A 339,538-nucleotide genomic window follows, 5' to 3' on the forward strand; every position below is an offset into this window, starting at 1 on the left:
CGTGACTGTGCCCAGCAGTTCCGCCGGCAAAGCGGCGGCAACGGCAACCTGAGCCCGGAAACCGCGCGTAACGTGACCTTCGGCTTCGTCTATCAACCCATCGAGCGCCTGACCGCTGGGCTGGACTTCTGGTGGATCACCATCGCCAACCAGATCGCCGAGTTCCCCGAGTCATCGGTGTTCGAGGACCCGGACCAGTACTCCGCACGCCTGATTCGCAAGGCCGATGGCACTATCGACCACATCGTCACCGGCCTTGCCAACCTGGGTAAAACCAAGACCAACGGCGTCGACGTCAATTTCGACTACCGCTTCCCGAGTACCGCCGTCGGTGATTTCGGGCTCGGCCTGCAAGGCACCTACGTCAACCAATACAAATATCAGCAGGAGCTCAAGGGCGAATACATCGACAAGCTCGGTGATTTTCGTGGCGGTGAGTTCTCCACGGCGGGCGCCGTGGCGCGCTGGCGGCATAGCCTGACCGGTACCTGGAACTATGGACCGTTGGGCGCGAGCCTGACCAACCGCTACACCAGCGGTTACCACGACTCTGACCGTGACACCCACGACTCCGTCGGTTCCTACAACGTCTGGGACCTGGCCGGCACCTACACCTGGCGCAAGACCCTGGCCGTCACCCTCGGCGTGAAGAACCTGTTTGACCGCGAGCCGCCGTTCAGCAACCAGACCTACACCTTCCAGAGCGGCTATGACCCGAAATACGCCGATCCGTTTGGACGGATTCTCTATACCCGGCTCAGCTACAACTTGTGATTTTAAGAAGCAATGGATCTAAGACCTGCCCTATAAAAAACGCCGGCCCGCTGCACATATTCAATAAGTGCAGCGGATCGGCGCCTTGCATGAGGATCAACCCGATGCTCCGCCGATTGACCACCCTGGCGCTGTGTTTCTGGTTAAGCCCGGCCGTCTACGCCACGCCGCAACCGGCGCTGACGGTGTACGGCGATGCGCCCAAGTACGGGCCCGGCTTTACCCACCTGGACTACGCCAACCCGAATGCCCCCAAGGGCGGCAGCCTGAGCCGCTCCTCCCTGGAAAGTGGCCAGTACGACCACATGCTCCCGTATATCGACAAGGGCACCGGCGTGGCCGAGATTGAGGGCTGGTTGTACTCGCCACTGGCCTACCGCTCGTTTGACGAGCCATACAGCGTCTACGGCCTGGTCGCCCAACAGATGGAACTGGCACCGGATCGTAGCTGGTTACGCTTTTACCTCAACCCCGCGGCACGTTTTGACGATGGCAGCCCGATCACCGCTGAAGACGTGCGCTACACCTTCGAACTGTTGACGACCCAAGGCAGTCTGCAATACCGCTTGCAGTTCGCGGACGTGGCCGAGGTGGTGGTGGAGTCTCCAACGCAAGTGCGCTTCGTGTTCAAGAACAACGAGAGCCGAACCCTGCCGCTGGACCTGGCGACTTTGCCGGTGCTGCCGGAACACTGGTGGCGCACCCGCAACTTCGCCGACGGTGGCGGTTTTGAAGCGCCGCTGGGCAGCGGGCCGTATCGGATCAGCCAGGTGGATGCCGGGCGCAGCGTGCATTTCGAACGCGTCAAGGACTGGTGGGCCAAGGACTTGCCGGTCACGCGCGGCCTCTACAACTTTGATCGCCTGAGCGTCGAGTTTTTCGCCGACACCAGCGTCTCCCAGCAAGTGCTCAAGGCCGGTGCCTACGATTACAACCGCGAGTTCTCCGCCACGGCCTACACCATCGGTTATGACGGGCCCGCATTAAACGATGGGCGCCTGGTACGAGAACACTTGGCCCCCGGCGCGGCACGTGGATCTCAAGGCTTCGTGTTCAACCTGAAAAAACCGCTGTTCCAGGACCGTCGGGTACGCCAGGCGATTGCCTTGCTGTGGGATTTTGAATGGAGCAACCGGCAGATGATGCGCAGCATGTACCTGCGCCAACGCAGCTATTTCTCCCACAGTGAACTCTCGGCCACCCAATTGCCGGACGCCGAAGAGCTGAAAATCCTCGAACCCTGGCGCGGTAAAATCCCCGACGAAGTCTTCACCCAGGTGTTCCAGCCGCCCCATACCGATGGCAGCGGCAATATTCGCAGCCTGCAGTTGCAAGCGTTGAAGTTGTTGGAAGAGGCAGGTTGGAAACCCCGGGGCGATCAGTTGGTCAACGCCGAGGGTGAAGCGCTGCACTTCACCTTTCTCAATGGCCAGAAAGGTTTCGAGCGCTTGCTGCTGCCGTTCAAACGTAACCTGGCGCAGATCGGCATCGGCTTTGATATTCGTCAGGTGGACACCGCGCAATACGCCAACCGGGTCCGCAGCCGCGACTACGACATGATCGTCAACGCCTACCCGGTGTCCCAGGCACCGGGGCGCGAAATGTTCAACTATTTTGCCAGTGAAAGTGCCGATGACCCGGGCTCCAACAACTACATGACCTTGCGCGACCCCGCCGTGGATGCCTTACTCACCGGGCTGATCCAGGCTGACAGTCGCACGACGATGTTGCATTACGCCCATGCGCTGGATCGGGTGCTGCAGTGGAGTTATTACTGGATTCCCAACTACTACCCGCCGGGCATTTCCACGGTCTGGTGGAACCGTTTCGGCCGACCGAAGGTGGCGCCGCTGTACGACGCAGGCCTGGAAACCTGGTGGGAGATCAGCCCAACAGCCTTGACCCAGTCTCAACAGCAAACACGCACCGGAGACTATTCCCATGTGGGGTTATAGCCTGCGGCGTTTGCTGCTGATTGTGCCGACCTTGTTGTGCATCCTGCTGGTCAACTTCGTGATTGTGCAGGCCGCACCGGGTGGCCCGGTGGAGCAGGCCATCGCGCGCTTGCAGGGGATTGGTGTGAGCGGTGCGGTGGGTGGTGGGCATGTCGAGACCGTGGGCGGCGAATCCCGTGTCACGCGCGGCCTGGACCCGAAACTGCTGGCCGATATCGAGCGCCAGTACGGCTTCGATAAACCTGCGGGGGAGCGTCTGTGGCTGATGCTCAAACAGTATGCACGGCTGGATTTTGGCTCGAGTTTCTTTCGCGGTGCCAAGGTCACTGACTTGATTCTGCAAAAGCTGCCGGTGACGTTATCACTGGGCTTATGGGCCACGCTGATCACCTACCTGGTGTCGATTCCCCTGGGGATTCGCAAGGCCGTGCATAACGGCACGGCCTTCGATGTGTGGAGCAGTGCGGCGATCATCATTGGCTATGCACTGCCGGGTTTTCTGTTTGCGCTGTTGCTGATCATCACCTTTGGCGGCGGTTCGGCCCTGGACTGGTTCCCCGTGCGTGGCCTGGTCTCGGAAAACTTCGCCCAGCTGTCGCCATGGGGCAAGGTGGCGGACTACTTCTGGCACCTGGTGTTGCCGGTCAGCGCGCTGGTGATCGGCGGGTTTGCAACCCTGACCCTGCTGACCAAAAACAGCTTCCTTGGCGAAATCTCCCGACAATACGTGGTGACCGCGCGCGCCAAGGGGCTGAGCGAACAGCAGGTGTTGTACGGCCATGTGTTTCGCAACGCGATGCTGCTGGTGGTGGCTGGATTGCCCCAGGCACTGGTGACGGTATTTTTCGGCGGCTCGTTGTTGATCGAGGTGATTTTCTCCCTCGACGGCCTTGGGCGCATGAGCTACGAAGCGGCCGTTGCCCGGGACTATCCGGTGGTGTTCGGCTCGCTGTTCATCTTCACCCTGTTTGGCTTGCTGATAAAACTGCTGGGGGACCTGTGTTACACCCTGGTGGACCCGCGTATCGATTTTTCCCAGAGGGCTGTCTGATGTTGACCTTGTCTCCCTTGGGCCGTCGCCGCTGGGCGCGTTTCAAGACCCATCGCCGTGGCTGGTGGTCGTTGTGGCTATTTCTCGGCGTATTTACCCTGAGCCTCGGCGGTGAGCTGGTGGCCAATGACAAACCGTTGCTGGTGTCGTATCAAGGCCAATGGTTCTTTCCCGCCTTCAAGCGCTACGTCGAGCAGGACTTTGGCGGCGAGTTGCCGTTTCAACCGGATTACCGCAGTGCTCAGGTCAAGCAAGTGATCGAGGGGCAGGGCGGCTGGATGCTGTTCCCGCCGATTGCCTTCGGCTTCGACACCGCCAACTTTGACCTGACGCAACCGGCGCCCAGCCCGCCAAGCGGTGAGAACTGGCTGGGTACCGACGACCAGGCTCGGGACGTGCTGGCGCGGGTGATTTTCGGCACGCGTATTTCGTTGCTGTTCGCCCTCGCGTTGACGGCGCTCAGTGCCGTGATGGGTATCGCTGCGGGGGCGCTGCAAGGCTATTACGGCGGTTGGATTGACTTGCTGGGGCAGCGTTTGCTGGAGGTCTGGTCGGGGCTGCCGGTGCTGTACCTGCTGATCATCCTGTCGGGCTTCGTCGAGCCGAATTTCTGGTGGTTGCTGGGAATCATGGCGCTGTTTTCCTGGCTCAGCCTGGTGGACGTGGTGCGCGCCGAGTTCCTGCGCAGCCGTGGCCTGGAATACGTCAAGGCGGCGCGGGCGCTGGGAGTGGGCGATGCCCAGGTGATGTGGCGGCATATTCTGCCCAACGCCATGAGCGCGACCTTGACCTACCTGCCGTTCATTCTCACCGGGGCGATTGCCACCTTGTCAGCCCTGGATTTCCTGGGTTTTGGCATGCCCGCCGGCAGTGCGTCGCTGGGAGAGTTGATCAGTCAGGGAAAAAACAACCTGCAAGCGCCCTGGCTTGGGCTAACGGCGTTTTGTGTGCTGGCGCTGATTCTGTCGCTGCTGGTGTTTATCGGTGAGGCCTGCCGTGATGCTTTCGATCCGAGAACCTGAGATGACCGAGAACCTGATGGAATTGCGCAACCTGCGGGTGGCGTTCAATGGCAGTGAAGTGGTGCATGGCATCGACCTGGATATTCGCCCCGGCGAGTGCCTGGCGTTGGTGGGGGAATCCGGCTCCGGTAAGTCGGTGACGGCCCATAGCATTCTGCAGTTGCTTGAACCGTCCACCAGCCGTATCCGGGGCAGTATTCGCTATGTCGGCGAGGAACTGTTGGGAGCATCGCCCCAGCGTCTGCGGCAACTGCGGGGCAACCGCATTGCGATGATCTTCCAGGAACCGATGAACTCCCTCAACCCGCTGCACACGGTCGAGCGTCAACTGGGTGAGACCCTGGCCGTACACAAGGGACTGGCGGGCGAAGCGGCGCGGCGGCGGATCATCGAGCTGCTGGATCTGGTGGGAATTGCTCAAGGTAAAAACCGCTTGAAGGCTTACCCACACCAACTGTCCGGCGGGCAACGCCAGCGGGTGATGATCGCCATGGCGCTGGCCTGCGAGCCGCAGCTGCTGATCGCCGACGAACCCACCACCGCGCTGGATGTAACAGTGCAGCGCAAGATCCTGATGCTGCTCAAACACCTGCAACTGCGCTTGGGCATGGCGTTGCTGATCATCAGCCATGACCTGAACCTGGTTCGCAGCATCGCCCAACGGGTGGCAGTGATGCGCGGCGGGGTGATCGTTGAACAGGCGTCTTGCGAGCAATTGTTCACTGCACCGCAACATCCTTACAGCATCGAGTTGCTCAACGCCGAGCCGGGAGGCTGTGCGGTACCCGAGGGCGAGGGCGAAACGTTGCTGACGGTCAGGGACTTGAGCGTACGGTTTGCCCTCAAGGCCAATTGGTTGCGCACGTCGTATCTGCAGGCGGTAAACCGTGTCGACTTCAGTCTGCAGCGAGGCAAGACCCTGGGCATTGTCGGCGAGTCGGGCTCCGGCAAGTCCACCCTTGGCCAGGCGATCCTGCGGCTAGTGGATGCCCGGGGCAGCATCGAGTTTCAGGGGCAGGCGCTGGAACGACTGAATGGCAAGGCGTTGCGACCGCTGCGCAAGCGCATGCAGGTGGTGTTCCAGGACCCGTTCGGCAGCCTCAGCCCACGTTTGAGTGTGGAACAGATCATCGCCGAAGGCTTGCAGGTGCACAGCGATTTGAATGCGCAACAGCGTGAGCACGCGGTGATCGAGGTGCTGGGAGAGGTGGGCCTGGATCCGGCGACCCGACATCGCTACCCCCACGAGTTTTCCGGTGGGCAGCGCCAACGTATTGCCATCGCCAGGGCGCTGGTGCTCAAACCGGAACTGATCCTGCTGGATGAGCCTACCTCGGCCCTGGACCGCACCGTGCAGCGGCAGATTGTCGACTTGCTGCGCCATCTGCAGGCGCAGTACGGCCTGACGTATCTGTTTATCAGCCACGACCTGGCGGTAGTCCGGGCGCTGGCCCATGACCTGATTGTGCTCAAGGATGGCCAGGTGGTGGAGCAGGGGACTGCGAACACGGTGTTTGAGTCGCCCCAGCACCCGTATACCCAAGAGTTGCTGGCGGCTTCCTTCTAGACATCCCACCCAAACCTGTAGCCGCTGCCGAGGCACGAGGCTGCGACGGGCTTGGTGCGGCATCCCGACGCAGCGGCCCCAGAGGGCGGTCCTGCGAACCGCATCGCAGCCTCGTGCCTCGGCAGCGGCTACAGCCTTTGATCAGTGCTAGTCAAAAATAGATTGAATAATCACACCTAATGTTATTTAAATAACAAAACAACAGCGTCACGACCTGCCTGGTCGTGCTCGCAACAAGGTGGGATAGCAATGAGCAAGATCGCAGTCATCGGCAGCAATATGGTGGATCTGATCACCTACATCGACCGCATGCCCGCCCAGGGTGAAACCCTGGAAGCGCCGGGTTTTGCCCTCGGTTGTGGCGGCAAAGGCGCCAACCAGGCGGTGGCTGCGGCCAAGCTGGGGGCCGATGTGCTGATGCTAAGTAAAGTCGGCGATGACATGTTTGCCGATAACACCCTGGACAACTTCCAGCGGTTTGGCATCGATACCCGTTATGTGCAGCGGGTGCCGGGTGTCTCCAGCGGCGTGGCGCCGATCTTCGTCCAGGCCGACTCCCACAACAGCATTCTTATCGTCAAAGGCGCCAACGCCCATTTGTTGCCGGCGGATATCGACGCGGCGGCCGCGGACTTGCGCGATTGCTCGCTGATTGTGCTGCAGTTGGAAATCAACCTGGCCACGGTCTACTACGCCATCGAGTTTGGCCGACAGCACGGCATTCCCGTGTTGCTCAACCCGGCCCCCGCGTTGGCAGGCTTGAGTGCCGAACACTTGGCACAGTTGGATTTCCTGGTACCCAACGAGTCGGAACTGGCGCTGATTACCGGGCAGAACGTCGACTCGCCAGACTCGGCCCGCGCGGCGGCCCGAACCTTGGTAGCCAGCGGTATTCGCCACGTCATCGTCACCCTCGGCCAGGAAGGTGCGCTGTACGTAGGGAAGGAGGGTGAGTTCCAGGTCAATGGCCTGCGGGTTGCGGCCCGAGACACCACCGGCGCCGGGGATGCGTTCATCGGTTGCTTCATCCAGCACTGGAACCATGACGGCGATATTCGCCGGGCAATGGAACAGGCCGTGGCCTATTCCGCCTGCTCGGTCACGGCCCTCGGCACCCAGACGTCCTATCCCGATCGCGAGGCCTTTGTGCGCTTCCAGCAACAGCGGTAATACCTTCAACTCGGCCCGGAGAACAATAATGAACAAACCTGCGCTGCAACAGACACCCGATGGTTTCTACCTGAACCGCACGCCCTGGTTCGCCTTTATCCTGCTGTGCAGCATCTTTGCATTGTGGGCGGCGGCGAGCATGAACGACGTGCTGATCGCTCACTTCAAGAAGGCCTTCCTGCTCAGCGATTTCCAGACGGCCTTCGTGCAGTCGGCGTTCTACCTGGGCTACTTTTTTGTAGCTATTCCGGCGGCCATGGTGGTGCGGCGGTTCAGCTATAAAAGCACCATCCTGATCGGCTTGTTGTTGTACATGCTGGGTTGCCTGTTGTTCTTCCCGGCGGCGTCCACGGCCAAGTACAGCATGTTCCTGCTGGCACTGTTTGTGATTGCCGCCGGCCTGTCGTTCCTGGAAACCGCCTGCAATACCTATTCGACCTTGATGGGCCCACGGGAAACCGGGACCCGGCGCTTGAACATCTCCCAGACCTTTCACCCGTTTGGCGCCATGGCCGGGGTGTACGTCGGCAGCTTCGTGATGTTCAAGGACACCGACGCCACCACGGATCAGCTCAAGCAGATGAGCGTTTCGGACGCGGCGATCCAGCAACTGCAAATGATCCAGTCCACGCTGTTGCCCTACAAATGGATGATCGCGGTGCTGGTGCTGATGTTCATCCTGATTGCCTTCACCCGTTTCCCGGCCTGTAAAGGTAACCAGAAAGCCGACGGCCAGCGCAGCAGCGTGCGCCAGAGCCTGGGGCGCTTGTGGCGTAACCCGCGTTTCACCTTTGGCGTGTTGGCGCAGTTTCTCTACGTCGGCGCCCAAGTGGGCGTGTGGAGTTTTACTATTCGCCTGGCGATGCAAATGGGCGGCATGAATGAGCGCAGTGCCTCGTGGTTCCTGCTGACCACGTTCGCGGCGTACTTCGTCGGCAAAATGATTGCCAACCTGCTGATGCGCAGGCTGCACCCGGCCAAGGTCCTGGCGATTTACGGGGTGCTGTGCATCGTGTTGCTGGCCTACACCATCCTGGTGCCGAATATCTCGGCGGTGTATGCGGCGGTGGGCGTGAGTATTTTCCTCGGCCCATGCTGGCCGACCATCTATGGCCTGACCATCGACGGTTTGGGTGAAGACACCGGTGTCGGCGGTTCGCTGCTGGTGATGAGCATTGTCGGCGGCGGGGTGATTCCGATCTTCCAGGGCCTGCTGTCGGACGCCAGCGGCGGCAATATGCAACTGGCCTACAGCGTGCCGTTGCTGTGCTTTATCGTGATTGTGATGTATGCCCTCAAGTGCCTGCGCCAGTCGGACAAACTGCCGGCAGGCGCCGCGGCGGTGACCTCATGAGTACGCGCATCCCGCTGTATCAGGCGCTGTTTGGCGAGCAGGAAAAGACCTTGCTGCAATCGGCGGATTTCAAGGTCAGCGCCTGGGCTTACCCTTCCGGCGTCCTGGCCCTGAGCCTGGAAAACAGCCGGGGACGGCTGGTGGTGTTGCCGTATCAGGGGCAGATGATCTGGTCGGCCGTGTTCGATGGCTGTGATCTGACCATGACCAACCTGTTCGACCAGCCTCGGCCGAGCCCCACGGTGATCGGCACGTATGGCTGCTTCATGTTCCACAGTGGCTTGCTGCGCAACGGCTGTCCGGCGCCGACGGATGATCACGCCTTGCATGGAGAGATGCCGTGCGCCCCGATGGACACGGCCTGGCTGGAAATCGACGACGGCTGGCTGCGCCTGGGTGGCGAGTATGAATACGCCCAAGGCTTCGGTGATCGCTACCGGGCTCGCCCCAGCGTCACCTTGCGGGCCGGCTCGGCGCTGTTCGATATCGCCATGGACGTGACCAATCTGGCCGGCAAACCCATGGAGCTGATGTACATGGCCCATATGAACTACGCCTACGTCGACGGCGGGCGGTTCGTCGAACCACTAGGCATGGAGCGCCTGCGTTTGCGCAGCAGCGTGCCGGATCACGTCAAGCCGACGCCGGACTGGAGCGCCTATATGGCGCAATTGGCCGAGCATCCGCAGCAGTTGGCGCAACTGGATCAGCCCGGGCTGTATGACCCCGAGATTGTGTTTTTCTTCGACGGTGTGGGCACCGATGCCCTGGGACAGGCGCATTTTCTGCTGGATCATCCCGGCGGCGCCGCGTTCTACACGCGCTATCGACCCGAGCAGTTCGAACATGCGGCGCGCTGGGTGCTGCATAACCCGGATCAACAAGTGGCGGCGTTTGTCTTGCCGTCTACCTGTGAACCCGAGGGTTACAACGCCGAGAAGGCCAAGGGCAATGTGCGTTCCCTGGCGGCGGGGGCCAGCGCGGCATTCAGCGTGACCACCGGCTACCTGAGCGCCAAAGAGCGGCACGTACTGCTGGGTTAAACCAGTAACTGCGCGCCGCTGGTTTCGATGACGTCTTTGTAGGCTCGGGGGATTTTCTTGTCGCTGACCACGTACTGAAAGTCGCCCAGGGTGGCGAAATGGGCTGTGCGCACGGTATCGAACTTGCTGAAGTCGGCCAGCAGTACCCGTTGCTGGGCCTGACGCAGGACCTTTTGCTTGACCTGCACTTCGTTGAAGTTAAAACAGGTCACGCCGAACTCTTGGCTGACACCGGCGGCGGAAACAAAGGCCCAGGTCAGTCGCACATTGTCGAGGATGCTGCTTTCGGCAGTGCTTTCAAACACCTGGTTCTGGCGGTGAAAGGTGCCGCCACACATGACGATGTGGCAATTGGGTTTGTTGTACAGCTTGAGCAGCACGTTCAGCGAGCTGCACACCGCAGTGAACTCCAGCTCATCAGGCAGGAAGTCAATGATAAAGGGCGTGGTGGTGCCGCAGTCGAAAAACACCGTGTCACCGGGCTGGATCAGCCGGGCGGCCAGTTTGCCGATACGGCGTTTTTCCTCGACGTGACGGGTGTCCTGGTCGGCCACGCGATAATCACCGGCATCGCTGCCAACCCGAGTGATATAGCCGCCCAACAACCGCAGATGATCGCTGAAGTGGTTCAGGTCGCGGCGCAGGGTCATCTCGGAAACATCCAGCAGGGCTGCCATTTCCCGCAGGTGAATGGCGCTCTGGTCCTGCAAGGCTTGCTGGATAAGCTTGAGTCGCTCGGCTTTTTTACTGTCCACGGGCATTCCAGGGCTTGATTATTGGTGTTGTATAAGTAACATTATATGTGAATATTGTAACGTATTTGTGCGATCACCCGACACGGCGACGCATGACCATTGGCAACATACAGGCAAGGGCACGCTAAATGAAGAATCTTCAACCTGCAGCATTGGCCAGCTACATCGATCACACCTTGTTGGCGCCAGATGCCTCCCGGCAGCAGATTCGCACGTTATGTGAAGAGGCCCAGGAACATGGGTTTTATTCAGTGTGCCTGAACTCGGCGCAGGTGCCTTATGCCGCGTCTTGCCTCACCGGTGATGCGGTGGTGATTTGCGCGGTGGTCGGCTTTCCACTGGGTGCCGGCTTGAGCGATACCAAGGCCTTCGAAGCCCAACGCGCGATAGCCGCCGGGGCAGGGGAGATCGACATGGTGCTAAACATTGGCTGGCTGAAAGAGGGTTTGCTGGAGCTGGTGCGTGACGATATTGCCCAGGTGCATCAAGCGTGTGGCGTTGTGCCCTTGAAGGTCATTCTGGAAACCTGCCTGCTTACCGATGAACAGAAGATTCAGGCCTGTGACATCTGCCGGGACCTGGGGGTGGCGTTCGTCAAGACGTCTACCGGATTCAGCCGCAGCGGTGCGACGGTCGAGGATGTGGCATTGATGCGCAAAGTCGTGGGCGAGGGGGTAGGGGTCAAGGCATCGGGTGGGGTGCGGGATTATCCGACGGCGGTGGCAATGATCGAAGCCGGTGCTACACGGCTGGGTAGCAGTTCGGGGGTTGCGATTGTGGCGGGGAATGCTGCGGCGGGCAGCGGGTACTGAGGTCAGTTAAGAGCGAACACTGGCCCTGTGACGAGGGGGCTTGCCGGATCGCCGTATCGCCCCCTTGGGTGGCGAAGCCGCCCTAAAACCTGTTATCTCGGTCTATCTGAAAAACTCGGCGATCTTATTAGGGCCGCTGCGCAGCCCAACGGGGGCAAGCCCCCTCGCCACAGGGGCAGTGCGCGGCTCGTGTCGTTACCGTCATATCTGGTAGCATGCCTGCGACCTATCGCATGTTACTTGCTTACTTCGACACGATCCGCGCAAAGAACCTCATGAATAAATCCGACTGGATCATCTGCGAGCACTGCGATTCCGTTTACCAGCCCACACCGCTGGTGCGTGGGCAGAAGGCTTTTTGTCTGCGTTGTGGTGCTGTCCTCGATCGCGGCGGACACCTGAGCACCCAACAACTGCTGGCGCTTTCCATCTGTGCCGCGATTGTCTTTTGTTTTGCCAACGCGTTCCCGGTGATGTCCATCAGCCTGCAAGGCCTGGGCAACGAGGCCACGTTGTGGCAGTCGGTGGAGGCGCTTGCCCAGGGACGTATCAGTGTCATCGCGGCCGTAGCCGGCCTGACCATCATCCTGGCCCCGATGCTGCAAATCATCCTGTTGTGTTGGGTGCTGAGCTTTGCGGTGGCGGGCGTCGCCGCGCCCGGCTTCAAGGCCTGCATGCGGGCGCTGGAGCATCTGCGCCCCTGGAGCATGCTGGAGGTCTGCCTGCTGGGCATCCTGGTAGCGATCATCAAGCTTGGGGGGATGCTCGATGTGCATCCTGGTCTTGGCCTGTGGGCGCTGTCGATGCTGACGGTGCTGATCATCCTGATTTCCGGCAAGGGTATTCGCCGTCTCTGGCACGACCTTGAAGGGGTCATCCCATGAGCCTGCCGCCCTATGCCCGCGACCTCCAGCTGACGCTGTGCCATACCTGCGGCCAGGCCTGTGCCGAGGACGTCCACACCTGCCCACGCTGCAACTCAGCGGTGCACCGGCGCAAGCCGGAAAGCCTGGCGCGCACTTGGGCGTTGCTGCTGGCCAGCCTGATTTTCTATATCCCCGCTAACCTGCTACCTGTGATGTACACCGACATGTTCGGCAGTGGCAGTGAAAACACCATCATGAGTGGGGTGATCGAGTTTTGGGAAAGCGGTTCCTGGGACATCGCCCTGTTGATTTTTATCGCCAGCATTGCGGTGCCGTGCCTGAAGTTCCTGGTGCTGGGTACATTGCTGGTGACGTGCCAGATGCGCAGCCGGTGGGCCATGCGCGAGCGGTCCAGGCTATACCGCCTGATCGAGGTGATCGGCTACTGGTCGATGCTCGATGTACTGGTGGTTGCGCTGATCGCGGCCCTGGTGCAGTTCCGCTCGCTGAGCAGTATCGAGCCGCGCCTGGGTATCCTGTTTTTTGGTTTGGTTGTGGTACTGACGATGTTGGCTGCCATGAGTTTTGATCCCCGGCTTATCTGGGACGCAGAGGTTGAAGATGCCTGATCACCCACGCTCCACCCCCACGCCTTCGAGCCCTGAGGTCCGGAGCCGACGCTTCAACGTTTCACTGGTCTGGCTGGTGCCCATCGTGGCGGCCCTGATCGGCCTGTCGATGGTGGTTCATAAGGCGATGTCGGTGGGTCCGCAGATCGTCGTCACCTTTCTCACTGCCGAAGGGCTTGAGGCCAACAAGACTCAGGTCAAGTACAAGAACGTAGTGATCGGCAAGGTCACGGCGATCGCCTTGAGCGACGACCGTGCCCACATTGACGCAACCATCGAGCTGGACCAGTCCGCTGCGGCGTTCACCACACGCGACACGCGCTTCTGGGTGGTGCGCCCGCGTATCGGTGCCGGCGGAGTGTCGGGAGTCGATACGCTGTTGTCCGGTGCCTTCATCGGCGCCGACCCGGGCGAGGACAAGGAAACCGGAAAAAACTTCGTCGGCCTGGAAAACCCGCCGGCCATCACCTATGGACAAAAAGGCAAGCGCTTCACCCTGCACACTGCTGACCTGGGCTCACTGGACATCGGTTCCGCCGTCTACTACCGGCGCATTCAGGTCGGGCAGGTGGTGTCCTATCAGTTAGCCGGCGACGGCAAAGGCGTAGACATCGATATTTTCGTCAATGCCCCTAACGATCAGTATGTGCGCAAGGACAGTCGATTCTGGAACGCCAGCGGCGTGGATGTCAGCCTCGGTGCCAACGGCCTGAAGGTGAACACCCAGTCGGTGGCTTCGATCCTGGCCGGCGGCGTTGCCTTCATCGAACCCAACTACAGCGTCGACAAGTCCCTGGCCGATGAGCGCGCCGAGTTCACCCTGTTCGATGACCTGGAAACCGCACTGGCACGGCCGGACGGCGAAGGCCGTTATGTGCAGATGCGGTTCGACCAGTCCCTGCGTGGCCTGACGGTAAACGCCGCGGTGGAGTTTCTGGGGGTGAACGTGGGTCGTGTGGTCTCGGTGGACCTGGACTACGACGCCAAGGCTGAGACCTTTCCCACGGTAATCGGGGCGGTCATCTATCCCAACCGCCTGGGCAAGGCACACGACAAGTTGGCCCTGATGGGCGATGACGATGACGCCAAAGGCGCGCGACTGATGGAGCAGATGGTCAAGCACGGCCTGCGCGCCCAGGCCCGCAGCGCGAACCTGCTGACGGGGCAGTTGTACATTTCCATGAACTTTGTGCCCAACGCCAAGCCAGTCGCCTTCGACGCGACTGCACGGCCAATGCTCATTCCTACGGTACCCGGCAGCCTGGACAAGGCGCAGGAGCAGTTGCAGGCCTTCGTCGACAAGCTCAGCAAGATCCCGATCGACCAGATTGCCGACAACCTCAACGGCAGCCTCGGCCAGTTGAACAAGACCCTGGCGAACGTCAACGGTCAGGTACTGCCAGAGATGCGTGACACCCTGGTACAGACTCGCAAGACCCTGGCCACGGCCAACGACAGCTTTGCCGAAGATTCGCCACAGCGCCAGCAGTTGGGCCAGGCCATGGATGAAGTGCAGCGCACGGCGCGCTCGGTGCGTGTGCTCACTGACTTCCTCGGACGCCACCCGGAAGCCTTGATTCGTGGCCGTCTCAAGGACGGCAAGCCGGATGCCTACCCGCCGACGCCTTCAACCTCTCGTGAAATTGATCAGGAATGACCGCCATGACCCTTCGTTCCCTGGCCTTGCTGGCCACTCTGGGCCTGGCGGCCTGCAGCTCGGCGCCGACCCATTACTACACCTTGGTGCCCACCGCGCCTGAACAGCGACAAACCGTGGCGGCGCCGGCCTTTCAGTTCCAGATGCTGGGCGTGCGCATGCCGGTGCAGGTCGACCAGCCACAGATGGTGGTGCGCCAGAGCAGCGGTGGGCTGATGATCCTCGAGACCGAACGCTGGGGGGCGCCTCTCGCCGACGAGTTCCATGACGCCTTGGCCGGGCAGTTGGAGTTGAAGCTGGGCACCCGTAATCTGGCAGGGCTGCCCAAGTCCGCCGACAAGCCGGTAGTGTCGCTGCAAACCGATGTGCGCCGTTTTGACTCGTTGCCGGGGCAGTATGCCTTGATCGATGTGGTATGGAGTTTGAGCCAGCGCAGCGAGGGCCAGAAACGCCGTAACCTGACCTGCGCCAGCGTGATTCACGAGCCGGCCGGGGTGAGCATGGATGCCTTGGTGCTGGCGCATCAGAAAGCCATTGGCCAACTGGCCAGCCAGATCGCTCGGGCGGCCAACAGCTGGGCTTGCCCGAGCTAACGCTTTTTGGCGTTAGGTTGTCCTGTAGATACCGTCTTGCGCGTCACCACGCAAGAACCCTGTCAGGTCATACATTTGGCCCGTTGTAGCCGCTGCCGAGGCACGAGGCTGCGATAAGGGCCGAAGGACCTTCGGCAGTTTCAAGATCCTGGCGACTGCTGCGCAGCCGATCGCAGGCTGCGCCAGCGGCTACAGAAAACGTCGTTTTTCTTAAGGTTATCTTGCAGGCTGCTCGTCAAGCAGCGGCTGTTCTTGCTCCTGGTGGTGAGTCTCGCCAATAAACAGGTACATGGCCGGCACCATGAACAGCGTCAACAGGGTGCCGATCGACAACCCGGCGAAGATCACCAGGCCCATGTCATGACGCCCCGCAGCACCGGCACCACTAGCCCAAACCAGTGGCACCACGCCCAGAACCATGGCGGCGGTGGTCATCAGAATCGGGCGCAGACGCACCGCGGCGGCTTCTTCAATGGCCTCCCGCTTGCTGTGGCCGGCACGTTGCAGTTCGTTGGCGAACTGGACGATCAGAATCCCGTGTTTGGTGATCAGCCCAAGCAGCGTCACCAGGCCTACCTGCGTGTAGACGTTGATGGACGCGAACCCCATGGTGATGAAGGCCAGCGCGCCAAAGAGCGCCGGGGGCACTGAGAACAGGATCACCACCGGGTCTCGGAAACTCTCGAACTGGAAGGCCAGTGCCAGGTAGACGATAAGGATCGAGAACAGGAGCAGGCCGACGAACCCGCCCGATTCCTGCATGAACTGGCGGGACTCTCCCGAGAAATCAGAGGTGTACCCGGACGGGGCGATGTTAGTCAGAATCGTCTCCAGCTTCGCCAGGAGCTCGCCTTGGGCTACGCCGCTGACACCCGACAGGGTGGCCGAATTGAGTTGCTGGAAGTGGTTGATCGACTCCGGCTGGGTGGAGGTCTCGATATGCGCCACCGTGCGCGCGGGAATCATCCCGCCTGAGGGGGTGCGAATGTAGTAATCGAGTATTTGTTCAGGGTTGAGACGGTCAACCTGCAGCACCTGGGGAATCACTTTGTAGGAGCGCCCGGCCGTCGAGAAGTAGTTCACGTAGTTGCCGCCCAACGCCGCCGACAGCGCCGCGCCGACATCTGCCTGGGTCATGCCAAGCGCGGCGATGTTCTCCCGGTCGACCACCAACTTGGCTTGCGGTTTGTCGAGTTTCAAATCCATGTCGGAGAACCAGAACAGCTGTTGTTTTTGCGCCTCGGCCATCACGGCCTGGGCCACATCATTCAAGTTCTCGATGGACTCGGTGGTGGTAATCACAAACTGTACCGGCAAGCCCTGTGCACCCGGTAACGACGGCAGTGGAAAGGCCGCGATCGTCGCACCGGGCACCTGGTTCCATTGCTGCTGGAGCTGCTTGATCAGGTCGGCTTGCGATCGGCTCCGGTCCCCCCAGGACTTGAGCAACACGCCGCCCAGACCCTGGTTGAGCGCCGGCAGCCCCGTCAGTTGGAACATCTGTGCGTATTCGGGCTCTTGTTTGGCAATCTGGAAGGCCTGGTCGGCGATCCTTTCCATCTGCTGGGGCGAGGCCGTCGGTGGGCCTTTGATCTGCATGAACACCAACCCCTGGTCCTCGGTCGGCGACAGCTCGCTTTTGGCGGTCATGCCGCTGGCGGCCACCAGCAGGAACAGGATAAAGCCAAAGGTCACCAGCACCGGCCAGACGTTCAAACCGGCGGACAACACCCGATGGTAACGACCACGCAGCCAGTCGAAATACTGGTCGAGCCGGCGCGCGAAGCGGCCTTCTTCCTGACCTGACTTGAACAGCTTCGAGGTCATCATCGGCGAAAGGGTCAACGCCACGACGGCCGATACGGTCACCGCACCGGCCAACGAGAAACAGAATTCCTTGAACAGCGCACCCGTGAGACCGCTGCGCAGCCCGATGGGCACATACGCGGCGATCAACACCACCGTCATGGCGATGATCGGACCGCCCAGTTCCCGCGACGCGATCAGAGCAGCCTCCAGCACGCCTTTACCTTCTTCCTTGATATGCCGGTCGACGTTCTCGACCACAATAATCGCATCGTCGACCACCAGCCCAATCGCCAACACCAGTGCCAGCAAGGTCAGCAAATTGATGGAGTAGCCGAGCAAATACATGATGAAGAATGTCCCGACCAGCGACAGCGGGATCGCCACCAGGGGCACAATCACCGCGCGGAACGAGCCGAGGAACAGGTAGATGACCACCGAGACAATCACCATGGCCTCTAGAAGCGTCTTCACCACCTCGTAAATCGAGGTATTGATGAACTCAGTGGAGTCGTAGACGATCTCGCCGCGAACACCCGCCGGCAGTTGGGATTGCAGTTCGGGGAAGGCTTTGCGCACGTTATCGGCGACGGTCAGGATGTTGGCATTGGGCGCCGCCTTGATCCCGATGAACACCGAGCGCTTGCCGGAGAACGCCACGCTGCTGTCGTAGCTTTCCGCACCGAGGGTGACCATCGCCACGTCCTCCAGGTACACCAGCGCATCGCCTTTCTGCTTGATCACCAGCCGCTTGAATTCATCTACTGTGTGCAAGTCGGTGCCGGCAGTCAGATCCACCGTGACCGTTTGCCCTCGGGTCGAGCCGACGGCGGACAGGTAGTTGTTATTGGCCAACGCGGCGGAAACGTCCTGCGCGGTGACGTTATGTGCCGCCAGCTTGTCCGGGTCCATCCAGGCACGCAGCGCGAACTGGCGCCCGCCGAGAATCTCGGCGGTTTGCACGCCCTGGATCGAATCCAGTTTGGGTTTGACCACCCGCACCAGGTAGTCGGTGATGTTGTTGGTGGGCAGTGTGTCGCTATAGAAACCCAGGTACATGGCGTCCGTGGTCTGCCCGACCGCGATGGTCAAGACCGGCTCCTGGGTTTGTGCCGGCAACTGGTTCTTGACTGAGTTGACCTGGGTATTGATCTCGGTCAGCGCTTTGCTGGCATCGTAGTTGAGGCGCAACGTCGCGGTAATGGTCGACACGCTGGTAATGCTTGAGGACGACAGGTAGTCAATGCCTTGTGCCTGAGCGATAGCCGACTCCAGCGGCTGGGTGATAAAGCCGGCAACGGTGGACGCGTCTGCACCGTAGTAGGTGGTGGTGATGGTGACGACCGTGTTTTCAGTGCGCGGCCATTGGTTGACCGGCAATTCGAAGATCGAGCGCAGCCCCAGGATCAAGATGAACAGCGAGACGACGATGGCCCAGACCGGTCGCTGGATGAAGGTATCGGTAAGTTTCATGAGACACCTTAGTGTTCTTGGGGAGTCGGCGCGGCGTCGTTCAGGGGCGCGGCACGGTTATCAATCTGCACCGGCGAGCCGTTCTTGAGCTTCATCTGCCCACTGGTGATCACGTGGTCGCCTTCCTTCACGCCGGACAGGATCGCGACCTGGTCACCCCGGGTCGGCCCGGTCTTGATGAACGTTTGCGCCGCCGTCAGTACCTCTTCACCTTTGTCGTTCTTCGTCGTTGTTGCGATGAACACGGTGGTCCCGTACGGGTTGTAGGTGACCGATGTCTGTGGAACGGTGAGGTAGCGTTGCGTCGCGCCAGACTGCACCACGGCGCGGGCAAACATGCCCGGCACCAGGCTTTGCCTGGGGTTCTCGACGGTGGCTTCTACCGTGACGTTGCGTGTGGTCGAGTCGAATTGGGTGTCGACAGTGGTGATCTTGCCGGCAAAGGTCTGATTGGACAGGCCGTCCGCCGTCACTGCGACCGCCTGACCGATGCTGATCGCCTCCAGTTGGGTTTGCGGCACGGTGAAGTCGATATAGATCGGGTCGAAGGTTTGCAGCGTGGAGATTTTGTCACCGGGGTTGAGGTATTGGCCGGGGTTGACGCTGGTGATCCCGATACGTCCGGCAAACGGTGCACGAATGGTTTTTTTCTCCACCAGCGCCCGCTGTTGCTCTGCGGCCGCGAGTTTGGCTTTCAGGTCGGCGCTGTCGGTGTCCACTTGCGCTTGGGACACGGCGTTCACCGCCAGTTGGGCCTTGTCGCGCTTGAGCACGATCACCGCCAGATCAGCCGTGGCCTCAAGGGAATGCAGTTGGGCGATGTCCGAGTCGGCATTCAACTGAACGAGTAGTGCCTGGGCCGGGACTTGCTGCCCGGGCTTGAAGCCCAGGGTGCGGACGATACCGCCCACCTCCGTGGTGACGTCGACCCCGCGCACCGCTTTAATCGACCCCACGGCGGAGACACTCGGTTGCCAGTCGGCGAACTGCGCGGGCATGGCTGTGACCACCGCGGCGGGCAGGGCGATTTTGGATTGTGCTATCAACGCCGAGATCTGGGTGAACTTGACCCCGACGATAATCGCGACGATCACCAGCACCACCACGATCATCAGGATCATTGGCCGCCACAGGCGACGCTTGGGCGCAGCCGGTTGTGGGGGCAGGGGAGAGTCAGTGTTGACGTCAGCCATGGGTGTTCTCACTGTTGAAAGGGTTCAAGTCAGTTGAACTGCGGCGTATCGGCAGAGGCATCCTTTCTGTGGGCCGGCATGACCTCCTGCCAGGAGGGCAGGCCAAAACGGTCAGGCTTGCCCGCCGTGGCTGGATCTACATCGGTACGGTTCCACCAACCGCCGCCCAACGCCTGGAAGAGCGCAGCGGTATCGCTGTAGCGGGCAGCCTGTGCCTGGACGCGTGTGACCACGGTGTTCTGGTAGGTTTGTTGGGCCGTGAGCAGATTGATGTACGCCACCGCACCGAGACGGAACTGCGCCTGCACCAGGGCCAGACTCGCTTGAGCGGAGCGTTCGGCGGCCACCTGCTGATTGAGCGCATCGGCATCGGCTTCCAGCGCCCGCAGCGCGTTGGCCACGTCTTGGAAGGCGGCCACCACGGTGCTGCGATAACGGGCAGCCGACTCGTCATAAGCGGCCACGGCGGCGCGTTTGCGATGCTCAAGTGCCCCGGCGTCAAAGATGGGCTGGGTGATCGAGCCGGCTAGGCTCCAGACTCCGCTGCCGGATGAAAACAGTTTGGTCCCGCTCGCGACCGTGGAGCCCAGGGAGCCGGTGATGCTGAATTGCGGCAACTGATTGGCGATGGCCACCCCAATATTGGCGCTGGCCTGATGCAGCTGCGCTTGCGCGGAACGTACATCGGGGCGCTGACCTACGATTGCCGAGGGCAGGCTGACCGGCAGTTCTTCCGGCAAATGCAGGGAGGCCAGAACGAAGCGCTCACCCCGATCCTGATTGGGAAACCGACCGAGATAGGCCATCAACTGGTTACGGGTCTGCGCCAGCTGTTTCTGCAGGGGCGGCAAGGTCGCGCGGGTTTGTGCCAGTGCGGTTTCTTGGGTAAGCACATCGGTATCGGCAATCGCACCCAGCCGTCGCTGGGATTGCAGGACGTCGAGCTGATCGCTCTGGAGGCGAATGATTTCCTCGGTGGCCGCCACTTGATCACGCACCGACGCCAGGCTCACGGCGGTATTGACCACATTCGAGGTCAGCGTGAGGTAAGTGGCCTCCAGCTGGAAGCGCTCGTACTCGGCCTGTGCGGTGGATGACTCGATCTGGCGACGGGTTCCACCGAACACGTCCGGAGCGTAGGAAACGCTCAGCGACGCTGAGTTAACGGTCAGAATCGGTGACGACGGAGCGCCCGTAGTGATCCCCGATATCTTCTCCCGGGTTTTCGATGCCGAGCCGCTCACCGACGGAAACAGCGAGGCCTGGTCGGCATACACCAGCTCGTTGGCCTGGCGCAGCGCCGCTTGGGCCGCGCTTACATCCGGGTTGGCCCGCAGTGCCTCTTCGACCAATGCATTAAGTGCCGGTGAGCGGAACAGCGTCCACCATTGCCCGGGAATGTCCATGCCGGCGACCAGCTTCTGCGCTGCGCCGCCTGCGGCCACATCCGCCGAAGCCGTGGTGGGCAGTTTTTCCCGAGAGTAGTCGGCGCCGGCAGGAACATCGGGGCGGGTAAAGTTCGGCCCCACGGTACAACCCGCGAGTACAACAAGGCACAGTAGGCTGACCGGAACATGCTCTTTCATATTTACTCTGTTAATCAGTTAGTTAACTTCTTTGTTGAGTAGTGAAAGCAAGGGCATTGGCCGGTCCTCCATAAAGGGAAGAGATGGCAGCAGGGTTCAAGCCGGGTGGATGCGTGGGTTGAACGTTAATTCATGAGTTGGTTTATCGCCAATAGAGGAAATGTTGCCTGGCAGGTCTTTTGCCGGGCTTCGCACTATCCAGCACTCTGTAGCCTGCAACCTGACCCGCTACGGGCGAGGCCAGATCATCCTGCGTGATCCTGAAACGGGCGTGTTATGCGGCGGGACTGAACCCCGCACGGACTCGCATATTGAGGTGTGTTGAGGTCGCGTCTACGAGCCGGCAGTTTATCGCCCGAATTGCACAGCTTCCCCCAGCAACTTCTTTTGCCGCCTGACCGGTGCGCTGGTGGGGAAAAGCACTTCGGTCGGCCGAAAGCGGGCAATGCCGTAGGCGGCAGCAATACGCTGGCGTTGCTGGCCCAGGGTAAGTGCTTGCCTGAAACAGCTTTCGCTCTGCCGCAGCCCCAGCATATAGCCGACGCCCGCCTGGAAATCGCCTCCATGGGTCTGCCACCAGACCGCGATGGGCTGCGGGTCAGGCCAGGGCAGGTTCTCATCGGGGTCCATGACGACATTGGAGTCCTCGGCGTCGTCGTTCGGGCCCGCATCGAAATCCGGAAGGTGCTGCAATTCCAGATTAAGCTGCGCCAGGTCAACGCCGCAAATCAGGCTGAAGGCCTCGCCGGCGACGCGGGCATAAGGCAGGTCGCTCATCTGCTGGATCAGCCACGGCACGCCGACGGGATCGCCCAGCAGCCCAATGGCCTGGATGCCGAGGCGCCGCTGCTCAGGGTTCTGTATCAACAGGTGTATCCAGGCAATGCTGCGTTCGCGCTCTTGCCAGGCCAACAGGACACAGAGCGCACGGTACTGGAACTCGCCCGGTTGCTCGGCGAACTGTCGCAGTGGCTCCAGGGCATACTCATCGCCCATCTGCGCGGTGGCCCAATTGACCCAAAAGCGCGTGGCCGCATCTTGATGTATACGGTGGGCACGAAGGGTCGGCATCAGGTCATGCCGGCGCAGTTCGCCGGCCGTACGGGCGGCACGCGCCAGCACGTTGGGGTCGGCTTGCGACAGTTCGGTCAGCAGGGCAGGGCCCGGGTCGTGACGATGCATACCGCAGGCGGCAAGGCCAAGCCGGCGGAACAAGGGCTTGGGGGAGGCGAGCATGCGGTCGATCCAGGGCGATACCCACTCCCAGTCGAGCCACCCCAAGGCCATCAGATAACCGCGCTCCGTTTCCGCGGCGCTTCTCACGTGTTCGCTGAGTTGCGACAACACGTTCGTACTGTGTGCCTCGAAGGCCAGGACCACACTGGCGAACATCTCGCCAACCGTGTGTGGGCCGAGCTGGGCCAGCAGGGTCTCCAGGCCTGCGGGGCCGGCGATACGCAGGCCATCGAGATGAGCGTCGATACGGTCTTCCAGTTTGCCGAGTTCGTCCAGATCGTAATGCGGCGCGCGCAATGCGTAGTCGCGTAGCACGGTAAGAAAGCCGGCCTCTTCGGCATGCAGGTCAAGCACGATGGGGAGTGTGTTCATCAGACACCGATCCTGATGCATGAGTTAGTCAATTCGCAGGCACCGCGTCCAGGTCGAACCATCGAACTGCATGACATCCTTGGGCCCGATGGACCACATGATCCCGTCGGCCGTACTCAGGTGATAACAGGTCAGCGGAACGTCGTCGCCGAAATCGACGGGCTTGAGCTTGCCGTCCTCGAGCCGGTAGACGAAATGAGTGGAGGACACGTATAGCTGTCCATCGAACACCTCCATGCCCCAAAGGTCTTCTCGGGTGCTTTCATGCTCGATCATTTCCCATTGATCATGGCGTCCCCGAAGCAAGGTCCCGAGCTGGCCGCAAGCATAGGTAAAACCGTCCGGCGCACAGCGAACCTTGTAGAGCGCCAGGTTGGTGGGGCTGTTCTGCTGGGTGAAGCGGGCGCCGTCGTACTGCCAGATTTCGCCTTCCCAACCGACGGTGTAGATTTCCTGTTCGCTGAACCCGTCGATGGACTCAAAGCTGGTGTCGGTGATCGGGGTGTCACCGACCTGGGCGCTTTGGTCGATGCATCTCCATTGGTCTTCGTCTTCACGAAGATAGGCTTGTCGGCAGGTGCCTACGGCATAGGCTCGACCTTTGGCGATGCCACGGATTTCGCGCAGGGGGCCGCGTTTTTTTGGGTCTACGCCGCAGTTGGCGATGGATTCTTCCAGTACAGTGCCGCCACCACTGGCTTCTACCGATCCATCCGTGCCCAGCATCACATAACGTTCGACTGGCACATGGCAGACCGTTCCGGAACAGGCAAGCCAGGGCACTGTGTCGGCGTACCAGGTTCCCTCATCCAGAGTGAACAGTATCGAACCTGTATAACCTTCGCTGATAGAGATGTCGTTTGTGGTAATCAAGTAACTGAGATCTGAGTAGCGGATGATTCCAGTACCAATGCTGAGTCCACTGAATCGCGGGTCTTGAGAATCCATGTTGGTCTCCTGATGTGAGTTAATTAACGGCGACGGCTTTTAGGGTACATCTCGACCTTAGCCCTATCGCGCTCGTCTTGATTGCTGGTCATCGACGCGCAGGCATTGATCGGTTTTTCCTTGCCTGGATCCTTTACTTTGTCGTGATACTTGTTCAACTGAGCTTCCAGACACTCCTGACTGCAGTCGGAGTCCGGAAAGGTTTTCTTGGCCGCCAAGGCTCCAGTCTGCGTGGCCTTGGCCCTTGGCCACTCACCTTTTGCATCGGCTTCCTGCAAGGCCACCACCCCACGCCGCGTATGCATCTGGCCGTGGGTGGCGGTGGTTTGATTGGGCCCCTCTGCGCACATCACCGGGGCTTTGTTGGTCTGGTATTTGCTCCAGCCAGCTTTGGTCGGGTGCTTGCTTCTGGGTTGGCCGGGAAAGGCCGGCCCTTCGGTAAAGGACGCCGAGTCGATCAGGTGGTCACCGGTTTGTCCGGGGCAACATCTGTTGGGTTTGAACGGCGCGAGAAAACAGCGCATTGCCCTTTGGCAAGGGTCGTTGTTGATGGTCTCGGCCAGAGACGAATACTCACCCTGGACTTCGGCGTGTTTGCCCAGATAGGCCGGATGGTCTTTAAACCCGTTACCTGCCGCGTCTTTAGCCGCTTTGCGGGCTTTGCTCGCGGCCTGTAGCTTGCTGATATCCGGGCAGATCATTTTCTGCTTGGTGTCTCCGCAAGCGTCTTTCGCCCGGTCTCGTTCTCCCTCGCATTGGGCCAAATCCTTGGCGAGTGCCATTCGGTCCGTATAGGTCCAGGGCATGGTATTACCCGGTTGGGAGGCATGATTGTGGGTGGTCAGGTCCATGTGCCGGACGACGTTCTTGCCTTCGTATTTCACATCCATCGACCAGGAGGTGAAATACACCTTGCCCTTGATCTTGCTGGTGACAACCCCCTTTTTCGGCGCATTGCCAGCCTCATCCCCATAGCTCGTCTTGAAGTAGCTCTTATCCTTGAGCATGACTTCCTTGCCGCTGATCTTTACCGTCCGACTGCCCTTGGTCGTGTCCTTGGCCATCCCGGTGTTGGGGTAGGGGATGGGCACACCCAGCGGGGTGGGCGGGGCCACGGGCGGGGTGAAGCAGACATCCGGAAAGCAGGCGATCGACTTGCCGTCGGCCGATTTGCAGGACACTTCCATATTGTTGGCAAATACTTGGTTGGCCATCAGGCAGCCCTCACGGTCTGGTAACTGAGCAGTGCGACGGCGCGTTGGCCGGCGTCGTTGCCCAGGTGGCAAAAAATATTCGGTCCTTCGCCGTAGCCCTTACGGCTGGCCGCCAATGCCACAGCGAGCATCGCCGGGCCGATGGCGGCGCCGACTTCGCCGATGCAGTCGGCCGGATGCCAGAGATGGAAGAACTCTTTGCGTACCCGCAGGTTGCGGCTCAGGGCCAGGGAGGCTTCCTTGAAGTAATACTGTTCGCCGGAAATATCCGTCAGACGATAATCCATCTGCTCCAGCCCACAGCCGGCTTCGCTCAGGGCTGCGCGGACGGCCTGGGTCAGACCGTCCGCGCGTAGGGGGATATTCTCAGCCTCCACCGTGGCTTGTTCCAGGCCGAAACCCAGACCGATGCAGGCCAATTGCGGCTTTTCATTGGCAACGGGGGCGGCCAGCACCACGGCTGCAGCACCTTCACCGGGGATAAAACCGTTGGAGTTCTGACTGGTGAGCAGGCGTTCGCGTTGCTCGAACGCGGTCAGCGTCGGTCCGTTAAGGAAGGAATCGACGCCGGCAATCAGCACGTGGCGATGGCGTCCCTGGTAGATCAGTGCGCGCGCGTCATGCAGGGCCACGGCAGCGCTGACTCTGCCACGGGCGATGATATTAGAGGCGGGATGAAAGCGCAGGCCCAGTTCGTCTTCGATGGCGTGCAGCAGCCCTTTATCGAGACCTTCGAGGCGGCCGGGGCGCTCGGGCTCTGCCAGCCCCAGCAGCAGCGGAGTTTTTTCCGGATCGACGTTGGGGGTGCTTTGCAGGGCCTCGGCGATAGCCCGGGCGGCCATCTTGATCAACTTGGTGCGGCCGCGCCAGGGCTGTTCCAGCGGCACGCTGGCGGCAATCAGCCATTCGCCGCCGCGGTCGATAAAACGGGTTTCCTGGAAGTTGTCGATGGCGCAGCGGATCGCCGCGCAGCTCGCCGGTGCGCTGAGGCCGACAGCGCTGACCATGCCGGAGCCGATGATGCACAGAGCACTCATCAGTGCGTTTCCTCCGGGGCACGCTTGGCGTTTACCAGGGCGCGCAGCGACGGGTAGTAATCCTTGCCCAGTTCACGGGCGCGCCACCAACCCGTGGACATCGTGCCGACCAGCACCTGGGCAATCTCGAACATGTTGCGCCGTAGCGGACGGGAGATACGCCAAGTCAATTGCACCTGGCGAGCGTCTGTGTCGATCAGCAGGGTGTCGATCACCGCCGACACCGTCTCATGGCCGCCTTTTTTCAGGAAGAAGGTCACCGGCACCTCCATTTCAGGGATACGAAAGCCTGCTCGTTCCCGGGAGGTGAGGTTTAGCAGTAGCACTTCCTCGCCGCCGCGCAGGTAATCGACCTGCTGATCGTCAGGGGCTGCCTGATAGTAGCGGGTATCGAAATCCGCTGGCAGAAACGGAAAGCAATCGGCTTTCCAGGCTTCGTCGTAGGTACCGGCGAAGCGGGCGCGTTGCGGCCAGCTACGACCGATGGGGCCTAGGGCCATAGGGCGGAAGTCACCAGAGGGGTTGTCGATGGGTTTGCCCAACTCCTCGGTGTTCGGCATAGGCCTGCCGACGATGTACGCCTTATCAAGGCTGCGCGGATACCAGCCGCAACCGCTTGGGTTGTCCAGGTAACCGTCACGCATTTCGGGGGCGTTCACCATTGGATGGGACCCACCATAGGCCTGGGCATAGGTGATGTTCTGTTCGGTAAAAGGCTGCGGCACGCCGGGAGACACACCCAATAGTCCCAATTGCCACTGCCTCGGCCCCAGGACGGAAAAAGCCTTGCTCACCCGACCAACGCGAATACCCGCAGTCAACTGCGTCACGGGCCGCCCGCCGGGCGCATAGGCTTTGCCACACACCAACACATCGCAGAAGGGCTTGACCGGGGCGAAGTCCATTTCCTGCAAAGGGGCGCTGAGGCCCGGTTCGCCGAGAAAGGTGTCGGCCATCAGTAGCGGTTGCTGACTGTCAGCGAGGGTCAGGGCGCGGCCGTCCAGCGCTAGAGTGAACGTACCTTTGGCCACCACGACCAGGGATTCGCGGCCATCGCGATCCATGCCCAGGGTATAGGCCGCAACCAATTGGCTGGCGTTGAGCAGTTCCATAGGCCGAATACCTGTCTAGTTGATCTGCACCGAGCCGCCCTTGATGCGGTTGACCCCGCTGGAACGGCTGGACAAGTAGGCGCCCTGGATAATCACTTTGCCCGCGCGGGTCAGGGTGATGCTCGCTTTGCCGCAACGCAGCACGATCTCGCGTTCGGCGCTCAACTCCAGGCACTGCTCATCCAGCCGCACGCTCGCGACGGGAACAGGTGCAGCCTGTGCGCCAAGCAGAAGACCGATCACCAGTGGGCGGATCGGGTCGCCGTCTTCGAACATGAGCGCCACCGGGCTGCCGATATCCGTCGGGCTTAGCCGCGCGGTGCAACGAGCGACGATGCCGCTGCTGTTCGGGCAGCCTGGGTAGGTGACCGTGGGCGCGCCGGCATGCGGCAGGTCGAGCAGGGTGCCGATAACGACCCCGTCAATGCGGGCCTGAGTGGGTAGCGGGTACTGAACCGTCATATACATACCTCCATGTCCTAGTTCTGCAGGATCTTCTGCCCTTTGATCACCACGTTCTTGTTAGCCTTGATGTTAATGGCCCCGGAACCGTCGATGATGATGTTCTTGCCGCGAATCGTGATGGAGCCGTCCTTCTTCATGGTGATGCTGGACGCGCCCGTGGTCAGGGTAATGGAGTCGCCGGCGGTGAGGGCGAAGTGCTTGCCAACGTCCAGGCTGTCATTCTGCTTGATGCTTGTGGTTCGGTTCCGATCGACGTCACGGGATTCGTTCTGGCCAATCTGGGTACTCTGATTGCCGTTGATCTCGATCCCTTCGTTGCCTTTGACCGTTTCGTTCCGGTTGCCGGTGATGCCGATAGTCTCGTTGCCACCTACCTCTTCGGTGCGGTTACTGACGATGGTGATCTTTTCATTGGCGCCGACCTTTTCCGTGCGGTTCGCACCGATGGTGATGGTCTCGTTGCTGCCCACATCCTCAGTGCGATTGACACCGATGGTGATTTTCTCGTTATTGCCCACATCCTCGGTACGGTTCACGCCGATGGAGATGGTTTCGTTGTTGTCCACCGTTTCTGTGCGGTCGTGTTTGACGTGTACGGTTTCGTCGTTGTCGATGGTCTTGCTGCGGTCATGGCCGACCCAGTGGGTCTCGTCGTTCTCGACCTCAATGTCCTGGTTCTTCTCGGCGTGGATAAACAGTTGCTCCGCGCCTTTTTTGTCCTCCATGCGGATTTCATTGAAGTTGGCCGGTGAGCCGTCTTTGCTTGAGCGGCTTTTCACTCCGCTCTGGGTGGCATTGGCCGGCAGCTTGTAGGGCACGGTCTGTTCGGCGTTGTAGACACGGCCGGTGATGATCGGCCGATCCGGGTCGCCTTCGAGGAAACTGACGATCACTTCCTGACCGATCCGCGGGATCTGCATGGCCCCCCAGTTCTTGCCGGCCCAGGCCTGGGACACACGAATCCAGCAGGAGCTGTTTTCGTTGGATTGGTCATGGCGATCCCAGTGGAAATGCACTTTGACCCGGCCATACTGGTCGGTCCAGATCTCCTCGCCACCGGGGCCGACCACCACGGCTGTCTGCGGCCCGCGAACGATGGTCATGGGGGTCAGGGGGAGGGGACGGAAGGCCTGGCTGGCATCCATGCAGTCCAGCTCGCTGATGAACTGTTCGGCCAGTTCCAAGTGCCCGCTTTCATAGAGTTCCTGGCGGATCTGATAGCGTGCGACCACCACCAGGTATTCGCGGTTCTGGTCCTCACGGTCGTAGCCCGTCAGTCTGAACAAATGGCCGGAGCCCAGGCCACGGGCGCAGCCGCGCAACTGCACGCGCTCGAACTGGCTATGAATGGCTTCAATGCGGGTGCGCGCGTAGTGCTCGCCATCGTTGCTTTGTACGTATTCACCGGGATAGTCGTAGAGCGGGTAGTCGCCGTTGCTGTGGTTGCGCGGCACACTGGAGCGCACATCAAGGCTGGCGCGTGGGCGCTGGAAGTCATAGTCGTTCAGCGCCAGCGAACCGGATTGTACTTCCCGCGCCAGTTGCCAATCGTAGAAATGATCGCGTTCGCGCATTTGCCGATCAGGGGGAAAGAAGGGCACCGAGGCGTAGTCTGCCGCTGTTGAATGGGCGCCATAGGCGTCGGCCAACACCAGAACGTGACGTGCATTCTCATGGCGAAAGTAATAATAGATGCCTTCCTGCTCCATCAACCGGCTGACGAAGTCGAAGCTGGTTTCGCGGTACTGCACGCAATATTCCCACTCGCGGTAGCTACCGCTCAGGCTGTCTTCGAAGTCGGAGAAACCGAGGTCGCGAAATACCTGCTTGATGATGTCCGGCACCGTCTTGTTCTGGAAAATCCGGCAATCCGAGGTACGCGTGAGCAGCCAGAACCAGGGCCGCAGGCTGACCCGATAACCTGCGAACTGGCCATGGCCGGTCAGTTGTCGGCAACTGCCGACAATGCCGTGAAAGTAGCGTTGGCCGCCCTCGAAAAGTTCCAGGGTCAGGCCCATCGGCTTGCCCAGCAACTGGTCGAATTTGATCGCCTGGTCTTCGGAGGTGAGGTCCAACTCATAATGGAACAAGCGCCCCAGCTCTTCACTGCCAGCCATACTCTGCAGCAGCAGGACATCGCCGCCGAGTGGACTGTTGACCTGAACCCAACGATTGTTTTGCGTTATTGCCATATCAGCCTTCCAAGTTGGCGTAGCACCTAGAGGTTTTAGCGTATCTGGCCGCAGAATCAAATGCTCGGTAGTGATTCATGGGGGGATGGGCGGTTAGGTAAGCGTATTCAGGATCTAGCGTAATACATGATTTAACATAATATACATTATGCGTAGCATCATATTAAAGCGACAGGCCTACGTCAGGTAGACTTGCCCTGGTAGAAACCAGGAATGCAGAACCCAACCAAGGATTCATCATGGAAGCCAGAACCCTGTTCATCAAAGCCAGCCGTATCACTGAGTCGACGCTCGATCCCGTTCACATTGCCCGTAACAAATCGGCGAATGTCGAAACGACTATCTCGCTGGACACCAACATGCTCATCAGCATGGAAAAAGTCGTCAAGCATGGCAACAAATGGGCGTCTGTCAAAAAACAAGGCCTGCATAATCTAGTGAAGCTATTGCATCGTTGCCCGCCTCAAAGTGTTTGCTTGTCACCTGGATTGGCCCTTAGCGAAATGCCTCCAGAGCTGGCACGTCAAGCAAGTGACGCTTATGAGCTTTTCTGCGCCCAACATCTTCCCCAGTTCATCGATACGCCGAATGCAGTTCACACCGTGTTCCAAGGCAAAAAAGAAGATTACGGTTATGACGACTTGGCGTCAGACGCCAAGGTTACACTTGCGGTACCGTATGCCAGTCTGATTTATCTGAACGTTGCTGATCGAATGAAGTTGAAGCCCTTCGATAAGTTCAAATGGTTTATCGACAACCTTGAGGCGCATGTCGATATTCTGAGTGCCACTGAAATCGAAATCGCCAAATACTGCTTCGCAGAGCCCGACGCACATTCCCGGGAAACCATTGAGTTACGGCGCAAGGTCAGAAACAACTTCCTCAAGACGGGTGAAGAGAAACTGCCGACAACCGTGGCGGATGTAAAGGCGATTGCCTTCAACGGAGCCTCTGATATCCGCCTCCTGCATGCCGCTAATATAACGGATCAGAACGGACTCGACGGAGTTCCACAAGACTGCTGGATAGCCACCAAAGACAAAAAGCTGGTAGATTTCTGCAGTGTTTTCCACCATCTGAAAGCTGATGGTGAAGCCGGTAAATATGCCGCAAAGGTGGTACATGCCGAACATGTTGATGACCCTTACTGGTTGAACGTCGATCGCTATGCGATTGAACGCGTAATGCAACGCCGTCATCATCATGACAAACGCGAAATTGATCATCAGCAACTACTTAGTGCTGTCGATAGCGCGTTAAATGCTGCCACTTTGGCATTTGGTTAACACTGCCCTCCTACTCTGAATGCGGTTATGGATTAACTAAACTAAATGACTGTTTAGTTTAGTTATAAAAAACAACATAATGGCGTTGTTGGCAGCCATGCCATCGACGCTGACGCCGCGGCTATGTCGATCAGAACGACCGCAATTGAGTATGATCCTGCCTTTACCAAGCCCCCCGCTCCATCAACCAAGAGATTTTCCATGCCAAACCAAGACCTGGCCTTCACCCCCGACCTCGATCCGGACTCCATTTCCTCCGACGTCATCGGGTTCAACGGCATCCTAGTTTCCACCCAGATCCCTACCCGCGCCGACGGCAGTCTTGAGCTGGGCGACATCACTCTGCAAAGCGAATGCACCCTGCAAGCCCTCAAAGTGGCCCTGGAACGTGCCGGCAGTTCCATCGATCGGGTCATGCACCTGACCATCTACCTCACCGATATGGCCGACCGCGCCGCCTTCAACGAAGTCTACAAACGCTACTTCGCCAAGCCCTGGCCGGTACGCGCGGCGGTTGGCGTTGCGGCGCTGGCGGTGGAAGGCATGCGTGTGGAAGTCACCGCGATGGCGGCCAAAGGCTGAACAGGTGCCGGTCAGGCAATTCACGGCTACAATGCGCTCTTCCGTGACAAGCCTGACTAAAAAAACTATGTCTCTGCCCAAGCATCACCTGGAATTGCTCAGCCCCGCCCGTGACGTGGCCATTGCCCGCGAAGCCATCCTGCATGGCGCCGACGCCGTGTACATTGGTGGCCCGAGCTTCGGCGCCCGCCACAACGCCAGTAACGAGGTGAGTGATATCGCTCAATTGGTGGAGTTCGCCCGTCGCTATCACGCCCGAGTGTTCACCACCATCAACACGATCCTGCACGACAACGAGCTGGAGCCGGCCCGCAAGCTGATCCACCAGTTGTATGACGCTGGCGTCGATGCGCTGATCGTCCAGGACCTGGGGGTGATGGAGCTGGACATCCCGCCGATCGAGTTGCACGCCAGCACCCAGACCGACATCCGCACCCTGGGCCGGGCGAAGTTTCTCGATCAGGCGGGTTTCTCCCAACTGGTATTGGCCCGCGAGCTGAACCTGCAGGAAATCCGCGCGATTGCCGACGAGACCGATGCCGCCATCGAGTTCTTTATCCACGGTGCGCTGTGTGTAGCCTTCTCCGGCCAATGCAACATCTCCCACGCCCAGAACGGTCGCAGCGCCAACCGTGGCGACTGCTCCCAGGCCTGCCGCCTGCCCTACACCCTCAAGGATGACCAGGGCCGCGTTGTCGCCTTCGAAAAGCACTTGCTGTCGATGAAAGACAACAACCAGAGCGCCAACTTGCGTGCGCTGGTGGATGCAGGCGTGCGTTCGTTCAAGATCGAAGGCCGCTACAAGGACATGGGCTATGTGAAGAACATCACCGCCTATTATCGTCAGCGCCTGGACGAAATCCTTGAAGATCGCCCGGACTTGGCCCGTGCGTCCAGCGGCCGTACCGCACACTTCTTCCTGCCCGACCCGGAAAAAACCTTCCACCGGGGCAGCACCGACTACTTCGTCAGCGATCGCAAGATCGACATCGGCGCCTTCGACACCCCAACCTTCACCGGCCTGCCGGTGGGTGTGGTGGAGAAAGCCGGCAAGCGTGACCTGCTGGTGGTAACCCACGAACCGCTGTCCAATGGCGACGGCCTCAATGTGCTGGTCAAGCGTGAAGTCGTCGGGTTCCGTGCCAACATCGCCGAGCCTAAAGGCGAGTTCGAGGAGGACGGTGAGAAACGCTACCGTTACCGTGTCGAGCCCAACGAAATGCCGGCCGGGCTCCACAGCCTGCGACCGAATCACCCGTTGAACCGCAACCTGGATCACAACTGGCAACAGGCCTTGCTCAAGACCTCCGCCGAGCGTCGAATCGGCCTGTCATGGGTCGCCCGTCTGCGCGAAGAGCGTCTGGAACTGACCGCCACCAGCGAGGAAGGCGTCAGCGCCAGCGTCGCCCTGGACGGTCCGTTCGGCGTGGCCAACAAGCCGGAACAGGCCCTTGAGCAATTGCACGACCTGTTGGGGCAGTTGGGCACCACTCAATACCACGCCACGGCGATCGAGCTGGATGCACCGCAGGCCTTCTTCATTCCTAACTCACAACTCAAGGCCCTGCGCCGTGAAGTGATTGAGGCGCTGACGGTTGCCCGCATCCAGGCCCATCCACGGGGTGGCCGCAAAGCTGAAACCACGCCACCACCGGTGTACCCGGAAGCGCACCTGTCGTTCCTGGCCAACGTCTACAACCAGAAGGCCCGGGAGTTCTATCACCGTCACGGCGTCAAGCTGATTGATGCGGCCTTTGAGGCTCATGAAGAAACCGGCGAAGTGCCGGTGATGATCACCAAGCACTGCCTGCGTTTCTCCTTCAACCTGTGCCCCAAGCAGGCCAAGGGTGTCACTGGTGTACGCACCAAGGTCGCACCGATGCAGTTGATTCACGGCGATGAAGTGCTGACGCTGAAGTTCGACTGCAAGCCGTGCGAGATGCACGTGGTGGGCAAGATCAAGGGCCATATCCTTGGCCTTCCGCTGCCGGGTAGCGGCGTGCAGCAGGTGGTGGGCCACATCAGCCCGGCCGACCTGCTCAAGACCATTCCTCGCGGTACCCACTGAAAGACGGGCGCAGGCTGATCAGGCCTGCGCCCTCACCAACCCCTGCTCCTCCAGCAACCGCACCAGCATGTTCAAGCTCTGGGACACCGTGCCCCGGCGCCAGATCAGCCACGTCTGCAAAAAGCGCAAGTTGTCGCACAGCGGCCAGACACTCACCGCGGTAAACCCCGGCATGCTCTCCAGCATGCTACGAGGCATCAATGCCAACCCGGCGCCGGCGCTGACGCAGGCGAGCATGCCGTGGTACGACTCCATCTCAAAGATCTTGCCGGGCACCGCACCGTCCTGGGTGAACCAACTCTCGAAGTGGTGCCGATAGGAGCAGTTGGGTCGGAAGGTGTACAGGTTCTCGCCGCCGACGTCCTGCCCACGGGTGATTGGCGGGTGGTGCAGTGGCGCGATGATGACCATTTCTTCTTCAAACACCGGAACGCCTTCCAATGCTGGGTGCAACACCGGTCCGTCGACGAACGCGGCGGTCAGGTGCCCGGAGAGCACACCGTCGATCATGGTCCCGGACGGGCCTGTCGCCAGGCCCAGTTCGACCTTGGGGTGCTTCTGGTTGTAGGCCGCCAGCAACGCGGGAATCCGCACCGCAGCGGTGCTTTCCAGGGAGCCGAGGGAGAACGGCCCCTGAGGCTCATCGCCGGCGACGGTCATCCGCGCCTCCTGCACCAGCTCCAGGATGCGCCGGGCGTAGCCGAGAAAACTCCAGCCCGCCGGTGACAGACGCAAACGGCTCTTCTCGCGAATAAACAGGTCCACTCCCAGATCCTGTTCCAACTGCTTGATACGGGTGGTGAGGTTTGACGGTACCCGATGAATCAACTGGGCAGCGGCGCTGATGCTGCCCTGCTCCGCCACCGCCTTGAAAATTTCCAGCTGGACCAGATCCAAGTCATTCTCCAATCGTGAATGAAAGGCTTAGTATTATTCAGTTTCCGGAAAAGCAACAGCACCGTAACCTGAGCTTATTCTTCACTGAGCAGGACGGTGCTATGACTCCCCTTCCCTACGCTGTTTCCATCAACCCGGCCAACGGTGAGACGGTGGGCCAGTACCCTTTTGAAACCCAGGCCCAGCTGGATGCGGCGTTGACACGAGCCACCCAGGGCTTTGCCGCGTGGCGTCGGATCCCCGTCGAACAACGTGCGCAAAAACTGATCGACCTGGCCCGGGTGCTGCGCGACAGCATCACGCCCATGGCGCAGATGATCACCCGGGAAATGGGCAAACCCATCACCCAGGCCCGCGCCGAAATTGAAAAGTGTGCCCAGCTTTGCGAGTGGTACGCCGCAAACGGTCCGGCGATGCTGCAGGCAGAGCCTGTGCAGGTGGACAACGGCCACGCCCGCATCGAATACCGCCCGCTGGGACCGATCCTGGCCGTGATGCCGTGGAACTTCCCGATATGGCAAGTGTTGCGCGGTGCGGTGCCCACGCTGCTCGCGGGTAATACCTACGTGCTCAAGCACGCGCCAAACGTGATGGGCTGCGCCTATCTGCTGCGGGATGCATTCCAGCGTGCAGGGTTTGCCGAGGGCCTGTTCGAGGTAATCAACGTCGATCAGGACGGCGTATCCAAAGCCATCGCCGATCCGCGAATCGCTGCCGTGACCCTCACCGGCAGCGTGCGTGCCGGCATGGCGATTGGTGCCCAGGCCGGTGCAGCCTTGAAGAAGTGCGTGCTGGAACTGGGCGGCTCCGATCCGTTTATCGTGCTTAACGATGCCGACCTCGACATCGCTGTGCAGGCCGCCGTGATTGGCCGCTACCAGAACGCTGGCCAGGTATGTGCTGCGGCCAAGCGCCTGATCGTCGAGCAAGGGGTGGTGGAAGCCTTCACTGCTCGTTTTGTCGCGGCAACCCGCCAATTGGTTATCGGCAACCCGCAGTCTGCCGAAACCTACGTGGGCCCCATGGCGCGTTTTGACCTGCGCGATGAGCTGGATCAACAAGTCCAGGCCACCCTGGCCGAAGGTGCCACCCTGCTACTGGGCGGTAACAAAGTGGACGGTGCCGGGAATTACTATCAGCCGACCGTGTTGGCGGATGTCACTGATCAGATGACTTCATTCAAACAGGAATTGTTTGGCCCGGTGGCGTCGATCATCACCGCCCGCGACGCCGAGCACGCTCTGGCGCTTGCCAATGACAGCGAGTTTGGCCTGACGTCGACGATTTTCACGGCCGACCTGGAGCTGGCACAACACATCGCCGACCGGCTGGAAACCGGCGGAGTATTTATCAATGGTTACTGCGCCTCGGACCCACGGGTGGCCTTTGGTGGCGTGAAGAAAAGCGGGTTCGGCCGAGAGCTGTCGCACTTTGGCGTACGCGAGTTCTGCAATGCGCAGACGGTGTGGATTGATCGTCTGTAGCCTCTGCGACGCAGCGGTTACGGCTATTTCATTCGTGCAGCGCTTTCGCCGCTGCCAACAACCCTTGGAACTTGCGATACCGAGCCTGCAGCGAAAGCCGCAGGCTCGTATCCGGCAGATAACGCGCCTTGACTGGCATCCCCTCCCGCAACAATTCCTGCCCCTGCCTGTTCGCCATGAACCCCAGCTTCGCCGCACCGATGCACGCACTCAGTTCGCTGCCTTGCAAGGTATAAACCTCCCGCTCCAGGATATTGGCCAGCAGTTGCGCCCAATACTCACTGCGGGCACCACCACCCACCAGGGCACAGGCCTGTACTGTTGCGCCGGAGGACTGCACGGCCTGCAGCGCATCCAGCAACCCGAAACCGACCCCTTCCATCACCGCATAACCGAGCATTGCCGGGGTGCAGTCGTGACCCAGGCTCATGAAGCCACCGCGCAACAAGGGATCGTTGTGAGGTGTTCGTTCTCCGGCCAGGTAGGGCAGAAACAGCGGGTTGGACAGCGGTACCGGATGTCCGATCGGCAACATGGCCTGCACCTGATCCAGCAACGCCTGTTCCTCGGCGAACCCCGTCAACCGGGTTACCCAACGCAAGCAACTGGCGCCTGCCAACATGGCACCCATGGTGTACCAACGATTGGGCAACGCATGGCAAAAGCTGTGCACGGCACTGGCAGGATTGCCCGCTGCATGGTCGGTAATAGCGACGATGGCAGCGCTGGTGCCCAAGGTGATAAACCCGTCACCGGCGTTGATTGCGCCAATACCTACCGCTGCCACCGGGTTGTCCCCTCCTCCTCCGGCGATCACCAGACCTGTGGGCAAGCCCAGGCACGTTGCGGCTGTCTGACTCAAGCTGGCGCTGGCTGCGCCACCTTCCACCAATCTTGGCATCTGCAAGAGGCTTAACCCGGTGGCACGCACCATGGGCTCGAACCATTCACGGTTGGCCACGTCCAGCCACAAGGTGCCGGCCGCGTCGGAAACATCGCTGATGCGTTCGCCGCTCAAGCGCAGGCGCAGGTAATCCTTGGGTGACAGCACACAGTCGATGGCGTTGAACAACTGTGGCTCATGTTGCTGCATCCAAAGCAACTTGGGCGCTGTCAGCCCAGCCATTGGCAAACTGCCGGTGACCTCGGCAAAGTCTGGATAATCACGCCCCAAGGCTTCGGCCTGGGCCACCGCCCGGGAGTCGTCCCAGAGAATTGCCGGATACAACACGCGGTCGTCATCCCCCAGCAACACCGCGCCATGCATCTGCCCGGACAGGCCAATGCAGCACACACGGGAGAAAGCCTCGGGCCGCTCAAGGCGCAATTGATCCAACGCACTGAGGCAAGCCTGCCACCAGTCTTGCGGATCCTGTTCGGACCAGCCGCTGTGCCGCCGCGACACCGTCAACCGGGCACCGGCATGGGCCAGGACGACGCCGCACTCATCCAGCAAAATGGCCTTGAGTTCCGAAGTGCCGAGGTCGATTCCGAGGGAAACAGGACTGTTCATACCGATGGTTTTCCGATCAAGGACAGCCGCATGAGTGGCGAATCCGCAAAGTGGGTGCCAGGCGCACGCTGTGTTTTTTACGTTTGGGCGACACCATGCGTTCCAGCAGCAAACTGACCGCGCGCGCGCCCAATTCCTGGACGGGCTGGGCAATCAAGGTCAGGCGCGGCACAAAGAAGTCCGCCCAGTCAAAATCATCGAAGCCCACCAGCGCCATCTGCCCTGGCACCGTGATCCCCGCATCGCGCAATGCGTGCATCGCGCCAAGGGTCATCAGGTTGTTGCCGGTCATGATCGCTGTGGGTGGCGATGGCCGCGCCAGTAACTGCCGCGTGGCCTGCCGCGCCGGTTCACTGTTGGAACCGCCATTGACCAGCAGCGCCGGGTCCAGGGGCAAGCCCGCGGCCTGTAACGCGGCCTGATAACCCTGCACCCGCTCGTCAGTGGTGCCCAACCCGGTGCGCCCGGCGACGAAGCCGATACGCCGGTGCCCATGCTCGATCAGGTGCGTGATCAGGACCTGAGTGGACTGGGTATTCTCTACCCCGACCTGATCAAACCTCTCATCGACCATACGGTCCACCAGCACCGCCGTAATCGAGTTGGCTTGCAGGTACTCCAGGGCCAGCGACCCGTTGGACGGCGCCAGGATGATGCCGTCCACCCGACGATGATGCAGCGCCGTGATCACCCGCAGCTCGTGTTCGGGATCGTCATGGGTGTCGACAAACAGCATCATGAAGCCATGCTTGGCGCACTCGGTTTCAATCGCGTGCACGGTTTCGCTGAAGTAATGGTTGGAGAGCGCCGAGATTGCCACGCCAATGGTGTTGGTGGTCGACCGCGCCAGCGAGCGGGCCAGGGTATTGGGGATATAACCCAGTGCCTGGATCGCCCGTTGCACCGCCTGCACCGTCTCCGGGCTGACCTTGCGGGTACCGTTCAACACGTGGGACACCGTCGACGTCGACACACCGGCGATCCTCGCCACATCATCCATGGTTGCCACGTTGCTCTCCCCTACTGCATCAATGTTTGCTCGACCAGCCGCTGTAGGCACCCACGTTATCGCGGGTGATCAGCTTCGGCGTGAGCAGGATAACCGCTTCGTCCGGGGCCTTGTCGTTGAGCATGTCGTTGCCGACGTTCACTGCGGTCTGGGCCATGGCCCATGGGTCCTGGCTGGACGAAGCCTGGATCGATGATTCGGTCTTCAGGGCGTTCTCGATGTCCGGCGCACCGTCCACGGAAGTAATGATGATGCCGCTGCGTTTCAACTGACGGGCGGCCAGGTCACTGCCGATGGCTTGCGGGTCGTTGATGGCAAACAGTCCGTCGATTTTCGGGAAGCGCGTCAGGTAGCCCTGCATCACGTTCAGCCCGCCTTCACGGGAGCCCTTGCCGTCCTGGTCATCGGACAGCACCTTGATATCCGGCGCGCCGGCCAGGGCTGCTTTACAGCCTTTGACCCGGTCGGTCACCGCCGTCACTTGCGGACCGTTCTGGATGATCACATTGCCTTTGCCCGCCAGCTTGTCGACGATGAACTGGCAGGCCAGCTTGCCGGCCTCGACGTTATCAGTCTGCACCGTGGCGTTCACACCCTTGGCATCAACGTCCACCGCCACCACCACGATCCCTGCATTCCGGGCTTTCTTGATCGCAGAGGCCATCGCCGACGGGTCGACGGCATTCAGCAGGATCAGGTCAACCTTGGACGAAATGAAGTTATCGATCTGCGAGAACTGTTTGCTCAGGTCGTAATCGGCCGAGACCGAAGTGACTTTGACCGACGGGTTCAGCTCCTTGGCCCGCGCCGTGGCACCGTCGGCCAGGGTCACGAAATACGGGTTGCCCAACGACCCCATGCTGATGCCCATGGCTTTCAGTTCACGAGCCTGTACGGCTTGGGACATCAGCACAGCCAGGCTCAAGGTGGCGACAACAGGAAAGATACGTTTGAAGTTCATGATGGCTCTCTTGTGATTGTTGTTGAGAACAGCATTGAAAAATCAGGTCCGCGCACCGGACTGGCGATAGCGATCCAGCGCCACCGCGCCAATGATCACGATGCCCTTGATGATGTACTGCCAGATGTCCGAGACCCCCAGCAGCACCAGGCCGTTGGTCAGTACCGCAATGATCAGCGCACCAATCAGGGTGCCGCCGATGGTGCCGACGCCGCCGGTAAAGCTGGTGCCGCCGAGGATCACCGCCGCAATCGCATCCAGCTCATAGGATTGCCCCAGTTGCAGGCCGTTAGCGGCAAACAGTCGCGAGGCGCTCATCACTGCGCCCAAGCCGGCCAAGGCCCCGGACATGGCATAGACGAACAGCAGCACTTTCCACACCTTGATCCCGGACAGTCGCGCCGCTTCCGGGTTGCCACCCACGGAATAGATCTGCACCCCCATCACCGTCCGCCGCAGGATGAACCACGACAGGCCGATGACGGCCACGGCGATCACCACCAGCCACGGCACGCCGAGGATCGAATCATTGCCGATAAAGGCAAACGGCAGGTCCGGGTTGAATACGGTCTTGTCGTCTGCCAGCAACCGCGCCAGGCCACGCATGGCGGTGAGCGCACCGAGGGTGACGATAAACGGCGGCAAACGCATGAAGGCGATCAACCCACCGTTGACCAGGCCCAGCAACAGGCCGAAGCCGACACCGGCAAAAATTCCCAGCATGCCGTACTGCGGTGACATTGATGCTTGCAGCGCAACCACGGCAGACGCGGCGAGAATCGCCCCCACCGACAGGTCAATGCCGGCGGTGAGGATCACAAAGGTCATGCCCGCCGCCAGCACCACATTCACCGAGGCTTGCTGGGTGATGATCGACAGGTTTTGCACCGTCAGGAAGTTCTCGCTGGCCAGGGCAAAGCCCACCAGCAACAACAGCAATACCGGCAGCATGCCCACCGTGCGCATCAACTCTCGAATGCGCTCGCGCTTGCTGACCGTTGCAAGGGTGTCCAGGGTCATCGCATTGCTCTCCACCTTGTTGGGATCAGCCATGGGCGGCCACCTGCTCGCCACCGGTGGCGAGATCGATAATGCGTTCCTGCGAGATGTCGTGGCCGGACGCCCCGCCCACTTCTGCCACCAATTGACCTTCGCGCATGATCAGCACGCGGTCGCAGGTACCGATGATTTCCGGCAGCTCGCTGGAGATCACCACGATGCCGACGCCGGCTTTCGCCAGCTGATTGATGATTCGGTAGATCTCCGATTTGGAGCCGATGTCTACGCCCCGGGTAGGTTCGTCGAGGATCAGCACATGGGGCTTGACCTCCAGCAGTCGCGCCAGCAGCACCTTCTGCTGGTTACCACCGGATAGCGCACCGACGCTGACCTTGCCCGAGGCGACGCGAATCGACAGCGACTTGATGGCATCAGTGGCCCGCTGCGCGCCGTGACCTCGGTCCAGCACCCCGCCCGCATGGGCATCCGGCACACAGGCGCAGACGTTGATGTTGTCGGCCACACTCATGTCGAGGAACAGCCCCTGGGCCTTGCGATCTTCGGTGAGGTAGACGACGCCGGCACGGATCGCATCCGCCGGATTACGCAGTTGCGTCACGGTCTTGCCCACCACTTCCAGCGTGCCGGAGGTGCGCGGGTCGGCGGCAAAGATCAGGCGTGCCAATTCGGTACGTCCGGCACCCACCAGCCCAGCGATACCCAACACTTCGCCAGCGTGCAAGTCGAAGCTGCACTGGCGTACGCGTTTGCCGTCGGCCATGTCGCGCACCCGCATTACCACGGCGCCGGGGTCGTAGGCGGCATGTTCTTTCTTGTAGAACCCGGAGAGGTCGCGGCCCACCATCATCTTCACCAGCACCTCGGCAGACAGCACGTCCCGGGCCAGTTCGCCGACGTATTCGCCGTCGCGCAGGACGGACACGCGGTCTGACAGCTCGTAGATCTCGGCCATGCGATGGCTGATGTAGATGATTGCCAGGCCTTGGCTGCGCAGTTGCTTGATCAAGGCAAACAGCCGGTCCGTCTCGCGGGACGACAGCGGCGTGGTGGGCTCGTCCATGACCAGAATTTTGGCGTGGGCATGCAGGGCGCGGGCGATTTCCACCAGTTGACGCTCGGCAATCGACAGCATGCTGATCCGGGTTGACGGTGTGAACTCGGCCCCCAGCCGCGCCAGCACTTCAATACAGCCGGCCTCCATACCCTTACGGTCGATGGTCCAGCCACGGCGCAGTTCACGGCCCAGGTAGATGTTCTCGGCCACGCTCAGGTTCGGGCACAGGCTCAATTCCTGATAGATCACGGCGATGCCGAGGGCTTTGGCGGTGCCAGGGTTGTAACTGGCTACGGGCTGACCATCGATACGGATTTCGCCGCCATCATCGGCCTGGTAGGCACCGGAGAGGATTTTCATCAGGGTCGACTTGCCGGCGCCGTTCTCGCCCATCAAGGCATGGATTTCACCGGGAAAGACTTTCAGGCCGACGTTCTTGAGCACCCGCAGGCCGTTGAAGGTCTTGGAGATGCCGCGCATTTCAAGCAGGGGAATTGCAGTGGTTTCAAGGTGCATGGTGACCCCGATATTTTTATTGTTGTACCTGGGTCATCACCGATAACGCCGTATCGGGTGACCTGATTGGGGTCGACTCTAATCAGATAAAATTACTTACGCAAGCGCTTGCGTATGCCTTTTGTCGGCTGATGAAACGTTTCATCAAGCAAGTTTTAGCGCAATAACCGGCACTCGCACAAGGTCATTCAAGCCACCTCCCCAGTGACCTCAAACAACCCCACCAGCTTCTGCAGCTTGTTCGCGTTGACCCTCACCGTCTCCGCGCTGGTCTGCAACACCCCCACTGTCAGGCGCATTTGCTCGGAGGAATGGCTGACCTGTTTGATGGTCTTGCCGTAGTCGAGGCTACGGGCGTTGAGCTGTTGGATGATGCTGAACATGCTTTCCACTGCCTGATGCAAGTGGACGTTTTCCGAAGAGGCCTCCTCGGCCAGGCGCAGGCTGTTATCGACATTGGTCACGCCGTTCTCCATGAAGCTCACCGCCTGTTGGGTTTCCCCTTGCAGCCCTTCCACCATGTACCGAATATCCTCGGCGGCTTTCGAGGTCCTTGAGGCCAGGGTCCGCACTTCATCGGCCACCACAGCAAAGCCGCGCCCGTGCTCCCCGGCCCGGGCCGCTTCAATCGCAGCATTGAGGGCCAGCAGGTTGGTCTGGTTGGTGATATCGCTGATCAACCCGGTAATGTTGCTGATTTGCGCCATGCGGCTGTCCAGGCGTTGCACACTTTCCGAAGAACGTTGCACCACGTCGCGAATCGACTGGGTGCCCACCTGTACCGCCAGAAACTGCTCCCGGGCGCGGCAGACCACTTCGTCCATGGCTTGCTTCATCTGCTCCGCGCTGACCGAGGCTTGCTGGATTTCCCCCAGTTGCTCTTCGACGATGATCATCATGCGGTGGGTGGCATCGGCCACCTCATGGGACATCAGCCCGGCTTCCTGGCTGCGGCCCAGCATTGTCTGGTTGGTATGGCCTACGCTGTGACTGGCTTTGACCACTTGCCCTACTACCGAGTCCAGGCGGTCGATGAAGCTGTTGATCCAACGGCTCATGTCGCCGGTCTCGTCGTTGACCATACGCCCACTGTCCAGGCGCTGGCGCAGGTTGCCTTCGCCTTCGGCGATAGTACGGATCACGTCGGTCATTTCATTGAGCCGTGCGGCCAGTCGCTTGGGTCCCAAACGGCTGAACAATACGGCCGCCGTCAACATGCTCAAGACTTCGCAAGCATCTATCCACGGCTGAGGCAGGCCGCTGTAGTGCTGGACGAGGAAGTTGCAGGCAAACAGCCCGCTCATGGTCGCCAGGTACGGTTTCATCAGGCCATGGCTCAGGGAACGACGGCGATAAACCTCTTCCAAGTCGGCTTCACACATCATTCCCCAGCGGTCCGGCGAGCCGGGCAGTTCGAAGGTCACGCCCTTGCCCACCACCGGAATGTGGCGGTAGTCGGAATAGCCGGGATAGGTGACAAACAGGTTCGAACCCTTGCGGATGGTCTCCCGCACACCGGGGTGCAGTTGTTGGGTGGCGGGGTCGATAAAGCGCAGCTCCAGCTCGGTATGACGCTGGATCTGCACGGTTTTCCAGGGTGTGTGCACACCACTCCTGAGGTTCTCGCCATGGGTGAAGGTGCCGTCTTCGAAGCGTGAGCGAGACAGGGCGATGCCAGGCTGGATGGCCGGATCGAAGCGTGACTGCACCATGAACAGGTAGTTGTCGCCGGACTCGGGGAAGATATGCCCGGCTTCGCGCTGGATCAGATCACCCAGTATATCGTTGGGCACCCGCCCGCAAAGGCAGCCCAATACCCTGCCCTCGCTGATCAGCGGCTGGTAGAACATCAGCGTGACTTCGTCGTGAAAGCGCGAGGATGACGGGCCGATCTGCCAGGTCAGCGGATCGCTGTAGGGGCCGTGGAGAAATGGCGCTTTCAGGCCCGCGGCAAGGGCTTTGGGATGGAGCGCGTGGCGGCCGGGCTGGTTCCAGGTCGACGCCAGCACCTTGCCGGTGGAATCGGTGATAAACAGTTCGGAGAAGTCGCTGGCCTGGCGCAGCTTGTCCTGCAACAGGCTGTTGTCGTTCAGGCTGCTGTCACGGGTAATGGCCGTGGCCAGTTCGGCCAGGTGCTCCCATTGTTCGCGGGCCCAGGTTTGCAGGAGTTTGACCCGGGTGTCGGCGATGGCTTCGAAGGTCTGCTCCATGACTGGATAGATCGAGCGATTAACCCGGCAGGACCCGCCTAGGGCGAACTTGCCGGTCTTGCCCAGCCAAGGCAGCCAGGCTTTCTCGGCGGAGGATAACTGCATGGTGCTGCTTGACAGGTTCATGGCGCACTCCGGGAATGATGTCTAATTGCCATACTTCAAGGCAATTAGTGCGCCAGTCAGCCAGCTTGCCAGCGGTTGCTCCCCCCCTTCTTTTAGTGTGAGCTTGGAACGATATAAAACGGTGCGAAATCAAGAAGGTGCACCAAAATATGACGGTTAAATATCTTCGGGCAAAACGCGATCCCACCTCGGGTGCTTCATGACTCCTGCAAGACTGGGGACAGCCACTCTTCCAAGAAGCCGCCTGATATCAAGTAATCTCGTTTTTTTATCAGAACCTGTGGTCGTCGGCTTCCACGCTCTACCGTTAATACGCTGTTCCATGCGCTCGGTACGAGCCGGGCGAGGACTTCCTGCAGCGCACCATTGTCTTCAGGACCGGAGGTTTGTATCCATTGCCAGCGCAGCCTGTCTAGATAGCTGACGATGTTCGCGGCAAAAATCAACTGGTGGGAATGCTCCAGGCTGGAGATATCGAAAGCTTCACACAGCGCTTTCAGGCCTTCCTCTGCGTAAAGTGGCGAGCTCAGTTCTGTCAGCCTGAGCCGCCTCATCTGGTTTTTCTCACTGGTGTCGGTATAGGCCTTCTCTATCGCGCCCTGAAGACCGAAACACAACAAAATGTCTTGAACTGCACCAGCATCCATTGAGATGCAGATCACCTCAAACAACGCCAACGTTCGTGTCCTCACCGAACCTATATTTTTTTTCGACTCTTGACGAATAGCTTGACCGTAATCACACACTTGGACCGACGACTCACATTTTTTGGCAGCCTCTTGCACCAACTGATCAATACGACAAAGCAATGCCTCATTCTCCAGCTCTCCTTCACTCTCGTGAGCTTTCGTGGCAAAAAGGGCGACTTCGCGCCACAGGGAGAAGCGTTCGGAAACTATCTGAATAACAGGCACCGAACACCTGTGCCACAGGTACTCCAATAACTGCAAATGCTCCTGTGTTTGCTGGACCAATCGATTATGGATACTGCGGTCCCCTTCCCGCGCGGCGCTGGCGATGGCTTCGGAACAACACAGCATTGAAATAACAAACAGTCGTCTCGCCACATTATCGACAGCGTCATGGGATGCCTCGGTACCCAGCTTCAAGAGAGCGTTTACCAACCTGTCATCGGGAGTGCTCAGCCATTGCTCAAGAAAGGCTGTGTACTCACGTAACGTGATACTCGGCTCTTTGGTCAAAAGATCCGTTTCGTATTTGATTCGCTGCTTAAAATCATGCTGACGCAACATCTGTAGCGCCAGGACCTTGTTTTCCAATGACTGATAGCCTGGCGCTTTTTCGCCCAGTTCCTTATCAAAAGACAGCGTGACAGCGGCTTTAACAGCAGCAGCCCGTTGCTCGCGCGTTACGTTGTCAAACGTCATCTGAACCGCTATCTGCTCCCTGCCAAGCAACTGGCTGTTCACCACTTCAAAGGTCTTGGGTGCCTCATGCTTGAGGATCGTCTGCAGGACAATGGCCTTCCAGTTCAACTCCCCGGTGTCGTGACGTAGAGCGACAGTTTTCAACAGCGCCAGCTCGCGAACAATCACTTTGGCCAGCCTAGGGTTGCCAGGGAGCCAGCGGATGACATCCTCTATGGCTCCTTGTGGAATAAAATCGCAATGGATCTCAAAAAGGTTCCGTCCCATCGCCTCCTTCTCTCGCTCCGTCGGGTCGGGCAGGGTCAATTGCAAGTCAATGATCTTTTCCAGAAAACGCCGGGCGTCTTGTCCATAGATTCGCGAGTAGTCTCCAAGAGCCGCCGAGATGATGTCTAGATCAAAGGCCAGCACAAACGCAAATTTGGGCCAGTCGAGCAACTCTCGAAGCGCAAGCATGGTCTTGGGAATAATCGTCGGGTCAGCTCGATCCAGGTCATCGATGAATACCACTACCCGGTACCCATCAAGCTCATGTTGCAGACGGGCCAGATCCTTTTTATTGAAAGCGCTCCATGCCGTTACCTTGTCCAGGGTTTTGCGCATTGCTGCGATAGTGCCAACGGTTACCGGCTCCCCTGTTGAACCGAAGCAGGCGGCCACTGCCGCCCAGAGTGTCTTGATGACTCTCAGGACGCGCTGGAAGAGACGTTTGCCTAGACGAAAAAAAACCGGATAGGCTTTTTTCTGAGTGGGAAGTTGATCCAGCAAGGCGTTATAGAACTGGTTGATGACCCCGTCTTCACCCGCTGCGTTCCAGGCCGAAAAACGTACGATCACCACTTTCGTGCTGTCGAGTTCTGGCGAGATGTGCTGATTCTGCTCGTTGATTTGCGTCTCTATGAAATTGAGAACACTGGTTTTACCTGTCCCCCACTTTCCATAAAGGGCAATTCTGATTGACCAATCATCCGAGGTGTTTTCAATGGCTCTTAATACTGACTTTGAGAGGGACCAGCGGTTGAGCTCATCCTCTTCTCTACCTGACGCAGGCGCATCGAAGCCGCCAGTACTGGAGATGGGCGCGGTATATACATCATTGAGAACATCGAGATAGCCCAGAAACGGGTGGTGAAGGTAGCTGTAAATTTGACCCAGCATGAATGGCCCTTAGGCTTGCGTTGGTTCCCTTGGTAAGGGATGGCGATCGGCCACCCTACCCCGAGTGCAGTAACCAGGCAAGCCATCGTCAGCGTCAAGGATCCAATGTTCCACCACTCCAGTTCTCCGACAACCGACTGCCGGTAAACTTCGCCACCACCGAGCCCTGAGACACCAGGCGCTCCCGATGTCGGGTCACCAGGCGCCCGGTTTGTGCCGCATGCAGTACAACCTCAGAATCCGGGTCGCCGGGCCGCCGGATAATCCTGGCAAAACGCTCGCCCTCCTCGACCTCGTCACCCAAGGCTTTTTCAAACACCAACACACCCGCGCAAGGCGCCAGAATGGTCTCCATGCAGCCCATGTCCACAACCTGCCCGAGCCATTCTGAAATCACCGCAGGCTCGTCGATGACCCCGCTTACGCAGAGCCAGGCCCAGATACCGTCGGCGTCCTGTTGCGCCAACGGGTCGCTCACATCCGCCTGGCCGCGCAGTTCAATGGTTGCCGCCAATCTCGGGGCGGCATGGGCAATGATGGTTTCCTCAAAAGAACCATCGCCGCCCTTGTCCCAGACAATCACCAAGTCCACCTTCAAGGCTGCCGCCAATGCCAACCCGTCGGGCCAGAAGTTGTGGTGGATGTACAGGTACGGCAAGGCCTCGTCATCGGTGTGCAGGTCCAGCACCAGATCGGCATCGCCGGCCAGTTGCACTAGGCTCTTTTGCCAGTGTGCGAGGTTGCTGGCCGGTCGCTCCATCGCCAGGGAGTGATCGAAAGCGCGGTTGAAATTCTGCCCGGTAGCGTCGTGAAAACGCCCCAGCAATCGCCCCTGGCGAAACTGGCCGATGCCGAACGGGTTGGCCTGGGGCACGACCGTGATGCTGCCCTTGAGTCGCCCCTGCGCCTGACACGCCTGCAAGCGGGGCAGCAGTTGATGCAGCACCAGCATCCCGGCGATTTCGTCGGCGTGTACCCCGGCTTGCAGATGCACCTTCGGCCCACTGCCGTCGCCTTCAAAGCGCCAGGCGCCAATCTGCAACGTATTGCCCGAGTCGCCGGTCACTTGCCAGGAAATGTCTTTTGCCATGCCGCGCCCTCCTCTCATCGTTTACGGGTAGAGATTGAACACCCGTTCAACTAACCTGATTGTTCTGGTATTCCACCAAGGCCACCGCCGTGACTGTCGACCCTCCCAAACTGCGCCGTGCCGACCCCGACGAGCGCCGCGACCTGTTGATCGCTGCCACTCTCACCAGCCTGGCGCGGGATGGCCATGCCGGGATTTCCGTACGGCGCATCGCGGCGCAAGCCGGGGTTTCGGTCGGCTTGCTCAATCACCATTTCGGTAGCATCAATGCCTTGATCGCCGAGACCTATCACAAACTGGCCAGTGAGCTGACCGCCGCTTTGTGGCAGGAAGTCGAGCTGGCTCAAGGCCCTGCAGCACGGCTGGATGCGTTCTTGGTCGGTTCGTTTTCCTCACGGATCATGGACCCCAGGCTGCTCGGCGTGTGGGTGGTGTTCTGGAGCCTGATTCGCCACTCGCCTCAGGTGAATGAGTCTCATGAGAAAAGCTACCGTGCCTACCTCGAGCTGATCCGCCAACTGCTCGACGACCTGGCCGTCAGTGAAGGTCTGGTGATCCACGACACTCGCCTGGCGGCCATCGGCTTATCGGCGATGCTCGACGGACTCTGGCTCGAGGGGTGCCTCAACCCCGACACCTTCAGCCCCGCCAACGGGCTGCACATCTGTCGCTGCTGGGTACAGGGGTTGCGTCACGGAGCATTCGGCGCCGACCACGTCCTGTGACTCCGGATGCCGGGCGCTGAGCATGGCCAATGTGCCGCTGACGGCAATCAGCACGGCACCGATGATCAACGAGATGTCCATCGAGGTGCCCCAGATCAGGCTCGACAACAGGAACGCCCAAATCAACCCGGTGTATTCGAACGGCGCCAACAAGGTCGCGGTGGCACGGCGGAAGCTGGCGAACAGCAAGAACTGACCAATGCCGCCCACCAGCCCTGCCGCCAACATGCCCAACCAGGCTGGCGTGGGTGATGGCGTGTGGGTCCAGGGCAACGTCACCGCCATGCAGATCACAAACACCACATTGGTGATCAACATCTGCTCCAGCACCGAAGTGCCGGGATCGACCTGGCGCAGTTGGATATAGGTAAAAGCCCAGCACAAGGCCGCTGCCAATGTCAGCGCTATCGGGAGAGGATCGACCATGTTGCTGGGCCGGCAGGCAATCACCACCCCGACAAAGCCGATGACCAGAGAAATCCACTGCCCACGGCTGGCGCGCTCCTTGAGGATCAGCGCCGCCAACAGCGTGACCATGATCGGCGCGGAGAAATACAGGGTAGTCATCTCCGCCAGGGTCAGGTCCTTGGCGGCGGTGTAGTACAGCAGCCACGCCAGCAACGACAGCAGTCCACGCACGATCAGCAGTTGGCGGCTGCCGGATCGCCAGGCGCGGCGCAACAGGCCCAGACGCCCGGCGATCACGCAGGCGGCGACCACCACCAGGCTGCGCCAGAACAGAATGGTGAACACTGAATAGTCGGCCACCAGCCATTTGATCGCCGCGTCCTGCAATGCCAGGAAGGCATAGGCCAGGGAACACAGGGCAATCCCTTGCAGGGAGCGGTCGGTTTTGTTCATCCCACGGACCTGCGCAACGGCGTGCCCCGTCGTTCAGCAATGGCGTACACCGCCTCGATCAGGAAGGTCAGGCACAGGTAAACCCCAGCTACCAGCAACAGCGGCTGGTAGATCTGCAAGGTCTGTGCACGCACCACGTTGGCCGCGCCCAGCAGGTCGACCACCGCAATGGTCGATGCGAGGGCGGTGGATTTGAGCAGCATCACCGTCTCCCCCGCCAGGGTCGGCAACAACAGGCGCATGGCCCTTGGCAAACGCACCCGCAACAGCGCCTGGCGCGAGGTCATGCCGAAGGCCGAAGCGGCTTCCATTTCACCCTTGGGCACCGCCAGCAGGCCACCGCGAATCACTTCCCCCACATAAGCGCCTACCGACAACACCAGAGCAAAGACGATGTACCAATAACCGTCCCGCAGGAATGGCCAGAGGAAACTGCCGCGAATCAGCGGGAACTGGGCGAACAGACTTCCCAGGCCGTAGTAGAAAATGTAGATCTGGATCAGCAGCGGCGTACCCCGCAACGCGCTGGTGTAGACCATGGCGCAGCGGGCCAGCCATTTGCGCCGGGACAAACGGGCCAGCGCCACCAGCACCGCCAGGACAAAGCCCAGCACAGCGGACACCACCAGCAGCGACAAGGTGGTCTGCAAACCTTTGGCGATCAGCCCTGCGTAATACATTATCCAATCAGGCATGGGGTTCACTCGACTGCAGGCATCCAGCGGCGAATACGTCGCTCCAGGCGCCCGGACAGGTAGTTGGAGGCCAATGTCACCAGGTAATACAAGGCAGCGGCCGTGAGGTAGAACAGCAGGTAATGCCGGGTCGAACCTGCCGCCTGCTTGGCGGTGTACAACAGCTCATTGGTGCCGACCACGCTGATCAGCGCGCTGTCCTTGATCAGGTTGATCCACAGGTTGGACATGCCCGCCAAAGCGTAAGGCGCCATGATCGGCAATGTCACCCGCCGGAACAGGCCAAAACCGCTCAAGCCAAAGGCCCGTGCGGCTTCGATCTGGCCGTGTGGGATCGCCAGAATGGCTGCCCTGAAAATCTCCGAGGCGTACGCACCCTGCACCAGCCCCAGCACCAGAATCGCCACCAACGGCCCGCTGATATTGACCTGGGCAAAACCCAGCCACAGCATCAGCGCGTTCAGCCCCATGGAACCTGCGTAATACAGCAGCAGAATCAGCAGCAACTCGGGCACTGCCCGAAATACCGTGGTATAGCCGCGCATCACCCAGGCAACCGGGCGTGGCGCGCTGAGCTTGGCGCAGGCCACTACCAGGCCGATCAGCAGCCCGACCACAAAGGATCCGGCCGAGATCTGCAGGGTCATCCATAACCCTTTGAGCAGTGCGTTGCCCCATCCGTGTTCACTGAAGTTGAGTAGATCGAACATCGCCGGCATTTCAGGCTTCCTTACTGAGCGTAGGGGCTGTCGCAGACTTTGCTCACGTAGGGTGGTGTATCCGACCGTTTGCAGGGGCTGACGGACAGGCCGAAGTACTTCTCGGACAAGTCAGCGTAGTCCTTGCTCACCAGCAACTCGCCGATGGCCTTGTCCAGCCGGGCTTTAAGCTCGGTGTCTTCCTTACGCAGGCCGGCACCGACGCCGCGGCCGATAATCGGGTCGTACGGCACGCTGGCAATGTGGGCCAGGTCCTTGGCTTCCGGGGTTTTCACCATCATCGCGATCGCGGTGTCGTCAGCCATCATGTAGTCGATTCTCCCAGCGATCAGATCCGCGTTGGCCGATTCCTGGGTGTCGTAGTACTTGAGATCGGCGATGTTCTCGTAGTACTTCTTCAGGTAGTTGGCGCTGACGGTGGAGATCTGCACGCCGATCAACTTGCCCTTGAGGCCCGCCGGGGAGATTTCCACTTCGGAGCCCTTGGGCCCTGCCACACCCAGCAGCGAGTCGTAGTAGGCGCGGCTGAAGGCGATCTGCTTTTCACGCTCGTCGGTGACCGACATTGAGGAGAAAATCACGTCGATCTTCTTCGCCAGCAACGAAGGAATAATCCCGTCCCACGCCACTTCCTTGATCTGACAGTCGGCTTTCATGCCTTCACAGAGCTTGTGGATCAGGTCCACTTCAAAACCCGACCATTGCCCGTTGCCACCCTTCACGGTGAACGGAGGATAGGGTTCTGCCGCCACCGCAAACACGATGTGTTTCTCCGCTGCCAGCGCCGTACCTGCCGCCAGCATCAACACCGCACCGCTCAACCACTTTGCCAGTCGTTTGGAAGTCATGATCTTGCCCCGTCTTTTTATGGAGTTAGCGAGTTTGATGCGCGTTGACGAACTGTCGGCAACGCTCACTGCGTGGGTCAATAAACACCGAGTCCGGCGAGCCGGTTTCCTCGATCAAGCCTTGATGCAGAAAAGCGACTTTGCTGGAAACGTCCCGGGCGAACGCCATTTCATGGGTCACCAGGATCATGGTGCGACCCTCTTCGGCCAAGGAGCGAATCACCCGCAGCACTTCCCCTACCAGTTCCGGGTCGAGGGCCGAGGTGGGTTCGTCGAACAGCATGACTTTGGGGCGCATAGCCAAGGCGCGGGCGATGGCCACGCGCTGTTGCTGGCCGCCGGAGAGAAAGGCCGGGTATTCGTTACGCTTGGCCGCCAGGCCCACACGGTCGAGCAAAGCTTCGGCCCGCTCGATGGCCTCGGCGCGGCTTTCTCCCAGGACCTGGGTCGGTGCTTCGATCAGGTTTTCCAGCACGGTGCGATGGGGCCACAGGTTGAAGTTCTGGAACACCATGCCCAGGGTCGAGCGAATCCGCACCAGTTGCTTGGCGTCAGCCACCAGCGGTGCGCCGGGGCGGCCGTAGTTGAGTTTGATGCTTTCGCCGTCGACATGAATGCTGCCCTGGTCGGGGACTTCCAGCATATTGATACAACGCAGCAAGGTGCTTTTGCCCGAGCCACTGGCACCGATCAGCGAGATTACCTCGCCTTCGTGGGCCGTCAGGGAAATGCCCTTGAGCACTTCGATATTGCCAAAGCGTTTGTGCAGGTCGATGACTTCGATCATCTTGCGGGCTTCGACGGGTGGTGGCGTGATGATCTTGATAACCGGAGCTGCCCGTGGCTCCCCCGCCAGCTTGCCGACAAATTCGGTGATGCGCTGGCAAGCCTCGGCCAGACGGGCTTCACCCAAGGTGAATGACAGCCGCACAAAACCCTGGGCCGGCTCGCCGAATGCGGCCGCATCCAGCACCGACACGCCCGCTTCACGGAACAGCCGCCAGGCGAAGTCAAGGGAGCTGAGGCCGGTGTCGCGCACATCCACCAGCACGAACATCCCGGCTTGGGGAGCTTGCACACGGATGCCTGGGCAACCACTGAGCCCAGACACCACCAAATCACGGCGGCGTCGGTAAGTTTCACGCATGCCCTGGGTGACCTGCTCATGGGCCAGCACCGCAGCAAGAGCGGCTTCCATGATAAATCCCGGCAAACCATAGAGCATGCTCAGCACCAGAGTTTCGGCGTGAGCAACCATCGCCGGGGCAGCGATGATCCAGCCGATACGCCAGCCGGTCATGGCATGCGACTTGGACAGGCTGCCAATCACGATGCAACGCTCGGCCATGCCCGGCAACGCGGCCAGGCTGTGGTATTCGCCGTCGAATACCAGGCTTTCGTAGACCTCGTCTACCACCACCCACAGGTCATGGGCGATGGCCAGGTCGGCAATCGTCTGGAGCTCATCGCGGTTAAGGACTACGCCGGTGGGATTGTTCGGGTTGGAAAAGAAAATCGCCCGGGTACGCGGCGTAATCGCGGCGGCGAGCAACTGCGGGTCAAGGCGAAAGCCTGACTCTGCCGAGCACGGCACCCGCACCAACGTAGCGCCACTGGCCTTGAGCGTGGCTTCGTAGGTGACGTACATCGGGTCCAGGACCAGCACTTCATCACCCGCCTGCAGCAGGCACAGCGAGGTCACGAATAACGCGTTCTGCGCCCCGGCAACCGTGATGACGCTTTCAGCACTCAGCGTGCGTGCCAAGGAATGGCTGTAGCGCGCCGCGATGGCCTCGCGCAACGCCAGGCGGCCAGGGATTTCGGTGTAGTGGGTGTCGCCCTGGCGCAGGGCGTCGATGGCGGCATCGGTGATAAACGACGGGGTGGCGAAATCCGGATCACCGACACTGAGAATGATCACATCTTCGCCCTTGCTGCTGGCTTCGAACGCAGCGTGGTGAATGTCCCAGGCCGCAACGCCCTGTCCTGCAATTCGCTCAACGAAGGGTGAAAACCGCATGCCAGTGCCTCTCGTTCAATCAGAAAAAGCGCAAGCCCGACAGTCGCCAGTCGGGGGGTGCAGCCAACATAATTGAAACTGAACACTCGTTCAACGGTAAATTTCACTGGGTGTCGCTTACAGCTAAAACAGGTCGTTGTAGTGGGTCATGGCGTGCAAGCACCTCCTTTGAACTGGTGTAATCAGTTATTCCCCTCATCGTGCTCATCATCAGGATCGATTAATGGCACTTGCGCGTCGTCCATCAGCGAACCCGGGTCTTCGTTGCCTGGGTCGTTGATGTTCTCTTCCTCCTCACTCTCGGTTGTACTCATGGCTAGGCTCCTGGGTTGTCCACTTGAATATAGAAAGCATAGGCTTCCAACAGCATCCAGAACACCATGAACAACCACGGCGTGCGAACCGAAAACAACAGGGATTTACGGTAGCCCTTATGGGATGACTCCGTTTCGCAAAACAACGGCGACTCGTCATAGGCCAGGCCCATCAGCGGCTCACTGCGCAGCAACTCGCTTTGCTTGAAGTGCCAGTGATCGATGATGTCGTAAGCGGCTCGAATACCCGGCCATGCGTTGAGCGAGCTGAGTACCCCGAGCAACGCCAGGAATGCCGGCACTACCAGGGTGAACAACTTGCCCCACTCCGGGTTGAGATTACCCATGCAGGAAACAAAGGCGATGACCAGGAACGATTGCGCTGTCAGGTAGGCATCGGTGCGATTAGCCAGGATGGTGGTTTCGTACTGGATCTCCCTGCGGTAGAAGTCCAGGCGGTCCTTGGGTGAACCGAAAATCTTGGCGTTCTGCACGACAGGGTCGGTCAGGGCCGACTCCGGTGTTTGCGGAGAAATGATTCTGGGCACGGTCGGTGGTCCCTCCAGGTTCGAATGCCATTTAGAAGAATCCGTCTGACCCGAAGTTCAAATGCGTTGAACGCACCGAGTTGGCGCATCAGCAATGATTTTCACGCACCGACACTGGGCGCCTGTGGCCAAAAGCCCGCTGCCAGAGCGGTTTTAAGCGCCCAATAGGCGTTTAGGCACAGGCATTGCTTTACACCTTCAATACCCTGCTGCCACTCGCCACTTTAGGAGCAATCGTTACCCCTCGACCCAGAGCCGACCCCAAAAGAAAGTAAGGACCAGGCCCACTGGCACCATCAGCCACGGGGCTCATAAAAAAATGCGTTTTTTAAAGCGGCAGTGCCAACCCAGGAATCACCCCCGGCACTGACAAGGTACTGGAATGGCTCGATCTTTCTTTGATGAAATGCATGACGCACAAGGCGTTTGCCGTGCGCACTATCAAGAGTTCTCCCGCTGGCTGGCCAATACGCCGCCGGAACTGCTGGCCCAGCGCCGCCGTGAAGCCGATCTGCTGTTTCACCGCGCCGGGATCACCTTCACCCTGTACGGCGACGAGCAAGACACCGAGCGCCTGATCCCCTTCGACATCATTCCCCGCAGCATCCCCGCCAGTGAATGGAGCCTCATCGAACGTGGCTGCATCCAGCGGGTGAATGCGCTGAACATGTTCCTCGCCGACATCTACCACGACCAGCGCATCATCAAGGCCGGGATCATCCCCGCCGAACAAGTTCTGGCCAACGAGGGTTATCAGAAGGCGATGGTCGGCCTGGACCTGCACCGCGATATCTACTCGCACATCTCCGGCGTCGACCTGGTGCGCGACGGCGACGGCACCTACTACGTGCTCGAAGACAACCTGCGCACGCCCAGCGGTGTCAGCTACATGCTCGAAGACCGCAAAATGATGATGCGTCTGTTCCCGCAAGTGTTCGCCAAGCAGCGCATCGCACCGGTGGACCACTATCCCAATCTGCTGCTCAAGACCCTGAAAAGCTCCAGCCGCCTGGACAACCCCAACGTTGTGGTGCTGACGCCAGGACGGTTCAACAGCGCGTTCTTCGAACACGCGTTCCTGGCCCGGGAAATGGGCGTGGAACTGGTAGAAGGCGCCGACCTGTTCGTCCACGACCTCAAGGTGTTCATGCGGACCACCGACGGCCCGAAAGCCGTGGACGTGATTTACCGCCGCATCGACGACGCATTCCTCGACCCGCAGGCGTTCAATCCCGAGTCTATGCTCGGCGTGCCTGGCCTGGTAGCCGCCTACTGCGCCGGCAATGTGGTGCTGGCCAATGCCATCGGCACTGGCGTTGCGGACGACAAATCGATCTACCCCTATGTGCCGCAGATGATCCGTTTCTATCTGGATGAAGAGCCGATCCTGCAAAACGTGCCAACCTTCCAGTGCCGCAAGCCTGAAGAGTTGTCCCACGTCCTGGCCAACCTGCAGGACTTGGTGGTCAAGGAAACCCAGGGCTCCGGCGGCTACGGCATGCTGGTAGGCCCTGCCTCCACCGCCGCTGAAATCGAGGACTTCCGCCAGCGGATCAAGGCCCGTCCCCACGCCTACATCGCCCAACCGACCTTGAGCCTGTCCACCTGCCCGACCTTTGTCGAAAATGGCATCGCGCCCCGGCATATCGACCTGCGGCCCTTTGTGCTGTCAGGCAAGGAAACCCGCCTGGTGCCGGGTGGCTTGACCCGGGTCGCATTGCGCGAAGGTTCATTGATCGTCAACTCGTCGCAAGGCGGCGGAACCAAGGACACCTGGGTGGTGGAGGGCTGAACATGTTGAGTAGAACCGCCGCAGATCTGTATTGGATGTCCCGTTACCTGGAGCGTGCCGAGAACCTGGCGCGCATGCTGGAAGTCAGTTATTCGTTGTCGTTGATGCCCCAGGCCGGGCGCAGCGACGGGCTGGATGAACTGGCGATGTCGTTGCTCAGCAGCGGCACCCTGGAGAGTTACCTGGAGCGTCACCAGCAACTGGACGCCGAGCGCATGTTGCACTTCTTCGCCCTCGACGAAGAAAACCCGGCCAGTATCTACAACTGCCTGCGCGCTGCCCGCGGCAACGCCCACGCGGTGCGCGGGCGTATCACCGCTGATATGTGGGAAAACCTCAACGCCACCTGGCTGGAAATGCGCAGCATCGCCGCCGGCGGTTTGGCGCGCCATGGCATCAGCCACTTCTGTGAGTGGGTCAAGGAGCGCTCGCACCTGTTCCGAGGCGCAACGTCCGGGACCATCATGCGCAATGACGCTTATCGGTTCATTCGGCTGGGAACGTTTGTCGAGCGGGCCGACAACACCTTGCGCCTGCTGGATGCGCGGTATGAGATGTTTGGCGAGGAGTCTGAGGAAGTCAGCGATCTTTCCGCCCGAGGTTATTACCAGTGGAGCGCCCTGCTCCGTGCCTTGTCATCGTTCGAGGCCTATACCGAGCTGTACCCCAATGCGTTGAATGCGCGTTCGGTGTCGGAGTTGCTGTTGTTGCGCAGCGATGTGCCCCGTTCGTTGCATGCCTGCATCGAGGAGTTGAGTCATATTCTCGCGGATTTGCCGGGCAGTTATGGGCGAACGGCGCAACGCCTGGCGGCAGAGTTTGAGGCGCGGCTGCGGTATACGGGAATTGATGAGATTCTGGAGGATGGATTGCATAGCCGGCTGACGGAGTTTATCGACACCGTGCGGGAGTTGGCGCGGGCGATTCATAGTTCGTATCTGGAAGTCGTGTAGCCGCCAGCGTTGTAGCCGCTGCCGAGGCACGAGGCTGCGATGGGTTTGGTGCGGCATTCCGACGTAACGACCCCGAGGGCGGTCCTGCGGACACGCATCGCAGCCTCGTACCTCGTCAGCGGCTACAGCCTGGACTGTCTATTCAAGGCATATAACTGTCAATTCGGATCATTGATCCGGCTTGAGTGGTGCTCTTATCTTGGTCCGGTCATTAATAAGAACAGGAACAGACCATGTCCGACCTCAGCTTGAACCCCCGCGCCGCCCATACGCTGCAACGCTGGCATGCCATGCTGGCCGCCGCCGACCTCGGTGCCCTGCCCGAACTGCTGGCCCCCGACGCCGTGTTCCGCTCACACCCCCTACCCCGGCGCGCCGGTGGTGGCGATGATTCTCAACACCGTGTTCAAGGTCTTCGAAGACTTCAAATACCACCGCGAACTGGCCACCGGCGATGGCCTGAGCGTGGTGCTGGAGTTCAGCGCGCGGGTCGGCGACAAACAGCTCAAGGGCATTGACCTGATCCGCTTCAACGAACAAGGGCAGATCATCGAGTTTGAGGTGATGATCCGCCCCCTGAGCGGCTTGCAGGCGTTGGGCGAAGAAATGGGACGGCGCCTGGCGCCCTATCTGGCTAACGCCAGGGGATGAACCTTGCGGGCGCTCCTACTACTGGTTTTTTACCAGTACCGGCTCGGCTCGATAGTGTTCGGGGAACAGTTTTTTCAACTGAGCCACCTTGGGTAAGTCGTTGATTACGATGTACGGGTAGGAAGGGTTTTCCGTGAGGAAGTCCTGATGGTAGGACTCCGCCGGATAGAACGGTTTGTCCATCTCGATTCGGGTCACGATCGGTTTGCCAAACGCCTTGGTATCGTCCAGTTGGGCAATGTAAGCCTGGGCGACTTTCTGTTGTTCGGCATTCTGGGCAAAGATCGCAGAGCGATACTGGGTGCCGCTGTCCGGGCCCTGGCGATTGAGTTCAGTGGGGTTATGGGCCACCGAGAAGAAAATCTGCAACAACTTGCCGTAGCTGACGGTGGCCGGGTCGTAGGTCACTGAGACTGATTCTGCGTGCCCGGTGTTGCCCTCGCTGACGGTGTCGTATTGAGCGGTGGTGGCTGCGCCGCCGTCGTAGCCGGAGACGGCGTTTTTCACCCCTTGGACATGTTGAAACACCCCTTGTACGCCCCAGAAACAGCCGCCGGCGAACACAGCAGTTTGCAGACCGCTCAACGTTGCCGGGCTATCCAGGGCGGGTGGTGCGATGACGACCGCATCGTCGGCCGGGCCGAAGGAGAAAGCTGCACATTGGCCAACAAAGGCGGCGATGGCGAGCACCGGCAAGTAGTTGAAAATTTTCATGATATGTCCTCCCAATCAGCCGAAGGTGAAGGCATACGCCGACACCTGCGGGTCAAGAAATTCGATGGTGAACGTCCGGTCCTTGATCGCCCCCGTTTGGCGTACCAACTGGTACAGGCGCTGATCCGTCACCGTGCCGCTGCCATCGGGTGCCACATCCGTACCGTGAGCATCCCGCGGCGCTTGGCCGTCAACCGTGACCTTGAACCGTACGGGCTTACCATCCGCGCCCGGCCCCAGTACCAGGTGCAGGTCACGGGCATGAAAGCGATACACAATCCGTCCCTGGTCGGCGGCCAACGTGGCTTGCTGGCCACCGACGTTCCACTGGCCTTCCAGGGTCCAGTCATTGAGTGCCAGGTGGCCGGCCAACGGGTAATTCACCACCTTGTCAGTGGCCAACGTGCCGGTGGAAACAAAATGCTCGGCCCGCTGAAAGCCCAGGTAGGTTTCCGGCGACTGCACCTCGTTCATCTCCGCTGCCTGCTCGACACCCTTGGCATCGGCCTCGATCAAACCGCCGGCCACCTGGGTCGCACCGGCTTCACGCAGCAATTGCTGAATCACCCGCTCGGACTCGGCGTAATCACCCTCGCCAAAATGGTGATAGCGAATCTGGCCCTTAGCATCGGCAAAGTAGTGCGCCGGCCAGTACTGGTTGTTGAACGCGCGCCAGATCTTGTAGTTGTTATCGATCGCCACCGGGTAGGTGATGCCCAGGTCCTTCATGGCCTTGGTGACGTTGTTCACATCCCGCTCAAAGGCGAATTCCGGCGCGTGCACGCCAATCACCACCAACCCTTGATCATGGTACTTCTCGGCCCAGGCCTTCACGTAAGGCAAGGTGCGCAGGCAGTTGATGCAGGAGTAAGTCCAGAAATCCACCAGCACCACTTTGCCTTTCAACGCCTCAGCGGTCAGGGGTGGCGAGTTGAGCCACTGCACGGCACCGTCCAGAGGCGGCAGCGGGCCCTCCACCGGCAAGGTGTCGTTGTGGTGGGCGGCCATCATCATCGCCCCGCTCTTCTGCGCAGGCGGCGCGCTCAGTTGATTAACCAGGCTTTGCTCCAGGCCACCGGTGGAGGCGGTCGATAACCGCGCCAGGATCCCGGTGTCCAGGCCCAGGGCAATCGCCGCTACACCGGCCAGCATCAGCGCACCCAAGCCACGGCGTAGCCATTCCCCAGCGCCCAGCGAGCGCTTCATCAACCCGAAGACTTTACCGCCGACCAGCAGCGCCAGGGCCAGGGAGGTCGCGGCCCCGGCGGCGTAGGCCAGCAAGAGCAAGGTAGTGCCGATATTCGCGCCTTGCAGCGCGGCGCCCGTCAATACCAGACCCAGAATGGGCCCGGCGCACGGTGCCCACAGCAGCCCGGTGGCCACGCCGATCAGAAACGAAGCGCCGGGACGCGGCTTGGCGTCGGCCCCGGCGGCTTCCGACAGACGACTGCCGGCGGCCACCAGCGGCCGTGTCAGGCGTTCGGCAAGCCTTGGCAGCAGCAGCGTCAGCCCGAACAGTGCAACGAACAGCAACGCGAGCCAACGCCCGTACTGATTGACTTGCACCACCCAACCGCCGCCCACCGCCGCCAGCGAGGCGACCACGGCGAAGGTCAGGGCCATTCCCGCCAACAGCGGCAAGCCACTGCGCAAAAACGGCTGCCCGGTGCGAGCGAAGACAAAAGGCAGAACAGGCAGGATGCACGGGCTGACAATCGTCAGCACGCCGCCCAGGTAAGCGAGAACCAGAAGCCACATGGAATGGACCCTTATAGGAAAACATGGAGGCAGGCTGCGACCGGCAGTAACTGTTGAGGTGAATACATGAGCTTCTCCTACTTCTTGGTCGATGGATAACCTGTGGCGAGCGGGCAAGCCCGCTCGCCACACCATCAGTGATGGCTAATCCTAGGCGCTGGCGGGTCGCGGAATCCTCACGCAGAGTTAAACAATTCGTGATAACTACACGGTTGCAAAACCCGCACAATGCGCCGACTGCCAACTGAAAGGCTTCTTCAATGGACCAGCCCAAACGCGTTCTCGTGGTCGAGGACGACGCTCACATCGCCGACTTGATCTGCCTGCACCTACGGGACGAACAGTTCGAGGTCGTCCACAGCGCCGACGGCAACGAAGGCCTGCGCCTGCTGGAACAAGGCGGCTGGGACGCCCTGATCCTTGACCTGATGTTGCCCGGCGTTGACGGCCTGGAGATTTGCCGCCGCGCCCGGGCCATGACCCGCTACACACCGATCATCATCACCAGCGCCCGCTCCAGCGAACTGCATCGCATCCTCGGCCTGGAACTGGGAGCCGATGACTACCTGGCCAAACCGTTTTCCTTTCCCGAGCTGGTAGCGCGGGTCAAGGCCCTGCTGCGCCGTGTCGAAGCCATGGCCCGTAACCTGAAAATGGATGCCGGCAGCCTTGACCTCGGCCCGTTGTTTATCAACCCGCTGACCCGCGATGCCAGTCTTGACGGCCAGCACCTGGACCTCACGCCTCGGGAGTTTGACCTGCTGTATTTCTTCGCCCGCCAACCCGGCAAGGTGTTCTCACGCATGGACCTGCTCAATGCGGTGTGGGGCTACAGTCACGAGGGCTATGAACACACGGTCAATACCCACATCAACCGGCTGCGGGCCAAGGTCGAGACCGACCCGGCCAACCCGGCGCGAATTCTCACGGTGTGGGGACGCGGCTACAAATTTGCCGAGCAGCCGCCATGAGATTGACCCTCACCCAACGGCTATCCCTGGTGTTTGCCCTGTTGCTGCTGATCTGCAGCGGCACCTCGGCCTGGCTGCAAGTGCGCTCCAACCGCATGCATGAGCTTGAAGTGGTGCAAGGCCTGTCCCGCGACCTGGCCGCGCACATTGCCCGCGACACTCAACTGATGGACGCCGACGGCCTGAAACCGGACGCGGTACGCAACCTGTTCAGCCAACTGATGCTGGTCAATCCCAGTGTCGAGGTGTACCTGCTGGACATCGACGGAGGCATCGTCGGCAACGCCGCCCCCAACGGCCATCTGCGTCGACAACAGGTCAACCTGGAACCTATTCGGCGTTTCTTGAGCGGTGCCATGCTGCCGATCCAGGGCGATGATCCGCGTAGCGCCGATGGCCTCAAGGTCTTCAGCGCCGCACCGTTGCGCGCCGCCAACGGTCAGCAGACCGGTTTCCTGTATGTGGTACTGCTGGGCGAGGCCCACGACCTGTTCGATGCCCGAGACGCCACAAGCCTGGCGCTGAACATTGCCTTGTGGTCCATCACCCTGGTGGCGTTGTTGTGTTTGCTCGCCGGGTTGACCGCCTTTGCCTGGATCACCCGGCCGTTGCGCCAGTTGACCGAAAAAGTCGGTGAATTCGATATCAACGGCGTACCGAAAACCGCAACCGCCGTGATGCCCGCCGTGTCCAGCCAGGACGAAATCGCCGTGCTGGACCAGGCCTTCATCCAGATGGAAAACCGCCTGGGGGAACAATGGCGCGCCCTCACCCACCAGGACCAGGAACGCCGGGAAATGGTCGCCAATATCTCCCACGACCTGCGCACGCCGTTAGCGTCGTTGCATGGCTACCTGGAAACCCTATCCCTCAAGGATGCCAGCCTGAGTCCTGAGGAGCGTCGACGCTATTTGGGCATTGCGCTGGACCAGAGCCGCAAGGTCGGTGGCTTGGCCCAGTCACTGCTGGAACTGGTGCGGCTGGAACATGGTTTTGTGCAGCCGGTGATTGAGGGGTTTTCGCTGCCTGATCTGGTGCAGGACATTTTCCAGAAGTTCGAATTGACTGCCCAGGCACGCGGCATTTCCCTTGTCGCCAGCCTGCCTCCGGTGGTGCCTACCGTGTTTGCGGACTTGGGACTGATTGAGCGAGTACTGACCAATTTGCTGGATAACGCATTGCGGCATACGCCGGCCAATGGCGATATCGAGGTTATCCTGGCGCCCAAGGGGGAGCGGGTTGAAGTGACCGTCAGCGACAGCGGGCCGGGGATTGCGGCCGAGTTGCGTGAAGGTTTGTTCCTGCGGGCGTTCACCATTGGTGGCGCCCGGCGCGATGGTGGGCTGGGATTGCGCATTGTGCATCGCATTCTGCAATTGCACGGGCAGGCTATCAGCCTGGTCGACGTGCCAGGGCGCGGTGCAACGTTTACTTTTGGCCTGAGAACCAACCCTTTCAAGGCCGTTGAAAAATCAATCGCATCAGGCCAGGAATGAAGATCTAACGGGCTGTGGGAGCTATCGAGCTTTAGCGAGGCTGCGATAGCGGTGGGTCAGGCACCCTCAATGCTGGCTGTGCGGACGTCATCGCAGCCTCGCTAAAGCTCGACAACTCCTACATTGATGGCGTGCCAATCGCCCACCAACGTGGCAACAGTTGTTTGACCCGTGACTCGTCGAAGCGATCATCGATCAACATTACCACCCCTCGGTCCTGTTGGCTGCGGATCACCCTGCCCGCCGCTTGCACGACTTTCTGAATGCCGGGGTAGAGATAGGTGTAGTCATAACCGGCACCAAAAATGGCACCCATGCGCAGCTTCATCTGCTCGTTGACCGGGTTCAGTTGTGGCAAGCCCAAGGTGGCAATAAAGGCCCCGATCAAGCGCGTGCCTGGCAAGTCGATACCTTCGCCAAACGCCCCGCCCAACACGGCAAAACCGACGCCTTGGCTGTACTGGGTGAACTGATCGAGAAAGCCCTGGCGCTCGGATTCACTCATACCACGGGACTGTTGCCACAGCGGTATCTGCGGATACCGCTCGGCCAGTAATTGAGCCACCTGTTGCAGGTAATCGAAGCTACTGAAGAACGCCAGGTAATTGCCGGGCTGGCGCGCAAACTGTTCGGCGATCAGCTCGACGATCGGGGCCAGGGATGCCTGGCGATGCACAAACCGGGTGGAGACCTGGTGGATGACGCGCACCTGCAATTGTTCAGCCTTGAACGGCGACTCAACGTCGATCCAGGCGGTATCTGGTGGTAATCCAAGCAGGTCGGCGTAGTAGTGCCGCGGGCTCAAGGTCGCGGAAAACAGCACGCTGCTGCGGGCGGCAGTCAGTCGAGGGCGGATGAATTCGGCGGGTACCACGTTCCGCAAACACAACTGCGATGAACTGCGCTTGCCGCTGAACTCGCGTTTGCTGATATCGAAGATGAAGTGTTCGTTGAACAGCTCCGCTACTTTGGAGAATTGCAAAGCTTCGAAGTAGAAGGTTTGCAATTCACCACCGAGGCTTTCGGGATGCTCGTTGAAATAGTCGCCCATGGCGCTGGTACACAAGGCCAGGGCCTGCAATAACTTGTCCGGTTTGTCAGGGTAGGCCTGGTAAGGCGCAATCTGCTCCTTGTGCACGGCGTTCCATTCGCGGTTCAAACGTTGCAAGGGTTTCTTCAACGCCTCGGGGGCAATATCGCGCACGGTCTTGAGTGCGTACTGGTCGAGACCGGCGCTGTACATCGAGCGGCCACGTTCCACCAGGTTATGGGCTTCGTCCACCAACACCGCGACTCGCCATTGGTTTAGCTGCGCCAAACCGAACAGCATGGCGCCAAAATCGAAGTAGTAGTTGTAGTCGGCGACCACCATGTCGGCCCAGCGCGCCATTTCCTGGCTCAGGTAATAAGGACATACCTGATGCGCCAGGGCCACTTCCCGCAGGTTGCGTTGGTCGAGCAAGCGCACGTTGGCGGCGGCTTCACGGGCGGCGGGAAGGCGATCATAAAAGCCCTTGGCCAGCGGGCAGGAATCGCCGTGGCAGGCCTTGTCCAGGTGTTCGCAAGCCTTGTCCCTGGCCACCAGTTCAAGGACCCGCAGGGGAAGATCCGGGCAACTGTCATACAAGACCTTCGATGCATCCAGCGCCAGCTTGCGCCCCGGGGTTTTGGCGGTGAGGAAAAACACCTTGTCCAGTTGCTGGGGCGCCAGGGCCTTGAGCATCGGGAAGAGCGTGCCGACGGTCTTGCCGATGCCGGTGGGCGCCTGGGCCATCAGGCAACGCCCGGTACTGACCGCCTTGTATACCGATTCGGCAAGGGAACGTTGGCCGCAGCGAAATTCGGCGTGGGGGAAAGCCAGGGCTTGAGCCGCGGCATTGCGCGCTGCTCGTTGACGCATCTCCTGTTCGGCCCAGCCAAGAAACAGCGCACACTGTTGGTTGAAGAACTGCTCCAGTTCGCCGGCCTGAAAGCTGTGAGCCAACAAGGTTTCCTGTTCGCCGACGATATCGAAATACACCAACGCCAGGACAATCTCGCCAAGGCCCAGCTTCTGGCACATCAACCAGCCATAGACCTTGACCTGGGCCCAATGCAATTGCCGGTGATTGTCCGGCTGGGCGTCGAGGTCGCCACGGTAGGTCTTCACCTCTTCAAGTTGGTTACGGTCCGGGTCATAGCCGTCTGCCCTGCCCCTGACTTTCAGCTGCTGATATTCACCTTCCAGTGCTACTTCGTTCTGGTAATGCGCGTTGCGGCGCGAGGCCACGGTGCGGTGGCCGACGATACCTTCCTGGGCGCTGGGTGATGGGGTAAAACGCAGGTCAAGGTCGCCGACCTTGGCCGTGAATTCACACAGCGCCCGCACGGCCACGGTGTAGCTCAAGCTCCCTGCTCCGCCCAGCGCACGTAGCAGACCGTCACCGGCATCTGGTGCTCGCCGCAGAATTCCAGCCAGCGCAGTTGGTTGTCCTGCAAGCGATCACCCGGGCCTTTAACTTCGATCATGCGGTAGGTCTTTTGCTCGGGCCAGAACTGGATCAGGTCCGGCATGCCGGCGCGGTTGGCGCGAATGTCCAGCAGCAGGCGCTCGAACCAATGACGCAGATGCTCGGCGGGCAGGCAGTCGAGGGCCTGGTCGAGGAGTTCGTCGGTCAGCACGCTCCAGAACACAAACGGTGACTGGATCCCCCATTTCTCGGCATAACGCTGGCGGATGGTGGTTTTATAGCGCTCATCCCGCAGTTCACCCAGGCAGGCGCTGAACAGTTCGATGCGCCGCTGATGGAAATCCTCGCTGTGCAGATCCACCGGGCCGCGCTGGAACGGGTGGAAGAACGACCCCGGCAACGGCGCGAAAATCGCCGGCCAGCACAACAGACCAAACAGTGAATTGATCAGGCTGTTCTCGACGTAATGCACCGGCGCGTCGTGTTCACTCAAGTGCGCCTGGACACTGTATTCCACCGATATCAGGGGCTCCGGGAACGGCAGTTCAAGGTCCAGCCGCTGGATTTCCCTTGCCTTGGGTTTGGGCTGTGCCGGCTCACCCAGTTTGCGCCGCAGCCTTGGCAAGACCCGCAACAGGTGTTGCTGTTCAGCGGCGCTTTCCGGTGTCTGCTGAGCGGCACACGCCAGCGCCAGTGCCTGGGGAAAGTCTTCCTGACGCTCCAGCACCCGAATCAACCGCGCCCGTGCCCCGGGGTAGTCGCACCCTCGGTAAATCCCTTCGGCCAAGGTCAGTTCGGCCATGCGCTCGCAATGCTGACCTGCCTGGAACAGCAGCTTGCTTCGGCGCTTTTCCAGCCAGGGGTTATCGGTGTCCAGGGTCGCGATCTGTTCCAGCACGGTGCTCAGCGCCTCCCCTGCCTCAAAGGCCTGTTGGCATTGATGCAGGAACAGGACCCCTTGAATGTCGTCACGACTACGCAACCCACGGGATTCGGCGCAGAACTCGACTTTTTCGTAGGTGTAGATCCCCAGATCGGCCAATACAAACTCCGACCAGTCCTGGTACAGATTGCCGAAAAACATCAGCCGCAGGCGGTCGCACAGGTCCATGACCGCGAGGCTGTAGAGCGAGTCTTCAACCTCTGGACACCACTGCTGGAAGCTGCGGCTTTCAGCGAACTGCGCCGTCAACTCGGGCAACCAATCGGTCTTCTTGCCCTTGGGTTGATCGATCCAGGGTTTAAACGCCGTCAGGACTTCGCCCTTCTGCAACAGCGCGAACAGCTCTTCAAACGACAACAAACCGTGCTCATCCACCCAACCCAGTTCCAGCAACGGCACGACCGCGTCTTGCGTTGGACCGATCTCGTCATAATTGAGTTTGCTCAAGCGGAAATGTACCCCCTTGCGCATCACCATACGCACCAGCAGTGCCTGAGAGGCTTGCGGCAACCTGTCAAATTGCTGAATGAAATGCTTTTCATCAGGGCCCAGCAAATCGGCATAACGTTGCCCCAGCCAGTCGAGCACTTGCCGGAAGTTATGCAGGTAGTAGAAGGGGTTTTCCAGGAGATCGGGCATTAAGGACACTTGGGTAAATACTGGTTATGCATACAGATTGCCGCCTCCAGTCGGCTGTTGCAATCGGTAATAGATCAGTGGCGCACGCAACTTTTTGCATAAAAGTGATCAGATGGTGGGCGATGGCGTAATATTTGTAGCCCTAAGCCGCATCTGGCGTAGGATTTTTGAAGATTTAAGGTAAGGGTTATGAACATAAAGAGCTTGAGTCTGCCACTGGTTGTGCTCACTTTCCTGGTATTGGCCGGTTGCTCGACGCAGACTGTCGTGACCTTGCAGAACGGTACCCAGTACCTGACCAAAGACACACCGAACGCCAAGACCACCGATGGTTTCTACGAGTTCACCGACATCGCCGGCAAGCGTGTGCGGGTCAAGGCTGCGGATGTGGCGACGGTGATCAAGGAAAAGTGATCCACTGACAACACAGGCTAAGTGTGGGAGCGGGCTTGCTCGCGAAAGCGGTGGTTCAGTATCAGATGTGCTGCCTGTTACACCGCTTTCGCGAGCAAGCCCGCTCCCACATTGACCGCGTTTCAACCCCTGATTAGCTAATGGCAATCCCGTCCGCCGACAGGCTGTTAAGCCCTACCCCCACCAGCGTCACCGAATCTCCACCAAAGCTGAGCACCGTATCGGCCCCCACTGCCGTGGCATGGTCGCGCACGTCATAGTGCCCGCCCACGCCGTCCACCCCCATGAACACCAGTTTGTCCGTCGCCTGGTAACCGATGATCTTGTCCTGGCCAAACTGGCCAGTGAACAGGAAGGTATTCTTGCCGCCGCCGCCCTCCATCAGGTCATTGCCGGCTCCGCCCACGAACACATCGTTACCCTTGCCGCCGATCAGTTGATCATTGCCATCCTGGCCAAACAACCAGTCACCACCGGCATGGGCGTTGAGCACATTGTCGCCGGCATCGCCCTTGACCGATGAGGCATAGGCCTTGAGGTCCTTGCCTGCCAGCAGGCCTTGGTCGGTGACGCTATGGGTAACGTCCTTGTTGAAGAAAAACAGATAGCTTTCCTTGCTCACCAGCGCACCGATGTCCTGGGTCATGCTGATGCCGCCATGGCTGTCGCGCACGTACAGGGTCCCTGCCCCATCGTTGGCGACATCAACGTTTTTCAGCGACTGTTGCAAGTCCAGGGTGTTGTAGCCCGAGCCACCGAGGATGATGTTATAGCCGCCACTGTCACGGAAGGTGTCATTGCCGGTGCGCCCTTCCAGGTAGTCATTGCCACTGCCCCCTTGAATCAGGTCGGCGCCGTCGCTACCAATGATAAAGGTGCTGCCCGTGTGGGCTTCGGCATTGCGGTTGAGGTCCTGCACCCAGGTATTGGCCTTCGCCGGATCCGACAGGTTGGCGACAATAATCGTCGAGTCCCGGGTGGTCAGGTCGTAGAACTTGGACTCCAGGATACGCGTCATGCCGTCGCCATAACCCGTCGGCAGATGCGTCACCCAGGTCGGAAGGTTAAGGATGGAAAACGGCAGCACATTCCACAGCGCCGAGGCGTAGTAATCGTTGAAGCTGACGATATTATCGGCAGTCGACTCGTGAGGTGCGTCGTGCACCCCGAGGGACGACGGGTTGAACGAAGAGCCATCCAGGGCGCGGTATACCGGGTCCTGTTCATAGCCGATGTTCAATACCTTGTCGCTGGCGCTTTGAGTCGGTGAAGCGTAGGCCAGGTAGTTGGCGTCCTTGTAGAACCCCGACCATTTGTCGTTGCTCAAGTCGGCCATGCTGTTGACCGCAATGCCCCCAAGGCTGTGGCCGCTGACCAGCACGTCCTTGCCTGTCAGGCCTTGGCTACCGGCGTAGGCGGCGACGTCCTGGAGCAAGGTGCCGAAGGCTTCGCCCGAGTAGTTTTTCGCATAGTCCTTGGGCCCGAAGGCAGACAGCAGGTCGTTGACCAGATCACCGATGGAGTCAGTGATCAGTGTCTCCCGTGGCCCCGACGTGCCGCGAAAGGCAATGCCGATTTCCAGCAGCTTTCCGGCATCGTCGTATTTGCCCAGCACCTCCGCCTGCGCGGTGGTGTAGCCCGCTTTTTCACCAAAGAACGTCCCACGCGCATCGACCTTGCCGTCATAGCCCAGGGTACTGGCGCTGATGGGTGTCCAACCGGCCTTTTGTACGGCATCGAGGGCGGCTTTTTCCGAGTCGGGGTTCCACGGAACGCCCGGGATTATGCCCTGGGAATCGGTGCTGCCAAGCAACGCTTGTACCAGGGTGGCTGGCAATCCAAGGCCCAGCCCATTGTGTTGATATCCAACGGCGAAGCCGTTGTCCAGGTTGTGGTAGGAATACAACGTGATCGCCATGGCATCGGCGAACAGTGCTTTGGAGTCCTCGGTCCCGAGGTTTTTGTAGTCATAGACACCCATGGTATTGCCTCTCTTTTGTTGGAGTTTTCGAGAAAGCTAAAACTGCATAGATCTACTGTTGGAAATACTTGATGTGGGAGCGGCCCTGCTCGCGAATGCGGCTGTAGCCGCTGCCGAAGCATGAGGCTGCGATGGGCCGCGTAGCGGCCCCAAGGCGGCGGTCCTGTGGACACGCATCGCAGCCTCGTACCTCGGCAGCGGCTACAGCCGCATTCGCGAGCAAGTCGAATCGTCGCACCGCCGCTCCCACATTGGATCTCCTTTGTGTCAAAGGTCTGGGATCAGAACGCCCAATCCAGGCTCAACCCCACCCCGTGGATTTTCTCCCTGCTGGCCAGCAGACCGTTGTAATCAAAATTCACCCGTGCATCCTTGGTCAGCGCCAGGCTGACCCGAGCTCCTACCAATGCCGCATCACGCACCATCGACGAACTCTCGACCGAGAACGCCGTACTGTCTGATGCAAAAGCCAGGTGCCGCTCGGAGTCGGTGCTGCTCAGGTTGTGCTGCCAACCCAACGTGCCGGACACCTCCAGTTGCTGGTGATCGGTCACGTTGAAAGTTTTCAACGCGCGCAGACCCAGGGTGCTCAACACCACGTCACGGCTGTCATCGCCCCCCTTGAGCGCGGCTGCATCGCCCTTCTCGGTGAAACCATCCATGTCCAGGTGCACGTAAGCCAGGTTGGCGAACGGTTCCAGGGCCAGCGGTTGCAGGTTCAGGCGATAGGCCGCTTCGGTGAACACTTGAGTGGTGTGGGCATCGACCTTGGCTTTCTGCTTGCCGGACACTTCGCCGTATTGCAGTTCGCGCTTCACATCGGCGCGGTGCCAGCTGTACGTCGCACCACCGGTCAGGCGCAACGCGCCGATTTCATGCCCGGCATAAGCACCGAGGTGGTAGCTGTCCACTGACGCCCGGGAGTGAGTGCCGTCGCCCATGTTCAGCGATGTGTCGCTGTAACCCCCCACCAGACCGATTCGGGTGTCGTCATCCAACACGCCGTCCACACCCGCCAGCATGCCGCCGATGGACGTGGTGTAGCCCGCCGTGTCGCTGCCACTGTTGGTCTTGCCCCACGCCCCCAGGGCCTTGACCCAGACGTTGCCACGGGTATCGATGGTTTGGGTGGACGTGCCCATTTCGCCTTGCTGCAAGCGTTCACCCACGGCTTCGCGCAGGTAGCGGCTGTCATTGATCAGCGCGGTCTCCAGGGCTGGGTAGATCTCCCCGGTCAACTGCTGGAAGGCTCCTTGGGCCGACGCGGCGTTGGGCGCCAACAACAAGCTTTCATAGACGCCATTCCCGGCACCCAGTTGCTCGACGGCAGCCGCCACCGAGCGTTGGTTATCGGTGGCGGCGACGCTGGCGAAGCTGTTGCCATTGCGGCCCACATCCAACTGCACACCGTTGGCGGCGTAATTCAGCGTGCCACCCAGAAACAGGTAGTTGGGCAACACCGAACCGAAGCTGCCCGTAACGCCGCCAGCGGCCTGGAGAATGTTGTACTGGCGACCGATCAGGCTCTGGGCTTCAGTCTGGCTGAGCAGCGTCGGACTGTTTTCCAGGGCCAAAGTTACCGTGCCGCCGTTGAGGGTAGCCTTGCCGCCCGCGACGATGCGATCACTGCTGGTGGGTGACAGCTCCACGGCATAGGTTGAGCCTGCATCGAAGCTCACATCCCGGGCCACGTTCAAGGTGCCGATGGAGTTGCCCGGTGCCACGGTGCCGCCGCTTTTGGCCGCCAGAGAGCCGATACGTCCGGAGCCGCCGACGACACCGCTGTTGCTGACAGTAACGTCAGAGGTGAGCGAACCATTGATCGCCAGCAGGCCTTGCTTGACTAGGGTCGGACCGCTTTAGGTATTGGTGCCGGTCAGCACCAGGGCACCAATCCCTTGTTTGGTCAGCCCGCCGTGACCGGAGATATTGTTGCTCCATACGTCCAGTCCGCAATGCACGTCATTGCACACTCGCTGGGTCGGTTTACCGGCGTCCACCACGGCGCCAATCCCCGGCAGGTCCGCCACAAACTGACCGCTGCCATAGCCGCCGTCGATACGGAACTCCGCCGGAATATCCTCGGCGGTGATAAACATGCCTGGGCCGTTCACTGCCTTGCCCAGGTTGATCATGCCCCAGCCGTACAGCGAGTCGATGCCGGGGGCACCGAGGTCAGTAGCCGTGGTTTTCAGGATCGTGGAGATCTGGTCGCCGCTCATGTACGGGAACCGCTCCATCAACACCGCTGCGGCACCGGCCACATGAGGGGCCGCCATGGAGGTGCCATTCTTGTTTTCCCACTCCTGCTTCATGTTCTCCAGCGTCGTGCCGTTGAACACCGAGCTGTAGATTTTGGTACCGGGCGCCGAGACGCAAAAGCTGGCGGCATAACCGCAACGCGAGGAAAAGGTACTGATCACATAGGGGTCGCTGCTGGCGGTGTCGGGGTTCTGTTGCAAGGCCGCCACCGACAGCCAGTTGGGTGCGATGTCGGGCACAAAATACCCCAGCCCCGACATGGCATCCGGGTTGTTGCGGTTGTAGTCGTTGCCGGCGGCGAAGATGGTCAGCACACCACTGCGGGCCGTGTCGATAGCGCCTTGGTAGGCCCCGCCGGCAATGGTGCCAAGGATCGGCCGGATATTATTGAACTGCGCCTGGGCTTCATTGACCGTGAAGTTTGGGAAGGCCGGATCGCGACCGCCCTTGGCGTACTGATCACCGATACCGATGCCCCAACTGTTGTTGACGATCCGCGCACCGCTGGCCACCAGTGCGTCCCAGCCCGCTTTGTATACCGCACCGTCGTTGCCGAGGATGATCCCGTCTTCGGGGCCCGGGTCACCGTTTTCGGCGCTGATGATCTGCGCGTTGAACGCTACGCCATGCATCGAGCCACCGTCACGGTTACCCGCCGCGATACCGCCGACGTGAGTGCCATGGTTGCCCAGCTTGCCATTGGAACCCAGGGACGGCGTGCCGTCGTAGCGGAAGGCATCGCCGGCTTTCACCGGGATATAGGGGTCGGTGTATTGGCGGATGCCTTCGGTGACAATCGTCACCACCTTGTTGGGGCTGTTGAACTCCGGATGGGGGGCATACACCGGCTGGTCGAAGATCCCCAGCTTGACGCCCTTGCCGGTGTAGCCGGCGGCATAGGCCGTATCCGCATGCACCGCGCCCAGGCCCCAGTCGGCCTTGAATTCATTGCTGCGCCAACTGGCGGCATCGCCCAGTTTGCCGGTTTCAACGTAGGGTGCGGCCTGGGCGGTACCCAGGCTTGCCAGGCAACACAGCAGCGCGCCGTATGGCACGCAGCTCAAGGCCTTGAGCGGGTAGCCCGGGCCTGTTGACGGGGCGGTGTGTAACCCTCGGTTTTTTACGTTCACGGTGACCTTCCTTAGTTTTTTATTGCATTTGTGGTGAATCACTTCTCTTTCGAACACCGGCGGCTGAGTGTGGGAGCGGGCTTGCTCGCGAAGGAGGTGGTTCAGTACCAGATGTGCTACCTGTTACACCGCTTTCGCGAGCAAGCCCGCTCCCACACAAGCCCTCCCACATTTGATCCGTGGTTCAGGTTCAGAACTGCCAGTTCAGGCTCAAACCCACGCCCTGGTTCTTCTCCCGGCCACCCAACTGGCCGTTGTAATCCAGATTGACTCGCGTGGTTTTGCTCAACGCCAGGCTCGCCTGCACACCTACCAATGCGGCATCGCGCAGCAACGGCGAACTTTCAACCGCGAACGACGGACCACCGGCAACAAACGCCAGGTGCTCTTCGGACTCGACGGCGCTGAGGCTGTGCTGCCAGCCCAACGAACCGGATACGTCCAATTGTTGATGGTCATTGAGGTTGAAGGTTTTCAGGGCACGCAGGCCCAGGGTGCTCAGTACCGCGTCGCGGCGATCGCTGCCGCGCTCAAGGGCGGCGGCATCACCTTTTTCGTGGAAGCTGTCGCTGTCCAGGTGCACATACGCCAGGTTGGCGAAGGGTTCCAGGGCCAGCGCTTGCAGGTTCAAGCGGTAGGCGGCCTCGGTGAAGAGTTGGACGCTACGGGCATCCAGCTTGGCCTTCTGCTTGCCGCTGACTTCGCCGTACTGCAAGTCCCGTTTGACGTCGCCACGATGCCAGCTGTAGGCACCGCCGACGCTCAGGCGCCAGTTGCCCAACTCATGCCCGGCATAAGCGCCGAGGTGATAGCTGTCGATGGACGCCGACGAATGCGTGCCGCTGCCCATGCTCAGGGAACTGTCGCTATAGCCGGCCACCAGGCCGATGCGGGTCTGTTCGTCCAGCGCACCGTCGACACCCGCCAGCATGCCGCCGATGGAGCTGGTGTAGCCGGCGGTTTCGCTGCGGCTGTCGGTCTTGCCCCAGGCGCCCAGGGCCTTGACCCAGACGTTGCTCTCACCTGTTACCGGCGTATGGCGCAGGCGCTCGCCCACTGCATCCCGCAGGTGACGGCTGTCATTGATCAGCACCGCGCCAATCGCCGGGTAGATTTCCCCGGACAACTGCTGGAAGCCCTGCTGCGCCGACGCTACAGAATCCGAACGCAGCACGCTTTCATACACCGGGTTGCCCGCACCCAATTGTTCGGCAGCAGCAGCCACGTTGCGCTGATTGCGGGTCGCGCCCACGCTGGCGAAACTGGCGCCGTTGCGGCCGATGTCCAGTTGCACGGCGCTGGCGGCATAGTTGAGGGTGCCGCCGAGGAACAGGTAATTGGGCAGTACCGCACCAAACTGCCCTTGTATCCCACCTGCGGCCTGGAGGATGTTGTATTGCCGGCCAATCAGGCTTTGGGCTTCGGTCTGGCTGAGCAAGGTTGGGCTATTTTCCAATGCCAGGGTCACGGTGCCGCCGCCCAGTACGGCCTTGCCACCGGCAACAATGCGGTCGCTGCTGGTTGGTGTCAGTTCCACCGCATAGGTGGATCCCGCCGCGAGATTGACGTCACCGGCGACCTGCAAGGTGCCCACCGAGTTTCCCGGTGCCACGGTGCCGCCGCTGTTGGCGGTCAGCGAGGCGATACGGCCGGAGCCACCCAAAGTACCGCTGTCATTGACGGTGACCGCCGACGTCAGCGAGCCGTTTACCGCCAGCAATCCACCGTTGACTGTGGTGGCGCCGCGATAAGTGTTGTCGCCGGTCAGCACCAGCGTGCCGGCGCCCGACTTGATCAGGCTGCCCTGATAAATACGCTGCGCTGCAGCGGCATCCCGCGCACTGCCGACGGCGTAATCGGTCTTGTCCTGCTGACTGGCGTTGGCACCGACGCCATTTTCCCAGCCTTTGTCTTTCAAGGTTTGCTGCCAGGCCGTGTGTTCGGCGCTGTCTTCGGTTTGACGCTGAATCAGCGCCTTGTCGGAGATTGCGTTGCTCCACACATCGCCCTGCCCGGCCGCCAGGGTGTAATCCGTTGGCCCCAGCAGTTGACCAGGCCCGTGCATCGCCCGGCCCAAGTCCGGCACGCCCCAGCCGACCTTGGTGTTCGGCGCATCAGTGATTGATCCATCCAGCTGTGTGGCCGTAGTCAGCAGCACCTGCAACGCCTGCTCGTTGTTCATGTAAGGGTAGCGCTCCATCACCAGCGCCAAGGCGCCAGTGGCATGGGGCGCCGACATTGAGGTGCCGGATTTAACCCCATAACCGCCATCCGGAACGGTGCTGTTGATCAGCGCGCCCGGCGTGGAAATGCACCAATACTTGGCGATGCCGCACTGGTTGTATTTCTGGTTATTGGCCTTGTCCAGGCCCGACACCGCCAGCCAATGACCTTCCAGCTCCGGCTGGAAATACGGCAGTGCCGAGCGCACGCTGGCATTGGCATAACCGCTGTTGCCGGCGCTGAACACGTTGATCACACCGGCCTTGGCCACGTCGGCGGCAGAATCCAGCCAAGTGCCCTGGTTGTAGTGCTGGGCATAAGCGGCATGCAGGTCGCCCAATGTCTGGTAGCTGACGTCCTTGGGCTGGCTGCCCCAACTGTTGTTGATCGCCCGCACGCCCGAATCCACCAGGGCGCTGTACACCGCCTTGAAGTACTTGGGGTCCGGGGTCGGGCCAAACAGAAAGCTGTCGTTGGCGTTGGTATTACCGACGTAGATCTGTGCGTTGTACGCCACGCCGTGCATGCCGACGCCATCACGGGCCGCGCCCATGGTGCCGGTAACGTGGGTGCCGTGGGAGTCGTTGTTGGGGTTGAGTGCGCCGGTGGTGCTGAACGGACTGCCATTGACGTAAGTGCCCGTGGCGGTGACGGCGTGATAACGGTCCTTCGACGCTTCAGGATGGTTGGGGTCGAAGCCCGAGTCCAGGGCGCCGATCTTCACCCCGCTGCCGGTGATGCCGGCAGCGTAGGCTTCGTTAGCTTTCATGCGGTCCAGGCCCCAGTCACTCTGGTATTCAGGGGAGCGCCAACTGGTGGGGTTGCCCAACAGACCGGTCTCGGCGTACTGCGCGTTAGCCGCAACGGACAACAGCAGCAAGGAGCCGGCGGTCAAGGGTTTGAAGCGACGTGGTTGGATGATCATGAAAAGTCCTTGTTTTCTTATTGTTAAAACACGCTGTGGTGCTGAATTTGTTCTGTGGCGAGCGGGCGTTTGTGGCGAGCGGGCTTGCCCGCGTTGGGCTGCGCAGCCGCCCCAATAAACTCGCCTCCATATGTCAGACAAAGCGTGGTCTCAGGTTTCAGGGCCGCTGCGCGCCCCAACGCGGGCAAGCCCGCTCGCCACAAAAGCCTATTCAGTACAAAAAAACTCCACGATAGGCATTCCGTTACTTGCCTGCCATCGGTCCAAACGCCTCATCCACCTTGGCCAAGTCGGTATCGCGCAGGTTGCCGGCGTAGTAATGCAGTTTGGTCCAGGCCATCAAGTAGTCGTAACGGGCCTGGGCCAGGTCGCGACGGGTGCTGTACAGCTGCTGCTCGGCGTTGAGGGCGTCGAGGTTGACCCGCTCGCCACCGAGGATGCTTTGCTTGGTCGAGATCACCAGCGCCTCGGCCGAGACCAGGGCTTTTTGATAGGCCCGCAGCTTGCTCACCCCCGACAGGCAGGCGCTGAACTGGCGGCGCAGTTCGATCAGGGTTTCCCGCGTCTTGCCTTCCAGCTCGTACTCGGCTTGCTCCATGGCACGACTGGCCTGGCGGGTCGAGGCCGATACACCGCCACCGGCATAGATCGGCACACTGACTTCCACGCCGATGGTGTTGGTGTTGTAGCGCTGGTTGTAGGTGTTGCCGGTGTCCGACTCCTGCCGCCGGGAGGTGGCGTAGGCCGTCACCCGTGGCAAGTGCCCGGCGCGGTTGCGTTCCACTTCGTAGCGCGCCACTTCCAGGGACTGGCGCTGGGACGCCAGCGTCGGGTTGTTGGTGAGTGCCAGTTCATGCCAGGTGTCGTAGTTGGCCGGAGCCAGGGTGAAGGTGGCGAAACCTGCGTTGAGGGGCGCAAGGTCGGTGATATTGACGCTGGGCATGCCAATCAACGCGCCCAGCTCCCGCAGCGAGGCGTCCTGCTCATCCAGTGCCTGGATTTCCTCGGCGGTGGCCAACTCATAACGCGACTCGGCTTCGAGGATATCGGTGCGGGTCCCCTCGCCCTGCTTGAACAGGTGTTCGTTCTGTTGGAACTGCAGCTCGAAGGCCTTCTTCTTGGCCCGCGCAATATCGATCTGGTCCTGGGCAAACAACGCCTGTGTGTAATAGCTCAGTACCCGCACCAGCAGCGCCTGGCTCTTGTCGCGAAAACTTTCATCCGCGAACAGCGCCTGGGCCACGCCCTTGCGATAGTTGGCATAGGCTTCGTAGTCGAACAGCGGCTGTTGCAGACTGAAGGTGGAGCCGAAGCTTGTGTAGTTGCGATCGTCGCGATACGTCCCACCCGTACGGGAGTCCGGCAAGTGGGCCTCAGAGTCGTTGCGCCCCTTGTTGTAGTTGTAGGAGAGCCGTGGCAACAGCCCGGCGCGGCCAATGATGCGGTTCTCCAACCCCGCGTCGCGCTCCTTGATGGCGCCAAGAAAGACCGGATCGTTGCGCAAGGCCTGCTCATAGACATCAAACGGGCCCATGGCCGCCTGGGCAGTACCGCACACGAGGAACAGGGAAATGAACACTGACTTCATGCTCATTCCTCAGTCAACGCGGAGCCGGCGCGATCCAGCAGCGGCTTGAACAGGTAATTGAGCAGCGAGCGCTCACCGGTGCGCACAAACATCTCCGCCGGCATCCCTGGCTTGATTACCAGGCCGTGGAGTTTTTCCAAGGCACCGTCGCTGACGGTGGTGCGCAGCACGTAGTACGGCGCGCCGGTCTTCTCGTCGAGCATCTGGTCGGCGGAAATCAGGCTGACCTCCCCCGGTACCCGTGGCGTGCGGCTCTGGTTGAACGCGGTGAACAGGATGTCCACCGGCAAGTGAGTGCCGACCTTGTCCACCAGGTGCACCGGCAGATGGCCTTCCACTTCCAGGCGCGTGCCCTGGGGCACGATCTCCAGCAGGGTTTCACCGGCGCGCACCACGGCGCCTTCGGTGTGCACCCCAAGGTTGACCGCGATGCCGTCAGCCGGGGCGTTGATTTCACTGTGTTGCAAGTCAAACCCGGCGGACGTCAGTTGCTGCTCCAGGGTCAGGCTGCGCAGTTGTGCATCGGCCAGTTGGCTGCGCACCTCCTTTTGATACTCCTCGACGTGCTGTTGCTGCTTGAGTTTCGATTCGAGGATACCCTGCTCCACTCGCCCGCTTTCCCCGGTGTTCTGCGCCAGGTCCTGTTGCACCTGGGACAGTTGCCGCTGGTACTCCATCAAGCGGTTGCGCGGGATATAGCCGTTGTCGGCCAAGGGTTGCAGGTTGCTCAGTTGATCGCGCAGGGATTGCGCCTGGGCCGTAAGGTCGCTGCGGGCGCGGCGCATGCCGTTCAGTTGCGAGGTGGCACCTTCAATGCTGGCGCGGATCCCGGCTTGTTCCCGGGCAAAGGCTTCGCGACGACTGCTGAACAGTTGGCGTTGACCTTCCAGCACCAGGGCCAGGGCCGGGTCAGGATTGCCGCTCAGTTCGGCGGGAAAGGTGATGCTGGAGCGGTTGTCACGTTCACTCTGCCAACGGGCGACGCTGGCCCAGGCCATGCGGTACTGGGCCTGCAGCGATTGCACATCGGCCTGGCTTTGCGTCTGGTCGAGACGAAACAACGGCTGGCCCTGTTTCACCACCTCCCCTTCACGCACCAGGATCCGGCTGACTACGCCGGGGCTGAGGGTTTGCACAGCTTTGCGCTTTCCGGAAACCACCACCGTACCCTGCACCGGAATGCCTTGATCCAGCGGCGCCAGGCTGGCCCAGAGAAAGAAACCACCGGCGCCGACCACCGTCAGGATCCAGCCCATGCGGGCAAAGAACCGCGCGTCGCGCTCAGGGTGCGTCTGCTCATAGTCGCGGTTGATTTGAATGCTGTTGTCGATGCTCATGCGCCTGGATTCCTTCCGGCTTGATACTGACGGCTGAGGCTGCCCCCGGCCTTTTCACGCGGCGCTTCTTGTGGTTGACCGGACAATGCGCGCAACACCTCCTGGCTTGGACCGAACGCTTGCAGGCGCCCTTCGTTGAGTACCAGCAACTTGTCGGCCTGGGCCAGGGCCGAGGAACGGTGAGTGACCAGGATCACGCTGCTGCCCTGGGCCTTCATCTGCACGATGGCGCTGGCCAAGGCGGCTTCGCCGACGGTGTCGAGGTTGGAGTTGGGCTCATCGAGCACGATCAACCGAGGGTTGCCGTACAACGCCCGGGCCAGGGCCACCCGTTGCTTCTGGCCGCCGGACAGGCCGCTGCCGTCATCCCCCAGCACCGTGTCGTAGCCGTGGGGCAGGCGCAGGATCAATTCATGCACGCCGGCTTGCTGGGCGGCTTGTACCACAAGCTCCGGATCGGCTTCGCGAAAGCGCGCGATGTTATCGGCGATGCTGCCACTGAACAGTTCGATGTCTTGCGGCAAGTAGCCAATATGCGGGCCGAGGTCGTCGCGGTCCCAACGGTGGATGTCCGCACCGTCCAGGCGTACCGTCCCTCCCAAGGTTGGCCAGACACCCACCAATACTCGCGCCAACGTGGACTTGCCGGAGCCCGAAGCACCCAGTACGCCCAGCACTTCCCCCGCCGTCAGGCCAAAACTGACCTGATGCAAGGTCGCCATTCGGCGCCCAGGAGGCCCGGCAGTCACTTGCTCGAAACTCACCTGCCCCTTGGGCGCCGGCAAGGCCATCTGTTCACCTTCCGGTGGAAACTCCTGCAGCAGGCTATCCAGGCGTTGATAGGCCAACTTGGCCGAACTCCATTGCTTCCACACGGCAATCAATTGATCGATCGGGCTTAACACCCGGCCCATCAGAATAGAACCGGCGATCATCATCCCGGCGGTCATGTCGCCCTTGATCACCAGCAGCGCGCCTAACCCAAGTACCAGCGATTGCAGGCACAGCCGTAATGACTTGCTCAGGGAACTGATGATCGAACCGGTGTCGCTGGCCTTGTTCTGCAACCCCAGAAACCGCGAGTGCACCTGGAACCAGCGTTTGCGCAACGCACCGAGCATGCCCATGGCCTGGATGGTTTCAGCGTTGTGCAGATGGCTGGTCGCCAGTTGCGTTGACTGTTGGGAATAGCCGCTGGCTTGACCCAGCGGTTTTTTGGTCAGGTATTCGTTGAGACAGGCCAGGGCGATCAGCAGCACCGCGCCCGCAGTCGCCAACACCCCGAGCCAGACGTTGAACAGGAAGATCACAAACAAGTAGATCGGGAACCACGGCGCGTCAAAGAAGGCGAACAGCGCGGGCCCGGTGATGAATTGGCGAATGTGGGTCAAATCCCCCAGGGATTGCCCGGCGTGCCCCTCGCCCCGCTTCAGGTTGCGTTCGAACGCCGCCTTGTACACCTGCAGGTTGAAGCGACGCTCCAACTGGCTGCCGATACGGATCACGATAAAACTGCGGATCACTTCCAGCACACCGATAAACGCGAAGAAGCCCACCACCATCAGGGTCAGCATGACCAGGGTGGTTTCGTTCTGGGAAGAAAGGACGCGGTCATAAACTTGCAACATGTAAATCGAGGGCACCAGCATCAGCACGTTGATCAATGCGGTGAAGCAACCAATGCTGATCAGGATACTTTTGTAATCGCCGAGTGCTTTGAACAGCGGTGCAACGGGAGTGGTCTTCGCCATGTTGCTTAATTTCCCTGAGCTGAAATGCGCACAATAGTTTGCCGGGCGACCCGGTGAGGGGCGGGCAAATTATCAAAACCCTTGTGGGGCGTTAAAAGTGACAGATAAACCAATAGTCGGGTGCTCTACGCACTCTTTTTAATCCATCGAGACGACGGACATTGGTTATAAGGATATAACGTGAAATCCATGTAATTGCACGATTAAGGTGCACGCCTTAGTACAACTATGCTTCCGGACTTAGTCCGTCCTTCGTATTCGCCGTCTTTATTGCGGTTCAAGTGAGTAATGCCCGTACCTTCGGCATTCATCAGCCAGATTCCGTCGGGTGTAGGCGACCAACTTGCGGGGTTTTCTCCCAGCCAACGACTGGCGCATTCCACGTCACCGCCCAGGGCGCTGGCGTTTTCAATCAGGTCCAGCGGACAAACCTGGTCTTGCTGGTGCAACTCCCAGTGTCCCGCCAGCTGTGCGGGGCTGGGTAAAATCAAACTGCTTGCCATGGCTGTGGCTCCTGCCGACATAAGCAACCCCAGGAAAACCCGGCGGGCTGCGGTGCGATATCTGTTCATGGGCGCTTCCTTTCATGCTCCGGCACCTTCGCCCGTTTGCAGGGTGGATGCAAGGGCAGAGAGCGGTGCGCGCGCACCGCTCTCCTTTACGCCTGAATCAGGCCACGATGTCGCTGACTGCTGCCTGGCCTACGGTAGTGACGAGGAAATCCGCCACGCCATGCCCGGAGAAGTCCACTGCCAACGTGCCCAGGTTGGTACCTGAGGCATAGCTGAGCACTGCGTCGCCTGCGTGACCTGTGAACGCGTTCACGAAGCTCAGGCCGGAACCTTGGGTGATACCGGTCAGATCAATCTTGTCCGAACCCGAGGTGAAGTCCAGGATCTGATCCGCCGCACCTGGCTTGGAATCGGAGCTGGCGCCGAACACAAATGTGTCCGAACCCGTACCGCCCCACAGCTTGTCCGCACCGCCACCACCGAAGATGATGTCGTTACCGGCACCGCCTTTGAGGGTGTTGGCCGCAGCGTTACCGATCAGCAGATCGTTGCCGGAACCGCCGAAGGCGTTTTCCACGGTCACACCCTTGGCAATAGAAACGTTGCCAACCAGGCCGCCAACGTCAGAGAGCGAGGTCTCATTGAGGTTGATTTTCTGGTTTTGAGTGAAGCCGGAGAAGTCCAGAGTGTCGTTACCGCCACCGTCCCATACCGAGAACACCAGTTTGTCGGCGTTCGAGGTGGCGCTGAGGAAATCACGCCCGGTATTGGAGTTGAAGCCGTAGGTGGTGTCACCTGAACGGGTTGCGTAGTTGGCACCATAGAGCTTCTGGATCGCGGCGATGTCATCGATCAGCGGACCCGACGAGTAAGCTTCTACGCCGCCTTTGGTGAAGTTCTGGCTGGTGTTGCTCTCGCTCCAGTAACTCATGACGCTGTAGCCACGTGAGTCTTGTCCGTAGTCCGCATCGTTGTAGGATGGGTTGCCAGTCCCGGCGTTGTAGTCGCCAGGGTGGGACAGGCCGAGGGTATGGCCAATTTCGTGGGTGAGCGTCTGACGACCGTAGTTGTTCAAGCCTGGATTGACGTTGGCCGTGTAGCTGTTGTTGGTCAGGTACCAGGAGGTACCGTCCGTGCCCGTCACGTTGTACTTCTCGTTGGTACCCGGCAGGTAGGCAAATGCTGCGGCGCCATCCTGGCCCCCGCTGTAGTTGCCGAAGGTCATGTGGAAGTCGCCGCCCGAGGATTTCTCGGTAAAGGTGACATTAGCCACATCCGCCCAGGACTGCATGGCCAATGCGGCCTGTGCTTTCTGGGTGGTGTTGAACTGACTGAACCCGGTGATGCCATGTTTGTTCATGGTCGCCGAGGAAGCCGAGGTCAGGAAGGTGTAGGTAAGATCGATCTTGCCGTTGCCGTCAACGTCCCGGTACGCCGCGTTTTCGCGTAGTAAGTGGTCGGCTGCCTGGTCGACAGAGAACGAGGGTTTGCCATTGACCGTGAGGTTGCCGCCGCGGTCGTATTGATGGCTAAAGCTATCGATTTGCGTATAGGCGCTACTTGCTTGAGCCGCCGATACAATAGCTTTGTCTTTTACTTTTGACATAAACGTACTTCCTTGTTTGCAAGTGGAACAGTTTTTGTCCGATAGCGACCATCTCTGGCGAGATCGTCCTATCACTCGCCTCTTATGAAGGCGGTAGAAAAACTGACACAATTCGAAATCAGTCGTCCAGCACTTTTTTCACAACAAAAATGCGCTGGATCAACAACTCCCGCAAACACTGGCAAATGACTCTGAATATTCCTTTGTCTTGAGCCTCCATTGGGCTAAACAGGTGCAAACCTGTATTTAAATATTAAATACTACTAATGCCTTAAGTGTTAAGCCGCTCACATTCAGCGGCCAAATGGATCCAATATATTGTTTGGGTGCACTAAGAAAGTGCCACCGTGTCATTACCAATGATTAAACAGCCACTACTTTTAATAGTATTGACAGTGTGCCCCCTATTACGGGGACACACTTACACAGCGTGTAGCCGCTGCCGAGGTACGAGGCTGCGATGGGTGGCGAAGCGACCCCGAGGGCGCTCCTGCGGACCGCATCGCAGCCTCGTGCCTCGTCAGCGGCTACAGCAGACGCGTACGCCAACCTGTTGTGCGTAATGCCCCGAGCAGTGTCTGCCCATCGAGCCCTGGCACCAGAACCCCCTCGTCGGTCTCCATGTCTTCCCCGGCGAGGATCGCATTAATGATCGCTTCCTCTACCGCCTCGGCGGCGGCACTGAACAGCGGCGAAATATGATCGTTATTGACCATTGCCAACGGCGTGCTGAACGGCAAGCCCTTGCGCCCATAGTCCGCTGGCGGCAAATCCTGGTTGCCGGTGGCGAACGCGAGAAACAGGTCGCCACTGGAATCCTCGGTGCCGCCGCCCGTGCGAGCAATGCCGATAGACGCCCGTTGTGCCAACCGCTGGCACTGATGCGGCAGCAAGGGCGCGTCGGTGGCGAGAATCACCACGATCGAGCCCATGCCCGGCGTGCCGCGCTCGGCAAAGGGTGAAGGAATTTCCATCAAGTGACGCCCCACCGGGTAACCATCCACCCGTAACTCTTGACGTTTGCCATGATTGGCCTGAACCAGCACCCCCACGGTCCAACCGCCCTGCTCCGCCGATAACCGGCGCGACGCCGTGCCGATACCGCCCTTGAACTCATGGCAAATCATCCCGGTACCACCGCCGACTGCGCCCTCCTGTACCGGGCCTGCTACAGAACCGGCCAAGGCTTCGCGCACATGCTCCGGGCCAACATGCTGGCCCCAGATATCATTGAGCAAGCCGTCATAGGTTTCCATCACCACCGGCATGCACCAATACACCGCAGGGTCCGCCAGCTTTTCCCGCTCCAGGGCAATCAAGGTGTCGCGCACAATGCCGATGCTGTGGGTATTGGTGATCGCCAGCGGCGTGGTCAGCAAGCCCGACTCGCTGATCCACTCCAGACCGGTGGCGTCGCCGTTGCCATTGAGCACGTGGTAGCCGGCAAAGCACGGTTGTTGCCGGGCCTCACCCGCCCGAGGCTGGATCACCGTTACGCCGGTGCGGACCTGTTTGCCATCGATGCGGGTCTTGAGCGTACTGTGGCCAACCCGAACACCGGGAACGTCGGTAATGGCATTCAATTCACCGGGCGTGCCCAGACCCAACGTGATGCCCAATTGACGTGCGCGCATAACCACTCCTTACAGTTTCTGGAACGCCGGACTCAACCGGCCGCTGATGCAATACAAAATCACCGACAGCGCCAACAAGCCGATGATAATCATGATGTCCCGGGCCGAAGCCTCAAGGATCAGGGTAAACAATAGATAGCCGGCCCCCAGCACCGCCAGCAATGCCGGCAATGGCCACAGCGGCATGCGATAGGGATGTTCGCGATCGCGCAGCAGCGCCCGGCTCATCAGCGCACTCAGGGCCACCACCAGGTACACCAGCATGATCAGCAGCACGCTGAAGGACGTCAGATCCGCCAGGTTGGAGCTGAAACTGAGCAGCGCCGACGGAACCGCCAGGAACAACGTCGCCAGCCACGGTGAGTCCCAGCGCGGATGAATGCGGGTGAACAGTTTATTGATACTGGGCGTCCACAACGCATCGCGGCCGCTGCTGAATACCACCCGGCCGATCTGGATGACGATGGCGACGATGGCATTGAACACCGACAGGAAGATCCCGGCGCTCACCAGCCGTGACAAGGTCTCATTGCCGTGGCTGGTCAACAAGTAGCCGATAGGATCGGGGCTGCTGATCATGGCACTGAGGGACGGCGCGCCAATCAACAGCGCGGTGATCGGTACTAACTCGATCACCACCACCAAACCCAGGGACCACAAAACAGCTTTGTGTACACCCTTGCCGCCGCATTTCATGTCTTCGGCCAGCAGCACCGCCGGGCCGTAACCATTGAACGAGAACAGGCCGATGCCCACCGCGCCAATCACCAGGGCCCAGGGTGCCAGGTGCAACACACCGTTTTCGACAATTTGCGGTTGGAACAACACGCTGGCCGGCTGCACCGGATTGCCGAAGCCGATAAACACGATCACCAGCAACGCGGCCACTTCCAGCAGCAAGCAAGTGCCCGTGATCCAGGCATTGAGCTTGATATTGAGAATCCCCAGGGCGTAGCTGCAGACCACGATTACCAGGGCCACGGTTTGTGAGTCGAATTGGGTGCCCAGGGCATTGTTGAGGTACGTCGCGGCGCCGGTGGCCAGCACCGGCGGGATAAACAGCAGCATCACCAGCACCGTGAGGAAGGTCGCGTAGCCGGCCATGCCGCCGAACACGCGCTTGGCGTAAACGTATTCACCCCCGGCGCTGTTATGGGCACGGCCCAGTTCGGCGTAACAGAAGGCGAACATCAGCGCGAGCACCGCCGCCATCACGAACGCCAGGAACACCCCGCTGCCGGCCTGCTGGATGGCGAATGGCGCAATCACGAATACGGAACTGGCCGGGGTCACCGCCGAGACGGTAATCGCGACAACGTCGAACACGCTCAAGGTGGGTTTCAACACGCCGTCGGGCGCAGGGGAAGCACTCATATCGTTATCCTCGTGATTATTGTTGGTATGAGGCAGAAACGAAAAGGGATGGCTGCGCGAGATATGTTTCCCGCTGGCTGTCAGCGAATCTAGACCCTGTATTCCACGCGGCCAATTCCCCTATTGGAGTACTCCCCTTGACGGGAACCGGTAAAAGTCGAAACCTTGCGCGATCTTTTCGCCGTCGGAGCACCGTACATGAGCCTGTTCAGGGAAGTCGGCATGCACGCCGGACTGGGTCGAACCGTGTCGCAGATCGGTACCGAGCGCTTCTGGAAGCAGTTGATCCTGTTGTTGCACCAATGCCTGCCCTTCGACAATGCCCTGGCGATTTTCTACCCCCTTGAGGGCGCACCCGAGGCGCTGGAGGAATACGACGCCCAACCCAGCAACAAACCCACACCGATGCTGATTTACCTCAATGGTTTGTACTTGATCGATCCGTTTTTCCAGGCGTGTCGGGACGGCTACGCCAGCGGTGTGTACCACCTTGAAGAAGTGGCACCGGATCACTTTCGCCAAAGCGAATACTTCCTCAATTACTTCCACGACAACGTGTTGGAAGACGAGGCGCAGTTCATTCTGCAATTGCCGGGCAGCGGGACCTTGTCCCTGTCCCTGGGCATGCAAAGGATGTTTACCCCTGGTGAAACGGGACTGCTGACGACCCTCTGCGCCTGGGTGCTGCCGTTGATGCAACAGCATTGGCAACAAAGCACCCAGCGGGCGCCGGCGCCAGACGCCATGGCCAGCCAGATTCGTGATGCCTTGAGTCATTTTGGCAGTGGCGTGCTGTCAGAGCGCGAGCTGGAAATCGCTCGCCTGGTATTGCGCGGGTTTTCTTCCAAGGCCATGGCCGAACGCCTGAGCATCTCACCGGACACGGTCAAGGTTCATCGCCGGCATCTGTATGCCAAGTTGGATATCTCGTCACAACCGGAGTTGTTTTCGTTGTTTATCCAATCGTTGGGGCATGATCTGGAGAACCCTTAGCCTCGGCGTCGCATCCTACGCAGCCTCGCTGGCGCTCGACAGCTGCTACGGGGATCAGATGGAACTACCCCACGTTTGCCAGGTGAAGTTCAAGACGGTATCTACGCCACGCACCTCGTTCGTAGCAGTTGTCGAGCGCCAGCGAGGCTACGTAGGCCACACCACACACATAAAGCCGTCCCCCTCACCTCACAACCACCACACATCCCAAAGCGGATAATCATGAACCCGCCCTACCAACCCTGCTCGAACCGGATTGCAAACTACATAACGAGCAAAGTCCTTCAAGTCTTCTTCACGACGCATGCCACGGTCGTGGTAACCCTTCTGCCAAAGCGGCCCCTTGCGACCTAGAGCGCGATTGACCACCAGGCTGCTTCGCGATTTTATTCGGCACATCAATTCCGCCAGCGTCTTGCCCTGAAGCTGAACCAGCCAATGAACGTGATCCGGCATGACAACAAACGCCAGAGAGTTCCCCCATTGATCTTCATGTGCCTGACGCAGTTGCTTCACCAACAGCCGCCCCAACTGCCAATCCTCAAAAATCGGTTCTCTGTGGTAAGTCACAGCGGTCAACAGATACACGCCACCCACCTCTGACGCCCGCCCGATCCTTAATCGTCCAGGCTTGTTCAATACAGGCATTCCTTGCCTCCCGCTCAATATCAGGAGGAAAGGAAAGTACCTGCTTTGCCGCTTAGGCAGAGGTGCAGATGAACAACGAAATATTGCCGATCAGCGCCCCGTACGAATGGTGTTCCACACCCGCGTGCGGATCCGGTCGATATTCAGCGGCATCGCTTCCAGCGCAAACAACTTGCCCATCATTTCCGGACTCGGGTACACCTTGGTGTCGCTCTTGATCGCCGGGTCCACCAGGCTGTCGGCCGCTGCGTTACCGTTGGCGTAGTGCACATGGTTCGTGATGCTGGCCATCACGTCGGGGCGCAGCAGGTAGTTCATGAAGGCATAACCGGCCTGTTCATCCGGGGCATCCGCGGGCATGGCTACCATGTCGAACCAGATGGCAGCGCCTTCCCTGGGAATGTTGTAGCCGATCTTCACGCCGTTCTTGGCTTCGGTAGCGCGGCTTTCGGCTTGCAGGATGTCACCAGAGAAGCCGACCGCCACGCAGATATCGCCATTGGCCAGGTCGCTGGTGTATTTCGAGGAGTGGAAGTAACTGACGTAAGGCCGCACTTTCATCAGCAGCGCTTCAGCTTTCTTGTAGTCCTCGGGGTTCTTGCTGTGGTGTGGCAGGCCCAGGTAATTCAACGCGGCCGGCAGCAGTTCCGGACCGTTGTCGAGGATGGCAACCCCGCACTTTTGCAGCTTTTCCATGTATTCGGGCTTGAAGATCAGGTCCCAGGAGTCCACCGGGGCGTTGTCCCCGAGCACGGCCTTGACCTTGTCGATGTTGTAGCCGATGCCGGTGCTGCCCCACAGGTACGGGAAGCCGTGGGCATTGCCCGGGTCGTTGTTTTCCAGGGCCTTGAGCAGCACCGGGTTGAGGTTTTTCCAGTTGGGCAACTGGCTCTTGTCGAGTTTCTTCAGTGCCCCACCCTGGATCTGCCGGGCCATGAAGTGGTTGGACGGAAACACCACGTCATAGCCGGATTTGCCGGTCATCAACTTGCCGTCGAGGGTTTCGTTGCTGTCATAGACGTCGTAGGTGAAAGCAATGCCGGTTTCTTTCTGGAAGCTCTTCGTGGTATCCGGGGCGATGTAGTCCGACCAGTTGTAGATTTTTACCGTTTCAGCGGCCTGGCTGAGGGAGGCCACCAGCAACAGGGGCAACAGGACAATGGGTTTCATGAGTCGATTTCCTGGCGGTTATAGGGCTGTTTTTATGGCAGGCGATCAAGGATCAAAGGTTTACAGAATCAACACGTAGGTCTTGCGCACGGTTTCCTGGATGTCCCAGATACCGGTGCTGTTGGCGGGCAACATGAGTGCATCACCGGCTTCGATGTGCAGGGTTTCGCCGTTGTCCGGGGTAAAGGTGCAGCGGCCCTGGATGAAGTGACAGAACTCCTGGGCGACGATCTGGCGACGCCAGCGCCCGGGGGTGCACTCCCAGATGCCGGTTTCGACGCCATCGCTGCGCTCCACGCTCAAGGTCGAAGCCACGGCCACCGGAGTGCCCAGCGGTGCGGCAACGGGAGCGGAGTCCGGCAAGTGGGCACTGAGGGTGTCTTTGAATTGAGTGATGCTCATGGTCATACCTGCAGTAGTTGAAACGACTTAGTGCATGAAGCCTTCCATGAACCCCGCAACCCCGCTGGCTAACCGGCGGCGCCAAGGCGCGCTGTCGGGGTTGGCCAAGGTCTGATCTTCGTGGACAAAGCTGCGAATGATCGCGTTGTAGCCCAGCCAGCGGCAGGGTTCCGGTTCCCAGGCCTTGAGCGCGTCCAGGGAGCCTTGAGGAATAACCCATGGCTGGCTGACCAGCGGCGTGTCGAGGCCCAGGATCATGTCCGCCAGGGTCCGGCCACCGAGATTGCTGGCCCCTACTCCCTCACCGCCATAGCCGCCGGATAAAGCAATCCCTGCCTTATGATCACAGAGCATGTGCGGCCTGAAGCGCCGGGACATGCCCAGGTTGCCGCCCCAAGCATGCGTGATGCGTACGCCCTTGAGTTGGGGAAACAGCTCGCTGAACAGGTAGCGGCGCAGCTCCACTTCACTGTCTGTCAGATCGAAGCTGTGCCGCAGCTTGCCGGCAAACTGATAGCCGCCACGGGCACCGAACACGAGACGGTTGTCCGCCGTGCGCTGGCCATAGGTGACCTGGCGGCTGCTTTCGCCAAACGCCTGGCCTCGGCTCAGGCCGATTTCGTCCCAGGTGCTGGCGGACAGCGGCTCGGTGGCGACGATCAGGCTTTGTACCGGCAACTGATAGCGCCCCAACGGCGCCAAGGTCGTGGCATAGCCCTCGACTGCCGGCACCACCCAGGAAGCGCGGACCACGGCCTTGTTGGTGCGCAAGCTCCCGGACTGCCAGTGGGTCACCGGGCTGTTTTCGTAGATATTGACGCCCATTTGCTCGACTAGCCGCGCCAGAGCGCGCACCAGCTTGGCTGGGTGAATAGTCGCGACATGGGGGGCGTAAATGCCGCCGTAAGGCTTGGCGATGCGAATCTGCTCGGCCAACTGCTGCGGGCTCAACCAGCGGTAATCCTCTTCGGTGAGGCCCTGGGCATGGAGCTTTTTCAGGTATTGACGCAGGCTGGTTTCCTGCTCCGGATAGCGGGCAGCGCAGTACAGCACCCCGCCCTTGCGGTAATCGCAATCGATGCCTTCACGCTCGATCACCTGGGCCACTTCATCGGGGATGCCATGCAGCAAGTCGAACGACGCCCGGCGTTGCTCGGGGGACAAACCCGCCAGTAAGCGGTCTTCCCCCAACAGATTGCCCATCAACCAGCCACCGTTGCGGCCCGAAGCACCAAAGCCGGCGGTTTGCGCCTCGATGATGGCGATCTTCAGTTCAGGAGCCTGGCGCTTGAGGTAATAGGCGGTCCACAGCCCGGTATAACCAGCACCGATGATCGCCACATTGACGTCCAGGTCCTGCTCCAGAGGCGGACGCGCCACCAGCGGCTCGTCCAACTGGTCCATCCATAAACTGATAGTGCGCCACGCCGGCATACCCAACTCCACCACCTAAAATCGATGGTGTGATCCTAGTGCCTGACCTCAGGGAGCGTCTTGCGCGCGTGCACGCAGGGAAATTTGTTTGACGTAGGCCTTGGGCGACAGGCCGGTGTGCTGGCGGAAGCAGCTGTAGAAGGCCGACAGGGAATTGAAACCCGCGGCAAAGGCCAACTCATCGATGCGAATCGGCGGTACGGCCGTGTCCAGCGTCGCAAGCAAATGCTGCAAGCGTGCCTGGTTGACGTAGCGGTAAAAGCTCTGCCCCAGCACCTGGTTCAACAGGTAGGAAATCTGGTTGCGGCTGTAACCACACTCCTTGGCCACCTGTTGCAGGTCCAGCTCCGGGTCCAAATAGGGTTGCTGGCGCTGGAAGTACTGCTGCAAGTCGTTGGCCAGGTAACTCAACTGTTGGGGCGACAGGCCCAGGCGGCTGACGGTCGGGCGCTGCGCCTGGGAGCGCGTACGACTGGTGGGTTGCTCATGCACCAGTGATGCATATTCATTGACCCGCCAGATCAAACCATCGCGCACGGTGATTGCTTCACTGGTGCGAAACGACACCAGGCCCTGACTCCCCCGCAGGGTGATGCGGTATTGAATGAATGCCGTGTCGCCGTCGACGCGGATACGATCACTGTGCTCAATGGCTTCGTCAGGGCCGCGGGGCATGCTGGCGCGCAGGTAATCACGCAGCTCATCGAAGCCCACGACGCGGTTCTGGAAGAAGTCGTGATACTGGATAGCCGGGTGGTAGTACGCCATGACGCCTTCCAGGTCCCGGCGCTTCCAGCAAAGATGATGGCGCAGGACGATCTCGCCGGTGGCCTGGGCTTGGTGGGAATCATCGTCTGGGGCGATGTCGGGCATAAAACGCTCTGAGGCTGGCAAACGTACGAGCTTGCCGAACTTTTCCAGGGGCTTCAATGGCCAATTGACGGTTCTGACTAATGGCCTATCGCCCAAAGCTCTGTGGGATATGACGCACATCAAATGAATGGATGACAACCGCCGAACGGGGCCAAAAAACTGCCCTGGGTGTTGCGAACGAATGCTATTTTTAGCATTCGACAGCCAAGACCAGTGACGGTCATGGCGCCCCTGCCGCGAGCTAAAGGAAGCGCTCAATGAACAAGGTGGGCAACATGAATAAAGTGACATTCCCCAACGCCTGCCAGCTGATGCGCTGGCATTTTCACCCGATGGGCTTCGAGGCGAGCATGGACACTCCCGCCAGCATGATCGCTCGGCTGTTTGATCGAGCCTCCGGCGAAACCCTGATCGCCATTGCCGGCATTCCCTGCGCCACAGTGATGAATGCGGCGGATGTGGAGCGGATTATCGAGGCCGTCGAGGACGAGCTGGAGTCGTTTGTGCCGCCGCTGTCCCTGCGGGCTTGATTTCGGTAGGAGCGAGCGTGCTCGCTCCTACCGTTTTGATCCGCGCTGATCATCAAAAAACACCTTGCCCCCCGCAATACGATCCGACGCCTTCGGCACATTCACCCCTTGGGCGTCCTGCCCTTCGATATACCAATAGCAGTGGCTTACCGCCCGGGTAATACCCACATAGGCCAGGCGCAAGACTTCGTCCTTTTGCGCAGAGTCGTAAGCGTCGGCATCACCTTCCTTGCCCAGTCCCGCCATGCGGTACACCTGATTCTTGTAAGGCGAACTCGTCAGATGCTGGCAATCCCCGAGCAGGAACACGGCGTCCGCCTGCAGCCCTTTAGCACTGTGATAGGTCAATTGCTTGAGCCGACGTGCTGCAGGCGGCAAGCTCGAATCAAGATTAACAACGGATTGAATATGCTCTTGAATCAATAGCTTATCGCTACTTTTTCGATAGAGCATCAAGATTGAATCGCCCTGTTGGTAATGCACCAACAGCTCCCGGCCCAAGGCCGCATCGTCACGGTCGCGCACTACCACAGGCACCAAGGCCTTCGCCGCCCCACTCGCCTTGGCCTTCTTGCCACTGATGGCCGGTGCGGCCCGCACGATATGCTCAGCGGCATCAATCACATATTGATGGCTGCGGTAATTCTCCCCCAACATCACCCGGGTCGTAGCGGGTGACGCAAACTCCTTGTTGAACTCCATGAAGTATTTGGGTGAACTGCCGCGCCAGCCATAGATCGACTGCCAGTCGTCCCCCACGCACAACAGCGAAGAACGTTGCGCCCCACGGCCCACATGCATCGCCGGGCCACGGCTGCGAATCTCCCGCAGGCTGGCGCGCAGCCACGAGACGATCTGGGGTGACACATCCTGGAATTCATCGATCATCAGGTGCGACATCGGCCGCAATAGCCCGTCACTGAGCAACTTCAGGTTTTCCGGGGTATTTTCGCCAAACAGCGAGAACATCCGGTTGTAGGTCATGATCGGCGGCGATTGGTCCAGCAAGTGATCTTCCAGGGCCTTCCAGAAGATGCTCAAGGCTTCAAAGAAGAAACGGTCCGGGTCGTCCTTGGCAAAGCTCATTTGCCCCACGGCGGTGGGTACATCCAGGCCCAAGTTTTCGATAAAGCCGGCAGCCGTGACAAAGCTGTCCAGCAGTGGTGCCGACGCCAGCTCGCCCTTGACCTTGTAGTCGAAGCCCGGCCCAGCGGTTGCGTCCCCTGCCAGGCTGCTCAACAGACGCTTTGATGACTCATAACTTTCCAGCCATATCAAAGGCTTGCGACAGAAAGCTTGAAACAGTGTGCGCTTAACCGCCCACTCCGCACGCACCGACAGTTTGGAACCTGGGCGACTGATCTGGGCGTTCTCACGCGGGTCGAAGCCCAATACCACCCAGGCATCCAACTCAGCGATATAGCCGTGGCAATGGAACTGCGCCCCGTTGATCTCCAGCGTCTGCCGATTCTGCTCGATGCCCTTGATCGGCCAGGCGCCGGCACGAAACCACAGGTCTTCGATCACATCGCAGAGCTCTTCATCGCGCTTGGCGGCCAGCTCGGTCACCGCTACGCGCTTCTGCACGTCAGGGTGGTCGCGCTCCAGCTCCTTGAGTTGCAGGGCATGGCGTGCCAAGGGCGCTATCAGCTCACGGAACCGCTCATGACGAGTGTGGAGCCCGTGATAACAGGCGTTCAGTTGCTGGCGCTGGGTATCGTTGATGCGCAGTTCGAAGGGGTTGCTGTCCGCCTCATCAAAACCGGCTTCAGTGCGGGCGTTGAGGTTTTCAAACGCCTGCAGCCGCTCAAAGCCTGGCAGGCTGCGCACCATCGGCAAGATACGCGAATGGAAGGTGCGCACTACCGCCTGCGCTTCTTTCATGCCAAGGGGTTGGCCCCACAGATTGAGAATTTCCATGAGCTTGTTGATGAAGTCTTTGCGCGACTCCCGGGTGAACGTCACCACGGTCATCGAGCTCAGTTCAAAGCCCAGGTAATGGGTGAGCAACAAGATGCGCAGTACCAGGGAGGTAGACTTGCCCGCACCGGCGCCGGCAATCACCGAGGTGGACGGCGTATCGCTGAAAATCATCTTCCACTGGGCAACGCTCGGTTGCGCATGGGCAGGCAGCAGGCGCGCCACATCGGCCTTGATGCGTTTTTTCAACTCGGCGGTGAGCGGCAGGCGCCAATCATCGAACAGGTGGTCATCCACGCGCGGCGCACTGTGTTCATCGGGACGGAAGTCGCGAATCAGCAGGACTTGGCGGCCCTCCTCGATGCCGTCGAGCTTGCCTTCCTGATAGCCATACTCCACGCCTGCCGTGTGCCCGCTGCGAAAACCGTCGGCCTGGCCGTGCAGCCAGGAGAAACGATGCTGGGCGCGCAGGCGCGTCAGGCCGTGGCCGAATAATCGGGCGGCGAGCCGTTTCAACAGGGGCATTTCGGCCAGGGGCCGCAGTTCGGGCGGAAGATCGGGGGTGTGTTGCGGCACGCGGACTCCTGCGATAAGGCGGTAAAAGCAAAGGCCTATGGTCGCCGGAAACCTTCGCCAGTTCCAGCCAATTGCTTTGTGTTCATGCAGTTAGGCGATGAAGTGAAGATAGGGTCTAAGTAGTGGCATCTGGAAAACATCGAATTGACTGATGAAATTCAGGCAGTTTTTACGCTTTTTATCGATATTGGTCTATTGGATGATGAGACCATCAACAGGAGACGATCATGCTTGAACTTCGACCTTTCAACTCCCTGGGCGGCGCTCACCACGGCTGGCTGGATGCCCATCACCACTTTTCATTCTCCGAGTATCACGACCCCGAGCGCATGCACTGGGGCAACCTTCGGGTATGGAACGACGACATCATTGCTCCGGGCACCGGCTTTCCAAAACACCCGCACCGGGACATGGAAATCATCACCTATATCCGTGAAGGTGCCATTACCCACGAAGACAGCCTCGGCAACAAGGGCCGTACTGAAGCGGGTGACGTGCAAGTAATGAGCGCGGGGACCGGTATCGTTCACAGCGAATACAACCTTGAGGCCACGCCTACCAAGCTTTTTCAGATATGGATCATTCCCAATGAAGCCGGCTCCGCGCCGTCCTGGGGCGCCAAGCCGTTTCCAAAAGGCAATCGTGAGGGTTTTGTGACCTTGGCCAGTGGCAAGGCTGACGATAGCCAAAGCCTGCGGATTCGGGCGGATGCGCGGTTGGTCGCGGCCAACTTGAAAGCCGGGGAAAGCGCCGAGTATCGACTGGACAGCGGGCGCCGGGCGTATCTGGTGCCGGCTACGGGGGTCATTGAAGTCAATGGCTTGCGTGCGCAAGCTCGAGACGGTGTCGCCGTTGAGGATGAGCAGGTGTTGCGGGTGACGGCGATTGAGGACAGCGAGATTGTGTTGGTGGATCTGGCTTGAGCCAATGTGGGCTGGGTTCGGCTTGTCTGCGATGGCGGTGTGGCAGTTGCTGGATGGGGTGAGTGGATTCACTCGTTGCGGTGGGCGTTGGGGGGCATATCCGTTGCTGCGGTCATGGCGGCTATTGGTTTCGCCCTTACGGCGACTCACTTTGCAAAAGCGGCAAAGTAAGCAAAACGCTCTTGCCCCACCACTCGGCACCTCGCTAGTGCTCGGTGTGCCTTCTCTCCGGCATTACTCCGTGGGCCGCCGCAATGGGCCATCCCTGGCCCAGTGCGGCTAAACCGGCGTCCTGCCGGTTTACCCACGGACCAATGCCTACGTTCAGCCAGCGTGGTTTAACGGGGCGCCCAAGATCAAAAACAGAGCGAGGCGGCCTGGTAGCCGACCTATTCTTTGAAGCGTATGCGTTTCTTCCTCCCCACCCTCACGTAGCAGCTGTCGAGCGCCAGCGAGGCTGCGTGCTCTTGATCTGATTTTGATCTTGATCTTGATCTGAGGTGCCCCGTTAAACCACGCTGGCCGAACGCAGGTATTACGCAGTGGGTAAACCGGCAGGACGCCGGTTTAGCCGCGTTGGGCCATGGATGGCCCGTCGCGGCGGCCCACGGAGTAATGCCGGAGTGAGGGCACACCGAGCCTAGGCGAGGTGCCGAGTGGTGGGGCAAGAGCGCTTTGGTTACTTTCGACTGGGCCGGCATTCCGGCTTTTCGAAAGTGACCCGCCGTAAGGGCGGAACCATAAGCCGCCGTTACCGCAGCAACGGATACCCCCCTACCCAATCAGTTGGACGAAATAGCCCCATCCACCAACACCTGCGCCTCTTCCACCAACCGCTTAAGGTGATCCTCACTAACAAAGCTCTCGGCATAGATCTTGTAGATATCCTCAGTCCCCGATGGACGCGCAGCAAACCAGCCGTTTTCGGTCATGACCTTCAACCCGCCAATCGCCTGATCGTTGCCCGGCGCATGGCTGAGGATCTGCTGAATGCTCTCCCCGGCCAATTGCTTGGACGTCACCTGCTCCGGCGACAGCTTGCCCAGCAAGGCTTTCTGCGCCGGCGTAGCCTTGGCATCAACCCGGATGGCAAACGGCTCACCCAACTCGTCCGTCAGGCCTCGGTAGATCTGGCTCGGGTCCTGGCCTTTACGGGAAGTCATCTCAGCGGCCAGCAAAGCCGGAATCAAGCCGTCCTTGTCAGTACTCCAGACGCTGCCATCCTTACGCAGGAACGAGGCGCCCGCACTTTCTTCGCCACCAAAACCCAGGGAACCATCGAACAAGCCGTCGGCGAACCATTTGAAACCCACCGGCACCTCATACAGACGACGGCCCATACGTTTGGTAACCCGATCAATCAAGCCGCTGCTGACCACGGTCTTGCCCACGGCCGCATCGGCGCGCCAGTCGGGACGGTTCTGGAACAGGTAGTCGATGGATACTGCCAGGTAGTTGTTCGGAGCAAGCAAGCCACCAGACGGCGTGACGATGCCATGGCGGTCGTGGTCCGGATCGCAGGCGAACGCCACGTCGAAACGTTCCTTGAGGCCGATCAAGCCTTGCATGGCGTAGCTGGAGGACGGGTCCATGCGGATCTGACCGTCCCAATCCACGCTCATGAAGCGGAAAGTGGCGTCGACTTCGGTGTTCACCACGTCCAGGTCAAGACGGTAGTGCTCGGCAATCGCTGACCAGTAGCGCACGCCGGCGCCGCCCAGCGGATCGACGCCCAGGCGCAGGCCAGCGCTGCGGATCGCGTCCATGTCGATAACGTTGATCAGGTCCGCCACATAACTGTTGAGGTAATCGTGACGGTGAGTGGTGTCAGCCTTCAGTGCTTGCGCGTGGGTGATGCGCTTGACCCCGGCCAGCTTGTTGGCCAGTAACTCGTTGGCCTTGGCTTCGATCCACTTGGTGATGTGGGTATCGGCCGGGCCACCGTTGGGCGGATTGTACTTGTAGCCACCGCTTTGCGGCGGGTTGTGGGACGGCGTGATGACGATGCCGTCCGCCAGGCCGCTGGTACGACCACGGTTGTAGCAAATGATGGCATGGGAAATCGCAGGCGTCGGGGTGTATTCGTCACCTTCGGCGAGCATCACATGCACCCCATTGGCGGCCAATACTTCCAGGGCACTGGCGCCGGCCGGGGTCGACAAGGCGTGAGTGTCCAGGCCAACAAACAATGGGCCGTTGATGCCTTGGGCTTCGCGGTACAGGCAGATAGCCTGGCTGATGGCAAGCACATGCCATTCGTTGAAGCTCAGGTCGAAGGAACTGCCACGGTGCCCGGAGGTACCAAAGGCCACGCGTTGAGTGGAGATCGCTGCATCAGGCTGGCCGGTGTAATAGGCCGTTACCAGTCGCGGGATGTCCACCAGCAACTGAGCTGGTGCCGGTTTGCCCGCAAAAGGACTGAGAGTCATGCATAAACCTCTGATAGAGAAGAATTCGGGAAAAGTGCAGTTTACTGGGAGTTTGACTACTGCGCGACGATATCGATCCTACAACAACTGGTAACTTCTGACATTTCCTCACAGTCACCCAACTTGCGCCTGTTTTAACGCCTGAGCCAGCTCAATCAGGGCAAGGTCCAGACTGTGCTGCCCGTCAAAGCTGTGGCTCAACCGCAGGTGTTGTTGATGCAAGCCGTTGACGCTGAACAGTTCGCCCGGCGCAATCACTACCTGTCGGCCAAGCATGTGCTGGAACACTTGGCGCATGTCCACGGTTTGTCGCGAAGATAACCAGAAAGTCGCACCGGCCACCGGCATCCGGTAGCTGACCCAATCAGCCAGGTGCTCATCCAGGCGCTGGCTCATGAAGGTCGCCTGCTCTTTCAATAAGCGCCGCAGCGCCTGCAGGTGTTGGTCAATTCGCCCGGTTTGATAGAGCCGGGCAAGCGCCCGCTGGCGGATTGAAGAGAGGCGAAATGCCCGCAGCAGAAACTGGCGCTGCAACTCTGCACTCAAGTAGCGAGATAACAGATAGCCATAGGGCGCTTCCGGGCCGAGCACTTTCTCGAACGTGGAAAACACCATTAACCGTTCGGGGTTGACCAGATCCCGTAACGCCGTCACCGGTTGTTCAACGCCCAGATCACCCTCGATATCGTTTTCCAGCAGCCAGCAACCGTACTGATCCAGCAGGCGCACCACCTGCAAGCGTTCACCGTTGGACATGACCGAGCCGGCCGGCTGGCTGACTCTGGATGAGAGCAACGTCAGGTGCACCGACTCGTTGCGTAGCAGCTGTTCAAAGGCCGCCAGGTCCAGGCTGCCATGAAGGTAGGGCAACTCAATGATGCCCACGCCAGACTCTTGCAACAGCCGCAGGATCGACCAATCGCAGGGCGACTCCACCACAATGGTCGCGCCCTTGAGGCCCAGTACTTCAATCAGAATCTCCAGAACACCCCGCAGGTCGGCGCCAATATAGACGTCATCTGCCTGCCAGCAACGGGTCGGTGACGAGGTGTAGCGCGCCGCCAACGCTGCCCGCAGTTCCCAGACCCCGCATGGCTGTGACCAGGGCTGCAAATGGCGCGGGTACTGGCGCACCAGTTCACGCTCCAACAGCAGCAATGGACCGTCCAGGGACAACTGCAGTGCCGGCTCGTCTGCGCTCAGCACCAGCATGCCCGGACGACGGGTGCCGGCATACAGTCGCTCCAGCAGGTCACCCCCCGTACACCCGGCTGGCTGAGTGGGCACCGGCCAGGCGTAGTGGCCAGACTTGGTCACCGAGTAGATCCTGCCCTCCTTCTCCAACAAGGAATAGGCGTACTGCACCGTCGAGATCGAGACATTCAGGCGGCCCGACAATTGCCGCAAGGAAGGCAACTTGACCCGGGCGTCGGTGCCGACCTCGTTGATCAGGTTGATCAGATAGCGATAGACCGCCTGGTAGGCGAAGTCCGTTTGCCGATCGCCCTTGAGGATCATCTCCGCCCCCTTGCACAGACCTGCAATGCCAACCGCTTAACGCCCTGACAGCCGATGGTCCTGCGCCTTGCCACTCGCCGGGACAGGTGCTTCACGCCGTCCTTCGGCGACGGCGCCAGGTCGCTTGCGATACAGATGGAGCACCAACGGCATCGGCAAGCCGCTGATATGGGTGATCCAGTTTTGGAGCATATCGGCCACAGGCTTGCCCTGAAGCGCCTTGTGTAATTCAGGGAGCGCCACCAGCATGCCTGGGTGACATTGACGCAAAAAGCTTTCGAGCCGTTCGCCATGGTGGATAAAGGGCGAAAACAACAAACAAATCAGTTGGCTTTCGTCCAGGCCAAAGAATTCCTGCGCATAAGTTGCCGACAGGATGCGTCCGTCCTGGGTACCCGCCTGGGCGATCATGTTGCCGGGGATACTTTTATGCGATATGAACAGTCCCGCTTCCTGCACGAAACCATCGACGCCAGATGCGTAATCAAGCTCGCGCAAACACTGGGCCTGTAGACCGCGCATGTGCGCCATCAACAAGGGGTTCGCACAGGCCGGATTGCTGAAGTGAAAGCCAAACGTGTCCACCTGGTAACTCAGGAACTCGGCCAGCAAGGGGGTGAATTCTTTATTCAAATCGCTGATCAGGTCGGCGAGGCCAATGTAGGACAAATGGCGATGACTGTCCTTGCTCGGCGAGTCAGGCTTTACGTGATGCTCGCCATAAACGTCCTGGTAATAGCCAGTGCTCCATTCATCCATGCAGGCAAACAAGGTATTGAGCGCGACTGGCCAGCGCTCAGGCACGGACAATCCCGCGGCCTGTGCGGTTTTTTTCAGCCACGCCAGGTATTGCCGTTGCTTGCGTGATGAGTCACCGCTGACCAAGGCGTGCACGCCGCCGCCCCACGAGGTGACACGCTGATAGAAATCACCCAGGGCCAGGTAGCTGTCATTGCACAATGTCGCGCGAATATCCCCTGACGTCAGGTGGCCGATCATCAACATATTGCGCCGGCTAGCTTCCTGCCCCGCACTGGAAGCCGGGCGCAAGGGATTGAACGCCAACACTTCCTGGTTCTCCACCATCAGCAGCTCTACGCGCGGATCATCATGGAAAAACAGTGCGCTGTAGCCACGTTGAATGGTATCCAGCGCGGCCTGTGTCATGCCGGCGTGTCTCAGTGTCGCGACACGCAGTTGGAAGGTCCTGGGGGATCGCCCGGCGATGGTCAGTTGCGCAGCGCGCAAAAACGCCAAGCTATAGCTGCTGCTCTTGCCCGCGCCATGAGCCACGAGCACTTTATAGTCGCCAATCTGTTCAATCCCGCCGGCCGCCACGATTAATCGTTGAATCAGTAACTGAAGTGCCGTGCGTTCAGTTCGGGAGAAGTGCCCTAAGAGGCGCTGCAATACTTGTTGATAAACATAGTTCATGGCCTGCTCATGAATAGCGCTCATAGTTTACTACCTGAGTTTAAGTATCAGTTTCGAGCACCCGTTAACGGAGCTTCTCGACTGTTGTTTCCATAAGAATAACGTCCATTGCGAGACGTATTGGTTGCCAAAGATTAGCACCGCAGAACCGGACAAAAAGTGGAGGGTGCTGGGTGACAAGCCCTCTGGCGCACAAGAAAAGCGATAGACAAACGCAACAGCAGCGCTTCACTGGGAGCCCTAAGAATATTCCGACAGCCTCCTACTCTGGTTTAACTCACAAACTAAAGAAGTGTCTGACACATCTAGCCAAAACAAGTTAATTGATAGTTGTCGTTTCGATTTAAATACCCGTGACGCACATCCGCACCCTTGGCTCTGCGGATAATTAATTTTGACACGCCCAGGTTGCAACTTGAGACGGCGGTTCATTACTCAGTCCTTGAGATGAAAACAACTCGGCAATTATCAGCGCCTGAATAATGATTAACAGATACAGAATTGGCGTATAAACCAGTTCAGATGAAGGAAAGGAAAAACAGCAGATACCCACAAACAACGACGCCGCACTGGGATTCAGGGCGGCGTCAGGGTCGGGCATATCATTTACGGGGGGGACGCGCGGGGTCAGTTGCTCAGCACCCAGGCGGATTCAAGCCTTTCAAATGGCACATTTGCCCCATTCACAGCACTGGGGCAATAGCCGTTTACGAATTTTCCCACAGGTCAAACAGCTTCTACCTGCAATGCTACACGCTCACGGCACGGGCATTCGTCCATATATCGGTGAGCCTCGACGAACTGGCTGAACGGAAACACCGTCGTCTTCAATGGCACCAGCACCTTGTCAGCGGTCAGCTGATTGATGTCACGCAACGCTCGTTGCAGCGCCACCTGGTCCTGGATGATGCCCAGTTCCGGCTTGCCGGTGAAGTTACCGATGCAGTGCACAAAGAACTGAATGTTCTTCTGGAACGCGGCACAGGCCGGGAACGGCGTCTGGTTACCACCTTGCAGGCCATAGAGCACCAGGCTGCCACGGGGTGCCAGGACATCGCCCAACAGCGACATCTGCGGGCCACCCAGACCATCGAACACCACATCGACACCACGGTTGTCGGTGAACTTGTTGATCTGCATCAGCAAGTCCTGCTCTTCGGTGACAATCACCTTCTCTGCGCCCAGGGACAGCAGGTATTCACGTTCATCAGCCGTCTTGGTCGCGGCAATCACCCGCACACCCAGGGCTTTACCCAGTTGCACGAACGAAGGGCCGGCACAGTGACTGGCGTCCGTCACCAAGGCAAATTGCCCGGGTTTGACCCGCGCCAAATCGATATAGGCAAAGTAGGCAATCAACAGTGGCGTGTAGTGCACGCTGGCCTGCACCGGGCTCAAGACATCCGGGTAACGGGTCAGGGCCGAACGGGGCAGGACGATCTGTTCGCCATACACAGGGTAGTCATTGGGGCTTTCGGCCGGAAAGCTGGCGACCTTGTCACCCACCTTCAAGTCGTCGACGCCCTCGCCCACGGCAACCACCACACCGGCCATTTCATGGCCCAGGCCGGATGGCAGGCGTGCTTGGGACGACGCCAGGTTCTGGCGCCAGAGAATGTCGTACCAGCTGATGCCAATCGCTTCGACACGCACCTGCACTTCGCCCGGTGCGGGCTTTGCGGCTGCATGCTCTTCGCATTTGAGCACCTCGGCCGGACCAAACTTGTGAAAACGGATCGTGCGGGACATCGCAAACCTCGTCAAAGTAACCTCTAATGCCACGAACTTTATCTGGGCTTTGGGAGCAAGGCCATCGGTCGCCGTTAATAGTCGACATGCCTGTCATTGATTCCGCAGATGAGGAAAGCAGCTCTATCTACGTAGGAAATCTCAATTAGCCGGTGCAGAGTAGCAGCCTTTCCCCGTAAGATTCATGCCGGCCATTGTTCTCATGTGGCCGCTCTCGTCAAGTTTGCTGACTCTTCCAGGACACAAGATGAACCGCAACGACCTACGTCGTGTCGACCTTAACCTGTTGATCGTATTCGAAACCTTGATGCATGAGCGCAGTGTGACCCGCGCCGCCGAGAAACTGTTCCTCGGCCAGCCGGCCATCAGCGCCGCCTTGTCACGCCTGCGCGGGCTGTTCGATGACCCCCTGTTCGTGCGTACCGGCCGCAGCATGGAGCCTTCGGCCCGGGCCGTGGAAATCTTTGCCCTGCTCTCCCCGGCCCTGGATTCGATCTCCACGGCGGTCAGCCGTGCCTCCGAGTTCGACCCGGCCACCAGCACCGCGGTGTTTCGTATCGGCTTGTCTGACGATGTTGAATTCGCGTTGCTGCCCCAGTTGCTCAAGCGCCTGCGGGCCGAAGCCCCGGGAATCGTGCTGGTGATACGCCGCGTCAACTACATATTGATGCCAGGTTTGCTGGCCTCCGGAGAAATCTCCATCGGCGTCAGCTACACCACCGACCTGCCGGCCAACGCCAAGCGCAAGGTGCTGCGGCGCAGCAAACCCAAGTTGCTGCGGGCGGACAGCATGCCCGGTGCATTGAGCCTGGATGACTTCTGCGCCCGCCCCCATGCCCTGGTGTCCTTTGCCGGCGATCTGAGCGGATTTATTGATGAAGAACTGGAAAAGCTCGACCGCAAGCGCCACGTGGTGCTGGCCGTGCCTCAGTTCAATGGATTGGGCACACTGCTGGCGGGTACCGATATCCTGGCCACCGTGCCGGACTACACCGCAGAAGCGCTGACCGCTGCGGGAGGGTTACGGGCGGAAGATCCGCCGTTGCCGACGCGTACTTTCGAGTTGCATATGGCTTGGCGTGGTTCCCAGGACAACGATCCGGGGGAGCGCTGGTTAAGGTCGCGGATTCAGATGTTTTTTGGCGACCCGGATAGCCTGTAACACCGGCAGCTCCTCAATTTGGAGTGGCAACTACCCCGGCAATGTTCCTTGCGCCCTCTGCAACAGTCTTTTGTTATCAACCATATTGATAGCACCCTAACGAAAGCCCCATCCTAGAGGGCTCGATTCGCGCTTATATCATTCCGAATGATAGTTACCTTTGTTTCATTCGATTCGTGAGATAGCACCTCGCCGAGCATGATCCGCCCATCTCAAATACATTGGCGGATGCACCTCATGGAACAGTCACTCAAACATTTGCGCTATCCCCTGGCCATTTTGGCCGTGCTGGTGATGAGCGCATGCGGCAAGACCCCTGACCAAGCGGCCGCCATGCCACCGAGCAAAGTGAGTGTGGCAAAAGTCATTGAACAACCTGTCAACGAGTGGGACGAGTTCACCGGTCGTCTGGAAGCCCCGGAGACCGTGCAAATTCGTCCGCGCGTGTCCGGCCAGATCGACCAGGTCGCTTTCACCGAAGGCGCACTGGTCAAGAAAGGCGACTTGCTGTTCCAGATCGACCCGCGCCCGTTCCAGGCCGAAGTGCGCCGCCTCGAAGCCCAGTTAGCCCAAACCCGCGCCGCAGCGACCCGCAGCGATAACGAAGCCCAGCGCGGCGAACGCCTGCGCCAGAGCAACGCGATCTCCGCCGAACTCGCCGACTCGCGCACCACCGCCGCCCAGGAAGCCCGCGCCGCTGTTGCCGGGATCCAGGCGCAGTTGGACCTGGCGAAACTGAACCTGAGCTTCACCCGCGTCACCGCCCCTATCAGCGGTCGTGTCAGCCGTGCCGACATCACCGCCGGCAACCTGGTGACCGCCGACGTCACCGAGTTGACCAGTGTGGTTTCCACCGACAAGGTCTACGCCTACTTCGACGCCGATGAGCGCGTGTACCTCAAGTACACCGAACTGGCTCGCCAGGGTCGTCGTGGCACCACCACCCCGGTGTACCTGGGCCTGTCCAACGAAGACGGCAACCCGCACCTGGGTCAGATGAACTTCGTCGACAACCAGGTCAACCCGGCCACCGGCACCATTCGTGGTCGCGCCGTGTTCGACAACACTGACGGACGCTTCACCCCCGGCCTGTATGCACGCCTGAAACTGGTGGGCAGCGGCACCTACTCCGCCGTGTTGATCAACGACGAAGCGGTCGGTACCGACCTGGGCAAGAAGTTCGTGCTGGTGATGGATGGCGACAACAAATCGTCGTACCGCGCCGTGGAACTGGGGCCGAAGATCGAAGGTTTGCGCATCGTGCGCAGCGGCCTGAACAAGGACGACACCATTATCGTCAAGGGCCTGCAGCGGGTTCGCCCGGGATCGCCGGTAGCCCCGGAAACCATCCCGATGGCCAGCAAGGAAACCCTCGCCGCATTGGCACAACAACGACAAGCGCTTGAAGCCAGCAACCTGGAGCAAGTGGCGCCGGATAAAGCCGCGCCCAAGCTCGCAAGTAGCGCGACTCCACGCGGTTAAGGGACAACACTCAAGATGAATTTTTCCCAGTTCTTCATTTCGCGGCCGATCTTCGCAGCGGTGCTGTCGCTGTTGATCCTGATCGCCGGCGCCATTTCGCTGTTCCAGTTACCGATCAGCGAATACCCGGAAGTAGTGCCACCTACCGTGGTGGTACGCGCCAACTTCCCGGGCGCCAACCCGAAGGTCATCGGTGAAACCGTTGCCGCTCCCCTGGAGCAAGCCATTACCGGCGTCGAGAACATGCTGTACATGTCCTCGCAGTCGACGGCTGACGGCAAGATCACCCTGACCATCACCTTCGCCCTCGGCACCGACCTGGATAACGCCCAGGTGCAGGTACAGAACCGCGTCACCCGGACCCAGCCCAAGCTGCCGGAAGAAGTGACCCGGATCGGTATCACCGTGGACAAGGCGTCCCCCGACCTGACCATGGTTGTGCACTTGACCTCACCGGACAAGCGCTACGACATGCTCTACCTGTCCAACTACGCCATCCTCAATATCAAGGATGAGCTGGCGCGCCTGGGCGGCGTGGGTGACGTGCAATTGTTCGGCATGGGCGATTACTCCCTGCGGGTATGGCTGGACCCGAACAAGACCGCTTCACGCAACCTGACCGCCACCGACGTGGTGACCGCAATCCGTGAGCAGAACCGTCAAGTGGCCGCCGGTGCCCTGGGCGCTCCGCCTGCGCCGAATGCCACCAGCTTCCAATTGTCGGTCAACACACAGGGCCGTCTGGTCACCGAGGAAGAGTTCGAGAACATCATCATTCGTTCCGGCGATAACGGTGAGATCACCCGCCTGAAAGACATCGCACGGGTAGAACTGGGCTCCAGTCAGTACGCCTTGCGTTCGTTGCTCAATAACCAGCCGGCGGTGGCGATCCCAATCTTCCAGCGTCCGGGTTCCAACGCCATCGAGATCTCCAATGAAGTGCGCGCCAAGATGGCGGAGCTCAAGCAGAGCTTCCCTGAAGGCATGGATTTCAGCATCGTCTATGACCCGACCATCTTCGTACGTGGCTCCATCGAGGCGGTGGTTCACACCCTGTTCGAAGCACTGATCCTGGTGGTGCTGGTGGTGATCCTGTTCCTGCAAACCTGGCGCGCCTCGATCATTCCGTTGGTGGCGGTGCCGGTATCGTTGATCGGTACCTTTGCGGTCATGCACCTGTTTGGCTTCTCCCTCAACGCCCTGTCGCTGTTCGGGCTGGTATTGGCCATCGGTATCGTGGTGGACGACGCCATCGTGGTGGTGGAGAACGTCGAGCGAAACATCGAGTTGGGCCTGGAGCCGTTCGAGGCCACCAAAAAGGCCATGAGCGAAGTGACCGGCCCGATCATCGCCACGGCGCTGGTGCTGTGTGCGGTGTTTATTCCGGCCGCATTCATCAGCGGCTTGACTGGGCAGTTCTACAAACAGTTCGCCTTGACCATTGCGATTTCGACGGTGATCTCGGCCTTCAACTCGTTGACCTTGTCCCCTGCCCTGGCCGCCGTGTTGCTGCGCAGCCATGACGCGCCGAAGGATCGTTTCTCGAAAGTCCTCGACGGGATCTTCGGTGCCTGGTTGTTCCGCCCGTTCAACCGTTTCTTCGATAAAGCCAGTCATGGCTACGTCGGTACCGTACGCCGGGTGATTCGCGGCAGCGGCATCGCGCTGTTCCTGTACGCCGGTTTGATGGTGCTGACCTGGTTCGGTTTTGCTCACACCCCTACCGGTTTCGTACCCGCCCAGGACAAGCAATACCTGGTGGCCTTCGCTCAATTGCCGGACGCCGCGAGCCTGGACCGCACCGAAGACGTGATCAAACGCATGTCTGACATCGCCCTGAAGCAGCCGGGCGTGGAAAGCGCCGTGGCGTTCCCGGGCCTGTCGATCAACGGGTTCACCAACAGCCCGAACAGCGGCATCGTCTTCGTGACCTTGAAGCCGTTCGATGAGCGTAAAGGTGCGGGTATGTCCGCCGGTGCGATTGCCGGGGCATTGAACGGCAAGTACAGCGACATCCAGGAAGCCTACATGGCGATCTTCCCACCGCCGCCGGTACAGGGCCTGGGCACCATTGGCGGGTTCCGCCTGCAAGTTGAAGACCGTGGCAACCTGGGTTACGACGAGCTGTACAAAGAAGTGCAGAACATCATCACCAAGAGCCGCACCGTGCCGGAACTGGCCGGGTTGTTCACCAGCTACACAGTCAACGTGCCGCAGGTGGATGCCGCTATCGACCGGGAAAAGGCCAAGACCCACGGCGTGGCGATCAGCGACATCTTCGACACTCTGCAGATTTACCTGGGTTCGCTGTATGCCAACGACTTCAACCGCTTCGGTCGTACCTATCAGGTCAACGTGCAGGCTGAACAACAATTCCGCCTGGATTCCGAGCAGATTGGTCAGTTGAAAGTGCGCAACAACAAAGGCGAGATGATCCCGTTGGCGACCTTTATCAAGGTCAGCGACACCTCGGGCCCGGACCGTGTGATGCACTACAACGGTTTCATTACCGCCGAGATCAACGGTAACGCGGCACCGGGCTACAGCTCCGGCCAGGCCCAGATTGCCATCGAGAAACTGCTCAAAGACGAACTGCCCAACGGCATGACCTACGAGTGGACCGACCTGACCTATCAGCAGATCCTCTCGGGCAATACCGCGCTGTTCGTGTTCCCGCTCTGCGTACTGCTGGCGTTCCTGGTACTGGCCGCTCAATACGAAAGCTGGAGCCTGCCGCTGGCGGTGATCCTGATCGTACCGATGACCCTGCTGTCGGCCATCACCGGGGTGATTCTCTCCGGCGGCGACAACAACATCTTTACCCAGATCGGCTTGATCGTACTGGTGGGGCTTGCCTGTAAGAACGCGATTCTGATTGTCGAGTTCGCCAAGGATAAGCAGGAGGAAGGCCTTGATCCGCTCGCCGCGGTACTGGAGGCCTGCCGCCTGCGTCTGCGGCCGATCCTGATGACCTCGTTCGCCTTCATCATGGGTGTTGTGCCCCTGGTGTTCTCCAGCGGCGCCGGTGCCGAGATGCGTCATGCCATGGGCGTGGCGGTGTTCTCCGGGATGATCGGGGTGACCTTCTTCGGTCTGTTGCTGACGCCAGTGTTCTACGTATTGATCCGTCGTTTCGTCGAGCGCGGCGAAGCCCGCAAAGCGACCAAGGCCCTGAAGCTGGAGACACAGCAATGAGCGTGAAAGTGTTCCTGCCGAGCTTGCTGGTACTGGCGCTGAGTGCCTGTGCCGTAGGCCCGGATTACAAGACCCAAACCTTGGATGCCGCCAATATCACGGCGGCCGCAGACGCCAAGCAGTATGACCGTGCGAAATTCGAAGGCATCTGGTGGCAGCAGTTCGACGACCCGACCCTCAACCAGTTGGTAACGCAATCCCTGCAAGGCAACCGTGACCTGCGCGTAGCGTTTGCCCGCTTGCGGGCCGCGCGGGCGATCCGTGATGACGCCGCCAACGACGTGATGCCAGTGATCACCAGCCGCGTCAGCAGCGACGTGGGCAAGGGCCAGATCCCGGGCCAGACCACCAAACGCGTCAACAGCGAGCGTTACGACCTGGGCCTCGACATGGCCTGGGAAGTGGACTTGTTCGGTCGCATTCGTCGCAACCTGGAAGCCAGCGACGCTGACCAACAGGCCGCCGAAGCCGACCTCTATCAACTGCAAGTCACCCTGATTGCCGAGTTAGTGGACGCTTACGGTCAACTACGGGGTGCGCAACTGCGCGAAAAAATCGCCGTGGCCAACCTGAAGAACCAGGCAGATTCGCGCGGGATTACCGTCAGCCTGCGGGACGCAGGTGTCGGCGATCAGCTTGACGTGGAGCGTGCCGATGCGCGCCTGGCAGCGGTTGAAGCCAGCGTGCCGCAATTGCAGGCCGAAGAAGTACGCGAGCGTAACCGTATCGCCACCCTCCTCGGCCAGCGCCCGGACAAGTTGACCGTGGACCTGAGCCCTAAAGACCTGCCGGCGATTGCCAAGGCCTTGCCGATTGGTGATCCAGGACTACTGCTGCAACGTCGCCCGGACATTCTCAGCGCCGAACGCAAGCTGGCCGCCGCCACCGCGCGGATCGGCGTGGCCAAGGCCGACCTGTTCCCCCGAGTCAGCCTCAGCGGCTTCCTCGGCTTTACCGCCGGGCGTGGATCGCAGATCGGTTCGGCCGCCGCCAATGCCTGGTCCCTGGGCCCAAGCATTACCTGGGCTGCATTCGACCTGGGCAGCGTGCGCGCTCGTTTGCGCGGTGCCGATGCTGAAGCCGATGGCGCCCTGGCGACCTACGAACAACAAGTGCTGCTGGCCCTGGAAGAGTCGGAAAACGCGTTCAGTGATTACGGCAAGCGCCAGCAACGTCTGGTCTCGCTGATTCGTCAGAGCGAGTCCAGCCGCGCCGCCGCCGACCTGGCCGAGATTCGCTACCGCGAAGGCACCGTGGACTTCCTGGTGCTGCTGGACGCCCAGCGTGAGCGCCTGGCGGCCGAAGATTCCCAGGCCCAGGCCGAAGTGGATCTGTATCGCGGTATTGTTGCGATCTACAAGGCATTGGGTGGTGGTTGGCAGCCGGACACCACGGTGGCCAGCGCAAAGTAATCTGAAGAGCTCCTTTGGTTGGTCGCATCCAACCAATTTTTAGCCTCGTGTCTCATTCGGTCGCGGGGCTTTTTTTTGTCTGGCGTATCAGTTGGCTTCGTTGAGAATCAAGCTACGGTAATGCCCCGGATTGGACCCCGACCACTTGCGAAAGGCCTTATAGAACGAGCTCACATCAGCAAACCCCAGGCGGGTCGCGATGTCGACAAAGCTCATATCGGGCTCGGCCAGCCAGACAACGGCCAGTTCTTTGCGCACACTGTCCTTGAGCCCCTGATAAGTCTGGCCTTCTTCGGCCAGGCGACGGCGCAAGGTGGACGCCGACATGCACAGGCGGGTGGCCAGGCTCTCGGTTTCGGGCCAGGTGTCGGCTGGCATCTTGCGCAGATCGTTCTTGATCCCCATGGCCAGGCTGTCAGGGTCGCGGTATTTGACCAGGATGTTGGCCGGCGCACGGGCCAGGAAGCGCTTGAGTTCCTCGGCACTGCGCTTGATCGGCAAGTCGAGGCAATCAGCGGAAAAAATCATCCGTGTGCGAGGTCGATCAAAGCGCAGGTTGTCGGAAAACATCACCTGGTAATCGTCACAGAACGGCGGCGGCGGGCAGCGCAGCTCAATGGCGAGGATCGGAATGCGCCTGCCTACCAGCCAGCACGCCACACCGTGGACAATCATCCAATAGGTAAAGTAGGTGAACGCCCGCTTGGGCTCGGGCTTGGGTTCCAACAGCACGATCTCCGCCAGGCTTTGCTGGCGCACCAACTGGGCAGGCAAGTGGTCAAGCATTAACGACAGGAAGCCCAGGCCGGTTTCCAGCCCCGCCCCGAGGCCAATCTGCGCCATGGACGCACGACAGAGAAACTCCAGGCTGCCGGACTTGAGCTTGCGCGGGTCCATGCCGAAAAACTCATCGTCCAGGCGCCGTGCCAGCAACCGCCATAGCCGCGCATAAGCCATGGCCGGGACACGAGCGGCTGGTTGTTCCAGCAACGCCGGATCAATCCCGACCTTGTTCAGGGCTTCATGGGTCGCAGCCCCCGGCGCACAGCTCTGTAGCAGGGCTTCGCGGACCAGATGGATGGAGATGGTGTCTTTTTCCGACATGACGTATGAGGTAGCCCGGTTGTGCTGGAGATGTCGCGCATCATAGTGGGCGCAACGCCTCATCACCACCGTTCAGCCGCCGTTCAGCAAACGTCAATAATAGCTATTTAGCAATGAGTATCATTATGTTACAAATTAGCATCCTATCTAATGACGATTCGGTGCCGAATGCTTGTTCCATTTCTAATCATGCTGCGCGAAGGGATTGAAGCGGCATTGATCGTTGGCATCATCGCCAGTTACCTGAAACAGACAGGTCGCGGTCAGTGGATGCCCGCCGTGTGGATCGGCGTATTCCTCGCCGCTGCGCTGGCGTTGCTGGTCGGTGGTGGCCTGGAACTGATGAGCGCGGAGTTTCCGCAAAAGCAGCAGGAATTGTTTGAGGGCATTGTCGGCCTGGTCGCCGTGGGTATTCTCAGTTCCATGGTGTTCTGGATGCGCAAAGTGGCGCGCTCCATCAAGCATTCCCTGCATCAATCCCTCGATCATGCGCTGACCGGTTCCAAACATCAGGTAACGGCCCTGATCGCCATGGTGTTTTTCGCGGTAGCCCGGGAAGGCCTGGAAACGGTGTTCTTCCTGCTCGCCGTGTTCCAGCAGAGCGAAGGTCCGGCCGCGCCCATCGGCGCCCTGCTCGGCCTGATCCTGGCGATCATCGTCGGCTTCCTGATCTATACCGGCAGCATGCGCCTGAACCTCGGTGCGTTTTTCCGCTGGACCGGCCTGTTCATTCTGGTAGTGGCCGCCGGCATCCTTGCCAACTCGGTGCAAGCGCTGCACGAGGCCGGGGTCTGGAATCACCTGCAAACCGTCTTGTTCGACTTTAGCGCCAGCCTGCCCATGGACGGCCCGCTGGGCTCCGTGTTGGCCGGCATGTTCGGTTATCAGGATGCGCCAACGTTCAGTACGTTGGGTGCCTACCTGATCTACCTGGTGGTAGCCCTGGTGATGTTCTTTCTGCCAGCGGCACCTGCCAAACCGGCCGCCAGCAGTCCTTCTTCCGTTTCCAACCAGTAAGGACCGTCTCTTGTCCAACCAATCCCCTCAACCGGCCTCGCCTCCCCGCGCCCTGCGCTGGGCGGTGGCCGGCTCGGTGGTCGTGATGATCGCCGCCGGAGGCCTGTTTTACTATGCCTCGCAACTGGCCGCAGCCAAGCGTCAGGTTAACCACAACGAAATCGCTGTGACCATCCACGCCCATAGCTGCGAACCCAACGCGCTGACGGTCCCGGCAGGTCGTGCCAGCTTTCGTATCATCAACCGCTCGGACCGGGCAGTGGAATGGGAAATTCTTGACGGTGTGCTGGTGGTTGAAGAGCGGGAAAACATCGCGCCCGGCCTGAGCCAAGTGATCAACGCCAATCTGTTGCCGGGCGACTACGCAATCACCTGCGGCCTGCTGAGCAATCCGCGCGGCACCTTGCATGTAACACCCACCGCCGAGTCGGACGCCCAAGCCAAGGCCAAGCCATCGATGGTGGCCTTTATCGGGCCGCTGTCTGAATTCCGCGTTTACCTGAGCGGCCAGGGCGGCGCATTGATCAAGGCCGTCAGCGCCCTTGATCAGGCTATCGCAGCCGGCGACCTGAGCCATGCCCAGGCACTCTACGTACCGGCCCGCGAGGCTTATCAGCGCCTGGCTCCTGCCTCGCAACGCCTGGCGGAACTGGATAACGCCATCAACGCCCGTGCCGATTACTTCGAAAAGCGCGAGCAGGATCCGGCGTTCAGCGGTTTCCACCGCATTGAATACGCGCTGTTCCAGCAACGTAGCACTGACGGTCTGACGCCAATTGGCCAGCGTTTGCTGACCGACGTCACCACCCTCAAGCAACAGTTGCTGGCCCAGTCGCTGCCACCGGAACAACTGGTGAGCATCCTGGTGCGCAACCTCAACAGCCTGGCCGACGTTCGCGCCGCCAGCGGTGAAGAGGAGCGCTACAGCCATATCGACCTCAACGGTTTTGCCGCCAATCTGGATGTCACCCGCAAGGTGGTCGACCTGATGCGGCCGCTGCTGAGCAAATCCGCCGCGGACCTGTTGCCGGGGATCGACAGTGCCCTTACCGCCTTCGACGCCGAACTCGAAGGTTTGAAAGTCGATAACCACTACACCACGTATGACAGCGTCACGGCCGATCAGCGCAAGCAGATCGCCGACAAGGCCAAGGCTCTGGCCGTTGCACTCGATGGAATCGATCCCGCCCTTGGCCTTTCCGGCCTACAGTGAAGACCCCGTTAAATGAGTGATTCAGATCAGTGCTCCTTCAACCCTCAGCGTCGTCGCGTATTGCTGGGCATGGCCGCCACCGGTGCAGCGATTGCCGGCAGCAGCCTGAGCTGCCCGGCAATGGCCGCCGGCGCCGCCCAAGTCACCACTGCGCCGAGTAGTAGCAAAACCCAGGACCACCACGACTTCCACGGCAAGCATCAGACCGGCATCGTCACCCCGCGCCCGGCCTGCGGCATGCTCGTTTCCTTCGATGTGCTGGCCGGTGACCGTGAGGATCTTACGCGGTTGTTCCGTACCCTGAACGAGCGCATCAGCTTCCTGATGACCGGCGGCACCGTACCGCAAGTCGACCCGAAACTGCCGCCTACCGACTCAGGGATCCTCGGACCTGTGGTGACACCGGACAACCTGACCATCACCGTCTCGGTGGGCGAGTCGCTGTTCGATGAGCGCTTCGGCCTGACCCGCGCCAAGCCCAAACGCCTGATCCGTATGGTCGGCTTCCCCAACGATGCTCTGGAACCGGCCCAGTGCCACGGCGACTTGAGCCTGCAGTTCAGTTCCAACACTCCGGATACCAACATCCATGCCCTGCGCGACATCGTGAAAAACCTGCCGGACCTGCTGCTGGTGCGCTGGAAACAGGAAGGTAGCGTGCCGCCCCAGGCACCCGCCCGCCCCGGCGAGCCTGCCCAGAGTGCACGCAACTTTCTCGGTTTTCGTGACGGCTCGGCCAACCCCGACTCCAACGACAACAAGACCATGGACCAGATTGTCTGGGTCCAGCCCGGCAGCGACGAACCCACCTGGGCGGCCAATGGCAGCTACCAGGCCGTGCGGATCATCCGCAACTTTGTCGAGCGCTGGGACCGCACCCCGTTGCAGGAGCAGGAAAGCATCATCGGCCGGGTCAAGGCCAGTGGCGCCCCCATGGACGGTCAGAAAGAAACCCAGGTCCCCGATTACAGCAAGGACCCGCAAGGCAAGTTGACCAAGCTCGATGCCCATATTCGCCTGGCCAACCCGCGTACCCGCGAGACCCAGGCCAACCTGATCCTGCGTCGGCCGTTCAACTACTCCAATGGGGTCAACAAAAATGGTCAGTTGGACATGGGGCTGTTGTTCATCTGCTACCAGGCTGACCTGGAGAAAGGCTTTATCAGCGTGCAAACAAGGCTCAACGGCGAGCCCCTGGAGGAATACCTGAAACCGGTCGGCGGCGGTTACTTCTTCACCCTGCCGGGCGTTACCGGGCCCCAGGATTTCATTGGGCGCACGTTGCTGGATGCCACGCACCTGCAAACCACTGCCAATACCTAAAACAAACCCCACAGCGGAAACCGTCCCATGAAAAAGTCGTCTCTCGCGTTGTCGTTGTTAATGGCCCTGTCTGCGCAGGCGGCCTTCGCCGCGACGGCACCACTGGACCTGGTTGGCCCGGTATCGGACTACAAGATCTACGTCACCGAAGAAATTGGTGAGCTGGTGACTCAGACACAGGCGTTCACCGACGCCGTGAAAAAAGGCGACCTGGCGACTGCCAAGAAGCTCTACGCGCCGACCCGCGTCCACTATGAATCCATTGAGCCCATCGCCGAGCTGTTCAGCGACCTCGACGCGTCTATCGACTCCCGGGTCGACGACCACGAAAAAGGCGTAGAAGCCGAGGACTTCACAGGCTTCCACCGCATCGAGTACGCACTGTTCTCCAAGAACACCACCGAAGGCCTGGGTGCCCTGGCCGACAAGCTGAACAGCGACGTCAAAGACCTGAAAACCCGTGTCGACGGTCTGACCTTCCCGCCTGAAAAAGTCGTCGGCGGTGCCGCTGCGCTGTTGGAAGAAGTCGCCGCCACCAAGATCTCCGGTGAAGAGGACCGCTACAGCCACACTGACCTGTATGACTTCCAGGGCAACATTGACGGCGCGAAGAAAATCGTCGACCTGTTCCGTCCGCAGATTGAGCAGCAAGACAAGGGGTTTGTCGCCAAAGTCGACAAGAACTTCGCCGCCGTAGACAAGATCCTGGCCAAGTACAAAACCAGGGATGGCGGATTTGAAACCTACGACAAGGTCAAGGAAAACGACCGCAAGGCCTTGGTTGGTCCGGTCACTACCCTGGCGGAAGACCTGTCGACCCTGCGTGGCAAGCTGGGTTTGAACTGAGGTTTGTGCAACCAGCCTCTCGCCCGGTCAGGACGAGAGGTCTAACAGGTTTACCTCGTTAGCGTATCAGGTGCAGCATCAACCAAGGGTGTACCGAAAGGTTTGCCGCTACGCGGATCAATGGCGTACCAAAACCCACGGTGCTGAACCTTCTGTATACCTGTGCCATCGCTCACTTTGTGCACCTCGGCGCTGTGACCGGCAGCAACCATCCAATAGCACCGCAGCTTTTCCTCCACAGTAATCAGATACGGCGTCATTTTCCCCAACTTTACCGTCCCGCTCGCCAGCAGGTGAGGCAGCTTGATGAGCCCGCGGGTTGCCGCTTTGGTCAGCGCTGCATAGCCATCCAGCGGATTGAGGCCGGCACTGACGAACAACACGCTTTCTTTGACGAAGTCAAATGCCCGGTCGCTTAACGCCACCGGGGGCTTTGCCCACGCCAGCGTTGGCGTGAGGGGAGCTACAGAGGGTCGAAGGCGGCCAATCACCCCAACCAATGGATTAGGTGTCAGGACTTTTGCAGAACGAATCAGTGCCCGCGCTTGCCCTGCCACACCGATTGCCACGCCCACCAGATCCACGGCCAGGCTAGTAAATCCCTTGCCAATATTGCCTGCGGCGAACTCTTGATAGGCACCCACAAATGGCACCAGCCCCAGCAAAATATTGTGATCACGTGCGATTGCTTCTCGACGCTGTTCCAGGGGAAGTTGTTCCCGAGCCCTTTCAAGCAGGCTTGCCTGCGTCTCATAAAAATTGCCTTCGACAATTTTTCGGGTGATGTTTGCAATCCTCGCTGAGGAATAGCTGTTGGGGACGAACGTCGCCAAGGTATGCCCCCCGGGTAGTGATCGACCCGCAATACGGCCGCCGAGCGGCTCAATAATCACCTTGGAGGAAATGGCATTCGGCCGAGGAGCCGATCCAGTGGAGTACGCACTGAAATCGATCAGCACGCGGGTACCCCGCCGAACAGGAAGATAGACAGGACCGCGGGGTGACGGATATTTTTCACGCTTTATCACGCCATTCAAGTCAGGCGCCTCAGGCAAGTCATCGCGTCTGATGATCTTTCCACTGGCAAAGACCTCGTAATAACAGACCTTGTTTTCAGACTCGGCACGTAACAACGTGCCTTGGCGCGCCCGAGTGGCGGCCCGCTTTTCGTCAGTTTCCTGCGCCATCGTTTCACCTGTTTCCCCACGCAAGGTGAACAATTCGACATCCCCCAACTCCAGGCGTTGGCGATCAACCAGCGGCAGCTCGGCAATCATCAATTTGAGCTTGGTCGCGTAAGCCTCCTTGAGTTGTTTGTGATGATTGTTGACAGCGGGCACCAGCAAATCGTCAAGCGGGGGCAGACGACGAATTCGGGCCTCCAGCTCTTCGCGTTTTTGTGCAGGGGCTTCAGGTGCCTGATATTGCCTGAACGGCGTAGAGGCTGGCTTGCCTCCGGTTTCAGGCACATCGCGGGTCAAGACCCACTTTCCCGGTGTCAGGTCGCCGGTCATGTAGGTCTCGATAATGGAGCGCGTCCTGGGTTCGGATACCCCCATGTTCCTGCGCAACTGCGCATCGGCGATCTGCACGGTCATGGCTTCAAGTTCAGCGACCGTAGTCCCGAGAAAGACCTTGAGCAGTTCCTTTATAGCCAGTGATCTACGAGTCGGCAACGCGGTAGCGGCCTTGGCAAACGCTGCACTGGCCTCTTCACGCTGTTTGAAGAAGGCCTGACTGGCATCCTGAATGTCGTGCCGGGAATATTCACCATCACTGCGCTTGCGAATGACCCCGTTGAGCACGCCCCAATCGGCCATGATCTTGATTCCCTGCAATTGCATCAACGTTTGCTGCGCCTCGCTGGTGGGGCTCAAGGTCGTCAGGGCGGTGACTTGCTCCTCGTTCATCGCCCGCGATGTTCCGGGGGCATGACTGTCGGCCATCGCACAGCCCAGACGCAGCTCCATCCAGGCCGGAGTGCCGATATGCACCGCCTCGGGTACATCCCGGACCAGAAACTCCGGCGCCGCCTGGGCCAGGCAAAGATGAGCAGCCAGCACCGCCATTTTCGGATCCAGCCCCTTCTTCTCATGCAGGTGCTTTTCAATATCAGCCCGCACAGCACCTAATGAACGCCCCATGTTGGCGGGCTGATAAATCTCATACCCAGCCACTTCACCGGGCTTGCCGGGATCGACGTGGAGTTTGATCGCTGCAATGACCAATTGCTGGCGGACTTCCTTTGACAGCCCTGGCCCGCCGTGAGTCGCACCGTACCAATTCACCGCCCTGCCCAGTTGCGCACTGAGCTCCTGTAGGGCTGCGAGCTCGTCCCTGAGGGCATCCGACTCCTCGACATAATGGGTGAAATCACGCCAGCCACCGACAGGTGTCAATTGCTCGAACTTGCCCTCCGATATCCGAAAAGGCAAACCAGACCAACCTGCACCCTCGTCGCTGAGCAACTTGTGCATTGGCGGTAACTCGGTAAAACGCCGCAGTCGCTCGCGGGCCTCGTGGTCATCTTTGGCCAACGGTGATCCCGGCGACAGCTCGCTCGCGTATGAGGACCAATCGACAGGACTCCCGTCCGGCAAATCGGCAACCAGCAAAGAGAGCCGCTCAGCCAGGCTCTGGCGTTCTTGCAGATCGCTGATCGTCTGCCTGGCGCAATCAAGAGCGGCATTCCGACGGCTAAGGTCCTCGGCAGGCAGGGAAAGACCATCGGTGCGCAGCCGGCTAATGAGCAAATCGACGTCTTCCTGCGAGTCGGGTGTTTGCAGGTTAAAGGCGTGCATCACAACGTCGCGGGGCACCCAGTGGTCATCATCTCCCACATAGTTCAGCCCTTGATCCGTCGGGTCCAGCAGCTCGCGAATCCCACGCAGTTTCACCGAAGCCTGCCACCATCCTGAATCGTCCGCAGTGGTGAACTTCACGGCGGTACGAATACCGTTGTTGTCGGCGTAGCCTTCAATGAAATCCTTGTGCAGGTTGATCTTGGCTGTTTCCAGGCCTTTGCTTTTTATCCAGTACTGTAGCTCAGGCTGGTTCAGCATCTGCTGGTAGACGGTCAACAACGGCGACAACGTGCTGCCCGCGGGTACTTGCACCATGGAATATCCGCTCGTTAACGCGGTGCTCAGTCGCTCGGCGAGGATGGCATCCGCAGCGGCGCGGTCATGGGTCTCGTTGTGAGCAGAGCGTCTGATGCGTGGTATCAGTTGGGGAAGTGGCGTCGATAGAAGCGGGTGAGCGGCGGCGCTCGGAAAGGTGTGCCGGGTATTGGTTATTTGCATCGGCATATTCATGTCCTCTTCGGCTGAGTCCCTGAAAATAGGATCCGTGCCTCCCTGAACGGTAATCGGCAGTGTATGAAGCCTACCGCCCTACTGCCTGTACTCCCCTTCCGAAAGCATAAAGGGATGACGGAGCGCGCCCCGTCATCCCTTTACTTGTCCTGCTGTTCATTGCCAGCCAGTTAGGCGGCAAACGGCGTTACAGTATCCGATACAACAACCGCTCGATCCGTACACGGCTGACTCGACGCAAGAACTTACCGACAGCCTCCGGGTACTCCAGCAACGTCTGCAACTGCTGATAGCGCTCGATCCGCGTGGTGTGCTTGAAAATTTCGGCGAGTTCAATTCGCCGCGGCTCCTGCCACTCACCCTTGGGATCATCGATCAACAAGCCGTTTTCCAGGTCCAGGCGGAACGCCCGTGGATTGAGGTTGCTGCCGGTGAGCAACGTGTAGCGCTGGTCGACCCACATGCCCTTGAGGTGGTAGGTATTATCGCCGTCGTGCCACAAGTGCAGGTTCAACTGACCGCTGTCGATCATCGGCTGGTGACGCTTGGCAAAGCGCCGCAGGCTGATTTCATACAGGTAGGGCAGCGCGGCGATCACCTTGAACGGCTCGCTGGGCGGGATGTAGAAATCGTTGGCGGTCTTGTCGCCAACGATGATGTCGATCTTCACCCCGCGCGCCAGGGCGCGGTTGATTTCCCGGGTCACCGGCAACGGCAGATTGAAGTATGGGGTGCAGATGGTCAGTTGATGCTGGGCGCTGGCGATCAGTTCGCAGATCACCCTGCTCAGCGGGTTGTTCTTGCCGACGCCCAGCAACGGACTGACCGACAAGTTGCCGCTGGCCACGCTGCCGGTGCTGGTGTCATAGGCCGCATGCTTCAGGCGACTGCGCAGGTCGCCAATGTCATTGCGCAAACTGCGGGTGCTCGGCAGGTTCGGCAGGTCCAGGCGATGCACGGCCTTGGAGGCCACCAGGCCGTGCTCCACCAGGTGCTGCATCGAGTCGGCCAGCGCCTTGTTGTGAATCAGGTGATAGCGGTCGAAGCGGTACTTGTCGAACTTGTGCAGGTACACGTTGTTGAGGCTCGCGCCGCTGTACAGCACGCAGTCATCAATGACAAAGCCCTTGAGGTGCAGCACGCCAAACAGTTCGCGGGTTTGCACCGGTACGCCGTATACCGGTACTTCGCTGTTGTGGGACTGGGTCATGGCCTGATACCAGGCGCTGTTGCCCGGCTGCTTGCCGGCACCGATCAAGCCGCGTTGGGCCCGCAGCCAGTCGACCACCACGACGATATCCAGCTCGGGCCGCGCGGCTTTGGCGGCGTGCAAGGCATCGTATATTTCCTGCCCTGCCTCATCCTGTTGCAGGTAAAGCGCAACGATGTAGATGCGCTGGGTAGCCTGGGGGATTTTTTCCAGCAGGCAACGGCGAAACTCGGCGGCGCCGCAGAGCACGCCGATGGCCTCGGGAGTGAGAGGAAAACCGCGCAGCTTGGGCAACAGGGAGCGTTTGAAGAACGACGGCATAGGGCTCGCAATGGGTCTAATCCGAAGAGCCCGAGAGCTTACACCATGGGTGGACTCAGGTCTTGTTGTTGAAATGTAAAATAGCTCATTGACCAAGAAGAACGATCGTTCTACTGTGTGCTGCATGAACGATATGACTAGCAATGAAACCCGCGACATCATCTTGGATGTCACCGAAAAGTTGATCTATAAAAGTGGCATCGCTGCCACGGGCATGGATCTTCTGGTGAAGACCGCCGGCGTCTCCAGAAAGAGTATCTACCGTTACTTCGTCAACAAGGACGAGCTGGTGCTCGCCGCCTTGCAGCGCCGCGATGAACGCTGGATGCAGTGGCTACGCAATGAGGTGGCGCGTAACGAAACCACGGACGGGCGCCTGCTGGCACTGTTCAGTACGCTCAAGACCTGGTTCGGCTCGGCCGATTTTCGCGGCTGTGCGTTCATCAACACCAGCGGCGAGACCGGCAACCCCCAGGACCCGGTGCGTCTGCTGGCCAAGGCCCATAAACAAAAACTGCTCGAGTACGTCCTTGAGCTGTGTAAAGCACATGGCACCCCCGACCCGGAACGACAGGCCGCGCAACTGCTGATCCTGATCGATGGCGCCATTACCGTTGCGCTGATCTCAGGTGATTCAACCGCCGCCGATAATGCGCAATACATGGCGCAAACGTTATTGAAACTTTGAATCTACGACCTCACGCAACTTTCATCTGAACTTTTCAGGAGTCGTTCTATGTCATCCAACACTGAAGTACGCCGGCCACTGCCGCCGTTCACCCGCGAGTCGGCCATTGAAAAGATCCGCCTGGCTGAAGACGGCTGGAACTCCCGGGACCCGCAACGGGTATCGCTGGCCTACACCCTGGATACGAAATGGCGCAACCGCACCGAGTTTGCCAACAGCCGTGAAGAGGCCAAGGAGTTTTTGACGCGCAAGTGGGCCAAGGAACTGGATTATCGGCTGATCAAAGAGTTGTGGGCCTTTACCGATCACCGCATCGCCGTGCGTTACGCCTACGAATGGCACGACGACTCCGGCAACTGGTTTCGCTCCTATGGCAATGAAAACTGGGAGTTCGACGAGAATGGCCTGATGTCCAATCGTCACGCTTGCATCAACGACCTGCCGATCAAGGAAACCGAGCGCAAGTTCCACTGGCCGTTGGGACGGCGCCCGGACGAGCATCCGGGTCTTTCTGATCTGGGGCTGTAACCTTGTAGATACCATTGGCCCGTTGTAGCCGCTGCCGAAGAATGAGGCTGCGATAAGGGCCGAAGGACCTTCGGCAGTTTCAGGAGACTGGCGACTGCTGCGCAGCCGATCGCAGGCTGCGCCAGCAGCTACAGTCAATCCTGATTCAAACCCACCCGATACAACGCTCCATTATCCTCATCCGTCAGCACATACAGAAAGCCATCCGGCCCCTGTCTCACATCGCGAATCCGCGCTTTCAAGCCGCCCAGCAGGCGCTCTTCGTGAATCACCTTGTCTCCATCGAACTGCAGACGGATCAGCTCCTGGCTGACCAACGCTGCGACAAACAAGTTGTGCTGCCAGGCCTTGAAGCGATCAGCGTCATAGAACGCCATACCGCTGACACCCGGTGACTTCTCCCAAACATGGTGAGGCGCCACGATCCCTTCGGCAGTCTTGCCCTTGGCCTCGGGAATCGGTGTCAGGGAGTAGTTGATGCCATGGGTCGCCAGCGGCCAGCCGTAGTTTTTCCCACGCTCAATGATGTTGACCTCATCACCGCCCCGTGGGCCGTGTTCGTTTTCCCACAGGGTGCCACTCCATGGGTTCAGCGCCGCGCCTTGAGGGTTACGCTGGCCATAGGACCAGATCTCGGGCCTGGCCCCTTCCTGGCCGACAAAGGGATTGTCTTGCGGCACACGGCCGTCAGGGAAGATTCGTACGACCTTGCCTTGAAGTTTGTCCAGATCCTGGGCGGTCAGGCGGTCATTGTTTTCCCCCAGCGTCACAAACAGGTAGCCATCACGGTCAAACACCAGCCGCGAACCGAAGTGATTGCCGGTGGACAGCTTGGGCTCCTGGCGCAGGATCACCTGAAAGTCCTTCAAGCCACTCAAGTCATCGCTCAAGCGCCCTCGCCCCACCGCGGTCCCGGCGGTACCACCCTCGCCGCCGCCTTCGGCGTAAGACAGGTACACCAGCCGGTCCTGTTTGAAGTCAGGTGACAGCACCACATCCAGCAAACCGCCCTGCCCCTTGGCCCAGACCTTCGGCACGCCGCTCAAGGGCGCGGAGAGCTTGCCATCAGCGCTGACAAATCGCAGGTTGCCGGGACGCTCGGTCACCAGAAAGCCTTGCTTGTCCGGCAGAAAAGCCACTGCCCAAGGATGATCCAGGCCTTTGACAATCGCAGTGGCGGTGACGCTGCCCTGTTCGCTGGAGAACTGTTGAACATCGCCAGCAGAAACGGGAAATGCCAGGGGCAGCAATGCGCTGGCGCAGAACGTCGCTAAAAGGGTTTTGCGTAGAGACATACCGTGGATTTCCTTGTTCTCTTTACACATTCAATCGCGGCAGCCCTCAAGGCTGGCGATTGCCATTGGCATCGCGGGTTGGAGCTTGCGGCTGGACTGCAGGTGGTGTGGGTGACGCATCACGCTGCGGATAACGGTTGCCGATCCCGCCATTTTCGAGGGTCGGCTGACGAGGCACCGGGGCAATGTTGGGGCCACGAATGGTCGGAGTATTGGGCTGGGTGCCCTGCATGCTATTGGGGTTGGCCCGGTGAATAGGGCTGTTATACGGGTTGTTGTTGCCGGGCAGATTTTGCGCCTGGACCAACGAGCTGAGTGCGAGGCTCATCGCCAGCACTGCGAAATTGCGCACATGGGTGTTCATGACAAAGCCTCTGTGGCGAGTAGTACCTGCTTTCGATAACACGCTACGCCCAGGGTTCGGCTTTAGTAACTAAATAGTTTCTCATCAGGTGTAACACGATCTGTCTGAGCATCGGTTGAATGTGCCCCTTAACCAACCAGCCGACCGTGGAAACTTTTGCTGAAGCCGGCAGGTCACCTGAAGACCTGACACTGACAAGGAAACAACCACATGCCACGAGCCATCTGGAAAGGCGCAATCAGTTTCGGCTTGGTTCATATCCCCGTGTCGCTGGTCTCGGCAACGTCGTCCCAGGGCGTCGACTTCGACTGGCTGGACAAGCGCAGCATGGACCCGGTGGGCTATAAGCGCATCAACAAGGCCACCGGCAAGGAGGTCACCAAAGACAATATCGTCAAGGGCGTGGCCTACGAGAAAGGCCGTTATGTGATACTCAGTGAAGACGAAATCCGCTCGGCCCATCCCAAGTCCACCCAGACCATCGAAATCATCGCCTTCGTTGCCAGCGATCAAATCCCCTTACAGAACATTGATACGCCCTACTTCCTCGCGCCGGATAAACGCGGGGGAAAGGTCTATGCGTTGCTACGGGAAACCCTGAAGAAAACCCAAAAAGTCGCCCTGGCCAATGTGGTACTGCATACCAAGCAGCACCTGGCTGCCTTGATGCCACTGGATGCGGCCCTGGTACTGGTGATGCTGCGCTGGCCCGCCGAAGTACGCAGCCTGGATGAACTGGAACTGGGCAGCGAAGTGACCAAACCGACGCTGGCCAAGGGCGAATTGGACATGGCCAAGCGCCTGGTAGACGACATGAGCGCCGACTGGCAGCCCAAGGAGTACCGCGACAGTTTCCAGGACAAGATCATGGCGCTGGTGGCCAGGAAGGCCAAGGCCGGCAAAATTGAAGACGTGGAGTCGAGTGAGGGCATTGAGGAGCGTAAGTCAGCGGATGTGATCGACCTGACGGAATTGCTCAAGCGCAGTCTGGCCGGCAAGCCTGCGCGTAAAAAACCACTCCCCAAAAAGACCACAAAGGCCTCTTGAGCCCGCCATACGAGGTCAATCACCATGGCTAAGCCGCTGAGTGAATACAACCGCAAGCGCGACTTCAACATCACCGCCGAACCTTCCGGCGCCTCATCCCGTGGCAAGAACCGAGCCTCGGCCTTGAAGTTCGTGATTCAGAAACACGACGCACGCAATCTGCACTACGACTTTCGCCTGGAACTCGATGGCGTGTTGAAAAGTTGGGCGGTGCCCAAGGGTCCAAGCCTGGACCCCAGTCAGAAACGCCTGGCAGTCCACGTTGAGGACCACCCCCTGAGCTATGGCAGTTTTGAAGGGAGTATTCCCGCTGGGCAGTACGGGGCTGGTGACGTGATCGTCTGGGACCGAGGTGTCTGGCAGTCCCACGACGATCCTCGTAAAGCCTACGCGGCCGGCAAGCTGAAATTCACCCTGATCGGCGAAAAGCTGGCCGGCGATTGGACCTTGGTACGCACGCGCCTCAAAGGCAGCGGCGACAAGGAGCAATGGCTGCTGATCAAGGAAAACGACCAGCAGGCCCGCCCGGTGGCTGACTACGATATCGTCCAGGCCGAACCGAAGAGCGTGCTGAGTGGCGAGACGGTGGGCCATGTCAAAACACCTGCAGCCCCCAGAAAAGCCACGCGCAAATCCCCAACCACCCTACCCGATCAACTCACCCCCCAATTGGCAACCCTGGTAGACCGAGCACCTGCGGGCGATTGGGTGTACGAAATCAAATTCGACGGTTACCGCATCCTGGCGCGCATCCATAACGGCGAGGTACGTCTGTTCACCCGCAACGGCCATGACTGGACCGATCGCCTGCCACGCCAGACCAAGGCCTTGCAAGCACTGAAGCTCAAGGACAGCTGGCTGGACGGCGAGGTGGTCAGCCTTAACCCCGAGGGCTTGCCGGACTTCCAGGCGCTGCAAAACGCCTTTGATATCGGACGCAGCCTGGACATCGTCTATTACCTGTTTGACGCGCCGTTTCTGGAAGGTCGTGATGTTCGCGAGGACCCCGTCGAGAAACGGCGCGCCGCCCTCAAAGAGGTGCTGGCGCGCAGCAACAGCAAATTGCTGCGCTTCTCCGAGGCCTTTGCCGCCAACCAACGCGACATTTTCGAAAGCGCCTGCGACCTGGCGCTGGAGGGAGTGATCGGCAAGCGGGCCGGCAGTCCGTATGTGTCCAAGCGCAGTGCCGACTGGATCAAACTCAAGTGCCGGCTGCGCCAGGAGTTCGTGATTATTGGCTACACCCGTCCCCAAGGCTCACGCAGTGGTTTTGGCGCACTGTTGTTGGCGGTCAACGATGATTCAGATCTTGTGTACGCAGGACGGGTGGGCACTGGCTTTGATCAGGCGTCGCTGAAAAAAATCTTCGAGCAGTTAAAACCCTTGGAACGCGACACGTCACCGCTGGGAAACCCCCTGACCTCCACACAAGCCCGTGGTGTGCATTGGGTCGAGCCACAGCTGGTTGCAGAGGTGCAATTCGCCGAATGGACCCGTGAAGGAGTGATACGCCAAGCCGCGTTTGTCGGCCTGCGCGCTGACAAGCCGGCGGAGCAGATCATTCATGAACAACCACGTGCGGCGAAGCCACTTAACAAAACAGCCAAGACCAGCGCCACACAGGCCGGCGTCACGATCACCCACCCCGATCGGGTGATTGACCCACAAAGCAGCCTACAAAAACTGCAACTGGCGCAGTTCTATGAGGGCATCAGTGAATGGATCCTGCCACACTTGCGCCATCGTCCCGTGTCATTACTCAGGGCCCCGGAAGGCATCACCGGCGAGCAGTTTTTCCAGAAGCATTCCGAGCGCCTGGCCATCCCCAATATCAAACAGCTGGACCAGGCCCTGGATCCGGGTCATGCACGGCTGATGGAAATTGACCGCCCGGCAGCGCTGATCGGCGCTGTGCAAATGGGCACGATCGAATTTCACACCTGGGGTGCGACCACGGACAAGATCGAAACACCTGACTTGTTTGTGCTGGACCTGGACCCTGATCCGGCATTGCCCTGGAAATCCATGCTGGAGGCTGCACAACTGACCTTGTCAGTGCTCGATGAGTTGGGGCTGGAGACGTTCGTCAAAACCAGTGGCGGCAAAGGCTTGCACCTGATCGTGCCCTTGGCACGCAATGCTGACTGGGGCACGGTAAAAGCCTTTGCAAAGGCCATTGCCCAGTTCATGACGCAGCAACTGCCGGAGCGATTCACCGCAACTTCAGGACCGAAAAACCGCGTGGGGAAAATCTATCTCGACTACCTGCGCAATGCCCGCGGCGCCAGCACGGTGGCGGCCTATTCGGTACGGGCAAGACCTGGACTGCCAGTATCGGTACCTGTCAGCCGAGACGAACTGACACGCTTGCGCAGTGCCCAGCAGTGGACTGTCGATAACTTGCAGGAGCGTTTGCGGGGTTTGAAGAAAGACCCGTGGGCCGGTTATGCCAATCGACAGAAGATCAGCAAGAAGATGTGGGAGAAGCTGGGGGCAAATCCACCAGGCTGACACGCCCACACGCGCCTTAGATGAGCAGAAAGATCGCCGCCAATCCAGCGAAGATTGCCCATTTTTCCAGGTAGTAGCGTGTGCGATTGCGCTTTTTCAGCGCTTTGCCACGCAGGCGAATCTTGTACAGACGGGTAAAGGCGCGGTTCAGGCCGCCGGTCTTGTCGCCGGCATCATTGGGTGAACCCGCCGCGGCCATCACGTTACGGCTGAACCAGCGGTTGAATGCCGCCGCCCAGCGATACTTCATTGGCCGCTCGATATCGCAGAACAAAATGATCCGGTTATGCGGCGTGGTGTTTTCCGCATAGTGGATGTACGTCTCGTCGAACATCACCGGCTCACCGTCACGCCAGTAGTAACTCTCACCGTCGACATTGATGTAACAGCCCGGGTCATTGGGTGTATCCAGGCCCAGGTGGTAACGGTAGGAGCCGGCATACGGATCACGGTGGCGCACCAGCTTGGAGCCCGGTGGCAACTCGGCGAACATCGCCGCTTTGACCGAACCGATGCTTTGCAACAGCTCGGTGGTACGTGGGCACAGCTTCATGGCCGAAGGGTGGCTGTCGCCGTACCACTTAAGATAAAAACGCTTCCAGCCCGACTTGAAGAACGAGTTGAACCCCACGTCGTTGTACTGATCCGAGCGCTTGATTTCCCCTGCCCGCATCAGGTTCTGGCCTTCCTGGCGGATCTCTTCCCAATGCTCCTGCAGTGGACTCAGGTCCGGGAAATCACTGGGGGACAGATAAGGACGGCTGGGAAGCCTGGAGAACAAGTAGAGAAAGCAGTTCACCGGTGCCAGGAAGGTTGAGTGATCGCTTAGCTGACGGCCCAGTTTATGTCGCACCCGGCCACGCAGGTGTACATACGCAATGGAGACAACGTAGAGAGCAACAATAATGAGTTTCAAGGTAAGTCGTCACAAGTCAGGAGAGAACAGGCTGCTCCTGCGTGCCCACGACGGCCGAGGATTGAATAAGCAGCACCTGAAATCACATTTCACAAACGGGTATCACGTCCGGTTCGGTGACAATCCGGACGTGGCCATTGGCTGCTATTTTAGCCACACTTTGTAACCAAAGGTTAACTAAGAATTGTGAAAAGATGTCCAAACGCTTGGACCAGGCACTGCAAACAATCAAGGGCGGCAACGAGGTGAGAGGCCTTTGGCCTCCACCTGTCCCCACTTAAACCAGAGGCTGGTCATCCTTGTGATCATGCAGAGGAAGTCGATGGCCATCCTCTGCTAAACGGGGCTCGAGCTCACGTCGGGTCAGAATGAAATGGCGAACCAACGCTGCGATAATTCCCAATACCAATCCGATAACCACACTCAAGGCGATAACCAGGGTTTTTTTCGGCTTGATCGGGCTCAGCGGCTCTTGAGCCCGGCGGTCGATTGTCACGAGCTTCAAGGTGCTCATGTCGATGTTCAAGCTACGCAGTCGTGCCACTTCAGCACGCAACGGATCAACATCTTTCAGGAAGATGTCTTCATTCCCGCGTTTTTTCAGCACCTCAACCTCGCGGTTGGTATTGAGCAACTGCAACTCTTTACCGATTTCAGCGATGCGCGGGTTGGTGAAGTCATCACTGGTACGCTGCTGCAAGGCGGTGCGCTCGGCCTCCAACGCTTCGGTACCCATGAAGTACAACGGAATCTTCTGGTTGTTGACCTCGGTTCGCATGACCTGACTCGAGCCGCTGCGCGACGAGTCAGCCATGGACGATGGCGTTGTAGGGTTTTTTATGCCCATGGACTTGGCAATCGAAACCGCCTCAGCCAGTTCCGCCAGGCGGTTGGTGCGCTCCATTTTCATCTGCAGGCGCAGTGCTTTGAGCTCATCTTCCAACTGTGCACGCTTGAGGTTGTCACCCTCGAGCAGCTTGGCGATTTTCGACTCTTTGTCGGTGTCGTAGTTGGCGCGAGCGGCGTCGATCTTGCCCTTGAGTTCATTGAGGCGGTTGTTGACGATTACTTTGAGGTCGGCACCGATCTGATTGCGTGCCGAGGCAAGGGCATAGTCCACGAAGCCATTGAGAATCGCCACGCCATCAACGTCTTTGGGGTACTGCAACTCAAGACGCAGATAAGTGCTCAGGGAATCGACCTTTTTCGGGTCGGGCAACACCAGGTTGATGGAATTGCGATTGAACTCTTCAAAACTTTGTTCGAGGGTCTGGCCCGGCTTCTGAAACGGCTTGAACAGTACTTCGTTGGCTTTGAAGAAACCCAGGCGGGCCTCATAGGAGTCCAGCTCAGAACCCACCTTGGCCAACGCGTCCGGCGGTGGCAACTTGTAGACATCGGAGCGGTTGAGTGCATCCAGCTCATTGATCGCTGCCGGGCGTAACACACTGCTGACCTGATACTCCCGTGGCGCCAGGAAGGCATAGCCAACGCCCACAACCCCAGCAAGGACCGTGCAACCAATGATCAGTTTTTTTTGTCGCCAGATGGATTGAAACAGTTCAAACAGGTCAACTTCGTCTGATACAGCTTGAGCGTGGAGCTGGGGAGTTTTATTCAAAATCATTGCATCCTGGAAAGTTGATGCTCAACGCCTGGAAAGCAGCGCCAACTTGAGTAAATGATCAAAAAACAGGGACAACGCCCTGAGCATCGAACATGCGCGATCTACTGATGGCTATCAGACCACTCAGTCACCAGAAAAATCCCACGCGCTGCAGATTGTTTTCACGATCAGGTCCGACAATAGTCGTACCGCCTGTACGAGCGTAGACGAAGATCTGTGGCGCATTATCCCTACGCCATGTCAAAAGTAAGTTAAATACCTGCCAGCAAAGAGAAAAAACATAGGAATATGCTCAAAACGGGAAGCTTCGCACAAAATCGTTTTAGCGAGCCTGAATCAGCACTGAACAACACGACACGCTTATCAAAAGGATTTTGTATGCCATCGGTATCAACCCACGAAGAAATCTGCGCCAGCGAGCATGACCGGCAGCGGCTCCAAGGGGCCTGGGTACAAACCGCACTGGAGGACAGCGGCGTGCTCAACCCCGTCGATGAACACAGCGCGCCCGGTGCCGTGACCACCATCAGCGGTAACCAATTCCAAGTGGTGACACTCACCGGGGAAGTGCTATTGGCAGGCGCCTTTACGCTGGACGCCACGACAACACCCAAAACGATTGTCTGGGTGGATGCCATTGGGGCTGATGCCGGCAAGCGCCTGTCGGCAAGCTATCGCCTGGAGGGCGATCACTTCATCTTTATTGCTGCCGACGAAGGCATGCCAAGACCTACTCGATTCAGCACTACCCCAGGGCAAACCATGCGCACCTTCGTGCGCAAAGCGAGCGTCACGTTGAACACTTGATCGCCGTCAGGGTGTAGCACAAGGGCAATTGCGCCGGCTGGTGTTCATATTGGTCGTAGAGGTCCTCGCGATTGGAATGCGGGTACTCTTTCAGATGATTGACCTGCAGGCCGGCTGCGAGGATGCCGCCCACGATGTCCCCCATCGTATGGACGAACCAATAGGAGGGTGCCGTAGTGCACGCGGCCTCCCCTTCGTAAACAATGGCCTCCTGCTGTATGAACGGCTCACGCTGAAAATACGAACTGACAGGCAGCATCGGATTGACTGCCTGGGGGTCAAACATCTCTAGGTACGGGTGAGTTTCATAAATCACCAGAGTGCCGCCAGGCTTGAGCGTACGGGCGACATGGGCCATGAACAAGCCGATGTCCGGCATCCAGTTGAGTACGCCGATGGTGATCAAGGCGAGATCAAACCGGCTATGCAATTCTTCGGGCAATTGATGGATATCGGCTTCGATGAATTCCGGGCTGTGGGGCGACCCCTGTGCCAATTCACGAGCCTGCTGCACAAAGGCCTCGGATTGATCCACCCCCACGACCGCTATAGCTCCAAGACCGAACAGCGACAAGCTTTCACGACCATTGTTGCAGCCCAGTTGCACCACGTCCTTGCCCTTGACGCCGACGTCAAGCAACAAGGCGGTGAGCGTCGGGTCAAGCCGGGAGAAGCCGGCACTGCCAACCGAGTCGAGCAATGCTTGCCAATTGGCGGTGCCTTTATGATATTTGGCGGATTCGTTCCAGGCGTCCTTGTTGCTGGATATCGCCTGCTTGGCTGACAACCTGTCCATTGCATCTCCGAGTAGTCATTTACGATATAAAGAGGCTCGCTCTACACCGACAACCTCGCCCTCCTTGAGCCGGTAAAGCGTCATAACTGCAGGGCGAACGGACAAAAAGTATTCCAGCCCCATGAAATGTTCAACTGCCATCAATGATGGGACCAGAGAAAAGACAGCGGGTACTGATTTTTTCGATGCAAGTGCAGTGCTTTTGCAGGTAGTTGACCGAAATTAACCGGTGTCCCGCTGCCGGATGCGCCCCGCTTGCCGCCCTTGCCTTCCTCGCCATACAACTCACGCCTCACATATGCGACAATGCGCGCCAAATTCCAACATGCACCCCAATTTTCTGCTCAGCGACAGGGTTTCGCGCCTTGATATCGCTGTTGACGCATGCCCGCCGGCCCAGGTCCAGCAATGGTCCAAACGCTTTCGGCGCTGCTCGCATCCCATTGATAGGTAAAGTAATTGATCTCCACAGCTAACATCACCATGCAGTTCGGCGCCAAGCCGCTCTTCGAGAACGTCTCGGTCAAGTTCGGGGCGGGCAACCGGTATGGCCTGATCGGCGCCAACGGTTGCGGCAAGTCGACCTTCATGAAAATCCTCGGTGGCGATCTGGACCCTTCCGGCGGCCAGGTCATGCTGGAGCCGAACGTGCGCCTGGGTAAACTGCGCCAGGACCAGTTCGCCTACGAAGAATTCACCGTGCTCGATACCGTGATCATGGGTCACGAAGAGCTGTGGAAGGTCAAGGCCGAGCGCGACCGCATCTACTCGCTGCCGGAAATGACCGAAGCCGACGGCATGGCCGTCGCCGAGCTGGAAACCGATTTCGCCGAGATGGACGGCTATACCGCCGAATCCCGTGCCGGTGAACTGCTGTTGGGCCTGGGTATCGGCATCGAACAGCACAACGGTCCGATGAGCGAAGTATCGCCCGGTTGGAAGCTGCGGGTTCTGCTGGCTCAGGCACTGTTTTCCGATCCGGAAGTGTTGCTGCTCGACGAACCCACCAACCACCTGGACATCAACACCATCCGCTGGCTGGAAAACATCCTGACCCAGCGTTCGAGCCTGATGATCATCATCTCTCACGACCGTCACTTCCTGAACAGCGTCTGCACCCACATGGCCGACCTGGATTACGGCGAACTGCGTCTGTTCCCGGGCAACTACGACGAATACATGACCGTGGCGACCCAGTCTCGCGAGCAGTTGCTGTCGGACAACGCCAAGAAGAAAGCCCAGATCTCCGAGCTGCAATCCTTTGTCAGCCGCTTCTCGGCCAACGCCTCGAAAGCCAAGCAGGCCACTTCCCGCGCCAAGGCGATCGACAAGATCCAGCTGGCCGAAGTCAAGCCATCGAGCCGCGTCAGTCCGTTCATCCGTTTTGACCAGACCAAGAAGCTGCACCGCCAGGCGGTCATCGTCGATCGCATGGCCAAAGGCTTTGACGGCAAGACGCTGTTCAAGGACTTCAGCTTCCAGGTTGAAGCAGGCGAGCGTGTAGCGATCATCGGCCCGAACGGTATCGGCAAGACCACCTTGCTGCGCACCCTGGTCAACGAACTGAGCCCGGACGCCGGTACCATCAAGTGGACCGAAGCGGCCGAACTGGGCTACTACGCCCAGGATCACGCGTCGGACTTCGAAGACGAGTCCAACCTGTTCGACTGGATGGGCCGCTGGACAAAGGAAGGCGAACAAGTGGTTCGTGGCACTCTGGGCCGGATGCTGTTCTCCAACGACGAGATCCTCAAGTCAGTCAAGGTGATCTCCGGTGGTGAGCAAGGCCGCATGCTGTTCGGCAAGCTGATCCTGCAAAAACCAAACGTGCTGATCATGGACGAACCGACCAACCACTTGGACATGGAATCCATCGAAGCGCTGAACCTGGCGCTGGAAAACTACCCAGGCACGCTGATCTTCGTCAGCCACGACCGTGAGTTCGTATCGTCCCTGGCCACTCGCATCATCGAGCTGAGCCCAAGTGGCGTGACCGACTTCAGCGGCACCTATGATGATTACCTGCGTAGCCAGGGTGTGGTGTTCTAAACACATGAATAGCCTGTAGCCGCTGCCGACGTACGAGGCTGCGATGGGACCGGGGTCGCGCTCGACCGAAGCGGCCCCTTACGGCGGTCCTGCGGACCGCATCGCAGCCTCGTACCTCGGCAGCGGCTACAGATTTCGTGTCCATTAGAAATTAGTTAGCCTGCTTCCTTTTCCCTTCGCCTCACGCCATCATGCGCTCACCGCCCGCCCGCGAACGAGCTCCCATGCCCGCACCCCAGCCTGCCACCCCCACCTCACTGTCGATCACCCTGCAGATCGTCTCTATCGTTTTCTACACCTTTATCGCCTTTATCTGCATCGGCCTGCCCATTGCGGTGATTCCAGGCTATGTGCATGAACAACTGGGATTCAGCGCGGTAGTCGCCGGGATCACCATCGGTTCCCAATACCTGGCCACCCTGCTCAGCCGGCCCATGGCCGGGCGCATGTCGGACACTGTCGGGACCAAACGCGCGATTGTGCTGGGTTTGAGCGGAATTTTACTGAGCGGCGTGCTGACATTTGTCGCCACGTTGCTGGAAAGCCTGCCGTTGCTGAGCCTGAGCGTGCTGCTTGCGGCTCGGCTGCTGCTGGGCGTGGCCCAGGGCCTGATCGGCGTCGGGACCATCAGTTGGTGCATGGGACAAGTCGGCGTGGAGCACACCGCACGTTCGATTTCCTGGAACGGCATTGCCTCCTATGGCGCCATTGCCATTGGCGCACCACTGGGGGTGGTGATGGTTGCCGAATACGGCTACACCAGCCTCGGCATCGCTCTGTCGGTGTTGGCTGGCCTGGGCCTGCTGCTGATCCGTAACAAGCCGTCCGTGCCGGTGATACGCGGCGAGCGACTACCGTTCCGGGCAGTATTCGGACGCATTGCCCCCTTTGGCGCAAGCCTGTGCCTGGCATCGATTGGCTACGGCACCCTGACCACCTTTATCACCCTCTACTACCTGAGCCAGGGCTGGACGGGTGCCGCATACTGCCTGACGGTATTTGGTGTTTGCTTCATCCTGTCGCGGCTGCTGTTTATCTCCAGCATCAGTCGCTTCGGCGGCTTCACGTCCGCGATTGCCTGCATGACCCTTGAAACCCTGGGGCTGATACTGCTGTGGCTGGCGCCGTCCACCAGCCTGGCGCTGATTGGTGCCGGGCTGACCGGTTTTGGCTTGTCGCTGGTGTATCCGGCACTGGGCGTGGAGGCAATCAAGCAGGTGCCCAACAGCAGCCGGGGCGCTGGTTTGAGTGCTTATGCGGTGTTTTTCGACCTGGCCTTGGCGATTGCCGGACCGTTGATGGGGGCCGTGGCGCTGAATCTTGGGTATTCGTGGATCTTCTTCTGTGCAGCGTTGCTCTCGGTCACAGGCCTGGGCCTGACCCTGCTGCTCAAGCGTCGAACCTACTGATCCGCGGTCTGCATGCCGGCGCGCGTTTCCTGGCCGAGGGTGTGGCTGAAGAAGCGCCCAGCCTCGGAAATCAGGTCACGGTGAATGCCCTCGCGGTCGACACCATCGGCATCGGTGCACACTGCCGGCATAGCCGCCAGTTGATCGCTATCGCACGGCGCCATGAAGATGAAGTGCCCTGCCCCGGCCAACAGCTTGAAGTCCGGCGGCTCCGGTAGCTTGCGTGCCAAGGCGGCGGCATTCTTGTCCACCGCGACCAGTTTGTCGCCGTCGCCGCTGTAGAGCAGCACCGGCACATGCACGTCCGCCAGGGTGTGGCGACCGAACATCAGACTCAAAGGCGCCATCAGCATCAAGGCGTGGATCCGAGGATCAGCCTGGGGCTGCAAGTCATCACGGTCGACAATCAGCTCGCCCTGGGTAGTACAGGCATCACGGTCTTCCGGGCGTTGCTGGCAATAACGCCGCAACCGGTCCAGATCAGGCTTGGCACCCGCCAGGATCAGCGCTGTTTCACCGCCCGCCGAATAGCCAATCACGCCCACCTGATCAACGTTGACGAAAGGTGACAGCATCGGGTCGCCGAGGGTGGCGGTGATCGCTTCGGAAATCTGGATCGGCCGACCGTACAAATTGCTCAAGGTACCCAGGCGGCTGTGGTCCTTGTAGTTGTCGCCGGGATGCAGCACCGCCACCACCACAAAGCCCTTGCGCGCCAGGGAGGTGGCCAGGTCATGCAAGGCCAGCGGCGTACCGGTGTTGCCGTGGGACAGCATCAACATCGGAAAGCGGCCAATGGCGACCCTGGAATCCTCAGCGGCGGCAATGTGATAAGCACCCACCTGAGTGGAGGACTCGCCGCCGGTTGAAGGATAAAAGGCGATGGCCTTCATCGGCTGCAAATCCAGCGGATCGAGAAAGCTCATGCGGTGAAAGCCCACACTCCAATGAGGGTGCGGCGCGGGCGCGGCGTGCACTGAAACCACGCCGCCGAGCAACGAAAGAACCAAAACTGCACAAAGACGCATCATGGGGATGTCCACCTTTGCTGCGTGACCGCCTGCGTGTCTGTTGAAATCCCCATGGTTTATGGCACTCGGGCTCGGTGATAAACCCATGCGTGCATAACCTGGGCCAAACTGAAGACAAAAAAACTCCGTACTCCGGTCGCCTTCAGGCCACCAGAATACAGAGTTTAGGCGCCTCGAATCAGATTGATATCGAGGTGCGATGAACTTTACACAAGCCTTACGCAGCGGCGAACAATTGCTCGCTGATTTGCACGTTGGCATCGCTCATGGCTTTGCTGCGCAACTCTTCACCGTAGGCCAGGCCATGGGCGCGGACGAATTCGATGTCGGTGATGCCGAGGAAGCCCAGCAGCACTTTCAGGTAGTCTTCATGCGCCACGCCAGTGGCTTGGCCAGCGTGCAAACCGCCGGAGGTGGAGACCACAATCACCTTCTTGTTGCCACACAAGCCTTCAGGGCCGGCTTCGGTATAACGGAAGGTCTGGCCGGCCACCGCGATGCGGTCGATCCAGGCTTTGAGCTGGGTCGGAATGGTGAAGTTATACATCGGTGCAGCCAGGACCACAGCGTCGGCGGCGAGGAATTCGGCCAAGGTCCGCGCGCTCAGGTCGGCTTCGTGCTTTTGCACGGCATTGCGCAATTCAGCGGCAGTGCCGAGAGCCCCCAGGGTGGCGCCGGAGAAGTGATCGATGCCTTCGCTGGCCAAGTCGCGATAAGTGATTTCTACGCCCGGCTCAGCCGCTTGCCAGGCCTTGACAACACCTGCGCTCAACTGACGGGAAGCGGAGTTATCACCGAGGATGCTGGAATCGATATGCAAGAGTTTCATGGGGGATCTCCAAGTGAGGATCGCCACCGGGCGATCAATTGGCGATAATCCTACAGATGAAACCAATAGCTGATTAGTCGGATAAAATGCGATAGTTCGTTCCACTGACAGGACAATAGGCCGATCATGCAAGACCTCAATGACCTTTACTATTTCGCCAAAGTGGTAGAAGCCGGCGGCTTTGCCGCCGCCGGACGGATGCTGGGGATCCCCAAGTCACGGCTGTCCCGGCGTATTGCAGAGCTGGAAGAACGTCTTGGCGCACGCCTGCTACAACGCACCACCCGACAATTGACCCTGACCGCCGTTGGCGAACGTTACCTGCGCCATTGCCAGGCGATGCTGCTGGAAGCCGAGATGGCCGATGAAGCCGTTGCCAGCATGTCCAGCCAACCACGGGGGCGCTTGCGGGTGAGCTGCCCGGTGGCCCTGGCCCACGAGATTATGCCGAGTGTGGTGGCCGAGTTCCTGGCGACCTATCCGCAGGTACAATTGGAAATGATGCTGGTCAATCGTCGCGTCGACCTGATCGGCGAAGGCGTTGACGTTGCGCTGCGGGTACGAGAGTTGGGGGACGAAGACCCGCTGTTGGTGACGCGCCGTCTGCGCCAGGCGCAAACCGTGCTGGTCGCCACCCCTGAGTTTGTGCAAAACCACCCGGTCCATACCCCCCAGGACCTCAAGCGTCTACCGGTGCTGGGAGCCTTGGCGCCCGATCGAATGGTCCACCTGCGCATGCTTGGCCCCGAGGGCGAGAGTTGCGACCTTGTGCTGGAAGCGCGCCTGGGGATAGACGATTTCGTCGTGCGCAGAACCAGTGCCCTCGCCGGCTTGGGTTGCACGGTACTGCCGATGATGTATTGCGAACAGGAACTGCAAAGTGGTCAGCTCGTGCAACTGCTGCCCGAATGGTCGCTGCCGGGCGGCTGGCTGCAAGCGGTCTACCCTCATCGGCGCGGCGTGTTACCGGCGATACGGGCCTGGATTGACTTCCTGGATAAAGCGTTCAAAGGGTGCGGAGACCGACTGCTATGAGCATGAAAAAGATGAACGAGGAGGATGTCGCCCGCTTTTGCCTGGGCTTGCCCGGTGCACGGGAGGACTACAAATGGGGTGGTGTCCGAGTATTCTCGATTGCCACAAACAAGATGTTTGCCTTGCAGAACCTGCGGGGCGAGTCCCTCGCGTTCAAGGTCGACAAGGAACTGTTCCTGGGACATGTGGATCGCCCCGGCATTCATCCGGCGCCTTATCTGGCACGTGCGCAGTGGATCATCATGAATACGCCCTACCCGCTGGGCGCCGAGGAGCTGCGCGGCCTGTTGCAGCGCTCTCACCAACTGGTGGTGAGCAAACTGCCCAAGCGCACGCAGGTCGGCCTGCTCCTAGAACAACGACAGTAGCGTGCCGCCCAGAAACAGCTGATCGATCCAGAACACCTGGTGCAGCAGCACGATCAGCCAGAACACCACTTGGTACGACACTTTGCGGGTCTTGTGGCGAAACACTTGCTGGGCAATCAACGCGCCCGGCCAGCCGCCCGCCAGCTCAACCGCATGCAGGACGTTTTCCGGGGTGCGCCAGCTGTCCTCGCGGGCCTTGCGCTTGTCACTCCAATACAGGAAAAACGCCACGACGCTGACCGCGCCATAGGCCACCAGCGGGATCAACGAAACCCCGCGGTACCAAAGCAGTGCCGAGCCGAACAGCGGCACGGCACACAACAGCATGAACGCCAGGGCCTTTAAACGTAGATGCTGGATGTTGTTCATGGTCTTCACGCCTTGGCTGCTGTCCAATCAACCCAGCCGAACTGCCAGGTCGCCAGAATCACCAGGCCAAAGGCAATGCGATACCAGGCAAATGCCGCGTAGCTGTGGCTGGCAATGAACTTGAGCAGGCCCTTGACCGCGATCATCGCGAAGATGAACGAGGTGACAAAGCCAATGGCGAACACTGGCAGGTCATCGGGCTGGAACAGGTGACGGTACTTGTAGCCCGAATAGACCGCGGCACCGACCATGGTTGGCATCGCCAGGAAGAACGAAAACTCGGTGGCGGTCTTGCGCGACAGACCAAACAGCAGGCCGCCAATGATCGTCGAACCAGAGCGGGAGGTACCTGGAATCATCGCCAGGCACTGCGCAAAACCCACCTTGAGGGCGTCTTTCCAGGTGATCTCATCGACGGTTTCGGCATGTACTTCATGCTGCCGGCGCTCAGCCCACAGCATGATGATGCCGCCCACCACCAGGGCCGTGGCCACGGTGATCGGGTTGAACAGATACTGGTGAATCAGGTCAGCGAAAATCACCCCCAACACCACCGCCGGTAAAAAAGCGATCAGCAAGTTGATGGTAAAACGCTGGGCGTTGCGCTGAGTGGGCAAGCCCACGACCACATCAAGAATCTTGCGCCGAAACTCCCAGACCACCGCCAGAATGGCGCCGAGCTGGATAATGATGTTGAACGCCATGGCTCGCTCGCCACCAAAGTCGAGCAAATCGGCGACGATAATCTGGTGGCCAGTACTGGAGATCGGTAAAAACTCCGTCAGTCCTTCGACAACGCCAAGTATCAATGCCTGTGCGGCGGTCCAAAGATCCATGCTTCCCCCATAAGGTCATGCCTGCTGCATGCCTCGTTGATATTTTTTAATGGTTCACTCGCGAAGAGTGCACTGAAAACCAGTGCAAACAATCAACACCGAACTGCGAAAATTCCGTGAAAAATCAGGCAGGACTCAGGTTTTTTGATTCCGGGCCGAAAGCCTATCAGACACGCTCGATTTTCGCTTCGCGATATTGAAGCAGGGATGGATGCGGCACCAAAAATTATAAGAACACGGAGTGACAGGACCATGAACAGTTTGCGCACTATGTCGATCAGCCGCCGTCTTTGGCTGATCCTGATCGTCGCCGTGCTGATGCTGCTGACCCTGGGCCTGCTGATGCTCAAGCAGGTCCATGACGGCCTTTATCAGGCCAAGAGCCAACAAACCCAACACGTGGTGCAGACCGCCAATGGGGTCCTGGCCTACTACCACACCCTGGAAACCACGGGCGTGCTGACTCGCGATGCCGCGCAAAAACAGGCCTTGAGCGTGGTGCGTGGCCTGCGTTATGACCATGACGATTACTTCTGGATCAACGACCTGACGCCGGTGATGATCATGCACGCGGCCAACCCCAAGCTTGACGGCCAGAACCTGTCGGCCATTCGCGACCCGGACGGCTTTGCAGTGTTCAACGAGTTTGTCACCCTGGCCAAGGCCAAGGGCGCCGGGATCGTCAACTATCGCTGGCCGAAACCGGGAGCCGACGCGCCAGTAGAAAAGACCTCCTATATCCAGTTATTCGAACCCTGGGGCTGGATCATCGGCTCCGGCGTCTACGTCGATAACGTGCAGGCCGAATTTCGCGCTCAAGTATGGAAAGCCTCGGCGATTGGTTTGGGAATTGCCGTGATCATGGCCCTGCTGGTGGTGCTGATCGCCCGCAGTATTGCGCGTCCGCTGCAAGAGGCGGTTAACGCCATGGCCAATATCGCCAGCGGCGAAAGTGACCTGACCCGTAGCCTCGACACACATGGCCAGGACGAAGTTACCCAACTGGCCCGGCACTTCAATAGTTTCACCGCCAAGTTGCGTCAGGTGGTTGGGCAGTTGCAGAGCTGCGCCAATGCTCTGGGCCAGTCGTCCGCAGAGCTGGGCAGCAATGCCAGCCAGGCCCATGACCGCAGCCAGCAGCAGTCCCAGCAAATGGAGCTGGTGGCGACGGCCATCAACGAGGTCACCTATGGCGTGCAGGACGTGGCCAAGAACGCCGAGCACGCCGCCAGTGAAATGCGCGATGCCCAAGCCCAGGCTGAGCAAGGCCAAGTCAATATCGACGGCAGCCTGCGGCAAATCGATCAGCTCTCCGGCACCATCAACCAAGCCGTAGAGGTGATCCGCACCCTGTCCAGTGAAAGCACCCAGATCGGTGGTGTGCTGGAAGTGATCCGCTCCATCGCCGACCAGACCAACCTGCTGGCCCTCAACGCCGCCATCGAAGCGGCACGCGCCGGTGAACAAGGCCGCGGTTTTGCAGTGGTCGCCGATGAGGTACGGTTGCTGGCCCAGCGTACGCAAAAATCCACCGCTGAAATCCAGTCCATGATTGAGCGCCTGCAAGGCCACTCGGAGGCGGCGGTCAAGGTGATCAGCGACAGCCATCTGGCTTCGCAGTCGACTATCGAGCAAGCGGCCCAGGCCGGGGCCAGCCTGAACGCTATCGGCCAGGCTTTACGCAATCTCAATGGCTTGAATGCTTCGATTGCCAGCGCCACGTTGCAACAGGCCCACGTGGTGGAAGATATCAACCAGAACGTCACCCAGGCGGCCGGGCTTTCCCACAGCACCGCGTTGGCGGCTCAACAGTCCAGCGAGGCCAGTACGCACTTGAAAAACCTGAGCGAGCAACTGGATGGGTTGTTACGCCAGTTCAAGGTATGAGCGCACCCCTGCCTATAGGCATAGGTATCTGCACAACGCTTGATGCGGCGGTCATACCCGTTACGGCTAAGTTCAACTTCAAAGAAAGCTCCTACGCCCTTATCCGTAACTGCCGGTATCAATCACCCTTCCTGCATTTGGATCCCAATTGTAAACTCTCTTCACACCTCATCTAATCAATCGACACCCCTAGTCTGAATCGCGAATAGACCGGCGCAGAGCCTTCCCGCTCTGCGCTGCGGTCGCTGGGCCGGCTGTTAATACCTATAAAAAACGTCATAAACAGTAGAGGAACGTTTCGTGTCCGATGATCAATTACCCGACCCTGCCCACCTCGGCTACATACCCATCCCCGTTCCGGACATGGACCGATTGATGGAGCTGCGTGATGCATTGGTAGCGCTGAAGGGCCCGTTGGCCAATGAGCCTGGCTGGCGTGAGAACCTTCTCAAACGACTGCTCAACGCCGACACCGATGATCGGGTCCTCGGGAAGGTCAGCAAACCGCACTCCCGAATCAGTTGAATGCAAAATTACTGCATTTAACCTGCATTAATATGCATTGGCGGCGAATCGGACAGCTCGGCACACTGCGCCGGTTCCTCCCCCAAATGCAGGAACTTTCGAAGGGCTTTCCGGGAAACCAGATGAGCCCTTCTTTTTTGCCCTTTTTTCTCGTCTGGATCGTCTTTCAATGCTTGCTCGCTGGTTACCCGCTGCTATCAACACCCGCCCCGCCGAATGGAGCCGTGCCGCCCTGGGCATGGCCTTGGGCACCCTACTCAGCGTTTGGGTCTGTGCCCAAGTGTTTGGAATGGACGTTGCCTTGCATCTGGTTGGCCCTCTTGGAGCCTCGGCGGTGCTGCTGTTTGCCGTATCGTCCGGGGCGTTGGCCCAACCCTGGTCGATCATCGGCAGCTATTTATGCGCAGGCGTGATTGCGCTACTGGTGGCGCGGGTCCTGGGGCGAACACTGGGCAGTGCTTGCCTGGCCGCCGGCATGGCGCTGATCCTGATGTGCTGGCTGCGCTGCCTGCACCCACCAGCCGGGGCGCTGGCGCTGACGCTGGTACTGGCGGATCCGGCGACCATCGCCTTGCAATGGTGGGAAATCGGGCCGGTCATGCTCGGCGCCGGTACGTTGCTGCTGGCAGCCCTTATCTATAACAATTTGACGCGCACCCGCTACCCTAAAGGCGCAACTGAACCCACTGTGCAGGTCCACGAATCCTCCTCGGCGGAGAATCCCGCAATCTGCGCTGACGACCTGAAACTGGCGCTGGCAGAAATGGAACAGTTCTTTGACGTCACCCCCCAGGAGTTGGAGCAACTGATCCAGGCCAGTGAACGTCATGCCCGTCGCAGGAGCATAGGCGCCGTGCTGGCAAGTGCGCCTGAGCGCCGTTAGCCCGGAAAAGGCCTCGCTGTCGGCATTGCAAAAATGCACACCTGACCTGCACATATCAGCGTTGTACTTGGCAAATTTGCGCTGGTACGATCGAGAGAAGGTTCGTCCGCGAACATCTTGATAAAGAACAATAAAAGCAGGGAGTTAGAGATGACTGCTCAGGTTCCATCCGAGGCCGTTCACAGCCCCGGGATTCTTCAGGGCGACGTCCTCGCCGAAGTCCGCAACCATATCGGTCACCTGACCCTTAATCGTCCCGCTGGCCTGAACGCCATTACGCTGGATATGGTCCGCAGCCTCGCCGGGTATTTGCGAGCCTGGGCCGATGATCCGCAGGTGTATGCCGTTGTGCTGAGGGGCGCCGGTGAAAAAGCCTTCTGCGCCGGCGGCGACATTCGCTCGCTGTACGACAGCTACAAAAGCGGCGACAGCCTGCACGAAGACTTCTTCGTCGAGGAATACGCCCTCGACCTGATGATTCATCACTACCGCAAGCCCGTACTGGCACTGATGGACGGCTTTGTCCTGGGCGGCGGCATGGGCCTGGTGCAAGGCGCAGACCTGCGGGTGGTCACCGAGCGCAGCCGCCTCGCGATGCCGGAAGTCGCCATCGGTTATTTCCCGGATGTGGGCGGCAGCTACTTCTTGCCGCGCATTCCGGGTGAACTGGGGATTTACCTGGGGGTGACCGGCACCCAGATCCGCGCGGCCGACGCGCTGTATTGCGGCTTGGCGGACTGGTACCTCGACAGCGCGAGGCTCGTTGACCTGGACCGCAAGCTGGACCAATTGAAATGGCAAGACGCCCCGCTCAAGGACCTGCAGGGTGTCCTGAGCAAACTGGCCGTGCAGCAACTGCCCGATGCACCGCTGGCATCACTGCGCCCGGCCATCGATCATTTCTTTGCCCTGCCCGATGTCCCCAGCATCGTTGAACAACTGCAACAAGTCACCGTTGCCGACAGTCATGAATGGGCGCTGAGCACCGTCAAGCTGATGCAAACTCGCTCGCCCCTGGCCATGGCTGTCACCCTGGAAATGCTCCGGCGCGGGCGTCACCTGAGCCTGGAAAACTGCTTCGCCCTCGAACTGCACCTGGACCGCCAGTGGTTTGCACGGGGCGATCTTATCGAGGGCGTGCGTGCGCTGCTGATCGATAAGGACAAGACCCCACGCTGGAACCCACCGACACTCCAGGCGTTGGACGCCGCCCATGTCGAAAGCTTCTTCAGCGCCTTCGACCAGAACGGGAACTAAGCCATGCAAGATATTGAACTGACTGAAGAACAAGTCATGATCCGCGACATGGCCCGGGACTTTGCCCGTGGCGAAATCGCCCCTTATGCCCAAGCTTGGGAAAAAGCCGGCTGGATTGACGATGCCCTGGTGGCCAAGATGGGTGAGCTGGGCCTGCTGGGCATGGTGGTCCCGGAAGAATGGGGCGGTACTTACGTCGACTACGTGGCCTATGCCTTGGCCGTGGAGGAAATTTCCGCAGGTGACGGCGCTACCGGCGCACTGATGAGCATCCACAATTCAGTGGGTTGCGGGCCAATCCTCAACTACGGCTCAACAGAGCAGAAACAAACCTGGCTGGCGGACCTGGCCAGCGGGCAAGCCATCGGTTGCTTCTGCCTGACCGAACCCCAGGCCGGTTCCGAAGCCCACAACCTGCGCACCCGTGCCGAACTCAAGGACGGCCAGTGGGTGATCAACGGTACCAAGCAATTTGTCAGCAACGGCAAGCGGGCCAAACTGGCCATCGTGTTTGCCGTCACTGACCCGGAGCTGGGCAAGAAAGGCCTCTCGGCATTCCTGGTGCCCACCGATACCCCCGGCTTCGTAGTGGACCGCACGGAACACAAGATGGGCATCCGAGCCTCGGATACCTGCGCCGTCACCCTCAATCAATGCACAGTGCCTGAAGCCAACCTGCTGGGAGAGCGTGGCAAGGGCCTGACCATCGCCCTGTCCAACCTCGAAGGTGGCCGCATCGGTATCGCCGCTCAAGCCCTGGGCATTGCCCGAGCTGCGTTTGAAGCGGCACTCGCCTACGCCCGGGACCGCGTCCAGTTCGACAAGGCCATTATCGAGCACCAGAGCGTGGCCAATCTGTTGGCCGACATGCAAACCCGCCTGAACGCTGCGCGCTTGCTGATCCTGCATGCCGCACGGCTGCGCAGTGCCGGTAAACCGTGCCTGTCGGAAGCCTCCCAGGCCAAGCTGTTTGCCTCGGAAATGGCGGAAAAGGTTTGCTCGTCGGCGATGCAGATTCATGGTGGGTATGGCTATCTGGAAGATTATCCGGTGGAGCGTTACTACCGGGATGCACGGATTACTCAGATTTATGAAGGCACCAGCGAGATTCAGCGAATGGTGATTGCCAGGGAGTTGAAGAACTATCAGTTGTAAGAGGCGCACCGAAAAATACCTTGGAGACTCCCGTGCGTTGCTCGGGAGTACGACTATTCTGACAGCTCCTAGTGCCCAGTCTCGCCACACAGGAGGTGTGTCATGCACGCTGTTGAGCACCCGGTCCGCCTTGAGCGGATCACTCAGGAACGTTATATCCAGGCCCCCATCGAAGACGTCTACGACTACGTGACCCAGCCGGATCGTTGGCACGAGTGGCACCCGACATCACTGAGTGCCGAGACTGGCGTCAGTGGTTCATTGCCGGTCGGCCACCGCTTCACCGAAATCATCGACTTGCTGGGCGTGCGTATGCCCATGAGTTACCGCGTGCAAGTCGCCTCGCGCCCGCAGGAGTTCAAGACCGTATTCACCTCCCAGGCTGTGGATGGCTGTATTCACTACTTCTTGCAGGAGCATGACGGTGGAACCTTGTTCAAACGCGTCCTTTCCTACGAAACAGAGTTACAGCTGACCACGTTGCATGAGCGCATCGTCGCGTTATCAAACACGGCCCTGGACCGCCTCAAACAGCGCCTGGAAACGTCCTCCACCTGACAAAATCGGCCCTACAGTTCCTTAACTGACCAGCATTAGGGAGAATGCCCATCTATTGTTCCGCGCCTGATGAGATAACCGATGAAAACCACCCTTCGCCTGACCCTCCTGACGGCCCTGTTCATGAGCACGCTGGCCCAGGCCGCCGAGTTGATCCCGATCGATGTGCACCGTGATGCGAACTGCGGCTGCTGCAAAAAGTGGATTACCCACCTTGAAAACAACGGCTTCAAGGTCAATGACCATGTCGAAGCCAACATGAGCGAAGTCAAGCAGCGCCTGGGCGTAGCGCCGCGTCTGGCCTCGTGCCATACCGCTGCGATCGACGACAAGTTTGTTGAAGGCCACGTACCTGCCGAGCAAGTGCTGGCCCTGCGCAAACGCAACGACCTGCTCGGTGTTGCGGCGCCTGGCATGCCCATGGGCTCGCCGGGCATGGAGATGGACGGCATGAGCGACGCCTATCAGGTCATCGGTCTGACCCGCGATGGCAAAGACGTAGTGATCGCCGACTACCCGGCACACTGATTGATGCTGGCGGGTTACCTGGGGTTATTTTTCGCCGCCTTCGGAGCGGCGACGCTGTTGCCACTGCAATCGGAAGCTGTGTTGGTGGGCCTGCTGCTCAGCGGGCATTACAACCTGTGGTTGCTGCTGGCCATAGCAACCTTCGGCAACGTGCTGGGTTCGGTGGTGAACTGGTTACTGGGGCGTTCGGTTGAGCGCTTCAAGGACCGCCGCTGGTTTCCGGTCAGCACAGCGCAACTGGAGAAAGCCCGTGCCCATTACCTGCGCTGGGGGCATTGGACGCTGTTGCTCAGTTGGGTGCCGGTGATTGGTGATCCGCTGACGCTGGTGGCGGGTGTAATGCGTGAGCCATTGTGGCGCTTTTTGTTGATCGTGAGTTTGGCCAAGGGCGCTCGATACGCGGTCCTGGCACTGTTTGCCGTGAGTCAGTTTACAGGGCACTGAATGCAGGACTTCGCACCACTCGTCGCCACTGTCAATTCTAACAGCTAGACACCTCTGCCCTACCCAGCGTCCTATTTCCCTTGCCTATACGCGCCGTTTCACCTGACGCGTTCTTCCCAGCAAGGAGCATTTTCCATGTCCAAGCCCCCCATTGCCCCCCAGAGCAGTGACCAGACTCCGGTTCCTGGCGATATCCCTCGCCGGCTTTCGGATCTGGAGGATCCTTATTCGAGATTCTCCCACGTTGACCTGAGTGCATTCCCGGATGAGCCCTATTACTACGGCTTAGGCATTCGCCAAATACTCCCCAATGCCACATGGTTGTTTGAACGTTGGTTTGATTGGAATCTCTTCGATTCCTTCTTGTTGTACCTCAACGACATGGTCGATCCAGTGGCAGGCGATACGGTGCTGACGCAAGAGAACCGCTATCCCCTTCATGTCCTTGAGCACAATGTGCCAAGGGGTGAAGTCAGGATCAAGGGCCGCGTCGAGCGGGTGGGCTCGGGTACGCCAAGTGAGTCCATGGAGCGGCTCATTCTGATCAAGACCGACCGCCCAGGTGGGTACAGCCGGGACCCTGAGCCAGGCGAACCCGGTTGGCACACCGGTTTGACCTTGCACATAGTAGGTTTTCCAGAGGGTTCAACCATTGATCGAGACAATATCCAGGGCGGGCTGTGGTGCGTCATCAACTTCTATGAACATATGCGCAAGAACGATCTGATCGACCTCCGTTGGGATGGCATTGAAGTCCATCATCGAGTCACCCCCGACGAGGTTGCAGCCAAAGAAGCACGGGTGTTCGTCAGTGAAGCCGTGATTTTGCAAGGCAGCCTCCTTGGACGGGTGACGATCCGGTTCCGGGTGCAGGACGTGGTGCTCAATTATTCCGGCGGGGAAAAGTATCAGTATTCCAAACCATACTTTCTGGAGAGTGAGCTGGACCCCAGCTTACGTAATGCACCGATTTTCCTGGCTAACGGGGAGGAAACCAACCACGTTGATCTGGATACCCAGAGTGAATCGGAATTCACCGTACTGGTCGATCTTGAACGGAAAATACCGACACCCAGCCCGCGTCACCGAGTTACTGTCACGCTGTTCGGTACTCTGGCAGACGGTTCCTCGAAGACGTTCGTCTTGCCATTTGTAGAAGACAGAAACCTTAGGGGCGAAAGCGTACCCATCCCCATCGAGATCATCGGGCAGATGGTCGGTGGCTCCTTCAGGGTCTCCTACCTGTGGCATACCAGTACCGGAGCACCTCTGGGCCAGTCGGGCAGCATCATGGTGACAGTGGTAGGCACACCCGTGGCGATGCCGGCGCCGACCATCACGCCGATTGAGCTGGGGTTGATAGACCCGGATCAAGATTGCTTCGCACACATCCCCAACGACTATGAGCCGTACGATCCCGGTTGGCTGGAAATGCTGATCATGGAGGAACGAATCCCAAATGGCGGTGGTGAGTATTATGAAGACCCTCAACTGGCTGGAGCACCAGGCGGTACTCGCAGGATAACCTCAACCACCTTGCAACGCTTCAAGGGGAAGGCCAACGTCTTTGTTTACTATACGGTCAACGACGGCACTGCAGGGGCGCTGACGGTGCGTAAGTCACAGGAAATCGGCGTGCAGGTGGGCGAACGCATTGCCAATATGCCACTAGCACGGCTGCAGGGCACCATTGGTAACAATGTCAATCCGGCGGACGTTATAGGACCTGAGGTGGTGGTAACCTTCACCTATCTGGGCACCCTGCCCGGTGACGTCATTCATTACTCCATCATTGGCTCGGGCGATGGGGGCACCCTCCAGGGCACGATCGATATCAGCGGTGGGACTGCCGGCCGAGAGTTGCCGCTACCGGTGAGCCGAGAGATTCTCGACAAAAACAACAACGGCAGCCTGCGAATTTCTTACAGCCTGCGCCGTGAAGGTTCTCCACCTCTGGTTCTACGCTCAGAGGTGCTTAGTCTGACCGTGGGCGTAGGCGTGCAGTTGGACCGCCCGATCATCGACGGAGCTTCTACGTTCCCGGATCAACTCAATCCTCTGGCGGTGTTGGCGGGTACCTATGTGAGGGTGATTTATCGGTCGATGCATCTGACGGATCAAATTTATGTCGACTGGCTGAGTGACGACGGCATTGGCAGCTACACCACGCAGGTGCAGGGGGATCCCGGTACAAATGAAGTCGCTGCATTTATTCCGCGTGAGACCATAGCCAAGAGTATTCGCGAGGGGGGAAACCGGATCCATGTGCAGTATCGCTTCATGCGCGGGGATTTTCCGTATGAATCCGAGATCGTGAGTTTGGTACTGCTGCCCCTCACTGGCCTGCCTACCCCATTTATCCAGGGCGTAGGCGATGCTCAAGAGCTGGTGCTCTCTCAGTTGATAAGCGGTGCCCGGACCCTGACGACAGTCTGGCCGTTCATTCATCCTGATAGTCGTATCTGGATGGAGTATCGGGGAATCTTTGCCAGTGGTGACCCCTATAACGAGATGACCTACATCTCCCACAGGCTGGGTGAAGACGATGCGCTGACTGGGTTGCAGCCTCCATCGCCGATTGAAGCACTACAAAGGCTCATGAACGGTTCAACACTGACTATTCATGTCTGGGTAGGGTTCAGTGGCAGCTTGAGTAAAGACTTGGCTGTACCCTTCCCTGCAAGGACCTACAACATTCGAGTTGATTACTTCAGGGACCTGACAGACTTCTATGGTTTTAACTGGAATGGCTGGGCAAATACCGTCAATGGACGAGGTGAGCTTGCAATAGAAGGCGCCGAAAATGTTGTCTGGCGTGCGTCAAAGACGGCTATCGAATTCATAGAACCGGGCGTGCAGAAAACCTACAACAATTTAACGGCCAACACACAGTACGAAGTCAGCTTTTACTGCAAGATGACCGGCAGTTTTTCTCAGGTAACGGCCAGGATTGGTTTTGCCGGAGTGACCGTCAACAGGAGCGTGACACCCGAGCGAAATTGGGAAAGGTTCAGCCATACCTTTACAACCCCTCCTACACCGCCCACCCAAACCCAGGTCGCGAGAATTACCTTTTCGGTCAATACGGCCGCCACATTCTTCATGGATCAAATCCAGGTTCGAGAAGTACCCCGCGTAGAGTGAGCCGGAACACGGTATTTTAGTCCGCCTATAGGCACCAACAATGAGACAAACAAGCGAATTGTTTGTCTCATTGTCGTTGTTGATCCTCTTTCTTTGCTGCGCAAAAAACCCGCAACATGCGCGGGTAAATTTTTGCCAGGTAGATAATGTGCGGAGGAATACCGTCTATTTTGCTTCCCTGGGATCAAAATACTGATTCTTTACATTTCCACCCCATAACACATAAGTACCATCAACCCGTCGGGCCGCAAAAGAAGGGTCGTTGTGCGGAGGTATGGGCGGTGGTGGCGGTGGAAGGACCACGTACGGAAAGCGCTTGATCGAATACAGCTCCGTTACTCCACTGCGCAAGTACTCCGCCAGCTCAACAGGAATCTCGCCGGCATCCTCCATCGCCAAGGTTGCGCCCCATACCGAAACCGCTCCCTGGGTCCCCCCTTGGGTGGTAATGACTCCATAGGCACCATTGGTGCAGTAAGCATCACGGATCAAGCTCGCCATCAATGTTTGGCGCAATGCCGGATTCATTGTCCCGCCATGGGTATTCAAGCCGGTCAGCACGATGGCGTTGGTTCGGCCATCATCATGACGGCTCAACAAAAAGAAGCTGACATCGTTGGCATACAGCGTGAGATTGCCATCAACAATAATGGCACTGGACGAGACATTTCTACGGCGTCTTTGCGTATTGCTCTTTTCATTGCGGCGTTGAGGATAGCCTGGCACGGGGTCGGCATCCTTGAATACGGCCTCATATTCGTTTTTTTCTTGAGCCGTGAGCGGAGCACCGCCGTATTGCGGGGCACCCCACGCTTCGGCCTGGCCACTGCTGTTGGCCATAAGAAACGCCCATCGGGCAGCACGACAGAGAATGATATTGCCACGCGCCGCTAGCTCAGCAGCGCTGGCAGACATATCGCCGCCCTCACCCGCAGTGCCCCAACTGATAGCTCTGCTCCTGTTTTTGGTGATGGCGCAGAATGCCGTGGTCGCAGCAATGACTGACTGTACGCCGCCATCATCAAGAATTCTCAGCAGCCTATCTGACGGGATTGTTCCTCCTCCCAGCGGACTCCCCCACACCGCAATTGCCCCATCCTCGTCGATGGCGCAGAAGGAAACCGCTGTCGCCACAATTCGAGTCACACGCATCGCATTCAATTGTGCCCTGACATTCGCAGGAATGTTCCCTCCATTATTGGGTTGTCCCCAGGCATAAACCCTGCCGTTCGTAGTACGGACAGCAAATGCATCGTCGGCGGCATAAATGGCTTCGGGTGGATCAAACCACAACTCTCGTTGGATCTCTGCGGGAATCGTCGAGACCGGGTTATTCAGTGGACCAATCGCACCAATGAAGTCTGCCCCTGGAGTAGGATTATCATAAATGAACGCAAACGCGCTTCGCGTGCTGTAAACCGATTTTATCCCCCGCAGAGGTGGCAGATTGACGGGAACCGTATTACCCCAACACAAGAGCTGATTGGTAGAGCCAACGTTCACCAATGCGGCAAAGCTAAACTCTGCAGAAAATAATTTAATAGCCTTGTTATTCTTTAAGAAGTTTATGATCTCTGGAGGAACTGGCAGTCCCCAATTTACCTGCCCCTCTAAATGAACATCACCAGCAGAAGGTTCAAGCAGTGCAAAAACACCACCTGTAGAAACAAATATTCGGTCTGAGGGTTCGGGCACATGGAATGAAAAATTCCCACGCTGTTTCAAATAACACCACTCATTCTCTTCGTCAGAGATACCTTGAAAACCTGAGCGTATTTCATAATATGGCGAGAAGTACTCGACACCTTGCGTACCACCTGAGTCCACTGGAATGACTGAAAACTGCAAAAACTTTCTGTCGTCTCCAGGGTGGATCTTAAAATCCAGTTGCCCTTCGTCCAACACCCGCTCGCCGTTTATATGCCAGTAAAAAAGAGAAAGTCCCTCATGGCTACCTCCGTTACTGTCATACCTATAGAACCCGCGAACGGTAGCGCCTACAAATACGTCACCAACGATCTCCACGTCACTTGCAATGGGGGCAGCCTTACTGGTTTCACCTTTCGTCTTATTCATGACCTATTCTCCGGATACGCAATCTCGTTGAACTATTGATCCCTTGGCCAAATGCTTCAAAAAACGAGGAACAAAACAGCGCCCCTCAAAATTCCAGGGTAGCAGTTGGCTTAAATAACTCGTTAATCACCCATGTTCCGCCCCCCCAGATGACATACTCTCCATTTACGCACCTGGCTGCAAAGGCTGAGGGAGGTTTTGGGTAGCCTGGGTATGCAGGCGGCATTCCCATAATGGCGTAAAGCCCCTTCACATTGCTTCTTAAGTACTCTTCCAATTCAACTGGAATTGTCCCAGCATCCTGCTGATCCATACCGCCACCAAAAACAGAGACGGCGCCTGTTATAGAGCCCTGGGTGCTGATTACCCCATAGGCCCCATTAGTGCAGAATACATCTGTTATCTGACTGGCCATCAGCACTTGCCTGGTATTCGGTGGAATGGTGCCTCCCCCTGTTGCCTGGCCCCAACTGAACAAATCCTTGGTTCGTCCATCCGTCTCCTTCGCCACCATGAAAAAGCTGGCATCATTGGAGTAAAAACTTATTACTCCATTGGGGGTTATCACTTCTGATAAGTTGCTTCCAGGAACAGGGTCCGAACTACACACACAGGTGTAAGGCTTTTTATCCAGCCGTTGTTCGTACCAGTCATTGACCTTCATTTTCTTGAAAAGCGCTTCGATTCGTTGTTTTTCACCACTGTTCTCAAACACTTTTCCCGCATCGTTTTCCTCCTCGGTGCCGTCTGCACGAGACCCTCCGCCATAGCCGGCAGCGCCCCATGATTCGGAAATGCCAGAGTTATTGACCATGCAAAATGCCCAGGTAGAGCCCCGACATAACAAGATGTTGCCTCCTGCGGCGAGTCTTTTGGCGCTTTCGCTCATTGTGCCGCCATAGGTAGCCCCCCCCAGCTGATTGCTCGCTTTCTCAGTTTAGTAATGGCGCAAAAGGCATTGCGATTGGCAACCACTTGGTCTACGCCATCCTGATCAAGGATGTACGTAATGTCTTGAGCAGAGATGGAGCCACCACCGCTTGGATCGCCCCAGGTTACAACGTGTTTTATATCAGGGTCATTAATAGCCTCGGGGCCAATGGCGCAAAAGGCGCTAGCAGAAGCGATGATGCGTTCGACCTTTAAGTTCCTTAGATAGTTCTCGGCGGCCAATGAGATCTGTCCGCCACTTGTTGGACTCCCCCAAGCATAGACACTCCCTCTATTAGTTAATACGGCAAATGCATTTTCGGTTGCATAGATTGCCTTGGGAGAGTCGAATAACAGTTTTGTTTGAATTTCTGTGGGTACTACCCCCCCATTTGCGGCATTCCCAAATGCTCCAATCGTATTTTTCCCTGGCGCTGGATTGTCATAGATAAAAGCTACCGCAGTACGGTTACTGTACACAGACCTGATATTATTCAGATCAAGCTGAGGAGGAATGTTAGCCATATTGGCCCCCCACAAAAGCAAACGCTTCGTGCTGCCCAATACGGGAACAAGCGCACCAAAATCAAGCTCAGTTGAAAACATTCGGGTGGCCGGGTTATTTCTCAAGTACTGTCGTATTTCTTGAGGAGGCTCGCCTGCAGAACCAGCACGACCTCTAACATGGACACTTTGCGTTTCACCACTGATTAGTGAAAGTGCACCGTTACTGGCAATGCACATCCTGTCTTTGGGGTCTGGGGTATGGTGTTTATGGTGACCGCGTTGAGACATAAAGCTGTTTCGATTCTCCTCTTCTGTAATATTTTGATAGCCATCTGAAATGGGCATCTCCGGCGAGAAGGTTTCTATTCCGGCTTCACCCTCAGATGATATAGGCGTAACGGAGAATCTTAATTTTCTACCAGCCATCCCTAGAGTAACTGAAAAATCCAGAGTTAGAGAGATCAGAAAATTCTCCCCATCTACATACCATCGATAAATTGAACCCCCTTCCGGTTGTGCACCATTATAGAAGTAGCTGCCGCGAACGGTACCGCCAGGTACCACCTCACCGACAATTGTTACATTTGTTGCAACAGGAGTTGATAATGTTGCACTCATGACATTAATCCCTCGAGATCAAGCTGAATTTAATTACGAATGATCTGAACAAAAGCCAAGCAGCCATACGACTCGACGTCATATGAAGCTGTTGCCAACTATCTATCAATTCCAGAAACTATCGCTTCCTTCTCTAATTGGCCTGCTCTAGAGCCAATTGGATACAAGGGCAACGACTCCGAGTTCGTGTTACCAGTTAGCGCCGCAAGCAAGGGGTTGTCTACTGTCATAACTGACAGGTAAAGCGACCGTTCGTCTGTCTATTTTCAGGCTTATGAAATTTTGAAATATCAGTTGTATGAGACCCTGGCAACGCGATATGTACTGCACTATTAACCCCAGCTTAATCTCTCCAATACAGCATCCGCAGACCGCCTTCGGAGTTACGCCATGCCTCTATCCCGCTCGTTATGCATTGCCAGCTTGCTGGCTACCGTCGCCCTTCCCGCCTTCGCCGCTACCGAAGGCCCTGCCTACGGCCCAGAATTGCAAGGCTTCAAATACCCTTACCCCGTCGAGCATTTCAGCTTCCAATCCCAGGGTAAAACCCTGCAGATGGGTTACATGGACGTGCCGGCCAAGGGCAATCCCAACGGTCGCAGCATTGTGCTGATGCACGGCAAGAACTTCTGTGGCGCGACGTGGGAAGAATCGATCAAGACCTTGAGCGATGCTGGTTACCGAGTCATCGCCCCCGATCAGATCGGTTTTTGTACCTCCAGCAAGCCGGACCATTACCAGTACAGCTTCCAGCAATTGGCGATCAATACTCACCAACTGCTGGAAAAGCTCGGCATTCAGAAAGTGACGCTGCTGGGCCATTCCACCGGCGGGATGCTGGCCACCCGCTATGCCCTGCTCTATCCAACGCAAACCGAGCAGCTAGCCCTGGTCAATCCCATTGGCCTTGAGGACTGGAAAGCCCTTGGCGTGCCTTATCGCAGCGTCGACCAATGGTACGAGCGCGAGCTGAAGCTAACGGCCGACACTATCCGCACCTATGAGCGTGATACTTACTATGCCGGGCACTGGAAGCCAGAGTTCGAGCGCTGGGTGGATATGCTCGCGGGCCTGAACAAGGGCCCGGGGCATACCCAGGTGGCATGGAACTCGGCGCTGATTTACGACATGATCTTCACCCAGCCAGTGTACTACGAGTTCAAGGACTTGCAGATGCCGACCCTGTTGCTGGTCGGCACCGCAGACACCACCGCCATCAGCAAAGACCTGGCCCCGCCTGCGGTCAAGGCGAAGATCGGTAACTACCAGGTCCTGGGCAAACAAGTCGCCAAGCTCATTCCCCATGCCACCCTGGTGGAATTCCCGGGGCTGGGCCATGCACCGCAGATGGAAGAACCGGCGCAGTTCCACAAGGCGCTGCTGCAAGGACTCAAAGCCCTTTAAATCAACTTTTTGAGGTTCTGTTGAATGTCGGTACGGATCGCAGTGATTGATGATTGGCAGAATGTCGCCAGCGGCGTGGTGGATTGGTCGGTGCTCGAGGCGGTGGGCCAGGTCAGCTTCCTTCATGACTATCCGGCAGAGACCTCCACGATGATCGAGCGCTTGCAGCAGTTCGACGTCATTTGCCTGATGCGCGAGCGCAGCACGTTTGATCAGGCCCTGTTGCAGGGCTTGCCCAATCTGAAACTGCTGGTCACAGGCGGCATGCGCAACGCTGCCGTGGATATCCCGGCGGCCAAGGCCTTGGGCATCCAGGTGTGCGGTACCGACAGTTATAAGCAGGCGGCCCCGGAGCTGACCTGGGCATTGATCATGGCCTCCACCCGTAACCTGATGGCCGAAGCTAACTCCCTGCGTGCCGGGGAGTGGCAACAAGGCCTGGGCGGTGACCTCTATGGCAAGACCTTGGGCATTCTTGGCCTGGGCAGCATTGGCCAACGTATTGCCCAATTCGGTAGGGTGTTCGGCATGCGGGTCATCGCCTGGAGCGAGAACCTCACGCCTGAACGTGCAACTGAGTCGGGGGTGACCTGGGTCAGCAAGCGCGAGCTGTTCGAACAGGCCGATGTGCTGTCGATTCACCTGGTGCTCAGTGATCGCAGCCGTGGGCTGGTAGACGCGCAAGCCCTGGGCTGGATGAAGCCCACGGCGCGATTGGTCAATACCGCGCGCGGACCTATTGTTGATGAGCCAGCCTTGATCGACGCGCTGGTCAGTGGGCGATTGGCGGGGGCGGCGCTGGATGTTTTTGATCAGGAGCCGTTGCCGGTCGATCACCCGTTTCGGCAATTGGCCAATGTGTTGGCGACACCGCATGTAGGTTATGTCAGTGAGCAGAACTACCAGCAGTTCTATGCTCAGATGATTGAGGATATCCAGGCTTGGGCCAGCGGTTTACCCATCCGATTGTTGGGCTGATCCGTAGCAGAACCTATGAAACTATCGAGATATCTCTTTAAATACATGAGATATCTCATTGTTTTTTAACAAATTTAAACCCTTAACAAATGACATTGACTCCCACTTGCCTTCTCACCACGATCTGAACAATGTGCGCCAACGCACCATGATCGAGCACTCTGACCGGATGGTTCCCTCGTTGCACATAACCTGTGCTCCCTGTGGCTCTTAAATGAGGCGCAGGGTTTCTTTGGCGAGTAATCAAGCTATCGCCCCCGCTCGCCGCTGATCTCCCCACGTGAAAAAATTTTGTCCTACAAAAATCTCCAACACCCCTTACAGGCTCTGGGATCTGGCCTAGACTGATGACTGATGGGTTCCAATCAAAACAAAAAGCCCCGCAAAAAATCGAAACTTTCGAACTCTGCCGTAGGTCAGGTTTAAGGTAAGGCGAGCGCAGCCGGGTCATCCCGAATGCCCGTCTATCCACTCAAATCAAGACTCCAGCGCAACTGGCATAAGGCTTGCCAGTCTGTGTAGCGCTTGTGCGCCTGGCCGCAGGATGCGGTCAACCCTCGTTGATGGCAGCAAGCCATTAACCGACCAATAAAATGGGAGAGAACTATGATCAGTGCTGCCGTAGATACTCAGGGAGAGCGTTTCAGTCAGCCAGTTGGCGGGCCGACTTCATTGGCGGACATTCCCAACACGGTACGGCCGGTCTCCACCCCGAACCCTAACCGTAAGAAAGTGCTATTTGTGACGTCGGAACTGGCTGATCTGGTGAAAACCGGTGGCCTGGGTGACGTTTCCGCCGCCCTGCCGCGGGCCATGGCCCATCTTCATGATGTACGCGTGCTGATCCCCGGCTATCCGCAGGTACTGGACAGCGACAACCCCATTCATATTATCGGCGAGCTGGGTGGCCATGCCGCGTTGCCACCGTGCAAGATCGGGCGCATGGACCTCAAGGATGGCCTGGTCATCTACGTGTTGATCTGCCCCGAACTGTATGAGCGCGAAGGCACACCCTACGGCGCCAACAACGGTCGCGACTGGCCGGACAACCATATTCGCTTCGCCCGCCTGGGCCTGGCCGCGGCCGACATTGCCGCCAACCTGGCGCAAATCCACTGGTGCCCGGACCTGGTGCACGCCCATGATTGGCCTGCCGGCCTGGCTCCGGCCTATATGCACTGGCGTGGGTCGCGCACGCCCACCCTGTTCACCATTCATAACCTGGCCTACCAAGGCGTGGTCAGTCTTGCCTCATGCCCGGAGCTGGGTATCCCCGAACATGCCCTGCAACAGGAAGGCATGGAGTTCTACGGCAAGCTGTCGTTCCTGAAAGCCGGCATGGCCTATTCCAGCCACATCACTACTGTGAGCGCCACCTACGCCCAGGAAATCACCACCCCGGAGTTCGGCTGCGGCCTGGATGGTTTTCTAGCCAGCAAGACCCAGCAGGGTTTGCTCAGCGGTATTCCCAACGGCATTGATGAGAGTTGGGAGTCGTCCACCGACCCGCACCTGACCCACTCGTTCAACATTGGTGATTGGGAAGGCAAGGCAGTCAACGCGGCCCATGTACGCAATCTGTTTGGCCTGCATGACTCCACCGGCCCGCTGTTCGCGGTGGTCTCGCGGCTGGTCTATCAGAAAGGCCTGGACCTGACCGAGGCGGTGGCCAGCTTTATCGTTGAATCCGGCGGCCAGATCGCGATCATCGGTCGTGGTGAGCCTGAAGAAGAGCAGGCCATGCGCGCCCTCGCCTTACGCTTTCCCGGGCAGATTGGCGTACGCATCGGCTTCAACGAAACCGACGCTCGCCGCATGTTCGCCGGCAGCGACTTCCTGTTGATGCCATCGCGCTATGAACCCTGCGGCTTGAGCCAGATGTATGCCCAACGCTTCGGCTCGTTGCCGGTCGCCCGCAATACCGGGGGCCTGGCGGACACCATCGAGGATGGCGTCACCGGCTTCCTGTTTGATGAATCTACAGTCGAGAGTTACGAGGCGGCGCTGAGGCGTGCGTTCAAGGTCTTCGCCTTCCCGGGCCTGCTCAACGCCATGCGTTGCCGGGCCATGGCTGCACCGTTCAACTGGTGTCAGGCGGTGGAACCCTACGCCGAACTTTACGAACAACTGGTGGCGAAAGCGCTGGGAAAATCTGCGAAATAGGAAAAGAGGTCTGCATAGATGCCGTTACGGACTTTGGAAGCCCGGCCCCACGGCGCAATCATGCTGGACGCGGAACACACCCGTTTCGCCTTGTGGGCGCCCGATGCGCTTTACGTAAGCGTTGAGTTTGAAGAAGGCAAGTCAGTGGCCATGCTGCCCCAGGCAGATGGCTGGTTTGTGGTGCAGCTACGCTGCCCGGCGGGGGCTCGCTACCGCTACAACATCGACGGTGAACGAGAGGTTCCCGACCCGGCTTCCCGGGCCCAGGCCACGGACGTCCATGGTTTCAGCGTGGTGGTCGATCCCTCGGCCTACCACTGGCAGCACAGCGCCTGGCGCGGGCGGCCATGGCACGAGGCGGTGATTTATGAGCTGCATGTCGGCGCGCTGGGAGGCTATGCCGAAGTCGAGCGACAACTGCCGCGCCTGGCCGAGTTGGGCATCACAGCCATCGAACTGATGCCCCTGGCGCAATTCCCCGGCGAGCGCAATTGGGGTTATGACGGGGTCCTGCCCTATGCGCCGCACACGAGCTACGGTGCCCCCGAGCAGTTGAAACAACTGATCGACCGTGCGCACCACCATGGCCTCGCGGTGATGCTCGATGTGGTCTACAACCACTTCGGCCCCGACGGCAACTACCTCGGCCAATACGCCAAGGACTTCTTTCGCGAAGACACCCACACGCCCTGGGGTGCCGGTATCGATTTTCGTCGACGGCCAGTAAGGGACTTTTTTATCGATAACGCCCTGATGTGGCTGGTGGACTACCGCTTTGACGGCCTGCGCCTGGATGCTGTCCACGCCATCAACGATCCCGAATTCCTCCAGGGGCTGGCACAACGGGTGCGCCAACAGGTAGATCCGGGGCGCCACATCTGGCTGGTACTGGAAAACGAATTCAACCAGGCCAGCCTTCTGGAGCATGGCTTCGACGCCCAATGGAACGACGACGGGCACAACGCCTTGCACGTGTTACTGACTGGTGAAACCGATGCCTACTACGCCGACTTCGCACAAGACCCCACCGGCAAACTGGCACGCTGCCTGAGTGAAGGCTTTGTCTACCAAGGCCACACTACTCGCCACGGCAGCGAACGCGGGGAACCCAGCGGACACTTGTCGCCGAGCGCTTTTGTGCTGTTCCTGCAGAACCATGACCAGATAGGCAACCGGGCCTTGGGGGAGCGCCTGCATCAACTCTGCTCGCCTGAGGCCTTGAATGCCGCGACAACGTTGCTGCTGCTGTCGCCGATGATCCCGCTGATGTTCATGGGTGATGAGCTCAACGCAGAGGAACCCTTTCTGTTCTTTACTGACCACCACGGTGAATTGGCTGAGGCCGTACGTGAGGGGCGGCGCAACGAATTTGCCGAGTTTGCTGCCTTTACCGACCCCGAACGGCGTGAACACATCCCGGACCCCAATGCCCTGACCACGTTCCGCCAGTCGATGCCGAGCCTGGCGGAGTACGCCAACACGTCGTTCTATCGGCAGCTGCTGAGCCTGCGTCATCAGCACATCGTGCCGCACCTGCCTGGCAGCGAGGCGCTGGGGGCGCGCGTACTGGGCGAAGGTGCGGTATCTGCCCGCTGGCGGCTGGGCAACGGTAGCCTGCTGCAAATCGACCTCAACCTCAGCGCCGCCACCTTTGATCATCCGGCAGCCGGGCGCACCCTATTCGTGACCCCGACCACTGCCGCCCCGACATTGGCGCCTTTCAGCGCCCGCGTCAGCCTGTCCCTTACTGGAGAGCACCCTTGAGCGAAGCGCAATTGGAACTACTCGCCAGCCGTGCGGGCCTGGCCGTCGACTGGATCGACGCCAACGGCCGCCCACAACACGTCACGGCCGACGCCCTGCGCGCCGTGCTCAAAGGCCTGGGCCATCCGGCCGACAGCGATGCCGCCATCGAATCCAGCCTGCAAGACCTTGAACGTGTGCAGCAAGACAAGCACTTGCCACCGCTGATGACTGTCGACAACGGCGCCGGGTTGGACCTGGCACACTTTTTCGCCCCCGGCACGCCGTGCCAGATCCACCTGGAAGACGGCAGCGTGCTGGACCTCAGCCTGGATGCCAACGCCACCCTCCCGGGATCGATTCCGGTGGGTTACCAGCACGTGCATATCGCCGACCAGCATTTCACCCTGGCGGTCGCCCCGACGCATTGCTACCGCGTTGACGAAGCCGTGGACACTCAGCCCGCCCGTGCTTGGGGCTTGAGCGCCCAGTTATATGCCCTGCGCCGCCCTGGCGATGGCGGCTTTGGCGACACCCAGGCCCTGGAACATCTGGCCCGCGCCGCTGCCGAACGTGGCGCGCAGGCCCTGGCGATCAGCCCGATGCACGCGATGTTCAGCACCGATACCGAGCGCTACAGCCCCTACTCGCCCTCCAGCCGCCTGTTCCTCAATAGTCTTTATGCCTCCCCCGGCTGCATCCTCGGTGATCGGCTGGTACGCGACACTATCGAAGCCTGCGGCTTGGCCGATGAACGCCGGGAGCTGGAGCAACTGAGCCTGATCGACTGGCCGGCCGCGGCCCAGGCCAAACAACGCTTGCTGCGAGCGCTGTACAACGATTTTTGCCAGGGCAATCACCCGCAACACCCTGACTTCCTGAGTTTTCGTCAGGTCGGCGGCGAAGCCCTGGAAAACCACTGCCGCTTTGAAGCCGTGCAGGCGGAGCGTGCGGCCAACGGCGAAAGCCTTGACTGGCGGCACTGGCCCGAAGCCTGGCGCGACCCTCGCAGCCCGGCGCTGGTGCAATTTGCCGAAGACCACGCGCAAGAGATCGGCTTCTTCGCATTCAGCCAATGGTTGATCGCCCGCTGCCTGGAGCGCGCCCAACAAGCGGCTCGCGGCAGCGGCATGGGCGTTGGCCTGATCGCCGACCTGGCAGTGGGCGCCGATGGCGGCGGCAGCCAGGCCTGGAGTCGCCAGGACGAATTGCTCGCAGACCTCACCGTGGGTGCTCCGCCGGACATTCTCAACCGTGCGGGTCAGGGCTGGGGGATTTCCGCATTCTCCCCTGAAGGCCTTCAACGCAATGGTTTCCGGGCATTTATCGAAATGCTGCGCGCCAATTTCGCCCATGCCGGCGGCTTGCGCATTGACCATGTGATGGGGCTGCAACGGCTGTGGGTGATTCCCATGGGTGCCTCGCCTCGGGAAGGCGCGTACCTGTATTACCCGGTGGATGACCTGCTGCGCTTGCTGGCTCTGGAGTCGAGCCGCCATCAGGCCATTGTGTTGGGCGAAGACCTGGGCACCGTGCCCGACGGCCTGCGGGAAAAACTCATCGCCCGCTCGATTCTCGGCATGCGCGTCTTGCTGTTCGAACAGGAACACGGCCACTTCAAGCCGATCCTCGACTGGCCGGACAACGCCCTGGCCACCACCAGCACCCATGACTTGCCCACCCTCAATGGTTGGTGGCACAGCCGCGATATTGAATGGAACATACAGCTGGGATTGATTGACGGGCCGACTGTTGAGCACTGGAGCGAACATCGCCTTCGGGAACGCCAGGCACTGCGCCAGGCCTTGAGCCAGGACCCACAGAACTTCCGCGATGAAATTCGTAACGAAACCGACCACGTCCTCGACGCCAGCATCCGCTATCTGGGCCACACCCGCGCACCGCTGGTGCTGTTGCCGCTGGAAGATGCCCTGGGCGTAGAAGAACAAGCCAACCTCCCCGGCACCACCGACACTCACCCGAATTGGCGCCGCCGCTTTGCGGGAAACGCCAGCACCTTGCTCGACGACGAAAACGCTGCCCGGCGCGTGGAGTTGCTCGCGGTCGCCCGCCTGCAAGCCCATGAGCGTGACCAATGAAGGCGTCGATCCTCAGGGCGACCCAGCGCCTGCAATTTCATCGAGGGTTCACCCTGGATGACGCGGTGCCGTTGGTGCCCTACTTCGCCCAGCTAGGCATCAGCCACCTGTATGCCTCGCCGCTGCTCAGCGCTCGCGCCGGTTCCATGCACGGCTACGATGTGGTCGACCCCACCAGCGTCAACCCGGAGCTGGGCGGTGAAGCGGCTTTGCGCCGACTGGTGGCCGCGTTGCGTGAGCACGACATGGGGCTGATCCTCGATATCGTCTCCAACCATATGGCGGTGGGCGGTGCCGATAACCCTTGGTGGCTGGACCTGCTGGAATGGGGCCGCTTGAGTCCCTACAGCGAGTTCTTCGACATTCAGTGGCATTCACCGGACCCGCTGCTCAAGGGCCAGTTGCTGATGCCTTTCCTGGGCAGCGACTACGGGCAAGCGCTGCAAACCGGCAGCATCGCGCTGCGCTTCGAGCCGCAGCAAGGCGGTTTTTTCATCGAGCATTACGAACACCGCTTCCCCATCAACCCCAGCGACTACGGCGACATCCTGCGCCCTTACGACCCCCTCAAGGCCCTGGCCGACGACTTCAGCAGCCTCGCCTACCATCCGGACGCCTACCTCCAGGCCGCGAGTCTGAAACAACAACTGGTTGCGCGCGCGCAAGATCCCGCCACCCTCGCCGCCATCAAACACAGCCTCAGCCTCTACGATTCCCGCCAGCCAGAAGGCTTCACGCGCCTGCATCACCTGCTGGAACAACAAAGCTACCGCCTGGCCAGTTGGCGCACGGCGGCGGATGACATCAACTGGCGACGCTTCTTCGACGTCAACGAGCTGGGCGGCCTGCGGGTGGAACGCAGCGCGGTGTTCGAGGCCACCCACGGCAAGATCTTCCAGCTGATCAGCGAGGGCCTGGTGGACGGCCTGCGCATCGACCATATCGACGGTCTGGCCGACCCTAGAGGTTACTGCCGCAAGCTGCGGCGCCGGGTGGACTCACTGGCGCCCGGGCGGCACCTGCCGATCTTTGTCGAAAAGATCCTGGGTGAAGGTGAAACCCTGCGCGAAGACTGGCGTGTGGATGGCACCACCGGCTACGAATTCATGAACCAGCTGTCATTGCTGCAACACGACCCCGCAGGTTTTGCGCCGCTGGCCAAGCTGTGGACGGATCATACCGAACGCCCTTCAGCCTTTATCGAGGAAGCGTGGCTGGCCCGCCAGCAGGTCCTCAACGGCTCCCTGGCCGGCGACTTTGAAAGCGTCGCTCAGGCCCTGCTGCAAGTGGCCCGGGACGATGTCATGAGCCGTGACCTGACCCTGGGCGCGATTCGTCGGGCCTTGCAGGAACTGATCGTGCATTTCCCGGTGTATCGCACCTATATCAGCGCCCGGGGCCGCAGCGACCGGGACGACGTATTTTTCCTGCAGGCCCTGGCCGGTGCCCGCAGTACCTTGGGCGAAGCCGACTGGCCGGTGCTCGATTACCTGGAGCAGTGGCTCGGCGGCGAGCCTTGGCGCAAGCGGCCATTGGGCCGTGAGCGCAAAATCCTCAAGCACGCCTGCGTGCGCTTCCAGCAACTGACCTCGCCGGCCGCCGCCAAGGCCGTTGAAGATACCGCGTTCTATCGCTCGGGGGTGTTGCTGTCACGCAACGATGTCGGGTTCAGCACCGAACAATTCAGTGCTCCCCTGACCGAGTTCCACGCCGCCAACCAACAGCGCCTGCGCACCTTTCCCGACAACCTGCTGGCCAACGCCACCCATGACCACAAGCGCGGCGAAGACACGCGCGCACGCCTGGCGGTACTCAGTGAATGCGCCGACTGGTATGCCAAACAGGTGGCGCACTGGCGTACCCTGGCCACGCACCTGCGCAGTGACACCAGCACGCCCTCGGCAGGCGATGAGCTGATCCTCTATCAAGTGCTGCTGGGCAGTTGGCCGCTGGGCCTGCTCAGTGATGACACCGAGGCGCTGGGCAACTATCACCAGCGTCTATGGCAGTGGCAACAAAAGGCCCTGCGCGAAGCCAAGCTGCACAGCAGTTGGAGCGCGCCGAACGAACTGTACGAGCAAGGTGTAGAGGCGTTCCTCCGGCGGCTATTGCTCGACGACCAAGGCCTGGCGTTGCGCATGGCTCTCGGCACCGCCGCCCAGGCCATCGCCCCGGCCGGTGCACTGAATGGCCTGGCGCAATCCTTGCTTCGCCTCACCGTACCGGGGGTGCCGGATGTGTATCAGGGGAATGAGTTCTGGGACTTCAGCCTGGTGGATCCGGACAACCGGCGGCCTGTGGATTTCAACGCCCGACAACAAGCGCTGGAATCCCCAGCCGGCATTGACGAACTGATGCTGCACTGGCGTGACGGGCGCATCAAGCAGGCGCTTATCGCCCAAGTGCTGAACCTGCGCAGGGAGCATCCGCAGGTATTTAGCCTGGGCAGCTACGAGCCTCTGGACGTTGTGGGCGAACACGCGGATCGAGTAGTCGCCTTCTGCCGTGAATATCAGGGCACACGCCTGTTGGTAGTCGTACCGCGCTGGCCCCATCACCTGCTTGATAACGGTGTTTATCCGCAGGTTAACGCGCAGATGTGGGGCGATACCCGGGTCACATTACCGTTCGCCGCTCCAACGCAAAACTGGAAGGGACTTTTCCAAACAGGCGCAGTCACACCCAACAAGGAGCTGAAGATCAGCACTGCCCTGGGGGATTTCCCGGTCAACGTCTTTATCAATCCTGATCATCAAGAAAGCTGAAATTTTCTCTGAGGAGCAATGCGATGAGTACCGAAGACAAACGCGTTCGCGAATTCGCGTATCAGATCTGGGAGTCCGAAGGCAAACCCGAAGGGCAGGAAGCCCGTCATTGGGAGATGGCGCGCAAGCTGGCTGAGGCCGAGTCACTGACGCCAAGCAAGCCCAAAGCCGCCGCCAAACCCAAGACCAAGCCTAAACCTGCCGCCCCCGCGAAAGCTGCTTCGGTGGAAAAGCCCGCGGCCAAGCCCAAGCCCAAGGCTCCGCGCAAACCGGCGAGCTGATCACTGTTCCTTGTAGGAGCGAGCTTGCTCGCGAAAAATTCAAGGGCACCGCGTGCGTCCTGAATGCTCGCGTTATCGTTAACGTCCTTCGCAAGCAAGCTCGCTCCTACACCTGACCCAGCGTCAGCACGGCCCTCTTCGGCCTGAAAAAACCCTGCAGGAGCACCTACATGAGCAAACCCGACAAAGCCAAACCGACGCCTGATAATGAGCCGTCGCGGATTCGTGAAGGTTTGCCCTTCCCCCTCGGCGCAACCTGGGACGGTCTGGGGGTCAACTTCGCACTGTTCTCGGCCAATGCCACCAAGGTTGAACTGTGTATTTTCGACGACAGTGGCGAGGTGGAGCTCGAACGCATCGAGCTGCCGGAATACACCGACGAAACCTTCCACGGCTACCTGCCCGACGCCCATCCCGGGCTGATCTACGGCTATCGCGTGTACGGACCCTACGACCCGGCGAATGGCCACCGCTTCAACCACAACAAATTGCTGATAGACCCCTATGCCAAGCAACTGGTGGGCGCGCTCAAATGGTCCGAAGCGCTGTTCGGCTACACCATCAGCCATCCCAACGCCGACCTCAGTTTTGACGAGCGCGACAGCGCACCCTTCGTCCCCAAGTGCAAGGTCATCGACCCGGCGCACACCTGGGGCAACGATCAACCGGTGCGCATGCCCTGGGACCGCACAATCATTTATGAGACCCACTTGCGCGGCATCACCATGCGTCATCCTTCGGTGCCCGAAGACGTGCGCGGGACCTGTGCCGGTCTGATGGTCGACGATGTGCTCAAACACATCCGCCAGTTGGGCGTGTCGTCGGTAGAGCTGCTGCCGATACACGCCTTCGTCAACGACCAGCACCTGCTGCAAAAAGGCATGACCAACTACTGGGGCTACAACAGCATTGCCTTCTTCGCCCCTGACCCGCGCTACCTGGCCAGCGGCAAGATCGCCGAGTTCAAGGAAATGGTCGCGCACCTGCATGAAGCCAAGCTGGAAGTGATCCTCGACGTGGTCTACAACCACACCGCCGAAGGCAACGAACAAGGCCCGACGCTTTCCATGCGCGGCATCGACAACGCTTCGTACTACCGGCTGATGCCCGATGACAAGCGCTTCTATATCAACGACTCCGGCACCGGCAACACCCTGGACCTGAGCCACCCCTGTGTGCTGCAGATGGTCACCGACTCCCTGCGTTACTGGGCGACGGAAATGCATGTCGATGGTTTCCGCTTCGACCTGGCAACCATTCTCGGCCGCTACCACAACGGTTTCGACGAGCGCCACAGCTTCCTCGTCGCCTGTCGCCAAGACCCGGTGCTGCGCCAGGTGAAGATGATTGCCGAACCTTGGGACATCGGCCCGGGTGGCTATCAAGTGGGCAACTTCCCACCCGGCTGGGTGGAGTGGAACGACCGCTTCCGCGACACCGTGCGGGCGTTCTGGAAAGGTGACGATGGCCAACTCGCAGACTTCGCCGGACGCATGACCGCCTCGGGCGAGATGTTCAACCACCGTGGACGTCGACCCTACAGCTCGGTGAACTTCATCACCGCCCACGACGGCTTCACCCTGCACGACCTGGTGTCTTACAACGACAAACACAACGAGGCCAACGACGAGAACAACCAAGACGGCAGCAATAACAACCTGTCATGGAACCACGGCGTCGAAGGCCCTACCGACGATCCCGACATCAATGCCCTGCGTCTGCGCCAGATGCGCAACTTCTTCGCCACTCTGCTGCTGGCCCAGGGCACGCCGATGCTGGTGGCCGGCGACGAGTTCGCCCGTACCCAACACGGCAACAACAATGCTTATTGCCAGGACAGTGAAATCGGTTGGGTCAACTGGGACCTGGACGAAGACGGCAAGGCCCTGCTCAAGTTCGTCAAACGCCTGATCAAGCTGCGCCAAGCCTATCCGATCCTGCGTCGCGGGCGGTTCCTGGTGGGTGATTACAACGAAGACATCGGGGTCAAGGACGTGACTTGGCTGGCCCCCGATGGCAATGAAATGACCACCGAGCAATGGCAAGACAGCCACGGCCGTTGCCTGGGCATGTTGATGGATGGCCGCGCCCAGGAAACCGGCATCCGCCGCCCAGGCGCTGACGCCACCTTGCTGCTGGTGGTCAACGCGCATCACGACACGGTCAATTTCCGTCTGCCACCGGTGCCGGATGGCGGCTTCTGGACGTGCATGATCGACACCAACCAGCCTGCTGTACACGGCCAGGAACGCTTCGATTTCGAGCACGAATATGCCGTCACCGCGCGCTCATTATTGTTGTTTGAACTGCAGCATGAGGACGAGGTGTGAGATGGCCTTGCATCGATTTCTTCAAGGTAATCGCGGCTACCCGGATATCCAGGCGCTCGGTCAGGCTCTGAGGCATCTGGTGGAGGAAGGCCTTGATCAGTTGCCATTACCCGGTAGCGGTCAAACCCTGGAACGATTCAGTCAGTTGGCTCAAGTAGCGGGCCATGACTTGAGCCTGTGCAAGCTGTTTGAGGGGCATACCGACGCATTAGCGATCATTGCCGAACTCCACAGCCCACTGCCTCCGGTAGGCAGTACCTGGGGCATGTGGGCTGCCGAACCGCCCACGGCCCGGGTACAAGTGCGGCGTGACAGCCATCGCCTATTGCTCGAAGGCCGCAAGGCTTGGTGTTCCGGCGCAGCGGTAGTCAGCCATGGCTTGCTGACGGCCTGGGACGAAGAGGGTCGCCAGCAACTGGTGGCCGTGGACATGCACAGCCCTGGCGTTACCGTCACCCAAGAGGGGTGGCATGCCGTGGGCATGGCGGCCACCGGCAGTGTCGAGGTGCAATTCAAGGGTGTCATCGGGGTTGCCGTTGGTGGCCCGGGAGATTACCTCTCACGTCCGGGCTTCTGGCAAGGCGGAATCGGTATTGCAGCGTGCTGGTATGGCGCCGCGCAACGCCTGGGCGAGGCCCTGCGTGAGCACTGCGCACGACGTACTGAGCCGCACGCGCTTGCCCATCTTGGCGCGGTTGACAGCGCCCTGCACGGCGCCGGCTGTGTCTTGCGTGACAGTGCCTTACAGATCGACCAGCAGCCCAAAGCCGATGCACGATTGCTGGCCCAACAAACTCGAGCCTGTATTGAAGAAGCTGTGGATCAGGTCATCCATCATGTCGGCCGCGCCCTGGGGGCAGGTCCTTACTGCAAGGATCCGCACTTCGCCCAGTTGATGGCCGACCTGCCGGTGTACCTGCGCCAAAGTCACGCCGAACGCGACCTGGCCGCCCTTGGCCAACTCGTCGCAGACCAACCTACAGGGAGGTGGCAGTTATGAAAACCAACCCTATTGTCGGCCAGGGCACACCGTTGCACTTATGGCAAAGCTCAGCACACCTGACACAGTTACCCTGTATCGACATCGCCGAACTGGTGCCTGAAGGCAGTCGGGCCGTGATCGTTGCGCCACATCCTGACGATGAAGTGCTTGGCTGTGGCGGTCTGTTACAGGGCCTGGCGGCACTGGGGCGACCGTTGCAGCTGATTTCCGTGACTGACGGCAGTGCCAGCCACCCTGGCTCCCGTCGTTGGCCGGTACAGCGTTTGAGCGTGGTCCGCCCCCAGGAGTCGGCCCAGGCCCTGCATCGCCTGGGCCTGCCGTTGCATAGCCTGAAATGGTTGCGCGCCGGATTCAGCGACAGTCACGTGGCCGCCCAGGAAGATGAATTGCGTCAGTTCATCCAGCGTCACCTCAAGCCCACCGATGTGGTCCTCACCACCTGGCGTGAAGACGGTCACTGTGATCATGAGGCCGTCGGTCGGGCCAGTGCCGATGCCGCCCGGGCAGTAGGTGCGACATTGCTTGAACTGCCCGTATGGACCTGGCATTGGGCAACCCCCGAGGACAGCCAGATTCCCTGGTACCGCGCGCGCAAAATCCCCCTCACTACCGACGTCGTGGCGCGCAAACGGCACGCCATTCATGCCTTCGCCAGCCAACTGGAAGGTGACCCGCAGATCGGCCTGCCGCCGGTACTGGCACCGTATGTGCTGGAGCGCCTGCTGCAACCCTTTGAGGTGGTGTTCGTATGAGTGTCACAACACCCTACTTTGACCAACTGTTTGCCAAAAACGATGATCCCTGGGCATTTCGCCAGCGCTGGTACGAACGCCGTAAACGGGCGCTGACCCTCGCGGTGTTGACACGGCCACACTACGCCTCGATCTTTGAACCGGGCTGCGCCAATGGAGAGTTAAGCGCTGAACTGGCGCCGCGCTGTGACCGTCTGCTGTGCTGCGACACCTCGATGGCGGCAGTGATCCTGGCGCGCAAGCGCCTGACGGAGTTTTCCCATACCGAGGTGCAACAACGCCGCTTGCCGCAACAATGGCCCGCGCAGGCGTTCGAGCTGATCGTGCTCAGTGAGCTTTGTTATTACCTGGATCGTGATGACCTGTGCAGCCTGATCGATTCTGCCCTCGCCTCCTTGACCCCGAAGGGACAAATCCTTGCCTGCCACTGGCGGCCAGCCATCGAGGGCTGCCCGCAGACGGCCGAACAGGTGCATGAACTTCTACAGGCACGGCTGGACATGCCACGCCTGATCCATCACCACGACAGTGATGTGCTGCTCGACCTGTGGTGCCATGACGAAACTTCGGTCGCCCAGTTGGAGGGACTGCGATGATCGGCATTTTGATACCGGTGCATAACGAAGAGGCGCTGTTGGGAGAATGTCTGAAGGCCGCCATGGTGGCCGCCAGTCATCCGGGGTTGCTGGGGGAAGAGGTACAGATTCTGGTAGTGCTCGACAGCTGCAGCGATGGCAGTGCCGCTATCGCCCAGGCGTTCGAAGTGCACAGTCTGGAAGTGCAGGCGCGCAATGTCGGTCATGTACGCGGTGTGGGAGCCCGGTATTTGCTCAATAACGGCGCCCGCTGGATTTCCTGCACGGACGCCGATAGTCGAGTCGCCCCGGACTGGCTGGTAGCGCAACTGGCCCTTGGGGTGGATGCCGTGTGCGGTACCGTGACAGTAGATGCCTGGAGCGAAGGGTTCGATTCGCTCGCGCAAATCCGCTATCACCAGGGCTATGAGGCCCGCGAGGGGCATCGGCATATTCATGGGGCCAACCTCGGTGTCAGCGCCGGCGCCTACGTGCGAGCCGGCGGGTTCGAGCCACTGGCCTGTCATGAAGATGTGCAGCTTGTACTTCAGCTGGAGCGCTGCGGCGCGTCCATAGCCTGGAGCCATCGGCCCCAGGTGATTACCAGCGCCCGCCTGGACTGTCGAGCCAAGGGCGGGTTTGGCGACTATTTGAAGAGCCTGATGCAGGCCTCGTAAAAAAATAGCGGGATTCATCGCCGTAAACGCGACGAATCATTGACTATGATCAATACTCTTCGTACGGCAATCCAAGGTTGGAGCGCCTGCGCGGTGCGAAGGTCAGGTTCATGGTTTCTGCGAATCCGGTTCTCGCACTACCAAAAAGAGTCGTCCCGTCAACGGGGTACGACCAGGCACTACCAGGACAAGGACGTGATACTCATGAAGCCCGCCCACTTGATTGAAGGCCGCCGTGGCCCTGCTCAAATCTGGAACAGTGCGCCGCAACTGGCGCAGATCCCCGCTATCAGCCCAACCACCCTGGTGCCCCCCGGTGCGCGTGTGGTGGTCATTGCCCCGCACCCCGGCGATGAAGTAGTGGCCTGTGGCGGTTTACTGCAATTGCTGAGCACCCTCGATTATTCCCTGCAACTGATCTCCGTGACCGACGGCAGTGCCAGCCATCCGGGTTCCAACGTCTGGCCAGCCAAGCGCTTAAGTGTGGTTCGCCCCCAGGAAAGCGCCGAGGCGCTGCGCCGCCTGGGCGTGCCTCTGCACAGCCTGAAGTGGATTCGCGGTAGTTTTACCGATAGCGCGCTGCAGGCTCGGGAGCAGCAACTGAGCCAATTCATTGCCCGCTACCTGCAGCCCGGTGACGTGGTGTTCACCACCTGGCGCTCTGATGGCAACGATGATCACGACGCCGTCGGCCGCGCCGCCGCCAAGGCTTGCCTGCTGGTGGGCGCACGTCTGCACGAGCTGCCGGTCTGGGCCTGGCATTGGCCCGCCCGTGAAGCCATCAACATTCCCTGGCGACAGGCGCGCAAGATTCGCCTCGACACCTGGAGCGTCGCTCGCAAGCTGCACGCTGCCCACGCGTATGCCAGCCAATTGGTGGGTGACCCGGAAATCGGCCTGCCCCCCATGATGGCGCAGGTGCTGCTGGAGCGGATGCGAGAGCCGTATGAGGTTGTGTTTTTGTAGCCAGTGCCCCCCATCCAACGCCCGCGCTGGATGGGGGCTCCACTTCAGCCCTGCGGCCGTAGAATCAATACCCCCAGCGGCGGCAGGTTCAGCGACAGCGATACCGGCTGCCCATGCCGTGGCTCATCCTCGGTAAGCACCCCGCCACCGTTGCCATAGTTGGACCCGGCATAGGTATCGGCATCGCTATTGATCGCCTCGCTCCACTGCCCGGCAAACGGCACGCCGACCTTGTAACCCTCACGTGGCACCGGTGTGAAGTTAGCGACCACCAGCACCGGCCTGCCCTCCTTGCTCCAGCGCAGCCAGGCGTAGACGCTGTTGATCGCGTCATCGCCGATCAGCCACTGGAAGCCCTGAGGCGCATCGTCCTGATCGTGCAGCGCGGGTTCTTCGCGGTACAGGCGATTGAGGTCGCCCACCAGTTTTTGCACGCCCCGGTGCTCCGGGTATTGCAGCAGGTACCAATCGAGCTGCTGATCGTGGTTCCACTCACGCCATTGGCCAAATTCGCAGCCCATGAACAACAGCTTCTTGCCAGGATGCATCCACATGAAACTCAGGTACGCCCGCAGGTTGGCGAATTTCTGCCAGCGATCGCCGGGCATCTTGTCGATCAACGAGTGTTTGCCGTGAACCACTTCATCGTGGGAAATCGGCAGGATAAAACGCTCGGACCAGGCGTAGACCAGGCCGAAGCTCAGCTCATTGTGGTGATGGGCGCGGTAGACCGGATCCTGCTGGATGTAGTGCAGCGAATCGTGCATCCAGCCCATGTTCCACTTGTAGTTGAACCCCAGCCCGCCTTGTTGGGTACTTTGGCTGACCCCGGGCCATGCCGTGGACTCTTCGGCAATCACCAGCGCACCGGGGGCCTCGAGGGCTACCACGTCATTCAGATGACGCAGGAAGTCGATGGCCTCCAGGTTCTCCCTGCCGCCATGGCGGTTCGGCACCCATTCACCGGCCTTGCGTGAATAGTCGCGGTACAACATCGACGCCACGGCATCCACCCGCAGGCCATCGATATGGAAATGCTTGAGCCAGTGCAGCGCCGAAGCCAGCATGAAACCGTGGACTTCCGTGCGCCCCAGGTTGTAGATCAGCGTGTCCCAATCCTGGTGAAAACCTTCCAGCGGGTTGCCATATTCATACAGCGCGGTGCCGTCAAATTGCGCCAGGCCGTGAGTGTCGGTGGGGAAATGCGCGGGCACCCAATCCAGAATCACGCCGATATCTGCCTGATGACAGGCGTTGACGAAGAATGCGAAATCCTCCGGCGAGCCGAAGCGCGCACTGGGGGCGAATTGTGAAAGCGCCTGATACCCCCAGGAACCGCCGAAGGGGTGCTCCATGATCGGCATCAGCTCGATATGGGTAAACCCCAGCTGCTGCACATAAGGAATCAACCGTTCTGCCAACTCGCGCCAGGTGTACTGGCGCAAGACTTCACCGACTTCATCCAGCTCACACTGCCAGGAGCCGGCATGCAATTCGTAGATAGACAAGGGGGCGCTGGGCTTTTGCCGTTCGCTGCGCGCTTGCATCCAGGCGTGGTCCTGCCAGTCCACTTGCAAGGGTGAGGCGACTTTTGACGCGGTGTCCGGCGGCAACTGGGTGGCCAGGGCCACCGGGTCGGCCTTGAGCGGCAAGATGCCACTCGCCCCAAGCACTTCGTATTTATACGCCGCGCCGGGTTGCAGGCGCGGGATGAAAATCTCCCAGACGCCGGCCGGATGACGTAACCGCATCGGGTGTCGACGCCCGTCCCAGATATTGAAATCCCCGACCACCGAAACCCGCTTGGCATTCGGCGCCCACACCGCAAAGCGCACGCCCTGGATACCGTCGACGCTCATCACTTGGGCGCCGAGGCAGCTGCTCAAGTCACGGTGGTTGCCTTCGGCAAACAAATACAGGTCCATCTCCCCGAGCAACTGGCCGAAGCTGTAGGGATCTTCGGTGACCTGTTCGCCGCCGGCCCATTGGATCTTCAACAAATAGCCTTGGCGCGTGGCAAAGTGGCCGACAAACAGTCCGGGTATGTGCGTCGCATCCAGGTTGCCGATCTGTTCGCCACTGTCTTGCGCCAGTACCTGAACACTCAAGGCATCGGGCAAGTAGGCGCGGATAAACTGACCGCCCACCCCGTCATCGTGAGGGCCAAGTATCGAGAATGGGTCCTGATGTTCGGCCCGTACCAACGCTTCGATATCCTTCGAGGCAGGCATCACCGTCAGCTTGGATTGCCGCGGTTCTTTGTGTGTAAAGGTCATGACGTCTCCCCGCCGCGTGCAGTTTTGGATACAGAGTTGAGCCCGCTGAGCAGCCCGTGCAAACCTTGCAACGGCACGGGCAGCCAGGTTGGGCGATTTTCCGCTTCGTAGGCGACTTCGTACGCGGCTTTCTCCAGGCTGAACAATGTCAGCGCGGCGTCCTGGCCTTTGGCGTCCTGCCAGTCGTGAGCCAGTGTAGCCGTGGCCTTATGGTAGGCCTGGATAAATGCCTGCCGCGTTTCATTCAGGTAACGATCGGCCACCCGCTGCCGTGCCGCATTGGCTTCGGGCGAGTGATCCACCCCTTGCACATTCAGGGCCATGGCGGCGGCGTAATCAAACGACCGTAGCACGCCACTCACATCCTTGTACGGGCTGTGTTTGCCGCGCCGCTCATGCAGCGGTCGCGCGGGCTCGCCTTCAAAGTCGATCAGGTAGGCGTCGCCCTTGACCACCAGCACCTGGCCCAGGTGCAAGTCGCCATGCACGCGAATCCGCAAGCCACCGACCGTCGCCTTGGCCAGCGCCTGGACGTGGCTGGCGATGTTTTTTTTCTGGCCCAGCAACGCACTGAGCAGCGCCTGATCGGCTGGGTTTAACTGGCTCTGATGGTGCTTGAGCAATTGCAACGCACGGTCGATTTGCGCGCCTACTTGCTTGGCCCACGCCTGGCTGTCCTTGAGGGACGTGACCTCGGGTTTGAAGTCTTTGTTGGCGGTTGGCACCGCCAGCACCTGGTGCATTTCCCCCAGGCGCTGGCCGAGCAAACCGGCGAAGTCCGCCAGCTCGCCAAGGGCGTTGTAGTGTTGTTCCTGCTCGGAAATTGCCTCGGCCAACTCATCGCGAATCGCCCGCTCCAGGTTGTTCTGGGTCCAACCCCAGGCGTCGCCCTGATTACTCAGGTAACCCTGGGCAATCATCAGCAAGCTGTCCTGGCCTTCGGCATTGCGACGAATCACAGAGCCCAACAGCGGCGAGATATGTTCGTAGCCGGCTTCCGTCAGATAAGCCCCCATCTCCAGCTCCGGGTGCACACCGGCGCTGACTTTACGGATCAGCTTGAGCACCAGGCTGGCGCCCACCACCACGGAACTGTTGGACTGCTCGGCGGCCAGGTAGCGCACGTCCGACTCGTCAGTGAGTTCCAGTTGAGCCAGTTGTGGCGTCGATTCGAAGCGAATGTCGCCGTCAGTGGAATGCAGTACGGTAGCGGCTTGCAGGCCCTGGATCACCGCGCGGATGTAGGTGTCGAGGCTGAAGGCGTCGGTCACCAGGCCGACCTGGCGCACCCGGCGTACACGGGCCAGCGCCAGTTGTTGCGGCAAGGCGCTGGTGTACTGGTCTTCGGCCAGGAAGCCGAACGGCAGTTGATAGCGGCTGACCTGCCCGCCGGTGGTGACTTCTATCTCGCTGAGCAACACCGGGTGCTGCGGATCACCAAAGCGCACACCGTAGGCGATGTGTACGTTGTCGATAGCCGAGTCCTTGTTGGCAAACCAGCGGCGCTTGGGCAGCCAGGCCGGCAGTGAGGTCTGCTCCAGGGTGGTGCGACATGGCGCTTCGAGCAACTCCTCCATGCGTTTTTTCAGCACCAGGGTGGTGAAGTCCGGAATGCTTTGCGCCGGCTCCACGTGCCAGCTCGGCATCTGGTTTTCTGCCGCTAATACAAACCAGTAGAAGCCGTACGGCGCCAAGGTCAGCAGGAACGTCAGTTGGCCTATGGGTGGGAAGGCATTACCGCCGAGCATTTCCACCGGGACCATGCCGGCAAACGCCGAGAGGTCCAGTTCCGCTGCCTGGGAGCTGCGCGAAACGTTGGACACGCAGAGGATGATTTCCTGTTTGCCGTCATCGCCTGTGTATTCACGGGTATAGGCCAGAATTCTGCGGTTGGTCGGTGAAAGCATTTTCAGGCTGCCACGACCGAATGCTTTGGACTGCTTGCGGATCGCCAGCATCCGGCGGGTCCAGTTCAGTAACGAGTGCGGGTCCTGGGCCTGGGTTTCGACGTTGACTGATTGATAGCCATAGAGCGGGTCCATGATCGGCGGCAGCACCAGGCTCGCCGGGTCGGCACGGGAGAAGCCGCCGTTGCGGTCGATGGACCATTGCATGGGCGTACGTACACCGTCGCGGTCGCCAAGGTAGATGTTGTCACCCATGCCGATTTCATCGCCGTAATACAGGGTCGGTGTGCCCGGCATCGACAGCAGCAGGCTGTTGAGCAGTTCGACACGGCGGCGGTCGCGCTCCATCAGCGGTGCGAGTCGGCGGCGAATACCCAGGTTGATCCGCGCGCGGCGGTCGGCGGCGTAGTAATTCCACAGGTAGTCGCGTTCTTTGTCGGTGACCATTTCCAGGGTCAGCTCATCGTGGTTGCGCAGGAAGATCGCCCATTGGCAATTGGCGGGGATCTCCGGCGTCTGGCGCAGGATATCGGTGATCGGGAAGCGATCTTCCTGGGCCAGCGCCATATACATGCGTGGCATCAGCGGGAAGTGAAAAGCCATGTGGCATTCATCGCCGTCATCGCCCTTCTTGTCACCGAAATACAGTTGCGTGTCCTCCGGCCATTGATTGGCTTCGGCCAGGAGCATGCGGTCCGGGTAGTTGGCGTCGATTTCGGCGCGGATCTGCTTGAGGACATCGTGGGTTTCCGGCAGGTTTTCGTTGTTAGTGCCGTCACGCTCGATCAGGTAGGGAATGGCGTCCAGGCGCAGGCCGTCGATGCCCATGTCCAGCCAGTAACGCATCACCGACAGCACGGCTTTCATGACCTGCGGGTTGTCGAAGTTCAGGTCTGGCTGGTGGGAATAGAAACGGTGCCAGAAGTACTGGCCGGCGACCGGGTCCCAGGTCCAGTTGGACTTTTCAGTGTCGAGAAAGATGATGCGGGTGCCGTCGTATTTCTGGTCGTCATCGGACCAGACGTAGAAATCCCGAGCCTTGGAGCCTGGCTTGGCTTTACGCGCGCGCTGGAACCACGGGTGCTGGTCGGAGGTGTGGTTGATGACCAGCTCGGTGATGACCCGCAGCCCGCGTTTATGGGCCTCGGCGATAAAACGCTTGGCGTCGGCCATGGTTCCGTAGTCGCTGTGCACACCCCGGTATTCGGCGATGTCATAGCCATCATCGCGGCGTGGCGAAGGGTAGAACGGCAGCACCCAGATGGTGTTCACACCCAGTTCGGCGATGTAGTCGAGTTTGGCGATCAGCCCGGGAAAATCACCGATACCGTCGTTATTGGAGTCGAAATAGGATTTGACGTGAACCTGATAAATCACCGCGTCCTTGTACCAGAGCGGGTCTTTGATAAAGGTGGCAGCCTTGGGTTTCTTCGCCATTGGAAACTCCTGGAAAATTCAAAAAATCTGCCTGAATAACCACAATCAATGTGGGAGCTGGCTTGCCTGCGAATGCGGTGTATCAGCCACTGAATGAGGTGACTGGCACACCGCATTCGCGAGCAAGGTCGCCCACATTTGATCTCTAATGTTTTAGAGATCGGTTCAGGAAACGGTGATCCGCCAAATCCCGAACGGCTGGTGCCATGGCTCGATCCGCATCCACTGGGTCTTGCCGTACCAGGTCCAGCGGTGGCCGTTCATCAGGTCCTCGCCCTGGGCCTGGGCGTCGTCCGGCAGCCCCATCTCCCACAGCGGCAATTCAAAGTAGGCTTCCTGGGCGTTGAACGGGTCGAGGCTGACGGCCACCAGAATGAAATTGCTGCCATCTTCGCTGCGCTTGCCGAAATACAGGATGTTGTCGTTCCAGACGTTGTAGAGCTTCAAACCCAGGTGACTGTGCAGCGCCGGGTTCTGCCGGCGGATCCGGTTGAGCTGGGCGATCTCGGCAATGATGTTGCCGGGCGCACTGAAGTCCCGCGGGCGGATCTCGTACTTCTCCGAGTCCAGGTATTCTTCCTTCCCAGGAATCGCGGCGGCCTCGCACAGTTCGAAGCCCGAATACATGCCCCACAGCCCTGACCCCATGGTGGCCAGTGCGGCACGAATCAGAAAGCCCGGGCGGCCGGACTCATGGAGAAACCCGGGGTGGATGTCTGGCGTATTGACGAAAAAGTGGGGGCGGAAGCATTCGCGCCATGGTGACTCGTTCAGTTGCGTCAGGTATTCGGTTAGCTCGGCCTTGGTGTTGCGCCAGGTGAAATAGGTGTAGCTCTGGGAATAACCGACCTTGCCCAGGCGCGCCATCATGGCCGGGGTGGTAAACGCCTCCGCGAGGAAAATCACCTCCGGGTATTTGGCCCGCACGTCACTGATCAGCCATTGCCAGAACGGCAGCGGCTTGGTGTGGGGATTGTCGACACGAAACGTCTTGACGCCCTCCTGGACCCAGCCCACCACGATGTCCCGCAGTTCGGTCCACAGGCTTGGAATGGCGTCGGCAGCGTAGAAGTCGACGTTGACGATGTCCTGGTATTTCTTGGGTGGGTTCTCGGCGTATTTGATGCTGCCATCGGGGCGCCAGTTGAACCAGCCGGGGTGCTGCACAAGCCAGGGGTGGTCCTGGGAGCACTGGATGGCGAAGTCCAGGGCTATTTCCAGTCCGTGATCAGCGGCGGCCTGCACCAAACGCCGGAAGTCTTCGCGGGTACCCAGTTGCGAATGAATAGCCTCGTGACCGCCCTCCTCGCTGCCAATCGCGTAAGGGCTGCCCGGATCATCGGGCCCGGCCGTCAGGGCGTTGTTCTTGCCCTTGCGATGGCGGCGGCCGATGGGGTGGATCGGCGGGAAGTACAGCACGTCGAAGCCCATGTCATGGATCATCGACAAGCGTGAATGCACGTCATTGAAGGTGCCGTGGCGGGCCGGATCGTCAGTGATCGAGCGGGGAAACAGCTCATACCAACTGGCAAATTGCGCGGCCTGGCGCTCCACATCAATCGGGTACACCGGGCTGATGCTCAAATAGGGGCGATGATCAGCCTCGGCCATCAAGCGTGCACTCTCTTCGTGCAAAAACATCGCCACCTGTTCGGTTTCCAGCAAGCCAGAAAGCTGGTGGTGCAGTTGCATCAACCGGTCGCGCAGTTCATTTTCACTGCGCTCGGCGGCCTGTAGCACTTGGTTGCGACCTTCCTGCAGCTCCAGGCTGACCGGGACGCCGGCCTCATGCTTCTTGCTCAGTTCGTAGCAAAAGCTGGCGAAGTGATCGATCCAGGCCTCGATACAGTATTGATGAGGGCCTTGGGTGCTGACGGTAAATATGCCCTGCCAACCATTGTTGCCGACGTCGGTCATGGCCACGCGGTGCCAGCCCTCTTCGCGTAACGAGCGCCAACGCAACAGCACCGCGAGCTTGTCGTGACCGTCAGCAAATACTTTGCTGGTCACGTTGATGCGCTGCCCCTCCACGGCCTTGACGGCAAACTCACCGCCGTCGATCACCGGGGTGGTGTTTTCAATGGCAATCCTGGGCAGCAACAGGGCCTGAGACAGTGGTAACAAAAGCGTTGAATCGTTTTGCGTCGGTGATGGTGATGTCTGGTTCGGTAATTCAGCAGTCATCGAGCATGTCCCCCTACGCCCCATGGACGCTCTTGTGCTTGATCCCCAAAGGCTCATCCTGAAGCGAACCCTTTAAGTTCCGAGCCTGATGCCGGATGAAAAGTTCAGGTGGATATGCCTCCGTCGGGCGGGGAATCAAATCTCCCCGGCGGTTGTCCACCGATACAGCAAAGCACAAAGGAGGCCACACCGATGAATATCCCTATTCCGGCTGAAACACCTGATCCGAACATTGATAAGCCGACATTGCCGCCGACCGAGCCGGAACCGATTCCGGAGCAGGAGCCGCCTGGCACTACGCCGCCTGCGAAGGAGGATCCACCGACGACGATGCCGCCGGTGATCGCCTGAACCGGACTAGTCCTTTTCCAGCATCCGCACAATCCTGGGCATCACACTGAACACCGCCAATGCCAGCAACGTACTGAGCACTGCCGTCGATTCCCGGCCCACCCCCGCTGCGACCCCAATGGCGGCGGTCATCCAGAGCCCGGCGGCGGTGGTCAGCCCTTTGACGTGTTGGCCTTCTTCGTCTTCCTTGCCCTTGAGGATCGTGCCGGCGCCCAGAAAGCCGATGCCCGCGATCACGCCTTGCAGCACCCGGCTCATGGCGTCGGCCTGAGAGCCGGACATTTGTGGCACCAGCACAAACAATGCTGCGCCCATGGCCACCAACATGTGGGTACGCACGCCCGCCGCCTTGCCTTTTTGTTCACGCTCAAACCCAAGGATACCGCCGAGGATCGCAGCGATCAGCAGGCGCACGGTGATTTGCGTCAATTGCCGGGCATCACCAATGTCGGCGAATTCCGCTTGCAGGGTTTGCCAGACTTCATGCCACCAGGCGTCCATGGGCGTGTCCTTTTCATGAGGCGATAACCGATGGACAACGGCGACCGCCAGTCAGTTGCCCAGAACCATTCACTCGGTGTCAAACCCTAACGTTCAGCACTGATAGAAAAGGAGAGCCCCATGCCCGTACGTATCGAAAACCAGACCTGCTACTTCTTGGTCGACGAGCGCGGTGAAGAGAAAAGCCTCGCAGCCGCGGATGTCACGGTGATTACCGACAGCGAAAAATCCATGTCTGCCGTCGAACTGGATGGTCGGCGTATCTACATCACCGAAGCAGAGGCCGACGCCTTGACCGTCGCAGGTGCCAGGGACGGTCGTAAGCATTTGAAGGCCACTGACGCTGATTCGGTGATTTGATTGATCTGTGTCAGAACACCGTAGAGTTGCCTGATACGGCCATAAGCCCCAGGGCCAACCGAGTGCAGCAGATTGTCGCAGGAGCGGATCAACAGCCCATCTGATCCGCTTTTTATCGCAATACCTGAGTCTGTAATGAAAACAGATCGCCGGGCATAGTTCATCCGCCTGATGGAGGCTGATGAGCGAAAGACCATGAGCGAGAGAATCCCCGTCCGATTAGTTGAAACATTCGAGCCTGCTCAACAGAAGAAGGCCAAATCCAGCGACAACCTGATCCACACCCGCAGTTTCACCGGCTTGTACCGCACCTTGCGCCTCAGCGGCGCGGGCTTTCTGTTCCTGGCGTTTTTCGGCACCGTGTGGCTGAACTGGGGCGAACGGCAGGCGGTGTTATGGGACCTGGCCGAGAGCAAATTCCACATCTTCGGTGCAACCTTCTGGCCTCAGGATTTTATCCTGCTGTCGGCGTTGTTGATCATCTGTGCCTTTGGCCTGTTTGCGATCACCGTGTTGGCCGGACGGGTCTGGTGCGGCTACACCTGCCCGCAAAGCTCATTCACCTGGTTGTTCATGTGGTGTGAAAAGGTTACCGAGGGCGAGCGCAACCAGCGCATCAAGCTACAGGCCGCGCCTTGGGGGCTGAACAAGCTGATCAGGCGTTCGGCCAAGCACGCGATGTGGCTGGCGATCAGCGTCCTGACGGGGTTGACCTTTGTCGGCTATTTCACCCCTATCCGCCCCTTGGCCGAGGAACTGCTGAGCTGGCAAATGGGTGGTGTCAGCCTGTTCTGGGTGCTGTTTTTCACCGCTGCCACTTACCTCAACGCCGGGTGGCTGCGCGAAGCGGTGTGCATGCATATGTGCCCGTACGCACGGTTCCAGAGTGTGATGTTCGACAAGGACACCCTGACTATTTCCTACGATGTGGCCCGCGGCGAACACCGTGGTCCGCGTAAGCGTGACGTGAAGCCGGCTGAGGTTGGCCTGGGCGATTGCATCGACTGCCAGCTTTGCGTACAGGTCTGCCCTACCGGTATCGACATCCGTGACGGTTTGCAGATGGAGTGCATTGGCTGCGCCGCCTGTATCGATGCCTGCGATTCGATTATGGACAAAATGGGTTACACCCCTGGCCTGGTGAGTTACACCTCTGAACATCAACTGCAAGGCGGCAAGACGCACCTGCTCAGGCCACGGCTGATCGGCTACAGTGCCGTGCTGTTGGTAATGATCGGCGCGCTGGTGGTGGCGTTGGTGGAGCGGCCGATGGTGTCGCTGGACGTGACCAAGGACCGTGGGATGTTTCGTGAGAATAGTAAAGGCTTGATCGAGAACATCTACAGTCTCAAGGTCATCAACAAAACCCAGCAGCGTCAGGATTATCGCCTGGAACTGGTGGACGGTGATGGCTTCCAGTTGCAAGGCAAGACCGAAATCAACCTGGCGCCCGGGGAGATTACTGATGTGCCGGTGTCGGTGGCAATGACAGCGGATAAGCCGGGCAGCAGCTCCCAGACCATCAGCTTCAAGGTGTCGGATGTCGATGAACCAGGCATTTACAGTGTGGCGGATAGCCGGTTTGTGGCGCCGTTGAATCGCTGATAAATGCAATATCAGAAACACAGGAGATCAAATGTGGAAGCGAGCGAACCCGATCCCACATTTTGGTCTGTGTTCAATCAGTAAAATCTGTTTAAAGCACTGAGTCCCGATGAAACGCTACGAAAAATTCGCCGACGACATCGCAGAACTGATCCGCTCCGGCGTCCTCGGCCCCGGCCAGCGCGTGCCGTCTGTGCGTTATGCCAGCCAGACCTATGGCGTGAGTCCCTCCACGGTGTTCCAGGCGTACTACTTGTTGGAGCGCCGCGGCCTGATCCGCGCCCGCCCCCGCTCCGGGTATTTCGTCAACACCCATGCGCCGAGTCCGTTTCCCGAGCCGGCCGTCAGTGAGCAGGTGCATGAATCCACCGAGGTGGATGTCAGCGAGCTGGTGTTCTCGGTGCTGGATTCGATCAAGGACCCGCAAACCATACCGTTCGGCTCGGCCTTCCCTAGCCCGACACTGTTCCCGCTGCCACGCCTGGCCCGCTCCCTGGCCAGCGCCAGCCGGGAAATGGACCCGCGCATGGTGGTCACCGACATGTCACCGGGCAACCCGCAACTGCGCCGGCAAATCGCCCTGCGCTACATGGTCGGCGGGCTGATGTTGCCCATGGAAGAACTGCTGATCACCAATGGCGCCCTGGAAGCGCTGAACCTGTGCCTGCAAGCCGTGACCGAACCCGGTGACCTGGTGGCCATCGAAGCCCCGGCGTTTTACGCCAGCCTGCAAGTACTGGAGCGTCTCAAGCTCAAGGCCGTGGAAATCCCCGTACACCCACGGGACGGCATCGATCTTAAGGTGCTGGCCCAAAGCCTGGAGCGTTACCCGATCAAGGCTTGCTGGTGCATGACCAGCTTCCAGAACCCCATCGGCGCCACCCTGCCCGAGGCCAAGAAACAGGAGCTTGTGAGCTTATTGCGCAGCCATCAGGTGCCGCTGATCGAGGATGACGTCTACGCCGAGCTGTATTACGGCCAGCAGGCGCCAAAACCGGCCAAGGCGTTCGACACCGAAGGCCTGGTAATGCACTGCGGTTCCTTCGCCAAAAGCCTGGCCCCTGGCTACCGCATTGGCTGGGTTGCCGCCGGGCGTTATGCGCAGAAAATCGAGCGATTGAAACTGATGACCTCGCTGTGTGCCTCAATGCCGGCCCAGGCGGCGATTGCCGACTACCTGCAACACGGTGGCTATGACCGGCACCTGCGAAAGTTGCGCTATGCCCTGGAAGAGCAACAAAGCGCCATGCTCGCCGCCATCGCCCGCTACTTCCCGGCGCAAACCAGGGTCAGCCAGCCGGCGGGCGGCTACTTCCTGTGGCTGGAGTTGCCGGAACAGATGGACTCGTTGAAGTTGTTCCAGATGGCATTGGCCCAGGGCATCAGCATCGCCCCGGGGCCGATTTTTTCGCCGACGCAGCGGTTCAGAAACTGCATTCGCTTGAATTACGGCAGCCCGTGGAATGATGCTTCGGAAAAGGCAATGGAGACACTGGGACGAATCGTGCGGTCGTTTTGATGGAGTGCCCCTCGCCACCACGGGTATCTGCCCTCTGTAGCCGCTGGCGCAGCCTGCGATCGGCTGCGCAGCAGTCGCCAGTCTCTTGAAACTGTCGAAGGTCCTGCGGCCCTTATCGCAGCCTCGTGCCTCGACAGCGGCTACAGGGCTTTCGGGGGGTCCAAGAAATGTGTAGAGACCTATCCGTCGCCATCGATACTCACCCGCTATCGCCCGCCCGCCAGATCGATAAACGTCCCGGTGGCATAGGACGCCTTGTCCGACAGCAACCAGATAATCCCTTCCGCCACTTCCTCCGCCCGCCCGCCACGGGCCATGGGAATACTCGGTTCAAGCTTGCTGACCCGATCAGCGTCACCACTCAAGGCGTGGAACTCGGTGAAAATGAAGCCGGGACGCACGCCGTTGACACGGATCCCCTCGCCGGCCACTTCTTTGGAAAGGCCAATGGTGAAGGTGTCCAGCGCGCCTTTTGATGCCGCATAGTCAACATATTCCCCTGGCGCACCCAGACGTGCGGCAGCCGATGAAACGTTGACAATGCTGCCACCCTGCCCGCCATGCTTGGGCGACATGCGCAACAGGGCGTGTTTGGCGCACAGGATCGGCCCCAATACGTTGGTCTTGAGAATCTTCAGGATACGAAATTCGGACATCTCATCGACCCGAGATTTGTGTCCCACGGTGCCGGCGTTGTTCACCAGCGCCGTGACCCGGCCCAGTTCGGCATCGACGCGGTTGAACAGATTGATCACTTCGTCCTCGATACTGACATCGGCGCGCACGGCGATAGCCTGGGCACCCAGGGCGCGGACTTGGTCCAGTACCCGCTGGGCGGCCTCTTCGTCGGACTGGAAGTTGATACAGATGCGATAACCCTGACGGGCAGCCAACAACGCCGTGGCGGCGCCGATTCCACGACTGCCACCGGTGATGATGACGACTTTGTCCATGCGTGCTGTCTCCTGGTTCACCTGAAAACGGTTGGATCCAAGAATACCTGCCACGAGCAGGTTTTGCATGGACTCACGTCATGGACCGACCACTCGCTTCAGTTCGGCCTGCTGGATATCCACCATAAAGCCGTCCGCGGGCATCGGATGTCCCAGCAAGTAACCTTGCAAAGAGTCACAGCCCAAGCGTGTCAGGAAACTCTGCTGTACATCAGTCTCAACGCCTTCCGCCACAATCCGCAGCCCCAGCGCCTGACCGAGGGCAACAATAGCCGAGACGATGGCAGCATCATCGCTGTCGTGCTCCAGGTCGCGGACAAAGCCACGGTCAATCTTCAATTCATTGGCGGGCAGGCGCTTGAGGTACATCAGGCTGGAATAACCCGTGCCGAAGTCATCAATAGACAGGTCGACGCCCATGTCCGAGAGCTTCTGCAGCACCGTCATGCTTGCATCGGCGTCACTCATGGCGGTGGTTTCGGTGATTTCCAGGGTCAGACTATTGGCCGGCAACTGATGACGTTCCAGGGCGCTGGCGACGCTCTTGACCAGCCCCGCGTGGCAGAATTGCAGGGCCGACAGGTTCACGGCAATACGCCAATCCCGATACCCCTGGGCGTACCAGACCTGCATCTGGCGACAGGCCTCATTGAGCACCCACTCACCAATGGGAATGATGAGCCCGGTCTTTTCCGCCAACTCAATGAATTTGTCTGGCATCAACAAACCTTGTTGCGGGTGCTCCCAGCGTAACAGCGCTTCAGCGCCCACTGGCCGCCCCGTACCGGCGTCGAACTTGGGTTGGTAGTAGAGCCGGAACTGCCCTTGCTCCAGGGCATTGCGCAAATCCTGCAGCAACTGCAGTTGCTTGCGGGCGTTGGTGTTCATCGAGACATCGAAGAAGCTGTAGCCGTTCTTGCCCATGCCCTTGGCGTGATACATCGCGGCGTCTGCGTTCATCAGCAGCTCTTGGGGTGTACCGCCGTTGCCCGGGAACATGGCGATGCCCACGCTGGCAGAGATTTTCAGTTCATGCTCGGCGACGTGGAACGCCTGATTGATCAACCCCACCTGACGTTCGGCCAGGCGCATCGCGTCGTCGGCTTGAGTCAATTGCACCAGTAACACGAACTCATCACCGCCGATTCGCGCCAGGGTGTCCTGGCTACGCAGATCTTCCCGCAGGCGCAGGCCTACTTCGCGCAACAACTGATCGCCCATGTGATGACCAAAGGCATCGTTGACGGGCTTGAAACCATCAAGGTCGATAAACATCAGGGCAAAACAGCCACCCTGCTCCGTGACCACCTGCATGGCCTGTTGAATACGGTCGGCGAGCAGGCTGCGGTTGGGCAGGCCCGTCAGGGTGTCATGCAAAGCCAGGTGAGTCAGTTCCTGATTGGCCAGGCTCAAGGAGTCCGCGAGAACGGTCGTGCGCGCTTCCAGGCGAGCGTCGAGCAATGATGTCAGCAACGCGATAATCAACACCGCAAGGCTGGTGACCAGGACCAGGTTATCCAGACCCTTGCCGCTCAGGCCGTCCAGCGCGGCGCCACAGAAGCTGCCATCGGCAAACCGTGCGGCGGCCATGCCGGTGTAATGCATGCCGACAATCGCCACGCCCATGACGATAGCCGCCCCGCCTCGGGCCAGACGCACGTAAGGGGTATTGCGCCGCAAGTTGAAGGCGATCCACAACGCGGCAGCCGAGGCACCGACGGCAATCAGCAACGAGGCGCCAAACAGGGTGGGGTCGTAGTCGATGCCCGGTGTCATGCGCATGGCTGCCATGCCGGTGTAGTGCATGGCACTGATGCCACTGCCCATGATCAGCGCACCCAACGCCAGTTGCCAGGCAGGCAGGCGCGGCTGGCTGACCAGCCACAGGGCAAACCCGCTGGAGAGCACGGCGATCAGCAGCGACAGGAACGTGATGCCGACGTCATAACCCAGGTTGATGGGCAAGCGGAACGCCAACATCCCGATAAAGTGCATGGACCAAACGCCGACGCCCATGGCCAGCGCACCGCCGCTCATCCAGAGGTATACGGCGCGGCCCTTGGTTGTGGCGATACGGCCAGTCAAATCCAGCGCGGTATAGGAAGCGAGGATCGCGACAAACAGCGAAATCAGGACCAGGGCGGGGGAATAACTACCGGTGAGCATGGGACTTCTCGTGGCCAGCGGGCCGAACGGCATCCGTGCCGGGTGGAAAAGTCCGCGATTGTAGCGAGAATAATTATCGGGCACCGAAAAATTATCAGAAGGCCACTATTGCCCCGAGTGGCCTTGTGTGGCGAGCGGGCTTGCCCGCGTTGGGCTGCGCAGCAGCCCCAATAAGATCACCGTGTTTTCCAGGCAGAACCAGGTTGCAGGTTTCAGGGCCGCTTCGCGACCCAACGCGGGCAAGCCCGCTCGCCACAACTGCCGGCGGGCCGAGTGGCGGTACGCTTACTTCTTTTCGCTCAGTTGCATCTGCCCATCCCAACCACCGCCGAGTGCGGCAATCAGTTGCACGCTGGCCACCAGCCGTGTTTGCAGCAACGTCAGGACCGTACGTTCGTTGCTCAAGGCGGTTGCCTGGACAGCGACCACATCCAGGTAGGCAATCAACCCGGCCTTGTATTGGTTCTGGGTCAGGCGCAAGGATTCCCGCGCCGCTTCCAGCGCCTCATTACTGACACCCGCCTCGTCCTCCAGGACCTTGAGCTGAACCATGTAGTTTTCCACTTCGCGGAAACCATCGAGCACGGTCTGGCGGTACTTGGCCACGGTTTCGTCGTAGGAGGCCTCGGCGCGATCGACTTCCGCCGAGCGCTGGCCGCCGTCAAACAGGGTCATGGCCAGCTTCGGTCCAACCGACCAGAAACGGTTGGGCAGGCTGATCCAGTCGGCGTACGTGCTGCTGGAGTAGCCGCCTGCCATGCTCAAGGTCAGGTCCGGGTAATAGGCCGTTTTGGCTACGCCGATATTGGCGTTGGCGGCGATCACAGCCCGTTCCGCCGAGGCAATGTCCGGGCGACGCTCCAGTAACTGTGAAGGCAGGCTGACCGGAATCTGTGGCAATGCCGGAATATCCTTGCTCACCGCCAGGTTGAAGGTGGCCGGTGGCACACCTACCAGCACCGCGATGGCGTTTTCCAACTGAGCCCGCTGCCAGATCAGGTCGATCATGCTGGCCTGGGTACTTTTCAATTGAGTCTGGGCCTGGGCGATTGCGTCTTTACCCGACACACCGGCGCGGTATTGGTTTTCGGTCATCTGCAAGGAGCGCTGGTAGGTATCCACCGTGGCTTGCAACAAACGGGTCTGCTCATCCATGACCCGCAGTTGCAGGTAGTCCTGCACCAGTTCCGACTGCTGGCTCAAGCGCATGGCCGCCAAATCTGCCGCGCTGGCTTCAGCACTGGCTTCATTGGCTTCCAGGCCACGACGCAGCTTGCCCCAGATATCCGCTTCCCAACTGACGCCCAACTGGGCGTTCAGGGTGTCACGAATACCGCTGCTGGAGGTGCTCAGGCCAGAGCTACTGCTGCCGGTGCCCTGGCTGGCACGGGTTTTCCCGACACTCAGGTCGACGCTGGGGAAAAATGCCCCGCGGGAACTGCGAACCAGCGACTGGGCCTGACGAAAGCGCGCTTCAGCCTGGGCTACGCTTTGGTTGGCAGTGTTGAGTTTGTCTACCAACTCATTGAGTTGTTTGTCGCCATACAACTCCCACCAGGCACCACGGGCCAGGGAATCGCTGGGCGTTGCCTGACGCCAGCCCTGGGCCTCTTTGTACTGGGCCGGTTCGGTCAGTTCCGGACGTTTGTAGTCCGGGCCCACGGCGCAGGCGCTGAGCAGAATGCCGATAAGCGCCACGCCCACTGCAGGAGCGAGCTTGCTGGCGAAAGTCGTCAACGAAAACACAGGCAGCCTGACACCTCGATGCGCACTCAGGTTCTTCGCGAGCAAGCTCGCTCCTACAGGGAGAAACGTTGAATCGGTCATAGCGCAGTGTCCAGAGCAGCATCGGTACGCACCCCGCGCCAGCCGTTGAAACGGTGGCGCAGGCGGTCGAGATAAAGGTAAACCACAGGGGTGGTGTAAAGGGTCAGGATCTGGCTGAACACCAGGCCGCCGATAATCGTCAGGCCCAGGGGCTGGCGCATTTCTGCGCCTTCAGCGCTGCTGATCAGCAGCGGCACGGCACCGAGGATCGCCGCCAGGGTGGTCATCAGGATCGGTCGCAGCCGCAACAGGCAGGCGCTGCGAATCGATTCCAGTGGGTCCATGCCCTCCTTGCGCTCCAGTTGCAGCGCCAGGTCGATCATCAGGATGGCGTTTTTCTTCACCACCCCAATCAGCAGGAACAGCCCCAGCAGCGAGATCAGGCTGAACTCGCCCCCCAGTACGTAGATCGACAGCAAGGCGCCGACCCCGGCAGATGGCAAGGTCGACAGGATGGTCAGCGGATGGATGTAGCTCTCATAGAGAATCCCCAGCACCAGGTACACCGCCACCAACGCCCCGAGGATCATGAACGGCTGACTTTTCTGGGTCGCCGCGAAGGCATCGGCAGTGCCGGCCATCTTGGCGATCACGTCTTCCGGCAGGCCGACCTTGGCGATTGCCCGTTCGATGGCGGCGGTGCCCTGCTCTACCGTCACGCCGGGGGACATGTCGAACGCGATATTCTCGGAAGCAAACTGGCCTTCATGGCTGACTCGGTCGTCCGCCAGGCTGTTTTCATAGTGCGCAATGGCCGACAGCGGAATCCGCGCGCCGGTGGACGTGATGACCTGCACCTGATTCAGGGTGATCGGGTCCTGGGCATACTTCGGATTGACCTCCATCACCACCTGATACTGGTTGAGGCTGTCATAGATGGTGGAAATCTGCCGCTGGCTGTAGGCGTTGTTCAACACCGCCGTCACCATGTCCATGTCCACACCCAGGCGCTTGGCCTGGTCGCGGTCGACCACCAGCGTCACCTGTTGCGCACCACGGCCTTCCCGGGCGTCGATGGCGGTCAGCTCCGGCAGTTCACGCAGCGCGGCAACGACTTTCGGGTACCACAGCCGCAGGGCCGCCAGGTCGCCACTTTGCAGGATGTAGGAGTATTGCGAGGAGGTCTGGTCGCGACCGCCGCCAAATTGCAGGTCCTGGTCGGCCATCAGCATCAGGCGCCCGCCGGGAACCGGAGGCACGGTCTTGCGCATGCGCTCGATCACTGCCTGAGCGGAAATCTTGCGCTCGCTGATGGGCTTGAGCCGCACCAGCATCACCGCGTTGTTGGTGCCGCTGTTGCCACCGATAAACCCGGCTACGCTTTCCACCGCGGGATCTTGCAGCACTGCTTTGCGGAAGATCTCCATTTTCGGCTGCATGACGCTGAACGACAGGCCGTCATCGCCACGGACGAAACCGATCAATTGGCCGGTGTCCTGTTGTGGCATGAAGGTTTTCGGCACCACCACGTACAGCGCAATATTGACACCGACCGTCACCAGCAGACTGAGCAGGGTCAGGCGCCGATGCCGCAGCACCCAATCCAGGCTGCGGGCGTAGCCGGCGACCATGCGGTCATTGACCTTCTCGCTCCAGCGCTGCAAGCCGGTTTCTTCGCCCTTGACGTGGGGTTTGAGCCAGCGGGCGCAGAGCATCGGCGTCAGGGTCAGCGAGACGATCAGCGAGACGATGATCGCCGCCGCCAGGGTGATGGAGAATTCGCGGAACAGGCTCGTGACGATCCCACCCATGAACAGGATGGACAGGAACACCGCCACCAGCGACACGTTCATCGACAGCAAGGTAAAACCGACTTCCTTCGCCCCCAGGTAAGCCGCTTTCATCGGCGAAATGCCATCATCGATATGCCGGGAAATGTTCTCCAGCACCACGATGGCATCGTCCACCACCAGGCCGGTGGCGAGGATCAGTGCCATCAGCGACAGGTTGTTCAGGGAAAACCCGAACAGGTACATCACCGCAAAGGTACCCACCAGCGACACCGGCACCGCGAGGGTCGGAATCAACGAGGCGCGGAAGTTACCGAGGAACAGGTAGACCACCAGAATCACCAGGGCCACGGCGATCAGCAGGGTCATCTCGGCTTCATGCAAGGTAGCCGTGATCACCGGCGAGCGGTCCATGGCCAGGTTCAACTTGACGCTGGATGGCAGCACTGCCTGCAAGGCCGGCAACTGCGCCTTGATCTGTTTCACGGTCTCGATGATGTTGGCGCCGGACTGGCGGTTGATCACCAGCAGTACCGCCGAATCATTGTTGAAGAAACCACTGTTGTAGCGGTCTTCGACGCCGTCGCTGATTTTCGCCACATCACTCAGACGCAACGCCGCGCCGTCCTGGTAGCGAATCAACAGCGGTTCGTAGTCCTTGGCCTTTTCCAACTGGTCGTTGGCCTGGATCTGCCAGTTGCGCTGGCTGTCTTCCAGGGAACCTTTTGGTCGACGCACGTTGGCGTTGGCGATGGTGTTACGTACATCGTCCAGGGCTACGCCGTACTGGTCGAGCGCCTTGGGCTCCAGCTCGATACGTACCGCCGGCAATGAGCTGCCGCCGATCTGCACTTCACCGACGCCCGGCACCTGGGACAGGCTTTGGGAGAGGATGGTGGAGGCCAGGTCGTAAAGCTGGCCCTTGGGCAGCACGTCCGACGTCAGCGACAGCACCATGATCGGCGCCTGGGACGGGTTGATCTTCTTGTAGGTGGGCATGCTGCGCATGCCGCTGGGCAGCAGGTTGCGCGAGGCGTTGATTGCGGCCTGCACTTCCCGCGCGGCACCGTTGATATCCCGCCCGGAGTCAAACGCCAGGATGACCCGGGTCGAGCCTTGGCTCGACGAGCTGCTCATGGTGGTGATACCGGCAATTGCGCCGAAGGATCGCTCCAGCGGCGTGGCCACTGTGGACGCCATTACTTCAGGGCTGGCGCCGGGCAAGCTGGCTTGCACGACAATTACCGGGAAGTCGATTTGCGGCAGCGGTGACACCGGCAGCAAATTGAAACTGACGCCCCCCAACAGCATGATCGCCAGGCTCAGCAGCATGGTGGCTACCGGCCGGCGAATGAAAGGTCCGGACAGGTTCATGGCTCAACCGGCTCCAGACGCTCGGGCTGTTTGCCCCAGCGACGGCCCAGGCGATCGAAGTACAGGTAGATCACCGGGGTGGTAAACAACGTCAGGACCTGACTCAACAGCAACCCGCCCACCATCACCAGGCCCAGGGGCTGGCGCAGTTCAGCACCGGAGCCTGTGGCCAGCATCAAGGGCACCGCACCGAACAGCGCGGCCAGGGTGGTCATCAGGATTGGCCGGAAGCGCAACAGCGCCGCCTGGTAGATAGCCGTCTGCGGGTCCAGGCCCTGGTTGCGCTCGGCGTCGAGGGCGAAGTCGATCATCATGATCGCGTTCTTCTTGACGATACCGATCAGCAGGATGATGCCGATAATGGCGATCATCCCCAGGTCATTGCCGCTGATCAGCAGGGCCAGCAAGGCCCCCACCGCTGCCGATGGCAAGGTCGACAGGATGGTAATGGGGTGGATGTAACTCTCGTAGAGCACACCCAGCACGATGTACATGGTCACCACCGCCGCCAGGATCAACAGCAAGGTGCTCGACAGCGATGCTTCGAACGCCTGGGCCGCGCCCTGGAATTGGGTCTGTACGCCCACCGGCATGCCGATGTCTTTCTGGGTCTGGTTGATCAGCTCGACGCCCTTGCCCAGCGCCACGCCGGGCGCCAGGTTGAACGACATCATCACCGCCGGGAACTGGCCGATATGGGCGATTGCCAACTGCGCCTGACGCTGCTCCACATGGGCCAGGCTCGACAGCCGCACCTGCCCGCCGTCGGTGGTTTTCACGTGGATCTGGTTCAGTGCATCCGGGCCCAGGGTTTCCCCGGACTGAGCCTGCAACACCACGCGGTATTGGCTGGCCTGGGTGTAGATGGTGGAAATCTGCCGCTGGCCGAAAGCGTCGTACAGCGCGTCGGTGATGGTCGAGACCGATACGCCGAGGCGCGAGGCAGCGTCACGGTCAATCACCAGATACACCTGCAAGCCTTTGTCTTGCAGGTCGCTGGCCACGTCGGTGAGTTCCGGCAACTGGCTGAGGGCATGCACCAGCTTGCCGCTCCATAGGGCCAGCAACTCGGCATCCGGTGAAGACATGCTGAACTGGTACTGGGTACGACTGACGCGGTCTTCGATGGTCAGGTCCTGCACCGGCTGCATGAACAGGCGGATGCCCACCAGTTTGTCGAGCTCCGGTTGCAGGCGTGTGATGATCTGCGCCGCGCTCAAGTCCCGCTGGTTGTGGGGCTTGAGGTTGATCAGCAAGCGACCGCTGTTGAGGGTGGCGTTATCGCCATCGACACCAATATAGGACGACAAGCTCTGGACCGACGGATCCGCCAGGATAACCTTCGCCAGTTCCTGCTGGCGCTGGCTCATGGCGGCGAAGGAAATGGATTGCGGTGCTTCGGAAATGCCCTGGATCACGCCAGTGTCCTGCACCGGGAAGAAGCCCTTGGGCACCACCAGGTACAGCACCACCGTCAGGCCCAGGGTAGCGACGGCCACCAACAAGGTCAGCGGCTGGTGCTTAAGCACCCATTGCAATTTGCGTCCGTAGGCTTCGATCAGCCAGTCGATCCAGGCACCGCTGGCCTTGTAGAAGCGGCCTTGCTCTTCTTCCTTGGGTTCGCGCTTGAGCAAACGGGCGCACATCATCGGCGTCAGGGTCAGTGACACCACCAGGGAAATCAGGATCGCCACCGCCAGAGTGATAGCGAATTCACGGAACAACCGCCCGACCACGTCCGCCATAAACAGCAGCGGAATGAGTACCGCAATCAGCGACAGGGTCAGGGAAATCAGCGTGAACCCTATCTGCTTGGCGCCCTTGAGCGCAGCGTTCAGCGGTGTCTCGCCTTCCTCGATATAGCGGGAAATGTTCTCCAGCATCACGATGGCGTCGTCCACCACAAAACCGGTGGCAATGGTCAAGGCCATCAGCGTCAGGTTGTTGACCGAGAAGCCGGCCAGGTACATCACGCCAAAGGTACCCACCAGCGACAGCGGCACGGCGATGGACGGGATGATGGTGGCGCTGAAGCGACGCAGGAACAGGAACGTCACCATCACCACCAGGGCGATGGCGATCAGCAATTCGTGTTGTACGTCCGTGACCGAGGCGCGGATGGTCTGGGTACGGTCGGTGAGTACCGTCACATCCAGGCCGGCCGGCAGGTTATCGGTAATGCTCGGTAGCAGCGCCTTGATCCGGTCGACCACCTCGATCACGTTGGCGCCGGGCTGGCGCTGGATATTCAGCAGCACGGCCTGGTTTTCATTGGCCCAGGCAGCAAGGCGCTCGTTTTCCGCACCGTCGACGATCTGTGCCACGTCCTTGAGACGCAGCGGTGCGCCGTTGTTGTAGGCGAGGATCAGCTCAGCGTATTGCTCGGGCGAGACCAACTGGTCGTTGGCGTCGAGCATCGAGACCCGGGTCGGGCCGTCGAAGTTGCCCTTGGGCTGGTTGACGTTGGACGCGCCAATCAAGGTGCGCACATCCGACAGGTTCAAGCCATTGGCCGCCAGGGCCTCTGGGTTGACCTTGATGCGTACCGCCTGGCGCTGGCCACCGGCGATGCTGACCATGCCGACGCCGCTGATCTGGGCGATTTTCTGCGCCATGCGGGTGTCGACCAAGTCATTGAGCTTAGGCAACAACATGGTTTTTGAGGTGATGGCCAGGGTCAGCACCGGGGTGTCCGCCGGGTTGACCTTGTTGTACACCGGTGGAGCGGGCAAGTCCTTGGGCAACAGGTTGGTGGCGGCGTTGATGGCGGCTTGCACCTGTTGCTCGGCGACATCCATGTTGATGTCGAGGTTGAAGCGCAGGGTCAGCACTGATGCGCCGCCGGAACTGGTGGACGCCATCTGGGTCAGACCCGGCATCTGCCCGAACTGGCGCTCCAGCGGCGCGGTCACTGCACTGGTCATCACGTCCGGGCTGGCGCCGGGGTACAGGGTCATGACCCGAATGGTCGGGTAATCCACCTGAGGCAAGGCCGAAACCGGCAGCAGGCGGTAGGCGATCACACCGGCCAGGACAATGGCCAGCATGCTCAGGGTGGTGGCTACCGGGCGAAGGATGAACAGACGCGAGAGGTTCATGCGCCGCCCTTTTGCGCCTTGCCGGTATCAGCCGGGCCTTGCGGCGCCTTGGCTGCCGGTTGGCCCTGGAGGTGTTCAGTCGGCGTGGTCGGGACCTCGCTGCTGTCGTTGACCACTTCGATCTCGCTGCCGTCCTTCAAGCGGTCGGTGCCTTCCAGTACCACCCGGTCGCCAGCGGCCAGGCCTTCCTTGATCACGGTGTTTTCACCGTCGCTGTCACCAATCACCAGCGGGCGAATCTTGACCTTCTTGTCACCGTCGAGGGCGTAGACGAAGGTACCGTTGTTACCAAACTGGATCGCGGCTGAAGGTGCCAGCACCACGTTATGCAGGGTATCGGCCAGCAGGTGCACATTGACGAACTGGTTGGGGAACAGCACCTGGTCCTGGTTATCGAAGCGTGCCTTGAATTTCAGGGTGCCGGTGGTCACGTCAATCTGGTTGTCCAGACTTTGCAGCACGCCAGTGGCCTGGCGTTTGACGTCGCCACGGTCCCAGGCTTCCACCGGCAGCTTGTTGCCGCCACGGTAGCGAGTGAGCACGACGCCCAAGGTGGTTTCCGGCAGGGTGAAGGCCACGCTGATAGGCTGGGTCTGGGTGATCACGGCCAGGGCGGTGGTGTCATTGGCGGCGACAAGGTTGCCGACGTCCAGTTGGCGCAGGCCTACACGCCCGGCAATCGGCGCACGGATCCTGGTGAAGTCGAGGTTGAGCTTGGCGTCATCCACCGCGCCCTGGTTGGTCTTCACCGTGCCCTGGTATTGCAGGACCAGCGCTTCAGCGGTGTCCAGGGTTTGCTTGGCGATACTGTCTTGCGCATACAGGTCACGATAGCGCTGAACGTCAACCTGGGCGTTTTTCAACTGGGCCTGGTTCTGCAACAACGTGCCCTGGGCCTGGAGCAAGGCGTTCTGGTAGCTGCGCGGGTCGATTTCTGCCAGCAGGTCCCCAGCCTTTACCATCTGCCCTTCCTCGAAGGCAATCTTGACCAACTCCCCCGCCACGCGGCTGCGCACGTTGATCGTGTTCAACGCCGTCACCGTACCCAGGGCCTTGTAGTACACCGGAAACTCTCCCAACACCGCCGGCGAAACGCGCACCGGCACCGGGCCGGTCGAGCCGCCGAAGCCAGGGCGCATCATGCCCGACTTGCCAGCATGCCCGGCGGGCGTCTTCTCGGTGCTGTCTTTATGGCTGCCAGGCCAGAATTTCCAGCACAGGCCGGCAATCACCAGCAGGACGAGCAAGCCGAACAGCCAGCGGCGGGAGTTACGGGGGGTGGATTGCATGGATTGATCAACCATTGGGCGCGAGAGCTTCTTCTTTGGGAGGCTGAAAGATAAGCACTGGAGCGCTGTAAGAAAAGCGCCTTTACCGGCTATTTACCTTTGGACTTACAACTTTTCACTTTTGCAGTTGAAACTTCAGTGTCCCGGCTAAGCCGCTGAACCGTAAATAAAAACGGCCTGGACTAGGCCAGGCCGCAATCATGCATCAAACGTGTTACTGCAAAACGACAGTCATGCGCAGTAATCGTTACTTCAAAACAGCCAGGGCCGCTTCGTAGTTTGGTTCTTCGGCGATTTCCTTGACCAGTTCGCTGTGCAGCACGTTGTCGTTTTCATCCAGTACGACGACGGCGCGGGCGGTCAGGCCCTTGAGTGGACCATCAGCGATGGCCACGCCGTAGTTTTCGATGAACTCGGTGCCACGCAGGGTCGACAGGTTCTTCACGTTTTCCAGGCCTTCGGCACCACAGAAACGCGCCTGGGCGAAGGGCAGGTCAGCGGAGATGCACAGTACAACGGTGTTGGCCACGTCGTTGGCCTGGGTGTTGAACTTGCGCACGGAGGTCGCGCAGGTCGGGGTGTCGACGCTTGGGAAGATGTTCAGCACTTTGCGCTTGCCGGCAAAGCTGGCCAGGGTAACGTCCGACAGATCGCCGGCAACCAGGGAAAAGGCTGGCGCCTTGGAACCGGCTTGCGGCAGTTGGCCATTGACTTGGACAGGGTTGCCTTTAAGGGTGACTTGAGCCATGAACGGATTCCTCATACAGGTTTTGGTAGAACGAATTCGAGAGGCCGAAGTTAAACACAAAGTGCTGCGCGGACCTACGGTCAAACACAAATTGTCATGGTCCATGCCGCAACGCGAGAACCGGGCCGCTGTGGTTTAATTGCGGCGCTTTTTGCCCTGCCCTTATTAAGGAACGCTTTTTTGATGAATCAGCCCACCACCAAAGTCCTGGTTATTGGTTATGTCTGGCCAGAACCCCGCTCCTCGGCAGCCGGTGGCCATATGATGCAGATTCTGCAGAGCTTCCTCGATCAGGGCTGGGACGTCACCTTCAGCAGCCCGGCGACCGTTGGCGAACACAAGGCCGACTTGCCGGCGCTGGGCATTCGCGAATGCGCCATCGAGCTTAATAACAGCAGCTTCGACGACTTCATCCGCACACTGGCCCCGGACATCGTGCTGTTCGACCGTTTCATGATGGAAGAACAATTCGGCTGGCGGGTGGAGAAACAGTGCCCCGACGCGTTGCGAGTGCTGGAAACGTCGGACTTGCAAAGCCTTCGCGATGCCCGCCAGCAGCGCCTCAAGGAATACCTTAAACACAAGCCCGAGGCGGATGACTTTAGCCCGGTGTTCTGCGAAGCATTGGACGAAGAGTTCCAGTTGATGGCTGAAAGTGATTTGGCCAAACGTGAGATCGCGGCCATTTATCGCTGTGACATCAACCTGATGATCTCCAATGTGGAAATCCAGTTGCTGACCGAGCACTTCAAGGTCCCCGCTGCCCTCCTCCACTGGTGCCCGCTGATGGTTGAAGCGCCGGCCGCCGCCTTCGCGCCGTTTGAGGATCGGGCGCATTTCCTGAGCATTGGTAACTTTCGCCACGCCCCCAACTGGGATGCGGTGCTGTGGATGAAGAACAGTGTCTGGCCGCTGATCCGCCAGCAACTGCCGGGCGCGCAACTGCATGTTTACGGGGCCTACACTCCGCCCAAGGCCACGGCATTGCACAACCCGGCCCAGGGTTTTCATGTGATGAACTGGGCCGAAGACGCCCTGCAGGTAATGACCGCTGCACGCATCTGCCTCGCACCGTTGCGCTTTGGCGCCGGGATCAAGGGCAAGTTGGTGGACGCGATGCTCTGCGGCACACCCAACGTCACCACGCCGATCGGCGCCGAAGGAATGGGCGACGATCAGCCATGGCCCGGAGCAATCGAGCGCAGTGCCAGTGCCTTGGCGGCCGCGGCGGTTGCCTTGTATCAGGACCCGGACGGCTGGTCCCGGGCCCAGGAAAACGGCCGCAGCCTGTTGGCTCGCCGGTACGCCCAGGAAGTCCACGGTCCGGCGCTGGTGGAGCGTCTGGAGCAATGCCGCAGCCAGTTGGCTGAACATCGACGCAACAATTTCACCGGCAGCATGCTGCGCCATCACCTGCACAAAAGCACCCAGTACATGGCGCAATGGATCGAGGCGAAAAACCGCAGCGTTTAACCGTATAAACAGCAGGTGCTGGCGAGGTAGCAGGTAAAGGGGGCATTATCCTTTTGGCAACCACCATAAAGCGACTGCAGCATGACCCGAGCAGCGAGAATCACCGATCCTTCTTATGAGTTGATGGACGACCACAACGGCCTGTCCATCATCTATCGCCAACACGGCTTCCCGTGCCCGTTGGTGCGCTGGCATTTCCACAAGGAATACGAACTGCATTTGATCGTTGCCAGCTCGGGCAAGGTGTTTATCGGCGACTACATCGGCAACTTTTATCCGGAGAGTTTATTTCTCACCGGCCCCAACCTCCCCCATAACTGGATCAGTCAGGTGGCGGAAGATGAGGTGGTGCCCAAGCGCGACATGTTGGTGAACTTCACCGATGAGTTACTGGAAAGCGGCAGTCATATTTTCACCGAACTCAAGACCTTGGCCCCGCTGCTGGAGCGGGCCCAATATGGCATTGAGTTCCGCTGCAAACACACCATCGCCCAGGCCATGACTTTGATGCAACGCATCGAAGACGCCAGGGGCATGGCGCGCCTCGGCCACTTCTTTATCCTGATGGAGGTGCTCGGCGCCTGTGAGGATTACCAGTTGCTGTCCGATGTGACCACACCGCAACTGGCCGATGAACACAGCATCGACCGCACTAACCGGGCGGTGAACTATATCTTTGCCCATTACGCGCGGGAGTTGTCCCTGGAGGAAGTGGCGGAGTATTTGGGGATGAAGCCCACTTACTTCTCCCGTGTGTTCAAGCAGGCTACCGGGCGGACGTTTATCGAGTTCGTCAATCGGTTGCGGATCAGTAAATCCTGCGAGTTGTTGGCTGATGGCGATAAAGCAGTGACGGATGTGTGTTTTGAGTCGGGGTTTAATAATATTTCAAACTTTAATCGGCGCTTTCAGCAACTCAAGGGAATGACGCCTTCGCACTATCGGCGGTTGGCGGTGCAGCGGTTGACTGAGCAGAATCTCGCTTAGTTTTTTGGGTGTATACCCGTTTTTCTGGTAACGGATATACACCTCAACGTCCCCCAACATTAACCGCTTACTTACCTTTGAGTTTGACGTAAGACTGGTGCAGATCCGAAGCCCAACCATCAATCACACTCTTCACATCATCCGCCTTCATCACCTGCGAATCATTTGCCAGCGGCTTGCCGGTACCTTTACGCACCACCTGAGCAACCACCTTGCCACTGTCACCATCAAGGAACTGCGCCTCAGTGCCCAAGGTCGTTTCCTGATCACGAATCCCGGCCCCCGTACTCACCGCAGCGGCCACCAGCGCAACAGGAATGAATTCATAAGGCTTGAGGCTTTCGGTCTTGCTGCTGACAGCTGTGATCGCCGCCCGCACCACAATCACCCCAGGACCCGGCGCGTTGGCCAGCGGCAGCGACCTGACCAACTCACGCTCGAGCGCCTGGTTGTAGTAGTTGTTGATGCCTTGCAGCGTACTTTCGGGAATCCTGGTAGTGGCTTGAGGCTTGGGGAAGAACTGAGTGGGTTCGATGTACACCGAGGTGTAGCGGTTGAGGTTCAGATTGGGATCAACCCATCGCATCACTTGCGCGCCCGACGGTGATTTGGCTTCCTTCAAATGGCTGTAGTCCGAGAGAAACCCGGAATACTCGTCCGGCTGCGTCACCTTGCTGGAACACCCCACTACACCAACCGAGGCAATGCACAACGTGCTGATCATTAGCCCTAGCTTCATCATGGAACTCCTTGGCAGTCATCATCGAAACACCGAGCTATAGGTATAGCCAACTCTGGGGAAAAAGCGCTTTGCGCGTTGCACGTACGGCGCATTTGACGCGTGATCCCGGGCTGACCTTAACCGCGCTCGCGGGGAATCAGGCTCTGTAGCTGCAAGGCCAGGAAGTTGGCATCAAAGGCGAAGGTGTCCGGGTCTTTCAGTCCGTTGGTTTTCTTCCACTGCCAGTCGTTCTTGCCTGGCAGCAACACCAGGGAAATGCTGCCGTAGCGGGCAGCGGTCAGGCCCATCACCGCCAACGAAATCAGACCACCGGCGCCCATTACGTCCGGCACGAACTCCACCGGTTTGCCCGCGATGTGGATGGTCAGCTTCTCGGTCTTGAAGGTTGATGTTTCCACCGGCACGCTGGGGCCAGACGCCACATAGGCTTCACGCTGCACTTCCAGCAGGCCGACGCTTTTAACCGGCTCCAGCCATTGCTCGATCTGGCCGAACAGTTCCGTGATTTTCTGCGCCCAGTGCGCGGACTGCACCTCGAACTGCTGCTGTTTGTGCGCTTCGCTGTCGGCGTAATGACGAAGCATCTCGCCCAGTTGCTGTACATCGTCCATTGCGGTGTTCCTCGGGTAACCCTGACTGCGAACAACCAGCATGGCAGATGCGGCACCAACACGTATGACTAACGTATCGGTCTTGGGTAATGTGTACCTTTCGCCCACCTGCTTCAGGAGCATCGCATGCGCACCATCGGCCTTATCGGCGGCATGAGCTGGGAGTCCAGCGCCGAGTATTACCGGATCATCAACCAGCAGGTCCGCGATCGCTTGGGGCCGCTGCGTTCGGCGCAAATACTGATGTACAGCGTGGACTTCGGCCCGGTGGAACAGGCCCAGCACGCCGGTCGCTGGGATGACGCGGCGCTGATTCTGGAAGATGCCGCACGCCGGCTGCAATCGGGCGGCGCCGAATGCGTGGTGCTGTGTACCAATACCATGCACCTGGTGGCGCCTCAGATTGAGGCCGCGGTATCAATTCCGTTTCTGCATATTGCAGACGCTACCGTCGCTGCGGCTATCGAGGCAGGCACGCTCACGGTGGGTCTGCTGGGCACCGCGTTCACCATGGAACAAGACTTTCTCAAGTCTCGCCTCACCGCCCAGGGGTTGACCGTGTTGATACCGGACGTGGATGAGCGCCAGACCGTGCACCGGATCATTTATGAAGAGCTGTGTGTCGGGGTGATCAGCGAAGCGTCACGCCAGGCATACCTGCGGGTGATCAACTCCCTGGCTGCTCGCGGCGCCCAGGCGATCATCCTCGGCTGCACGGAAATCAGCCTGCTGATCAAACCGGAACACAGCGACCTGCCGCTGCTGGACACCACCGAGCTGCATGCGCAGGCTGCGGTGGCGTTTGCCTTGGAAGCTCAGGCGGTCTGACGCAAGCGGGCCATGGTCAGGGCATCGACGAATACGCCGTCACGCACGGCGTAATCACGCAGCCGGCCTTCGGTCTCGAAGCCGAACTTGCGGTAGAGCGCCTGCGCGGGCTCGTTGTCGACATACACCGTCAACTCCACGCGACGCAGGTTCATCCAATTGTCGGCAACATCCAGCGCCGCCCCCAGCAATTTTGTACCCACGCCCTTGCCCTGCCAGGCCACGGCGACCCCCATGCCAATCGCGCCGACATGGTTCTGGCGACTGCGTGAATACTGGTCCAGGGTGCAACTGCCAATGACCTCGTTTCCATGCAGGGCGACCAGCCTGATCAGTCGCTCATTGGTATCTGCCAGGCGTTTGCGCCAGATCTCGACCGACTGGAAAGGCATTTGCAGCACCTGACGGCACACGGCCGGGTCGTTGTAGAGCGCATTCATGCCTTCGATATGGGCTTCGGCAAAGCGCTGGATGACGATCTTGGGTTCAGGTGTGTGCATTGTGTTTCATCCTTTGAAAGACAAGTGGCAGGCCAGTGTAGAGCGGTGGCACCGGCACTGGCGAGCCCTAACATGCGTCCACCGGCATGCTTTTGGCTTAACCCTTGGGCGCCGCCAGTCGCCAGACCCGCGCGATGTCTGCAGCTCGTTCGCGCAGCAAGCGTGGCGCTTCGCTGCAGGCTTGCTCCAGGCTCATCGGCCCGGACGGCAAGGCAAAGGCAGCGTCGACGCCATGGGCGTACATCTGCTCATAACCGTCGCCCAAGGTGCCGGCAATCACGATCACCGGAACCTGGTGCTGCTTGGCGATCCGTGCCACGCCAAACGGGGTCTTGCCTCGCAAGGTCTGGGCGTCGAAACGGCCTTCGCCGGTGATCACCAGATCGGCGCCACGTACGGCAGCGTCCAGCCCCACCAGTTCGGCCACCACTTCCACGCCGGGACGGAACTGCGCACCGAGGAAGGCCTTGGCAGCGAACCCAAGGCCGCCCGCGGCACCGCTGCCCGGCTCATCGCGCACGTCCTTGGACAAGGCCTTGGCACAGTGATCGGCAAAATGCTCGAGGGCCTGGTCCAACCGCTCCACCTGCTGGGGACTGGCGCCTTTTTGCGGACCGAAAATCGCCGAGGCGCCGTGAGGGCCACACAGTGGATTGTTGACGTCGGCGGCGATTTCGAAGCGTACCTGAGCCAGGCGCGGGTCCAAGTGCTCAAGACTGATGTGCTTAAGCTTCGCCAGCGCCAGGCCACCGTTTGGGAGCGTCGCGCCCTCGGCATCCAACAATTGCACACCGAGGGCCTGCATGGCACCCGCGCCACCGTCATTGGTGGCGCTGCCGCCAATCGCCAGGATGATGCGTTGGGCACCGGCATCCAGGGCAGCCTGGATCAGCTCGCCCGTGCCGAACGTAGTGCTGGAGCAGGCGTCTCGCTTACCCAGAGCCACCAACTGCAAGCCGCTGGCTTCGGCCATCTCAATAATGGCCGTCGCACTCTCGGCCAACCAGCCCCAGCGTGCTTCAACCGTACCGCCCAATGGCCCCTGCACCCTCTGGCTGCGCAGTTCGCCGTCACAGGCGGCGAGAACCGACTCCACCGTGCCTTCACCACCGTCCGCCATCGGGCACTTGATCAGTTCAGCATCGGGCCAGACCTGCGCCAACCCTTCGGCAATGGCCTGGGCCACGCCTTCGGCACTCAGGCTGTCCTTGAACGAGTCGGGGGCGATGATGATCTTCATGGGCTTTCTCCGGTTTTTATAACGCCCATGCTGCCAGTTGGCACCGGCAATAACGCCGGTCCGTTGCACAAGTGCGGACGGGGTTTGTTGTTCATTTCTACAAACCTGTCGATGGGGCAACGCAACAATCATCTGTAGCCGCTGGCGCAGCCTGCGATCGGCTGCGCAGCAGTCGCCACATGGCAGCGGTTACAACTGCGGAAGTAGCTGTACACCCAGGTACAGCGCCAGCATCCCGTCCAGGGTCAACGGGTCGACCCCGCTCAGCTCGGCAATCCGCTCCATGCGGTAGCGCAGGCTGTTGCGGTGGATGCCCAAGGCATCGGCGCAGGCCTGGCTTTGCCCGTCGTGTTCGCACCAACTGCGCAAGGTCGCCTGCAATTGGCCGTTGCTGTCCTTGGCCAGCACCTTGCGCAGCGGGTTGAGCAATTCGTCCAGGGCGTCGTCGTTGCGATGACGCCAGAGCATCACCGGCAGGCGGTAGCGATTAAGGGTCAGCAAGCGCGACTGCGGTAGCACATCGCGCCCGTAGGCCAGCAAGTCGCCGACCCGGCGATAGCAGCGGCGCAACCCCGCGAGCCCATCAGCCTGCCCGCCCACCGCCACCCGCAGGATGTTCCAGCCCAGGCCCTCGAGCTTTTCCAGCAAACGTGGATTGTCCACTGGCATCGAAGCCGGTCGGCACCACAGCAACGAAAACTGCGCAGAACTGACGCACCAACTGTCTGGGTAGCGCGCCATCAGCCATGCACTCAAGTCCTGCGCCGACTGGCCGACGCCCAACTCGAACAGGTACGGCGTGCGCGGCAGTTGCGGTTTGAGGCCCAACTGTTGCGCCTCGTCCACCAACCTCGGTGAATCACCGGTCTCGGCCAGCAGCAGCGCCAGCAAATCATCGCAGCGCTGGCGCCGCCATTGTTGCTCGGCCTGTTGATGGCGCTGACTGACCAGCATTTCGGCGGTCATGCGCACCAGTTCGGCGTACGTACGCAACAGCTCCGGCTCACCGGTGATGCCCAGCACGCCGATCAAGCGTTGATCATGCAGCAGCGGCAAGTTGATCCCCGGTTGCACGCCCTTGAGATGCTTGGCAGTCTGGCCATCGATCTCCACCACCCGGCCGTTGGCTAGCACCAGTTGCGCGCCTTCATGGCGGGTGTTGATCCGCTCCGGTTCGCCACTGCCGAGAATCAGGCCCTGGCTGTCCATGACGTTGACGTTATAGGGCAGGATCGCCATGGTGCGATCGACGATATCCTGCGCCAGGTCATGATCCAGCTCGAACATGGGGCTAAATTCCTTGAAAACAGGTTGTTCATAGGCACAGCGCAAACGATGCTTCACTGTGCGCAAGCACAAAGACATCACCCTGCAAGGTGGCCGAGACTCATTGGGCGATCAACGTTACCCTCGCATCGCGAAAAATCATAATAAAGAGAGATTGCCATGTCACAGAGCGCCGCTGTCACCCAGGCCACCGATGACGATAAAAATGCCGTATACAAGCGCATTACCCTGCGCCTGATCCCCTTCATTTTCATCTGCTACCTGTTCAACTACCTCGACCGCGTCAACGTCGGCTTTGCCAAGTTGCAGATGCTCGACGCCCTGAAATTCAGCGAGACCGTGTACGGCCTAGGTGCCGGGATCTTCTTTATCGGCTACGTGCTGTGCGGCGTGCCGAGCAACCTGGCGTTGACCCGGTTTGGTCCACGGCGCTGGATTGCGCTGATGATGATCGTCTGGGGCACCCTGTCCACCTGCCTGCTGTTTGTCACCACACCGACGCATTTCTACACCCTGCGCCTGCTCACCGGTGCCGCCGAAGCCGGGTTCTTCCCGGGCGTGGTGCTGTACCTCTCGCAGTGGTTCCCGACATTCCGCCGTGGGCGGATCATGGCGCTGTTCATGTCGGCGATTCCCGTTTCCGGTTTGCTGGGCAGCCCGTTCTCTGGCTGGATCCTCAACCACTTCGCTGCCGGCCAAGGTGGCCTGGCGGGCTGGCAATGGATGTTCCTGCTGCAAGGCATCCCGACCGTGATCCTTGGCGCCCTCGCCTACTTCCTGCTCAGCGACAGTTTTGCCAACGCCAAATGGCTTACGCCCCATGAACGCGAAGTGCTGGAAGCCGACCAGGCCACGGACCTTGCCAACAAGCCGAAAACCGCCAGTGACTCCTTGCTGGAAGTGTTCAAGAACCCGGCGATCTGGGCCTTCGGCCTGATTTATTTCTGCATCCAGAGCGGCGTGTACGCCATCAACTTCTGGCTGCCGTCGATCATCAAAAACATGGGGTTCAGCGATAACCTGGTGATTGGCTGGCTCAGCGCGATTCCGTACCTGCTGGCGGCGGTGTTCATGTTGTTGGTGGGCCGCTCCGCCGACCTGCGCAAGGAACGGCGCTGGCATTTGGTGGTACCGATGTTGATGGGCGCCATCGGCCTGATCATCGCGGTGAACTTCGCCACCACTCCGGCCATCGCCATCCTCGGGCTGACCATCGCCACCATGGGCGCCCTCACCGGCCTGCCAATGTTCTGGCCGGTACCGACCGCCATGCTCAGTGCCGGTGCGGCAGCCGGTGGCCTGGCGTTGATCAACTCCATGGGTCAGATGGCAGGCTTCTTGAGCCCGTATATCGTCGGTTTTGTGAAAGATGCCACCGGGTCGACCGATATGGCGCTGTACTTACTGGCGGCGGTGATTGTCGCCGGGAGTGTGTTGGCGTTGCGGATGACGCGAACCCTGAAGGTATAAACACCCTTAAAGGACAATGAGGTCAAAAATGTGGGAGCGGGCACGTCGCACCGCCGCTCCCACATTTGATTGTGTAAATAGGAGAGTCGGCGTTACAGCAAACCACCCCCGTCGATGTCAATCACGCTGCCGGTGATAAAGCCATTCTCCATGGCTAACACATACCCGCCAGCCACTTCTTCGGCTTGCCCCACACGCCCCACTGGCAGCGCCCCGCCCGCTTTGGCAAACATCGCCAGCCGCTGCTCCTCGGCCAACCCCGCATACGCCTCGGTATCAATCACCCCCGGACTGATCACATTGACTCGCCGTGGCGCCAGTTCCTTCGCCAACTGCTTGCCCAGGGCTTCGGTGGCTGCATTGATGCCCGTCTTGATGAACTGCCCGGCCAGGATTTTACGCCCCAACTGCCCCGACGTCAGGCTGATGCTGCCGTGCTCATCCAGGAACGGCAGTGCCTGTTGAATCGCCCGCAACGAACCCCAGAGTTTCACGTTGAAGTTAGCCTGGGCTTCGTTCAAGTCGGTCTCGATCAAGGTCTTGGCTTGCACCGCCGGGCCCGCTGTATAGACCAGGTGATCAAAGCGCCCTACGGTTTCGAACAGACGCTGCAGGGACGCGCTGTCGGTCACATCAACCGGCTCGCTGCGCACGCCCTGATCGCTTGTCGGCGACAAGCGCCGCCCAGCCAACACTACGTGGGCGCCGCGAGCGGCGGCCTCCTTGGCGACGGCCGCACCAATGCCGCTGCTGCCGCCAATCACGATGACCGTCTTGCCGTTTAAGGGGGATGCCATGGGAACTACCTCGTCCTGGAAAATGAGCATTCATCTTCCTCGCTTGGCAATCGGTGAAAAATACCGGTAAAACGACAAGATCTTTAAAGGATTTTTACAAATGAGTTCAATCCTCGACCTTGAAGTCTTCGTGCGCACCGCCGACAGCGGCAGCCTGTCCGCCGCCGCCCGCAGCCTCAACCTGACGCCGGCAGCCGCCAGCATTGCCCTCAAGCGCCTGGAAACCCGCTTGGGCATTCGTCTGCTGGCCCGCTCCACACGCAGCATGCGCCTGACCGAGGAAGGCCGGCGCTACCTGGACAGCGTCCGTCTGGCCTTGGACACGCTGGCGGAAGGCGAACAGGCCCTCAAGCAGCAAAGCCAGGGCCTGAGCGGTTTACTGCAATTGGCCGCGCCCTCCGATTTCGGGCGCAATGTGCTGTTGGCCTGGCTGGATGATTTCAAGACCGAACACCCCAATATTCGCCTGCAGTTACTGCTCAACGACAGCAATGCCGACCTGTTCCGCGAAACGGTCGATATTGCCCTGCGTTTCGGCGTACCACGGGATTCCAGCCTGGTGGCGTTGCCCGTGGTGCCCGAGCACCAGCGTGTTGCCTGCGCCAGCCCTGACTACCTTGCGCGTCACGGCACACCTCAAGAGCCCGTGGAACTGGTCCGACACAGCACGCTGCGTTACATGCGCCAGGGCCAGGCGAACAATACGTGGTGCTTTCGCCGGGCCGGCGTGCTTCAGGAGGTCGAGATCAGGGGCGATTACCTGTGCGATGACGGAGAAGTCGTCCGGCGCTGGGCCCTGGCCGGCCATGGCATTGCCTACAAGGCCAGGCTTGATGTGGCCCGGGATATCAAGGCCGGACGGCTGATCCCGCTGTTCGGCGATTGGCAAGGTGAACCCACACCTTTCAACCTGATGTGCCCTCATCGGCTGCAAGTGTCAGAGCGGGTCAAAGTGCTGCATCGTTTTTTACAGATTCGTTGTGCGCAACTGCTGCAGTAGTCGCTGCCAACTGCCGCGACGCTCCACCCGCGGGGCTTGTTCTAGAGCCCTGCTCTCTGGTATTGCATAACCCACGTCTTCCCTTTTTGAGGTGTTCACCATGATTTACCGCACACTGGGTCAGTCCGGTTTAAGGGTCAGTGCATTGACCCTGGGCAGCATGATGTTTGGCGAACAGACCAACACCGAGGATTCGCTGCGCATCATCGACAAAGCCTGGGACCAGGGCATCAATTTCATCGATACCGCTGACGTCTATACCGGCGGGCGCTCCGAGGAAATCGTCGGTGAAGCCATCGCCCGCCATCGCCAGGATTGGGTGCTGGCGTCCAAGGTCGGCATCGGCCCGCTGGATGGTTTGCCGAACCGCAGTGGCTTGAGCCGCAAGCGGATTTTCACTGCATTGGAGGACAGCCTGCGCCGACTGGACACCGATTACCTGGACATCTACTACCTGCATCGCGAGGATCACCACACGCCGCTGGAGGTGACGGTATCGGCGATTGGCGACCTGATCCGCCAGGGCAAGATCCGTTATTGGGGCTTGTCCAATTACCGTGGCTGGCGCATAGCCGAAGTGATCCGCGTGGCCGAGCGCCTGGGAGTGGACCGGCCGGTGATCAGCCAGCCGCTGTACAACATCGTCAATCGCCAGGCTGAGGTCGAGCAGATCACCGCGGCCGCTGCCTATGGACTGGGCGTGGTGCCTTACAGCCCATTGGCCCGCGGGGTGCTCAGCGGCAAATACGCGCCGGATGTGGCCCCTGAGGCCGGCAGCCGCGCCGCACGGCAGGACAAGCGCATTCTGGAAACCGAATGGCGGATGGAGTCGCTGCGCATTGCCCAGCAGATCCAGCAGTACACCCAGGGCCGAGGGGTGGGGATTGTCGAGTTTGCGATTGCCTGGGTGTTGAATAACCAGGCGGTCAGTTCAGCGATTGTCGGGCCGCGCACCGAGGCACAGTGGGACTCCTATACGGGCGCGCTGGACGTGAAGATCAGTGCCGAGGATGAGGCGTTCATTGACTCGCTGGTGACACCGGGGCACGCCTCGACGCCGGGGTTCAATGATGTGGGCCATTTCGTTTCGGGGCGAATTTCCCGATAAAGGACGGTGTGCATTCCCTTGTGGCGAGGGGGCTTGCCTCGCCACAAAAGCCCTTTCTCCACAGGAAACGTCTAGTCCAGCGGCACATCCAGGCTCACCTTGACCCGGTCCATCACCACGATGCTGCGAAACCACTTGATATTGCGGTTCTCGTAGAACAACTGCCGGGCCAACGCTTCATAGGCCTTCATGGTTTCCACCACGACTACCAGCACGAAGTCCGCATCGCCAGTGACGTAATAGCACTGCTGAACCTCAGGGATCGACATCTGCGCCTTGAGTACGTCAAGGTCCTCGATGTGGGTTCGCTCGGCGTGCACCTCCACCAAAATCGTAATGGGCTTGCCCACGGCCTCCTGATTGACCACCGCCGTGTTGGCGCTGATCACCCCGCTCTGCTCCATGCGTTTGATGCGCCGTTGCACGGCGGCGGTCGACAGGTTGACCTGCTCACCGATCACCCGCAGCGCGGTAGTGTTGTCGCGCTGCAAGTGCTTGAGAATCGCCCGGTCGAAATCATCGAGGGGGGGTTGTGGGTTGGCGGACATCCTGGCAAACCTTGGGTGTGAGAAAATTTCCCATAAGATGCCGTAAAACAGAGCAAACGTCTCACCTCAAAAGCAATATATTCCCACCTGAAATTCCCCCTCTTTTGTTTGAATCGGTTTCGCGAGGATTGCGTGTCTAAAGGTGTTGTTTTATCGGTATTCGCCTCGGTGTTGTTTGCCGTGATGTATTACTTCACATCGCTGCTTACGCCATTGAGCGGTTTGGAGATTTTTGGCTGGAGGATGCTGCTGACGGTGCCGTGCATGACGGTATTCATGGCCATCAGCGGCGAGTGGCGTCGGGTCTGGGAACTCGTGCGGCTTCTGGTACGCAAGCCACGACTGATCGGCGGGATTGTGTTGTCGTCGGTGTTGCTGGGCGTACAACTGTGGTTGTTCATGTGGGCGCCGCTCAACGGCCGCAGCCTGGATGTGTCCCTGGGCTATTTCCTGCTGCCGCTGACCATGGTTCTCACCGGGCGTCTGGTATATGGCGAGCAACTGTCGCGGCTGCAACTGATCGCGGTGGTGTTGGCTGCAATCGGTGTGCTCAACGAGCTGTATCAGGTCGGCGGTTTTTCCTGGGCCACATTGCTGGTGATCATTGGGTATCCCCTCTACTTCGTGCTGCGCAAACGCTTGACCACTGATCATCTGGGCGGGTTGTGGCTGGACATGGCGCTGATGCTGCCGGTGGCCCTGTGGTTTGTACAAAGTGGCGAACAAGGCTTTGCCGTGCTGGATGCCCACAAGGGCTTGTACGCGCTGATCCCGATGCTGGGTTTGATCAGCGCTTCGGCGCTGGTGTGCTACATCATTGCCAGCCGTTTGTTGGCCTTCAGCCTGTTCGGTTTGCTCAGTTATGTGGAGCCCGTGTTGCTGCTCGGGGTCGCGCTGTTGCTGGGCGAAAGCATCGGCCCGGGAGAATGGCTGACCTACATTCCGATCTGGCTGGCGGTGATGGTGTTGGTGTTCGAAGGGTTCAAGCACTTGGTGCGTCAGCGCAAAGCCTGATAGCAGGCAAAACAAAGCCCGGCCGAGGGAAACCTCGGTCGGGCTTTTTTACAACGGTATCAACGATCAGTCGGCAGTCAGTACGCCACGACGTACCTGGTCGCGCTCGATGGACTCGAACAGCGCCTTGAAGTTGCCTTCGCCGAAACCATCGTCACCCTTGCGCTGAATAAACTCGAAGAACACCGGGCCCATCAGGGTTTCCGAAAAGATCTGCAACAGCAGGCGCTTGTCGCCTTCCACTGACGAACCGTCCAGCAGGATGCCACGCGCTTGCAACTGGTCTACCGGCTCGCCATGGTTGGGCAGGCGACCTTCAAGCATTTCGTAGTAAGTATCCGGCGGCGCAGTCATGAAACGCATGCCGATCTTCTTCAGCGCGTCCCAGGTCTTGATCAGGTCGTCGGTAAGAAACGCCACGTGCTGGATGCCCTCGCCGTTGAACTGCATCAGGAACTCTTCGATCTGGCCGGCGCCCTTGGACGATTCTTCGTTCAACGGGATACGGATCATGCCGTCCGGGGCGCTCATGGCCTTGGAGGTCAGGCCGGTGTACTCGCCCTTGATGTCGAAGTAGCGCGCTTCACGGAAGTTGAACAGCTTCTCGTAGAAGTTGGCCCAGTAGGCCATCCGTCCGCGGTACACGTTATGGGTCAGGTGATCGATGACTTTCAGGCCTGCGCCCACTGGATTGCGGTCAACGCCTTCTAGGTAGACGAAGTCGATGTCATAGATCGAGCTGCCTTCGCCGAAACGGTCGATCAGGTACAGCGGCGCACCGCCAATGCCCTTGATGGCTGGCAGATTCAGTTCCATTGGACCGGTTTCGATGTGGATCGGCTGGGCACCCAGCTCCAGGGCGCGGTTATAGGCCTGCTGCGAGTCCTTGACCCGGAACGCCATGCCGCACACCGACGGGCCGTGCTCGGCCGCAAAGTACGAAGCGAGGCTGTCAGGTTGGTTGTTGAGGATCAGATTGATCTCGCCCTGACGGTACAGGTGCACGTTTTTGGAGCGGTGGGACGCGACTTTGGTGAAGCCCATGATCTCGAAGATCGGCTCAAGGGCACCCGGCGTCGGCGATGCGAATTCGATAAATTCAAAGCCCATCAGGCCCATTGGGTTTTCGTATAAATCTGCCATGGTTTGGCGCCTCATCATCTTTTTGTCGTTAACGGATCGTTAATTGCCAGCAAGGATGAGGTGGGAAGGTGGCGCACACGAAATGCCCCGCACGCTGCGGGCGAGGAAGTCACCGTAGATGAGTGGGGACCCGAGTAGCTTCATGGTTGAATCATTCTCTTACGGGCGTCCGAGGGGGACGAGGCTTCCGTAATCGGAAGTCCTTATTCTTGTATGCGTAACTCGATTCTACACAGCGTAACCGCGTTTGTCCGTATTCCTTATCAAATCCCCATTGTCCTGACCCGCGCAAGGGGTTTATTGCACAGATAGATGCCCAGCAGAATCAACCCACCGCCCGCAATCATCGGCACGGTCAGTGACTCGCCCAGCAACAGCGCCCCGCAGATCACCGCTGTCAACGGATTGAGGGCAATAAACACACCGGAGCGCGTCGCGCCGATGCGCCGGATACCGTCGTAGTAGCCGACATAGGCCAGCGCCGAGCCCAATACCCCAAGATACAACAGGCTCAACACCTGCGGCCCATGAATAGCGCTCAAGCCCTGCACGGTCAGCCTGCCTGTCACCAGCGTGGTGATTGTCAGCATGAGGGTTCCCAGCAAGATCGACCAGGTGACCGTCTGCAACGATCCGAGGCTTTGGTTGAGTGAGCGGGAAAACAGTGAATAAACGCCCCAGCCCAGCACACAACCGAAAATCAGCAGGTCGCCGATCCAGGCATCGGCCGTGCCCTCCAACAGCTGCGAGTCACGACTGACAATCACCCACCCTGCCCCGACCAGGCACAAACCAATCCCCAGCAATTTCGCGCGGCCCAGTCGCTCCTTGAACAACAGCCAGGAGGCCAGCCCGATCACCGCCGGGTTCAAGGCAACGATCAACGAAGCCCGTGAAGCGTTGATGTAATGCAGCCCGTAGAAGAAGCACAGGTTGTAGAAAAAGATCCCGAAAAACCCCAACGTCATCAATTGCGCCAGTTGCCGGGGCGTCGGGCATGCCAGGGGAATTCGCGCGAAGGCCATGAACAGCAGCAGCGCCAGGCTCGCCAGTACAAACCTCAGGCTTGCCGCCAGGAACGGGTCCAGGACACCGGCGAGGAAGCGCCCGGCAACAAAGGTGCCGCCCCAGATCATAGTGACGGCGGCCAACTTCAAATACGTAAGGGGATCTGACTTCAGGGAAAGCATTTGGCTCATAAGGATCCTGCGCACTGGACGGGACGTTTGGCGTATTCTTTGCCTAATGCCTGATCATCGTAAAATGAGTAAAACCTCATGACCCTCACCCAGTTGGAAATCTTTTCTCTGGTGGCCGAGCTCCAAGGGTTCACCAGCGCCGCCCATCGCTTGAGTATCAGCCAATCGGCGGTGTCCCATGCCATCAAGTCCCTGGAGCAAGAGCTGGGTGTCGAGTTGTTCCGCCGGCATCAATCCCGGGTCGAACTCAGCGATATCGGTCAGCAATTGCTGACGCGGGCCCGGGCCATGTTGGGCCTGGCCAATACCTTGCAGCAGGAGGCAGCGGATGCCCGGGGCATGAAGCGCGGCACCTTGCGTATCGGCTCCTTCGGGCCAACGGCATCCATTCGCTTGCTGCCCGCCATCCTGCAGCGGTTTCGCCTGGAACACCCAGGGATAGAGGTGCATGTAGACGAAGGCCCGGATCGACAAGTGCTGCAATGGCTTGAAGAACGGCGGATCGACGTGGGTTTTGTGGTGTTGCCAGAGGAGCGCTTCGATACCTTCACACTGATCGAGGATCAACTGGTGGCGCTGCTGCCGCTCGCTCATCCATTGGGCGAACAGGCGAGCATCAGCCTCAGGGCGTTGTGTGATGATCCGTTTATCTTGACTGAAGCCGGGTCGTCGGAGTTGGTATCGCGGCTGTTCACTGGAGCCGGGCTCAAACCGGATATTCGCTACCGTTGCTCGCAACTGCTCAGCACTTTAGATGCCATACAGCGGGGCGATGGCGTGACGGTCGTTGCCGAAGGTTCATTGCCTGAAACACGGGAGCCGGGTTATCTGAAAAAGCCTCTCCAACCAGCGGTCAAGCGTCAGGTAGGACTGGCGGTGCTGGATCGGCGCCAGTCGTCCCCCGCCACCCTGGCATTTATCGACTTGGCCATCCGCCTGAATGGCCACTGAGCAGGCACAGACTCGCAGGGCCATCTATCATGGCGACTGCCCGCACTCTTTTTTGAACGGCCTTATTGTCCCGTCCGCCTTTGAGAGCCCAATTGCCCTTATCTGCTACAGGTCGCATAAATGCCACTGACCGTCAAAGGCCCACGAAAACCTACGGCCCGCTACCTGATCACCACCTTGAGCGTTCTGCTGCCGATTCTGCTGGGAGTGGTCATCCTGTACTTGCAGGCCGAACGTACCCTGGAACAAAGCACCGCACAGACGGCCGAAGAGGCCGTGCGCCAGTTTGACCTGATGCTCGACAACACCGCCCTCGCCGCCCAGGACCTGCTGCCGCTGGCGGGCAAGGACTGTGATAGCGCGGTGCAACTGGCGCTTCGCGAGCAAGTCACGCGTCGTCCCTTCGTGCGCGCAACCACCTTGTCGTGGAAAAAAACCATTTATTGCAGTTCGCTGTTTGGCGGTAGTTACGTTTCACCGGTCAATCCCGAAGACTACGTCAACGGCCGGTTGTGGCTGATGAACGGCAATCCGGTCACACCTGACACAGCGTTGCTGGTGTATCGGCTCACGGAAGGTGACGAGGGCGCCTTTGCCTCCATTGACGGCTATCACCTGACGAACGCCTTGCGCCTGATCAGCCGCTATGCCGACCTGGTGCTGCAGGTGGGGCCCAATTGGTTGAGTGCCGATGGCAAAGTCCACATCAGCGCCCCCCCGGTGTTTGCCGTGGCCCATCACCCTCTCGACTCCAAGCGCTATGCCTATCGCGTTGAAGCCGGCATGCCCGAAGGTGAAGTCTGGCGCTATATGGAGGCTCGATACCCGGCCCTGTTCAGCCTCGTGGTGTTTTTTGGCGTGTTGGCGGGCGTCTTCGCTCACTGGCTGCAAAAACGCTCCTCCGCCCCCACCCTCGAACTGCAACGGGCGTTGGGTGCCAATGAATTCGTGCCGTATTTTCAACCGGTGGTACGCGGCGACAGCCTGCAATGGGCCGGCTGTGAAGTACTGATGCGCTGGAACCACCCGAAGGAAGGCCTGGTGCGCCCAGACCTGTTTATCCCCCTGGCCGAACACTGCGGACTGATCGTGCCAATGACCCGCGCCTTGATGCGCCAGACCTCTGCCTGCCTGGCACCCCATGCAGACCGTTTCAACCGTGGCTTCCACATCGGTATCAATATCACCGCCAGTCATTGCCATGACATGGAATTGGTCGAGGACTGCCGCGAGTTCCTCGCGGCCTTCACACCAGGGCACGTCATATTGGTGCTTGAATTGACTAAGCGCGAGCTGATCGAGCCGACCGACGTGACCCGCCAGCTATTCCAGGCCCTGCACGAACTGGGGGTGATGATCGCCATTGACGACTTTGGTACCGGCCACTCCAGCCTGAGTTATTTGCGCAACTTCAATGTTGATTACTTGAAGATTGATCAAAGCTTTGTCGCGATGATCGGTGTCGACGCATTATCACGGCATATACTGGACAGTATCATTGAGTTGTCCGCCAAACTCGACTTGGGGATCGTCGCGGAAGGCGTGGAAACACAAGAGCAATGCCAGTATCTGACAGCACAAGGCGTGGATTTTTTACAGGGTTACCTGTTTGGTCGCCCCGAGCCCTTTGATGCTTTCATTAAGTCTTTGCACAGCCATTGAATAGCCATCTAGCGCCTGGATGAAATATTGTTATTTATACAAAAGACATGATTTACTCGTAGCTCATTAACTACTACAATTTTTCCTGCCTGTGCTGAATGGGCAGGAGGGCCACTTTCACTGAGTCACGTTGAGGCTCTTGGCTTATAGCTTTATTTAGAGTTGGTATCAGCCAAATACACTATTGGAGTAAAGATTTTGTCCAGACTCGCCGAATTTCGCGCCGCAGAAAAAGCCCTTCAAGAGCAGCTTGCCCAGCTGGAATCCCTGAAGAACGACGCTGGTTTGAAGAAAGAAATCGAATTCGAAGAAAAGCTTCAAGGGCTGATGAAAACCTACGGCAAGAGCCTGCGTGACATCATTTCCATCCTTGATCCAAACCCGGGCAAGTCCGGTTTTCAAGTAGCGGCCGCACCAAAAACGCGCCGCGCGCGCGTGGTCAAGGTGTATCACAACCCGCACACCGGCGAACTGATTGAAACCAAAGGTGGTAACCACCGCGGCTTGAAGGCCTGGAAAGAAGAGTATGGCGCAGCCACTGTAGATTCCTGGCTGCGCGGCTAATAAAAGCGCACTAATAAAAGCCCCGCAGATGCGGGGCTTTTGTGTTTTTGAGCCGCGACTTGAAACCGTGGCATGTTCGAAAGTGAACTTTAAAATACATTTCACTTGGCACACATTTCGACTAGGCAATGGCTTCACGCTAACGGTTTATAGTTGAGCGTTTTTTGTCGTTGAACCCGCCAGGTGTTTAGCCTGAGCTATCAAAGTTTCAAGCTATCGCGGACGGAGCTGACTTCAGCCCTGCTCGCCTCATAAGCATCGGCTTGCCCTGCGTATGAAAAAACATACGCCTTATCCGTATCGACAGCGCCCACCAGCGTTTGCGACAGCACGTGCCGGCCGTTCTCGGTGACAATACAAGTTGTTTCCAACGCATCAAGACGACTTAACATTGTGGGATGCATCTTGCTGCAAACACTCTGATAACCACTCCGAGCAAAATCCTTCTGGATGGATTTGCGCATCTCCAGCAGCACACCTTGCAGATTGACCGCGTGCCCCGCTTCGATCGGCGTACCGGTGAGCTCCATGACCATCAGTGTCGCGCCGTTTTCATCATTTTTTATCGCCCGCTGGCGAGAAACGGATGACGGCTTGGCCGGTGCATCCGTATCAGGCACCACCTCCTCCACCTGCCAGCCGCTGGGCCAATGAATCTCCGGGTCCGCCGCCAAGACAGCAGTACTGCCCAATACAAGGCACAAGGTGGTCAACAACGGTTTACTCAATCGGCTCATTGCGAAAAACACTCGAGGTTCAGACTTCAAAGTTTGAGCCCGCCCACTTGCTGGTCGCAAGGGCTGCGTGACCTTTTTCATTTGGCGCAGCAGGCAGGGCTTGCGTATCATGGCCCAGTTGCACGGATGCCTGTCAGCCGCAAGCCAAGGGACCGCTCAAACCACGAGTTGCGTCTACCCCATTTTTTCTGGAGAGCCCATGAGCCTGCACGAATTGAACACCTTCCCGGGCGTAACCGCCCAACCGGACACCGCCACCCGCCACTTCGTCTTCAACCACACCATGCTGCGGGTCAAGGACATCACCAAGTCGCTGGACTTCTACACCCGCGTCCTCGGTTTCTCCCTGGTGGAAAAACGCGACTTCCCGGACGCTGAATTCAGCCTGTACTTCCTGGCCCTGGTGGACAAGGCCCAGATCCCTGCCGACGCCGCTGAGCGCACCCAATGGATGAAGTCGATTCCCGGCATTCTGGAACTGACCCACAACCACGGCACCGAAAACGATCCGGACTTCGCCTACCACAATGGCAATACCGACCCGCGTGGCTTTGGCCATATCTGCATTTCGGTACCGGACATCGTCGCTGCATGTGAACGCTTTGAAGCCCTGGGCTGCGATTTTCAGAAGCGCCTGACTGATGGCCGCATGAAAAGTCTGGCTTTCATCAAGGACCCGGATGCTTACTGGGTAGAGATCATCCAGCCGGCACCGATGTAAAAGCGTCGACCCATAAAAAACCCCATGATCACTCATGGGGTTTTTTAGTTTCAGGCCAGCCGTTACGCCGGAGCCGAACTACGGATCAGGTGATCAAAAGCACTCAGGGAAGCCTTGGCGCCCTCGCCCACCGCAATCACGATCTGCTTGTACGGCACGGTGGTCACGTCACCGGCAGCGAATACGCCAGGCAATGAAGTCTCGCCGCGGGCGTCGACAATGATCTCGCCACGAGGCGACAGTTCGACGGAGCCCTTGAGCCAGTCAGTGTTGGGCAGCAAGCCGATCTGGACAAAGATACCCTCCAGGTCGACCGTCTTGAACTCGCCCGAGTTGCGGTCCTTGTACACCAGACCGGTAACTTTCTGGCCATCACCTTTGACTTCGCTGGTCAGCGCGCTGGTGATCACATCAACATTCGGCATGCTGTACAGCTTACGCTGCAACACGGCGTCGGCGCGCAGTTTGCTGTCGAACTCCAGTAACGTGACGTGGCTGACAATCCCGGCCAGGTCAATCGCCGCTTCAACGCCGGAGTTACCGCCGCCGATGACCGCAACACGCTTGCCTTTGAACAACGGGCCATCGCAATGCGGGCAGAAGCACACGCCCTTGGCCTTGTATTCCTGCTCGCCCGGCACCCCCATTTCGCGCCAGCGGGCGCCGGTGGCAAGGATCACCGTCCTGGACTTGAGGGTCGCACCGCTTTCGAAGTGAATCTCGTGCAGTTCGCCGGCGCTTTTCGCCGGGATCAAGCGACTTGCTCGCTGCAGGTTCATGATGTCGACGTCGTACTGCTTGACGTGCTCTTCCAGGGCGCTGGCCAGCTTCGGCCCTTCGGTTTCCTGGACCGAAATGAAGTTCTCGATGGCCATGGTGTCCAGCACCTGCCCGCCGAAACGCTCAGCAGCAACACCCGTGCGGATGCCTTTACGCGCAGCGTAGATCGCCGCCGAGGCACCGGCCGGGCCACCTCCCACTACCAACACGTCAAAGGCGTCTTTGGCACTGATTTTCTCGGCCTGTTTTTCGATGCCGCTGGTGTCGAGCTTGGCGAGGATTTCTTCCAGGCCCATGCGGCCCTGACCGAAATTCACACCGTTGAGATAGACGCTAGGCACGGCCATGATCTGACGATCATCGACCTCGGCCTGGAACAATGCACCGTCGATGGCGACGTGGCGGATGTTCGGGTTCAGCACAGCCATCAGGTTCAACGCCTGAACCACGTCCGGGCAGTTCTGGCACGACAGCGAGAAGTAAGTCTCGAAGCTGAACTCGCCTTTCAAGGCGCGGATCTGTTCAATCACTTCGACACTGGCCTTCGATGGGTGGCCGCCGACTTGCAGCAGCGCCAACACCAGCGAAGTGAATTCATGGCCCATGGGGATGCCGGCGAAACGCAGGCTGATATCGGCACCCGGGCGGTTGATGGAGAACGATGGCTTGCGCGCATCATCGCCATCGCTGAGCAAGGTAATCAGCGTCGAAAGGCTGGCTACGTCTTGCAACAAGGCAAGCATTTCCTGGGATTTCGCACCGTCGTCGAGGGAGGCGACGATCTCGATCGGCTGGGTGACCCGTTCCAGGTATGACTTCAACTGAGCTTTAAGATTGGCGTCCAACATACGGGCGATTTCCTGTTAATTCATTTAATACGGTCGAAAAAAAACGCCCGAGCGAATCTCGCCCGGGCGTTTTTGAGGGCGGTGCAGCTGACTTAGGTGCGGAGTTCCGCCCTGCTGTACTTCACAGACTTAGATCTTGCCGACCAGGTCCAGGGACGGAGCCAGGGTGGCCTCGCCTTCTTTCCACTTGGCTGGGCAGACTTCGCCTGGGTGAGCAGCAACGTACTGAGCGGCCTTGATTTTGCGCAGCAGCTCGGAAGCGTCACGACCAACGCCGCCATCGTTGATTTCAACGATTTTGATCTGGCCTTCAGGGTTGATCACGAAAGTGCCGCGATCTGCCAGGCCGACTTCTTCGATCAGGACATCGAAGTTACGGGAGATGGCCAGGGTCGGGTCGCCGATCATGGTGTACTGGATTTTGCCGATGGCTGGCGAAGTGTTGTGCCAGGCAGCGTGAGCAAAGTGGGTGTCAGTGGAAACGCTGTAGATTTCGACGCCCAGTTTCTGGAATTCGGCGTAGTTATCAGCCAGGTCTTCCAGTTCGGTTGGGCAGACGAAGGTGAAGTCGGCCGGGTAGAAGAAAACGACGGACCACTTGCCTTTCAGGTCAGCGTCCGACACTTCGACGAAGCTGCCGTTTTTGTAGGCGGTTGCTTTGAACGGTTTTACTTGGCTGTTGATGATAGGCATCGTTGACTCTCCGTCAGGGGTTAAAAAGTTGATGGGTGAATCCTACCCAGTCTCATCGCCGATGGCTCATTGGCAAACCTGATGCTGACGATTGGTTTTCGCTATTAGGCGACTGTATTAATAGAAGAAATCTCACACCAGTTGGTCAGTCGCCACCGTCATTCCAAGAAAGGGCGTCGCTTCAACATAGCGCATGGCAGATTTCATGTCCTTCCAGCCGACGTAGCTCATCAACGACTTCAAATCCCAGCCACTACGATGGGCCCAGGTGGCAAAACCTCGGCGCAGGGAATGACTGGTGTACAGCTGCGCCGCAATACCCGCACGCTCCAGGGCTTGTCGCAACAACGGGATCACGCTGTTGGGGTGCAGCCCTTTTTCACTGAGATTGCCCCAGCGATCAATGCCGCGAAACACCGGGCCGCGTACCAGGGCCGAGGCGGCGAGCCATTCGGTATAGGCCTGAACCGGGCACAAGCGCAATAACGCCGGGGTCTGATAGGTCTTGCCGAGGTTTTCCCGATCACTTTTGCTGCGGGGCAAGTACAGGCTGATCCCTGAACCCGGTACGGCGTGCACATGTTCGATGTTGACCCGGCACAGCTCATCACTGCGAAAGCCACGCCAGAAGCCCAGCAGGATCAAGGCCGCGTCGCGTTTGGCTCGCAGCCATCCAGGCTGATCGTCGACATTTCTGGCGTCACACCCTTCCTGCTCAAGACGGGCAATCACCCGTTCAAGATGCTGGATCTGCAAAGGTTCAGCCTGCTTTTCCTGTGCCGGGTGCAGGGCGCGAACACCTTTGAGCACCTTACGCACCACGGGCGCCTTGGTGGGATCGGGAAATCCCTGGCTGGTATGCCACTGAGCCAGCGCCGACAGACGCAACTTCAATGTGTTGACCGACAGCACACCCGCATGCGCCACCAGATAGCGCGCGACGCTGTCGCTGGTGGCCGGCAGGAATCCGCCCCAGCTCACTTCAAAGTGCTCAATGGCCGCTCGATAACTGCGACGCGTGTTGTCGCGGGTGGCGGCGTTGAGGTAGTGGTCCAACTCGCTCATAGGGATGACCTTGCGGGATGCATGCGTACTGCCATTGGATGAAGAATGCTTCAAAACGGCGATGACACGGGATAATACGCCAATATCCCATCTGTTAAATCATGAATTCAAACGAAAAATAAATCGTGATACAGTATGTATTTACATACTACGTACCACAGTACCAAATCGACGGAGACCCCATGGCTCGTGGCGGCATCAATAAAGCAGTAGTTCAAACGGCACGCCTGGCGATCCTGGCCCGCGGCGAAAACCCCAGCATCGATGCCGTACGCATCGAGATGGGCAATACCGGCTCGAAAACCACGATTCATCGTTATTTGAAGGAGCTGGACGAGAGCGAGTCGCGCCAGGCCATCACCCAGGCACCTATCGACGATGAGCTGACGGAGCTGGTGACCAAGCTGGCCCAACGCCTGAAAGACAAGGCCCAGGAGCCGATTGATAGCGCCCTGGCGCAGTTCGAGCAGCAGAAAGCCGCCCTGCTCGCTCAACTCGAAGAGCTGGAACTGGCCCACGGCCAACTCAAGCAAGCGTTCGAGGTTCAGGCGCACGCACTGGCCGATGAGAGTGCCGCACTCAATACCAGCCGCTCCAGCCTGCAAACCGAACAAACCCGCAACGCCGGCCTGAGCCAGGCATGCAGTGACTACGAGCTACGGATCAACGACAAGGACGAGCAAATTCGCTCCCTGGAAGAAAAGCATCTGCATGCACGGGATGCGCTGGAGCATTACCGCAACGCCATCAAAGATCAGCGCGAGCAGGAACAACAGCGCCACGAGGGCCAGCTACAGCAAGTGCAGGCGGAACTGCGTCAGGCACAGCAACGTGCAATGGTGCGCCAGGATGAGATTACCCAATTGCACCGCGATAACGAGCGACTGCTGATTGAACATCGCGTCACCGTGAAGGAGTTGAGCGCACTGCAAGAGCAACAGCGCCAGTTGAGCGAACAGGTAAGCCTGATCGACAGCGAGCGCACCCTCCTCCAGGAACGCTTGCGGGTTGCGCAACTGGAGGTTCAGGTACGCCAGGAGGCGCTGAACGAACACCAGCAGACCAACAAGACCCTCGAACTGGACCTGGTCAAAGCCCAGGCCAGTATCGAGGCATTGCGCCTGGCAGCCGTCGTTGCAACGGCGCCAGAGGCGACTGCCGAAAGTTGATCAACCCGCCACTGGCGTGCGCATGGTGACAAACTCTTCCGCCGCGGTCGGGTGCACGCCGATGGTTTCATCGAAATGCTGTTTGGTCGCGCCCGCCTTGAGCGCGATCGCCAGCCCCTGGATGATTTCACCGGCATCCGGCCCCACCATGTGGCAACCCAGGACCTTGTCGGTGTCTGCATCGACCACCAGTTTCATCAGCGTGCGCTCCTGGCATTCGGTCAAGGTCAACTTCATCGGCCGGAAGCGGCTTTCGAAGATCTGCACCGTGTGGCCGTCAGCCTTGGCCTGCTCTTCGCTCAGACCAACGGTGCCAATGTTCGGCAGGCTGAACACCGCCGTCGGGATCATCGCGTAATCCACCGGGCGATATTGCTCAGGCTTGAACAGACGACGCGCTACGGCCATGCCTTCAGCCAGCGCTACCGGCGTCAGTTGCACACGCCCGATCACATCACCAATGGCCAGGATCGACGACTCGGCGGTCTGGTAGAGATCATCCACCTCAACAAAGCCACGCTTGTCCAGTTTGACCCCGGTGTTTTCCAGCCCCAGGTTATCGAGCATCGGTCGCCGACCGGTGGCGTAGAACACGCAGTCCGCTTCCAGTACGCGACCGTCTTTCAACGTAGCCTTGAGGCTGCCGTCAGCCTGCTTGTCGATGCGCTCGATATCAGCATTGAACTGCAAGTCCATCCCACGCTTGGTCAGCTCTTCCTGCAAATGCTTGCGCACCGCGCCATCAAAACCGCGCAGGAAAAGGTCGCCGCGATACAACAACGTCGTTTGTGCGCCAAGGCCATGGAAAATCCCGGCAAACTCCACGGCTATGTAACCGCCACCTACCACCAGCACGCGCTTGGGCAGCTCTTTGAGAAAGAACGCTTCATTGGAGCCAATGGCATGTTCGCGCCCCGGAATGTCCGGGATCTGCGGCCAACCACCGGTGGCAATCAGAATATGTTTAGCAGTGAAACGCTCACCGTTGATTTCCACCTGATGAGGGTCCACCAGGCGCGCATGCCCTTCATGCAGGGTCACGCCGCTGTTGACCAACAGGTTGCGATAAATGCCATTGAGGCGATTGATTTCGCGATCCTTATTGGCAATCAGCGTCGCCCAATCAAAGTTCGCCTCACCCAGGGACCAGCCGAAACCACTGGCCTGCTGAAAGTCTTCGGCAAAATGAGCACCATAGACCAGCAACTTCTTCGGTACGCAGCCAACGTTGACGCAAGTCCCTCCCAGGTAGCGGCTTTCAGCCACAGCCACCTTGGCGCCAAACCCTGCGGCAAAGCGCGCAGCCCGAACACCGCCGGAACCGGCACCAACTACATAAAGATCAAAATCGTAGGCCATTTCACTCTCCTCGGCAGGCCAACAGCATACCTGCTGCCGTTCTCTGGGCAATATATGGGGCCGAAAAACAAGAAAGCCACCCGAAGGTGGCTTTCTTGAGATCAGGCAGGCAACCGTTAATCAGTAAGCCTTGCCAGTCTTGTAGAAGTGCTCGAAGCAGAAATTGGTCGCCTCGATGTAGCCTTCAGCGCCGCCGCAGTCAAAGCGCTGCCCCTTGAACTTGTAGGCAATCACGCAGCCGTCTTTGGCTTGCTTCATCAGCGCGTCGGTGATCTGGATCTCGCCGCCCTTGCCTGGCTCGGTTTCTTCGATCAACTTGAAGATATCCGGGGTCAGGATGTAACGACCAATGATCGCCAGGTTCGACGGAGCATCTTCCGGCGCCGGCTTCTCGACCATGTTCCGCACACGGATCAAGCCATCGCCGATTTCGTCGCCAGCGATTACGCCGTACTTGTTGGTTTCCTGAGGATCGACTTCTTGAACGGCAATGATGGTGCAACGGTATTTCTTGTACAGGTTGACCATCTGGGTCAACACGCCATCACCTTCCAGGTTGACGCACAAGTCGTCCGCCAGCACCACAGCGAAAGGTTCGTCACCGATCAGCGGGCGACCGGTCAGAATTGCGTGGCCCAGGCCCTTCATTTGGGTCTGACGGGTGTAGGAGAAAGAGCACTCGTCGAGCAGTTTACGGATACCAACCAGGTACTTTTCCTTGTCGGTGCCCTTGATCTGGTTTTCCAGCTCATAGCTGATGTCAAAGTGATCTTCCAGGGCGCGTTTGCCGCGACCGGTCACGATGGAGATTTCGTTCAGCCCCGCATCCAGCGCCTCTTCAACGCCATACTGGATCAGTGGCTTGTTCACCACCGGCAGCATCTCTTTGGGCATGGCTTTAGTCGCTGGCAGGAAGCGAGTACCGTAACCGGCTGCTGGGAACAAGCATTTCTTGATCATAAAAGTCCTTAATAAGGGCTGTGCGTACGAAATTCGGCGCAGTCTAATCAGGCCGCAGTCACCTTACAATGGGTCCTGCTGGCGTTGCGATGTCAACATAGAGAAAAAATGTCGGCTTAAGTTCCGCCCATCTTCAAACAGGACTTCCCGGCGGCATCGCGAAAACTGACGACGCCCCGTTGTTTTAAAGGCCTTTACCCTTTTTAGCATGCTTTATGAGGATCAGCACTGACCTGCAACAACTTGCGCTGCCCAAGGGCATTTGGCGCTATCATTGCGCCCTTGAACCAGACAACGAGAAAGATAGATGTCAGAACCAAAAGGCGTGAACGGCTACCTGATCACACAGCGAGCGGACGGCTGGCACTTGATCAACTTCCACGGCGACAGCGTCGCCGGGTCATTCGCAACCGAACGTGAAGCTATCGCGGTAGCGGAAGTGTTTGTGGATGAAGCTGGCCACGCGTCGAGCAAAAGACCGAAGGGCAAGTAAGCCTCGCAGTCCGGTAGCCCCGCACACCAAAGCCTCGGTGAGCGGGGCTTTTTTGTGTTTGTCTGTACGTTGATGGCCGTTCGCTATAATCTCGCTTGAACCGTTCCAGTGCTCCCCACCTCAACACTTTCAACGACGATCACAACATGAACAAGATCCTGGCACTGATTCCGGTACTGGCGCTCACCGGCTGCACCACCACCTCCGATACTTACCTGAAAAACGGTGAGCAAGGCCTGACCATCGATTGTTCCGGCGAAGCCAATGCCTGGGCCAGTTGCTACGAAAAAGCCGACGCCTCCTGCGCGGGCACCGGTTACCGCATCGTCGGCACCGAAGGCACGCCAGCCTTGAAGGAAAGTGACAAGACACTGGGCAAGGATGTCGGCAACTTCAAAAACCGCAGCGTAGTGGTCGTCTGCAAGTAAGCCGCTCGTCTAGATGTGAATTTCGGCGAATTTGATGCCCAGGCCGCGAATGGTCTCGATCAGGTCATCCAGGCGCGCGAAGGATTCGACCTCATCCTGGTCATCCACCAGGAAAAAACTGCGCCCGGCGCTTTTCTTGAAGAACACAATCCATTCTCCAGAATCGGCCGGATTCTGTATGACATGGGTTGCCGATATGTGACCTGCTGCATGTCGGTCTCTGACTTGCTCACGCTTCATGACTGAATTCCGAAAAAAACAATGCCGCTGGGTCTCAGCGGCATTTTTTGTGGGTTGCCAACAGTTTAACGGATGCCCTGGCCTATCAGCACGCCCTCTACGGTTTGCCCATACAAATTAACGCCATCGTTGGCATGAAACTTCACACGGGTTTTCTCTACCGAGCCGTCCACCAGGCGCGGGTCTTGAGGCCGCTCGTGGCTGTTGACGTAAGCCGCTACATCCCATGCCTGCTGGTCGGTCAGGCTGCCGCCCTTACCCAGGGGCATGTTGTATTTGATGAAAGATGCCGCGGTGTTGATCCGGTGCATTCCGGCGCCCCAGTTGTAGGAGTCTTTACCCCACAACGGCGGCATTGCGTAGCTGTCGCCGACTTTCTGACCTTGGCCTTCAGCACCATGGCAGACCGCGCACTGTCCCTTGTAGACCTCGGCGCCCCGAGCCAAGTCGTAAGTGTCAGCGGAAGACGGTACCTCCGGATAGCCGCGTCCCGGCAACTCGACGCCCAGGGGTGCCTTGCTGGCCAGCCAGTAGGAATAGACCGACAACGCCGTAATCTCTGGGCTGTCCACCGCCGGTGGCGTGCCACCGTTCATGCTGAACTGGAAACAGCCCTGCAACCGCTCGGCGAAGGTATTGACCTTGTCGTTCTTCTTTCGGTACGCCGGGTACATGGGATAGGCACCCCATAACGGCGCCGAATTGGCCAGACGCCCCTGGTCCAGATGACAGTTACTGCAATTGAGACCATTGCCGACAAACGTCGGGGCCAGGCGCTTGGTGTCGACAAACAGCGCATACCCCTGCCTGACCAGCTTGCCATAGGCATTGTCCGGCAGCTCGCTTTCCAGTGGTGGCTGGAACGGTGTACCCGGGTGAGCGGCGGCAGGAGCCTGCAATTGCGACTGATCCTCCATGGCGATAGTCGCGGCCATGGCAGGCAGACTGATCAACGTCCCCAACAGGGGAGCAAACAGGAAAACCCTCATGGCTTGACCTCCTGGCCGCTCAGTGATGAGAAATAGGTCGCCACGCCCTGCACTTCTTCAGCCGTGAGCGACTTGGCGATATGGCCCATCAAGTCATTGGGGTCGTTATGCCGTGCCCCGCTCTGCCAGGCATTCAGTTGTGCGACCAGATAGGCGGCGGGTTGACCTGCCAGGGGTGGAAATGCCTCACCAACGCCCACACCGGCAGGCCCATGGCAACTGACACAGGCTGGAATCTGTCGATCCCAGGCACCTTGCAGGGCGATTTTTTGCGCCGTATTGTCGGGCATGACACTTCGGTGAAGGGTTGCAACAGCAGGTGCTGGCATCACCGCCAACGCCTGGGCCACGGTGGCGATTTCTTCTTCAGTCAAGGCCTTGGCCAGCGGCTGCATCACCGGACTGCTGCGCGCCCCGCTTTTGAAATCTTCCAACTGTTTACGCACATAGCCCACCGGCAAACCGGCCAGACGCGGAAAACCGGCCGCTGCCAGTCCCAGTCCATCAGCCCCGTGGCAAGCCACGCAAGGCGTAGCGCCGGGTTGCGAACCGCCTTGGGCAAAGATGTTTCTGCCCTCCTGCGCATGAGCACTGCCAAGTAACAGCAGCAGCGCACTCCCCATCAGAACTCGTTCCAGAGACATCATCACGACTCCATTTTTTATAGTTATATGCTTAGACTTACAAAGCATAAGCCTACAAATGGTAGGGCAATGAGCTGATCGCTACAACACCCTGCGCGCAACGCAAAAATAAACATCTGCCAGTAAGCACGAGCCCACACACTAATCGCAGGCAAAAAAAAGCCTGGCGCTGCGTGAGCGTCAGGCTTCTTGAATCGGATTCGTATGAGCGAGCCCCAGAGACTCAGCCGGAAATGCAATCCTCGCCGGCTTTCTTCACGTCGCCTGGGCGAATAGGCACATTGGACATGCTTTCATAAAGCTTGATGCTGCTACCGCTGGAGCGATCTTCGATTTCAAAGATGGCCGAGGGGTCAGCGGAAAACTTCTGCGGCACGATGACCCGAACACCGTCCTTGTGGGGCTCAATCTGCGAGGGTCTGCGGGTCGACGACAATTTCTGAACCACACAGGCCGCGTATTCCTGCGGTTTTTTCCCGGAGATGACCGCCAGGGTTGGCGGGGTCTGCTTGATGTCTGTAACCGAAGCACACCCACCCAACGCCAAGGCCAGAACCAATACACTCCACTTCATACAAAACCTCCGATAAAGACCCTACGACAGCGGGAATAGTATTTTTCTCCCGCAAACGTAGGATTTATCCCTCATAACTCGGTAAATAACTGTTTTAAATTGTCGAAGACGTCGACGACGGCCCGATAATAAACGTGCTGGGACTGATAAACTCTATCTTAACCTACGTATCGTTCTGATTTTTCAGAAAAAGCCCTTCTGGAGACACCCCATGAAATTCATTCACCAGCGCGAGCACCTTAACGAAGGGGACATTGTCGTCATCGAATGCTCCCAGACCTGCAACATCCGCCTGATGAGCGATGCCAACTTTCGCAGCTTCAAGAACGGTGGCCGCCACAGCTACCACGGCGGCGCGTTCGACACGTTCCCGGCTAGAATCACCGCGCCCAGTACCGGCTTCTGGAACATTACCCTTGACGTGGTCAACCGCCGCGCGATCAGCGTGACGCGCAAGCCGGCCTTGTCCCACAAGATCCGCATCGTTCGCCGTACCAACTCCAAACTGAGCTGATTGTTCAATCACAGCCGACAGGAAAGACCGTGACTCAAACCACCAAATACGTCATCAAGTACAAGCTCAATGGTGAGCGCCGCTTCGAATTCGCTCAACTGCAATCCGCCAGCGTCGAAGAGGCGAAAGCAGCCTTGGCGAAGATTCATGATGCGAGCGATGAAATCACCGACATCAATGTGAGCAAAGCCCTGTAATTCGAGCGCAAGCATCGGAGTGCCATGGCCCCCGGCGACTTCCTAGACTGGCAACCCTCATTCGTTGTCACAGGAGTTCGCCGATGTTTTCTTCATCCATTCCCCTCTCACTGACCGAGCGCCTGGCTTCCCAGGACTGGCATGCCATCGAAAGCGCTCTTGATCAACAGGGTAATGCGCTGATCCCGGGGCTGCTGACTGCCCGCGAATGTACCGACCTCAGCGACCATTACCCACGACAAGCGGCATTCCGCTCCCACGTGGTAATGGCCAGGCATGGCTTTGGCCGGGGCGAATATAAATACTTTCGCTACCCGCTGCCGGCCCTTGTCAGCGACTTGCGCGAACAGCTTTATCCTTATCTGACGTCACAGGCTAATCGCTGGAACGAGCAGATGAACCTGCCGATCACCTACCCACCACAACACGCCGACTTCGTCGCTCGCTGCCACGCCGCAGGACAACAACGGCCCACGCCCTTGCTACTGCAATATGGCCCAGGAGACTACAACTGCCTGCATCAAGATCTTTACGGTGAGCATGTCTTTCCCCTACAGGTAGCGATCCTGCTGTCCCAGCCAGGCGAGGACTTCAGTGGCGGTGAACTGATACTGACCGAGCAACGCCCGAGGATGCAGTCTCGCGCCCAAGTAGTGCCATTGAACAAAGGGGATGCGGTGATCTTTGCGGTCAGCCAGCGCCCAATGCCCAGCGTCCGGGGGTTTCATCGGGTAACCTTGCGCCATGGGGTCAGTGTTCTGCACAGTGGCAAACGTCATACCTTGGGAGTGATCTTTCACGATGCGCAGTAAGCCGATTCCCGGCCCCACCGCAGATCTGTTTGCCGACGACGCCCTGCAGCAACCAACCGGGCGTGAGCAAATCGGCGAACAGTCCTACGTCCTCAGGGGCTACGCCCTGCCCTGGGTTGAACGTCTGCTACCAGAATTGCGGCGTGTGCTGGCCCAATCACCGTTTCGGCAGATGGTCACACCCGGCGGCTTCACCATGTCGGCGGCCTTGAGCAGTTGCGGTGAGTTGGGATGGACCACGGACCGCGCGGGCTATCGCTACACAACCCTTGATCCCAACAGCCAACAACCCTGGCCGGCACTTCCCGAAGCCTTGCGTCAGTTGGCTGTAATGGCGGCGGCAGAAGCAGGATTCGGCAACTTTGAACCGGACGCCTGCCTGATCAACCGCTACGTACCCGGGGCGAAAATGTCCCTGCACCAGGACAAGAACGAACGTCACTACACCGCGCCTGTGGTCTCGGTGTCCCTGGGTTTACCGGCAATGTTTCTATTCGGCGGTCACCAACGGAGTGACAAGACACAAAAAGTCTCGCTGTTCCACGGTGACGTGGTGGTCTGGGGCGGCGTGGATCGCTTGCGCTTCCATGGCGTGTTGCCGATCAAGGAAGGTGTGCACCCGCAAATGGGGCCACAGCGTATCAACCTGACGTTTCGTATGGCCGGCTGAATTTGACCGCAAGCATCGGAGTGTTGCGGATACTCAGCCCGACTAATCTGGCGGTGTTCGCCCAAGAGTAATCAACCATGACTTCACGCCACGCCACCGAACAAGACCCACGCTGGGCTGCCATCGTCGCCCGCGATTCCAAGGCTGACCTGCAGTTCGTCTACGGGGTAAAAACCACCGGTATCTATTGCCGCCCCAGCAGCGCGTCGCGTCTGCCACGCCCGGAAAACGTCGAGTTCTTCGACACCCCGCAACACGCCGAGGCAGCCGGTTACCGCCCCAGCAAACGCGCTTTGGGGGATCAAACCCAGGTAGCACAGCGTCATGCCCGAATCGTGTCGGCAGCCTGCCGGCATATCGAACAGTCCGAGAACGTGCCCAACCTGGAAGCCCTGGCCACCCTCGCCGGCTTGAGCCCCTTTCATTTTCATCGGATTTTCAAGGCCGTCACCGGCCTGACGCCCAAAGGCTATGCCAGTGCTCATCGCTCACGCAAAATGCGTGACGGGCTCAAGGACAGCCATTCGGTGACCGATGCGTTGTACGACGCCGGCTTCAATTCCAACAGCCGGTTCTACGAATCCGCTGACCAATTGCTGGGCATGAAACCCAGTGATTACAAGGCCGGCGGCACCAACAGCGATATCCGCTTTGCCGTCGGCCAGTGCTCCCTGGGGGCGATTCTGGTGGCGCAAAGCAATCGGGGAGTGTGCGCGATTCTGCTGGGAGACGATCCGGGCAAACTGGTACGCGACCTGCAAGATCAATTTCCCCGGGCCAACCTCATCGGTGCCGATCACGGCTTCGAACAGTTGATCGCCCAGGTTGTCGGTTTTATTGAAGCGCCGGCGCTGGGCCTGGACCTGCCCCTGGATCTGCGCGGTACGGCGTTTCAGGAACGGGTCTGGCAAGCCTTGCGGGAAATTCCGGTGGGCAGCACCGCCAGTTATGGCGAGATTGCCAAGCGCATCGGCGCCCCAACCTCTTTCCGCGCTGTAGCCCAGGCGTGTGGGGCCAACAGCCTGGCGGTAGCGATCCCTTGCCATCGAGTGGTGCGCAGCGATGGCAACCTGTCGGGATATCGCTGGGGCGTGGAGCGTAAACGCCAGTTGCTGGAGCGGGAAGGCGCGACTGAAACTTGATGGCCTAGAGCATTTTGCGTCGACGAAATTCCGCGACCTTATGTCGATTGCCGCACAACGCCATGCTGCACCAGCGGCGCTTATGGGCCTTGGTGCGGTCGTAGAACCACAGTACGCAATCCGGATGTTCACAGGTGCGGATCAAACCGAAATCACCCTCGACCAATAACACCGCTGCGGCTTCCGCGAGCGGCGAGAGAAACTGCTCGGGGGTTTGCTGTTTGCGCTGACGCTCCAGGTGCACCGTCCCCGGCGCAGGCCAGGACAATTGCGGATGGCTGACAGCCTTGCGCAAAAAACCGTTAAGGACCGTGGGATCACCTTGCAAGCCAGCCTTGCGTTGCTCCAACAGGTCCCGGATCACCTCCCGTAATCCCCGCGCCGCGCCAAGCAAAGCACCCTCCTCGAACACTGGCACGGCGCCCTCCTCGATCCAGCCAAGGCGTATCAACCAACGCTCGACATCGGCATCCGTCTGCCAGAAATCCCGAGCCACACTGTCGACATTTGCCCGAGTATTGAGCATGTCCAATACCAGGTCATCGGCCAACACATAAGGCTCCAGCGGTGAATCGGGTGGGGTGACTGCGGTCATGGCATGTCCTCTTGAGCGCGCATCATCGTAACCGTTATTCATGCATTTGTGTAGTTACGAAACATGACTAAAAAGTAACCCTTTAATTTGATTTGACAGGTTACAAAAACGAGAGCAGCCTGCTCAACCAGTAACCCTATAAATCAAATTAACCAGTTACAAAGGAGCATCATCATGTCGATCCCCTCCCCGGTGATTCGCTACCATCACGTCGACGCCGATGGTGTGCGCGTGTTCTACCGTGAAGCCGGCGATCCTGCGGCCCCGGTGATTCTGTTGCTGCACGGTTTCCCCAGCTCCTCGCATATGTACCGCAACCTGATCCCGCTGCTCGCCACCCGCTACCGCGTGATTGCACCGGACCTGCCAGGGTTCGGCTTCACCGAAGTGCCCGCAGAACGCGGCTACGCCTACAGCTTCGACAATCTGGCAATCACCCTCGGCCACTTTGTCGACGCACTGAAACTCAGTCGCTATGCCCTTTATGTGTTCGACTACGGCGCCCCGGTTGGCCTGCGCTTGGCCGTGGCGCACCCACAGCGGGTCAGCGCGCTGGTGTCGCAAAACGGCAATGCTTATCTGGAAGGGTTGGGCGATGCCTGGGCACCGATCCGCGCCTACTGGGCCGAACCGAGCCAGGCCAATCGGGAAGTGATCCGCAATGCAGTGATCAGCCTGGAGGGCACCCGTTACCAATACCTGCAGGGTGTTGATCAGCCAGAGTTGGTGGCGCCAGAGTCCTACATACTTGATACCCTGCTGATGCAGCGCCCCGGTAATGACGAGGTCCAGCTCGACCTGTTCCTCGACTATCGCAACAACCTGACCTTGTACCCGGCCTTCCAGGCATTTTTCAGGGCCACGCAGCTGCCGACACTGGTGATCTGGGGTCGTAACGATCCGTTTTTCATCCCGCCGGGTGCTCACGCCTACAAGACCGACAACCCCAGCGCGGTGGTGGAATTGCTCGACACCGGTCACTTCGCCCTGGAAACCCATGCTGTGCCCATTGCCCAGCGTATCCACGAGGTACTGGGGCACGCCATCGACTGATGGACCGCACGAAAAGCCGGGTTCGTCCAGTGAATAAAACAGACTGGCCGGGGCTATTGGCCCCTGCTAAAACAGCGGGCAGGTATTCTACCGTTGGAGAAGCGACCTATGAGCACTTGGCCAGACACTCGAATTATTGACCTGCTGGGCATTGAACTGCCGATCATCCAGGCACCCATGGCTGGTGCCACTGGCACAGCCATGGTCATTGCCGCCAGCGCGGCCGGCGCCCTGGGGTCAATGCCGGCGGCGGCGTTGAGCATCGAACAGCTGCGTGAAGCGCTGACCACCATTCGCCAACACAGCATTAAACCGCTGAACGTCAACTTCTTCTGCCATCAACCACCAGCACCTGATGCCGAACGGGATCTCCAGTGGAAAAACCTGCTGGAACCCTACTACCGAGAACTGGGTGCCGACTTCGATGCGCCGACGCCCGCCTCCAGCCGCGCACCGTTCAACAATGCCGCCTGCGAAGTTGTAGAAGAGTTCCGCCCTGAAGTAGTCAGCTTCCACTTCGGCCTGCCGGAAAAAGCCTTGCTGGATCGGGTCAAAGCGACCGGTGCCAAAGTGCTGTCCTCTGCCACTACCGTCGAAGAAGCCATCTGGCTGGAACAGCACGGTTGCGACGCGATCATTGCCATGGGCTATGAAGCCGGTGGTCATCGCGGGATGTTTCTCACCGAAGACCTCAGCAGTCAGATCGGCACCCTGGCCCTGGTGCCGCAGATTGTCGACGCCGTCCGGGTGCCGGTGATTGCAGCCGGCGGGATCGGTGATGCGCGGGGCATTGTCGCCGCCTTTGCCCTGGGGGCCTCGGCGGTGCAAATAGGCACGGCGTACCTGTTTACCCCTGAGGCCAATGTCACGCCATCGCATCACCACGCGTTGCGCAGTGCCCAGGCCAGCGAAACAGCGCTGACCAACCTGTTCACCGGGCGTCCAGCGCGGGGCATCATCAATCGGGTGATGCGTGAGTTGGGATCAATCAACCCGACAGCGCCAGCGTTTCCACGTTCCGGCGGCGCGTTGACGCCGCTGAAGGCCAAGGATGAAGCCGGTTTCAGTAACTTGTGGTCGGGACAGGCATTACGCCTGTGCAAAGACGTTTCGACTTATGAACTGACCCGCACCCTGGCGGAGCAGGCCCTGGGAAAACTCAAAAGAACCTGAAAACACTGATTTCCTGGGAAACTTTGTGCTGTACCGGCGATGGCCAACCGCTATATATTCTCATACATAGCGGTAGACCTCTCTGCCTATAACACGCCGCACAGTCGGTCCCCAAGGAGCAGCTTCATGATGATTCGTGCCTCACGCCTGGCCCCTACCGGCCTGGCCACCCTGATCGCCCTCTTTGCCCTCGGTTCGGCTCAGGCCGATGAAGTCCAGGTGGCCGTTGCCGCCAACTTCACCGCGCCGATCCAGGCGATTGCCGCCGACTTCGAAAAAGACACCGGGCATAAACTCGTTGCCGCCTACGGTGCCACCGGCCAGTTCTATACCCAGATCAAGAACGGCGCGCCCTTTGAAGTGTTCCTGAGCGCCGACGACACCACCCCGCAAAAACTCGAAACGCAAGGCGATACCGTCAAAGGCTCGCGCTTCACCTACGCGGTCGGCACCCTGGCGCTGTGGTCGGCCAAGGAAGGTTACGTCGATGCCAAGGGCGAGGTGCTGAAGAAAAATGAATACAAGCACCTGTCCATCGCCAACCCGAAAGCCGCGCCTTACGGTCTCGCAGCTACTCAGGTGCTGGCCAAGGAAGGTTTGACTGAAAAAGTGCAGGACAAGCTCGTCGAAGGCCAGAACATCACACAGGCCTATCAGTTCGTGTCCACCGGCAATGCCGAGTTGGGCTTCGTCGCCCTGTCGCAGATTTATAAGGACGGCAAGGTCACCAGCGGTTCGGCCTGGATCGTGCCAGCCTCCATGCATGACCCGATCAAGCAAGACGCGGTGATCCTCAATAAGGGTAAAGACAGCGCCGCTGCCAAGGCGCTGGTTGAGTACCTGAAAGGGCCGAAAGCCGCCGCTGTTATCAAATCCTACGGTTACGAACTCTAAATGCCTCTGTCGAGTGCCGATTTTTCCGCTATCTGGCTGACTATCAAACTGGCAGCGCTGACCACCGCCATTCTGCTGGTCATCGGCACGCCGATCGCCCTGTGGTTGTCGCGTACCCGCTCGTGGTGGCGTGGCCCCATCGGAGCGATCGTCGCCTTGCCGCTGGTGCTGCCACCGACGGTGATCGGCTTCTACCTGCTGCTGACAATGGGCCCCCATGGCTACATCGGCCAGTTCACCCAATGGCTGGGCCTGGGCACCTTGACCTTCAGTTTTACCGGGCTGGTGATTGGCTCGGTGATCTATTCCATGCCGTTCGTGGTGCAGCCGTTGCAGAACGCCTTCTGCGCCATCGGCACCCGCCCATTGGAGGTGGCCGCGACTCTGCGGGCCAATCCCTGGGACACGTTTTTCAACGTGATCCTGCCCCTGGCCCGCCCGGGGTTTATCACGGCCTCGATTCTCGGCTTTGCCCATACCGTCGGTGAGTTCGGCGTGGTGCTGATGATCGGCGGCAATATTCCCGACAAGACCCGGGTGGTTTCGGTGCAGATCTACGACCACGTCGAGGCCATGGAATATGCCCAAGCCCACTGGCTGGCCGGGTCCATGGTGGTGTTTTCTTTCCTGGTATTGCTGGCGCTCTACTCCAGCCGTAAAACCAAAGCGGGCTGGAGTTGATGTCGATGATAGAAGTACGCCTGCAATTGAAGTATTCCGGGTTTGCCCTGGACGTTGACCTGCAGTTGCCCGGACGCGGAGTGACGGCGTTGTATGGGCATTCTGGCTCCGGCAAGACCACCTGTCTGCGCTGTATCGCCGGGCTGGAACGGGCTGACGAAGGCTTCGTCCGGACCAACGATGAGGTGTGGCAGGACAGCCGCAACGGACTGTTCGTGCCGCCGCATAAGCGCGCGTTGGGCTACGTGTTTCAAGAAGCCAGCCTGTTCGCGCATTTGTCGGTGTTGGCCAATCTGCAATTCGGCCTCAAACGCATCCCGCGCCAGCAACGCCGGGTGGACATGGCCCAGGCCACGGAGTTGCTGGGCATCGGCCACCTGTTGGACCGCCATCCCCAGCACCTTTCCGGCGGCGAACGCCAACGGGTCGGCATCGCCCGCGCCCTGCTCACCAGCCCGCAACTGCTGCTGATGGACGAACCCCTGGCCGCCCTGGACAGCAAACGTAAAAGCGAAATCCTGCCGTACCTGGAACGCTTGCATGACGAATTGGAAATCCCGGTGCTGTACGTCAGTCATGCCCAGGATGAAGTGGCGCGGCTGGCCGATCACATCGTCTTGCTCAGTGATGGCAACGCCCTGGCCAGCGGCCCGATTGGCGAAACCCTGGCCCGACTTGACCTGCCCATGGCCCTGGGTGACGACGCGGGTGTGGTGATCGATGGAACGGTCAGTGCCTATGACGCCCACTACCAACTGCTGACCCTGCAACTGCCCAACAGCCCGTTACAGGTCCGAGTCGCTCATACGCCGCTGGACCGTGGCAAACACCTGCGTTTCAAAGTGCAGGCCCGGGATGTCAGCCTGAGCCTGCAAGCCGAAGAGCACAGCAGCATTCTCAACCGTCTGCCGGTAACGATGACCCAGGAAATTCCCGCCGATAACAGCGCCCACGTGCTGGTGCGCCTGGACGCTGGCGGCACGCCCTTGCTGGCGCGTATCACGCGTTTTTCCAGGGACCAGTTGCAATTGCATCCGGGCCAAGTGTTATGGGCGCAAATCAAATCGGTGGCGGTACTGGCCTGACCGATTGCAATCCTTTGGCACGACCGCACAGCGCTGCGGTCAATCAGACATACCGGCCTGATGACTTGCCAAGGACTTTGCACCATGACCGATCCCGCGCTGCTTGCCGAGCTGCCTCACGACCTGCATTACGTTGACGACACCCAGCCCGGCATCCGCCGCAAGAAGCTACGGGGCAAGTTTCAGTATTTCACGGCCAATGGCGAGCGTATTACCGATGCCACCGAGATCAAGCGCATCAACGCCCTGGCCGTCCCGCCGGCCTACACCGATGTATGGATCTGCGCCGACCGGCACGGCCATCTGCAAGCCACCGGCCGCGACGCCCGAGGACGTAAGCAATACCGCTATCACCCCCGTTGGCGCGAGGTACGCGACAGTGACAAGTACTCACGGCTGCAAGCCTTCGGCAAAGCCCTGCCGAAGCTGCGCAAGCAATTGGAAGCCCAGGTCGCCGAACCCGGTTTCAATCGTGAAAAGGTCCTGGCCACGGTGATCCTGTTGCTGGATGCCACGCTGATTCGCGTCGGTAATACCCAGTACGCGCGGGACAATCGCTCCTACGGCCTGACCACCCTGCGTACCCGGCATGTGGACATCAAGGGTAGCGAAATCCTGTTCCAGTTCCGTGGCAAGAGCGGTATAGAGCACCAGATCACCGTCAAGGATCGGCGCCTGGCCACGGTGCTCAAGCGCTGCCTGGAATTACCGGGGCAGAACCTCTTCCAGTATTTGGATGAGGGCGGCGAGCGACATACCGTCAGTTCCACCGACGTCAACGCCCACTTGCACCACCTCACGGGGGCCGACTTTACCGCCAAGGACTATCGAACCTGGGCCGGCAGCGCCCTCGCACTGTCGGTACTGAGGGACCTGGAATGGCAACCGGAGTCGGACGCGAAGAAGCATGTGGTGGCGATGGTCAAAGAGGTCGCCCGGCAACTGGGCAACACACCGGCGGTGTGCCGCAAGTGCTATATCCACCCGGCGGTACTGGAGCATTTCAGCCTCGGCGAATTGGCGAAGCTGCCCAAGCCACGGGGGCGTAAAGGCTTGAAAGCCGAGGAAGTGGGTCTGGCGATGTTTCTCGAACAACTGGCCGGCCCCTTGTAGGAAAAAAACCAAATACGTTACCCTGTCGATCCTTTCCAGTTCTCGGGATGATCGCCGACGTGAAGTTCTAAGCCTTCCAAAATGTATTCGCAACGAGCCGCCTGGCGCGCTTGTTGGCCTGTTTCACATTTTTTCGGAGGTGCTGATGACTGACGTCAAACGGCTGCCCGTGCTCGTAACCCTGCAACACCTGAGTTTCCAGTTCGCCAATGGCGAAACCTTGCTGGACGATCTGACCCTGTCTTTTGATCACACGCCTACCGGCATTGTCGGTCGTAACGGCATGGGCAAAAGTGTCTTGGCGCGCTTGATTGCGGGCGTACTTGCGCCCTCTTCCGGCACACGCAAATCTTCGGCAAGCCTGGCCTATGTGCCACAAACAATTAGCCTGACGCCTGGCGAAACCGTTGCTCACGTGACGCGTACCGCCAAGATCCTGGTTGCGCTTGAACGCCTGGCCAAGGGTGAAGCCACGCCCGAGGACCTGGAGTTGATCGATGACCGCTGGGACCTGGCCGAACGCCTGCGCCAGGCGCTGGATACCTCGGGGTTGCCTGAGGTCAGTGCCACCACCCCGGCCGACATCCTCAGCGGCGGCCAACTGGCCCGCGTGGCGTTGATCGGCGCGCTGTTATCCAAACCTCAGTTGCTGGTGCTCGATGAGCCGACCAACCATTTGGACAGGGAAGGCCGCGACTGGCTGCTCGGTACCTTGCGCAACTGGCGCGGCGGCTCGATTGTGGTCAGCCATGACCGCCAGTTGCTCAATACCATGGGGCGAATCATTGAACTCTCCCCTTTGGGCTCCCTGGTCTACGGCGGCAACTACGACGATTTTCGCGCTCAACGCGAGACCGAACAGCAAGCCGCCCAGGCCGCCCTTGAGCATGCACGCCTGGACCGCAGCCGCGAACGCAAGCGCCTGCAGAGTGACCATGACAGCATTCAGCGCCATGCCGCCAGGTCTCGCAAACACGCAGACGCCGCCAATGTCGACCGGTTCACCAGGGCACGCTGGAAAGGCGCCGCCAACGAAATCGTCAGCAACGTGCGCAGTGATCATCTGCAACACCAGCAGGAACTGGATGACCGTGTGCGCCAGGCTCATTTGCGGGTGGTGGAGGAAACGCCGACGCTGCTGGCCCTGCCCGGAACGGTATTACCCACCGGGCGCCAGGTGCTGACTCTGGAAGGCATGCAGTTGCCTTGGTTGGACCCGCAGTCACCCGCCAGCTACGTCAATGCCAACCTGATTGGCCCGATGCGGCTGGTGCTGAGCGGTCCCAATGGCTGCGGCAAATCCACCTTGCTCAAGGTACTGGCCGGCCACCAGCGACCCGTCAGTGGCGAGTGTGCGGTTCACGTTCCCGCAGCCTATGTCGATCAACAACTGGCGTTGCTGGATGATCACTTATCGATCGTCGAACACCTCAGCCTGTTGGATACGCCACTGGTGGAAGGTGAGTTGCGCACACGCCTGGCGCTGCTGCAACTGGATGCGTTACGGGTCACGCAGCCGGTTGGGCGACTCAGCGGCGGCGAGCGATTGAAAGCGGCCATGGCGATTGCTTTGTGGCGCGCAGTCCCGGCTCAATTGCTGTTGCTGGACGAGCCCACCAACCACCTGGACCTGGAGTCCGTCATCGCCTTTGAACAGGCGTTGCAGGGGTTTACCGGCGCGCTGGTCGCGGTGTCCCATGACCCGGCTTTTCTCGCCACACTGCGGCCCACTCACACATTGACCTGGCACGCCGAGGGTTGGCGTTTCGAGGGGGTTTGAGGGGAATGCCCCAGGTCATTGCAGCCGGGACCAAAGCACCCTACGGTAGTGGCCGGATAATCTCATCGAGGAACCTGGCCCATGCTGCCTTCATCCCTCCGGCTCAACACCAACACGGCATTGCTGCATCAGCACAAATGGCGCGGCCGTGTCGGGTTGATGCTGGTGGCCAGCCTCTCGGTGCTGGCCGGCATGACCGATGCCATCGGCTTCATGGCCAGTGGCGACTTTGTCTCGTTTATGAGCGGCAACACCACGCGCCTGGCGGTGGCGATCAGCGACGGCAACCTCGGTCTGATCGGGCGACTGACACTGTTGGTGGCGACCTTTATCGCGGGCAATGCCCTGGGGGTGATCATCAGCCGTATCAGCAAACGCCATGCCCTGCCCTTGCTGCTGTGTATCGCCACGTTACTGTGCGGCGCGGCCGCCTGGCCCTTCGCCGATCAGTTGCCCGCCTTGCTGGCAGCGATCATCGCCATGGGCATGCTCAATGCGGCGGTCGAAGAGGTCAACGGCCTGCCGGTGGGCCTGACTTACGTCACGGGCGCGCTTTCACGTTTCGGGCGTGGGCTGGGACGATGGATGCTGGGGGAGCGGCGCAACGGCTGGCGGGTGCAGTTGATTCCCTGGGCCGGGATGTTTGTGGGTGCTGTGATCGGTGCGTTGCTGGAGCGGCAGATGGGGATTCACGCGCTGCTGGTCAGCGGCCTGTTGTCGGCGTTGCTGGGGCTGCTGTCGTTGAAGATTCCGCGCCGTTGGCATCTGGGGTATATGCCACGCTGAATCGGCCGTAGAAGGTGCCCGCCCGACATTTTGGCCTCGACGTCCCTGTACTGGTAAAGAGCCTGGATGTCGGGCGAGCAGGCAAATTCTAGGTCAGTGCCCGGTGGCTGTCCGCCGGGCATTTCTGAATAAATCTAAAGCTGATTCTTACAGACAAGTCGCCAAGGCGGCCAGGCGACGCTTGGCGGCCCAGTTGTCTTCGGCGGCGTAATAATTGGCAGTGGCTCCTTTACCGGTGGTCAGCACATCGACGAAATAATCACCGGCGGTGGTATAGATCGTATAACCGCCAGCCGGAGCCGGCTCCATGAACCCGCCGGCATCGACGCCAAACACCGCCTCGTCCTGCCAGCCAAACTGAACACACTGCGCAACCACCAGGGCCACCTTGTCCGAGGCCAACGCTTTGTAAGGCGCTCCAGAGCGCGCCTCCTTCATCTTCGACCCCGCGCAACCGGCCAGCGATGCCAGTACCAACGCGCCTATCACCACCATCCGCATACCGTTGCTTCCTTGGAAAAAAACGCGACTGTATCACTGGTTCCGACTTGGCAGGCGACACCGACTGATTATTGCGTCACCCTATGGGCTACCTGTGAACCTGCTTTTATCCGGAACCCCCATGACACCTAACGCCGAGCGCTATAACCCGTCCACCGACTATGCTGACAAACTGATCAGCCGCATCGGCCAGACGCCCTCGTGGATTGCCAAACGCATTGGTGTGACCGACAAGCGCATCCGCTACATCCTCGATGGCGAGCGTACCGTCAAGGGCGAAACCAGCCCGATCCAGATGACCTACACCGAGCAGTTTGCCCTGGAGTGCCTGGCAGCCGAGGCTCAGGCCAACAAGAAGTAACCTGGTTTTGCTGACAGCCCGATGAATTTTGTTTCACTGTGAAGGGAGATCTGGCCGCCTATAGTGGGCAAGCTCATTTTTAGAAGTCTCCCTTCTGCCCGCCCTCCTGCGGGCTTTTTTTTGCCTGTTTTCCCCACTCCCCGTAGATACCGTCTTGAACCTCATCGGGCAAGCACACCACCCCGTAGCAGCTGTCGAGCCCCAGCGAGGCTGCGTAGAGCGCGACTCGATGCCAGCGCTGTCTCGATGGCGGAGGTGCGGCCTACGCAGCCTCGCTGGGGCTCGACAGCTGCCACGGGATCTTATCCAGTGAGGTTCAAGACGGTATCTACGGGGTAGCGATTCAAGAAGGTATCTACGGAACCCAGAGTCTCAGAGCAGCCAGCGAAACAGATAGAACAACGCCATGCTCAACAGCACGGTGATCAAGACGCTGCGGGTCCAGAACATCAGGCCGACCGCACAGATCCCCGCCAGCAGATAAGGGTTGCCCGGGCTCAGATTGAGTGTGTGGTCGGCCATGAAAATGATCGGGCCGCAGATTGCGGTCAGCATGCCTGGTACCGCAAACCCGAGAAACTCCCGGGCACCACGGTTCAGGCGCACTGGCAAGCGCGGCTCAAGGAACAGGTAGCGGTTAAAGAAAACGATCAGGCCCATGGCAACAATCATCACAAATATCATTGCTGCCCTACTCCCAGCCGCTTGCAGGCATAACCCATGCTCATCCCCAGTACACCGGACACCACCACCGCCGACTCCCAGTGCCAGTAGCTGAGCAGCACCGAGAAAAACAACGACACGGCGACGCAGATCACCGTCGGCACATCCCGCACCACCGGCGTGATCAAGGCAATAAAGGTCGCGGCGATGGAGAACTCCAGACCTAACTGGTCCAGGCCTGGGATGCTTTTGCCGAGCACGATGCCGGCGAAGGTGAACAGGTTCCAGATCAGGTAGAAAGTCAGGCCCACGCCCAGGGCGTACCAGCGGTTGAAGGTCTCACGGTCATAGTGGTTGACCAGCGCGAAGAACTCGTCCGTCAGCAGAAAGCCCAGGCTCATGCGCCATCGGGGCTTGAGCGGCGACAACGTGGGGCGCATGTGCATGCCATAGAGCAAGTGCTGGGAGGTCAGCAGCAAGGTGGTCAGCAGAATGGAGATCAGGCTGGCGCCGCTCTTGACCATGCCGATGGCCACCAATTGCGCTGCACCAGCAAACACGATGGCCGACAGGCCCTGGCTTTCCAATGGGGTGAATTGGGCATCAATGGCGGTAGAACCGGCCAACAAGCCCCAGGGCGCGCAGGCCAGGGACAGGGGAATGATCGCGATGGCGCCACGGGCAAACGCGTGGTGAGGCAAGGCAGTAGGCATACACAACGGCTCATCAACAGACAGTCAATCAGCATGCCAGCAGCGTTACACGTTGTCTTGAATGATCGTGCACAAAGCAAGGTCCCGACCTTCGGAAGGGACCTCGCTTGCGGACATCACTTCTTTAGGGAACTGGCCGCTTCATCAATGAACGCTGCCACTTCGGCGGGTTTGGACGCCAAGGAGGCGTGGCTGGCATCCAGGGTGATGACCTTTTTCGCGTTCATGCGCTTGGCCATACGGGCCTGGTTGTCCGGGTGGATCATGTGGTCCTGGCTGGAAATCTGGTACCACGAAGGCTTATTTTTCCAGGCCGGGTTGCTGATGGCATCACCAAAGGTGCTCGCCAGCGGAGCTTTCTGAGTGATGCCCATGATTTGCCCTTCTTCCAGCGGCAGATCCTGGCAAAAGCTTTCGTGGAACAACTCGGGCTTGACCCACAGGTACCCGTCACTGTCGGGAGCCAGGTTCGGTGCCGCCTTGGGCAAATGTTCCTGGGTAATCCCGCCTGGGCTTTCGCCCGCGTCCGGGGCAAAGGCGGCAATGAACACCAACCCTTGGACATTAGGCTCGTTACCCGCTTGGGTGATCACAGCACCGCCATAGGAGTGCCCGACCAGCAATACCGGCCCCTTGATCTGGGCCACCATCTTGCAGGTGCGCTCGGCGTCTTCGGCCAGCGAGGTGAGAGGAATTTCAACAGCGTGCAGGTCGGTGTAACCCTTTTTATGCAGCAGGGCGATCACTCGGTTCCAGTGCGCCGCACCGCCCCAAAAACCGTGGACGAGGACAATTGCCGGTTTTTCACTCATTGGGTAACTTCCTGTGTATTGAGTAAGTTGGGCTGACGGCCCTCACTTCACGCGACCGTAGCCGCGCTCAGTGTCCACTCATCACCGGGGATATTCACCCGCCAATCGCCGAACGGTCATCGCCCGTTATCAGGCCAGCTTGACCGACACCCGCTCCACCGAGTCGCGAGCTTCGCGCAGTTCATCGGCGTCCTGGTTAAGGCGGTGGATGGTGTTGAGCAGACGCTGGCGCAATACTTCATCGCCGAGTTTTTCCACCGCGCGCATCAGGTCAAAGGCCGCGGTTTCGTTATTTTCCGCGACGGAATCGAGGGTCTTGCGCAGGTTTCGTGTGGCACGGGTCACGCGTTTTCTTCCTTCTTCACCAATGGGCAGGCACTTTAGGACATTATTGTTTCAGTTTAATTTCAACCACTTGTCACTCATCGCACGGGGCTTGACCTACATCAATCGGAAGCGGAATTGACCGAAACATATGGAAATACGTATATTCGGATAAACAAATATACAAAAGGCCCTGACCGTGTCAGATCTTTTCTCCCCTCTCCACCTCTTCAAATGCCTGGCCGATGCCACCCGCATCCGGCTCACCCTGCTGATACTGCGCGAAGGCGAACTGTGCGTCTGCGAATTGATCCATGCCCTGAATGACAGTCAGCCAAAAATTTCCCGCCACCTCGCCCAGCTGCGCAGTGCGGGATTGCTGCTGGATCGGCGCCAGGGCCAGTGGATCTACTATCGCCTCAATCCAGCACTGCCGCAGTGGGTGGCGACCGTGCTGGAAACCACCCTGCAGGCCAACCAGTCCTGGCTGCAAGCCGACGCACTACGCCTGGATGCAATGGGCGACAGGCCACAACGCGCCAGCAGTTGCTGCTGACTCATAGGAGAGTGTTTTCATGCTTGTTGCGGTTGCGATCTTTCTGTTCACCATTGTCCTGGTCATCTGGCAGCCCAAAGGCCTGGGGGTCGGCTGGAGTGCTACCGCCGGCGCGATCCTCGCCCTGGTGTGCGGGGCTATCAGCCTGGCGGATATCCCCGTGGTGTGGCACATCATCTGGAACGCCACCGGGACTTTCATCGCACTGATCATCATCAGTTTGCTGCTCGACGAAGCCGGCTTTTTCGCCTGGGCCGCCTTGCATGTAGCGCGCTGGGGGCGAGGCAAGGGCCGACGGTTGTTTGCTTATATGGTGTTGCTCGGCGCGTTGGTATCAGCGCTGTTCGCCAACGATGGCGCCGCATTGATCCTCACGCCGATCGTCATGTCGATGCTGCTGGCTCTGCGCTTTTCCCCAGCGGCCACCCTGGCCTTCGTCATGGGCGCAGGGTTTATTGCCGACACCGCCAGCCTGCCACTGGTGGTCTCCAACCTGGTGAACATTGTCTCGGCGGACTACTTCAAGATCGGCTTCAACGAATACGCGGTCGTGATGGTGCCGGTGAACTTGGTCAGCGTCGCCGCGACCCTGGCGGTATTGCTGTGGTTCTTCCGCCGTGACATTCCGCAGGCTTATAACCCGGCCGACCTCGACGACCCGGCCAGTGCCATCCATGATCACGCCACTTTCCGTGCCGGCTGGTGGGTGCTGGGTATCCTGCTAGTGGGCTGCTTCGCCCTGGAGCCGCTGGGGATTCCCATCAGTGCCATCTCCGCAGTATGTGCGCTGTTGCTGCTGCTGATCGCCGCCAAGGGTCACAAGATCTCCACCCGCAAGGTGTTGAAAGAAGCGCCCTGGCAGATCGTGGTTTTCTCCCTGGGCATGTACCTGGTGGTCTATGGCCTGCGCAATGCCGGGTTGACCACTTACCTCGCCACCTGGCTCGATGCCTTTGCCGAATACGGCGTCTGGGGCGCAGCAATGGGCACCGGAGTACTGACGGCGCTGCTGTCATCGGCAATGAACAACCTGCCCACGGTGTTGATCGGTGCGCTGTCCATCGAGTCCAGCCATGCCGTGGGTGTGGTCAAGGACGCCATGATCTACGCCAACGTGATCGGCAGCGACCTGGGCCCGAAAATCACCCCTATCGGCAGCCTGGCCACACTCCTCTGGCTGCACATTCTGGCGCGCAAGGGCATCACCATCACTTGGGGTTATTACTTCAAGGTCGGCATTGTCCTGACCTTGCCCGTGCTGTTGATCACCCTCGCCGCCCTGGCCTTGCGCCTCAGTGTCTAACGGAGTCCCGTCATGAAAGTCTTGTTCATGTGCACCGCCAACAGTTGCCGCAGCATCTTGTCTGAAGCGGTGTTCAACCATCTGGCCCCGGAAGGGTTCCACGCCATCAGTTCCGGCAGTTTCCCCAAGGGCCAGGTCTTGCCTCGTAGCTTAAGCACCTTGCAGGCCGCGGGGATCAGCACCGAAGGATTGTACAGCAAGGGCAACGACGCCTTCGAAGAAAGCCCGCCGGATATCGTGATCACCGTCTGCGACAAGGCCGCTGGCGAAACCTGCCCGGTGTACTTCGGCTCGGCGCTCAAGGCCCACTGGGGGCTTGAGGATCCATCGGACGTCCAGGGTGATGAGGCGTACGTCGATGCGGCCTTCGATGCCACCGTGGAAACCATCGAGACACGCTGCCGAGCCTTCTTCAGCCTGCCGTTCACCCGCCTCGACGCCGTGGCACTCAGGGCCGAACTTGAACGTATCGCCGCGCTGTAACGCTCGACGGCTTTTCTCAAGGTACAGCGCCAGCGTATGCTCGCCATCAGCCATAAGGAAGGTAGGCATGCTGACGATCTTTTTCTCCGCGCTGGTATTCGGTTTTGTGTTTTGCCTGTCCCCTGGCGCCGTCCTGGCGGAAACTTTGCGCCGGGGCCTGCTTCATGGATTTACTCCGGCACTGCTGGTGCAAATCGGCTCGCTGGTGGGGGATGCCGTTTGGGCCGTGATTGGCCTGACGGGTATGGCGTTGTTGCTCCAGCACGAGTCGATACGGGTCCCGCTGACACTTATCTGCGGGCTCTACCTGGCCTGGCTCGGCATTCAGAGCCTGAGGGATGCCTGGCGCCTGCCTGAAGCCGGCAGCACCCCAGCCCGATCCGGACAAAACGCGATGATGGTCGGCGCAGCGATTTCCTTGGCCAACCCGAAGAATATTGTCTACTGGGGCGCCCTGGGCAGCGCGCTTTCCGGAATTGTAGGGGCCACACCCAGCCACAACCAGACGTTGATGTTCTTCGCCGGTTTCATGCTGGCCTCAATCCTGTCGTGCTTCCTGATTGCGGTACTGGTCAATCTGTTGCGCAAAACTGCATCGGCAACTTGGCAACGGATCAGTTATGGCGCCTGCGGGTTGGTATTAATCTATCTGGCCGTGTTGGCCCTGCGCGGTATTTGATTTATATGTTCTGCAACTTACCAATACCTCTTGCCTGAACGAACTCTGAACCCGCGGCCATTTAATTCATTAAACGTTGACATTCATCAACTGCCTGAGTAGATTGCCCGTGCCTGCAACTCGGGCCTTTTTTAAACCTCACAAAAGAAGCCAATGGACACAGTATCTAGTCGCTGTCCGATCACCGTGAATACGGCGAATCGGGCGCAAAACCCAGAATATGACGGGACTCGCCTTTCAGGTCCGGTAAGCTGCGCTAGAGCTTGATGCTCCACGTAACTGCCTCACCGGTCGCCAGTCCGGTCCCGAGGTGTGTTATGAATTTTCAAACCTTTGTTTTTCCTAAAGTAATCTTGCCTGATCTACGTACGCTGGCGTCAGCCCTGCGTGCCAGGCTGGGCCGCGACCCCGTGGGCTTTTCGCCTGCCCGCACCGCCTTTATCAGCCCTGCCCCCCGCGTGAGCCCGGTTCCCCTGGCCCACTGGCGTATCTGCCCAACGACTGGCCAACTGCTGCAGCAATGGGATCACGCCGACCCTCAAGACCCTCAGAGTCGAAACGCCTCCAGCCTGTTCGCGCAAGCGAGCCTGATGTTGAGCCTCTACGTGAGCGCTCACGGCTGGAAGCGTTGAACAGTCACCGCCAGGCGCCCTCTTCGAGCGCCTGAACAAGACTGTTTTCTTATTATTCGCCAATTGATTTGCTGGAGTTCTCTATGGACGAAGCCAGTAGTAGCCCGCTGCGCACTAGTTAACTAACGCGCTTCTAGCGGGCCTGTAGAAAGTTACTGAATACTTTATTTAAACCGATCGCGAAGTCAGCGACTCGGCATGCTTTCGCTCGCCTGTCCTCAGGTAAGTTCCGGGTATGTTTTGTCGAAAAATTGGCGACAGGAGTACATACAATGAGCGCAGTAAAAACCACGCAATTGCCAAACAAAAACAGCACAAGTGCCGACATCAAACTGTCGATGCGTGCTGCCCGTGAGGCCCAGAACGGCCTTTCGGCCACCCTGGCCAACGTCCGGGCAACCAAGGACGGTCTGACTGAACTGGACGCCTCGGCCCGTCTGCAACGCGAAGGCTATAACGAGGTAGCCCACGACAAGCCGCCTCACGCCTTCGTGCAGTTTCTCCAGGCACTGAACAACCCGTTCATCTATGTGCTGCTAACCTTGGCGGGCATCAGCTTCGTCACCGATTACTGGCTGCCACTGCAGGCGGGTGAAGAAGTCGACCTGACCAAGGTCATCATTATCATGACCATGGTCATGCTCAGCAGCCTGCTGCGCTTCTGGCAAGAACACCGTTCGGCCAAGTCCGCCGAAGCCTTGAAAGCCATGGTCCGCACCACCGCGACCGTGCTGCGTCGCGAGCAGGTCGGTTCCAAACCCACCCTGCGGGAAGTGCCGATGCGCGACCTGGTGGCGGGCGACATCGTGCAGTTGTCGGCCGGCGACATGATCCCGGCGGACATCCGCCTGATCGAATCCCGAGACCTGTTTATCAGCCAGGCCGTACTGACCGGCGAAGCATTGCCGGTGGAAAAGTACGACACCCTGGGGGACGTCACGCAAAAATCCGCCACGTCCAAGGCGGCAGACCAGGGCAACCTGCTGGACCTGCCCAACATCTGCTTCATGGGCACCAACGTGGTCAGTGGCCGGGCGCAAGCCGTGGTGGTGGCCACCGGTACGCGTACCTACTTCGGGTCGCTGGCCAAGGCCATCGTCGGCTCCCGGGTGCAAACCGCCTTTGACCGCGGCGTGAACAGCGTCAGCTGGTTGTTGATTCGCTTCATGCTGGTGATGGTGCCCATCGTGTTTTTCCTCAACGGCTTCTCCAAGGGAGACTGGGGTGATGCCTTCCTGTTTGCCCTGGCGGTGGCTGTCGGCCTGACCCCGGAAATGCTGCCGATGATCGTCAGCGCCAACCTGGCCAAAGGCGCAACCGCTATGGCCAAGCGCAAAGTGGTGGTCAAGCGCCTGAACGCGATCCAGAACTTCGGCTCGATGGACGTGCTGTGCACCGACAAGACCGGCACCCTGACCCAGGACAAAATCATCCTGGAGCACCACGTCAACGCCTTCGGCCAACGTGATGATTCAGTGCTGTCGCTGGCCTGGCTGAACAGCCATCACCAAAGCGGCATGCGCAACTTGATGGACCAGGCGGTGGTGCAGTTCTCGGAGCAAAATCCAAAGTTCCAGGTGCCGTTCGCCTACAGCAAGGTCGATGAGCTGCCCTTCGACTTCGTACGTCGACGCCTATCGATTGTGGTCAAGGACGCCCAAGGCGATCACCTGCTCGTGTGCAAGGGCGCCGTGGAGGAGATGCTGAGCATTTCCACCCATACGATGGAAGGCGACACCGCCATCGTCCTGGATGAGCGCCGCCGTGAAGAATTGCTGGCCCTCGCCAGTGACTACAACGAGGATGGCTTCCGGGTACTGGTGGTTGCGACCCGCACTATTCCCAAATCCCTGGCCCGCAACCAATACACCACCGCCGATGAACGAAACCTGGTGATCCATGGTTTCCTGACCTTCCTCGATCCACCCAAAGAAACCGCCGGCCCGGCCATTGCGGCCCTGCAAGATATCGGCGTGGCGGTCAAAGTCCTCACCGGCGACAACGCCGTGGTCACCAGCAAGATCTGCCGCCAGGTCGGGCTGGATCCAGGCCAGCCATTGCTGGGCGTAGAAATCGAAGCCATGGATGATGCCACCCTCAAGCTGCGCGTAGAGGAACGCACTGTCTTCGCCAAACTGACACCGTTGCAGAAATCCCGGGTGCTCAAGGCCTTGCAGTCCAACGGTCACACCGTGGGTTTCCTCGGCGACGGCATCAACGATGCGCCGGCCCTGCGGGATGCCGACGTGGGTATCTCGGTGGACAGCGGCACTGATATCGCCAAGGAATCGGCCGACATCATCCTCCTGGAAAAGAGCCTGATGGTGCTGGAAGAAGGCGTGCTCAAAGGCCGCGAAACCTTCGGCAATATCATGAAGTACCTGAACATGACCGCCAGCTCCAACTTTGGCAACGTGTTCTCGGTGCTGGTGGCCAGTGCGTTTATTCCCTTCATGCCAATGCTGGCGATCCACCTGCTGCTGCAAAACCTGATGTACGACATCTCCCAACTGGCCTTGCCGTGGGACAAGATGGACAAGGAATACCTGGCCAAACCACGCAAGTGGGATGCAAAAAACATTGGCCGCTTCATGATCTGGATCGGACCGACCTCGTCGATCTTCGACATCACCACCTTCGCCCTGATGTGGTACGTGTTCTCCGCCAACAGCGTGGAAATGCAGACCTTGTTCCAGTCGGGCTGGTTCATCGAGGGGCTGCTCTCGCAAACCCTGGTGGTACACATGTTGCGCACGCGCAAGATTCCGTTCTTCCAGAGCACTGCAGCGTGGCCGGTGATCATGATGACCTGCATCGTGATTGCGCTCGGGATCTACGTACCGTTCTCGCCTCTGGGCAGCCTGGTGGGCCTGGAGCCGCTGCCGCTGGCGTACTTCCCATGGCTGGTGGGCACCCTGCTCGCCTACTGCTGCGTAGCCCAACTGATGAAGACGATCTACATCCGCCGCTTCAAGCAGTGGTACTGATCGCCCTGTAGCCGCTGACGAGGCACGAGGCTGAGCAGGGCCGCCTAGGGTCGCTACGCAACCCATCGCAGCCTCGTGCCTCGGCAGCGGCTACATTCCGCCGAAAAAATGAAAAGCGACAAGCAATACGAGGAAAACACCATGCGCGTCTTGATCTGTGCAGGTCGTCATTACGCCGATGCAAAAATGTCCCGCCAAGTGCTGGATGCCTACCACCGCCTGCACCCTGTTCAGGTTTTGATCCACGGTGGCAGCCAGTTCCTGGGCAGCGACATAGAGGACTGGGCCCGGGAAGTCGGGGTGGATGTGGTGCGTTACCCACCCAACTGGCAACGCCATGGCAAACAGGCGGAGCGGCATCGCAACCAGTTCATGCTGACGGACAGCCGACCCGAGGTAGTGATTGCACTGCCCGGTGGCGACGACACCTCAGAGCTGATCAACCAGGCAAGAACGTGCGGCATCCATGTGCTGACTGTGGACAGCTGAATCAATCCCTATCTGGAGCATCACCCCATGCAAGAAGAACCCAGTTGTAGCGGCATCAACCTGCAGTACACCGCTTATTTGAATCACGGCGCGTCCCTGCCAAGTCCATTGCTCAATGGTCGACCGGGACCGCGCTGCCGGCTGTTTATCGAGGTTCACCATGTACAAAAAACACCTGCCACTGCGGCCTGACGGATTTGCCAAATACCGCATCCAACAACGCCAGAAATCCAAATCCAGCCTTCACGCCCTGCCTCCCTCCAAACAACGTGCGCTGCGGCGCAACCTGATCTTCATCGGCACGACCCTGGGTGTCGTCCTGGTCCTCAGCCTGCTGTCCAAAGCGTATGCCGCCGGCGGCTCGTATGTGGTCGACGACGGTGCGGTCAATGCGCCTGGGGAATGCAACGTCGATGCCTGGCACACCGCCAATCGGCACAATGGCTCGACCCACAATGAAACCCTGTCCGCCGCGTGTACCTCCGCAGACCTACCCTGGCTGCAATGGGGCGCCGCCGTAGCGCGGGCCACCGCCGAGGGCGATGGCGAGACCCAGGTCAGCCCGCAGCTCAAGGCGCAATTATGGTCACGGGAAGATTTAGGGATAGAGATAGCGGCATCCGCCGCCGCGCATTTCGCCCTTAATCGGCAACATTCCTTTGACGGTGCCGACCTGAGCATTCCCTTCACCTGGCAGCCGCTCGAATCCCTGAAGCTGAACGTCAATGCGGGGTGGAGCCATGCCTATGACGATGGCGAGCAACATCATCACCTGACCTGGGGCACCGGGTTCGAATACAGCGTGGTCGATTCGCTGACGTTGATCGCCGAACGCTACGGTCAGCAAGGCGGCGACCAGGCGTGGCAAGCGGGGCCACGGGTGCATGTCGGGAAGAATATCGATGTGGACCTGGTGGTGGGACGCAGCCTGATCGGGGATCGCCATCAGTGGCTGACGACGGGGGCTACGTTGCGGTTCTGAAGGAGCATGAAGGTGAGCGGGCGTGCCCCGCTCACCTTCATTAGGCGTTAAGCCTGCCCTTTGGCCTGGCGCTCCAACTGCACCTGAAATTCAGGCTCGATATTGAGCGCGACCGCCAATTCGTCCAGGTAGCCTCGCTCAGCCGGCTGCTGGTCATTCACCAGCATCACGCTGGCCAGATAGATCTCGGAACCAATGGCGGGGTTCTGTGCATACTCGCTAAAGTCCGAAGCCTTGAGAGGCAGGGCAACTTCTGCATCAAGCCATGCCTTCAGCTCGGGCTCATCAGTATGACGCGCCAACTCGGCAGAAATCAGCGCCTGCTCTTGGTCGTCAATCTTGCCATCGGCCTTGGCCGCCGCGATCAACGCACGCAGGATCGCATGGCTGTGCTCATCCACTTCGGCGCCAGACAGTTGGTCAACGGTCTGCAACGCTTGCTGGGGCGCGGACGCCTGTTGGCTCTGCCATGCCTGGTAAGCCTGGTAAGCCATCATCCCCAGGGAGGCCAGGGCCGCGTAATTGGTCCCGCCCGAGCGTCCTTGAGTCGTACTACCCGAGCTCGATCCGCCTAAAAGACCACCGAGGCCGCCGAGGCCACCCAGCAGACCTCCCAAGCCACCCAACCCACCACCGCCAGACGCCGCACTGCCCGCGCCGCCGCCCTGAAGCAAGCCGCCTAGCAGTCCGCCTAGCCCACCGAGGCCTCCCAAGCCCCCTTGAGGTGCGGCTGTCGAACCGCCCTGCTGGCTCATCGAGGCCTGACCGGCTTGCAACAGTTTTTCCAGTAGATCGCTGGTGTTCATGGTGTCGCCCTCCTCGGGCATCAGGTTCCAGACAAGCAACAATAGCTTGCCTGGGCGATAACGTCGTGACCGCCCGGCAGGGTTCGTGCTCTCCCTGCCGTATCGTCCATCCTCTGGTCGCCTTATCATGGGGTCGCCACACTCAAACACCCCCACCAAGGAGGGACGCACGTGACCCGCGCCGAGCATATTAGCCTGATGGCCACCTATAACCAGTGGATGAATCTGAAGATTTATGAAACTGCCCGTGGGCTGAGCGACGAAGCGCTGCTGGCCGACCGGGGCGCCTTTTTCAGTTCGATCATCGGCACCCTGAATCACCTTATGTTGGGGGATACCGTCTGGCTCAAGCGCTTTGCCGAGCATCCAGCCGAATACGCCGCGTTGACCCCGCTAAAAGCACTGGACACGCCACACAGACTGGACCAACTGGCGTTTGCCAACATCCGCGAACTCCAGGCCCAGCGTGTCTGGCTGGACCAGATCATCCTCGACTGGGCGCAATCGGTCAGCGAACCAGACCTGGACCAGCGCCTGCGCTACCACAACATGCGAGGCGTCGCAGCAGACAAGAATTTCTACAGCCTGATCACCCACTTTTTCAATCACCAGACCCACCATCGGGGCCAAGCGACGACACTGCTGACGCAGGCCGGACACGATGTCGGCGATACCGACCTGGTGGGTCTCATCGACTGAGCTACGCCCCTCTGTGCGCGGCGTATGCCTGCAGCAAATCAGGAAACGCCTGCCTCTCGGGAAGCTGCGCAAAGCTGTGAATCGCTGGTGTGGACGCCCAGGGCAACTTCTCGCTGGTCCAGGTTTCCATGAACGGGACATAGTCGTTGGCGTCATCCAGCATCACTGCGCGCACATTGATGAACTCCTCCACATCGTTGGGTCGAGTAAATAGCCAACTCATGCAATGGGGGCAGCAGTAATGGCGATCCACGCCATGGAGCCCACCGATCACCGGCTCACCCATGGTCACGGTAAAGCCGCTGCTGGGTACCAGCGCACTCAGGGAGAACGCACTGGAGGTCATTTTCTGGCAGCCGGTGCAATGGCATGCCATGGTGATCACCGGCTTCTGAGTAATGCTGAAGCGCACCCGGTTGCACCGGCAGCCGCCTTCCTGGGAAAAACCATCGACACTCATCATTGACTCCTTTTCATGATTGATTTGAAGCACTGATAGCGCTTCATGTCATTGCGCTGGCGAACGACGGTAGGCGGCCAGCAGCACCCCCATCGTCATCAATAAACCGCCGGAGCCCCGATTAAAGCGCTGCAAGTGCGCGGGCCGCAAGCGACGCAGCAGTCGCGCCCCGCACACAGCGTAGAACGTCATGGTGCTCACGTTCAGCACGCACAGCACCAGCAACAGGCACGCATACTGCGGCAACTGGGGTTGGGTGCTGTCGACAAACTGCGGCAAAAATGCCGACATGAACAACAAGGCCTTGGGATTGGAAACCGCTACCAGAAAGCTGCGGGTGAAAATGCTGACCGAACGAACACTGGCCTCTTCACCCTCTCCCACCGTCGGCAACGCCGTTGGCGGCGAACGCAGCATCTGCCAGCCCAGCCACACCAGGTATGCCGAGCCGAGCCATTTGAGCGCCTGAAACAGCCCTTCACTCGCTGCCAGCAATAACCCCAGGCCGCATGCCACCGCAGTCACCAGCAATGCATCCGCCCACACCGCACCCGCCATGCCCCACACCGCCGCCTTCAACCCATGGCGCGAGCCGTTCTGCAACGCCAGCAACACGGTCGGACCGGGGATGGCGATAATCGCTGCACTCATCATGACGAATAAAAACAAGGTTGCCAGGGACATGGGGAATTCCTATCTAACGCAGCCTCATTCAGGCTATTGGTCGATGAATGATCCATTAAAATCCGCTTCACCGCCAATCACCGGCCACAAAAAAGCCCCGGACTTGCCGAGGCTATTGATGGCGTTCAAGCTCACTCAATCGTCGTTCGAAACGGGGGATGTACGAGGCCTGTATCCCGGTAACGCGGCGGCATACGCCAAGGCCTGCTCACGGGAGCCAAAGGACGCTAACCGGTCATCCCGGGTGCATACCCGCCAGGGGCCACTGTTGACCTGCACGATTTCATAGCCATTGAGATGCATCTTTTTCAGCATGGGAGCGCTCATAGTCACCTCTCTCTATCCAGAGATAATCCAGGAGTTACCTGATCCACCATACACCTGGGTGCCGGGTGGCGGCCTACCGAACGTCGCCCCGAGTGTCCTTTCAAAATGGATATTGTCGCCATTTCCACGGAGGTCATGTCTTGCAGGATGGATCACGCAATTGATGTAGATCACTGATCTGTCTGGCTTTTTTATCCGCATATTTATCAGCGAAAGACCGTGTTCGAACTTGCGCCAATGAGGCTGGATCTATATATTCCCTAGCCTGCTGCAACGCTCAAGGCCATCTTGAACCATCAAGCCCCCTGAGTCGCTTCACCGCGCTACCGCCCGAATGGCGAAACTGGTAGACGCATGGGACTTAAAATCCCCCGCTCGTAAGGGCGTGCCGGTTCGATTCCGGCTTCGGGCACCATCTTATGTTCCACTGACAGCCATCAACGTCCGTGAAACCCTTTAAAACCCGCCTTCTGGCGGGTTTTTTCGTTTAGGGCATTCCGTCGTGGAAGCCATCAAGGGCAAAGGATCGATAAATAAGCCACAGAGAACGGAACACTGTCCGGGCGGCTTATAAGGCAACCCTTAATTGATGACTTACACTCCGGGAAGCTCCGCGCGAAGGCCAAGGAGTCAGTCGTCCCTGTCATCATGGTCATGATTACGATCATGCCATCGATCATTATCACGACGATCATACCGGCGGTCATAACCCTGATCATCATCATTCCTTTGGTCGTATCTGCGACCGTGATCATAGCCTCTATCACGATCACGACCGTACCCGCCGCCTTCATCCCAGACAGGTACACAACCTCCCAGCAGGAGAGGACCTGAAAAGGCCAAAAGCATTATTGCGATGCGCTTCATTTTTAACGTCCTAAAAGCCAGTAAGTGTTGGCGACGACCTGATCGCTTTCTTGAGTTAGCCGGGCCACTAAATCGTGATTAACGACGCGTGGCGCGTCAGTTCGAAGAGGCCAGTTCGGCCGAACTAAAATGAGACACAAGTAACCTGTCAACCCTGATGTACAGAGTGGCCTGACAAATATCGAAGCGAATTACTTGGAAGTTGAAGCGCGAGCCTTGCTCAACCCTTTGGCGTTGTGATCTCCAGGAGTAGAAGCCGAAATAGCGGTAGCTTTTGTCACTCCACGAGTGTCTTTGGAAGGTGCAATGCTTGAAGTCGTTGAACCATGACCACGGTCACTATTCCGATCGCTGCCAATGTGGTTTCCACTAGTGCCATGATCGCGGACGGCCTTCCCTACATGATCGCTGCTCAAGCCCTCGCCACGGCCATGACTACTGGAACCACCCGAGTGACCAGAACCACCTTGACCACCACCACCACCACCACCACCACCACCACCACCATCTTGGGCATAGGCAGAGGTCATGATGGACATTTGAGCAGGAAGTAACGGTGCAGCAGCAAGCATCAACGCGCACGACATGATGGCAACTAGACTTTTATTTTTAAAACGCATGATGGCTTCCATAATGGTTTGTTTACTCATCACCTCTGACACATTTAGCTAAACACGGTTCAAAGACAAACGAAAAATAGGAGCGCCAGTACATTTTTATAAATGTGAATGAGAATGTGTTGCCCTCTCTTACTATTAGGCAACCCCAAAACGACACCAACTCAGAGTAAATCAGTGCAAAGCCAAGCATCCGATGCTGACTACCGATTCCATTGCGCTTTTTACCTGCAAGCCCAGTAAACAGGAGCGGTAGAGAGCTGCCATTGCTGCCGATGGCTGTAGGCAGTCATCGGTTCAGTTTTAAATGGTCTTACGCGTCAGCCAGGCCCCCCAGAACAGACTACTGAAGAAGCGAGTAGCGTTTCCGAATCCGGAGTCATGCATCAATTTTTGAACCGCCGCTTCGGAATGTGGCGGATCAGCTCCCTGAAGAATTTTCCCTAACTTGGCCTTTACTTCATCCGGGCTCGCGCCATGCTGTCGCCACCGTTGCCCCCAAGCGGCAAGCAATAACGGTTGGCTGGCATAAGCATATTGATTGCCCGCGACAATCAGCGGCGCCCCCGGTTTTAGATGAGCCCGAATGGAGTGTAAAATTTGCCGCTTCGCAACATCTCCATCGAGATGATGGAGTACTCCGATCAAGGTGGCTGCGTCGTAGGACTCGTCCGCTGCCAAGTCTTCAACATGCCCAAGATGCAGGCTTGTTCTTTCGAGCAAATTGTTTGCCTCCAACTGCTGCGCCGCAGCTTCCAGCATCGGCTCGGATGGATCGACGGCAGTGAAGCGCCATGTCGGCTCCAGCGTTGCCATTGCAATGATCTCCTGCGCCGTGCCGCCAGCGCCAACGACCAGTATTTTCGCGGAGCGTGCATTGCCCAGGCTTGCCGCCAGCATGCACGCGGCAAGATCCTGACAGGCGTCATACCCAGCTAATGCGATACGGCTCTGCCGTCCGTACTCCTTGGCCCGTGAAGTATCAAATTTTTCAGCTGCGTTTAGAGGGGATGATTTCAAGGCCGTTCTCCGTGTCCTTGAAATAAGCTATGCCACATAATGGAATAATGAAAATTCAATAATTTTATAAAATGCATTCCTGCAAGGAATATTGAATTTACCCGGTTAACAGAGGTGTACACAGTGCTCGGGAAGCCTGATACCCGACACCACCCAGAATGGCGAATCGTATATTCGCCAGTTCGAGGGTGAAATCAAATCCGCGTTATGGAATTGAGGAGGGGTTGCTGGCGTTCTTCGAGAACCCGTTCGCGCAACGTATCGAGAAACAGTTTGAGCACGGGCGAGTCATCGTCTGCGCGGTAAGTGGCATACAGTGGCACTTCCGGCAACGCTGGGCTCAGCCGGCGAAACACCAACCCGGCTGGCGCCAGCTGCTCAATGGACGCTGGCAATAACGCCACACCGAAACCGGCCTGCACCAGGCTGAGCAAGGTTTGAACCTCGATCACCTGTTGGCGAATCTGGGGGATAAAACCGGCCTTGATGCAGCACTGATAGAGAAAATCAGCAAACCGCGACTGCTTGAGTTCCAGCGCCACAAAAGGCTCCTGTGCCAAGTCCGCCGGCGCCAGGCTTTCGCATCGAGCCAAAGGATGATTAACAGGCATGACCACGCGAATCGGCTCGTAGAGCAGCAGTTCATTGCGCAACTGCGGATCGTCATAGCCGACCCGGAACACACAGGCATCAATGCGCTTCTCCTTCAACGCCATGACCTGTGCCGCTGGCGTCATTTCATGCAGCCGCAAGGAAACCTGAGGATAGCGCTCGCAGAAGAGGTGTAGAGCCCGCGGCAGCACGCCAACCATCACCGAACTGATCATGCCGATTTCCAGCTCGCCCAACTGACCACGACCGGTCTGACGAGTCAGGTCCAGCGCGCGGTTCAGTTGTTCGAATACCAGCGGCGCCTGCTCCTTGAGCATCTGTCCGGCCGCTGTCAGCTCGACCCGGTGATGACTGCGCTCGAACAACGGCGTGCCCAGTTCCTCTTCCAGTAGACGAATCTGCTGGCTCAGCGGCGGTTGGCAAATGTGCAAACGCGTGGCAGCACGGCCAAAGTGCAGCTCTTCAGCAAGGGCCATGAAATACCGCAGCAAGCGCAAGTCCATGACGGCTACCCCAGGGTCAGTGGCGTGGCGCGCTGGCGCAGACCGGTCAAGCTGAACAGCGCATTGGCGATGGCCGGGGCCACCGAGGGGCTGCCCAGCTCACCGACACCTCCGGGTTTGCTCGGCTCGCCGTCCAGTACCAGAATATCTATCGTCGGCATGTCCGACATCCGGGGCACCCGGTAATCATGGAAGTTGCTCTGCACCACCCTGCCCTGTTTGATGTCCATGCGGTCGAACAGCGCGTGGCCGAGCCCCCACATCAAGCCGCCGTAGATCTGCTCTTCGACACCGCCCGGCGACACCGCCAGGCCGCAATCGACCACGCAGGTGAGCTTATCGACCTTGATCACACCGTCTTTTTTCGAAAGTCTGGCGACCACCGCGATGAAGCTGGTGTAACCCTGATTGGTGGCGATCCCCAAGGCTACCCCTTCCGGCAATGGCTGGCCCCAACCGGCACGTTCAGCGGCACTCTTCAACACCGCGACGTGCCGGGGCCGGTCTTTCATGTTGGCCAGGCGAAAGGCCAATGGATCCTGTCCCGAGCTGTGTGCCAATTCATCCATGAAACTTTCGACGGCAAACACATTGGGAATGAAGCTCACGGAGCGGTACCAACCGCTGGGCACGTTGCTTTCGTGCCTGACCCAGGCCAGGTCCAGATTCGCAGGACGATAGGCAAAGTCCCACGCGGTGATAGCCTCGGTAGTGCTGTAGTCCATGTGGTCGGGGCGTTCGAAATAGCCGGGTTCCCACTGTTCCGGCGAAGCCGGTGAGACAGCGTCAAGTTTCAACGCCATGAGTGTGCCCTGAGCATCCAGCGCACCTTTGACTCGATGCAAAGTCGCCGGGTGCATGAACAGCGAACGCATTTCGTCTTCACGGCTGTTCATCAACTTGACTGGCACCTCGGCCTGCTGCGCCAGGTAGGCCACTTCGAACAACCAGTACTTGGCCTCCCGTGCCCCGAAGCTGCCACCGGACACCAACTCATTGAGGGTGACCTTGTCCTTGGCGATCTTGCACACCGTTTGCGCAGCTTCCAGCGCCGAGGATGGCACCTGAACGCCGCCCCAGTAGGTGATGGCGTTATTCTTCACCTCGGCGGTAATGCAGATCGGTTCCAGCGGGTTCTGCACCTTGTACGGCATGAGGTAATCGGCCTCGAGCAGCTTGGCGGCTTTCGGCCACTGAGCGCTCACGTCACCTGCAACCATGGCGGACACCCGCTGTGCATTTTTGTCGTTGATGGCCGCCGATTGCGCCGCCGCCAGTTGATCGCTGTCGAAACCGGCCAGGGGTGAATCACTCCATTGCACCTTGAGCAACGCACGACCCTGTTGGGCGGCCCAGTAGTTGTCTGCGAGCACTGCGACGCCTTCCTGATTGCCGCCGAGCACATCAGCCCTGCCGGGAATCGCGATTACCTTACGCACGCCCGGCACTTGCAACGCCGCACTGGAGTCCACCGAGACAACTTTGGCGCCGACCACCGGCGTGCGCTGGATCACCGCCACCAGCATCGCGGGCAATTCCACATCGATGCTGTACTTGAAGCGCCCGCACACCTTGGCCGCCGCATCGCGCTTGTGCCGTAGTTTGCCAATGTACTTGAATTGCGCGGGATCCTTCAGAGTGACGTTGCCCGGTGCTGGCAATTTCGCGGCAACGCTCACCAGCTCACCGTAACCCAGGCTGCGTTTGCTGGCGGAATGCACCACCCGGCCCTCTTCGGTTGTGCAACTGTCGGGGCTGACGTTCCAGTGCTTGGCCGCCGCAGTGATGAGCAGTGCGCGCGCCGTGGCACCGGCCATCCGCAAGCGATCGTATTCCAGAGAAACACTGGTGCTACCCCCTGTCGAGAAGACTTTCCATATCGGATGGATATAGGTTTCAAAGAACGGATTTTCCGGCGATATCACCTGTACGGTCATCGGGTTGACGTCCAGTTCCTCGGCCACGCAAGCGGCCAGTGCGGTGTGGGTGCCTGTGCCGGAGTCGTGTTTGTGCACCACCAGTTTCACCGTGCCGTCGGGCAATACCCGAACCCAGGCGTTGGGCTCGAAGCTCCCCACAGACGCAGGTGTTTTCAGGTCCGTAGCGCCTATGCCTGAGGGCAGATAGAACCCAATTGCCAGGCCGCAGACAACAGTGCCAGCCTGCTTGAGAAAGAGGCGGCGCGGCAGTTCGACCCCAGTGTCATCGATCAACGTCATCACGCCTCCTTCAGCGCGGCAGATGCACGCTTGATGGCTTTATTGATTCGCCCATAAGTGCCGCAGCGGCACACGTTGCCTGACATGGCGTTGCGGATCGAGTCATCGGTGACTGTCGCACCGGTGTTGAGCAACGCGGCCGCGGACATGATCTGCCCGGATTGACAGTAACCACATTGCGGGACATCTTCGCTAACCCAGGCCAGTTGCAACGGATGCTGTTCGGTGGATGACAAGCCCTCGATGGTGGTGATGCGGTGCCCCGCCACGGCGGCGACCGGCAGTTGGCAGGAACGTACCGCGACACCGTCCAGGTGCACGGTGCAGGCACCGCACAGGCCCATGCCGCAACCGAACTTGGTGCCGGTGAGTTTCAAGTGATCACGTAACACCCATAACAAGGGCATGGAGGGCGATGTCTCTACCAGCTCGTGTCGTTCGCCGTTTATCGTGAGTTCGATCATTGTCAGGCTCCAAGAGAGCGGCCCGTCTTTGTGCAGGCCTGGTCGCCGATTATTGGGAGTCTGTGGAAAATCGGACCAGCGACGATTTCTGCCATCCTGTGTAAGTAGGACTAACAGCATGTACAAGCGATACCCGTCGGTGCAGTCCATGAGTGCATTCATCCAGGCCGCACGCAGCGGAAGCTTCTCCAGTGCCGCGCGTAAACTCGACCTGACTCACAGCGCTATCAGCCAGCAGATCCGTAGCCTGGAAGACTTCATCGGCCAGCCGCTGTTCGTGCGGGAAGGTGGCGGCAGTAATCTGACCGATGCCGGGCATTTGTTTGCCAGCGTACTGTCCGACGGCCTGGCGCAGATCGACCGGGCGCTGTCCTCGGTAAAAAACCGCAGCGTCGCACAGCGGCTGACCCTTGATGTCGACAGTGAATTGGCCCAAAGCTGGCTCAATCCACGACTACCGGAACTGCTCGATTTATTGCCTGACCATGAAGTGGTATTGCTGTCGATGCCGCGCTCGGATCGCAGCTCGTTCGAGCGGGTGAACCTGGCGCTGCGCTACGGGTATGGCGATTGGGAAGACTGCGAGATGACCCAGATCTGCGGCGATCGAGTGACTGCGGTGGCCTCCCCGGCGCTGCTTGAGCGCCATGGGTTGCAGGTGCCAATTACGCCCGCGCAGGTGCTGGAATTGCCGTTGCTGGGGTATACGCGGCGCTCGTGGATTCCCTGGCTGGAGGCAGCCGCAATGGCGCCGACCGAGCCGACTGCGCGGGTGGTTTTCGATAACGCGGCCAACCTGATTGCAGCGGCCGAAGCCGGGGTTGGCGCGGGCCTGGTGCGCGGGTTGCTAGCGGCGGATGCGTTGCGCGCGGGGCGCTTGATAGAGCTGAACGCGGTGCAAATTCCGGCGCATTACAACCTCTACGCCGTGTGGCCGCCGGGGCAGGCCGAGCGGGTGGCGCCGGTGGTTGAGGTGATCAAGACTTTGGCTCAGCAAACACTGATCTGACGCCTTCGTCGGATCGCCGCCCGGAACAAGCCCGCTCCCACATGTTGATCGGTGCCAGACACAAATCCTGCACTCACTGAAGATCCCCTGTGGGTGCGGGCTTGCTCGCGAAGAGGCCGGTACAGACACCACAAAATCCCGGCCGATATCGAACACATATCAACACCTCTCCCAATTAATATTGTACGACCCCCTCCCGCCCTTCCAATACTTCCCCCAAGCAGCCAGCGTCCCGAGCCGGATGCGACCAGGCGAGGGAATGCGCAGCAGTGCGCATAGAAATGGCCGATTACCCGGGACGTGGCTGCTGCGAACCGCAAGGTTCCCTTCCCCGCTATCAGGAGATCGACTTCAATGATCATCGATATCAGTTGCTATCCCACCGACCTGGTGGACCTCGCCTGGAGGCATGACGGTGACCCGTTCACCGGCGAGCGTCTGCTGGAGATGATGGATGGCCCGTATACCGTCAACGGCAAACCTCGCCGCATTGACAAAGCCTTCATCCAGCCGCCACAAGGCAACACCATCTACACCTGGACCGACGGCGACCTCACCGGGCGCGAGTCCATCGACGCCTACATGGCGTACACGCTGAAGATGGTGCAGACCTACCCGGATCGTTTCATTGGCTGCTTCGTCTACAACCCGCGCTGCGGCGTGGAAAATGGTGTCGAGGCGATTGAGCGTTACGTCAAGGAGCACGGCTTCAAAATGGTCCAGATGCAGGCCAACATGCACGCCTGTCGCCCCGATCGTGCACTGGACTGGGTCCGTCCGGCCTTCGAGAAATGCGCCGAGCTGGGCATCCCGGTCAAACTGCACACCGGCGACGGCCCGTACAGCATCCCGTCGGAATGGGTGCCGATGATCAAGGAGTTCCCCAACGTCGATTTCATCATGGCGCACTTCGGGGTGCAGACGGGCGGCGTCTACGTGTTCGAACCAATGCAGTGGGCGATGGAGCTGCCCAACGTCTACTGCGAATCGGGCTGGTGCCTGCAATCGCGGATCGTCGAGTTCGCCAAAGTCCTGCCGACCCACAAAATCCTTTTCGGTACCGACACCCCTCCGAACGAACCGGGCATGTGGCTGCGCCTGCTGGAAGTGCTCTGTCATGAGCCGCCACAAGGTCTGAATCTCGACGAGGACACCCTCGAAGAATACCTGGGCAACAACACCGCACGGATGATCGGCCTCGAACCGACCCCGCCGCCCCGCTCCGTATCCGAAGCCGAGGCGCAGTTGAAGCGTCCTGTCACTACCCAACTGGCCAGGAGTTGAACCGATGATTATCGATACCCATCTGCACCCCACCAACCTGGTCGATGAGGCCTGGCGCCACACCGGCGAACCGTTTACCGGCGAGCGCATGCTCAAGCTGATGGACGGCCCGTATATGATCAACGGCAAACCGCGCCGCATCGATATGGGCTTCATCCAGCCGCCCCCGGGCAATACCGGTTATCGCGACGGTAACCGGCGAGGCCGCGAAGGCGTGCGCGACTACATGTCGTACATCGCAGAGCTGTGCATGAAGTACCCGGATCGGTTCATTGGCAACTTCAATTTCAACCCGCGCTGGGGACCGGAAAACGGTGCGGCAGAGCTGGAGTTTCATATCAAGGAATACGGTTTCAAAATGCTCAAGCTGCACGCCAACATGCACGGCTATCGTCCCGACAGGGCGCTGGACTGGCTGCGGCCGGCGATGAAAGTCTGCGCCAAGTACAACATCGTGGTGCTGATCCACACGGGTGATGGTCCGTACACCATTCCGACGATGTTCTACCCGATCATCCGCGAATTCCCGATGGTCAACTTCATCATCGGGCACTTCGGCATCCAGACCGGCGGCAACTACTCGTTCGAAGCGTTCTGGATGGCCATGGACACGCCGAACGTGTATTGCGAATCCGGCTGGTGCTTTCAGTCGCGGATCGTCGAGTTCGCCAAGGATCTGCCGCGCAACAAGATCGTCTTCGGCACCGACTCGCCGCCGAACGAACCGGGCATGTGGTTGCGCGAACTCGAAGTTCTGTGTTCGCCAGCGCCGCAAGGCCTGGGAATTGATGAGGACCACCTTGAAGATTACCTGGGCAACAACATCGCCCGGTTGTGTGGCATCGAACCGACGCCACCTCCCAAGGACCTGATCGAGGCGGACATTCGTCTGACCACAACCTACCTCTAAGCGTTTTAAAACCAGCGCACAGCGACTTTACAGGCGTACAGATGACCCGGCGCTCGATCGACCGGCAGGCCAACGGTTTGTCGATCGAACGTCGCCCTCAGCCCTGCGCGCCTGCTTTTTTACGAGGTGAAACCATGACCCTCTCTACGCTCGGCGATACCCAGGATTTTCACGATTTTATCGATGCCTATCGCCGGCAGTACCCGGACGATGTGTTGACTGTTCACGAAAAACTTTCCGCTGATCAGGACGTCACCGCCTTGGTCGATGCCTTGGCCACCCAAGGCCTTGACCCACTGCTGATCTGCGAAAACGTCGGCCAACTCGGGGTGCCGGTGGCCACCAATGTGTTCGCCTCCCGGACCCGCATCGCGCGGATCTTCGGTGTCACACCGGCGCAGCTGCACGAAACCTTCCAGACCCGTGCCAATCATCCGATCGCGCCCCGTTACGTGGAAACGGGTCCGGTACTGGACGAGATCTTCGAAGGCGAAGCCGTGGACCTGGCGCTGTTGCCGATGCTCAAGCACTTCGACACCGACCGTGGCCCGTACATTACCAACGCGATCATCATTGCAGAAAACCCGGTCACCGGAATTGCCAACATGAGCTATCACCGCTCAATGCGCCATGCCCGGCAAACCCTCGCCACCAGCCTGCATTCGCGCGGTCACTTGTGGCGCATGCTGCAAACTGCTCGCGAGTGCGGTGAAGAATTACGCGTGGCCATGGTGATAGGCGCCCATCCGCTGTTTATGCTTGCCGCCGCAGCACGTTTACCGTTCGGCAGCGATGAACGCGCAGTGGCAGGAGGCCTGTTTGGCGCCCCATTGGAACTGGTCAAGACCCCGCTGTATGGCATCGGCGTACCGGCCTATGCCGAGTTTGTACTGGAAGGCGCCATCGATCCGGCGGCCTATGCCGAGGAAGGTCCGTTCGGCGAGTTCAGCGGCTACTCCTCAGACCGTTCAACCAATAACGTGCTGCGGGTCGACACCCTCATGCGGCGCAAGGACGCTTGGCTGGTGGACGTGGTCGGCGGACGATACGCGGAACACCTGACCCTGGCGCGCCTGCCACGGGAAGCGGAAATGAGCGAGAAACTCAAGGCACGCTTCCCCGCCGTCACCGCCGTGCACTACCCCAACTCAGGCACGCACTTTCATTGCTACGTGGCGCTGGATCAAAGTCGCGACGGTGAGGCGCGACAGATCATGCTCGCCCTGCTCGGCTGGGACCCGTACCTGAAAACCGTGATTGCAGTGGACAGTGACATTGATATCAGCGACGACAGCCAGGTGCTGTGGGCATTGGCCACACACTTTCAGCCGCATCAGGATATTTTCGTCATCGACGGTTTGCCAGGCAGTCCGCTGGACCCATCGTCTTCGGTCAACGGCACCACCTCGCGGATGGGCCTGGATGCAACACGCGGTTCAGGCTTCGACGGGATCAAGGCGCAGTTGGATCAGGACGTGATCGAGCGTGCCCGCACCCTGCTCAAAGGCTATCAATCGTGAACCGCCAGCGCATGGTGGTCGGCATCAGCGGCGCGTCGGGGTTCATTTACGGCGCGCGCCTGCTGGAGTTGCTGGCTGAACTGAACATCGAAAGCCACCTGATCATCAGCCGGGCTGCGTTGCTGACCATGGCCCATGAAACCGACTACAAACTGGCGCAAGTCACCGCGCTGGCCAGCCACTACCACCGGGCCGACGACGTGGCTGCCGGGATCGCCAGCGGTTCGTTCCGCTGCCTGGGCATGGTGGTCGCGCCGTGCTCCATGCGCACGTTGGCGGAGATTGCCACCGGCGCCTCCTCGGGGCTGATCGGCCGCGCTGCGGACGTCACATTGAAAGAACGCCGAACCTTGGTGTTGATGGCGCGAGAAACGCCGCTGACCCTCGCCCACCTGCGCAACATGACCGCCGTCACCGAAATGGGCGGGATCATCGCCCCGCCGGTGCCGGCCTTCTACGCCCGGCCGCAAAATCTTTCGCAAATGGTCGATCACAGCCTCGGCCGTGTCCTCGACCTGTTCGGCCTCGACGCCGGAACCGCGCTGCGCTGGGGTGAACCTGGCCCATCGGCCACCGGCCATTTCGCAACAACAAAGGAGCTCGCATGAACAGTCCATTCAACGCCCCTACTCCAAACCGCAAAATTCCCGTGACCATCCTTACCGGTTTTCTCGGCGCTGGCAAAACGACCTTGCTGAATTACATCCTCAGGGAAAACCACGGCCGCAAGATCGCCGTGATCGAAAACGAATTCGGCGAAGTCGGCATCGACGGTGACCTGGTGCTCAGCTCTGAGACCGAAGAAATCTACGAGATGGTCAACGGCTGCGTGTGCTGCACCGCCGAGGTTCGAGAGGACCTGGTACGCATCGTCCGCGAACTGGTGGCGCGACCGGTGAGGCTGGATCACATCTTGATCGAGACCAGTGGTTTGGCCGATCCGTATCCAGTGGCGCAGAGCTTCTTTATCAACGACCCGATTGCAGATGAGGTCGAACTGGACGCCATCGTGACCATGGTCGACGCCAAGCACATCGCCCAGCATCTGGAGGATTTGCAGCTGGATGGCGTGGACAACCAGGCAGTCGATCAGATCGTCTGCGCCGACCGCATTGTGATCAATAAGGTCGACCTGGTGAGCGAGGACGACGTAGCAGCGCTGCGCGACAAGATTCGTGGGTTAAACGCCACGGCGGACCTGGTGACCTCCAGCTACGCCGAGATCGACCTGTCGAAGATTCTCGGCATCGGTGCGTTCGAGTCGACGCAAAAGCTGATGGAAATCGGCTCTGAGCACAATCACCACGCCGACGAACACCACCATGATTTGGATCATGATCATGATCATGATCCGAGCGTGTCGTCAGTCGGTATCGCCGTGGACGGCGCTGTGAATCTGCTCGCCTTCCACCAGTGGATAAGTGCGCTGCGCAATGAGCAGGCCGACAACCTCTACCGCATGAAAGGTGTGCTGGCCGTCGCAGATCAGGATCAGCGTTACGTGCTGCAGGGCGTTCACAGCCTGGTCGAGTTCCGTGCCTCCACTTCATGGGGTACGGAACCACGCTCAAGCAAGATTGTGTTCATCGGCCGCGACCTGGATCGCGCGGCGTTGAACCAAGGCTTTGCCGCCTGCCTGGCAGGCTGAAAGAACGGCATCAGAGCCGGTGGATGGCGGCTCTGGGCACGCAGAACGAATACCCCTCTCTACAGCATAAAAACAGCAAGAGGTGATTCTCCATGTCGTCAGCCACTACCCCTTCCGCCGTCCACCCGGTCGACCAGATTTTGCCGGTCCGCCAAATGCTCACCCTGGGCCTGCAACACATGGCCGTCTCATACATCGGCGCCATCGCCGTGCCGTTGATTGTCGCCAGCGCCCTGAAAATGTCCCAGGCCGACACCGTGGTGCTGATCAGCACCACGCTGTTCTGCTCCGGCATCGCCACGATCTTACAAACTGTCGGTTTCTGGAAGTTCGGCGTGCGTTTGCCGATCTTGCAAGGCGTGGCGTTCAGCAGCGTCGGCCCGGTCATCGCCATCGGCACCAACCCGGAGGTGGGGTTCGCCGGGGTCTGCGGGGCGGTGATCGGCGCGGGGATCTTCACGATGCTCATCGCGCCGTTCGTGGGCCGATTGCGCCGTTACTTTCCACCGGTGGTCACCGGCTGCATTGTCACGGTAATCGGTTTGCAGCTGTTCCCGATTGCCTACGAGTGGATCGGTGGCGGCCGTAACGCTAGTAATTTCGGGGCACCGGCGTACCTTGCCGTCGCTACCGTGGTGCTTTCGACCATTGTGTTGGTCAACCGCTATGGTGGGCCGATGATGCGCAACATGGCGGTGCTGATCGGGATGCTGGTGGGTGCGGGACTGGCTTACGGTCTGGGCATGGGCAGTTTTCACAGCGTGCAGGAGGCGCCCTGGCTCACCGTGCCCTACCCGTTCTACTTCGGCCTGCCGACCTTCAGCCTGATCCCGATTGCGACCATCGTGGTGGTGATGATCGTACAGATGGTTGAGTCCATGGGGCTGTTCGTGGCCATTGGCGACATCGTCGACAAACCGGTGGAAGAAAAACAGGTGATCGACGGCCTGCGCGCCAATGGCCTGGCGAGCACCATCGCCGGGATGTTCGCCGCGTTTCCGTTCATTGCCTTCATGGAGAACGTCGGGCTGGTGATTTTGACCGGCGTGCGCAGTCGCTGGGTAGTAGCAATCAGTGGTTTGCTCATGTGTTGCGTGGCGCTGGTGCCAAAGGCCGGGGCGATCATCGCGTCGATGCCGACCGCCGCCCTCGGGGGTGCCGGGATTGCCATGTTCGGCGTGGTCGCCGCAGCGGGCATTCAGACCCTTGCCAAAGTCGATTACGAGCGCAACCGCTTCAACGTGTTGATCGTCGCTTTCACCATCGCCGCCGCCCTGGTGCCGGTGCTGGCACCTGCCCTGTTCAAGCAAATGCCCGAATGGTCCCAGCCGTTCCTGCACAGCAGCGTGGTGATTGCCTGCCTGGTGTCGGTGCTGCTCAACGCGGCGCTCAACGGCGTCAGCGTTCCCGACAGCGCAGCCACCAAGCCTGCGCCCCACAGCCTCTGACTGGAGAAGCCCATGACTCAACTTCAAAACATCCTGATCAAAAACCCGGTGGCGGTGATGACCGGCTTGCGAGGCCCACGTGCCCGGGCGGGCAACGTGGACATTCGCATCGTCAACGGTCGCATTGCTGAAATGGCGACGGGCCTGGCAGTGCAACCCGGCGAACGGGTGATCGATGCCCGTCACTCAGTGGTCTACCCGGGCTGGGTCAACACCCACCACCACCTGTTTCAGAACCTGCTTAAAGCCGTGCCCGAAGGTTTGAATCAAGACTTGCAAGGCTGGCTGGCCAGCGTGCCCTACCCGCGCCTCAACCGTTTTACACCACAACTGGCGCAGATAGCCGCGCGATTAGGCATGGTCGAGTTACTGTTGTCGGGGGTAACGACCTGCGCCGATCACCATTACCTCTATCACGCAAACGGCACAACGGAGACCGGCGACCTGCTGTTCGACACGGCGGACACATTCGGGATGCGTTTTGTGCTGTGCCGAGGGGGCGCGCTGGAGTCCGCCAGCGCTCATCCGGGATTCTCGAAAACGGCGCTGCAACCCGAGACGCTTGAGCAGATGGTCGGCGACATTGAGCGGCTCAAATCGCTGTACCACCAGGACACTCCGGATGCGATGCGTCGAGTGGTGGTGGCGCCAACGACGCCAACGTTCTCACTGCCGCCCACTTTGTTGCGCGAGCTTGCGCACACCGCTCGCGGCCTCGGATTGCGCTTGCACACCCACCTTTCAGAGACGCAGAACTACGTCAACTTCTGTCGCGAGAAATACAACTGCCTCCCGGTGGAATTCGTCGCCGAACACGAATGGCTCGGCCCCGACGTCTGGTTCGCCCATGCGGTGCATTTGCAGCCGGGGGAAATCCGCATGCTCGCGCAAACCGGCACCGGCATTTCTCATTGCCCGGTGAGCAACGCACGGCTGGGCAGCGGCGTCGCACCGGTACCTCAAATGTATGAGGCCGGGGTGCCGATATCGCTTGGGGTGGATGGCGTGGCATCGAACGAATCCGGAAGTATGGTCGGTGAAGCGCACACGGCGTGGTTAATTCATCGGGCCGAACACGGTGCGTCAGCGACAACCGCCGAAGATGTGATTCATTGGGGCTCGGCCGGCGGCGCGCACGTGCTGGGGCTGGGCTCGATCGGAACGCTGGAAATTGGCCAGGCTGCGGATCTGGTGATCTATGGCCTCGATCATCCTCGATTCTTCGGCTTCCACGATATCGCGCTGGCGCCGGTGGTCGCGGGTGAGCCGATTGCCGTGCGTTACAGCATGGTCGGGGGACGGCTGGTGGTCGACGACGGCGTGATTCCAGGGCTGGATCTGGAGCGTATGCGCGCTGAAGCGTGGGAAGGCGTGCAGCAGTTAATGCACGTCGTCGACTGATCTAACGGCAACAACCTCCTCTGTTGGAGCTGGCTTGCCAGCGATGACGACCCGAAGAAAGTGCCAGGTTCAAAGGCCCTCTCAGTAAGCCGGCTCCTTCAAACGGCGACAGTTTCTCGGCACCTATAAAAAAGTCCCTCAAGCCGAAGTGGACGACTACCCAAGGAAAATGAAAGATGCGCAACCGCACGCTTCTCGTTCGGCAGACCTTTGCCATCAGTACTTTGTTATTGACGACGGCCACTTCATTGCAAGCTGCCGACTGGAGCGATAACTCAATCAGTTACGGGTATGGCACCCACTTCGCTGAGCCGGGCATCGATGGCCCGATCGCCAAGCACATCGTTGAGTTCACTCACGTTGACGGATACAAATACGGCAGCAACTTCCTCGACGTGCAAGTGTTGTTTTCCGATAAAGACGATCCAGCCGACGGCGACGGCAACGGTGCTACCGAGGTGTATGTGATATATCGTCATCAACTTTCACTGGGTAAAATATCCGGCCAGGATTTCAAGTGGGGACCCATTCGGGACTGGTCACTTTCGGGTGGCATCGACTGGAACACCAAGAACACTACTTTCGCACCGGCAAAACGCATGCTCGTCATCGGCCCGACGATCAATTTCAACGTGACAGGTTTTTGGGACTTCAGTGTGATGTACCGCTCCGAGCGCAACCACAATGGCTTGCCGTTCGCTCAGGAGCACGATATTCGCTTCAACGACACGTACTACCTGGAAACCGCCTGGGAGATTCCATTCCAGCTCGGTTCAGTGCCGCTCAAGTTCAAGGGCTTTGCCAACTTCATCCCGCCCAAGGGCAAGGACGGCTTTGGTAACGACACCGTGAGCGAAACCCTCGTGCACGCCACTTTACTGGTGGACGTGGGCGAGCTCACTTTCGGCAAAAAAGATACCTTCTTTGCCGGAGTGGGTTACGAATACTGGAAGAACAAGTTCGGTAACAGCTCAGCCAACACACCAGGTACTGAGGCCAATACGCCGTTTCTGAATCTGGAATGGCACCTGTAATGCTCCAGATCGTTACTGCACCGGCAGGAAGTTCATCAGCAACAAACTTTGTGCGTAATTGAGCGCAACGCGTCGGTAACGCTCATCGAGCATCTGGGTCAACAGGTCGAGGCGCGCGACTATCTTGCCGAACTCAACAGCGAAACTGACGTTGCTGGCCTCCTCCGATATCTCGTTGGAGAACAACAATAAAACCCCATTCGCATCCTGGCGCTGGCTGAGCAGCCAGGTAGCCTTCTCGATATTGCGCGCGGCATTGTTAACGAACTGCGGATTGATCGAGTTGGTCATATAGAATTCGGTCCGCCCGCCGTGTGCGGTAACGAGCATGCTGCCGATCGCATAGATAAAGGCCCCAACTCGGTCGCCGCGAAACTCCGGGCTCAAGGAGTAACTCAGAGCCGCCAGGTCGCGACGCTCCCCAAGGGCAGGCAGTGGTCGACGAAGTTCGATGGCTTGACGGACTTCCCGAGCCGCGCTTACAGCATCTGGGTAACCCGATTCACGCCACTGGCTAGGGTTACGCAGATAGAGCTTACTCATCAGCAAGTAAAGGCTTTGCAGATTGTCGTGCATGCCCAGGGTAGCCATACGATCGACGCTGGTTTGGAAGAACTCATCAGGCTTTCCATCACTGAACTGCCTGGCGATATCGCGCCCCTGCTGCTGGCTGCAGCCGAGGGTGCAGAGCATGAAAACAGCCGCCAGCACCAGCGGCCGACGCATCCATCGAGTGACAAAAACAGGTAACGTACGATCCATCGGCACCAAATCTGGTTCTTCTGCCCACGCAGGGAATTAGCGTGGTCGGGACAGACATAGATCGGGGAAATGAAAAAAAGTGCGATGGTGATGGTCAGATTATTGAGATGAGCACCACGAGTTGATCCGCCCGCCTACCCCTCATAGCGCCCCGTAGCGTCCCGATCGCCCTTGTATCGCCTCACGAGCGGAAACAGCGGCAACCAGGATTCGCGACGGACGACCCAGCTTTCGTAGGTTGGCATCAGTTGGTCCGGGGCATCCAGGGATCCCAGGTTCACTTCGATTTCATCGTCGGTGCGGGCGAAAACGGATGAGCCGCAACGGGGACAGAAAAACCGCCCGGCGTAGTCACGTGTTTCGCCATTGATCGTCACCGCATCCTGTGGAAACACCGCAGACGCGTGAAAAAGCGCGCCATGATGCTTGCGGCACTCAAGGCAGTGACAAAGACCGACCCGGTAGGGAGCCCCTGTCGCCTCAATTCGGACGTCGCCGCACAAGCAACCGCCGGTGAATCGGTCCATATTGCACCTCCTCCCACATCACACAGGCGAAATACCTACGACGCCAGGGCCGCTTCGATCTTCGCGATATCGATCTTTCCCATCTCCATCATGGCATCGAAGGCGCGTTTGGCGGCCGCTCGATCCGGATTGGTGATCGCCGCTGTCAGGACCCGCGGCGTGATCTGCCATGACAGCCCCCACTTGTCCTTGCACCAGCCGCAGGCACTCTCCTGGCCACCATTGCCGACAATCGCATTCCATAAACGGTCGGTTTCAGCCTGATCGTCGGTCGCAACCTGGAACGAAAACGCCTCATCGTGTTTAAACGCCGGCCCGCCGTTAAGCCCGAGGCAAGGGATACCCATGACCGTGAATTCGACCGTCAATACATCGCCCTGCTTGCCTGCCGGATACTCGCCAGGCGCGTGATGAACGGCTGTCACGACAGTGTCGGGAAATGTGCGGGCATAGAAAGTTGCTGCGTCCAACGCGGTACCGTCGAACCAGAGACAAATAGTGTTCTTGCTGATCATATGGATTCTCCAACTATCACATGGGAAAGAGCAGGCTCTTCCTCAGGTTTTATCTGCGAAAACGGTTTGCCTAAGAAAAGTGCCTCATCCCCACGCCACCGGTCTTGCCCAGAACGAATGTAAGAATAGACAAACCTGAAGCACCCCGCTTTCGATCCTCGGTTCACTGTGAAAATGGCTACGGCGCAGACACTGATGGGTAACTATCAAGATCAGACCAAGTCCCGTCGTTGAGGCGTCGCCTGAGCATCTGATACGCTTTTTTCTTCATCACCTGCATCTGTATCGCACCCCGGCGAGCAGCGATAATAAGCCCACTCCCGATACACCCGTGGAGCACAACTGGAACCTTCCTGTCGTCCCTTCTTCTCGGAGGCCTTATGGCCAAGATGGCATTTTTTCTGTTTGGATTTTTAGCGCTGACCATCGCGATTGGCTTGCTCGCTACCATTTCGCCGGTCTAGAATCTCACTTCATCCTGCGAAAAACATCGGGTACAGCGACAGCACCGGTAAATCGAGGAATACACTTTACCCGCGTTACAAAAACAGCCTGTGTCGGGTCTGAGATCTTTAAAGCCCAGGATACCCACTCAAAAAAGAACTGCGCCCTGAAAAAATCGCTAATGCGAGGAAACGTACATAGAGGGCGTGGACGGCGCGGGCAGTGCATAGGTCGCCTTCATCCACTCGATCTCCGCGTGGGGCGTTCGCCCAAAGAAACGCTTGAACTCGCGGCTGAATTGCGAGGCGCTTTCGTAGCCTACATTGAACGCCGCCGTCGACGCGCTCATTGTGTTGCGTAGCATCAACAATCGCGCCTGGTGCAAGCGCGTCGACTTCAGGTACTGCATCGGCGAGGAGTCCGTCACGCTACGAAAGTGCAGGTGAAAGCTGGGCACGCTCATGCTGGCTTCCTGGGCAAGCGTCTCCACATCCAGGTGCTGCTGGTAGCAACTGTGGATCTTGCGGATCGCGCGAGTGACCTTTCCGAAATGCCCCTGGCGATTGAGCGCGGCACGCATCGAGCCGCCCTGCTCGCCCGTCAGGATGCGGTAGTAGATTTCCCGCACCAGTGATGGCCCCAGTATTTGCGCTTCGCCCGGACGACTCATCACCTCGAGAAAGCGTAGCGTCGACGCCCGCAGCCAATCGTCCATCGGCGAGGCGTACATGCCCTTCGGCTGGGCCTCACTAGGCCCGAGCGCTTCATCCACCTGCAACATCAACTCGCTGGCCAGTTGAAAGTCGAGGCGCATGTAAACCGCCAGCATTGGCTGCGCCTCGCTGGCGTCGGTCTCCATGGTGAAAGGAACAGGGACAGACACCACCAGGTAGTGCTGAGCGTCATAAACGTAGATGTCATCGCCCAGATAGCCGCGCTTGCGCCCCTGACAAAGAATCACGATACCGGGGTCATACAGCACCGGCGTGCGCGTCAGTGGCCGATTCGAACGCAAAAACCGGATGTCCTCCAGCGCGCTGAGATTATAGCCCTCGACCGGTGCGAGTTTTTCCATCAACTGCACAATGCGCGAGGTGTATGAGTCGACCTGATCCATTGACGTTCTCTGTGTTGGCCGCTCAACCATCGGTAGAACGGGTTAGCGCTTCCCATTGATCAATCTCACTGAGCGCACGATTCAACTGGTCACGTACCAGACCCAGTGCGTCACTGCCCAATAACAAGTGGGCCGGTGGTGCCTCGCTGGCAATCACCTGCAACATCGCTTGTGCAGCCTTCTGCGGGTTGCCAAGCTGTTTGCCGCTCTTCTCTTCGCGCGCTTTGCGCACCGGGTCGAAGCTGGCGTCATAGTCGGCAATGCTCCGTGGAGTGCGTTGCATCGAACGACCGGCCCAGTCAGTGCGGAACGAGCCAGGCGCCACTGCAGTCACAAAGATGTTGAAAGGCAGCAGTTCTTTGCTCAGCGTATCGGAGATACCTTCAAGAGCAAATTTGCTCCCACAGTAGTACGCGATACCCGGCATCGTAATCGTGCCGCCCATGGAGGTGATATTGAGGATATGGCCGGCACGACGCTTGCGAAAATAAGGCACGAACGCCTTGATCACCGCTACCGCGCCGAACACGTTGACGTCGAATTGGCGGCGCATCTCTTCCAGCGGCGACTCTTCAAAGATCCCCTCATGACCGTAGCCTGCGTTGTTGACCAACACGTCGACCGGACCGTGTGTGGCTTCAACGGCCGCAACTACGCTGTCGATCCGGGCGAAGTCAGTCACATCCAGGATCACCCCATGAGCATGATCCACAGACAGCGCCTCAAAGGCCTGCAAAGCCGCTTGATTACGCACCGTGCCGATGACGCAGTGGCCTACGGCAAGGGCTTCTTGTGCCAACGCTTGGCCGAAACCACTGCTCACCCCTGTGATGAATAAGGTTTTCCTGCTGTTCATGGCGAACTCCAATCAGTCGGTAGAGCGCCATGGTATCTATCGAAAACCCGGTCACCTATGCCGGATTGTCTTCCAGCATTGCCTATTCCTATCAGCGCCAATCATCAACACGAAGGCCAGGGGCTTTTTTTCGTTGCCTGCTAAACTGACCCCATCCTCGAATGGAATCGACGCCATGCCAGCCCGATACTCACTCCCTGATGTACTCGAAAAAATCTGCGAAAACCAGCTTGCCCTGGAAGCGGCGATCATGGAGTTAACCCTTTCGATCGAGCGTCAGGACAACGTGGCTGTCGGTGAAAACGTTCGTGAAGCGCTGTCTACGATCGGCGAGAACGTCGAGCAAGTAAAACAGGCCTTGGAGAAACTCAAGGCGGATTCTCGCGGCCAATAACGGCTGACGTATCCGTTGTATCCCCCTCCTTACACTTCGTCGCCATCTGATTGATCAGTAATCATTTGCAATGCAGACTGCCGTAGCTGAAGGAACAGTGCTCACTTGACGAAGGCTGAATCTGTACAGCCATTAATCACCTCAGCTCATGAGCTCCCCTTCGCCGGTTTCTATCCATGAGACATGAAGATGTCATCCCCCCATTACTCAAAGCGCTCAACGAAAACCAGCTCGCGTTGGCCGCGGCTATCGAAGAGTTAGCCAAATGGGTCGGTGATCGCGGCTCTGTGGACACCGTCACGAATGTGTATGGAGCCCTCGAAACGCTCACTCATAACCAGGCCTTCATAGACCTGAGTATCGCGTTGATGATGGAGCAAGACTGACCTTGGGATGCAAAAAAGCCCAGCGCAAGGCTGGGCTGGGCTAGCGCCAACGGTCTAAAAGCGCTATGGACTTGCAGTCCACACGGCTAATTCATAGCCGTCCGGGTCGATAAAGTGAAACCTGCGCCCCCCAGGAAACGAGAAAATTTCCCGGCTTATTGTGGCGCCTGCGGCGATGAGTCGCCGCTGCGTTTCTTCAAGATCTTCCCCATAAAGAATGACCAGCGGACCGCCAGGTCGCACAGGTTCTCCGGTCGTGAACCCACCCGTAAGACGGCCGTCATTGAACTCTGTATAGCTAGGCCCGTAGTCGACGAAGGTCCATTCAAATGCGCTGCCATAGAAAGCTTTGCTGCGCGCAATGTCACTGACGTTGAACTCGATATTATCAATCTTGCGGTCATTCCCTCGAACACTCATACAAACCTCCTGGGCCCATTACAGTTCAGCGACTCTACCGCAGCGTCCCAGCTTTGAAGACGCTTGATCAAGCATACCCAGTCAATCTGGGCCAGATCGCCAGTGCCTACGAGATCAGGTCAGGAAATGAAAATCCCCGCGCCATTCAGTTGGGTCATGCCTACGCCCACCAGCATCACAGAGTTTTCGCCAAAGGACAGTACGGTGTTGTCCTCAACCGTCGAGGCATAGGAGCGGTAATCGTAGTCTTGCCCAAGGCCCGGAACCCCCATGAACACAAGCTTATCGCTGGCCTGGTAGCCTTCGATCCGGTCGTTGCCGAAGAATCCGTTGAACAGGAAGGTATTGCTGCCGCCTCCCGAGACCATCAAGTCGTTGCCGGCCCCACCGACAAACACGTCATTACCCTGGTTGCCAATCAGGTGATCATCGCCGTCCAGGCCAAACAGCCAGTCGCCGGCGGCATGGGCGGTGAGGACGTTGTTGCTCGCATCACCTTTGGCCGAACTCGCGTACTGCGTTAAATCGGTTCCGGCCAGCAGGCCGTTGCCGGTCACCTGATAAGTGATGTCATGTGAGCCCCATGGGATGGAAGTCCATGGGATATAGGAGGTTTCCTTGCTCACCAGCGCACCGATATCCCGGGTCAGGCTGATGCCGCCATAGGCGTCGTTGATGTACAGCGTGCCGTCACCGTCGTTGGCAAAACTGAAGGTAGCCAGAGGCTTTTGCAGTTCGAAGACGTTATCGCCTTTGCCGCCCAGCACGACGTTGTAACCACCGTCATCGCGGAACTGATCGTTGCCTGCGCCACCTTCCAGAAAGTCATTGCCCGCCCCGCCCTTGAGCAGGTCGTTGCCCTCAGTGCCGATGATGAAGGTATTGCCGGTGTGCTTTTCAGCGTAGCGATTCAAGTCTTGCACCCAGGTAGTTCCACGCGTGGCGTCTGACAGGCTGGAGACAACGATGGTCGAATCCTTGCTGGTCAGGTCGTAGAAGTCTGAGGCCGCGATACGCCCCAGGCCTTGGGTGTAACCGTCCAGAGAGTGGGCTTTGGCGACGCCCCAGTTAAGGCTGTTGGGAAAATGCGCCGAGGCCGAGGCGTAGTTATCAGTAAAGCTGACGAGGTTGTTGGCAGCTGAGTCCCAAGCCCTATCGTTACCCCACAAGAGCGCCGAGACATTGATGCCTTTGCCATCGATGGCCTTGAACACCGGGTCATTTTCATAGCCGATATTCAAGACCTTGGTATCGCCCGAGCTTTGAGTGGGTGAAGCAAAGGTTACGTAATGGGCATCCTGATAGAAACCGTCCCAATGATCGCGGCTCAAGGTCGCCAGGCTGTTGGCACCCAGTGCGCCAAGGCTATGACCAGTGACCAGGATGTCCTTGCCGGTCAATCCTTGGCTCTTGGCATAGATAACGACGTTATCCAGCAGGGTGTTAAAGGCCAGTTTGGCGTAGTCGGTGGCGTACCCGGGGAGTACGGCGGCGGCAAGATCGCTGGCCACGTCGCCCAGGCCATCCAGAGTCAAGCCAAAGGAGGTACCGCGGAACGCGATCCCCATGGCAACTAGTTTGCCAGCGCTATCGTATTGTCCCAGCACCTCGACGTTGGCAGAAGGCGCCAATGCTGTCTCACCCCAAAAGGTGCCTTGCTTGTCCACTTTCTGGGTCACGCCCAAGGCTTGCGCACCGATAGGTGCCCAGCCACCGGTTGCCAGAGGTTGGCCGGTGGAGTCATAAGCGTACTCGGATAAAGCCAAGGCGTCGTTCAGCAGCGCCTTTGCGTGCTCGCCCGTCATGCTCTTGTAATCGAAAACACCCATGCCCTTTTCCCTTTTCGGATGGCTTTGTATGCGGCCTCACTTCGGATAGCCGGGATAGATTGGGGCCGGGGTCGAGAGGACTGTCAATCGTTACCTAAAAATTGAATAGCCGTCGGGGTGATTCATCACTAACCCACCTCCGTGGGCGTGAGGGGCATTTCTTGCGACTCATTGACGACCCGCGTAACCCCCTCGCCTCCATCTTCCTGGGTCGGGTGACAGCGGTCACTACTACGGCGCCTGCCATCGGGATAGACGATAAAAGCCCCGCCGTCCTTGCCACACTCAAACAAATACACCGGTGACAGTTCTCGCGCTTTATCAATACGCGCATTCAGGCGAACGATGTACGTACCCAGTGAAACCGTTACACAAATAATCAGCACCACACACAACACCAATTGATTGGCGTAGCTGACGCCGACGTCATCAGAACGCACTGGCGACATAATACGGCCCTGCCCGCTCGACGCTCTGGCCAACCAGAAACCAGCTACTCCCTCCCATGCGCACCAACTGCGCTCCCGACGGCAGGACGCCGGCCATCAGGCCGAAGAAAATCAAGGCCAACAGGATTCCTTTGACCATCGAAGACAGGTTCATGACTGTGACGAGCTCTGGATAAGAAGAGCCTCAGCTTAAACAGCGAAGGGTTAACATCAGGTAAACATCAACAGAAAGCAGTCCGACATCCGCTATCCTTCGGACCTCTGAGCGACAAGTGTCCAAGGGGACGTTCCCGTGCATATTCACCTGCTGCTGGTCGAGGACAACCTTGATCTGGCCATTACCGTCATCGAGTACCTGGAAATCAGCGGCATCGGCTGCGACCACGCCAGCAATGGCCAGGCCGGCCTTAACCTGGCGCTCAAGCAGCACTACGATGTCATTCTGCTGGATATCATGTTGCCGCGGCTGGACGGTCAACAGGTGTGCGAACAGTTACGCCAACAAGGCAGTCAGACGCCCATCCTGATGCTCACCTCGCTGGATGCGCTGTCGGACAAGCTCGCCAGCTTTGCTGCGGGGGCCGACGACTACCTGGTCAAGCCGTTCGAACTGGCAGAACTAGTGGCCAGAATTCGCGCGTTGAGCATGCGGCGCAGCGGCCAGGCCAGTCGTCTTCAGGTCGACGACCTGGTCATGGAACTGACCACCCGCAAAGTCAGTCGCGCCGGGCAGGAGCTGCATCTGTCTCCCATCTGCTGGACCTTGCTGGAGTGCCTGATGCGCGCCAGCCCCGAGCCGGTCACCCGAGAACGTCTCGAAACAACCATCTGGGGCGACGAGCCACCGGACAGCAACAACCTCAAAGTACATATGCATCGACTGCGCAAGACCGTGGACAAACCCTTCGGCCAGCCCCTGATCCATACCCTTCCTGGCGTCGGCATACAGTTGACATCACATGCGTAACGGCCTGAGCCTGAAGTGGGTGATCAGCGGCAGCTTTTTGTTGCTGATCGCCGTGGTTCTGATTATTTACAGCAAGCTGCTGCCCATATACACCGTGCGCGGCCTGCTCTACACCGCCAGCGCCATGATGGAAGAAGAAGCCCAATATTTCGTCAGGCACTACAAAAAGGACCCAACCACGCCGCCGCCGCACAACTACTTCTATACCGGCGTCATTGGCAAGGATGCGTTGCCGGAGAGCATCCGTCAGGTGGTGGACACACCACCGAGCCTGTCCTTCGGCGCTGTCCATGTCTTCGGCGACCTGGACTCCGATGACGAAGATTCGGAAATCCGGGTGATCCTCACCCAGGCCTTGGGGGACGGCAAGACCCTTTATATGTTCGACGTTGACCACGACCATGAAGAAGGCGGCGAAGTCGAGACGCCGCTGTCTGATGCGTACTTCGACCAGGAACTGCGCGGAATCACTTTCATCAGCCTGGCGGTGTTCGTTCCGGCACTGGTTATCATCGCCCTGCTGGTCTGGTGGCTGGTCCGGCCGCTGGGACGGCTGGCCCAGTGGTCCACCACGCTGAAGAACCCGGACGTGTCCGGTCAGCGTCCTGATTTCAGCTTCAAGGAATTTAACATTCTGGCCGACGCCCTGGCCCAAAGTGTGAAACAGGTGCAGGCAGCCAGCCTGCGTGAAGGCCGCCTGTTGCGCTACACAAGCCATGAACTGCGCACCCCGCTGGCGGTGCTCAAGGCCAATATAGAACTGCTGGCCCTGCAGTCCGGCGGCGTCCTCCCATCCCCCCTGCAGCGTATCGAACGCTCGGTGCTAAACATGCAACTTATCGCAGAGACCTTACTGTGGATGAGCCGCGAAAGCCCCGAGCCGCTGCCGGAGGAAGACATCGATCTGAGCGAACTGGTGGGCGAACTGATTCAAAAACACCGTTACCTGATCGGCAACCGGGACATCGAGCTGATTATCGACATCCACAACGAACCTTGTCGCCTGCCCCCCACCGCATGCCGCATCGTTATCGGCAACTTCCTGCGCAACGCCCTGCAATACGCGGAAGAGGGCAACGTGGAAATCAGTTTCAAATACCCTCAATTACGCATAGCCAATCACATCAGAGAGGCCAAGCAGACACAAGAATCCAGCGATTTCGGCTACGGACTGGGACTGGAACTGATGCGCCAGTTGTGCGCCAAATTAGGCTGGCACATAGACGTCGCCATCGAACAACAACGCTTCACAGTCACGCTCGAGTTTGCGGCCTTGCCTACGGCCCCCTAAACCGCCTCTGGAAACCACGTGGAGTAATGCATCTCAAGGACAGGCTTATCCGTTTCAGGGTAAATTCGACCTGCACTCCACTACCCATTTCACTTAAGGATGAGCAACATGGCTAATGATCTGGAGCAGTCAGGTTCCACCACTACCACCCAGACCACCACCTCGCTGGAACAGGTGAAAACCGGGCGGGTCCTGAATTTCAACTGGGCTCCGAACGCCAACACCACGACCACCATCGTCTCGGCGGACTTCGTCAATTACCGGGTCGATACCACCCAGGGCAGCCCCACGGGGGACAGTCACTCCATTGCACGATTCACCTATGCCCAGGGCAACGGTGGCGGGCAAATCAGTCAGTTGTTTCTCGAAGAGATGCGTGCCGGCGTGCGTGCCAACACCCAGATCGGGCTGTTGGTGGGCCGCAAATGGGTCCTGGACCCTAATGGCGAAGCGTCGGGCAGCGTGGGCACCTATGTGATCGAGCAATTTGATGACATGCGTGCCAGCGTCAACTACGTCGGTACCTTCGCACGGGTCTTCGCCGATCCACGGATGGTCAGCTACCACGCCGGTGGCCACGTGCACCCCAACGTTTCGATCACCGCCAGCCAGGCCCTGACGATGGCGGACTCGGGCAAGTCGATCCTGGTGATCAGCAACACCGACGTCACTCTCACACTTGGTGACGATGTGACAGAAGGGTTCAAGGTCACGTTGATCCAGGCTGCTGCCGGCAAGATCAACATTGCGGTGTCAGCCAGTCATGTGATCTACAGCAACGCCGGCTCCCGTACCCGGACGCTCAATCCACTGGATGAGCTGGAGGTCAGCACCTTCCCGTTCGGCCCGGTGTACCTGGCCTTCCGCGTCAGACCCACCGCCTAGTAGCCCACAGGGGCCTGAATGGGATCAGGCCCCTGCCCGCTTGAAATTACATTCGAATTTCGCGCCAATCGCCAATCGGCCAACAGAGCCCGCATCTACATCCGCAGTTCACTGCCCGGAACTGATCCGACGCCAAACCAACTGAGCTGTTTTCATCGATCCATTGAACGACATGGGCGTAACTGTCGCCAAATAAAGTAAGTCTTCATAAAGGCTTGCGCTGCGCACCTGTCGTTGCCCAGCCCAGTTTGGAAAAAAGCTGACCGCCATCTCATGCTCGAGAACGCCTGTTCTCTCATCGAAATGGTAAGGCCCGCTATAAGCGAGATAGGTTTTGCCAGAAGCCATGTATTCCGCGCCGGTTCCCAAGTACATATCATTTGACCGAAACCCGTCGCGGGACGTAGTGCAAAGCTGCGCAGACATATAGCCATCAGCTGTATACAAAAGGATGCCCTGCGGATCAGGCCCCATGGGAAACGACTCTACCCCGGTTGTTGAGTTGGTTTCAGTGAAGGAAAGCAATGCCCACGCGCCAACAAGCGCGTCTTTAGTTAAAACTTCCATATTTCGCCCACGCTCCTTGTTGACGGTTCACTCACAACCACAGCCTAGGACAGCAAAAACAGAAGTGCAAAAAATCGCGCCTCCGCTGCCCTGAAGCCCCATCGCATCAACCTCCGATCCTGGTCAGATCAGATCGAAAAATGCCTCATGGATGCGCGGCGTCGTACCGTTCACGGGCAGCATCCAGAACTGGAAAATGATGCTCGGCCCAGCGATCGAGCGCAGTCAGCGTATCGACCAGTGAGCACGCCACAACGGACAGTCGATACTCCACGTGGGCAGGCTTCTTCGCCAATTCCCGCCGCTCAATCAAGCCATTGCGTTCGAGTTGCCTCAGTGTCTGCGTCAATACTTTTTGGGAAATACCCCCAATCCGACGAAGCAACTCACCGTTACGCATCGGCTGGTGAGTCAAGGCAGGCAATATCAACATCACCCACTTGCCGGAAATAAGCTCCAATGCATCACGAGCGGAGCAGTTGTTGACATAAACATCCCCAGGAAAAGCCATGGTGGTTACCTCAAAGTACGTAATTGCCAGGATGATTGACCAGGCACAGCATCACGACGTCACTTGAGGAGAAATGTCGTGCGAATACTGATCGTTTTAGCTCATCCGGAGAAGAAGTCCTTCAACGCCCATCTGGCCGAAATTACACGGCAAAGCTGGATGGAACGGGGGCATGAAGTCACCGTTCTCGACTTGTACACAGAAGACTTCGACCCGCGCGAAGGTAGCTGGCATTACGAACATAGACAAGATGCCGACAAGTTTGACCCGATGCAGGAGCAGCGGCACCATTGGCAACGTCAGCAATTGCCACCCACGACCCAGCGCCATATCAACCTGCTGCTCCAAGCGGACGCACTGATTCTTCATTTCCCTTTCTGGTGGTTTGGAGCTCCAGCCATACTGAAGGGATGGATGGATCGAGTGTTTGTCTATGGAGGTCTGTATCAGAGCAATAAGCGACATCAGAACGGCGTGATGCGAGGGAAAAGAGCTTTGCTTGTCTCCACAGCGGGAGCATCGGCACAAGCCTGTGCGCCGAATGGTCGTGACGGTGATATGCGCTTGCTGTTATGGCCAGTGATGTATTCGCTGCATTACATTGGGTTTGAAGTGCTGGAGCCGCATTTGATCCATGGTGTTCGGGGCGGACTGTTCGCAGATCAAGCTGAACAACAACGAGATGAATTGAAGCGAGCGGTAGGTGACTACCAAGCGAAGATTCAACAATGGGGCGACTGGCCACCGGTTTCGTTTAATCGTGATGAGGATTTCACCGAGAGCCAGGTTTTGAAACCTCAAGCCCCGGTTCACAGCCCGTTTGTTCGGCATTGTGAATCTTGACGTATGTGCTTCACGCAGACCCGGTGCGCTAGGGCTGACGCACCGGTGCTGCGTCCGGCTGGTTGAAAAGGAAAAAGCCATATGCGGTTAAAGCCCTCTCTGGTCGGCCTGGCGCCTACCGCTCCAACCACTGGCAGTACAAACAGTATGGTTGTCACTCAACCCTTCGAGTTATATTTTTCCCCTCAATTCGGAGTGTATGAATATGAATATCACCATAAAACTGCGAGAAGAAAATGGAATGTCCCACGAAACAGCGGGCTCGGTAGTGGAGATGTGGGACGTATACCAAGGCGAGGCTATCGTAGGTGTCTATCACAATAAAAATGACGCAATGAAGTACAAGGAGTTACTTGAAAGCGGAAGACTGGAAGAGCTGAATCGCGCCAAGAAATAACAAATCACCTGATGCCGAGTGAGGAGCCCCCCTTGATCAGCACAGGATTACACTCCCCTAGTCATATGCCCTGCCCCTAAGCGCTATCAGTCCTGGATCGCCCATGACTGACAGACGCTCACCGTCGCGACCATCGGCCATTCATTAGTAAGGGGCGAAGCGTTTGATGCAGATGCAAAAGACGTGAACATCTACCCTTTGGCCCACGAGATAACCAAACCGCTGGCGTTAGTCGTCTTCGTATCATCACACGCACAGACGACGAGTCAGATCATCCAGAAGCCATCGGCCTGCTTTCCCTAAAGAGCGATTTTGCATGTGCGCTGCGTAGATCGTAAGGGTGTCTGGTGTGCGCTGAAGTTCGGCGGCTAGCTCAAGCGGCAGGAGGCGTCCTGAAGCCAGATGATCCGCAATCAGATGCTCTGGCATTCGACACCAACCGAACCCGGCGAGCAAAAAATCCAGCCGCCGTGCCAAATCTACAAACCGCCACTGGTGACTGCCCGTCACCCCATAGCTTGGGCCGTCGGGAGAAACCGGATCGGAAAGTACCAGTTGCACATAGGGCTTGAGGTCTGCACTGGTTACCCGACGGCCTAACATAGCCAGGGGATGCCCGCTGGCTACGACTGGCCTCAAGTCGACGCTGAGCAGCGGCAATGCCGTGACATCCTCGGGCACTGTTGGAATCAATGTGCAAAGCGCCAGTGCCGCATCGCCGTTGCGCAATCGGCGCTCTGCGCCGCCCAAGCCTTCTGTAGAAAAACTCACTGCCAGGTACGGAAAAGCCTCACGGAGAGCGCGCAGGCTTTCGATGAGCGGAGCGCTAGGGACTAAAGGGTCTATAGCGAGCGCCAACTCCGGCTCGACCCCTGCTGCCGTACTCGCGGCCATTGCTTCAAACTGGGCAGCGCTGGCCAGCACGGCGCGCGCTTGAACCACCAGTACCCTACCTACCTCAGTGAGCGTTGGACGATGGCCGCTGCGATCAAACAGCCTCACTCCTTGAACTGACTCAAGTGTCGCAATCGACTGGCTAATGGCAGATTGAGCACGCCGCAGGTGACGTCCCGTTGCCGAGAAACTGCCTGTATCCGCAATGGTTACAAGGATCCGCAACTGATCCAAGCTGAGATTTCCGATCATAACCCATCACTTAAACAGATGGACTCAATCATATTTACATCACTCCTGCTTAGAGATCGCGTTGGGTAGAGTGTGTCGCACATCGCCTAAAGCGACAACGCAAAACATACCGCGCGTCACCGCGCAGGAGTTACTTTCATGTCCAAGCTTCTCACCATTGAAACCAGCTCACGTGGGGATGCTTCAATCTCCCGGCAGCTCACTCGCCGATTTGTGGCCGCGTGGGAAGCTGCACACCCTGGGGGCGCCATCAAAATACGGGATCTAACGGACACTCCACTTACGTTCGTGACGGCCCCCTGGTTACAGGCTTACTTCACCCCGGAAACCCAACACTCACCTGAAATGAAAACCGTGTTGCAGCTATCCGATGAGCTTGCGGCCGAGTTGCTGGAAACCGATCACGTGGTTATTTCAACGCCGGTCTACAACTACAACGTCCCTGCGGCGCTCAAGGCGTGGGTGGATCACGTGGTACGCAAAGGCCTGACCTTGGGCTTTGATGGTAAAGGGCTGGTGACCGGTAAAAAGGCAACGGTGCTGCTCGCCTCGGGAGGCGTATACACCCAGGACTCCCCGATTAGAGACCGTGACATTGCGACCCACTATTTGAAACTGATCCTGAACGTGCTGGGTATCACTGATGTCACCTTTATTGCCGCCGGCGGCGCTAAAGCGGTAGATCTCGGAGAAGTCAGCCTGCAGGATTATCTAGATAGATTTGATCATCAAATTCAAAAGTCGCTGGTTTAGACAGTATTTTTCCTTGCCATATGATTCTGCTCTATCGTCTTCGCGTGGTTAAACGCATGCCTTTCAAGGTCTTTGAAAAGTCAGTCGCATCAGGCCACGGATGAAGATCTAACCGGCGACGTAAAACCCTTGTGGGAGCTGTCGAGCTTTAGTGAGGCTGCGATGACGTCGGCACAGGCAACATTGAGGGGGCCTGGCCCACCGCTATCGCAGCCTCGCTAAAGCTCGACAACTTCCACAGTTGATCTTCATTGCCCTGAGCGGGATGTTTCAACCGTATTGGGCTGCGCTCTCAAAGACCTTGAGAGGCATGGTGGTTACTGCTCGTTGTGTCGGCAGACTCGTGAAAACGTCCTTCAAACAGGCATACGGATCATGCCCGTTGAGCCGAGGCTCGCATTGAGGCTGCGGCTCAGCCTGCCCACCATTCAGCACGACCCCGGCGACGAGATCATTGATCCGCTAATCCCTTAATCAAAGGCACCGTTGAGCACCTCGTAAATTATTCCGGAAGCAATTGCGACAAGTATTAAATCAGTGCCCGCCTGCTGCCATTCGTAGCCGTCGTAATGGGGCAGCCTGCCCAGCAACCTGCCATCCAGTTTCTTGGCAATGCCTGGAGGAAGAGGCTTTCCTCTGGCCAGGTTCTTTTGTATCCCGGGTGGCAGTGAAGGACCTGGGCTCCAATAGTCACGGTAGCCGCCGAGCACGCCCAATACGCCGCCTCGGTCAATGCTGGGGCCATGCTCCCAATCACCGCCACTGGAGCCTTTCCCCTTATTGCCCTGGCCACCATGACCTTGGCCACCTTGTGAGTTGCCTTTTCCATTTCCTTGACCCTTCCCATTGCCAGGGTCGGCCAGGGCCGTCACTGAGCCCACGGCCAAAGCAATGCAGGTAACAGCGGCTACAAGCGAGCGTGATTTAAACATGACCGTCTTCTCCGAAAGGAAACACTCCTTGAAATGTAGACGGTATTGCCGATTTTAGTTCCGTATAACCCACCCTACTCGCTGCGTCCGGTAGCAAAAACCGATACAGGAGCAATGGCTACTCGCTTTCCTTGACGAACAGCTTCTTGCATATGCTCTCGGCGATCGGCCGCAGCAAACTCCATGACAAATTTTGTTCTCTCACGTTTCGCGAGATAGCGCGCCTGTATCCAAACCGTGATTAGTGTTGTGCTCGACCCAATAACAGCACCGACTAGACCTGCTACAGCAGCATCCATTTTCACCTCCCACCGGCCCTGTGCCGGTCACTCGTAATACGCCATCCCAAAACGAATTCATGCCTCAGCTCGGTGGGGTGACATGGACCTATCAGGACCCGACCGGCTGCTTCAAAGACACCAGCCCCATGATCGGCTTCAAGGTACACAGGGTCTGACTGCAGCCCCGAACTCAGATGGGCGTCTCACTCACAACTTCCCACCTCTGCTTGTATGGGTAAGCATCATCACCAGAGCTGCAACCTAAACTAACGTCACCCGCCGGCTTAATTTTGGGGGAGCTGATGGTTTCGGTTGGCTTAGCGCCGCCCCAGGGACTGAAGATATCTCTCACGGTAACCTTGTAACCCTTTTGGCTATCACTATTCACGAGGTGCGCCCACCTTCCCGCCATCGAAAATCCACATGGTTCTACATATTTCACATTCACTTTTGTATCAGCAAATGCTGGAGCGGTGAGCATTAATGCAACTGACAACATCGTTAGTCTAGATATGCGCATATTCACCCCAAAAGACGCGTCAATGGCGAGATGCCAGTACGGAAGGGATAGCCGACCTTTCGACACTACGCCAGTCCTCAAGGCAGCTTTGTGAGAATTCACTTCAGCTCAGCCGGCATTGAAGCCGCGACCCAAGCTGAGCATGTACGCCGCCCCCTCAGGTACCGAAGTCAGACGAATGCCGAAGCTGGAAAGACCGGACAACTCCAGCAGTGACAATGGAGGGTATGGCCTGTCCATGGATCACCTTCAGCTTGTAATGATTGCGGGTTGCCGGTATTGGTTGGCGTCATTTGGTGCAAGGAGCAGGAACATGATCACGATTCGAGAGGCGACGATTGAAGACCTTCACATACTCCAAGACATCGGTATTGAGACCTACAAAGAGCACTTTTCAGATATCTGGACCGCCGCAGGAATACAGAACTTCCTAAGCGAGGACTTCTCATCTCGTGAACTGCAGAAATCTATTGAGTCATCGCAACCAACCCACACGGCTTGATGCTCTATTGTTGAAGTTTTTTAAAGATAGCGAATCAGTCGCTATGATTCTTCACAAAGATGGTGCGTTCTATAACCCGGAGGGTGAAGATGACGATACTCACGCCATTGCCGTCCGTGTCCGCATAATGGCGCTTTGGAGTGTTCTGGGGGTTATAGCTGACAACCTGGCGCATGATTTGGATAGCGCGTTAAAGGCACGAAGGCCTTGACGAAGCGGCCGATCAGGCAGTTCCAAAAAGCCCGGCGCAGGACTGGTCTTGGCTCAGTTTTTTCGTGAATGTTAAGAGCGCTTGGGCTTTGCAGTAACGTACCCATTTACCTCGTTATGGCAATCAACCGTCAGTTCATCTAGATAAGGGGTCATCTCCAGACGCTCCATCAGCCGGAGCAGGTCTGTAGCGGACTCACGAATAGACTGCCAATCTTGATGATCGAATATCAACCGGTCGCCACAGCGGAAAGCATCTTCAGAGATGTCATTACATCGTTTCCAGAGGTTTTGGAGGTCGCGCCTTACTTCGCTTGGCATGGCATTACCACAGGCGGTCAAGGTATCGTTCAACGGTAATATCGTCATGGACCAGGCTTCGCATGCAGGGCAGTCAGGAATAGCTTCTCGTTGCTCATCTGCACTCATTGCCAGAAACTCCAGCGCAGGAAACACTTCACAAACGGCGAGTACCCGCTTGTACTCCCCCTGCCCATACCAATCCCAGAGTATCGTTGCAAACCCCATCTTGAAGCTCCTAGACCGCTATCACCGCCATCAAAATCCGCATGTCATTCCCTCGTTGGTTTGGTGGGGCTGTAGCACTGAGGGGCAGATGCAAAAAGCCCAGCAGAAGCCAAATGCCGCCCATCAAATCATGAGTAATTTAGCGATCTTCGCTTACATCAGCTAGAGCCGATACTCTCGATGAACCGGTGTATCAAAGGGGATGCTTGATGCTTGCGCCAGACGAAGTGGATATCACTAGAGTCCAAACCGGCGACGGCTTCGGCATGAACCTTTTTTTGCGTAAGAGATATCTGCGCGACAAAACTTTCTGGTACGCAGGCAAAACCTAGACCCGCCTCTATACAGGCAAAGATGCTTGGGTACGACTCGATTTCCAGCGTCGCTTGCGGCTGAATACCGCTCTCCTCCAGCCAACGGTCTACTTGACGACGGTAATGGCACGTATGACCGAACACATATAGCTCGAGCTTAGCCAAATCGTCGGCCGTTGGTGTCGTCAGATTAATAGGTGTGACCCTCACTAAGCGCTCACAGAAGGCCAGGCGACTGACTAGTAGTGGATGCACAATCGGACCATCCGAGAGAATCAGATCTAACTCGCCCTCCAGAAGTAGACGCTCCAACATTAATGAGTGTTCAGGGCGAATGTGCAGCTCTACAAATGGAGCCTCTCGGCGATAGCGTGCAAGTCGTTGAGGCAAGTGGTTGGCCAGCGCGACATCCAGCGCGCCCACCCGGAGCACACCTTGCACCTCATCGCCCGTAAAGAGCGAACGTGTATCGGCTGCCATTACCAAGAGCTGCTTGGCGTTGCGGTACAGCAGGCGCCCTTCCGGGGTCACTAGCAGGCGGTTCTTTTCTCGATTAAACAGAACGACACCGAGTTGTTCCTCCAGCTCACGCAGACGAGTAGTGATGTTCGATGGCACGCAGTGCAACTGAGCTGCCGCGGCTGCGACGGTGCCAAGCTCTACAACCGCACAGAAAAATCCTAGCTGTGAGAGTTTCAATACATTCTCTTTTTGTAAGTGACGTATTAATTATTAATCACTTTTAATGAATTTATACTCAGCCTAGCATTCTCCTCGCAATCGCTTCCAGCGATTCTTCACAAGGAAATAATCATGACATATCACGTGCTGGTGCAATTTGACGTCCCTTCTAACAAGCGCGAAGCGTTTTCCAGCGCCGGCCTGTTCGATGCAAATAGCTCCTTGCAAAACGAGCCAGGCACGCTTCGCTTCGAGGTTATTCGCGATGAGAACAACCGCAATCGTTTCTATCTGGACGAGGTGTACACCGACGAGGCCGCGTTTCTTCAGCACTGCAAAAACGAAACAATCGCCTGCTTCTACGAGCTAATCGACAGCTACGCCTTTGGCCCGGTCTTCCTATTTAAGGGCTACCGCATCGAAGGTTAACTTCTTGGTCCGGCGGAACGCCGTCGGACCCTCAACGGAGAATTTCCATGCGAATTCTGCACTCTATGCTGCGCGTGGCCGATCTCGAGATCGCGCTTCACTTCTACACACAAGCTCTAGGCATGCGCCTGCAACGACGCAATGACTACCCGGAGGGGCGCTTCACACTGGCGTTCATCGGTTACGGTGACGAACAAGACTCCACAGTGCTGGAGCTCACTCACAACTGGGATCGAAACGCATATACCTTAGGTGACGGCTTTGGCCATATCGCAATTGAGGTCGCGGATGCAGCTGCCACTTGTGCCCAGGCAAAAAAAATGGGTTACCTAGTCACCCGCGAAGCGGGGGTGATGAAGCACGGCCGCACCATAATTGCGTTTCTAGAGGATCCCGACGGTTTCAAGATCGAGTTGATTCAAAAAGGTACCCAATTTGATTGAGATTCGTCCTGAAATCTAACTTCGACCCTAATAGATGACGATTCTTGGAGGACTCTGAGTCGACAAGAATTCGTCATTTGGCAGGCGAGCGCATTTTGAACTAGCTCACTCTTTCCTTGATAGCACTCTTCCTGGCCAGGCATCCAGCGTGGATGGAGTGCCAGTAACTGGGGCGAGGATCTCCGTAGTAGCTTTGTGCCTCATTTCTAACCAGGGCAAGACAGAATATGACATTCGTTACGAAAGAAACGGCACAACACGTTTTTACCGCCAAGCCAACCCTTTTGGGCGGCGGTGACTGGAACGACCTGCATCAGATCGGGAGCATCGTCCCAGCCTCGGGCATCTATCGTTGCGAGGGCTGTGGCGACGAAATCACCTCGAACAAAGGTGACAAATTCCCCCCACAAAACCATCACCAGCACGATGGCCTGCTCGGCGCGATGGTTGAGTGGCGCCTGATCGTCAAGACAGAAACAAAAGCGTAAAGGATTCCCCAGTCCCTCGCCTGCAAGCCCAAGGACTGGGATAGCGCCAATATCGGCGCGGACAACGCAAGGGAAATGCAGATGCATCCAGGACAAACCACATTCCCGTACGTGCTGATTACCAACGATCGGCAGTCATCGCCAAGGCAGCGGACATCTCTGTGAACGGTGTCGCTGAGGCGAGAGGGATTGTCACCTTCATGACCGCTCTAGGCTTCGAGGATACAATGTCCGCGCTAAACGCTGATGGCGGTGAAGTCGGCTTGATCCAGGTTTATGACTCTCAATTCAAAGGCGCTGCCGGTGATATCGTTCGCATTTTTACCGGCTTAACTAGGGCGACTTCGCCCACTTGACCATAAAACCTTCCCGCCAATAATTTCTATTTTGGCGCCCTCTTCCATCGTATATAGACCGCTGAGCAAATACTCAGCGCGCCCATCTTGGACATCAACTTCAACAGGCTCGCGCTAAGGATTGGCGAAGCCTCTGCGCTAGGCGATGGTAGGTGCAAACGAGTCCGGCTGATTCATATCTAACTCCAGCGGCCCTGCCGCGTCATGTTGGTTGTTTTGCGTCTTTGTGCCTGAGGATCAGGCGTATTCGGTCATGCCAGGGCCCACCGTAAACAATGATCTCCGACGGCCTGCCATACAGGTGGTGCAGGAGAAACGGCACGGGGCCGAACGTGCCTGACTCTTCGCCAGGCAGCGCTGGATCGGCATCCAGATAGATTCCGGCGTGATTCGGGTGAGCCGTCCGCCCGATCGCCATGACAACCAGGTCGCCGCGATGAGGTCGGTCAACCCGTACAAAGCCAGCCGCCTCGTAGTTTGCCTCGTACAGACGGATGTCCTCCGCACTCTCCCAGGCGAATCTCGCCGCCGGGCTCCAGCTTCTGGATGTCCATGATCAGTGCCATGGGTGTTTATCTCAGGGGTGAAAGGCTTGCTCGGAGATAGCGTAGATCTGGCCGCCACGGTGCGCTGGTGTGTAGCCTTTCCCCGTTCACCCAAGGGTGGCTCCCAGAGGAAGCCTTTTACCCCTTTGTGCCGATCGAGGAACTTCATGATTTCCTTGATACGGCCCTTCATGCCGGTGAAGGCACCCTTGGCCTGCTCATTGAGGGCATCATGACCAGAAACAGTCAGCACAACTCCCAGCACTTCATCCTCAGCAGGACAGGGGTGCGTGTGTCTCAACAAATTCCTCCTCGGGCACTCGGAGCAGGAGATCACCAAGCGCGTTTACCGGCGCATCGGTGCGGTCGCGCAGCCTTCAAAATGAGCTAGTTTCGGAACTCCACTCTGTAATGTTTCGGAACTCCAGCACTTTCCTTGAGGCAATAAAAAACCCCGTAGACGCTAATCTACGGGGTTTTTAAGAGTGGAGGCCGAGGTCGGAATCGAACCGGCGTAGGCGGATTTGCAATCCGCTGCATAACCATTTTGCTACTCGGCCTCAAACGATCAATGCCCTGATAACTGACATTCACCGCATACAAACTTGAGTGGGCTATGTAAAACCTGCCTCTACTCTATCTCATTGAAAACATTGAAGTTTTTTCTGCTTCAGTGCGTTCGATGGGCGCAATTATGTACTCATTTACCAGGGCTTGCAACCCCTTGATTTCAAAAAATATTCCTCTTCCGGGTACTGATTTTGCAGGTGCGAGCAAGCTCGCCCCTGCACCGGCGGGCTTAATAGCCCAGAGACAGACCGGTATTGCGCCGCGGATCGTTAGCACCATAGAAACGGTTTTTACCCACCGGCTTGCCATCCAGGGACGGTGCACCAACCAGGATCGCCGCCAGGTGGTTCGCATCCTGCGGGCCTGCAAACGTGTGGCCCCAGCCTTCGAGGATTTTCTGAGTGTCGGGGCTCAGGGCAAACGTCTCAATATTGGTCGCCTCAGGCAGCCATTGCTGGTGGAAGCGCGGTGCATCCACGGCCTCCTGAATGTTCATCTTGTAGTCGATGACATTGAGGATGGTCAGCAACGTGGCGGTAATAATACGGCTGCCCCCGGGCGTACCGACCACCATCACGGCCTTGCCGTCCTTGGTGACAATCGTCGGGCTCATGGACGACAGCGGGGTTTTGCCTGGGGCGATGGCGTTCGCTTCGCCCTGGACCAGCCCGTACATGTTCGGTACGCCGATCTTGGCGGTGAAGTCGTCCATCTCGTCGTTGAGGATCACCCCGGTCTTGCTGGCCATGACGCCGGCACCGAACCAGTCGTTGAGGGTGTAGGTCACCGACACCGCGTTGCCCCACTTGTCGACGATGGAATAGTGAGTAGTGTTGTTGCCTTCATGGGGTGAAACGCCGGGTTTGATGTTCTGGGAGATACCGGCTTTTTGCGGCTCGATGGCGGCCCGCAGTTTGGCGGCGTAGTCCTTGTCCAGCAGATGGGCGACCGGGTTCTTCACGAAGTCCGGGTCACCGAGGTAGCTGTTGCGGTCGACGTAGGCATGACGCATGGCCTCGATCTGGTAGTGCAGGCCCTGGGCCGAGTGATAGCCCAGTTCGGCCATCGGGTAGCCTTCAAGGATGTTCATGATCTCGCAGATCACCACGCCGCCAGAGCTCGGTGGCGGTGCCGAGACTACGTGGTAGCCACGGTAGTCGCACTCGATGGGCGCCAGTTCGCGAGTCTTGTACTTGTCCAGGTCAGCCTGGGTGATGATGCCTTTGCCGGCCTGGCTGGAATCCACAATCGACTTGGCCACCCACCCCTTGTAGAAACCGTCGGAGCCCTTGGCGGAGATTTCCCGCAGGGTTTTCGCCAGGTCTTTCTGCACCAGTTTCTGGCCGACCTGAATCGGCTCGCCGTTGTGCAGGAAGATCGCACGCAGGTCCTGGTCCTTTTTAAACTCGTCGGTGGCAGTGTGCAGCAGGTCGATATCACCCTGCTCCAGTTCGAAGCCGTTTTCCGCCAGCTTGATGGCTGGGGCAATCACCTGTGCACGCTTGAGGGTGCCGTATTTGCTCAGGGCCAGCTCCATACCCGACACGGTGCCGGGTACGCCGACTGCCAGGTGCCCTTTGGAACTCAGGTCTGGGACAACGTTGCCTTCTTTATCCAGGTACATGTCGGCAGTGGCTGCCAATGGGGCTTTTTCGCGGAAGTCGAGAAAGGTCTTGCGCCCGTCTGCCAGTTGCACGGTCATGAAGCCACCGCCGCCCAAGTTACCGGCGGCCGGGTAAACCACGGCCAGGGCATAACCCACGGCCACTGCCGCATCCACGGCGTTGCCACCGGCCTTGAGCACATCGACACCCACATGGGTCGTCAGGTGCTGGGCCGTGACCACCATGCCGTTTTCGCCACCCACCGGGGCCTGGGACGCCGCCTGCACACCACTGACCGTCAGCACCAGCGCCGTGGCTATCAATGTTCGGGTAAAGGGTTGGTAGTTCATCCGTGGATACTCTAGTTATTTGAAGCGTTAAAAGTAGCCCTTCCAGGATTCGATACCCAAGCACCATGGCGTTTTTATGACAGAGCCTGTCGGTGACGGAACGGACCCAGTCAGGCCCATGCTATATTCGCGGCCTTTACGCCCCGCAGGACACAGCCCCGATGGTGACCAAGAAGACTGGCATTCGCGCCCAGCAAGCCGACCAGACGCGCGCGCGGATTCTCCAGGCGGCGATCAAGGTCTTCACGCGTGACGGCTACTCCGGCGGGCGGGTGGACAGCATCTCCCGGGAAGCCGACTCCAACGACCGCATGCTCTATTACTACTTCGGCAGCAAAGAGCATCTGTTCGTCTGCGTGCTGGAGCACACCTACGAGCAGTTCAACAAGGCCGAAAGCAAGCTCAAGCTCGACCTGAGCGCGCCGGTCCAGGCGTTGCAAGACCTGGTGGCGTTTATCTGGAACTACTACGTCAAGCATCCCGAGTTCGTCGCCATCCTCAGCATCGAAAACCTGCACAAGGGCAAGCATGCCAAGCAGTCCGGCGAACTGCGACGCTTGTCCGGTGAAGCGGTTGGCGTGCTGCGGCCGATTATCGAGGCCGGTCAGCTTCAGGGGCTCTTTCGCGAGGACGTCGACATCAAGCACGTGTATTTGATGATTGCCTCGCTGTGTTACTTCTACAACTCCAACCGGCACACCCTCAGTTCGTTTCTCGGGGAAGACCTGGCGGGCAAAAGCCAGCAAAAGGATTGGCTGGGGTTTATCAGTGACCTGGTGCTGCGCGGCGTCACCCCCTAGGTCTCCCGTAGCAGCTGTCGAGCGCAAGCGAGGCTGCGTAAGACGCGCCACCTTCATCAAGCCCTACGCAGCCTCGCTTGCGCTCGACAGCTGCTACGTCCCTCCTCTTAGTGGCTGCCAGGATTGGCCCGCAACTGCGCCACCTTCTGCTCCAGCCCTTCCCAGCCCGGCGCATTCGGTGCAAACCGGCCGCGCAGATACGCCGCCAGCTCTGCCACTTGGGTATTGGACAGGCTGTCCTTGAAGCCTGGCATGTAGCCCAGGTCCTTGGTCGCCGGCGTGCTGATGCCCTGCAAGATCACCTTGATCAGATTGTCCGGTTGATCGCTGTGCACATTGGTGTTGGTCGCCAGTGACGGGCTGACCCCAAACAACTTCGGCCCCAGCCCGTCGGCGTGACAAGCCTTGCACGAGCCTTCAAATACCCGTCGCCCGTTCGCATTGGGAACCGTTGTCGCGGCAACGGGCTGCGTCTCGGCAGAGACGTCGCTGTTGAGAGACGCCAAGTAGACCGCCATCGCCCGGATATCCGTCTTGGGCAATTTGACCAGCTCAGTCACCACCGGCCCCATCGGCCCTGTCGCCACGCCGTGGGCATCGGAATAGCCGGTACTCAGGTAGGTGAACAATTGATCCTCGGTCCACGGCGTGGGCGCCTTGGACAACCCGTTCAGCGCCGGCACCTCCCACCCATCCACCCTGCCCCCAGCGAGGAACGCCGCACCACCCTTCTCTGCCCCCATCACGTTCCGTGGCGAGTGGCAGGCCGCGCAGTGCCCCAGTCCATTGACCAGGTAAGCACCGCGATTCCATTGCTCGCTACGCTGAGGCTGTACGGTGATTTCCCCTCGACGCAGAAACAGCGCATTCCACCCCGCCATCAATGGCCTAAGGTTGAACGGAAAACTCATCGCATTGGGTATCGGCGCCTGACCCACAGGCGCCTGGGACATCAGGTAGGCATACAGCGCCTGCATGTCTGCATCGTTGATATTGCGAAACGCCGTATAGGGAAATGCCGGATACAAATTGCGCCCGTCGCGGCCAATGCCGTCACGCATCGCCCGCTCGAACGCCGGGTACGACCAGTTGCCAATCCCGGTCTTCACATCCGGGGTGATGTTGCTGCTATACAGCGTGCCGAACGGTGTATGCATCGCCAGGCCACCGGCATTCGTCGCCCCACCCGGCGCCGTGTGGCATACCGCACAGTCCCCGACCGCCGCCAGTAAACGCCCGCGCTCCAAGGTAGCCTTGGACCAGGTACCGGCGCTGGGTGGCGCAATCGGCGCGATTTCGCTATGGAATGGCCAGGCGGTGGCGGCCATGCCCAGCACCGCACCAAAGGCGGCAAACAACGAGCCAAACAGCCACTTCTTGCGTTTTTCCGGTGACTTGGCGGGCTCGCCCAGGGTGCCCGCATTCAGCGCGGCCAACACCCGTTCGGGCGTAATCGGCAACTCGCGAAAACGTATGCCGGTGGCGTCATAGATCGCATTGGCAATGGCCGCCGCGCTGGGCACCGACGCCGACTCACCGGCACCCATCGGCGGCTGGTCCTGGCGCGGCATCATCAGCACGTCGATCTGCGGCACCTCAGGAAAGGTCAGGATCGGGTATCCGCCCCACTCCTTGCTCGCCACAGTCGACTCTTCAAACGTCACCCGCTCCTTGAGCACGCGACTGGTGGACTGGATCACATTGCCGTGTATCTGATGCTGCACCCCCGCAGGGTTGATCATCATCCCCGAGTCATGCCCGATCACCACCCGCGTGACCGAGACATCACCGGTCTGCTTGTCGACGGCCACATCCGCCACCCATGCCGCCCATGCGGCGCCGAAGCCGGGGAACTTGCTATGGATATAGCGCGCATAAGCAAAGCCCCGGCCCCGCAGAAGATGATCTTCATTGGGGGTTTGCATCGGCGCCGTGCGCGGTACCCAATTGGCACGCTCGGCGGTGGACTTCACCAGATCGATAGCGCGCTCGTCCTTGAGGTAACGCAGGCGGTATTCCACCGGATCAACACCGGCCGCGAAGGCCAGCTCGTCGATATAGGATTCATGGGCGAAGGTGTTGGGCGGTGCCGACACACCGCGCATCCATGAGGCCCGGACAATCGGTGCCATGTCGTTGATGGTCACGCGCATGTTTTCAATGTCGTAAGGCGGGATGGACGTGCGGTCACCCATCTCGAACATCGCCGACACCGGCTCCACCCGGCCGGTCAGCAGCAAGGCCAGGGTCGGCGCACCGTTGGACGGGTAGCTGGTTTCAAAATCATAAGCAGCGATGCTGCCATCAGCGTTCAGGCCTCCATCGACATCCATCAACTGCGCAGTGCCTTTAGGCTCCCACAGGTGCTCCTGCTCGCGGGTCAGTTGCACCCGCACTGGCTTGCCCACTGCGCGAGACAGCAGCAAGGCGTCGGCACACACATCGTCAGCGCAATTGCGGCCGTAGCAACCGGCGGCCTCCATGCGGATCACCTCGATCGACTCTTCCGCACATTCCAGCAGCCAAGCCAGATCGGCCCGCAGCAGGTGCGGGTTCTGGCTACCGGACCAGACCCGACTGCCTGTCGGATGATAATCCGCCACACCACAGGACGGGCCTATGGAGCCGTGCATCTGATACGGCCACAGGTAGGTGCGCGGCATCCGCTGAGTGGCGGCGGCCAGGGTTTCGTCGACGTGGCCCTGATCGAGCACCGTGCGGCGCACCCGCGGGTTGTCGCGAATGGCCTGCTCGACATCACTCATGTCCGGCAGCTTGTGGTTCCACGGTTTCCAATGAACCTGCAACGCCTCGGCAGCCTTGATCGCCTGCTCTTCGCGCAGTGCGACCACGCCGACAAAATCACGGATCACCACCACCGCGACGACCCCGGGGATATGGGCAATGGACGACTCATCCACGCTCAGCAGGCTGTTGCCCACAAAGTCACCGCAATCCAGCCCGGCATAGGGCGGGCGAACCACCCGACCGTGGAGCATGTCCGGCACGCGCATGTCATGGACGTAAGTCAGCTCACCGGTGGCCTTGCCGGGAATATCCACCCGAGCAGCGCCCTTGCCCACCAGCCGGTAGTCGCCGATAGCCTTGAGCGGCGCATCGCCAGAAATGCGCAGCTCATCATGTTCGCCGCGCACCAGTTCGCCGTAGGTGGTCGTGCGCCCGTCTTCGGCGTGAATGACGCCAGCGTCGACCTGCAAGCTATCTGGCGCAACATCCCAGCGCCGGGCCGCACGCGCCAACAGGAAGCGTCGGGCTTCGGCGGCCGCGTTACGCAACGGAATCGCCGAAATCTGCAATGTTGCACTGGCGATGGTCGCGCCCTGGTTCGGTGCTCGCTCGGTGTCGCCGAGCACCATGCGCACCTGCTCCAGGGTCAGGTCCAGTTCTTCAGCGACGATCTGCGCCAACGCGGTGCGAATGCCGGTGCCCAGATCGACATGGCCATTGAAGGCGTACACCAGGCCGTCGTCATTTACCGCAATAAACAACCCCAACTCCGTGGGTTTGACTGTCGGTGTACCGCCTTTGGCCACCGGCCCCGACGGCGGCAGCACGTCATCGACGATCAGCAGGACGCCAGCCTTGGCCAGCCATTGGTCTCGGGAAGGGATTGCGTCTGTCATGGTCATCGATCCACGTTCAAGGCATTTGCTGGGCGGCACGCAGCACCGCCCGGAGAATTTCGATATGGGTGCCGCAGCGGCAGAGATTGGCCGAGAGCTCGTTGCGGATCTCGGTTTCGCTGGGGTGCGGATTGCGGTCGAGCAAGGCTTTGGCCGTCATGATCATGCCGTTGAGGCAATAACCGCACTGCGCGGCCTGCTCGTCGATAAACGCTTGTTGCACCGGGTGCGGCGCCTCGCGACTGCCCAGGCCTTCCAGGGTGACAATCGCCCGGCCTACGGCGCCGGACAGCGGGAACACACAGGCCCTGGCCGCCACGCCATCGATGATCACCGTGCAGGCGCCACACTCCCCCAGGCCGCAGCCGTACTTGGGGCCGTTGAGTTGCAGGTCATTGCGCAAGATCAGCAATAGCGGCGTGTCCGCCATTGCGCTGACCTCTGTGGTGTGGCCATTGACCTCAAGCGCTACCGTGATGTGCTGGCTGATCATTCGCTTCGCCCATTGCAGTTGGTGAAGTACTCACTACATGAAACAGCCGTGAAAAAAATCGCGCACTTGAGGTCTCGCGACACACTTGACTGGTGAAGTGGTTACTACATCAATGCAGAGCAAAAACGATGCCAGCCCGGCACATCCTCCACCGTCCGTAGCAGCTGTCGAGCTCAANNGCTCGACAGCTGCTACGGGGGGTCGGGGATCAGGGGGTAATGGGGTCATCAATCATCTTGCGCAGCAAAAACAGCACCGCCACGCGCTCGGCGGGGTTGAGGTTGCTCAATGTCAGTTCGGTAATCTGCGCCGCGCAGGGCACGGTTTGCTGCACCAGAACGGCGCCGGACGCCGACAGATCGACCACCACTTTGCGCTTGTCCTGGGGGTCCGGCTCAAGGCTAATCAGCTCTCGAGCCTTGAGGCGCTCGACGATGCCGCGGATGGTGGCCTGGTCGACGGCCGTGGCCTTCACCAGCTCCGCCAGCGAACTTGCACCGTGATCGCGCAGCGCGCACAGGGTGACAAACTGCACAGCAGTGAGTTGGGAGTCGCCGACATTCTGCTGAAAAATCGCCAGGTGGCGCTGATAGGCCTTGCGCAGCAGGTGGCCAACTTGTTCAGAAAAAACGTAGGAATCAGGCACGGCAGGGCTCGACAGGCGGTAAACGATGGGTAGCCATGATGGCGGGGATGCTGGTTGGACTCAAGGTGTTCATTGACGGAACCGAGTCAAACTGTGGGAGCGGGCTTGCTCGCGAATACGGAGTGTCAGCCAAATATGCATTAACTGACCCACCGTATTCGCGAGCAAGCCCGCTCCCACATTAGGTTTTCAGCGTGCCAGGGAAGCTGCGGGTGCTACTACATCCCCGCCCATCACCACCGCCTCATCATCGAGGTACACATCGCAATTGCGCAGCGGAATGTCCATATGGCACGGCGTCTTGCGCGTCCCGCCAACCTCGGTATTCGGCCCGGTGGAAAACAGGAAGTTGCCGTAAAACGCCCGGGCATCCATGCACATGCCGTCGTTCTTGTCGTGCAAGCCCATGGCTGTCCACTGCGCCCGCGGCTGCAAACCCCAGCCGATATGCGAGATGCCGTACACCTCAGGGTCATTGAAGTACTTCATGTAATCACGCAGGTATTCGGCCTCGAAACCACCGTGGATCCTGGTGATAAAGCCTTTCTCGATCTCCAGGGTGATCTTCTCTCGGGTGTAGGTCTTGAACGGCAGCAGAATGTCACCGATGTCCAACACCAGCACGCCTTCGGCGGTTTCTTCATTGGGCCAGGAAAACAGGAAGCCGCTGGGCCAGTGGTCCCAGCGTCCGGGCTCATCGGCAAAACCGTACTCGGTCACAGAGGGATACTGCCCCAGGGCCGCCCGGAAATCGCTGCCGGCGCGGGATTTGACGTGGATCGAGCGGGCCTTTTTCAGCAACTGTTCGGCGGCCAGCACGCGCACCTTGTCTTCCTCGGTGGGCAGCATCCGCGCCAGCACTTCCGGCGGCTCCACGGCCAGCAGAATACGGGTGCCTGTCTTGAGGATCTGCTCCTGCTCCGGTGAGTGCAGCAACATCATCGTATCGACAATCAGGTCCGCCGCTTCCAACGCCCGCTGCGCCGCGATATTGCCGGTGAGCGCGGTGTCGCCGCAGTAAGCCGTCATGTCATTGCCCATGGCCTTGGGGTGGTTGAACGACGGCAACTCCACGGCATACACCTTTGCCCCTAGCCGCTGCGCCGCATCCATCGCGGCACGCACGGTGCGTGGGTCGGAATAATGGCTCTTGAGCACGGCGACGCTCTGGGTCGAGTCGACCTTCGATAGCGTCAACACGTGTTCGAACATCTGGGTCAGTTCGCAATCACTTACCGGCATTTCCCGTCTCCTCAGGTGCTGCACCAAGTTCAGGCACCGCGCTTCACTCTAGTGCATTTTTATAGTGTATACGCCATTTAAAAACGATAAGACCTGAATTGATAGCAGACTGCAAGCGTCATCAAAAAACGTTACCAATAGAAACATAACCAATAAAATAAGGAACATTTAAGTTACACCGGATAAATATGGCCAAAATTACAATTTTTCAGGCATGGGCTTTTCATTTGAAAAAATGAGTGTATACACTTTAAAAACCTTGCGGAGAGACACCGCCAACCATCATTCGAACAAGAGGACTACGCCCCATGCCAAGCACACAAAAAATCGCGATCGTCGGCGCCGGCCTGGGCGGTGCCGCCGCTGCCACCCTGCTGCAACAAGCCGGTTTCGACGTGGACATTTACGAGCAGGCACCGGAGTTTTCCCGCCTGGGCGCCGGGATCCATATGGGTCCCAATATCATGAAAATCTTCCGCCGCATGGGCATTGAAAAACAGTTGGACCTGATGGGTTCCCACCCAGACTTCTGGTTCAGCCGCGACGGCCAGACCGGCGATTACCTGTCACGCATCCCGCTGAAAGACTACGGCGCCTCCTACATCACCGTGCACCGTGGTGACCTGCATGCGTTGCAGATGTCGACCATCAAGCCGGGCACCGTGCACTTCAACAAACGCCTGGAAACCCTGGAAGAAACCGACACCCAGGTACGTCTGACCTTCGCCGACGGTGAGGTGACTTATGCCGACATCGTGATCGGCGCCGACGGCATCAACTCGCGCATTCGCGAGGAGTTGCTCGGCGCGGAAAAACCGCTGTACAGCGGCTGGGTCGCCCACCGCGCATTGATCCGCGGCGATCAACTGGCCAAGTACAACCTGAACTTCGAGGACTGCATCAAGTGGTGGACCGAAGACCGGCACATGATGGTCTACTACACCACCGGCAAGCGCGACGAGTACTACTACGTCACCGGCGTGCCACACCCGGAGTGGGACTTCCAGGGCGCTTTCGTCGACAGCAGTCGCGAAGAGATGTTCGAGGCATTCCAGGGCTACCATCCCACCGTGCAGGCGCTGATCGAATCCACTGAAAGCGTGACCAAATGGCCGCTGCGCAACCGCAATCCGTTGCCGCTGTGGAGCCGTGGTCGCCTGGTGTTGCTGGGCGACGCCTGCCATCCGATGAAACCACACATGGCCCAGGGCGCCGGCATGGCCATCGAAGACGCCGCGATGCTGACCCGCTGCTTGCAGGAAGTCGGCCTGAGCGACTACCGCACCGCGTTCGAACTCTATGAAGCCAACCGCAAGGAGCGCGCCTCCCGTGTCCAGACGGTGTCCAACGCCAACACCTGGCTGCGGACCCAGGAAGATCCGGCCTGGGTCTACGGCTACGACCTCTACGCTCAACCACTGAAGTCGGGGGTGGCGGCGTGAGTACCTTTCTCTACGGCGGCAACGTCCAGGCCAATGGCATTCGCCAGCACTACCTGCGCTATGGCGGCAAGGGCCCGGCGCTGATCCTGATTCCCGGCATCACCAGCCCGGCGATCACCTGGGGCTTTGTCGCGCAGCGCCTGGGCGTGCATTTCGACACCTACGTGCTGGACGTGCGCGGTCGCGGCCTATCCGCAACCGGCCCGCAGCTGGATTACAGCGCGGACACTTGCGCCGATGACATCGGTGCCTTTGCCGACGCCTTGCAGCTCGACAACTATCACCTGGTCGGTCACTCCATGGGCGCGCGTTTTGCCGTGCGCAGCGCGGTACGGCACCCGCAAGGCGTCAATCGCGTGGTGCTGATCGACCCGCCGGTCTCCGGCCCTGGCCGCCGTGAATACCCAAGCAAGCTGGCGTGGTACGTCGACTCGATCCGCCAGTCGCTGATCGGCATGGATGCAGAGGCGATGCGTGCTTACTGCGCCACCTGGACCGAGGAACAGCTGCAACTGCGCGCCGAATGGCTGCACACCTGCTACGAGCCCGCCATCGTGCGCGCCTTCAATGATTTCCATGACGTGGATTTCCACCAGGACCTACCCCACCTCAAAGCCCCTGTCCTGCTGATCGTGGCCGGACGTGGTGGCGTGATCGAGCCCCAGGACATCGCCGAAATCCAGGACTTGCAACCGTCGATCAAAGTGGCCCACGTCGCCAATGCCGGGCACATGATTCCCTGGGACGATCTGGACGGCTTCTTCCATGCTTTCGACGACTTTCTTGGCCCGCGCCTGAACTGAATAACGGAGACCACCATGCTCAAGCCTTACCGCATCGGCCAGATCGTGCCGAGCTCCAACACCACCATGGAAACCGAGATCCCGGCAATGCTCACGGCGCGCCAGTTGATCCGCCCGGAGCGCTTCACTTTTCACTCCAGCCGCATGCGCATGAAGCAGGTGCGCAAGGAAGAACTGGCGGCGATGGATGGCGAGTCCGACCGTTGCGCCATCGAACTGTCCGACGCCAAGGTCGACGTACTGGGCTACGCGTGCCTGGTGGCGATCATGGCCATGGGACTGGGTTACCACCGCAATTCCGAACAGCGCCTGCGCAAGGCCACTGCCGATAACGACGGCAACGCTCCGGTAATCACCAGTGCCGGTGCGCTGATCGAAGGCTTGAAAGTGATGGGTGCCAAACGCATCGCCATCGTCGCGCCCTATATGAAACCCCTGACCGAACTGGTGGTGGACTACATCCGCGAAGAAGGCTTTGAAGTGGTGGACTGGCGCGCCCTGGAGATCCCCGACAACCTCGAAGTAGCCCGCCACGACCCGGCGAACCTGCCGGCCATCGTCGCCGGCATGAACCTGGAAGGCGTCGACGTTATCGTCCTGTCAGCCTGCGTGCAGATGCAGTCGCTGCCGGTGGTGGCCAAGGTCGAAGCGCAAACCGGCAAACCGGTGCTCACCGCCGCTATCGCCACCACCTACGCCATGCTCAAGGCCCTGAACCTGGAACCTGTCGTTCCCGGCGCAGGTGCCTTGTTGTCGGGTGCTTATTGAGGATCTGCAAGATGAGCGAACAATCCGTCGACGCCAACTACCAGGGCGTGTGGGGCAATCGCATCGGCTTCGGCAAAAAAGCCGCGCTGCTGATGATCGATTTCATGCAGGGCTACACCACAGCAGGCGCACCACTGTTTGCACCGGGCGTGGTCAGCGCCGTGGCTGAAAGCGTTGAGTTGCTGGCCAGCGCACGGCACCAGGGAATTACGGTGGTGCACACCAATATCCGTTACCATCCCGGCCATTTCGCCGACGGTGGCATCTGGGTGAAAAAGGCTCCGGTGATGAAAGACATGGTCGAGGGCAACCCGCTCGCTGCGTTCTGCACCGAGGTGTTGCCCCGGGACGATGAAGTGGTGATCAGCAAACAGTACGCCAGTGCATTTTTCGGCAGCAGCCTGGCCCCAATGCTGCACGCACAAGGGATTGACACCGTGGTGCTGGCCGGCTGCTCCACCAGCGGTTGCATTCGCGCGACCGCCGTGGATGCGGTGCAGCATGGTTTTCGCACCATCGTCGTGCGCGAATGCGTCGGCGACCGGCACCCGGCGCCCCACGAAGCGAACTTGTTTGATATCGACAGCAAGTATGGCGACGTGGTGAGCAAGCAGGAGGCGATGAGCAAATTCAGGGAGCGGTAAGGCTTCATCAAGAACCGCGCCATAGAGCGTGGTCTTGGCTAAAAACTGAGGCTAAACACCGCCTCAGTCTTCTGACACTGCCTTTGGACGTCGCTGGTACAGCACTCCGAAGTGCTGAAAAAGCGGCTCTATAAAAACCATAAGTCACCGCCAGGAGACACCCATGCCCATTGCGAATGCAGCACCGGCGACCACACTCGCCGACCCGATCCACGCGCTTTATCACAAGATCACCTGGAAACTGATTCCCTTCCTGTGTTTTTGCTACCTGGCTGCGTACCTGGACCGAATCAATATCGGCTTCGCCAAACTGCAAATGCTCGACCAGTTGCAGTTCAGCGAAACCGCCTTCGGCCTCGGCGCCGGCCTGTTCTTTGTCGGCTACATCCTCTTCGAAGTGCCGAGCAACCTGGTGCTGGAGAAGGTCGGCGCGAAGATCTGGATCGCCCGCATCATGATCACCTGGGGCCTGCTGTCGGCCTGCACCATGCTGGTCACCTCCACCACCCAGTTCTACATCCTGCGCTTCCTGCTCGGCGCCGCCGAAGCCGGGTTCCTGCCGGGCGTGCTGTACTACCTGACCACCTGGTTCCCCACCTACCGCCGAGGCCGGATCATCGCCCTGTTCATGATCGGCCTGCCGCTGTCCAGCGTGATTGGCGGGCCGTTGTCCGGGTGGATCATGGGCCACTTCGACCATATGGGCGGCCTGCGCGGCTGGCAGTGGCTGTTCCTGATCGAAGCGGTGCCCAGCGTCTTGCTCGGCATCTGGACCTTCTGGGCGCTGCCCAACAACTACCAACAAGCCAAATGGCTTTCGCCGCAAGAAAAGTCCTTGCTGGAAAGCGAGCTGCGCAAAGACGACGCCGACGGTGCCGGCAGCAAGCACAGCTTCCGTGACGGCTTCTTCAACCTCAAAGTGTGGATGCTCGGCGGCATCGACTTTTCGATCCTGCTCAGCGCCTACGCCATGGGCTTCTGGATGCCGACCTTCATCCGCAACGCCGGGATCATCGACACCTTCCACATCGGCATCCTCACCGCCCTGCCAAGCGTTGCCGCGTTACTCGGCATGCTGCTGATCGGCGCCAGTTCCGACAAACACCGCGAGCGGCGCTGGCACATCATCGTGCCGTTCTTCGTAGGCGCCGTCGCCATGGCCACCAGCACATTCTTCACCCACAACGTCGTTGCCACCGTGGCCCTGTTTGCAATCGCCTCGGCGGCAATCATTGGCGCAGTGCCGGTGTTTTTCAGTCTGCCGGCGACGTTTCTCAAAGGCACCGCCGCCGCTACCGGTTTCGCCTTGGCCTGTTCTGTGGCGAACATCGCAGGCCTGGTGAGCAACTCGTTGATGGGGGTGGCGATCGACGTCACCGGCAGCAGTGCCGGCGCCCTGTGGTTTTTCGCCGGCTGCCTGATCCTCAGCAGCTTCCTGGTGATCGCCCTGCCGGCCAAGCTGGTGAATCGTTGATCTTGCCAAGCCCGGTAAACATCGGCCGGCTGAAAGAGCCATGGCACCAAGCCCGGAAGGCGTTAGAATCTGCGCCATTCCGAAGACCTCACTGACACGAGCCCTCCATGAGCTTTGATTTCGACACGCTCCACTCCCGCCTCGGCACCGGCAGCACCAAGTGGAGCCGCTACCCGCAAGACGTCCTGCCGATGTGGATTGCCGACATGGACATCGCCGCGCCGCCCGCAGTTCTGGCGTCGCTGCACCAGCGCCTGGACCAGCAAATCCTCGGTTACAGTGTGGCGTGCGACAAGGTACGCGAGGCCATCGTGGCCGATCTGTGGGCCAAGTACGCCTGGCGTGTGCAACCCGATGAACTGCTGTTTTTGCCCGGTGTAGAGCCGGGTTTCAACATGGCCCTGCACGCCTTTGTCCAACCCGGGCAGCCGGTGGTGTTGCAAACCCCCAACTATCGTCCGTTGCGCTTGGCACCCGGCAATTGGAACCTGCCGAAGGTCGAGGTACCGTTCGAACTGAGCACCACGGGTGAATACCTCACGCCCCTGCCGGCCCTGCGTCAGGCGCTGAGCGGTGCAGGTGCGCTATTGTTGAGCAACCCTCACAACCCGATCGGCAAGGTGTTCCCTCGGGAAGAATTGCTGGCGGTGGCCACGGCTTGCCTGGACCAGGGCGCGCTGATCATCTCCGATGAAATCCATGCCGAGTTGTGCTTTGACGGTCGTCGACACATCCCCACGGCGAGCCTCAGTCCCGAGATTGCCCAGCGCACCATCACCCTGATGTCGGCGAGCAAGGCCTATAACGTCGCCGGGCTGAAAACCTGCTTTGCCGTGATCCAGAACCCGGCCATTCGAGAACGCTTCAATAATGCCCGCTGCGGCATGGTCGACAGTGTCAGCCCGTTGGGCCTGGAAGCCACGCGAGCGGCCTACAGCGAATGCGGGGACTGGTTGGAGGCGCTGGTCAAGTACCTGCAAGCCAACCGTGATTATCTGTTGAATGCGGTGCAAACCCGCCTGCCGGGCATCGTGATGCATGCCCCTCAAGGCACGTACCTGGCGTGGCTGGATTGCAGCGCCCTGGGCCTGGATGACCCGCAACAGTTTTTCCTGGAACAGGCCAAGGTCGGCCTCAGTGCCGGCCTGGAGTTTGGTGATGACAGCCAGCAATTCGTGCGCCTGAACTTCGGTTGCCCGAGGTCGATGCTCGAAGAAGGGTTGCGGCGCATGGAGCGCAGTCTTCAGGGCGTTTAGACGCTATTCAGTGTGGGAGTGGCGATAGGCCTCTCCCACAGTTGATGGCGCTCACAACTTGGCGATGGAGACTTCAGTCGACTTCACAAACGCAATCACCTCACTGCCCACCTTCAATTCCAGGTCCCGCACCGAGCGAGTAGTGATAACTGAAGTGACGATGCCGGACGCGGTTTGCACGTCAATCTCGGACACCACTTCACCGAGCAGGATCTCCTTGATCACGCCTTTGAACTGGTTGCGCACGTTGATCGCTTTAATGGTCATGTCGGCTTTCCTTTAGCTGATGGGTCAATCCGCACGAATGCGCAGGCGTTCAAAATGCACGCTCCGTAAAAACATTAAAAGGAATATATAACTCTTTATTTATTCCATAAAAACATATGAACTCACTCCCGCCCCTGTTGCCTGGCCAACACTCATTCAACAAAGTGCTCGACTTCTCACCCCTCCCGTAGCAGCTGTCGAGCCTTGGCGAGGCTGCGTATGCGGTGTGTCTGATGTACCGAATACGCAGCCTCGCCAAGGCTCGACAGCTGCTACGCAGGGTTGTTTGAAGGTGTTCATATCACCTGCGCATCCAATGGCACAGAGACTGCATATTCCTTAAACGCATGATGGAACATGCCGATTTATTTTTCTGAATATAAGACAGCCTTCTCTCCCCGCCTTGTCCGGAGCCGTTCCATGAAGCCTTTCGCCAACCTATTCCTGGGCGCCTGCGCCCTTGCGTTCAGCCTGCAATCCCAGGCCGCTGAAACCGCACCCGCCGAAGTCCATCTGGACTACGCCTATTACTCCCCCGTCAGCCTGGTGCTCAAGCATTTCGGCTGGTTGGAACAGGCCTTGCCCCAGACCAAGGTTGGCTGGGTGTTGAGCCAAGGCAGCAACCGCTCCCTGGAGTACCTCAACAGCGGCGGTGTCGATTTTGCGTCCTCGGCGAGTCTTTCTGCGGTGTTAAGCCGGGCCAATGGCAGCCCGATCAAATCGATCTACGTGTACAGCCGCGCCGAGTGGACTGCCCTGGTGGTACGCAAGGATTCGCCGTACCAAAGCGTCACCGACCTCAAGGGCAAGAAAATCGCCGCCACCAAGGGCACCGACCCATACCTGTTTACCCTGCGCAGCCTGCAAAAGGCCGGGTTGACCAAGGACGACGTGGAGTTGGTGCACTTGCAGCACCCAGACGGTCGCACCGCGCTGGAGAAAGGCAATGTCAATGCCTGGGCCGGCCTCGATCCACATATGGCGGCCAGCGAGATCCAGGCCGGTTCGCGCCTGCTGTATCGCAACAAGGATTTCAACAGTTACGGCGTGGTCAGCGCGACCGAGCGCTATGCCAAAGACCACCCGCAGACCATCGCCACGGTGCTGGGCGCCTATGAAAAAGCCCGGGACTGGTCGGTGAAACACCCCGATGAACTGGCAAAGCTATTGGCCGATGAGTCCGGCCTGCCCCTGGAAGTGGCCAGGCTGCAACTGTCGCGCACTGACTTGAGCAGCCCGTTGCTGACGGCCCGGGACATCGTTGCATCGAAGGCGGCCGCACCGATCCTGGTGTCCGAGGAACTGGTCCGTCGTGGGGTGAATGTCGATCAGGTGATCGACCAATTGATCGACAGCTCATTTGGCCTTTCCCTCGCCCGCCCATAAGGAAGGCGCTCATGACCAGCAAAATCAAATCCTTGCCCGTCGACTTGACCCGGGCCACACCGCCGACGGCTAATCGCAGTGCCTGGCCGCGTCGACTCAAGGGCCTGGCATTGCCGGTGCTGATCATCGTGCTACTGGAGGTGATCGTGCGCATCGGCTGGCTGCCGTCCTACCAGATGCCTGCGCCCAGCGAGATCGCCGTCACCCTCGCAGACCTCGCCGAAGGTGCCTTGTGGAAGCACATCAGCGCCAGCGTGTTGCGGGTTGGGCTCGGGTTTGCCATCGGCGCCAGCCTGGCCCTGGTGTTTGCGGCCTGGGTCGGCTTGAGCCGCGAAGCCGAGGCTTACCTGGAACCCACCTTTGCGGGCCTGCGCTCTATCCCGAGCCTGGCCTGGGTGCCCTTGTTGTTGCTGTGGCTGGGGATCGACGAAACCTCGAAAATCGTGCTGATTGCCATCGGCGCGTTCTTTCCGGTGTACCTCAATGGCGTGGCGGCGATTCGCGACATCGACCGCAAGCTGGTGGAGGTCGGGCAGATGTACGGATTCAACCGCCGGCGCCTGGTGCGACGGATTCTCTTGCCCGCCGCCCTGCCCGGCCTGTTTACCGGGTTGCGTAGCGGCCTGAGCCTGGCCTGGATGTTCCTGGTGGCGGCCGAACTGATCGCCGCCACCAAAGGCTTGGGCTATCTGCTCAGCGATGGCCGGGAGACCTCGCGGCCAGACATCGTGCTGGCCGCGATTATCGTCCTCGCCCTGCTGGGCAAGATCAGTGACGGCCTACTGGCCGCCCTGGAAAAACACTGCCTGGCCTGGCGTGACACCTTCAACGGCCAGGGCACAGGAGACTGATCATGAGCGAACCGCTATTGGATATTCGCGTGGCGCGTAAAACCTTCGCCAGCACCACCGTACTGACCAACATCCACCTGACCTTACAACCGCGGGAAACCGTGAGCCTGCTGGGTCCCAGTGGCTGTGGCAAAAGCACCTTGCTGCGGATCGTCGCCGGTCTGGAGAAGGACTTCCAGGGTGAACTGCTTCGCGGCGACGGTGAGGTGGCGTTCGTCTTTCAAGAACCGCGCTTGATGCCATGGCTGACCGTCGAACAGAACATCGGCTTCAGTGACGATCAGCACTATGACAAAGCCTGGGTTACGCAACTGATCGACGAAGTCGGCCTCAGCGGTTTTGCCCAAGCCTTGCCCAAGGCCCTGTCCGGCGGCATGGCCCAGCGCGTCGCCATCGCTCGCGGCCTGTACTCGCGCCCGCAAGTCCTGCTGCTGGACGAACCGTTCAGCGCGGTGGATGCCTTCACCCGGATGAAACTGCAGGACCTGTTGCTGCAACTGGCCAAACACCACGCCATCGCCCTGTTGCTGGTGACACACGATGTGGATGAAGCGTTGTACCTGAGTGATCGGGTGCTGGTGATGGATAACCGGCCCAGCAGCATTCGTCAGGAACTGGCGGTGGAACTGGCGCATCCACGGGATAGACGCGACCCGCTGCTGGCCCGGCTCAAGGTGCAGAGCTTGACCGAATTGCAGCGAGCGCATGTGATTTAGTGGGCTGACAAAAAACCTGTGGCGAAGGGCTTGCCCCCTCGCCACAACAAGCCTAAACGGTCAGAACCCTACCGTCGCCGACACCAACCATGTGCGCGGCGTCGACAAGGTCAAGCCCGGGGCGCTGTCGGATGAAGTGGCCGCCGAGGCCCAGTAGGTCGTGTTCAACACGTTCTCCACGGTGGCGCGCAGGGTGATCTGCTTGTCGTCCAGCTTGAAGGCGTAGCGGGCACCGAGGTCGTAGCGGTTCCAGCTATCGATCTTCTGTTCATTGGCCGGGTCCAGGTACTGTGAGCCTGTGTGAATGGCGCGCGCGGTAAGTGTCAGGCCGTGCAGGCGTTCGATGTCCCACTCGGCACCAAGGTTGATGTTGGAGATAGGCGACCCGGTGCCGCGCTTGCCGTCGGTCAAACCTTGAGCCGTCTTGGTTTGCTCGCTGTCCAGCAACATCACGCCACCGAGCAAACGCACGTGCTCAACCGGCTCGCCGAATACGCTCAACTCCACACCCTGATTACGCAATTCACCGTTGGGCTTGAAGTTGTTCTGTTCATCGATGCCATACGCCGGCTGCTTGATGCGGAACACACTGGCGGTCATGCCGAAGCTGCCCATGTCGTACTTGGCACCGACTTCCACCTGCTTGCTTTTGGTCGGTGGGAAGATCGCGTTTTCATTATTGACCCCGCTTGAGGGTGCCGTCTCGCCCTGGCTCAAACCTTCCATGTAGTTGCTGTAGAGCGAGAACTGATCGGTGATCTTCACCACCAGTCCCAACGCAGGCGACAGTGCTTGCTCATCGTATTCCGGTTGGTCTTTCACCCCATTGCTCCACGACGTCACCTCGACCTTTTGCAAACGCGCGCCCAGGGTCAGCAGCACCCGCTCATCGAGAAAACTCAGGGTGTCCGCCAGCGCCAGGCTGGTGAAGCGGTCTTCGGTGTGGGTGCTGGTATCGAAGCGCACCGCTTTGCCGGGCTTGGGCAATACAACCGGGTTGTAGAGGTTGCTTTTACCCGGGGTGTAGCGCTCGCCAGCGTTGTCGAAATCCATATTGAAGCGGTTCAGGCTGACGTTGATCGTATGCCCCACCGGCCCGGTGTTGAACCAGCTGCGAGCGCCGACGGTGACGGTTTTCACCTCTTCATCACGGCGAAAACTGCGTGGTACCACGGTAAAATCACCGTTGCTCTGGGTGCTCTGCACCCCATGGCGCAGGAAGTCATAGTTGCCTTTGCGCGCCCCCGCCGAGGCATAGACCATCAACGAGTCGTTGATATCAAACTCACCGCGCACCGCGCCAAAGGTGTCCTTGGTATGGGCGTAGGTCCAGGACTGGGCGAAGTTGCGGCGAATATCCTCAGCCTTGGGCATCACGCTACCCTTGGCGATCTCGACCCGCTCTTGCGGTGCATCGCCAGTGCGTTCCTGGCGACCCAGGTCAAGGGACAGGCGCACCCGCTCCTTGCGAAAATCCAGACCGATCACGGCCATTTCCCGATCGACGCTCTGGTGGTCCCACTCGGTATCACCGGACTGTTTCACGCCGTTGAAACGCACGCCGAATTCCTGCTCGTCACCAAAGCGCCGGCCAATGTCGACTGCGCCGCCAAACTGCCCGGCCGAGGCATAGCTGCCGGTAAATTCGGTGATCGGCACGTCGGTGGCGCGCTTGGGTTCGATATTGATAGTGCCGCCGACGCTGCCCCGTGGCGCAATGCCGCCGAGCAAGGCACCCGGGCCTTTGAGGATGTCGACGCGCTCAACCATTTCCATGTCGATGGCATAGGTCGGCAGCACGCCGTACAGGCCGCCGTAGGACACATCACTGTTGAACAGACTGAAACCACGCACGGAAAACTGCTCGAAACGCCCGCCTGCCGGGTTGGTGATACGCACCGAAGGATCGCTGGCGACCATCTCGCCGAGGGTGCGCGCCTGCAGGTTTTTCACGGCCTTGGCGGTATAGGACGTCTGGTTGAAGGGGGTGTCCAGGAAATCGGCCTCGCCCAACATGCCCTGGGCGCCTTTGCGGGTGACTTGATCGCCGGCGTAGGTTTCAGCCACCGGTGTGTTGCCAACACCGAGAATCGACGTGGCGGGCAGTTGGTAGGTGCCGCTTTCCGGAGCCGGGACCAAGGTGTAGGCACGATCCCCCACCACCTGCAATTGCAGGCCGGAACCCTGGAGCAACCGGGCAAAACCCTCCTCCACTGCAAACTCGCCGGAGATCCCGGCGCTGTTATGGCCGCTGACCAGGGCCGGCTCCACCGACAGGTTGACCCCGGCCAACCCGGCAAACCGGGTCAGAGCAGCGCCCAGGTTACCGGCCGGCACCTCATAACTGCGTCGGGCCGCGTCCTCGGCCCAGCTCACAGCAACAAATAACGGGCTGGCACTCAGGCTCAGCAGCAGACTCAAGCGCCACAACGGGCGCAACGGCGATGGCGGGACGACGGGCATTGAAGAGGCTCTCTGTTTTCGTTCACTTGCCTTGGATGACAAGCGAGACGAAAAAAAGGGACAGCCCTCAGGCAAGTTTTTTACTCGGCAGCAACGTCACCCAATAGCGCGTACGCGAATGCACTTGCAGCGCCAAGGTCGAAGCCAGCAAGGCAAGAATGCGATCTGTATCTTCCAGGCGAAAACTGCCCGTCACCCGCAACGGCTCAAGGGCCGGATCCCAGCGCAATACACCCGGGCGATAACGCTCAAGCTCACGCAGAAAGTCCCCCAGTGGTTGGTTCTGCGAGGTCAGGACACCATCCTGCCAACCCAGTTGCTGCGCATCAAACAAAGTTATGGCACCCAGGCCGCGGGTCTGCAGGAGCGTTTGTTGCCCGGCTTGCACGGTCGATTCTTGTCCAAGCATATCGCGCACCCGCACCGCGCCTTTGTACACCGACACCCGACAACCGGAAGACAGTTGACGCACACAAACGTCCGCTTCACGAGCACTGACTTGCCCATAACGCGTCTGCACGCTCAACGCGGTGTCACCCGGCACCTTCAACGCCAGCTCACCCTCCACCAGCGTCAGCCGCCGTTGCGCCCAATCCACATCCACCGCACTGGCCGTATTGAGCTGCAGGAGAGCGCCCTCTGCCAACTGCATGCGTTTACGTTCCCCCGTGGCGGTGTGCAAGTCTGCACGCCAGGCATCGATCGGCAATTGCCGACTGAGCAACCACACCGCCGGCACCACGGCCGCCACACCCAAGGCCCGCTTGAGTACGGCACGCCGGCCCGGTTGTGCACGGTCCAGGCTGGCCATGGCCAACGCCTGGGGCAATTCGGCAAACCGTTGGCGCAGCATTTGCGCCTTCTGCCACGCCTGTTCGTGACTGCAATGACTGTCTCGCCAGCGCTGCAAACCGACATGATCGCGTTCGGTAGCACTGCCCGACTCGAGCAACGCCAACCACTGCGCGGCTGCCCGAGCGACCTCACGTGCTTGCATGGAAGGCTCCGTCACATCTCCACCAGCAAGCAATGCTCATACGCGTGGGCCATGTAGCGTTTTACGGTGCGTTCGGACACCTTGAGCCGCTCGGCAATCTCCCGATAACCCAGGCCTTCCAACTGGCTCCAGAGAAACGCCCGCCTGACCGGCGGCGCCAGGCCATCGAGCAATTCATCCAGGGCTTGCAGGGTTTCCAGCAGCAACCAACGCTGCTCGGGGGACGGTACGCAGTCCTCAGGCAAGCGTGCCAAGGCATTCAGATAGGCCTGCTCCAAGCTGCGCCGTTGATGAAAATTGACCAGCAGACGCTTGCCAACCGTCACCAGGTAGGCCCGTGGCTCCTGCAATTGTGTGATCGGCTGAGCACTGGCGAGGACTCGCAGAAAGGTATCCTGACTCAGATCGGCCGCATCCCAGGCATTACCTAACCGCCGCCGCAGCCAGCTTTCGAGCCAGCTGCGATGATCACGGTACAAGGTGTGGAGACTGGGCTCAGGGAAGTGCGTCGGCATTACAGCATCATTCATGGCAAACAGACCTGCGCGGCGCGAGTTAGTCTCAAATGAGATTCATTCTATTTAATATCCCGCCGGCACACCATGTTCTTTTCAATACCTGCCTGTCAGTCGCCCTGCGCTTCGCCATCAAACACTTGCCCACGCCCAATCACAGTGCCCGGTTTGAGCACTGCACCGGGGGCCAACACTCCATTGGCACCGACTCGACACTGATCCCCCAGCAACGCGCCAAACTTGTCGCACCCGGTGCGCTGCAACCGGCCATCGATGCGCACCAGCACTTCCTTGTCCGCCCGTTCGTTGCGGTAGTTGGCGACGATACTGCCGGCCTCCAGGTTGACCCCGACACCCAGCACCGAATCCCCGACAAAGTTGAAATGCGCGAGTTTGCTGCCCTTGAACACAAACGAGGTTTTCAACTCGGCACCCGGCCCGAATATGCAATTTTCATCCACCCAGCAACCACCCCGCAGATAAGCACCGGCGGCAATAAAACAGTGAGCACCGATGATCAGCGGGCCCTTGAGTACTGCGCCGGGTTCCACGGTGGCCGAGCGATGGACGGCGATATCGTCCTGGATGTCGTAGTCGGCAGCGGGCAGCCCGGTCAACAGTTGCCCGACAATGGCGGGTGCCTGGGTTACCAGGTCCCAGGGAGCCAGATCGGCCCAGGGCGCCAGCGCCGAATGGGAAATGTGCGGGAGATAATCGGTGAGTCGAATCAAGATCGAGCCCTCTACGGATCAGAGAAGCCCGAAACGCTAGCATGTGGATTACCGAAAGGGTATCTGGCGTTCTTGATCAATACCTAATAAGCATCAAACCATACTCGTTCGATATTAGACGAGAGCAAAACCTAGGGAGGAAACTAGCGCCAACTATAAAAATACTTAAAGAGTATCAAGATGCCCACCCACTCCTCCTGGATAGTCCTGTCGATCACCGGCCTGTACATGCTCAGCCTGGCGTTGATCAGTTATGGCGTACGCCGCCATTCGCGCAGCGCCACCAACTACACCACCGGCGGCGGACATTTCCCGGCGTTTCTGATTGGCTTTCTGATGCTCTCCGAATTCATCGGTACCGCCGTGAGCATCGGCACCGCCCAGACCGGTTTCAAGGTAGGTATCTCGGCCGCCTGGAACCTGTTCGCCCTGGCCCTCGGTTTTGTGCTCTTCGCCTGGTTGCTGGCGCGCAAGTACAAGGAGTTGGGCGACAACACCATCTCTGGCGTGCTCGCGCGTAACTACGGCCAGCGCACCCGCTTCGCGACCTCGATCATCACCATCTTTGCCCTGGAGATCGTCGCGGTATCGATCTATGCCAGCGGTGGCGCGGTATTGGCCAGCGTGATGCAAGTGGACCGGACCCTGGCGATTGTCATAGTCGGTGTGGTCTCGGTGCTGTACGTGAGCATTGGCGGCATGCGTTCGGTGATCTACACCAACTTCGTCCATGCCGCCCTGAAGTACCTGGGTGTGGGGCTGGCCCTGTGGTTCGGCCTCAAACAAGTGGGCGGCATCGGCCAGTTGCAGGCGCAACTGCCTGCCAGAATGTTCGACTGGACCGCCATCGGTTGGGGTCAGATCATCGCCTGGATGATTGCCGGCATCGGCTCGATCTTCTCCACCCAGTATGTGATTCAGGCGGTGAACACCGTCAGTCATGCGGGCAAGGCTCAGCGCGCCTGCTTTTATGTGGCGATCCTGATGGTGCCGTTCGGCATCGGTGCCGCGTTGATCGGCATGTGCAGCGCCGTGCTGTTTCCCAACGTCGACTCACTGCAAGCCTTCCCTACGCTGATCGCCAGCATGGACCAACTGACCGCTGGGCTGGTGGTCGCAGGGCTGGCCGGCTCGCTGTTCGGTACCATCTCGGCGGTGAGCATGGGCTCGGCCACGTTGCTGTTGCGGGACTTCTACGAGCCCTGGTTCAACCCGGAAAAAAGCGATGCCAAATCCCTGCGCTTCGTGCGCCTGGCGACCATCGCCGTCGGCCTGTTGCCGATTGCCTTGGCGCTGACCTCGGACAAGGTGCTGATGATCGCCTTCCTCGGCAAAGCCCTGCGCGCCTCCCTCGCCGTATTGGTATTGATGGTGTTTTATGCGCCGAAATTCGGCACAGCAACGGGTGCGTTCCTCAGTATCGTCGCCTCCCTGGTGGCGACGGTGGGCTGGTTCCTCGCCGGTAATCCGTGGGGCATTGATAACGCCTACATCGCGCTGTTCACGCCGCTGATCATCATGGGCATCAGCCATGTGACGCGGCGCAAGACGCCGGCCGAGCCACTGGTGCACGCCACGAGCTGATGTAGGATGGTCGGCCTACCAATAAGGAAATTGCCCAATGCTGCCGATTCGCACCCCATTGATTCTGCACCCCGGCCTCTCTACCCCAGGCCGGCGGATCTGGCTCAAACTGGAAAACCTGCAACCCTGTGGTTCATTCAAATTGCGCGGGATGAACACCCTGTGTGCTTATGCGGCGAGCCAGGGCAAGACCACCGTGGTCTGCCCTTCCGGTGGTAATGCCGGCCTGGCGACGGCCTTTGCGGCGCGGGGCCTGGGCTTGCAAGCGCGGATCGTGGTGCCGACGACCACACCTGAAGCGACCCGGGTCCGTATCCAGCAGGCCGGGGCTGAAGTGATCGTGCACGGTGATCTTTGGGATGAGTCCAATCAGCTTGCATTGAAATTGGCTGAAGCACCGGATGCCCTGTATGTACCGGCCTTCGATCATCCGCTGCTGTGGGAAGGCCATAGCCGTATGATCGACGAGATTCTGGAGGACTGCCCTCAAGTCGGCGCCGTCGTCACCTCCGTGGGCGGCGGTGGACTGCTGGCGGGCGTGCTGACAGGGCTTGAGCGTCATGCGCGTTATGACTGCAAGGTGATCGCGTGTGAAACGGCAGGCGCGGCGTCGTTTGCCGCCGCTGTGGAGGCTGGACAACCGGTGCGGTTGGCGAAGATTGATACGGTCGCCAAGTCCCTGGCGGCGACCCAGGTTGCGGCGTGGCCGGTAGAGCATATCGGCAAATTTGCCCATCAATGCGTGGTGCTCAGTGATGCCGAGGCAATGATGGGCGTTGCGCGTTACGCCGATGATTTGCGCCAATTGGTGGAGCCGGCGTGCGGGGTGTCGTTGGCGGTGGCGTATCTGGAGCATCCGGCGATTGCCGGGATTGAGGATGTGGTGGTGATTGTTTGTGGTGGGGTGAGTATCAGTGCTGAAACGGTCGCCCAGTGGCAACAAAACGACTGACACACTTGGCCCCTGTGGCGAGGGGGCTTGTCCCCTCGCCACAGGTTTAGCGCTCGCCAGCATCCTGCAAAATAAGATCCGCGCCCTTCTCCGCCACCATCAACACCGCCGCATGGGTATTGCCTGAGGTCACATTCGGGAAAATCGACGCGTCGACAATCCTCAGCCCCTGCATCCCATGCACCTTCAAGCGCTTGTCCACCACCGACACCTGGGGGTCCGAGCCCATGGCGCAAGACCCACACAGGTGGTAGATCGATCCACTGTTCTCACGGAAGTACTGCAGCATCTGCTCGTCGCTTTTCACCGCCGCCCCCGGCAGGACTTCATCCACGGTAATGCCCTTGAGTGCCGGGGCCTGCATGATCTTGCGCATCAGCCGGCTGCCCTGGATCACCTCATCGATGTCCTTTTGAGTGCTCAGGTAATTGGGGTCGATCAACGCCGCATCCCGTGGATTTTTCGAAGCGATGCGAATGGTCCCGCGGCTGGTAGGCCTACATGGGTTGAAGCACAGCAGGAAGCCTGAATACGGCTCGGGCTTGAGGCTGGCCTTGTTGCTTTTCGGGATCTGGTACGACAGCGGGTTGAAGTACAACTGCAGGTTGGGATGCGCCTGTGCTTCGTTGCCGCGAAAGAACCCGCCGGCCTGGTTGACACTCATGGCCAACGCACCTTTGCGGGTCAGCAGGTACTTGAGGCCCAGTTTAAGCTGGCCGAACAACGAGCTGAGTTCGTCGTTCAGGGTCGGAATATTGGCCTTGTAGTAGTAACTGGCGCACAGGTGATCCTGCAGGTTCTGCCCCACCGCCGGCAGGTGCTTGACCAGCGGGATATCGTGTTCAGCCAGCAATTGCTGATCGGCAACACCCGAGAGCTGCAGGATTTTCGGCGTATCCACGGCACCGGCACACAGGATTACTTCCTTACGCGCACTGAAGGTACGCACCACGCCGTGCTGGGTGACGCTAATACCGGTGGCACGCTGCTGGTCGTCGAACAGCACCCGGTCCACCAGTGCGTAGTGCTCCAGGGTCAGGTTCGGCCGACTCAAGGCTGGATGCAGGTGAGCAAAGCTGCTCGAGCAGCGCTCGCCGTTACGGGTGTTGACGTCATAGAGCCCTGCGCCTTCGAAGTTCGGCCCATTGAAGTCGTCGCTCTGGGCATAACCCAATTGCTCGCAGCCCTTGAGGAACACATCGCAAATGGCGTGGGTCTGGCCCTTCATGGGCGTGATGCTGATGGGGCCGCTGCCGCCATGGTACGGAGTGTCACCCAGCGGGTGGTTCTCCAGCTTGCGGAAGTACGGCAGCACATCGTCAAAGCCCCAGCCGTCGTTGCCATTGGCGGCCCAGTCGTTGAAGTCATGGGCCTGACCGCGCACGTAGATCATCGCGTTGATCGAGCCGGAACCACCCTGCACTTTGCCGCGCGGGGCATAGATGGCGCGGTCGGCCAGTTGTTTTTGCGGCTGGCTGTAATACATCCAGTTGAAGGTCGGGTTGTAATACATCTTGGCGAAGCCGACCGGGATCTTGAACCACCAGGAGCTGTCCTTGCCGCCGGCCTCCAGCAGCAACACCGAATATTGCCCGCTGGCGGACAACCGGTTGGCGAGGATGCAACCTGCGGCGCCAGCGCCCGCGATGATGTAGTCGTATGTCATGCACAGTTACCGCGTAAGTCGTTTTTACAGAACCCGCCCAGTGAAGAGCGGGACAGCTCATCAGCCCTTGGCGGGCGAAGTGTCTTTGACATCTGCCGGAGTCGGCGCCATTTGCAGGTGCAGGCGTTCGCCGGTGTACGGGGAATGTCGGCGCACCACGTCCATGTTCAACTCGACGCCCAGCCCCGGCTCGGTGGACGGGATGATGTAGCCGTCCTCCCACTGCAACGGTTTGGTCAGCACTTCGGCGTGGAAACCGCCCCAGGTCATGATGCTTTCCTGGATCAGGAAGTTCGGCGTGCACGTGGCCAACTGGAAACTCGCCGCAGCACCAATCGGGCCGTTGTACAGATGCGGCGCGATTTGCGCGTAGTAGGCCTCGGCCATGCTGGCAATCTTCTTCGCCTCCAGCAGGCCGCCGCAGCGGGCGACGTTCATCTGCAAGATCGATGCGCCACCCGCTTGCAGCAGCTTGAAAAATTCGTACTTGGTGGTCAGGCGTTCGCCCGTGGCAATCGGAATACTGGTCTTGGCGGCAACCTGGGCCATGGCCTCTTCCTGGCCCGGGGGCACTGGTTCTTCGAACCACAGCGGGTCGTATTTCTCCAGGCGCTTGGCCAGGCGAATCGCCGACGACGGCACCATCTGCCCGTGGGTGCCGAACAGCAGGTCGCACTTGTCCCCTACCGCTTCGCGGATCTTGCGGCAGAAGGTTTCGCAACGCTCCAGCACTTCGAGGGAAATCTGGTGGCCGGAGTACGCGGTGTAGGGGCCGGCCGGGTCGAACTTCACGGCGGTGAAGCCCTTGTTCATATTTTCGATGGCGCACTCGGCGGCCAGGTCCGGGTCGTCGTAGTCGTACTCGCCCTTGCTGTTGACCGGGTACAGGTAGGTGTAGGAACGCAGGCGCTCGTTGACCTTGCCGCCGAGCAGCTCATACACCGGCTTGTTGGCGGCCTTGCCGATGATGTCCCAGCAGGCCATCTCCAGGCCGCTGACCACACCCATCATCGTCAGGTCCGGACGTTGGGTGAAGCCACTGGAATAGGCCTGGCGGAAGAAACGCTCAATATGGTGCGGGTCATGATTAAGCAGGTAGCGTTCAAACACGTCCTCGATAATCGGCAACATGGCCTTGGGGCCAAAGGTGGCAGCGTAGATCTCGCCGACGCCTTCAATGCCGCAATCGGTCTTGAGCTTGACGAACAGCCAGTACATGCCGCCGATGTGCGGTGGCGGTACGGCGACAATATGGGTTTCAAGGGCGACGATTTTCATCTCAGGCACCTGTCTGGTTGAATTTTTTACGATTGATTCGGGCGCGCAATGTCAGGGCTGCCAGGGTCCCGAGCACGCCGACAAAGGCGATGTAGCCGAAATACAGGTTGTAGCCGACCTGACCTGGGTACTTGTCTGTGAGGTAACCGTTGATCAGCGGGATAAACGTATCTGGCAGGTAACCCACCACCGAGACGATGCCGATAGCCAGGCCGGTGATGCGCAGCGGGATGTTGCAGCTGTCGAGGATCGCCCAGTACAGGCCGCGAATGGCGTAAGTCATGAGGCCGATAAAGATCACCGTACCGATCAACAGACCCAGGTTGCCCGCAGCCGGGAACACAATCAGCCCCACCATCGCCAGGGTCACCAGAATCAGCGCGACGATCAGCACCGAGATATTGGAAAACTTGTCCCCCAGCCATCCGCCGCCAATCCCACCGATGGGACGCATCCACAGCTTGATGGTGGTGATGGTGCCGGCCATCACGGCGGTCATGCCGCTGCCTTGCAGGTAATCGGAGAAGCTGTAGGTGGCCCAGAACATGTGATAACCGCAGAACACAATGGCGGTCACCAGCCACAGCTCGGGGATTTTTACCAGGGTGGCCAGGTCAGTCAGCAGGTTGAACTTGCCCTTCTCCACCGCTGCGGTTTGCGCCATGGACTTGGGGTCCTTGAGCAGCACCAGCACACAACCGATGGCGATACAGACGAACGAGTACAGGTACACCACGTGCTTGAAGCCTTCGGCTGCCGTCTGGCTGCGAGTTTCGGTGGCGTAAGCGAACAACCCCAGCGCGACGGTTGCCAGCAAGGCTTCCACCAAACCACGACCACCGTCGAGGATGCCGAAGAAACGCCCTTGCTCACTATGGTGGGCAATCATCTTCACCCGCTTGAGCACCGAGGCCCAGAAGGTCAGGCCGGTGCTCAGGCCCCAACATCCGAAGATAATCATCAGGCCGGTCATCGACGGCACCGTGGAATACCACAGGCCCAACGCGCCGGTAGCCACCAGGGAGAAAAAGATCAGGAAACGGGGTGGCAACCGGTCCGCCAGCCAACCGCTGGGCAAGTAACTCAACAGAAAGATCGTGCCCAGCATCGAGTACAGGTAACCCAATTCGCTGTGGCTGATCTGGAACACTTCGAGCATGGTGGTCTGGTAGACCTGGCGCAGGTAGAGGATCGGGTAGATCGCCCCGGCGGCCAACACCAGCAACATCAACTGAAAGTAGCGACTGGCTTTGTCGCTGTTGGCCGCAGGCGCGGCGTCGAAACCCTGAACAGCAGGCGCAGGCTTGGACATAGTGTTGACCTCGGGCAGCCCGCTGAACGGGTGCCCTGATAATTGTTTTTATGGGGTGCAGCGTGAGGCTTTGTTTCAGGCGGCGAATCAGTACTTCATGACCACCAGTCGGGTCTGGGTGAACTCGAGCATGCCGTGCTTGCCGTCGTCACCGCCCAGGCCCGAGCGCTTCCAGCCGGCGTGATAACCCTGGTACGGGTCAGCCGGGGTGCGGTTGACGTACAACTCACCGGCCTCGATGGCATTCGCCACTTTCATCGCCGTGCGGTAGTTCTCGGTGTAGAGCACCGACGACAGGCCGAACTGGTGATCGTTGGCCAGGGCCAGGGCTTCGTCGATGTCGCGATACTTGAGCACCGGCAGCACCGGGCCGAAGATTTCTTCCTGGATGATTTCCATGTCCTGGCGGCAACCGCTGAGCAGGGTTGGCGGATAGAAATGGCCTTTGCCCTCGGGCAGTATGCCGCCGGTTTCCAGTACGGCACCGTCAGCGATGGCGCGCTGGACCATGGCGTGGATGTTCTGCCGAGAGCTGGCGTTGACCAGCGGGCCCATCAGGTTGGCGTCTGTCGTGCGGTCGCCGATGCTCACGGCGCTGATCTTGGCTTTGAGCAGGGCCAGGAACCGGTCATGCACGCTTTCCTGCACATACACCCGCTCCACAGACGTGCACACCTGGCCACAGTGGGTCGTCTTGGAGGCGATGATATCGCTGGCGGCCTTTTCCAGATCGGCGTCGGCCTCGATGATTGCCGGGGTCTTGCCACCCAACTCCAGGGACGGCTTGGCAATATTGGCCTTGCAGTAATCAAGCACGATACGCCCGGCGTTGACGCTGCCGGTCAGGGTGATCAGGCCCACTGCCTTGTGGGTGCAGACGCTGGCGGCGGTGTCGTGGTCCATGGTCAGGATATTGATCACCCCAGCCGGGATCCCGGCTTTCACCACGGCCCGGGCGATGGCAAAGGCCGACAGCGGCGTGTTGTTGCTCGGGCGCACCACCACTGTGTTGCCGGCAATCAGCGCCGGGGCGATCTTGCGCAGCAGGGTGTAGACCGGGTAGTTGAACGGGATCAGGCAGGCCACCACGCCAATCGGCTCGCGCTGCAGGAACAGGTTCTCGTCCGGAGTATCGCTGGGGATGATTTCGCCTTCGATGCGCCGCGCCCATTCGGCATGGTAGCGGGTGATCTGCGCCGCATAGCGGGCTTCGTTGCTGGCCTCATCGAGGCTTTTTCCGGACTCGCTGGCCAGGGCCGCACCGATGGTTTCGGCGTCGGCTTCAAGGGCTACGGCCAAGGCTCGCAGGTGCTCGGCACGCTGGATGCTGGTGAGTTTGCCCCACACTTTCTGAGCGACGGCGGCAGCGTCAACGGCGGCGGTTGCCTCCTGCGCAGTGGCGGCCGAAACCTGGCCGATCAGCGCTTCAGTGGCCGGGTTATAGACCGCGATCAACGCGTTGCTGGCAGGTTCGATAAAGTGACCGTTGAAAAAATTGCGCTCGATTTGCATGTGCTTCGCCCATCGTTGTTTTTATCCGAGTGGCCAGCAGTCTTGTCATCGGGCCACGGTTGAACAAACGATTTATTGAGCAGGCAAACATTCAAAAAACGCAGGTTAGTCCTTCACACTGCGGTAGACGGCTCCAATTGCCGCTGCGCCAACCAGATTTCTTCTTGCAGCCACTGGCTGAACACCTGCAACTGCGGCATCTCGGTCTGTTCCGGGCGCGTCACCAGCCAGTAGGACTGATGCCCTTCCACATGCACATTGAGCACCTGGGTCAATTGCCCGCTGGCCAGTTCCGAGGCGACCATGTGCCAGTCGGCAATGGTGATGCCCAACCCATCGATGGCCGCCCGGATGGCCAGGTCCAGCAGGTCGAACTCGTAACCGCCCTGGGTATCGACGCCGGTAATACGGGCAGCATCCAGCCAATGCTTCCAGGTCAAATAGCGCTGGTCTTCCTTGGCCAATACATGCAGCAGGGTCATGCGATTCAGATCAATGCCCTGCTCGTCGCCCCACTCCCGGGCATACAGGGTGGGCGCACACACGGCGATATGGCGCTCCTGGATCAGCAGCGAACTGTCCAGCCCATCCCATTCGCCATCGCCAAAACGAATCGCGCAATCGAGGGTGCTGGTCTCCGCCAGGCTGTCTTGCAAGCGCGTAGTGATGCTCAGTTCCAGCTCCGGGTGTTGCTCGCGCAAACGCCCCAGGCGCGGCATCAACCAACGGTGGGTGAAGGTCGGCGGCGCGTTGATGTGCAGGCGGTTGGAGTGGGTTTTCTGCTGGATACTGCGCACCGTCAGTTCGATCTTGTCGAACGACTGGTGCAATGCCCGCAACAGCACGCGGCCAGCGCTGGTCAGCTCGAGGTGATGATGGCGGCGTTCCAACAGGTGCTCGCCCAGTTGCTCTTCCAACTGACGCACCTGGCGACTGACCGCACTCTGGGTCACATTCAGCAACTCGGCGGCGCGGGTGAAGCTACCGGTGCTGCCCGCCACTTCGAAAGCTTTGAGGGCGTTGAGACCGGGCATTTTGCGTTTCATGAAAAGCACTCGAAAGCGGCTGACAAGGCTTCAAGCATCCCATGAACGCCACTGATTGTCCTACAAGCATTGCGCAGTAACATGCACTTTATGAAGGTTCAGGCGCAGTTTTTATCGTTTGTCGATCCTGTGCCAGATGACAAGACTGCCGGCATCTCTAATAAAAATAAACGAGAGTTGCCCCATGCCCTTCCCTGCTTTCCTGCGCCTGAAAACTTCCTGCGCCGCTCTGCTGTGCACCTTGGCGGCACCGGCCATGGCCATCCAGATGACCGACAACCTCGATCTGGGCGGTGCTATCCGTGCCCGCTGGGACGTTGACCCGGACCGCGATATTCAGAAGTTCGGCCTCGACACCGTATTCCTCAACGCCAAGTACACCTCCGACACCTGGATCGGCGCCGCCCAGTACCGCTTTTATGGGCGCTCCTATCCCTATCAGTACACCAGGAACTACGGTGATATCCGCTTCGCACAGCAAGCCTGGGTCGGCTACAAGTTCAACCCCGCCCAGCAAGTCCAGGTCGGTCTGAACCAGGTACCGTTCGGTTTGCAACCGCTCTTCGGCAGCACTTTCTACGAAACCCTGGGCAACGTCATCGGCCTTGAAGACGTGCAACAAATCGGCGCCAAGTACATCCAGCAAATCGGTGAGTGGAATATCCAGGGCGGCTATTACCTGCGCCCGGCGTGGCAAGGCCAAGGCACCAGCCATGGCGTGACCTATTCCAGTGTGGTGTCCGAGGCCGACAGCTCCGTGGTTGACGGCAGCCATAACCAGGAGCGCAACACCGTAGTGCTGCGAGTGGCCAAGGCCTTGGAGCTGGGAGCGTGGAAGTCCGAAGTGGGCCTCTCGGGTCTGACGTCTACCCTGGAGAACAAGGATACTGACGAAAATGGTCGCCGTAACGCGATCGCCGTGCACTACGCCGGCAAGAACGGTCCGTGGGGTGTGCAATTGCAGGCGGCGCGCCAACAAATGTCACCGCGCAATCCCGGCACTTCCGAGGTGGTGACCCTGGGCGGCTATGACGGCACCTACAACGTGGCCAGTCGCGGCAATCTGTACGTGGCGGACGTGAGCTACGACGTCGCCGGCAAGTACCTGTTCGATCAGATCAGTGGCGTGAAGCTGTACGCCAACTACAGCGCCTTCGACAAATCCGCCGATGACTTCAAGACATCGCAGCGGCTGATCCTCGGAACCTCGTTCTCCTTCAGCAAGCTGTGGATCGCCACGGAGTGGCTGATTGGCAAGAACGATCCGTATATTGGTGGCAGCAGTTACGCCCAGAGTTTGGGGGCTGGGGGGAGTAATCAGTGGGAGAATCAGTTGTATATGAATGTTGGGTATTATTTCTGACCTGAGCATCGACATGCCCCCGTAGCAGCTGTCGAGCGCCAGCGAGGCTGCGTCAGGCGCGCCTCGATGCCGGCGCCTTTTGATAACGGTGGTGCGGCTGACGCAGCCTCGCTGGCGCTCGACAGCTGCTACGGGAAATTATTTCGTTCACGATGTAAGGTCAGTTCAGTCACTATAAAAACAACAAGTGTGGAGCCCGACCTTCATGCGTCACTTGCCCTCCCTCAACATGCTCCGCGTCTTCGAAGAAGTCGCCCACCACCGCAGCTTCAGCCAGGCCGCCCTCGGCCTGAACGTCACCCAAGGTGCCGTCAGCCGCCAGATCAAACAACTGGAAGACTACCTCGGCGTCGCCCTATTCATACGTACCCCCAGGGGCCTGGAACTGACCGAGTCCGGCGCCGCGCTATCGCCCCATCTGGGGCAGGCCTTTGACCATATCGAGCGTGCCCTGCAATCGGTTCGCGTGCCCAACCTGCGTCAACGCCTGCGCATCCTCGCGCCGCCAACCTGGGCCACCCGTTGGCTGTCGGCGCACTTGCGTGAGTTCTGCCTGCGCTACCCGGACATCAGCCTCAGCGTGACCCAGCAAAACAGTCACGACAGCCTGGCGGAGATCGACTGCCAGATTCGCTTCGGCTTGACCGCCGCCAGCCACTGCGCCAGCCAACTGCTGGTGATGGAACGGCATATCGCCGTGGCTAGCCCGGAGTTATTTATCGGTGATCAACCCCCCAACCTGCGGCAGTTTCCCTTGCTGCACATCCTGCACGATGGCAAGCGCTTGAAGGTCTGGGAGAACTGGCTGGCCGCGACAGGCCGTGAGGATATCGATGCGGACCAGGGCCTGGAATTCAGCACCCTGGACCAAGTGATCCACACCGCATTGGCCGGCGGTGGCCTAGCGGTAATCGACCGGCAGATGATCGAGCGCGAACTGGCCAATGGCAGCCTGTTGCCGATCACCCCGGTGGAGGTGATCGGTCCTTATGGCTATTGGCTGGATGTCGCAGCTGACAAGCAGGGGTTATCCAAGGTGCGGTTGTTTACGCAGTGGTTGAATCGGGTGAGCAATCCCTGAAGCGGGAGCGTCAGCCTTGCACGCCTGACTCAGCGTCAGTGCCTTGGTCTCCGGCGCCCATGCCCAGGAAATGATCGCCCCCAGCACCAGGATCGCCGCCAGAATACCCATGGTCGGGCTCAAGCCAATCCCGGCCACACTCACCGGCAACAGAAAGGTGCTAACCGCCGAACCCAGCCGACTCACCGCCGTTGCCAGGCCGATACCGCTGGCGCGCACTTCGGTGGGGAAACTCTCCGCCGGGAACACCCCGACCAGGTTGCTGACCGCTGACAACACCAGGGTGAACACCCCGAATACCAACACCATTAGCCACGCCATGCTGCCAGGCAGCACCGCCAGCAGAAACAGCGCGACGGCGAGGACGATGAACGAGTTGATCAGGAAGCCACGACGCGAAAATTTTACGGTGCACCAGATGCCGATCAACGCGCCGACAATCAGCAGCAGGTTGAGCATCAGCTCGGTGCCAAAACCTTCAGCCAGGCCCATCTTCTGCAAAATCGAGGGCAGGAAGGTGTAAATGGCGAAATACGGCATGACGATGCACACAAAGAACAGGCAGTTGAACGCCGTGCGTTTGCGGTATTCACGGCTGAACAACACGCCATAACCTGAACGGGTTTGCGCCGACGGTTCTTCGTCGAGCACTACGTTTTCCCCCAGGTGTTTCTTGACAATGGCCCGTGCCTCGGCGATGCGCCCGCGATTGACCAGCCAGCGCGGAGACTCCGGAGTACCGATGCGCGCAATCAGGATCAGGCCTGCGGGAATCGCCGACGACGCCAGCATCCAGCGCCAGGCATCATCACCCAGGTGGAGCATGGCGGTACCGACAAAGGTGGCGGCGACATAACCGAAGGTCCAGATCACGCTGAACGAACCGAGCAGCACGCCGCGATGTTTCTTCGGCGAGAACTCCGCGAGCATCGCGTGGCCGACACTGAAGTCGCCGCCCAAGCCAATACCGATCAGCACACGACAGAGAAACAGCCCCATCGCCGTTTCCGCATAAAACTGCATCACCGACGCTACGGTGATCAACACAAAACTCACCAGGAAGATTTTCTGCCGTCCCAAGGTGTCGGAAATCCAGCCAAAAAACAGGCTGCCCAAAAACAGTCCGATCAGCGCTGAAGCACCGATCAGGCCTTGCCAGAACGCGTCCAGTTGCATCTGCGGGCTGAGCAACGTGAAGGCAATCCCGATCAACCCCAGGATATAGCCGTCAGTGAAGTGTGCGCCGAAGGTCAAACCGGCGATTTTCAGGTGAAATCGACCGATCGGCAGGTCGTCGATTTTGATCGTTTGAGCGGTCATGGTGTTCTCCATATTGTTGTTCTTGACGGAGTAACAGCGGGCAACGCCATTCCAATGTGGGATTGGCGTTGTTGGGCCAGGTGTATTTACAGCCCACCCATCAGCAGGTATTTGATCTCCAGGTAATCGTCCAGGCCGTACCTGGAACCTTCACGGCCCAACCCCGATTCCTTGATCCCGCCAAACGGTGCGACTTCGGTGGAGATGATCCCTTCGTTGATCCCCACCATGCCTGCTTCCAGGCCTTCGGCCATGCGCCAGACGCGGCCGATGTCGCGGCTGTAGAAGTAGGCCGATAAACCGAATGGCGTGTCATTGGCCCGCTGCAGCACTTCGGCTTCATCGCTGAAGCGGAAACAGGCGGCTACCGGGCCGAAGGTTTCTTCCTGGGCGATCAGCATCTCGCCGTTGGCTTCAGTCAGGATGGTCGGTTCAAAGAAGGTCCCGCCCAAGGCATGGCGACGACCACCGCACAACAGTTTGGCGCCCTTCTCCAAAGCATCGCCGACATGGGCTTCGACCTTGGCCAGGGCCGCAGCATTGATCAGCGGGCCTTGTTCGGTTTCGCCTTCCAGGGCATTGCCGACGCGCATGGCTGCCACCGCTGCCGCGAGCTTTTCGGTAAAGGCGTCATACACGCTGTCCTGGATAAAGAAGCGGTTGACGCACACGCAGGTCTGCCCGGTGTTGCGAAACTTCGACGCCATGGCGCCTTTGACGGCTGCGTCCAGGTCGGCGTCGTCGAACACAATGAACGGTGCGTTGCCGCCCAGCTCCAGGGAGACTTTTTTCAGCGTGTCGGCGGCCTGACGCATCAACAGCTTGCCGGTGCGGGTCGAGCCGGTGAAAGACAGTTTGCGTACCACGCTGGAGGCTTGTAGCGCACCGCCAATCGCTACGGCGTCACCGGAGACGATATTGAACACGCCGGCGGGAATCCCCGCCTGCTCGGCCAGCACCGCCAGGGCGAAGGCCGACAACGGCGTCTCTTCCGAAGGTTTGAGAATCATCGTGCAACCCGCCGCCAACGCCGGGCCGACCTTGCGGGTGACCATGGCCAGCGGGAAGTTCCACGGCGTGATGGCGGCAACCACGCCGATGGCTTCCTTGGTGACGATAATGCGTGCATCCGCCTTGTGGCTGGGAATCACATCACCGTAGGCGCGCTTGGCTTCCTCGCCAAACCATTCCAGGAAGCTCGCGGCATAGACCACCTCACCCATGGCTTCGGCCAACGGCTTGCCCTGTTCCAGGCTGAGCAGGTTGGCCAGCTCTTTCTGGTTGCTCAGCATCAACTCGCTCCAGCGTTTCAGACGCTGGCTGCGCTCCTTGGCCGTGAGTTTGCGCCAGGCCGGCAAGGCACGGTTGGCGGCGTCGATGGCCAGGTTGGTTTCTTCGGCACCGGCACGCTGCACCTCGGCAATCAGCTCAGCGTTGGCAGGATTGAGTACCGGGTACGTCGGACCACCGGACGACCATTGACCATCGATGAAGTTGCCCTTGCGAATCAGCGGGTTCATGCCACAGCCTCAATCAGGTTAAAGCGGTCCAGGCCCGGACGGGCGCTGCGCAAAATGCGCTTGCCGGCGGTGTAATCGTTGATCACATCGCATGGCGTGTAGTTGCGTTCCAGCTCATGCAGCTCTTCGCTATCCAACCGGGTGTCGAGGGCCGCGAGAGCGCTGTCGAACTGCTCGGTGGTGTCGGCACCCACCAGCATGCAGTCGACACCGGTATGGTTAGCCACCCAGGCCTGGGCGATCTGCGCGTTGGATACGCCACGGGCACGGGCCACACGCTGCACCGAGTGGGCAATATCGAACGACGCCTGGTCGCTGTACATCTGCTGGGTGAAGAAGTCGGTCTGGTTGCGGTTCGACTGCGCGTCGCCGGTGAGCAAGCCCCGAGCCAACGGACTGAACACCGAGACACCCAGGCCCTGATCGCGGCAGAACGGGATCATCTCGCGCTCTTCTTCGCGGTAGGCGCAGTTCAGTTGCAGCTGCATGTTGATCGGCTTAACCCAGCCATTGTGCTCGCAAACCATGAGGATCTTCGCCAGTTGCCCGGTGAGCATGGTCGACACACCGATGTAGCGGGCCTTGCCGCAACGCACGATGTCGTTGAGGGCGCCCATGGTTTCTTCCACCGGGGTGTTCACGTCGAAGTAATGCAGCATGAACACATCGACGTAATCCATGCCCAGACGCGACAGCGAGGCGTCGATACTGTCCATGATGTGCTTGCGCGAATGACCGCTGGCGTTGATGCCGCTGCGGGTGCCGTAGCCGACCTTGGTGGTGACCACGATGTCTTCGCGGCGGGCCAGGCGCTTGAGGGTGCGCCCCACCACTTCCTCACCGACACCTGCGGAGTAGAAGTCCGCCAGGTCGATGAAATTGACGCCATTGTCCAGGGCGTGGGCCACGATCGGCTCACTTTGCTTCTCATCGAAGATCCACGGCTTCCAGTCCGGGGTGCCCATGTTCATGGTGCCCAGGCACAGACGAGAGACTTGCAGGCCGGAGTTGCCCAAACGGATGTATTGCATGGGGTCGTCCTCAGGCTTTTGGCGTGTAGAAAGGGTTGCTGATGTGTGCGACTACATCGGCCAACTGGGCGGTTGCAGGCAGGCCGGTCAGGGCGGCGCGGATTGCCGTGCGGCAGGCGTTGTAGTTGTTGTGATAGACCGCATCCAGGTCATCGCAGGCCGGGTTGACCCAGTTGGCCGTCACGATCGCCCATTCGTCTTCCGCCTCGGGCGGCAAGGTGCCGTCGAGCAAGGCTTCCAGCACCGCCTTGGCGATTCCGGCCTGGGACGCGCCCCAGGTGGCATTGCCATGCAGGTCACTGCCGATGGCGGCCTTGTTGACATACAGGGTCATGGGCTTGACCGGGATATTCGGCTGGGCGATCACCATAAAGGGGCAATGGCCCTGGCTTGGCGATGCCAGGCTGTTGGCAAACGCCTGGCCCGCCGGGCCGTTACGCGGGCCGATCAGAAGGTTGATGTGGGCAGCATTGACGCCGGGGCCTTCGAAGCCTTCGCCGATGTACAGGTCGAGTTCTTTCATATCGCAAACGCTCTTTTGTTATGAGGGAGCTGGTTGGCGATTTTTTAGCACTGGCAAGGACGGTGACTGTAACCATTAAAAGTCATGGAGCCATGACTTGCGGTCATACCCTTAAAAAACGCGCTCCATCTTGATGACTTCGATGGCCACCGAGCTGTTGCCACGGCTGAAGGTGCCTTCACCGACCTTGCGAAAGCCAAACGACTCATAGAACTTTACGGCGGTCAGGGTGGCCTCCAGATAGACCTTGCGGTGGCCGGCAGCTTCGATGCGGTGCATGGCCTCACTCAGTAACCGGGCACCAATGCCCCGCCTGGCAGCCTCGCCACAGACGAACAGCTTGCTGAGCTCATGGCCGTCAACTTCCACAAAACCCTGGAGTGTGTCGGTGTGGGCCAGCCAGAAATTGCCGGCGACGATAGCCTCGCAGTAAGTCTGGGGCGAGCGGCCATCGAGCCACATAGCAATCTGCTCCTGGCTGTAATCGGTGTTGCAGAGGTTCTCGACGGAGTTTTTATGCACTTGGAAAATGTCTTCGGCATCTTCCAGACGAGCGGCGCGAATCAGCAGATTATTCATTCCTTTGAGGTTCCGGTTCAGGTCAATGATCCCGGCCTTTATAGCTGAGCCAGGGCGTACCAGCCACCCAAGATCGCACATCTTGTGCGTTGACCAACTTTCTTACACACCATATAGTGTGCCCACAAATACAGACAACCACTACATAGTGTGCAAGATCGCTTTAGACCGACCACACTATGCGCAGTATTTCAATGCCTTGAAGCCTGCAAACCGCACATTTTTTGAGTGCGCGCGGAGAATAAAGCCGCCGCCGTCAGAACGAACCAGGAAGGAGTATTTCAATGCTGAGTTGGGATGAAGTCGACAAAGAAGACACCGGTGCAGCGGTGATCAAAGGCGCCAACGCCGGCCACGCCACCGAAGCCAACATGGATCGCCTCGACGGTGCCGGCGCTGCTGCCGCCATCGAAGCCCGCGCCGTCACCGCCAGTGACTCCGCCGCCATCGTGCGCGCCAAGGCCGCCCTCGACAAACTCGACGTCGCCGAAGGCCTCGCAGAACTCGAAGGCTCCGCCGCCCGCGTCGCCGTTGACGAAAAGCGCATGATCAACTGCCGCGCCGACCTCAACCAACTCGTGCCCTTCAAGTACGACTGGGCCTGGCAGAAATACCTCGACGGCTGCGCCAACCACTGGATGCCGCAAGAGGTCAACATGACCGCCGACATCGCCCTGTGGAAAAACCCCGAAGGCCTGACCGACGACGAACGTCGCATCGTCATGCGCAACCTCGGCTTCTTCTCCACCGCCGACTCCCTGGTTGCCAACAACCTGGTCCTGGCCGTGTACCGCCTGATCACCAACCCGGAGTGCCGCCAGTACATCCTGCGCCAGGCCTTCGAAGAAGCGATCCACACCCACGCCTACCAGTACTGCATCGAATCGTTGGCCATGGATGAAGGCGAGATCTTCAACATGTACCACGAGATCCCATCGGTCGCAAAAAAGGCAGCTTGGGGCTTGAAGTACACCCGTTCGATCTCCGATCCTAAGTTCGAAACCGGCACCGTCGAGACGGATAAAGAGCTGCTGCGCAACCTGGTCGCTTACTACTGCGTCCTGGAAGGCATCTTCTTCTACTGTGGCTTTACCCAGATCCTCTCCATGGGCCGCCGCAACAAAATGACCGGCGTGGCCGAGCAGTTCCAATACATCCTGCGGGATGAGTCGATGCACCTGAACTTCGGTATCGACGTGATCAACCAGATCAAAATCGAAAACCCACACCTGTGGGATGCCGAGATGAAGGAAGAAGCGACCCAGATGATCCTGCAAGGGACTCAGCTGGAGATCGAATACGCGCGTGACACCATGCCGCGCGGCGTGTTGGGCATGAATGCGGCGATGATGGAGGATTACCTCAAGTTCATCGCTAACCGTCGCCTGTCGCAGATTGGGTTGAAGGAAGAGTATCCAGGGACGACGAATCCGTTCCCTTGGATGAGCGAGATCATGGACTTGAAGAAAGAGAAGAATTTCTTTGAGACTCGTGTGATCGAGTATCAAACCGGCGGCGCGCTTAGCTGGGATTGATCTCATACGGCCCCATCAGGGGCCGTTTTGTTTTATGTACTGATGCTTTTTTATGCCAAATCAAACCATCAAGACGCCTTGCGTCGGCCTGTGCTCCACCGTTTACGGGGATCTGGTCTGCCGTGGGTGCAAGCGGTATCACCATGAAGTGATCCAGTGGAATGGCTACAGCGCGGACGAGAAGCAAGCCGTATGGCTGCGCCTCGAGCAGTTGCTGGTGCAGGTGATGACCAGCAAGCTGGAAGTGCTGGACCCTCAACGCCTTCGCCAGCAACTGGTAGACCGCAAGATTCGCTTCATGCCTCACCAGTCACCGTACTGCTGGGCGTATCAGTTGATCGCCCGGGGCGCGCGGGTGATGTCCAGACTGGATGCTTATGGCTTGGCGTTGCTGCCGGAGTTTCGTGAGCGGGAATTGACGGATCTGCGGGACGCGATTGACCGGGAGTTTTTCCTGTTGTCGGAGGCACATTACGAGCGCTATATCGCGCCGGGGTTTCTGCGCGAAGCGTTTGGGCCGCCGTTGATAGCCACGCTTTAAAGAACACCATAAACCCAATGTGGGGCAATTCGGCTGGCTCACGAAGGGCTGTAGCCGCTGCCGAGGCACGAGGCTGCGATGCGTGTCCGCAGGACCGCCCTTAGGGCCGCTTCGTCGGAATGCCGCACCAAGCCCATCGCAGCCTCATTCTTCGGCAGCGGCTACAACTGCCTTCGCGGGCTTGCTTGCTCCCACATTTGGATCTTCGCCAGTCAGTAGGTCCAGGATGCTCCCCGCTCTGTCTGCAAGCCATACTGATCAATCGCCTGCTGACATACCTGCCGACCCAGAGTCCCCTGCTCCACCAAAGCGGTCAGCGCCGCCAGGACAATGTGATGGCGATCCACCTCAAAGAAGTCGCGCAATGCCGCCCGGGTATCGCTACGTCCGAACCCGTCCGTACCCAGTACCGTGTAGCTTGAATCAAGGTATGAGCCAATCATCTGCGGCACCGCCCGCACATAGTCGGACACCGCAATCACTGGCGCGCCCTTGGGCAGGCATTCGCCCAAATGACTCTGGCGCGCAGGCTGTTGCGGGTGCAGACGATTCCAACGTTCCACTTCCCGCGCCTCTCGCGCCAGTTCGCTGAAGCTGGTAACGCTGAACACCTCGCTTTGCACCTGCCAATCGTCCGCCAGCAACTGCGCCGCAGCCTGGGCTTCGCGTACCAGCGTGCCGGAACCGAGCAGACGCACCTTGCCGTTGTCTTGACCGCTGAGGCGGTACATCCCTTTGATAATCGCCCCCTCGACACCTTCCGGCAAGCTCGGTTGCGGGTAGTTTTCGTTCATCAACGTCACGTAGTAGAACTCGTCGACGTCGTGCTCCAGCATCTGGCGCATGCCGTGGTCGAGGATCACTGCAAACTCACCCGCAAACGCCGGATCATAGGCGCGGCAGTTGGGCACGGTGGCGGCGGTCAAATGACTGCTGCCATCCTGATGCTGCAAGCCTTCACCGCCCAGGGTAGTACGCCCGGCCGTAGCCCCCAGCAGGAAGCCCCGGGCGCGCTGGTCGGCGGCGGCCCAGATCAGGTCGCCCACCCGCTGGAAACCGAACATCGAGTAGTAGATATAGAACGGCAACATGCGCAGGCCATGCACCGAATAGCTGGTGGCCGCCGCGACCCAGGAGCTGATGGCGCTGGCTTCGCTGATGCCTTCTTCGAGGATTTGACCGTCGGTGGCCTCGCGGTAACTGAGGATCGAGCCGATGTCTTCCGGCTCGTAGCGCTGGCCGACGCTGGAATAAATACCAATCTGTTTGAACAGATTGGCCATGCCGAAGGTACGTGCCTCGTCAGCGACGATAGGCACGATGCGGGGCCCGAGGTCCTTGTCCTTGAGCAGGTTGCTGAGCATGCGCACAAAGGCCATGGTGGTGGACATTTCCTTGCCGTCTGCTTGAGTGGCAAAGCCGCCGTATCCCGACACCGGCGGCACGCTCACCGGCATCGCCTGTTGGCCGCGGCTCGGCACATAACCGCCCAGGTCTGCGCGGCGCTGGTGCAGGTAACGCATCTCCAGGCTGTCTTCAGCCGGTTTGTAGAAGCTCAGGGATTCGGTCTGCTCATCCGACAACGGCAACTGGAAACGATTGCGGAAGGCGAGCAGTGATTCACGGTCGAGCTTCTTCTGCTGGTGGGTGGTCATCTTGCCCTGCCCCGCTTCGCCCATACCGAAGCCTTTCTTGGTCTGAGCCAGAATCACCGTCGGCTTGCCCTTGACCTGGCGGGCGGCGTGATAAGCGGCATGGATCTTCAGCATGTCATGGCCGCCACGCTTGAGGCGGTCGATCTGCTCGTCACTCATGCCCTCGACCAGTTTGGCCAGGGCTTCACTTTGGCCAAAGAAGTGTTCGCGATTGTAGGCACCGTCCTTGGCGGCGAAGGTCTGGAATTGACCATCCACCGTCTGGGACAGGGTGCGCACCAGGCTGCCGTCTGTATCCTTGGCCAGCAAGGCATCCCAATCCGAACCCCAGACCACTTTGATCACGTTCCAACCGGCGCCGGCAAACAATGCCTCCAGTTCGTCGATGATCCGACCATTGCCACGCACCGGGCCGTCGAGCCGCTGCAGGTTGCAGTTGACCACCCAGGTCAGGTTATCCAAGCCTTCGCGGGCGGCCAGGGTCAGGGCCGACATGCTTTCCGGCTCGTCCATCTCGCCGTCGCCAAACACGCCCCAGACGTGCCGGTCGGTGGTGTCCTGCAAGCCACGGTGCTGCAAGTAGCGCATAAACCGCGCCTGAAAAATCGAGCTGATGGGGCCAATGCCCATGGATCCGGTGGGAAATTGCCAGAAGTCCGGCATCAACCACGGATGCGGATAGCTGGACAACCCGCGCGCGCCGGCCTTGAGGGCGCCGAGTTCCTGACGATAGTGGGCCAGATCGGTTTCGCTCAAACGCCCCTCAAGAAAAGCCCGGGCGTAGATGCCGGGCGCGGAATGCGGTTGGTAGAACACCAGGTCACCGCCAAAGCGGTCATTGCGGGCGCGGAAGAAGTGATTGAAGCCCACCTCAAACAAGTCGGCGGCGCTGGCGTAACTGGCGATATGGCCGCCCAGTTCGCCATAGGCCTGGTTGGCTCGCACCACCATGGCCAAGGCGTTCCAGCGTACGACTGAGGCCAGACGCTCTTCGGTGGCCAAGTCGCCGGGGAAGCGCGGTTGCTGGTCCGGGGCAATGCTATTGATATAAGGCGTGCCGTGGCGGGGCTTCCAACCGATCGCAGGTGCACCACCGGCAGCGGCCAGCATGTCGAGAATTTCCCTGGCGCGTTCTGCGCCGGCATGGGACACCAGCGATTCCAGGGCGTCGCGCCATTCGGCCAGTTCTTCCTGATCCATCGCTGTCTGACTCACTGCACTCGCGAAACCGTTCATGGGCACCTCCGGGCTTTTTTCCAGTTTATGTCGGCACCGAAGGTATTTTTGACTGTTATGGCCCGAGCCAAGATCCTTTTTGAGCATAAATCACTGCCAATCCTGAAATTCAAAGCACGTTGTGCTCAAACACCCTGAAACCCGGCAATTGTGTTTAAAATGCCGCCCGCTCAACGACCGACGCTGCCCGATGAACCCAGACGCACTCGCCACCCTTAACACTCATTTGCTTACCGCCCTGCACACTGCCCCTGCAGAAACCCGGCGCCTGTTTCACGGCCGTGGCCGCTGCTGGCCGGGCCTGGAGCAACTGACGGTGGATTGGCTGCAAGGGGTGGTGTTGGTCTCGCTGTTCAAGGAACCCCAAGCGGCCGAACTCGAGGCCCTGAAACAGCAACTGGTGCAGATCACTGCCTCGTCCGAATGGCAGCAGTCCGGCGCCCATACCCTGGCGCTGCAACATCGCTACCTGCCGCAGAGCACCACTGAATGGTTGCTGGGGCAGCCGGTCGACGAGTTGACCATCACCGAAGGCGGCCTGCGTTACCTGATCGATCTGGGCAAAAAGCAGAACAGTGGGCTGTTTCTCGATATGCGCTATGGCCGCAACTGGGTGCGCGAGCAAGCCCAAGGCCTGCGTGTGCTGAACCTGTTCGCCTATACCTGCGGGTTTTCCGTGGCGGCCATCGAAGGCGGCGCCGACCATGTGGTCAACCTGGACATGGCCCGTGGCGCCCTGAGCCGGGGCCGTGACAATCATCGGCTCAATGGCCATGACTTGAGCAAGGTGACGTTTCTGGGCCACGACCTGTTCAAGTCCTGGGCCAAGGTCACCCACAGCGGCCCTTACGACCTGGTGATCATCGACCCGCCCTCCTTTCAGAAAGGCAGTTTCCTGCTGACCAAGGACTATCAGCGGGTGTTGCGCCGCCTACCGGACCTATTGAGCCCACAGGGCACCGTGCTGGCGTGCATGAACGATCCGGCTTTTGGCGAAGACTTCCTCATCGATGGCGTGACCCTCGAAGCCCCCGGCCTGCGCTTTGAGCAGCGCCTGGAAAACCCGCCGGAATTCCCCGACGTAGACCCTCAAAGTGGCTTAAAAGCGTTGGTGTTCCGCCAAGGCTGATGCCGAATCGCCGAACGCTTGCTACGCTAACCATTACGCCGGGAAGGTGAACCTTATCCCCCGTCACCCGGTCGATACATGCACCCTTTGGTCAGATTCGACGACGTATCATCCAACCGTCGGCTGTCCTGCTTCACCTTCTGGAGAATGCCTTAGTGATATCGACTCTACATGTAGCCAGACTCAAAGCATGGGGCGCCCATGGTTTTACCGCCACGGGTGTGGTCCTGGCGTTCCTGGCAACCTTGGCGTTGCTCGAGAACCAGCCCAAGGCTTGCCTGCTGTGGCTTGGCCTGGCACTGGTGGTGGACGGCGTCGATGGCTCGCTGGCGCGAAGGGTCAATGTGCAGACCGTACTGCCGAGCTTTGACGGCTCGGTGCTGGACCTGGTGATCGACTACCTGACGTATGTGTTTATCCCGGCACTGTTTATCTATCGCTATATCGACCTGCCGGATTTCACCCACCTGTTCACGGTGTCGGTGATCCTGGTGTCGTCGCTGTTCTGTTTCTGCAACGTCAACATGAAGAGCAAGGACAACTACTTCCAGGGCTTCCCTGCCGCCTGGAACGTGGTGGCACTGTGCGTCTACATCATCGCCCCGGCGCCTTGGGTGACGCTGCTGACAGTGATCGGCCTCGCGTTGTTGACCGTGACGCCGATGAAGTTCCTGCACCCGTTCCGGGTCAAGCGCTTCATGCCGATCAACATCGCAGTGACCACGGTGTGGCTGCTGTGCAGCCTGTTGCTGGTGATGGACTACCCCTACACCAACCGCCTGACCATGGGGCTGTGGTTGTTGATGTCGGCGTATTTCCTGGGGATTTGTATCTGGCGTACGGCGGTGGAGTGGCTGGATAAATCTCGCCATTGATCACCCGCAAACTTGTGGTGAGGAGCTTCTGTGGCGAGGGGGCTTGCCCCGGTACAAACCGGGGACATCGTTTACGTTTCTAACCGGGGACATGGTTTACAGGTTAATACGCATGATCAGGAGGTATCTGATCATGCCCTGGAACCAAGAGTCCCCCATG

At 59.3% G+C, this 339,538-nt stretch carries 293 protein-coding genes, 2 tRNA genes and 6 pseudogenes (1 of these 301 running past the window's edge); 149 read left to right on the forward strand and 152 right to left on the reverse strand.

The annotated features are described in order from the left end of the window. The 8 genes from J7E41_RS12370 to J7E41_RS12405 form a co-directional block, all read left to right on the forward strand. Positions 1-774, forward strand: the 3' end of a protein-coding gene (locus J7E41_RS12370; protein ID WP_214993259.1) for a TonB-dependent receptor. 1,875 nt of this gene lie to the left of the window's left edge; 774 of the gene's 2,649 nt are visible here — the last part of the coding sequence; its start codon lies off the left edge, out of view; its stop codon occupies positions 772-774. A 104-nt stretch (positions 775-878) separates the two neighbouring features. Beyond that, entirely contained in the window at positions 879-2,729 is a 1,851-nt protein-coding gene (locus J7E41_RS12375; protein WP_214993260.1) for an extracellular solute-binding protein, read from the forward strand. Beyond that, positions 2,716-3,780 carry a microcin C ABC transporter permease YejB gene (locus J7E41_RS12380; RefSeq protein ID WP_214993261.1) on the forward strand — a complete coding sequence of 355 codons (1,065 nt, stop codon included), beginning with the start codon at positions 2,716-2,718 and terminating at the stop codon, positions 3,778-3,780. Before J7E41_RS12375 ends, J7E41_RS12380 begins: the two co-directional genes overlap by 14 nt. After that, entirely contained in the window at positions 3,780-4,802 is a 1,023-nt protein-coding gene (locus J7E41_RS12385; RefSeq protein ID WP_214993262.1) for an ABC transporter permease, read from the forward strand. The genes J7E41_RS12380 and J7E41_RS12385 overlap by 1 nt, the downstream gene beginning before the upstream one ends. Position 4,803: 1 nt before the next feature. Beyond that, on the forward strand, positions 4,804-6,369 hold the full coding sequence (locus J7E41_RS12390; protein ID WP_214993265.1) for an ABC transporter ATP-binding protein: 1,566 nt from the start codon (positions 4,804-4,806) through the stop codon (positions 6,367-6,369). 249 nt (positions 6,370-6,618) lie between these two features. Further along, on the forward strand, positions 6,619-7,539 hold the full coding sequence (rbsK, locus tag J7E41_RS12395; protein ID WP_214993267.1) for a ribokinase: 921 nt from the start codon (positions 6,619-6,621) through the stop codon (positions 7,537-7,539). 28 nt (positions 7,540-7,567) lie between these two features. Further along, the gene (gene fucP, locus J7E41_RS12400; RefSeq protein ID WP_214993269.1) at positions 7,568-8,893 is read left to right on the forward strand and encodes an L-fucose:H+ symporter permease; all 1,326 of its coding nucleotides are present in this window, start codon (positions 7,568-7,570) and stop codon (positions 8,891-8,893) included. Next, positions 8,890-9,936, forward strand: coding sequence for an aldose 1-epimerase family protein (locus J7E41_RS12405; RefSeq protein WP_214993271.1), 1,047 nt, complete (start codon positions 8,890-8,892; stop codon positions 9,934-9,936). Before fucP ends, J7E41_RS12405 begins: the two co-directional genes overlap by 4 nt. On the opposite strand, the gene deoR is transcribed toward J7E41_RS12405, so the two are convergent. Then, entirely contained in the window at positions 9,933-10,691 is a 759-nt protein-coding gene (gene deoR, locus J7E41_RS12410; protein ID WP_214993272.1) for a DNA-binding transcriptional repressor DeoR, read from the reverse strand. The two genes, J7E41_RS12405 and deoR, sit on opposite strands and share 4 nt — an antisense overlap. A gap of 128 nt (positions 10,692-10,819) precedes the next feature. On the opposite strand from deoR, the gene deoC reads away from it, so the two are divergent. The 5 genes from deoC to J7E41_RS12435 all read left to right on the forward strand — a co-directional run bounded on the left by deoC (position 10,820) and on the right by J7E41_RS12435 (position 15,248). After that, positions 10,820-11,503, forward strand: a complete 684-nt coding sequence (gene deoC, locus J7E41_RS12415; protein ID WP_214993273.1) for a deoxyribose-phosphate aldolase — start codon at positions 10,820-10,822, stop codon at positions 11,501-11,503. Between the two features lie 275 nt (positions 11,504-11,778). Beyond that, positions 11,779-12,387 carry a paraquat-inducible protein A gene (locus J7E41_RS12420; protein WP_214993274.1) on the forward strand — a complete coding sequence of 203 codons (609 nt, stop codon included), beginning with the start codon at positions 11,779-11,781 and terminating at the stop codon, positions 12,385-12,387. Next, entirely contained in the window at positions 12,384-12,998 is a 615-nt protein-coding gene (locus J7E41_RS12425) for a paraquat-inducible protein A (RefSeq protein WP_214993275.1), read from the forward strand. The genes J7E41_RS12420 and J7E41_RS12425 overlap by 4 nt, the downstream gene beginning before the upstream one ends. After that, entirely contained in the window at positions 12,991-14,655 is a 1,665-nt protein-coding gene (locus J7E41_RS12430) for an intermembrane transport protein PqiB (RefSeq protein ID WP_214993277.1), read from the forward strand. Before J7E41_RS12425 ends, J7E41_RS12430 begins: the two co-directional genes overlap by 8 nt. A gap of 5 nt (positions 14,656-14,660) precedes the next feature. Further along, positions 14,661-15,248, forward strand: coding sequence for a PqiC family protein (locus tag J7E41_RS12435; protein WP_214993279.1), 588 nt, complete (start codon positions 14,661-14,663; stop codon positions 15,246-15,248). A 216-nt stretch (positions 15,249-15,464) separates the two neighbouring features. On the opposite strand, the gene J7E41_RS12440 is transcribed toward J7E41_RS12435, so the two are convergent. The 3 genes from J7E41_RS12440 to J7E41_RS12450 are packed head-to-tail and all read right to left on the reverse strand — an operon-like array spanning position 15,465 to position 21,306. Further along, positions 15,465-18,527, reverse strand: a complete 3,063-nt coding sequence (locus tag J7E41_RS12440; RefSeq protein WP_214993281.1) for an efflux RND transporter permease subunit — start codon at positions 18,525-18,527, stop codon at positions 15,465-15,467. An 8-nt stretch (positions 18,528-18,535) separates the two neighbouring features. After that, positions 18,536-19,720, reverse strand: a complete 1,185-nt coding sequence (locus J7E41_RS12445; protein WP_214993282.1) for an efflux RND transporter periplasmic adaptor subunit — start codon at positions 19,718-19,720, stop codon at positions 18,536-18,538. Between the two features lie 29 nt (positions 19,721-19,749). Further along, positions 19,750-21,306, reverse strand: a complete 1,557-nt coding sequence (locus tag J7E41_RS12450; protein ID WP_214993283.1) for an efflux transporter outer membrane subunit — start codon at positions 21,304-21,306, stop codon at positions 19,750-19,752. A 220-nt stretch (positions 21,307-21,526) separates the two neighbouring features. On the opposite strand from J7E41_RS12450, the pseudogene J7E41_RS28520 reads away from it, so the two are divergent. Next, a pseudogene (locus J7E41_RS28520) lies at positions 21,527-21,631 on the forward strand (hypothetical protein); the annotation flags it as partial. A 23-nt stretch (positions 21,632-21,654) separates the two neighbouring features. Here J7E41_RS28520 and J7E41_RS12455 read toward each other — a convergent pair. The 7 genes from J7E41_RS12455 to J7E41_RS12485 are packed head-to-tail and all read right to left on the reverse strand — an operon-like array spanning position 21,655 to position 29,882. After that, on the reverse strand, positions 21,655-22,914 hold the full coding sequence (locus tag J7E41_RS12455) for a TIGR02270 family protein (protein WP_214993284.1): 1,260 nt from the start codon (positions 22,912-22,914) through the stop codon (positions 21,655-21,657). Positions 22,915-22,938: 24 nt separating this feature from the next. Then, complete coding sequence (locus J7E41_RS12460) at positions 22,939-23,862, reverse strand: hypothetical protein (RefSeq protein ID WP_251029473.1); 924 nt, start codon at positions 23,860-23,862, stop codon at positions 22,939-22,941. 23 nt (positions 23,863-23,885) lie between these two features. Next, the gene (locus J7E41_RS12465) at positions 23,886-25,076 is read right to left on the reverse strand and encodes a PAAR-like domain-containing protein (RefSeq protein ID WP_214993286.1); all 1,191 of its coding nucleotides are present in this window, start codon (positions 25,074-25,076) and stop codon (positions 23,886-23,888) included. Then, positions 25,076-26,116, reverse strand: a complete 1,041-nt coding sequence (locus tag J7E41_RS12470) for a beta-ketoacyl synthase N-terminal-like domain-containing protein (RefSeq protein WP_214993667.1) — start codon at positions 26,114-26,116, stop codon at positions 25,076-25,078. Before J7E41_RS12470 ends, J7E41_RS12465 begins: the two co-directional genes overlap by 1 nt. Next, positions 26,113-27,225 carry a DUF2169 family type VI secretion system accessory protein gene (locus J7E41_RS12475; RefSeq protein ID WP_214993287.1) on the reverse strand — a complete coding sequence of 371 codons (1,113 nt, stop codon included), beginning with the start codon at positions 27,223-27,225 and terminating at the stop codon, positions 26,113-26,115. The genes J7E41_RS12470 and J7E41_RS12475 overlap by 4 nt, the downstream gene beginning before the upstream one ends. 15 nt (positions 27,226-27,240) lie before the next feature. Beyond that, the gene (locus J7E41_RS12480; RefSeq protein WP_214993288.1) at positions 27,241-27,687 is read right to left on the reverse strand and encodes a DUF6484 domain-containing protein; all 447 of its coding nucleotides are present in this window, start codon (positions 27,685-27,687) and stop codon (positions 27,241-27,243) included. Between the two features lie 17 nt (positions 27,688-27,704). Then, on the reverse strand, positions 27,705-29,882 hold the full coding sequence (locus J7E41_RS12485; protein WP_214993289.1) for a type VI secretion system Vgr family protein: 2,178 nt from the start codon (positions 29,880-29,882) through the stop codon (positions 27,705-27,707). 239 nt (positions 29,883-30,121) lie between these two features. Here J7E41_RS12485 and J7E41_RS12490 point away from each other — a divergent pair, with 239 nt between their 5' ends. From J7E41_RS12490 to J7E41_RS12500, 3 genes are all read left to right on the forward strand, one after another. Next, the gene (locus J7E41_RS12490) at positions 30,122-31,168 is read left to right on the forward strand and encodes a hypothetical protein (RefSeq protein ID WP_214993292.1); all 1,047 of its coding nucleotides are present in this window, start codon (positions 30,122-30,124) and stop codon (positions 31,166-31,168) included. 201 nt (positions 31,169-31,369) lie between these two features. Next, a complete protein-coding gene (locus J7E41_RS12495; protein WP_214993294.1) occupies positions 31,370-31,750 on the forward strand; it encodes a RidA family protein in 381 nt (126 codons plus the stop codon). A 67-nt stretch (positions 31,751-31,817) separates the two neighbouring features. After that, entirely contained in the window at positions 31,818-33,818 is a 2,001-nt protein-coding gene (locus tag J7E41_RS12500; protein ID WP_214993296.1) for a peptidase U32 family protein, read from the forward strand. A gap of 18 nt (positions 33,819-33,836) precedes the next feature. Here the strand turns inward: J7E41_RS12500 and ptrR are convergent, their stop codons facing one another. Then, on the reverse strand, positions 33,837-34,715 hold the full coding sequence (ptrR, locus tag J7E41_RS12505) for a putrescine utilization regulator PtrR (protein ID WP_214993299.1): 879 nt from the start codon (positions 34,713-34,715) through the stop codon (positions 33,837-33,839). A gap of 101 nt (positions 34,716-34,816) precedes the next feature. On the opposite strand from ptrR, the gene J7E41_RS12510 reads away from it, so the two are divergent. Continuing rightward, positions 34,817-36,199 carry an aldehyde dehydrogenase family protein gene (locus J7E41_RS12510; RefSeq protein WP_214993302.1) on the forward strand — a complete coding sequence of 461 codons (1,383 nt, stop codon included), beginning with the start codon at positions 34,817-34,819 and terminating at the stop codon, positions 36,197-36,199. A 28-nt stretch (positions 36,200-36,227) separates the two neighbouring features. Here the strand turns inward: J7E41_RS12510 and xylB are convergent, their stop codons facing one another. From xylB to J7E41_RS12550, 8 genes are all read right to left on the reverse strand, one after another. Next, on the reverse strand, positions 36,228-37,712 hold the full coding sequence (gene xylB / locus J7E41_RS12515) for a xylulokinase (RefSeq protein ID WP_214993304.1): 1,485 nt from the start codon (positions 37,710-37,712) through the stop codon (positions 36,228-36,230). 16 nt (positions 37,713-37,728) lie between these two features. Beyond that, entirely contained in the window at positions 37,729-38,721 is a 993-nt protein-coding gene (locus tag J7E41_RS12520) for a LacI family DNA-binding transcriptional regulator (RefSeq protein WP_214993306.1), read from the reverse strand. A 19-nt stretch (positions 38,722-38,740) separates the two neighbouring features. Further along, positions 38,741-39,682 (reverse strand): ABC transporter substrate-binding protein, encoded by a 942-nt coding sequence (locus J7E41_RS12525; RefSeq protein WP_214993309.1) that lies wholly within the window; start codon positions 39,680-39,682, stop codon positions 38,741-38,743. A gap of 42 nt (positions 39,683-39,724) precedes the next feature. Then, positions 39,725-40,702: an ABC transporter permease subunit gene (locus tag J7E41_RS12530; protein ID WP_435304123.1), complete on the reverse strand. Its 978-nt coding sequence runs from the start codon at positions 40,700-40,702 to the stop codon at positions 39,725-39,727. 25 nt (positions 40,703-40,727) lie between these two features. Further along, complete coding sequence (locus tag J7E41_RS12535) at positions 40,728-42,272, reverse strand: sugar ABC transporter ATP-binding protein (protein WP_214993313.1); 1,545 nt, start codon at positions 42,270-42,272, stop codon at positions 40,728-40,730. Positions 42,273-42,460: 188 nt separating this feature from the next. Further along, positions 42,461-44,608 (reverse strand): methyl-accepting chemotaxis protein, encoded by a 2,148-nt coding sequence (locus tag J7E41_RS12540; protein WP_214993314.1) that lies wholly within the window; start codon positions 44,606-44,608, stop codon positions 42,461-42,463. Positions 44,609-44,805: 197 nt separating this feature from the next. Further along, a complete protein-coding gene (locus J7E41_RS12545) occupies positions 44,806-47,154 on the reverse strand; it encodes a KAP family P-loop NTPase fold protein (RefSeq protein WP_214993315.1) in 2,349 nt (782 codons plus the stop codon). A gap of 94 nt (positions 47,155-47,248) precedes the next feature. Further along, positions 47,249-48,244 (reverse strand): succinylglutamate desuccinylase/aspartoacylase domain-containing protein, encoded by a 996-nt coding sequence (locus J7E41_RS12550; protein ID WP_214993316.1) that lies wholly within the window; start codon positions 48,242-48,244, stop codon positions 47,249-47,251. Positions 48,245-48,333: 89 nt separating this feature from the next. On the opposite strand from J7E41_RS12550, the pseudogene J7E41_RS12555 reads away from it, so the two are divergent. After that, positions 48,334-48,873 (forward strand): annotated as a pseudogene (locus tag J7E41_RS12555) (TetR/AcrR family transcriptional regulator); the annotation flags it as partial. Here J7E41_RS12555 and J7E41_RS28075 read toward each other — a convergent pair. The 7 genes from J7E41_RS28075 to J7E41_RS12580 form a co-directional block, all read right to left on the reverse strand. Then, positions 48,829-49,830 (reverse strand): DMT family transporter, encoded by a 1,002-nt coding sequence (locus J7E41_RS28075; RefSeq protein ID WP_251029474.1) that lies wholly within the window; start codon positions 49,828-49,830, stop codon positions 48,829-48,831. The pseudogene J7E41_RS12555 and the gene J7E41_RS28075 overlap by 45 nt on opposite strands. Then, positions 49,827-50,525 carry an ABC transporter permease gene (locus J7E41_RS12560; RefSeq protein ID WP_214993318.1) on the reverse strand — a complete coding sequence of 233 codons (699 nt, stop codon included), beginning with the start codon at positions 50,523-50,525 and terminating at the stop codon, positions 49,827-49,829. Before J7E41_RS12560 ends, J7E41_RS28075 begins: the two co-directional genes overlap by 4 nt. Positions 50,526-50,530: 5 nt before the next feature. Beyond that, a complete protein-coding gene (locus tag J7E41_RS12565; RefSeq protein ID WP_214993320.1) occupies positions 50,531-51,244 on the reverse strand; it encodes an ABC transporter permease in 714 nt (237 codons plus the stop codon). Between the two features lie 11 nt (positions 51,245-51,255). Continuing rightward, positions 51,256-52,092, reverse strand: a complete 837-nt coding sequence (locus tag J7E41_RS12570) for a transporter substrate-binding domain-containing protein (protein WP_214993322.1) — start codon at positions 52,090-52,092, stop codon at positions 51,256-51,258. A gap of 25 nt (positions 52,093-52,117) precedes the next feature. Next, positions 52,118-54,112 (reverse strand): aminotransferase class I/II-fold pyridoxal phosphate-dependent enzyme, encoded by a 1,995-nt coding sequence (locus J7E41_RS28325; protein WP_214993323.1) that lies wholly within the window; start codon positions 54,110-54,112, stop codon positions 52,118-52,120. 182 nt (positions 54,113-54,294) lie between these two features. Then, positions 54,295-54,426, reverse strand: coding sequence for a hypothetical protein (locus tag J7E41_RS28330; protein WP_285229498.1), 132 nt, complete (start codon positions 54,424-54,426; stop codon positions 54,295-54,297). Positions 54,427-54,428: 2 nt separating this feature from the next. Next, a complete protein-coding gene (locus tag J7E41_RS12580) occupies positions 54,429-54,974 on the reverse strand; it encodes a hypothetical protein (RefSeq protein ID WP_214993324.1) in 546 nt (181 codons plus the stop codon). Between the two features lie 382 nt (positions 54,975-55,356). On the opposite strand from J7E41_RS12580, the gene J7E41_RS12585 reads away from it, so the two are divergent. The 3 genes and pseudogenes from J7E41_RS12585 (at position 55,357) to J7E41_RS12595 (ending at position 58,370) form a co-directional block, all read left to right on the forward strand. Continuing rightward, the gene (locus J7E41_RS12585; protein ID WP_214993325.1) at positions 55,357-56,766 is read left to right on the forward strand and encodes a circularly permuted type 2 ATP-grasp protein; all 1,410 of its coding nucleotides are present in this window, start codon (positions 55,357-55,359) and stop codon (positions 56,764-56,766) included. A gap of 2 nt (positions 56,767-56,768) precedes the next feature. After that, the gene (locus J7E41_RS12590; protein ID WP_214993326.1) at positions 56,769-57,719 is read left to right on the forward strand and encodes an alpha-E domain-containing protein; all 951 of its coding nucleotides are present in this window, start codon (positions 56,769-56,771) and stop codon (positions 57,717-57,719) included. Positions 57,720-57,952: 233 nt separating this feature from the next. Continuing rightward, positions 57,953-58,370, forward strand: a pseudogene (locus J7E41_RS12595) (nuclear transport factor 2 family protein). Positions 58,371-58,388: 18 nt separating this feature from the next. Here J7E41_RS12595 and msrA read toward each other — a convergent pair. Next, positions 58,389-59,084, reverse strand: coding sequence for a peptide-methionine (S)-S-oxide reductase MsrA (gene msrA, locus J7E41_RS12600; protein ID WP_214993329.1), 696 nt, complete (start codon positions 59,082-59,084; stop codon positions 58,389-58,391). Between the two features lie 15 nt (positions 59,085-59,099). After that, on the reverse strand, positions 59,100-60,842 hold the full coding sequence (locus J7E41_RS12605) for a cytochrome c biogenesis protein DipZ (protein ID WP_214993331.1): 1,743 nt from the start codon (positions 60,840-60,842) through the stop codon (positions 59,100-59,102). 260 nt (positions 60,843-61,102) lie between these two features. On the opposite strand from J7E41_RS12605, the gene J7E41_RS12610 reads away from it, so the two are divergent. Together J7E41_RS12610 and J7E41_RS12615 are read left to right on the forward strand one after the other, a co-directional pair. Continuing rightward, positions 61,103-61,813 (forward strand): response regulator transcription factor, encoded by a 711-nt coding sequence (locus tag J7E41_RS12610; RefSeq protein WP_214993333.1) that lies wholly within the window; start codon positions 61,103-61,105, stop codon positions 61,811-61,813. Next, positions 61,810-63,309 carry a sensor histidine kinase gene (locus J7E41_RS12615; protein WP_214993335.1) on the forward strand — a complete coding sequence of 500 codons (1,500 nt, stop codon included), beginning with the start codon at positions 61,810-61,812 and terminating at the stop codon, positions 63,307-63,309. The genes J7E41_RS12610 and J7E41_RS12615 overlap by 4 nt, the downstream gene beginning before the upstream one ends. Positions 63,310-63,427: 118 nt before the next feature. Here the strand turns inward: J7E41_RS12615 and J7E41_RS12620 are convergent, their stop codons facing one another. Further along, a complete protein-coding gene (locus tag J7E41_RS12620; protein ID WP_214993337.1) occupies positions 63,428-65,695 on the reverse strand; it encodes an ATP-dependent DNA helicase in 2,268 nt (755 codons plus the stop codon). Continuing rightward, a complete protein-coding gene (locus J7E41_RS12625) occupies positions 65,692-67,341 on the reverse strand; it encodes a VRR-NUC domain-containing protein (RefSeq protein WP_214993340.1) in 1,650 nt (549 codons plus the stop codon). Before J7E41_RS12625 ends, J7E41_RS12620 begins: the two co-directional genes overlap by 4 nt. Before the next feature lie 189 nt (positions 67,342-67,530). Between J7E41_RS12625 and J7E41_RS12630 the strand changes: the two genes are divergently transcribed. Beyond that, the gene (locus J7E41_RS12630; RefSeq protein WP_214993342.1) at positions 67,531-67,755 is read left to right on the forward strand and encodes a YgdI/YgdR family lipoprotein; all 225 of its coding nucleotides are present in this window, start codon (positions 67,531-67,533) and stop codon (positions 67,753-67,755) included. Between the two features lie 133 nt (positions 67,756-67,888). Here J7E41_RS12630 and J7E41_RS12635 read toward each other — a convergent pair whose 3' ends face one another. The 10 genes and pseudogenes from J7E41_RS12635 to J7E41_RS12680 all read right to left on the reverse strand — a co-directional run bounded on the left by J7E41_RS12635 (position 67,889) and on the right by J7E41_RS12680 (position 86,078). Next, entirely contained in the window at positions 67,889-69,736 is a 1,848-nt protein-coding gene (locus J7E41_RS12635) for a polyurethane esterase (RefSeq protein ID WP_214993344.1), read from the reverse strand. 281 nt (positions 69,737-70,017) lie between these two features. Next, positions 70,018-73,053 (reverse strand): annotated as a pseudogene (locus J7E41_RS12640) (autotransporter outer membrane beta-barrel domain-containing protein). A gap of 265 nt (positions 73,054-73,318) precedes the next feature. Next, the gene (eprS, locus tag J7E41_RS12645; RefSeq protein ID WP_214993346.1) at positions 73,319-76,276 is read right to left on the reverse strand and encodes an autotransporter serine peptidase EprS; all 2,958 of its coding nucleotides are present in this window, start codon (positions 76,274-76,276) and stop codon (positions 73,319-73,321) included. A 244-nt stretch (positions 76,277-76,520) separates the two neighbouring features. Then, a complete protein-coding gene (locus J7E41_RS12650; RefSeq protein WP_214993347.1) occupies positions 76,521-77,864 on the reverse strand; it encodes a TolC family outer membrane protein in 1,344 nt (447 codons plus the stop codon). A 2-nt stretch (positions 77,865-77,866) separates the two neighbouring features. Continuing rightward, positions 77,867-79,201 carry an HlyD family type I secretion periplasmic adaptor subunit gene (locus J7E41_RS12655; protein WP_214993348.1) on the reverse strand — a complete coding sequence of 445 codons (1,335 nt, stop codon included), beginning with the start codon at positions 79,199-79,201 and terminating at the stop codon, positions 77,867-77,869. Then, positions 79,198-80,952 (reverse strand): type I secretion system permease/ATPase, encoded by a 1,755-nt coding sequence (locus tag J7E41_RS12660; RefSeq protein WP_214993349.1) that lies wholly within the window; start codon positions 80,950-80,952, stop codon positions 79,198-79,200. Before J7E41_RS12660 ends, J7E41_RS12655 begins: the two co-directional genes overlap by 4 nt. Positions 80,953-81,155: 203 nt before the next feature. Further along, a complete protein-coding gene (locus J7E41_RS12665) occupies positions 81,156-81,524 on the reverse strand; it encodes a protease inhibitor Inh/omp19 family protein (RefSeq protein WP_214993350.1) in 369 nt (122 codons plus the stop codon). Between the two features lie 97 nt (positions 81,525-81,621). Then, positions 81,622-83,070, reverse strand: coding sequence for a serralysin family metalloprotease (locus tag J7E41_RS12670; protein WP_214993351.1), 1,449 nt, complete (start codon positions 83,068-83,070; stop codon positions 81,622-81,624). A gap of 527 nt (positions 83,071-83,597) precedes the next feature. Beyond that, positions 83,598-84,704, reverse strand: coding sequence for a P1 family peptidase (locus tag J7E41_RS12675; protein ID WP_214993352.1), 1,107 nt, complete (start codon positions 84,702-84,704; stop codon positions 83,598-83,600). 9 nt (positions 84,705-84,713) lie between these two features. After that, the gene (locus J7E41_RS12680; RefSeq protein WP_214993354.1) at positions 84,714-86,078 is read right to left on the reverse strand and encodes an APC family permease; all 1,365 of its coding nucleotides are present in this window, start codon (positions 86,076-86,078) and stop codon (positions 84,714-84,716) included. 198 nt (positions 86,079-86,276) lie between these two features. On the opposite strand from J7E41_RS12680, the gene J7E41_RS12685 reads away from it, so the two are divergent. Then, positions 86,277-87,071 (forward strand): helix-turn-helix transcriptional regulator, encoded by a 795-nt coding sequence (locus J7E41_RS12685; RefSeq protein WP_214993357.1) that lies wholly within the window; start codon positions 86,277-86,279, stop codon positions 87,069-87,071. Between the two features lie 189 nt (positions 87,072-87,260). Here J7E41_RS12685 and J7E41_RS12690 read toward each other — a convergent pair whose 3' ends face one another. From J7E41_RS12690 to J7E41_RS12710, 5 genes are all read right to left on the reverse strand, one after another. Next, complete coding sequence (locus tag J7E41_RS12690; protein WP_214993359.1) at positions 87,261-87,719, reverse strand: REP-associated tyrosine transposase; 459 nt, start codon at positions 87,717-87,719, stop codon at positions 87,261-87,263. 90 nt (positions 87,720-87,809) lie between these two features. After that, positions 87,810-88,889, reverse strand: coding sequence for a polyamine ABC transporter substrate-binding protein (locus J7E41_RS12695; protein ID WP_214993361.1), 1,080 nt, complete (start codon positions 88,887-88,889; stop codon positions 87,810-87,812). 60 nt (positions 88,890-88,949) lie between these two features. Beyond that, positions 88,950-89,291, reverse strand: coding sequence for a cupin domain-containing protein (locus J7E41_RS12700; RefSeq protein ID WP_214993363.1), 342 nt, complete (start codon positions 89,289-89,291; stop codon positions 88,950-88,952). A 27-nt stretch (positions 89,292-89,318) separates the two neighbouring features. After that, entirely contained in the window at positions 89,319-90,725 is a 1,407-nt protein-coding gene (locus J7E41_RS12705) for an NAD(P)/FAD-dependent oxidoreductase (RefSeq protein ID WP_214993365.1), read from the reverse strand. A gap of 48 nt (positions 90,726-90,773) precedes the next feature. Continuing rightward, a complete protein-coding gene (locus tag J7E41_RS12710) occupies positions 90,774-91,598 on the reverse strand; it encodes a helix-turn-helix domain-containing protein (protein ID WP_214993367.1) in 825 nt (274 codons plus the stop codon). 257 nt (positions 91,599-91,855) lie between these two features. Here J7E41_RS12710 and J7E41_RS12715 point away from each other — a divergent pair, with 257 nt between their 5' ends. Continuing rightward, positions 91,856-92,128: a DUF1652 domain-containing protein gene (locus J7E41_RS12715; protein ID WP_214993370.1), complete on the forward strand. Its 273-nt coding sequence runs from the start codon at positions 91,856-91,858 to the stop codon at positions 92,126-92,128. 27 nt (positions 92,129-92,155) lie between these two features. Here the strand turns inward: J7E41_RS12715 and J7E41_RS12720 are convergent, their stop codons facing one another. Then, a complete protein-coding gene (locus J7E41_RS12720; RefSeq protein ID WP_214993372.1) occupies positions 92,156-94,624 on the reverse strand; it encodes a UvrD-helicase domain-containing protein in 2,469 nt (822 codons plus the stop codon). 227 nt (positions 94,625-94,851) lie between these two features. Here J7E41_RS12720 and J7E41_RS12725 point away from each other — a divergent pair, with 227 nt between their 5' ends. Beyond that, on the forward strand, positions 94,852-95,547 hold the full coding sequence (locus tag J7E41_RS12725) for a pirin family protein (protein ID WP_214993374.1): 696 nt from the start codon (positions 94,852-94,854) through the stop codon (positions 95,545-95,547). Between the two features lie 782 nt (positions 95,548-96,329). Here the strand turns inward: J7E41_RS12725 and pgm are convergent. The 4 genes from pgm to J7E41_RS12745 all read right to left on the reverse strand — a co-directional run bounded on the left by pgm (position 96,330) and on the right by J7E41_RS12745 (position 102,677). Next, on the reverse strand, positions 96,330-97,976 hold the full coding sequence (pgm, locus tag J7E41_RS12730; RefSeq protein WP_214993376.1) for a phosphoglucomutase (alpha-D-glucose-1,6-bisphosphate-dependent): 1,647 nt from the start codon (positions 97,974-97,976) through the stop codon (positions 96,330-96,332). 114 nt (positions 97,977-98,090) lie between these two features. Continuing rightward, entirely contained in the window at positions 98,091-99,494 is a 1,404-nt protein-coding gene (locus tag J7E41_RS12735) for a PLP-dependent aminotransferase family protein (protein ID WP_214993378.1), read from the reverse strand. A 36-nt stretch (positions 99,495-99,530) separates the two neighbouring features. Beyond that, complete coding sequence (locus J7E41_RS12740) at positions 99,531-100,952, reverse strand: hypothetical protein (protein ID WP_214993379.1); 1,422 nt, start codon at positions 100,950-100,952, stop codon at positions 99,531-99,533. Positions 100,953-101,654: 702 nt separating this feature from the next. Beyond that, positions 101,655-102,677 carry a zinc-dependent alcohol dehydrogenase family protein gene (locus J7E41_RS12745; protein ID WP_214993380.1) on the reverse strand — a complete coding sequence of 341 codons (1,023 nt, stop codon included), beginning with the start codon at positions 102,675-102,677 and terminating at the stop codon, positions 101,655-101,657. A 247-nt stretch (positions 102,678-102,924) separates the two neighbouring features. Here J7E41_RS12745 and J7E41_RS12750 point away from each other — a divergent pair, with 247 nt between their 5' ends. From J7E41_RS12750 to J7E41_RS12765, 4 genes are all read left to right on the forward strand, one after another. Continuing rightward, the gene (locus J7E41_RS12750) at positions 102,925-103,839 is read left to right on the forward strand and encodes a LysR family transcriptional regulator (protein ID WP_251029475.1); all 915 of its coding nucleotides are present in this window, start codon (positions 102,925-102,927) and stop codon (positions 103,837-103,839) included. 237 nt (positions 103,840-104,076) lie between these two features. Then, positions 104,077-105,321: a multidrug efflux RND transporter periplasmic adaptor subunit MexE gene (mexE, locus tag J7E41_RS12755; protein ID WP_214993381.1), complete on the forward strand. Its 1,245-nt coding sequence runs from the start codon at positions 104,077-104,079 to the stop codon at positions 105,319-105,321. 15 nt (positions 105,322-105,336) lie between these two features. Continuing rightward, entirely contained in the window at positions 105,337-108,516 is a 3,180-nt protein-coding gene (locus J7E41_RS12760; RefSeq protein ID WP_214993382.1) for an efflux RND transporter permease subunit, read from the forward strand. Further along, positions 108,513-109,928, forward strand: coding sequence for an efflux transporter outer membrane subunit (locus J7E41_RS12765; RefSeq protein ID WP_214993383.1), 1,416 nt, complete (start codon positions 108,513-108,515; stop codon positions 109,926-109,928). Before J7E41_RS12760 ends, J7E41_RS12765 begins: the two co-directional genes overlap by 4 nt. 87 nt (positions 109,929-110,015) lie before the next feature. Here J7E41_RS12765 and J7E41_RS12770 read toward each other — a convergent pair whose 3' ends face one another. Then, positions 110,016-111,032, reverse strand: a complete 1,017-nt coding sequence (locus J7E41_RS12770; protein WP_214993384.1) for an AraC family transcriptional regulator — start codon at positions 111,030-111,032, stop codon at positions 110,016-110,018. Positions 111,033-111,200: 168 nt separating this feature from the next. Here J7E41_RS12770 and efeU point away from each other — a divergent pair, with 168 nt between their 5' ends. Genes efeU through efeO (J7E41_RS12790) form a run of 4 tightly spaced genes read left to right on the forward strand, consistent with a single transcriptional unit; the run spans position 111,201 to position 115,431 of the window. Continuing rightward, positions 111,201-112,049, forward strand: a complete 849-nt coding sequence (gene efeU, locus J7E41_RS12775) for an iron uptake transporter permease EfeU (protein ID WP_214993386.1) — start codon at positions 111,201-111,203, stop codon at positions 112,047-112,049. 10 nt (positions 112,050-112,059) lie between these two features. Then, positions 112,060-113,262, forward strand: a complete 1,203-nt coding sequence (gene efeO / locus J7E41_RS12780; protein ID WP_214993388.1) for an iron uptake system protein EfeO — start codon at positions 112,060-112,062, stop codon at positions 113,260-113,262. Positions 113,263-113,274: 12 nt separating this feature from the next. Continuing rightward, on the forward strand, positions 113,275-114,585 hold the full coding sequence (efeB, locus tag J7E41_RS12785; RefSeq protein ID WP_214993389.1) for an iron uptake transporter deferrochelatase/peroxidase subunit: 1,311 nt from the start codon (positions 113,275-113,277) through the stop codon (positions 114,583-114,585). Between the two features lie 27 nt (positions 114,586-114,612). Continuing rightward, the gene (efeO, locus tag J7E41_RS12790; RefSeq protein WP_214993390.1) at positions 114,613-115,431 is read left to right on the forward strand and encodes an iron uptake system protein EfeO; all 819 of its coding nucleotides are present in this window, start codon (positions 114,613-114,615) and stop codon (positions 115,429-115,431) included. A gap of 50 nt (positions 115,432-115,481) precedes the next feature. On the opposite strand, the gene J7E41_RS12795 is transcribed toward efeO (J7E41_RS12790), so the two are convergent. Together J7E41_RS12795 and pssA are read right to left on the reverse strand one after the other, a co-directional pair. Beyond that, positions 115,482-118,745: a hypothetical protein gene (locus J7E41_RS12795; protein WP_214993391.1), complete on the reverse strand. Its 3,264-nt coding sequence runs from the start codon at positions 118,743-118,745 to the stop codon at positions 115,482-115,484. Between the two features lie 187 nt (positions 118,746-118,932). Continuing rightward, the gene (pssA, locus tag J7E41_RS12800; RefSeq protein WP_214993392.1) at positions 118,933-120,276 is read right to left on the reverse strand and encodes a CDP-diacylglycerol--serine O-phosphatidyltransferase; all 1,344 of its coding nucleotides are present in this window, start codon (positions 120,274-120,276) and stop codon (positions 118,933-118,935) included. Between the two features lie 124 nt (positions 120,277-120,400). Between pssA and J7E41_RS12805 the strand changes: the two genes are divergently transcribed. Together J7E41_RS12805 and J7E41_RS12810 are read left to right on the forward strand one after the other, a co-directional pair. Then, positions 120,401-120,964, forward strand: coding sequence for a TetR/AcrR family transcriptional regulator (locus J7E41_RS12805; protein ID WP_214993393.1), 564 nt, complete (start codon positions 120,401-120,403; stop codon positions 120,962-120,964). Positions 120,965-121,012: 48 nt separating this feature from the next. Continuing rightward, positions 121,013-121,492, forward strand: a complete 480-nt coding sequence (locus J7E41_RS12810) for a DUF1348 family protein (RefSeq protein WP_214993394.1) — start codon at positions 121,013-121,015, stop codon at positions 121,490-121,492. A gap of 134 nt (positions 121,493-121,626) precedes the next feature. On the opposite strand, the gene J7E41_RS12815 is transcribed toward J7E41_RS12810, so the two are convergent. Continuing rightward, on the reverse strand, positions 121,627-122,787 hold the full coding sequence (locus J7E41_RS12815) for a PQQ-dependent sugar dehydrogenase (RefSeq protein WP_214993396.1): 1,161 nt from the start codon (positions 122,785-122,787) through the stop codon (positions 121,627-121,629). Between the two features lie 46 nt (positions 122,788-122,833). After that, a complete protein-coding gene (locus J7E41_RS12820) occupies positions 122,834-123,151 on the reverse strand; it encodes a hypothetical protein (RefSeq protein WP_214993397.1) in 318 nt (105 codons plus the stop codon). 210 nt (positions 123,152-123,361) lie between these two features. Between J7E41_RS12820 and J7E41_RS12825 the strand changes: the two genes are divergently transcribed. Next, entirely contained in the window at positions 123,362-124,198 is an 837-nt protein-coding gene (locus J7E41_RS12825; protein ID WP_214993398.1) for a Ku protein, read from the forward strand. A 24-nt stretch (positions 124,199-124,222) separates the two neighbouring features. Then, positions 124,223-126,709: a DNA ligase D gene (ligD, locus tag J7E41_RS12830; RefSeq protein WP_214993399.1), complete on the forward strand. Its 2,487-nt coding sequence runs from the start codon at positions 124,223-124,225 to the stop codon at positions 126,707-126,709. A 16-nt stretch (positions 126,710-126,725) separates the two neighbouring features. Here the strand turns inward: ligD and lpxO are convergent, their stop codons facing one another. Together lpxO and J7E41_RS12840 are read right to left on the reverse strand one after the other, a co-directional pair. Further along, entirely contained in the window at positions 126,726-127,625 is a 900-nt protein-coding gene (gene lpxO / locus J7E41_RS12835; RefSeq protein WP_214993400.1) for a lipid A hydroxylase LpxO, read from the reverse strand. Between the two features lie 277 nt (positions 127,626-127,902). Further along, positions 127,903-129,246 (reverse strand): LPS O-antigen chain length determinant protein WzzB, encoded by a 1,344-nt coding sequence (locus J7E41_RS12840; RefSeq protein WP_251029476.1) that lies wholly within the window; start codon positions 129,244-129,246, stop codon positions 127,903-127,905. Positions 129,247-129,630: 384 nt separating this feature from the next. Here J7E41_RS12840 and J7E41_RS12845 point away from each other — a divergent pair, with 384 nt between their 5' ends. Next, on the forward strand, positions 129,631-130,059 hold the full coding sequence (locus J7E41_RS12845) for a TIGR03067 domain-containing protein (RefSeq protein WP_214993402.1): 429 nt from the start codon (positions 129,631-129,633) through the stop codon (positions 130,057-130,059). On the opposite strand, the gene J7E41_RS12850 is transcribed toward J7E41_RS12845, so the two are convergent. After that, positions 130,043-130,855, reverse strand: a complete 813-nt coding sequence (locus J7E41_RS12850) for a class I SAM-dependent methyltransferase (RefSeq protein ID WP_214993404.1) — start codon at positions 130,853-130,855, stop codon at positions 130,043-130,045. The two genes, J7E41_RS12845 and J7E41_RS12850, sit on opposite strands and share 17 nt — an antisense overlap. Before the next feature lie 459 nt (positions 130,856-131,314). Here J7E41_RS12850 and J7E41_RS12855 point away from each other — a divergent pair, with 459 nt between their 5' ends. Both J7E41_RS12855 and J7E41_RS12860 read left to right on the forward strand, forming a co-directional pair. Then, entirely contained in the window at positions 131,315-132,904 is a 1,590-nt protein-coding gene (locus J7E41_RS12855; RefSeq protein ID WP_169354637.1) for an ABC-F family ATPase, read from the forward strand. A 224-nt stretch (positions 132,905-133,128) separates the two neighbouring features. Continuing rightward, complete coding sequence (locus J7E41_RS12860) at positions 133,129-134,313, forward strand: MFS transporter (RefSeq protein WP_214993406.1); 1,185 nt, start codon at positions 133,129-133,131, stop codon at positions 134,311-134,313. Here J7E41_RS12860 and J7E41_RS12865 read toward each other — a convergent pair. Beyond that, positions 134,307-135,344 (reverse strand): alpha/beta hydrolase family protein, encoded by a 1,038-nt coding sequence (locus J7E41_RS12865; RefSeq protein ID WP_214993408.1) that lies wholly within the window; start codon positions 135,342-135,344, stop codon positions 134,307-134,309. The two genes, J7E41_RS12860 and J7E41_RS12865, sit on opposite strands and share 7 nt — an antisense overlap. A 217-nt stretch (positions 135,345-135,561) precedes the next feature. Continuing rightward, the gene (locus J7E41_RS12870) at positions 135,562-136,173 is read right to left on the reverse strand and encodes an FMN-dependent NADH-azoreductase (RefSeq protein WP_214993410.1); all 612 of its coding nucleotides are present in this window, start codon (positions 136,171-136,173) and stop codon (positions 135,562-135,564) included. 126 nt (positions 136,174-136,299) lie between these two features. Between J7E41_RS12870 and J7E41_RS12875 the strand changes: the two genes are divergently transcribed. Together J7E41_RS12875 and J7E41_RS12880 are read left to right on the forward strand one after the other, a co-directional pair. Then, complete coding sequence (locus tag J7E41_RS12875; protein WP_214993412.1) at positions 136,300-137,208, forward strand: LysR substrate-binding domain-containing protein; 909 nt, start codon at positions 136,300-136,302, stop codon at positions 137,206-137,208. A gap of 2 nt (positions 137,209-137,210) precedes the next feature. After that, positions 137,211-137,576, forward strand: a complete 366-nt coding sequence (locus J7E41_RS12880; protein ID WP_435304124.1) for an MmcQ/YjbR family DNA-binding protein — start codon at positions 137,211-137,213, stop codon at positions 137,574-137,576. On the opposite strand, the gene J7E41_RS12885 is transcribed toward J7E41_RS12880, so the two are convergent. Then, a complete protein-coding gene (locus J7E41_RS12885) occupies positions 137,559-137,945 on the reverse strand; it encodes a DUF1294 domain-containing protein (protein WP_214993413.1) in 387 nt (128 codons plus the stop codon). The genes J7E41_RS12880 and J7E41_RS12885 overlap by 18 nt on opposite strands. Positions 137,946-137,950: 5 nt before the next feature. Further along, positions 137,951-138,781 (reverse strand): undecaprenyl-diphosphate phosphatase, encoded by an 831-nt coding sequence (locus J7E41_RS12890; RefSeq protein ID WP_214993414.1) that lies wholly within the window; start codon positions 138,779-138,781, stop codon positions 137,951-137,953. A 252-nt stretch (positions 138,782-139,033) separates the two neighbouring features. Here J7E41_RS12890 and J7E41_RS12895 point away from each other — a divergent pair, with 252 nt between their 5' ends. From J7E41_RS12895 to J7E41_RS12935, 9 genes are all read left to right on the forward strand, one after another. Further along, positions 139,034-140,668, forward strand: coding sequence for a methyl-accepting chemotaxis protein (locus J7E41_RS12895; protein WP_214993415.1), 1,635 nt, complete (start codon positions 139,034-139,036; stop codon positions 140,666-140,668). Between the two features lie 300 nt (positions 140,669-140,968). Further along, on the forward strand, positions 140,969-141,193 hold the full coding sequence (locus J7E41_RS12900) for a type VI secretion system contractile sheath small subunit (RefSeq protein WP_353049403.1): 225 nt from the start codon (positions 140,969-140,971) through the stop codon (positions 141,191-141,193). Positions 141,194-141,362: 169 nt separating this feature from the next. Continuing rightward, entirely contained in the window at positions 141,363-142,076 is a 714-nt protein-coding gene (locus J7E41_RS12905; RefSeq protein WP_214993416.1) for an HPP family protein, read from the forward strand. 150 nt (positions 142,077-142,226) lie between these two features. Further along, positions 142,227-143,333, forward strand: coding sequence for an enoyl-CoA hydratase/isomerase family protein (locus J7E41_RS12910; protein WP_214993417.1), 1,107 nt, complete (start codon positions 142,227-142,229; stop codon positions 143,331-143,333). A gap of 3 nt (positions 143,334-143,336) precedes the next feature. Next, the gene (locus J7E41_RS12915; RefSeq protein WP_214993419.1) at positions 143,337-144,488 is read left to right on the forward strand and encodes an acyl-CoA dehydrogenase family protein; all 1,152 of its coding nucleotides are present in this window, start codon (positions 143,337-143,339) and stop codon (positions 144,486-144,488) included. Positions 144,489-144,590: 102 nt separating this feature from the next. After that, complete coding sequence (locus J7E41_RS12920; protein ID WP_214993420.1) at positions 144,591-145,046, forward strand: SRPBCC family protein; 456 nt, start codon at positions 144,591-144,593, stop codon at positions 145,044-145,046. Positions 145,047-145,127: 81 nt separating this feature from the next. Further along, the gene (locus tag J7E41_RS12925; protein WP_214993421.1) at positions 145,128-145,574 is read left to right on the forward strand and encodes a DUF411 domain-containing protein; all 447 of its coding nucleotides are present in this window, start codon (positions 145,128-145,130) and stop codon (positions 145,572-145,574) included. 3 nt (positions 145,575-145,577) lie between these two features. Beyond that, positions 145,578-146,018: a YqaA family protein gene (locus tag J7E41_RS12930; protein ID WP_214993422.1), complete on the forward strand. Its 441-nt coding sequence runs from the start codon at positions 145,578-145,580 to the stop codon at positions 146,016-146,018. 135 nt (positions 146,019-146,153) lie between these two features. Further along, positions 146,154-149,162 carry a hypothetical protein gene (locus J7E41_RS12935; protein WP_214993423.1) on the forward strand — a complete coding sequence of 1,003 codons (3,009 nt, stop codon included), beginning with the start codon at positions 146,154-146,156 and terminating at the stop codon, positions 149,160-149,162. Between the two features lie 165 nt (positions 149,163-149,327). On the opposite strand, the gene J7E41_RS12940 is transcribed toward J7E41_RS12935, so the two are convergent. The 3 genes from J7E41_RS12940 to J7E41_RS12950 form a co-directional block, all read right to left on the reverse strand. Further along, positions 149,328-151,238 carry a hypothetical protein gene (locus J7E41_RS12940; protein ID WP_214993424.1) on the reverse strand — a complete coding sequence of 637 codons (1,911 nt, stop codon included), beginning with the start codon at positions 151,236-151,238 and terminating at the stop codon, positions 149,328-149,330. An 85-nt stretch (positions 151,239-151,323) separates the two neighbouring features. Then, positions 151,324-152,127 (reverse strand): hypothetical protein, encoded by an 804-nt coding sequence (locus J7E41_RS12945; RefSeq protein WP_214993425.1) that lies wholly within the window; start codon positions 152,125-152,127, stop codon positions 151,324-151,326. Next, positions 152,124-153,293: a hypothetical protein gene (locus J7E41_RS12950; RefSeq protein ID WP_214993426.1), complete on the reverse strand. Its 1,170-nt coding sequence runs from the start codon at positions 153,291-153,293 to the stop codon at positions 152,124-152,126. Before J7E41_RS12950 ends, J7E41_RS12945 begins: the two co-directional genes overlap by 4 nt. Positions 153,294-153,683: 390 nt before the next feature. Here J7E41_RS12950 and J7E41_RS12955 point away from each other — a divergent pair, with 390 nt between their 5' ends. From J7E41_RS12955 to J7E41_RS13015, 13 genes are all read left to right on the forward strand, one after another. Beyond that, positions 153,684-154,697 (forward strand): alpha/beta fold hydrolase, encoded by a 1,014-nt coding sequence (locus J7E41_RS12955; protein WP_214993428.1) that lies wholly within the window; start codon positions 153,684-153,686, stop codon positions 154,695-154,697. 24 nt (positions 154,698-154,721) lie between these two features. Then, positions 154,722-155,675 (forward strand): D-2-hydroxyacid dehydrogenase family protein, encoded by a 954-nt coding sequence (locus J7E41_RS12960; RefSeq protein ID WP_214993430.1) that lies wholly within the window; start codon positions 154,722-154,724, stop codon positions 155,673-155,675. Positions 155,676-156,281: 606 nt separating this feature from the next. Next, a complete protein-coding gene (gene glgA, locus J7E41_RS12965; RefSeq protein ID WP_214993432.1) occupies positions 156,282-157,838 on the forward strand; it encodes a glycogen synthase GlgA in 1,557 nt (518 codons plus the stop codon). Between the two features lie 18 nt (positions 157,839-157,856). Next, complete coding sequence (gene treZ, locus J7E41_RS12970; RefSeq protein WP_214993433.1) at positions 157,857-159,602, forward strand: malto-oligosyltrehalose trehalohydrolase; 1,746 nt, start codon at positions 157,857-157,859, stop codon at positions 159,600-159,602. After that, positions 159,599-161,680, forward strand: coding sequence for a 4-alpha-glucanotransferase (gene malQ / locus J7E41_RS12975; protein ID WP_214993434.1), 2,082 nt, complete (start codon positions 159,599-159,601; stop codon positions 161,678-161,680). The genes treZ and malQ overlap by 4 nt, the downstream gene beginning before the upstream one ends. After that, positions 161,677-164,445 (forward strand): malto-oligosyltrehalose synthase, encoded by a 2,769-nt coding sequence (locus J7E41_RS12980; RefSeq protein ID WP_214993435.1) that lies wholly within the window; start codon positions 161,677-161,679, stop codon positions 164,443-164,445. The genes malQ and J7E41_RS12980 overlap by 4 nt, the downstream gene beginning before the upstream one ends. Before the next feature lie 23 nt (positions 164,446-164,468). Further along, entirely contained in the window at positions 164,469-164,726 is a 258-nt protein-coding gene (locus J7E41_RS12985; RefSeq protein ID WP_214993436.1) for a DUF2934 domain-containing protein, read from the forward strand. Positions 164,727-164,896: 170 nt separating this feature from the next. Next, positions 164,897-167,056 carry a glycogen debranching protein GlgX gene (gene glgX / locus J7E41_RS12990; protein WP_214993437.1) on the forward strand — a complete coding sequence of 720 codons (2,160 nt, stop codon included), beginning with the start codon at positions 164,897-164,899 and terminating at the stop codon, positions 167,054-167,056. Position 167,057: 1 nt separating this feature from the next. After that, complete coding sequence (locus tag J7E41_RS12995; protein ID WP_214993439.1) at positions 167,058-168,056, forward strand: acyl-CoA dehydrogenase family protein; 999 nt, start codon at positions 167,058-167,060, stop codon at positions 168,054-168,056. Further along, positions 168,053-168,811 (forward strand): PIG-L deacetylase family protein, encoded by a 759-nt coding sequence (locus tag J7E41_RS13000; protein WP_214993441.1) that lies wholly within the window; start codon positions 168,053-168,055, stop codon positions 168,809-168,811. The genes J7E41_RS12995 and J7E41_RS13000 overlap by 4 nt, the downstream gene beginning before the upstream one ends. Further along, positions 168,808-169,407, forward strand: a complete 600-nt coding sequence (locus J7E41_RS13005) for an SAM-dependent methyltransferase (RefSeq protein ID WP_214993442.1) — start codon at positions 168,808-168,810, stop codon at positions 169,405-169,407. The genes J7E41_RS13000 and J7E41_RS13005 overlap by 4 nt, the downstream gene beginning before the upstream one ends. Continuing rightward, complete coding sequence (locus tag J7E41_RS13010) at positions 169,404-170,063, forward strand: glycosyltransferase (protein ID WP_214993443.1); 660 nt, start codon at positions 169,404-169,406, stop codon at positions 170,061-170,063. Before J7E41_RS13005 ends, J7E41_RS13010 begins: the two co-directional genes overlap by 4 nt. A 204-nt stretch (positions 170,064-170,267) precedes the next feature. Next, positions 170,268-171,029: a PIG-L deacetylase family protein gene (locus J7E41_RS13015; protein WP_214993444.1), complete on the forward strand. Its 762-nt coding sequence runs from the start codon at positions 170,268-170,270 to the stop codon at positions 171,027-171,029. 44 nt (positions 171,030-171,073) lie between these two features. Here the strand turns inward: J7E41_RS13015 and glgB are convergent, their stop codons facing one another. The 3 genes from glgB to J7E41_RS13030 all read right to left on the reverse strand — a co-directional run bounded on the left by glgB (position 171,074) and on the right by J7E41_RS13030 (position 178,833). Then, a complete protein-coding gene (gene glgB, locus J7E41_RS13020; protein WP_214993445.1) occupies positions 171,074-173,305 on the reverse strand; it encodes a 1,4-alpha-glucan branching protein GlgB in 2,232 nt (743 codons plus the stop codon). Then, positions 173,302-176,649, reverse strand: a complete 3,348-nt coding sequence (treS, locus tag J7E41_RS13025; RefSeq protein ID WP_214993446.1) for a maltose alpha-D-glucosyltransferase — start codon at positions 176,647-176,649, stop codon at positions 173,302-173,304. The genes glgB and treS overlap by 4 nt, the downstream gene beginning before the upstream one ends. Positions 176,650-176,814: 165 nt before the next feature. Further along, complete coding sequence (locus J7E41_RS13030; RefSeq protein ID WP_214993447.1) at positions 176,815-178,833, reverse strand: alpha-1,4-glucan--maltose-1-phosphate maltosyltransferase; 2,019 nt, start codon at positions 178,831-178,833, stop codon at positions 176,815-176,817. A gap of 192 nt (positions 178,834-179,025) precedes the next feature. Between J7E41_RS13030 and J7E41_RS13035 the strand changes: the two genes are divergently transcribed. Continuing rightward, positions 179,026-179,184, forward strand: coding sequence for a hypothetical protein (locus J7E41_RS13035; protein ID WP_214993449.1), 159 nt, complete (start codon positions 179,026-179,028; stop codon positions 179,182-179,184). Between the two features lie 6 nt (positions 179,185-179,190). On the opposite strand, the gene J7E41_RS13040 is transcribed toward J7E41_RS13035, so the two are convergent. Beyond that, positions 179,191-179,685: an MgtC/SapB family protein gene (locus J7E41_RS13040; protein ID WP_214993450.1), complete on the reverse strand. Its 495-nt coding sequence runs from the start codon at positions 179,683-179,685 to the stop codon at positions 179,191-179,193. Between the two features lie 120 nt (positions 179,686-179,805). Here J7E41_RS13040 and J7E41_RS13045 point away from each other — a divergent pair, with 120 nt between their 5' ends. The 3 genes from J7E41_RS13045 to mapR all read left to right on the forward strand — a co-directional run bounded on the left by J7E41_RS13045 (position 179,806) and on the right by mapR (position 183,169). Further along, positions 179,806-180,045, forward strand: a complete 240-nt coding sequence (locus J7E41_RS13045; protein WP_214993451.1) for a DUF3203 family protein — start codon at positions 179,806-179,808, stop codon at positions 180,043-180,045. A gap of 195 nt (positions 180,046-180,240) precedes the next feature. Then, on the forward strand, positions 180,241-181,650 hold the full coding sequence (gene ccoG, locus J7E41_RS13050) for a cytochrome c oxidase accessory protein CcoG (protein ID WP_214993452.1): 1,410 nt from the start codon (positions 180,241-180,243) through the stop codon (positions 181,648-181,650). A 109-nt stretch (positions 181,651-181,759) separates the two neighbouring features. Beyond that, positions 181,760-183,169, forward strand: a complete 1,410-nt coding sequence (mapR, locus tag J7E41_RS13055; protein WP_214993453.1) for a GntR family transcriptional regulator MpaR — start codon at positions 181,760-181,762, stop codon at positions 183,167-183,169. A gap of 206 nt (positions 183,170-183,375) precedes the next feature. On the opposite strand, the gene J7E41_RS13060 is transcribed toward mapR, so the two are convergent. The 7 genes from J7E41_RS13060 to tpx all read right to left on the reverse strand — a co-directional run bounded on the left by J7E41_RS13060 (position 183,376) and on the right by tpx (position 196,354). Beyond that, on the reverse strand, positions 183,376-184,122 hold the full coding sequence (locus tag J7E41_RS13060; RefSeq protein WP_214993454.1) for an SDR family oxidoreductase: 747 nt from the start codon (positions 184,120-184,122) through the stop codon (positions 183,376-183,378). Between the two features lie 78 nt (positions 184,123-184,200). After that, positions 184,201-186,321: a putative bifunctional diguanylate cyclase/phosphodiesterase gene (locus J7E41_RS13065; protein ID WP_353049404.1), complete on the reverse strand. Its 2,121-nt coding sequence runs from the start codon at positions 186,319-186,321 to the stop codon at positions 184,201-184,203. Positions 186,322-186,573: 252 nt separating this feature from the next. Then, on the reverse strand, positions 186,574-188,115 hold the full coding sequence (locus J7E41_RS13070) for an efflux transporter outer membrane subunit (protein WP_214993457.1): 1,542 nt from the start codon (positions 188,113-188,115) through the stop codon (positions 186,574-186,576). Then, positions 188,112-191,219, reverse strand: a complete 3,108-nt coding sequence (locus J7E41_RS13075; RefSeq protein ID WP_214993458.1) for an efflux RND transporter permease subunit — start codon at positions 191,217-191,219, stop codon at positions 188,112-188,114. The genes J7E41_RS13070 and J7E41_RS13075 overlap by 4 nt, the downstream gene beginning before the upstream one ends. Beyond that, a complete protein-coding gene (locus J7E41_RS13080; RefSeq protein ID WP_214993459.1) occupies positions 191,216-194,317 on the reverse strand; it encodes an MdtB/MuxB family multidrug efflux RND transporter permease subunit in 3,102 nt (1,033 codons plus the stop codon). Before J7E41_RS13080 ends, J7E41_RS13075 begins: the two co-directional genes overlap by 4 nt. Beyond that, the gene (locus J7E41_RS13085) at positions 194,314-195,621 is read right to left on the reverse strand and encodes an MdtA/MuxA family multidrug efflux RND transporter periplasmic adaptor subunit (protein ID WP_214993460.1); all 1,308 of its coding nucleotides are present in this window, start codon (positions 195,619-195,621) and stop codon (positions 194,314-194,316) included. The genes J7E41_RS13080 and J7E41_RS13085 overlap by 4 nt, the downstream gene beginning before the upstream one ends. Positions 195,622-195,853: 232 nt before the next feature. Continuing rightward, entirely contained in the window at positions 195,854-196,354 is a 501-nt protein-coding gene (gene tpx / locus J7E41_RS13090) for a thiol peroxidase (RefSeq protein WP_214993461.1), read from the reverse strand. A 183-nt stretch (positions 196,355-196,537) separates the two neighbouring features. Here tpx and J7E41_RS13095 point away from each other — a divergent pair, with 183 nt between their 5' ends. Both J7E41_RS13095 and J7E41_RS13100 read left to right on the forward strand, forming a co-directional pair. Next, entirely contained in the window at positions 196,538-197,827 is a 1,290-nt protein-coding gene (locus tag J7E41_RS13095; protein ID WP_214993462.1) for a glycosyltransferase, read from the forward strand. Positions 197,828-197,908: 81 nt separating this feature from the next. After that, entirely contained in the window at positions 197,909-198,814 is a 906-nt protein-coding gene (locus J7E41_RS13100) for an AraC family transcriptional regulator (protein ID WP_214993463.1), read from the forward strand. Positions 198,815-198,881: 67 nt separating this feature from the next. Here the strand turns inward: J7E41_RS13100 and J7E41_RS13105 are convergent, their stop codons facing one another. Continuing rightward, a complete protein-coding gene (locus J7E41_RS13105) occupies positions 198,882-199,553 on the reverse strand; it encodes a DUF3313 domain-containing protein (protein ID WP_214993465.1) in 672 nt (223 codons plus the stop codon). Between the two features lie 119 nt (positions 199,554-199,672). Next, positions 199,673-200,167: a hypothetical protein gene (locus J7E41_RS13110; protein WP_214993467.1), complete on the reverse strand. Its 495-nt coding sequence runs from the start codon at positions 200,165-200,167 to the stop codon at positions 199,673-199,675. Between the two features lie 126 nt (positions 200,168-200,293). Here J7E41_RS13110 and J7E41_RS13115 point away from each other — a divergent pair, with 126 nt between their 5' ends. Beyond that, a complete protein-coding gene (locus tag J7E41_RS13115; protein ID WP_214993469.1) occupies positions 200,294-200,995 on the forward strand; it encodes an aspartate/glutamate racemase family protein in 702 nt (233 codons plus the stop codon). Here J7E41_RS13115 and J7E41_RS13120 read toward each other — a convergent pair. The 3 genes from J7E41_RS13120 to J7E41_RS13130 form a co-directional block, all read right to left on the reverse strand. Further along, positions 200,983-201,495 (reverse strand): GNAT family N-acetyltransferase, encoded by a 513-nt coding sequence (locus J7E41_RS13120; RefSeq protein ID WP_214993471.1) that lies wholly within the window; start codon positions 201,493-201,495, stop codon positions 200,983-200,985. The genes J7E41_RS13115 and J7E41_RS13120 overlap by 13 nt on opposite strands. Positions 201,496-201,592: 97 nt before the next feature. Further along, entirely contained in the window at positions 201,593-202,735 is a 1,143-nt protein-coding gene (locus J7E41_RS13125) for a glycerate kinase (RefSeq protein ID WP_214993472.1), read from the reverse strand. Positions 202,736-202,924: 189 nt separating this feature from the next. Then, entirely contained in the window at positions 202,925-204,022 is a 1,098-nt protein-coding gene (locus J7E41_RS13130) for a sugar diacid recognition domain-containing protein (protein ID WP_214993473.1), read from the reverse strand. 159 nt (positions 204,023-204,181) lie between these two features. On the opposite strand from J7E41_RS13130, the gene J7E41_RS13135 reads away from it, so the two are divergent. Next, positions 204,182-205,492, forward strand: a complete 1,311-nt coding sequence (locus J7E41_RS13135; RefSeq protein ID WP_214993474.1) for an MFS transporter — start codon at positions 204,182-204,184, stop codon at positions 205,490-205,492. 92 nt (positions 205,493-205,584) lie between these two features. Here J7E41_RS13135 and J7E41_RS13140 read toward each other — a convergent pair whose 3' ends face one another. Further along, on the reverse strand, positions 205,585-206,289 hold the full coding sequence (locus J7E41_RS13140) for an SDR family oxidoreductase (protein WP_214993475.1): 705 nt from the start codon (positions 206,287-206,289) through the stop codon (positions 205,585-205,587). Positions 206,290-206,389: 100 nt separating this feature from the next. On the opposite strand from J7E41_RS13140, the gene J7E41_RS13145 reads away from it, so the two are divergent. Both J7E41_RS13145 and J7E41_RS13150 read left to right on the forward strand, forming a co-directional pair. Beyond that, a complete protein-coding gene (locus J7E41_RS13145) occupies positions 206,390-207,289 on the forward strand; it encodes a LysR family transcriptional regulator (RefSeq protein WP_214993477.1) in 900 nt (299 codons plus the stop codon). Between the two features lie 100 nt (positions 207,290-207,389). Then, positions 207,390-208,397 carry an aldo/keto reductase gene (locus J7E41_RS13150; protein ID WP_214993479.1) on the forward strand — a complete coding sequence of 336 codons (1,008 nt, stop codon included), beginning with the start codon at positions 207,390-207,392 and terminating at the stop codon, positions 208,395-208,397. A 71-nt stretch (positions 208,398-208,468) separates the two neighbouring features. Here J7E41_RS13150 and J7E41_RS13155 read toward each other — a convergent pair whose 3' ends face one another. Beyond that, on the reverse strand, positions 208,469-208,945 hold the full coding sequence (locus tag J7E41_RS13155) for an Lrp/AsnC family transcriptional regulator (RefSeq protein WP_214993480.1): 477 nt from the start codon (positions 208,943-208,945) through the stop codon (positions 208,469-208,471). 132 nt (positions 208,946-209,077) lie between these two features. Between J7E41_RS13155 and rarD the strand changes: the two genes are divergently transcribed. Beyond that, positions 209,078-209,959, forward strand: coding sequence for an EamA family transporter RarD (gene rarD / locus J7E41_RS13160; RefSeq protein WP_214993481.1), 882 nt, complete (start codon positions 209,078-209,080; stop codon positions 209,957-209,959). A gap of 66 nt (positions 209,960-210,025) precedes the next feature. On the opposite strand, the gene hppD is transcribed toward rarD, so the two are convergent. Together hppD and J7E41_RS13170 are read right to left on the reverse strand one after the other, a co-directional pair. Beyond that, entirely contained in the window at positions 210,026-211,102 is a 1,077-nt protein-coding gene (gene hppD / locus J7E41_RS13165; RefSeq protein WP_214993482.1) for a 4-hydroxyphenylpyruvate dioxygenase, read from the reverse strand. A gap of 263 nt (positions 211,103-211,365) precedes the next feature. Then, positions 211,366-212,301, reverse strand: coding sequence for a DMT family transporter (locus J7E41_RS13170; RefSeq protein ID WP_214993483.1), 936 nt, complete (start codon positions 212,299-212,301; stop codon positions 211,366-211,368). A 78-nt stretch (positions 212,302-212,379) separates the two neighbouring features. Between J7E41_RS13170 and J7E41_RS13175 the strand changes: the two genes are divergently transcribed. From J7E41_RS13175 to J7E41_RS13185, 3 genes are all read left to right on the forward strand, one after another. Continuing rightward, positions 212,380-213,252 (forward strand): LysR family transcriptional regulator, encoded by an 873-nt coding sequence (locus J7E41_RS13175; protein ID WP_214993484.1) that lies wholly within the window; start codon positions 212,380-212,382, stop codon positions 213,250-213,252. Positions 213,253-213,372: 120 nt separating this feature from the next. Continuing rightward, positions 213,373-214,914, forward strand: a complete 1,542-nt coding sequence (locus J7E41_RS13180; RefSeq protein ID WP_214993485.1) for an EAL domain-containing protein — start codon at positions 213,373-213,375, stop codon at positions 214,912-214,914. A gap of 198 nt (positions 214,915-215,112) precedes the next feature. Continuing rightward, a complete protein-coding gene (locus J7E41_RS13185) occupies positions 215,113-215,478 on the forward strand; it encodes a histone-like nucleoid-structuring protein, MvaT/MvaU family (RefSeq protein ID WP_214993670.1) in 366 nt (121 codons plus the stop codon). Between the two features lie 200 nt (positions 215,479-215,678). Here the strand turns inward: J7E41_RS13185 and J7E41_RS13190 are convergent, their stop codons facing one another. Then, a complete protein-coding gene (locus J7E41_RS13190) occupies positions 215,679-216,215 on the reverse strand; it encodes a DUF4946 domain-containing protein (RefSeq protein ID WP_251029489.1) in 537 nt (178 codons plus the stop codon). A gap of 199 nt (positions 216,216-216,414) precedes the next feature. Between J7E41_RS13190 and gloA (J7E41_RS13195) the strand changes: the two genes are divergently transcribed. Continuing rightward, positions 216,415-216,936, forward strand: coding sequence for a lactoylglutathione lyase (gene gloA, locus J7E41_RS13195; protein WP_214993490.1), 522 nt, complete (start codon positions 216,415-216,417; stop codon positions 216,934-216,936). A 62-nt stretch (positions 216,937-216,998) separates the two neighbouring features. Here the strand turns inward: gloA (J7E41_RS13195) and ahpF are convergent, their stop codons facing one another. The 3 genes from ahpF to J7E41_RS13210 form a co-directional block, all read right to left on the reverse strand. Beyond that, on the reverse strand, positions 216,999-218,564 hold the full coding sequence (ahpF, locus tag J7E41_RS13200) for an alkyl hydroperoxide reductase subunit F (RefSeq protein WP_214993492.1): 1,566 nt from the start codon (positions 218,562-218,564) through the stop codon (positions 216,999-217,001). Positions 218,565-218,693: 129 nt separating this feature from the next. Beyond that, positions 218,694-219,257 carry an alkyl hydroperoxide reductase subunit C gene (ahpC, locus tag J7E41_RS13205; RefSeq protein ID WP_154742004.1) on the reverse strand — a complete coding sequence of 188 codons (564 nt, stop codon included), beginning with the start codon at positions 219,255-219,257 and terminating at the stop codon, positions 218,694-218,696. A 132-nt stretch (positions 219,258-219,389) separates the two neighbouring features. Further along, entirely contained in the window at positions 219,390-220,322 is a 933-nt protein-coding gene (locus J7E41_RS13210; RefSeq protein ID WP_214993494.1) for a site-specific integrase, read from the reverse strand. Positions 220,323-220,504: 182 nt separating this feature from the next. Between J7E41_RS13210 and J7E41_RS13215 the strand changes: the two genes are divergently transcribed. Beyond that, positions 220,505-221,491 (forward strand): DNA-binding protein, encoded by a 987-nt coding sequence (locus tag J7E41_RS13215; RefSeq protein WP_214993496.1) that lies wholly within the window; start codon positions 220,505-220,507, stop codon positions 221,489-221,491. On the opposite strand, the gene gorA is transcribed toward J7E41_RS13215, so the two are convergent. Together gorA and galU are read right to left on the reverse strand one after the other, a co-directional pair. Then, positions 221,492-222,850, reverse strand: coding sequence for a glutathione-disulfide reductase (gorA, locus tag J7E41_RS13220; RefSeq protein WP_214993497.1), 1,359 nt, complete (start codon positions 222,848-222,850; stop codon positions 221,492-221,494). It lies immediately after the preceding gene. Between the two features lie 120 nt (positions 222,851-222,970). After that, on the reverse strand, positions 222,971-223,810 hold the full coding sequence (gene galU / locus J7E41_RS13225) for a UTP--glucose-1-phosphate uridylyltransferase GalU (protein WP_169354500.1): 840 nt from the start codon (positions 223,808-223,810) through the stop codon (positions 222,971-222,973). Positions 223,811-224,117: 307 nt separating this feature from the next. Between galU and J7E41_RS13230 the strand changes: the two genes are divergently transcribed. Together J7E41_RS13230 and J7E41_RS13235 are read left to right on the forward strand one after the other, a co-directional pair. Then, a complete protein-coding gene (locus J7E41_RS13230; protein ID WP_010562799.1) occupies positions 224,118-224,303 on the forward strand; it encodes a hypothetical protein in 186 nt (61 codons plus the stop codon). 146 nt (positions 224,304-224,449) lie between these two features. Next, the gene (locus J7E41_RS13235; RefSeq protein ID WP_214993498.1) at positions 224,450-224,731 is read left to right on the forward strand and encodes a hypothetical protein; all 282 of its coding nucleotides are present in this window, start codon (positions 224,450-224,452) and stop codon (positions 224,729-224,731) included. Positions 224,732-224,740: 9 nt separating this feature from the next. On the opposite strand, the gene J7E41_RS13240 is transcribed toward J7E41_RS13235, so the two are convergent. From J7E41_RS13240 to J7E41_RS13255, 4 genes are all read right to left on the reverse strand, one after another. After that, a complete protein-coding gene (locus tag J7E41_RS13240) occupies positions 224,741-224,971 on the reverse strand; it encodes a hypothetical protein (protein WP_214993499.1) in 231 nt (76 codons plus the stop codon). 65 nt (positions 224,972-225,036) lie between these two features. Then, positions 225,037-225,960, reverse strand: coding sequence for a c-type cytochrome (locus J7E41_RS13245; protein ID WP_214993500.1), 924 nt, complete (start codon positions 225,958-225,960; stop codon positions 225,037-225,039). Then, positions 225,957-226,607 (reverse strand): c-type cytochrome, encoded by a 651-nt coding sequence (locus J7E41_RS13250; protein WP_214993502.1) that lies wholly within the window; start codon positions 226,605-226,607, stop codon positions 225,957-225,959. The genes J7E41_RS13245 and J7E41_RS13250 overlap by 4 nt, the downstream gene beginning before the upstream one ends. 220 nt (positions 226,608-226,827) lie before the next feature. Continuing rightward, positions 226,828-227,178 (reverse strand): hypothetical protein, encoded by a 351-nt coding sequence (locus J7E41_RS13255; RefSeq protein WP_214993504.1) that lies wholly within the window; start codon positions 227,176-227,178, stop codon positions 226,828-226,830. Between the two features lie 211 nt (positions 227,179-227,389). Here J7E41_RS13255 and J7E41_RS13260 point away from each other — a divergent pair, with 211 nt between their 5' ends. From J7E41_RS13260 to ada, 5 genes are all read left to right on the forward strand, one after another. Then, entirely contained in the window at positions 227,390-227,692 is a 303-nt protein-coding gene (locus J7E41_RS13260; protein WP_214993506.1) for a DUF1883 domain-containing protein, read from the forward strand. Positions 227,693-227,721: 29 nt separating this feature from the next. Then, entirely contained in the window at positions 227,722-227,889 is a 168-nt protein-coding gene (locus J7E41_RS13265) for a hypothetical protein (RefSeq protein ID WP_178123498.1), read from the forward strand. 83 nt (positions 227,890-227,972) lie between these two features. Beyond that, positions 227,973-228,701, forward strand: coding sequence for a 2OG-Fe(II) oxygenase (locus J7E41_RS13270; RefSeq protein ID WP_214993508.1), 729 nt, complete (start codon positions 227,973-227,975; stop codon positions 228,699-228,701). A 4-nt stretch (positions 228,702-228,705) separates the two neighbouring features. Beyond that, positions 228,706-229,371, forward strand: coding sequence for a DNA oxidative demethylase AlkB (alkB, locus tag J7E41_RS13275; RefSeq protein WP_214993671.1), 666 nt, complete (start codon positions 228,706-228,708; stop codon positions 229,369-229,371). A gap of 77 nt (positions 229,372-229,448) precedes the next feature. Beyond that, positions 229,449-230,513, forward strand: coding sequence for a bifunctional DNA-binding transcriptional regulator/O6-methylguanine-DNA methyltransferase Ada (gene ada / locus J7E41_RS13280; RefSeq protein ID WP_214993510.1), 1,065 nt, complete (start codon positions 229,449-229,451; stop codon positions 230,511-230,513). A gap of 4 nt (positions 230,514-230,517) precedes the next feature. On the opposite strand, the gene J7E41_RS13285 is transcribed toward ada, so the two are convergent. Beyond that, positions 230,518-231,108: a CGNR zinc finger domain-containing protein gene (locus J7E41_RS13285; protein WP_214993511.1), complete on the reverse strand. Its 591-nt coding sequence runs from the start codon at positions 231,106-231,108 to the stop codon at positions 230,518-230,520. Positions 231,109-231,282: 174 nt separating this feature from the next. Between J7E41_RS13285 and J7E41_RS13290 the strand changes: the two genes are divergently transcribed. The 8 genes from J7E41_RS13290 (at position 231,283) to J7E41_RS13325 (ending at position 239,673) form a co-directional block, all read left to right on the forward strand. Continuing rightward, positions 231,283-232,161: an alpha/beta fold hydrolase gene (locus tag J7E41_RS13290; RefSeq protein ID WP_214993512.1), complete on the forward strand. Its 879-nt coding sequence runs from the start codon at positions 231,283-231,285 to the stop codon at positions 232,159-232,161. Between the two features lie 108 nt (positions 232,162-232,269). Further along, positions 232,270-233,334 carry an NAD(P)H-dependent flavin oxidoreductase gene (locus tag J7E41_RS13295; protein WP_214993513.1) on the forward strand — a complete coding sequence of 355 codons (1,065 nt, stop codon included), beginning with the start codon at positions 232,270-232,272 and terminating at the stop codon, positions 233,332-233,334. Positions 233,335-233,460: 126 nt separating this feature from the next. Then, entirely contained in the window at positions 233,461-234,228 is a 768-nt protein-coding gene (gene modA / locus J7E41_RS13300; RefSeq protein WP_214993514.1) for a molybdate ABC transporter substrate-binding protein, read from the forward strand. Then, positions 234,229-234,909, forward strand: coding sequence for a molybdate ABC transporter permease subunit (modB, locus tag J7E41_RS13305; RefSeq protein WP_214993515.1), 681 nt, complete (start codon positions 234,229-234,231; stop codon positions 234,907-234,909). Positions 234,910-234,914: 5 nt separating this feature from the next. Then, complete coding sequence (modC, locus tag J7E41_RS13310; RefSeq protein WP_214993516.1) at positions 234,915-235,994, forward strand: molybdenum ABC transporter ATP-binding protein; 1,080 nt, start codon at positions 234,915-234,917, stop codon at positions 235,992-235,994. An 84-nt stretch (positions 235,995-236,078) separates the two neighbouring features. After that, complete coding sequence (locus tag J7E41_RS13315; RefSeq protein ID WP_214993518.1) at positions 236,079-237,107, forward strand: DNA topoisomerase IB; 1,029 nt, start codon at positions 236,079-236,081, stop codon at positions 237,105-237,107. A 145-nt stretch (positions 237,108-237,252) separates the two neighbouring features. Further along, the gene (locus tag J7E41_RS13320) at positions 237,253-238,887 is read left to right on the forward strand and encodes an ABC-F family ATP-binding cassette domain-containing protein (RefSeq protein WP_214993520.1); all 1,635 of its coding nucleotides are present in this window, start codon (positions 237,253-237,255) and stop codon (positions 238,885-238,887) included. A gap of 81 nt (positions 238,888-238,968) precedes the next feature. Next, positions 238,969-239,673: a YoaK family protein gene (locus J7E41_RS13325; protein WP_214993522.1), complete on the forward strand. Its 705-nt coding sequence runs from the start codon at positions 238,969-238,971 to the stop codon at positions 239,671-239,673. Positions 239,674-239,820: 147 nt separating this feature from the next. Here the strand turns inward: J7E41_RS13325 and J7E41_RS13330 are convergent, their stop codons facing one another. After that, positions 239,821-240,174: a hypothetical protein gene (locus J7E41_RS13330; RefSeq protein WP_214993523.1), complete on the reverse strand. Its 354-nt coding sequence runs from the start codon at positions 240,172-240,174 to the stop codon at positions 239,821-239,823. 121 nt (positions 240,175-240,295) lie between these two features. Between J7E41_RS13330 and J7E41_RS13335 the strand changes: the two genes are divergently transcribed. Continuing rightward, positions 240,296-240,535 carry a hypothetical protein gene (locus J7E41_RS13335; RefSeq protein WP_155585329.1) on the forward strand — a complete coding sequence of 80 codons (240 nt, stop codon included), beginning with the start codon at positions 240,296-240,298 and terminating at the stop codon, positions 240,533-240,535. Between the two features lie 372 nt (positions 240,536-240,907). Here the strand turns inward: J7E41_RS13335 and J7E41_RS13340 are convergent, their stop codons facing one another. The 4 genes from J7E41_RS13340 to J7E41_RS13355 all read right to left on the reverse strand — a co-directional run bounded on the left by J7E41_RS13340 (position 240,908) and on the right by J7E41_RS13355 (position 243,068). Then, positions 240,908-241,219, reverse strand: a complete 312-nt coding sequence (locus J7E41_RS13340; protein ID WP_214993525.1) for an AzlD domain-containing protein — start codon at positions 241,217-241,219, stop codon at positions 240,908-240,910. Next, positions 241,216-241,911, reverse strand: a complete 696-nt coding sequence (locus J7E41_RS13345) for an AzlC family ABC transporter permease (protein WP_214993526.1) — start codon at positions 241,909-241,911, stop codon at positions 241,216-241,218. Before J7E41_RS13345 ends, J7E41_RS13340 begins: the two co-directional genes overlap by 4 nt. Before the next feature lie 116 nt (positions 241,912-242,027). Then, positions 242,028-242,723: an alpha/beta hydrolase gene (locus tag J7E41_RS13350; RefSeq protein WP_214993527.1), complete on the reverse strand. Its 696-nt coding sequence runs from the start codon at positions 242,721-242,723 to the stop codon at positions 242,028-242,030. Between the two features lie 129 nt (positions 242,724-242,852). Next, the gene (locus tag J7E41_RS13355) at positions 242,853-243,068 is read right to left on the reverse strand and encodes a hypothetical protein (RefSeq protein ID WP_214993528.1); all 216 of its coding nucleotides are present in this window, start codon (positions 243,066-243,068) and stop codon (positions 242,853-242,855) included. A 178-nt stretch (positions 243,069-243,246) separates the two neighbouring features. Between J7E41_RS13355 and J7E41_RS13360 the strand changes: the two genes are divergently transcribed. From J7E41_RS13360 to J7E41_RS13400, 9 genes are all read left to right on the forward strand, one after another. Further along, positions 243,247-243,603, forward strand: coding sequence for a metalloregulator ArsR/SmtB family transcription factor (locus J7E41_RS13360; RefSeq protein ID WP_214993529.1), 357 nt, complete (start codon positions 243,247-243,249; stop codon positions 243,601-243,603). 19 nt (positions 243,604-243,622) lie between these two features. Further along, a complete protein-coding gene (locus tag J7E41_RS13365) occupies positions 243,623-244,906 on the forward strand; it encodes an arsenic transporter (protein WP_214993530.1) in 1,284 nt (427 codons plus the stop codon). A 12-nt stretch (positions 244,907-244,918) separates the two neighbouring features. Beyond that, on the forward strand, positions 244,919-245,389 hold the full coding sequence (locus J7E41_RS13370; RefSeq protein ID WP_214993532.1) for an arsenate reductase ArsC: 471 nt from the start codon (positions 244,919-244,921) through the stop codon (positions 245,387-245,389). 67 nt (positions 245,390-245,456) lie between these two features. Next, positions 245,457-246,068, forward strand: coding sequence for a LysE family translocator (locus tag J7E41_RS13375; RefSeq protein ID WP_214993534.1), 612 nt, complete (start codon positions 245,457-245,459; stop codon positions 246,066-246,068). A gap of 317 nt (positions 246,069-246,385) precedes the next feature. Beyond that, the gene (locus J7E41_RS13380; RefSeq protein ID WP_214993536.1) at positions 246,386-246,700 is read left to right on the forward strand and encodes a hypothetical protein; all 315 of its coding nucleotides are present in this window, start codon (positions 246,386-246,388) and stop codon (positions 246,698-246,700) included. A gap of 272 nt (positions 246,701-246,972) precedes the next feature. Then, complete coding sequence (gene mgtA, locus J7E41_RS13385) at positions 246,973-249,687, forward strand: magnesium-translocating P-type ATPase (protein WP_214993538.1); 2,715 nt, start codon at positions 246,973-246,975, stop codon at positions 249,685-249,687. Between the two features lie 141 nt (positions 249,688-249,828). After that, on the forward strand, positions 249,829-250,176 hold the full coding sequence (locus J7E41_RS13390) for a DUF2493 domain-containing protein (protein ID WP_214993540.1): 348 nt from the start codon (positions 249,829-249,831) through the stop codon (positions 250,174-250,176). Positions 250,177-250,203: 27 nt separating this feature from the next. After that, positions 250,204-250,368: a hypothetical protein gene (locus J7E41_RS13395; protein WP_214993542.1), complete on the forward strand. Its 165-nt coding sequence runs from the start codon at positions 250,204-250,206 to the stop codon at positions 250,366-250,368. Then, positions 250,337-251,158, forward strand: a complete 822-nt coding sequence (locus J7E41_RS13400) for a hypothetical protein (protein WP_214993544.1) — start codon at positions 250,337-250,339, stop codon at positions 251,156-251,158. The genes J7E41_RS13395 and J7E41_RS13400 overlap by 32 nt, the downstream gene beginning before the upstream one ends. A 47-nt stretch (positions 251,159-251,205) precedes the next feature. Here J7E41_RS13400 and J7E41_RS13405 read toward each other — a convergent pair whose 3' ends face one another. Further along, on the reverse strand, positions 251,206-251,964 hold the full coding sequence (locus J7E41_RS13405) for a DUF533 domain-containing protein (protein WP_214993545.1): 759 nt from the start codon (positions 251,962-251,964) through the stop codon (positions 251,206-251,208). 171 nt (positions 251,965-252,135) lie between these two features. On the opposite strand from J7E41_RS13405, the gene J7E41_RS13410 reads away from it, so the two are divergent. Then, positions 252,136-252,663, forward strand: a complete 528-nt coding sequence (locus tag J7E41_RS13410; RefSeq protein ID WP_214993546.1) for a DinB family protein — start codon at positions 252,136-252,138, stop codon at positions 252,661-252,663. Between the two features lies 1 nt (position 252,664). Here J7E41_RS13410 and J7E41_RS13415 read toward each other — a convergent pair whose 3' ends face one another. The 3 genes from J7E41_RS13415 to J7E41_RS28090 all read right to left on the reverse strand — a co-directional run bounded on the left by J7E41_RS13415 (position 252,665) and on the right by J7E41_RS28090 (position 254,134). Then, complete coding sequence (locus tag J7E41_RS13415; protein ID WP_214993547.1) at positions 252,665-253,123, reverse strand: GFA family protein; 459 nt, start codon at positions 253,121-253,123, stop codon at positions 252,665-252,667. Positions 253,124-253,171: 48 nt separating this feature from the next. Beyond that, a complete protein-coding gene (locus tag J7E41_RS13420; RefSeq protein WP_214993548.1) occupies positions 253,172-253,807 on the reverse strand; it encodes a LysE family translocator in 636 nt (211 codons plus the stop codon). Positions 253,808-253,942: 135 nt separating this feature from the next. Beyond that, entirely contained in the window at positions 253,943-254,134 is a 192-nt protein-coding gene (locus tag J7E41_RS28090) for a DUF2188 domain-containing protein (RefSeq protein ID WP_251029478.1), read from the reverse strand. 328 nt (positions 254,135-254,462) lie between these two features. Here J7E41_RS28090 and J7E41_RS13430 point away from each other — a divergent pair. Further along, positions 254,463-254,549, forward strand: a tRNA-Leu gene (locus J7E41_RS13430). Between the two features lie 643 nt (positions 254,550-255,192). Here J7E41_RS13430 and J7E41_RS13435 read toward each other — a convergent pair. The 5 genes from J7E41_RS13435 to J7E41_RS13455 form a co-directional block, all read right to left on the reverse strand. Continuing rightward, on the reverse strand, positions 255,193-255,621 hold the full coding sequence (locus J7E41_RS13435) for a hypothetical protein (protein ID WP_214993673.1): 429 nt from the start codon (positions 255,619-255,621) through the stop codon (positions 255,193-255,195). Positions 255,622-255,921: 300 nt separating this feature from the next. Beyond that, positions 255,922-256,638, reverse strand: coding sequence for a class I SAM-dependent methyltransferase (locus J7E41_RS13440; protein WP_214993551.1), 717 nt, complete (start codon positions 256,636-256,638; stop codon positions 255,922-255,924). Between the two features lie 194 nt (positions 256,639-256,832). Then, positions 256,833-257,753, reverse strand: a complete 921-nt coding sequence (locus J7E41_RS13445) for a LysR substrate-binding domain-containing protein (protein ID WP_214993553.1) — start codon at positions 257,751-257,753, stop codon at positions 256,833-256,835. 5 nt (positions 257,754-257,758) lie between these two features. After that, positions 257,759-259,972 (reverse strand): xanthine dehydrogenase family protein molybdopterin-binding subunit, encoded by a 2,214-nt coding sequence (locus J7E41_RS13450; RefSeq protein ID WP_214993554.1) that lies wholly within the window; start codon positions 259,970-259,972, stop codon positions 257,759-257,761. Then, a complete protein-coding gene (locus J7E41_RS13455) occupies positions 259,972-260,436 on the reverse strand; it encodes a (2Fe-2S)-binding protein (protein ID WP_214993555.1) in 465 nt (154 codons plus the stop codon). Before J7E41_RS13455 ends, J7E41_RS13450 begins: the two co-directional genes overlap by 1 nt. 118 nt (positions 260,437-260,554) lie before the next feature. Between J7E41_RS13455 and J7E41_RS13460 the strand changes: the two genes are divergently transcribed. From J7E41_RS13460 to J7E41_RS13500, 9 genes are all read left to right on the forward strand, one after another. Continuing rightward, a complete protein-coding gene (locus J7E41_RS13460) occupies positions 260,555-261,445 on the forward strand; it encodes a LysR substrate-binding domain-containing protein (protein WP_214993556.1) in 891 nt (296 codons plus the stop codon). A gap of 354 nt (positions 261,446-261,799) precedes the next feature. After that, a complete protein-coding gene (locus J7E41_RS13465; RefSeq protein ID WP_214993557.1) occupies positions 261,800-262,729 on the forward strand; it encodes an amidohydrolase family protein in 930 nt (309 codons plus the stop codon). 4 nt (positions 262,730-262,733) lie between these two features. Then, positions 262,734-263,639, forward strand: a complete 906-nt coding sequence (locus J7E41_RS13470) for an amidohydrolase family protein (protein ID WP_133102824.1) — start codon at positions 262,734-262,736, stop codon at positions 263,637-263,639. A gap of 134 nt (positions 263,640-263,773) precedes the next feature. Continuing rightward, complete coding sequence (locus J7E41_RS13475) at positions 263,774-265,159, forward strand: UbiD family decarboxylase (protein ID WP_214993558.1); 1,386 nt, start codon at positions 263,774-263,776, stop codon at positions 265,157-265,159. 11 nt (positions 265,160-265,170) lie between these two features. Next, a complete protein-coding gene (locus tag J7E41_RS13480) occupies positions 265,171-265,767 on the forward strand; it encodes a UbiX family flavin prenyltransferase (protein ID WP_214993675.1) in 597 nt (198 codons plus the stop codon). After that, entirely contained in the window at positions 265,764-266,807 is a 1,044-nt protein-coding gene (locus J7E41_RS13485; protein WP_214993560.1) for a CobW family GTP-binding protein, read from the forward strand. The genes J7E41_RS13480 and J7E41_RS13485 overlap by 4 nt, the downstream gene beginning before the upstream one ends. Before the next feature lie 92 nt (positions 266,808-266,899). After that, complete coding sequence (locus tag J7E41_RS13490; protein ID WP_214993562.1) at positions 266,900-268,255, forward strand: nucleobase:cation symporter-2 family protein; 1,356 nt, start codon at positions 266,900-266,902, stop codon at positions 268,253-268,255. A gap of 12 nt (positions 268,256-268,267) precedes the next feature. Further along, positions 268,268-269,656, forward strand: coding sequence for an amidohydrolase family protein (locus J7E41_RS13495; RefSeq protein WP_214993564.1), 1,389 nt, complete (start codon positions 268,268-268,270; stop codon positions 269,654-269,656). A gap of 176 nt (positions 269,657-269,832) precedes the next feature. Then, positions 269,833-270,690: a hypothetical protein gene (locus J7E41_RS13500; protein WP_214993565.1), complete on the forward strand. Its 858-nt coding sequence runs from the start codon at positions 269,833-269,835 to the stop codon at positions 270,688-270,690. A 12-nt stretch (positions 270,691-270,702) separates the two neighbouring features. On the opposite strand, the gene J7E41_RS13505 is transcribed toward J7E41_RS13500, so the two are convergent. From J7E41_RS13505 to J7E41_RS13525, 5 genes are all read right to left on the reverse strand, one after another. Continuing rightward, a complete protein-coding gene (locus tag J7E41_RS13505; protein ID WP_214993566.1) occupies positions 270,703-271,452 on the reverse strand; it encodes a hypothetical protein in 750 nt (249 codons plus the stop codon). A gap of 134 nt (positions 271,453-271,586) precedes the next feature. Next, positions 271,587-271,979, reverse strand: a complete 393-nt coding sequence (locus tag J7E41_RS13510) for a GFA family protein (protein WP_214993567.1) — start codon at positions 271,977-271,979, stop codon at positions 271,587-271,589. Positions 271,980-272,014: 35 nt separating this feature from the next. Next, positions 272,015-272,494, reverse strand: coding sequence for a VOC family protein (locus J7E41_RS13515; RefSeq protein ID WP_214993568.1), 480 nt, complete (start codon positions 272,492-272,494; stop codon positions 272,015-272,017). A gap of 622 nt (positions 272,495-273,116) precedes the next feature. Then, on the reverse strand, positions 273,117-274,055 hold the full coding sequence (locus J7E41_RS13520) for an AraC family transcriptional regulator (protein WP_214993569.1): 939 nt from the start codon (positions 274,053-274,055) through the stop codon (positions 273,117-273,119). A 22-nt stretch (positions 274,056-274,077) separates the two neighbouring features. After that, entirely contained in the window at positions 274,078-274,911 is an 834-nt protein-coding gene (locus J7E41_RS13525; protein WP_214993571.1) for an oxidoreductase, read from the reverse strand. A gap of 175 nt (positions 274,912-275,086) precedes the next feature. Between J7E41_RS13525 and J7E41_RS13530 the strand changes: the two genes are divergently transcribed. Together J7E41_RS13530 and J7E41_RS13535 are read left to right on the forward strand one after the other, a co-directional pair. Then, positions 275,087-275,305 (forward strand): hypothetical protein, encoded by a 219-nt coding sequence (locus tag J7E41_RS13530; protein WP_214993573.1) that lies wholly within the window; start codon positions 275,087-275,089, stop codon positions 275,303-275,305. A gap of 176 nt (positions 275,306-275,481) precedes the next feature. Next, entirely contained in the window at positions 275,482-275,691 is a 210-nt protein-coding gene (locus tag J7E41_RS13535) for a hypothetical protein (protein WP_214993575.1), read from the forward strand. Between the two features lie 63 nt (positions 275,692-275,754). Here the strand turns inward: J7E41_RS13535 and J7E41_RS13540 are convergent, their stop codons facing one another. From J7E41_RS13540 to J7E41_RS13555, 4 genes are all read right to left on the reverse strand, one after another. Beyond that, complete coding sequence (locus J7E41_RS13540; protein WP_214993577.1) at positions 275,755-276,111, reverse strand: VOC family protein; 357 nt, start codon at positions 276,109-276,111, stop codon at positions 275,755-275,757. A 119-nt stretch (positions 276,112-276,230) separates the two neighbouring features. Next, entirely contained in the window at positions 276,231-277,940 is a 1,710-nt protein-coding gene (locus J7E41_RS13545; RefSeq protein ID WP_214993580.1) for a polyurethane esterase, read from the reverse strand. A 128-nt stretch (positions 277,941-278,068) separates the two neighbouring features. Further along, positions 278,069-278,389: a hypothetical protein gene (locus J7E41_RS13550; RefSeq protein WP_251029480.1), complete on the reverse strand. Its 321-nt coding sequence runs from the start codon at positions 278,387-278,389 to the stop codon at positions 278,069-278,071. After that, positions 278,370-278,543 carry a hypothetical protein gene (locus J7E41_RS13555; RefSeq protein WP_214993582.1) on the reverse strand — a complete coding sequence of 58 codons (174 nt, stop codon included), beginning with the start codon at positions 278,541-278,543 and terminating at the stop codon, positions 278,370-278,372. Before J7E41_RS13555 ends, J7E41_RS13550 begins: the two co-directional genes overlap by 20 nt. Before the next feature lie 138 nt (positions 278,544-278,681). Between J7E41_RS13555 and J7E41_RS13560 the strand changes: the two genes are divergently transcribed. The 3 genes from J7E41_RS13560 (at position 278,682) to J7E41_RS13570 (ending at position 281,532) form a co-directional block, all read left to right on the forward strand. After that, positions 278,682-279,356, forward strand: a complete 675-nt coding sequence (locus J7E41_RS13560; protein WP_214993584.1) for a response regulator transcription factor — start codon at positions 278,682-278,684, stop codon at positions 279,354-279,356. Next, positions 279,349-280,647: a sensor histidine kinase gene (locus tag J7E41_RS13565; RefSeq protein ID WP_214993586.1), complete on the forward strand. Its 1,299-nt coding sequence runs from the start codon at positions 279,349-279,351 to the stop codon at positions 280,645-280,647. Before J7E41_RS13560 ends, J7E41_RS13565 begins: the two co-directional genes overlap by 8 nt. 108 nt (positions 280,648-280,755) lie before the next feature. After that, positions 280,756-281,532 (forward strand): hypothetical protein, encoded by a 777-nt coding sequence (locus J7E41_RS13570; protein ID WP_214993588.1) that lies wholly within the window; start codon positions 280,756-280,758, stop codon positions 281,530-281,532. Positions 281,533-281,640: 108 nt separating this feature from the next. Here the strand turns inward: J7E41_RS13570 and J7E41_RS13575 are convergent, their stop codons facing one another. Together J7E41_RS13575 and J7E41_RS13580 are read right to left on the reverse strand one after the other, a co-directional pair. Continuing rightward, entirely contained in the window at positions 281,641-282,099 is a 459-nt protein-coding gene (locus J7E41_RS13575) for a lipocalin-like domain-containing protein (protein ID WP_214993590.1), read from the reverse strand. A gap of 145 nt (positions 282,100-282,244) precedes the next feature. Next, positions 282,245-282,610 (reverse strand): winged helix-turn-helix transcriptional regulator, encoded by a 366-nt coding sequence (locus tag J7E41_RS13580; protein ID WP_214993592.1) that lies wholly within the window; start codon positions 282,608-282,610, stop codon positions 282,245-282,247. A gap of 78 nt (positions 282,611-282,688) precedes the next feature. On the opposite strand from J7E41_RS13580, the gene J7E41_RS13585 reads away from it, so the two are divergent. Further along, positions 282,689-283,453, forward strand: coding sequence for an NAD(P)H-dependent oxidoreductase (locus J7E41_RS13585; RefSeq protein WP_214993594.1), 765 nt, complete (start codon positions 282,689-282,691; stop codon positions 283,451-283,453). A gap of 205 nt (positions 283,454-283,658) precedes the next feature. After that, complete coding sequence (locus J7E41_RS13590; protein WP_214993596.1) at positions 283,659-283,850, forward strand: hypothetical protein; 192 nt, start codon at positions 283,659-283,661, stop codon at positions 283,848-283,850. A gap of 246 nt (positions 283,851-284,096) precedes the next feature. Here the strand turns inward: J7E41_RS13590 and J7E41_RS13595 are convergent, their stop codons facing one another. After that, positions 284,097-284,996 carry a LysR family transcriptional regulator gene (locus J7E41_RS13595; protein WP_214993598.1) on the reverse strand — a complete coding sequence of 300 codons (900 nt, stop codon included), beginning with the start codon at positions 284,994-284,996 and terminating at the stop codon, positions 284,097-284,099. 138 nt (positions 284,997-285,134) lie between these two features. Here J7E41_RS13595 and J7E41_RS13600 point away from each other — a divergent pair, with 138 nt between their 5' ends. After that, positions 285,135-285,749, forward strand: a complete 615-nt coding sequence (locus J7E41_RS13600) for an FMN-dependent NADH-azoreductase (RefSeq protein WP_214993599.1) — start codon at positions 285,135-285,137, stop codon at positions 285,747-285,749. Positions 285,750-286,019: 270 nt separating this feature from the next. Here J7E41_RS13600 and J7E41_RS28525 read toward each other — a convergent pair. The 4 genes and pseudogenes from J7E41_RS28525 to J7E41_RS28335 form a co-directional block, all read right to left on the reverse strand. Then, positions 286,020-286,142: pseudogene (locus J7E41_RS28525) on the reverse strand (transposase domain-containing protein); the annotation flags it as partial. Positions 286,143-286,219: 77 nt separating this feature from the next. Further along, positions 286,220-286,681: an anti-virulence regulator CigR family protein gene (locus tag J7E41_RS13605; RefSeq protein WP_214993600.1), complete on the reverse strand. Its 462-nt coding sequence runs from the start codon at positions 286,679-286,681 to the stop codon at positions 286,220-286,222. 74 nt (positions 286,682-286,755) lie between these two features. Beyond that, a complete protein-coding gene (locus J7E41_RS13610) occupies positions 286,756-286,980 on the reverse strand; it encodes a hypothetical protein (RefSeq protein ID WP_214993601.1) in 225 nt (74 codons plus the stop codon). Between the two features lie 610 nt (positions 286,981-287,590). Beyond that, on the reverse strand, positions 287,591-287,722 hold the full coding sequence (locus J7E41_RS28335; protein WP_285229500.1) for a hypothetical protein: 132 nt from the start codon (positions 287,720-287,722) through the stop codon (positions 287,591-287,593). A 73-nt stretch (positions 287,723-287,795) separates the two neighbouring features. Here J7E41_RS28335 and J7E41_RS13615 point away from each other — a divergent pair, with 73 nt between their 5' ends. Then, positions 287,796-287,984, forward strand: coding sequence for a hypothetical protein (locus tag J7E41_RS13615; protein WP_214993602.1), 189 nt, complete (start codon positions 287,796-287,798; stop codon positions 287,982-287,984). Between the two features lie 282 nt (positions 287,985-288,266). On the opposite strand, the gene J7E41_RS13620 is transcribed toward J7E41_RS13615, so the two are convergent. Both J7E41_RS13620 and J7E41_RS13625 read right to left on the reverse strand, forming a co-directional pair. Beyond that, a complete protein-coding gene (locus J7E41_RS13620) occupies positions 288,267-288,722 on the reverse strand; it encodes a hypothetical protein (RefSeq protein ID WP_214993603.1) in 456 nt (151 codons plus the stop codon). 158 nt (positions 288,723-288,880) lie between these two features. Continuing rightward, entirely contained in the window at positions 288,881-289,735 is an 855-nt protein-coding gene (locus J7E41_RS13625; protein ID WP_214993604.1) for a LysR family transcriptional regulator, read from the reverse strand. 114 nt (positions 289,736-289,849) lie between these two features. Here J7E41_RS13625 and J7E41_RS13630 point away from each other — a divergent pair, with 114 nt between their 5' ends. The 3 genes from J7E41_RS13630 (at position 289,850) to J7E41_RS13640 (ending at position 291,077) form a co-directional block, all read left to right on the forward strand. Further along, positions 289,850-290,146 (forward strand): putative quinol monooxygenase, encoded by a 297-nt coding sequence (locus tag J7E41_RS13630; RefSeq protein ID WP_214993606.1) that lies wholly within the window; start codon positions 289,850-289,852, stop codon positions 290,144-290,146. 47 nt (positions 290,147-290,193) lie between these two features. Beyond that, positions 290,194-290,589, forward strand: coding sequence for a lactoylglutathione lyase (gloA, locus tag J7E41_RS13635; RefSeq protein ID WP_214993607.1), 396 nt, complete (start codon positions 290,194-290,196; stop codon positions 290,587-290,589). 227 nt (positions 290,590-290,816) lie between these two features. Next, positions 290,817-291,077: a protein L gene (locus J7E41_RS13640; protein ID WP_214993608.1), complete on the forward strand. Its 261-nt coding sequence runs from the start codon at positions 290,817-290,819 to the stop codon at positions 291,075-291,077. Positions 291,078-291,635: 558 nt separating this feature from the next. Here J7E41_RS13640 and J7E41_RS13645 read toward each other — a convergent pair. From J7E41_RS13645 to ggt, 3 genes and pseudogenes are all read right to left on the reverse strand, one after another. Next, a pseudogene (locus tag J7E41_RS13645) lies at positions 291,636-291,953 on the reverse strand (phage tail protein); the annotation flags it as partial. A gap of 511 nt (positions 291,954-292,464) precedes the next feature. After that, positions 292,465-292,538, reverse strand: a tRNA-Cys gene (locus J7E41_RS13655). Between the two features lie 239 nt (positions 292,539-292,777). After that, positions 292,778-294,502, reverse strand: a complete 1,725-nt coding sequence (ggt, locus tag J7E41_RS13660; protein WP_214993609.1) for a gamma-glutamyltransferase — start codon at positions 294,500-294,502, stop codon at positions 292,778-292,780. 161 nt (positions 294,503-294,663) lie between these two features. On the opposite strand from ggt, the gene J7E41_RS13665 reads away from it, so the two are divergent. Next, positions 294,664-295,302 (forward strand): TetR/AcrR family transcriptional regulator, encoded by a 639-nt coding sequence (locus J7E41_RS13665; protein WP_214993610.1) that lies wholly within the window; start codon positions 294,664-294,666, stop codon positions 295,300-295,302. A gap of 107 nt (positions 295,303-295,409) precedes the next feature. Here J7E41_RS13665 and J7E41_RS13670 read toward each other — a convergent pair whose 3' ends face one another. The 4 genes from J7E41_RS13670 to J7E41_RS13685 all read right to left on the reverse strand — a co-directional run bounded on the left by J7E41_RS13670 (position 295,410) and on the right by J7E41_RS13685 (position 301,327). Further along, the gene (locus J7E41_RS13670) at positions 295,410-298,946 is read right to left on the reverse strand and encodes a molybdopterin cofactor-binding domain-containing protein (RefSeq protein ID WP_214993611.1); all 3,537 of its coding nucleotides are present in this window, start codon (positions 298,944-298,946) and stop codon (positions 295,410-295,412) included. A gap of 16 nt (positions 298,947-298,962) precedes the next feature. After that, the gene (locus J7E41_RS13675) at positions 298,963-299,439 is read right to left on the reverse strand and encodes a (2Fe-2S)-binding protein (RefSeq protein ID WP_214993614.1); all 477 of its coding nucleotides are present in this window, start codon (positions 299,437-299,439) and stop codon (positions 298,963-298,965) included. A gap of 208 nt (positions 299,440-299,647) precedes the next feature. After that, positions 299,648-300,085: a MarR family winged helix-turn-helix transcriptional regulator gene (locus tag J7E41_RS13680; protein WP_214993615.1), complete on the reverse strand. Its 438-nt coding sequence runs from the start codon at positions 300,083-300,085 to the stop codon at positions 299,648-299,650. 189 nt (positions 300,086-300,274) lie between these two features. Further along, positions 300,275-301,327 carry a 2,5-dihydroxypyridine 5,6-dioxygenase gene (locus tag J7E41_RS13685; RefSeq protein ID WP_214993617.1) on the reverse strand — a complete coding sequence of 351 codons (1,053 nt, stop codon included), beginning with the start codon at positions 301,325-301,327 and terminating at the stop codon, positions 300,275-300,277. A gap of 308 nt (positions 301,328-301,635) precedes the next feature. Between J7E41_RS13685 and J7E41_RS13690 the strand changes: the two genes are divergently transcribed. From J7E41_RS13690 to J7E41_RS13715, 6 genes are all read left to right on the forward strand, one after another. Then, on the forward strand, positions 301,636-302,769 hold the full coding sequence (locus tag J7E41_RS13690) for an FAD-dependent monooxygenase (RefSeq protein WP_214993618.1): 1,134 nt from the start codon (positions 301,636-301,638) through the stop codon (positions 302,767-302,769). Then, entirely contained in the window at positions 302,766-303,572 is an 807-nt protein-coding gene (locus tag J7E41_RS13695; protein ID WP_214993619.1) for an alpha/beta fold hydrolase, read from the forward strand. The genes J7E41_RS13690 and J7E41_RS13695 overlap by 4 nt, the downstream gene beginning before the upstream one ends. A gap of 15 nt (positions 303,573-303,587) precedes the next feature. Continuing rightward, complete coding sequence (locus J7E41_RS13700) at positions 303,588-304,340, forward strand: maleate cis-trans isomerase family protein (protein ID WP_214993620.1); 753 nt, start codon at positions 303,588-303,590, stop codon at positions 304,338-304,340. An 11-nt stretch (positions 304,341-304,351) separates the two neighbouring features. Beyond that, positions 304,352-304,984 carry an N-carbamoylsarcosine amidohydrolase gene (locus J7E41_RS13705; RefSeq protein ID WP_214993621.1) on the forward strand — a complete coding sequence of 211 codons (633 nt, stop codon included), beginning with the start codon at positions 304,352-304,354 and terminating at the stop codon, positions 304,982-304,984. Between the two features lie 163 nt (positions 304,985-305,147). Further along, on the forward strand, positions 305,148-306,458 hold the full coding sequence (locus tag J7E41_RS13710) for an MFS transporter (protein WP_214993622.1): 1,311 nt from the start codon (positions 305,148-305,150) through the stop codon (positions 306,456-306,458). Between the two features lie 107 nt (positions 306,459-306,565). Then, entirely contained in the window at positions 306,566-307,714 is a 1,149-nt protein-coding gene (locus tag J7E41_RS13715) for a MalY/PatB family protein (RefSeq protein WP_214993624.1), read from the forward strand. Between the two features lie 51 nt (positions 307,715-307,765). Here J7E41_RS13715 and J7E41_RS13720 read toward each other — a convergent pair whose 3' ends face one another. Further along, the gene (locus tag J7E41_RS13720; RefSeq protein WP_003173733.1) at positions 307,766-307,981 is read right to left on the reverse strand and encodes a TOBE domain-containing protein; all 216 of its coding nucleotides are present in this window, start codon (positions 307,979-307,981) and stop codon (positions 307,766-307,768) included. 420 nt (positions 307,982-308,401) lie between these two features. Here J7E41_RS13720 and J7E41_RS13725 point away from each other — a divergent pair, with 420 nt between their 5' ends. From J7E41_RS13725 to J7E41_RS13735, 3 genes are read left to right on the forward strand one after another with little or no spacing between them, the layout of a single operon-like run. After that, positions 308,402-309,367, forward strand: coding sequence for an aliphatic sulfonate ABC transporter substrate-binding protein (locus J7E41_RS13725; RefSeq protein ID WP_214993626.1), 966 nt, complete (start codon positions 308,402-308,404; stop codon positions 309,365-309,367). Positions 309,368-309,378: 11 nt separating this feature from the next. Continuing rightward, positions 309,379-310,218: an ABC transporter permease gene (locus J7E41_RS13730; protein ID WP_214993628.1), complete on the forward strand. Its 840-nt coding sequence runs from the start codon at positions 309,379-309,381 to the stop codon at positions 310,216-310,218. Positions 310,219-310,220: 2 nt separating this feature from the next. Continuing rightward, on the forward strand, positions 310,221-310,934 hold the full coding sequence (locus tag J7E41_RS13735; protein WP_214993629.1) for an ABC transporter ATP-binding protein: 714 nt from the start codon (positions 310,221-310,223) through the stop codon (positions 310,932-310,934). Between the two features lie 60 nt (positions 310,935-310,994). On the opposite strand, the gene J7E41_RS13740 is transcribed toward J7E41_RS13735, so the two are convergent. The 4 genes from J7E41_RS13740 to J7E41_RS13755 all read right to left on the reverse strand — a co-directional run bounded on the left by J7E41_RS13740 (position 310,995) and on the right by J7E41_RS13755 (position 315,640). Beyond that, positions 310,995-313,397 carry a TonB-dependent receptor gene (locus tag J7E41_RS13740; protein WP_214993630.1) on the reverse strand — a complete coding sequence of 801 codons (2,403 nt, stop codon included), beginning with the start codon at positions 313,395-313,397 and terminating at the stop codon, positions 310,995-310,997. A 67-nt stretch (positions 313,398-313,464) separates the two neighbouring features. Further along, positions 313,465-314,394: a FecR domain-containing protein gene (locus tag J7E41_RS13745; protein ID WP_214993631.1), complete on the reverse strand. Its 930-nt coding sequence runs from the start codon at positions 314,392-314,394 to the stop codon at positions 313,465-313,467. Positions 314,395-314,405: 11 nt separating this feature from the next. Continuing rightward, complete coding sequence (locus J7E41_RS13750; RefSeq protein WP_214993632.1) at positions 314,406-314,924, reverse strand: sigma-70 family RNA polymerase sigma factor; 519 nt, start codon at positions 314,922-314,924, stop codon at positions 314,406-314,408. Positions 314,925-315,019: 95 nt separating this feature from the next. Beyond that, a complete protein-coding gene (locus J7E41_RS13755) occupies positions 315,020-315,640 on the reverse strand; it encodes an LpxA family transferase (protein WP_214993633.1) in 621 nt (206 codons plus the stop codon). 180 nt (positions 315,641-315,820) lie between these two features. On the opposite strand from J7E41_RS13755, the gene J7E41_RS13760 reads away from it, so the two are divergent. Further along, positions 315,821-317,224: a sodium:solute symporter family protein gene (locus J7E41_RS13760; RefSeq protein ID WP_214993635.1), complete on the forward strand. Its 1,404-nt coding sequence runs from the start codon at positions 315,821-315,823 to the stop codon at positions 317,222-317,224. Positions 317,225-317,261: 37 nt separating this feature from the next. Further along, a complete protein-coding gene (locus J7E41_RS13765) occupies positions 317,262-318,176 on the forward strand; it encodes a pyridoxal-phosphate dependent enzyme (RefSeq protein WP_214993637.1) in 915 nt (304 codons plus the stop codon). Between the two features lie 46 nt (positions 318,177-318,222). Here the strand turns inward: J7E41_RS13765 and J7E41_RS13770 are convergent, their stop codons facing one another. The 5 genes from J7E41_RS13770 to J7E41_RS13790 all read right to left on the reverse strand — a co-directional run bounded on the left by J7E41_RS13770 (position 318,223) and on the right by J7E41_RS13790 (position 324,990). Further along, complete coding sequence (locus J7E41_RS13770; RefSeq protein WP_214993639.1) at positions 318,223-319,842, reverse strand: GMC family oxidoreductase; 1,620 nt, start codon at positions 319,840-319,842, stop codon at positions 318,223-318,225. 60 nt (positions 319,843-319,902) lie between these two features. Beyond that, complete coding sequence (locus tag J7E41_RS13775) at positions 319,903-321,120, reverse strand: mandelate racemase/muconate lactonizing enzyme family protein (RefSeq protein ID WP_214993641.1); 1,218 nt, start codon at positions 321,118-321,120, stop codon at positions 319,903-319,905. Position 321,121: 1 nt separating this feature from the next. After that, the gene (locus J7E41_RS13780; RefSeq protein WP_214993643.1) at positions 321,122-322,432 is read right to left on the reverse strand and encodes an MFS transporter; all 1,311 of its coding nucleotides are present in this window, start codon (positions 322,430-322,432) and stop codon (positions 321,122-321,124) included. 87 nt (positions 322,433-322,519) lie between these two features. Continuing rightward, a complete protein-coding gene (gene aldA, locus J7E41_RS13785) occupies positions 322,520-323,944 on the reverse strand; it encodes an aldehyde dehydrogenase (RefSeq protein ID WP_214993644.1) in 1,425 nt (474 codons plus the stop codon). Between the two features lie 113 nt (positions 323,945-324,057). Beyond that, positions 324,058-324,990 (reverse strand): LysR substrate-binding domain-containing protein, encoded by a 933-nt coding sequence (locus J7E41_RS13790; RefSeq protein WP_214993645.1) that lies wholly within the window; start codon positions 324,988-324,990, stop codon positions 324,058-324,060. A 184-nt stretch (positions 324,991-325,174) separates the two neighbouring features. Here J7E41_RS13790 and J7E41_RS13795 point away from each other — a divergent pair, with 184 nt between their 5' ends. Continuing rightward, positions 325,175-326,353, forward strand: a complete 1,179-nt coding sequence (locus J7E41_RS13795) for a hypothetical protein (RefSeq protein WP_214993646.1) — start codon at positions 325,175-325,177, stop codon at positions 326,351-326,353. A gap of 205 nt (positions 326,354-326,558) precedes the next feature. Then, the gene (locus J7E41_RS13800; protein WP_214993647.1) at positions 326,559-327,434 is read left to right on the forward strand and encodes a LysR substrate-binding domain-containing protein; all 876 of its coding nucleotides are present in this window, start codon (positions 326,559-326,561) and stop codon (positions 327,432-327,434) included. Here J7E41_RS13800 and J7E41_RS13805 read toward each other — a convergent pair. From J7E41_RS13805 to J7E41_RS13825, 5 genes are all read right to left on the reverse strand, one after another. Then, complete coding sequence (locus J7E41_RS13805; protein ID WP_214993648.1) at positions 327,381-328,754, reverse strand: MFS transporter; 1,374 nt, start codon at positions 328,752-328,754, stop codon at positions 327,381-327,383. The two genes, J7E41_RS13800 and J7E41_RS13805, sit on opposite strands and share 54 nt — an antisense overlap. An 86-nt stretch (positions 328,755-328,840) precedes the next feature. Then, positions 328,841-330,274, reverse strand: coding sequence for an NAD-dependent succinate-semialdehyde dehydrogenase (locus J7E41_RS13810; protein WP_214993649.1), 1,434 nt, complete (start codon positions 330,272-330,274; stop codon positions 328,841-328,843). Next, complete coding sequence (locus tag J7E41_RS13815; protein WP_214993651.1) at positions 330,271-331,305, reverse strand: aldo/keto reductase; 1,035 nt, start codon at positions 331,303-331,305, stop codon at positions 330,271-330,273. Before J7E41_RS13815 ends, J7E41_RS13810 begins: the two co-directional genes overlap by 4 nt. Positions 331,306-331,315: 10 nt before the next feature. After that, positions 331,316-331,828: a formaldehyde-activating enzyme gene (gene fae, locus J7E41_RS13820; protein WP_214993653.1), complete on the reverse strand. Its 513-nt coding sequence runs from the start codon at positions 331,826-331,828 to the stop codon at positions 331,316-331,318. A 111-nt stretch (positions 331,829-331,939) separates the two neighbouring features. After that, complete coding sequence (locus J7E41_RS13825) at positions 331,940-332,407, reverse strand: GNAT family N-acetyltransferase (protein WP_214993655.1); 468 nt, start codon at positions 332,405-332,407, stop codon at positions 331,940-331,942. A gap of 284 nt (positions 332,408-332,691) precedes the next feature. On the opposite strand from J7E41_RS13825, the gene J7E41_RS13830 reads away from it, so the two are divergent. Both J7E41_RS13830 and J7E41_RS13835 read left to right on the forward strand, forming a co-directional pair. Continuing rightward, the gene (locus J7E41_RS13830) at positions 332,692-333,942 is read left to right on the forward strand and encodes a ribonucleotide-diphosphate reductase subunit beta (RefSeq protein WP_214993656.1); all 1,251 of its coding nucleotides are present in this window, start codon (positions 332,692-332,694) and stop codon (positions 333,940-333,942) included. Between the two features lie 52 nt (positions 333,943-333,994). Continuing rightward, the gene (locus tag J7E41_RS13835; RefSeq protein ID WP_214993657.1) at positions 333,995-334,483 is read left to right on the forward strand and encodes a DUF1289 domain-containing protein; all 489 of its coding nucleotides are present in this window, start codon (positions 333,995-333,997) and stop codon (positions 334,481-334,483) included. A 212-nt stretch (positions 334,484-334,695) separates the two neighbouring features. Here the strand turns inward: J7E41_RS13835 and mdeB are convergent, their stop codons facing one another. Continuing rightward, entirely contained in the window at positions 334,696-337,374 is a 2,679-nt protein-coding gene (gene mdeB / locus J7E41_RS13840) for an alpha-ketoglutarate dehydrogenase (RefSeq protein ID WP_214993658.1), read from the reverse strand. A 190-nt stretch (positions 337,375-337,564) separates the two neighbouring features. On the opposite strand from mdeB, the gene J7E41_RS13845 reads away from it, so the two are divergent. Next, on the forward strand, positions 337,565-338,503 hold the full coding sequence (locus J7E41_RS13845; protein WP_214993659.1) for a class I SAM-dependent methyltransferase: 939 nt from the start codon (positions 337,565-337,567) through the stop codon (positions 338,501-338,503). 155 nt (positions 338,504-338,658) lie between these two features. Beyond that, on the forward strand, positions 338,659-339,378 hold the full coding sequence (gene pcsA, locus J7E41_RS13850) for a phosphatidylcholine synthase (protein WP_214993660.1): 720 nt from the start codon (positions 338,659-338,661) through the stop codon (positions 339,376-339,378). Positions 339,379-339,538: the final 160 nt, after the last annotated feature.

Source organism: Pseudomonas fluorescens, from assembly GCF_018614655.1.
Taxonomy (GTDB): Bacteria; Pseudomonadota; Gammaproteobacteria; order Pseudomonadales; family Pseudomonadaceae; genus Aquipseudomonas; species Aquipseudomonas fluorescens_BX.

Excerpts from the sequence above, each read along its gene's own strand:
- J7E41_RS12880 (WP_435304124.1), top strand. The coding sequence starts at position 137,211 with ATGAAAAAGATGAACGAGGAGGATGTCGCCCGCTTTTGCCTGGGCTTG.
- J7E41_RS12985 (WP_214993436.1), top strand. The coding sequence starts at position 164,469 with ATGAGTACCGAAGACAAACGCGTTCGCGAATTCGCGTATCAGATCTGG.
- hppD (WP_214993482.1), bottom strand. The coding sequence starts at position 211,102 with ATGGCAGATTTATACGAAAACCCAATGGGCCTGATGGGCTTTGAATTT.
- J7E41_RS13375 (WP_214993534.1), top strand. The coding sequence starts at position 245,457 with ATGCTGACGATCTTTTTCTCCGCGCTGGTATTCGGTTTTGTGTTTTGC.
- J7E41_RS12935 (WP_214993423.1), top strand. The coding sequence starts at position 146,154 with ATGTCCAAGCCCCCCATTGCCCCCCAGAGCAGTGACCAGACTCCGGTT.
- J7E41_RS13805 (WP_214993648.1), bottom strand. The coding sequence starts at position 328,754 with ATGACCGCTCAAACGATCAAAATCGACGACCTGCCGATCGGTCGATTT.
- J7E41_RS13080 (WP_214993459.1), bottom strand. The coding sequence starts at position 194,317 with ATGAACCTCTCGCGTCTGTTCATCCTTCGCCCGGTAGCCACCACCCTG.
- mdeB (WP_214993658.1), bottom strand. The coding sequence starts at position 337,374 with ATGAACGGTTTCGCGAGTGCAGTGAGTCAGACAGCGATGGATCAGGAA.
- J7E41_RS13030 (WP_214993447.1), bottom strand. The coding sequence starts at position 178,833 with ATGACTGCTGAATTACCGAACCAGACATCACCATCACCGACGCAAAAC.
- J7E41_RS13210 (WP_214993494.1), bottom strand. The coding sequence starts at position 220,322 with ATGAGCGAGTTGGACCACTACCTCAACGCCGCCACCCGCGACAACACG.
- J7E41_RS13115 (WP_214993469.1), top strand. The coding sequence starts at position 200,294 with ATGCGCACCATCGGCCTTATCGGCGGCATGAGCTGGGAGTCCAGCGCC.
- J7E41_RS12590 (WP_214993326.1), top strand. The coding sequence starts at position 56,769 with ATGTTGAGTAGAACCGCCGCAGATCTGTATTGGATGTCCCGTTACCTG.
- J7E41_RS13370 (WP_214993532.1), top strand. The coding sequence starts at position 244,919 with ATGAAAGTCTTGTTCATGTGCACCGCCAACAGTTGCCGCAGCATCTTG.
- J7E41_RS13615 (WP_214993602.1), top strand. The coding sequence starts at position 287,796 with ATGATCACGATTCGAGAGGCGACGATTGAAGACCTTCACATACTCCAA.
- J7E41_RS12845 (WP_214993402.1), top strand. The coding sequence starts at position 129,631 with ATGCCATCGGTATCAACCCACGAAGAAATCTGCGCCAGCGAGCATGAC.
- J7E41_RS13190 (WP_251029489.1), bottom strand. The coding sequence starts at position 216,215 with ATGAGCCGATTGAGTAAACCGTTGTTGACCACCTTGTGCCTTGTATTG.
- J7E41_RS12765 (WP_214993383.1), top strand. The coding sequence starts at position 108,513 with ATGAGCGTGAAAGTGTTCCTGCCGAGCTTGCTGGTACTGGCGCTGAGT.
- J7E41_RS13415 (WP_214993547.1), bottom strand. The coding sequence starts at position 253,123 with ATGAGTGTCGATGGTTTTTCCCAGGAAGGCGGCTGCCGGTGCAACCGG.
- J7E41_RS12700 (WP_214993363.1), bottom strand. The coding sequence starts at position 89,291 with ATGAGCATCACTCAATTCAAAGACACCCTCAGTGCCCACTTGCCGGAC.
- J7E41_RS12510 (WP_214993302.1), top strand. The coding sequence starts at position 34,817 with ATGACTCCCCTTCCCTACGCTGTTTCCATCAACCCGGCCAACGGTGAG.
- J7E41_RS12725 (WP_214993374.1), top strand. The coding sequence starts at position 94,852 with ATGCTTGAACTTCGACCTTTCAACTCCCTGGGCGGCGCTCACCACGGC.
- J7E41_RS13540 (WP_214993577.1), bottom strand. The coding sequence starts at position 276,111 with ATGAGTGTTCGAGGGAATGACCGCAAGATTGATAATATCGAGTTCAAC.
- J7E41_RS12560 (WP_214993318.1), bottom strand. The coding sequence starts at position 50,525 with ATGCCTGATTGGATAATGTATTACGCAGGGCTGATCGCCAAAGGTTTG.
- J7E41_RS28325 (WP_214993323.1), bottom strand. The coding sequence starts at position 54,112 with ATGCGGTTTTCACCCTTCGTTGAGCGAATTGCAGGACAGGGCGTTGCG.
- mexE (WP_214993381.1), top strand. The coding sequence starts at position 104,077 with ATGGAACAGTCACTCAAACATTTGCGCTATCCCCTGGCCATTTTGGCC.
- J7E41_RS12940 (WP_214993424.1), bottom strand. The coding sequence starts at position 151,238 with ATGAATAAGACGAAAGGTGAAACCAGTAAGGCTGCCCCCATTGCAAGT.
- J7E41_RS13590 (WP_214993596.1), top strand. The coding sequence starts at position 283,659 with ATGAATATCACCATAAAACTGCGAGAAGAAAATGGAATGTCCCACGAA.
- J7E41_RS13150 (WP_214993479.1), top strand. The coding sequence starts at position 207,390 with ATGATTTACCGCACACTGGGTCAGTCCGGTTTAAGGGTCAGTGCATTG.
- ahpF (WP_214993492.1), bottom strand. The coding sequence starts at position 218,564 with ATGTTGGACGCCAATCTTAAAGCTCAGTTGAAGTCATACCTGGAACGG.
- J7E41_RS13610 (WP_214993601.1), bottom strand. The coding sequence starts at position 286,980 with ATGGATGCTGCTGTAGCAGGTCTAGTCGGTGCTGTTATTGGGTCGAGC.
- J7E41_RS12500 (WP_214993296.1), top strand. The coding sequence starts at position 31,818 with ATGTCTCTGCCCAAGCATCACCTGGAATTGCTCAGCCCCGCCCGTGAC.
- J7E41_RS12685 (WP_214993357.1), top strand. The coding sequence starts at position 86,277 with ATGAGCCTGTTCAGGGAAGTCGGCATGCACGCCGGACTGGGTCGAACC.
- J7E41_RS13065 (WP_353049404.1), bottom strand. The coding sequence starts at position 186,321 with ATGCCGTTCGGCCCGCTGGCCACGAGAAGTCCCATGCTCACCGGTAGT.
- J7E41_RS12475 (WP_214993287.1), bottom strand. The coding sequence starts at position 27,225 with ATGGAACTGCTCAACGCCAGCCAATTGGTTGCGGCCTATACCCTGGGC.
- J7E41_RS13250 (WP_214993502.1), bottom strand. The coding sequence starts at position 226,607 with ATGATGTCTCTGGAACGAGTTCTGATGGGGAGTGCGCTGCTGCTGTTA.
- ligD (WP_214993399.1), top strand. The coding sequence starts at position 124,223 with ATGGCTAAGCCGCTGAGTGAATACAACCGCAAGCGCGACTTCAACATC.
- J7E41_RS13465 (WP_214993557.1), top strand. The coding sequence starts at position 261,800 with ATGATCATCGATATCAGTTGCTATCCCACCGACCTGGTGGACCTCGCC.
- J7E41_RS12960 (WP_214993430.1), top strand. The coding sequence starts at position 154,722 with ATGTCGGTACGGATCGCAGTGATTGATGATTGGCAGAATGTCGCCAGC.
- J7E41_RS12955 (WP_214993428.1), top strand. The coding sequence starts at position 153,684 with ATGCCTCTATCCCGCTCGTTATGCATTGCCAGCTTGCTGGCTACCGTC.
- J7E41_RS13725 (WP_214993626.1), top strand. The coding sequence starts at position 308,402 with ATGAAGCCTTTCGCCAACCTATTCCTGGGCGCCTGCGCCCTTGCGTTC.
- J7E41_RS13180 (WP_214993485.1), top strand. The coding sequence starts at position 213,373 with ATGCCACTGACCGTCAAAGGCCCACGAAAACCTACGGCCCGCTACCTG.
- J7E41_RS13255 (WP_214993504.1), bottom strand. The coding sequence starts at position 227,178 with ATGAAGTGGAGTGTATTGGTTCTGGCCTTGGCGTTGGGTGGGTGTGCT.
- J7E41_RS12745 (WP_214993380.1), bottom strand. The coding sequence starts at position 102,677 with ATGTCCCGCACGATCCGTTTTCACAAGTTTGGTCCGGCCGAGGTGCTC.
- J7E41_RS28330 (WP_285229498.1), bottom strand. The coding sequence starts at position 54,426 with ATGAGTACAACCGAGAGTGAGGAGGAAGAGAACATCAACGACCCAGGC.
- J7E41_RS13070 (WP_214993457.1), bottom strand. The coding sequence starts at position 188,115 with ATGACCGATTCAACGTTTCTCCCTGTAGGAGCGAGCTTGCTCGCGAAG.
- eprS (WP_214993346.1), bottom strand. The coding sequence starts at position 76,276 with ATGATCATCCAACCACGTCGCTTCAAACCCTTGACCGCCGGCTCCTTG.
- J7E41_RS12995 (WP_214993439.1), top strand. The coding sequence starts at position 167,058 with ATGGCCTTGCATCGATTTCTTCAAGGTAATCGCGGCTACCCGGATATC.
- J7E41_RS13595 (WP_214993598.1), bottom strand. The coding sequence starts at position 284,996 with ATGATCGGAAATCTCAGCTTGGATCAGTTGCGGATCCTTGTAACCATT.
- J7E41_RS12495 (WP_214993294.1), top strand. The coding sequence starts at position 31,370 with ATGCCAAACCAAGACCTGGCCTTCACCCCCGACCTCGATCCGGACTCC.
- J7E41_RS12480 (WP_214993288.1), bottom strand. The coding sequence starts at position 27,687 with ATGACGGTTCAGTACCCGCTACCCACTCAGGCCCGCATTGACGGGGTC.
- J7E41_RS12605 (WP_214993331.1), bottom strand. The coding sequence starts at position 60,842 with ATGTGGCTTCTGGTTCTCGCTTACCTGGGCGGCGTGCTGACGATTGTC.
- J7E41_RS13460 (WP_214993556.1), top strand. The coding sequence starts at position 260,555 with ATGTACAAGCGATACCCGTCGGTGCAGTCCATGAGTGCATTCATCCAG.
- J7E41_RS13400 (WP_214993544.1), top strand. The coding sequence starts at position 250,337 with ATGTACAAAAAACACCTGCCACTGCGGCCTGACGGATTTGCCAAATAC.
- J7E41_RS12380 (WP_214993261.1), top strand. The coding sequence starts at position 2,716 with ATGTGGGGTTATAGCCTGCGGCGTTTGCTGCTGATTGTGCCGACCTTG.
- J7E41_RS13620 (WP_214993603.1), bottom strand. The coding sequence starts at position 288,722 with ATGGGGTTTGCAACGATACTCTGGGATTGGTATGGGCAGGGGGAGTAC.
- J7E41_RS12865 (WP_214993408.1), bottom strand. The coding sequence starts at position 135,344 with ATGATGCGTCTTTGTGCAGTTTTGGTTCTTTCGTTGCTCGGCGGCGTG.
- deoC (WP_214993273.1), top strand. The coding sequence starts at position 10,820 with ATGAAGAATCTTCAACCTGCAGCATTGGCCAGCTACATCGATCACACC.
- J7E41_RS12585 (WP_214993325.1), top strand. The coding sequence starts at position 55,357 with ATGGCTCGATCTTTCTTTGATGAAATGCATGACGCACAAGGCGTTTGC.
- J7E41_RS13700 (WP_214993620.1), top strand. The coding sequence starts at position 303,588 with ATGCTCAAGCCTTACCGCATCGGCCAGATCGTGCCGAGCTCCAACACC.
- J7E41_RS13245 (WP_214993500.1), bottom strand. The coding sequence starts at position 225,960 with ATGAGGGTTTTCCTGTTTGCTCCCCTGTTGGGGACGTTGATCAGTCTG.
- J7E41_RS28090 (WP_251029478.1), bottom strand. The coding sequence starts at position 254,134 with ATGAGCGCTCCCATGCTGAAAAAGATGCATCTCAATGGCTATGAAATC.
- mgtA (WP_214993538.1), top strand. The coding sequence starts at position 246,973 with ATGAGCGCAGTAAAAACCACGCAATTGCCAAACAAAAACAGCACAAGT.
- J7E41_RS13535 (WP_214993575.1), top strand. The coding sequence starts at position 275,482 with ATGAGACATGAAGATGTCATCCCCCCATTACTCAAAGCGCTCAACGAA.
- J7E41_RS12440 (WP_214993281.1), bottom strand. The coding sequence starts at position 18,527 with ATGAAACTTACCGATACCTTCATCCAGCGACCGGTCTGGGCCATCGTC.
- gloA (WP_214993490.1), top strand. The coding sequence starts at position 216,415 with ATGAGCCTGCACGAATTGAACACCTTCCCGGGCGTAACCGCCCAACCG.
- J7E41_RS12695 (WP_214993361.1), bottom strand. The coding sequence starts at position 88,889 with ATGAAACCCATTGTCCTGTTGCCCCTGTTGCTGGTGGCCTCCCTCAGC.
- J7E41_RS13140 (WP_214993475.1), bottom strand. The coding sequence starts at position 206,289 with ATGGCATCCCCCTTAAACGGCAAGACGGTCATCGTGATTGGCGGCAGC.
- modA (WP_214993514.1), top strand. The coding sequence starts at position 233,461 with ATGATGATTCGTGCCTCACGCCTGGCCCCTACCGGCCTGGCCACCCTG.
- J7E41_RS12455 (WP_214993284.1), bottom strand. The coding sequence starts at position 22,914 with ATGAACACACTCCCCATCGTGCTTGACCTGCATGCCGAAGAGGCCGGC.
- J7E41_RS12550 (WP_214993316.1), bottom strand. The coding sequence starts at position 48,244 with ATGGCAAAAGACATTTCCTGGCAAGTGACCGGCGACTCGGGCAATACG.
- J7E41_RS13395 (WP_214993542.1), top strand. The coding sequence starts at position 250,204 with ATGCAAGAAGAACCCAGTTGTAGCGGCATCAACCTGCAGTACACCGCT.
- J7E41_RS13505 (WP_214993566.1), bottom strand. The coding sequence starts at position 271,452 with ATGGATCGTACGTTACCTGTTTTTGTCACTCGATGGATGCGTCGGCCG.
- J7E41_RS13040 (WP_214993450.1), bottom strand. The coding sequence starts at position 179,685 with ATGGACGCCTGGTGGCATGAAGTCTGGCAAACCCTGCAAGCGGAATTC.
- J7E41_RS13015 (WP_214993444.1), top strand. The coding sequence starts at position 170,268 with ATGAAGCCCGCCCACTTGATTGAAGGCCGCCGTGGCCCTGCTCAAATC.
- msrA (WP_214993329.1), bottom strand. The coding sequence starts at position 59,084 with ATGAAAATTTTCAACTACTTGCCGGTGCTCGCCATCGCCGCCTTTGTT.
- J7E41_RS13105 (WP_214993465.1), bottom strand. The coding sequence starts at position 199,553 with ATGAAGCTAGGGCTAATGATCAGCACGTTGTGCATTGCCTCGGTTGGT.
- J7E41_RS13145 (WP_214993477.1), top strand. The coding sequence starts at position 206,390 with ATGAGTTCAATCCTCGACCTTGAAGTCTTCGTGCGCACCGCCGACAGC.
- J7E41_RS12485 (WP_214993289.1), bottom strand. The coding sequence starts at position 29,882 with ATGGCAATAACGCAAAACAATCGTTGGGTTCAGGTCAACAGTCCACTC.
- J7E41_RS12450 (WP_214993283.1), bottom strand. The coding sequence starts at position 21,306 with ATGAAAGAGCATGTTCCGGTCAGCCTACTGTGCCTTGTTGTACTCGCG.
- J7E41_RS12565 (WP_214993320.1), bottom strand. The coding sequence starts at position 51,244 with ATGCCGGCGATGTTCGATCTACTCAACTTCAGTGAACACGGATGGGGC.
- J7E41_RS13500 (WP_214993565.1), top strand. The coding sequence starts at position 269,833 with ATGCGCAACCGCACGCTTCTCGTTCGGCAGACCTTTGCCATCAGTACT.
- J7E41_RS12885 (WP_214993413.1), bottom strand. The coding sequence starts at position 137,945 with ATGAACAACATCCAGCATCTACGTTTAAAGGCCCTGGCGTTCATGCTG.
- J7E41_RS13735 (WP_214993629.1), top strand. The coding sequence starts at position 310,221 with ATGAGCGAACCGCTATTGGATATTCGCGTGGCGCGTAAAACCTTCGCC.
- J7E41_RS12630 (WP_214993342.1), top strand. The coding sequence starts at position 67,531 with ATGAACATAAAGAGCTTGAGTCTGCCACTGGTTGTGCTCACTTTCCTG.
- J7E41_RS13155 (WP_214993480.1), bottom strand. The coding sequence starts at position 208,945 with ATGTCCGCCAACCCACAACCCCCCCTCGATGATTTCGACCGGGCGATT.
- J7E41_RS13075 (WP_214993458.1), bottom strand. The coding sequence starts at position 191,219 with ATGAACCTGTCCGGACCTTTCATTCGCCGGCCGGTAGCCACCATGCTG.
- J7E41_RS13295 (WP_214993513.1), top strand. The coding sequence starts at position 232,270 with ATGAGCACTTGGCCAGACACTCGAATTATTGACCTGCTGGGCATTGAA.
- J7E41_RS13475 (WP_214993558.1), top strand. The coding sequence starts at position 263,774 with ATGACCCTCTCTACGCTCGGCGATACCCAGGATTTTCACGATTTTATC.
- J7E41_RS13570 (WP_214993588.1), top strand. The coding sequence starts at position 280,756 with ATGGCTAATGATCTGGAGCAGTCAGGTTCCACCACTACCACCCAGACC.
- J7E41_RS13120 (WP_214993471.1), bottom strand. The coding sequence starts at position 201,495 with ATGCACACACCTGAACCCAAGATCGTCATCCAGCGCTTTGCCGAAGCC.
- J7E41_RS12915 (WP_214993419.1), top strand. The coding sequence starts at position 143,337 with ATGCAAGATATTGAACTGACTGAAGAACAAGTCATGATCCGCGACATG.
- J7E41_RS13135 (WP_214993474.1), top strand. The coding sequence starts at position 204,182 with ATGTCACAGAGCGCCGCTGTCACCCAGGCCACCGATGACGATAAAAAT.
- J7E41_RS13515 (WP_214993568.1), bottom strand. The coding sequence starts at position 272,494 with ATGATCAGCAAGAACACTATTTGTCTCTGGTTCGACGGTACCGCGTTG.
- efeU (WP_214993386.1), top strand. The coding sequence starts at position 111,201 with ATGCTTGTTCCATTTCTAATCATGCTGCGCGAAGGGATTGAAGCGGCA.
- J7E41_RS12910 (WP_214993417.1), top strand. The coding sequence starts at position 142,227 with ATGACTGCTCAGGTTCCATCCGAGGCCGTTCACAGCCCCGGGATTCTT.
- J7E41_RS12820 (WP_214993397.1), bottom strand. The coding sequence starts at position 123,151 with ATGAACACCCATGTGCGCAATTTCGCAGTGCTGGCGATGAGCCTCGCA.
- J7E41_RS13545 (WP_214993580.1), bottom strand. The coding sequence starts at position 277,940 with ATGGGTGTTTTCGATTACAAGAGCATGACGGGCGAGCACGCAAAGGCG.
- J7E41_RS13775 (WP_214993641.1), bottom strand. The coding sequence starts at position 321,120 with ATGAAAATCGTCGCCCTTGAAACCCATATTGTCGCCGTACCGCCACCG.
- J7E41_RS12920 (WP_214993420.1), top strand. The coding sequence starts at position 144,591 with ATGCACGCTGTTGAGCACCCGGTCCGCCTTGAGCGGATCACTCAGGAA.
- J7E41_RS13335 (WP_155585329.1), top strand. The coding sequence starts at position 240,296 with ATGACACCTAACGCCGAGCGCTATAACCCGTCCACCGACTATGCTGAC.
- J7E41_RS13800 (WP_214993647.1), top strand. The coding sequence starts at position 326,559 with ATGCGTCACTTGCCCTCCCTCAACATGCTCCGCGTCTTCGAAGAAGTC.
- J7E41_RS13555 (WP_214993582.1), bottom strand. The coding sequence starts at position 278,543 with ATGAACCTGTCTTCGATGGTCAAAGGAATCCTGTTGGCCTTGATTTTC.
- J7E41_RS12405 (WP_214993271.1), top strand. The coding sequence starts at position 8,890 with ATGAGTACGCGCATCCCGCTGTATCAGGCGCTGTTTGGCGAGCAGGAA.
- J7E41_RS12655 (WP_214993348.1), bottom strand. The coding sequence starts at position 79,201 with ATGAGCATCGACAACAGCATTCAAATCAACCGCGACTATGAGCAGACG.
- galU (WP_169354500.1), bottom strand. The coding sequence starts at position 223,810 with ATGATCAAGAAATGCTTGTTCCCAGCAGCCGGTTACGGTACTCGCTTC.
- J7E41_RS28075 (WP_251029474.1), bottom strand. The coding sequence starts at position 49,830 with ATGAACAAAACCGACCGCTCCCTGCAAGGGATTGCCCTGTGTTCCCTG.
- J7E41_RS13745 (WP_214993631.1), bottom strand. The coding sequence starts at position 314,394 with ATGCAAGCACGTGAGGTCGCTCGGGCAGCCGCGCAGTGGTTGGCGTTG.
- J7E41_RS12460 (WP_251029473.1), bottom strand. The coding sequence starts at position 23,862 with ATGGATTCTCAAGACCCGCGATTCAGTGGACTCAGCATTGGTACTGGA.
- J7E41_RS13285 (WP_214993511.1), bottom strand. The coding sequence starts at position 231,108 with ATGACCGCAGTCACCCCACCCGATTCACCGCTGGAGCCTTATGTGTTG.
- J7E41_RS13765 (WP_214993637.1), top strand. The coding sequence starts at position 317,262 with ATGCTGCCGATTCGCACCCCATTGATTCTGCACCCCGGCCTCTCTACC.
- J7E41_RS12795 (WP_214993391.1), bottom strand. The coding sequence starts at position 118,745 with ATGAATATGCCGATGCAAATAACCAATACCCGGCACACCTTTCCGAGC.
- J7E41_RS12570 (WP_214993322.1), bottom strand. The coding sequence starts at position 52,092 with ATGACTTCCAAACGACTGGCAAAGTGGTTGAGCGGTGCGGTGTTGATG.
- J7E41_RS12810 (WP_214993394.1), top strand. The coding sequence starts at position 121,013 with ATGTCATCCAACACTGAAGTACGCCGGCCACTGCCGCCGTTCACCCGC.
- J7E41_RS12525 (WP_214993309.1), bottom strand. The coding sequence starts at position 39,682 with ATGAACTTCAAACGTATCTTTCCTGTTGTCGCCACCTTGAGCCTGGCT.
- J7E41_RS13345 (WP_214993526.1), bottom strand. The coding sequence starts at position 241,911 with ATGCCTACTGCCTTGCCTCACCACGCGTTTGCCCGTGGCGCCATCGCG.
- J7E41_RS13130 (WP_214993473.1), bottom strand. The coding sequence starts at position 204,022 with ATGTTCGAGCTGGATCATGACCTGGCGCAGGATATCGTCGATCGCACC.
- J7E41_RS12545 (WP_214993315.1), bottom strand. The coding sequence starts at position 47,154 with ATGCTGGGTCAAATTTACAGCTACCTTCACCACCCGTTTCTGGGCTAT.
- J7E41_RS13365 (WP_214993530.1), top strand. The coding sequence starts at position 243,623 with ATGCTTGTTGCGGTTGCGATCTTTCTGTTCACCATTGTCCTGGTCATC.
- J7E41_RS13490 (WP_214993562.1), top strand. The coding sequence starts at position 266,900 with ATGTCGTCAGCCACTACCCCTTCCGCCGTCCACCCGGTCGACCAGATT.
- J7E41_RS13110 (WP_214993467.1), bottom strand. The coding sequence starts at position 200,167 with ATGGACGATGTACAGCAACTGGGCGAGATGCTTCGTCATTACGCCGAC.
- J7E41_RS13450 (WP_214993554.1), bottom strand. The coding sequence starts at position 259,972 with ATGACGTTGATCGATGACACTGGGGTCGAACTGCCGCGCCGCCTCTTT.
- J7E41_RS13510 (WP_214993567.1), bottom strand. The coding sequence starts at position 271,979 with ATGGACCGATTCACCGGCGGTTGCTTGTGCGGCGACGTCCGAATTGAG.
- xylB (WP_214993304.1), bottom strand. The coding sequence starts at position 37,712 with ATGAACAGTCCTGTTTCCCTCGGAATCGACCTCGGCACTTCGGAACTC.
- J7E41_RS13835 (WP_214993657.1), top strand. The coding sequence starts at position 333,995 with ATGCCAAATCAAACCATCAAGACGCCTTGCGTCGGCCTGTGCTCCACC.
- J7E41_RS13170 (WP_214993483.1), bottom strand. The coding sequence starts at position 212,301 with ATGAGCCAAATGCTTTCCCTGAAGTCAGATCCCCTTACGTATTTGAAG.
- J7E41_RS13175 (WP_214993484.1), top strand. The coding sequence starts at position 212,380 with ATGACCCTCACCCAGTTGGAAATCTTTTCTCTGGTGGCCGAGCTCCAA.
- J7E41_RS13350 (WP_214993527.1), bottom strand. The coding sequence starts at position 242,723 with ATGAGTGAAAAACCGGCAATTGTCCTCGTCCACGGTTTTTGGGGCGGT.
- rbsK (WP_214993267.1), top strand. The coding sequence starts at position 6,619 with ATGAGCAAGATCGCAGTCATCGGCAGCAATATGGTGGATCTGATCACC.
- J7E41_RS13520 (WP_214993569.1), bottom strand. The coding sequence starts at position 274,055 with ATGGATCAGGTCGACTCATACACCTCGCGCATTGTGCAGTTGATGGAA.
- fae (WP_214993653.1), bottom strand. The coding sequence starts at position 331,828 with ATGAAAGAACTCGACCTGTACATCGGCGAAGGCTTCGAAGGCCCCGGC.
- J7E41_RS13665 (WP_214993610.1), top strand. The coding sequence starts at position 294,664 with ATGGTGACCAAGAAGACTGGCATTCGCGCCCAGCAAGCCGACCAGACG.
- J7E41_RS12980 (WP_214993435.1), top strand. The coding sequence starts at position 161,677 with ATGAAGGCGTCGATCCTCAGGGCGACCCAGCGCCTGCAATTTCATCGA.
- J7E41_RS13405 (WP_214993545.1), bottom strand. The coding sequence starts at position 251,964 with ATGAACACCAGCGATCTACTGGAAAAACTGTTGCAAGCCGGTCAGGCC.
- J7E41_RS12925 (WP_214993421.1), top strand. The coding sequence starts at position 145,128 with ATGAAAACCACCCTTCGCCTGACCCTCCTGACGGCCCTGTTCATGAGC.
- J7E41_RS13325 (WP_214993522.1), top strand. The coding sequence starts at position 238,969 with ATGCTGCCTTCATCCCTCCGGCTCAACACCAACACGGCATTGCTGCAT.
- J7E41_RS12750 (WP_251029475.1), top strand. The coding sequence starts at position 102,925 with ATGAACCGCAACGACCTACGTCGTGTCGACCTTAACCTGTTGATCGTA.
- glgA (WP_214993432.1), top strand. The coding sequence starts at position 156,282 with ATGATCAGTGCTGCCGTAGATACTCAGGGAGAGCGTTTCAGTCAGCCA.
- J7E41_RS13705 (WP_214993621.1), top strand. The coding sequence starts at position 304,352 with ATGAGCGAACAATCCGTCGACGCCAACTACCAGGGCGTGTGGGGCAAT.
- J7E41_RS13565 (WP_214993586.1), top strand. The coding sequence starts at position 279,349 with ATGCGTAACGGCCTGAGCCTGAAGTGGGTGATCAGCGGCAGCTTTTTG.
- J7E41_RS12760 (WP_214993382.1), top strand. The coding sequence starts at position 105,337 with ATGAATTTTTCCCAGTTCTTCATTTCGCGGCCGATCTTCGCAGCGGTG.
- efeO (WP_214993390.1), top strand. The coding sequence starts at position 114,613 with ATGAAAAAGTCGTCTCTCGCGTTGTCGTTGTTAATGGCCCTGTCTGCG.
- J7E41_RS13215 (WP_214993496.1), top strand. The coding sequence starts at position 220,505 with ATGGCTCGTGGCGGCATCAATAAAGCAGTAGTTCAAACGGCACGCCTG.
- J7E41_RS13670 (WP_214993611.1), bottom strand. The coding sequence starts at position 298,946 with ATGACAGACGCAATCCCTTCCCGAGACCAATGGCTGGCCAAGGCTGGC.
- J7E41_RS13290 (WP_214993512.1), top strand. The coding sequence starts at position 231,283 with ATGTCGATCCCCTCCCCGGTGATTCGCTACCATCACGTCGACGCCGAT.
- J7E41_RS12390 (WP_214993265.1), top strand. The coding sequence starts at position 4,804 with ATGACCGAGAACCTGATGGAATTGCGCAACCTGCGGGTGGCGTTCAAT.
- treZ (WP_214993433.1), top strand. The coding sequence starts at position 157,857 with ATGCCGTTACGGACTTTGGAAGCCCGGCCCCACGGCGCAATCATGCTG.
- J7E41_RS13380 (WP_214993536.1), top strand. The coding sequence starts at position 246,386 with ATGAATTTTCAAACCTTTGTTTTTCCTAAAGTAATCTTGCCTGATCTA.
- J7E41_RS12740 (WP_214993379.1), bottom strand. The coding sequence starts at position 100,952 with ATGAGCGCTATTCATGAGCAGGCCATGAACTATGTTTATCAACAAGTA.
- J7E41_RS13525 (WP_214993571.1), bottom strand. The coding sequence starts at position 274,911 with ATGAACAGCAGGAAAACCTTATTCATCACAGGGGTGAGCAGTGGTTTC.
- J7E41_RS12650 (WP_214993347.1), bottom strand. The coding sequence starts at position 77,864 with ATGAAGTCAGTGTTCATTTCCCTGTTCCTCGTGTGCGGTACTGCCCAG.
- J7E41_RS13750 (WP_214993632.1), bottom strand. The coding sequence starts at position 314,924 with ATGAATGATGCTGTAATGCCGACGCACTTCCCTGAGCCCAGTCTCCAC.
- J7E41_RS12860 (WP_214993406.1), top strand. The coding sequence starts at position 133,129 with ATGCCCGCACCCCAGCCTGCCACCCCCACCTCACTGTCGATCACCCTG.
- J7E41_RS12945 (WP_214993425.1), bottom strand. The coding sequence starts at position 152,127 with ATGAGCGAAAGCGCCAAAAGACTCGCCGCAGGAGGCAACATCTTGTTA.
- J7E41_RS13795 (WP_214993646.1), top strand. The coding sequence starts at position 325,175 with ATGCCCTTCCCTGCTTTCCTGCGCCTGAAAACTTCCTGCGCCGCTCTG.
- J7E41_RS13085 (WP_214993460.1), bottom strand. The coding sequence starts at position 195,621 with ATGGTTGATCAATCCATGCAATCCACCCCCCGTAACTCCCGCCGCTGG.
- J7E41_RS12385 (WP_214993262.1), top strand. The coding sequence starts at position 3,780 with ATGTTGACCTTGTCTCCCTTGGGCCGTCGCCGCTGGGCGCGTTTCAAG.
- J7E41_RS13600 (WP_214993599.1), top strand. The coding sequence starts at position 285,135 with ATGTCCAAGCTTCTCACCATTGAAACCAGCTCACGTGGGGATGCTTCA.
- J7E41_RS12905 (WP_214993416.1), top strand. The coding sequence starts at position 141,363 with ATGCTTGCTCGCTGGTTACCCGCTGCTATCAACACCCGCCCCGCCGAA.
- J7E41_RS12705 (WP_214993365.1), bottom strand. The coding sequence starts at position 90,725 with ATGCCGGCGTGGCGCACTATCAGTTTATGGATGGACCAGTTGGACGAG.
- pssA (WP_214993392.1), bottom strand. The coding sequence starts at position 120,276 with ATGCCGTCGTTCTTCAAACGCTCCCTGTTGCCCAAGCTGCGCGGTTTT.
- J7E41_RS12715 (WP_214993370.1), top strand. The coding sequence starts at position 91,856 with ATGAACAAGGTGGGCAACATGAATAAAGTGACATTCCCCAACGCCTGC.
- J7E41_RS12375 (WP_214993260.1), top strand. The coding sequence starts at position 879 with ATGCTCCGCCGATTGACCACCCTGGCGCTGTGTTTCTGGTTAAGCCCG.
- J7E41_RS13095 (WP_214993462.1), top strand. The coding sequence starts at position 196,538 with ATGAATCAGCCCACCACCAAAGTCCTGGTTATTGGTTATGTCTGGCCA.
- J7E41_RS13845 (WP_214993659.1), top strand. The coding sequence starts at position 337,565 with ATGAACCCAGACGCACTCGCCACCCTTAACACTCATTTGCTTACCGCC.
- J7E41_RS13825 (WP_214993655.1), bottom strand. The coding sequence starts at position 332,407 with ATGAATAATCTGCTGATTCGCGCCGCTCGTCTGGAAGATGCCGAAGAC.
- J7E41_RS13605 (WP_214993600.1), bottom strand. The coding sequence starts at position 286,681 with ATGTTTAAATCACGCTCGCTTGTAGCCGCTGTTACCTGCATTGCTTTG.
- J7E41_RS12490 (WP_214993292.1), top strand. The coding sequence starts at position 30,122 with ATGGAAGCCAGAACCCTGTTCATCAAAGCCAGCCGTATCACTGAGTCG.
- J7E41_RS13125 (WP_214993472.1), bottom strand. The coding sequence starts at position 202,735 with ATGAAGATCATCATCGCCCCCGACTCGTTCAAGGACAGCCTGAGTGCC.
- J7E41_RS13230 (WP_010562799.1), top strand. The coding sequence starts at position 224,118 with ATGTCAGAACCAAAAGGCGTGAACGGCTACCTGATCACACAGCGAGCG.
- J7E41_RS13675 (WP_214993614.1), bottom strand. The coding sequence starts at position 299,439 with ATGATCAGCCAGCACATCACGGTAGCGCTTGAGGTCAATGGCCACACC.
- J7E41_RS13315 (WP_214993518.1), top strand. The coding sequence starts at position 236,079 with ATGACCGATCCCGCGCTGCTTGCCGAGCTGCCTCACGACCTGCATTAC.
- mapR (WP_214993453.1), top strand. The coding sequence starts at position 181,760 with ATGAAACGCTACGAAAAATTCGCCGACGACATCGCAGAACTGATCCGC.
- J7E41_RS13495 (WP_214993564.1), top strand. The coding sequence starts at position 268,268 with ATGACTCAACTTCAAAACATCCTGATCAAAAACCCGGTGGCGGTGATG.
- modC (WP_214993516.1), top strand. The coding sequence starts at position 234,915 with ATGATAGAAGTACGCCTGCAATTGAAGTATTCCGGGTTTGCCCTGGAC.
- J7E41_RS12825 (WP_214993398.1), top strand. The coding sequence starts at position 123,362 with ATGCCACGAGCCATCTGGAAAGGCGCAATCAGTTTCGGCTTGGTTCAT.
- J7E41_RS12890 (WP_214993414.1), bottom strand. The coding sequence starts at position 138,781 with ATGGATCTTTGGACCGCCGCACAGGCATTGATACTTGGCGTTGTCGAA.
- J7E41_RS12435 (WP_214993279.1), top strand. The coding sequence starts at position 14,661 with ATGACCCTTCGTTCCCTGGCCTTGCTGGCCACTCTGGGCCTGGCGGCC.
- J7E41_RS12805 (WP_214993393.1), top strand. The coding sequence starts at position 120,401 with ATGAACGATATGACTAGCAATGAAACCCGCGACATCATCTTGGATGTC.
- J7E41_RS13640 (WP_214993608.1), top strand. The coding sequence starts at position 290,817 with ATGACATTCGTTACGAAAGAAACGGCACAACACGTTTTTACCGCCAAG.
- J7E41_RS13045 (WP_214993451.1), top strand. The coding sequence starts at position 179,806 with ATGCCCGTACGTATCGAAAACCAGACCTGCTACTTCTTGGTCGACGAG.
- J7E41_RS13530 (WP_214993573.1), top strand. The coding sequence starts at position 275,087 with ATGCCAGCCCGATACTCACTCCCTGATGTACTCGAAAAAATCTGCGAA.
- J7E41_RS13485 (WP_214993560.1), top strand. The coding sequence starts at position 265,764 with ATGAACAGTCCATTCAACGCCCCTACTCCAAACCGCAAAATTCCCGTG.
- treS (WP_214993446.1), bottom strand. The coding sequence starts at position 176,649 with ATGGCGAAGAAACCCAAGGCTGCCACCTTTATCAAAGACCCGCTCTGG.
- pgm (WP_214993376.1), bottom strand. The coding sequence starts at position 97,976 with ATGACTCTCAGTCCTTTTGCGGGCAAACCGGCACCAGCTCAGTTGCTG.
- J7E41_RS13780 (WP_214993643.1), bottom strand. The coding sequence starts at position 322,432 with ATGTCCAAGCCTGCGCCTGCTGTTCAGGGTTTCGACGCCGCGCCTGCG.
- J7E41_RS13480 (WP_214993675.1), top strand. The coding sequence starts at position 265,171 with ATGGTGGTCGGCATCAGCGGCGCGTCGGGGTTCATTTACGGCGCGCGC.
- J7E41_RS12445 (WP_214993282.1), bottom strand. The coding sequence starts at position 19,720 with ATGGCTGACGTCAACACTGACTCTCCCCTGCCCCCACAACCGGCTGCG.
- J7E41_RS12710 (WP_214993367.1), bottom strand. The coding sequence starts at position 91,598 with ATGCCCGACATCGCCCCAGACGATGATTCCCACCAAGCCCAGGCCACC.
- tpx (WP_214993461.1), bottom strand. The coding sequence starts at position 196,354 with ATGGCTCAAGTCACCCTTAAAGGCAACCCTGTCCAAGTCAATGGCCAA.
- aldA (WP_214993644.1), bottom strand. The coding sequence starts at position 323,944 with ATGCAAATCGAGCGCAATTTTTTCAACGGTCACTTTATCGAACCTGCC.
- J7E41_RS12465 (WP_214993286.1), bottom strand. The coding sequence starts at position 25,076 with ATGGCCAACCAAGTATTTGCCAACAATATGGAAGTGTCCTGCAAATCG.
- J7E41_RS12950 (WP_214993426.1), bottom strand. The coding sequence starts at position 153,293 with ATGAGTGCAACATTATCAACTCCTGTTGCAACAAATGTAACAATTGTC.
- J7E41_RS13760 (WP_214993635.1), top strand. The coding sequence starts at position 315,821 with ATGCCCACCCACTCCTCCTGGATAGTCCTGTCGATCACCGGCCTGTAC.
- J7E41_RS12850 (WP_214993404.1), bottom strand. The coding sequence starts at position 130,855 with ATGGACAGGTTGTCAGCCAAGCAGGCGATATCCAGCAACAAGGACGCC.
- J7E41_RS12690 (WP_214993359.1), bottom strand. The coding sequence starts at position 87,719 with ATGCCTGTATTGAACAAGCCTGGACGATTAAGGATCGGGCGGGCGTCA.
- J7E41_RS12660 (WP_214993349.1), bottom strand. The coding sequence starts at position 80,952 with ATGGCGAAGACCACTCCCGTTGCACCGCTGTTCAAAGCACTCGGCGAT.
- J7E41_RS13340 (WP_214993525.1), bottom strand. The coding sequence starts at position 241,219 with ATGATATTTGTGATGATTGTTGCCATGGGCCTGATCGTTTTCTTTAAC.
- J7E41_RS12430 (WP_214993277.1), top strand. The coding sequence starts at position 12,991 with ATGCCTGATCACCCACGCTCCACCCCCACGCCTTCGAGCCCTGAGGTC.
- J7E41_RS13420 (WP_214993548.1), bottom strand. The coding sequence starts at position 253,807 with ATGTCCCTGGCAACCTTGTTTTTATTCGTCATGATGAGTGCAGCGATT.
- J7E41_RS13100 (WP_214993463.1), top strand. The coding sequence starts at position 197,909 with ATGACCCGAGCAGCGAGAATCACCGATCCTTCTTATGAGTTGATGGAC.
- ada (WP_214993510.1), top strand. The coding sequence starts at position 229,449 with ATGACTTCACGCCACGCCACCGAACAAGACCCACGCTGGGCTGCCATC.
- ahpC (WP_154742004.1), bottom strand. The coding sequence starts at position 219,257 with ATGCCTATCATCAACAGCCAAGTAAAACCGTTCAAAGCAACCGCCTAC.
- J7E41_RS12670 (WP_214993351.1), bottom strand. The coding sequence starts at position 83,070 with ATGTCAAAAGTAAAAGACAAAGCTATTGTATCGGCGGCTCAAGCAAGT.
- J7E41_RS13790 (WP_214993645.1), bottom strand. The coding sequence starts at position 324,990 with ATGAAACGCAAAATGCCCGGTCTCAACGCCCTCAAAGCTTTCGAAGTG.
- J7E41_RS12875 (WP_214993412.1), top strand. The coding sequence starts at position 136,300 with ATGCAAGACCTCAATGACCTTTACTATTTCGCCAAAGTGGTAGAAGCC.
- J7E41_RS12625 (WP_214993340.1), bottom strand. The coding sequence starts at position 67,341 with ATGCCCGATCTCCTGGAAAACCCCTTCTACTACCTGCATAACTTCCGG.
- J7E41_RS13035 (WP_214993449.1), top strand. The coding sequence starts at position 179,026 with ATGAATATCCCTATTCCGGCTGAAACACCTGATCCGAACATTGATAAG.
- J7E41_RS12665 (WP_214993350.1), bottom strand. The coding sequence starts at position 81,524 with ATGAACAGATATCGCACCGCAGCCCGCCGGGTTTTCCTGGGGTTGCTT.
- J7E41_RS13005 (WP_214993442.1), top strand. The coding sequence starts at position 168,808 with ATGAGTGTCACAACACCCTACTTTGACCAACTGTTTGCCAAAAACGAT.
- J7E41_RS13455 (WP_214993555.1), bottom strand. The coding sequence starts at position 260,436 with ATGATCGAACTCACGATAAACGGCGAACGACACGAGCTGGTAGAGACA.
- J7E41_RS13470 (WP_133102824.1), top strand. The coding sequence starts at position 262,734 with ATGATTATCGATACCCATCTGCACCCCACCAACCTGGTCGATGAGGCC.
- J7E41_RS12635 (WP_214993344.1), bottom strand. The coding sequence starts at position 69,736 with ATGGGTGTCTATGACTACAAAAACCTCGGGACCGAGGACTCCAAAGCA.
- J7E41_RS13235 (WP_214993498.1), top strand. The coding sequence starts at position 224,450 with ATGAACAAGATCCTGGCACTGATTCCGGTACTGGCGCTCACCGGCTGC.
- fucP (WP_214993269.1), top strand. The coding sequence starts at position 7,568 with ATGAACAAACCTGCGCTGCAACAGACACCCGATGGTTTCTACCTGAAC.
- J7E41_RS13010 (WP_214993443.1), top strand. The coding sequence starts at position 169,404 with ATGATCGGCATTTTGATACCGGTGCATAACGAAGAGGCGCTGTTGGGA.
- ggt (WP_214993609.1), bottom strand. The coding sequence starts at position 294,502 with ATGAACTACCAACCCTTTACCCGAACATTGATAGCCACGGCGCTGGTG.
- glgB (WP_214993445.1), bottom strand. The coding sequence starts at position 173,305 with ATGACCTTTACACACAAAGAACCGCGGCAATCCAAGCTGACGGTGATG.
- gorA (WP_214993497.1), bottom strand. The coding sequence starts at position 222,850 with ATGGCCTACGATTTTGATCTTTATGTAGTTGGTGCCGGTTCCGGCGGT.
- J7E41_RS13810 (WP_214993649.1), bottom strand. The coding sequence starts at position 330,274 with ATGAACCCGCTGATTCGCAAGGGCAACTTCATCGATGGTCAATGGTCG.
- J7E41_RS13060 (WP_214993454.1), bottom strand. The coding sequence starts at position 184,122 with ATGGACAAAGTCGTCATCATCACCGGTGGCAGTCGTGGAATCGGCGCC.
- J7E41_RS12610 (WP_214993333.1), top strand. The coding sequence starts at position 61,103 with ATGGACCAGCCCAAACGCGTTCTCGTGGTCGAGGACGACGCTCACATC.
- J7E41_RS12540 (WP_214993314.1), bottom strand. The coding sequence starts at position 44,608 with ATGAACCTGTCAAGCAGCACCATGCAGTTATCCTCCGCCGAGAAAGCC.
- J7E41_RS12425 (WP_214993275.1), top strand. The coding sequence starts at position 12,384 with ATGAGCCTGCCGCCCTATGCCCGCGACCTCCAGCTGACGCTGTGCCAT.
- J7E41_RS13730 (WP_214993628.1), top strand. The coding sequence starts at position 309,379 with ATGACCAGCAAAATCAAATCCTTGCCCGTCGACTTGACCCGGGCCACA.
- ccoG (WP_214993452.1), top strand. The coding sequence starts at position 180,241 with ATGAGCGAGAGAATCCCCGTCCGATTAGTTGAAACATTCGAGCCTGCT.
- J7E41_RS13550 (WP_251029480.1), bottom strand. The coding sequence starts at position 278,389 with ATGTCGCCAGTGCGTTCTGATGACGTCGGCGTCAGCTACGCCAATCAA.
- J7E41_RS13580 (WP_214993592.1), bottom strand. The coding sequence starts at position 282,610 with ATGGCTTTTCCTGGGGATGTTTATGTCAACAACTGCTCCGCTCGTGAT.
- gloA (WP_214993607.1), top strand. The coding sequence starts at position 290,194 with ATGCGAATTCTGCACTCTATGCTGCGCGTGGCCGATCTCGAGATCGCG.
- J7E41_RS13685 (WP_214993617.1), bottom strand. The coding sequence starts at position 301,327 with ATGCCGGTAAGTGATTGCGAACTGACCCAGATGTTCGAACACGTGTTG.
- J7E41_RS13320 (WP_214993520.1), top strand. The coding sequence starts at position 237,253 with ATGACTGACGTCAAACGGCTGCCCGTGCTCGTAACCCTGCAACACCTG.
- J7E41_RS12420 (WP_214993274.1), top strand. The coding sequence starts at position 11,779 with ATGAATAAATCCGACTGGATCATCTGCGAGCACTGCGATTCCGTTTAC.
- J7E41_RS13710 (WP_214993622.1), top strand. The coding sequence starts at position 305,148 with ATGCCCATTGCGAATGCAGCACCGGCGACCACACTCGCCGACCCGATC.
- J7E41_RS12870 (WP_214993410.1), bottom strand. The coding sequence starts at position 136,173 with ATGAAACTCTTGCATATCGATTCCAGCATCCTCGGTGATAACTCCGCT.
- J7E41_RS12680 (WP_214993354.1), bottom strand. The coding sequence starts at position 86,078 with ATGAGTGCTTCCCCTGCGCCCGACGGCGTGTTGAAACCCACCTTGAGC.
- modB (WP_214993515.1), top strand. The coding sequence starts at position 234,229 with ATGCCTCTGTCGAGTGCCGATTTTTCCGCTATCTGGCTGACTATCAAA.
- J7E41_RS13435 (WP_214993673.1), bottom strand. The coding sequence starts at position 255,621 with ATGCGTTTTAAAAATAAAAGTCTAGTTGCCATCATGTCGTGCGCGTTG.
- J7E41_RS12735 (WP_214993378.1), bottom strand. The coding sequence starts at position 99,494 with ATGATCCTCAAGGGCGATCGGCAAACGGACTTCGCCTACCAGGCGGTC.
- J7E41_RS13815 (WP_214993651.1), bottom strand. The coding sequence starts at position 331,305 with ATGCAATACATCCGTTTGGGCAACTCCGGCCTGCAAGTCTCTCGTCTG.
- J7E41_RS13630 (WP_214993606.1), top strand. The coding sequence starts at position 289,850 with ATGACATATCACGTGCTGGTGCAATTTGACGTCCCTTCTAACAAGCGC.
- J7E41_RS13260 (WP_214993506.1), top strand. The coding sequence starts at position 227,390 with ATGAAATTCATTCACCAGCGCGAGCACCTTAACGAAGGGGACATTGTC.
- J7E41_RS12815 (WP_214993396.1), bottom strand. The coding sequence starts at position 122,787 with ATGTCTCTACGCAAAACCCTTTTAGCGACGTTCTGCGCCAGCGCATTG.
- J7E41_RS13690 (WP_214993618.1), top strand. The coding sequence starts at position 301,636 with ATGCCAAGCACACAAAAAATCGCGATCGTCGGCGCCGGCCTGGGCGGT.
- J7E41_RS13390 (WP_214993540.1), top strand. The coding sequence starts at position 249,829 with ATGCGCGTCTTGATCTGTGCAGGTCGTCATTACGCCGATGCAAAAATG.
- J7E41_RS12535 (WP_214993313.1), bottom strand. The coding sequence starts at position 42,272 with ATGCACCTTGAAACCACTGCAATTCCCCTGCTTGAAATGCGCGGCATC.
- J7E41_RS13240 (WP_214993499.1), bottom strand. The coding sequence starts at position 224,971 with ATGAAGCGTGAGCAAGTCAGAGACCGACATGCAGCAGGTCACATATCG.
- J7E41_RS12930 (WP_214993422.1), top strand. The coding sequence starts at position 145,578 with ATGCTGGCGGGTTACCTGGGGTTATTTTTCGCCGCCTTCGGAGCGGCG.
- J7E41_RS12675 (WP_214993352.1), bottom strand. The coding sequence starts at position 84,704 with ATGCGCGCACGTCAATTGGGCATCACGTTGGGTCTGGGCACGCCCGGT.
- J7E41_RS12770 (WP_214993384.1), bottom strand. The coding sequence starts at position 111,032 with ATGTCGGAAAAAGACACCATCTCCATCCATCTGGTCCGCGAAGCCCTG.
- efeB (WP_214993389.1), top strand. The coding sequence starts at position 113,275 with ATGAGTGATTCAGATCAGTGCTCCTTCAACCCTCAGCGTCGTCGCGTA.
- J7E41_RS13830 (WP_214993656.1), top strand. The coding sequence starts at position 332,692 with ATGCTGAGTTGGGATGAAGTCGACAAAGAAGACACCGGTGCAGCGGTG.
- J7E41_RS13270 (WP_214993508.1), top strand. The coding sequence starts at position 227,973 with ATGTTTTCTTCATCCATTCCCCTCTCACTGACCGAGCGCCTGGCTTCC.
- J7E41_RS13715 (WP_214993624.1), top strand. The coding sequence starts at position 306,566 with ATGAGCTTTGATTTCGACACGCTCCACTCCCGCCTCGGCACCGGCAGC.
- J7E41_RS13575 (WP_214993590.1), bottom strand. The coding sequence starts at position 282,099 with ATGGAAGTTTTAACTAAAGACGCGCTTGTTGGCGCGTGGGCATTGCTT.
- J7E41_RS12895 (WP_214993415.1), top strand. The coding sequence starts at position 139,034 with ATGAACAGTTTGCGCACTATGTCGATCAGCCGCCGTCTTTGGCTGATC.
- J7E41_RS13770 (WP_214993639.1), bottom strand. The coding sequence starts at position 319,842 with ATGACATACGACTACATCATCGCGGGCGCTGGCGCCGCAGGTTGCATC.
- glgX (WP_214993437.1), top strand. The coding sequence starts at position 164,897 with ATGAGCAAACCCGACAAAGCCAAACCGACGCCTGATAATGAGCCGTCG.
- J7E41_RS12530 (WP_435304123.1), bottom strand. The coding sequence starts at position 40,702 with ATGACCCTGGACACCCTTGCAACGGTCAGCAAGCGCGAGCGCATTCGA.
- J7E41_RS13330 (WP_214993523.1), bottom strand. The coding sequence starts at position 240,174 with ATGCGGATGGTGGTGATAGGCGCGTTGGTACTGGCATCGCTGGCCGGT.
- J7E41_RS13740 (WP_214993630.1), bottom strand. The coding sequence starts at position 313,397 with ATGCCCGTCGTCCCGCCATCGCCGTTGCGCCCGTTGTGGCGCTTGAGT.
- J7E41_RS13445 (WP_214993553.1), bottom strand. The coding sequence starts at position 257,753 with ATGGACTTGCGCTTGCTGCGGTATTTCATGGCCCTTGCTGAAGAGCTG.
- J7E41_RS13720 (WP_003173733.1), bottom strand. The coding sequence starts at position 307,981 with ATGACCATTAAAGCGATCAACGTGCGCAACCAGTTCAAAGGCGTGATC.
- J7E41_RS12615 (WP_214993335.1), top strand. The coding sequence starts at position 61,810 with ATGAGATTGACCCTCACCCAACGGCTATCCCTGGTGTTTGCCCTGTTG.
- J7E41_RS13000 (WP_214993441.1), top strand. The coding sequence starts at position 168,053 with ATGAAAACCAACCCTATTGTCGGCCAGGGCACACCGTTGCACTTATGG.
- J7E41_RS28335 (WP_285229500.1), bottom strand. The coding sequence starts at position 287,722 with ATGGACAGGCCATACCCTCCATTGTCACTGCTGGAGTTGTCCGGTCTT.